This is a genomic window from Mesorhizobium sophorae (genome assembly GCF_002270415.1).
In the GTDB taxonomy this organism is placed as follows: domain Bacteria; phylum Pseudomonadota; class Alphaproteobacteria; order Rhizobiales; family Rhizobiaceae; genus Mesorhizobium; species Mesorhizobium sophorae.
The window spans coordinates 115,343-475,000 of the sequence record NZ_NNRI01000008.1 but is presented as its reverse complement, the minus strand read 5'-3'; the positions used below and the strand labels follow the sequence as shown (position 1 = coordinate 475,000).

General features: G+C 63.1%; 355 protein-coding genes, 3 tRNA genes, 2 rRNA genes and 4 pseudogenes (2 of these 364 only partly in view). 161 read left to right on the top strand and 203 right to left on the bottom strand.

The genetic code is table 11. From position 1 onward, the window contains the following. The 3 genes from CGZ66_RS14525 to CGZ66_RS14515 form a co-directional block, all read left to right on the top strand. Window positions 1-1,960 (top strand): 23S ribosomal RNA (locus CGZ66_RS14525) (it extends 899 nt beyond the left edge of the window). Window positions 1,961-2,234: 274 nt separating this feature from the next. Continuing rightward, window positions 2,235-2,349: ribosomal RNA gene (gene rrf, locus CGZ66_RS14520) — 5S ribosomal RNA — on the top strand. 170 nt (window positions 2,350-2,519) lie between these two features. Then, window positions 2,520-2,596: transfer RNA gene (locus CGZ66_RS14515), tRNA-Met, on the top strand. Window positions 2,597-2,894: 298 nt separating this feature from the next. On the opposite strand, the gene CGZ66_RS14510 is transcribed toward CGZ66_RS14515, so the two are convergent. Then, complete coding sequence (locus tag CGZ66_RS14510) at window positions 2,895-3,812, bottom strand: LysR family transcriptional regulator (protein WP_095084809.1); 918 nt, start codon at window positions 3,810-3,812, stop codon at window positions 2,895-2,897. A gap of 142 nt (window positions 3,813-3,954) precedes the next feature. On the opposite strand from CGZ66_RS14510, the gene CGZ66_RS14505 reads away from it, so the two are divergent. Together CGZ66_RS14505 and CGZ66_RS14500 are read left to right on the top strand one after the other, a co-directional pair. Next, window positions 3,955-4,590, top strand: coding sequence for a DsbA family protein (locus CGZ66_RS14505; protein ID WP_095085009.1), 636 nt, complete (start codon window positions 3,955-3,957; stop codon window positions 4,588-4,590). 40 nt (window positions 4,591-4,630) lie between these two features. After that, window positions 4,631-5,242 carry an NAD(P)-dependent oxidoreductase gene (locus tag CGZ66_RS14500; RefSeq protein ID WP_095084808.1) on the top strand — a complete coding sequence of 204 codons (612 nt, stop codon included), beginning with the start codon at window positions 4,631-4,633 and terminating at the stop codon, window positions 5,240-5,242. Between the two features lie 75 nt (window positions 5,243-5,317). Here the strand turns inward: CGZ66_RS14500 and CGZ66_RS14495 are convergent, their stop codons facing one another. The 6 genes from CGZ66_RS14495 to CGZ66_RS14465 form a co-directional block, all read right to left on the bottom strand. Then, complete coding sequence (locus CGZ66_RS14495; protein WP_095084807.1) at window positions 5,318-5,860, bottom strand: L-2-amino-thiazoline-4-carboxylic acid hydrolase; 543 nt, start codon at window positions 5,858-5,860, stop codon at window positions 5,318-5,320. 85 nt (window positions 5,861-5,945) lie between these two features. After that, the gene (locus tag CGZ66_RS14490) at window positions 5,946-6,722 is read right to left on the bottom strand and encodes an ATP-binding cassette domain-containing protein (RefSeq protein ID WP_095084806.1); all 777 of its coding nucleotides are present in this window, start codon (window positions 6,720-6,722) and stop codon (window positions 5,946-5,948) included. Then, the gene (locus CGZ66_RS14485) at window positions 6,719-7,534 is read right to left on the bottom strand and encodes an ABC transporter ATP-binding protein (protein ID WP_095084805.1); all 816 of its coding nucleotides are present in this window, start codon (window positions 7,532-7,534) and stop codon (window positions 6,719-6,721) included. The genes CGZ66_RS14490 and CGZ66_RS14485 overlap by 4 nt, the downstream gene beginning before the upstream one ends. After that, window positions 7,531-8,361, bottom strand: a complete 831-nt coding sequence (locus tag CGZ66_RS14480; RefSeq protein WP_095084804.1) for an ABC transporter permease — start codon at window positions 8,359-8,361, stop codon at window positions 7,531-7,533. The genes CGZ66_RS14485 and CGZ66_RS14480 overlap by 4 nt, the downstream gene beginning before the upstream one ends. After that, window positions 8,358-9,344, bottom strand: a complete 987-nt coding sequence (locus CGZ66_RS14475; protein ID WP_095084803.1) for an ABC transporter permease — start codon at window positions 9,342-9,344, stop codon at window positions 8,358-8,360. The genes CGZ66_RS14480 and CGZ66_RS14475 overlap by 4 nt, the downstream gene beginning before the upstream one ends. 282 nt (window positions 9,345-9,626) lie before the next feature. Then, on the bottom strand, window positions 9,627-11,237 hold the full coding sequence (locus tag CGZ66_RS14465) for an ABC transporter substrate-binding protein (protein ID WP_095084802.1): 1,611 nt from the start codon (window positions 11,235-11,237) through the stop codon (window positions 9,627-9,629). Window positions 11,238-11,326: 89 nt separating this feature from the next. Here CGZ66_RS14465 and CGZ66_RS39875 point away from each other — a divergent pair, with 89 nt between their 5' ends. Both CGZ66_RS39875 and CGZ66_RS14460 read left to right on the top strand, forming a co-directional pair. Then, window positions 11,327-11,476: a ferritin family protein gene (locus tag CGZ66_RS39875; protein ID WP_167392107.1), complete on the top strand. Its 150-nt coding sequence runs from the start codon at window positions 11,327-11,329 to the stop codon at window positions 11,474-11,476. Window positions 11,477-11,608: 132 nt separating this feature from the next. After that, window positions 11,609-12,799, top strand: coding sequence for a M24 family metallopeptidase (locus CGZ66_RS14460; protein WP_095084801.1), 1,191 nt, complete (start codon window positions 11,609-11,611; stop codon window positions 12,797-12,799). Window positions 12,800-12,826: 27 nt separating this feature from the next. Here CGZ66_RS14460 and CGZ66_RS14455 read toward each other — a convergent pair whose 3' ends face one another. The 3 genes from CGZ66_RS14455 to CGZ66_RS14445 are packed head-to-tail and all read right to left on the bottom strand — an operon-like array spanning window position 12,827 to window position 15,311. After that, window positions 12,827-13,246 carry a cupin domain-containing protein gene (locus CGZ66_RS14455; protein WP_095084800.1) on the bottom strand — a complete coding sequence of 140 codons (420 nt, stop codon included), beginning with the start codon at window positions 13,244-13,246 and terminating at the stop codon, window positions 12,827-12,829. A 3-nt stretch (window positions 13,247-13,249) separates the two neighbouring features. Then, window positions 13,250-14,104: a phosphoenolpyruvate hydrolase family protein gene (locus tag CGZ66_RS14450; protein WP_095084799.1), complete on the bottom strand. Its 855-nt coding sequence runs from the start codon at window positions 14,102-14,104 to the stop codon at window positions 13,250-13,252. 10 nt (window positions 14,105-14,114) lie between these two features. Continuing rightward, window positions 14,115-15,311 carry a Tm-1-like ATP-binding domain-containing protein gene (locus CGZ66_RS14445; protein ID WP_095084798.1) on the bottom strand — a complete coding sequence of 399 codons (1,197 nt, stop codon included), beginning with the start codon at window positions 15,309-15,311 and terminating at the stop codon, window positions 14,115-14,117. A gap of 110 nt (window positions 15,312-15,421) precedes the next feature. Between CGZ66_RS14445 and CGZ66_RS14440 the strand changes: the two genes are divergently transcribed. The 8 genes and pseudogenes from CGZ66_RS14440 to CGZ66_RS14405 all read left to right on the top strand — a co-directional run. Continuing rightward, complete coding sequence (locus tag CGZ66_RS14440; RefSeq protein ID WP_095084797.1) at window positions 15,422-16,081, top strand: TetR/AcrR family transcriptional regulator; 660 nt, start codon at window positions 15,422-15,424, stop codon at window positions 16,079-16,081. Window positions 16,082-16,520: 439 nt separating this feature from the next. Further along, window positions 16,521-17,633 carry an ABC transporter ATP-binding protein gene (locus CGZ66_RS14435; protein WP_095084796.1) on the top strand — a complete coding sequence of 371 codons (1,113 nt, stop codon included), beginning with the start codon at window positions 16,521-16,523 and terminating at the stop codon, window positions 17,631-17,633. Window positions 17,634-17,679: 46 nt separating this feature from the next. Further along, complete coding sequence (locus tag CGZ66_RS14430; RefSeq protein WP_095084795.1) at window positions 17,680-19,113, top strand: ABC transporter substrate-binding protein; 1,434 nt, start codon at window positions 17,680-17,682, stop codon at window positions 19,111-19,113. An 80-nt stretch (window positions 19,114-19,193) separates the two neighbouring features. Further along, window positions 19,194-20,255, top strand: a complete 1,062-nt coding sequence (locus CGZ66_RS14425) for a carbohydrate ABC transporter permease (protein WP_010911632.1) — start codon at window positions 19,194-19,196, stop codon at window positions 20,253-20,255. Between the two features lie 3 nt (window positions 20,256-20,258). Beyond that, window positions 20,259-21,197, top strand: coding sequence for a carbohydrate ABC transporter permease (locus CGZ66_RS14420; RefSeq protein WP_095084794.1), 939 nt, complete (start codon window positions 20,259-20,261; stop codon window positions 21,195-21,197). A 1-nt stretch (window position 21,198) separates the two neighbouring features. After that, on the top strand, window positions 21,199-22,287 hold the full coding sequence (locus CGZ66_RS14415) for an ABC transporter ATP-binding protein (protein ID WP_095084793.1): 1,089 nt from the start codon (window positions 21,199-21,201) through the stop codon (window positions 22,285-22,287). Then, complete coding sequence (locus CGZ66_RS14410) at window positions 22,284-22,724, top strand: hypothetical protein (RefSeq protein ID WP_032931773.1); 441 nt, start codon at window positions 22,284-22,286, stop codon at window positions 22,722-22,724. The genes CGZ66_RS14415 and CGZ66_RS14410 overlap by 4 nt, the downstream gene beginning before the upstream one ends. A gap of 107 nt (window positions 22,725-22,831) precedes the next feature. Further along, window positions 22,832-23,594 (top strand): annotated as a pseudogene (locus CGZ66_RS14405) (ABC transporter ATP-binding protein); the annotation flags it as partial. A gap of 37 nt (window positions 23,595-23,631) precedes the next feature. Here the strand turns inward: CGZ66_RS14405 and CGZ66_RS14400 are convergent. After that, complete coding sequence (locus CGZ66_RS14400; protein ID WP_095084792.1) at window positions 23,632-24,624, bottom strand: AraC family transcriptional regulator; 993 nt, start codon at window positions 24,622-24,624, stop codon at window positions 23,632-23,634. 185 nt (window positions 24,625-24,809) lie between these two features. Between CGZ66_RS14400 and CGZ66_RS14395 the strand changes: the two genes are divergently transcribed. Beyond that, a complete protein-coding gene (locus CGZ66_RS14395) occupies window positions 24,810-26,024 on the top strand; it encodes an MFS transporter (protein WP_095084791.1) in 1,215 nt (404 codons plus the stop codon). 130 nt (window positions 26,025-26,154) lie between these two features. Here the strand turns inward: CGZ66_RS14395 and CGZ66_RS14390 are convergent, their stop codons facing one another. Beyond that, window positions 26,155-26,502 carry a GFA family protein gene (locus tag CGZ66_RS14390; protein WP_095084790.1) on the bottom strand — a complete coding sequence of 116 codons (348 nt, stop codon included), beginning with the start codon at window positions 26,500-26,502 and terminating at the stop codon, window positions 26,155-26,157. A gap of 119 nt (window positions 26,503-26,621) precedes the next feature. On the opposite strand from CGZ66_RS14390, the gene CGZ66_RS14385 reads away from it, so the two are divergent. Next, the gene (locus CGZ66_RS14385; RefSeq protein WP_095084789.1) at window positions 26,622-27,917 is read left to right on the top strand and encodes an amidase; all 1,296 of its coding nucleotides are present in this window, start codon (window positions 26,622-26,624) and stop codon (window positions 27,915-27,917) included. A 13-nt stretch (window positions 27,918-27,930) separates the two neighbouring features. On the opposite strand, the gene CGZ66_RS14380 is transcribed toward CGZ66_RS14385, so the two are convergent. Genes CGZ66_RS14380 through CGZ66_RS14360 form a run of 5 tightly spaced genes read right to left on the bottom strand, consistent with a single transcriptional unit; the run spans window position 27,931 to window position 32,185 of the window. After that, window positions 27,931-28,320 carry a hypothetical protein gene (locus tag CGZ66_RS14380; protein WP_095084788.1) on the bottom strand — a complete coding sequence of 130 codons (390 nt, stop codon included), beginning with the start codon at window positions 28,318-28,320 and terminating at the stop codon, window positions 27,931-27,933. Window positions 28,321-28,362: 42 nt separating this feature from the next. Further along, window positions 28,363-29,343 (bottom strand): hydroxyacid dehydrogenase, encoded by a 981-nt coding sequence (locus tag CGZ66_RS14375; RefSeq protein ID WP_095084787.1) that lies wholly within the window; start codon window positions 29,341-29,343, stop codon window positions 28,363-28,365. A 5-nt stretch (window positions 29,344-29,348) separates the two neighbouring features. Next, complete coding sequence (locus tag CGZ66_RS14370; RefSeq protein WP_095084786.1) at window positions 29,349-30,065, bottom strand: FadR/GntR family transcriptional regulator; 717 nt, start codon at window positions 30,063-30,065, stop codon at window positions 29,349-29,351. A 2-nt stretch (window positions 30,066-30,067) separates the two neighbouring features. Continuing rightward, a complete protein-coding gene (locus tag CGZ66_RS14365) occupies window positions 30,068-31,237 on the bottom strand; it encodes a mandelate racemase/muconate lactonizing enzyme family protein (protein ID WP_095084785.1) in 1,170 nt (389 codons plus the stop codon). Between the two features lie 60 nt (window positions 31,238-31,297). Then, on the bottom strand, window positions 31,298-32,185 hold the full coding sequence (locus CGZ66_RS14360; RefSeq protein ID WP_095084784.1) for a sugar phosphate isomerase/epimerase family protein: 888 nt from the start codon (window positions 32,183-32,185) through the stop codon (window positions 31,298-31,300). Window positions 32,186-32,586: 401 nt separating this feature from the next. Here CGZ66_RS14360 and CGZ66_RS14355 point away from each other — a divergent pair, with 401 nt between their 5' ends. The 3 genes from CGZ66_RS14355 to CGZ66_RS14345 all read left to right on the top strand — a co-directional run bounded on the left by CGZ66_RS14355 (window position 32,587) and on the right by CGZ66_RS14345 (window position 35,854). Beyond that, window positions 32,587-33,642 (top strand): sugar phosphate isomerase/epimerase family protein, encoded by a 1,056-nt coding sequence (locus CGZ66_RS14355; protein ID WP_095085008.1) that lies wholly within the window; start codon window positions 32,587-32,589, stop codon window positions 33,640-33,642. A 150-nt stretch (window positions 33,643-33,792) separates the two neighbouring features. Then, window positions 33,793-34,980, top strand: coding sequence for a Gfo/Idh/MocA family protein (locus tag CGZ66_RS14350; protein WP_095084783.1), 1,188 nt, complete (start codon window positions 33,793-33,795; stop codon window positions 34,978-34,980). A gap of 22 nt (window positions 34,981-35,002) precedes the next feature. Then, window positions 35,003-35,854: a sugar phosphate isomerase/epimerase family protein gene (locus CGZ66_RS14345; protein ID WP_095084782.1), complete on the top strand. Its 852-nt coding sequence runs from the start codon at window positions 35,003-35,005 to the stop codon at window positions 35,852-35,854. 23 nt (window positions 35,855-35,877) lie between these two features. Here CGZ66_RS14345 and phnE (CGZ66_RS14340) read toward each other — a convergent pair whose 3' ends face one another. From phnE (CGZ66_RS14340) to phnG, 12 genes are all read right to left on the bottom strand, one after another. Then, entirely contained in the window at window positions 35,878-37,245 is a 1,368-nt protein-coding gene (gene phnE / locus CGZ66_RS14340; protein ID WP_095084781.1) for a phosphonate ABC transporter, permease protein PhnE, read from the bottom strand. A gap of 103 nt (window positions 37,246-37,348) precedes the next feature. Continuing rightward, entirely contained in the window at window positions 37,349-38,305 is a 957-nt protein-coding gene (gene phnE, locus CGZ66_RS14335; RefSeq protein WP_095084780.1) for a phosphonate ABC transporter, permease protein PhnE, read from the bottom strand. Window positions 38,306-38,360: 55 nt separating this feature from the next. Next, the gene (phnD, locus tag CGZ66_RS14330) at window positions 38,361-39,269 is read right to left on the bottom strand and encodes a phosphonate ABC transporter substrate-binding protein (RefSeq protein ID WP_095084779.1); all 909 of its coding nucleotides are present in this window, start codon (window positions 39,267-39,269) and stop codon (window positions 38,361-38,363) included. A gap of 101 nt (window positions 39,270-39,370) precedes the next feature. Continuing rightward, window positions 39,371-40,219 carry a phosphonate ABC transporter ATP-binding protein gene (phnC, locus tag CGZ66_RS14325; protein ID WP_095084778.1) on the bottom strand — a complete coding sequence of 283 codons (849 nt, stop codon included), beginning with the start codon at window positions 40,217-40,219 and terminating at the stop codon, window positions 39,371-39,373. A 134-nt stretch (window positions 40,220-40,353) separates the two neighbouring features. Continuing rightward, complete coding sequence (locus CGZ66_RS14320; RefSeq protein ID WP_095084777.1) at window positions 40,354-41,064, bottom strand: DUF1868 domain-containing protein; 711 nt, start codon at window positions 41,062-41,064, stop codon at window positions 40,354-40,356. A gap of 86 nt (window positions 41,065-41,150) precedes the next feature. Beyond that, window positions 41,151-41,768 carry a DapH/DapD/GlmU-related protein gene (locus CGZ66_RS14315; protein ID WP_095084776.1) on the bottom strand — a complete coding sequence of 206 codons (618 nt, stop codon included), beginning with the start codon at window positions 41,766-41,768 and terminating at the stop codon, window positions 41,151-41,153. After that, entirely contained in the window at window positions 41,765-42,472 is a 708-nt protein-coding gene (gene phnL / locus CGZ66_RS14310; protein ID WP_095084775.1) for a phosphonate C-P lyase system protein PhnL, read from the bottom strand. The genes CGZ66_RS14315 and phnL overlap by 4 nt, the downstream gene beginning before the upstream one ends. Window positions 42,473-42,475: 3 nt before the next feature. Continuing rightward, the gene (phnK, locus tag CGZ66_RS14305; protein ID WP_095084774.1) at window positions 42,476-43,252 is read right to left on the bottom strand and encodes a phosphonate C-P lyase system protein PhnK; all 777 of its coding nucleotides are present in this window, start codon (window positions 43,250-43,252) and stop codon (window positions 42,476-42,478) included. Continuing rightward, complete coding sequence (locus CGZ66_RS14300) at window positions 43,249-44,130, bottom strand: alpha-D-ribose 1-methylphosphonate 5-phosphate C-P-lyase PhnJ (protein ID WP_095084773.1); 882 nt, start codon at window positions 44,128-44,130, stop codon at window positions 43,249-43,251. Before CGZ66_RS14300 ends, phnK begins: the two co-directional genes overlap by 4 nt. Before the next feature lie 265 nt (window positions 44,131-44,395). Beyond that, window positions 44,396-45,508 carry a carbon-phosphorus lyase complex subunit gene (locus CGZ66_RS14290; protein WP_095084771.1) on the bottom strand — a complete coding sequence of 371 codons (1,113 nt, stop codon included), beginning with the start codon at window positions 45,506-45,508 and terminating at the stop codon, window positions 44,396-44,398. A 1-nt stretch (window position 45,509) separates the two neighbouring features. Further along, window positions 45,510-46,121 (bottom strand): phosphonate C-P lyase system protein PhnH, encoded by a 612-nt coding sequence (phnH, locus tag CGZ66_RS14285; RefSeq protein WP_095084770.1) that lies wholly within the window; start codon window positions 46,119-46,121, stop codon window positions 45,510-45,512. Then, the gene (gene phnG / locus CGZ66_RS14280; protein ID WP_095085007.1) at window positions 46,121-46,582 is read right to left on the bottom strand and encodes a phosphonate C-P lyase system protein PhnG; all 462 of its coding nucleotides are present in this window, start codon (window positions 46,580-46,582) and stop codon (window positions 46,121-46,123) included. The genes phnH and phnG overlap by 1 nt, the downstream gene beginning before the upstream one ends. A gap of 121 nt (window positions 46,583-46,703) precedes the next feature. Between phnG and phnF the strand changes: the two genes are divergently transcribed. After that, complete coding sequence (gene phnF / locus CGZ66_RS14275; RefSeq protein ID WP_095084769.1) at window positions 46,704-47,453, top strand: phosphonate metabolism transcriptional regulator PhnF; 750 nt, start codon at window positions 46,704-46,706, stop codon at window positions 47,451-47,453. A gap of 103 nt (window positions 47,454-47,556) precedes the next feature. Here the strand turns inward: phnF and CGZ66_RS14270 are convergent, their stop codons facing one another. The 6 genes from CGZ66_RS14270 to CGZ66_RS14245 all read right to left on the bottom strand — a co-directional run bounded on the left by CGZ66_RS14270 (window position 47,557) and on the right by CGZ66_RS14245 (window position 55,306). Beyond that, on the bottom strand, window positions 47,557-48,573 hold the full coding sequence (locus tag CGZ66_RS14270) for a zinc-binding alcohol dehydrogenase family protein (protein ID WP_095084768.1): 1,017 nt from the start codon (window positions 48,571-48,573) through the stop codon (window positions 47,557-47,559). 74 nt (window positions 48,574-48,647) lie between these two features. Beyond that, window positions 48,648-49,616 (bottom strand): ABC transporter permease, encoded by a 969-nt coding sequence (locus CGZ66_RS14265; protein ID WP_095084767.1) that lies wholly within the window; start codon window positions 49,614-49,616, stop codon window positions 48,648-48,650. Then, window positions 49,613-51,166, bottom strand: a complete 1,554-nt coding sequence (locus CGZ66_RS14260) for a sugar ABC transporter ATP-binding protein (RefSeq protein WP_095084766.1) — start codon at window positions 51,164-51,166, stop codon at window positions 49,613-49,615. Before CGZ66_RS14260 ends, CGZ66_RS14265 begins: the two co-directional genes overlap by 4 nt. Before the next feature lie 158 nt (window positions 51,167-51,324). Continuing rightward, window positions 51,325-52,317 (bottom strand): ABC transporter substrate-binding protein, encoded by a 993-nt coding sequence (locus tag CGZ66_RS14255; protein WP_095084765.1) that lies wholly within the window; start codon window positions 52,315-52,317, stop codon window positions 51,325-51,327. Between the two features lie 337 nt (window positions 52,318-52,654). Then, window positions 52,655-53,653 carry an aldo/keto reductase gene (locus CGZ66_RS14250; protein WP_095084764.1) on the bottom strand — a complete coding sequence of 333 codons (999 nt, stop codon included), beginning with the start codon at window positions 53,651-53,653 and terminating at the stop codon, window positions 52,655-52,657. Between the two features lie 147 nt (window positions 53,654-53,800). Continuing rightward, window positions 53,801-55,306, bottom strand: coding sequence for a UxaA family hydrolase (locus tag CGZ66_RS14245; protein ID WP_095084763.1), 1,506 nt, complete (start codon window positions 55,304-55,306; stop codon window positions 53,801-53,803). A gap of 228 nt (window positions 55,307-55,534) precedes the next feature. Here CGZ66_RS14245 and CGZ66_RS14240 point away from each other — a divergent pair, with 228 nt between their 5' ends. The 6 genes from CGZ66_RS14240 to gndA all read left to right on the top strand — a co-directional run bounded on the left by CGZ66_RS14240 (window position 55,535) and on the right by gndA (window position 61,388). Further along, entirely contained in the window at window positions 55,535-56,437 is a 903-nt protein-coding gene (locus CGZ66_RS14240) for a GntR family transcriptional regulator (RefSeq protein ID WP_095084762.1), read from the top strand. A 121-nt stretch (window positions 56,438-56,558) separates the two neighbouring features. After that, window positions 56,559-56,915: a DUF2946 family protein gene (locus CGZ66_RS14235; RefSeq protein WP_095085006.1), complete on the top strand. Its 357-nt coding sequence runs from the start codon at window positions 56,559-56,561 to the stop codon at window positions 56,913-56,915. 97 nt (window positions 56,916-57,012) lie between these two features. Next, entirely contained in the window at window positions 57,013-57,549 is a 537-nt protein-coding gene (locus CGZ66_RS14230) for a copper chaperone PCu(A)C (protein ID WP_095084761.1), read from the top strand. Between the two features lie 40 nt (window positions 57,550-57,589). Beyond that, a complete protein-coding gene (locus CGZ66_RS14225) occupies window positions 57,590-58,108 on the top strand; it encodes a YcnI family copper-binding membrane protein (protein ID WP_095084760.1) in 519 nt (172 codons plus the stop codon). Between the two features lie 89 nt (window positions 58,109-58,197). Beyond that, window positions 58,198-59,802, top strand: a complete 1,605-nt coding sequence (locus CGZ66_RS14220; protein ID WP_425352291.1) for a copper resistance CopC/CopD family protein — start codon at window positions 58,198-58,200, stop codon at window positions 59,800-59,802. 158 nt (window positions 59,803-59,960) lie between these two features. Further along, the gene (gene gndA, locus CGZ66_RS14215) at window positions 59,961-61,388 is read left to right on the top strand and encodes an NADP-dependent phosphogluconate dehydrogenase (RefSeq protein WP_095085004.1); all 1,428 of its coding nucleotides are present in this window, start codon (window positions 59,961-59,963) and stop codon (window positions 61,386-61,388) included. Between the two features lie 6 nt (window positions 61,389-61,394). Here the strand turns inward: gndA and CGZ66_RS14210 are convergent, their stop codons facing one another. Next, window positions 61,395-62,447: a LacI family transcriptional regulator gene (locus tag CGZ66_RS14210; protein ID WP_095084759.1), complete on the bottom strand. Its 1,053-nt coding sequence runs from the start codon at window positions 62,445-62,447 to the stop codon at window positions 61,395-61,397. Window positions 62,448-62,850: 403 nt separating this feature from the next. Here CGZ66_RS14210 and CGZ66_RS14205 point away from each other — a divergent pair, with 403 nt between their 5' ends. The 7 genes from CGZ66_RS14205 (at window position 62,851) to mgrA (ending at window position 70,357) form a co-directional block, all read left to right on the top strand. Further along, window positions 62,851-64,107 (top strand): ABC transporter substrate-binding protein, encoded by a 1,257-nt coding sequence (locus CGZ66_RS14205; protein WP_095084758.1) that lies wholly within the window; start codon window positions 62,851-62,853, stop codon window positions 64,105-64,107. A 208-nt stretch (window positions 64,108-64,315) separates the two neighbouring features. Then, complete coding sequence (locus CGZ66_RS14200) at window positions 64,316-65,212, top strand: carbohydrate ABC transporter permease (protein WP_095084757.1); 897 nt, start codon at window positions 64,316-64,318, stop codon at window positions 65,210-65,212. Continuing rightward, a complete protein-coding gene (locus CGZ66_RS14195) occupies window positions 65,209-66,144 on the top strand; it encodes a carbohydrate ABC transporter permease (protein WP_095085003.1) in 936 nt (311 codons plus the stop codon). The genes CGZ66_RS14200 and CGZ66_RS14195 overlap by 4 nt, the downstream gene beginning before the upstream one ends. 5 nt (window positions 66,145-66,149) lie before the next feature. Continuing rightward, window positions 66,150-67,247 carry an ABC transporter ATP-binding protein gene (locus CGZ66_RS14190; protein ID WP_095084756.1) on the top strand — a complete coding sequence of 366 codons (1,098 nt, stop codon included), beginning with the start codon at window positions 66,150-66,152 and terminating at the stop codon, window positions 67,245-67,247. Between the two features lie 42 nt (window positions 67,248-67,289). Beyond that, window positions 67,290-68,036, top strand: coding sequence for a sugar phosphate isomerase/epimerase family protein (locus CGZ66_RS14185; protein ID WP_095084755.1), 747 nt, complete (start codon window positions 67,290-67,292; stop codon window positions 68,034-68,036). Between the two features lie 11 nt (window positions 68,037-68,047). Beyond that, window positions 68,048-69,190 (top strand): Gfo/Idh/MocA family protein, encoded by a 1,143-nt coding sequence (locus tag CGZ66_RS14180; protein WP_095084754.1) that lies wholly within the window; start codon window positions 68,048-68,050, stop codon window positions 69,188-69,190. 120 nt (window positions 69,191-69,310) lie between these two features. Beyond that, window positions 69,311-70,357 (top strand): L-glyceraldehyde 3-phosphate reductase, encoded by a 1,047-nt coding sequence (gene mgrA / locus CGZ66_RS14175; RefSeq protein ID WP_095084753.1) that lies wholly within the window; start codon window positions 69,311-69,313, stop codon window positions 70,355-70,357. Between the two features lie 73 nt (window positions 70,358-70,430). On the opposite strand, the gene CGZ66_RS14170 is transcribed toward mgrA, so the two are convergent. Together CGZ66_RS14170 and CGZ66_RS39870 are read right to left on the bottom strand one after the other, a co-directional pair. Further along, window positions 70,431-71,525, bottom strand: a complete 1,095-nt coding sequence (locus tag CGZ66_RS14170) for a S1 family serine peptidase (protein ID WP_095084752.1) — start codon at window positions 71,523-71,525, stop codon at window positions 70,431-70,433. 113 nt (window positions 71,526-71,638) lie between these two features. Next, window positions 71,639-71,989 (bottom strand): hypothetical protein, encoded by a 351-nt coding sequence (locus tag CGZ66_RS39870; protein ID WP_167392092.1) that lies wholly within the window; start codon window positions 71,987-71,989, stop codon window positions 71,639-71,641. Here CGZ66_RS39870 and CGZ66_RS14165 point away from each other — a divergent pair. Further along, on the top strand, window positions 71,988-72,968 hold the full coding sequence (locus tag CGZ66_RS14165) for a trypsin-like serine peptidase (protein WP_245331097.1): 981 nt from the start codon (window positions 71,988-71,990) through the stop codon (window positions 72,966-72,968). The two genes, CGZ66_RS39870 and CGZ66_RS14165, sit on opposite strands and share 2 nt — an antisense overlap. Before the next feature lie 171 nt (window positions 72,969-73,139). Further along, window positions 73,140-74,954, top strand: a complete 1,815-nt coding sequence (locus CGZ66_RS14160) for an MORN repeat-containing protein (protein WP_245331096.1) — start codon at window positions 73,140-73,142, stop codon at window positions 74,952-74,954. Window positions 74,955-75,128: 174 nt separating this feature from the next. Here the strand turns inward: CGZ66_RS14160 and amrB are convergent, their stop codons facing one another. From amrB to CGZ66_RS14135, 5 genes are all read right to left on the bottom strand, one after another. Beyond that, complete coding sequence (amrB, locus tag CGZ66_RS14155) at window positions 75,129-76,793, bottom strand: AmmeMemoRadiSam system protein B (RefSeq protein ID WP_095084749.1); 1,665 nt, start codon at window positions 76,791-76,793, stop codon at window positions 75,129-75,131. A 53-nt stretch (window positions 76,794-76,846) separates the two neighbouring features. Then, window positions 76,847-79,873, bottom strand: coding sequence for a WD40 domain-containing protein (locus CGZ66_RS14150; RefSeq protein WP_095084748.1), 3,027 nt, complete (start codon window positions 79,871-79,873; stop codon window positions 76,847-76,849). Window positions 79,874-79,875: 2 nt separating this feature from the next. Next, the gene (locus CGZ66_RS14145) at window positions 79,876-80,586 is read right to left on the bottom strand and encodes a DUF4760 domain-containing protein (protein WP_095084747.1); all 711 of its coding nucleotides are present in this window, start codon (window positions 80,584-80,586) and stop codon (window positions 79,876-79,878) included. Continuing rightward, entirely contained in the window at window positions 80,583-80,930 is a 348-nt protein-coding gene (locus CGZ66_RS14140) for a hypothetical protein (protein ID WP_245331095.1), read from the bottom strand. The genes CGZ66_RS14145 and CGZ66_RS14140 overlap by 4 nt, the downstream gene beginning before the upstream one ends. 145 nt (window positions 80,931-81,075) lie before the next feature. After that, the gene (locus CGZ66_RS14135; protein WP_095084746.1) at window positions 81,076-83,280 is read right to left on the bottom strand and encodes a caspase family protein; all 2,205 of its coding nucleotides are present in this window, start codon (window positions 83,278-83,280) and stop codon (window positions 81,076-81,078) included. Window positions 83,281-83,540: 260 nt separating this feature from the next. On the opposite strand from CGZ66_RS14135, the gene CGZ66_RS14130 reads away from it, so the two are divergent. Continuing rightward, on the top strand, window positions 83,541-83,945 hold the full coding sequence (locus CGZ66_RS14130) for a Fur family transcriptional regulator (protein WP_095084745.1): 405 nt from the start codon (window positions 83,541-83,543) through the stop codon (window positions 83,943-83,945). Here the strand turns inward: CGZ66_RS14130 and CGZ66_RS14125 are convergent. Together CGZ66_RS14125 and polA are read right to left on the bottom strand one after the other, a co-directional pair. Beyond that, entirely contained in the window at window positions 83,942-84,562 is a 621-nt protein-coding gene (locus CGZ66_RS14125) for a LysE family translocator (protein WP_095085001.1), read from the bottom strand. The two genes, CGZ66_RS14130 and CGZ66_RS14125, sit on opposite strands and share 4 nt — an antisense overlap. Before the next feature lie 10 nt (window positions 84,563-84,572). Then, a complete protein-coding gene (gene polA / locus CGZ66_RS14120; protein WP_167392118.1) occupies window positions 84,573-87,527 on the bottom strand; it encodes a DNA polymerase I in 2,955 nt (984 codons plus the stop codon). Window positions 87,528-87,947: 420 nt separating this feature from the next. On the opposite strand from polA, the gene CGZ66_RS14115 reads away from it, so the two are divergent. From CGZ66_RS14115 to CGZ66_RS14080, 8 genes are all read left to right on the top strand, one after another. Then, a complete protein-coding gene (locus tag CGZ66_RS14115; RefSeq protein ID WP_095084744.1) occupies window positions 87,948-89,333 on the top strand; it encodes a M20/M25/M40 family metallo-hydrolase in 1,386 nt (461 codons plus the stop codon). A 125-nt stretch (window positions 89,334-89,458) separates the two neighbouring features. Further along, window positions 89,459-90,079, top strand: a complete 621-nt coding sequence (locus CGZ66_RS14110; protein WP_095084743.1) for a ribonuclease D — start codon at window positions 89,459-89,461, stop codon at window positions 90,077-90,079. A 98-nt stretch (window positions 90,080-90,177) separates the two neighbouring features. After that, window positions 90,178-90,381 carry a hypothetical protein gene (locus tag CGZ66_RS14105; protein WP_095084999.1) on the top strand — a complete coding sequence of 68 codons (204 nt, stop codon included), beginning with the start codon at window positions 90,178-90,180 and terminating at the stop codon, window positions 90,379-90,381. Window positions 90,382-90,491: 110 nt separating this feature from the next. Next, on the top strand, window positions 90,492-90,746 hold the full coding sequence (locus CGZ66_RS14100; protein ID WP_095084742.1) for a GlsB/YeaQ/YmgE family stress response membrane protein: 255 nt from the start codon (window positions 90,492-90,494) through the stop codon (window positions 90,744-90,746). 25 nt (window positions 90,747-90,771) lie between these two features. Further along, on the top strand, window positions 90,772-90,918 hold the full coding sequence (locus CGZ66_RS14095) for a hypothetical protein (RefSeq protein WP_095084741.1): 147 nt from the start codon (window positions 90,772-90,774) through the stop codon (window positions 90,916-90,918). 189 nt (window positions 90,919-91,107) lie between these two features. Next, the gene (locus tag CGZ66_RS14090; protein ID WP_095084740.1) at window positions 91,108-93,387 is read left to right on the top strand and encodes a transglycosylase domain-containing protein; all 2,280 of its coding nucleotides are present in this window, start codon (window positions 91,108-91,110) and stop codon (window positions 93,385-93,387) included. Window positions 93,388-93,435: 48 nt separating this feature from the next. After that, a complete protein-coding gene (locus CGZ66_RS14085) occupies window positions 93,436-93,759 on the top strand; it encodes a hypothetical protein (RefSeq protein ID WP_143748736.1) in 324 nt (107 codons plus the stop codon). Window positions 93,760-93,873: 114 nt separating this feature from the next. Further along, on the top strand, window positions 93,874-94,626 hold the full coding sequence (locus CGZ66_RS14080; RefSeq protein ID WP_095084738.1) for an SDR family NAD(P)-dependent oxidoreductase: 753 nt from the start codon (window positions 93,874-93,876) through the stop codon (window positions 94,624-94,626). Between the two features lie 74 nt (window positions 94,627-94,700). Here CGZ66_RS14080 and CGZ66_RS14075 read toward each other — a convergent pair whose 3' ends face one another. Further along, window positions 94,701-95,621: a zinc-binding dehydrogenase gene (locus CGZ66_RS14075; RefSeq protein ID WP_095084737.1), complete on the bottom strand. Its 921-nt coding sequence runs from the start codon at window positions 95,619-95,621 to the stop codon at window positions 94,701-94,703. Window positions 95,622-95,824: 203 nt separating this feature from the next. Between CGZ66_RS14075 and CGZ66_RS14070 the strand changes: the two genes are divergently transcribed. After that, a complete protein-coding gene (locus CGZ66_RS14070) occupies window positions 95,825-96,634 on the top strand; it encodes an AraC family transcriptional regulator (RefSeq protein ID WP_095084736.1) in 810 nt (269 codons plus the stop codon). 92 nt (window positions 96,635-96,726) lie between these two features. Here CGZ66_RS14070 and CGZ66_RS14065 read toward each other — a convergent pair whose 3' ends face one another. Continuing rightward, on the bottom strand, window positions 96,727-98,514 hold the full coding sequence (locus CGZ66_RS14065; RefSeq protein ID WP_095084735.1) for a cation:proton antiporter domain-containing protein: 1,788 nt from the start codon (window positions 98,512-98,514) through the stop codon (window positions 96,727-96,729). Between the two features lie 487 nt (window positions 98,515-99,001). On the opposite strand from CGZ66_RS14065, the gene cysG reads away from it, so the two are divergent. From cysG to CGZ66_RS14030, 7 genes and pseudogenes are all read left to right on the top strand, one after another. After that, window positions 99,002-100,453, top strand: coding sequence for a siroheme synthase CysG (gene cysG / locus CGZ66_RS14060; RefSeq protein ID WP_095084734.1), 1,452 nt, complete (start codon window positions 99,002-99,004; stop codon window positions 100,451-100,453). Then, complete coding sequence (locus CGZ66_RS14055) at window positions 100,450-100,755, top strand: DUF2849 domain-containing protein (RefSeq protein ID WP_095084733.1); 306 nt, start codon at window positions 100,450-100,452, stop codon at window positions 100,753-100,755. Before cysG ends, CGZ66_RS14055 begins: the two co-directional genes overlap by 4 nt. Window positions 100,756-100,797: 42 nt before the next feature. Beyond that, complete coding sequence (locus tag CGZ66_RS14050) at window positions 100,798-102,468, top strand: nitrite/sulfite reductase (protein WP_095084732.1); 1,671 nt, start codon at window positions 100,798-100,800, stop codon at window positions 102,466-102,468. Further along, a complete protein-coding gene (locus CGZ66_RS14045) occupies window positions 102,443-103,210 on the top strand; it encodes a phosphoadenylyl-sulfate reductase (RefSeq protein ID WP_095084731.1) in 768 nt (255 codons plus the stop codon). Before CGZ66_RS14050 ends, CGZ66_RS14045 begins: the two co-directional genes overlap by 26 nt. Before the next feature lie 168 nt (window positions 103,211-103,378). Beyond that, complete coding sequence (locus tag CGZ66_RS14040; protein WP_095084730.1) at window positions 103,379-103,912, top strand: DUF934 domain-containing protein; 534 nt, start codon at window positions 103,379-103,381, stop codon at window positions 103,910-103,912. A 95-nt stretch (window positions 103,913-104,007) separates the two neighbouring features. Then, the gene (locus tag CGZ66_RS14035; RefSeq protein ID WP_095084998.1) at window positions 104,008-105,615 is read left to right on the top strand and encodes a GMC family oxidoreductase; all 1,608 of its coding nucleotides are present in this window, start codon (window positions 104,008-104,010) and stop codon (window positions 105,613-105,615) included. 193 nt (window positions 105,616-105,808) lie between these two features. Then, a pseudogene (locus CGZ66_RS14030) lies at window positions 105,809-106,429 on the top strand (DJ-1/PfpI family protein). A gap of 146 nt (window positions 106,430-106,575) precedes the next feature. Here the strand turns inward: CGZ66_RS14030 and CGZ66_RS14025 are convergent. From CGZ66_RS14025 to CGZ66_RS14015, 3 genes are all read right to left on the bottom strand, one after another. After that, the gene (locus tag CGZ66_RS14025) at window positions 106,576-107,595 is read right to left on the bottom strand and encodes a fatty acid desaturase (RefSeq protein ID WP_095084729.1); all 1,020 of its coding nucleotides are present in this window, start codon (window positions 107,593-107,595) and stop codon (window positions 106,576-106,578) included. 160 nt (window positions 107,596-107,755) lie between these two features. Further along, window positions 107,756-108,133 carry a hypothetical protein gene (locus CGZ66_RS14020; RefSeq protein WP_167392106.1) on the bottom strand — a complete coding sequence of 126 codons (378 nt, stop codon included), beginning with the start codon at window positions 108,131-108,133 and terminating at the stop codon, window positions 107,756-107,758. Window positions 108,134-108,230: 97 nt separating this feature from the next. Beyond that, a complete protein-coding gene (locus CGZ66_RS14015) occupies window positions 108,231-108,431 on the bottom strand; it encodes a hypothetical protein (RefSeq protein ID WP_095084997.1) in 201 nt (66 codons plus the stop codon). A gap of 239 nt (window positions 108,432-108,670) precedes the next feature. On the opposite strand from CGZ66_RS14015, the gene grpE reads away from it, so the two are divergent. Both grpE and CGZ66_RS14005 read left to right on the top strand, forming a co-directional pair. After that, window positions 108,671-109,303, top strand: a complete 633-nt coding sequence (grpE, locus tag CGZ66_RS14010; protein ID WP_095084727.1) for a nucleotide exchange factor GrpE — start codon at window positions 108,671-108,673, stop codon at window positions 109,301-109,303. A gap of 108 nt (window positions 109,304-109,411) precedes the next feature. Then, window positions 109,412-110,044: a trimeric intracellular cation channel family protein gene (locus tag CGZ66_RS14005; protein ID WP_095084726.1), complete on the top strand. Its 633-nt coding sequence runs from the start codon at window positions 109,412-109,414 to the stop codon at window positions 110,042-110,044. Between the two features lies 1 nt (window position 110,045). Here the strand turns inward: CGZ66_RS14005 and CGZ66_RS14000 are convergent, their stop codons facing one another. From CGZ66_RS14000 to CGZ66_RS13970, 7 genes are all read right to left on the bottom strand, one after another. Further along, window positions 110,046-110,402, bottom strand: coding sequence for an MmcQ/YjbR family DNA-binding protein (locus CGZ66_RS14000; RefSeq protein WP_095084725.1), 357 nt, complete (start codon window positions 110,400-110,402; stop codon window positions 110,046-110,048). Between the two features lie 4 nt (window positions 110,403-110,406). Continuing rightward, window positions 110,407-111,282, bottom strand: a complete 876-nt coding sequence (gene olsB / locus CGZ66_RS13995; protein WP_167392117.1) for a l-ornithine N(alpha)-acyltransferase — start codon at window positions 111,280-111,282, stop codon at window positions 110,407-110,409. Window positions 111,283-111,487: 205 nt separating this feature from the next. Then, entirely contained in the window at window positions 111,488-113,770 is a 2,283-nt protein-coding gene (locus tag CGZ66_RS13990) for a PAS domain-containing hybrid sensor histidine kinase/response regulator (protein ID WP_095084723.1), read from the bottom strand. Window positions 113,771-113,913: 143 nt separating this feature from the next. After that, window positions 113,914-114,903 carry an acrylyl-CoA reductase (NADPH) gene (gene acuI, locus CGZ66_RS13985; protein WP_095084996.1) on the bottom strand — a complete coding sequence of 330 codons (990 nt, stop codon included), beginning with the start codon at window positions 114,901-114,903 and terminating at the stop codon, window positions 113,914-113,916. Between the two features lie 57 nt (window positions 114,904-114,960). Next, window positions 114,961-115,458, bottom strand: a complete 498-nt coding sequence (lspA, locus tag CGZ66_RS13980) for a signal peptidase II (RefSeq protein ID WP_095084722.1) — start codon at window positions 115,456-115,458, stop codon at window positions 114,961-114,963. Between the two features lie 13 nt (window positions 115,459-115,471). Further along, window positions 115,472-116,329 carry a TrmH family RNA methyltransferase gene (locus tag CGZ66_RS13975; protein ID WP_095084721.1) on the bottom strand — a complete coding sequence of 286 codons (858 nt, stop codon included), beginning with the start codon at window positions 116,327-116,329 and terminating at the stop codon, window positions 115,472-115,474. Window position 116,330: 1 nt separating this feature from the next. Continuing rightward, on the bottom strand, window positions 116,331-117,422 hold the full coding sequence (locus CGZ66_RS13970; protein ID WP_095084720.1) for an RsmD family RNA methyltransferase: 1,092 nt from the start codon (window positions 117,420-117,422) through the stop codon (window positions 116,331-116,333). 326 nt (window positions 117,423-117,748) lie between these two features. On the opposite strand from CGZ66_RS13970, the gene CGZ66_RS13965 reads away from it, so the two are divergent. The 5 genes from CGZ66_RS13965 to CGZ66_RS13945 all read left to right on the top strand — a co-directional run bounded on the left by CGZ66_RS13965 (window position 117,749) and on the right by CGZ66_RS13945 (window position 121,234). Beyond that, window positions 117,749-118,969 carry an RNA ligase RtcB family protein gene (locus CGZ66_RS13965; protein WP_095084719.1) on the top strand — a complete coding sequence of 407 codons (1,221 nt, stop codon included), beginning with the start codon at window positions 117,749-117,751 and terminating at the stop codon, window positions 118,967-118,969. After that, window positions 118,956-119,567 (top strand): peptide chain release factor H, encoded by a 612-nt coding sequence (gene prfH / locus CGZ66_RS13960; RefSeq protein ID WP_095084718.1) that lies wholly within the window; start codon window positions 118,956-118,958, stop codon window positions 119,565-119,567. The genes CGZ66_RS13965 and prfH overlap by 14 nt, the downstream gene beginning before the upstream one ends. Before the next feature lie 73 nt (window positions 119,568-119,640). Continuing rightward, window positions 119,641-120,330: a helix-turn-helix transcriptional regulator gene (locus CGZ66_RS13955; RefSeq protein WP_095084995.1), complete on the top strand. Its 690-nt coding sequence runs from the start codon at window positions 119,641-119,643 to the stop codon at window positions 120,328-120,330. Between the two features lie 74 nt (window positions 120,331-120,404). After that, window positions 120,405-120,800, top strand: a complete 396-nt coding sequence (locus CGZ66_RS13950; RefSeq protein ID WP_095084717.1) for a VOC family protein — start codon at window positions 120,405-120,407, stop codon at window positions 120,798-120,800. Further along, entirely contained in the window at window positions 120,797-121,234 is a 438-nt protein-coding gene (locus CGZ66_RS13945; RefSeq protein ID WP_095084716.1) for an EVE domain-containing protein, read from the top strand. Before CGZ66_RS13950 ends, CGZ66_RS13945 begins: the two co-directional genes overlap by 4 nt. Here the strand turns inward: CGZ66_RS13945 and lhpI are convergent. The 4 genes from lhpI to sppA all read right to left on the bottom strand — a co-directional run bounded on the left by lhpI (window position 121,231) and on the right by sppA (window position 123,955). Then, on the bottom strand, window positions 121,231-122,196 hold the full coding sequence (gene lhpI, locus CGZ66_RS13940; RefSeq protein ID WP_095084715.1) for a bifunctional Delta(1)-pyrroline-2-carboxylate/Delta(1)-piperideine-2-carboxylate reductase: 966 nt from the start codon (window positions 122,194-122,196) through the stop codon (window positions 121,231-121,233). The genes CGZ66_RS13945 and lhpI overlap by 4 nt on opposite strands. 37 nt (window positions 122,197-122,233) lie before the next feature. Beyond that, on the bottom strand, window positions 122,234-122,590 hold the full coding sequence (locus CGZ66_RS13935; RefSeq protein ID WP_095084714.1) for a LapA family protein: 357 nt from the start codon (window positions 122,588-122,590) through the stop codon (window positions 122,234-122,236). Between the two features lie 42 nt (window positions 122,591-122,632). Continuing rightward, the gene (locus tag CGZ66_RS13930; RefSeq protein WP_006200394.1) at window positions 122,633-122,917 is read right to left on the bottom strand and encodes an integration host factor subunit beta; all 285 of its coding nucleotides are present in this window, start codon (window positions 122,915-122,917) and stop codon (window positions 122,633-122,635) included. Window positions 122,918-122,998: 81 nt separating this feature from the next. Further along, a complete protein-coding gene (gene sppA, locus CGZ66_RS13925; protein WP_095084713.1) occupies window positions 122,999-123,955 on the bottom strand; it encodes a signal peptide peptidase SppA in 957 nt (318 codons plus the stop codon). A gap of 414 nt (window positions 123,956-124,369) precedes the next feature. On the opposite strand from sppA, the gene lptC reads away from it, so the two are divergent. From lptC to ptsN, 6 genes are all read left to right on the top strand, one after another. Then, the gene (gene lptC / locus CGZ66_RS13920) at window positions 124,370-125,083 is read left to right on the top strand and encodes an LPS export ABC transporter periplasmic protein LptC (RefSeq protein ID WP_095084712.1); all 714 of its coding nucleotides are present in this window, start codon (window positions 124,370-124,372) and stop codon (window positions 125,081-125,083) included. Continuing rightward, window positions 125,070-125,651: an LptA/OstA family protein gene (locus CGZ66_RS13915; RefSeq protein ID WP_095084711.1), complete on the top strand. Its 582-nt coding sequence runs from the start codon at window positions 125,070-125,072 to the stop codon at window positions 125,649-125,651. Before lptC ends, CGZ66_RS13915 begins: the two co-directional genes overlap by 14 nt. After that, complete coding sequence (gene lptB, locus CGZ66_RS13910; RefSeq protein ID WP_095084710.1) at window positions 125,651-126,469, top strand: LPS export ABC transporter ATP-binding protein; 819 nt, start codon at window positions 125,651-125,653, stop codon at window positions 126,467-126,469. Before CGZ66_RS13915 ends, lptB begins: the two co-directional genes overlap by 1 nt. 200 nt (window positions 126,470-126,669) lie before the next feature. Then, window positions 126,670-128,199, top strand: coding sequence for an RNA polymerase factor sigma-54 (gene rpoN, locus CGZ66_RS13905; RefSeq protein ID WP_095084709.1), 1,530 nt, complete (start codon window positions 126,670-126,672; stop codon window positions 128,197-128,199). Window positions 128,200-128,465: 266 nt separating this feature from the next. Next, a complete protein-coding gene (gene hpf / locus CGZ66_RS13900) occupies window positions 128,466-129,050 on the top strand; it encodes a ribosome hibernation-promoting factor, HPF/YfiA family (protein WP_095084708.1) in 585 nt (194 codons plus the stop codon). A gap of 59 nt (window positions 129,051-129,109) precedes the next feature. Beyond that, on the top strand, window positions 129,110-129,574 hold the full coding sequence (ptsN, locus tag CGZ66_RS13895; RefSeq protein ID WP_013529589.1) for a PTS IIA-like nitrogen regulatory protein PtsN: 465 nt from the start codon (window positions 129,110-129,112) through the stop codon (window positions 129,572-129,574). A gap of 72 nt (window positions 129,575-129,646) precedes the next feature. Here ptsN and CGZ66_RS13890 read toward each other — a convergent pair whose 3' ends face one another. Together CGZ66_RS13890 and CGZ66_RS13885 are read right to left on the bottom strand one after the other, a co-directional pair. Continuing rightward, window positions 129,647-129,904, bottom strand: coding sequence for a BQ00720 family protein (locus CGZ66_RS13890; protein WP_095084707.1), 258 nt, complete (start codon window positions 129,902-129,904; stop codon window positions 129,647-129,649). A gap of 65 nt (window positions 129,905-129,969) precedes the next feature. Next, window positions 129,970-130,395, bottom strand: a complete 426-nt coding sequence (locus CGZ66_RS13885) for an Hsp20 family protein (protein ID WP_095084706.1) — start codon at window positions 130,393-130,395, stop codon at window positions 129,970-129,972. Between the two features lie 304 nt (window positions 130,396-130,699). On the opposite strand from CGZ66_RS13885, the gene CGZ66_RS13880 reads away from it, so the two are divergent. Next, complete coding sequence (locus CGZ66_RS13880; RefSeq protein WP_095084994.1) at window positions 130,700-131,641, top strand: nucleoside hydrolase; 942 nt, start codon at window positions 130,700-130,702, stop codon at window positions 131,639-131,641. A gap of 169 nt (window positions 131,642-131,810) precedes the next feature. On the opposite strand, the gene CGZ66_RS13875 is transcribed toward CGZ66_RS13880, so the two are convergent. The 6 genes from CGZ66_RS13875 to CGZ66_RS13850 form a co-directional block, all read right to left on the bottom strand. Further along, entirely contained in the window at window positions 131,811-132,425 is a 615-nt protein-coding gene (locus CGZ66_RS13875) for a LysE family translocator (protein ID WP_095084705.1), read from the bottom strand. Between the two features lie 113 nt (window positions 132,426-132,538). Further along, on the bottom strand, window positions 132,539-133,990 hold the full coding sequence (locus CGZ66_RS13870) for an amidase (RefSeq protein ID WP_095084704.1): 1,452 nt from the start codon (window positions 133,988-133,990) through the stop codon (window positions 132,539-132,541). Window position 133,991: 1 nt separating this feature from the next. Further along, window positions 133,992-134,897 carry a ribokinase gene (locus CGZ66_RS13865; RefSeq protein WP_095084703.1) on the bottom strand — a complete coding sequence of 302 codons (906 nt, stop codon included), beginning with the start codon at window positions 134,895-134,897 and terminating at the stop codon, window positions 133,992-133,994. 144 nt (window positions 134,898-135,041) lie between these two features. After that, window positions 135,042-135,530 (bottom strand): hypothetical protein, encoded by a 489-nt coding sequence (locus CGZ66_RS13860; RefSeq protein WP_095084702.1) that lies wholly within the window; start codon window positions 135,528-135,530, stop codon window positions 135,042-135,044. Further along, window positions 135,499-135,846, bottom strand: a complete 348-nt coding sequence (locus CGZ66_RS13855) for a hypothetical protein (RefSeq protein WP_095084701.1) — start codon at window positions 135,844-135,846, stop codon at window positions 135,499-135,501. The genes CGZ66_RS13860 and CGZ66_RS13855 overlap by 32 nt, the downstream gene beginning before the upstream one ends. A 219-nt stretch (window positions 135,847-136,065) precedes the next feature. Beyond that, the gene (locus CGZ66_RS13850) at window positions 136,066-136,944 is read right to left on the bottom strand and encodes a methylated-DNA--[protein]-cysteine S-methyltransferase (RefSeq protein WP_095084700.1); all 879 of its coding nucleotides are present in this window, start codon (window positions 136,942-136,944) and stop codon (window positions 136,066-136,068) included. Window positions 136,945-137,160: 216 nt separating this feature from the next. Here CGZ66_RS13850 and CGZ66_RS13845 point away from each other — a divergent pair, with 216 nt between their 5' ends. Then, on the top strand, window positions 137,161-137,976 hold the full coding sequence (locus tag CGZ66_RS13845) for a class I SAM-dependent methyltransferase (RefSeq protein ID WP_095084699.1): 816 nt from the start codon (window positions 137,161-137,163) through the stop codon (window positions 137,974-137,976). Between the two features lie 2 nt (window positions 137,977-137,978). On the opposite strand, the gene CGZ66_RS13840 is transcribed toward CGZ66_RS13845, so the two are convergent. Next, on the bottom strand, window positions 137,979-138,473 hold the full coding sequence (locus tag CGZ66_RS13840) for a DUF2244 domain-containing protein (protein ID WP_095084698.1): 495 nt from the start codon (window positions 138,471-138,473) through the stop codon (window positions 137,979-137,981). Between the two features lie 22 nt (window positions 138,474-138,495). On the opposite strand from CGZ66_RS13840, the gene nth reads away from it, so the two are divergent. Next, complete coding sequence (gene nth, locus CGZ66_RS13835; RefSeq protein WP_095084697.1) at window positions 138,496-139,302, top strand: endonuclease III; 807 nt, start codon at window positions 138,496-138,498, stop codon at window positions 139,300-139,302. Here nth and CGZ66_RS13830 read toward each other — a convergent pair. Next, the gene (locus tag CGZ66_RS13830) at window positions 139,296-139,751 is read right to left on the bottom strand and encodes a DUF2214 family protein (protein ID WP_095084696.1); all 456 of its coding nucleotides are present in this window, start codon (window positions 139,749-139,751) and stop codon (window positions 139,296-139,298) included. The two genes, nth and CGZ66_RS13830, sit on opposite strands and share 7 nt — an antisense overlap. A gap of 262 nt (window positions 139,752-140,013) precedes the next feature. On the opposite strand from CGZ66_RS13830, the gene CGZ66_RS13825 reads away from it, so the two are divergent. Continuing rightward, on the top strand, window positions 140,014-140,433 hold the full coding sequence (locus tag CGZ66_RS13825) for a GNAT family N-acetyltransferase (RefSeq protein WP_095084695.1): 420 nt from the start codon (window positions 140,014-140,016) through the stop codon (window positions 140,431-140,433). A 155-nt stretch (window positions 140,434-140,588) separates the two neighbouring features. Here the strand turns inward: CGZ66_RS13825 and CGZ66_RS13820 are convergent, their stop codons facing one another. After that, entirely contained in the window at window positions 140,589-141,359 is a 771-nt protein-coding gene (locus CGZ66_RS13820; RefSeq protein WP_095084694.1) for an IclR family transcriptional regulator, read from the bottom strand. A gap of 289 nt (window positions 141,360-141,648) precedes the next feature. Between CGZ66_RS13820 and CGZ66_RS13815 the strand changes: the two genes are divergently transcribed. From CGZ66_RS13815 to CGZ66_RS13795, 5 genes are all read left to right on the top strand, one after another. Continuing rightward, window positions 141,649-142,626 (top strand): Bug family tripartite tricarboxylate transporter substrate binding protein, encoded by a 978-nt coding sequence (locus tag CGZ66_RS13815; protein ID WP_095084693.1) that lies wholly within the window; start codon window positions 141,649-141,651, stop codon window positions 142,624-142,626. A gap of 134 nt (window positions 142,627-142,760) precedes the next feature. Continuing rightward, on the top strand, window positions 142,761-143,297 hold the full coding sequence (locus tag CGZ66_RS13810) for a tripartite tricarboxylate transporter TctB family protein (RefSeq protein WP_095084692.1): 537 nt from the start codon (window positions 142,761-142,763) through the stop codon (window positions 143,295-143,297). 4 nt (window positions 143,298-143,301) lie between these two features. Continuing rightward, the gene (locus CGZ66_RS13805) at window positions 143,302-144,825 is read left to right on the top strand and encodes a tripartite tricarboxylate transporter permease (protein ID WP_095084691.1); all 1,524 of its coding nucleotides are present in this window, start codon (window positions 143,302-143,304) and stop codon (window positions 144,823-144,825) included. Between the two features lie 15 nt (window positions 144,826-144,840). After that, window positions 144,841-146,025 carry a CaiB/BaiF CoA transferase family protein gene (locus CGZ66_RS13800; protein ID WP_095084690.1) on the top strand — a complete coding sequence of 395 codons (1,185 nt, stop codon included), beginning with the start codon at window positions 144,841-144,843 and terminating at the stop codon, window positions 146,023-146,025. Continuing rightward, window positions 146,022-146,870, top strand: coding sequence for a citryl-CoA lyase (locus CGZ66_RS13795; RefSeq protein WP_095084689.1), 849 nt, complete (start codon window positions 146,022-146,024; stop codon window positions 146,868-146,870). The genes CGZ66_RS13800 and CGZ66_RS13795 overlap by 4 nt, the downstream gene beginning before the upstream one ends. Before the next feature lie 9 nt (window positions 146,871-146,879). Here the strand turns inward: CGZ66_RS13795 and CGZ66_RS13790 are convergent, their stop codons facing one another. Beyond that, window positions 146,880-147,356, bottom strand: a complete 477-nt coding sequence (locus tag CGZ66_RS13790) for an NUDIX hydrolase (RefSeq protein ID WP_095084688.1) — start codon at window positions 147,354-147,356, stop codon at window positions 146,880-146,882. Window positions 147,357-147,483: 127 nt separating this feature from the next. Beyond that, complete coding sequence (locus CGZ66_RS13785) at window positions 147,484-147,792, bottom strand: hypothetical protein (RefSeq protein ID WP_095084687.1); 309 nt, start codon at window positions 147,790-147,792, stop codon at window positions 147,484-147,486. Between the two features lie 339 nt (window positions 147,793-148,131). On the opposite strand from CGZ66_RS13785, the gene CGZ66_RS13780 reads away from it, so the two are divergent. Continuing rightward, window positions 148,132-148,698 (top strand): invasion associated locus B family protein, encoded by a 567-nt coding sequence (locus tag CGZ66_RS13780; protein ID WP_095084686.1) that lies wholly within the window; start codon window positions 148,132-148,134, stop codon window positions 148,696-148,698. Window positions 148,699-148,756: 58 nt separating this feature from the next. On the opposite strand, the gene coaBC is transcribed toward CGZ66_RS13780, so the two are convergent. From coaBC to ubiE, 3 genes are all read right to left on the bottom strand, one after another. Further along, window positions 148,757-150,226 (bottom strand): bifunctional phosphopantothenoylcysteine decarboxylase/phosphopantothenate--cysteine ligase CoaBC, encoded by a 1,470-nt coding sequence (gene coaBC, locus CGZ66_RS13775; protein ID WP_206073711.1) that lies wholly within the window; start codon window positions 150,224-150,226, stop codon window positions 148,757-148,759. A 92-nt stretch (window positions 150,227-150,318) separates the two neighbouring features. After that, window positions 150,319-151,893 (bottom strand): 2-polyprenylphenol 6-hydroxylase, encoded by a 1,575-nt coding sequence (gene ubiB / locus CGZ66_RS13770; RefSeq protein WP_095084685.1) that lies wholly within the window; start codon window positions 151,891-151,893, stop codon window positions 150,319-150,321. A gap of 70 nt (window positions 151,894-151,963) precedes the next feature. After that, window positions 151,964-152,740: a bifunctional demethylmenaquinone methyltransferase/2-methoxy-6-polyprenyl-1,4-benzoquinol methylase UbiE gene (ubiE, locus tag CGZ66_RS13765; protein WP_095084684.1), complete on the bottom strand. Its 777-nt coding sequence runs from the start codon at window positions 152,738-152,740 to the stop codon at window positions 151,964-151,966. A 134-nt stretch (window positions 152,741-152,874) separates the two neighbouring features. Between ubiE and CGZ66_RS13760 the strand changes: the two genes are divergently transcribed. The 3 genes from CGZ66_RS13760 (at window position 152,875) to CGZ66_RS13750 (ending at window position 155,308) form a co-directional block, all read left to right on the top strand. Next, window positions 152,875-153,849 carry an adenosine deaminase gene (locus CGZ66_RS13760; protein ID WP_095084683.1) on the top strand — a complete coding sequence of 325 codons (975 nt, stop codon included), beginning with the start codon at window positions 152,875-152,877 and terminating at the stop codon, window positions 153,847-153,849. Between the two features lie 145 nt (window positions 153,850-153,994). Continuing rightward, a complete protein-coding gene (upp, locus tag CGZ66_RS13755; protein WP_095084682.1) occupies window positions 153,995-154,624 on the top strand; it encodes a uracil phosphoribosyltransferase in 630 nt (209 codons plus the stop codon). Between the two features lie 120 nt (window positions 154,625-154,744). Further along, window positions 154,745-155,308, top strand: a complete 564-nt coding sequence (locus tag CGZ66_RS13750; RefSeq protein ID WP_095084681.1) for a TIGR02281 family clan AA aspartic protease — start codon at window positions 154,745-154,747, stop codon at window positions 155,306-155,308. Window positions 155,309-155,332: 24 nt separating this feature from the next. Here CGZ66_RS13750 and deoA read toward each other — a convergent pair whose 3' ends face one another. From deoA to CGZ66_RS13720, 6 genes are all read right to left on the bottom strand, one after another. Further along, window positions 155,333-156,652, bottom strand: coding sequence for a thymidine phosphorylase (gene deoA, locus CGZ66_RS13745; RefSeq protein WP_095084680.1), 1,320 nt, complete (start codon window positions 156,650-156,652; stop codon window positions 155,333-155,335). Further along, the gene (locus tag CGZ66_RS13740) at window positions 156,652-157,461 is read right to left on the bottom strand and encodes a purine-nucleoside phosphorylase (RefSeq protein ID WP_095084679.1); all 810 of its coding nucleotides are present in this window, start codon (window positions 157,459-157,461) and stop codon (window positions 156,652-156,654) included. Before CGZ66_RS13740 ends, deoA begins: the two co-directional genes overlap by 1 nt. A 46-nt stretch (window positions 157,462-157,507) precedes the next feature. Continuing rightward, window positions 157,508-157,900, bottom strand: a complete 393-nt coding sequence (gene cdd, locus CGZ66_RS13735) for a cytidine deaminase (RefSeq protein ID WP_095084678.1) — start codon at window positions 157,898-157,900, stop codon at window positions 157,508-157,510. 63 nt (window positions 157,901-157,963) lie between these two features. Then, the gene (locus CGZ66_RS13730) at window positions 157,964-158,935 is read right to left on the bottom strand and encodes an ABC transporter permease (RefSeq protein ID WP_095084677.1); all 972 of its coding nucleotides are present in this window, start codon (window positions 158,933-158,935) and stop codon (window positions 157,964-157,966) included. Window position 158,936: 1 nt separating this feature from the next. Beyond that, the gene (locus CGZ66_RS13725; protein ID WP_095084676.1) at window positions 158,937-160,076 is read right to left on the bottom strand and encodes an ABC transporter permease; all 1,140 of its coding nucleotides are present in this window, start codon (window positions 160,074-160,076) and stop codon (window positions 158,937-158,939) included. Beyond that, on the bottom strand, window positions 160,073-161,605 hold the full coding sequence (locus CGZ66_RS13720; protein WP_095084675.1) for an ABC transporter ATP-binding protein: 1,533 nt from the start codon (window positions 161,603-161,605) through the stop codon (window positions 160,073-160,075). The genes CGZ66_RS13725 and CGZ66_RS13720 overlap by 4 nt, the downstream gene beginning before the upstream one ends. Window positions 161,606-161,866: 261 nt before the next feature. Here CGZ66_RS13720 and CGZ66_RS13715 point away from each other — a divergent pair, with 261 nt between their 5' ends. Together CGZ66_RS13715 and CGZ66_RS13710 are read left to right on the top strand one after the other, a co-directional pair. Continuing rightward, window positions 161,867-162,073 carry a SlyX family protein gene (locus CGZ66_RS13715; protein WP_206073715.1) on the top strand — a complete coding sequence of 69 codons (207 nt, stop codon included), beginning with the start codon at window positions 161,867-161,869 and terminating at the stop codon, window positions 162,071-162,073. A gap of 22 nt (window positions 162,074-162,095) precedes the next feature. Continuing rightward, window positions 162,096-162,494 carry a hypothetical protein gene (locus CGZ66_RS13710; protein ID WP_095084673.1) on the top strand — a complete coding sequence of 133 codons (399 nt, stop codon included), beginning with the start codon at window positions 162,096-162,098 and terminating at the stop codon, window positions 162,492-162,494. 64 nt (window positions 162,495-162,558) lie between these two features. Here CGZ66_RS13710 and CGZ66_RS13705 read toward each other — a convergent pair whose 3' ends face one another. The 4 genes from CGZ66_RS13705 to CGZ66_RS13690 all read right to left on the bottom strand — a co-directional run bounded on the left by CGZ66_RS13705 (window position 162,559) and on the right by CGZ66_RS13690 (window position 165,727). Next, window positions 162,559-163,548: a BMP family lipoprotein gene (locus tag CGZ66_RS13705; RefSeq protein ID WP_095084992.1), complete on the bottom strand. Its 990-nt coding sequence runs from the start codon at window positions 163,546-163,548 to the stop codon at window positions 162,559-162,561. 212 nt (window positions 163,549-163,760) lie between these two features. Continuing rightward, complete coding sequence (gene msrA, locus CGZ66_RS13700) at window positions 163,761-164,423, bottom strand: peptide-methionine (S)-S-oxide reductase MsrA (RefSeq protein ID WP_095084672.1); 663 nt, start codon at window positions 164,421-164,423, stop codon at window positions 163,761-163,763. Between the two features lie 155 nt (window positions 164,424-164,578). Beyond that, on the bottom strand, window positions 164,579-164,902 hold the full coding sequence (locus CGZ66_RS13695; protein ID WP_095084671.1) for a hypothetical protein: 324 nt from the start codon (window positions 164,900-164,902) through the stop codon (window positions 164,579-164,581). Between the two features lie 120 nt (window positions 164,903-165,022). Beyond that, window positions 165,023-165,727, bottom strand: coding sequence for a hypothetical protein (locus tag CGZ66_RS13690; RefSeq protein WP_245331094.1), 705 nt, complete (start codon window positions 165,725-165,727; stop codon window positions 165,023-165,025). 363 nt (window positions 165,728-166,090) lie between these two features. On the opposite strand from CGZ66_RS13690, the gene CGZ66_RS13685 reads away from it, so the two are divergent. The 8 genes from CGZ66_RS13685 (at window position 166,091) to CGZ66_RS13650 (ending at window position 170,261) form a co-directional block, all read left to right on the top strand. Continuing rightward, window positions 166,091-166,180, top strand: a tRNA-Ser gene (locus tag CGZ66_RS13685). Window positions 166,181-166,618: 438 nt separating this feature from the next. Beyond that, on the top strand, window positions 166,619-166,819 hold the full coding sequence (locus CGZ66_RS13680; protein ID WP_167392105.1) for a helix-turn-helix transcriptional regulator: 201 nt from the start codon (window positions 166,619-166,621) through the stop codon (window positions 166,817-166,819). A 13-nt stretch (window positions 166,820-166,832) separates the two neighbouring features. Further along, entirely contained in the window at window positions 166,833-167,129 is a 297-nt protein-coding gene (locus CGZ66_RS13675; protein WP_143748732.1) for a hypothetical protein, read from the top strand. Next, window positions 167,116-167,529, top strand: coding sequence for a hypothetical protein (locus tag CGZ66_RS13670; RefSeq protein WP_095084668.1), 414 nt, complete (start codon window positions 167,116-167,118; stop codon window positions 167,527-167,529). The genes CGZ66_RS13675 and CGZ66_RS13670 overlap by 14 nt, the downstream gene beginning before the upstream one ends. A 105-nt stretch (window positions 167,530-167,634) precedes the next feature. Continuing rightward, entirely contained in the window at window positions 167,635-167,880 is a 246-nt protein-coding gene (locus CGZ66_RS13665) for a hypothetical protein (protein ID WP_095084667.1), read from the top strand. Continuing rightward, a complete protein-coding gene (locus CGZ66_RS13660; protein WP_095084666.1) occupies window positions 167,865-169,280 on the top strand; it encodes a virulence-associated E family protein in 1,416 nt (471 codons plus the stop codon). The genes CGZ66_RS13665 and CGZ66_RS13660 overlap by 16 nt, the downstream gene beginning before the upstream one ends. Window positions 169,281-169,475: 195 nt before the next feature. After that, entirely contained in the window at window positions 169,476-169,940 is a 465-nt protein-coding gene (locus tag CGZ66_RS13655) for a hypothetical protein (RefSeq protein WP_245331093.1), read from the top strand. A 39-nt stretch (window positions 169,941-169,979) separates the two neighbouring features. After that, entirely contained in the window at window positions 169,980-170,261 is a 282-nt protein-coding gene (locus CGZ66_RS13650) for a hypothetical protein (protein WP_095084665.1), read from the top strand. Between the two features lie 3 nt (window positions 170,262-170,264). On the opposite strand, the gene CGZ66_RS13645 is transcribed toward CGZ66_RS13650, so the two are convergent. Further along, entirely contained in the window at window positions 170,265-170,585 is a 321-nt protein-coding gene (locus CGZ66_RS13645; RefSeq protein ID WP_095084664.1) for a hypothetical protein, read from the bottom strand. A 160-nt stretch (window positions 170,586-170,745) separates the two neighbouring features. Between CGZ66_RS13645 and CGZ66_RS13640 the strand changes: the two genes are divergently transcribed. Together CGZ66_RS13640 and CGZ66_RS13635 are read left to right on the top strand one after the other, a co-directional pair. Further along, window positions 170,746-172,137: a KAP family P-loop NTPase fold protein gene (locus CGZ66_RS13640; RefSeq protein WP_095084663.1), complete on the top strand. Its 1,392-nt coding sequence runs from the start codon at window positions 170,746-170,748 to the stop codon at window positions 172,135-172,137. A 41-nt stretch (window positions 172,138-172,178) separates the two neighbouring features. Then, window positions 172,179-173,165: a HEPN domain-containing protein gene (locus tag CGZ66_RS13635; protein WP_167392104.1), complete on the top strand. Its 987-nt coding sequence runs from the start codon at window positions 172,179-172,181 to the stop codon at window positions 173,163-173,165. A 62-nt stretch (window positions 173,166-173,227) separates the two neighbouring features. Here the strand turns inward: CGZ66_RS13635 and CGZ66_RS13630 are convergent, their stop codons facing one another. The 4 genes from CGZ66_RS13630 to CGZ66_RS13615 form a co-directional block, all read right to left on the bottom strand. After that, entirely contained in the window at window positions 173,228-173,803 is a 576-nt protein-coding gene (locus tag CGZ66_RS13630; protein ID WP_167392103.1) for a recombinase family protein, read from the bottom strand. Between the two features lie 89 nt (window positions 173,804-173,892). Then, the gene (locus CGZ66_RS13625) at window positions 173,893-174,378 is read right to left on the bottom strand and encodes a hypothetical protein (RefSeq protein WP_095084660.1); all 486 of its coding nucleotides are present in this window, start codon (window positions 174,376-174,378) and stop codon (window positions 173,893-173,895) included. A 579-nt stretch (window positions 174,379-174,957) separates the two neighbouring features. Next, window positions 174,958-176,070, bottom strand: coding sequence for a type I restriction enzyme HsdR N-terminal domain-containing protein (locus CGZ66_RS13620; protein ID WP_206073710.1), 1,113 nt, complete (start codon window positions 176,068-176,070; stop codon window positions 174,958-174,960). A gap of 158 nt (window positions 176,071-176,228) precedes the next feature. Beyond that, a complete protein-coding gene (locus tag CGZ66_RS13615; RefSeq protein WP_095084658.1) occupies window positions 176,229-176,489 on the bottom strand; it encodes a helix-turn-helix domain-containing protein in 261 nt (86 codons plus the stop codon). Between the two features lie 78 nt (window positions 176,490-176,567). Here CGZ66_RS13615 and CGZ66_RS39110 point away from each other — a divergent pair, with 78 nt between their 5' ends. Beyond that, on the top strand, window positions 176,568-176,837 hold the full coding sequence (locus CGZ66_RS39110) for a hypothetical protein (protein ID WP_143748730.1): 270 nt from the start codon (window positions 176,568-176,570) through the stop codon (window positions 176,835-176,837). An 11-nt stretch (window positions 176,838-176,848) separates the two neighbouring features. Here the strand turns inward: CGZ66_RS39110 and CGZ66_RS13610 are convergent, their stop codons facing one another. After that, entirely contained in the window at window positions 176,849-178,162 is a 1,314-nt protein-coding gene (locus CGZ66_RS13610) for a tyrosine-type recombinase/integrase (protein ID WP_095084657.1), read from the bottom strand. A 569-nt stretch (window positions 178,163-178,731) separates the two neighbouring features. Here CGZ66_RS13610 and CGZ66_RS13605 point away from each other — a divergent pair. Both CGZ66_RS13605 and CGZ66_RS13600 read left to right on the top strand, forming a co-directional pair. After that, window positions 178,732-179,064, top strand: a complete 333-nt coding sequence (locus CGZ66_RS13605) for a hypothetical protein (protein WP_143748729.1) — start codon at window positions 178,732-178,734, stop codon at window positions 179,062-179,064. Between the two features lie 188 nt (window positions 179,065-179,252). Then, window positions 179,253-179,963 carry a pentapeptide repeat-containing protein gene (locus tag CGZ66_RS13600; protein ID WP_095084655.1) on the top strand — a complete coding sequence of 237 codons (711 nt, stop codon included), beginning with the start codon at window positions 179,253-179,255 and terminating at the stop codon, window positions 179,961-179,963. A gap of 532 nt (window positions 179,964-180,495) precedes the next feature. On the opposite strand, the gene CGZ66_RS13595 is transcribed toward CGZ66_RS13600, so the two are convergent. The 3 genes and pseudogenes from CGZ66_RS13595 to CGZ66_RS40730 form a co-directional block, all read right to left on the bottom strand. Further along, the gene (locus CGZ66_RS13595) at window positions 180,496-180,690 is read right to left on the bottom strand and encodes a hypothetical protein (protein ID WP_095084654.1); all 195 of its coding nucleotides are present in this window, start codon (window positions 180,688-180,690) and stop codon (window positions 180,496-180,498) included. Then, window positions 180,674-180,919 (bottom strand): hypothetical protein, encoded by a 246-nt coding sequence (locus CGZ66_RS39105; protein WP_143748727.1) that lies wholly within the window; start codon window positions 180,917-180,919, stop codon window positions 180,674-180,676. Before CGZ66_RS39105 ends, CGZ66_RS13595 begins: the two co-directional genes overlap by 17 nt. Window positions 180,920-181,162: 243 nt before the next feature. After that, window positions 181,163-181,379, bottom strand: a pseudogene (locus CGZ66_RS40730) (hypothetical protein); the annotation flags it as partial. A gap of 406 nt (window positions 181,380-181,785) precedes the next feature. Here CGZ66_RS40730 and CGZ66_RS13580 point away from each other — a divergent pair. The 5 genes from CGZ66_RS13580 (at window position 181,786) to CGZ66_RS13555 (ending at window position 185,104) form a co-directional block, all read left to right on the top strand. Further along, window positions 181,786-182,292 (top strand): restriction endonuclease, encoded by a 507-nt coding sequence (locus CGZ66_RS13580; protein ID WP_095084652.1) that lies wholly within the window; start codon window positions 181,786-181,788, stop codon window positions 182,290-182,292. Window positions 182,293-182,771: 479 nt separating this feature from the next. Beyond that, window positions 182,772-182,978: a hypothetical protein gene (locus tag CGZ66_RS13570; protein WP_425352288.1), complete on the top strand. Its 207-nt coding sequence runs from the start codon at window positions 182,772-182,774 to the stop codon at window positions 182,976-182,978. A 26-nt stretch (window positions 182,979-183,004) separates the two neighbouring features. Beyond that, complete coding sequence (locus tag CGZ66_RS13565) at window positions 183,005-183,184, top strand: hypothetical protein (RefSeq protein ID WP_095084649.1); 180 nt, start codon at window positions 183,005-183,007, stop codon at window positions 183,182-183,184. A gap of 249 nt (window positions 183,185-183,433) precedes the next feature. After that, window positions 183,434-184,645, top strand: a complete 1,212-nt coding sequence (locus CGZ66_RS13560; RefSeq protein ID WP_245331092.1) for an acyltransferase family protein — start codon at window positions 183,434-183,436, stop codon at window positions 184,643-184,645. 156 nt (window positions 184,646-184,801) lie between these two features. Next, the gene (locus tag CGZ66_RS13555; protein ID WP_095084647.1) at window positions 184,802-185,104 is read left to right on the top strand and encodes a DUF982 domain-containing protein; all 303 of its coding nucleotides are present in this window, start codon (window positions 184,802-184,804) and stop codon (window positions 185,102-185,104) included. Between the two features lie 129 nt (window positions 185,105-185,233). Here the strand turns inward: CGZ66_RS13555 and CGZ66_RS13550 are convergent, their stop codons facing one another. Beyond that, window positions 185,234-185,431, bottom strand: coding sequence for a hypothetical protein (locus tag CGZ66_RS13550; protein WP_095084646.1), 198 nt, complete (start codon window positions 185,429-185,431; stop codon window positions 185,234-185,236). 146 nt (window positions 185,432-185,577) lie between these two features. Beyond that, entirely contained in the window at window positions 185,578-185,814 is a 237-nt protein-coding gene (locus tag CGZ66_RS13545; RefSeq protein WP_095084645.1) for a DUF6894 family protein, read from the bottom strand. A 221-nt stretch (window positions 185,815-186,035) separates the two neighbouring features. Here CGZ66_RS13545 and CGZ66_RS13540 point away from each other — a divergent pair, with 221 nt between their 5' ends. Continuing rightward, a complete protein-coding gene (locus CGZ66_RS13540; RefSeq protein WP_095084644.1) occupies window positions 186,036-186,755 on the top strand; it encodes a Crp/Fnr family transcriptional regulator in 720 nt (239 codons plus the stop codon). 40 nt (window positions 186,756-186,795) lie between these two features. Here the strand turns inward: CGZ66_RS13540 and CGZ66_RS13535 are convergent, their stop codons facing one another. Continuing rightward, complete coding sequence (locus CGZ66_RS13535; protein WP_167392102.1) at window positions 186,796-187,293, bottom strand: YciE/YciF ferroxidase family protein; 498 nt, start codon at window positions 187,291-187,293, stop codon at window positions 186,796-186,798. 442 nt (window positions 187,294-187,735) lie between these two features. On the opposite strand from CGZ66_RS13535, the gene CGZ66_RS13530 reads away from it, so the two are divergent. The 7 genes from CGZ66_RS13530 to CGZ66_RS13500 are packed head-to-tail and all read left to right on the top strand — an operon-like array spanning window position 187,736 to window position 195,945. After that, window positions 187,736-187,825 (top strand): K(+)-transporting ATPase subunit F, encoded by a 90-nt coding sequence (locus CGZ66_RS13530; protein WP_095084642.1) that lies wholly within the window; start codon window positions 187,736-187,738, stop codon window positions 187,823-187,825. 34 nt (window positions 187,826-187,859) lie between these two features. Next, window positions 187,860-189,563, top strand: a complete 1,704-nt coding sequence (gene kdpA / locus CGZ66_RS13525) for a potassium-transporting ATPase subunit KdpA (RefSeq protein WP_095084641.1) — start codon at window positions 187,860-187,862, stop codon at window positions 189,561-189,563. A gap of 25 nt (window positions 189,564-189,588) precedes the next feature. After that, complete coding sequence (locus CGZ66_RS13520) at window positions 189,589-189,798, top strand: hypothetical protein (protein WP_095084640.1); 210 nt, start codon at window positions 189,589-189,591, stop codon at window positions 189,796-189,798. Next, window positions 189,795-191,888 carry a potassium-transporting ATPase subunit KdpB gene (gene kdpB, locus CGZ66_RS13515; RefSeq protein WP_095084639.1) on the top strand — a complete coding sequence of 698 codons (2,094 nt, stop codon included), beginning with the start codon at window positions 189,795-189,797 and terminating at the stop codon, window positions 191,886-191,888. The genes CGZ66_RS13520 and kdpB overlap by 4 nt, the downstream gene beginning before the upstream one ends. A gap of 11 nt (window positions 191,889-191,899) precedes the next feature. Then, the gene (kdpC, locus tag CGZ66_RS13510; protein WP_095084638.1) at window positions 191,900-192,463 is read left to right on the top strand and encodes a potassium-transporting ATPase subunit KdpC; all 564 of its coding nucleotides are present in this window, start codon (window positions 191,900-191,902) and stop codon (window positions 192,461-192,463) included. A gap of 57 nt (window positions 192,464-192,520) precedes the next feature. Next, entirely contained in the window at window positions 192,521-195,256 is a 2,736-nt protein-coding gene (locus CGZ66_RS13505) for a sensor histidine kinase (protein WP_095084990.1), read from the top strand. Continuing rightward, window positions 195,253-195,945: a response regulator transcription factor gene (locus CGZ66_RS13500; protein ID WP_095084637.1), complete on the top strand. Its 693-nt coding sequence runs from the start codon at window positions 195,253-195,255 to the stop codon at window positions 195,943-195,945. Before CGZ66_RS13505 ends, CGZ66_RS13500 begins: the two co-directional genes overlap by 4 nt. A gap of 95 nt (window positions 195,946-196,040) precedes the next feature. On the opposite strand, the gene CGZ66_RS13495 is transcribed toward CGZ66_RS13500, so the two are convergent. The 8 genes from CGZ66_RS13495 to CGZ66_RS13460 all read right to left on the bottom strand — a co-directional run bounded on the left by CGZ66_RS13495 (window position 196,041) and on the right by CGZ66_RS13460 (window position 202,332). After that, complete coding sequence (locus CGZ66_RS13495) at window positions 196,041-197,477, bottom strand: MFS transporter (RefSeq protein WP_095084989.1); 1,437 nt, start codon at window positions 197,475-197,477, stop codon at window positions 196,041-196,043. Window positions 197,478-197,679: 202 nt separating this feature from the next. Beyond that, a complete protein-coding gene (locus CGZ66_RS13490; RefSeq protein WP_095084636.1) occupies window positions 197,680-198,162 on the bottom strand; it encodes a DUF992 domain-containing protein in 483 nt (160 codons plus the stop codon). 198 nt (window positions 198,163-198,360) lie between these two features. After that, entirely contained in the window at window positions 198,361-198,837 is a 477-nt protein-coding gene (locus tag CGZ66_RS13485) for a DUF992 domain-containing protein (protein ID WP_095084635.1), read from the bottom strand. Between the two features lie 189 nt (window positions 198,838-199,026). Further along, complete coding sequence (locus CGZ66_RS13480; RefSeq protein WP_095084634.1) at window positions 199,027-199,878, bottom strand: tetratricopeptide repeat protein; 852 nt, start codon at window positions 199,876-199,878, stop codon at window positions 199,027-199,029. A 192-nt stretch (window positions 199,879-200,070) separates the two neighbouring features. Next, on the bottom strand, window positions 200,071-200,349 hold the full coding sequence (gene rpsU, locus CGZ66_RS13475; protein ID WP_023810129.1) for a 30S ribosomal protein S21: 279 nt from the start codon (window positions 200,347-200,349) through the stop codon (window positions 200,071-200,073). Between the two features lie 177 nt (window positions 200,350-200,526). Then, window positions 200,527-200,913 carry an SET domain-containing protein gene (locus CGZ66_RS13470; protein WP_095084633.1) on the bottom strand — a complete coding sequence of 129 codons (387 nt, stop codon included), beginning with the start codon at window positions 200,911-200,913 and terminating at the stop codon, window positions 200,527-200,529. 127 nt (window positions 200,914-201,040) lie between these two features. Beyond that, entirely contained in the window at window positions 201,041-201,799 is a 759-nt protein-coding gene (locus CGZ66_RS13465; protein ID WP_095084632.1) for an SDR family oxidoreductase, read from the bottom strand. A gap of 164 nt (window positions 201,800-201,963) precedes the next feature. After that, complete coding sequence (locus CGZ66_RS13460; protein WP_095084631.1) at window positions 201,964-202,332, bottom strand: DUF2568 domain-containing protein; 369 nt, start codon at window positions 202,330-202,332, stop codon at window positions 201,964-201,966. A gap of 200 nt (window positions 202,333-202,532) precedes the next feature. Between CGZ66_RS13460 and CGZ66_RS13455 the strand changes: the two genes are divergently transcribed. The 7 genes from CGZ66_RS13455 (at window position 202,533) to CGZ66_RS13425 (ending at window position 209,250) form a co-directional block, all read left to right on the top strand. Then, on the top strand, window positions 202,533-203,786 hold the full coding sequence (locus tag CGZ66_RS13455) for a sarcosine oxidase subunit beta (protein ID WP_095084630.1): 1,254 nt from the start codon (window positions 202,533-202,535) through the stop codon (window positions 203,784-203,786). Continuing rightward, window positions 203,786-204,208: a hypothetical protein gene (locus CGZ66_RS13450; protein WP_095084629.1), complete on the top strand. Its 423-nt coding sequence runs from the start codon at window positions 203,786-203,788 to the stop codon at window positions 204,206-204,208. Before CGZ66_RS13455 ends, CGZ66_RS13450 begins: the two co-directional genes overlap by 1 nt. A gap of 11 nt (window positions 204,209-204,219) precedes the next feature. Then, window positions 204,220-204,531, top strand: a complete 312-nt coding sequence (locus tag CGZ66_RS13445; protein WP_095084628.1) for a sarcosine oxidase subunit delta — start codon at window positions 204,220-204,222, stop codon at window positions 204,529-204,531. Beyond that, window positions 204,528-207,521: a sarcosine oxidase subunit alpha gene (locus CGZ66_RS13440; protein WP_095084627.1), complete on the top strand. Its 2,994-nt coding sequence runs from the start codon at window positions 204,528-204,530 to the stop codon at window positions 207,519-207,521. The genes CGZ66_RS13445 and CGZ66_RS13440 overlap by 4 nt, the downstream gene beginning before the upstream one ends. Further along, on the top strand, window positions 207,514-208,098 hold the full coding sequence (locus CGZ66_RS13435) for a sarcosine oxidase subunit gamma (RefSeq protein ID WP_095084626.1): 585 nt from the start codon (window positions 207,514-207,516) through the stop codon (window positions 208,096-208,098). Before CGZ66_RS13440 ends, CGZ66_RS13435 begins: the two co-directional genes overlap by 8 nt. A 59-nt stretch (window positions 208,099-208,157) precedes the next feature. Continuing rightward, window positions 208,158-208,388 (top strand): hypothetical protein, encoded by a 231-nt coding sequence (locus CGZ66_RS13430; protein ID WP_095084988.1) that lies wholly within the window; start codon window positions 208,158-208,160, stop codon window positions 208,386-208,388. Between the two features lie 76 nt (window positions 208,389-208,464). Continuing rightward, window positions 208,465-209,250, top strand: a complete 786-nt coding sequence (locus tag CGZ66_RS13425) for a ThuA domain-containing protein (RefSeq protein WP_095084625.1) — start codon at window positions 208,465-208,467, stop codon at window positions 209,248-209,250. A gap of 133 nt (window positions 209,251-209,383) precedes the next feature. Here CGZ66_RS13425 and CGZ66_RS13420 read toward each other — a convergent pair whose 3' ends face one another. The 6 genes from CGZ66_RS13420 to CGZ66_RS13395 form a co-directional block, all read right to left on the bottom strand. Beyond that, window positions 209,384-209,632: a DUF680 domain-containing protein gene (locus CGZ66_RS13420; protein ID WP_095084624.1), complete on the bottom strand. Its 249-nt coding sequence runs from the start codon at window positions 209,630-209,632 to the stop codon at window positions 209,384-209,386. A gap of 216 nt (window positions 209,633-209,848) precedes the next feature. Next, on the bottom strand, window positions 209,849-210,493 hold the full coding sequence (locus CGZ66_RS13415) for a TetR/AcrR family transcriptional regulator (protein ID WP_095084623.1): 645 nt from the start codon (window positions 210,491-210,493) through the stop codon (window positions 209,849-209,851). A gap of 92 nt (window positions 210,494-210,585) precedes the next feature. Continuing rightward, window positions 210,586-211,362, bottom strand: a complete 777-nt coding sequence (locus CGZ66_RS13410) for an SDR family NAD(P)-dependent oxidoreductase (protein WP_095084622.1) — start codon at window positions 211,360-211,362, stop codon at window positions 210,586-210,588. Next, window positions 211,362-212,396 (bottom strand): phosphotransferase family protein, encoded by a 1,035-nt coding sequence (locus CGZ66_RS13405; protein ID WP_095084621.1) that lies wholly within the window; start codon window positions 212,394-212,396, stop codon window positions 211,362-211,364. Before CGZ66_RS13405 ends, CGZ66_RS13410 begins: the two co-directional genes overlap by 1 nt. Then, the gene (locus CGZ66_RS13400) at window positions 212,393-212,878 is read right to left on the bottom strand and encodes a MaoC family dehydratase (RefSeq protein ID WP_378922604.1); all 486 of its coding nucleotides are present in this window, start codon (window positions 212,876-212,878) and stop codon (window positions 212,393-212,395) included. The genes CGZ66_RS13405 and CGZ66_RS13400 overlap by 4 nt, the downstream gene beginning before the upstream one ends. 36 nt (window positions 212,879-212,914) lie before the next feature. Beyond that, a complete protein-coding gene (locus CGZ66_RS13395; RefSeq protein WP_095084620.1) occupies window positions 212,915-213,730 on the bottom strand; it encodes an SDR family oxidoreductase in 816 nt (271 codons plus the stop codon). A gap of 132 nt (window positions 213,731-213,862) precedes the next feature. On the opposite strand from CGZ66_RS13395, the gene CGZ66_RS13390 reads away from it, so the two are divergent. The 6 genes from CGZ66_RS13390 to CGZ66_RS13365 all read left to right on the top strand — a co-directional run bounded on the left by CGZ66_RS13390 (window position 213,863) and on the right by CGZ66_RS13365 (window position 219,764). Continuing rightward, complete coding sequence (locus CGZ66_RS13390; RefSeq protein WP_095084619.1) at window positions 213,863-215,104, top strand: acyl-CoA dehydrogenase family protein; 1,242 nt, start codon at window positions 213,863-213,865, stop codon at window positions 215,102-215,104. A gap of 54 nt (window positions 215,105-215,158) precedes the next feature. Then, window positions 215,159-216,196, top strand: a complete 1,038-nt coding sequence (locus tag CGZ66_RS13385; RefSeq protein WP_095084618.1) for a zinc-binding dehydrogenase — start codon at window positions 215,159-215,161, stop codon at window positions 216,194-216,196. Between the two features lie 206 nt (window positions 216,197-216,402). Beyond that, the gene (locus CGZ66_RS13380) at window positions 216,403-217,566 is read left to right on the top strand and encodes a glycosyltransferase 87 family protein (RefSeq protein ID WP_095084617.1); all 1,164 of its coding nucleotides are present in this window, start codon (window positions 216,403-216,405) and stop codon (window positions 217,564-217,566) included. Continuing rightward, window positions 217,559-218,548, top strand: coding sequence for a glycosyltransferase family 2 protein (locus CGZ66_RS13375; protein WP_095084616.1), 990 nt, complete (start codon window positions 217,559-217,561; stop codon window positions 218,546-218,548). The genes CGZ66_RS13380 and CGZ66_RS13375 overlap by 8 nt, the downstream gene beginning before the upstream one ends. Next, the gene (locus CGZ66_RS13370) at window positions 218,545-219,357 is read left to right on the top strand and encodes a ChbG/HpnK family deacetylase (RefSeq protein ID WP_095084615.1); all 813 of its coding nucleotides are present in this window, start codon (window positions 218,545-218,547) and stop codon (window positions 219,355-219,357) included. The genes CGZ66_RS13375 and CGZ66_RS13370 overlap by 4 nt, the downstream gene beginning before the upstream one ends. Then, window positions 219,354-219,764: a GtrA family protein gene (locus CGZ66_RS13365; RefSeq protein ID WP_095084614.1), complete on the top strand. Its 411-nt coding sequence runs from the start codon at window positions 219,354-219,356 to the stop codon at window positions 219,762-219,764. Before CGZ66_RS13370 ends, CGZ66_RS13365 begins: the two co-directional genes overlap by 4 nt. 50 nt (window positions 219,765-219,814) lie before the next feature. Here CGZ66_RS13365 and CGZ66_RS13360 read toward each other — a convergent pair whose 3' ends face one another. The 3 genes from CGZ66_RS13360 to CGZ66_RS13350 all read right to left on the bottom strand — a co-directional run bounded on the left by CGZ66_RS13360 (window position 219,815) and on the right by CGZ66_RS13350 (window position 225,195). Next, on the bottom strand, window positions 219,815-222,946 hold the full coding sequence (locus CGZ66_RS13360) for an efflux RND transporter permease subunit (protein WP_095084613.1): 3,132 nt from the start codon (window positions 222,944-222,946) through the stop codon (window positions 219,815-219,817). Next, the gene (locus CGZ66_RS13355) at window positions 222,943-224,106 is read right to left on the bottom strand and encodes an efflux RND transporter periplasmic adaptor subunit (RefSeq protein ID WP_095084612.1); all 1,164 of its coding nucleotides are present in this window, start codon (window positions 224,104-224,106) and stop codon (window positions 222,943-222,945) included. The genes CGZ66_RS13360 and CGZ66_RS13355 overlap by 4 nt, the downstream gene beginning before the upstream one ends. A gap of 261 nt (window positions 224,107-224,367) precedes the next feature. Further along, window positions 224,368-225,195, bottom strand: coding sequence for a MurR/RpiR family transcriptional regulator (locus CGZ66_RS13350; protein ID WP_095084611.1), 828 nt, complete (start codon window positions 225,193-225,195; stop codon window positions 224,368-224,370). Between the two features lie 237 nt (window positions 225,196-225,432). Here CGZ66_RS13350 and CGZ66_RS13345 point away from each other — a divergent pair, with 237 nt between their 5' ends. The 9 genes from CGZ66_RS13345 (at window position 225,433) to CGZ66_RS13305 (ending at window position 236,249) form a co-directional block, all read left to right on the top strand. Next, window positions 225,433-226,251: an N-formylglutamate amidohydrolase gene (locus tag CGZ66_RS13345; protein ID WP_095084610.1), complete on the top strand. Its 819-nt coding sequence runs from the start codon at window positions 225,433-225,435 to the stop codon at window positions 226,249-226,251. A 23-nt stretch (window positions 226,252-226,274) separates the two neighbouring features. Continuing rightward, window positions 226,275-227,831, top strand: a complete 1,557-nt coding sequence (locus tag CGZ66_RS13340) for an amino acid permease (protein WP_095084609.1) — start codon at window positions 226,275-226,277, stop codon at window positions 227,829-227,831. Window positions 227,832-227,918: 87 nt separating this feature from the next. Continuing rightward, entirely contained in the window at window positions 227,919-229,289 is a 1,371-nt protein-coding gene (locus tag CGZ66_RS13335) for a glutamine synthetase family protein (RefSeq protein WP_095084608.1), read from the top strand. Window positions 229,290-229,471: 182 nt separating this feature from the next. Continuing rightward, a complete protein-coding gene (locus CGZ66_RS13330; protein ID WP_095084607.1) occupies window positions 229,472-230,860 on the top strand; it encodes an aldehyde dehydrogenase family protein in 1,389 nt (462 codons plus the stop codon). A gap of 17 nt (window positions 230,861-230,877) precedes the next feature. Further along, complete coding sequence (locus CGZ66_RS13325; RefSeq protein ID WP_095084606.1) at window positions 230,878-232,050, top strand: iron-containing alcohol dehydrogenase; 1,173 nt, start codon at window positions 230,878-230,880, stop codon at window positions 232,048-232,050. 242 nt (window positions 232,051-232,292) lie between these two features. Beyond that, window positions 232,293-233,399: an ABC transporter substrate-binding protein gene (locus tag CGZ66_RS13320; protein WP_095084605.1), complete on the top strand. Its 1,107-nt coding sequence runs from the start codon at window positions 232,293-232,295 to the stop codon at window positions 233,397-233,399. A gap of 187 nt (window positions 233,400-233,586) precedes the next feature. Then, window positions 233,587-234,381 carry an ABC transporter permease gene (locus tag CGZ66_RS13315; protein WP_245331104.1) on the top strand — a complete coding sequence of 265 codons (795 nt, stop codon included), beginning with the start codon at window positions 233,587-233,589 and terminating at the stop codon, window positions 234,379-234,381. Beyond that, window positions 234,378-235,169 carry an ABC transporter permease gene (locus tag CGZ66_RS13310; protein ID WP_095084603.1) on the top strand — a complete coding sequence of 264 codons (792 nt, stop codon included), beginning with the start codon at window positions 234,378-234,380 and terminating at the stop codon, window positions 235,167-235,169. The genes CGZ66_RS13315 and CGZ66_RS13310 overlap by 4 nt, the downstream gene beginning before the upstream one ends. 15 nt (window positions 235,170-235,184) lie before the next feature. After that, window positions 235,185-236,249 carry an ABC transporter ATP-binding protein gene (locus tag CGZ66_RS13305; RefSeq protein ID WP_095084602.1) on the top strand — a complete coding sequence of 355 codons (1,065 nt, stop codon included), beginning with the start codon at window positions 235,185-235,187 and terminating at the stop codon, window positions 236,247-236,249. Between the two features lie 39 nt (window positions 236,250-236,288). On the opposite strand, the gene CGZ66_RS13300 is transcribed toward CGZ66_RS13305, so the two are convergent. Next, window positions 236,289-236,915, bottom strand: coding sequence for a glutathione S-transferase family protein (locus tag CGZ66_RS13300; protein ID WP_095084601.1), 627 nt, complete (start codon window positions 236,913-236,915; stop codon window positions 236,289-236,291). Between the two features lie 126 nt (window positions 236,916-237,041). Here CGZ66_RS13300 and CGZ66_RS13295 point away from each other — a divergent pair, with 126 nt between their 5' ends. From CGZ66_RS13295 to CGZ66_RS13285, 3 genes are all read left to right on the top strand, one after another. After that, window positions 237,042-238,592 (top strand): cation:proton antiporter, encoded by a 1,551-nt coding sequence (locus tag CGZ66_RS13295; protein ID WP_095084600.1) that lies wholly within the window; start codon window positions 237,042-237,044, stop codon window positions 238,590-238,592. A 92-nt stretch (window positions 238,593-238,684) separates the two neighbouring features. Beyond that, window positions 238,685-239,596: an endonuclease/exonuclease/phosphatase family protein gene (locus tag CGZ66_RS13290; protein WP_095084599.1), complete on the top strand. Its 912-nt coding sequence runs from the start codon at window positions 238,685-238,687 to the stop codon at window positions 239,594-239,596. A 7-nt stretch (window positions 239,597-239,603) separates the two neighbouring features. Further along, the gene (locus CGZ66_RS13285) at window positions 239,604-240,449 is read left to right on the top strand and encodes an EamA family transporter (RefSeq protein WP_095084598.1); all 846 of its coding nucleotides are present in this window, start codon (window positions 239,604-239,606) and stop codon (window positions 240,447-240,449) included. Window positions 240,450-240,458: 9 nt separating this feature from the next. Here CGZ66_RS13285 and CGZ66_RS13280 read toward each other — a convergent pair whose 3' ends face one another. The 14 genes from CGZ66_RS13280 to CGZ66_RS13215 all read right to left on the bottom strand — a co-directional run bounded on the left by CGZ66_RS13280 (window position 240,459) and on the right by CGZ66_RS13215 (window position 256,404). Continuing rightward, complete coding sequence (locus CGZ66_RS13280; protein WP_095084597.1) at window positions 240,459-241,676, bottom strand: MFS transporter; 1,218 nt, start codon at window positions 241,674-241,676, stop codon at window positions 240,459-240,461. A gap of 90 nt (window positions 241,677-241,766) precedes the next feature. Beyond that, window positions 241,767-242,084 carry a Dabb family protein gene (locus CGZ66_RS13275; protein WP_095084596.1) on the bottom strand — a complete coding sequence of 106 codons (318 nt, stop codon included), beginning with the start codon at window positions 242,082-242,084 and terminating at the stop codon, window positions 241,767-241,769. A 10-nt stretch (window positions 242,085-242,094) separates the two neighbouring features. Next, the gene (locus CGZ66_RS13270; RefSeq protein WP_095084595.1) at window positions 242,095-243,723 is read right to left on the bottom strand and encodes a GMC family oxidoreductase; all 1,629 of its coding nucleotides are present in this window, start codon (window positions 243,721-243,723) and stop codon (window positions 242,095-242,097) included. A gap of 13 nt (window positions 243,724-243,736) precedes the next feature. Further along, complete coding sequence (locus CGZ66_RS13265) at window positions 243,737-244,498, bottom strand: 3-ketoacyl-ACP reductase (RefSeq protein WP_095084594.1); 762 nt, start codon at window positions 244,496-244,498, stop codon at window positions 243,737-243,739. After that, entirely contained in the window at window positions 244,495-246,012 is a 1,518-nt protein-coding gene (locus tag CGZ66_RS13260; protein ID WP_095084593.1) for a GMC oxidoreductase, read from the bottom strand. Before CGZ66_RS13260 ends, CGZ66_RS13265 begins: the two co-directional genes overlap by 4 nt. A 5-nt stretch (window positions 246,013-246,017) precedes the next feature. Beyond that, window positions 246,018-247,133 carry an ABC transporter ATP-binding protein gene (locus tag CGZ66_RS13255; RefSeq protein ID WP_095084592.1) on the bottom strand — a complete coding sequence of 372 codons (1,116 nt, stop codon included), beginning with the start codon at window positions 247,131-247,133 and terminating at the stop codon, window positions 246,018-246,020. Between the two features lie 4 nt (window positions 247,134-247,137). After that, complete coding sequence (locus CGZ66_RS13250; RefSeq protein WP_095084591.1) at window positions 247,138-248,082, bottom strand: carbohydrate ABC transporter permease; 945 nt, start codon at window positions 248,080-248,082, stop codon at window positions 247,138-247,140. Next, window positions 248,079-249,035 carry a carbohydrate ABC transporter permease gene (locus CGZ66_RS13245; RefSeq protein ID WP_095084590.1) on the bottom strand — a complete coding sequence of 319 codons (957 nt, stop codon included), beginning with the start codon at window positions 249,033-249,035 and terminating at the stop codon, window positions 248,079-248,081. Before CGZ66_RS13245 ends, CGZ66_RS13250 begins: the two co-directional genes overlap by 4 nt. A 90-nt stretch (window positions 249,036-249,125) precedes the next feature. Then, on the bottom strand, window positions 249,126-250,379 hold the full coding sequence (locus CGZ66_RS13240) for an ABC transporter substrate-binding protein (protein ID WP_095084589.1): 1,254 nt from the start codon (window positions 250,377-250,379) through the stop codon (window positions 249,126-249,128). A 59-nt stretch (window positions 250,380-250,438) separates the two neighbouring features. Beyond that, window positions 250,439-251,950 (bottom strand): aldehyde dehydrogenase family protein, encoded by a 1,512-nt coding sequence (locus CGZ66_RS13235; protein ID WP_095084588.1) that lies wholly within the window; start codon window positions 251,948-251,950, stop codon window positions 250,439-250,441. 15 nt (window positions 251,951-251,965) lie between these two features. Next, window positions 251,966-252,742 (bottom strand): enoyl-CoA hydratase/isomerase family protein, encoded by a 777-nt coding sequence (locus CGZ66_RS13230; protein WP_095084987.1) that lies wholly within the window; start codon window positions 252,740-252,742, stop codon window positions 251,966-251,968. Continuing rightward, window positions 252,735-254,336, bottom strand: coding sequence for an acyl CoA:acetate/3-ketoacid CoA transferase (locus CGZ66_RS13225; RefSeq protein WP_095084587.1), 1,602 nt, complete (start codon window positions 254,334-254,336; stop codon window positions 252,735-252,737). The genes CGZ66_RS13230 and CGZ66_RS13225 overlap by 8 nt, the downstream gene beginning before the upstream one ends. After that, window positions 254,333-255,349, bottom strand: coding sequence for a Gfo/Idh/MocA family protein (locus tag CGZ66_RS13220; RefSeq protein WP_095084586.1), 1,017 nt, complete (start codon window positions 255,347-255,349; stop codon window positions 254,333-254,335). Before CGZ66_RS13220 ends, CGZ66_RS13225 begins: the two co-directional genes overlap by 4 nt. Then, window positions 255,346-256,404 carry a LacI family DNA-binding transcriptional regulator gene (locus tag CGZ66_RS13215; RefSeq protein ID WP_095084585.1) on the bottom strand — a complete coding sequence of 353 codons (1,059 nt, stop codon included), beginning with the start codon at window positions 256,402-256,404 and terminating at the stop codon, window positions 255,346-255,348. The genes CGZ66_RS13220 and CGZ66_RS13215 overlap by 4 nt, the downstream gene beginning before the upstream one ends. Before the next feature lie 241 nt (window positions 256,405-256,645). Here CGZ66_RS13215 and CGZ66_RS13210 point away from each other — a divergent pair, with 241 nt between their 5' ends. Together CGZ66_RS13210 and CGZ66_RS13205 are read left to right on the top strand one after the other, a co-directional pair. Further along, window positions 256,646-257,806: a dihydrodipicolinate synthase family protein gene (locus CGZ66_RS13210; RefSeq protein WP_095084584.1), complete on the top strand. Its 1,161-nt coding sequence runs from the start codon at window positions 256,646-256,648 to the stop codon at window positions 257,804-257,806. An 82-nt stretch (window positions 257,807-257,888) separates the two neighbouring features. Beyond that, the gene (locus CGZ66_RS13205) at window positions 257,889-258,686 is read left to right on the top strand and encodes a M15 family metallopeptidase (RefSeq protein ID WP_095084583.1); all 798 of its coding nucleotides are present in this window, start codon (window positions 257,889-257,891) and stop codon (window positions 258,684-258,686) included. Window positions 258,687-258,745: 59 nt separating this feature from the next. Here CGZ66_RS13205 and CGZ66_RS13200 read toward each other — a convergent pair. Together CGZ66_RS13200 and cpdR are read right to left on the bottom strand one after the other, a co-directional pair. Then, window positions 258,746-258,820: transfer RNA gene (locus CGZ66_RS13200), tRNA-Val, on the bottom strand. A gap of 221 nt (window positions 258,821-259,041) precedes the next feature. Further along, window positions 259,042-259,404: a cell cycle two-component system response regulator CpdR gene (gene cpdR, locus CGZ66_RS13195; RefSeq protein WP_006199474.1), complete on the bottom strand. Its 363-nt coding sequence runs from the start codon at window positions 259,402-259,404 to the stop codon at window positions 259,042-259,044. A gap of 163 nt (window positions 259,405-259,567) precedes the next feature. Between cpdR and CGZ66_RS13190 the strand changes: the two genes are divergently transcribed. Both CGZ66_RS13190 and hisN read left to right on the top strand, forming a co-directional pair. Further along, a complete protein-coding gene (locus tag CGZ66_RS13190) occupies window positions 259,568-260,509 on the top strand; it encodes an N-formylglutamate amidohydrolase (RefSeq protein WP_095084582.1) in 942 nt (313 codons plus the stop codon). 316 nt (window positions 260,510-260,825) lie between these two features. Continuing rightward, window positions 260,826-261,599 carry a histidinol-phosphatase gene (hisN, locus tag CGZ66_RS13185; RefSeq protein WP_095084986.1) on the top strand — a complete coding sequence of 258 codons (774 nt, stop codon included), beginning with the start codon at window positions 260,826-260,828 and terminating at the stop codon, window positions 261,597-261,599. 16 nt (window positions 261,600-261,615) lie between these two features. On the opposite strand, the gene CGZ66_RS13180 is transcribed toward hisN, so the two are convergent. From CGZ66_RS13180 to CGZ66_RS39865, 3 genes are all read right to left on the bottom strand, one after another. Beyond that, window positions 261,616-262,446, bottom strand: a complete 831-nt coding sequence (locus tag CGZ66_RS13180) for a helix-turn-helix transcriptional regulator (protein WP_095084985.1) — start codon at window positions 262,444-262,446, stop codon at window positions 261,616-261,618. A gap of 205 nt (window positions 262,447-262,651) precedes the next feature. Further along, on the bottom strand, window positions 262,652-262,903 hold the full coding sequence (locus CGZ66_RS13175) for a DUF1127 domain-containing protein (RefSeq protein ID WP_095084581.1): 252 nt from the start codon (window positions 262,901-262,903) through the stop codon (window positions 262,652-262,654). A gap of 3 nt (window positions 262,904-262,906) precedes the next feature. Continuing rightward, window positions 262,907-263,062: a hypothetical protein gene (locus CGZ66_RS39865; RefSeq protein ID WP_167392101.1), complete on the bottom strand. Its 156-nt coding sequence runs from the start codon at window positions 263,060-263,062 to the stop codon at window positions 262,907-262,909. A 175-nt stretch (window positions 263,063-263,237) separates the two neighbouring features. On the opposite strand from CGZ66_RS39865, the gene CGZ66_RS13170 reads away from it, so the two are divergent. Next, window positions 263,238-263,750 carry a DUF1579 domain-containing protein gene (locus CGZ66_RS13170; RefSeq protein WP_095084580.1) on the top strand — a complete coding sequence of 171 codons (513 nt, stop codon included), beginning with the start codon at window positions 263,238-263,240 and terminating at the stop codon, window positions 263,748-263,750. A gap of 18 nt (window positions 263,751-263,768) precedes the next feature. Here CGZ66_RS13170 and CGZ66_RS13165 read toward each other — a convergent pair whose 3' ends face one another. Beyond that, window positions 263,769-264,746, bottom strand: coding sequence for an alpha/beta fold hydrolase (locus CGZ66_RS13165; protein ID WP_095084579.1), 978 nt, complete (start codon window positions 264,744-264,746; stop codon window positions 263,769-263,771). Between the two features lie 478 nt (window positions 264,747-265,224). On the opposite strand from CGZ66_RS13165, the gene CGZ66_RS13160 reads away from it, so the two are divergent. After that, entirely contained in the window at window positions 265,225-265,692 is a 468-nt protein-coding gene (locus CGZ66_RS13160; protein ID WP_023759726.1) for an Hsp20 family protein, read from the top strand. A 68-nt stretch (window positions 265,693-265,760) separates the two neighbouring features. Here the strand turns inward: CGZ66_RS13160 and CGZ66_RS13155 are convergent, their stop codons facing one another. Continuing rightward, on the bottom strand, window positions 265,761-266,657 hold the full coding sequence (locus CGZ66_RS13155) for an MBL fold metallo-hydrolase (protein WP_095084578.1): 897 nt from the start codon (window positions 266,655-266,657) through the stop codon (window positions 265,761-265,763). Window positions 266,658-266,666: 9 nt separating this feature from the next. Continuing rightward, window positions 266,667-267,716 carry a threonine aldolase family protein gene (locus CGZ66_RS13150; RefSeq protein WP_095084577.1) on the bottom strand — a complete coding sequence of 350 codons (1,050 nt, stop codon included), beginning with the start codon at window positions 267,714-267,716 and terminating at the stop codon, window positions 266,667-266,669. A 468-nt stretch (window positions 267,717-268,184) separates the two neighbouring features. Here CGZ66_RS13150 and gltB point away from each other — a divergent pair, with 468 nt between their 5' ends. Together gltB and CGZ66_RS13140 are read left to right on the top strand one after the other, a co-directional pair. After that, entirely contained in the window at window positions 268,185-272,915 is a 4,731-nt protein-coding gene (gltB, locus tag CGZ66_RS13145) for a glutamate synthase large subunit (RefSeq protein WP_095084984.1), read from the top strand. Window positions 272,916-273,056: 141 nt separating this feature from the next. Next, window positions 273,057-274,511, top strand: coding sequence for a glutamate synthase subunit beta (locus CGZ66_RS13140; protein WP_095084576.1), 1,455 nt, complete (start codon window positions 273,057-273,059; stop codon window positions 274,509-274,511). Window positions 274,512-274,606: 95 nt separating this feature from the next. On the opposite strand, the gene CGZ66_RS13135 is transcribed toward CGZ66_RS13140, so the two are convergent. Together CGZ66_RS13135 and CGZ66_RS13130 are read right to left on the bottom strand one after the other, a co-directional pair. Then, entirely contained in the window at window positions 274,607-275,842 is a 1,236-nt protein-coding gene (locus tag CGZ66_RS13135) for an SGNH/GDSL hydrolase family protein (protein WP_095084575.1), read from the bottom strand. A gap of 126 nt (window positions 275,843-275,968) precedes the next feature. Beyond that, window positions 275,969-277,189 (bottom strand): lytic murein transglycosylase, encoded by a 1,221-nt coding sequence (locus CGZ66_RS13130; RefSeq protein ID WP_095084983.1) that lies wholly within the window; start codon window positions 277,187-277,189, stop codon window positions 275,969-275,971. A gap of 209 nt (window positions 277,190-277,398) precedes the next feature. Here CGZ66_RS13130 and galU point away from each other — a divergent pair, with 209 nt between their 5' ends. Then, on the top strand, window positions 277,399-278,304 hold the full coding sequence (gene galU / locus CGZ66_RS13125; RefSeq protein WP_095084574.1) for a UTP--glucose-1-phosphate uridylyltransferase GalU: 906 nt from the start codon (window positions 277,399-277,401) through the stop codon (window positions 278,302-278,304). 158 nt (window positions 278,305-278,462) lie between these two features. On the opposite strand, the gene CGZ66_RS13120 is transcribed toward galU, so the two are convergent. Then, on the bottom strand, window positions 278,463-280,253 hold the full coding sequence (locus CGZ66_RS13120; protein WP_167392100.1) for an outer membrane beta-barrel protein: 1,791 nt from the start codon (window positions 280,251-280,253) through the stop codon (window positions 278,463-278,465). Between the two features lie 229 nt (window positions 280,254-280,482). Between CGZ66_RS13120 and CGZ66_RS13115 the strand changes: the two genes are divergently transcribed. Both CGZ66_RS13115 and CGZ66_RS13110 read left to right on the top strand, forming a co-directional pair. Beyond that, on the top strand, window positions 280,483-281,484 hold the full coding sequence (locus tag CGZ66_RS13115) for a KpsF/GutQ family sugar-phosphate isomerase (protein WP_095084573.1): 1,002 nt from the start codon (window positions 280,483-280,485) through the stop codon (window positions 281,482-281,484). A gap of 170 nt (window positions 281,485-281,654) precedes the next feature. After that, on the top strand, window positions 281,655-282,263 hold the full coding sequence (locus tag CGZ66_RS13110; RefSeq protein ID WP_143748723.1) for a hypothetical protein: 609 nt from the start codon (window positions 281,655-281,657) through the stop codon (window positions 282,261-282,263). Window positions 282,264-282,308: 45 nt separating this feature from the next. On the opposite strand, the gene CGZ66_RS13105 is transcribed toward CGZ66_RS13110, so the two are convergent. From CGZ66_RS13105 to CGZ66_RS13070, 8 genes are all read right to left on the bottom strand, one after another. Then, the gene (locus tag CGZ66_RS13105) at window positions 282,309-282,773 is read right to left on the bottom strand and encodes an NfeD family protein (protein WP_095084571.1); all 465 of its coding nucleotides are present in this window, start codon (window positions 282,771-282,773) and stop codon (window positions 282,309-282,311) included. A gap of 13 nt (window positions 282,774-282,786) precedes the next feature. Continuing rightward, window positions 282,787-283,737, bottom strand: coding sequence for an SPFH domain-containing protein (locus tag CGZ66_RS13100; protein ID WP_095084570.1), 951 nt, complete (start codon window positions 283,735-283,737; stop codon window positions 282,787-282,789). Window positions 283,738-283,855: 118 nt separating this feature from the next. Then, window positions 283,856-285,070, bottom strand: coding sequence for an NAD(P)/FAD-dependent oxidoreductase (locus CGZ66_RS13095; RefSeq protein WP_095084569.1), 1,215 nt, complete (start codon window positions 285,068-285,070; stop codon window positions 283,856-283,858). 52 nt (window positions 285,071-285,122) lie between these two features. Next, entirely contained in the window at window positions 285,123-286,187 is a 1,065-nt protein-coding gene (gene hemH / locus CGZ66_RS13090; protein ID WP_095084568.1) for a ferrochelatase, read from the bottom strand. Between the two features lie 262 nt (window positions 286,188-286,449). Beyond that, a complete protein-coding gene (locus tag CGZ66_RS13085; protein ID WP_095084567.1) occupies window positions 286,450-288,378 on the bottom strand; it encodes a bifunctional metallophosphatase/5'-nucleotidase in 1,929 nt (642 codons plus the stop codon). A 192-nt stretch (window positions 288,379-288,570) separates the two neighbouring features. After that, window positions 288,571-288,948 (bottom strand): outer membrane lipoprotein Omp10, encoded by a 378-nt coding sequence (gene omp10 / locus CGZ66_RS13080; protein ID WP_095084566.1) that lies wholly within the window; start codon window positions 288,946-288,948, stop codon window positions 288,571-288,573. Between the two features lie 87 nt (window positions 288,949-289,035). Further along, window positions 289,036-290,481: a homospermidine synthase gene (locus CGZ66_RS13075; RefSeq protein ID WP_095084565.1), complete on the bottom strand. Its 1,446-nt coding sequence runs from the start codon at window positions 290,479-290,481 to the stop codon at window positions 289,036-289,038. A gap of 185 nt (window positions 290,482-290,666) precedes the next feature. Beyond that, window positions 290,667-291,413, bottom strand: coding sequence for an SDR family NAD(P)-dependent oxidoreductase (locus CGZ66_RS13070; protein WP_095084564.1), 747 nt, complete (start codon window positions 291,411-291,413; stop codon window positions 290,667-290,669). A 108-nt stretch (window positions 291,414-291,521) separates the two neighbouring features. Between CGZ66_RS13070 and CGZ66_RS13065 the strand changes: the two genes are divergently transcribed. Next, window positions 291,522-292,400 (top strand): LysR family transcriptional regulator, encoded by an 879-nt coding sequence (locus CGZ66_RS13065; RefSeq protein ID WP_095084563.1) that lies wholly within the window; start codon window positions 291,522-291,524, stop codon window positions 292,398-292,400. Between the two features lie 6 nt (window positions 292,401-292,406). On the opposite strand, the gene CGZ66_RS13060 is transcribed toward CGZ66_RS13065, so the two are convergent. The 6 genes from CGZ66_RS13060 to CGZ66_RS13035 form a co-directional block, all read right to left on the bottom strand. Next, entirely contained in the window at window positions 292,407-293,339 is a 933-nt protein-coding gene (locus tag CGZ66_RS13060; RefSeq protein WP_095084562.1) for a heme-dependent oxidative N-demethylase family protein, read from the bottom strand. After that, entirely contained in the window at window positions 293,336-293,623 is a 288-nt protein-coding gene (locus CGZ66_RS13055) for a YciI family protein (RefSeq protein ID WP_095084561.1), read from the bottom strand. The genes CGZ66_RS13060 and CGZ66_RS13055 overlap by 4 nt, the downstream gene beginning before the upstream one ends. Window positions 293,624-293,636: 13 nt before the next feature. Further along, complete coding sequence (locus CGZ66_RS13050) at window positions 293,637-294,299, bottom strand: aminotransferase class IV family protein (protein ID WP_095084981.1); 663 nt, start codon at window positions 294,297-294,299, stop codon at window positions 293,637-293,639. Beyond that, window positions 294,248-295,393, bottom strand: coding sequence for an aminodeoxychorismate synthase component I (locus CGZ66_RS13045; protein ID WP_095084560.1), 1,146 nt, complete (start codon window positions 295,391-295,393; stop codon window positions 294,248-294,250). Before CGZ66_RS13045 ends, CGZ66_RS13050 begins: the two co-directional genes overlap by 52 nt. 203 nt (window positions 295,394-295,596) lie before the next feature. Beyond that, window positions 295,597-296,355, bottom strand: a complete 759-nt coding sequence (locus CGZ66_RS13040; protein ID WP_095084559.1) for a proton-conducting membrane transporter — start codon at window positions 296,353-296,355, stop codon at window positions 295,597-295,599. Between the two features lie 373 nt (window positions 296,356-296,728). Continuing rightward, the gene (locus CGZ66_RS13035) at window positions 296,729-298,561 is read right to left on the bottom strand and encodes a M3 family oligoendopeptidase (protein WP_095084558.1); all 1,833 of its coding nucleotides are present in this window, start codon (window positions 298,559-298,561) and stop codon (window positions 296,729-296,731) included. A gap of 178 nt (window positions 298,562-298,739) precedes the next feature. Here CGZ66_RS13035 and CGZ66_RS13030 point away from each other — a divergent pair, with 178 nt between their 5' ends. From CGZ66_RS13030 to CGZ66_RS13020, 3 genes are all read left to right on the top strand, one after another. Beyond that, window positions 298,740-300,281: a sigma-54-dependent transcriptional regulator gene (locus CGZ66_RS13030; protein ID WP_095084557.1), complete on the top strand. Its 1,542-nt coding sequence runs from the start codon at window positions 298,740-298,742 to the stop codon at window positions 300,279-300,281. Between the two features lie 492 nt (window positions 300,282-300,773). Continuing rightward, window positions 300,774-302,633: a peptidoglycan L,D-endopeptidase MepK gene (locus CGZ66_RS13025; protein WP_095084556.1), complete on the top strand. Its 1,860-nt coding sequence runs from the start codon at window positions 300,774-300,776 to the stop codon at window positions 302,631-302,633. 180 nt (window positions 302,634-302,813) lie between these two features. Beyond that, window positions 302,814-303,008, top strand: coding sequence for a hypothetical protein (locus tag CGZ66_RS13020; RefSeq protein ID WP_095084555.1), 195 nt, complete (start codon window positions 302,814-302,816; stop codon window positions 303,006-303,008). 73 nt (window positions 303,009-303,081) lie between these two features. Here the strand turns inward: CGZ66_RS13020 and CGZ66_RS13015 are convergent, their stop codons facing one another. Further along, a complete protein-coding gene (locus CGZ66_RS13015) occupies window positions 303,082-303,720 on the bottom strand; it encodes a 2-dehydro-3-deoxy-phosphogluconate aldolase (RefSeq protein ID WP_095084554.1) in 639 nt (212 codons plus the stop codon). 189 nt (window positions 303,721-303,909) lie between these two features. Here CGZ66_RS13015 and trhO point away from each other — a divergent pair, with 189 nt between their 5' ends. The 3 genes from trhO to CGZ66_RS13000 all read left to right on the top strand — a co-directional run bounded on the left by trhO (window position 303,910) and on the right by CGZ66_RS13000 (window position 306,778). After that, on the top strand, window positions 303,910-304,839 hold the full coding sequence (gene trhO, locus CGZ66_RS13010) for an oxygen-dependent tRNA uridine(34) hydroxylase TrhO (RefSeq protein ID WP_095084553.1): 930 nt from the start codon (window positions 303,910-303,912) through the stop codon (window positions 304,837-304,839). 130 nt (window positions 304,840-304,969) lie between these two features. Continuing rightward, window positions 304,970-305,707, top strand: coding sequence for a tellurite resistance TerB family protein (locus CGZ66_RS13005; protein ID WP_095084552.1), 738 nt, complete (start codon window positions 304,970-304,972; stop codon window positions 305,705-305,707). A 315-nt stretch (window positions 305,708-306,022) separates the two neighbouring features. Further along, the gene (locus tag CGZ66_RS13000; protein WP_095084551.1) at window positions 306,023-306,778 is read left to right on the top strand and encodes an SDR family oxidoreductase; all 756 of its coding nucleotides are present in this window, start codon (window positions 306,023-306,025) and stop codon (window positions 306,776-306,778) included. Window positions 306,779-306,811: 33 nt separating this feature from the next. Here the strand turns inward: CGZ66_RS13000 and CGZ66_RS12995 are convergent, their stop codons facing one another. Both CGZ66_RS12995 and CGZ66_RS12990 read right to left on the bottom strand, forming a co-directional pair. Beyond that, window positions 306,812-307,186: a YciI family protein gene (locus tag CGZ66_RS12995; protein ID WP_095084550.1), complete on the bottom strand. Its 375-nt coding sequence runs from the start codon at window positions 307,184-307,186 to the stop codon at window positions 306,812-306,814. 52 nt (window positions 307,187-307,238) lie between these two features. Beyond that, window positions 307,239-308,423, bottom strand: a complete 1,185-nt coding sequence (locus CGZ66_RS12990; protein ID WP_095084549.1) for a pyridoxal phosphate-dependent aminotransferase — start codon at window positions 308,421-308,423, stop codon at window positions 307,239-307,241. An 83-nt stretch (window positions 308,424-308,506) separates the two neighbouring features. On the opposite strand from CGZ66_RS12990, the gene CGZ66_RS12985 reads away from it, so the two are divergent. The 4 genes from CGZ66_RS12985 to denD all read left to right on the top strand — a co-directional run bounded on the left by CGZ66_RS12985 (window position 308,507) and on the right by denD (window position 311,489). Next, on the top strand, window positions 308,507-309,193 hold the full coding sequence (locus CGZ66_RS12985) for a GNAT family N-acetyltransferase (protein ID WP_095084980.1): 687 nt from the start codon (window positions 308,507-308,509) through the stop codon (window positions 309,191-309,193). 30 nt (window positions 309,194-309,223) lie between these two features. Then, window positions 309,224-310,204 carry a cation diffusion facilitator family transporter gene (locus CGZ66_RS12980; protein WP_095084548.1) on the top strand — a complete coding sequence of 327 codons (981 nt, stop codon included), beginning with the start codon at window positions 309,224-309,226 and terminating at the stop codon, window positions 310,202-310,204. A gap of 83 nt (window positions 310,205-310,287) precedes the next feature. Continuing rightward, on the top strand, window positions 310,288-310,500 hold the full coding sequence (locus tag CGZ66_RS12975) for a hypothetical protein (protein ID WP_095084547.1): 213 nt from the start codon (window positions 310,288-310,290) through the stop codon (window positions 310,498-310,500). A gap of 11 nt (window positions 310,501-310,511) precedes the next feature. Beyond that, the gene (denD, locus tag CGZ66_RS12970; RefSeq protein ID WP_095084546.1) at window positions 310,512-311,489 is read left to right on the top strand and encodes a D-erythronate dehydrogenase; all 978 of its coding nucleotides are present in this window, start codon (window positions 310,512-310,514) and stop codon (window positions 311,487-311,489) included. A 25-nt stretch (window positions 311,490-311,514) separates the two neighbouring features. On the opposite strand, the gene CGZ66_RS12965 is transcribed toward denD, so the two are convergent. The 4 genes from CGZ66_RS12965 to CGZ66_RS12950 form a co-directional block, all read right to left on the bottom strand. Next, window positions 311,515-312,741 (bottom strand): nickel/cobalt transporter, encoded by a 1,227-nt coding sequence (locus CGZ66_RS12965; protein WP_095084545.1) that lies wholly within the window; start codon window positions 312,739-312,741, stop codon window positions 311,515-311,517. Beyond that, on the bottom strand, window positions 312,738-313,406 hold the full coding sequence (locus CGZ66_RS12960) for a DUF1007 family protein (RefSeq protein WP_095084544.1): 669 nt from the start codon (window positions 313,404-313,406) through the stop codon (window positions 312,738-312,740). The genes CGZ66_RS12965 and CGZ66_RS12960 overlap by 4 nt, the downstream gene beginning before the upstream one ends. Window positions 313,407-313,517: 111 nt before the next feature. After that, on the bottom strand, window positions 313,518-314,417 hold the full coding sequence (locus CGZ66_RS12955) for a LysR family transcriptional regulator (RefSeq protein ID WP_095084543.1): 900 nt from the start codon (window positions 314,415-314,417) through the stop codon (window positions 313,518-313,520). A gap of 2 nt (window positions 314,418-314,419) precedes the next feature. Next, on the bottom strand, window positions 314,420-315,616 hold the full coding sequence (locus tag CGZ66_RS12950; RefSeq protein WP_095084542.1) for an amidase: 1,197 nt from the start codon (window positions 315,614-315,616) through the stop codon (window positions 314,420-314,422). Between the two features lie 540 nt (window positions 315,617-316,156). Between CGZ66_RS12950 and odc2 the strand changes: the two genes are divergently transcribed. Together odc2 and CGZ66_RS12940 are read left to right on the top strand one after the other, a co-directional pair. Beyond that, a complete protein-coding gene (gene odc2 / locus CGZ66_RS12945) occupies window positions 316,157-317,290 on the top strand; it encodes an ornithine/lysine decarboxylase (RefSeq protein ID WP_095084541.1) in 1,134 nt (377 codons plus the stop codon). 97 nt (window positions 317,291-317,387) lie between these two features. Next, a complete protein-coding gene (locus CGZ66_RS12940) occupies window positions 317,388-317,990 on the top strand; it encodes a GNAT family N-acetyltransferase (protein ID WP_245331089.1) in 603 nt (200 codons plus the stop codon). Window positions 317,991-318,080: 90 nt separating this feature from the next. Here the strand turns inward: CGZ66_RS12940 and CGZ66_RS12935 are convergent, their stop codons facing one another. From CGZ66_RS12935 to CGZ66_RS12910, 6 genes are all read right to left on the bottom strand, one after another. Next, on the bottom strand, window positions 318,081-318,365 hold the full coding sequence (locus tag CGZ66_RS12935; protein WP_095084978.1) for an SCP2 sterol-binding domain-containing protein: 285 nt from the start codon (window positions 318,363-318,365) through the stop codon (window positions 318,081-318,083). A gap of 197 nt (window positions 318,366-318,562) precedes the next feature. Beyond that, window positions 318,563-319,078 carry a hypothetical protein gene (locus CGZ66_RS12930; protein WP_095084540.1) on the bottom strand — a complete coding sequence of 172 codons (516 nt, stop codon included), beginning with the start codon at window positions 319,076-319,078 and terminating at the stop codon, window positions 318,563-318,565. 67 nt (window positions 319,079-319,145) lie between these two features. Then, window positions 319,146-319,571: a hypothetical protein gene (locus tag CGZ66_RS12925; RefSeq protein ID WP_095084539.1), complete on the bottom strand. Its 426-nt coding sequence runs from the start codon at window positions 319,569-319,571 to the stop codon at window positions 319,146-319,148. Between the two features lie 96 nt (window positions 319,572-319,667). Continuing rightward, entirely contained in the window at window positions 319,668-320,276 is a 609-nt protein-coding gene (locus CGZ66_RS12920; RefSeq protein ID WP_167392099.1) for a rod-binding protein, read from the bottom strand. Between the two features lie 220 nt (window positions 320,277-320,496). Further along, a complete protein-coding gene (locus CGZ66_RS12915) occupies window positions 320,497-320,937 on the bottom strand; it encodes a lipid-binding SYLF domain-containing protein (protein WP_095084537.1) in 441 nt (146 codons plus the stop codon). Between the two features lie 151 nt (window positions 320,938-321,088). Continuing rightward, complete coding sequence (locus tag CGZ66_RS12910; RefSeq protein WP_095084536.1) at window positions 321,089-323,068, bottom strand: BTAD domain-containing putative transcriptional regulator; 1,980 nt, start codon at window positions 323,066-323,068, stop codon at window positions 321,089-321,091. A 224-nt stretch (window positions 323,069-323,292) separates the two neighbouring features. Between CGZ66_RS12910 and CGZ66_RS12905 the strand changes: the two genes are divergently transcribed. Both CGZ66_RS12905 and CGZ66_RS12900 read left to right on the top strand, forming a co-directional pair. Then, window positions 323,293-324,291: a DMT family transporter gene (locus CGZ66_RS12905; RefSeq protein WP_095084535.1), complete on the top strand. Its 999-nt coding sequence runs from the start codon at window positions 323,293-323,295 to the stop codon at window positions 324,289-324,291. After that, window positions 324,275-325,210 (top strand): DUF1194 domain-containing protein, encoded by a 936-nt coding sequence (locus CGZ66_RS12900; RefSeq protein WP_425352286.1) that lies wholly within the window; start codon window positions 324,275-324,277, stop codon window positions 325,208-325,210. Before CGZ66_RS12905 ends, CGZ66_RS12900 begins: the two co-directional genes overlap by 17 nt. A 45-nt stretch (window positions 325,211-325,255) precedes the next feature. On the opposite strand, the gene CGZ66_RS12895 is transcribed toward CGZ66_RS12900, so the two are convergent. Genes CGZ66_RS12895 through flhA form a run of 3 tightly spaced genes read right to left on the bottom strand, consistent with a single transcriptional unit; the run spans window position 325,256 to window position 328,478 of the window. Next, window positions 325,256-325,639, bottom strand: coding sequence for a hypothetical protein (locus CGZ66_RS12895; protein ID WP_095084534.1), 384 nt, complete (start codon window positions 325,637-325,639; stop codon window positions 325,256-325,258). Between the two features lie 2 nt (window positions 325,640-325,641). Further along, complete coding sequence (gene fliR, locus CGZ66_RS12890; RefSeq protein WP_095084533.1) at window positions 325,642-326,394, bottom strand: flagellar biosynthetic protein FliR; 753 nt, start codon at window positions 326,392-326,394, stop codon at window positions 325,642-325,644. Then, window positions 326,391-328,478, bottom strand: a complete 2,088-nt coding sequence (gene flhA, locus CGZ66_RS12885) for a flagellar biosynthesis protein FlhA (RefSeq protein WP_095084532.1) — start codon at window positions 328,476-328,478, stop codon at window positions 326,391-326,393. The genes fliR and flhA overlap by 4 nt, the downstream gene beginning before the upstream one ends. Before the next feature lie 122 nt (window positions 328,479-328,600). Here flhA and CGZ66_RS12880 point away from each other — a divergent pair. Continuing rightward, window positions 328,601-328,899: pseudogene (locus CGZ66_RS12880) on the top strand (putative quinol monooxygenase). Window positions 328,900-329,075: 176 nt separating this feature from the next. Next, window positions 329,076-330,857, top strand: coding sequence for a chloride channel protein (locus CGZ66_RS12875; RefSeq protein WP_095084531.1), 1,782 nt, complete (start codon window positions 329,076-329,078; stop codon window positions 330,855-330,857). A gap of 23 nt (window positions 330,858-330,880) precedes the next feature. Here CGZ66_RS12875 and CGZ66_RS12870 read toward each other — a convergent pair whose 3' ends face one another. The 31 genes from CGZ66_RS12870 to CGZ66_RS12720 all read right to left on the bottom strand — a co-directional run bounded on the left by CGZ66_RS12870 (window position 330,881) and on the right by CGZ66_RS12720 (window position 359,153). Continuing rightward, on the bottom strand, window positions 330,881-332,524 hold the full coding sequence (locus CGZ66_RS12870; protein ID WP_095084530.1) for an MFS transporter: 1,644 nt from the start codon (window positions 332,522-332,524) through the stop codon (window positions 330,881-330,883). Between the two features lie 210 nt (window positions 332,525-332,734). Beyond that, window positions 332,735-333,001, bottom strand: a complete 267-nt coding sequence (gene fliQ, locus CGZ66_RS12865; protein WP_095084529.1) for a flagellar biosynthesis protein FliQ — start codon at window positions 332,999-333,001, stop codon at window positions 332,735-332,737. Window positions 333,002-333,023: 22 nt separating this feature from the next. After that, entirely contained in the window at window positions 333,024-333,431 is a 408-nt protein-coding gene (gene flgD, locus CGZ66_RS12860; RefSeq protein ID WP_095084528.1) for a flagellar hook assembly protein FlgD, read from the bottom strand. Continuing rightward, on the bottom strand, window positions 333,431-333,874 hold the full coding sequence (gene flbT, locus CGZ66_RS12855) for a flagellar biosynthesis repressor FlbT (protein ID WP_095084527.1): 444 nt from the start codon (window positions 333,872-333,874) through the stop codon (window positions 333,431-333,433). Before flbT ends, flgD begins: the two co-directional genes overlap by 1 nt. Then, a complete protein-coding gene (gene flaF, locus CGZ66_RS12850) occupies window positions 333,871-334,218 on the bottom strand; it encodes a flagellar biosynthesis regulator FlaF (RefSeq protein ID WP_095084526.1) in 348 nt (115 codons plus the stop codon). Before flaF ends, flbT begins: the two co-directional genes overlap by 4 nt. A gap of 31 nt (window positions 334,219-334,249) precedes the next feature. Then, window positions 334,250-335,293, bottom strand: coding sequence for a flagellar hook-associated family protein (locus CGZ66_RS12845; RefSeq protein ID WP_095084525.1), 1,044 nt, complete (start codon window positions 335,291-335,293; stop codon window positions 334,250-334,252). Between the two features lie 3 nt (window positions 335,294-335,296). Further along, window positions 335,297-336,751 (bottom strand): flagellar hook-associated protein FlgK, encoded by a 1,455-nt coding sequence (gene flgK / locus CGZ66_RS12840; protein WP_095084524.1) that lies wholly within the window; start codon window positions 336,749-336,751, stop codon window positions 335,297-335,299. Between the two features lie 27 nt (window positions 336,752-336,778). After that, window positions 336,779-338,035, bottom strand: coding sequence for a flagellar hook protein FlgE (locus CGZ66_RS12835; protein ID WP_095084523.1), 1,257 nt, complete (start codon window positions 338,033-338,035; stop codon window positions 336,779-336,781). A 100-nt stretch (window positions 338,036-338,135) separates the two neighbouring features. Further along, complete coding sequence (locus CGZ66_RS12830) at window positions 338,136-338,804, bottom strand: response regulator transcription factor (protein ID WP_095084522.1); 669 nt, start codon at window positions 338,802-338,804, stop codon at window positions 338,136-338,138. Window positions 338,805-339,025: 221 nt separating this feature from the next. Continuing rightward, on the bottom strand, window positions 339,026-339,613 hold the full coding sequence (locus CGZ66_RS12825; protein WP_167392098.1) for a transglycosylase SLT domain-containing protein: 588 nt from the start codon (window positions 339,611-339,613) through the stop codon (window positions 339,026-339,028). Then, complete coding sequence (fliK, locus tag CGZ66_RS12820; protein WP_095084521.1) at window positions 339,543-340,967, bottom strand: flagellar hook-length control protein FliK; 1,425 nt, start codon at window positions 340,965-340,967, stop codon at window positions 339,543-339,545. Before fliK ends, CGZ66_RS12825 begins: the two co-directional genes overlap by 71 nt. Next, window positions 340,964-342,346 (bottom strand): chemotaxis protein MotC, encoded by a 1,383-nt coding sequence (locus CGZ66_RS12815; RefSeq protein ID WP_095084520.1) that lies wholly within the window; start codon window positions 342,344-342,346, stop codon window positions 340,964-340,966. Before CGZ66_RS12815 ends, fliK begins: the two co-directional genes overlap by 4 nt. Beyond that, complete coding sequence (locus tag CGZ66_RS12810) at window positions 342,343-343,728, bottom strand: MotB family protein (protein WP_095084519.1); 1,386 nt, start codon at window positions 343,726-343,728, stop codon at window positions 342,343-342,345. Before CGZ66_RS12810 ends, CGZ66_RS12815 begins: the two co-directional genes overlap by 4 nt. After that, window positions 343,725-344,351: a hypothetical protein gene (locus tag CGZ66_RS12805; RefSeq protein WP_095084518.1), complete on the bottom strand. Its 627-nt coding sequence runs from the start codon at window positions 344,349-344,351 to the stop codon at window positions 343,725-343,727. Before CGZ66_RS12805 ends, CGZ66_RS12810 begins: the two co-directional genes overlap by 4 nt. Before the next feature lie 3 nt (window positions 344,352-344,354). Continuing rightward, window positions 344,355-346,001 (bottom strand): flagellar basal-body MS-ring/collar protein FliF, encoded by a 1,647-nt coding sequence (fliF, locus tag CGZ66_RS12800; protein ID WP_095084517.1) that lies wholly within the window; start codon window positions 345,999-346,001, stop codon window positions 344,355-344,357. 135 nt (window positions 346,002-346,136) lie between these two features. Beyond that, the gene (locus CGZ66_RS12795) at window positions 346,137-347,204 is read right to left on the bottom strand and encodes a flagellin N-terminal helical domain-containing protein (RefSeq protein ID WP_095084516.1); all 1,068 of its coding nucleotides are present in this window, start codon (window positions 347,202-347,204) and stop codon (window positions 346,137-346,139) included. A 279-nt stretch (window positions 347,205-347,483) separates the two neighbouring features. Continuing rightward, on the bottom strand, window positions 347,484-348,485 hold the full coding sequence (locus tag CGZ66_RS12790) for a flagellin N-terminal helical domain-containing protein (protein WP_095084515.1): 1,002 nt from the start codon (window positions 348,483-348,485) through the stop codon (window positions 347,484-347,486). Between the two features lie 233 nt (window positions 348,486-348,718). Further along, window positions 348,719-349,450 carry a flagellar type III secretion system pore protein FliP gene (gene fliP / locus CGZ66_RS12785; protein ID WP_095084514.1) on the bottom strand — a complete coding sequence of 244 codons (732 nt, stop codon included), beginning with the start codon at window positions 349,448-349,450 and terminating at the stop codon, window positions 348,719-348,721. Beyond that, window positions 349,447-349,941, bottom strand: coding sequence for a flagellar basal body-associated FliL family protein (locus CGZ66_RS12780; protein WP_095084513.1), 495 nt, complete (start codon window positions 349,939-349,941; stop codon window positions 349,447-349,449). Before CGZ66_RS12780 ends, fliP begins: the two co-directional genes overlap by 4 nt. 19 nt (window positions 349,942-349,960) lie before the next feature. Beyond that, on the bottom strand, window positions 349,961-350,668 hold the full coding sequence (gene flgH, locus CGZ66_RS12775; RefSeq protein WP_095084512.1) for a flagellar basal body L-ring protein FlgH: 708 nt from the start codon (window positions 350,666-350,668) through the stop codon (window positions 349,961-349,963). Continuing rightward, window positions 350,665-351,249 (bottom strand): MotE family protein, encoded by a 585-nt coding sequence (locus tag CGZ66_RS12770; RefSeq protein WP_167392097.1) that lies wholly within the window; start codon window positions 351,247-351,249, stop codon window positions 350,665-350,667. Before CGZ66_RS12770 ends, flgH begins: the two co-directional genes overlap by 4 nt. 3 nt (window positions 351,250-351,252) lie before the next feature. Then, the gene (locus tag CGZ66_RS12765) at window positions 351,253-352,494 is read right to left on the bottom strand and encodes a flagellar basal body P-ring protein FlgI (protein ID WP_095084511.1); all 1,242 of its coding nucleotides are present in this window, start codon (window positions 352,492-352,494) and stop codon (window positions 351,253-351,255) included. Then, on the bottom strand, window positions 352,491-353,015 hold the full coding sequence (flgA, locus tag CGZ66_RS12760) for a flagellar basal body P-ring formation chaperone FlgA (protein WP_245331088.1): 525 nt from the start codon (window positions 353,013-353,015) through the stop codon (window positions 352,491-352,493). Before flgA ends, CGZ66_RS12765 begins: the two co-directional genes overlap by 4 nt. Before the next feature lie 5 nt (window positions 353,016-353,020). Continuing rightward, entirely contained in the window at window positions 353,021-353,809 is a 789-nt protein-coding gene (flgG, locus tag CGZ66_RS12755) for a flagellar basal-body rod protein FlgG (protein ID WP_095084509.1), read from the bottom strand. 11 nt (window positions 353,810-353,820) lie between these two features. Then, entirely contained in the window at window positions 353,821-354,147 is a 327-nt protein-coding gene (fliE, locus tag CGZ66_RS12750; protein ID WP_095084508.1) for a flagellar hook-basal body complex protein FliE, read from the bottom strand. Next, the gene (gene flgC, locus CGZ66_RS12745) at window positions 354,147-354,563 is read right to left on the bottom strand and encodes a flagellar basal body rod protein FlgC (protein ID WP_095084507.1); all 417 of its coding nucleotides are present in this window, start codon (window positions 354,561-354,563) and stop codon (window positions 354,147-354,149) included. The genes fliE and flgC overlap by 1 nt, the downstream gene beginning before the upstream one ends. 2 nt (window positions 354,564-354,565) lie before the next feature. Next, complete coding sequence (gene flgB / locus CGZ66_RS12740; RefSeq protein ID WP_095084506.1) at window positions 354,566-354,946, bottom strand: flagellar basal body rod protein FlgB; 381 nt, start codon at window positions 354,944-354,946, stop codon at window positions 354,566-354,568. 83 nt (window positions 354,947-355,029) lie between these two features. Beyond that, window positions 355,030-355,899, bottom strand: a complete 870-nt coding sequence (locus tag CGZ66_RS12735) for a hypothetical protein (RefSeq protein WP_167392096.1) — start codon at window positions 355,897-355,899, stop codon at window positions 355,030-355,032. Then, the gene (gene fliI / locus CGZ66_RS12730; protein WP_095084505.1) at window positions 355,880-357,298 is read right to left on the bottom strand and encodes a flagellar protein export ATPase FliI; all 1,419 of its coding nucleotides are present in this window, start codon (window positions 357,296-357,298) and stop codon (window positions 355,880-355,882) included. Before fliI ends, CGZ66_RS12735 begins: the two co-directional genes overlap by 20 nt. A 3-nt stretch (window positions 357,299-357,301) precedes the next feature. Then, the gene (flgF, locus tag CGZ66_RS12725) at window positions 357,302-358,024 is read right to left on the bottom strand and encodes a flagellar basal-body rod protein FlgF (RefSeq protein ID WP_095084504.1); all 723 of its coding nucleotides are present in this window, start codon (window positions 358,022-358,024) and stop codon (window positions 357,302-357,304) included. 7 nt (window positions 358,025-358,031) lie between these two features. Then, window positions 358,032-359,153 (bottom strand): DUF1217 domain-containing protein, encoded by a 1,122-nt coding sequence (locus tag CGZ66_RS12720; protein ID WP_095084503.1) that lies wholly within the window; start codon window positions 359,151-359,153, stop codon window positions 358,032-358,034. A gap of 147 nt (window positions 359,154-359,300) precedes the next feature. Here CGZ66_RS12720 and motA point away from each other — a divergent pair, with 147 nt between their 5' ends. Next, window positions 359,301-359,658, top strand: partial view of a flagellar motor stator protein MotA gene (gene motA / locus CGZ66_RS12715; RefSeq protein WP_095084502.1) — the start only. It continues 518 nt past the right edge of the window; 358 of the gene's 876 nt are visible here — the first part of the coding sequence; it begins with the start codon at window positions 359,301-359,303; its stop codon lies off the right edge, out of view.

Here is a 359,658-nt window from a genome sequence, read left to right as displayed (position 1 = left end):
AATAGCTGGTTCTCCGCGAAATCTATTTAGGTAGAGCGTCGACCGAATACCCCAGGGGGTAGAGCACTGGATGGGCTAGGGGTCCTCACCGGATTACCAAACCTAACCAAACTCCGAATACCTGGGAGTACTAGTCGGCAGACACACGGCGGGTGCTAACGTCCGTCGTGAAAAGGGAAACAACCCTGACCTACAGCTAAGGTCCCCAAGTTATGGCTAAGTGGGAAAGGATGTGAGGATCCCAAAACAACCAGGATGTTGGCTTAGAAGCAGCCATCATTTAAAGAAAGCGTAACAGCTCACTGGTCTAAATAAGGGTCTTTGCGCCGAAAATGTAACGGGGCTAAAGCCATACACCGAAGCTTAGGGTTCGTGAGCAATCACGAGCGGTAGCGGAGCGTTCTGTAAGCTGATGAAGCCATACCCGTGAGGGGTGGTGGAGGTATCAGAAGTGCGAATGCTGACATGAGTAACGTAAGGGGAGTGAGAGACTCCCCCGCCGAAAGACCAAGGGTTCCTGCTTAAAGCTAATCTGAGCAGGGTTAGCCGGCCCCTAAGACGAGGCGGAAACGCGTAGTCGATGGGAACCACGTTAATATTCGTGGGCTTGGAGGTAGTGACGGATCATTGAGGTAGTCCAATCTTATCGGATTGAACGGGCTGCTGCGTGGTTCCAGGAAATAGCTCCTCCTTATAAACCGTACCCGAAACCGACACTGGTGGTCTGGTAGAGTATACCAAGGCGCTTGAGAGAACTATGCTGAAGGAACTCGGCAAATTGCACGCGTAACTTCGGAAGAAGCGTGACCCTTTTCCACGCAAGTGGAGGAGGGTGGCACAGACCAGGGGGTAGCGACTGTTTATCAAAAACACAGGGCTCTGCGAAGTCGCAAGACGACGTATAGGGTCTGACGCCTGCCCGGTGCTGGAAGGTTAAGAGGAGGGGTGCAAGCTCTGAATCGAAGCCCCAGTAAACGGCGGCCGTAACTATAACGGTCCTAAGGTAGCGAAATTCCTTGTCGGGTAAGTTCCGACCTGCACGAATGGCGTAACGACTTCCCCGCTGTCTCCAGCATAGACTCAGTGAAATTGAATTCCCCGTGAAGATGCGGGGTTCCTGCGGTTAGACGGAAAGACCCCGTGCACCTTTACTATAGCTTTACATTGGCATTCGTAGTGGCATGTGTAGGATAGGTGGTAGGCTTTGAAACCTGGGCGCCAGCTCAGGTGGAGCCACCCTTGAAATACCACCCTTATTACTATGGATGTCTAACCGCGGCCCGTTATCCGGGTCCGGGACAATGTATGGTGGGTAGTTTGACTGGGGCGGTCGCCTCCTAAAGAGTAACGGAGGCGCGCGATGGTGGGCTCAGAACGGTCGGAAATCGTTCGCTGAGTGCAATGGCATAAGCCTGCCTGACTGCGAGACTGACAAGTCGAGCAGAGACGAAAGTCGGTCATAGTGATCCGGTGGTCCCGCGTGGAAGGGCCATCGCTCAACGAATAAAAGGTACGCCGGGGATAACAGGCTGATGACCCCCAAGAGTCCATATCGACGGGGTTGTTTGGCACCTCGATGTCGACTCATCGCATCCTGGGGCTGGAGCAGGTCCCAAGGGTATGGCTGTTCGCCATTTAAAGCGGTACGTGAGTTGGGTTCAGAACGTCGTGAGACAGTTCGGTCCCTATCTGCCGTGGGTGTAGGAATATTGAAAGGATCTGTCCCTAGTACGAGAGGACCGGGATGGACGGATCTCTGGTGGACCTGTTGTGGCGCCAGCCGCATAGCAGGGTAGCTATATCCGGACGGGATAACCGCTGAAGGCATCTAAGCGGGAAACCCACCTTAAAACGAGTATTCCCTGAGAACCGTGGAAGACGACCACGTTGATAGGCCGGGTGTGGAAGAGCGGCAACGCTTGAAGCTTACCGGTACTAATAGTTCGATCGGCTTGATCGTTCTCATTCCTTATGCCCATCTGACGAAGTCAGATGGTTTGTTCTCACTCACGCTTGTTCCGCCCTGCGGGCGGCGCTACGTGGGTGCGGCGCATCGGCGCCGACGGTCGGTCGACCTTGCGAAGCTTCGCTTCCAAGGGCCAGACCCCAAGAACAGCCAGGCACAAAAAAGACCAGCGAACAGCTCCGAGACGGGCCAAAAATAGGTAATCCCTATTGGCTACTCACTAATGCTATTCGCTCAAAAGCTTCTCGAACAACGTGCGTTTTGCCGACCTGGTGGTTATGGCGGAGCGGCTGCACCCGATCCCATTCCGAACTCGGCCGTGAAACGCTCCAGCGCTGATGGTACTTCGTCTCAAGACGCGGGAGAGTAGGTCGCTGCCAGGTCTGCCAAACGCACGTTGATCTCACATCCAAACCGGATGGAGAGAAATCTTCTCTTTATGAACAGGCCCGCCAACGGGATCACGGGCCGCGTAAGCGGCCCTTTCATTTGGTCAGGCTTCTACCTATCTGTAGGCCATCCCTATCGTAGGCTTGCGCTTACTTCTAGTTGACGCGGGGTGGAGCAGCCCGGTAGCTCGTCAGGCTCATAACCTGAAGGTCACAGGTTCAAATCCTGTCCCCGCAACCAAATTAAAACAGCCCGGCCAAGCCCGGGCTGTTTTTGTGTCCGGCCGACCGTGGCCATGGATTCGAACCCCTCAGGGGCCCCGCAAGGAGGCATAGCCGACGCAGCCGGACAAATAAGACAAAGCCTGTCCCCGAAACCAAATCAAACAAAACGCCCGTCTGGCCAAAAGCCGGCGGGCGTTGCGCTTTGGGACGCCTTGCCGTCGATTCTCCCATCAATGTAAGTTGTCTCTGACGTTTCCATGCGGCGGAAATTGCCCATCTGTTGCAGCGTCCTGCAACAGGTCGCCGAATAGGCGTCACGCCATGGTGCGGCCGCGCGATCGGTTTTTCTCGGCCGCCGCGAGCAAGTCGACGAAGGCGCGCACCTTGGCGGGCCGGAACCGGGCCGGCGGAAAGACGGCATGGATGCCGCCGGTGGGTAAGCTCCAGTCGGTAAACACCGGCACCAGCCGTCCCTCGGCGATATCATCGCTGACGCTGTAGTCGGGAAATACGCCCAGTCCGATGCCGGCGAGCACGCAGGCAAGGGCGGCGGGGCTCTTGTCGCACATGATGATCGGATTGAGTTCGGTCAAAACTGTTTCACCATCCCTGGAAAACAGCCATTGGCCGATGCCGCGCAGCTGGGCGTTGCCGACCCAGGCCAGCGATCTTGCCTGGGTCGGGCTGACGTCGGGCGGCAGGCTTGCCGCGAAGGTGGGGCTCGCCACCACGGTCTGCCGTATCGTGCCCAGGCGGCGCGCCTGGTTGGAGGAATCGGCAAGCCAGCCGACGCGGATGCCGAGGTCGATCTGGTCGTCCACCAGATTGCTCACAGCGTCGTCGAAGATCGCCTCGACGCGCATATGCGGATAGGCCTTCAGATAGGCGGCCATGACCGGGGCCACCACCTTGGTGCCATAGTCGAGCGGCGCGGTTAGCCTCAGCGTCCCGCTCGGCTCGACCGCTCCGTGCGAGATTTCGCCATAGGCCGCCTCTGCCTCCCGCAGGATGATCATCGCGCGATCATAGAAGAGGCGACCCTCTTCGGTCGCCGTGACCCGGCGTGTGGTGCGCTGAAGCAGCGTTGCGCCCAGTTCCTCCTCGAGCTTGCCGATCTGGTGACTGACGACGGCCTTGGCGACACCAAGCCGGTCAGCCGCTGCGGTGAACGAGCCGGTTTCCATCACCGTGGTGAAGTAGGCGAGCCGATTGAGGTTCAGAAGTTCGGCCAAAGCGACAGCCTTTTTGTCTGATCAGATCCGACAGTTTGTATTATTGGACGCTGTTTATCGCAAGGCTGTCGCCTGTCATGGATGCGCCAACACATTCGACCGGTCGGTGGCCGGCATTTCCGCACCAAGGATGGCAGCGATCTTGAGCAATTCAGAAGTGACCTACCTCTTCGATCCGCTCTGCGGCTGGTGCTATGGCGCCACCCCGATGCTGGACAGGCTGTCGGCCGGTGGCGTGTGCGTCGAGCTGCTGCCGACCGGCTTGTTCTCGGGTGCTGGCGCGCGTCCGATGGATGAAGGTTTTGCCGCCCACGCCTGGGCGAACGATCAGCGCATCGAGCGGCTCACCGGACAGAAGTTCACGCAGGCCTATCAATACAACGTCCTCAATGTCCGCGGCACCTTGCTGGACTCGCACGCCGCCACACTCGGCATCAGTGCTGCCAGCCTGGTAGATCCCAACCGTAGACTTTTCGCGCTGAAGACGATCCAGCGGGCGCGCTATGTCGACGGCCGCGATATCGTGACGATCGACGGCGTTGCCCAGGTGCTCGCCGCCGCCGGCATGAGGAGCGCCGGCGACCTGCTGAAGACGCCGACGGAAGAGCTGATGACGGCCCACCGCGAGTTGGTCGGCCGTGGCCGCGCGCTGTTCCAGCGCCTGCATGCCGATGGCGTGCCCGCTCTGGCGGTCATGCGCAACGACGCGCCCCGGCTCATCGGATCGAATGCACTGTTCGGCAGCTTCGACAATCTCGTCGCCCACATCGCGGCATGATCCATCCACCAGCAATCTCCAACAAGGAAACGGAAAAGACATGGCAAAAGTCGCTCTCATCGGCGCATCAGGCGCTGTCGGTTCGCGCCTTCTCAGGGAACTCTCCGATCGCGGCCACACGGTCACCGGCATTGCCCGTAACCCGGAAAGGATCGCGGCGCTGCCGGGCGTGACAGCCAGGAAGGGCGATGTCTTCGACAAGGAAGGCCTCGCCAACCTGATCCGCGGCCATGATGTGGTGATCAGCGCCGTGCATTTTCTGGACAGCGATGCCGACGCGCTGATCACTGCCGTGCGCGCCTCCGGCGTGAAGCGCTATCTCATTGTCGGCGGTGCCGGCAGTCTCGAAGTCGCACCCGGCAAGCGTCTGGTCGATACGCCGGAATTCCCGGCGATCTACAAGGCTGAAGCGCAGAAGGGCGCCGACTTCCTGGACAGGCTGACGACCGTCGGTGACCTCGACTGGACGTTCCTGTCGCCGTCCGCCATGTTCGTTCCTGGGGAGCGCACCGGCCAATTCCGTCTCGGCAAGGACACGCTTCTTGCTTCGGACAAGGGCAGCAGCATTTCGTTCGAGGACTACGCCATCGTCATGGTCGACGAGATCGAGAAGCCGGCCCACGTCAGGCAGCGCTTCACCGTCGGCTACTGATCGAACGAAGGTTCAACCAAGCCCGGCCGATCTTGTCAGGCTTCTTTCGAACAGCGTCGGCGTTGCCGACGTCCTTCAGTTCGATGAGGCGCGTCGAGTATCGTCTGCCTCCTGATCGCCCGCCCTGTTGGTCAGCGCGATGTGGCAGCAGCCGGAGCCGTGGCCCGGCGTCCAGGTGACGTTGTCGAAACGCACACCGGTCGCCTCGAACAGGCCGCGGTCGAAGGCGCCGGCAATACGGCAGAGCGTGGCAAGTTTCTCGTCACTGAGCCCGACCTCGACCCAGGCGTCCTTCAGCGGGCAGCGTCTGACCTTGAAGGCGATGCGGTTATCGCTGCGTTCGACATCGGTCGGATACATGCGACCGCCGTCAGGGCTGATGGCCAGGAAGGCTTCGCCGATCGCGCGTGCATCGTTGGCGCCGAAGCTGGCGAAGGCGGCTGCGGCCACTTCCTTGCCGCGCTGTTCGATGGCGCGGATCATGATCGCTTCGGCTCGTTCCGCACCGAGCTCTCCAGTCAGTTCTTCGAGTAACAGACGATAGAGATCGGCACGGTTGCGAAAGGCGGAATCGAGTTCGCGCGACAGTCTTTCAGCTCTGGTTTCGGGGTTGGTCATGTTGGGTCCTGGCTTGTTGTTCGACCACGGTCTTGTCCCGAAAGCCGGATCTCGGTTTTCGCCGGCGCGGTCCTTCGGTTCGGGGTCATGGTCGGATCCTGTTCAATCTTGGCGCGGCTGCCACCAGCGCCTTGCCGATGGCAGATTGCGGCGCGTCGATGACGGTCCGGGCATCGCCGCTCTCAGCAATTTGGCCGCCTTCGAGGAGGACAACGCGGTGGGCGATCGCCCGGACGACGCCGAGATCATGTGAAATGAAGACATAGGCGATCCGTTCCTGGCGTTGCAGGTCGAGCAGCAATTCTAGGATCTGCCCACGCACCGAGACATCGAGCGCCGACACCGCTTCGTCGAGCACGATCAGCGACGGCTTTGTCGCGATGGCGCGAGCGATGGCGACGCGCTGGCGCTGGCCGCCGGAGATTTCATGGATGGCGCGCGGGGCGACATCAGCGGTCAGCCCGACGCGCTCCAGCAAGGCGGCGATGCGGCGCGGGCGCTCGGCGCGGGCGGCGATTCCATGGATACGCAAGGGGTCGTCGAGCACACGCGCCACCGTCGCGCGCGGGTTGAAGGCGGCAAGGGGGTCCTGGAACACCATCTGCAGGCGGGTGCGTCGCGCCCGGAGTGCTGCGCCACTCAAAGCCAGGAAATCATTGCCTTCGAATTCGATACGGCCTGCATCCGGTTCGATCAGCCGCAGCACCAGCCGCGCGATCGTCGATTTGCCGCTGCCGGACGGTCCTGCCAGCGCCAGCGTTTCGCCGGGGTCGATATGAAAGGAGACATCGTCGACGGCAGCGATGGTCTTGCTGCCGCAACGGTAGCTCTTGGTGAGGTTGGAAACCGTGAGCAAGCTCATGCGTCGAGCCCGGCTCGGTTGAGCAGCGGCGCGGCGTCGAGGCCGATATGGGCATCGAGCAGCGTGCGCGTATAGGCCTGGGTTGGCGCACCAACGATCTGTGCCGTCATTCCGAGCTCGAGCAGTTCACCATGACGGAATACGGCAATGCGCTCGGCAAGCTCGGCCGCCAGCGCGATGTCGTGGCTGATGAACAGCAGCGTCATGCCGTCCTCTGCCACCAGCCGCCGGATCAAAGCGACGATCTCGGCCTGCAAGATGGTGTCGAGCGCGCTGGTCGCCTCGTCGGCGATCAGCAATTTCGGACCCGCCGCAATCGCGGCAGCGATCGCTATTCGCTGCTTCTGGCCGCCGGAGAGTTGATGCGGAAAGGCCTGTAGGGCCGAGTCCGGGTCCGGCAGGCGGACGCGTTCAAGCAGGCTCTTTGCCTTCGCGTACGCCTGCGGCCATGTCAGGCCGAGATGGGTGTATGCCACTTCCGCGATCTGCTTGCCGACAGTCATGACGGGATCGAGGCTGGCGGACGGATCCTGGAAGACGAAGCCGATGTCTCGGCCGCCGAGGGGCGCCTTGGCACCAGAGGATGGCGACGATGGCAAGAGCCAGTCAACGCGGCCTTCAATCCGGGAAGACCGCGGCATCAGCCCGGCAATCGCCAATGCCAGCGTGCTCTTGCCCGAACCGCTTTCGCCGATGATGGCCAGGCGTTCACCAGCGACGATGTCGAGGTTGATAGTCTTCAGCGCAGCGACCTCGTTGCCGTCGCGGCGGTAGGTCACCGTCAGGTCGCGGATCGAAGCCAGCGCGGTCACGACAGGCCTCGTCTTACGGCTGTCGTTTCGACGATGCCTTCACCGGCGAGATAGACACCCAGTACCGTCAGCACCAGTGCAATGCCCGGGACGATCGACAGGAAGGGCGCGGTGCGCAGCACGGCGCGGCCTTCGGCGATCATGCCGCCCCAGGTCACCCGGTTGGGATCGCCCAGGCCAAGGAAGGACAAGGCTGCCTCGGTGAGGATCGCGGCGGCGACGATCACCGAGGACATGGCCAGCACCGGCGGCAAGGCGTTGGGCAGCACCTCGCGAAAAGCGATCGCCAGCGGATGCATGCCGATGACCCTGGCACCGGCAACATAATCGCGCTCCCGAATGGAGAGGACCTCGGCGCGCGCGACACGCGCCGGGCCGGGCCAGGTGCCGAGCGCGATGGCAATCACGACGATGCCGAGCGACGGTCCGACGACGCTGACGAAGGCCAGCGCCAGCAGGAAGCCAGGCACGGTCTGGAAAGCGTCGGTGATGCGCATCAGCACCTCGTCGACGAGGCCACCGGCAAAGCCGGCCAGCGTGCCAACCACGGAGCCGATGGCGAGCGCCGCCGCCGCTGCCGCCAGCCCGACGGCGAGCGAGGTGCGGGCGCCATGGAATAACTCGGCCAGCACGTCACGACCGAGGCGATCAGTGCCGAGCGGCAGCGACCAGTCCTGAAACGGCGGCAGCAGCGCTGGTCCGGCGATGGCTTGCGGGTCACCGGGAAACAGCAGCGCTGCCGACAGCGCCATGGCAATCAGCGCCGCCAGGAGGATGGCGCCGGCGACAGCCTCGGGTGTGCGCAGAAAACAGCGGAGCGGGCTCATGTGCCGGCCTCGCCGGCGCCGACGCGCGGATCGAGAAAGGCATAAGCGATGTCGACGAGCAGGTTGATGACGATGACCAGGACGGCGCTGGTGAGAATAATCCCGAGCAGTAGCGGGGTGTCCCGCGCGGCCACCGCTTCCTGCGCCAGCCGGCCGAGGCCGGGCACGGAAAAGACGCTCTCGATGACGACGCTACCGCCGAGCATTTGCGCCGACTGCAGGCCGAGCATGGTGACCAGTGGCAAGAGTGCGTTGCGGGCGACGTGGGCGAGGACGATGCGGCGGCGGGACAGCCCCTTGGCGCGGGCGGCCAGCACAAAATCTTGCCGCCAGACTTCTGCCATGCCGGCACGCATCATGCGCAGATAGAGCGCCAGATAGATGAAGCCCAGCGCCGAAACCGGCAGGATGAGGTGGGTGGCGATGTCAGCGGCACGGTCGAGGCCGGTCTTGTCCGACGCCAGGGTTTCGATGCCGCCGATCGGCAACCAGCGCAGGTCGACGGCAAAGACGACAATCAGCACCAGACCGAGCCAGAAACCAGGCACGGCATAGAGCGCCAGCGAGCCGATCGACAGCAAGCGGTCGCGAAAACTGCCCGGTCTGGCGCCTGCGTAGACGCCGAGTGCCGAGCCCAGCCCGAAAGAGAGTGCGGTGGCGCTGACCATCAGCAGCAGTGTGGTGGGCAGCCGCTCGAGGATCACGTCGCGGATCGGCCGGGAGAACGTCACCGACTGTCCGAGATCGAGATGCAGCAGCGCCCAGAGATAGTTGGCCAGCCGTGTCAGCTCCGACTGATCGAGGCCCCAGCGATGACGCAGCAGTTCGATCATGCCGGCGTCGCCGCCGGTCGAGACCATGTAGGCGTCGACCGCGTCGCCGGGCGCTGCTTCGAGCAGCAGGAAGGTGCCGACAATGACGATCAGCAGCACGAAGATGCTGCCGACCAGGCGACGACGGAGTAGTGTGAGGGCGCGGGTCATGGGGATGACATGACGCCGTGCCGATTGAGAGAAGTGCGGTGTCTAGGCACCCCCCTCTGTCCTGCCGGACATCTCCCCCGCAAGGGGGGAGATTGGATGTCACCTCTGCTTTCGCCAATCTCCGATGTGGTCACGCAGAAAAAGAAGCGCCGTCGGCGAAGCCGCCGATCTCCCCCCTTGCGGGGGAGATGTCCGGTAGGACAGAGGGGGGTGTGAAGGAACGCGGCCTTAGCCCGTGTTTCAACACCGATTTCGCCGCGAATATTCATCCGCGCAAATGTGTCACGATTCCAAATAGGTGTCCGCCCAGTTCGACACCGCCCAGCGCGGGTTGTTGGCAATGTTGCCGACGGTGTCGCGCGCGACGCTGATGAAGCTCCATTCGGCGACGTTGATCAACGGCAGGTCGGCGGCCACCTGTTTCTGGAATTCCTTGTAGAGGTCGGTGCGGGCCGTGGTGTCGAGGGTCTCGGATGCCTTGGCGATGAGGGCATCGAGCGCGTCGTTCTTGTAGCCGCCCTGGTTGGAGAACGGCACGCCGTCAGGAATGCCGCTCTGCACCAGGATGGTTGTCGAGATCGCAGGGTCGCCGCGGAACACGGGCGGGCCGACCGCGAGGTCGAAGGCGTGGTCGGTGTAGACGGCCTTGATGTGCGCTGCCGAGTCGTTGTTGACCAGCTGGGCATCGATGCCGATGGCAGCGAGTGCCTGCCGCAGATAGTCGCCGAACTGCTTGGTCTCGTTGAAATAGGGCGCCGGCAAAAGCTTTAGCGAGAAGCGGTTGCCGTCGGCGCCTCGCCTGTAGCCGGCCTCGTCGAGCAGCGCGTTGGCCTTGGCGACGTCGAAGGCATAGGTCGGCACGTCGGCGGTGTAGAATTGCGGATCGTTCTTGGGCACCGGACCGGTGGCGGTGGCGGCATAGCCGAGGAACACCGTCTTGACGACGAAATCCTTGTCGATGGCATGCGCGATCGCTTGGCGCACCTTGAGGTCGGCCAGCTCCTTGCGGCGATGGTTGATCTCAACGACGAGCTGATAGGTCAACCCCTCATAGCCCTTGGAGATCACCTTGAGGCCCGGCACCTTGGAGATGCGGTCGAGGTCGGCCAGCGGCACGGCGGAAAAGGCGGCGAGCTGGATCTCTTCAGCTTCCAGTGCACTCGCCGCCGACGTGCGGTCGGGCAGCACCTGATAGATGATCTCGTCGAGATAGGGCTCGTCCTTGCCCCAGTAATCCGTGTTCTTCGTCAGCCGGTAATACTGGCCAGCCTTGTATTCGCCGAATTTGAACGGCCCGGTGCCGATCGGCGCGTTGTTGGCCGGGTTGTCCTCGATCTTGCCCACCTCGTAGATGTGCTTCGGCACCACGCTGCTCAGCGCCGGCAGCGCGTTGCGGATCAGCTGGAACGGGGTGGGCTTGGCGAATTTGAACACGGCGGTGAGATCATCCGGCGTGTCGACGGCAGCGAGATCCTTGAACACGGTGCGACCGAGATTCTGCAGAGGCTTCCATACCTGCAATGCCGAGAAGGCGACATCGGCCGAGGTGAACGGCTTGCCGTCATGCCATTTGACGCCATCGCGCAGTTTGAACGTGACGGAGAGCCCGTCGGCAGCGCCTTCCCAGCTCAAGGCCAGCCGCGGCGCAAGCCCGTCCTTGCCGTCGAAGGAGGCTTCAGCCAGCGTTTCGACGATCTTGCTGGAGATGAAAAAGACGCCGTTGGAGGCGACGATCGCCGGGTTGAGGTTGCGCGGCTCTGAATCGGCGGCAAGCACCAGGCGCCCACCCTTCTTCGGCGTCTGCGCCCAGCCGAATGTCGGCATGGCGGTGGAGGCCAGCAGCATTGCCGAGCTGGCAAGCATCTGGCGTCTGGAAATCGTGAAACCTGACATGATCGAACTCCGTCCTCTCCGCAACCCAACCGGGTGCGCCAATCCCCTCGAACGCCGGCGAGCCCGCCAGCGTCCTTGCGGTGGCGATTATGAGCCTTGCCGAAGGTTTCGCCAGAGACGGAATTGGCGCATCCTTGCTTGGCTTTGAAATTTTCGTCCGCTGGACCAGTTTGGAGGAGCGGTTCAATTCGATCGATCTGGTAGGACCAGATTTTGTTGAATGCGCTGATATAACGTGATGGTGAGATTGATGCAGGCCATTTCGCGTGTTTCTGGCTAGACCAGAGCGAGCGAAATGGTGCAGATTTGATCCACAGCCAAGGGACCGGGAGCAAACGGCCGGCGATCTCAGGCAATTCAGGGAGAGAGAGATGAACATTGCTCAGGGCAAGGGTGCCGTCAGCAATATCCCGTTCGACCAGGCAAGGGTCGACCGGCTGATGGAGGAGGCCGGCATCGATGTGCTGCTGGCGACCTCCAAGCACAACACGCAGTATCTGCTGGGCGGCTATAAGTTCATCTTCTTCGCCGCCATGGATGCGATCGGCCACAGCCGCTATTTGCCTGTCGTCATCTATGAGAAGGGCGGACCCGACCATGCCGCCTATATCGGCAATCGCATGGAAGGCGCCGAGCACCAGAACAACCCATTCTGGACACCGACCCTGCACGCCGCCTGCTGGGGCACGCTCGACGCAGCCAACCTCGCCGTCGAGCACCTGCGGAAGATCGGCAAAACGGGCGCCCGCATCGGCATCGAGCCGAGCTTCCTGCCGTCGGATGCCTACACGCTGATCCGCAAGGCATTGCCGGACGCCAAGTTGATCGATGTGACAGCCATGCTGGAGAGCATGCGCGCCATCAAGACCGATGCAGAGCTGGAGAAGCTGCGCACCGCTTCCGAACTGATCACCGATTCCATGCTGGCCACAATCGCCTGGGCAGGCGAAGGCACGACCAAGACCGACATCATCGAGCAGCTTCGGCGCGAAGAGACCAATCGCGGCGCGCATTTCGAATATTGCCTGCTGACGCTGGGCTCCAGCCATAACCGCGCCGCTTCACCGCAGGCGTGGAAGAAGGGCGAGGTGCTGTCGATCGATTCCGGCGGCAACTATCACGGCTATATCGGCGACCTCTGCCGCATGGGCATTCTGGGCGAACCGGATGCCGAACTCGAAGACCTGCTGGCCGAGGTCGAGGCGGTGCAGCAGGCGGCGTTCTCCAAGGTCAGGGCGGGCACGCTGGGCGGCGACATGATTTCGCACGCCGAGGGTGTGCTGAAGGCCTCGAAGGTCGCGACCTATACGGATTTCTTCGCCCACGGCATGGGCCTGATCACGCACGAAGCGCCGTTCCTGATGACCAACCATCCGGTGACCTATGAAGGCACCTACGCGGCCAAGCCGCTGGAAAAGAACATGGTGCTGTCGGTCGAGACGACCATGCTTCACCCGACGCGCGGCTTCATCAAGCTGGAGGATACACTGGCGGTGACGGACACCGGCTATGTGATGTTCGGCGACCGGGGCCGGGGGTGGAACAGGGGTGGCGCTTCATAGGCGGATGGCAGGTGCTGTCCGGAAAACCTATTTGTCGCCCGGCGGCAGCAACCTGAAATCCGGCAGCTCGCGCAGCACCAGTTCCGGCCCGGCCGGTGAATAGACGACGAAAAGCTGCATTGGCCCATCACCGGTGTTGAGCGTCGAGTGAAAACGGCTTTCCGGCACGTAGATGGTGCAGCCGGGGCCGACCTTCTCGACCACCGGATTGCCCTTCTCGTCCTCGACCATCTGCTCGCCGTTGCCTGAGATGACGAAGATGATTTCCTCTGCGCCCGGATGGTTGTGGCGTGTGTGGCCCTTGCCGGAGGGCAGGTCGACGACACCGCCGGAAAAGCGGGTTGCGCCATTCACTTCGGGCGCCACGGTCAGCGCCAGCCTGCCCCAGTCGAAGCCGAAGGCGCTGACGTCCTTGGGGGAGACAAACATCTTGCTCTTGTCGGTCATCTCTCATCCCTTCTTTTTCTTCTGGTCATGAAGCGAGACGGCCTTGAAATCAGCCGTCTGTTTGGCGATCGCGGCTTCCGCCGGCAGCCGTTCCATCGAGCTTGCGCCATAGAAGCCGTGCAGGCCCTTGCAGCGGTCGAGAATATAGCGCGCGTCATCCGGCATCGAGATCGGCCCGCCATGGCAAAGCAGGATCACATCCTTGCGCACCGAACGGGCCGCGTTGGCAATCGCATCGATCTCGACAACGCAATCGTCGAGCGACTTGGCCGAGGTGGCGCCGATCGAGCCGCCGGTCGTCACCCCCATATGGGCGACGACGACGTCGGCGCCGGCTTTTGTCATGGCGCGGGCCTCATCGGGGTTGAAGACATAGGGCGTGGTCAGCAGGTCGAGCTTATGCGCCTCGGCGATCATCTCGACCTCGAGCCCAAAACCCATGCCGGTCTCCTCAAAGCTTTGCCGCATCTGACCGTCGAACAAGCCGATGGTGGGAAAGTTCTGCACGCCGGAAAAGCCCATCGTCTTCAGCTCGGCGAGAAGCAGCGGCATGATGACGAACGGGTCGGTGCCGTTGACGCCGGCCAGCACCGGCGTCTTCTTGACCACCGGCAGCACCTCATAGGCCATCTCCTTGACGATCTCGTTGGCATTGCCATAGGCGAGCAGGCCGGCGGCCGAGCCACGCCCGGCCATGCGGTAGCGGCCGGAATTGTAGATGATGATGAGGTCGATGCCGCCGGCTTCCTCGGCCTTGGCCGACAGGCCGGTGCCGGCGCCGCCGCCGACGATCGGCACGCCCTTTTCGATCATTGCCCTGAATTTCTTCAGTATGTCCTTGCGCGGTATGGCGGGCATGTCTTGGATCTCACTGTCTGGCGATGTCGAGAAAGGCCGCAACCGCGGCCTTGGCGAATTCGGGGTCGTTGATGTGCAGCGGCAGGCGCGTCACGCGGCGCATGTCGTTCGGCTGGATGGAGCGCTCGATGGCTTCGAACAGAACGGCGTCGGCCTCTGGATCGAAGAAAGCACCGCCTTCGATGTCGAGCGCCGAGACACCTTTTTCCGGAATGAGGACATGCACCGGCCCCTCGCAGAGGGCGAGCCTGGTGCCGATCCATTCGCCGATTGCGCGGCACTCCTGCGCCGTGGTGCGCATCAGCGTGACGTTCGGATTGTGTTCGTACACCAACCGTCCGCGATAGTGCTCCGGGATCGTCGACGGCGCCCAGAAGTTGACCATGTCGAGCGCGCCGACCGAGCCGACATAGGGCAGCCCGGTGCGGGCGATCGCACCGAAACGATCCTCGGTCGCCGGCAGCACGCCGCCGAACAGCAGGTCGCAGACCTCGGTCGTGGTGATGTCGATCACCCCCGACAGCAGGCAGCTGTCGGCCAGCTTCTCCATGCTGCGGCCACCGGTGCCGGTGGCGTGGAAGACCATGCAGTCATAGGTCGAGCGAAGCTGGTCGGCGATGGCGGTCACGCAAGGCGTGGTAACGCCGAACATGGTGAGGCCGATCGACGGTTTGCCATCGGCCGGCGGCGCCGGCCTTGCCGCCATGCCTGATATCGCCTGGGCGGCGTTGTGCAGGACGACACGGGAAATCCGGTTCAACCCGGCCATGTCGGTCACCGATGGCATCATGACGATGTCGGAGACATCGACATAGGGCGCGGTGTCGCCGGAGGCGAGCGTCGAGACCATGATCTTCGGCAGGCCGAGCGGCAGCGCGCGCATGCCCGACGTGATGATCGAAGTGCCGCCGCCACCGCCAATACCGATCATGGCGGCAATGTCGTTTCGCGATTGGACAAAGCGGGCGAAGGCGATGCCCATGGCGGCGACCGCAGCGCCACGGTCGTTGCCGCCGAGCACGGCGTCACGACCGCCGGGGTGATGGCCGGCAATGTCTTTCGCCGGGATGTCCACCGCGACGGTTGGGTCGCGCGTCCCGACATCGACGCGCGAAACGACGGCGCCCGTGGCGGCTATCGCATCCGCCAGGAAGGCGAGTTCCTCGCCCTTGGTGTCAGCCGTGCCCACCACATAGATGCGCTTCATTGCGTTCCCCAATCCAGGCCGGCGCAACGCTGCGCCCCTCCGCTCATTGCCCGGCCGCCCGACGATGCGAAGGTCATTGCAAATTTTTGAGACGCGCGTATCGTATTGACATGGATGTCTCACGTCAACAATCGACAGCAGGCGAAGACGCCGAGCGGGGTAGCGGCCAGGCGCTGGAGCGTGGGCCCCGCGCGCGCACGAAACGGCTTATGCTGGAGACGGCGACAAGGCTGATGCAGGCGGGCATCACGCCGTCGGTCAGCGAGGTTGCCGAAGCGGCGGAAGTCTCGCGCGCCACGGCCTATCGCTATTTCCCCAGCCAGGCGGCGCTGGTGAAGGCTGTCGTCGACGAGGGGCTCGGCCCAATCCTCACCTGGCAATCGACCTCCGCCGATGCCGAGCGCCGGGTCGCCGACCTGTTCGACACCGCCATGCCGCGCATCGAGGCCTTCGAGGCGACGTTCAAGGCGGCCCTGAAGCTGTCGCTCGACCAGTGGGCGAGGCGCCAGGCCGGCACGCTGGGCGGCGAGCCGGCTTTTACCCGCGGCCACCGCATCGACTTGCTGAAGGAGGCGATCGCGCCACTGAGGGGCGAGCTGCCGCCGCGCGAATTCGAGCGCCTGGCGCAGGCGCTGTCGCTGATTTTCGGCGTCGAACTGCTGATTGTGCTGAAGGACATCTGGGGCCTGGACAGCGGCAAGACCCTGGCCGTCGCCCGGTGGGCGGCCTCAGCGCTGGTGCGCCAGGCGCGACTCCGGACGCCATCCTGACCAGGGGTGGTGGCGGCGTGAGTTGGGCATGGAGGAGGGCTGGACGAAGGCGGATGCAGGATATGAGACTTCTCCCGACGCGGACCGGATTGGGGGGTCGTCGAGGGCAATCCGGGGCGGTCGCCGCGGTAGCTCGGAGCGAATCTGGTTCGACCAGATTTGAAGGTCGGCGATTTCAGTGATTTTGGGGATTGGCGTTTTGCGAACGGGATGAAGGTGGAGAATTGCCAAAAATGAAGGAAATACCAACATATAGCGGACGTTTTCAGCTTATTTTGGTGACGGCAAATTTTAAGAAAGCGCTTGACGAGCATCTTAAATTGGTAATACCAGATTAGGAAAGAAAAGGCGGATCGGGAATGACAGCCGCAGTCCATTTCGGCAGGGCGAGGAGGATCACACGGATGGCGCGTGTTCCGTCCGCACGAGGTGGCGCATCGTGACGCAGACGTCGCCTCGCGCCAGTGCCGGCAAGGGGATTGCGCTGCGCCTCGATGGGCTCAGCAAAGCCTATGGATCCGTGCGCGCCATCAACGACCTGAGCTTCGCCGTCGACGAAGGCCGCTTCTTCGTACTCTTCGGGCCGAGCTCGGTTGGCAAGACGACGACGCTGCGCACTATCGCCGGCCTCGTCCAGGCCGACTCCGGCACGCTTGAGATCGGCGGCCGCGACATGACCCATGCGCCGATCGCCGGCCGCGGCATCTCGATGGTCTTCCAGTCTTTCGCGCTTTACCCCCACCTCACGGTCTACGACAATCTCGCCTATCCGCTGCGCGAGGAGAAAGCCGCGCGCGCCGAGATCGACAAGCGGGTGAAAGAGACCGCCGAGATCCTGAAGCTGACACACCGCCTGAAGGCCAAGCCGGCAACCCTGTCCGGCGGAGAGCAGCAGCGCGTCGCGCTCGGCCGCTCCCTGATCCGCCGGCCAAAGATTCTTCTCCTCGATGAGCCGCTCACCAATCTCGACGCCAAGCTTCGGCACGAGACGCGCGCCGAGCTGAAGCGGCTGCACCGCCAGTTCGGCATGACCGTGATCTATGCCACGCCCGACGAGCTCGAGGCTCTCTCGATGGGCGAGACGATCGCCGTCATGCGCGATGGCGGCATCGTCCAGATCGGCACGCCGGACGAGCTTTACGAGCAGCCGATCCATACCTATGTCGCCAGCAAGATCGGCTCGCCGCACATGAATCTGTTCACGGCCTCGGTGCGCGCCGACACCAGGTCTTTCGACACGCCGCTCGGGACTCTGGTTCCGGCGACGGCGCCAAAGACTGCCGATGCCGGCGAGGCCGCGCTGATCGGCATTCGCCCGAGCGACATTCGGCTCGCCGCCAAGGGCGAAGCCGGGGTTGCCTCGAAGGTGCATCTGGTCGAACCGCTCGGCGACATCACGATCGTCTCGGTCGAGGCCGGCGGCGAGATGTTGCGCATGGTGCTGCCGGAAGCGATCGCCGCCAGCATCAGGACCGGCGATTCGGCATCGATCGCCATCGATAACAGGAAAATCCACGTCTTCCACGCCGTGAGCGGCCAGGCAATGACCTGACGCGAACGGCGAGAAGCAATCCGGTTAACCAAGGGAGGAAACGCGAATGACGGCGATGACCAAAGTGAAAGGGCTAGCGACAGCCGCAAGCTTCGCTGCCACGCTACTGGTGGGAGGCGTGACCTATGCCTCTGCCGAAGAAGTGACGTTGACGATGGCGGTGCCGGATTGGCCCCCGACCCGCATTATGAAGAAGTTCTTCGACGAGCAGTACAAGCCCAAGTCTGGCAATACCGTGAAGCTCGATGTCGACTTCATTCCGTGGCCGGATTTCTACACCCGCGTCAACGCCTCGTTGACCTCGGGCGAAAAGAAGTACAACTTCATCGTGTCGGACTCGCAGTGGCTGGGCGCCTTCGTCGAAGGCGGCTACTTCCGCAAGATCAACGATCTCATCGATGCCGACCCGGAACTCAAGGCGACGATGGAGTCGATGCATCCCGCCGTGCTCAACGCCTACTCGACCTATCCCAACAGCACGCCGAACTACTACGGCTTCCCGCAGTTCCCGGACGTGCTGGTCACCTACGGCCGCAAGGACGTGCTCTGCAACGACGACGAGCAGGCCGCCTTCAAGGCGAAGTACAATGAGAAGCTGCCCTGCACCGGCGAAGAAATCGACGCCATGGACTGGAACACGTTCGAGCATGTTGGCGAATTCTTCCAGCGCAAGAAGGGCGACAAGCTCGCCGGCCAGGTGCTGGATGACGATTTCTACGGCATCGCCTATCAGGCAGGCAAAGGCTACGACTTCTCGACGAGCTCGGTCCACACGTTTGTCTGGCAGCATGGCGGCGGCATCTGGGATGAAACCAAGGCCCCGACCGGACATGCCGAAGGCGTCGTAAACTCCCCGAAGTCCATCGAGGGCATGGAGCATTTCCTCAAATTGCTGAAGTACATGCCGCCCGTGGTCAAGACCGGCACCATGGACATCTTCGTCTCGGACCAGTTGTTCCGTGAAGGCAAGGTGGCCATGAACATCGACTGGATCGGTCTCGGCGAAGCCTCGCTCGATCCCAAGACGTCGAAGGTTGCCGACAAGCTGGTGTTCGGATTGGCGCCAGGCCTGCGCGGCCCCGACGGCAAGGTGAATCGTACGTCACAGATCGGCGGACAGCCTTTCGTTCTCACCACCTGGACGACGCCTGAGCAAATCAAGGAAGCGGTGGGCTTCGTGAAGTGGTGGCTCTCGCCCGATATCCAGCACCAGTTCGCCGCCGCCGGCGGCCAGTCCGCGATCAAGTCGGTCTACAGCGATCCGAAATACGTGACCTATCGTCCGTGGGACCGCGCCTGGGCGAACTCGCTCGACTGGCAGAAGGACATGTGGCACGTGCCGCAGTTCTTCGAACTGCTCACCCAGCAGCAGGACCAGTACGACCTAGCCATCACTGGCAAGCAGGACGCCAAGACCACCCTGGATAACATCGCCAAGTTCCAGGAGGACCTCCTGAAGAACGCTGGCCTTATCCAGTAACCTTCCAACATAGCTGCGGGGAGCGGGCAAAAGCCGCTCCCCATCATTGCCACGTCAGGCGCTCCATATTTCGGACTCTCATGACCGCTGTTTCAAGCACGCTGCTGACACCACGCCTTACCGCGGTTGTTGCCCACAACTGGAAACTCGCCATCGCTGTCGCTGTCGTCGTGTCGGCCATATCAATGGCGGGCTTGCCGGCGGCTGTCTCCTTCTGGGTGGTGGGCGCCGCGGCGGCGTTGGTCGCGGCCGCATTTACCGTCAACGCGTATCGCCGCCACTACTTCGGCGCCCTGCTGGTCGCTCCGGCAATCGCCGTTCTGTTTGTGATGAATATCTTCCCCCTGCTGTGGTCGCTGGGCCTTTCGTTCTTCGCCTACCAGGCAAACCAGCAGACGATCCGCTTCGTCGGACTCGGGAACTACGTCCGGATCCTTACCAACGATCTCGCTGCTCACGCGACTTGGGGCGCGCTGATCAATACCGCCATGTTCGTCGTGTTCACCGTCTCCGCGCAGATGATCGTCGGCTTTCTGCTGGCCATCCTGTTCGCCAAGCAATTTCCGCTGCGCAAGTATTTGTTGATCCTGGTGCTGACACCGATGATGCTTTCGGTTGTCGCCTCTGGCGTGTTCTTCACCTACTACTATGACCCGACATTCGGGATTCTCAGCTACGTCATCAATTCCATCTCCGGCAACCAGTTCATCCTGATGAGCAACAAAGTCGGTGCCGTGGCGGGAATCGTTTTCGCCGACGCATGGATGTGGTCGCCCTTCGTCATGCTCCTTGTGCTGGCGGGCCTCGTCTCGGTGCCGAAATACCTTTACGAGGCCGCTGCCATCGACCGTATTTCCAGCTGGCGGCAATTCTGGATGATCACCTTCCCCTACATCCGCGGCCTTCTGATGTTGGCCCTTCTCTTCCGCACCATCGAGGCATTCAAGCTGGCGGATCTCGTCATCCTCCTCACCAAGGGCGGCAACGACACACTGACGATCTCCTATCACTTGATCCGCATCGCCAACGAGCAGAACAAGACGAGTGAGGGCGCGGCGATCTCCTATCTGATGCTGTTCATGGTGATCGTTCTCACCAACCTCTACCTGTACCTCGCAAACCGCCGTACGAAGGGAGCCTGACCCGTGGCCGAATCGATATTGGGAAAGCTCGGCTTCGGCAGGGCCAGCGGAGTAGACAAGGCCGGCTGGGGGCGGACGCTCGCCGTGGCCGTCGTCGCCTTTATCTATTTTCTGCCGGTGCTGTTCATCATATTCACCGCCTTCAAACCGCAGGGCGACGCGCTCCTGGTGCCTCCGACGCTGTCGCCCACGTCGCTGTTCGGCTTGATTCCGGACCATTTTGTATTCAAGCCCACGCTCGAAAATTTTGGGTCCGTCTTTTCCCGCTCGATGACGCCGGACGGTGCCCCGGAAGCGACAGGATTCGACCGTTATTTCTTCAACTCGATCTTCATCGCCTCGGCGTCGGTGCTGCTGGCGCTGGTCATCGGCACCCTGGCGGCCTTCGGCTTCTCGCGCTATCCGCTGAAAGGCAATGACACCTACCTGTTCATCATCCTGACCACGCGGATGCTGCCGGCGATTGTGGTGATCATTCCGGTGATCCTGATGTTCCGCGTAGTGGGCCTGTCGGGCTCGTATCTCGGCATCATCATGCTCTACACCGCCTTCAACCTGGCCTTCACCATCTGGATGATGAAGAGCTTCTTCGATGAATTGTCGCCAGACGTCGAGGATGCCGCCCGCATCGACGGATCGTCCGGAATGCGGGTGTTCTTCAAGATTTGCCTGCCCCAGGTCATTGCCGGGCTCGCCGCCACGTTCGTGTTCGGCCTGATCCTCACCTGGAACGAGTTCCTCTTCGCCCTGTTGCTCTCGGGGCCTGACACGAGAACGGTCCCGGTCGCCATGAACCAGGCCGTGTCGTCGGGTGGACGCGGCACCGACTGGACTTTGCTTGCCGCCATCGAAACCCTGTTCCTCGTCCCAGTCTTTCTGGTCACCTTCTTCTTGCAAAACCATCTGTTGCGCGGCGTTACCTTCGGCACCGTGAAGCGCTGAGATGTCAACCATCGAACTCCGCAAAGTCACCAAGCGTTTCGGCTCCTTCACCGCGGTCAAGGACGTTGACCTGTCGGTGGCCGCCGGTGAGGTCGTCTGCCTTCTCGGCCCGTCCGGCTGTGGCAAGACGACGACCCTGCGCGTCATCGCCGGGCTGGAAAGCGTCACTGACGGCGAGGTCGTCATCGCCGGCAAGGTGATGAACAACTTGCCGCCCGAAAAGCGCGACATCGCCATGGTGTTCCAGTTCTACGCGCTCTACCCGTCGGCATCGATCGGCGAGAACATCGCCTTCCCGCTCTATCATGACGGCATTTCCAGGGCTGACCGGACTGCCCGCGTCAACCGCGTCGCCGCGATCCTCCACTTGGAGCACGTTCTCGACCGGCTGCCGAACCAGATATCCGAGGGCGAAAAGCAGCGCGCCGCCATGGCCCGCGCCATCGTCCGCGACCCCAATTGCTTCCTCTTCGACGAGCCCTTGTCGCGTCTCGATGTCGAACTGCGCCAGAGCATGCGTGGCCAGATCAAGGAAGTGCTGCAGGGCCTCTCCAAAGCGACCGTGATCGTGACCCATGACCAGCTCGAAGCGCTCACCATGGCCGACCGCATCGCCATCATGAAGGACGGCCTGATCGAGCAAGTCGGCTCACCGCACGAGGTTTTTGCCAAGCCCGCCAATGCTTTCGTGGCGAGCTTCATCGGCACGCCGCAGATGAATCTTCTCGAGGCCGACCTCAAGACCTTCGCCGATGGCACGGCGGAGATGGCCGTGGCCGGCATTAATCTGGCGATCCGCACGGACGCGGCGGTCGCGCGCCTGCAGCCCGGCAAGGTGACGATCGGTGTCCGCCCCCGCGCCTTCACCGCGACCGATACGGGGGACCGTGGCACCATCTCCGCCCGGGCCGAGCTCATCGAGCCCATGGGCGCCGAAACCCTTATTCATGCCCGCACGGCGGCAGGCGCCGACATCCGCGTCGTGGTGACGAGAAGCCAGCGGGTCAAGGTCGGCGAGGCGCTGAATCTACGCCCCGATCCCAGGCAAACCCATGTCTTCGATGGCGCCGGAAAGGCGGTGCGGTCATGAGCGACAGTTCTTCCGGCATGAGCCGGGCCGGCGCGTACTGCCTCGAGGTCTTCATCATTGGCCTCGGCGTCATGGCGCTGGTGCTGATCTTCCAACCCTTTTCCATCGGCCTGTACGCGGTCGGCAGCGGTCTCGTGGTGCTTGCCGGACTCATCAACAACCTGCTGCCGTTGGCCCAGCCGGGCGTCAAGGTGCGCAGTGTGGTGACCGTAGCGCTGGTCGTGGCGCTGGTCTTCTGCATTGTGCTGCTGGTTTCGATCACGGCGGCGCATCTCTACGGCGTCTTCTTCCTCAATCCACCGGACCCCAACACTCTCGCCGGCAAGGCGCAGCTCGCCACGCCGCCTTTCTACAAGCAGGCTTTCGTGTGGGAAATCGCCGCCGCGGCGGTGATTCTCGCGCTGGTCGTCACCGCTCTCAACAAGACAGCGCGATGATCAGCAGCTGACGCTATCCGGCAGGTCGCGCTCGCGCCGGTCCGCGACGGTCGGTGTGCGTCGCCCTCTCAACTCTCACGCCGTCATCCTCCGGCTTGACCGGAGGACCCGATGCCGAGATCAAGGACCGCGTCGACCGCCGCCCGAACGCTCAGGATCGAGCACCTGCTCGACCGCAAGACCGACAAGCTGTCCGGCGGCGAGATGCAGCGCGTGTCGATCGGCCGTGCCATCGTGCGCAAGCCGCGCGTGTTCCTGATGGACGAGCCGCTGTCGGCGCTCGACGCCAAACTGCGCGAGGCGCTGCGCACGGAGCTCAAGAACCTGCAAATACAGCTCGGCGCCACCTTCCTGTTCGTCACCCACGACCAGATCGAGGCGATGTCCATGGGCGACAAGGTCGGCGTGCTCAACCATGGCCGCATCGTCCAGACCGGCACGCCGTACGAGATCTACAACAATCCGCGCGACACCTATGTGGCGAGCTTCGTCGGCTCGCCACCGATGAACCTCATCGACGGCAAGCTGGTGAACGGCCGCGCGGTGATGGCGCCGCTGAATTTCGAACTGCCTTTTTCAGGGGGAGCCAAGGCGAGTGCGGCGACCGACGGCCGCCCGCTCGTCTTCGGCATTCGGCCCGAGGACGTCTATCTCGAGAGCGGCGCGCCGGTCGAGGCGCACGTCCACGACGTCGAGAACCATGGCGTCGAAAAGATCCTGACGCTGCGCGTCGGCGACGCGATGCTGCGCGCCACGGTGCCGGCCAGGACCGATGTGGCCATCGAGCAGCCGGTACGCTTTGCCTGGAACCCCGACAAGGTGGTGCTGTTCGACAAGGGCAGCGGCGTCAATTTGCGCCACGCGTCATAGGCCGCAACCTCGCTTATTTCGGCAGGTAGGTCTCATCTCATAAGGTGTGTCGTTGATCAGCAGAACCCTGCTCTTCGGCGCGAAGATGGCTGGGCGCCGAGCCTATGACGCGCTTGAAGGCACGGCTGAAGGCGGCATCCGATTCATAGCCGAGACGCGCGGCAACGACGGAGATCTTCATCCGGTCGCGGACCAGCCACTGCCGCGCCTGGTGCATTCTGACTTGGGTGACATATTTAGCCGGCGTTTCTCCAACGATGGTGGCGAACCGCTCGGCAAATCCCGACCGCGAGGCGCCCATCATCCTGGCCAGCGACTCGACAGTCCAGTCGTGGTTCGGTTCGAGATGGATGGCGGCCAGCACGCGCCCGATCTCGCCATCCCTGACCGCCGCGATCCAGCCGGACGAGTCGCCGCAACCGCGTTCGACCCATGAGCGGATGACGGTGGCGGCAAGCACGTCAGCCAGCCGCGCCATGATACCGCCGGAGCCGACGCGCTCCATCGTCACTTCGCGTGCCATCGAGTCCAGCAAATGCGGAATCCCCGGTTCGTAGGCTTCCAGCTCATGCGTGCGCATCACGTCCGGCATCATGCCGAGCAAGGGATGCAGGCCATCGAGGTTGAAATACATGCTGGCGCAGAACAGCAGCGTTCCTGGTTGGCAGTCCTTGCCGCACATCTCTGCGTTCGACGTGCAGTAGACGTCCTTGCTGACCTCTTCGAGTTCGTAGCTGTGGATCGGCCAGGCCTGGGCGCCGGGTTCGCTGGCCAGCACATGCGCCGCACCGCGTGGCAGCAGCACCGCATCCCCCGCATTCAGCTCCACCCATTCGCCGGACGGCTGCTTCAACCAGCAGCCTCTGCGGCCGATGAAGTGAAACCGCGCCCCGGGTTGAGCCGGGAACTGGATGCCCCACGGCTCCTTCATTTCGCAGCGGCCATATTCGACGCCATCAAGACGCAGGCCGCGCAATATGTCTGTCAGCGGGTCGCCCGTGATCGGGATTTTGGACGAATGGTCAAACATAATGGGGTTTCTAGCATGGAAACTCCAGGCGGTCACTCCCTATGTTGCGTTGCAGCCAAATGCTGCGCTGCAAACAAGATCGAAGAACCGGCAACATAGCCAAGCCTCGACGGCAAAGCGTGTAACGGGTGGAGCCGCGGTCGGTCGTTCCCTATGTGGCGCTGCAAACAGATCGGAGACTGACCATGGCCGAACCCGCGACAGGCGTCATCGACGCCACACTTCTGAACCCCGCAGACTCTGATGAACGAACCGAGCCGGCATGGGGCGCCGTGGTCTCGCTGGCGCTTGGTGTTTTCGGCCTCGTTACCGCCGAGTTCCTGCCGGCCAGCCTGCTGACGCCAATGGCGCGCGACCTCGGCGTCACCGAAGGCGTGGCCGGACAAGCGGTGACGGCGACCGCCATCGTCGGCGCCATTGCCGCCCCGACCATGGCCATCATCACCAGGCGCATGGACCGCAGGCTGGTGATGTGGATGCTGACGATGTTCCTGATCCTCTCCAACCTTCTGGCCACCTTCGCGTCATCGCTTACCGTGCTTCTGCTTGCCCGCGTCGTGCTCGGCGTAGCACTCGGCGGCTTCTGGGCGATGTCGGCGGCGATGGCGCTGCGGCTGGTGCCGATGCGGCTGATGCCGCGCGCCATGTCGATCATCCTGACCGGCGTTTCGCTGGCGACGGTGTGCGCAGCACCGGTCGGCGCCTATGTCGGTGACATCTGGGGCTGGCGGACCGCCTTCATGATCGCCACTGTCGTCGGCGCCCTGGCGCTGCTGGTGCAGGTGGCCACCATTCCGAAGCTGCCACCCGTGGGCGTGGCAAGCTTCCGGACCTTGCTCGATGTGCTCGAGCGCCCCTCCATCAGGGTGGCACTACTGGTCGTGCTGCTCGTTGCCTCGGGACACTTTGCCGGCTTCACCTACGTGCGGCCTTTCCTCGAGAAGGTCCCGGTGCTCGACATCGAGACAATCTCGCTGGTGCTTCTGGCCTATGGCGTTGGTGGCTTCTTCGGCAATGTCGCCGGCGGCTTCCTGGCCGAACGCAACCTCAAGGCAGCCGTTGCGCTGGCGCCCTTGCTGATTGCGGCGGCGGCTGCCTCAATGCTGGTTTTCGGTGCCTCGCCCACGGTCGCTGCCGCTGCGGTTGCGGCTTGGGGCTTTGCCTTCGGCGCGGTGCCGGTCGGGCTGCAGAGCTGGCTGGTGCGGGCAGCACCGGATCAGGCAGAAAGCGCAGGCGGGCTGATGGTGGCGACGTTCCAGGTGGCGATTGCGCTCGGTGCTGTCTTCGGTGGCCTGCTGGTCGACCATGCCGGCGTGGCAAGCGCCTTCGCCTATTGCGGCACGGCGACATTGCTGGCTGCGATCGTGGTGTTCCTGCGCGGTCCGAAGCAGGTCAACTAGCCGTCGGACTCACCATTTGGCGATGACTTCCTGACGCCAGGCATCGGCTCGCGAACCATCACGGTTTCGGGCCGATGCTGTTATGCGGCAAGCGACAAAGCGAACCTTGCCGATGCGACGGGAGATAGGTTCAGACCGAGCGGCCATCGAAGTCGAAGACTGGCAAGGTCGAAGGGTTAAAATCCGCAACGCAATGCATGTTGACGTAGGCGCTGCGTTCACGGCCTTCGCCGACATCCTCAGCGAAGGGGTGGACTCCACAGGTGCGGCAGAAGCGGTGCGCGATGGCGTGGTTGCCGAATGTGTAGATGCCCAAGTCATCGCCCCAGGCCAGAACCTGCAAGGTCTCGTGCGGGATGGCACACAACAGGGCACCCTTGCGCGAACAGATCGAGCAATTGCACCGCACGGCGCCTGTCAGCTCGGCTTCGAACTCGAAGGCGACCTTGCCGCAGTGACAGCTGCCTTTGTAGAGCATCGGATTTTTCCTCGTATCGACAGGGTGCAAAACCGCCTGCGCCGGTTTAAGTCTCGGCAGGCCAAGTGCTGGCCGCTACCTTTTAAGACGTTCAAGGCGTCCGGAGTCCGACACCGAAAATGCAATCAGCCCGTGACCATCTCGAAACCATCCTCGCGCGCCTCGCCGCCCGTGCCGGCGAAGAACATGTGTTCACGAAGCTTTATGCCGAAGCCGCGCGGGCCGCGGCTGACGCCAGCGATGCCCGCAAACGAACCGGTGTGACGCTGGGGCCGCTCGACGGCACCATTGTCTCGATCAAGGATCTGTTCGATGTCGCAGGCGAACCTACCACGGCCGGCTCGCTCATGCTCAGGACCGCTGCACCTGCGCTGCGCGACGCCGCCATCGTTGGCCGGTTGCGGCAGGCCGGCGCGGTGATCGTCGGCAAGACCAACATGACCGAATTCGCGTTCACCGCGATCGGTGACAACCAGCATTACGGCACGCCCGGGAATGCCACCGATCCCAGCCGCATTCCTGGTGGTTCCTCCTCGGGTGCCGGCGTTTCCGTCGGCGAGGGGACGAGCGAAATCTCCATCGGTTCCGACACCGGTGGTTCGATACGCATTCCGGCATCGCTCAACGGTGTCGTCGGCTTCAAGCCGACCGCTAGGCGGGTGCCTCTCACCGGCGCTTTCCCGTTGTCCGGCACGCTGGACTCGATCGGGCCGCTTGCCCGAACCGTCGCCCAGTGCGCCGCCGCCGACGCCGTGATGGCCGGCGAGGAAGCGGCAGCGCTGACGTCGATCTCCCTCGCGGGGCTTCGCGTAGGCATCCCGCGCGGCCTCCTATTCGAAGAAACGCAAGGCGAGGTGGCGACCGCGTTCGATCGATGCCTTCGCAAGGTCGAACTGGCGGGTGCAGGGGTGGCGGATCTGTCGATAGACGATCTGCTTGGAGAGATGCGCGCGGCGACCAAGCGCGGTTCGATCGCTGCCATGGAAGGGGCGGAGATCCATGCCGACTGGTTGGCGACGGGGGCATCGGTGCCGGTTGACCCACATGTCAGCGGGCCTTTATCGCGGGCAGCTATGCTGCCGACGCCAGTTTACATCAGGACAATGCGTCGTCGCGCCGCGCTCGCGGCCGCCATCGACGAGCGGCTGGCATCGGTCGATGTGCTGGCCCTGCCGACCACACCGGTGACGGCGCCGACCATCGTTTCGATGGTCGACGATGCCGAACTGCGCGACCGCACCGAAGGCCTGCTGCTGCGCAACACGCAGGTTGCCAACCAGTTCGACCTTTGTGCGATCTCGCTGCCGATGCCGGGCATGGTGCGCCCGGCAGGATTGATGCTGGTGGCGCGCAATGGCCATGACCGGCGCCTGTTGCGGATTGCTGCCGAAATAGAGTCGCTGCTTGGCGCTTGATCGACGCGGAGTATCAGTGCGACGAACAGTGCTTGCGTTCGCTTTCCTTGGCGGTGCGTACGATGCCGGTCGCAACCAGCCAGGGCAGGCTGTACTCCTTGCCGGTGATGGTCTGCGTGCGATGCTCGATCGATCCCCTGACGACGATCTTTCCGGCGTAAAGCGCGTCTGAAAGATCCGTTATCGCCTTGTCGGCCGGCGGCAATCCGCTGCTGTCGATCGACACGCCCTTGATGATCGTGCCGGTGGCAAGGTCGAGCGCGCTGTTCGACGGGCAGGGTGCCTTGAAGCAGCGCAGCCCGTTGTCGCAGTAGACATAGCTGCTCTCCGCCGTGGCAAGCGACGGCACGACGGCTGTCGAAGCGGTGGCAACAAACAACAGCGCGGAGCGAAGACTGGGCATGGCAGCGAGCCTCGCCAGAAAATGAGGTGAAACGGCGATACGCTACACGCTCGCAGGAAACCGCCGGCGGTAGTGATCGACCACTTCGGGGTTGCGCAGGTTGACCGGCAGTTTGTTGGCCAGCACCAGCAAGGCTTCACCGGCCGCGCCGACGCCCATGCGCATCATCGATTCCTCGGTGATGCCGGCCATGTGCGGGGTGATGATGACATTGTCGAAGCTGAAATAGGGATGATCTGGCGGCAGCGGCTGCGTCGAAAACACATCGAGTGCAGCACCGCCGATGCGGCGTTTCTGCAAGGCTTCGATCAGGGCGTCGTCATCGACGACCGGTCCGCGCGATACGTTGATCAGCAGCGCATTGGGCTTCATGCGGGCGATCCGCTCGCGATTGATCAAGCCGCGCGTCTCCGGCGTCAACGGACAACACAGAACGATGATTTCGCTCTGCTCGACCAGGGCGTCGATGGACAGGAAGCCGACTTTCTCCGGCGCCGGCTGCATGCTGCGCGTCGTTGCCACCACCTTCAGGTCAAAACCATGCGCCGCGATATGGCCGACGGCTTGGCCAACGGCGCCAAGGCCGACGATGCCGATCGTCTTGCCGGCAAGTTCGCTGTTGGAATTGGCGTGCTCGCGGCCGGCGAGCCAGCCTTTCGCGCGCAAGTCGCGGTCGACGATGCGGAAGCGGCGAAGCAGGGCAAGTGCCGCGAACATGACGTGTTCGGCAACCGAGCGCGCGTTGACCGCCGGCACATTCGCCACCAGCACGCCGGCCGCGAATGCCGCTTCCATCGGGATCATATCGAGCCCGGCGCCATGGCGAATTGCCGCCCTCAGCTTCATGGCACCCTCGAAGAGCTGTGGCGGCAGGTGCGCGCGCACGATGACGATGTCAGCGTTTTTCGCCTCGGCAGCCAGCGTGCCTGGGTCGAGAGCAGAAGCGACGACAAGCTCGCCGGCGCCGGCCAGCATGGCCGAGGCGCGCGGATGCAGGGGGTGTGTGGTGAGGATGCGGGTCATGTCGGTCAGGCTCTTTCGAGCGTCGGGCTTTGAGGTTCCTCGCCGTGGCCCTCGATCAGGCCCTTCCAGTAGCTCTCGGCGCCCTGCAGATGAGCGCTCATCAGCGCCTGGGCGAGATTGCCGTCGCGGCGCAGCAGCGCCTCGTAGATCTGGATGTGCTCGGCATGCGAGCGCACGCTGCGCTCGGGATCGTTGAAATAGATCGGCAGGCGCTGCTCGCCCATCATGTAATAGACGCTGCAGACATTGTGGAAGACGCTGTTCTTGGTCGCGCGTACAATCTCAAGGTGGAATTCGCGGTCTTCCTTGGCCAGGCCTTCGCCTGCGGCGATGCGCTCTTCCGACGCTTTCAGGATCTCGCGCAGACGCTCGAAATTCTCTTCGGTGGCGCGCGAACAGGCAAGCTCGGCCGCCTTGATCTCATGGATCTTGCGCAATTCGACCGTCTCGTAGATCTGGATCGGATCGAGCGGCAAGCCGGCGCGCGCGAACAGCGCCATCGCCTCGACGCTGGCCTGCTTGGTGTCGATGTAGATGCCGGACTTGGCCCTGCGCTCGACAATGCGCATGGCTTCGAGAATGGCGAGCGCCTCGCGGATCTGGCCGCGGCTGACGCCGAACTGCTCCGCCAGCTCACGTTCCGACGGCGTTCGGCCGGTCTCCTTGTCCGAATGGGAGAACAGGTAGGCAGCGAGTTCCGCGAGAAGGTTCTTTTCTTTCATTGTCAATCGCGTTGCGCGTGCGCCTCCAGGAACCGCTCCGAAATGGTGAACCCCAGACCCGGCTTTTCCGGGATCGCTATCATACCGTCCTTGGCTTCGACAGTCTCTTCGATCAGATCATGGATCATCGGGTTGGCGCCGAGCGAATATTCGACGGTGAAACTAGCCGGCGAAGCAGCACAGATGTGCAGTCCGGCGAAGAAGCAGGGCGCGCCGGCCCACAGATGCGGCGCAAAGCGCAGGTTGAAGGCGCTGGCGATGGTGCCGATCTTCATCGCTTCGCTGATGCCGCCGCAGAAGGCCGGATCGGGCTGGAAGATGTCGGCGGCTTTCAGCACGGCAAGGTCGCGGAAGGCATAGCGCGTCGCCTCACTTTCGCCGGTGGCGATCGGAACGGCACTGCTTGCCCGTACTTCGGCCATGCCTGGCTTGTCGTCGGCGATGATCGGCTCCTCGAACCAGGCGAGGTCCAGATCGTCGACGAGGTGGATGAAGCGCTTGGCTTCGGCCACGGTGTAGGTGCCGTGGGCGTCGACCATCAATTCGACATCGGGGCCGAGCGCCTGCCGTGCGGCACGGACGCGGGCGGCGGAGATATGCGCGGCACCGTCCATGGCGCCGACCCGCATCTTCAGCGCCTTGAAGCCGCCTTTGGCGATATACGATTTCAATTGCTCGCCGATGGCGTCGGCGGACGCCCATCCGCCGGACGCATAGGCCGGCATGCGGTCGAGCTTGCGGCCGCCGAGGAGCCGCCAGACCGGAACGCCAAGCGATTTGCCCAGGATGTCCCAGAGCGCGATATCGACGGCGCTGATGGCCGCTATGCTCATGCCGCGCCGCGCCAGTTGCGGCATGGCGTGGCCGGCGCGGGCGGCGCTGTCGTGGCGAACGCCGTTGTAGAGCATCTCCCAGATGACGCCGATGTCGGCAGGATCGCGGCCGATCAATTGCGGACCGACCTCATGGTTCAGCATGTGGACAAGCGCCCCGTAGCTGCCGGCGCTGCCGGCGGCGTTTTTGCCTTCGCCCCAGCCGACCAGCCCGTCATCGGTCTCGATGCGCAGGATGGCGGCGTCAAAGGTCGTCACCTGACCGAAGTCGCTGCGGTGCTGCCGAGCGGCTTCGATCGGGATGCGGATCCACCAGGCTTGGATGGTCTTGATGCGCATGGTCTTCCCCGGCCCTGCCGCCGGTCAGGGCGAAAGGGCAATTTCCCAACAGGCAGTCGACTACTTGATCAGCGGCAGCAACGTTTCTGCGGTGATGCGCATCTGGTCGGTGTAGAATTTCTCGGTCAGAACGCTGGAGCCGTGATCCTGGATGAACTTCAGCTGCTCGGGCGAAATGTCGACCGGATGGCGCTCGACCATGTCGGGATAGGGCGCGGCCGGCGTGCGGTCGACCGGGGCGACGAACTCGTTGGTCAGCGCGCCGTCGTAGCCGACCTCCTTCAGCGTGGCGACGATCTTCGGCCAGTCGATCTGGCCGAGGCCGGCGGCAAAGCGGTTGTTGTCGGCGACATGGAAGTCGAACAGGCGCTTGCCGACCTGCCGGATCGCGTCATGGACGTTAAATTCCTCCATGTGGATGTGGTAGGCGTCGAGGCAGACGCCGCATTCGGGGCTGACCGCGTCGGCCAGCGCCAGGGCCTGGGCGCCGCGATTGAACAGATAGGTTTCGAAGCGATTGAGCGGTTCGACGGCGATCTTGACGCCGACCTTCTTGGCGTGGGTGAAGCATTCACGGGTCGCGTCGACAACCCATTTCCATTCCTCTTCCTCGGTGCCATCCGGCACCACCTTGCCGACCGTCGCCGGAACCAGCGTGATGATCTCGCCATCGAGTTCGCTGATCATCGTCAGCACGTCCTTGACATACTGCACGGAACGCTCGCGCTGGCCCTGGTCCTTGGCGGCGAGGTTGCGCTCGCCCAGCATCAAGGTCACCGCGCCCCAGCAGCGGATACCATGCTCCTTCAGCAGTGCCCGCGTCTCCTTGGTCTTGTACTGCTCAGGCTCGCCGGAAATCTCGATCGACTCATAGCCGAATTTCTTGATGCGCTTGAGCGTCGTCTCCAGCGGTTCCGCCCGCATCCAGTTGTGCGTCGAAAGGTGCATGGTCTGTCCTTCCCAAATTCGTCTTTATGGTTCGCCTGCGACATGCTTCGCTGAAAGGCGACGCAAGGGTTCCTCCCCAAGGCTTCCCCAGCCTTTTTTCGCAAACTGGTTCGACCAATTGGGCCTGAAGGGAGGTCTACAGCAATTTCCCATGGACGGCAAGAAGCGGCGGGTTGCTGCGCTCACTCCGAATTATTTCATTGATTATATTGAGATATGTATCCCTTTTTTGCCTACCCCAGGGGTTCCGGCGATGCACTACAAGACTTGACCAAATCCTTGTATTTGGTAATACCAGAATAGTGGCGCGCACAAGCGCCCCGTGTGAAAAGACCAAAGTGGCTGGCCCTGCTTCCAATCGGCGCTATGCTCGGTCGCGAGGAAAATGAGGGAGGATGCCGATGCCGACGACCATGAAGGGCCCTGGATTGTTTCTGGCGCAGTTTGCAGGTGACGCCGCGCCGTTCAATTCACTGGCTTCGATCACCAAATGGGCGGCTGGTCTTGGTTACAAGGGCGTGCAGATCCCGACCTGGGACGCGCGCTTGTTCGATCTCAAGAAGGCGGCATCTTCCAAGGCCTATTGCGACGAGGTGAAAGGCATCTGTGCCGACGCCGGCATCGAGATCACGGAACTGTCGACGCATCTGCAGGGGCAATTGGTGGCGGTGCATCCGGCCTATGATGCGCAGTTCGATGGCTTTGCGCCGGCTTCGGTGCACAACAATCCCAAGGCGCGTCAGAAATGGGCGGTCGAACAGATGAAGTTCGGCGCCAAGGCCTCGCGCAATCTCGGGCTGAACGCCTCTGTGAGTTTCTCCGGAGCACTGGCTTTCCCTTACCTCTACCCGTGGCCACAGCGGCCGGCCGGCCTGATCGAGGAGGCTTTTTCGGAGCTCGGCAAGCGCTGGAAGCCGATCCTTGACGTCTATGAGGACAATGGCGTCGATGTCGGCTACGAAATCCATCCCGGCGAGGACGTGTTCGACGGCGCTACCTTCGAGATGTTCCTCGAAGCGGTTGGCGGCCACAAGCGCTGCAACATCAATTACGATCCGTCGCACTTCCTGCTGCAGCAACTCGACTATCTCGAATTCATCGACATCTATCACGAGCGCATCAAGGCGTTCCACGTCAAGGACGCCGAGTTCAACCCGACCGGGAGGCAAGGCGTCTATTCCGGCTATCAGAGCTGGACCAACCGCGCCGGCCGCTTCCGTTCGCTCGGTGACGGGCAGGTGGATTTTGGCGGCATCTTTTCCAAGCTGACGCAGTACAACTACGATTCCTGGGCTGTGCTGGAATGGGAATGCTGCCTGAAGCACCCGGAAGACGGCGCGGCAGAGGGCGCGCCATTTATCCAGCACCACATCATCCGGGTGACGGAAAAGGCATTCGACGACTTTGCCGGCGGCACCACCGACAAGAAAGTGCTGCGCGGCATGATGGGGATCTAACGCGGCTTCCCTCCCGCTCGAGGGAGGGTGGTAGACGGTCCCGGGTAGGGTCAGTTCAACCGAGCTCTACCTCTACGACCCACCCGATCCGTTGCGCGGATCGACCTCCCGTCAAGGGGCTGGGATATTTCAGACACGAGGAGAAAAGACATGGTCGGCGCATCGAAGTCGGAAACGGGAGGCGGTCCGATCCGCTATGGCATGGTCGGCGGCGGGCAAGGCGCCTTCATCGGCGCGGTGCACCGCATCGCGGCGCGCATGGACAATGATTTCGTGCTGGTCGCCGGCGCGCTGTCCTCCGATCCGGCGCGTGCCAAGGCCTCGGCCGCCGAACTCGGGCTCGACCCGGATCGCAGCTACGGCTCCTATGCCGAAATGGCCAAGGCCGAGGCCAAGCGGCCCGACGGCATCGAGGCGGTGGCCATCGTCACCCCCAACAATGTCCATGTGCCAGCGGCCAAGGCCTTCCTCGAAGCCGGCATCCACGTCATCTGCGACAAGCCGCTGGCGACGACGCTTGCTGAGGCCAAGAAGCTGGCCGCCGTGGTCGAGAAGACCGGCAAGGTGTTCGTGCTCACCCACAACTACACCGCCTATCCGATGGTGCGGCAGGCCCGCGAGATGGTGGCCAAGGGCGTGCTCGGCGACATCCGCATCGTGCAATCCGAGTATCCACAGGACTGGCTGACCGAGGACCTCGCCGCCACCGGCCAGAAGCAGGCGTCGTGGCGTGGCGATCCCAAGCAGGCAGGCGCAGGCGGCGCGCTGGGCGACATCGGCACCCACGCCTACAATCTGGCGCGCTTCGTCTCGGGACTGGAGCTCGATTCGCTTTCGGCCGATCTCGATGCCTTCGTGCCGGGGAGGCTGCTCGACGACAATGTCAACGTCATGCTGCGCTTCAAGCCGGCCGGCAAGACGCATCCGGCCAAGGGCATGATCTGGGCCAGCCAGGTGGCGCCGGGCCATGAAAACGGGCTGAAGCTGCGTATCTATGGCTCAAAGGGCGGGCTGGAATGGGTGCAGGCCGATCCGAACTATCTCTGGTACACGCCCTTCGGCCAGCCGAAGCAACTGATCACCCGCAACGGCGCCGGGGCGCTGCCGGTGGCGGGGCGTGTCAGCCGGGTCCCGCCGGGCCATCCCGAGGGCTACCTCGAAGGTTTTGCTAACATCTACCAGGAGGCCGCGCGCGCCATCCGCGCGGCGCGCAAGAAGGGCGGCAAGCCGGCGAAGGATGTCGTCTTTCCGACCATTCAGGACGGCGTCGAGGGCATGGCCTTCATCGAGGCCTGCGTGAAGTCGTCGAAGAAGAATGGGGCCTGGACGAAACTATGACTTCGACCGGCGAGGGGCGTCGATGAAAATCGGCATGTGCATGTTCCTGTGGACGACGGCGGTGTCGAAGAAACACGAGCCGTTGCTCCGCGACATCAAGGCAACCGGTTTTGATGGCGTCGAGATACCGATCTTCGCCGGCACGCCCGACGACTACAAGAAACTGGGTGAGTTGCTCGACCGTATCGGGCTGGAGCGGACCGCCGTGTCAGCCATGGGCGAACCGGCGATGAACCTGATCGCGGCCGACGCCGCGACCCGCAAGGCCGGCGTCGACTATATGAAATGGGCTATCGACTGCGCCGACGCGCTCGGCGCCAGCACGCTGAGCGGGCCGCTGCATTCGACGCTCGGTGCCTTTTCCGGCTCAGGGCCGACAGCCGCCGAAAAGAAGCGCTCGGTCGCTTCGCAACGCGCTATCGGCGACCATGCCGGCAAGAGGAACGTCACCATCGGGCTCGAGGCGCTGAATCGCTTCGAATGCTATCTCCTCAACACGATGGCGGATCTGTCCGAGCATATCGATGCCATCGACCGGCCGCATATCAAGGCGATGTACGACACGTTCCATGCCAACATCGAGGAAGCCGACCCGATCGGCGCCTATACAAAACACCGCAGGAATGTCGTCCATATCCATATTTCGGAGAACGACCGCGGCGTGCCGGGGCGCGGCAATATCCCGTGGAAGGAAACGTTCTCCGCCATCCGCAAGAGTGGTTATGACGACTGGCTGACGATCGAGGCGTTCGGCCGTTCGCTCAAGGACCTGGCTGCGGCGACCAAGGTGTGGCGCGATTTTTCCGAGAGCCCGGAAGCCGTCTATCGCGATGGCTACAAGCATATCAGGAACGGGTGGAAGAAAGCGGCATAGGGCGCCCTGAGGCGCCGCGATCGCTAATTTTGCTCGGCTTGGATCCTGTTGTAGTCGTGGATGGTCCGGCTCAGCCGGCGGCGCAGGAAGTTGGATATGTTGTCGAAGATGAACACCACGGCCAGCGTCAGCAGCACCATGTAGAAGACGTTGGCCCAGTTGGAGTTGGTGCGCATCGCTTCCCATAGTTTCAGGCCGATGCCGCCGGCGCCGACGGCGCCGATGATCGTGGCGCCGCGGGTGTTGGATTCCCACTGGTAGAGCGTCTGGCTGATGAAGATCGGAATCACTTCAGGCATTACGCCATAGCGCTGCACCAGCAAACCGTTGGCACCTGTCGACTTGATGCCCTCGCGCGGTTTGTCGTCGATGTTCTCGAGGCTTTCCGAATAGGTTTTGCCCAGCGTGCCGATCTCGGTGAAGAAGATCGCGGCACTGCCGGCCAGCGGGCCAGGGCCGAAGGCGCGGGTGAAGAACAGCGCCCAGATCAGCATGTCGACCGAACGCATGAAGTCGAAGAAACGCTTGAGCACCTGGCTGAGCAGCCCGTTCGGCGTGATGTTGCGGGCGGCGAAGAAGGCAAGCGGGAAGGCGACGATGCCACCGAGCAGCGTGCCGAGAAAGGCCATGACGATGGTCTGCAGCAACTTCGTCCAGACGTCGCCGTGCTGCCACTGGGCGTTGTTCCAGATATTGTCTCCCGCCAGCGCGAGGTTCGAGGTGCCCGGCTTGAGTTCGGGGCCGGACACGATCAGCGAGACCACTTCGCTGGCCGACTTGCCGAAGAAGGGCGAGCGCGTGTCGAAGACGAAATTTGCCCAGCCGAGGAAGCGCTTGCGGACCTTGACGCGGTCGACGGTGACGCGCACTTCGCCGGCGAAGCCCATCTTGGCCACCACCTCGTCGTCATGAGCGGTGATCCAGTCCGGCACCGGGCCCGAGATCACCGGCTTGCCGCCCGTCAGCGACACCGGCACCGTCTCGCCATTGGCCACGATCGTCGCCTTGGTCTTGTCGAAGGTGACGGACTTGTCCGGACCGTCGATCAGGACGCTGAAGGTGCCGTCCGCGTTCTTGATGACCCAGTCTGGATTCGGGTTCTCGCCAAGCGCGGAAAAGCGCGGGTATTTCGGTGTTATCTCGGGCTGGTCGAGCCGAAATTCCGGCTGCAGGTCATAGCTGACCCACTGCGTCAGGAAGAGCGGCAGGCGTTCCCAGTGCGATTCCCGCAGCACTTGCGGCAGGCTGAAGAACCACAAGGCATAGATGAGGTAGAGCAGTATGCCGACGAACAGGAACAGCGGGGCAAAGCGCTTGTACGTCGGCCGCCGGAACACTTGCGGGTAGCGCTCCTCGATCAACCGGATTTCGTCGGCGGTCATCGTCGCCATGATCAAGAACCTGATCCATCCCGATAGGACCGGGATGGGGCTCTATCTTTTGGTTTTGCCATGGTCTTTTCCGAAAACCGGATTCCACTTTTCGGGATCATGGCTAAGCACCCATCAGGAAGGCTTGTTCGCCGACCAGCTTGCGGCGCAGCCAGGCGGAGAACTGGTCGATGATGAAGATGGTCGTGAACAAGAGCAGCACCAACGCCAGCGTCTTGGCGCCGAAGCCGCGTGAAATCGAGAGTTTCAATTCCTCGCCGATGCCGCCGCCGCCGACGGCGCCGATGATGGTCGAAGCGCGCACATTGATCTCGACGCGGAGCAGCGTGTAGGACATGAAGTTGGGCAGCACCTGCGGCAGGTCGGCGAAGCGCACACGCTCGAACCAGTTGGCGCCGACCGCCCTCAGGCCTTCCTCGGCGCGCATGTCGATGTTCTCGTTGATCTCATAGAACAGCTTGCCGAGCGCGCCGATCGAATGCAGGCCGATGGCGATGATGGCAGCGATCGGACCGGTCGAGACGATGGCCGCGAAGAGGCCGGCAATAACGATCTCCGGAAAGGCGCGCAGCAGCTCCATGAAGCGCTTAACGACGAGCCTCAGCACCGGATGCGGCGTCAGGTTGCGCGCGGCGATGAAGGAAAACGGCACGGCGAAGATGAAGCCGATAAACGTCGAGACCAGGGCCACGTTCACCGTGGTCAGCATGAGCTCGAAATATTCAGGGATGTAAAAGCCGCCCCAGACATAGACGCGGCCGAGCGGAAAGTTGAATTCCTGGGTGCCGGTGTCGTGCGGCGAGGCAATGTCGAACAGCGCCCGCCAGACGTCGTTCCAATCCTTGGGGATCAGCCAGCTCAGGAAGTCCAGGATGTGCGGCAGCCGGTCGAAGAAGTGCCCGGCATTGGCTTCGTCGGCGAACCACATGCTCGCAAACATCGCGGCAAGCAGTAAACCGACGCCAAGCACCGTGTAGAGCCGGCGCAGCGATATCTGGCGTCGCCAGGCATCGGCCATCTGATGGGTGGCGGCGGAGGGGGCTGTCACGGAAAGGGTCATGATCGGACAAACAGAAAGGGCGGTGTTTTGAACACCGCCCTTCTGATTTTTGCCGTTAGCCGCCGATGGCCGCCTTACGGGCTTCGACGATGACGTTGTAGAAGTCCGCCTTCACCGGAACGTAGCCGGTGAAATCGCCGCCTTCGACGCCCTCGAAGCAAGCCTTGTCCTTGGCCGGCAGGGCCGTGAAGAAGGCAGTCAGCTTGGCGGTCATGTCGTCGCCGAGCGCGGTGCGCACGACCAGCGGGCCGTTCGGGATCAGGCCCGAGCGCCAGACTTCGACGAAGTCGTTAGGGTCGACGGCGCCCTTGGCGACTTCCTTGTGGAAGGTGCCGGAGGTGTAGCCGTTCTTGAAATCGCCGATGCCCGAGGAATCGTCCACCGCGACGTCGACCTTGCCGTCACGCACGGCCAGAACGTTGTTCTCGTGGCCGCCATTGAACTGGGTCGAAGCGAAGAAGGTTTCGTTCGAAGCGCCAGTGTCCTTCGGGATCTGGGTCAGCGGGATCAGATAGCCGGAGGTCGAATCCGGATCGGCGTAGCCGAGCTTCTTGCCCTTGGCCGACTTGATGTCGGTGATGCCGGAAGACTTCAGCGCCAGGCCGATCGAATAGTAGCCGGTGGCGCCGTCGGTCTGCTGGGTGGTGAGGATCGGGGTTACCGCCTTCGGGTCCTTGAGGGCGACGCTGGCATAGCCGGAAGCGCCGAGTTCGGCGAAGTCGAGGGTGCCGCCGAGCAGGCCCTGGATGACGCCGTCATAGTCGGCGGCGGGGAACAGCGAGACCTTCTCGAAGCCAAATTCGGCCTTCAGATGGTCGGCCAGGCACTGGTAGTTGCGCAGCCGGTCGGTTTCGTTCTCGCCGCCAAGGATACCGACGCGGAATTCCTTCATATCGGCGGCGTGGGCCATGCTGGTTGCCATGGCGAGCACCGAAACGGCGCTAAAAACCATCTTCCTGAACATTGGATATCTCTCCTGTGGGTTCCGGCCCCGCGCCGGTAGCGTTGGTTATTCTGACAGGTGCCCTTGACGCGGGCTGGCGATCCAGGTCGCTCTTTCTTGACTCAATATCCCGGGAATGCGGGCTCGAGCGGTCCGGCGGATGCAGTGATCTTTTGCTTGTAGGCGATGCTGGTCGAGGTGATGGCTTCGGAGATTTCGCCGCCATTGCTGTCGGCGCCATAGACGAGACGGACGGCCTCGCGGTTGAGCTCTTCCGGCGGGCCGTCGAAGACGACCTTGCCGGCGGCCATGCCGATGATGCGGTTGCAGTAGGCGCGGGCAGTGTCCAGCGTGTGCAGATTGGTGACGACGGTGATGCCTTCCCGCAGATTGATGTCCTGCAGCGAATCCATCACCACCTTGGCGTTGAGTGGGTCGAGCGAAGCGATCGGCTCGTCGGCGAGGATCACCTTGGGCTGCTGCATCATGGCGCGGGCAATGGCGACGCGCTGCTGCTGGCCACCCGACAAAGTACCGGCAGGCTGCATTGCGGTGCGGGCAATGTCGAGCCGCTCGAGCGCGGCGACCGCCTCGGCGCACTCGGCGCGGGAAAACATGCCGAGCAGGTTCGACATGGTCGAACGGTGGTTCAGCTTGCCGAGCAGCACATTGGTCAGCACGTCGAGGCGCGGCACCAGGTTGAATTGCTGGAAGATCATGGCGCAGTCGCGCTGCCAGCGCCGGAGCGGCGAACCGCGGAGCTGGGAAACCTCGGCGCCGTCAAAAAAAATCGATCCCTGGCTGGGATCGATGAGACGATTGATCATGCGAAGAAGGGTTGATTTGCCGGCACCCGAACGGCCGATAATGCCGACCATCTGACCCTGCGGGATCGAGACGTTGATATCGCTGACGGCAGTGTTCTTGCCAAATCGTCGGGTGACGCCGCGGATTTCGAGCGTGGCTGACATGGTCGTTTCCAGTCCAGTCGCGTTGAAGGTCTGTTAAGAACTTCGCTAGCGCAGCGCCATGAACCTGCGGTGTCGGATTGATGTCAGTTTTGTTACTGCCCACAGGCGCGGCGTCAGGCGCCTGGTGGTGTCGATCAGCCGAGCACCTGCAACTCCTCGAAATGCTCCATGTCCCTGAAGCTGCAGAAGGCCGGCGCCTTGATCTCGATCGCCGGAGCCTGCCGCGCGAAAAGCGCGAGAGAGTCATCGAACAGTTGCTGCCATGCGGCCGCCCTGTCATCCGCAAGACGCTGGATCTGATATGCGAAGGTGATGTGGAAGACGTAGCTGTCGTGATCGGGATGCCTGTAGCCGAACGGCACCGCCAAGGTATCGCGCCATGCGCCCATGATGCGCACGTCCTCGTCGGTCGCGCCGGCAACGGTAAGGCCAGTCGGTACGATTTCGACCACCTTGATGTTGAACGGGCCGAGGCCCTTGAAGCCCTTCAAGCGTTCCAAATAGAGGCGGGTCATGGCGTCGATGCTGGTGTCGAGCGGCACGTCATGTGGCCAGTAGGGCAAGCGGCGGCGATATTCGATGATGCCCTGGAACAGCGTCATGTGCAGGCTGGAGACGGGGGTGAAGGCCAGCCGGTCGGCATCGGGCATCGCCAGCATCCGGTCGCGCACCGCAAGCACCACGGCCTCGGAGGGCGAACCGCTGACGAGATGGCTGACGACCGTGTTGCCAGGCTCGATCAGGAAATTGCCCGACATGTCGTAGCGCGTGCCGAGATGAACGGGTGGATTCGGATTGGAGCCGGCAAAGAATCCGGCGAGCGAGGGTCTGACAGAAACAGGCATTTGCGATCTCCAGGGCAGATGGCGTCCTGCCCCGGCGATGTGTCAGGGAGATGAAACAGGCTCACCCATGACAATGATGTGATCGCCTATTCGCAATATTTTTCCAGAAAGGCCTCGGCCGACAGTTCCCGGAAATCATCCAGTGCTGTCCGCAGCTTGGCATGGTCCCAGTCCCACCAGGCGAGCGCCTGGTAGCGTTCGGCGGTGCGGCGGTCGAAACGCTCGCGGATCGGTCTGGCCGGCACGCCGCCGACGATGGTGTAAGGTGCGACATCCTTCGAGACGACGGCACCGGCGCCGACCGCGGCGCCATCGCCAACAGTGACGCCGGGCAGGATGGTCGAGCCGTGACCGAGCCAGGTGTCGTGGCCGATGGTGACCCGCTTGGCGCGTCGCTGGGCGAAGAACTCGCTCTCGTGCTCGGCGTCGTCCCAATAGTCCGAGGCGCGGTAGGTGAAATGGTGCAGCGTCGGCCGCCATGTAGGGTGGTTGGTGGCGTTGATGCGCACGCTGGCTGCAATGTTGGAAAACTTGCCGATCGTCGCGCACCAGACGGCGCAGTCCTGCATCATGTAGGAATAATCGCCGAGTTCGCTTTCGGAAACCCGGCTGCGGTCGGCGATCTCGGTCCAGCGGCCAAGCGTCGAGTTCTGCACGTCCGCCGTCGGGTGGATCAGCGGCGTCTCTGACAGTTTTTTCGTCATGCGGCGATTTTTCCGGGCGCGAAAGCAGTGACGTCGATGATGCGGTCGGCGACGGCCTCGCGCACGTCCTGGTCGTGAAAGATGCCGAGCAGGGCGACGCCCGCGGCCTTCTTGGCGGCGATGAGTTCAATCACCACGTCGCGGTTCCTGGCATCGAGCGAGGCGGTCGGTTCGTCGAGCAGCAGGATCGGGTGCTCGGTGATGAAGCCGCGCGCGATGTTGACGCGCTGTTGCTCGCCGCCGGAGAAGGTTGCCGGTGGCAACGCCCAGAGTTTTTCCGGCAGGTTGAGCTGCGCCAGCAAGGCGCGTGCCTTGCCGCGCGCGTTCTCGCGGTCCTCGCCGCGCTCGACCAACGGTTCGGCGACGACATCCAGCGCCGAGACGCGCGGCACGGTGCGCAGGAACTGGCTGACATAGCCGATCGTTTGCCGGCGTATGGAAAGCACGGTGCGCGGACTGGCGGTGGCGAGATCAATCAGCCCGTCATCGTGCTTGACGATGATCTGGCCCTCGTCGACGGCGTAGTTGCCGTAGAGCATCTTCAGGATCGAGCTCTTGCCGGCGCCGGACGGGCCGCCGAGCACGGTGCATTCACCAGCCCTGATCGAGAACGAGACACCGGCGACTACAGGCAGTTTGATGCCGTCGCGCAGATGCATGGTGAAGCTCTTGGCGACGTCGGAGACAACGAGGGGCGTCGGCATGGGTTACACCTGTAGTATCGAGGAAACGAGAAGCTGGGTGTAGGGTGCGCGCGGGTCATCGAGTACGCGGTCCGTGAGACCGCTTTCGACGACGCGGCCATCCTTCATCACCATCATGCGCTGCGACAGAAGACGCGCCACGGCAAGGTCGTGGGTGACGACGATGGCGGCGAGACCAAGGTCGGTGACCAGGCCGCGCAGCAGGTCGAGCAGGCGTGCCTGCACCGAGACGTCGAGGCCGCCTGTCGGCTCATCCATGAACACCAGCCGTGGCCCGGTGACGAGGTTGCGGGCGATCTGCAGGCGCTGGCGCATACCGCCGGAAAAAGCGCGCGGCTCGTCGTCGATGCGGTCTTCATCGATCTCGACGCGCGACAGCCAGTCGACGGCTGTAGCGCGGATCTTGCCATAGTGGCGGTCGCCGACCGCCATCAGCCGCTCGCCGACATTGGCGCCGGCCGACACCGTCATGCGCAGGCCGTCGGCCGGATTCTGGTGGACAAAACCCCAGTCGGTGCGCATCAGGAAGCGGCGCTCGGCCTCGCTCATCCGGTAGAGTTCTCGGAACTGGCCGTCGCGCATGCGGTAGCTGGCGGTGCCGGAACTCGGCAGCAGTCGGGTCGACAGGCAGTTGAGCACGGTCGTCTTGCCGGAACCGGACTCGCCGACCACAGCCAGAACTTCGCCAGGCGACAGGTCGAAGGAGACGTTGTCGCAGCCGACGCGCGAGCCGTAGAATTTGGAAAGCGCCGAGACGCGCAGCAGCGGTTCGTCGGTCATTGCGCTGGCTCCGTCATCTCAGGGGCAAGATGGCCGCGATGGCCCTCTTCACGCCGCTTCTCGCAGTGATCGGTGTCGGAGCAGACGAACATGTGGCCGCCATGGTCGTCGAGGATGACCTCGTCGAGATAGACATTCTCGGCCGCGCACAGCGCGCAGGGCTGGTCGAACGTCTGCACCTCGAACGGATGGTCCTCGAAGTCGAGGCTGACCACTTCGGTGAAGGGCGGCACGGCATAGATACGCTTTTCGCGGCCGGCGCCGAACAGCTGCAAAGCGGGCGAGCGGTGCATCTTGGGATTGTCGAATTTCGGCGTCGGCGACGGGTCCATCACATAGCGACCCTCGACTTTGACCGGATAGGCGTAGGTAGTGGCGATGCGGCCGTGCCTGGCGATGTCCTCGTAGAGCTTGACGTGCATCAGGCCGTATTCCTCCAGCGCATGCATTTTCCGCGTTTCGGTTTCGCGCGGCTCGAGGAAGCGCAAGGGTTCGGGGATCGGCACCTGATAGACCAGCACCTGGCCTGCCGTCAGCGGATGCTCGGGGATGCGGTGGCGGGTCTGGATGATGGTGGCGCTGGCGGTATCGGTCGTCACGGCGACGTTGGCGACCTTCTTGAAGAAGGCGCGGATCGAGACCGCGTTGGTGGTGTCGTCGGCGCCCTGGTCGATGACCTTCAGCACATCGTCCGGGCCGATGATCGAAGCGGTGACCTGGACGCCGCCGGTGCCCCAGCCATAGGGCATCGGCATTTCGCGCGAGGCGAACGGCACCTGATAGCCGGGGATGGCGATGCCCTTGAGGATCGCGCGGCGGATCATCCGCTTAGTCTGCTCGTCGAGATAGGCGAAGTTGTAGGTGGCGATGTCGGTCATGGCGATCAGGCCTGAATTGTTCTATTGAATTGACTTCCAGGACACGGGAAACGGGACGAACCCTGATGACCTCTGCCGGATGGACGCATTTGGGAATTCTGCTGCTGGTATTTGTTGGCGCCGTCTTCTTTTTCCTTCGACGCATGGTCCTGCCCGCACCGAAGGAGGGGGCGACAGGCGAGACCGTTGCCGGTAGCAGTGGCTACGGCGGAGGCTATGGTGGCGGCCATTCCCACGATGGCGGGCATGGCGGGAGCAGCTAAGGTCATTCCGCGGCCTCCCTCTTGTCGTCCGCCTTCACCGGGTTTTCGCGGGCGTCATATTCGGCGCGCATGCGGCGCACGAGGTCGAGTTCGGCCTGGAAGTCGACATAGTGCGGGAGCTTCAGGTGCTCGACGAAGCCGGTCGCCTGGACATTGTCGGAATGCGAGATGACGAACTCCTCGTCCTGCGCGGCGGCGACGACATCTTCGCCGAGTTCCGCAGCGCGCAGCGCCCGATCGCACAGCGCCATCGCCATCGCCTTGCGCTCGCTCTGGCCGAAGACCAGGCCGTAGCCGCGGGTGAATTGCGGCGGCGCCTTGGCCGAGCCCTTGAACTGGTTAACCATCTGGCATTCGGTGACCCGCACCGTGCCGAGCGGCACGGCGAACGGGAGTTCGGGGACATCCAGTTCCAGCTCGACCTCGCCGATGCGGATCTCGCCGACGAAGGGATGGTTGCGGGCATAGCCGCGCTGCGTGGAATAGCCGAGCGCCAGCAAAAAGCCCTCATCGCCGCGTGACAGCGCCTGCAGGCGGATATCGCGCGCCATCGGGAATTCCAGCGGCTCGCGGGTGATGTCGCCGGGGACATGGTCCTGCGGCATCTCGCCATCCGGCTCGATCAGGCCCTCTCGGGCCAAGATCGCCGAGACGCGGGGCATGGCTTGCGTTTCGGTCTCGCGCTGCAGCGGCTCGGCGACATCGCCGCCGGCGGCAAGCTCGGGGTCGAGCAGCCGGTGCGTGTAGTCAAAGGTCGGGCCGAGCAGCTGGCCGCCGGGCAGGTCCTTGTAGGTCGCCGAAACGCGCCGCTCGACCAGCATGGTGGCGGTGTCGATCGCCTTGGAATAGCCGAAGCGCGGCAACGTGGTGCGGTAGGCGCGCACCAGGAAGATCGCTTCGATCAGGTCGCCGCGCGCCTGGACGATGGCAAGCGCCGCCAGCTCGCGGTCGTAGAGCGAGCCTTCGCTCATCACCCGGTCGACGCCAAGCGCCAACTGTTCGACGATCTGGTCGAGCCGAAGGGCGGGCACGGAACGGTCGCCGCGCCGGCGGTCGGCGAGCAGGCTGTGGGCGTTGGCAATGGCCGCCTCGCCACCTTTTACCGCGACATACATCTCAGGCCCCCATCGTCTTGATGCGCGTTGTGCGCGGCAGACAGGCGACGCCATCCGATGTGGCGAGGATGATATCGACGCCGCGCGGAAAGCGCTGGTTATTCTGCTTCCACTGTTCGACGAAATGACGCGGCATCTGCGCCGGCGCGATCGTGGCACTGGTCTCGATGCCGGGGCCTTCGAGCAGCAGCGGGGCACCCGAAACGAGATCGCTGACTTGCAGGATCAGTGTGGTGGAGCGGTCGGGATAGTCCTGCGTGCCTTGCGAAAAACCATCGAGTGCCATCATCTCGGCCGGCGTGGCGATCAAAGCAAAATGCGCATCGGCCGGCGTGTTGGCCAAGGGCGCACCGGTGTGGAAACCAAGCCAGGATTTGATCGCGGCGGAGGCCTGCAAAGCGGGATCGAGCCAGAGCGGGGTGTCGTTGTCGCAAAGCGCCAGCGCTACGGCGCCGGCGGTCGCCGAAAGCGGCACCGGCGGGCGGGCGAAGGCGGGCAGGGGCTGCATGCTGCCCGGCCGCGCCATCGCGTCCATGACGGCGCGAAACACGGTCTGGGCGTCGAAGACCGGATCGGCGAAACCGCCCTCGATCGATTGCGCTGCGATGTCCATCAGTCTTCTCCGCGAACCATGGTGAAGAAATCCACCTTCGTTGCCGCCGTCTCGGCGCGGCGCCGTTCATGCGCCGTGGCCAGAGCCGACCGCAGAGGCGCTATGAGCCCGGTCTCGACCTCGGCGCGACGCGCCGGGTCCTGCCACAACGCGTCGGCGATCGCCGCCAGCCTTGCCTTCTGCTTGTCGCGGCCAAGCGCATAGCAGTGGCCGACCTGTCCGGACGGCAGCCGGACAGTGGCGCGGGTAACCGTCGTCTCACCGACATTGAAGGGGGAGCCGCCACCGCCGATGCGGCCGCGCACGGTGACCAAGCCGGTCTCCGGGCCGCGCAGCAGCTCAGCTTCCGAGGGCAGCCCGGACTCGTTCCAGAGCCGGACGACGTCATCGCCGCTGGATTGCGCCAGTGTTGCCATGGCGGCCTTGCGCTCGGCCTGATCGCGGGCTTCCTGTCCTCGCATGAGCAACATTCCTCTTGGCTAAATTTGTCTATTGATATAGACAACTATACAAATGATACCTATTATCTAGCGCGAGTCCATGACGGGTGGATGACAAAGCAATCGGAGGCTGAGGCAATTAATGGTCGGGCAGCTGGCAGCGGACAGCATCGAGCGGCGGAGTGGTGTCTCGCTATGGCGGCAGATCGCCGACAAGATCCTGCATGCGATCGCCATCGGCGATTTCGCCGAGAATGCAGCGCTGCCGCCGGAGGTTGCGCTGGCCGAGCGCTATGGCGTCAACCGTCACACCGTGCGCAGTGCCATAGCAGCCCTTGTACAGGAAGGGGTGCTGCGGGCCGAACAGGGACGCGGCACCTTCGTGCTGTCGCGCAAGCGGCTGTCCTATCCGATCGGCGCGCGCACACGCTTTTCGGCAGGCCTGCAAGGGCAGGCGTCGGAACGGCATATAGTCCTGCTTGCCTCGTCGGTGGAGCCGGCCAGCCAGCGCGTCGCCGAGGGGCTTGGCCTAGCCAGGGGGACAAACGTGATCCGGCTGGAAACACGCGGCGAAGCCGACGGTCGCCCGGTGTCGCGTGCTGCGGGCTGGTTCGAGGCGAGGCGCTTTGCCGGCATCGATGCCGCCATGGCCCAAACCGGCTCGATCACCGCATCGCTGGCACGTTTCGGCATAGATGATTATCTGAGGCAATCGACCATGCTGTCAGCACGCCATGCCGATGCCGCCGACCTTGCCGACCTCGACCTGCAGCCCGGCGCCATCGTGCTGGTCACGGTCGCCGTCAACGTCACGCCCGACGGCCAGCCGATCCAGTTTTCCGAGTCACGGTTCCCGGCCGAGCGGGTCGAACTCAAATTGTCGGCGTTGTGAGCCGACACCGCCGGTTGCCTAGATTGGCGAACGCAGTTCCCTTAGGGAAGGCGCTAAGCGCTTTTCCCGGGAGAACCGCTTTACACTTTTCCTGGAATTGCACTCATCCGACTTCTATCACAGCCTTGATCAGGCCCGATTTCTCGTGTGCCCAGCGCGCGAGATCATGTGGCGTGCCGGCCAGCGTGGTGCGGTGGGTGACGAGCGTGGCCAATGGCACGGCGCCGTTGCGGATCGAGGCGGCGACGTGGTCGAAGTCGGCGCGCAACGCATTGCGGCTGCCGATCAGGGTCATCTCGCGCTTGTGGAATTCCGGATCGGAGAAGGTGATGTCATCCTTGACGACGCTGACCAGCACCAGTGTTCCGCCATGCGCGACATGGGCGAAGGCCGACTGCACCGACTGGGTGTTTCCGGTGGCGTCGAAGACCACATCGAAGCCTTCGCCGCCCGTCGCCTGCCCGACCAGATCGGGCACCGCGCCGCGCGAACCATCGAGGGTCTTGAAACCGAGCTCATTCGCGGCAAAGGCAAGCCTTTCGCTGCTCATGTCGAGCAGCGTCACGTCAAGCCCGGCGATGCCGGCGAAGATGGCCGTGCCGAGCCCGATCGGACCGGCGCCGATGACCAGCGTGCGGGCGTCTGGATCGGCGCTTGCGCGTCGCACAGCATGCGCGCCTATGGCCAGGAACTCGACAGCAGCGGCGTCGGCCAGCGACAGGCCGTTTGCCGGATAGAGATTTTGTGCCGGCACCAGAATTCGTTCGCACATGGCGCCGTCGCGATGGACACCGAGCACCTCGATCCTGACGCAGCAGTTCGGCTTGCCGTGCCGGCAGGCGATGCACTTGCCGCAGGAAAGATAGGGATTGATGACCACCGGCTCACCAGCGGAAAGTTCAACGCCTTCGCCGGTCTCGACGATCGTTCCCGACACTTCATGGCCCATGATGCGGGGATAGGCGAGGAATGGGTGCTTGCCTTCGAAGATATGATAGTCGGTGCCGCAGATGCCGACATGGCTGACAGCCACCAGCGCCCAGCCGGGGGGTGGCGCGCTCGGGGCCGGACGGTCTTCCAGGACGAGCTCACCAGGCGAGCGGCAGACGACGGCTTTCATGCTTCAATCCAGTTTGTCATGAAAATCGCCGGCCCATTTTCGCGACAGGGCCGGCGATCGATCTCAAATTATGGTCACTTGCTACCGCGGCGTCGCAGCCCGTCGAAATAGACGATGATGATGATCAGCGCGCCGGTGATGATGCGCTGCCAGAAGGCGTTGACGTTCAAGAGATTGGCGCCGTTGTTGATGGTGGCCAGAATGAAGGCGCCGAGCAGCGGCCCGTGCACCGAGCCGACCGCGCCGAACAACGAGGTGCCGCCGATCACCGACGACGCGATCGCCTGCAGTTCCCAACCCTCGGCCTGAGTCGGGTTGCCGATGCCGATGCGCGAGGCCAGCAACACGCCGACGAACGCCGCGCAGAGACCCGACAGCGTGTAAGCCATGTAGATGGTTCGCTGGACGTTGACGCCGGACAGGCGCGAGGCCTCGGCATTGGAGCCGACGGAGAACAAATACCGGCCCCAACGGCTGTGATGGAGGAAGATGTAGGCCGGAATGCCGACCAGGATCACCATCCAGAACAGGTTGGGGACGCCGAGGAAGGAGTTGCGCGAAAACTCCTGAAAGGCATCGTTGTTGATCGAGATCGAATTGCCGTTGGTCATCAAAAGACCGATGCCGCGCAACGACGTCAGCGTTGCCAGCGTGATGATGAAGGGCGGCAGCCCCATCTTGACGATGCCGAAGCCATGGAACAGGCCGATGGCGACGCCGACCAGCAAGGTCATGAGGATGGCGAGGAAGACCGGGATGCCGGCATTGATCAGCATCGCGGCTATAACGGTGGCGAAGCCAACCACGGCGCCGACCGAAAGATCGATGCCGCCGGTGATGATGACGAAGGTCTGGCCGACGGCCAGGATGGCGATCATCGAGCCCTGGCGCAGCAGGTTCGAGATGTTGTTGGCCGAAGCAAAGCTTGATGTCGACAGTGACAGGATGACCCACAGCAGCACCAACAGCGCCAGCAGCGTCAGCCCGAACAGGGCATTGTAGTTGCGCTTCGGTTTTTCGGCAGGAATCGCCTCGGTGCTCATATCTGTTCTCCCAGCTTTTCTTGTTTCTCGGCGAGCGCCTGTGTGAGAATTTCCTCATGATCGGCGGTGCGGAACCCGTGCGTGGCCACCAGTTTGCCGCGGCGGAATACGTGCAGCGTGTCGGCCAGTTCGTAGACCTCGGGCAGGTAGGACGAGATCAGGATGATGCCGGCTCCCTTCGACAACAACACGCTGAACAGGCGGTAGATCTCGGCCTTGGTGCCGACGTCGACGCCGACCGTCGGCTCGTCGAAGATGAACAGCCTGGCGCCGTGGGCCAGCCATTTGCCGATGACGATCTTCTGTTGGTTGCCACCGGACAGGCTGGACGCCAGTGCACTGCGCGTCGGCGTCTTGATCCTGAGATCGGCGATCTGGCGGTCGGCCTGGGTCCTTTCCTGCGCATTGGAAATCAGCAGATTGTTCGAGATGCGCTTGTAGATCGGCAGGTTGAGATTGAGGCCGACCGAAAGGTTGAGGCAGAGACCCTGATCGCGACGGCTTTCCGGTGCCAGCGCCATGCCAAGCTTGATCGCGTCATGCTCGGAGTTGATCTGGACCGGCTTGCCTTCCCACAGGATCTGGCCGGCCGATTTGCGGTGGCGGCCGTAAAGCGTGGTGACGAACTCGCTGCGTCCGGCGCCGATCAAGCCGTAGAGCCCGACGATTTCGCCGGCTCGGACCGTCATCGATACATTCTCGAAGCCTTTGCCGGAAAGGTTCCTGGATTCGAGGATCGCCGCGCCCGGTGTGAAATGTTCCTTGTGGTAGATCTGTTCGATCGAGCGGTTGATCATCATCTTGACCAGCTCCGCGTCGTTGGTCTCGGCGATGTTGCGGGTGCCGACCAGCGTGCCGTCGCGCAGCACGGAAACACGGTCGGCCAGCTCGAACACTTCCTCCATGCGGTGGCTGATGTAGATGATCGTCACGCCCTCGCCCTTCAGCCGACGGATCAGGGTGAAGAGCTGGTCGGCCTCCTTGCGGGTCAGGTAGGCGGTCGGCTCGTCGAAGATCAGGAATTTCGTGCCGCGCACGGTGGCGCGGGCGGCGGCGATCAGCTGCTGCTGGCCGATGGTGAGGTCGCCGAGCGTGACATGCGCCGGCAGATCGAAGCCGAGATCGTCGATGATCTTCTGTGCTTCCTTGACCATGGCGCGTTGCTGCAGGATGCCGAAGCGCGAATTCTCCTCGCCGAGGAACATGTTGGCTGCCACCGTCAGGTGACGGCAGAGCACGACCTCCTGGTGCACGGCATTGATGCCGAGTGCCATCGCCTCATGCGGTGTCGCCAAGGCTGCCGGCTGGCCCTCCCAGATCACCTCTCCGGAGGTGCGCGGCATGACGCCGGTGAGAAGCTTGATGAGCGTTGATTTGCCGGCGCCGTTCTCGCCGACGATGGCGTGGATCTCGCCGGATTTGAAAGCGAGGTTGACCGGCTTCAGCGCGTGGGTGCCGGGATAGCGCTTCTCCAGCCCGCGCAATTCGAGGATGGTCCGCCCTGGTTCCAGCACGGGTGCCGGATGCAGGTCCTGCGCCGTCGACGTCATGACAATCCTCCCAGATTGGCCTTACGATTGGCACGCTGCAAGGCAGGGATAGGCCTCGAAAGGCAGCCTAGCTCAAGCTTATGGATTGCCAAGCCGTTTGTGCCGGCAGTGGATGTTTCCGGGGCGCGAGGCCCCGGAAACGATTTGAATGCGACGGCTCAGAGCTTCGGGTTGAGCAGCGCGTCGATCTTCGGGTCTTTCATGTTGGCCTTGGTGACGAGGTTGGCGCCGGTGTCGACATTGGCCTCGACCTTCTCGCCCTTCGAGGCGGCGAGCGCCGTCTTGATGCCGTCATAGCCCATCCGGTACGGGTCCTGGACGACGAGGCCGGAAATGACGCCGTCATTGAGGAACTTGATCAGCTTCTCGTCGCTGTCGAAGCCGATCAGCCCGACCTTGCCGGCAAGTTTGTTCTCGGCGATCGCCTGGCCGACGCCCTGCGCCATGATCAGGTTGGAGGCGAAGATGCCCTTCAGGTCCGGATTGGCGGTGATCAGATCGGTGGCGATGTTGAGGCCGGTGGTGGCCTGACCGTCGGCATATTTGTCGGCGACGAGCTCGAGGCCCGGATATTTTGCCTTGAGCTGTTCCTTGAAGCCCTGGGCGCGCTGTTCCAGCGAGCCGGCACCGGGAAGTGCCGTGATCAACGCGACCTTGCCCTCGACCTTACCGCCATTGGCTTCGCCGATGGCTGCTGCAAGACCGTCCGCGGCGACGCGGCCGCCCTGCACGTTGTCGGTGGTGAGGAACGAGGTGAAGGCCTTGGAGTCGGCGCCGGAGTCGATGCCGATGACCTTGACCTTGGCAGCGGCTTCGTCGATCGGCTTGCCAAGCGCCTTGGCTTCGGTCGGCGCGATGACGACGGCGGCCGGGTTGCCGGCGACGGCATTCTCGAGGATCGAGATCTGGCCGTTGACGTCGGTTTCAGCCTGGGCGCCGAGTTCCGGTACGTTGACGCCCAGGTCCTTGCCGGCCTTGCGGGCGCCGGCCAGAACGATCTGCCAGTAGAAGGACGTCGTGTCCTTGACGATGATCGGAATGGTCACGTCCGCCGCCGAAGCCGGCACCGAATGCATGACGCCGGCGAGCATCGAAGCTGCTGCCAGCGTCATCACGGCGCGGCGGTTGAGAATGCTGGTTACGAATTTCATTAGGAATCCTCCCTAAGTCGCCCGGTGAACGTTACGGAAGCTCCGTCCGGATAGGCGTGGCCCAAACAGAACTTTATCAATAAAAAACATTTACAGTGTTTTGATAGTGCATCGACCTGTCCGATGCAAGCGGTGTTTCGCTTCAACTCTGCCGAGGTCTGGCAGGGGTAAAATAACCGCGCCACTCCTCCCCTGCCGCCGTCAAATGCTCCCGTTCCGTTCCGTGAAGACATGGAATATTAATTCCACTCTTTAGTCAATATGGAATATTCATTCTTTTATGAGATCGCAAGAATGTGAAGCATGGGTCAGCTTTCACGGGGGGTGGATGGGAGCTTCACGCCAGCTCCTGCACCAGCGTATAGGGTCGGTATCTGGCGTATTCCGCCTCGGGCACGTCGACGTCGAGCAATTCGAGGTTGCGGGTCAGGTTTGCCAGCTTGGCGGTGCCGGTCAGCACCGTGGCGACCGCGGCTTCATGCAAGGGGAACTGGAACGCGGCAGCGGCCAGCGGATAGCCACCCTCGGTGGCGATCCTTTCCATCGCACCGACGCGGTCCAGCACGTCGTGGTTGGCGGGCAGGTAGTCGAAATGCGCGCCTTGCACAGGCCCGGTCGCCAGGATGCCGGAGTTGAACACTCCGCCGATGACCAGTGACGTCTGTTGTGCCCTGCACAATGGAAGCAGTTCCGCTTCGGCGCTGCGGTCGAGCAAGGAATAGCGGCTGGCGAGCAGGATGCAATCAAGTGGCGCGCGACGCATCACATCGAGGCAGATCTGGACCTCGTTGACGCCAAGCCCATAGGCGGAAATGACGCCGGAACGCTTCAGCTCTTCGAGTGCCTTGAGGCCGCCATCCATGAACTCGCGAAAATGCAGTTTGGTTTTCTCGACGCCATGCGTATAGGCGCCGATGTCGTGGACGAACAGGATGTCGATCTTGTTAAGGCCAAGCCGCGCATAGCTGAAATCGACCGAACGCATGATGCCGTCATAGGAATAGTCATAGTCCAGCGCGAACGGCAGCGGATCGACATAGGAGTGATCGGGAACACGGTCGTCCGGCACGGGGCGGAAGAGGCGGCCGACCTTGGTCGACAGCACATAGGAGTCGCGCGGCTTGTAGCGCAGGAAGTCGCCGAAGCGGCGTTCCGACAGGCCGAAACCGTAGAAGGGTGCGGTGTCGAAATAGCGCAGGCCGGCCTCCCAGGCGCCTTGCAGCGTCTCCATCGCCGACTCGCGCGAACAGGCACGGTAGAGGCCGCCGATCGCGGCGCCGCCAAAGCTGATCTCGGTGACCTCGAGCGCGGTCTGACCGATGCGGCGCTTGTTCATGCGAAAACCTCCCTGTTGCCGACCGTTGTCCGGTTGGCAGCCTTCAGATGTCAGTTCAATCTAGAGCAATTCCAGGAAAGACGTGTAACAGCTTTCCCGGGAAAAGCGCACAGCGCCTTCCCTTGGGAATTACGCAAAAACAACGGGTTAGAGCGTTGCACCAAGATGCCAGGGCACGAACTCGTTGTCGCCGTAGCCGAAATCCTCGCTCTTGGTCTTGCGGCCGGAAGCCGTCTCGACGATCAGTTCGAAGATCTCGCGGCCCATGCCGGCGATGGTTTTCTCGCCCGAGGCGATGACGCCGCAGTTGACGTCCATATCCTCTTCCATGGTGTGATACATGGTCGAGTTGCTGGCGACCTTGATCGACGGCGTCGGCCGGCAGCCGAAGCACGAGCCGCGGCCGGTGGTGAAGACGATGACATTGGCCCCGCCCGCCACCTGTCCGGTGGCCGAGACCGGGTCGTAGCCGGGCGTGTCCATGAACACCAGTCCGTTGCCGGTGACCTTCTCGGCATAACCGAAGACGCCGTTGAGCGGCGTCTGGCCGCCCTTGGCGACCGCGCCCAGCGACTTCTCCAGGATGGTGGTGAGGCCGCCGCGCTTGTTGCCGGGCGAGGGGTTGTTGTCGATCGAGGCGCCATGCTTGGCGACGTGATCCTCCCACCACTTGACGAAACCGTCGAGCTTCTGCGCGATCTCCGGTGTTGCCGCGCGATAGGCAAGCAGGTGCTCGGCACCATAGATCTCGGTTGTCTCTGAAAGGATGCCGATGCCGCCGACGCCGGCCAGGATGTCGACGGCTGCGCCCAGCGCCGGATTGGCCGTAATGCCGGACATGCCGTCGGAGCCGCCGCATTGCAGGCCGACGACGATCTCACTGACCGGGATCGGCTCACGCTTCAGCTGGCCGACTTCCTCCGCGATCTCGGCCAGCACCAGCATCGCCTTTTCGACCGATTTGCGCGAGCCACCGGCGTCCTGGATGTTGAAGTGGCGCTTGCCGGCGGCGGCGCCTTTCTGGCCATAGAGGGTGAGCTGATTGACCTCGCAGCCGAGCCCGACCATCAGCACGCCGCCGAAATTGGGATGGCGGGCATAGCCGGCGAGCGTGCGATGCAGCACCATCATGCCGTCGCCGGTGCCGCTCATGCCGCAGCCCTGGCCGTGGACGATCGGGACGAAACCGTCGATGCCGGGATATTTCGGCAGCAGGGTCCGGTTGGCTTGGTCGGCGATGGCATGGCAAACCGTGGCCGAGCAATTGACGCTGGCGATGATGCCGATGAAGTTGCGCGTACCCGCACGACCATCGGCGCGGCGATAACCCATGAAGGTGCGGCTGCGGTCGGCTTCTGTCGCGTGCTCGGCCTCGCTCGGCGGCACCACCGGCAAACGGCCGGATTCGAAAACCAGATTGTGCGAATGAACATGCTCGCCGGGCGCGATGTCCTGTGTCGCGCGGCCGATTGCCTGGGCGTATTTCACCACGGCCTCGCCGGCGACGATCGGCTTGATGGCCACCTTGTGGCCGGGCTCGATCAGCGCAGTGGCGACGGCACCGCCCGGCAGCGTGGTGCCGATCTCGATGCGGCCGTTGGCGACGGCGACATTGTCGGCGGGAGACAGAAGAATGCTGTTGGAGGCGTTCACGGGCGGTTTCCTGGGTGATCCTGGGATGCGCGGGCGGATTGACACGCGCCTGTTAAAAGATAATGTCTTTTATCGTGAAAAAACAGTTTTGCGTCAATTGTTTTTTCGCTGGGGAGTTCCGCATGTCCTTGGGTGTTCCGAAAGCGATTTAGCTTTTCAGGGGTCATGGGAACGTCATATTGCGCTTCAAGCCAGCAGCCGCAAGCGACGGCGTGCAACGGGTCAGGGATGTCGAAGAGCAACAACGTCTACAAGGATGCCTACAACAGGTGCCTCAGGCTGCTCGATGAAACACGCAGCCTGCCTTCGGAGCCGGAGCTGGGTACATTGCTTGGTGTCAGCCGGACGACCGTCCGCACCATCCTGGCGCGCATGGAAGAGACCGGGCTGATCGCCTGGAACAAGCGCGCCAAGACGGTGCTGCGCGAACCGCGTCCCGATGATTTCTTCCCCGAGGAAGAGACCGACACGCTGGCCGAAATCATCGAGCGGTCGTTCATGCGACGGCTGCTCGCCGGCGGCGCCGAGGCCGGCATGCAGATCAACGAACTCGAACTGGCGCGCGAGATCGGCGTCGGCACCACCAGCGTGCGCGAGTTCCTGATCCGCTTCTCCCGCTTCGGCCTGATCGAGAAGCGCCGCAACAGCCATTGGGTGCTGAAGGGCTTCACCCGTGCCTTCGCGCTGGAACTGACCGAAATCCGCGAGATGTTCGAACTGCGGTCGGCGGCGGCCTTCGCCGCTCTGCCGCAGGACAGCGCGGTCTGGACCGATCTCGACCGCCTGGAGGACGAGCATCGCCAGCTGGCAAGCGAAATCGCCACGCGCTTCAACGAATTCTCGGAGCTGGATGAGCGCTTCCATCGGCTCATCCACCGGGCTTCGCACAACCGCTTCATCGTCGATTTCTACGACGTCATCGCCATGATCTTCCACTATCACTACCAGTGGAACAAGGCGCAGGAGCGCGAGCGCAACGAGGTCGCGATCGGTGAGCATCTCGCCTATATCGCGGCGCTCAAATCGCGAGACCTCGGCAAGGTCGACGCCGCCTGCCGCAAGCACCTGAAGTCGGCGCGCCAGACATTGCTGACCTCGATCCCGGAGAGCCGGTCGCCACTGAAACCCTGATATGCCGCGTTGCCGCAGCATCGAATTGCCGATTTTCGACCTGCCCCTCCCGTGATAGGTATCTCTCCGGTGATTGCTTGATGAGGCAGATCGTTTGAACAGCCGGGAGAAGCGGTGGAGCATTCTGGTCGCGCTTGTCGCGGCCCATCTGCTGCTGCTCCAGTCGACGCTCGGTGCGTTCGCGTTCGGCACTGCGCCGAATGCGTCACAACTCGATGCCTTCGGCAACGTCATCTGCACCCGTGAGGGTGCGACCCAGCTTCCCGGCGGCAACCCGCCGCCGTCGCATCTGCCGGCATGTTGCGTGCTGGGCTGCAGCATGTTTTCGCCGGCCTTTGCACCGCCGCCCGTTGCCGGGCTTGCCCTGGGCGCGCGTTCCTTTGAGGCCGTCGCCTTCGTCTTTCCGGCGGCCATCCATCTCGACTTTGCGCGTGAGCGCTCGCCGTCGAATCCGCGCGCGCCGCCGCGGACGGCCTGAGTCTGTCTGCCCGGCGGAACCTTTCGCGGGCGTACCCATCCAAACATCAAACTGTCCGCGACCGGTAACGGCGCGACCTTCACTTCATGGAGCAACCATGTCCCAATTTCTCCGTACTGCCGCGCGTCCTATACCCGGCAGCGTGTTGCGCAGCTTCGAGGCGCGCCTTGGCATCGTTGTACTGGCTTTTGCGCTGTTGTTCGCCGGCGCCCAAACCGGCTTCGCGCATGGGTTCAAGATCGGCGATCTCGAGATCGGGCACCCCTGGTCACGTGCAACGCCGGCAGGCGCCAAGGTGGCCGGCGGCTATTTCACCATCACCAACAAAGGCAGCACGCCGGACCGGCTGCTGTCGATTTCCACCGACATCTCGGACAAGGCCGAACTGCATGAAATGAGCGTCAAGGACGGTGTCATGACCATGCGGCCCGTTGCCGGCGGCCTGGAGATTCCGGCCGGCGGCAAGGTCGCACTGGCGCCTGGCGGCTATCATTTGATGTTCATCGGCCTGAAACGGCAACCCAAGCAAGGCGAAACCTTCTCCGCCACGTTGACCTTCGAGAAGGCCGGCACCGTCAGCGTCGACTTCGCCGTCGAGGGCATGGGTGGCGCCACGGACGACCACGCCGATTGATCGCACCATTTCGACAAAATCTGAAATCGGAGGGACCATCATGAACAAGTACCTTTTGTGGGCCGGTGCGCTTTTTCTCCTCGGGACAAGTGCTGCCTTCGCGCACATCACGCTCGAAACCCAGGAAGCGGCCGTCGGCTCGACCTACAAGGCCGTCTTGCGCGTGCCGCATGGTTGCGACGGCAAGGCGACCATCGCCTTGCGCGTGCAGATCCCGGAAGGGGTGATCGCGATAAAGCCGATGCCGAAGCCGGGCTGGACGCTGCAGGTCAAGAAGGGCAAGTACGACAAATCCTACCAGCTCTACGGTCAGGCGGTGACCGATGGGGTCAAGGAAGTCGACTGGAGCGGTGGCAGCCTCCCGGATGAATTCTATGACGAGTTTGTTTTCCGCGCGACGCTGACGGCCGATCTGCCCGTGGGCCAGAAGCTCTACTTCCCCATGGTGCAGGAATGCGACGGCGCCGCCGATCGCTGGATCGAGATCCCGGCAGCAGGACAGGATGAAGACGCCCTGGAAAATCCGGCGCCCGGCATCAAGCTGTTGCCGAAGAAATGATGTCTTTCGGCGGCGCGCTTCGTTCGCGGAATGCGCCGCCATTTCATGGCAATGGCATGATCGCGATATCCTCACTGCGGATGATTCACATGGCCAGCAAGCTCGTCAGCCGGGTTGCCGTGGGCTCTCTGGCGATGATGATGCTGCTCATCGCCATGGCCTCGAACAGTCCCGCCTTTGCCCATGCCGCGTTGATCAAGACCGACCCGGCCGACGGCGCGGTGCTGGCACAGGGGCCGGCACAGTTCTCGCTGACCTTCAGCGAGCCGGTCTCACCGCTGGTGCTGACGCTGGTGAAGCCCGACGGCACGCCGGTTCCGCTGACCGCTTTCCGCCTCAGCGACCAGACGGTCGAAATCGACAATCCGCAGGACCTCAAATCCGGCACGCATGTGCTGAGCTGGCGCGTCATCTCCGCCGATGGTCATCCGGTCGGCGGCTCGCTGCTGTTTTCCATCGGCGCGCCAACAGAGCCGCCGGTCGTCTCCGAGGCCGTCGATTGGCCGCAACGGTCGGCGATCTGGCTCGGCAAGGTTTTTCTCTACATTGGTCTTTTCCTTGGCGTCGGCGGTGCTTTCGCCCTTGCCTGGCTGACTGAGGGCGGGCCGTCCGGCCAGCGTTTCGTTATCGGCGCAATCCTGTGCGGGCTGGTCGCGGCCCCGGCGTCGCTCGGCTTGCAGGGGCTTGATGCGCTCGGGGCGCCGCTCTCCCATCTGGCGCAGCCGGTCATCTGGCGGACCGGGCTCGATACCAGCTTCGGCTGGACGGTGCTGGCCGCCTTGATCGCGCTGGGGCTCGGCCTGCTGTCGCTGGCCGGGCCGCGCGTGGCCGCTAAGCCAGTCGCACTGGCTGGACTTGCCGGTGTGGGTATTGCGCTGGCTGCCAGCGGCCACGCCAGTGCCGCCGAGCCGCAATGGCTGACGCGACCGATGGTGTTCCTGCACGGCGTCGGCATCGCTTTCTGGGCCGGCGCATTGATGCCGCTCGGTCTGGCGCTGAAAGGTCAGTCGGCGGATGTCGCGCCAATCCTGCGACGGTTCTCACGCATGATCGTGCCGGTGGTGGCCGTGCTTGTCGCTGCCGGCATCGTGCTTGCAGTCGTCCAGGTGCAGACGCCGGCGGCGCTGGTCAACACCGCTTATGGCAAGCTGCTCTTGATCAAGCTCGGGCTGCTGGTCTTTCTGTTCACGCTTGCCGCCGTCAATCGCTGGAAGCTCACTGCATCGGCCGAGGCCGGAGCGACGGAAGTGCAGCGCAGGCTCGCCCGCTCGATCGGCGTCGAAATGCTGATCGTGCTGGCGATCTTCGCTGTCGCCGCGGGCTGGCGCTTCACGCCGCCGCCACGGGCACTGGCGATCGCCGCGGCCCAGCCGGTTTCGGTCCATATCCATGCGCTGCAAGCGATGGCGGATCTCAGCATCACACCCGGCCATGCCGGACCGGTCGTCGCCTCGATGATCATCATGACCGGCGATTTCGGACCGCTCGACGCCAAGGAGGTGACGCTGGTGTTGTCGAAGCCCGATTCAGGCATCGAGCCGCTCAAACGTGCCGCGACCAAGCCCGGCGATGGCAGCTGGCGTGTCGACGACCTCGTCATCCCGGTTCCTGGCCGCTGGACGGTGCGCATCGACATCCTGGTCTCGGACTTCGAGATGGTGAAGATCGAAGCGCCTGTCGATATCAGACCGTAAAAGCTGGACCGCCAAGTGCCCCGAACTCGGCCGATGCAACACAATTCGGCGAGGCGGTTGACGCGGCCCGAAAGGCCCGTCAATCATCTCGCCGAAGAATGGGCATCCCGGCAAACCGCGAGCTCGAACCAACAAGATCCGAAAGCAGGGAAGAAACGATGGAAAAAGCCGAAATCGGCCTGATCGGCCTTGGCACGATGGGCTCCAACCTGGCGCTCAACATCGCCGAGCACGGGCACCGCATCGCTGTCTTCAACCGCACCAGGGCACGCACCGACGCTTTCGTCGAGAATGCCGGCCCGCTGAAGGACATGGTCGTGCCTTGCTACAGCCTGGAAGAACTCGCCGCCGCGATCCGACCGCCACGCCCGATCATCATCATGGTGCTCGCCGGCAAGCCGGTCGACGAACAGATCGAAGCCTTGCGTGGCGTGCTGTCGGCCAACGACATCGTCATCGATGCCGGCAACGCCAATTTCCGCGACACGATGCGGCGCTTCACCGAGCTTTCGGGCTCGGGTCTGACTTTCATCGGCATGGGCGTGTCCGGCGGCGAGGAGGGCGCGCGCCACGGGCCGTCGATCATGGTCGGCGGCACCGAGGATTCCTGGAAACGCGTCGAGAAGGTGCTGACCGCGATCTCCGCCAAATTCAACGACGAGCCCTGCGCGGCGTGGCTCGGCACCGACGGCGCCGGCCATTTCGTCAAGACCATCCATAACGGCATCGAATATGCCGACATGCAGATGATCGCCGAAATCTACGGCATCCTGCGCGACGGCCTCGGCATGGGGCCTAAGGATATAGGCACGGTGTTTTCCAACTGGAACAAGGGCAGGCTCAATTCCTACCTGATCGAGATCACCGCCAAGGTGCTGGCCGCAGACGATCCGAAGACCGGCAAGCCGGTGGTCGACATCATCCTCGACCGCGCCGGCCAGAAGGGCACCGGCAAATGGTCGGTCATCGAGGCGCAGCAACTCGGCATTCCGGCGACCGCGATCGAGGCGGCCGTGGCGGCGCGCGTGCTGTCGTCGATCAAGGACGAGCGGCAGGCGGCGGAAAAAGCCTATGGCAATATCGGCGTGACGAAGATTTCCGGCGACAGGGACGCATTGCTTGGAGATCTCGAACTGGCGCTTTTCGCAGGCAAGATCGCCGCCTACGCGCAAGGCTTTGCGGTGATGAGCGGCGCCTCCAAGGAGTTCAACTGGAACCTGCCGATGCCGACCATCGCCAGGATCTGGCGCGCCGGCTGCATCATCCGCTCGCAGATGCTCGACACCATGGCCGAGGCGTTCGGTTCCGGCGGCGCATCGACCAATCTTCTGATGGCGCCGGCCTTTATCGCCCTGATGCAGGAAGCGCATCCGTCGCTGCGGCGTATCGTGGCAAGGGCATCGGAGGCAGGCTCCCCGGTGCCGGCGCTGTCTTCCGCACTTGCCTATTTCGACAGTTATCGCCAGGGCCGCGGCACCTCGAACCTGATCCAGGCGCAACGCGACTTCTTTGGCGCGCACGGCTTCGAGCGTATCGACGGACCGGGTGCATTCCACGGGCCGTGGGGCAGCGGTGCGGCTGGCTGAAAATAGCTAATCCAGCGAGCGCCGATAGGCCAGGACCTCGCTCGGTACGCTCAGGCTCTGCAGCGTGCCGGGCGCGGCGCCGCCGATCCAGCCGAGCACGGAGCGGGCGAGTTCGGAGCCCGCCAGCCGGAAATTCTCGTTGACGACCAGCAATTCCGTGCGAAACAGATGCAGCAGGTCCGACGATTGCTTGGACACGACATCGACGTCACGGCCAAGCTTGAGGCCGGCATCCTCGATGCCGGCGACGATGGCCAGTGTCGCGGCGGCGGCGCTGCTGACGAAGCCGTCCGGCCGGTCTTCGCGGCGCATCACTTGCGCGGTCCGGCTCCGGATCTGCTCGATCGTATGGTCGATAGAAACAGTGTTGAAGGGGATTTCGCTGGCGCCGACCTCGCTCAGCGCATCGGCAAAGCCGTTGACGGTGTGACTGTGGTAGGTCAGCCCGACAGGCGGTGACAACAAAGCGAGCCGGCGGCGGCCGATGCCGGCCAGACGACGCACGGCTTCCACCGCAAAAGCGTAGTTGTCGAAATCATGATAGGGGTGGACCAGCCCCATATCGGTGCGGCCATGCGTGGCAAAGGGAATGCCGTGCTCCAGCATGTAGCGGGCCCGTGGGTCATTCGGCTGCGTGCGTGAGATGATGACGCCGTCGGCGGAGCCCGTCTCGACCAGATAGCGTATGGGGTCGAGCGGATCCTGCGAGCGCGAATAGGGCGTGACGATCAGATGGTAGGGTGTGTCGGCAATGACCTCCGAAACGCCGTAGATGATGTCCGAGACGAAGCTCATGATCTCGCGCTCGGTGTTGAGCACGAGACTGATGACATTGGTCCTGCCGGTGCGCAGGCGCACGCCGGCACGGTTCGGCCGGTAGCCGATCTGCTTGGCGACGAGCTGGACACGGCGCCTTGTTTCGGCGCCGATTTCCGGAGCGTCCTTCAAGGCCCGCGACACGGTGGTGACGCCGAGCCCGGTCATGAAGGCAAGCGTCTTCAACGTCGGCCGTCCCTGCGCCAACGCCTCTTCGTTGTTTTCCGTACGCCGTCTGTCCATTCGTCCCGCCCGTCAGGCGCATAGCAGCCGCAGGCCGGATCGGCAATCGCCGCCACAGCGATACGGTATGCGTTCCAGCCCCGGCAAGCGTCAATATACTGAAACGTTACAGATTGCCAATATCGAGATGCCGCCACTCGCGGCGAGGCCGACGGCTGTCTTGCGGAAATCCATTGGGATTGCAGAAGAAATCGCTTTTGTCATCGCCTTTGCCGGCTTTCACGCGCAGTTTGATGTCTTGCAGTGCAGCGATTCATGCTGCGGCGCATATAAAAGGGATTGCTCATGTGAATTTGTTCGCGACTCGAAAAAATATCGAACTCGTTTCGTTCATGGGGTTGCGCAGGTCACGCAATTCCCGTATCGAAAATCTGTAACGTTTCAGATTCTGGGAGGAACCGAAATGCGATACAGACTTTTGACCGCTGCGCTGGCAGCGACGGCTACTCTGCAATTTGCCGGTCCGGCCGCGGCGACGGACCTGGAAGTGATTCACTGGTGGACGTCGAAGGGCGAGTCGGCGGCGGTGTCGCAGTTCGCAAAGGCCTTTGACAATGACGGCCACGGCGACCGCTGGGTGGACAGCGCCATCGCACTCGGCGAAACCGCCCGATCGACCGTCATGCAGCGCGTGCTCGGTGGCGATCCGCCCGGTGCCGCTCAGTTCAATCCCGGCCGGCAGTACGAAGAACTGATTTCGGGCGGCAAGCTGCTCGACCTGACGGACGTCGCGACCGCCGGCAAGTGGGATGAGGTCATTCGCCCCAAGGCGATCGGCAGCGCCTGCCTCGTTGACGGCCACTGGTGGTGCGTTCCGGTCAACATCCATTCGAATTACTGGGCCTGGTACTCCAAGCCGGTGTTCGAGAAAGCAGGCGTGCCGGAGCCGAAGAACCTGGCCGATTTCCTCGCGGCCGCGCCGAAGATCAAGGAGGCAGGCCTCATCCCCTTCGCCATCGGCGGCGACGGAAACGGCTGGCAGATTCAGCTGCTCTTCCAGGACATGGTTACCGAGGCTCTCGGTGTCGCACAGCGCGACAAGATGTATACCACCAAGAGCGCCGAAATTGCCGGCAGCCCAGAGATGAAAGGCGTCTTCACGCAGTTGAGGGCCCTGAAGCAGTTCACCGACAACGGCTACGCCAACCGCAACTGGAACGACACCACCAACCTGGTGATCACCGGCAAGGCCGGACTTCAGGTGATGGGCGACTGGGCGCGCGGTGAATTCGCGGCCGCCGGCATGACCGGAGTCAAGGATTTCGGCTGCATGATCGGCCTGAACGAGGCCAAGCCGGTGGTCAGCACCGACGGCGACATCATCCTGTTCTTCAAGCAGAACAATCCGGATGTCGAAGCAGCGCAGAAGCGTCTTGCGGCGCTGCTGATCAGCCCGGAGGTCCAGGTCGCCTTCAACAACGCCAAGGGTTCCATGCCCGTTCGTGGCGATGTCGACATGTCGACAGCCGACCCGTGCATGCAGAAGTCGCTGAAGGCGGTGGAAGACCCGGCCAACATCGTCACTGCGACGAACCGGTTCATCACCGAGAACACCAATCAGCAGCTCAATGAGCTCGTCGCGCAATTCTTCGCAGACGACTCCATGACGGCTGACGACGCCACCGCGAAGTTCGCCACGATCATCGGCAATTCCGACTAGGAAACGATCAGTGCTCGAGGCGCCGCCCTTACAGCGGCGCCTCGGTCGCGTCCCGACCCGACAGGAAGCACTCTTTTTTCTCGGCAACGGGCTGACAATCGCAGGACGGGAAGCTGCGGCGGTCTGAAGCCCGGTGGTTCGGACAACGCTGACTTTCGCGTCGGCAAACGACCCTCAAGGCGTCGGTTAAAGCGGAGAAAGACGGACGATGCAGAAGAGCTGGAGGCACAGATTTCACCTGCCCGCCGTCATCGGGACAATACCGATGATTCTCGTTGCCCTCGGCGTGTTCGTGATCGGCATCGGCTTCTCGGTGTTATGGTCCTTCACCAGTTCGAAGCTCTTCCCCACCTACGATTTCGTCGGTCTGGCGCAGTACAGGCGCCTCTGGGCCGACAACCGCTGGCTCGTCTCGGTCAACAACATCTGGTTCTTCGGCCTGATGTCCATCACCTGCAACATGGTGTTCGGCTACCTGCTCGCCGTTTTCATGGACCAGCGCATCCGCCAGGAGGACCTGTTCCGCTCGATCTTCCTGTATCCTTTCGCCATGTCGCTGATCGTCACCGGGCTGGTATGGCAGTGGGCGCTCGACCCCAACCTCGGCCTGCAGGAGGCGCTCCGCAACTGGGGCTGGTCGAGTTTCAGCTTCGCCCCGCTGGTCAGCGCCGAGACCGCGCTGTACGCACTGGTCGTGGCGGGCATCTGGCAGGGCTCGGGCGTGACGATGGCGATCCTGCTTGCCGGCCTGCGCGGCATTGACGAGGATATCTGGAAAGCCGCGAGGGTCGACGGCATCCCGACCTGGCGCACGCACGTTTCCATCGTGGCGCCGATGATGAAGGGCGCGTTCGCCACCGCCTTCGTTCTCCAATGCGTAGGCGTGGTGCGCGTCTACGACCTGGTCATTGCCATGACCGGCGGTGGGCCTGGCATCGCCACGTCCATGCCGGCAGTCTACGTCATCCAGCTCATCACGGTTCGCCAGAACGTCGGCCAAGGCATGGCTGGGGCAACGATGATGCTGCTGCCGGTCCTGATCGTGCTGGCTTTCAGCGGAATTCTACTATGGCGGCGAAATCGCCTGCGGGAGGCGGGCGCATGACCGTCGGACCGATCACCGCAATTCAACCGCCCCGGGAAGCCCCGGATCAGGCTGGCGTGGCGCCCTTCGGGCCGAAACCGCGACGGATATCGGCCGGCCGCATCGGCATTTATGCTTTCCTGGTCGTTGCGGCCCTCTTTTTCCTCATCCCGGTCTACATCATGATCGTCACCTCATTGAAGGGGATGCCGGAGATCCGGCTGGGACATCTTTTCAACCCTCCGGGCGAGCCGACCTTTCAACCCTGGGCCGACGCCTGGCTCCACGCCTGCACTGGTCGCGATTGCAACGGCCTCAGTCCAGGCTTTTACAATTCGGTGAAGATCACCCTGCCCAGCGTGATCATCTCGATCATCTGCGCGTCGATCAACGGTTACGCGCTGACCTTCTGGCCATACAAGGGCGCCAATCTGCTCTTCGGGTTGCTCGTGTTTGGTGCCTTCGTGCCCTATCAGGTCGTGATCTATCCATTGATCATCGGGCTGAGTTCGGTCGGGCTGTTCGCCTCGCTCCCCGGCATCATCATCGTGCACACCATCTTTGGGATGCCGATCCTGACACTGCTGTTCCGCAATTTCTACGCGGCAATTCCGGTCGAGTTGTTCAAGGCAGCGCGTGTCGACGGTGCGGGTTTCTGGCGCATCTTTTTCTACATCATGCTGCCGATGTCGGTGCCGATCACCGTAGTCGCCGTCATCCTGCAAGTTACCGGCATCTGGAACGACTTCCTGTTCGGCATCGTGTTTGCCGGGCGGTCCAACTGGCCAATGACGGTACAGCTCAACAATATCGTCAACACCACCACCGGCGTGAGGGAGTACAATGTCAACATGGCGGCAACCATTCTGACGGCTGCGGTGCCTCTGCTCATCTACTTCATCTCCGGACGATGGTTCGTGCGCGGCATCGCCGCTGGCGCGGTGAAAGGCTAGTGGATATGGCGCAGAACGGTACCAGCGTTTCGATCCAGGACCTGTCGCTGAGCTTCGGTGTGGTGACCGTACTGGAGACACTTAATCTCGATGTCGCCGAGGGCGAATTCATCGTGCTGCTCGGGCCCTCGGGCTGTGGCAAGTCGACCTTGCTCAACTGCATTGCCGGCCTGCTCGACGTCTCCGAAGGCAGCATCTTCATCAAGGGCAAGAACGTCACCTGGGAAGAGCCCAAGGATCGCGGCATCGGCATGGTGTTCCAGTCCTATGCGCTCTACCCGCAAATGACGGTGGAGAAGAACCTGTCCTTCGGGTTGCGTGTCGCCGGCACGCCGAAGGACGAGATCGCCAAGCGGATCGCGCGGGCGGCCGAGATCCTGCAGATCGAGCCGCTGCTGCAACGCAAACCGGCAGCACTGTCCGGCGGCCAGCGCCAGCGCGTGGCAATCGGACGGGCGCTGGTGCGCGATGTCGACGTGTTCCTGTTCGACGAGCCGCTGTCCAATCTCGACGCCAAGCTGCGCGCCGAGCTGCGCGTCGAGATCAAGCTGCTGCATCGCAAGCTGCAGAACACGATGATCTATGTCACCCACGACCAGATCGAAGCGATGACGCTGGCCGATCGCATCGCGGTGATGAAGGGTGGCGTCATCCAGCAGCTCGATGCGCCACAGACCATCTACAATCGGCCGGTCAACCGCTTCGTCGCCGGCTTCCTCGGCTCACCCGCGATGAACTTCATCGACGGGCAGGCCGAGACCGGCGCCACCGCGGCTTTCAAGACCGGAAATGTATCCATACCGCTCGCCCGCTACGCTTTCGACGCAGCGGGCAACAGCAGCGGCCCTTGCGTGTTCGGTATCCGACCCGAGCATGTCGCCCTTGGCGAGGCGGCAAATGCCATGCCCTTTGCCATCGATGCCGCCGTCGAGATCGTCGAGCCGATGGGCTCCGACACGCTGGTATGGACGAAGCTCGGCGGCCAGAATTTCTCCTTCCGCGTTGAGGCGGAAAAGACGCTGCGCAATGGCGAGCCAATCCGGATCGGCTTTGATCCTGCCCGCGCCTCGCTGTTCGACAGCCAATCCGGCAACCGCATGTAGCTCCCAAGCCCCACTCCTCCCCAAGCAGAACGGACAGAGACGATGAACTGGTCATTCCAACTTTACAGCGCCCGCAATTTCCAACCCTGGGAAGGCGTCCTCGAGACTCTCGGCAAGGTCGGTTACACCCAAGTCGAAGGCTTCGGCGGCGTCTATGATGATCCCAAGGCCTTTCGCGCCGAACTCGACAAGAACGGGCTCGCCATGCCGACCGGGCATTTCTCGATCGACGCGCTCGAGAACGATTTCGACGGCGTGCGCAAAATTGCCGACACACTCGGCATCACGCTGCTCATCTGTCCTTTTCTGATGCCCGACCAACGCCCATCCGATGCCGCCGGCTGGCGCGGCTTCGGCGAGCGTCTGGCAAAGGTTGGCGACGCCGCGAAAAAGGCCGGCTACGGCTTTGCCTGGCACAACCATGATTTCGAGTTCAAGAAACTTGCCGACGGCTCGGTGCCGCAGGAGCTTATCCTCGCGGCAGCGCCAGACATCGGCTGGGAAATCGACGTCGCCTGGGTGGTGCGCGGCGGCGACGATCCGCTGGCGTGGATCGACAAATACGGCAAGCGCATCAGCGCCGTCCACGTCAAGGACATGGCCAAGCCTGGCGAGGGGCTGGACGAGGATGGCTGGTCGGATGTCGGCCATGGCACCATCGACTGGGCCGGCCTGATCAAGGTGCTGCGCGCCAAGAGCGGCGCCCAATACTACGTCATGGAACAGGACAACCCGAACGACATCGAGCGCTTCGCCCGCCGCTCGATCGCAGCCGTCAAGACCTACTAGGAGCAATCAGCATGGCAAAGAAACTTGGCATCGGCGTCATCGGCTGCGGCAACATCTCGAAGGCGTATTTTTCGCTGGCGCCGCTGTTTCGCGGCATCGAGATGCGTGCCTGCGCCGACATCAATATGGAAGCGGCGAAGGCGCGGGCAAAGGAGTTCAAGCTGCGCGCCGAAACCGTCGACGACCTGCTCAAGGCCGACGACATCGACATCATCGTCAACCTGACCATCCCGGCGGTGCACTACGAGGTGTCGAAGCAGGCTCTAGACGCGGGCAAGCACGTCTATTCGGAAAAGCCCTTCGTGCTGTCGGTCAAGGAAGGGCTCGACCTGAAGAAACGCGCCGAGGCGAAAGGCCTGCGCATCGGTTCGGCGCCCGACACGTTCCTCGGCGGCGCGCATCAGCTGGTCCGCGACCTGATCGACACCGGCAAGCTCGGCAAGATCACCAGCGGTACCTGCCACGTCATGGGCCACGGCATGGAGCACTGGCACCCCAATCCGGACTTCTTCTTCCAGCCCGGCGCGGGACCGGTGCTCGACATCGGGCCATACTACATCACCAATCTGATCCAGCTGATCGGGCCAGTGAAACAGGTGGCGGCCTTCGCGTCGACACCCGCCAAGGAACGCACCATCAGCTCGAAGCCGCGGGCGGGCGAAAAGATCCCGGTCAACACGCCGACGACCATCCACGGCCTGCTGGAGTTCGAGAACGGCGCCGTGGTGACGCTGAACACCAGTTGGGACGTCTGGGCGCATGGTCACGCGCCGATGGAACTCTATGGCGAGGCGGGCACGGTGTTCGTGCCGGATCCGAATTTCTTCGGCGGCGACGTGCGCTTCACCGAAGACAGCAAGCCGGTCAAGAAGCTGCCGAAATGGAAGCACCCGTTCGGCGTTCCCAACGAGATGCATTCGCAAGGCATGATGGCCAACTACCGCACGGCCGGCCTCGCCGACATGGCGGTGGCGATCGCGGAAGGCAGGCCGCACCGCTGCTCGATGGAACTGGCGCTGCATGCCGTCGACGTGATGACCGGGCTGTTGCGCTCAGGCGAAACCGGCAAGTTCGTCGCCATGCAGACCAGTTGCGAACGGCCGGCCGCACTTGGCGTCAAGGAGGCCAAGGCGCTGTTGGCGAAGAAGAAGTAGACCAGGCACCCAACCCTCTCCCCGTTCCGGCCGGGAGGGGGTAAGGGTGGGGGGCAGAGCCGACTCGCCGCGTTGTCGCGATGGCAGCCGACTGGCTCGCTTCCATTTGAGGATTTTCCCATGCCCTACATCCCCGCCGAAAACCGCTACGAGAACATGATCTACAACCGATGTGGTCGCTCCGGCCTGAAGCTGCCGGCGATATCGCTGGGGCTGTGGCACAATTTCGGCAATGACACACCGCACAAGACCAAGCAGGCGATCGTGCGCCGGGCTTTCGACCTTGGCATCACGCATTTCGACCTCGCCAACAATTACGGTCCGCCGCCCGACTCGGCCGAGACCGCTTTCGGCGAAATCCTGCGCACCGACTTCGCCGGTTACCGCGACGAGCTGATCATCTCGACCAAGGCCGGTTACGAGATGTGGGCCGGTCCCTACGGCGAATGGGGCGGGCGCAAGTACATGCTGGCCAGCCTCGACCAGAGCCTGAAGCGGATGGGGCTCGACTATGTCGACATCTTCTATTCGCACCGCTTCGATCCCGATACGCCGCTGGAAGAAACGATGGGCGCACTTGACCATGCGGTGCGCTCGGGCAAGGCGCTCTATGCCGGCATCTCGTCCTACAATTCGCAGCGCACGCGCGAGGCCGCCGATATTTTGAAGCAGCTTGGCACGCCTTGCGTCATCCATCAGCCGAGCTATTCGATGCTCAACCGCTGGGTGGAGGAAGACGGCCTGCTCGATACGCTCGAAGGGCTCGGCGTCGGCTCCATCGTGTTCTCGCCACTGGCGCAAGGCATGCTGACCGACAAATATCTCGGTGGCATTCCCGAAGGCAGCCGCGCCTCCCAGGGCAAGTCGCTGAAGACAGCCTTCATCAACGACAGGACCATCGCCAACATCAAGGCGCTCGATGCCATCGCCGGCAAGCGTGGCCAGACACTGGCGCAGATGGCGCTGGCCTGGGTGCTGCGCAAGGGCAAGGTGACCTCGGCGCTGATCGGTGCCAGCCGGCCGGAACAGGTCGAGGACTGCGTTGGCGCGCTCAAGGTGCTTGACTTCAGCGATGCCGAACTCGCCGAGATCGATAGCTATGCGCGCGAGTCCGACATCAATTTGTGGGCGGCTTCAGCCGAGCGCAAAGGTCCACCGAGAAAGTAAGCTCGGTAAGCCGGCAAATAAAAACGGCGGGACCTCTCCCGCCATTTTTCATGTGAGGCGAATTGCCTTCGCTTCAGGGCGTGGCTGGTTTCTGGGCGGTGCCTAGCCCTGCCTTGGGCTTTGCCGGCGCCGGCGCTGGCGTTTTCATTTTCGTCTCGATCCAGCCGGTGTAGTTGGCCAGCCGTGTGTAGATGCCGTACGCGTCCTTGTGGCCGCAGGCCGCACTTCCGTCCGCCGGACCTTCGCCCCAGCTGACGACGCCGACCTGGACCGGACCGTCGGCGCCGGTCATGAACAGCGGACCGCCGCTGTCGCCGTTGCAGGCATCGCGCACGCCGCTGGTGGTGCCGGCGCAGATCATGTTGCCGGTCAGCGGGTCTGTCATGTCGGCGGCAATCGCATTGGCGGCAGCGTCGATGCCTTTTTCCGAATAACGCATGCGGTGGGACAGATCGCCAAGTGCGGCCTTCAGATCATGCGCATAGATGGCCTTGATGCCGCTGTTGCAGGCGGTGTTCGGCTGCAGGTCGAGGTCGGCAACCATCAGCGTGGTCGGAAAGGTGCCATCCTGCATCTTGCCCCAGCCGGTGACAGTGGTTTTGCCGGTGTCGGGTGTGGCGTCATGGGTGACCTTGATGGTCGGCGCATCGGCCGGCTCTGCAAGCCGCAGCAGGCCGAGGTCGTTGTCAAGCGTTTGCTCGCTGTAGCCCTCGTTGACGACGACCTCCACCACCTTGTGGCGCTTGCCCTCGCTGAGATCGGTGGCGCCGGTCAGCACGGTGACGGCGTCGGGCGAAATCGGCTGGCCCTTGTCGTTGAGGCAGTGGGCCGCCGTCAGCACCCATTGTGGCGCGATCAGGCTGCCGCCGCAGAATTGCGCATTGGCCTGCGAGGTCGGGTTCTCGTCCAGCCTGTCGGTGGTGAGCAGCGCGACCTGAAACGGATAAGCGCCCTTTTCGGCCTGGTTGCCGCCATAGACGCGATCGGCACCCTCGGGATTTTCCGCCGCAGCCTTGGCCTTGGCATCCGCAACGCGTTTCATCGGCGAGACCGCCGCTTCGGGCCTGGCGGTGTCATCCGCCTGGCTGGCGCTGACGGTGGCAAGAGCCGAGGCGATGGCGAGCGCCGACGCGGCGACGATCGGCCTGAACCGATGGATGATGTGCACCTGAAATCCTCCTGAGACACGTTCCCGAACGAGCCACTCCGGCGCATGATCAGCGAAACAGTCGCCAGCAAACCGGCGTCGCTTCGCGGATCGCATTCCCGTACGGAACCCGTTCAAAACCCTATAGCCCCCCACGGGCTACGTGGAAGCGATTTGTCATTCCAATGTTGTATTAATTTAGGCAGTATACCGGCGCGGGTGTCTTTGGCGGGGGCCTTCGACAGACCGCGTGGGGTGATGATCAGGTTCAGGCGCCGGTAACCAAACTCATTTTTCGGCTTCACCACGATCTCGACAATATTTCTGTATTTTGATCCAGTCCTTGCTGACTTTTGGGAGAGTCTCACCATGACAAAACTGACAAACGCTATCATTGCGTCCGCATTGCTTTCAACTGCAATGTGGACGGTCCCGGTTTTCGCCGCCGATCCTGGCTCCGCCAGTGCCGGAAATGGCGAAAGCATGCGGGACGTAACTTCAGGCGACTATAAGCCCGGGCGGGCAAAACCAATCGCGTCGCCGAAGCTGACTGACGAAGACAGCCGCGCCGCACCGCTTGCTGACGAGGCAACGGCTGTCAAATCCTATGGCATCGTCGGACGTTCCGCCGATGGCAAGGAGATCAAGATCGAGCCGAGCGATGCGTTGCGGGATCTTATCATCAAGGAACTGAACGCGCCGGCCAACGGAAAGGACGGGGCGCAGCGCAAGACCGAAGATCCTGACCTTGGCGAAGGCGAAGCCGGCCGTCAGGTTTTCGGCACCGACGACCGTGAGCAGGTCAAGAACACCAAGACCTATCCGTTCTCGGCAATCGGCTATCTCGAAGCCAAATCGCCGAAGACGGGCAACTATGGCAGCTGCTCGGCAACGCTGATCGGCCCGCGCACGGTGCTTACCGCGGCGCACTGCCTCTACAGCCATGAGGACAAGGACTGGCTGTCCGAGTATCTGTTCGTGCCGGGCCTCAACGGCAGCACAGCAGACGACGCACCGTTCGGCGCCTTCACCTATGAGAGCGCTTACGTGCTGCAGGGCTTCATCGACAACTACCAGGGCTATTATGGTTCGGTCATCCCTTGGGATCTCGGCATCATCACGCTGAAGCAGGATGTCGGCACCAACCTCGGCTGGTTGGGTTACGCCAACTATGACGATCTCGGCGACTTCACCGCCAACCTCGTCGGCTATCCCGGCGACAAGCCGATGGGCACGATGTGGAAGGCGAACTGCGAAGTGCATGCCGAAAACATCGCTCCGGAATATTTCCAGTATGATTGCGATACGTTCCCGGGGTCGAGCGGCAGCTCGGTCTATGCCTATGACAACAACTCCAAGCAGCGCATCATCACCGGCGTCAACGTGGCCGAAAGCCCCGACGCGAACACCGCCGTGCGCCTGAACGCGGCCAACATCCAGTGGATCAACAGCCTGTACAAGTAATCGCTGCGCAATCACCGCAAAGACAAAGGGCGGCGGGGTAATCCCGCCGCCCTTTTTCATGCCGATGCTTCCGATGCGGCTTCTCTTGCACGAGGTCGGCTCGCCGACTACGCTTAAGGGGCCAAGGGGTTGGCATCCAGAGGGGCTCAAGGGATGGTGCGGACAAGGACAATGTTCGGGATCGCGGCCGCATCGATGCTGGCCGCGCTGATGCTATCACCGGCCTTCGCTGATCCACCGACCGGTCCCGCCGGCGGCGCCTGGGCTGAACGGGTCCAGATCCTCTACCAGGCAGACACGCGCTCGGTGCTGCGCAGGATGGTCCGGGTCTGGGATTTCCATCCGGAGAAAAACCTCGACTTCGTCTGGGAGCCGGCGGCCGGCCAGTCGTCCGACCGGACAATCACTGAGGACGGCACCATCAACGGCAAGGGCAGGCTGGTGTGGCGGGTGCGTGGCTCGGCGAGCTATGATCCAAAAACCATCTATTCCAGCTATTTCGGTGACGTCCGCAATGGCCGGCCCGACGGGCAAGGCCGGCTCGAGCTGCGTTCTGGCGAGGTTTTCGACGGGCATTGGCTTGCCGGACAACTCAACGGCAAGGGCATTCATGTCGATGCCGACGGCAACCGCTATGAGGGTCAGTTCGTCGCCGGCGCGCCGAATGGCGAGGGGCGACTGCTGTCGAAGACCGGGGAGATTTTTGCCGGCTCATTTGTCGACGGGTTGAAGAACGGCAAGGGCCGCACGCGGCTTGCCGGAGGCACCATCTACGAGTCGCAATGGGCAATGGGCAAGGAGGTCGGCGGAATGCGTCCCGACGTGCTGGCCGATGCCAGGGTCGGCGGGCTGCTCAAGGCGCAAACCGGCGGCGGCGACGCTGACAAGGTCGAGATCGGCGTTGCGGTCGACCAGCGCATGACCCAGCAGTCAGACATGCAGTACCAGCATCTGGTGCGCGACGAGGATATCGCGATCTATCCGCTGTCGGACCAGTACAATGACAGCTGGAACGGCACCGGCCAGGTCACCACCAGCAATGTCTATGAAGGTATGAACTGGGAGGACGCGCCGGCCTTTGCCGAGGTCGACCTGAAGACGTCAGACCAGTCCAGGGTCAAGCTCGACAGTCTGGAAATGAAGGTCGCCGCCAGCGATGCCTATCGCAAGCCGATGCTGTCGATATCGGAGCATTTCGGGTGCGTCGGCTTCCGTCCGGATTTCTCGATCATCAACAATGGTTGGGGCGAGCCCAAGGACATGAAGATGTCGATCCAGTTCACCACGGTCGACGACGAAGGCAATCCGACCGGTGATCCCAGCCGCAAGTTCAGCAAGGATGTCGGCAGTTTCGGCGAGGGCGTCGACGTGTCGATCAAGAGCGTGCTCGCGGAGGCTGGCGTCGACACGGCTAGCCTGGAGACGGGGCGGTTTCCCTGTCCTTCTGTCGACAGTCTCAACGTTTGCCGCAGCCAACTCACCAACAAGATCAAGTTCGGCGAGGTCGCCGATTATCTCGGCAACATGCAACAGGCGATGACGCTGAATGCGATCGGCAAGTTCGACTATTCCTGGTCGGACGACCAAGGTCATGTCTACCAACAGAGCGAGCCGTTCCGCACCTCTATCACCGTGGCTGTTTTCGAGACGCCGGAAGCGATGGCCGAATGCGGCGATGGCGGCGGCGGCACGCCGGAAGCGATGCGCTACCAGAACATCGAGTTCCCGATCGGCAAGCATGATTACACCATCGCCATGCCGGTGCGCGGCAACAAGAAGATCAGCGCCTACACGGCGCGGCTGAAGATGTGGTCGTCGATGTCGTCGATCCATAGCTTCAGCATCGCCGCGCATTTTGCCGATGGCAGCGTGCGCGAGAGCAAGCCGGTGACCTTCTTCTATTTTCGGCCGAAGCAGTCGCTGTTCGAGACCAAGACCGAGCCGGCGGCCTGCTATCTGCCGCGCGATATGGTCGGCTGCGGTTAGGGTGCATTGATATTCAGGTGATGCCGGCCTGCAAACGGCGGGTTCCTGCGCTTCCGGTGCTCACGTGCTTTAGGTACGCTCCGCTCCGGTTCTCGAAACCTGCCTTGTTTGGTCGCTTCGCACCCGTCTTCGACTCCGGCTCGGCCTGACCTGAATCTCAACACCCTGGCGTGCCTATTTGCGGCCCATCTCGAAATAGTTTGGCAGCGGCAAAAGCCGGGTGAAGACCGTGCCTTGGCCGAAGACGCGCAATTCCAGCATCGATCCCGACGACCGCTCGGCGCTCTGGTCGAAGAGGAAATTGCCGAGCGAATAGACCTCCGCCACATCGCCGCCGGCAAGCGGAACGATCGCCTCGCTCGATACATGCGGATGGCCGCCGACGATGACCGATGCGCCACGCAGCCGCATCTGGTCGGCAAGCATCTCCTCGCGCGCCGACGGTTCGGTCTTGTACTCGCGGCCCCAGTGGACGAAGGCGACGACCGGCCGCTCGGCGTTTTCGTGCAGCAGCCGGTCAAGCAGGGCAGGCGTCAGCAGATCGGTGTTCTTCGAGCCGTTGGTGTCGATGTCGGTCAGGCCGACAAGGTCGAGATCGGCAAGCGCCAGCGTCTCACCCTGGCCGAAATGCGGGATGCCGGCTTCGTTCAGCGCGCGCAGCGTCTCGGCATAGCCTGACGGGCCGAGATCATAGGCATGATTGTTGGCGAGCCCGACACCGGCGACATGCAGCCTCTTCAGCATGTCGACGGCCAGGTCTTGCGGCATCGCCAGCGTCATGTCGTCGATCGCTTCCGGCACGTTGGGCAGGATGACGCCTTCGAGGTTGACGATCAGCGGCCGTGAACCGGTGAGCGCCAGCACGCTGTCAACGATCCGGTCGGCAACACCGTCGCGGACCAGTATCTTCTTCATGGCACGGCCGAAATTCACGTCGCCGGCCAGATAATAGATCCTGTCCTTCGGCCGTGCCGGGTTGTTGAAACCGGGAGCGAAGGCACCGAACAGCGCCACGACATAGCTGGTGGTCCGCTCGACATAGTCCGGCGTGTGTTCCTGCGAGTTCTCATTGGCGACGACCAGCGGCTGGGCGCCGAACAGTTCGCGCTGCAGCCTGGTCTGGATGTACAACGCGCCAACGGAATCGGCGTGATCGGGCTGGCGAAGCGCCGCTATGCCGTCGAGCGACCCGGCGGCGAGCATGTTCAGCGTCTGCTGGTCGAAGCGCCGTGCCTCGTGCTGCGGCAGATAGTGCGAGAAGTCGGTGGATTCGACGATCAGCGTGTCCTGGTCGACGATCGGCTTCAGGGCCTCGGCCAGCGTGTCCCAGTCGCCGCGCCGCGCCTTGACCGACATCGCCACCGGCACGATTTTCGCCTCGGGAAAGTAGTGGTGCAGGAAAGGCAGCATCGCGCGCACGCCATGTTCCTTGTCGAACAGACAGGACTCCTCGACCATGTCGCCGTGCGTTTCGAGCTGGCGTACTGCTTGGACGTCGGCGGCGACCGGGCCAAGCACGGTATCGAAGCCGCGTACCGAGGTGGCGTACAGTTTGCGCGTCTTGTGGAAATGGTCCGGCGACAGGATGACGATGCGCTTGTAGCGGAAGCCGGACGCCGCCCGGAACCCCAGCGCGACCAGGTCCGCGGCCAGGAGATGATGCGGGACGATGATGCCGGTCAACCGCTGGTTTGATGGCTCGATATCGGCCACCTTTGCGATGGCATCCCTGAACAGTTTGGCGTCGTCGTAGAAGGGCGGAAAGTTGTCAGCGCCGGGCGGGCAAATTATGGGCGCGGCAACGGCGTGAAAGGGTGGGGTAAAGAGGCAGAATAGCATTGCTGCGATTGCCGGCCACAGTCGCGCGAGGGGGGTGTCTTGGCGCAGTCCCCTCATGGCTCGGCAAGCACGATGTTCTCCACGCCGCCGACATAGTAGAACGGCTTCTGTTTCGATGATGTCAGCCGCACCACCTCGCGTGAAATGTAGTCGGCAAGGCCGAACAGCGTAACGCCGCCGTCCGACGTCCTGGCTTTGCCGCGCAGGCCTTCGAGGATCGAATAGGTGAAGACGCCGTGGCCGAGTTCAGGCAGTTCGGCGGCGGTGTTGTTGGCTGCGGTGGCCGAAAACACGACGATGCGCGCATCCTGCGCGTCCTTTTCCAGGCGCGGGTTGAAGGCGTTGGCGGCATGGCAGGTGTCGAGCAGCATGAAGCGCATGCCCTTGGCCCGCTCGACCGATTTCTGGATGTCCGACCAGTCGACAAGCGAGGAGCGCTTCCAGCGCTCGGCATCCTGTTTGCGGCCGTCGGTCGGGATGAAATAATAGTCCTCGTCGATGTTGATGCCGTGGCCGGCGACGAAGATGATCGTGGTGTCGTGTTCGCCCGGTCTGTCGAGGAAATCGGCGAGCTGGTCGTCGATCGTGTCGGAGTCGGGCTCCATGATGCCGTCGGCGCTGGCGATTGAATAAGTCTGCCTGGCCTTGTCGGGGGCCTCATCGAGCGCTTCACGGTTGACCAGCACCAGTGTCTCCATCGATGAGAACAGCGGCGCCGATTTCTGCGAAATCACCTTGAGGAATTCGGTGGCGTCATTGACGGGGTAGCGCAGGTCGCAGGCGTGGCCCGAACAGGCGTTGGTCAGGAACGGATATTTGTCGACGCCGATGACCGCGACATAGAGCTTGCCCTTGGCCTCGGCCTTCTCGGTCTTCCTTGCCAGCGCCGTTACGCTGCGTTCGGTCAGATAACCGAATTCGTTGGTGCCGGTGATGCGGATGGTGTTTTCGCCATTCTCGACCGGTATCTCGACGATGGTGTTGTCGCTGTCCACCGACCGGGCGGTGACGTCGCCGACATTGCGGCTGTTCGACAGGATCGAGAAGCCGGCGACATCGGTCCCGGCTTGCCCGGCGCCGGTGATCTCGACGGCGACATAACCGTCACGCACCTTGCTCTGGTCGGCGGCGAGACGGATGTCGAACTCCGGCGGCTTGCGCTGCAGCAGTTTCTGCAACTCGTTGTCGACGCCTGGCCGCATCTCCTTGACCGCCTGTTTGGCGCTGCGCAGGATGATCGCGCGGCGAACCATCTCCGGGCTCCAGAGATATTTCTTCAATTGGCCGGCGCGGATGAAGCGGCCTTCATGGTCGCGGCCCTGGTTGACCTGCCAGCCGATCAGCTTGTCGCCTTCATCCGAGGAATAGTAGTAGCCCTGCGGCATCCACGCGATCCATTGCGAGCCGGCGAAGAACATCGAGACGATCAGCTCGTGCGTCTTCAGATTCCACAGCCTGAGCGTTTGGTCGGCGCTGCCGGTGACAAGCAGGCCGGCTTTTTCCGAGGCAACCATGGCGTTGATTTCGCCGGTATGGCCGGTGAATTCGCCCGACACTCTCGCTGTCGGCGTCCTGTATTCGAGCAGCGTGCCGTCATTGCCGCCGGTGATCAGGCCAAGGCCGTTGTCGATCAGCGTGAAGGCCGAATGGACAAAGCCATTGGTGGCATCGTTCTCGATACTGCGCACCATCTTGCCGCCATTGGCGATCTCCAGCACCGCGTTTTCCAACGCGTCCTTGCCTCCCTCCGTGGCGCGCAGCGACCACTGGCCGTCTGTCAACGCGGCGCGGGCAAACGAGCCCGGCTCCGCCAGCGGCTGCGGGTCGTCGAAGAATCGCTCGGTGGTCGGCAGCACCAGCCTGTTGTCCAGTGCGCCTTGTTCCTCCGGACAGGACACGCGCTCGGGGCAAGGGTTGGCATTGCCCCAGGCGATGACGTCATTCGCTACGTCGATGCCGACGGCGGTCACCGGTTCACCCACTCCCTGCAGCAGGGCCTTGCGCTCGCTAGTCGTGGGATCCCAGACCTGAATGGCGTTGCGCGTGCCGCCGGCGGTTGCCACCAGCGAGCCATCGGCATTGGCGGTGCTGGCATAGACCGTGCCGTCATGGCCGGTATAGTCGAGCACCTTTTCGCCGGTGCCGGTGTTCCACACGACGGAGCGATGCTTGTCGGCGCAGCGATAGCCGCAGGAGGCGACCAGTCGCGACCCCTTGGCAAAGGTCAGCGAGCCGATGAGGAAATCCTGCGTTGGCATGGCGCGCACCATTGTGCCGTCTGCTGCGTGCCAGAGCTGGACCTGCCCGTCCTTGCTGCCGGTGGCAAACAGGCTGCCATCCGGCGAGACGGCCAACGCCATGACACTGATATCCCGCAACGGTTCGGCCTCGGCCGGCAAGGCGATCTCCTCGCCCTTCGCGACGTCCCAGAGCCGGATGCCGTTGTCGGTGGTGGTCGCCGCCAGCCTAGTCCCTGCGGCAGCGAAGGCGAGCTTGTCGATGTGCCAGGAATCGGCATCGAGCTTCTTGTCCAGCGTCCACCCGGTCGCGGATTTGTCGTCCAGCCGCCAGAGATAGACGACACCGTCGGCGCCACCAGCAGCCAGGGTTTTGCCGTCGGGAGAGAAAGCGAGGTCGTAGGTCGCGTAGTCGGCGGCCTTGAGCACCGCCTTCATTTTGCCGGTGGCAAAGTCGAACAGCCGGATGTCGCCATAGGGTGGCCTGTCGCCGAGGCTGGCGCCGAAATAGCCGCCGGCGGCAATCGTCTTGCCATCCGGCGAGACCGCGACCGCGAAGATCTTACCGTCGCTGCCATTGCCGAGATAGCCGCGAATGGTGCGCAGCGTCACCCCGCTCTGCCAGTCCCAGATGCGGATGGTCTTGTCGTTCGATGCCGAGACGATGTCGTCGCCGTCGGGCGTGAAGGTGAGGTCAGTGACCTGCGCACTATGACCGCCGGTGTCGAGATCGAGGTGGAAGTCAGCCGCCTCTTCGGCGTTAGCAGCCGATGCGACAGCAAGCGCACCGGCCATGGCGAGCCAGCAGCAGGCACGCAGGAGGCGGCGGGCTGCTCCTCCCATCGCTATTTGACTTCGGCCGCGGGTTGCCCATTGCGCACATAAGCCTCGATCGCCGTGGCGAAAGTCGGTGAACCCGCCTTGCGCTGCTTGTCGACATAGCCGGCAAAATAACTCCAGAACGAGACGGCATAGTCGCGGAAATAAGCGTCGGTCACTTTGCGCGAACACAGATCGCCGTCGATGCAGAACGACAGGCGGTTGAGGAAATAGACGATGCGGTCGAAGTTTTCGCTGAAATCGGCGAGTGGCATGTCGCCACCGCTGGCGGTCATCGCCTCGATGCCGATCCGCTGGCGGAACACCTGCTCCTCGGTCGGCGAGGGGTTGGCGCTGAGCAGATTGTCGTATTTGGCGTTGAGGGCGGCAAGACGATCCTTCAGCGCGCGCTGCGCCTGCTGGTAGTCCTTGGTTTCCCAGAGCTCAACCAGCGACATGGTCTGCTCGACGCGCTTCTGCTCCTGGTTGGCAAGGAACTGATAGATCGAGAACATCAACGTGAAGATGATGGCCAGACGCACCAACAGGCCCGACCAGGCATAGATCAGCATGCGCCAGTCGCGGTCGGTGAACGGGTTCGATTCCTTCTTGATCTCGTGGCTGCTCGGCCACGGAAACCCCTCGGTGGTTTCCGGCAAAGCCGGCTTCGTGGCTGGCGCCTTTGCTGGGGCGGCGGTAGCTGCCGTTTGCCTGGTGTTGGCCGCCGGCTTTTTCATTGGCAGCTGTCCAGTTCGATGACGGCGGAGGGATCCAGCACGATGCCGGGCGCCTCCAGCTTCTTTTTCAGGCATTCCAGTTGCAGGCGCGAAATCATGAACTGCACATCGGGCTCCGCCGCCCCCTTGTTCGGTGACGGCAGCGCCTCGACCACGCCCCGCGAGGCGCAGTTGCTGAGATCGACGACAACCGCTCCGTTGCCGCTTTTGGCGATCTGGTCATACTGATCGAGAAAACAGGTTGCCAGTTCAGAGTTGGTGACGATCTGATTGACACAAAGGCCGCAGGCCTCGTCCGCCGAAGCATTGGCGATCAGCAACAGGCTGCCGGCAAGGCCGGCCACCGATCCACGCCAGGAAAACATAGATTTCTTCACAATCGATCCTATCCGCTTCGTCAGGCCGTCATGCGCCATTGTGCCCGCCGGGAATGTTCTCATATCGCGCCGATCGCGCAAGAGCCGGTCCGGCCCTTGTGCCGGCATTCGGTCAGGCGCGTGGCACCGTTTCCATAGGGAAGATCATCACCGCGCCCTTCGGGCCGCTCTTGTCGGCGAGCCGCATCACCGAGCGGGTTGCCGGCGCCATGCCGATATCGGTCAGCATGTCGGAGAAGCTGGCAGGGCCTAGCCCGCGCGTCATGGACGCAACGCCGTCCTGCGCCAGGAAGCTCAGATCCTCCTTCTCGCTTTCCGGCGGCGCCTCGGTCAAAACCGCGATCATCCTTTCCATGCCGAAGCTGGTGTCGGTGAAGGCCAGCAGCCCCTCTTCGAGCGAGGCTTGCGGCGCCAGGCGCTCGGCGACGATGTGGGTGATCGAATAGTCGCTGCCGACATAGAGCACGTTGATGTCGACCAGCAGATCAGAGCTGTTCTTTGCCAACACATGCACTTCGTCGCCCGGGGAGACGCGAGGCACCACCGAAGCCTGCAACGGTTCGAGACCATCCTTGTCACGGCGTTTGACCTGGAACTGGACATCGACGTCCTCCGGCTTGTAGTCGGATGCCGCCGCCAGCCGCGACAGCCCGGTGGCACGGAAGATGGTGCGCAGATTTCTGGTCGTGGCCTCGACCAGCTTTTTCCGGTCATCCATGTGAATGATGATCAGCGGCGGCTTGCTGCCGTCCTTCAAGGTCACGTCGCCCGAGGCCGGCAGGAACCACAGCGCTGGCTTGTCGGTCGCGTCCTTGGCAGCGCCGGCAATGGCATTCTCGCGCATCACCGCAAAGCGAAGCTCGGCGCTCTTGCCGGGGTCGACCAGTTCGATGTTGAAGCCGGTTTCCTTGGCCGTAGCCAATTCGTCGAGAACCGAATTGACCAGAGCGGTTTGCTTTTCCAGTCCCTTGGTCGCCGCCGGCCGCGCCACGGCGAGCTTGTAGTCGACGGCGATCTCGGCCACTCGCGCATAGGCGTTGGCGGGAATATCGGCGAGCTTCAGCGCCGGCTTTTTGTCGAATTCGACCGGCTTGACCCGGCTCTCCAGGTTCCTGGCTGACTGCACCTCGAGAAAGCCGACAGCGTCAGAAAGCTGCGACAGCGCCGACGGCAGGATGGCGAGCTTGCTGCCGGGGGTGAGGCGATGCAGCAGGCCGGCGCCGATCGTCGCGTCGCCATCCTTGATGACAACAGGCCATTGCATGACCGCGTCCGTCTTGTCGGTGCCGAACACGCGGGCATCGAGTTCGCCCTCGAACAGCGGTGTCGGGCGCGTGCGGCTGTCGGCCGAATATTGCTGCAGCACGGCCTGGCCGAGCTGGCGATAGGTGACGTTCGGGTTCTCGGCCAGTTTCGACAGGATGGTGAAGGTGAACAGACCGAACCGGGGTGCATCGGTCGTGCCCTTGGGCAGCGGCATCTCCGGCGTCGTCTCCACTGTCTGCGCGGCATAGAAGGCGACCAGCTTGCCCTTGGTGATCGGTTCGCCGCCGGTCGGGGTCAGGTTGAAGGCGGGCTTGCGCTTGCCGTTGTCGTCGACGCCGCGCGAGCCGGCGGCGGATGTCACCTCGTCACAAGCCTTGATCGCCGCGGCCCGCTCGGCTTCGCTGCCGCCGACCAGGTCGGCGAACTCGACCTTGCGCTCCATCTCGTCGTCGACTTCGACAGCGCGGGTCGCGGTGCCGGAATGGCAGCAATCGAACACGACCCAGACGAAGGCGCCTTTGTTGCGGATGGCGTCGAGCGCAGCACCGATCTCGTTGTCGACCAGCGCATTCGGCACGCCAGCATCACGGTTGATCCATTTGTCGATGTCGACGGGCAGGAAAATCTCGTCGAGCCCGTCGGTCTCGTCGCCCTTGACCCTCTCCGGCTGCTGGGCGCCGTGACCGGACAGGTGCAGATAGACGAAATCGTCGCGCTGCACCTTGGAGGCGAGGTCGGCCAGCGCGGCCTTGATCGCGGCATGGGTCGGCAAGCCATTTGCGCCTGGGACGTCCTTGGCCAGCAGCGTGACATTCTCGGGCGCGAACCGCACCGGGTCGGGCACGTTCTTCAACAGGTACTCGTGGACCAGGCCCGCATCGTTCTTCGGTCCGATCAGCCAGTTCCTCTGCGGCAGGTTCGGATATTCGGTGCAGGCGACCAGCAGCGCATGGTAAGTGCGCGATGCTGCCATGGTCCTGAACGACACCGCGCCAGCCATCGTCAGCGCGGACGTGCCGACCAGCAGCGTCCGCCGCGTCAATTTGATCATGATTGCTTCCCCAAGCCCGATCGAATTCCCAAGCGCGGCAATCCTTGCCGAAGATTTTGTCAGTATTTTGAATGTTGCATCGCAGAGCAACCCGCCTGTTACCCCGTTCCGGTCGACGATAGGCTTTCTCGACAGCCTTCCGGGGCAGAGATGTTGTAAACAGTAGCAAAAATGCCTGTTCGTCGCTATCTGGATGGATAGGGATCGTTTGCGCGCGGAAATGATGCGCGAGCGACGCAGGACAGGTTGGAAACAGGATCATGGCGGCAAGGGATGTGCTGACGAAGAACCAGCTGTGCGTGCTCGAGAAACTCGAGGCCGCCAGCGGGCCGCTCAGCGCCTACACCTTGCTCGACCAGCTGCGTGAGCGCGGTTTTCGCGCGCCGCTGCAGGTCTACCGGGCACTCGACACGCTGGTGAAGTCCGGCTTCGTGCATCGGCTCGAAAGCATCAACTCCTTCGTCGCTTGCGCCGAGCCGCATGACCACAGCCATTCGATGACCGCCTTCGCCATCTGCGACACATGCGGGCAGGTCACCGAAATGTCCGATCACGATGTCGACCACCGGCTGGACGAATGGGTGCGCTCGACAGGCTTCGCCGCCAAGAAGGCGGTGATCGAATTTCGCGGGACATGTGCGAAGTGTTTGGCTGAAGCGGCCTAACGCGCGGTCGACCAGGCAAACCAGAACGCAACGAGCGCCAGCAAGGCCGAAAGCAGCCGTCGGCTGGTTCGTTCCAGCCGTGGATCGTTGAGGAATGGCTGCAGCGCTCCCGCTAACACGACTATCAGTCCATGGATGGCTGTCGCGATGGCCACATAGGTCAGGATAAGCAGGACAGTCTGCGCAAGTATCGGCCGTCCGGCCTCGACGAAGGTCGGCAGCACGGCGACATAGAAGATCGCCGCCTTCGGATTGAGGAGATTGGTGACAAATCCGCGCCAGAAATACTTCCCACCCGGATTGCCCTTGTTCGAAACCACATCGGTTCCAGCGGTCCAACCCTCCCAAGCGAGATAAAGCAGGAACAGAATGCCTGCCCAGCGGAGACCCTCGTAGAGCAAGGGCGACGCCTGAATCACTTCGGCGACGCCCAGGGCGGCGATGCCGCCAATGGCCGCCAGACCCGACGCGATGCCCGCCACGGTGGCGAAGCCCGCCCTGCGGCCGTGGCTCGCCGAAACCAGTGCCAGGTAAGTCATGTTGGGGCCTGGCGTCAGTTCGATCAGCATCGACGCCAGCGCGAATGAGAGGAATGTGGCCGTTGAGAACGGCAGCATTTCGCTCACTTCAATGGGCCTCGTCCCAGTTGTTGGCGGCGCGGGCGTCGACATGCAGCGGCACCGACATCGACACCGCCGGCATCGCCGCGTTCTCCATGATGTGACGCACGACGGGGATCGTCGCCTCGACTTCCGCCTCGACCGTCTCGAAGATCAACTCGTCATGCACCTGCAGCAGCATGCGGGCCGACAGCTTCGCCTTCTCCAGCGCCTCGTCCATGCGCACCATGGCGCGGCGGATGATGTCGGCGGCGGTGCCTTGCAGGCGGGCGTTGATCGAGGCGCGCTCGTTGAACGCGCGGACCGAGGGATTGGAGGATCGGATGTCAGGATAGTGGATGCGGCGGCCGAAGATCGTTTCGACGAAGCCGTGCTCGCGGGCGTAGGCCTTGGTCTCCTCGATGTAGTCGCGGATACCGGGGAAGCGCTCGAAATACTTCTTGATGTAGTTGCTTGCTTCTTCGCGCGGGATCGACAGCTGGTTGGCGAGGCCGAAGGCGGAAATGCCATAGATGATGCCGAAATTGATCGCCTTGGCGCGACGGCGGACTTCCGAAGGCATTCCTTCTACCGGCACATTGAACATTTCCGATGCGGTGATGGCGTGGATGTCGGCGCCGTCGGCGAAGGCCTGTCGCAATTGCGGGATTTCGGCGACATGGGCGAGCACCCGCAATTCGATCTGGCTATAGTCGGCCGAAACCAGCCGATTGCCCTTGTCGGCGATGAAAGCGGTCCTGATCTTGCGGCCTTCAGCGGTGCGCACCGGGATGTTCTGCAGGTTCGGATCGGATGACGACAGCCGGCCAGTCGTCGTCGCCGCCAGTGCGTAGGAAGTGTGGACGCGCTTGGTGTCCGGATGGATGAAGCCGGGCAGCGCATCGGTGTAGGTCGATTTCAGCTTGGTCAGCTGGCGCCAGTCGACGATCTTGCGCGGCAGTTCATGGCCTTCGGCGGCGAGGTCTTCGAGAAGCTGCGCCGAGGTCGACCATTGCCCGGTCTTGGTTTTCGAACCCCCGGGCAGACCCATGCGGCCGAACAGGATGTCTCCAAGCTGTTTTGGCGAGCCGATGTTGATGCGCTCGCCGATGAGCTGATAGATTTCCTCTTCGAGGCGAGCGGCGCCCTGCGCCAGTTCGCCCGAGAGCCGCGACAGGATCTGCCGGTCGACGGAGATGCCGCGCTGTTCCATGCGCGCCAGCACCGGCACCAGCGGCCGCTCCAGCCGTTCATAAACCGACACCAGGCCCTTGGCGGCAAGCCGCGGCTTCAGCACCAGCCAGAGCCGCATCGTCATATCGGCGTCCTCGGCGGCATGAGCCGTCGCCCTGTCGATGTCGACCTGATCGAAACCGACGGAGCTTTTGCCCGAGCCGGTAACCTCCTTGAGCTGGAGAGGGGTGTGGCCAAGCCATTTCTCGGCAAGCGAGTCCAAGCCGTGACCATGAGGGGTGCCGGCATCGAGCACATAGGAGATCAGCATGGTGTCGTCAAAAGGCGCGACATCGATGCCGTAGCGGCTCATGATGACCAGATCGTATTTCAGGTTCTGTGCGATCTTGAGAACCGACCGGTCCTCCAGCAGCGGTTTCAGCACGGCCAGCGCCTCGCGAAGCTGGATCTGGTTTTCGACCGCGCCGCCCCCGAGCAGATCACCGTTACCGCTCTTGTGGGCAAAAGGAATGTAGGCGGCGCGGCCGGGCGCCGTGGCAATGGACATGCCGATCAACTCGGCCTGCATCGGATCGGCCGACGTCGCCCTCACATCGAAAGCGGCAAGGCCGGTCTCGGTTGCCTCGGCGACCCAGGCTTTCAAGGTCGCGACATCGCGGATGCAATGATAGGCTGACGTATCGATCTTGCGGGTGGCGGCGCTCTCCAACCGCAGTGCGGCGAGCAGGGAAGGGGTGTCGCCGCTGATGGGTTTGTCGGCGCCCGGGGCCTGGTTTGCCGCGCCGTCTTCGCCGGTCTTGGCAGGTCGGACGTTGGAAGTTCCCGCGCCGACATCGGGGCCATGCGCGGCGTCGGCACGCTCGACGGTCACCGCGACGGCCTGGACGTCGCCGGCCTCGGTGCCGGTTGCTTCCGCCACGCGGCGGGTCAGCGAGGTGAATTCCATGGTCTTGAGGAAGCCGATCAGCTTCGGTCCGTCCGGCGCGTGCAGGATGAAATCGTCCAGACCCTCTGCCACAGGAACGTCGGCCTTCAGCGTCACCAACTGGCGTGAAATGCGCGCCTTGTCGGCGTTGGCGATGATCGATTCGCGCCTTTTGTCCTGCTTGATCTCGCCGGCGCGGGCCAGCAGCCCGTCGAGGTCGCCAAACTGCTCCAGCAGTTGCGCCGCCGTCTTCGGCCCGATGCCGGGCACGCCGGGCACATTGTCGACGGAATCTCCGGTCAGCGCTTGCAGGTCGACCATCTTTTCCGGCGGCACACCCCATTTCTCGATGACTTCCGGAATGCCAATCTGGCGGTCCTTCATCGGGTCGTACATGCCGACCGTGTCGCCGACCAACTGCATCAGGTCCTTGTCGGAGGAGATGATGGTGGTGTCGCCGCCCGCTTCGCGGGCCAGCCTGGCATAAGTGGCGATCAGGTCGTCGGCCTCGTAGCCTTCGATTTCGATGCAAGGCAGGTTGAACGCCCTGGTCGCCTGGCGGATCAGACCGAATTGCGGGATCAGGTCTTCGGGCGGCGCCGAGCGGTTGGCCTTGTATTCGGGGTAGAGATCGTTGCGGAAGGTTTTCGAGGAGTAATCGAAAATAACGGCGAAATGCGTCGGCACAATGCCTACATCCGTGTTGCGGGCATCCAGCATCAGCTTCCACAGCATGTTGCAGAAGCCGGAAACGGCGCCGACCGGCAGGCCGTCGGATTTGCGGGTCAGCGGTGGCAGTGCATGATAGGCACGGAAGATGTAACCGGAGCCGTCGATAAGGAAGAGATGATCGCCTTTTTTCATGTCGGCAGGGATAGCGCGGCTCGATGCTGCGGTCCATGCCAAAGGCGCCGACACCCACCGGTTCCGGCAACACCCTGACAGAATGGCAGCGGCCGGCCTGCTCACGCCCATGTTACAAAAGTGTAATTTTCATGCCCTTGAATCGCCACGTTCAAAGACCCAAATAAACGTCATCGGCAGTTTTCGCCGAAGTCCGGAGCAAGGCCCGTCCCCCGCCTATCCCGGACACCTGCGGCAGCCTATCCCCCTCTCCGGGCTGCCGCATCGTTTCGAGTAGAAGGCCGCCGTGGTTCCCCCTCCACCACGGCGGTCTTTTTTTGTCGTTCGAGAGGCATTGCGCGCCTTGGTCCAATCGTCCCGGGCTTTTCGTTCGCCCAGTCTGCCTTTACGGTCCCGGCACTGAATCGAAAGGCTTCACAAATGTCCACAGTTTCCCCCGTTCTCGATCGCCTCGACAAGAATCTCGACCAGAGCCTTGAGCGCCTGTTCGGCCTGCTCAGGATCAAGTCGATCTCCACCGATCCGGCCTATGGCGCCGACTGCCGCAAGGCGGCGGAATGGCTGGTGGCAGACCTCAAGCTGATCGGTTTCGACGCCAGCGTGCGCGACACGCCAGGATACCCGATGGTCGTTGCGCATCATGATGGACCAGCCGGCTCGCCGCATGTGCTGTTCTACGGCCACTACGACGTGCAGCCGGTCGATCCGATCGAATTGTGGGAAAGCGATCCGTTTTCGCCCGCGGTCAAGGAAATCGAGCCCGGCCGCAAGGTGATCACCGGGCGTGGTTCGGCCGACGACAAGGGCCAGTTGATGACCTTCGTCGAGGCTTGCCGGGCCTGGAAGCAGGTGCATGGCAATTTGCCGTGCCGCATCACCATCCTGTTCGAGGGCGAGGAGGAATCCGGCTCACCGTCGCTGAAACCGTTCCTCGAAGCCAATGCCGACGAGCTGAAGGCCGATTTCGCGCTGGTCTGCGATACCAGCATGTGGGACCGCGACACGCCGTCGATCTGCGTCGGGCTGCGTGGAATGGTCGGTGAGGAGATCACGGTGAAGGCCGCCGATCGCGACTTGCATTCCGGCCTCTATGGCGGTGCCGCCGCCAACCCGATCCGCATCCTGGCCAAGGTTTTGGCTGATATCCACGACAAGGACGGCCACATCACCATTCCAGGCTTCTATGACGGCGTCGAGGAAACGCCGTCGCAGATCCTGAAATCATGGGAGACGCTTGGCGAGACGGCCGAGATGTTCCTCGGACCCGTCGGCCTGTCGATCCCGTCGGGTGAGAAGGGCCGCTCAGTGCTGGAACTGACGTGGGCGCGGCCGACGGCCGAGTTCAACGGCATCATCGGCGGCTACACCGGCAAGGGCTTCAAGACGGTGATCGCGGCGGAAGCCTCGGCAAAGGTCTCGTTCCGCCTCGTCCACAAGCAGGACCCGGCCAAGATCCGCGCTGCGTTCCAGAAGTTCGTCAGGGAGCGCATTCCGGCCGACTGTTCGGTCGAATTCCACCCGCATGGCGGCTCGCCGGCAATCCAGCTTTCCTATGACTCGCCGTTCCTGGCCAAGGCCAAGAACGCGCTATCCGACGAATGGCCGAAGCCGGCGGTGACGACGGGCGGCGGCGGCTCGATTCCCGTCGTTGGCGACTTCCAGACCTATCTCGGCATGGAATCGCTGCTGGTCGGCTTCGGCCTCGACGACGACCGCATCCACTCGCCCAACGAGAAATACGAGCTGAGCTCCTTCCACAAGGGCCAGCGTTCGTGGGCGCGGATTCTGGAGGCGTTGACGCGCTGAGTCGGCGGGACCCTAGTTTTCCTGTTGATTTTTCAGCGGATCGCGGCGAGGACGGGCCACGAGATAAAAGCGCTGCGGCACCCCTTGCGCTTCAAGGGATGCCGCGGGCTCGACCGGAGAAGACAATGGCCGACATCCGTTTCCACAAAAATGACCTGCCCGACCTTTCGCACTACAATGTCGGGGCGGTGGCCATCGACACCGAGACGCTGGGGCTCAACCCGCATCGCGACCGGCTGTGCGTGGTGCAGATTTCGCCGGGCGACGGCACAGCCGACGTGATCCAGATCGCGCCCGGCCAGAAGAAGGCGCCTAACCTTGTCAGCCTGCTGAGAAATCGTGGCGTGACCAAGCTGTTCCACTACGGGCGCTTCGACCTTGCCGTGCTTTACAATGCGTTCGGGGTGATGCCCGAGCCGGTGTTCTGCACCAAGATCGCCTCGCGGCTGACCCGCACCTACACCGACCGGCACGGGTTGAAGGACATCTGCTTCGAGCTTCTCGGCGTCGGCCTGTCTAAGGCACAGCAATCGTCGGACTGGGCGGCCGAGACGCTGTCGCCCGAACAGCTCGAATACGCCGCTTCCGATGTGCTCTATTTGCACCGTTTGCGCGATGTGCTGGCCGGGCGGCTGGCGCGGGACGGGCGCACCAAGGAGGCCGATGCCTGCTTCCGCTTCCTGCCGACGCGTGCCAAACTCGACCTCATGGGCTGGGACGAAGAGGATATCTTCGCCCACAGCTGATGGCCTTGGCTAGACTCTGCTGCCGGCGACCCGTTTGGAACCAGATGCAGGGCGCCGCGTTGTGTCGGCTCAGCCTGGTCGGTTCAAAAGGGGATGACATGGCGGACAGAAAGCCGATAGCGACCGCTCCGACCGACGGTTCAAAGGTCTCCGTCACCTGGAAGGACAGCGACGGCGTCATCAACGAATCCATTGCGCAATATCGCGACGACGGCTGGTGGGTCTACACCGACAGCCATACGCAAAAGAAGGTCGAGCCGACCAGCTGGCGGCCTGCCGCAAGCGACGATGACGACCAATGAGCGCGCCGCTGGCGAGGCTGGCTGCTTTCGAATAGCCTGAAATCGTTGATATCGAGGCCGATTCGGAGCTTTCCGCTCCGCGCTCGCCCTCTTGCTCGGAGGAAATCGTCATGGGTGTCGAAAGCCTGCTCGTCTTCATCATCATTGGTGCCATCGCCGGCTGGCTCGCCGGTCTCATCGTGTCCGGCTTCGGCTTCGGCCTGATCGGCAACATCATCGTCGGCATCGTCGGCGCTTTCATCGCCGGCTGGCTGTTCCCGCTGATCGGCTTCTCCATCGGCGGCGGCGTTCTCGCGGCGATCATCCACGCCACGATCGGCGCCATCATCCTTTTGGTGCTGGTCAAGGTTCTGAAACGAGCTTGACGCCCGACAACCGAAAGAGCGCGCCATGAAGCAGAATGCGCTCTATCTCGTCATTGGCGCGCTCGTCGTCGTGGTCATCGCGCTCGGCATCTATGTCTATCGCGAGCAGACCAAACCGAAGGGCGTCGAGCTCAAGATCGACGACAAGGGCATCTCGATCCAGCAGAATTGATGGCATCGGACCGACGCCGACCGCCGTCGCCTTGTTGTGCAAGAGGGCGGCGCTGACGTACAGGTCGAGCCGATCCGCAAGCAATTGAATCCACATTGCATCGATTTTTCCCGACTTAACCCGCCTTTAAACCGCCGCATCTACTCTTCAACCCGAACGCCATAGGCATCGGGATATCAAGCACAGCGCATGGCGAACCGCAGAGACAGTCGCATCGAACCCAGTTTCGAGGTACCGCCGCAGGCGAAATCCTCGGCGGGTCTTTCGGTGAACGAGGAGGATCGCGTCGTGCCGAGCAACCGCAAAGCCTCCGCAAAACGCAAGCCGGCCAAGGGAAAATCGTCGCGCGGCGGGCGCGGCAGGAGCCGGCGCGGCCTGTTCGGCGTGCTCGGCCGGCTGTTCTATTGGTGCTTCGTGCTCGCCATCTGGGGCGGCATCGCGGCGGCTGGCATCGTCATCTACTACGGCGCCAAGATGCCGGCGGCGACAACCTGGTCGATCCCCGACCGCGCCCCCAACATCAAGATCGTCTCAGTCGACAACCAACTGCTGGCCAATCGCGGCATGAGTGGCGGCGAGGCCGTCGGTCTGCACGAAATGTCGCCCTACATCCCCGAGGCCGTCATCGCCATCGAGGACCGCCGCTTCTACTCGCATTTCGGCATCGACCCGATCGGCCTGTCGCGCGCGATGGTGACCAATTTGCTTGGCGGGCATTTCTCGCAAGGCGGTTCGACGCTGACCCAGCAATTGGCCAAGAACCTGTTCCTGACGCCAGACCGCACGCTGGAGCGCAAGGTGCAGGAAGTGCTGCTGGCGCTGTGGCTCGAGCACAAGCACACCAAGGACCAGATCCTCGAAATGTACCTCAACCGGGTCTATTTCGGCTCCGGCGCCTATGGTGTCGAGGCGGCCTCGCGCCGCTATTTCGGCAAGAGCGCGCGCGACGTCACCCTGTCGGAAGCCGCATTGCTTGCCGGCCTGTTGAAGGCGCCGTCGCGGCTGTCGCCGGCGCGCGATCCGAAGGCGGCCGAGGAACGCTCGCAGCTCGTGCTTGCCGCCATGCGCGACGAGGGCAAGATCAGCGCCAAGGAGCTGACTTCCGCGATGAGCGCGCCGGCGACGCGCGCGCCGTCCTACTGGACCGGCTCGGAAAATTACGTGGCCGACACCATCATGGAAGAACTGCCTGACCTGATCGGCGACGTGCGCGGTGACATCATCGTCGACAGCACCGTCGACCTGACGCTGCAGAAACTCGCCGAACAGTCGATCCGCAAGTTGATCGACGACAGCGGCAAGAAGCTGAACGTCACCCAGGGCGCCCTGGTGTCGATTGACGATTCCGGCGCCGTGCGCGCCATGGTCGGTGGCTACGACTATTCCACCAGCCAGTTCGATCGCGCCTCGGAAGCACGCCGCCAGCCGGGCTCGGCGTTCAAGCCATTCGTCTATATGGCCGCCCTCGAGGCCGGCCGCACGCCCGACAGCGTGCGCAACGATGCACCGATCAAGATCGGCAACTGGACGCCCGACAATTACGGCGGCAAGTATTTCGGCAAGGTGACGCTGGCCACCGCGCTGGCAAAATCGCTGAATTCGGTCGCTGCCCAACTGACCATGGAGGTCGGGCCGAACGCCGTCGTCGAGGCGGCGCACCGCATGGGTATCCAGTCCGAGCTGCAGTCCAACACCTCGATCGCGCTCGGCACCTCGGAGGTGACGCCGTTGGAACTGACATCGGCCTACGTGCCGTTCGCCAATGGCGGCTACAAGCCGGACATCCATTTCATCCGCCGCGTGACGACCACCGACGGCAAGGTGCTCTACGACAGCGGCGGCGGCAGTGCGCCACGCGTCGTCAAGCCCGAGATCGTCGGCATGATGAACTCGATGATGACGGGGACGGTCGAGACCGGCACCGCCAGGAAGGCGGCTTTCGCCTGGCCGTCTGCCGGCAAGACCGGCACCAGCCAGAATTCGCGTGACGCCTGGTTCGTCGGCTACACCGCTAATCTCACCACCGGCGTCTGGTTCGGCAATGACGACGGCAGCCCGATGAAAAAGGTCACCGGTGGCGCGCTGCCGGCACAGGCCTGGCACGAGTTCATGGTCGCCGCGCATGAGGGCGTGCCGGTGCGGCCGCTGCCCGGCACCTGGAAGTCCACACCGGCAGACACCATCGTGCCCGACGAGATACCCTCGGCAAACAACAGCCGGCCGGCGCCGGTTCCGCCTGCGTCCGTTGGCCAGCAGGCGCCGGCCGCGCAGACTGCTGCGCCGGTCGCGCCGCCGCCAGCGCCGGTCGGCGCCGTGCGTCCCGCCCAGACCGTCGATGCCGATGGCCTTGCCATGCCGGAGGACGAGGGCGCCACCGCATCGATCAAGCATCCGGTGCCGCCCGGCAATGTCGGCGGTCCGCTGAAGAAGAAGCAGACCTCGATCCTCGACATCCTCGGTGGGGGCTGAGCTGCTCCGGAGGCCGGACGGCTGTCGCTACCGATGGACGAGGCTGGAATGGACGACATCAAAAGGAAGAAATTCAACCATTTGAGCTGGCGGCAATGGCTCTTGCTGTTGTCGATGCCAGCGTGCGTTGTGGTGTTCAGGCATTTGCCGAACCTGCGTTTTTCTGATCCAGCGTATCTGTTCCACGAAAGAATAGGCGCGATCATCGGAGCGGTCATTATTGGGTGTCTGGTACCTTATGGCATTGCCTGGGTCTGTGGGCTCCCGATGCGGAGATCACACGTCGGCTTCCAATGTGTTCTCTGGTTTTTGGCACCGGCAACTTTTCTTCTTAATCTCGCCCTGCTTTTTGATTGCCCGACCTGCTACTAGCGAGAAGGACGCTGGCCTGTCGGCTTCCGGGTCTCATGTCCGGTCGAATGGTGACATTTCGGCCTCTCGCTACGTCGGCGGCATTCGGCTACATCTGCCGACTGGAGACCCAAAATGGCTGAACTCGACACCCGAAAAACCATCGTGCTGACCGGCGCCAGCCGCGGCATCGGTCACGCCACGGTCAAGCGCTTTTCGCGCGAGGGCTGGCGCGTCATCACCTGTTCGAGGCAGGCCTTTGCCGAGGATTGCCCGTGGCCGGCCGGGCCGGAAGACCACATCAAAGTCGATCTCGCCGACCAGGAAGATGTCGGCATCGCGGTGTCGGAAATCCGCCACCGGCTGGAGTCGCATGGCGGCCAGCTGCACGCGCTGGTCAACAATGCCGGCATTTCGCCGAAGCTTAAGGACGGCAACAGCCGGATGGACTCGATCGACACGCCAATGCATGTCTGGCGCGACGTGTTCCAGGTCAATTTCTTCGCGCCGATCATGCTGGCGCGCGGCCTGTTCAAGGAATTGGCAGCGGCCAAGGGCTCGATCGTCAACGTCACTTCGATCGCCGGCACGCGCGTGCATCCGTTCGCCGGCACCGCCTATGCGACATCGAAGGCGGCACTCGGCTCGCTGACGCGCGAGATGGCGCATGATTTCGGCCCGCACGGCATTCGTGTCAACGCCATTGCGCCGGGCGAGATCGACACCGCGATCCTGTCGCCGGGCACGGACAAGATCGTCGAGACGATCCCGCTCAGGCGCCTTGGCACCACGGCGGAAGTCGCCGACATCATCTTCTTCCTGTGCTCGCAGCAGGCGTCCTACGTGACCGGCTCGGAAATCCACATCAATGGCGGCCAGCACGTGTGAGTGGGTCGATTTCTTTGTTTTGACGCCATTCCGGACGGAAAACCGCTTCACACTTTTCCTGGAATTGCTCCAACTCATCCGGTTATGGTGAGAACAGCCTTGCCGCTGATGCTGCGCTGTCGCAGTGCGTCGAGGGCTTGGGCGACGTCTGTCCACGGCATGGTCAAGACCACGCGCGTTTCGAGCCGACCCGCCGCGACCATGGTGAGCAGCGAGGCGATATCCGCGCCAATGCCTGAGCCGGAAGTGTAGTAGGCGAAAGTCTGAAGCCTCGCCCCCTCGTGACCCGGAACGAACTGGCGAAATCCAATGGGCGTGAGTTCGCCGCTGCTGGAGCCGAACATGACGATGGTCCCGCCGGGTGCGACGCGTTCGATCGCGTGTGCGAGGCTCTCGCCGCCGACTGATTCGGTGATCAGCGAAAACAGCCCTTCAGCCCGCTCGATCGACTCGACCACCTGCCCGGCTCCAAGGTTGCGGAGATCCTCGTCGTGCCGGGAGGCTGCGACCGCGGTCACGAACGCGCCCTGTTCGCGGGCGATCTGGACCTGGAAACGACCGACCGCACCGCTTGCGCCGGTGATCAGGACCTGCTGGCCCGCCAGGTCACCGCCATGGCGCAGGGTCCTGAGCGCCGTTGTGCCCGCGACCGGAAGCGTGGCGGCGGAGGCGAAGCTGACCTCGTCCGGCAGGACGGCGAGACGGTCGGTTGAAACGGCGACACGTTCGGCCCAACCGGCCTGGTCGACCAAAGCCGCAACCCGGGCGCCCGCGGCTGGCCCGGAGCCATCGGCTGCCGAGCATTCGACAACCCCGACGATATCCTGGCCGGGTATCCAGCCGGCTGAACGTATGGCGAGCAGGCGCAGTTCACCCCGGTTCAACGAAGTTGCGTGGACCGAGACAAGCGCCTCGTTAGAGGCCGGTTGAGGCTCGTCGAGCTCTAAGAGCTTCAGCCGGGTGGCGCTATCTGGAGAGATGACCAAGGCGAGCATAGTTCATACCTCATTGCTGCGTGGTGGACGCATAGCCTTTCGGGGGCGGCTGCCTATGCCTTGGTCTTGCCGGTTGGCAGACGCGGCCGTTTGAAGAACCTGTACCCGCGCCCAGGCGGGCTCATTCACAAGCCGAAACCTATCGACTTTCCCCTTCGAATAATTTAGATATCAAAGCAATTGATCGCTAAAAACAGTCAATCATGAGACAGCCCCTCCGCTACCCCTGGCTCGATTTCGATGTGGATGCGCTTTCCGAGCCGATGATTGCCGTGCGCGTCGACGTCACCGAGACCAGGGCTGAGGTCCCCTCCCATTGGCACCGCAAAGGCCAGCTTGTCTTCGCGCTCGGTGGCGGCGTCACCTGCCGTGTCCCCAGCGGCCTGTGGATGGTGCCGCCGCATTGCGGCGTGTGGATCCCCGGCGATATGGAGCACAGCAACATCGCCACCGCCAACGCCCGGATTTTCTTCGTGTACATCGAGCCGGGAGCCGCTGATCTGCCGGACCGGTGCTGCACGCTGTCGATCTCGCCGCTGCTGCGCGAACTGATCGTCGAGCTGGCCGATCACGGGCAGGACGACGATTCACGGAAGGCCGTGCTGACGACGGTTCTGCTGAGCGAGCTGCCGCGCATGCCTGTCCAGCAGCTGCATATGCCGATATCGTCAGAGCCGCGCTTGAGGCGGATCGTCGATGCCTTGGCCGAGAATCCTGCCGACCGCAGCAATCTGGCCGAATGGGCCAGGCGTGTCGCTCTCAGCGAGAGCAGCCTGGCTCGCCTGGTGGTGAGAGAGACGGGCCTGAGCTTCGGACGCTGGCGCCAGCAACTGCATCTGATCGTCGCGATACGGGAACTGGCCTCTGGCGCAAGCGTGCAGCAGGTCTCGGCAGATCTCGGCTATGAGTCCGTCACGGCCTTCATCACCATGTTCAAGAAGGCGCTGGGCAAGCCGCCTGCACAGTATCTCAGCAGCGTTGCGCAGAATGGCGGCTCAGCATTCGTTGCGTGATCAATTCGATTGAGGGCGGACGCTCGAGGTCGACAGATGCAATCTGTCGCCGGCCATCGGCCAGTCGCGAACCGTAATCGTTCTGGATCGGCTCAGGCAGCGGACGGTTCAGAGGCCTCTGGTGGCTTGTGCCCAAGCACCTCTTCGACGATGCCGCGGGCGATCTCGCGCTCGCCCATGATGACCGTGTCGGCGCCGAGCCCCTTGAGATGCTCGACCTCGGCGTCGGAATGGGCGCGGGCGATGACGTTGATGCCGGGGTTGGCGGCCCGCGCCCGCAGCACGATCTGGCCGGCCTCGAAGGCATTGGGGATGGCCAGGATCAGCCGCCTGGCGCCTTCAGGATTGGCGGCGGCGAACACTTCGGCATTCGCCGCATTGCCGGACACGGTCTCGATGCCGTCGGCCTTCAGCCTGGCCAGCGTCTTGTCGGCATCCTCGATGACGAGGAAGGGCAGGGCCGCCTCTTTCAGCGCCGCGCCGACGAGGCTGCCGACACGGCCATAGCCGATCAGGATGGCGTGGTTGGCGAGGGTTGTCCTGGGCGGCGGCCCATCTTCCCTGTTGGTCGTCGCCGCGACCGAGGCCACCTGACCGGGTTCCGTCGCCGGACCGAGCGGCTTTGTCTCGACTGGCGGCGCCGTCCTGGCGGCGCGGGCTTCAAGCCATGGTTTCATCCAGTCGATGGCCAGGAACATCAGCGGGTTGAGGACGATCGACAGGATGGCGCCGGCCAGGATCAGGTCGCGGCCCTGTTCGGGCAATAGCTTCAGCCCGACGCCGAGTTCGGCCAGGATGAAGGAAAACTCGCCGATCTGGGCCAGGCTTGCCGAAATCATCAGCGCCGTGGCCAGCGGATAGCCGAAGGCAATGACGATGACGAATGCCGCCAGCGATTTGCCGATGACGATGATGGCGAGCGTCGCCAGGATCGGCCAGCCATTGCTGATCAGGCTGAACGGATCGAACAGCATGCCAACCGAAACGAAGAACAGCACGGAAAAGGCATCGCGCAGCGGCAGCGATTCCTCGGCGGCGCGATGGCTGAGCTCGGACTCGCTCATGATCATGCCGGCAAAGAAGGCGCCCAGCGCCAGCGAAACCCCGAACAGCTTGGCCGCGCCAAAGGCGACGCCAAGCGCAATGGCCAGCACGGCGAGCCGGAACAGTTCGCGCGAGCCGGTGTGGGCGACATAGTGGAGGATCCATGGGATGACCCGGCGGCCGACGACAAGCATGACGACGACGAAGGCGGCGACCTTGGCCAGCGTGATGCCAACGACGCCCCAGATGCCGTAGCTGGCCGGCAGCGACAGCACGCCGCTCACATGGGTGTCCGCCTGCTCCTGGCCGCCGAGCACGCCGGCAAGGGCCGGCAGCAGCACCAGCGCCAGCACCATGGCCAGATCCTCGACGATCAGCCAGCCGACGGCGATGCGGCCGCGCTCGGTCTCGATCATCCGCCGCTCTTGCAAGGCGCGCAGCAGAACCACGGTCGAGGCGACCGAAAGCGCCAGGCCGAAAACCAGGCCCGCGCCCATCGACCAGCCGAGCATCCAGGACAGCCCGGCGCCGAGCGCGGTGGCAAAGCCGATCTGGACTATGGCGCCGGGCACGGCGATGGCGCGCACCGACAGCAAATCCTTAAGCGAGAAGTGCAGGCCGACGCCGAACATCAGCAGGATGACGCCGATTTCGGCGAGCTCATTGGCAAGGCCGGCATCGGCGACGAAGCCGGGCGTGTTCGGCCCGACCAGCACGCCGGCTACGAGATAGCCGACCAGTGGCGGAATGCGGAAGCGGTTGGCGAGAGCCCCGAAGACGAAAGCCAGCCCCAGACCGGCGACGATGGTGGCGATAAGGGGCGTGTCATGCGGCATTGTCTATGGAGCGCCTTTCAAACCGGAAATGTAGGATGTGCGCCGCCCGAAGCCGCCGCCTGTTTGCAATATGGTGGAAGGGGTGTCGACGATGCAACCCGCAAGCGCGCGAAATCGACGGCGAGAGGCGCAGAAAACAAATAGCCGTCAGAATTCACGCAGATCATGTCACCGCCTGATCGAAAAGGGCAGCGATTTTGCTGCCCTGCATGGGTTTTGGTGCGGGCGGCCTTAATCTACTAAATTAGTAGAATTTAGAAAAAACTGTTTTGCGGTATTTTTCGTTGGGCGCTAAAAGAGGCGCAAATCCAGGCCTGCGGCAGCAGCTTGAATCCGCTCCATGTGCCAACGAGGAATATTTTTCTCTTGGCCGACAGGCTTTCAGAAAAGCGATTGCATCCCGACAAGCGATGCGCGAGTGCGTTCCTTCTGGTTTTTCGCGCCTGCGCGTAGAACTGCAGGCCCGTTCAGGATTCCGCTCGCGTCCATGCCGCACACTGTTCCCAAGCTCAATGCCTTCCCCGTCTTCCTGCGGGTCGAGGGGCAAACCGCGGCCATCGTCGGCGGCGGCGACGAGGCGCTGGCCAAGGCGCGGCTGATCGGGCAATCGAGCGCGCTCCTGCGCATCATTTCCGAACACGCCGAGCCCGATCTGTTGGCCTTCATCGTTCAGGCTGGCGCGAACCATGTGGCCGCCACATACGACGCGTCGCAGCTCGAAGGCGCGGTCATGGTGTTTGCCGCCAGCGGCGACGAGGAACTCGACCGCCGCGTGGCCGCGGACGCGCGCCGTCTGGGGATCCCGGTCAATGCGGTCGACCGGCCGGAACTCTGTGATTTCTTCACCCCGGCGCTGGTCAACCGCGCGCCGGTCGCCATCGCCATCGGCACGGAAGGGGCAGGCCCGGTGCTTGCCCAGATGCTGCGTAGCCGCATCGACCAGCTGCTGTCGCCGTCGCTTGGCCCGCTGGCAACGCTTGCCGCGTCGTTTCGCGGTGCTGCCGAGAAGCTGCTGCCGAAAGGCAACGCCCGTCGCCGCTTCTGGAGCGACTTTTTCGGCGGCGCGCCTGCCCATGCGGTGGATGCCGGCCAGCTGTCGCAGGCGCATGACGCCGCCGTCGACCTTCTGCTTTCAAACACGCCTACGTCGGGCCATATCGCGCTCGTCGGTGCCGGTCCGGGCGCCGAGGATCTTTTGACCTTGCGCGCCCACCGCCTGCTGATGGAAGCCGATGTCATTGTCCATGATGCGCTGGTGCCGGAAGCGGTCGTCGCCATGGGACGTCGCGATGCCGAGCGCCTGCCGGTCGGCAAACGCAAGGGCTGCCACACCAAGAGCCAGGCCGAGATCAATGCGCTGCTGGTCGAGCTTGGGCGCCAAGGCAAGCGTGTCGTGCGGCTGAAGTCGGGCGATCCGCTGGTGTTCGGTCGGGCCGGCGAGGAGATGGCAGCACTGCGTGATGCCGGCATCGCCTATGAGGTGGTTCCGGGTGTTACCGCAGCTTTCGCCGCCGCCGCCGATTTCGAATTGCCGCTGACCTTGCGCGGCGTTTCCTCGTCGATGGTGTTCACGACCGGCCACGACCTCAAGGGCAATTCGCTGCCCGATTGGGCCAAGCTTGCCATTTCGGGGGCGACCGTCGCCGTCTATATGGGCCGCTCGGTGGCGGCCGAGGTTGCCGGGCGGCTGATCGAGGCCGGTCTGTCGCCCGACACGGCGGTGGCCGTGGTCGAGAATGCCAGCCTCGCCAATCGCCGCCGCTTCCACGGCACGCTTGCCGACCTGCCGTCGCTGGAAGCGCGTGCCGATCTTTCCGGCCCGGTCATGACGATTATCGGCGATGCGGTTGCCGGCGCCAACTTTGAACGGTCCGAGCCGCTTGCGGCTCACAGGCATGCAGGCGTGTCCGCAGCTGCCACTGAGGGAGTTCAGCAATGAAGATACTGACCGCCAACCGCCTTAGTGATGGCATTGCCGTCTGGTATGCCGATGGCGGCTGGGCCGAGACGGTAGACCATGCCGACCTCGCGCACGACAAGGCGGCCGAGGATCGGCTGGAGGCGATCGGCGCCAAGGCCTATGCCGACAACGAAGTGGTCGACGTCAATTTGATCGACGCCGATGTCGTTAACGGCATCGTCGAGCCGGTGCGGTTGCGCGAGAAGATCCGCGCCGCCGGCCCGACCATCCGCAACGATCTCGGCAAGCAGGCTGCCAAGCAGGCGACTCGGGCAGCTTAACAAGACACCAGGCATGGGCGGACGCGCCCTGAAAGACGAAGCATGTACCGTTACGATGAGTTCGACCACGATTTTGTCCAGGCCCGCGTCGCCGAGTTCAGCGACCAGGTCCAGCGCCGCCTTGCCGGCGAAATCACCGAAGACCAGTTCCGGCCGCTGAGGTTGATGAACGGCGTCTATCTTCAGCTGCACGCCTACATGCTGCGCATCGCGGTGCCCTATGGCACGCTGAACGGCAAGCAGTTGCGCATGCTCGGCCACATCGCCCGCAAATATGACAAGGGCTACGGCCATTTCACCACGCGCCAGAACATCCAGTTCAACTGGCCGGCGCTGTCGGATATTCCGGCGATCCTGGCGGATCTGGCAAGTGTCGAGATGCATGCCATCCAGACCAGCGGCAACTGCATCCGCAATGTCACCGCCGACCATTTCGCCGGTGCCGCCGCCGACGAGGTCGCCGATCCGCGCCCCTATGCCGAAATCCTGCGCCAGTGGTCGTCGGTGCATCCGGAATTTTCGTTCCTGCCGCGCAAGTTCAAGATCGCGGTGACAGGTGCCGAGCGCGACCGTGCCGCCATCCAGACCCATGACATCGGCCTGCACCTGAAGAAGAACGCTGCCGGCGAACTCGGCTTCGCCGTGTATATCGGCGGCGGCCAGGGCCGCACCCCGATGGTGGCCAGGAAGATCCGCGACTTCCTGCCGGAAGCCGACCTTCTGTCCTACTGCACGGCGATCCTGCGCGTTTACAACCTCTATGGCCGCCGCGACAACAAGTACAAGGCGCGCATCAAGATCCTTGTCCACGAGACCGGCGTCGAGGAAATCACCCGCCAGGTCGAGGCCGAGTGGCAGGAACTGAAGGACGCCGAGCTGAAATTGCCGGATGCCGATATCCGCGCCATCCAGGCCTATTTCGCGCCTCCGGCGCTCACCGATCGGCCGGACGGCGACGCAGCGATTAAGCTGGCGCGCCTCGATTCGAAGAGCTTTTCCGATTGGCTCGACCAAAACGTGGTGACGCACCGCCATCCCGACTATGCGGCGGTGACCATTTCGCTGAAGGGCATCGGCGAGGTGCCGGGCGATGCCTCCGACAGCCAGATGGAAGCAGTCGCCGACATCGCCGAGAAATACGCCTTCGACGAGCTTCGTGTCAGCCATGAGCAGAACCTGATCCTGCCGCATGTGGCGCGCGCCGATCTCAAGGCGGTCCATGACGCACTGGTCGACATCGGACTGGCGACGGCCAACTCCAACCTGATATCGGACATCATCGCTTGCCCGGGCCTCGACTATTGCGCGCTGGCGACGGCGCGCTCGATCCCGATCGCGCAGGAAATCTCGCGCCGCTTCGCCTCGCTGGAGCGGCAGCGCGAGATCGGCGAACTGAAGCTGAAGATTTCCGGCTGCATCAATGCCTGCGGCCATCACCATGTCGGCCATATCGGCATCCTCGGTGTCGAGAAGAAGGGCTCCGAGCTCTATCAGGTGACGCTGGGCGGCTCGGCCGACGAGAATACGTCGGTCGGCGAGATCATCGGCCGCGGCTTCAGCTCGGAAGAGATCACCGACGCCATCGAGCAGATCGTCGAGACCTATCTCGGCCTTCGGCTCAACCCACAAGAAAAATTCATCGACGCCTACCGCCGAGTCGGTCCCGCGCCGTTCAAGGAGGCGCTCTATGCTGGCGAAGCCAAGGCCGCTTGACCAGATCGTCGACGTCGTCGATCACGGCATAGCCGCGAAAGCGGCGGGGCTCGATGCGCTTTATGGTCATCTGACCCCGCTCGAGATCATCGAACGCTCGGCCCGCGAACTGTTCAACGACGAGATCGCTGCGGTGTCGTCATTCGGCGCGGATTCGGCCGTGCTGCTGCACATGATTTCCAAGATCGACCGGACGCTGCCGGTCATCTTCCTCGACACCGGCAAGCATTTCGAGGAGACGCTCAGCTATCGCGATGCGCTTGCCGCCGATTTCGGGCTGACCAACATCCGGGTGATCAAGCCCGAAGAAGCAGCGCTCGAACGGATCGACCCGACGGGCAATCTGCACCAGAGCAATACCGACGCCTGCTGCGACGTGCGCAAGGTCGAGCCGCTGGCGCGTGGCGTTGCACCTTTCCGCGCCTGGTTCACCGGCCGCAAGCGCTTCCAGGCCTCGACCCGGGCAACGCTTCCTGTGTTCGAGGCGGTGGGCCCGCGCATCCGCATCAATCCGCTGGCGCACTGGACGACATCGGACCAGGCGGACTACATGCGCGCGCATGCGCTGCGCGAAAATCCGCTGGTCGCCTATGGCTATCTGTCGATCGGCTGCTTCCCCTGCACGCAGCCGGTGCAGCCCGGCGAGGACGCGCGCAGCGGCCGCTGGGCCGGTCATGCCAAGACCGAGTGCGGCATTCACCTGTCGGGACTGGAGAAGTCGCTGACCGACGCATCGCTCTAGGGTATGTGATATTCAGGTGATGCCGGCCTGCAAATAGCGGCTTCCTGCGCTTCCGGCGCTCACGTACTTTAAGTACGCTCCGCTCCGGTTCTCGGAAGCCACCATTTTCGTCTCGGCCTGACCTGAATTTCACGCATCCTGGAATTCTTTTGGACTTAGGAATTTTTGATGACTGAACCGACGACACCGGAGACCCGCCTCTGGACCCCGACGGGTTTTCGCGAGGACGAGTGGGCTCATGCCGAAGGCGCGGACGCGCTGTCCGGCAATGGCCGCTTCATCCTGCCGCTACAGGCGTTCCTTGCTCTCAATCCGGAGGTGCGCCGATCCGCCAGGGAGCGGCTCGGTGTCGCGCTACAGCCTGGCGACCAGCTCGAGAAGATTGCTGATCTGCTCGACCAATTGTCGCTGGTGGCGCTGGCCTTCCCGGCCTTCAGCGATGGCCGTTCCTTCTCCAAGGGCGAATTGCTGCGCAGCCGCTATCATTTCGAGGGTGCGGTGCGCGCAACGGGCCAGGTGCTGGTCGACCAGTTGCCGCATATGCTGCGGCTCGGCTTCGACGAATTCGAGATATCTAACCCGGTGCTGTTGAAACGGCTGGAAGAGGGCCGCACCGGCGGGTTGGGGCTCTACTACCAGCCAACTGCCATGCCGGAGCCCAAGGGACCAAAATATTCCTGGCGGCGCGTTCGCGTCAGCTGACGCAGCGGTAATTCCGCGTGTCTTTACAACGCCTCTGATAGGGCCTTCTCTTGGCCATCCGGACGGAAACATCCGCCGGTGTCCGGGAGGAGATCATGGATTTCGACTATGTCATTGCCGGTGGCGGGTCCGCCGGCTGCACCCTTGCCGCGCGGCTCTCCGAAGATCCATCGAAAAAGGTATGCCTGATCGAAGCCGGCGGCGAGGGCAAAAACCTGCTCATCCGCGCGCCGGCAGGCGTCATCGCGTTGTTGCCGGGCCGACCGAAGATCAACAACTGGGCCTTCGAGACGGTGCCCCAGCAAGGGCTCGGTGGCCGCAAGGGGTACCAGCCGCGCGGCAAGGCGCTGGGTGGCTCGAGCGCCATCAATGCCATGCTCTACACACGCGGGCACCGCGGCGACTATGACGATTGGGCCGATCTCGGCTGCGACGGCTGGTCATGGGGCGAGGTGCTGCCTTATTTCCGGCGTGCGGAAGGCAATCAGCGTGGTGCGGATGCCTTGCACGGTGGCGAAGGACCATTGCGGGTCGCCGAGCAGCAGGAGCCGCGTGCGCTCTCCAAGGCCTTTGTCGAGGCCTGTGGCGAAAACCAGATCCGGCGCAACGATGATTTCAACGGCGTCGAACAGGAAGGGGCCGGACTTTATCAGGTCACGCAATTCTGGGGCGAACGCCGCAATGGCGAGCGCTGTTCGGCAGCCGCCGCCTATCTACACCCGGCGATGAGCCGGCCAAACCTCACCGTTGTCACCGGAGCGCACGCCACGGGTATCGTCCTTGAAGGCAAGCGGGCTGCCGGCGTGCGTTATCGCGCCGGCAAGAATGAAGCCGTTGCGAAAGCAAGGCGCGAGGTCATCGTCTGCGCCGGTGCCTTCGGCTCGCCGCAGCTCTTGATGCTGTCCGGGATCGGCCCGGCTGTCGAGCTTGCAGCCCACGGAATTCCGATCGTCCATGAACTGCCCGGCGTCGGCAAGAACCTGCAGGACCATCTTGATTTCATCATGGGCTGGAAATCGAAGAATACCGACATGATGGGCATTGGCCTGCGCGGTCTGCCTGGCCTGCTGCGGCATCTGCGGCGCTGGCGCAGGGATGGCGGCGGCATGATCGCCACGCCCTACGCTGAGGGCGGCGCCTTCCTCAAATCCGATCCGGCGATCCACCGTCCCGACCTGCAACTGCATTTCTGCATCGCCATCGTCGATGATCATGGTCGCAAGCTGCATATGGGTTATGGTTTTTCCTGCCACGTCTGCGTGCTGCGGCCGCATTCTCGCGGCGAGGTCGGGCTGTCGGCGCGCGACCCGCTGGCGCCACCGCGCATCGATCCGCGCTTTCTGTCCGACAAACGCGACGCCGAGCTGTTGCTCAGGGGTGTCAGAATGATGCGCGGCATACTGGAGGCGCCGGCGCTGGCCAACTATCGTGCCAAGGAAATCTACACCGCCGGCGTATCGAGCGATGCCGAGCTGATGACCCATATCCGAGCCCGCGCCGATACGATCTATCACCCGGCGGGCACCTGCAAGATGGGCATCGACGACATGGCGGTGGTCGATCCGCAGCTCCGCGTGCGCGGCATACGGGCATTGCGGGTGGTCGACGCCTCGGTGATGCCGACGCTGATCGGCGGCAATACCAATGCGCCGACCATCATGATCGCCGAAAAGGCAGCGGATATGATCAAGGCGGTTGCCTGAAGGAGTTCTGGTCGAACCAGTGGGTGCTATTTTTTCGCCTGTTTTGAAGCGATCTATGGCGATGCGATCCCCGCCGACGGGAACTGGTCTTACCAGCGGGGGATTTGTGCTTTCCCTTTCGCCTTCCTGCCCTTAGGATAGGTCCATTATTTCATCATCCGAAATAAATATGGCCACAAGGGAGGAACCGGGAATGGCTGGCAAGAAGATATTGATGCTCGTTGGCGAGTTCAGCGAGGAGTACGAGATTTTCGTCTTTGAACAGGCCATGCATGCCGTTGGCCATACGGTGCATGTCGTGTGCCCCGACAAGAAGGCCGGCGACATCCTGAAGACGTCGCTGCACGACTTTGAAGGCCACCAGACCTATACGGAAAAGCTTGGCCATGACTACATCCTCAACAAGACCTTCGCCGAGGTGAAGCCGGACGATTATGATGCCGTCTATGCGGCGGGCTGACGTGGACCGGAATACATCCGCATCGACAAGCGGGTGCAGGCGCTGGTGCGGCATTTCCATGAGGCCGGCAAGCCGATCTTCACCATCTGCCACGGCGTGCAGATCCTGATCGCCGTCGACGGCGTGGTGCGGGGTCGGGAAGTCGCAGCGCTTCACTATTGCGAGCCGGAGGTGACGCTGGCCGGCGGCATCTACATCGACGTCGCGCCGACCGGCGCCCATGTCGACGGCAATCTCGTTTCAGCCAAGGGCTGGCCGGGCCTGTCCAATTTCATCCGCGAATGCCTGAAGGTGCTGGGTACCGAGATCCGCCATGGCGAGATCCTGATGCGCGAAGAGCGTCAGGCGGCCTGACCCCGCCGGGCAATTCCTGGAAAAGCGGTTTTCCGTCCGGAATTGCGTCAAACAAAGCGAGCAATTCCGGTTTTCCATTCGGAATTGCGTCAAGACAAATCCAGGATTTGCCAAATGCCGCCGCGCCGTATGGTGCGGCGGTCTCTTTATGCCGCCAGCGCCTCGCGGAACGACACCAGCTTGCGGCGGTTCTCGTCCCACAACGCCAGTTTGACGCAGCGCAGGCTGTCGAGCAGCGTGACGCGACCGATGCCGCGCAGTTCCGGATAATCCCGCAGCACTTCCTGCAACCGGTAGCCCGGCACCTTGGCGGAGAGGTGGTGGACGTGGTGGACGCCGATATTTCCGGTGAACCAGTTCAGCACCGGCGGCAGGTCGTAGTAGGACGATCCGTGCAAGGCGGCGTGCTGGAATTCCCAGTCCGCATCCTTTGCCCATTCCGTCTCCTCGAACTGGTGCTGGACGTAGAACAGCCAGATGCCCGCCGAACCGGCAAGGATAACGATCGGGAGATGGACAACCAGGAACGCGCCGGGGCCGACGAACCAGATGAGGATAGCCGCTGCAACTGCGATGCCAAGATTGGTGGTCATTGACGACACCCAGGGCGTCAGGCCACCGCGCATCATGCCGACAGGCAGCCTTTGCTCGAAGATGAACAGCCAGATCGGTCCCAGGCCGAACATCACCAGCGGGTGACGGTAGAGACGATAGGCAAGACGGCCTCGCCATGACAATTGCCGGTATTCGGCAACGGTCAACGTCCTGATGTCGCCCATGCCGCGCTCGTCAAGATTGCCGGCGCTGGCATGATGGGTCGCGTGGGCGCGCCGCCAGCAATCGTAGGGCGTCAGCGTCAGGATGCCGAGCGCGCGGCCGATCCAGTCGTCGGCATAACGATTGGCGAAGAAGGAACCATGGCCGCAGTCGTGCTGGATCATGAAGATGCGCACCAGAAACCCCGCCGCCGGAAGAATGAGGACCAGACCCCACCAATGACCGTAGGAGTAGGCGGCCGAAGAGAGCGCCCAGAGCGTGACGAAGGGAATAAGGGTGATGGCGAGTTCGACCGCGCTGCGGCGCCTGTCCGGCTTCTTGTAGCGTGCCAGAATCTTCAGCCAGGCGCGCTTGCTGTTGGCGGCCGCCTCAGGGGAAATCATGTTCATCAGGAATCATAGGCGGGGTGTCCCGCCACCGCAAGACAGGGATCACGCAAAATTACTGTGCGTAATTGTCGCGTGGCACGGCGGTCGACCCGGTCAGTCCCAACTTGACCAGTCGACGATTCACCCTGGAGCGCCTGGTTTTTCTGCTTTGGGGCGATCACTACTCCCGATCGAGGATGGGGCAGCCGCGCTCGGTTCCAAAAGTCACGCGGACGCGGTCGCCATACTGTCTGCCCCGGACGGTGATCTCGCGGCGGCCGATGGACTCTATCCTTGCCCGGCGGATGCCCATCCGGTCCGCCTTGTCGAGAGCGCGGTCTTCCGTGCAGCCTCGTGAGTGACGACGGTCGCGCCAGTCGTCGCTGCGGACATCGCAATCGTCGTAGTTGGGATCGCAATCTGGCAGGAGCTTCAGCCGCGGGCCATGTTTGCGCAATTCCAGCTGCAGGCTCTCTGCCTGTGACGGAAAGGCCACCAATGCAACGGCGCCAAGGCCGACAAGCGCCAACAGCAATGAGTTGATCGAAACCTTGCCCACTACGTCCTCCGAGTGAATCACAACGCATCCATCCTTAGATGCTTCGGCTCTCTCAGGCTATTGCCGATGGAGGTCGTTGCCAGACCGATCGTTGCGTCTACTGCCGGCGCCAGCCGGCGTCGCCGTCCTCCGCCCCGTCGAGGCGGTCGAGCAGCTCCCTGAGGCGGTCGGGGATTTCGGCCTCGGTGCGGAAGGCCGGCAAGGTACGCAGAAAGCGCGTCACCGCCTCGGCACCGAACTGGCGCCTGACCTCGGTGGCCAGCCGCTCTCCCTTTTCGCCTTTGTTGCGGGTCATGATCTCAAAATCCTTTGTCAGCTTCGAAACTCCTCCAGCAAGGGAATGGTTCCCGCACCACGCCCTTGGGGCAAGCAAAGCCGCTAGTTAAGGTAAAGTTTGAATTAAAATCGAAGGACCGTGCCGTTCGTCGTCCTGCCCTGGTTAAGGGCCTCCGCTATCGCTTACCCCTTGATTTTTGACCGCCAAACCTCGATATCGGGCTCAAAATCCATATCATTCGAGATTGACGGGAAACGGCGATGAGCGACCAGGCAAAAGACGAACGCGCGCCCGATGAAGTCGAGGCGACCGAGGCCAATGCCGAGCGCACGGAAGGCAGCATCGATGGCGACTATGAAGCCCTTGTGCGGCTGCTGAAGGAAAATGAGGATCTGAAGGACCGCGCGCTGCGCGTCGCGGCCGAGATGGAAAACCTGCGCCGCCGCACCGCGCGCGACGTTCACGACGCGCGCACTTACGCGGTGGCGAATTTCGCGCGCGACATGCTGTCGGTGTCGGACAATCTGCGCCGCGCGCTCGACGCCATCCCGGCTGAAGCAAAGGCATCCGGGGACGCCGGCTTCAAGGCGCTGATCGAAGGCGTCGACCTCACCGAGCGCGCCATGCTGTCGGCGCTGGAACGGCACGGGGTCAAGAAACTCGCGCCTGAAGGCGAGAAGTTCGATCCCAATTTCCACCAGGCGATGTTTGAAGTGCCCAATCCGGATGTCCCGGCCAACACCGTGGTCCAGGTCGTCCAGCCGGGCTATTCGATCGGCGAGCGGGTGCTGCGCCCGGCCATGGTCGGCGTCGCCAAGGGCGGCCCGAAGTTTGCCGCCGGCGCGCCAGTCGAGCCTGGACCTGTCAATGAGCAGGCCGAGAAAGACGCCTGAGGAGAGTGAGTAGCGAATAGGGGGTAGCGAGTAGGAAATAGTTGATAGCGGCCAAGTGGCTTCGTGCTATTCCCTATTCGCTACTCCCTTCTTGCTATTCGCTCACTCATGAACCCCATCGCGCTTCTCGACTATGCCGGCGTCGCCGTCTTTGCTGCGACTGGGGCGTTGGCTGCCTCGCGCAAGCAACTCGACATTATCGGTTTCCTGTTCCTGGCCAGCGTCACCGGCATTGGCGGCGGCACGTTTCGCGACCTCATCCTCAATGTGCCGGTCTTCTGGGTCGGCAACCGCGACTATGTGCTGATCTGTGCTGTGGTGGCGGTCCTTGTCTTCTTCACCGCGCATCGTGTCGAATCCCGATACAAGCTGCTGCTGTGGCTCGACGCCATCGGGCTGGCCGCCTTTTCGGTGATGGGCGCGGCCAAGGGCCTGGCAATCACCGGTTCGCCGGTGGTTTCGATCATCACCGGCATGCTGACCGCGACCTTCGGCGGCATATTGCGCGATCTGCTGGCCGGCGAGCCGTCGGTGCTGCTGAGGCCGGAGATCTACGTCACGGCCGCCCTGGCGGGCGCCGCTATCTTCACATTGGGTGACGTCGCCGGATTGCCGCAGATTGTCTCGGGGTTGGCCGGCTTCGTCGTGGCGTTCGCCGTGCGCGGCGGCGCGCTGCGTTTCGGGTGGTCGTTTCCGTCGTACAGGAGCCGGCCTGGCCGGCGGCCGGAGGATATTCCGTGAATCAGGCCTTCGCTGCCTGCCAAGCGTTCATCAGCTTTTTGGGCGCTTGTCGGATCCATGTCTGTTCGAGCCGATGGCGCAATTCTTCGGGCGGAATTTGACTCAACCTGACAAGGATCGCCGGCCAGCCCTTGTAGTGATCCGTCTCGAAATAGATTGCGGGCGCCGCTTCCAGCAGCATCTCTTTCTCGTCGAGCGGGCACATCAGGACGACCGTGTCGGCGTCCTTGACGCGGGCGAGCAATTTCTTGCCAACCTTCAGCGCCGGCGTCCCATAAGATGTCGTTTCGATGATGTCTGGCAAGCCGCTCGCAGCACTTCGCAACGCTTCGAAAACGGTGGAAAGCTCGTCGCTCACCGTTTCACGCAGCGAAGCGCTGAGCTTCCCCGCCGTAGTAGTTGACGTAGCGGGCGCCGATTTCCTTGACCGGCATCACGACGAACACGTCGACCGTCGAGAATTCGCGGTCGATGACGCAGCCATCGCCGATGCGGGCGCCGACGCGCAGATAGCCCTTGACCAGCGGCGGCATCGCTGCGATCGCCGCCTTGGCATTGACCGCCTCGATCGGCATCAGATCCATCGAACAGTAGCGCCCGGACACCGCGCGCACGTCCCAGGCCGAATTCGTCCGGCAGTGGTGGGCGAGATAGGTAAGCGCCTCGGCATGCGCCGCCGGCACAGTGCCGTGGAACGACGCGCAACCGGTCATCACACCGATTTCGTAGTGGTTGATATAGGCCCAGATACCTTGCCACAGCGCCTCGATGGTGCGCTTCGAACGATATTCAGGCAAAACGCAGGAGCGGCCGAGCTCGAGAAAACGCTGGCCGGGGTGACGGGCGATAAGCTTGGTCAGCTCGAATTCACCTTCGGAATAAAAGCCTCCAGCGGCGGCCGCGATTTCTTGCCGCAGCAGGCGATAGGTGCCGACGATACGGCGATGTTCGGGGCCGGAAAGCGAAGTATCGAAGACGAGCAGATGGTCGCAGAGCGGATCGAACCGGTCGGTGTCACGGCGATCCGGCGCCTGGAACAAATCCTTCCTGGCGCCGAGTTCATCGTAGAACACCCGGTAGCGGACTTCCTGCGCGGCCGCGATCTCGGCCTCGTTGCGGGCGAGCCGCACTTCGAGATTACCGATACGGCCGAGTGCTGCGCCCTTTATGACGGAATCGACGTTACGTCCGGCAAGCAAGGCGCTGCTGGCGTTCGGCCGAGTGTCACATTCCGGCATAACTGTATGCACGAGGATTCTCCTTCGAGCCATCCCTCTTGGCACGGGGATACGGTGTAGGTGCAACAGGATTGTGACAGTACCGTGATACGACGTCGTGGGCAATACTTCGTCGGCTGGCGAATACGGTCAACCGGCTACGTTACGCCAGCGGGCGGGGTGGATGGGCTGTCGAAGTTCCTGACGTTCGGCTCGCGATCATGCCCTAGGCCGCGACCTGTCCCTCGACGGCATTGACCAGCGCGTCAGGGTCGAGTGGCTTGGTAACGAAGCCGCTGGCGCCATGGGCAAGCACCGCATGGCGGGTCTTTTCCTGGCTATCAGCCGACAGCACCATGATCGGCACCGGCGGCACGGCGGTTTCCTCCTCGTAGCGGCGGATGGCAGCAATCGCGTCCAGCCCGTCCATGACCGGCATGTGAAGATCCATCAGAACCACGTCGAAGCGATGGTTGTGCCCGGCACCGGTGACAGCCTCGACGGCGGCCTTGCCGTTGCCGACCACCTTGACGCGATGCCCGGCCTTCAGCAGCGTGGCGCGGGCAAGCATGGCGTTGATGTCATTGTCCTCGGCGATCAGCACCGACAGGCCCCGCTGGCGGCTGCCGACGGCACGAAACGCGGGCGCGTGGCGGTTTTCCGGCTGCGGCGGGGCGAGGGCGGGAGCATTGCTGCTCAACAGCACACGCAGAAGCGTTCCGCCACGCACCGGCCTGGCAAGGAAGGTCGCGTAGCCGCTGGCGCGGAACTCGCCAAGCATGCCGCGGTCGGTCGGCGCGATCAGCGTGATGGCCTCGCAGTCGGCGAAACCGCTCTGGCGCAGGCGCTTGAGCAGCCTTCCATCGCTCGCTTCCATCGCCGCGTCGACCAGGAGCATATCGCAGCCGTCGGCGAAGGGCGCGGCCTGCGCGACGGTCGTGGCGACATCGACCGCGCCGCCATTGGCGCGGATGGTGCGGGCGATGGCATCGGCCTCGACGGCATTTTTCGACAGGATCACCGCGCGCTTGCCCGAGAGCGCGTTCTGCCGGCCCTGCGGCGCTTCGGTGGCCGATATTGCCGGGATTTCAAAGACGAACTCGGATCCCTGACCGAGCCGGCTCGATACTGAAATCGTGCCGCCCATGGCGGCCACCAGGCGTTTGGAGATGGCGAGGCCGAGGCCGGCCCCGCCATGCGTGCGCGTCGACGTGCCGTCGGCCTGCTCGAACTCTTCGAAAATGCGCTCCAGGTCGTCTTCGTGCAGACCCGGACCGGTGTCGGCGATGGTGAAGCAGATGCGGTCGGTGGTTTCAGTGCGCGCGCGTGCGATGCTCACCAATACACCGCCGCTGTCGGTGAACTTGATGGCATTGCCGATGAGGTTGAGCAGCACCTGCCTGACCTTGCCCGGATCGGCGGTGATCAATTGCGGGACGTCGGGTTCGACATGGCAGCCCAGCCCGATATCCTTGGCGAAGGCGCGGGCAGCTAGCAATTCGACGATGTTGTCGGCGATCTCGCGCACCGACATCGGCTGCGGCTCCGGGTCGAAACGCCCCGCCTCGATCTTGGAGTAATCGAGCAGATCCTCGATCAGGGCGAGCAATGCGCTGGCCGAGGTCGAGACGGCGCCGACATAGGTCTGCTGTTCCGGCGACAGCCTGGTATCGGCCAGCAACCTGGCCATGCCCATGATGCCGTTCATCGGCGTGCGAATTTCATGGCTGACCGTGGCGAGGAAGCGCGATTTGGCCTGGCTGGCGTATTCGGCCCGCTCGCGAGCGGTGATCAGCGAGGATTCGGCGCGTTTGCGGGCGGTGATGTCGCGCGCGATGGCGCGATGCGAAACGGCGCCGCTGTCCTTGTCGCGCACCGACAGTTCGATCCACGAAAACCAGCGCGGACCGCTCGGCGTGCGGATGGAGACATCGGTGGAACTCAGGCATTCATGATCGGAAAAGGCAGCATCGGGAACGATGCCGACATCGATGCCGAGTTCCGCCAGGGTCTTGCCGGCGAGGTCGCGTTGATCGCTTTCGACGAGGTCGGCGAAGATCTTGTTGGCATAGACGATGTAGCCATCGCGGTCGCGATGAATGACGAGGTCGCCAAGTGCGTCGATCAGGCCGCGAAAGCGCTCCTCGCTCTCCTGCATTTCCCACATGCGGTCGGCCAGCGTCTCGATCTCGGCGCGGCTGCGGGCGGTGGTCTCGTCGAGCAGGACCGCCGTGCGGTGTTCGCTCCGCCTGACGCGCAGATGCAGGGCAACGCCGGCTAGGCCGACTGTCAGCAATGCGACGCTGATAAAGATCGGTGCTCCGGTCAGATGCGCAAGGCCTGCCAACACGACGATGGCGGCGAAGGCCAGCAACGGAAGGCCTTCGCGCCCGGCGGGTTCGGGCTCGGGCACCAGCGGCGGCGCGGCGACAAAGCGCCGCGTTGGCGTCGGCGCCGCATCGACGTCTTCGCTCGTGTCCACCTGTTGGCTGCCGGATTCCGCGATCATGCGAAACCCTTGCCAGATAGAGATTATGGAAAATTGCGGCGGATCGTTCGAATTTTAGCGGATGAGTGCTTTTCGCCCCGGCGGTGATGGATTTGCCGGCACACGTGGCAATTCCGTCCGCCTTCTCAGGGCAGTCGAGCGGCTCACATATCCACGACGACGCGCCCGCGGATCTTGCCGTCGACGATGTCATGCGCGGCATCGATGATGCCGTCGAAACCGATGGTCGTCGCCAGGCTGGCAAGCTTCTGCAGATCGAGATCGGTTCCGATGCGCCGCCATGCTTCGAGGCGGACTGCCTTCGGTGCCATCACCGAATCGATGCCCAGCAACGAGACGCCGCGCAGGATGAAGGGGGCGACGCTCGCAGGCAGGTCCATGCCTCCGGCCAGGCCGCAGGCGGCGACCGCACCGCCATAGGAGGTCATCGACAGCACGTTGGCCAGCGTGTGGCTGCCGACCGCGTCAACGCCGCCGGCCCAGCGCTCCTTGGCCAGCGGCTTGGCCGGCTGGGCAAGCTCGTCGCGCGATATCACTTCGGCGGCGCCAAGGTTGATCAAATAGGGACTTTCGGCGTTGCGGCCGGTGGAAGCAACGACATGGTAGCCGAGGCTGGACAGGATTGAGACCGCGACCGAGCCGACGCCGCCGGCCGCCCCCGTCACCACCACGGGGCCGCGATCGGGCAGGATGCCGTGTCGTTCCAGCGCCATGACGCAGAGCATGGCGGTATAGCCGGCGGTGCCGACCGCCATTGCGTCATGCGGGCTCATCCCTTGCGGCAGCGGCACCAGCCAGTCGCCCTTGACGCGGGCGCGGCCGGCGTAGGCGCCGAAGTGGGTTTCGCCGACGCCCCAGCCGTTCAGGATGACCTTGTCGCCGGTGCGCCAGTCAGGATGGGAAGACGAGATGACGGTGCCGGCGAAATCGATGCCCGGCACCAGCGGCCAGCGGCGAATCACCGGCGCCTTGCCAGTGATTGCAAGGCCGTCCTTGTAGTTCACCGTCGTCGCCTCGACCGCGATGGTGACATCGCCTTCCATCAGGTCGGCCTCGGTGAGATCGGTCACGGCTACCGACTGCTTTTTCTCGGCGTCACGCGAAACGAGGATGGCTTTGAAGGTTTCGGGCATCTCGTTCTCCGCGATCTTGTTTGGCGACATGGACTGTGCGGCGATGGCCGCACGGGGTCAATCTTTGGAAGACTTGGCATTCGAAGGTCTGGGCTCGCGCCGCCAGCCGAACAGTTCGTCGAAGACGACCAGTGCCGCGCCCACCGAGATGAAGGCATCGGCCAGGTTGAAGACGGCGAAGGACCAGACCGGCGTATGGAACAGGATATAATCGATGACATGGCCGTATATGGCGCGGTCGATGAGATTGCCGAGGGCGCCGCCGACGATCAGAGCAAAGCCGGTGCGGGCAAGGATCTGGGACGGCGCGATCCGCGTCGCCAGGAACAGCACGAAGGCAACCACCGCCAGCGAGATGACAATCAGCCCGGTGTCGCCGAAGGTCGAGAACATCGAGAAGGCGATGCCGGTGTTGTAGGTGCGAAACAGCGCCAGGAACGGCACGAGATCGAGCTTTTCCTGAAAGGGCAGGCCGGTCTCGACCAGATGTTTTATCCACTGGTCGAGCGCTATGGCCGCGACGACGAGCAGTGCGTAGGCGGACCATGATCTCACGGGCGGGCAACCTTCATTGCTGGTCCACGATTGGTTCGAGCTTCAGCGCGCCGCGCCGGATCTCGAACAGCATTATGCCGGTGGCAACGGCAAGATTGAGCGAATCGGCGCGGCCAGCCTGCGGAATTCTAAGCAGCCTGTCGCAACTCGCCGCCAGGCTTTCGGGCAGCCCCTGCTGCTCGTTGCCCATCATCAGCAATACCGGGCCGCGGGAAAAGTCGACCGAGCGGTAATCGACCGCGCCTTTCAGGTGGGTGCCGGCGACAAGGCCTGAAAATCCGCCTCGCCAGGCAAGGAAGGCCTCGGTCGTCGCCTTGGCCACCGGCACGGCAAAGATCGAACCCATGGTGGCGCGCACCGTTTCCACCGAAAAGGGATCGGTGGTGTCGCCGACCAGGATGACACCCTTGGCGCCGACAGCATCGACGGTGCGGATGACGGTGCCGAGATTGCCGGGATCGCGCACCCGGTCGAGCGCCACCCACACATCGCCATTGTCGGCGCGGATATCCTTCAAGGCCAGGAATTTTTGCGAGAAGACCCCGACCACCATTTGCGGATTGTCGCGGCGGGTGATGGCGACGAGCACCTTTTCCGACACTTCGAGCACCGTGCCACCGGCGGCAACCGTGCGTGCAGCGACCTTCTCCACCGCGGCGTTGCCGCGTCCGGCCTTGGCGAAAACCAGTGTCCTGATCTGCCAGCCGAGATCGAGCGCATCGATGACCAGCTTCAGCCCCTCGGCCATGAAGGCATTCTGCTGGTCGCGGAATTTCTTCTGGGCGAGCGCCTTGATGTCCTTGACCAGCGGATTGGCGAGGCTGGTGACTTCCTTCACCAGCCCGGGTGCGCCTGCATGCCGCTCGTTCATTTCAGGCCACCCAACGCGAAAACAGAGAGGTCGAAAGCGCCCGGCCGGCGGACTTTTCACGGATGATGAGCTCTCCCGATTCGACGGTGCCGCCCATGCCGGCAAAGGCGTCGCGCATCAAGGCATGGATGGCGAAGAAGGAGGCGCGGATCGAATAGGCGGTCAGCACCATGGCGAGTGGTTTCGGTGTCAGGATCGCGCGGCAAAGGTCGGTCAAATCAGGCAGGTCCTCGAACAATTGCCAGACTTCACCCTTCGGGCCGCGGCCATAGGCCGGCGGGTCGAACAGGATGATGTCGTAGCGGCTGCCGCGCCGTTCCTCGCGCTCGGCGAATTTCACCGCATCGTCGACGATCCAGCGGATCGGCTTGCTGCCGAGCCCGGCCATTTCCTGGTTTTCGCGGGCCCAGCCGATCGCCTTCTTCGAGGCATCGACATGGGTGACCTCGGCGCCGGCGCGGGCCGCCACCAGCGAGGCAAGACCGGTATAACCGAACAGGTTCAGCACCTTGACCGGCCGCTTGGCCGCAGTGATCAGCCCGGCCATATGGTCCCAGTGCGAGGCCTGCTCCGGAAAGACCCCGACATGGCGAAACGAGGTGAAACGGCCGAGATAGTCGATGCTGTCATGCTTCATCGGCCAGGTTTCGCCGAGCGGAGTGTTCGGGAACCGCCAGCGGCCGATGCCTTCCTCGTCGGTATCGCCGGTAAAAATGGCGTCTGCTCGCTCCCAGTCCTTTGCAGGCAAGGCCTTCTGCCAGATCGCCTGGCCCTCGGGCCGCACGATGCGGTAGGGGCCGTATTGTTCGAGCTTCTGCCCGGCGCCGCTGTCGAGCAACGCATAATCGGCATTCGGCGCCACTTCGAGGATCACGGGGAGGTGCTCGGTGGGCAGAACGCCATCGCGCCGGGCAAGGATGCGCGGCGCCGATTTCGGCTCGGAGCGGTCATCGGCCTTCGCCTCAAGCCGCTCGCGCGGCTTCGGTTCCGGTCTGGCGGGAGCGCGGCCGGTCTGCGGACGTGGCTGGTCCCCCGCACCCTTCGCGGATTGATGCGGACGGTTGTCGCGGCGTTTGTCGCGAAAAGACTTCAAGCGGGAGCAACTCCGAGCAGCGTGGCCGCTTTTGGCATGCGGACAGCGGCGGTGCAACAAGCGATGGCCTGCAGGTCGATTGGCGCAGGCCTGAAGCCTTCGCGTTCGAAACAGTGCGGCGGGTGTTGCAGCATTGCGCTTGTTTTTCCACGCGCTTCGTTTATGAGGCCCGTATTGTTTTCTGGAATGGGAGCGAAAGATGACGAACATCTTCACCGCGCACCCCTCGAGGGTTCCGGCGTAAGCCAGCATCTTGCTGACTGCCGCCGGTCGAACGGATGCCTGATGGCGTCCGATTTCTGACCTGTATCCAGAAGTGTTCCATCATGGGCAATTTGATTGGGAGCTCAGGCTCCTCTTCGCCGCGCGTTGTCGCGACGGCGCATATCCAGCATTGTTTTTCACCGCGTACCTGGATCGAAGGAGCAGCACTTCAGCAGCTGAAAACCGTTGCGGCTCTGCCCGGCGTTACCTCGGTTGCAGCGTTCCCCGACCTGCATCCCGGCAAATATGGGCCGACCGGGATTGCGGTGTTGTCGGAACGGCTGCATCCGCAGCTGATCGGCAATGACATTGGCTGCGGCATGTCGCTGTTCGAGCTCGATCTGCCGCTGCGCAAACTCAGGATCGACAAGGCCGTCGAATGCCTGCGCCAGATCGAAGCGGAGGATATCGACCCGCATGCGGCGCTCGCTGGCGCGGACCTGCCGCTGGATCTCTACCCCGATGCGTTGGGCACGATCGGCGGCGGCAATCATTTCTGCGAGCTGCAGGCGGTTGATCAGGCGATCGATGCGGCTGGTGAAAGCCTGTTCGACCGCCGGAAGCTGTATCTCCTGGTGCATTCCGGCTCGCGTGGGCTTGGTGCCTTTGTGTTCGGGCAGATGTTCGACCTTCAATCCGCGTTCATCGCTGGGCTTGATCCGCAGTCCGCCGAGGGAAGGAACTGGCGCCGCCAGCATGATCTCTGCGTCACCTGGGCATCGCTCAACCGCAGGCTGATCGCCGAGCGTGCGGCATGCGCCTTGCGCAGCGAGGTCCGGGTGGTGGCTGATGTGCCGCATAATCTAGTCCGCGACCGGGCCGATGGCTTCGTCCATCACAAGGGGTCGGCCGCCGTGCGGATGGGAGATGTCGCGCCGATCGCGGGTTCGCGCGCCAGCGTGAGCTATGTCGTGCGGGCGCTCGACGGAACAGGTCCATCGCTGGGCGGCATTTCGCATGGCGCCGGGCGCAAATACGACCGCGCCACCATGCATGGCCGTGCGGGGCGCAACAGGTCGGAGCGCGACGCCTTGCTGAGGAACGTGTGGGGAGGGCAGCTGATCTGCGATGACCGTAACCTGGTCATCGAGGAAGCGGCTTCGGCCTACAAGGATGCTGGGCAAGTGGTGCAAGATCTCGCCGATGCCGGCTTGGTCGTGACGCTGGCGGCGATGAAACCGCTGGTGACTTACAAGAAGGCGATAGACGGCCCGCTCGACCGGACACGCAAGAAGCCATCGCGTGAACGCGCACCAAGGAGGGCAGATTATGGCCGCGATTGACATGCTTCTCACATCGGGCAGCGGGCCGGTGGAATGCCGCATCGCCCTGATGGCTCTGGTCGACATAATCAAGAGCGAAGCCGGCAGGCTTGGATATGCCGTCGAAGTTACGCTTGGTCACGAACCGGACCGGCATGGCGCCAAATCCGCCATACTCAGCCTTGAGGGGCGCTACGCTGAGGCACTCGCCGAGGAATATTGCGGCACCGTCAAGTTCGTCTTCAAGAGCCCGGTGCGGCGGGGCCACAAACGGCAGAACTGGTTCGTCGGCGTGCAGACCGTGGATTTGACGGTGGCCGCTGCCGTGTCGGTCGCACTGTCCGATGTCCGATTCGAAACCTTGCGGGCTGGTGGTCCCGGCGGACAGCATCAGAACACCACCGACAGCGCGGTGCGGGCCGTTCACCTGCCGACAGGCATTGTCGTCACGGCACGCAACGAGCGATCGCAACACCGCAACAAGGCGATCGCACTGAGGCGGCTGGAGGCGATGTTGCGCGTCCTTGCCGACCGTGAAGTCGACATGTCGAAGACGCAGATGTTCGTCGCCAACAAGGCCTTGGAACGCGGCAACGAAGTCAAGGTATTCCATCTCTGATGTCGCGGCTTGGACCACCCGTACACTTCCGAACGAGATGGATTATCGTGGAGACTACAAAGCCCGGAGAATCATGTCCCGCTCTGAACGCCTGCTCGACCTGATCCAGTCGCTGCGCCGGCATCGCAGGCCGGTGAGCGGGCAGGCGCTGGCCGATGAACTCGGGATTTCGATCCGCACGCTCTACCGCGACATCGCCACGCTGCAGGGCCAGGGCGCACCGATCGAGGGTGAGACGGGTCTGGGCTATGTGCTCAAGCCCGGCTTCATGCTGCCGCCGCTGATGTTCAGCGACGAGGAGATCGAAGCCATCGTGCTCGGCTCGCGCTGGGTCGCCAAGCAGCCGGACCAGCGTCTGTCGGCCGCTGCCGCCAACGCGCTGGCCAAGATCGCCGCCGTGCTGCCGGACGATCTGCGCGAGGATCTCGATGCGAGCACGCTGCTGGTCGGGCCTCCCGCAGAAGTCATTGAGGGCATCGACCTCGGCCTGGTGCGGCAGGCGATCCGCAACGAGCGCAAGCTCGGCTTTTTGTACCGCGACGCCGGCGGCGCGGCCTCCGAACGGTTGGTCTGGCCGTTTGCGCTGGGGTTCTTCGACAAAGTGCGGGTCGTGGTGGCGTGGTGCGAGATGCGCCAGGATTTCCGGCATTTTCGCGCCGATCGAATATCCGGCCTCAACGCCCCCGATACGCGCTATCCGCGCCGTCGCCAGGCGCTCCTCAAGGAATGGCGGGCAACGCTCGACAAGCCCCGCAGTTCGTGACGACTGCTGCCAGAATCTGACAGTAGCTCATTCTATGGTCGCCAAGTTGAAACACTGAACCTTGGAGAGCAGACATGATCGCCCCGAATTTCGTCATCCTCTATGTCGACCAGCCGCAGCAGAGCGGCGCCTTCTATAGCGCGCTGCTCGGTCGCGAGCCCGTCGAAAGTTCGCCGACCTTCGTGCTGTTCGTGCTCGATGCGGGCTTCAAGCTCGGCCTCTGGTCGCGCCATACGGTGGAGCCGGCCGCAGCCGCGGCAGGTGGCGGCGCCGAAATCGTCTTTGCGCTGGATACGCCGGACGCTCTCGATGCCGCCCATGCCGACTGGGCCGGGCGCGGGCTGAAGATCCTGCAGACGCCGACCGACATGGATTTCGGCCGCACCTTCGTCGCGCTCGATCCCGACAATCATCGCCTGCGCGTCTGCTGGCTGTCCGATGAGGAACAGACCGATGGGGGGCAGAAATGAGTGCGCATTGGATTGCGGTGGCGTCGGCCGAACATGTCCGGCGCGGGCGCCAGGGCGGCTTCATGCAGGTCAATCACGGCAAGGCAGCACCCCTGCGCCGCGTCAAGCCCGGTGACGGCATTGCCTATTATTCGCCAACCACCATTCTCGGCGAGAAAGACGGCCTGCAAGCGTTCACGGCAATCGGCACGGTGCGGGAAGGCGAGCCCTATCAGGGCGATATGGGCGCCGGCTTCACGCCGTTCCGCCGCGATGTCGCCTGGGCAAAGGCAGAGGAAACATCGATCAAGACTTTGCTCGACAGACTGGACTTCAGCGCCGGCAAGTCCAACTGGGGTTATCAACTGCGCTTCGGCCTTTTCGAAATCAGCGCGCATGATTTTTCGCTGATCGCAGAGGCGATGGGCGCCAAAACGGCTGCGGCGGTGAACTAAGCCACGAGCGCCTTGTAGACGGCAATGCCGGCGGCAAGGTCCTCGAGGGCTGCGCCAACCGACTTGAACAGCGTGATCTCACTGGCGCTCTCGCGACCCTTCTTCTCGCCGCGCGTCAATTCGTGCAGGTCGGCGACGATGGCGTCCGGCTTCAGCACGCCGGAGGCCAGAGGCTGGACGATGTCGCCAGCCTCCTTGGTGGCGCCGGCGCGGGTGTCGACATAGACGCGGGCAGTCGCGATCGCGTCATCATCGCTTTCGCGCATCGTCGGCGTAAAGCCGCCGACGAGGTCGACATGGGTTCCCGGCTGCAACAATGCGCCCTTGATCAGCGGTGTCGTGGTGATCGTCGCCGAGGAGACGATGTCGGCCTGCCCAAGTTCGGCATCGAGATCGCTTGCCGCGCTGGCCGTGAAGCCTTCGGCGCGCAGATCGGCGGCGACCTTCTCGGCATTGGCAGGGGTACGGTTCCAGATGCGGATGGTCTTGATCGGCCGGACGGCGCAATGCGCCTTGGCGAGGAAGGGCGACAACGCGCCGGCGCCGACCACGAGCAGCCGCGAGGCGTCCTCGCGGGCGAGGTAGGAAGCGGCCAGCGCCGAGGCGCAGGCGGTGCGCCACTGCGTCAACCGCTGGCCGTCGATCAAGGCTTCGGGTTCGCCGGTGGCGCCATTGAGCAGCAGATAGAGCCCCATCACCGCCGGCTTGCCGATGGTGTTGTTGTCAGGCGAGACGGTGACGATCTTGACTCCGATGTGACCACTGGCCGACGTGCCGGCAGCGTTGAAGTCGGTCCACGCCGGCATCAAAAGCAGTGTCGAGGCGGCGCCGTCGGGCCGTTCGACCGAGTGATGATGTCTGACCGGCTGCACCGCACCGTCACGAAACGCTGCGCGCAGCGTCTCCACCAGTCCGGAAAAGGTCAGCGCATGATCGACCTCGGCGGCCGAAATGGTCAGCATGGAAAACTCCGCGGAAAGAAAACCGCCGACCGGCGGTTCAAGCGGTCGGCTTTGGCAATGCTGATGCCTGGGCCGATCCTTGGGCAGATCCCTGTGGTGCCGACGGCGCGCGGCTGACCGCCTGGCGCAGGTTCTCGGCTTCGACGCCACGCTGGCGCGCCAGCTTGCGGTAGCGGCCCTGCTTGACCCAGGTTGCCAGGCTGCCAACGACCATGCCGATGGCGAGCGCCAAAAACAGGAAGATGAACAGCGGCAAGGTCAGCGTCAGCTTTGGATTGCCGGGGTTGAACGGGTCCACCGTGAAGGCGACCAATTCGCGATTGGCGACGGCGAGCGCGATCAGGATGATCGCCAGGGGCACGAAGACCACGATAAGCATGAAGCGATTGAACATGATGTTTTCCGTCGGAAAGGCTGGCTGGCGCTGACGCGGCGCCTACTTGCCGCCGTTCAGCCTTTCGCGCAGCTCCTTGCCGGTCTTGAAGAACGGCACCCATTTCTCCTCGACCTCGACGGACTCCCCGGTGCGTGGATTGCGGCCGGTGCGGGCGGGACGGTTTTTCACCGAAAATGCACCGAAGCCGCGCAGCTCGACGCGATTGCCTTCGGCAAGAGCGTCGGTGATCTCATCGAAGATCGCGCCGACGATGTTTTCGACGTCGCGCAGGAAAAGATGCGGATTGCGCGTGGCAATAATCTGCACAAGTTCGGACTTGATCATCAGACGGGTCCCCGTGAAAGCAGTACGGTCAAAATTATGAGGATGATTTTATTTGCTTTTTCACTTGCCCCAAACGGCATCTCAAGGGTGCCAGACGGAAACGAGACCGTCAAGAAACAAGCGGTCGGCGCCGAGTTCACGAATGACATCGCCGCTGTAGGCGGGCAGGCCGAGCGCGCTGCCGATGGTTTGCGCCATCGCTTTCGAGAACAAAAAGCCGCCGCGCCGTTGCGTATCCTTCCACTCGACGACCTTCAGTTTGGCATCGACGCCCTTGGTCGCCAACCAGCCGACCGCTTCGGTCTCGCCGCCGACAGCGTCGATCAGCCCGTTGGCGACGCCCTGGCGGCCGGTGAAGATCGAGCCATCGGCGAGCGCCAGCGCTTGCTCGCGAGTCATCTTGCGGCGCTCGGCGACGATGCCGACGAACCAGTCGTAGCTGTCGAGGATGAGCTTGCGGACCATGGCGCGCTCGTCGTCATTGGTCGGCTTGAAGGGGGACGGCGAGGCTTTCAGCGGTGAGGATTTTACTTCCTCCAGCTTGACGCCGAGCTTGTCCATCAGGCCGCTGACATCAGGATACTGGATCAGCACGCCGATCGAGCCGACGATCGAGGTCTTGCGGGCAACGATATGATCGGCGGCGCTGGCGATCATGTAGCCTGCCGATGCGGCAAGCGTGCCGACTTCCGCGACCACCGGCTTGTCGGCGGCCAGCTTGCGCACCTCTTCATAGATCGATTCACCGCCGACCGTGGTGCCGCCAGGCGAATCGATCGACAGGATAACGCCTTTCACCTTCGACGACTGGCGGATGGTTTCCAGCCGCTTGATCAGCTCCTCGTCCTCGGTGATGGTGCCTTCGATCTTGACCTTGGCGATATGGTCGACGGCCGAGCCGGTGAAATCGTCGCCATAGAACCAGGTTGAAAGTGCAATCACCCCAAGTGCCACGATGCCGATGGCGGCAACCCGCCAGAATGTCAGCTTGCGCCGCAAGCGGCGGCGGTCGATCAGGTCGTCGGCTCTCAGTGCCATGGTCAGCCTTTCAGTCGGCGGGAGGAGACGCTTTTAGACCATCATCTTCCCATCTGGAAGCAATTCTCTTTTCCGGCTCAAGAAGACAATCCGCGCGGACAGTCGAGTTGGCCATGCCGGATGCGCCATCGGGCAGGTCAGGGCGGGCTCCGCCCCTCACCAGGCACAGGTCTCTTCACGTATTTGTGCAATCGCCGCGAGGTCTGGCGGCGAAGATCGGCAGCTGATAAATTTTACGCCGCGTGTCTGTTTCTGCTATGAAGAACGGGCAGTTGTGCGGATCTCATTTTCATCTGTACAAACGCGGCTGTCACATTTTTGCAGTTTTCATGGGCTTGTGCTTGCTTGCAGGCGGCGGCGTCCCACCTATAGGCGGTGCTCGCGGGTGGGCAAGGGGTTAGAAGAAAGCGTTGAATGTTAGCGCGACCGATTGAATCGACCAACGCCGAGACGGAGTTGGCTCCCCCGGCGGACGTTCGGATGCGTGGCGATGCTTTCGACCGCGCCCAGCGTCATTCGCGCCGCGTGCGCGTTCTCAAGTTTGCCGTGCCGCTGGCCGCGGTACTGATCGCTGTCGCCTTTCCGGTCTATTCCTATCTGGCCGCGCCGGTCTCCGTCGCGGTCCAGGCGGAAGGCACCGCTTTTTCCAACGGCAAGCTGGTGATGGCCAGTCCCAAGCTCAACGGGTTCACCAAGCAGAAGCAGCCCTATTCGATGACGGCGCTGCGCGCCATCCAGGATGTCAGCACGCAAGGCATCATCGAACTGGAAGGCATCGACGCCAAGATCCCGGTCGGACCTGACAATATCGCGGCGATCAAGGCCTCGCACGGCACCTACGATCGCAACGGCAATACGATGAACCTGACCAGCGACGTTGACATCACCACAACTGACGGCATGCAGGCCAAGTTCAAATCGGTCTTCCTCGACATGGGCAAAGGCACTATGAAGACGGGAGATCCCGTCGATGTCAGCCGTGAGGGGTCACGGATCACGGCGGATTCGATGTCGGTCCAGGACAATGGCAAGGTTCTGGTTTTCGAGAACAAAGTGCGCGTCAACATCGATTCCGCCGCCTTGAAGACGGCAGAGGGAAACAGCGGAGAAATCAATGCGGCTCAGTAGTTCGACGCGGCTCGCGGCTGCAACTTCGGCGTTGCTGCTGCTCGGGCTGGTGCCGTCATTGGCGCAGTCCACCAGCCAATCGGGTCTCAAACTGTCCGGCGACAAGCCGATCCAGATCGAAAGCGACAAGCTGGAAGTCCGCCAGGCCGAAAATGTCGCCATCTTCACGGGCAATGTTAGCGTCGTCCAGGGGCCGACATTGATGAAGGCCGGCAAGATGACGGTGTACTACGTCAAGGACCCCAATGCCGCGGCCAAGGGCACGGAAGCCGCGGGCGCGGCGATGACCGGCTCGGCCAACATCGACCACCTGGAGATCTCCGACAAGGTTTACATCAAGTCGGACGCGCAGATCGCCACCGGTGACCAAGGCAGCTTCGACATGAAAAGCCAGGTTCTGGTGCTTTCGGGCAAAAAGGTCGTCCTGTCGCAAAACGATAACGTCCTGGTCGGCTGCAAGCTCGTCGTGCAGATGAAAACCGGGCTGGCCCAGGTTGATCCATGCGCTGGGCAACGCGTCCAGATGTCGATCACACCGCCGCCGAAATCGGGAGCGGCGAACCCCTGATGGCCAGCCTGTCGTCGCTGACGGCGCGTCTTCCGGGGCGGGCCGCCGGCAAGCTTTCGGCGCCGGCCACGGTGACCGTCGATACGGGAAAGTTCAAGGGGACCCTGATCGCAAAGGGTCTGACCAAGAGCTACAAGGGCCGCAAGGTCGTCAGCGGCGTCACCATCGGTGTGCGCGCGGGCGAGGCGGTTGGACTGCTCGGCCCCAACGGCGCCGGCAAGACGACCTGCTTCTACATGGTCACCGGCCTGGTGCCGGTGGACGAGGGCACGATCGAGATCGACGGCTTCGACGTCACCTCGATGCCGATGTACCGTCGTGCGCGCCTCGGCATCGGCTATCTGCCGCAGGAGGCATCGATCTTTCGCGGCCTGAGTGTTGAGCAGAACATCCGCGCCGTGCTCGAAGTGGTCGAAAAGAGCCGCAAGGAGCGCGAACGCAATCTCGACGAACTGCTCGAGGAATTCCACATCAGCCATCTGCGCAAGGCGCCATCCATGTCGCTTTCCGGCGGCGAGCGGCGGCGCTTGGAAATCGCGCGTGCGCTGGCAACGCGCCCCGCCTACATGCTGCTCGACGAGCCGTTTGCCGGCATCGATCCGATCGCCGTCGCCGATATCCAGCAACTGGTGCGTCACCTGACGGCGCGGGGCATCGGCGTCCTTATCACCGATCACAATGTGCGCGAAACGCTCGGCCTGATCGACCGCGCCTACATCATCCATGCCGGCCAGGTGCTGACCCATGGGCGGGCCGACGAAGTGGTGGCAAACCCGGATGTCCGCCGGCTCTATCTCGGCGAGGGCTTTACGCTCTGAGCGTGAAATTTGTTTCCTGACACGATTTTTGGTGCCTTCACCGCGCTTTTTCTCCAATTTTGCCGCCAGATAACGCTCCGGTAAGTGAGTTTTGCTAGCTATTGCCTTGACAAGCAAAAGCTGGGCCAGTTTCTATGGCCCGCTGCAAAAATTCCTGTCCGGAAGCCCGGATGCGTAGACGAGGCGTTTGAAACCAGACAATGGCGTTGGCGGCGAAACTACAGCTACGACAATCGCAGTCGCTGGTGATGACGCCGCAGCTGATGCAGTCGATTCGGCTGCTGCAGTTCACCCATACCGAGCTCGAGCATTTCATCGATGACGAAATCGAGCGCAATCCGCTGCTGGAGCGTGCCGAGCCGCAGGACGATGCAGCCAGCGACCAGTCGCAAAAAATCGAGGCGGAGCCGCAGGCCGCCACCGCCGACGGCGACTGGTTCGAAAACGAGACCCAGTGGAGCGCCGAGGCGATCTCTGACAAGCTCGACACGTCGCTGGAAAACCTGTTTCCCGACGACCCGGGGACGAGCGAGCGGCTCGGTCCCGACCTGACGGCGCAATGGAAATCGGCTTCCGGCAATGGTGCGAGTTCCTTATCCGAGGGCATTGATGCCGGCGACATGGCGGCCGCGGCGATCACGCTGCGCGATCATGTCGGCGAACAGGTGGCGCTCGCCTTCGCCGATCCGGCGGCACGGCTGATCGCCGCCGACCTGGCCGACGGCCTCGACGAGACCGGCTATCTGCGCGGCGACCTGGCCGAGATCGCCGCCCGCCTCGGCACGGACGCCGCTGCTGTGAGAAAGGTGCTGGCGGTGTGTCAGACTTTCGAGCCGGCCGGCCTGTTTGCCCGCGACCTTGCCGAATGCCTGTCGCTGCAGCTTGCCGTGCGGGATCGGCTCGATCCGGCGATGAAGGCGCTGGTCGCCAATCTCGAACTGCTGGCACGGCGTGATTTCCATGCGCTAAAACGGATCTGCGGCGTCGACGAGGAGGATCTGCTCGACATGCTGGCCGAGATCCGTGCGCTCGATCCCCGGCCCGGTATGGCGTTTTCGGGCGGCGCCAGCGATGCGATCGTTGCCGATGTCGAGGTGCGTGCCACCAATGACGGCAGCTGGACGGTCGAGCTCAATGCCGAAACGCTGCCGCGCGTGCTGGTCGACCATATCTATTTCGCCCAGGTTTCGCCGCAGGCGAAGAACCAGGCGGAAAAGGATTTTCTCGCCGAATGCCTGCAAAACGCCAACTGGCTGACGCGCAGCCTCGACCAGCGGGCAAAGACCATCCTCAAGGTCGCCTCGGAGATCGTTCGCCAGCAGGACGCCTTCCTCGTCCATGGCGTGCGCCAGCTGAAGCCACTCAACCTGCGCACGGTGGCCGATGCCATCGGCATGCACGAATCGACCGTCAGCCGGGTCACCGCGAACAAATACATGCTGACGCCGCGCGGCGTGTTCGAACTGCGGTACTTCTTCACCGCCTCGATCGCCGCGTCGGGTGGCGGCGATGCGCATTCCTCGGAATCGGTGCGTGACCGCATCAAGCAGCTGATCGATGAGGAAAAACCCGTCGACGTGCTTTCCGACGATGCGATCGTCGACATGTTGCGCGAGAGTGGCGTCGATATCGCCAGGCGCACGGTCGCCAAGTACCGGGAAGGCATGAATATTCCCTCCTCGGTGCAGCGCCGGCGCGAGAAACGGGCGCTGGCCAGCGCCGGGCGCTGACACGGTTCGATTTTCCTCAGGCCAGCACTTAATTGACAAGCCGCGGCGAAGTGGCTAGAAGCCCGCCCGCATGAGTGGGGCTAGATGCCCGCGTGTGGATGGTCCGTCACGACGTTGGCCTCGGGACGGTCAAAAGGGCGGCTTGTGATCAACCGGAAAGTTCGGATTTAAAATCGGCGCGAGTGACGCCGCAAAGCTTGTGCGCACGGACCACGAGTATAAACTCGGGCGAGTTTGAAGCCTGAGCAAGGAAGGTCAGTTTTCAGATGAATCTGCGCATATCGGGAAAACACATGGATATCGGCGATGCGTTCCGTACACGCATCAACGATCGCGTCGGCGAAGCGATCGGCAAATATTTCGATCGCGGCTTTGCCGGACACGTCACAGTCATCAAATCAGGTTCGCGCTATTCGGCGGATTGCATGATCCGGCTGGATTCCGGTGCTTCGCTGCAGGCCACCGGCGATGCCCAGGATCCGACGGTTGCCTTCGAGGCCGCCGCCGATCGCCTGGAAACGCGCCTGAGGCGCTACAAGCGCCGGCTGAAATCGCACAATTCAGGCGCCGCCAATGGTGATCCGACCGACATTGCCTACACGGTGATGGCGCCGCTGGCCGATGACGACGAGGATATTCCGGATAATTTCGCGCCGGCCATCGTCGCCGAATCAACCATGACGCTGAAGACCATGTCGGTGGCTTCGGCCGTCATCGAGCTCGACACCAAGGACAGCCCGGTCTTCGTCTTCCGCAACGCCGGAAACGACCATCTCAACATCGTCTATCGCCGGCCGGATGGAAATATCGGCTGGATCGACCCGTCCACGACCAAGGTCGCACAAGGATAAGAGCCGGCCGCACGAGGGGTGAGGACTGGTGACGGCAGGCGAACAAGGGATTTTCAAGCATGGATCTGAGCGATCTTATCAACGTTCCGGCGATACTGCCGGCGTTGAAGGCGAACTCCAAAAAGCAGCTGTTGCAATTGCTTTCCGAACGGGCAGCCGCGATTTCGGGCATCCCGGAGCGGGAAGTGTTCGACACCATCCTGCAGCGTGAACGACTGGGCTCGACGGGCGTCGGCAACGGCATCGCCATTCCGCATGGCAAGCTGGCTGGCGTGAAGCGCATCGCCGGGGTTTTCGCCCGGCTGGAGACGCCGGTCGACTTCGAATCGCTGGACGATCAGCCGGTCGATCTGGTGTTTCTGCTGCTGGCGCCGGAAGGGGCCGGCGCCGACCATCTCAAGGCCTTGTCGCGCATCGCGCGGGTGTTGCGCGACGCCGACACGGTGGCCAAGATCAGGGGGACGCGTGACGCCGCGGCAATCCACGCGCTTTTGTCGGATACCCAGGCCTCGCACGCGGCCTGACATTTTCTGATTGGAACATCCAGCAAAGGCCGCCACGGGCGGCCCTGTCCATTTAAGCCCGGCCCGCCGGGTTTAGTGAATGGCGACCGTGGTCAGGTCGTTTTCCATGGCGCCGGCCAGCGCGCGGTCACGCGCATCCGAAAGCAGGATCGGCTGGCCATTGGCGGCAAACAGCGCCCACAGTTCCATGCCGGGCGCGATTTCACCGAGGTTCGGGAAACGGCCGAGCAATTCGTCGCTCGAGACCTTGCGCAGATAGGCGACCGAGCCTTCGCCGAGATGGGCGAATTCGCCGCTGGTCATGGTGAGATTTTCATCAGTTCTGGTCATTTCAAAGCCTCCTTGGCGCGAGGACGCCGCTCAAGGCCATCCCGCATGAGAGCCATCGGTAAAGATCAGTCTTTCACCGATATGTTTATTTTCCGTACCAGCCGTTCGGACTCCGGCCGATCAAGATCGATCGACAAAAGGCCGTTCTTCAGTTCCGCCGCGATCACCCGCATGCCGTCGGCCAGCACGAAACAGCGCTGGAACTGGCGCGCGGCGATGCCGCGATGAAGAAACTCGCGCTCGGTATCGTCGGACTGACGGCCGCGCACGACCAGCTGGTTTTCCTCCGTGGTGACATCGAGATCGCTTTCGGCGAAACCGGCGACCGCCAATGTGATGCGCAACCTTTCGGTCTTGCCGTCGGCGCCGCTGAGGCGTTCGATGTTGTAGGGAGGGTAGCTGTCGCCGGACTTCGCCAGGCGTTCCAGAGTCTTTTCCATGGCGTCGAAACCAAGGAGAAGCGGGCTGGAAAAGGGCGTCATTCGGCTCATGTTACACTGTCCTCTGTAGAGCGACATAAAGTGGAAAAACCCAGATGGCATTTTTCCCGGTGGTCTTGATATGGTCCGCCCCGCGACCAAGTTCAAGCCATCAAAAGACCCGCCCAAAAAGATCAGGTCGTGGACTCACAGGAATGATCGACATGGCGCTTGAAACGGCCAGCAGATGCAAGGAGAAGCGCGCAGGTCGGGATTGTCTTCCCCGGTCGAGCGGTTCGACTTGGCAGTTCGCAGCCGCTTCGGCGTCATCCCGGATTCATCCCAAGTCCACGGCTTCGCCAAACAAGGAATTGAAATGCCTCAATTACGCAAGATCATCATCGACACGGATCCCGGCCAGGATGACGCCGTCGCCATATTGCTGGCGCTCGGCAGCTCCGAGCTGGAGATCGTCGGCATATCAGTCGTTGCCGGCAACGTGCCGCTGAAGCTTACCGAAAAGAATGCCCGCAAAATCTGCGAGCTGGCCGGCCGGCCGGACATCAAGGTCTATGCCGGCGCCATCCGGCCGTTGATGCGCGAGCTGGTCACCGCCGAGGAAGTGCATGGCAAGACCGGTCTCAACGGGCCGCAATTGCCCGAACCGACGATGAAGTTGCAGGACCAGTATGCCGTCGACTTCATCGTCGAGACGCTGATGAAGGAAGAGAGCGGCACCATCACGCTTTGCGCGCTCGGCCCGCTCACCAACATTGCGCTGGCGCTGATCCGCGAACCGCGGATTGCACCGCGCATCAAGGAAATCGTGCTGATGGGCGGCGGCTTCTTCGAAGGCGGCAATGTCACGCCGTCCGCCGAGTTCAACATCTATGTCGATCCGCAAGCAGCCGACGTCGTGCTCAAATCCGGCATTCCGATCGTGATGATGCCGCTCGACGTCACCCATAAGGCGCTGACCACCGCCAAGCGCACGCAGGCCTTCCGCGAACTCGGCACCAAGGTCGGCACGGCGACCGCCGACATGCTGGAATTCTTCGAGCGCTTCGACGAGGAGAAATACGGCACCGACGGTGGGCCGCTGCACGACCCCTGCGTCATCGCCTATCTGTTGAAGCCGGAGCTGTTCAAGGGTCGCACCTGCAATGTCAGCGTTGAAACTACCTCGGAACTGACCATGGGCATGACCGTCATCGACTGGTGGGGCGTCACCAAGCGGCCGAAGAACGCCATGGTGATGCGCGACATCGACCATGACAGCTTCTTCGCGCTGCTGGTCGAGAGGCTGGGGCGGCTTTAGGGCCGACTTTCACCTTCTCCCCTTGTGGGAGAAGGTGGCCGAGCGAAGCTCGGTCGGATGAGGGGTGTTCCAGTAAACACCAACGCCTCATTTCTTCCAGCACCCCTCAACCGTCTCGGCGCTGCGCGCCGATCCACCTTCTCCCACAAGGGGAGAAGGAAGGCGTTACTTACTTCGACCGTGAAAACGCCAGCCACAGGCCGCCGCCGACCAGGAAGCTGCCGCTGATCCTGGACATAAGCTTGATGCGGCTGGCCGACAGCAGCCGCCCGGCACGGCCAGCGGCCAGTGCATAGGTCGAATCCGAGATGGCGGCGAAGATCATGGCGGTGAGGCCCATGACCACGATCTGCAGCGAGTAATTGCCCTGAGGCGCGATGAACTGCGGAAAGAAGGCGCCGAAGAACACCAGCGTCTTGGGGTTGCTGAGCGCCACCAGCAGGCCCTGCAGGAAGAAGCCGCCGCGCGGTTTCCTTGCCGTTCCGTCGGCGTTCAGCGTGCCCTTGGAACGGAACATCTGCACGCCCATCCAGATCAGATAGGCGGCGCCGATCAGCCGCACCCATTCGAACCAGTGACCCATGCCCGAGATCAGCGTGTTGAGGCCGATGCCGACGATGGCGATCATCACGGCAAGCCCGGCCTGCGTGCCGGCGACATTGGCGAGCCCGGCGCGGGAGCCATGGCGGATGCTGTTGGCGATGATCAGCGTGACCGTTGGACCGGGCACCAGGATGATGACGATGCAAGCGAGGACATAGGCGGCGTAGAGTTCCAGCGACATGATTTTTCCTCAAGGATGCCGCCGGGGCGGCGCGGACTGACGACAATCAATGCATGGCAGCGCAGCCGGTGCAAGCCGGTACGCGAAGCTCTACGATACGCCAATGCACCGGTTCAGGCGCCAGCCTGCCAGGGCAGCGTTGCCTCATAGGCGGCCGCCACTCGGAGCACGGCAAGATCGCCGCGCGGGCGGCCGATCAACTGCATGCCCATCGGCCGGCCCTTGTCGTCGAAGCCGACCGGCACGTTGACCGTCGGGCAGCCGCCCAGGGTGGCGAATGCGGAAACCTGCATCCAGTGGTGGTAGCTGTCCATCGCCCGTCCGGCGACCTCGCGCGGCCACGGCGTGCCGACATCGAAGGGGAAGACCTGCGCGGTCGGTAGCGCGATCAGGTCAAAGCGGTCGAAGATCGACAGCAGCGTGCGATGCCAGGATGTGCGGATGACCGAGGCCGCACGGACCTGCGGCGCCGTCAGCCGCATCGCGTTCTCGACCTCCCAGACGGCTTCCGGCTTCAGCAGGCCACGCTTCGAGGGATCGTCATAGTGGGTTTTGAGCGCACAGCCGCTGCTGGCCTGGCGTAGTGTGACAAAAGCCTGCCACAGCGCTTCGAAATCGAAATCCGGCTGCAGAGGCTGCCAGGGGAAGGAGGATGCATCCGCCAATCGGCCGAGCGCTGTCTCGCAGAGATCGAGAATCCCGGCTTCGACCGGCAGATGACCGCCGAGGTCGCCGAACCAGGCGATGCGGCCGCCAGTCGTCCCTGTCGCAAGCCCGTCGAGGAACGAGCCAGGTTTCTCATAGGACAATGGCGCGTGCGGATGATAGCCTGCCTGCACGTCGAGCAGCAGGGCCATGTCGCGGACGTTGCGGCCCATCGGCCCATCGACACCCATCTGCGCATGAAAGACCTCCAAGTCCGGTCCGCCGGGAACAAGCCCTTGCGACGGGCGGAAGCCAAAAACATTGTTCCAGGCCGCCGGGTTGCGCAGCGAGCCGCCAAAGTCGCTGCCATCGGCGACAGGCAGCATATCCAGCGCCAGCGCCACCGCCGCGCCACCACTCGAGCCGCCGGCGGTCAGCGCCGGATCGAAGGCGTTCAGCGTCGGCCCGAACACATTGTTGTAGGTGTTGGAGCCAAGCCCGAATTCCGGAACGTTGGTCTTGCCGATGATGATGGCGCCGGCGTTGCGGATACGCTCGACGAAGAAATCATCCTCCTGCGGCACGAAATCGGCGAAGATCGGCGAGCCGAGCGAGGTCCTGAGGCCCGTGGTCGAGGCGAGGTCCTTGATGGCGATCGGCAGGCCGAACAACGAGCCGGTTTCGGCATCTGCCCGTCGGGCATCGGCAGCGTCGGCCTCGCGCAGGATGTCGCCACGGTCGCGCAAGGAGACGATGGCGTTGACCAGCGGGTTGACCGCCTCGATCCGGTCGAGGAATGCCGTCACCACCTCGCGGACGGAAAGTTTCCTTTGGCGGATCGCGTCGGCAAGTGCGACCGCGGACAGGCGACAGATGTCGCTGGCCGGCGCCACGGCATGTTTCGTCTGAGGGCGCAGCATTTCAACGCGTTTCCTGCAATGCCTGGTCGACATCCTTGGCCAGCGGAATTGCCGGCTGGGCGCCTGGCTTCAGGCAGGCCAGCGAGCCCGCCGCGCCGGCGCGCGCCAGCGCCTGTTCGAGCGCCAGGCCGGACGACAGGCCGGCGGCGAAGTAACCGCAGAACGTGTCGCCGGCGCCGACCGTGTCGACAGGCGTGATCTTCATTGCCGGGACGGTCAGGAAATCGCTTGGCGTCGCCGCCATCACGCCGTCGCCGCCGAGCGTCACGACGATGGTGCGGCCGGTCTTCCCGGCATAGTCGCGCATGCGCGCCGCCCGGTCGCGGCCGTTGAGCGACAGCGCCTCGCCATAGAGGTCGAATTCGGTTTCGTTGGCGACTGCATAATCGGCCTTGGCAAGAAAGGCCGCTGCTTCGCCCTGGAAAGGCGCGGTGTTGAGCACGGTGATGGCGCCAGCCGCCCTTGCCTGGTCGAGCGCGGCACCGACGGTCGCCAGCGGGATCTCATGTTGCAGGAGTACGATATCACCCTTTTTGAAGAAGGCTTTGGAGAGGTCGCCAGGCAATACGGACGCGTTGGCGCCCGGCACCACGGCGATGATGTTCTCGCCGTCGTCGCCGACCATGATCAGGGCTGTGCCTGTCGACGCAAAAGTCTCGGCGACGCCAGACAGATCGACCTTGCCGTCGCGCAGCAATGCCAACGCCTCGGCGGCGAAGCTGTCCTTGCCGACGGCGCCGACCATGCGCACCGGGGCGCCGGCGCGTGCCGCCGCCAGCGCCTGGTTGGCGCCTTTGCCGCCGGGCGCGGTGGCAAAGGTCGAGCCGGCTACTGTTTCGCCAGGGCTCGGCAAGCGGTCGACATTGGCGATCAGGTCGAGGTTGATCGAGCCGATAACGATAATCAAGCAAGGCCTCCTGCCAGCACGAACTCAAATATTGGAGCGTCTTTTGAGCGTCCGGGCGAACGCAGGTCGTTCCTATTGCGCGGGAAGCTAGCCTGTAAGGCCGCGGCTTGCCAGACCACGCGAATGGTCCAGCTCGATTTGTGCCTATTCACAGCGCACGGTGACCGTGCCCTGGTAGTTGCCGGCGGGAAAGATACCGCTCGACTTGGTGGCGGTGAGGTCGACCTGCATGGGGTGGGTGCCGTTGACGACACGCTGCGGCACGCTTCCGGAGGTGTCGACGCCGGTGCCGTCGAGGCGGTAGACGGTGCTGAAGTTGACGTTGGTACCGCCGCCGCTTGGCGCTGACGAGAACGAGGCCGGCGCCGGCGCGGAAACGGAATAACAGTCGAGCAGGTTGAGCAAGGTGCAAAGCAGCGAACTGGCGGTGATGGTGGCGGTCGCACTCGACCCGCCTGCCTGTTTGGAGCCCAGGATGCTGATGGCAGGATTTGCGGTCATCGTTCCCGACGCCCCGACCATGATGGTCCAGGTGCCGATGATCGCCGCTTGCACCGGAAGGCAAAGGCCGGAAAGTGCCGCGGTCGCAAGCAGCGCGCGGTTACTTCTTCTTCTTTTTCTTGCCAACGCCATTTCCGGTCCTGATGCTCCAGCCTTCGTTGGCCCATCCGGGTGATGCGGTCGCGGGAGCGGGAGCGCTGGTGGCCACGCTGAGCGATACGCCTCCGGTGGTGGTCAGCGTGACCGTTCCGGCCAAGCCGCCGCTGTTGTGCGAGCTTAGCGACTGAAGATCGGGGCTCACCGTCATCGTGCCGTTGGTGGCTACCACAAGCGTGCAGGTTGCGGTGATCGTGCCATTGAAAATGACATTTTGCGTTGTGGCCAATGCGGACTGGTCAATACAGGCGACCAGCAGGGCTGCGCCGAAGACGGCGCGAAACGATTTCATCGAGACCTCCCATTAAGCCGGATAGTCCGAGTTAATATGAGTCATCATCACTTTATCGTAGTTAATTTAGAGTTAATCTGAACAATTGCTTAAAATAATAATCGCTAAACCAGAAGTTGCTTTTGGTTGCAATCAAGAAAAACCGATGCAATAATCGCACTTATACTTGATAAGTCCAGCATTTATAGATTCTGCGTGGGGTTCTTGGAAAATCGACATTCACGACGACACTTGCCCTGCTTCCCAACCCAGAATGGCTCGCTTGCGGGTCAGACCCCAGTGATAGCCGGTGAGGTCGCCGGACTTGCCGATGGCGCGGTGGCAGGGAACCACGAAAGAGAGCGGGTTGGCGCCGTTGGCGGCACCGACGGCACGGCTGGCGCTCGGCGCGCCGATGCTGGCGGCGATCGAGGAATAGGTGCGGGCCTTGCCCATCGGTATGTTGAGCAGCGCCTCCCAGACGCGAACCTGGAAGTCGGTGCCGATCATGACGACATGCAGCGGCTGGTCGGGGCGCCACAGCGTCGGGTCGAAGATGCGCGCCGCATAGGGACCCGTCGCGGCCATGTCCTCGACATAGATGGCGTTCGGCCAGCGGCTGGACATGTCGGCGAAGGCGGCGCGTTCCTCGCCCGGATCGCTGAAGGCGAGGCCGGCAAGCCCGCGGTCGGTAGCCATGATCAGGGCAGTGCCGAACGGCGAGGGGTGGTAGCCGTAGCGGATGGTGAGGCCTGCGCCGCGCGTCTTGTAGTCGCCCGGCGACATCGCTTCATGGGTGACGAAGAGGTCGTGCAGCCGGCCGGGGCCGGACATGCCCAGCTCGAATGACGTTTCGAGCAGCGGCATGCCTGAATCCAGCAGCTTGCGGGCATGGTCCAGTGTCACCGCCTGCAGGAAGGCTTTTGGCGACAGGCCGGCCCAGCGGGTGAAGAGTTTCTGCAGGCCGGTCGGAGTCTCGCCGACCTCTTCGGCCAGTTCTTCCAGCGATGGCTGGTCGCGATAGTCGAGGCTGATCTTCTCGATGGCGCGGCGCACGATTTCGTAGTCGCTGCCTTCGGGCGTGATGTCCTTTTTGAGAACGGCCGTCTGTATGCTCATGGAACTGTCTCCTTGGGCAGGAATATCGCCCCTTGGGGCGTCGATCGCCACCCGAAACTTGCCTTCTTGCGGCGCGTACCCAGATAGACTCGGGTTTTCGAGAGCCTGTTTCATCCCGATGAGGTCGGGATGGGGCTCTGTCTGTTTGTATAAGCATGATCTTTCCCGAAAACCGGATTCCACTTTTCGGGATCATGCTCTGACTAGGAATCGCACATGGCTGGCGAGAAGATACATCTGACCGGGGAAAAGGGGACGTTGCTGTTGACGCTCTACGGCAAGGCTCTGGAGAGCAGGTTGCCGGATACGCTGCTCGGGGATCATTTCGCCGACGAGGCGGTGCGCAAGATCGACTACGATTTCTCCAGGCTCAAGGTCGACACCAATCTCGGCGTCGGCCTGGCGATCAGGGCAAAGACGCTGGATGTCCATGTTCAGGACTTTCTCGCGAGAAATCCCTACGCCATCGTGTTGCATCTGGGATGCGGGCTCGATACGCGCATATTTCGTGTCGATCCGCCACAGGGTGTGGACTGGTTTGATGTCGACTACCCTGAAGTCATCGAGCTCAGACGCAAGCTGTACCCGTCCCGGGCCCATTGCCATCTGATCGCCTCGTCGGTGACCGAACCGGATTGGCTGGCCTCGGTGCCGCGCAATCGCCCGGCCATCGTGGTGGCGGAAGGCCTGACGCCCTATCTCCCTGCCAACGAGGGACCACGCCTGTTTGCGCGGCTCGTCTCGCATCTTGCCAGTGGCGAACTGATGTTCGACGCCTACAGCCGTTTTGGCCTGAAGCTGCTTCGCCTCAATCCGGCCATCAAGGCGACGGGTGCCCAGGTGTATTGGGCGATCGACGATCCGCACGACCTGGAACTGGCCGTCCCAAAGCTACGGTTCGTCGATGACATCTCGGCCTACAAGCCTGAACACGCCGCCCGCATGGGCTGGGTCGCGAAGCTGTTCGTCCGCCTTTGGAGACACATTCCAGCCCTGCGCAAGGTCGGCAGGCTGTTGCGCTACCGGTTCTAGGATCAGCGTGCCTTGGCGGTCGCCAGCGCCCGCGAAAAGGCAGTGGCGAAGGTCTCGCGATCGTCGGGATTGAGGAAACCGCCGATCGGCACGTTCTGTCCCTGTGCTTCCACTGTCATCCTGGTGATGCCGATCTCGGCGTGACGGGCGACCGAAAACCGCGCCCAGAACGGGTTGAAGCGATGCGCTTCCGATTTTCCGGATGGCGCGGTCTTGCGGATGTCGAGGCTGGTGCGCGAGACCGACACCTCCTCGCGGGCACGCGCGGCACGATAGTTGGCGCGGAAAGCGATGTAGACGGCGACCACGTCGAGGCCGAGGAAGCCGAACACCGGCCAGGCGCCGCGCGACAGGAAAAACGCGCCTGTCACCAGCCAGCCGAACAGCAGCGCGCCCATCAGCAAGGCAAAGCCGGTTTTACCCAGGGACCGGTGCGGGGTCAGCAGCGCCTGAAAGAATGGCTCGTCGGCCTGAAATGAGGCGTTTGTGTCGCTCATGGCGGGATATTATAGGAAGGAAATGGCGAGCCCCAAGTCCAAAGAATCATCCATGCCCAAAAATGAGCTGTTGCCCGGCCGGCGCGACGGGTCGAACGCCAAGCCGCGTCCGCGGCCGGTGCGGCGTTCGTCGCGCTACAGCGCGGCCGAAGTGCACGAGATCTTCCGGCGTTTTGCCGTCCAGCGGCCTGAGCCGAAGGGCGAGCTCGAACATGTCAACGCCTTCACATTACTGGTGGCGGTGGTGCTGTCGGCGCAGGCGACCGATGCCGGCGTCAACAAGGCGACGCGGGCGCTGTTCAAGGCCGCCGATACACCGCAAAAGATGCTGGCGCTGGGTGAAGCCAAGGTTGGCGACTATATCAGAACCATCGGGTTGTGGCGCAACAAGGCCAAGAACGTGATGGCGCTGTCGCAGGCGCTGATCCGCGACCATGGCGGCGATGTGCCTGGCGACCGGGATCAACTGGTCAAGCTGCCGGGGGTCGGGCGCAAGACCGCCAATGTCGTGCTCAACATGGCCTTCGGCCAGCACACGATGGCGGTCGACACCCACATCTTCCGCATCGGCAACCGGCTCGGGCTGGCGCCCGGCAAGACGCCGGAACAGGTCGAGCAGGGACTGTTGAAGATCATCCCGGACGAATACATGCGCCACGCGCATCACTGGCTGATCCTGCATGGCCGCTATGTCTGCAAGGCGCGCAAGCCGGATTGCCCGGCCTGCGTCATTGCCGACATCTGCAAGGCGCAGGAGAAGACGACCAGCATTCCGGCGCCGCTGGTGCCGATAGCTCCGCTTGAAACGGTTGCCGCCGGCGATCAGTAGCCGTAGCCGCGTGCCATCGCGGCGGCGAAGACCGGGATCAGCAGGAAGATGAACGCCTCGGCGCGGACATAGGTCTTGACGGATGCAAGCTCGGCTGCCGGCACCAGGAACGAGGGATTGGCACCTGCCTGCCTGTTCCAGGAGATGAAGCGGACGGTCGGGATGATCGACAGCAGGCCGACGATACCAAACGCCGCCATCTTGGCCCAGAACACCCAGTTGTAGACGTAGAATTCCCAACCCTTGAGGCCATAGAAGACGCGGCCGATGCCGACGATGATGATCAGCGCGGCGATGATCCCATAATGACGGTCGATGCCGGCGAGCCGCTTGAGCGTGGTGGCGGCCAGGTCGCCGCGGATCAGCACGAATTCGGCGCCGATGATCCCTGCTAGCGAAAACACCAGCAGATGGTGGACGATGGCAAGCACGAGATCGGTGGTGTCCATGCTTTTTCCCTGGGTTTGACGGCACAAGCCCGTGCCTGAAAGGATTGCGCTTGCAGATGCTGAGTCAGCCTGTCGCGAAAATAGCATCGTCGCGCCGAATTCCCATAGCGGAGCTTGAGACCATGTTGCCCCCATGGGTGCCCGTCGTATTTGTGGCGCGGCTTAGCGCGATTTTCTCGCCTGGAAGATGACATGCCCTGCCTTGGCCCTTGTCTGGCCCGGGCAATTTGCTACGCGCCGGGTAGATAAGCGAGGCAATCCCATGAACAATCCGCGAGCGACCATCGCCCCTGTGATCGAGACGCAGCGAACCATCCTGCGGGCACACCGGCTGGGAGATTTCGACGCCTATGCCGTGATGTGGACCGATCCCGTGGTCACCCGTTTCATCGGCGAGGCCGGGTTCCATGACCTGAAGCGCGATATACAGCCGTCGATCGAAGGCATTCCCGAGGCCGGCTGGGCGCTCGCTCCGGCCATTCATGGCGCAGGCTTCGCTACCGAGGTGGTTGGCCGCGTCCTGGCATGGGGCGAAGAGACTTTCGGGTCCGCGAGGACCGTTTGCATCATCGATCCGGAAAACGCCGCGTCGCTGAACGTTGCGACGAAGTGCGGCTACCGGGAAGTGGTGCGGACCACCTACCACGACGCCCCGACCATTCTGCTGGAGCGGCTGCCCTGAGCGGCGTCATCGACTGGAGATCCCCGCGCTGCCAAGCAAAGATCGCAGTGCGCCTGTCGCCAGCAATGACGACGACGCGGGCCGTGCCAAGAACCGCCGTGTGGTTTTGGTCAAATTGAACTGACGCAGCTCCGGCTGCAGCGCCTTCGACCCCGCTACGACACAGCGTCCGCGGCGAGGCTCGCCTGCTCGAGCATAGAGGCGTCCTCGCCGAAGGCGCGGGTGGCCCGCGCCGCCGCCTCGAGCAGCGGGCGTTTCATGCGCTGAAGGAACGCGGCGTCGACGCGCGAGCTGGGGCCGGCCAGCGTCAAGGCGCCGAGCAGGGCCCGGCCCGGACCGAACACCGGCGCCGACACGCCCGCCGTCTCTGGGTCGCGGTCGCCGACGGCGAGACAGTTGCAGGTCTTGCGGATGGTCTCGTAGGGTTCGCCCTGCTGGCCGGAAAACGCCGCAAGCACGCGGCCGCCCGACCCAACCAGCAGAGGCAGCACGTCGCCTTCGCGTATCGTGTAGCGGATCGGGTGCTTGGATTCGACGCGGTAGAGACAGGTGCGGACGTCGCCCGAGCGAACATAGAAGGCAACGCTCTCCCAGCTTCGCTCGGAAAGGTCGCGCATGATCGGCAACAGGATGTCGACCGCCACCACCGAACGCTGATAGAGCGCGCCGAGCCGGAAAGTGGCGGGTCCTACGCGGTAGCGGCCATCGTCCAAGCGCTCGAGCAACTGCCCGCGCAACAAGGAATGCGCAAGCCGCAGGATGGTGCTCTTGTAGAGGCCGGTACGGGCCGCGATTTCGGCCAGGCTGAGCGACCGGTCGGTGGTGGTGAAGGCGTCGAGGATGGCGATCGCCCGATCAAGCGCGGCAACCCCTTCGGTAGCCGCGTGCCGGATGTCTGGATCAGCCGATCTGCTTGATGAGTCCATTGCGGTTCCCAATTCGGAGAAGGTCCTAAGGAGACACCGCTGGCTTCGCCAACGCGTCGTCTGCTTAGGTTTCTTTGCTTGCCGCAGGTTCTTGTCGCAAAAACCGCGGGACAATTATGCGGAACCTGCTTAGCGGAGCCACTGTGTCGCGCTGGCGATGCGTTCTGTCTAGTAGAATATCGTTCCCGTTGACAGAACTCGGTAACATCTGCTTGAACTCGATTACGGGTCTGGATTCAGGCGCGTTTTGGCAGGCACCGGAGGAGGTGTCGTGATCTGGAGGAATCCCATGCTGAACAGACGCAGATTTTTGATGAGCACGGCAGCGGCAAGCGCTGCCGGCTTAGCAGGACTACATCTCTCTCCCGCTTTCGCCGAAGGCGCGCCGCAGATCCAGATTTTCGTGCCGGCGGCACCTGGCGGCGGCTGGGATCAGACAGGGCGCACGATGGATCAGGTGTTGCGCAGCGAAAAGCTGATCTCCGGCTCGCAGATCACCAATGTCGGCGGCGCCGGCGGTACGGTCGGGCTGCCGCAATTCATCAACCAATGGAACGGCAAAGGCAATTCGCTGATGGTTGCCGGCATGGTCATGGTCGGTGCGATCATCGCCAACAAGGCTGCCAACAATCTGACGCAAGTCACGCCGATCGCGCGCCTTACCGGCGAGTTCGAGGCCTTGGTGGTGCCGGCGGAGTCGCCGTTCAAGACGGCGGCTGATTTCGTCGCCGCACTCAAGGCCGATCCGACAAAGGTTCCTGTCGCTGGCGGCTCGGCCGGCGGTTCGGATCACATCCTGTTTGGGCTGATTGCCAAGACCGTCGGCGTGCCGGCGACAAACCTGTCCTACGTGCCGTTCGCCGGTGGCGGCGAGGCACTGTCGGCGCTGCTCGGCAATCAGGTGGCGGCCGGCATCTCCGGCTTCGGCGAGTTCTCCGAGCAGGTCAAGGCGGGCGCGCTGCGGCTGCTTGCCATCTCGGCCGACAAGCGCCAGGACGGCATCGACGCGCCGACGCTGAAGGAAGCCGGCATCGATGTCGAGTTGTTCAACTGGCGTGGGGTCTTCGCACCTCCCGGCGTTTCCGATGCCGACAAGGCGGCGATGATCACGCTGGTCGAGAGCATGGCCAAGAGCGATGCCTGGGCGACCGAGTGCAAGAACCGCAACTGGACGCAGATCCTGCTCACGGGCGACGATTATGCGAAATTCGTTGCCGAGGATACGGCCCGCATCGAGGCCATCCTGAAAGACCTCGGGCTCGCCTGATCTTCCCAAAAAGGGGCGGCGCTCGCCGCCCCTTCTCGCATGGAATGCAAAGCCGGCACTGCGGTGAGGACCGGCCGTGCGGTGCCGGGCATCTTGGCCAGCTATCCTGGCCAGTATTCTTGGGGAGGACAATCATGAGCAGCAGTGACCAGCAGGCGGCGTCGTCGCGCCTTGCCGTGCCGGAATTGTTGATCGGCGTCGGGCTTCTGGCCTGCGCCGGCGCTGTAGCCTGGCAGACGCTGGCGATCCCGGTGTCGCCGCTCTACTCCAAGGTCGGCCCGACCGTCTTTCCCTACCTCACCATGGTCGGTCTTGTGGTGCTTTCCCTGTTGCTCATCCTCGCGGCGCTTCGCGGCGGCTGGCAACCGGAGGAGGAAAAGGAAACGCCGACCGACTGGAAGGCGATGGGTTTCGTCGTCATCGGCCTCGTCGCCAATCTGCTGCTGATCCAGCCGCTGGGCTTCACGGCGGCATCCGTCATCATGTTCGTTCTCGTCTGCTACGGCTTCGGCAGCAAGCGCACACTGCGTGACGTAGGGCTCGGCCTGATCCTGGCGCTGGCCGCCTATTTCGGCTTCGCCAGGGCGCTCGGCGTCAACATCGGCGCCGGCTTCATCGAGAACCAGCTGAACACGGTGATCGATGCGATCATCGGCACGTTTGGAGCCTGACGCCATGGAAACGCTCGGCCATCTCGCACACGGCTTCTCAGTTGCCTTCACCCCGGTCAATCTTCTGTGGTGCCTGCTCGGCACCACGCTCGGCACCGCCATCGGCGTGCTGCCCGGTCTCGGGCCGGCGCTGACCATCGCCCTGCTTTTGCCGATCACCTACCAGGTGGCGCCGGAGGCCTCTTTCATCCTGTTCGCCGGCATCTATTACGGCGCCATGTATGGCGGCTCGACAACGTCGATCCTGCTCAACACGCCTGGCGAAAGCGCCACCATCGTCACCGCGCTGGAAGGCAACAAGATGGCGCGGTCCGGCCGCGGCGGGGCGGCACTTGCCACCTCGGCGATCGGTTCCTTCGTCGCCGGCACCATCGGCACCTTGGGCGTCGCCTTCCTGGCGCCGGTGGTGGTCAAATTCGCGCTCGCCTTCGGCCCGGCCGAATATTTCTCGCTGATGGTATTGGCCTTCATCACGGTTTCGGCGGTGCTTGGCTCCTCGTCCGTGCGCGGCCTCACCAGCCTGTTCGCCGGTTTCGTCATCGGCATGATCGGCGTCGACCTTCAGACCGGCCAGCCGCGCTTCACCTTCGGCATGACCGAACTGCTTGACGGCGTCGACGTCATCATTTGCGCCGTCGGCCTGTTCGCCGTCGGCGAGACACTCTACATGGCTTCGCGCCGCTATGCCGGCAAGGACGAGATCGTGCCGCTGAGGGGCTCGCTCTACATGACATCAGCCGAATGGGCGCGTTCCTGGAAACCCTGGCTGCGCGGTGCAGCGATCGGCTTTCCGATCGGCGCCATGCCGGCAGGCGGCGCCGAAATCCCGACCTTCCTGTCCTACGCAATCGAAAAGAAGCTGTCGAACCACAAGGAGGAATTCGGTACCGTCGGCGCCATCGAAGGCGTCGCCGGCCCCGAAGCCGCCAACAATGCGTCCGCCGCCGGCGTGCTGGTGCCGATGCTGACGCTCGGCCTGCCGACCTCGGCGACGGCGGCGATCATGCTGTCGGCGTTCCAGAGCTACGGCATCAATCCGGGGCCGCTGCTTTTGACGACGCAGGGCGACCTCGTCTGGGGACTGATCGCCAGCCTGTTCATCGCCAACGTCATCCTCGTCATCCTCAACCTGCCGCTGATCGGGCTGTGGGTGCGGCTGTTGAAGATCCCGGCGCCGCAGCTCTACGCCGGCATCCTGGTGTTCGCCACGGTCGGCACCTATGGTATCTCGCAATCGCCTATCGACCTGGTCATCCTCTATCTCCTGGGGGCGGCCGGGTTCCTGATGCGGCGCTTCGATTTCCCGACCGCGCCGGTCATCATCGGCATGATCCTGGGGCCACTCGCCGAAACCCAGTTCCGCCGGGCGATGACCATCTCTAATGGCGACTGGTCGGTGTTCTACAAGCATCCGCTGTCACTGACGCTGCTGACGCTCGCCTTCATCGGCCTGGTCGGGCCGCATATCTGGGCCTATGTCGAGCACCGCCGGCGGCGCGGACCGGAGCATGTGCCGGGCGATGCCTGATCGATTTGAGCTCTCATGACCGAATTGCTTTCCGGTATCCGCGTCCTCGACCTGACCAACGTCCTGGCCGGCCCCTATTGTGCCTATCAGCTGGCGCTGCTCGGGGCCGACGTGATCAAGGTCGAGGTCCCGCAAGGCGGCGACCTGGCACGCCAGCTCGGCGGATCGCCAACGCTCAACAGCGCCGGCATGGGCGCCTCGTTCCTGGCGCAGAACGCCGGCAAACGATCGGTGGTGCTCGACCTCAAGAAGCCGGCCGATCGCGAGCGCTTCCTCGATCTGGTCGCCAGCGCCGATGCGCTGGTGGAGAACTTCCGCCCCGGCGTGATGGATCGGCTCGGCCTTGGCTACGAGGCGCTCAAGGCGGTCCGTCCCGGCCTTGTCTATTGCGCGATATCCGGTTTTGGCCAGACCGGGCCGATGCGTGACAATCCCGCCTATGACCAGATCATCCAGGGCCTTTCGGGGATCATGAGCATCACCGGCACGCCGGAGACGGCGCCGCTGCGGGTCGGCTATCCCGTCGCTGACACGCTTGGGGGGCTGGTCGGGGCGTTCGCAATCGCCTCGGCGCTGGTGCGACAGAAGACGAACGGCGAGGGCGCCTTTCTCGACGTCTCGATGCTCGAATGCACGCTCTCGGCGCTCGGCTGGCAGGTCTCCAACTACCTGACGGCAGCGGTCGATCCGCAGCCGATGGGCAATGAGAACATGACAGCGGCGCCGTCCGGCGCCTTTCGCACCGGCGACGGACTGCTCAACATCGCCGCCAACAAGCAGGAGCAGTTCGTGGCGCTGTGCCGGCTGATCGGGCGGCCGGAGCTGGCGGTGGATCCGCGCTTTGCCGAGCGCGAGACGCGCAAGCGCAACCGTGCGGCGCTCAAAGTCGAGATCGAGGACGCCCTGGCGGGCGCCGCGGCGGCAGTCTGGGAAGAGACGCTCAATCGCGCCGGCGTGCCCGCGGGCAGGGTGCTGACGATCCCGCAAGTGCTGGCCGAGCCGCAAGTGCTCGAACGCCAGGTGACCGCGAATTTTGAGGGTGTGCCGGGCATGGACAGGCCGCTGACGGTTCTGCGCGGCGGCTTCATGGTCGATGGCGCGGCACCCCTGCCGACGAAGCCGCCACCGGCGCTGGGCGAGCATATGGACGAGGTTTTCGCCGATCTGCCGCCTCGCGCCAAGACAAAAGCACGGGCATGAGCACCAAGAAGAAGACCGGCCGTGAGCGCGGCGAGGAATGGTGGCAGACCGATATCATCGAGATGCGGCCCGGTGTCATCCGGCTGCGCGGCTATGAAATCCAGGATCTGATCGGCCGCGTCAGCTTCCCGGCGATGATCTGGCTGATGTTGCGTGGCGAGTTGCCCAGCGAGGACCAAGCGGCGCTGCTCGGCATTGCGCTGGGCGCCGCCGTCGACCATGGGCCGCAAGCGCCGTCGATCGCGATTGCGCGCATGGCTGCAACCTGCGGCGTCGGCATCAACAGCGCCATGGCCTCGGCCATCAATGTGCTCGGCGACGTGCATGGCGGCGCCGGCGAACAGGCGCTGTCCTTCTACGGTGACATCGCTGTCGCGCTCGACGGCGGCATGACGCTGAATCAAGCCGTCTCGACGCGGCTCGACCGGTTCTTCGCCGAGGAGAAGGGTTATGTGCCAGGGCTCGGCCACCGTTTCCATCCGGTCGACCCGCGCGCGCCGCGCCTGCTGGAACTGACCCGCGCGTTTGCCGCGCGTGGTGTCGTCAATGGACGCTTCGCCGACATCGCCGAGGCGACAGAAGCGGACGTCGCGCGGCGCAAGGGGAAGAAGATACCGCTCAACATCGATGGTGCCACCGCCGTCATCTACGGCGAACTTGGCTTTCCGCCGCCGCTGACGCGCGGGCTTTTCGTGCTGTCGCGCTCGGTCGGCATCCTGGCGCATGCCTGGGAACAGTCACAGCAAGTCGAGCGAAACAAAGGGCCGCTGCCGCGCGAATGGTTGTGGGCCTATACCGGCGCGCCGGTGCGCCCCTTTCCAGAAGCGGACGACCCGACCGAGTGAAGTCCAGCCTCAGGCGAGGTCGAGTGGCTCGGGCTTGGCAATCATCAAGTTCGCCACCAGGGTCGAAAGGTCCGGCTCGTCGATGAGCGTGGCCGCATCGGCGGCAGGCAACCAGGCCCGCTGCCGCCGTTTGGCTTCCTGCCAGTCGGCCAGTTCCTCGGTGACCTCCAGCAGATAAACGATGACGTCGACGCGGACGAAGCGGTTGGCCAGCCGTTTCCAGTAGGAGTAGGTGCCCGCCGGCTCCTTCAGCGTCTTGCCGAGCACGCCGGCTTCCTCTCGCGCTTCGATGGTGGCCGCCTTGCGTCCGCTCTTGCCCTTCATCGGCCAGCCCTTGGGGACAATGAAGCGTCTCGTGGTTCGCGATGTGACCAGCATGACTTCGACATCACCACGCGCGTTCAGACGAAACGGAATGGCCGCCACCTGACGGATCCTCTGGCCGTTCTTTGCCTTGCGTACGGCCTTTTTCTTGGTGGCTGCCATTCGTGGATCCAGTCGATGTAAATGCCGCATAGCGCGACAAGGCATCGTTGCAAAACCAAAACTTTCGCGTGTGCCGAAAGACACTCCGAATACATAAGTCGGCTAATAAATGAAAAACGCCGGCTTGTCAGCGGCAATTGCTCAAGACGGTGGCGCCGATTATCTGCGTCGTACAGCTTGGCTTGTATTGTGGCACCACCGGCTGCGGCTGCTGGACGATCTGGCGGTCCTGGGCACGATACTGCTGCTGTTGCTGCTGGTAGAGCTGCCGCTGCACCCGGTTCTGCAGGATTTGCAGGTCGTTCTGCCGGATCAGCGCGTTGTTGCCGTTGAGGGAATTGAGGGCTTGTGCGGAAGCCGGCAGGCAAGCGCCGGCCAGCACTGCCGTCGCCAGCATTGCCGATGTGAAAACCATCAATGGTCGAAACGCCGACATCCGCTCATTCCCGCGTGAAGAAGTCATGGCCTTAATATAGGGCGTCTGTGCGGCTGTGCCATATCTTGGGGCTGATCGAAACAATATCGGTTTGTCGACCGCCGAGGGCCGCCTCAGGGCGGCGGAGAATCTGCCTGACAGCCCCGCATTGCACTTGACGGAGGTCGTCGATTCGCCGCTCTATCGGTCGGCGCCCGTCGTGAGCTGAGTGGCGTCAATGGCGCCGGCCGTCAGCTATGACGGCGCCTCCGGCGAAACGGTTTAACAGAACGCGATCGGCGCGTCTCTCAAGGTCAGCATCCAGCTGGCCCCAGGCGGAGCCGGGCGGGAGGAGTCCTGATGAGGAAGTACGCGTATTTCGTGGCAATGCTGGGTCTAGCCTGCGTCGTCGGTGCGCCGGCCATGGCGGCGCAAACCAAGACCGCGGCGGCGCCGGCCGCCGATGCGCCGCAACTGCCCGGTGGCGCGTCGGCGCTGTCCGAGACCCATGGCGACTGGACGGTCAATTGCCAGATTTCCGGCGCGACCAAGACCTGCAGCCTGTCGTATCAGCAATTCAACAAGCAAAACAACCAGCGCCTGCTGGCGATCGAACTGTCGAGCAAGACCGGCGAGGATGCCGCCGGTACGCTCGCCCTGCCGTTCGGCCTGGCGCTTGCCAAGGGCGTCAGCCTGAGCATCGACGACCAGAAACTGGATGGCAGCCTGCCATTCAACACCTGCCAGGTCGTCGGCTGCCTGGTGCCGGTGGCGTTCGATGCGACCCTCACGCCGCTGCTGAAGTCAGGCACCACCCTCAAGATCGATGCCTTCGCGGCAGACACCGGACAAGCGGTCACCTTTTCCATTCCGCTCAACGGTTTTGCCGGCGCCCTTGCCCGAACCGCGGAGCTTTTGTCCAATTGACCGCTGGGTCATGCAGAGCCGAATGACCTGAAGCGCGCCGTCGTTCCAGCGCCTCCACTCAAACGACGGTCGTCTTCAGCCGTTCGGCGATCAGGGCGGCGAGCCGCGCCGCCACCTCGTCCTTGCTTATCTCGGGCCATTCCTCGACGCCGGCCCTGGATACGATCCGCACCCGATTGCGATCCCCGCCCATCACGCCTGAAGGACCGATGCCGCTTTCGTGCGACACGTCGTTGGCCACGATGAAATCGGCGCCCTTCTTGCGAAGCTTGGCTTCCGCGTTGCGCAAGAGATCCTGTGTCTCGGCGGCGAAGCCGACCACAAGGCCAGGTCGCTGGCTGTGATGGCCAACCCCGGCGAGAATGTCGGGATTCTCGACCATGCGCAGCACCGGCGGTCCTTCGCCGGCGACCTTCTTGATCTTCTCACCGGCCGAGTTCTCGCTGCGCCAGTCGGCAACGGCGGCGACGAACACCGCGGCGTCCGCAGGCAGAAGCTGCTCCACCGCATCGCGCATCTCTTGCGCCCGTTCGACATGGATGGTCTTCACCCCAGCGGGATCGGCGATGGTGACCGGACCGGAGACGAGGCGTACATCGGCGCCGAGCCTGGCCAGTGCCGCCGCGATGGCGTGGCCCTGCTTGCCGGACGAACGGTTGGCGATATAGCGCACCGGGTCGATCGGCTCATGCGTCGGGCCGGAGGTGACGATGATCCTGCGCCCCGACAGCGGCTTGGGGCTGACATCAAGCAGCGCCTCGATGGCGGCGACGATCTCCAGCGGTTCGGCCATGCGGCCTTCGCCCGCCTCATTGCTTTCGGCCATTTCGCCCCTGGCGGGACCGACAAAGGCGACGCCATCCTTCTGCAACGTCGCGCGGTTGCGGCGGGTCGCCGGATGCGCCCACATTCTTGGGTTCATGGCTGGCGCCATCAACATGGGCTTGTCGGTGGCGATCAACACCGTCGAGGCAAGATCGTTGGCATGGCCATTGGCAAGCTTGGCCATCAGGTCGGCGGTGGCGGGCGCCACCACCAGAAGGTCGGCCTCGCGCGATAGCCTGATATGGCCGACATCGTGCTCGTCATTGCGGTCGAACAGTTCGGTGAAGACATGGTCTGCGGAAAGCGCCCCCACCGACAGCGTCGTGACGAACTCCTGTGCGGCTGATGTCATGACCACCCGCACCGCAGCGCCTCGCTCGCGCAGGCGACGGATGAGATCCAGCGCCTTGTAGGCGGCGATGCCGCCGCCGATGATGAGCAGGATGCGTTTGCCGGAGAGGCCGCGCGGCAAGGCTTTGCCTGCCGGTGCGGCAGCGGGAGTGGCTACGCCGTGCGAACTGGTCAGTTCGCGGAGGGTTTTCTCGATCTGGTCGATGCGGCCCACAGAACCGATCTGCCCGTCAACGGCGGCCCGGATCATCACCCGCGCTTGCTCCTCCATGGAGCGGTCGTTCTCCGCCGCCAATCGGCGCAGCAGGTCCTTGACCTCATCGTCCAGATTGCGGATCGTAATGCTGGCCATATGATTGCACTCTACCGCAGTTTCTGAATGCAATGATAGCAATGCAATCAGATCGCCGCAAGTTGCGAGCTAAACCCGGTTGTGACTGGGCGCTATATGATCTTCCACGCAATGTAGACCAGCGTCAGGGCGATCACCCACAGCGCCAGGCGACCGGAGCGGCTGTAGCGCGCCTCGGCCTTGCCGATGGCCCGGGCGGTGGTCTCGTCGAAGCGCAGGCCGTGCTCGGCCATCAGGTCGATCTCTCGTGACAGCCGATCGGTACGCGCCGCAAGCTCGGGCGCCTGGCGGGCCAGCGTCAGCAGCGCCTTGGCGCCATCGCGTGCATCGACCATCATGCCACGCGGGCCAAGATTGCCGGCGATCCAGCCGCTGACCACCGGCTCGGCCGTCTTCCACATGTTGAAGGCCGGGTCGAGCGTGCGCGCCACACCCTCGACCACCACCATGGTCTTCTGCAGCAGGATCAGTTCCGGCCGCGTCGCCATGTCGAAGAGTTCGGTCACTTCGAACAGCAGCGTCAAAAGCTTGGCCATCGAAATGGTCTCTGCCGGCTGGCCGTGGATCGGCTCGCCGATCGCCCGGATTGCTTGCGCAAAGGCCGCGACATTGTGCTGGCGCGGCACATAGCCGGCTTCGAAATGCACTTCGGCGACACGCAGGTAGTCGCGGGTGATGAAGCCGTAGAGGATTTCGGCGAGGAAGCGGCGCTCCTTCTTGCCGAGCCTGCCGGCAATGCCGAGATCGACGGCGACTATGGTGCCATTTGCTTCGACGAACAGGTTGCCCGGATGCATGTCGGCGTGGAAGAAGCCGTCGCGCAGCGTGTGGCGCAGGAACGACTGGATGAGATTGGCGGCGATAGTTTTCAGGTCATGACCGGCAGCGGCAAGGCCGGCAATGTCGTTCATCTTGACGCCGTCGACCCACTCCATGGTCAGCACGTCGCGGCCGGTGCGCTCCCAGTCGACGGATGGCACGCGAAAACCGGGATCATCCTTGGTGTTTTCGCCGAGTTCCGAAAGGGCTGCCGCCTCGAGGCGGAGGTCCATCTCGATCCTGGTGGTCTGCGCCAACGTCTCGGTGACCTCGACCGGCCGTAGCCGGCGCGACGACGGGATGTACTTCTCCTGCAGGTGGGCGGCGAGGAAATAGCTTTCGAGATCCTGGAAGAAGTGGCGGCGCACGCCCGGCCGGATGACCTTTACAGCGACCTTGGTTGCAGCGCCGTCATGGATGGTTTCGGCAGCGTGGACCTGGGCAATGGAAGCGGCTGCGACCGGGTCGCCGAATTGCGCGTAGAGATCGCCGACCTTGCGCCCGAGCGAAGCCTCGATAGCCGCGATCGCCTCGGCTCTCGGGAAGGTGTGCATCTTGTCCTGCAACATGGCGAGATCGAGCGCCATGTCGTTGCCGACGACGTCGGGGCGTGTCGCCAGGAACTGGCCGAGCTTGACATAGGACGGTCCGAGCCGGACGACCGCCTTGGCCAGCCGGTCGCTGCGCTCATAGGCCAGTGCGCGGCGGCGGGTGAACAGCCGCGCCAGCCGCCAGCCGAACTTCGGCAGGCCCGACAGTTCCTCGCCCGGCAAGGCGGCGACGACGCCTTCGCGCACCAGCACCCAGCCCGCCCGTACGAGCCGAAACCCAGCGCTGACGGTGCTCATGGCCGTGCCCGTCCTACCGGTTCTTCGAACCGGCATGGCGCACGTCGACTGTGAGAAATGCGGTCCAGCCTCAAAGCTTCCAGCCCGAATGAAGTGCCGCGATGCCACCGGAATAGTTGCGGAAGGAGACGCGATCGAAGCCAGCGCGGGAGATCATCGTCGCGAAATTCTGCTGGTTGGGAAACCTGGCGATCGATTCGACCAGATAGGAATAGGGCTCGCCGTCACCGGTGACCATCTTGCCGATCTTCGGAATGGCGTTGAACGACCAGGCTTCATAGGCCTTGTCGAGCAGCGGCATCTCGACTTCGGAGAATTCGAGGCAGAGGAACCGGCCGCCCGGCTTCAGTACTCGGAACGCTTCACTGAGCGCGACAGCGATGCGCGGCACGTTGCGAATGCCGAAAGCGATGGTGTAGGCGTCGAATGTCGCGTCCGCAAAGGGCAGTTCCTCGGCATTGGCCTCGACGAAGTCGGTGTTGCCGGACAGGCCTTTCTTCTCGGCTCGATCGCGGCCGACGGCGAGCATGGAGCCATTGATGTCGAGCACGGTGGCATGGGCATTGCCGTGGCTCGCATCGACGATGCGGAAGGCGATGTCACCGGTGCCACCGGCAACGTCGAGCACGCGCCAGCCCATTCTTTTGGGAGGATTGAGCCAGGTGACCATGGCATCCTTCCACAGCCGGTGCAGGCCGGCCGACATCAGATCGTTCATCAGGTCGTAGCGGTTGGCAACCTTGTGGAAAACATCGTTGACCAGGGACTGCTTGTCGCCAGCCCCTACACGCTTGAAACCATAGGAGGTTTCCATGCCGCCCGCGGCCGTGGTTCTCTCAACTGACATTTTTTTGATCCGTCATAAAACCGGCGGGACCATAGCCGATCGATGGTGCGGGCGCTATTGTTTAAGGCGCGGTGTTCGGCCGCGCTTCCAGGTGTTGGGTTTTCAACAGCTGGACTGACTGACGGGATGATTGAATGCCTTTGAAAGCGGAATTGCACTGCCACATCGAGGGGGCAGCGGCGCCTGAACTCGTCATCCGCCAGGCGCAGAAATACGGCAGGGATACCTCGCCCTATATCCAGAACGGTTCATTCGTCTGGCATGATTTCACATCCTTCCTCGCGGCCTACGACTTTTCCTCCGATCTGTTCCGGACGGAGGAGGATTATGCACGGCTGGCCGACCATTACCTGACCAGCCTGGCTCGCGACGGTGCCATCTATTCCGAGGTGTTCACTTCGCCCGACCATGCCAAGAAGGCCGGGCTCTCGCCCAAGGCCTACACCGACGCGCTCGGCGAGGGCATGGCGCGGGCCAAGGCCAAGACCGGCATCGAGGGCCGCATGATCGTCACCGGCGTGCGCCATGTCGGCGTCGAGTCCATCGAGCAGGCGGCGCGCTTCGCGGCGCGCTGCGGGCATCCGCTGGTCACCGGTTTCGGCGTCGCCGGCGACGAGCGCATCGGCGACATGGAGGACTATGTCAGGGCCTTCGAGATCGCGCGCGAGGCCGGGCTCGGCATCACCATCCATGCCGGCGAACTGACAGGCTGGGAGACCGTCAAGGCGGCACTCGATCACATCCGTCCCTCCCGCATCGGCCATGGCGTGCGCGCCATCGAAAACCCGGACCTTGTCCGGCGCATTGCCGATGAGGGTATCGTGCTGGAGTGCTGCCCCGGCTCCAACATCGCGCTCAAGGTGTTCGACAGTTTTGCCGACCATCCCTTTCCGGCCCTGCAGGCGGCCGGCTGCAAGGTGACGCTCAATTCCGACGATCCACCCTATTTCTGGACCTCGCTGAAGCGCGAATACGAAATCGCCGCCGAGCATTTCTCGATGACCGAAAAGGCGCTGACCGCCGTCACCAGAACGGCCATCGAGGCCGCTTTCGTCGACCGAAAGACCAAGACCGCGCTTCTTGCTCGCCTCAATGGCGCCGCTCGCTGATTTCTTCCGACAAAGCTGTGGTCGGTGCTGGCCAACGGTTCCTTGGCCGGCGTATTGCCGCTAGGGTTCACTCAAGCAGCTTGAAGCGCGGCGCGTCCGAAAGGACCATGCGCGCACTTTCGGGCGCAGGCATCAGGAGAACACCATGCAGGGCGTCACCGTCGTCGACCATCCGCTTGTCCAGCACAAGCTGACCATCATGCGCAAGAAGGAGACCTCGACGGCCGGCTTCCGGCGGCTGCTGCGCGAGATTTCGCTGCTGCTCGGCTATGAGGTCACCCGCAACCTCGAACTGACGACGACGACGATCGAAACGCCGATCGAGACCATGGAGGCACCGACGCTGGAGGGCAAGAAGCTGGTTTTTGCCTCGGTGCTGCGCGCCGGCAACGGCTTGCTCGAAGGCCTGCTAGACTTGGTGCCCGCGGCCCGCGTCGCCCATATCGGCCTTTACCGCGACCATGAGACGCTGGAAGCGGTGGAATATTTCTTCAAGGCGCCGAGCGACCTCGCCGACCGGCTGGTGATCGTCGTCGATCCGATGCTGGCCACCGCCAATTCGGCGATTGCGGCGATCGACAAGCTGAAAGGGCGCGGCGCCACCAACATCCGCTTCCTTTGCCTGCTGGCGGCGCCCGAAGGCATCGAGCGCTTCACCAAGGCGCATCCGGATGTTCCCGTCTTCACCGCTTCGATCGACCGCCAGCTGAACGAGAAGGGCTACATCATGCCTGGGCTCGGTGATGCCGGCGACCGCATGTACGGGACCAAGTAGTACCAGGCAAAGTTGCCTGGTACGATTTACCAAATGTTTACGCAAAGGCGTGGTTTTGGCGTGCGTTAAAGCGGCAATCACCATCCGGGCCTATGGATCGGCCGTCACGAAGGCCGATCCATGCTGCGCAAACTTCTCATCCTTGGCGTTTTCGCCGGCACATCGGCATCGATACCGATCGTGTATCAGTCCAATCCGCAAATCATCGAAAACCTGCTGAGATCGTCGATGACGGGCAAGGCAGCGGTCGAGGCCCAGCCGGACGTCAATCTGGCAGTGGTGCCCGACAAGCCGGCCACGCCGCTGCTGCTTGGCCGCAAGGTCATCGTTACGGCTGACGAGCGCGGACATTTCTCGTCGGCCTTCAAGCTCAACGGACGTCAGGTCGACGGCATGATCGACACCGGCGCCACGCTGGTCGCCATCAACACCTCGACGGCCCGCAGGATCGGCCTGTCGCTGAACCCTTCCGACTTCAGTCACGAGGTCAGCACCGCCAATGGCTCGATCAAGGCTGCAGTGGCAATGATCGACCGGCTACAGATCGGCAGCATCACGGTCAATGACGTCCAGACCATCGTGCTCGACGACAAGGCACTGCAGACCAATCTGATCGGCATGAGCTTCCTCAATCGGCTTGGCAAATTCCAGGCCGAGAATGGGACGCTGCTGCTCGTTCAATAATCTGCCGCGCGGAAGAATTCGCAATTAGCCGCGTGGAAGAATCCGCCGGATGACCGACTTGTCGGCAGCCGGCTTCGAGGCGCCAATCGCATAGGCCGAAATCACAGCGGCGGCGGCCGCCTCGGCATCGGCCAATGAGCGGGCATGGACCAGCGCCAGCGGCTCGCCAGCCCGAACCTCCGCGCCGACCGGCAGCAGCCTGGTGATGCCGACCGCGTGATCGACCTTGTCGTCCGGCCGCGTGCGTCCGCCTCCCAGGCCAACCACGGCGAGCCCGATGTCGCGGGTCGTTATGCCGGTGACGAAGCCGTCTTCGGTCGCCTTGACGGCAAACTCGGTCGCCGCCACGGCCAAGTATTTTTCCGGTTTCTCGATGAAATCGGCGGGACCGCCGAGCGCGGCGACCATGCGCGCAAAAGTGGCGGCGGCGCGGCCGCTGGCAAGCGTCTCAGTGGCGCGCCGCATGCCATCCTGGTTCGACGACACCAGTCCCGCCGATTGCAGCATCTCGGCGGCGAGCGCCAGCGTCACGTCCTCCAGCCGACGATCACGAAGACGGCCGGTCAGGAAGTCGACGGCGTTGCGCACCTCGACCGCGTTGCCGGCGGCCGAGGCCAGCGGCTCGTTCATGCCGGTGATCAACGCCGAGGCCTTCAGGCCGGCGCCATTGGCGATCTCGACAAGGCTGTTGGCAAGCGCGGTCGCGTCCCGCGACTTTTCCATGAAGGCACCGTTGCCGACCTTGACGTCGAGCACCAGCGACTGCAACCCGGCCGCCAGCTTCTTCGACAGGATCGAAGCGGTGATCAGCGGCACCGATTCGACCGTGCCGGTGACATCCCGGATCGCGTAGAGCCGTCGATCTGCCGGCGCGAGGTCCGCGGTCTGGCCGATTATGGCGCAGCCGGTTTCAAGCACCGCCTTGCGAAACAGCGCGATATCAGGCTGGCTGGCATAGCCGGGGATCGCATCCATCTTGTCCAGCGTGCCGCCGGTATGGCCAAGGCCACGGCCAGAAATCATCGGCACATAAGCGCCGCAGGCGGCGACGATCGGCGCCAGCATCAGCGAAACATTGTCGCCGACGCCGCCTGTCGAATGTTTGTCGGTCACCGGGCCGGGCAGGTCCGACCAGTCGAGCACGTCACCGGAATCGCGCATCGCCAGCGTCAGTGCCACCGCCTCGTCGCGGCTCATGCCGTTGAAGAACACCGCCATGGCGAAGGCGCCGACCTGGCCGTCCGAAACGGCCCCTTCGGTGATGCCCCCGACGAAGCCGGCGATCTCCTGCGCCGACAGCTTCAGGCCATCGCGCTTGCGTCGGATGATTTCCTGGGGAAGCATCAGCTCTCCAGCAGTCCGTCGCGGAACACGCGCTGCAGGATCGTTGCCAGCCGCGCGCCGCCGATCGGCGCCATGTCCTTGGTCTCCTGGTGCGAGAGCTCGGCCCCGGTCATGCCCGCCGCCAAATTGGTGATGACCGAGCAGGCGGCGACCCGAAGTCCAAGGAAGCGGGCAAGAATGACCTCCGGCACGGTCGACATGCCGACCGCATTGGCGCCCATGATGCGCGCCATGCGGATTTCGGCGGGCGTTTCGAAGCATGGGCCCGAGAACCACATGTAGACGCCCTTGTGAAGTGCTGTGCCGGTTGCCTTCGCCCCCCGTTCGATCGCCTTGCGGATGCCGGCATCATAGGCTTCGGTCAGGCCGACAAAGCGGCTGTCGCTGGGCTCGCCGATCAGCGGATTGGTGCCCGAGAAATTGATGTGGTCCGATATCAGCATCACCGAGCCGGGCGGCATGTCCGGATCGACCGAACCGGCAGCATTGGTGAGGATCAGCTTGGTGATGCCGATACCTGCAAGCACTTCCAGCGCGGGCCGCATCGCGGCCGCGTTGCCGTGCTCGTAGTAATGGGCGCGGCCGGACAGCATCAGCACCGGCACGCCGGCAAACAGCCCCGCCACCACTTGGCCAGCATGGCCGGAGACGCCACTTCTGGGAAAGCCCGGCAGGTCGGCGTAAGAAATGCGGATCGGATCCTCGATCTTGTCGACCAGCCCGCCCAGGCCTGAACCCAGCACCAGTGCGGTCGACGGCGCCAAGCCGTCCAGCCTTTCGACGAGATGGTCGAGCGCCTTTTCCTTCATCACAGCCAACTCTTCATTTCCGCCGGTTCTTCGTTCAAACAGGTCTTCATTTCAAAATGTCGCCGCGGAAACCGTAGGGCAGCATGTCGCCCATGGTCACGGTCTCGGCCACGCCGGCATTGTCGCAGAGATAGAGTTTTGTTTCCGGCCGGCAAAATTCGGCCAGCCGCTGCCGGCAGCCGCCGCAAGGCGAGCATTTCGCCATGCGTTCGGCAAGGACGGCGATTTCCATGATCTTGCCGCCGCCACCCATGATGTAGTGGCCAAGCGCGGTGGTCTCGGCGCACCAGCCTTCCGGATAGGAGGCAATTTCGATGTTGGCGCCGGCAAAGACGCGCCCGTCCTCGGTGCGCAAGGCGGCGCCGACCGGGAACTTCGAATAGGGCGCATAGGCCTTGGCCATGGCAGCTTTGGCCGCTTCGAACAGATCATGCGACATTGGTTTGTTCTCTCCGACGATCGTGTCCAAAACCCGGCGCCTGCGCCGGGCAGCGCTTCGACCTCAGCGCTCCTTGACGTAAGGCACGCCGCCGGCGCGCGGCGGGATCGCCTTGCCGATGAAACCGGCGAGCAGGATGACGGTGAGGATATAGGGCAGCGCCTGCATGAACTGCACCGGCACCTTGCCGATGATGGGCAGCGGCGAGCCTTGCAGGCGGATCGCCGCCGCGTCGAGGAAGCCGAACAAGAGGCAGGCGAACATGGCATTGACCGGCTTCCATTTGGCGAAGATGAGCGCGGCCAGCGCGATGTAGCCCTTGCCGGCGGTCATGTCCTTCACGAAGCCGCCATTCTGGACCATCGACAGATAGGCACCGGCGATGCCGGTCAGCACGCCGGTGCAGATCAGCGCCCGGTAGCGTAGCCAGGCGACCGAGATGCCGGCGGTGTCGACTGCGGCCGGGTTCTCGCCGACGGCGCGCAGCCTGAGGCCGAAGCGGGTGCGAAACAGCACCCACCAGGTGAACGGCACCATCAGGAACGCGAGATAGACCAGGATCGAGTGGCCCGACAGAAGCTCGGCATAGATCGGTCCGATGATCGGCACGTCGTGGATGGCGTCGGCACCCGGCCAGGTGATGGCCTCGAAGCGCTCGCCCGGTTGCAGCGCCGGCGTGCGCCCGCCTTGCTGGAACCACGCCTGGCCGAGGATGATGGTCGATCCGGCGGCGATGAAATTGATCGCCACGCCAGAGACGATCTGGTTGCCGCGGTGGGTGATCGAGGCAAAGCCGTGGACCATGGCAAAGGCGACGGAGATCAGGATGGCCATGCCGAGGCCGAGAAAGGCCGAATGGAACACGGAAGCGGCCGCGGCACCGGCGAAGGCCCCGACCAGCATCTTGCCTTCGAGGCCGATGTCGAAGATGCCGGCGCGTTCCGAATAGAGCCCGGCAAGGCAAGCGAGCAGCAGCGGCACTGAGAGGCGGATGGTCGAGTCCAATGTCTGGACGATTGCGTTGAACACATCCATCTCAGGCACCCTTCCCCTTGACCGCTTCCATGCCGACCGATCGCGGACTGAACGAGGCGAACAGCGCCTGGATGTAAGGCCTGAACATGTGCTCGAGCGCACCGGCGAACAGGATGACCAGACCCTGGATGATGACGATCATGTCGCGGCTGATCGCCGGCATTTCGAAGGCAAGCTCGGCGCCGCCCTGGTAGAGCATGCCGAACAGGATCGCCGCCAGCACGATGCCGACCGGGTGCAGGCGGCCCATCAGCGCCACGGCGATGCCGACGAAACCGGCACCACTGACAAAGTCGATCGCGACATTGTGCTGGTCGCCCATCACGGGGTTAAGCGCCATCATGCCGGCCAGCGCGCCGGAGATCATCATGGCGGTGATGATGATGCGGGTTTCCGAAATTCCGGCATAGCGCGCCGCCTTCGGGCTGTGACCGTAGGTGCGCATCTCGTAGCCGAGCTTGGTGCGCCAGATCAGCAGCCAGACCAGGAAGGCCATGACCAGCGCCAGCAGGAAGCAAACATTGAGCGGCGCCGAGCGGATCTTGGCGCCGAACAGTTCGATGATCCAGTTGAGCTTCGGCAATTCCGCGCCGGCGAGGAAGTTGCGGGTCTGCGGCGCTTGCGACCCTGCCGGCTTCAAGGGGCCGACCAGCAGGTAAACCATGATCGAAGCGGCGATGAAGTTGAACATGATGGTGGTGATGACGATGTGCGAGCCGCGCTTGGCCTGCAGGTAGGCGGGGATAAGCGCCCACAACGCGCCCACGACCGACGAAGCGACGATGGCCAGCGGAAATGTCAGCCACCATGGCAGCACGCTGTCGAAGGAAAGACAGACCACGGCGATACCGAGGCCGGCGATGTAGGCCTGCCCCTCGGTGCCGATGTTGAACAGGCCGCAATGCGCCGCCACCGCCACCGAAAGCCCGGTAAATATGAAGGTGGTGGCATAGAAGAGGGTGAAGGCAATGCCTGTGCCCTTGCCGAAGGCACCCTCGACCAGGATAACGGCGGCGCGCAACGGGTTCTCGCCGACCAGAAGCACGACGAAACCGGCGACGACGAAGGCAACGAACAGGTTGATCAGCGGGATCAGGCCGTAGTCGGCCCAGGCCGGCAATTTGGCGTAAGGCGTGCTCATTGGGCGGCCTCCTGATGCTCGACACCAGCCATCAGCAGGCCGAGTTCGCCCTCGGTCGCTTCCGGGCCGCGCTCGCCGACGATGCGGCCGGCAAACATCACCAGGATGCGGTCGGAAAGCGAACGGATCTCGTCCAGCTCGACCGACACCACCAGCACCGCCTTGCCCTGGTCGCGCATGGCGATCAGGCGCTTGTGGATGAATTCGATGGCGCCGACATCGACGCCGCGTGTCGGCTGGCCGACGATGAGAACACCCGGGTCCTGTTCCATTTCCCGCGCCAGCACGATCTTCTGCTGGTTGCCGCCGGAGAAGTTGGCGGTCTTCAGCCGGCAGTCGGCCGGACGGATGTCGTATTTGGCGATCTTGTCCTTGGCATCGTTGCGGATGGCGTCGATGTTGAGGAACGGCCCTTTCAAATAGCGAGGGTCGTCGTGATAGCCGAGGATGGAATTCTCGTTCTCCTCGAATGCCAGCACCAGCCCGACGTGATGGCGGTCCTCCGGCACATGGGCGAGGCCGCGGTCGCGCAATTCGCCCGGATCGGCGGCACCCGTCAGGTCGATCGGCTTGCCGTCGAGCATGACCGAGCCGGAAACGGCGTGCCGGATGCCGGAAATCGCCTCGAGCAGCTCGGATTGCCCGTTGCCGGCGACGCCGGCGATGCCGACGATCTCGCCGGCGCGAATGTCGAAGGAGATGTCGTCGACCATGGTGACGCCGCGTGTATCCTTCACCGTCAGGTTCTTGACCGCGAGCTTGACGGCGCCGGCATCCGCCTCGCCCTTCTCGACCCTGAGCAGCACGCGCCGCCCGACCATCAATTCAGCCAGTTCCTCGACGGTGGTCTTCTTGGTCTCGCGCGTCGCCACCATCGTGCCCTGGCGCATGACCGACACCGTGTCGGTGATGGCCATGATCTCGCGCAATTTGTGGGTGATCAGCACCACCGTCTTGCCCTGTTCCTTCAGCTGCCCGAGGATGCGGAACAGATGGTCGGCCTCGGCCGGGGTCAGCACGCCCGTTGGCTCGTCGAGGATCAGGATCTCGGCGCCGCGATAGAGCGCCTTCAGGATCTCCACACGCTGCTGCAGGCCGACAGGCAGTTCCTCGATGATCGCATCGGGATCGACCTCCAGCCCGTATTCGCGTTCGAGACGGTCGAGTTCGGAGCGCGCCTTGGCGATGCTCCGCTTCAGCAGCGCGTCGCTCTCGGCGCCCAGAATGATGTTTTCCAGCACCGAGAAATTGTCGACCAGCATGAAATGCTGATGCACCATGCCGATGCCGAGGGCGATGGCGTCATTGGGTGTCTTGATCGAGGCCGGCTGGCCGCCGACGCGGATCTCGCCGCTGTCGGCCTGGTAGAACCCATAGAGGATCGACATCAGCGTCGACTTGCCGGCGCCGTTCTCGCCGACAATGCCATGGATGGTACCGCGCGCGATCTCCAGATTGATGTCTCGGTTGGCGCGCACGGCGCCAAAACTCTTGTTGATGCCGATCAACTCGATTGCGGCTTGCGCCATGCAGCCTGTCCCACTCTTATTTTTTATCGCTTGGTCAAAACGCCTAGCATGACACTCCGCCCGTGCCAATTGGCGGAGCATTGGTCACTCTCGACAAATCCCGGTGCGCTTGTCAATTTCCAACGTGGCCGGGGCCTTCACATTCGCTAATATGGCAAAGCCGAAATTCGCATCGCGGCACAAGGCATTGCGATGCAAGGCACTGCGTAGCGAGACATTACGCTGCGACGCATTATGCTGCCAGACTGGGGACTTTGAATGATCATGCCCGCCGACCGGCTGACGACGCTGGAGATCCGCTCCGCCGAACAGGAGAAGACCATCGAAGAACTGTCCGGCCAGATCGCCGAGCAGTGGAAGGTGATCGAGCGCATGCAGCGCAAGCTCGATGCGCTGACGGACCGCTTCTTGGCGCTGGAGGAGCAGGCGGCGCCGGACGTGCCCATAACCAAGCCGCCGCACTGGTGAGGAAGAAGGGGAGGGGAAAGTCATGGCCAGTGAAAGCGATCGCGTCGCGCGGGCCGGCGACTATGTGCTCGGCCTGATGAACGATGCGGAACGCGAACGGGCCGAGCGCGACCTCGAGATCGACGCTGCCTTCCGGGACGCGGTCGTGCAACTTGCCGAACGAATGCACCTCTTCGACCGCGCCAAACCGGCTGATGGCGAAGAGCGTTGGACGGAGATCACGCAGCGCATTGCCGACCTGCCGCAGATGCGCACCTTCGGTCTGGGCGGCAGCGATGCCAAATCACCGACGGTGATCCGAAGCCTGTCGCAGGCGCCGCACGGCTTCGGCCTGCACGCGCTTGGCGGCCGTCGCGGATTTGCCGTTGCCGTCGGGCTGATCGTGGTCTTCGCGCTGGGTTATCTGGCGGGCAAGCTATAGCCAACGCAAAACCGCCGGGCTTGCGCCCGGCGGTTTGCAGATAATGGCTGTACGTCCGTGCCGATCAATACGGGCAGGCGTTGTCGGCGGTGTAGTCGTGCACTTCGAGCTTGCCGGCGATGATGTCGGCCTTGGCCTTTTCGACCGCCGCCTTCATCTCGTCGGTCACCAGCGCCTTGTTGTTGTCGTCCATGGCGTAGTCGACGCCGCCTTCCTTGAGGCCGAGATTCTCGACGCCACCCTTGAAGGTGCCGTTCTTGCCGTCCAGGAAGGCGGTGTAGACGGCAACGTCGACGCGCTTGAGCATCGAGGTCAGCACCTTACCGGGCTGCAGGCCGTTCTGGTTGGAATCGACGCCGATGCCGAGTTTGCCGGCATCCGCCGCAGCCTGGAGCACGCCGACGCCGGTGCCTCCAGCCGCGGCGTAGACCACATCGGAGCCCTGGTCGATCTGCGTCTTGGCGATCTCGCCGCCCTTGGCCGGGTCGTTCCAGGCAGCCGGCGTGTCGCCGGTCATGTTCTGGATGACGTCCGTCGCGCCTGCCGACTTGGCGCCGCCGACATAGCCGCATTCGAACTTGCGGATCAGCGGAATGTCCATGCCGCCGATGAACGAGACCTTCTTAGACTTCGAAGCCATCGCCGCCATGATGCCGACGAGGTAAGAGCCCTCATTCTCCTTGAATACCAGCGAGCGGACATTGGGCAGATCGACGGCATCGTCGATGATGGCGAAGTTGAGGTCAGGATATTCGGCCGCGACCTTCTTCAGCGCATCCTCCCAGGCAAAGCCGGCCATGACGATGGGGTTGCGGCCGTCCTCGGCGAAGCGGCGCAGCGCCTGCTCGCGCTGCGAGGCGTTGGACACTTCGAACTCGACATAGGCGACGCCGGTCTCGGTCTTGAATTTCTCGGCGCCATGAAAGGCAGCCTCGTTGAAGGATTTGTCGAACTTGCCGCCGAGATCATAGAGGATGGCCGGCTGGACATCCGCGGCGAAAGCCGGAAGAACCATTGCGGTTGCGGCCAGGAGGCCGAGAACGATACGTTTCATGTGATCCACACCCTGTCGGTTATTTTTTCCGTTACGCGCCGCATGCCGGCCCGGTTCTTCGGCAGGCATACGACATCAGCCAGGAGTGTATTCCCCTCCCGCTCGGCGGCAATCTGGCACGGCCCGAAACAAAATTCACGCGGAATTTTGACCTTTTGGAAAAGCATGGCGCGGGCAAGCCGCACTGCGGCTCGATCCTTTCGCCAAAGGCGTCAGGCGGAGATGGCAGCCGGGATGCAAGGGATGCCGGTGCCCTTGAGGTTGCAAGTGCCGTAGGGGTTCTTCGCGAGATATTGCTGGTGGTCGCCTTCGGCGAAGTAGAATTCAGGCGCCGGCGCGATCTCTGTGGTGATTCTGCCTTGGCCGGCCACGCGCAAAGCGGTTTCATAGGCATCGTGCGAGGCGCTCGCGGCCCGCAATTGCGCATCCCCGAATGTGTAGATCGCGGAGCGGTAGGTGGTGCCGACATCATTGCCCTGGCGCATGCCTTGCGTCGGGTCGTGGCTTTCCCAGAACAGCTTCAGAAGCGCGGCATAGGAGACGATTTTGGGGTCATGGACGACCAGAACCACTTCGGCATGGCCGGTAAGGCCGGTGCAGGTTTCCTGATGGGTCGGATTGGGCGTGATGCCGCCGGCATAGCCGACCGCAGTGACCCAGACGCCTTCGAGCTGCCAGAACAGCCGCTCCGCGCCCCAGAAACAGCCGAGCCCGAACAGCGCCGTCTCGAAGCCTTCTGGATAGGGACCCTTGAGTGGCTTTTTCAGGACCTGATGCTTGGAAGTCGTCGGGATCGCCCGGGTGCGGCCCGGCAACGCCTCGGACGGCTTCGGCAGATTGAGCTTCTTGTTCAGCATGTCGCTGAGAAAGAACATGCGCGGTCTCCGATGGTGGGACACAAGAAGTGGTCTATCGTTCGAGCATCGGGTTTTCCCAAAAACCGGTGCCCGCTTTTGGGTCCGCCCCTCTATCTCTTTGTTTTGACGCAAATCCGGACGGAAAACCGTTTCACACTTTTCCTGGAATTGCTCTAGGTGGCGGCGAACTGTCCAGGGCGTCGTTGCCGCCTGTAGCCGATCGCATAGAGCAGGAGGGCCAGCACCGCGAACACGGCGAAGCCGGGCTGGTTGAGCACCCAGGCGATGGCGACGTCCCACAGCAGCGGACCGGCCTTGGTTCGCACCAAGGTTTCGAAGGCTGCCCGCGAGTCAGGCGAGACCGCCAGCCAACTGGCGTTGAGCGGGGTCAGCACCAGCGCCGAAGCCGCCACGGTCCGCGTCGCGTCGAGCACCGCCATGATGACGGAAATCGACAGCGCGACCATCGCGGCAAGACGAAAGAGGAAGCGAAACATTCAGGAACCTTTTCCTCCCGGCCAGTCCTCAAGCTCCTCCCGAGGGTCGTCCGGTTTCAAACGAGAGATAGAATGCGCGTGCCAGGTTCGCAATCGCCATACGCGAATTTGAAGCCCGGCCTATGCCGCCGGCTTGCGTCTGCGCCGATGGACGCGCCAGACGGCGAAAAGGCCACCAGCGATGGCGCCGACGACCAGCCCGGCCAGGCCGATGAACACGGCAAAATAGCCGCAGCCGCCCTCGAAGCAGCTCATGTCGGTGGCATCGGCAATCACCGAGCCGGCGAAGAATCCACCCACGGCGCCGATGACAGCGCCGAGGATGATGCCGAGCAGGGCGGCGACAACCGAGACGAAGACAGGCGGGCTTTCGGTTTCAGGATCGGCGTAGACGGTCCCGGCTTCGGAACCGCGGCGCAGCAGATAGATGCAGAGAACCCCGATGGCGATCTCGGCAGCTGTGACGACAAGCGCCTGGCCCGAGAAGACGAAATCGGAAATCGTCAGCACATAGGCCTGCCTCGCCAGCAGCCAGATGATGGTGGCGATCTGCCAGATGGTGAAATGACGCGGGAAGCGGGCGGAGCGGCCGAAGGCGAGGCCGAGCAGATAAAGCCCCCACAGGATGGTGATGATGTCGACGGCAAGCCCGCTATAGACGAGATAGAAAACCCTGTCCGGCAGGCCGTAGTCGCCGACTAGTCGCCACCCGGAGACCAGGCCGTAGACCGACCATGCCATGACGAAGACGAGCCATCCCGGCGGCACGAAGGACAGGCCGCTGTCCGGTCGCCTCGCTGGCGTCTGTCCATTGCTCGATGTCATGTCCGGACGATGCCCCCGCAAAGTCTTTCCACCACGAGACAGGCGACCCCGGGCGAAGTCAAGCGCCGCCGGCCTTGCGGCCTTGCCTGTGCACATCATTCGGGTGGCGGCGCCTCAAAACGGGCGCGCCGGCAGGCTCGCGAAACGCTGTGTGGCCGGCAAAGCGAATAGACTGCCGTTATGGCTTGGCATTCGGCGCCGGATCGACTAGATGAGCCCCGCGCCTGTTGCTTCGACGGCTCAGGTGCAGGGGAAAGGCGTTCGCTGGTTGACGGCGCCGGCGCGGAGTTCCACGCCATAGTCCCAAGGGAGGTGCATCCCCCAACCCGCGCGGCGAAACCGGCCGGCGCGACATGCATGGACGGAGAGGTGGCCGAGTGGTTGAAGGCGCACGCCTGGAAAGTGTGTTTACGGGAGACCGTAACGCGGGTTCGAATCCCGCTCTCTCCGCCAATTATTCTAAATAATACAATAAAATCAATGATTTAGCAAAAATGGTGGAATGCTAACCGCGTGTCTACCCACAAACTCTTTTTTGACCGTTCGCTTCGAAGCCGCTGGGGCATGGTCTTTGTCCCGTGGACAACAGCCATACTTTGCTCGTCGTCCAATAGCCAGACGATCAGACCCTGTCGGGTCCGTCGGTGTCGCCAGAGATGGCGTCATGGCTCATCACCCACGAATATTGGTCAAAGCTTCGGCAGGCAATTGCTAGGTTGAAAGTATGGCTTTTGATCACAATCTCGTGATCAATTTCGTCCCCGTAGACATAATCATTCGATACCATGCAAACGAATGTACATGATCGTTTGTTGTTGGCGTTCGTGCCGTATGGCATATTCAAAACGCGGTCAATTTGGCCACGAATACTGTAGTTTGGAGAGTTTAATTATGAATACAAGAACCTTCCTCAGACGTCCGGACGTGCAGCGGCTGACCGGCCTCAGCACTTCGAGCATGTACGAGGTCATGAAAGCTGGGACGTTCCCGAAACCCATCCGCATCGGTCCCAAGGCCGTGGCTTGGGATGCGGACGAGGTAGCCGAATGGCAAGAACGCTGCCTCGCCAAACGCGATGCAGCAGCAGCTTAAGGAGGATACAAGAATGGCTGACCAAAATTCACATACCATCCTCACTCAGGGCGACAAGTACTACGCAAAGGGCAAGCCGAAGGGAGACGGCGTTATGCCGATCGCGAACGAGTCCTGGCGTAGCGACCTAATCGCTTTGCACGAGGCCGATCAGCAGCGACAGACAGAGGCCGAACGCTTGGCGAACGAACTGCTATTGCTTGCGCCGGGTGCACCAGAAGATTTTGCCGTCATAGTTCGCTCGTACCCGTTGGTGGCGGCATATCTACTGCCGATCTTCCTGAAGGCAAACGGCAATGCCGAAGGCTAAGCGACAAAGCACGCAGGCGGAGGCTCGGCGCATTGTCGCCGAGCTTCGTCCATCAGACGGCGACTTAGCAGGCCAAGTGCAGGCAGTGTCGGATGATGTGCTGGCAGTGATGTTGGCGCTGACTTGGCTGTCGGCTGCATGGGTTGAAGTCGACGCAGCGTTTCGCCGGCTTTTTGTCAAACACTCTGCGGAATGGCTGGCTGAGATCGAGCCCCAAAAGGGCGCTCCGATAGGGGCACTGATCGAAGCTTGTCAGGCGATTGACGCCACGATGCGGATTATGGGGGTTGGACCGACAGCCGAATTGCTTGTGCAGGAAGCCCATGCGGGTGCGCTGGCGGAGGCAGAACTAGAGCGGCGCGGCTTCTTTGACGAAAGCACTCCGCTTGAACTGCTTTGAGAATGCCGAAGGGTCGCGAAGGGGTGCGAGACATTCTTCCTGCGCTAGCCGCTCTCGCTCTTTCCGTGATGGTGATTGTGTTGTCGAGATGAAAGGAGCCGAACGATGGCAACGGTAATCAATCTGAATGAAGTGCGGGCAAAGCGGCGAAGGCCGCCCGATCCGGCGGCTGATGAACGACGGGTTTGTAAGGAGTTTGTGGAAGCGTGGGAGCCCATCTTCGAGGCGCTGGAACTCGTGGAAACCATTCAAACGCCGAGGACGGCGCGAGCGCGGGAACTACTCCTGCGGGGATTGGCCGTGATGCTTGAAATGGAACAGAGGAGATCGGGCCAGTGCACGAAGTGGTGAAAGCGGAGGCTTTGGATTGGGAAGTGGTGGGGCCGCTCACGGAGGAGGATATGGCGGCGCTGACGGCGGAGGCCGAGGCGGAGTGGAAGACGTTTCAGCGGGGGCAAGAAAGCGGCAACGGGCCGCTCGGAAAGATGTTTGCGGAGCAACTGACCCGGAAGCAGCAGGCCTCTGCAGGCGGCGCTGTCGCCAAGAAGGAAGCCTCGACGGAACTTAGCCGGGTGCGAAATCCCAGCGGGATTGTGCCTTCGCTGGATAATGCGGTGATGGCGATACGGAAACTCGGAGTCGTGTTTCGGTTTGATGAGTTCCGACAAAAGGTCATCTGCGAGGGCTTGCAAGGGCGGCTCGGCGTGACGATGGAGGACATCGTTCTGCATGTTCGGAGGGCGGTGATCCAGACGCTTGGTTTCGATCCAGAGCCCACACACACCCGGGATGCGATCCGCCTTCTGGCGCAAGAGAACTCCTTCAACCCGGTGCTCGACTACATCGACGCGCAGAAATGGGAACGGGTGCCGAGGATTGACACATGGCTCAGTCGTTATGTTGGAGCCGAAGACAACGAGCTGAACCGGGCGTTTGGGCGAGCGGTCTTGATCGCTGGCGTTCGGAGGGCGCGCCGCCCCGGATGCAAGTACGATTGCGTGCTGGTGCTTGAGGGACCGCAGGGACGCGGAAAATCGAGCGTACTGAAGATCATGGCCGGGAGCGAAGATTTCTTCTCTGACGAGATCGTTATCGGCGTGAGCTACAAGGAGCAGCAAGAACTGCTCCAAGGGAAGTGGATTGTGGAACTGCCGGAACTGGCCGGGCTAGCCCGCGCGGAGATTAGGGGCGTAAAACAGTTCGTATCGAAGCAATGCGACCGGGCGCGGGGGGCGTTCCAGCGCTCGGTGGAAGAGATGCCCCGCCGGTGTATTTTCGTGGGCACGACGAATGACTCTCAGTATCTCCGCGATGTGACTGGGAACCGGAGGTTCTGGCCGGTGGCGGTGGGCAAGATTGATCTGAAGGGGCTGGCTGAAGACATGCCCCAGCTTTGGGCAGAGGCTGCGATGGCGGAACGCGAGGCCCCCGATCCGATTTCGATCCCGGAAAGGCTTTGGGCTGCTGCTGAGGAACGACAGGCTGAGAGGGTGGCGGGCGATCCGTGGGAGGACGTGCTGCTGGGCTCCTTGCCCGCGTATGCGAAGGTAGCGGAAGGCGAGCTGCGGATATCCACTCAAACGGTCTTCGAGAAGATCATGAACATAGATATGCGGCAAGCACGGATGGCCGACTACCGGCGCCTGGGCGATTGCATGCGTAAGCTTGGCTGGAGCGGACCGAAGGTACTCCGGCTCGATGGCGCTAACGTGAAGGGCTACTGGAAAGCGGCTCTGAAATTGAGCGGGTGATATGGCGCTACCGGTGTAACCGGTCGCTACCGGTAGCGCCTATAGACTTCCCGGCGTGATATATCACAACCCAACCAATGGTAAATGGACCGGTAGATCCGGTAGAACCGGTAGAAGTCATTCAAAAACAACCATTTAAGCCGCTACCCCCCCGATACCGCATCTACCGCTTAGGTCGCCCAAAACGAGGAAGAAATGACTGCCCCCGAAATCGAAATCAGCCCGGCGCTGCGAAAGCTGCTGGACATCATGACCTCACCGGATGTGCCGGTTGCGCAATCTGTCGCTGCCGCGCGCGCGATCATCGAATATGAGGCCGTCCCTTGGGTGTTCGACCTCACCTACCAGTTCCTCATGGGCGTGGCCGAAGACTCGAACTCGGATGTCGGCTTGCAGTTGAAGGCCCTTGAACTCATTCGCAAGGTCGAGGCGCGGCGAGTGTCGCCGGGGACGGCAAAGGCGGTGGACTCGCGGGTCCAGGAAGCGCTTTCGGTGCGGCTTGCGAAGGCGCGGCAACGGTTGGAGTTGTTCCGGGAGCGAAACTGGCCTGCTCCGAAGGGTTGGGATGAAGGGCTTGCGCCGATAGGTGGCGCGGTGGTTGAGGTAGATGAATTGGGGGCGCGGCTGGAAGGGGCAAGGCTTGCCTTTTCATCGAACTAGGAAAAAGTTACGCCAGCTATTGGGGGGAGATGAGCAACGATGGCCGATCGTTCAGGAGAACTAACAGGCGCCGCTTTTCTGATAATTATCTTCTTGGGCGCACTAGCGCCGAACAACGAGCAACAAATTGTCCAGGCAATGACTAGCTGCAAGTCAATCGACGCTGAGGCAACGGCGCTGGAACGCTGCATGAACTATCAAGGCTTTAGAGTAGCACAACCCGGAGAGGCCGGCACTGAAGTAACCAATTATGTAGCGATGTATGGCTGGGAACACGGCTGGCTAAAACGGACGCTGAACAAATTGGGGCACTTGTTCTAAATACTACTGCTCATCCTGCCACACCACTCGCCTCTCCCATCGGATCTCGACCAGCCGCCGAAATCGGATAGTCTCCAGTTCCTGCCCGACCGGGTGGAAAAGCTCGGCGTCCATGTATTCCTTCTTTTTGCATTTTTGGCACCGAACTTTCGCGCGAACCTGATCAATCGTGACGTTGCCGATAACCTCCCGCAATTCGAGCGGCTTGTAGAACCGCTTGATGTTGCAGTGCCCGCATCGGATGCGCGCAATCTGCCCGGCGTTGTGGGCATGCATCAGCGTCCACAGGACGCCCTTCGGCCACTTTTCTGGTTGCTCGGGCATTCCATGAAATGGAGGAAACTATTCCTCACCAGTCAAGGGTCTCTTGACTCTTTTGTTCCCATTTCGTTCACTGCTGCAAATGAGCGACGTAGCGACGGCCGGGCGCGCCCGAATGACCTATTAGCAGTCAACCGCTAGCGTTCAAACGGAAGGGGGACCAGTGACGAACGTATGGGACGGTGACTTTCTAAATCGCAAAGAAGACGCTGACTTCCTGATCAACTATCTGCTGCACCGAAATGCCGTAGCCGTAGCCCAAGGCGAACGCGGAACGTCGATCAACGTGAGCGCGCCATGGGGCGCGGGCAAGACCTTCTTCGTCAATCGAATTGCCGCACAGCTTGAGGGTACCGGAAACAGAGTGGCCTTGGTCAATGCTTGGCGTGACGATCATGCCGAAGATCCGATCTTCGCGGTTATGTCGTCAGTTCTAAAGGCTTTGGGCAAGACAAGTAGGAAGGAGAAATTCAAAGAGATACTCAAGAACAACGCGGGAAAAATTGCCATCCGTGCGGGGAAAGGTCTTGTCAGCCGAGGTGCTGCGTTCGTCATCGGCCAAGCGGCCGTAAACGAAATAACCGAGGAAGTGCTGAAATCTGTTTCGGATGCAGCGTTGGAGTCAGCAAACGAATACGCGGACCGCGCCCTCCGCCTATTCGAGGAGAGCCAAGAGGCAATCGACAAATTTCGGTCTGAGCTTTCGAAAGAGGTAGCTGAGGAAAAGCCGCTGTTTGTTATTGTGGACGAATTGGACCGTTGCCGGCCAACCTACGCAGTGGCCTTGCTGGAGCGAATTAAGCATCTCTTCGATGTTCCTAATGTCATATTCATAGCCGCCACACATTCAGATCAACTGGCTGAAACAATAAAAGCTGTTTATGGGCAGGGTTTCGACGCTGAACGCTACCTTCTTAGATTTTTTGATCGCACATATACCTTTGACGTTCCAAGTCTCAACGAATTCGTGGCGGCTCGGTGGACCTCTTTGGGCTTCGATGACACTCGAATTCTGGAGTTCAGAGGCAAGACGAACCCTGAGGCGATTGCGGCAATGGCGACAGGGTTGGGCCTATCTCTCCGCGACGTTGATCAATGCCTGGGAATTCTCTGGAGTCTCATCGACCTCGCCAATAAAAACGTGCCGTTTCCAATCCTGTTCGCATTTCCCGTAGTGGCAGCCTATCAACAAAGACGCATGGCCATTTTCGATCATGCCACCACGGATCGGGATCTTCCCACGCCAGTTGGATATACCGAATATTTCTCGGATCGGCCAATAATGGTGTTTGATCAGATTGATCGCTACGGAACTAATATTGGCGTAAAAGAGACGGCGTCAATAGGAGATTTTGTATCGCTATCTCACAGGATACTTCACAGCGGCATCTCTGGACGAATAGATGACTCCTCCAGAGTCGGACAATACGCCGAGCGTTATAGGAGCATGGAATTTGATATAATTTACAACAGTACACACTCACCTGAGCCTGTACCTTCAATGCTTCGCCAGCTAAACATCATGATAAGAAAGGCTGGCCGGCTTTCCACTTAGAGGGCTGGCGGCGAAAACGTGTTGCACAAGGGAGGATGACTTTGGCCAACAGCCTGCCCAAGACCCTTGAAGCCCTGCACGCTGAGTTAGCGTCAATCGACAGAGACTTGCGTGCTGAAAGGTTCAAACTTCAAGGTCGAGGCTTTGAAGGCTTCCGACGTTTCTCCCAGCGGTACAGCCTCGAACTTCGGTTCCCGTCTCCAATTGAAAAGCCCGACGCAACCGACCTGTCCTACAACGCTCTCACGGCTCACATATTCGATTGGTTTGATGCTCGTTACGGCCGCAAGATGAATATCGTCTATTCGCCCTCGAGCGGGATCATAGATATCGACGGCGATCTGTTTCTCCTGCGCATAATGCGGATTTGGGGACAAATGCACTTCGAGATCAACCCTGCGCGGCTGGGCTTTAAATATCGAAGGGTCGGGAAGGACAGTCCCCCAAAGAGCAACGTCCTGCAGGAGGTGGACGCGTTAACTCAGGTCTACGCCGACAGCATCCCGGTTCAACAATACGACCGCATATCTGTCCAGTTCGCGAGAGCGATGCTCGCATGCGGCGAAATGTTCACCCATCACCAGACTCCATTGGTGGCCGAGGCTTCCGTAGATTTGGATGCCGGCGTCAAAGCTCTTCTGGATGGGATTTCATACGGGCATGCACGCTGGTGCTTTGAGCAAGCCGCAGAGAAGTGCCTAAAGGCTTTCTTACAGTGGCAAACAATAACCTACCCAAAGCGAGGGCATTCTCTTGATAAGCTCATCATATTGTCCCCAAAGTTGGTGGGCTGCAACCTGCCCGCCAAGATGGTTGACGATGCAAGTTGTTCCCATGAGGCACGATACGGCGAAATCGCAACTTCGCGAGACGAGGCTCTGGCAGCGTATGAAGCAATGCTGGAAATAGTCGCGAAGGTCCTCAAATTGATACCGGGCCGACGACAAATGACCGGCCTAGCGCTTTATGCGGGGCCGTTCCCAGAGAGAGCCTTTGATCCGATCCGAGACGGCGAACCTGACCGCTAAACTGAGGTTACGAGCTTTTCCCTACCTTTGCGGCGATAGCATCTCCCGTCAGCCGCTCGCCTTCAGCCATCCCCGGCTTGGTGCTTGATCCTCTGGACAGTGCCGACGCTCACACGATGCTTAGCCGCGAGGGCGCGGACGCTGCCGTGGTCGCGGGCGATCGCCTCCTCCGTTGCCTTGGAGACGCGGGGGCGGCCCAGCTTCTTACCCTTCGCCTGCGCTTGCGCGAGCCCCGATTTGACGCGCTCGCTGATCATCGCGCGTTCGAACTCAGCGAACACCCCCATCATCTGAAACATGGCCTTGCCCGCCGGGGTGGTCGTGTCGATGCCCTGCTGGTGGAGGAATAGGTCAACGCGGAGGGCGTGAAGATCGGAGAGGAAGGAGACGAGGCCCTGAAGCGAACGGCCCAGCCGGTCAACACTCCACGCCATAACAACGTCGAAGCGGCGGCGGGCCGCGTCTTTGCAAAGGGCGTCGAAGGCGGGGCGCTTGGCGCTTGCGCCGCTAACGCCGTGGTCGCGGTAGACCTGGACAATCTCCCACCCCGTGCGATCCGCGACCTGTCGCAGTTCGCGTTCTTGGCGGTCGGTGGTTTGCTGGTCGGTGGATACGCGAAGGTAGAGTGCGGCGCGCATGGCGTTCGCCCTTTCGATGATGTGGGCCTAGCGTTCAACTAGACGGCTCGCTTTCGCGAGCCGCCTAGCAGAACTTTGGCGATGTGCCGTTAGATGGTTAGTTCAAACTCGGTCGCGGCCTTTGCGGCAAGCGATGCCTCGTGGGCAGTCCGCGCCTGTGCGTCGAGGCGGTCACGCTTCGCATTGGGAAGGCCCGTGAATAGTCCCATGAGGAACTTGTTCCGCTCCTTCGCGTCGGTGGACTCGTAGCGGGCCTTGTTGTCGGGGCTGAGCGCGTTGCGGACCATCTGGCGTATAAACCGAACGTGCGGCTCCTCCGTTTGGCCAGCCGGGCGACCGATCACGCCCTCAATCAGCCGTTTGCGCTTGGTGTCGAAAGCAGTGCTAGCCGCTTCCTTGCTCTTCGCGCCCGCGTATGCGTCTTGCAGGGACTGAAGGGCGAAGCCCATGAGGTACTCTACCGAGGCGTCGGGAAGGGCTTGGCCGTCGAGTGTCCATTTGCCCTTTTCAACGGCCAATGTTGCCTCGCCCAGATGGCCAAACTCGCGATGCGAAAATGTGCGCGTGACTTGCATAGATGTATCTCCTTTGATTGGCGGGGCTGACCCGCGTTAAGTAACTGAACTTACTCGAAAAATTTCGCTCTGCTATTCACGACAGTCAAGCGCCAATGTGCGAAAAACAAATGGTTTTTGAACGCAAAATTGGGAGGCTGAAATGCCCGGAAATCCGGGCTCGCGGCGTGGGCATTTTGTAGGGGTTTTTTGAACGCGCATGGCGCGGGGTGCGGATCGGATCGGAGGCCTGGGATATGGCCCATCGGGGCGGGGCGGACCGTGGTGGATGCCGGATCGGGCGACCGCATACGCCCGTGGCAATGGGCGGGCCGTGGCGCGCGTTCACGCCATCCCGCACCCGATTGGACCGGGCCAATGCCGCCGCGCGTTGTGGGGCAAATGCGGGCGAATGAATGCGTATGGCTCTTCCACTCACTTAAGCGTCGCGAAGCGGAGCCCCACCCCCCTCTCTTCTCAAACCACGCTGAGGGCTTTCGCTGATGCCGCCCCCCGGCTCCGCCCCCTACCAGGTCCCTCGCAAATTTTGTGCGATTTTTCGAAGCCTATCTGGCCTGGACGTTCGCTTTTCGCCGACTGTCATCCGGGCGAAATCAACGGCTTCGTTCTGATAGAATAGGTGCCCTCTCCTTTGACCTGGGCTGTAGGAGACAGAGCGATGGCTGCCGCGATTTGCGCCTGCAGTGGGTCGAACGCGTTTGGCCTCCCTCCCTCGATAAAGCTGTAATTATACTCAAGGTGAAAAACACCCTGGAAAAGATCGTCCTTTGCAAAACCGATTGCCTCGGTGAATACCGTAAAGTCAAATCCAAACGGTATCACGATAGGGGCCAGTCCAGGTAAAAGCTGCGCCTGCGTACCCGGTTCAAGCCGGCCTTTGATGAAATTTTGGAAGACAGTCGGCCAATTGATATCGGTAGAGACGTATTCGTCTATCGAGTAGAATTCGAAATCGTTGAGTCCTACAAGCCTGTTCAATTCCGACAGCCCTTGCAATGGGCTGCGAACCGAGACAACAGCGTGAAGAAGCCCGTCCAATCTGCGTTCGACGTATTTCCCTGTTACGGGAGCTATCGCCCCCTTCATGGCTTGACCATTTATCAGTGGATGGTTGGATTGGTGCTCTCCGTAGTGAACCTCTCCTCCAATAAGTTCGAGTTGAGGTGGAAGGCCTAACCCGAGAGGCTTTCCAACGTCAGGCGTCAGAAGCTTCCTCAGCTTCTTGATCGCTTCCGGTCCGACAATGTTGATCAGGTTCATAAATACTCGGTCAGTCTGTTCATATTCCCAGCGGAGCACAGGGACGCCTAGACTTCCAGTGGCAAACAATTTGAACTCTCGACCATTCGTAAGCAAAAAATAGGAAGCAGAAATTTCTGGGTGCGCACTGTAGGTATGGGCCTGTTCGACGTCGTCTTGCGTCAACGACTCCCCCGGAGCTTTGACTTCAACGCACCACCTACCAAAGGATACCACCTCACAAATGTAATCAGCTCGTCCTGCCAAGGCAGGGTCCTTGGTTGGCTTTTTACGTCCGAGGAACGCCCGTTCGTAGCGCAACGGGACTTCGGTTCTGATGTTCGCGGCAGTTCCGTGCGCGTAGCCAAGCCGTTCCAGTAAAGGACGAACGATGATCTCGCGGACGTCGGTTTCATTCATACTATCGAAGTCAGGCTGCATCTGGCCACTCATTCCTTCCGTGAGATCGGCAGAGTAGTCCGTCACGCCCAGTCGTAGAACTAGTCTCGAAAGTATCCACACTAATTATTCGCGGGCCAATCTAGACGCGAGCTGGCGTTACTCCGCACATTCTTTTAAGCAGTCGACCACGTTGGGGGAGGCGCTAGCCGTCAGCCCTTCCGTCTTCCCGGGTTCAGCGGGGCAATCGGTTCGGCGTCCTTCGGAGGAATGGCGAACAACTCAGAGACATCATGCCCGAGGACCTTCGCCACCTTTTCGAGCGTGGTGATCGTCGCATTTCGCTTGCCGCGCTCCAGATATCCGACGTACGCGCGCTCGATCTCAGCGGCATACGCGAGGTGGTCCTGCGACATGCCCTTTTCTACCCGCAAACGCCGGACATTCCAGCCGACCCGTTCCCTGACATCCATTTAGTCAGAGCAACATCTGGCACTATATGAAACCACGTCATATAAGACGAGCATTAACGCGGCATAGGGGGAAGCCACATGTTCTTTGTCATTCGTTTCAACGCCGCCTTCGCAGCCTTAGGTATTAACCCGACACTAGTTCCTGCCGACTATCGAGAGCTTGGACAAACCCTTGGAAAGCAATCGGGATGCACTCCGCAGGAAGCGGCGTTGATGGTGCTGGTGAACTTGCCTGCTGACATTCAACGCAGAGCCAATCCTGAAGCAGTCAATGTTTGGATGCGGGAAGGTAAGGTACGCCCAAACCCGGCCATGCATGAAGCATTGTCGAAGATCGGCTGGCGCTGACGTAGCGCGGATCACCCCCTCGTCCCCACCGCAAGCGCCACAACGTTTGCACCCTTAGCCGGCACTTGCGCGGCGAACCCCGCCCACGCAGCCATCAGCTTTCGGCGCTTGTCGAACTTGTCTCGGCGTTCATATGCCGATTTCGTCTTGTCGGAGATCACATGCGCAAGCGCTGCCTCGGAAACGTCGTCCGCGAAGTTCGTCCGATCCTTCGCCCAATCCTTGAACGTCGAGCGAAAACCGTGCGGCACCGGCTGTCGTCCTGGCGTGTCGGAAGGAAGCTGGCCGAAGCCTTTCATTAATTCGTTCATCGCCATGTCAGATAGCCCCTTGCCCCGGCGGCCCCCGGCAAACACATGCTCGTTGTCCTTCTCGCGCGGCACGGTTCTCAAGATTTCTAGCGCCCTGTCACTGAGAGGAACGCGGTGTTTCCGCTTGTCATCGTCACCGAGCTTTGTTCCTGCCCGCGATGCCGGCACCGTCCAAACCTTCTCGGCAAAGTTGATTTCGTCCCATTTCGCCCCGATCACGGCACCAGTTCTCGCGGCGGTCAAAATCGCAAACTCAAGGGCGCGGGCGGAAATGCCGACATTGGCGCGAAGCCTCGCCATGAATGCTGGCAACTCCTCGAACGGCAGTGCCGGCTGACGCACGGCCTTCTTGACCTTCGACGGTTTGGGGTAGGACTTGTCGAGGTGACCCTTCCACACAGCAGGGTTGGGGCTGTGTTTCGGACGGAAACCCTTAACCCTCGCCCAATCGAGAATGTTTTCAATCCGACCGCGGACTCGGTTCGCCGTCTCGTTCTTCGTGGTCCAGATCGGATCTAGTATCTGGCTGATATGGCCGTCATCTACCTTCTCCACGGGCAGGTCGCCAATCACAGGGTGCGCGTAGGTCTCGAGTGTGTTCTTCCACTGCTCGGCGTGCTTTGCGTTCTTCCACTCTGCCTTGTGCGCGGTGATGTAACGCTCGGCCGCTTGCTGAAAGGTAATACGCTTCGCATCCTCGGCGCGTAGGGCCGCCTTCTTTTCGTTCCGCTCCTCGATTGGGTCTATGCCATCGGTGACCTTTTGGCGGGCCTCCCGCGCGCGCTCCCGAGCCTCTTTCAGGTTAAATGTCTGGACGTCCCCAAGGCCCATGTACCTGGGCTTGCCCGCGAGCATGAAGCGAAAGAGCCAGGACTTGGTAACGTCTCCCTCGCCGGCTTTCTTCGAGGTGCTTTTGGCAACTTGCAAATAGAGCCCGCCGCCATCACCGTAAAGGCCGGGCTTAGTCTTCTTCATCACCTCGACAGCGCTTAGTTTGTTGATCGTCCTGGCCATTGGCACACCTCAAATACACAACGGCGTATTTTACCTACAATCCAACCCACAAACAAGTATTGGATTGCACCGGAATTATACAGAACTCTTCGGAACGCGAATGGATACTATGGCATTGGTCAAATTGTACTTTCGGAAATCGGCGGATCTGGGCAGAAGATAGACGGACGGACGCTCTCTCCGCCAGATTTCTCGCATAACAGGCTGATTTTGTAGGGCATTTGTCGACGTCCTTTGCCTCCTTCCCAATGCGTTTCCCAAGGAAAATGCAACCGAAGGAGACTGGATTATGCACCGCTTTTCTGACCAGCCTGAAAGCCCAATCCTCGGGAGATTCTCCCGTCGCGCCCTATTTGTTGGAGCAATCGCCTCCGTTCCGGCCATCGCTTCACCGGCTTCGGCGTCGCCCGTCCTGCCGCGCGAATTGCCGGTCCAGCCGGTCAACCGCCTCGCTCGGGAACTTGCCGAGGCAATGGATGACTGGATGGCCGACATCAGCCACTCTGACCATCCACGTGCCTTGTGGAAGGCGCATGTCTGGCCGGCCTCAACTGGCCTCGGCATCTACTATGAAAACCACGATAGGGCTTGTCATGAACGCGCACACGCCCATCCTGCAGCCTCTCGGCATGCCGAAGGGTATGGATCCCCGCCAATGGCGCCAGTCGGTCGAGAAGCGCCTCAACGACTTTCGCGCCATGTCGCTGATCACCGCGCTCGATCTCATGGAAGTCGATTGCGACCTGGAGGAGACAGCAGACGACGAGCCGTCGCTCGGCTGCCTCGATGATCTGGAGCTCGACCGCTGCGACGACGAGGACGGCGGCGACTTGGAAGGGTACTGTCCGGGAGACTACGGCGAAACCGTCATGTGGCCCGACGATCTGGAATCTCAGGCCTGAGCGCTACCCGCCGGGCTCTTGCATTGAACAGGTCCGACGCCCACCATTTTAGCCCGCTGCCTCAACGGTGGCGGGCTTTTCATTTGGCGGTGGGGACTAGCGGGATTAGCGGGCAAAATGCCGTCGCTTTCGAGTGTCAGCAGATATGGTAAGGTTGATTGTCGGCGAGTAGCAGAGGTCCAGCAACAATGACTTTGAGACGAACCAGAGCTTACGGCGCATCCGGCTTGGTTCTAGCGGTTTGCATTGTATTTGCTTGGCAGAACGCCACTGCCGCTCAAAATTGCGACGCAGCCGCGACGCCTGGCGTCAATTGGCAGGACTGTGACAAAAAGCTTCTCATCCTAACAGGAGAGGACCTGAGCGGGGCGAACCTGTTCGGTGTTGATTTCACTTCGACCGACCTCAGGAACAGCAATCTCCTTGCGGCGAATTTTGAGAAGGCAACGCTTGTGCGTGCTTCCCTGGCCGACTCCACCGCCAAAGGCGCCCGGTTCGACAAAATCGAGGCCTACAGGACCGACTTCAGCCGTATGGACGCGCAGGGCGCTGTGTTTACGAGCGCGGAAGTGCAGCGCTCGAATTTCCAGGACGCCAATCTGACCAATGTTGATTTCACAAAGGCGGAATTGGGGCGAGCGCAGTTCCATGACGCCAATATCAGCGGCAGCCGCTTTTCGTTTGCCAATCTCGCGCGGGCGGACTTCCGAGGAGCGACGTTCACCGCGCCGATAGACTTTGACCGCGCTTTTTTCTTTCAGACCCGTATCGAGGGCCTCGATCTTTCCAATTCGGCGGGTCTGTCCCAGTGGCAGCTCAACATGGCTTGCGGAGACGCCCGGACCGAGTTGCCTTCTGGCTTGACGAGGCCTGAAGATTGGCCCTGTAGCGAGCCATAGGCTCGGCGCCGTGTCGCTGCCGGGGCTGAAATCGTCAAGCGCGCCCTTGCGGGGGCGAAGCTTGCTAAACCCGTGTCTTGCGGGAGACGCCATATTCAATCAAGCGATCGCGCATTTCATTCAGAGCTCTTGCATATGGCGCCTATCTGCTGTTTCGCTAGGGTTGTCCGGCGGCGGCGCCGGGGTGCGGCTTAAGAAGGCTTAGGCTCAAGTTCAGGAGGCGGCGCGTTCGGGTCGGGGCAATCAGACGATTGCTCACACGGAGAGGGCCTATCGCCAACGCCGCCATAGCGTTCCACAAGTTTTGCGAATCCGTAGGCGAAGGCGGACAGAAGCGCCAGGATAACCACTATTCGGACGGCCATACGGGATTGTAGCAGGTCATCCCGCATCCCTCAGATATTCCTCTCGATATGAGCCTCGATCGGATTTGGGCGCCGTAGTTCAAATCTTTTAGCTGCCATAAATGTCAGCACGATAGCGGCAGCTATCGTTGCAATCACGGTGGCGGTGCTGGCTAGACTTCTCACCATCACTCAAAGCCTACCGCCCGCTTCGGCTTCGGCGTGATTTCCTCGATCCGCGCCTTAACGTCGTCCTGGGCCATCGCCTGTTCTAGCGCCTCTGCTTCGGCTTTGTCCTTGGTGGTCAGCACTGTCCGCCAATGCGGCTTCTCAAACACGCCAACGATGTAAGTGGTCCTTTCGGGCTCAGGTCCGGCTGGCATACTTCACCTTGCCCCACTGGCTGCATTGAGGACACAAAGGACGGAAATAGGCCAGCTTGTCGCCCGGAATATTTCCGCAACTGGTGATCGTCAGGCTGCCGCCATTGAACCCCTCCAGGCTGTAGGATTCCCAGGTCCCGCTGAGGGGCTGATCGTCTTCTCGTAGTTTCAGATAACCGGTGCGACCGCATTCGCACACCAGCTTTTCCCGTAAAACAGTTGAGAGCACTTGGGACTGCCTTCCACGCTTCGGCAAACAAGCCCGACCGTCCGTGCGACCCGTTCTTGATACGATGGCCGGTGCGGCCTTGGGGCTATCTTGGGGATGCGAAAGCCGCACCGGTCACTGCGGGAAGGGGTTGCGTTCCCCGCGCTGCCAAAACTATGGGCATATTAGCAACTTCGCAATTAATCCTATTGGCGGGACTAAGACTGAAGTCCGAGCCCGCGCGCTACTCAGCCGGAGGCATCGCACCGGACCCGTCACATTCCATGGGATAAACTCGACTTCCTTCCCGTCACTTCCCGAACGGCCTTCAACAGCCCCTCATGCAAGACACGCGTAGCGCGGTAGTGCTCGCAGTGTGGCGATATGAACGGCTTCACGATGCTCCAATGAAGCGCTTCCGCTGCCACGAGCGCTCGATTTCAGCCTGCGATAATTGCTTGGACGGTTTCGATCTAGCCATTGGCGAACTCCGTTTGAAGGGTCGCCGCAACGAAGGGATGGCAAGCGCCGAAATGTGCAACGATGCTCAATCGCGTGCGTCTTCGGGACGGTTGACCCCGGCGCCGATCACGGTCAACCTCTGGCAATTCGGGCATCGTAAAAGGACGGAAAATGAGGCGCAGACATGAATCGATGCTCGTTATGAGAACCGCGATTGCTCTGCTCTCCTGCCTGGCCATTTCGGCCTGCGGTATGGCCAAAGCCGCGAGGGAAACCGGGCAGACGTTCGACAAGTATGGGTGCCTTGCTCGTGACTTCAAAGGCCAACCGCCTTGCAAACCTGAAAATGCAGCAGCGCCCTGACGAGGCAAGCGCCATGCATTGGTGAGCCATTTTCGGGCACGGACAACCAAGGAAACCTCCGCATGGCCAAGCTCGGAAGGGCCTATGAACAAGTCGTTGCCGACGTGGCGAAGCAGTTCGATCCTTCCGCCGAGGTGAAGGTCGGCGAGTGGGTAAAAGGGCCGGATGGCCTTAGAGAGGTCGACGTACTGATCACAGGCACCGTGGACGGCGTGACGAGGCAGATCCTGATCGAATGCAAGGACTACGACTCGCACAAACGGCGAATAGGGATTGCCGTCATCGATGCTGCCGATTCAAAGCGTCGCGATCTTGCCGCGGATTTCACCTTGATATGCAGCAACGCGGGCTTTTCGAAGGACGCCATGCGAAAGGCAGGTCGGGCGGGAATCGGCTTGATGGGAGTTATGAAAGAGGCCGACCCTAGGATTCGCTATAAGGTGTTCGACGAGAAACGATTTCCGGTCATTCTAGAGCGCTTTAGCGTAGACATAGTGCCCATTTTCATCGTTGGTGGCCCGCCACCATCGTTCGACGACGCGTTGAAATCGCTGGTGATTTCTGACTAGCTTAGGTCTCCCTGCTTCTTTCCCTGCTTGGCTGGCCTGCTCAAGCAGAAAAGTTCACACCGTAAGGGAGTGGGCCAATCTGAACGAAAATCACAAGCCGGAGGAACCAGGAGCGGGGTGGAGCGTTTCCTCGCGTGCTCAAGAAAATCGCCCTAGCTACCGTCCTGATCCAGGTCGCCGCCGTTGCGGCGCTCATAACTCAGACAGTGCTCTTCACCTCAACCACCGCTACCCAAGCCGCGAACGTGCAGCCTGGCGAAACTGTTGCAGTCACAGGGAAAGAATGCGCTGAGGCGACGTGGCCAGATATTCCGGAGCATTGCCTAGAGCGAACCAAGGCAAGAGTGCGCACGCTCGTCCTGACCGTGGGGCAATAGAAAGCCCGCCATCGTGGTCTCACTGTCAACGGGGGAACGATCCGCTCCTTCATGAGTTAGCACTTCATGATGTACACCCCGGAGCACAGTGGACGCGGCCCAATGGCCGATCTCATGATCTTGGAACTGGCCAAGGCCAGACAGCGCGTCAAGCGGGCGGAGTCCGCCCTCAGGCGCGCCAAGGAAATGCTGGATGAAGACTGCGGAGTCGGGATCAATCTCGTGCTCTGCGGCAGAATACGGGCCGCTCAGCGGCGTGTGATCGAGGCCAGAGAGCGCCTGACGAAGATCGATCCACCGGCATCGTAGTGCTCCATGATTTTGGGATTGTTGCCATGATGATCGCGACCTTCAACCTTGAAACCGCGAGAAACGGCGACGTATATCGCGCCGCAAGGCTTGCGATGCTGACGCAGCAGGTGATGCGGCACATCGAGCGCACGGACGCCTCGGCGCAGAAAGTCGAGCAAGTGCTGGCCACATTGGCTGAAGCAAACGCGCTCGTGCGGCGATAGGGGCCACACGTCAAGCGCAATCGGCCAACGCCTCCAGAATTCCCGATCCCGGTTGTCGTTGCGCTCGATGGCTTCGGTCAGGCAAGTCAGCGATTGTTCGGCTAGGCGCAGCGGGAAGCATCACGCGGATCGTGGCGAACGCTTGTGCCGGCGCTGGGCAAGGTTGCATAGTCCAACAGGGACTCAGCAGGCTGTGCGCATAGGCTCGGAGCAATCGTGATTGGACTTTATGATCTCTGGCCCGCCTTCGTGGTCGTCGCGCTGGTTTGGCCGCTAGCAGGCTTGCCGCTGTTTCAGCGGGTCGGCTTCGAAGCGACCGCGGCCAGGGTCCGGGCGATCGACGGAATGCGAGGCTATCTGGCGCTCGCCGTCGCACTCCACCACGCCGTCATCTACCATGAATTCCTGACTACCGGCGCATGGAAGTATCCGCCCTCCGCTTTCTACGGCCTGTTGGGACAAATGGGGGTGTCCTTTTTCTTCGTCATCTCCGCCTATCTGTTCTGGGGGAAACTGCTGTCGGCAAAGGGCTCAGTGGATTTTCCGACCCTGTTGCTCAAGCGGGCTTTCAGGATCGGGCCGCTCTACATTTTGGCCGTCGGCGTGGCGATGGCCTTGGAGGTCGTTGACGGCCGGATCGATTATTCGACCTTCGCAACCTACGAGCGGGCATTTTTCAATCTGCTGTTTGGTGTCTTTGGCTATATCCCGCTTTCGAGTGCCCGCGTCTGCGTCTTGGCCTGCGTAACCTGGACCTTGCCCTATGAATGGCTGTTCTATTTCAGCCTGCCGATCGCAGCCATATTCAGCCGGCACGCCGTTACCCGCATGGGATTGCCGGCCGTTCTGCTGGCTTTTTCCATCCTCATGTCAATGAGTGGAGGCAGCGGCGCCTACAGCTACCTGGGACTTTTCGCCGGCGGCATGTTGTGCGCGACGCTTGAAGCAAACGCCCTGCTGGTGAAGGTGCACCGGCACGTGCTGTCCGCCATCGTCTTGGCGCTGCTGGTGTATGTTTTTGCCACCTATAGGGTTGCTTACGCGCCGGGACCGATGCTGCTGTGCACCGGTGCCTTCTTCCTGATCGTCTCGGGCGCCGATTTCTTTGGCCTTCTGACTGCCAACCGTTCAGTGCGACTGGGCGAGATCAGCTATGGCATCTTTCTCTTGCAGGGGCTTGCCTTCGTCGCGATATTTTCCATCGCGCCTGTGCGGACCTTCGCCTTGGACAACGACACCCAGTATTGGCTTGTGATCGTGATGGCGATGGTGCTTCTGCTCCTCATGGCGCTGGTCGCGCACCTTGTTATTGAAAAGCCGGGCGTCTCGCTGGGAAACAGGCTTGCGACCGTTCTTCACCTGTCGAGGCAGCGTGAGACGCGCGAGGCTCCAGTCGCGAGTGAAGCAAGGTCCTGGCGGATGCCTGCCAGCCTCACACGACAATCCGCCGATCGCTCATAGCGCTCGTGCGGGCATCGCGATCAAAGGATGATCGCCGCCTTCATATAAAAGCGCTCGGCCTGGAACCTCCTGCCGCGCGGCGCGTTTCACCGCGTCCCGTTCGTGGACCAGCCCGGATATCTCTCCTGGCGCTGCGATAAATCAGGAGCCCGTTTCATGCACGACAAGCTGTTTCATTCACCGGTGGCACTGACCGTCGGCCTTGGCTTCAAGCGCGAGATTGCCTCGCTGGCCGAAATGCACGATTTCCTGACCGATTGGACGACTTCCCGCCGCGGCCCGCTTTATCGCAACGCGATGAAGGCATGTGATCTCGCGGTTCCGGGTTATGTGACCATCGAGCAGGCGCGCCGTGCGCTGGTCGAATTTGCCCAGGCTTCCGGCATCCTGTGGCCGGATCTCGAGCCGACCGCGGGTGTGCACGCAGTTGCCCGTGGTTATGGCGGTTACGCCGCCTGACGCGACCTCCCATCGTGGTGGCTAATCTACACCAGCCATCGCAGGAAGCCCGGCTCGACCCAGCCGGGCTTTCGCTTTTTCAGGAGCCGCAGGAAATCACAGATGCGGGCTGTGTACCTTGCGCGACGATCATTGCGTCGAACGTGCGCGTCGCCGTGGCGGCTTGGGGCCTGCCGATGCCGGCTCGTCCGCCGACTGCACGGCAAGGCGCAGAGCTCTCAGCCTGGCCGTCTTTTCCTCTCGCGCCGCTCGCTCGGCGGCGGTCACTATCAGCGACTCACGCTTGGCGCGTTCGTCGCGCTCCGTATCGACTTTCGCGCGATTCATATGCCGGTCCTTCCGCTGCTGGGACGTCGGTTTCGGAACCGTTGTCACCTCAATCAGTCTTCCGCATGGTGCAGCGGTGCGGCGGCGGTGACGATTACAAATGATGGCCAGTGGAATCTTTCGGTCCGAGCCCTGGGCCGAGGCTTTCAGTCACACCACCCCGACGAGACGACCAGCGATGCTTCGAAGACATGGCGCCCGCTCTCGTCCCGCACTTTCACGGTAATGACCGTGCGATCGTTCTCGATCATCTCGTCGCGGACGATGTCGGGCAATATGCGAATCGCCTCTCGCCGCAGGCGTTCGCGCGTTTCGAACACCTGCCCGTCATCGTCGACCGTCAAACCATCACCATTGTAGAGGTCGAGGTAGTATCTGGGCATAATGCGCTGGACCTCCAGGTGATGACGTGCGCGAGAGATTCAACCGACAATTCACGGACCGAACTGTTGTTCCACCTGAGGTGGCGTTTGCCGGTGAATAAGTGCACTCTAACAAATGTTAATGCCTGGCCCCGTCCGAAGACCTAGTGCTTCCGCAGCCGCCCCATGCTTGCGCCAAACGAATTGGCGATCGGCTCTGAGCCCCTTCGCTGGAGATAGCGGTGCTTGAATCCCTTTATCTGAACCTTGGCCAACACGACGCGCTCTCCGACGGCGAGAAAGCGTTGCTGGCCGGTGCCATGACCTTCGAAAGGCATTTTGCGACCGGACAGGACATTGTCGCCTCGGGATCGCGGCCGACTTACTCGACTTTGATCCTCGACGGCCTGGCGGCACGCTACAAGGTGCTGGAGAATGGCGGCCGACAGTTCACCTCATTGCAGGTGCCTGGCGACTTCGTCGATCTCCACGCTTTCCTGCTGAAGACTATGGATCACGGCATCGTTGCCCTGTCGCCTTGTCATGTCATGTTCGCCGATCACAGCCGGCTGCGTGCCATCACCGAGGAGGCACCGCATCTGACCCGGCTGTTGTGGCTGGACACGCTGGTTGATGGCGCCATTCACCGCGAGTGGATCGTGGCGATGGGACGCCGCTCCAAGACCTCGCATCTGGCCCATCTCGTCTGTGAACTTTTCGTGCGCTTGCAGGTGGTGCAACGCACCAACGACATGAGCTTTCATCTGCCGCTTTCACAGGCCGAACTGGCCGACGTGCTTGGCCTCTCGGTTGTGCATATGAACCGCGTTATCGGCGCCTTGCGCAAGGTCGGCGTCGTCAACTGGGCGAACCACACGGTGACCATTCTCGACTGGCACCGGCTGCAGGAAATAGCCGAGTTCGACCCGACCTATCTCAGCATGATGCGGGAACCGCGCTAGCTCGTTCCTGGCGCGGCTCACCGATCATGAGTTTTTCAGGTTACGCCGCTTCGGCTGCAACGTTCACAGCCGTCTCCGCGATCTGCGTCAAGGCTTCGTCGGTGGCCTTCTCCTCCTTCAGCGTGGCTTCGAGAAGTGTCACCGCGTCGTTCAGGCCGAGTTCGCCGGCCCAGGTCCTCAGCGTGCCATAGCGCGAAATCTCGTAGTGTTCGACCGCTTGCGCTGCGGCGAGGAGGCCGGCGTCGAGCGCCGGAGATTCCTTGTATTCCTCCATGATCTCGGCGCCTTCTTCGGTGATGCCCATGATGGCCGAACACGTCTTGCCGACCGGCTTCTTGCCGATGACGCCGAAGACCTTCTCCAGCCTTGCGACATGGCCCTCGGTCTCGGTGCGGTGCTTTTCGAAGGCCGCTTTCAGGTCGGCGCTTTGCGCGGCCTTGGCCATTTTCGGCAGCGTCGCCAGGATCTTCTTCTCGGCGAAATAGATGTCCTTCAGGGTGTCGTGAAACAGATCGTCGAGCATTTTCTGCTTTGCCATGGTCATCTCCTGTGGTGAGCCCTCAGGTCGACAATCTCGCATTGGAAGTTTTGTTCCGCTCGGCGCGGCAATGACGTCCCCAGCGACCCAAATTTGTTGGCCCGGGGCCGGCCATGAGCCGGGCGAAAAACCTTTATAAGATTCCTATTTCTTTCCTTCCCGCCCCGTCTCGAACCTTTATGGCGATCGGGTCCATATTCCGCCTTGAGCAAAAGTTGGCGCCGTCACACCTGAAGTATGGCGGGCCGCTTTTTACGCAATCGCCGACCTGTTTACGCAATCGCCGACCTGCCTGTGGCAGGCGCTACGGTCGAAAGTAGAAGATCGGAAGCAAGGAACAAGCACAATGGACATCGTCGTTCTCGGGATCGGGATTTTGTTTTTTGCCCTGTCCTTCGCCTACATCAAAGCCTGTGACATTCTCTAACGCGAGGACCGCGAAATGCTCGTCGACTATATTCTCGGTGGCAGCGTGACGCTGTTCCTGCTCGTCTACCTGACATACGCCCTCGTTCGTCCAGAACGCTTCTGACGGCAATAGACGCAAGGTCCGGAAAGCTACAACCATGACACTCAACGGATGGCTACAGATCCTCGTCTACTGCGGGATCGTCGTTTTGCTGGTGAAGCCGCTCGGCGGCTACATGTACCGCGTCTTCAACGGCGACCGGACATTTCTTTCGCCGGTTCTAGGCCCGATTGAACGCGGGCTCTATCGCATCGCCGGCACCAGTGAACGCGAGGAGCAACACTGGACCGCCTATGCGGCAGGCATCATGCTCTTCAGCGTTGCCAGCTTCCTGGTGCTTTACGTTCTGCAGCGGCTGCAAGGCGTGCTGCCTTACAATCCCGCCGGCATGACCGCTGTCGAACCCAACCTCGCCTTCAACACCGCCGTCAGCTTCGTGAGCAACACCAACTGGCAGAACTATGGTGGCGAGAGCACGATGTCCTACCTCGTGCAGATGGCCGGCCTCACCGTGCAGAACTTCCTGTCGGCGGCGGTCGGCATCGCCATCGCGGTCGCGCTGATCCGTGGTTTCGCCCGTGCCTCGGCCAAGTCCATCGGCAATTTCTGGGTCGATATGACCCGCTGCACCCTCTATGTGCTGTTGCCGCTCTGCATCGTCCTGACCCTTGTCTACGTCTATCTCGGCATGCCGCAGACGCTCGGCCCATACGTCAACGCCACCACGCTTGAAGGCGCCCAGCAGACGATCGCGGTCGGTCCGGTCGCCTCGCAGGTGGCCATCAAGATGCTCGGCACCAATGGCGGCGGTTTCTTCAATGCCAATGCCGCGCATCCGTTCGAAAATCCCGACGCGATCTCCAACCTGATCCAGATGGTGACGATCTTCGCACTCGGTGCTGCCTTGACCAACGTCTTCGGCCGCATGGTCGGCAACCAACGCCAGGGCTGGGCGATCCTGGCCACGATGGGCACCCTGTTCATCGCCGGTGTCGCCGTCTGCTACTGGGCGGAAGCTGGCGGCAATCCGCTGGTGCACGCGCTTGGCATCGATGGCGGCAACATGGAGGGCAAGGAGACGCGCTTCGGCATCGCCATGTCGGCCCTGTTTGCGGTCGTCACCACCGCCGCATCCTGCGGCGCGGTCAACGCCATGCACGACAGCTTCACGGCGCTCGGCGGCTTCATCCCGATGATCAACATGCAGCTCGGCGAAGTCATCGTCGGCGGCGTCGGCGCCGGCTTCTATGGAATCCTGATGTTCATCGTCGTCGCCGTCTTCGTTGCCGGACTGATGGTTGGCCGAACGCCCGAATATCTCGGCAAGAAGATCGAAGCCAAGGAAGTCAAGATGGCGATGCTGGCCATCCTCTGCCTGCCGCTGGCGATGCTGGTCTTCACGGCCATCGCCGTGGTCCTGCCGAGCGCTGTGGCATCCATCGCCAATGGCGGGCCGCATGGCTTCTCCGAGATACTCTACGCCTATACCTCGGCGGCAGCGAACAACGGCTCGGCCTTTGGCGGCCTCAGCGGCAACACGCCCTGGTACAACATCACGCTCGGCATCACCATGCTGATGGGACGTTTCCTGGTCATCATTCCGGCGCTGGCCATTGCCGGCTCGCTGGTGGCCAAGAAGACGGTCCCGGCCTCGGCGGGCACGTTCCCGACCGATGGCCCGCTGTTCGTCGGCCTGCTGGTCGGCGTCATCCTGATCGTCGTCGGCCTGACCTTCTTCCCGGCACTGGCGATCGGGCCGATCGTCGAACACCTGGCAATGATCCATGGGCAGACATTCTGATGCCGCCCCGTCTTGGATAGAAGTCATGTCCTGGTTCAACACCACGCGTCGCAAGGCTCGGCCCAAGGCCGACAATGAGGGGGAGGCAACTCCCCCTCCCTTCCCGAGCGTATCCACGTTCCTGGGCATTGCGGCGGTCATGATCGTGATCTGGCTGCTGGTCTATGGGCCGCCCTTTTCGGCATCCGATCGATCGGTGCCATCCAACAACAGCGAAGCCGGAGCTCCAAAATGAGCCACTCAAAATCCGCGAGCATCATGGATGCTAGCATCCTCTTGCCCGCTATCGGCGGGGCCTTCAAGAAATTGAACCCGCGCACCCTGATCAGAAATCCGGTGATGTTCGTCGTCGCCGTCGTTTCGGCGCTTACGACCGTGCTGTTCGTCAGGGATCTGATCACCGGCGGTGGCGATTTCAGCTTCACGCTGCAGATCATCATCTGGCTGTGGTTCACCGTGCTGTTCGCCAATTTCGCCGAAGCTGTCGCCGAAGGCCGCGGCAAGGCCCAGGCGGATTCGCTGCGCAAGGCGCGCACCGAAACCCAGGCCAAGCTTTTGACCGGCGAAGACCGCACGAAATACAAACTGGTGCCCGGTACCAGCCTCAAGGTCGGCGATGCCGTGCTGGTCGAGGCCGGTGACATCATCCCGTCGGACGGCGAAGTGATCGAAGGCGTCGCTTCCGTCAACGAAGCGGCGATAACAGGCGAATCCGCGCCAGTCATCCGCGAATCTGGCGGCGACCGTTCGGCGGTCACCGGCGGCACACAGGTGCTGTCCGACTGGATCCGCGTGCGCATCACCGCGGCATCGGGCCATACCTTCCTCGACCGCATGATCTCGCTGGTCGAAGGCGCAGAGCGCCAGAAGACGCCGAACGAGATCGCGCTCAACATCCTGCTCGTCGGCATGACGCTGATCTTCGTGCTGGCGACGGCGACGATCCCGAGCTTCGCTTCGTATTCGGGTGGCTACATCTCGGTAACCGTGCTGGTCGCGCTGTTCGTCACCCTGATCCCGACCACCATCGGCGCCCTGCTGTCGGCCATCGGCATCGCTGGCATGGACCGCCTGGTGCGCTTCAACGTGCTGGCGATGTCCGGACGCGCCGTCGAGGCCGCCGGCGACGTCGACACGCTGCTGCTCGACAAGACCGGCACCATCACGCTCGGCAACCGCCAGGCGACCGAGTTTCGCCCGGTCAAGGGCGTCACCGAACAGGAACTGGCCGACGCCGCCCAGCTCGCGTCGCTTGCCGATGAAACGCCGGAAGGCCGTTCGATCGTCGTGCTGGCCAAGGAGAAATACGCCATCCGCGCCCGCGACATGGCAACGCTGCACGCCACCTTCGTGCCCTTCACCGCACAGACCCGGATGAGCGGCGTCGATATCGACGGCTCCTCGGTGCGCAAGGGCGCGGTCGATTCCGTGCTCGCCCATGTCAGCCAGTCGACGGTCGCAGCCCACGCCACACGGCCCGGCAGCGATACCGTCAGGGACCTCCAGGCGATCGCCGACGAGATCGCCAAGTCGGGCGGCACGCCGCTGGCGGTCGAGCGTGACGGGCGCCTGCTGGGCGTCGTGCATCTCAAGGATATCGTCAAGGGCGGCATCCGGGAGCGCTTCGCCGAACTGCGCAAGATGGGCATCCGCACGGTGATGATCACCGGTGACAACCCGATGACGGCGGCGGCCATCGCCGCGGAAGCCGGCGTCGACGACTTCCTCGCCCAGGCGACGCCCGAGGACAAGCTGAAGTTGATCCGCGACGAGCAGGCCAAGGGCAAGCTTGTCGCCATGTGCGGCGACGGCACCAACGACGCGCCGGCCCTTGCCCAGGCCGATGTCGGCGTCGCCATGAACACCGGCACGGTCGCCGCGCGCGAGGCCGGCAACATGGTCGACCTCGACAGCGATCCGACCAAGCTGATCGAGATCGTCGAGATCGGCAAGGCGCTGCTGATGACGCGCGGGTCGCTGACCACCTTCTCGATCGCCAACGACGTCGCCAAGTACTTCGCCATCATCCCGGCGATGTTCGCCGTGTTCTACGTCGCGCCGGGGCAAACGACCGGCCCGCTGCAGGCGCTCAACATCATGCATCTGGCGACGCCGCAAAGCGCTATCCTGTCGGCCATCATCTTCAACGCGCTGATCATCATCGCGCTGATCCCGCTGTCGCTGAAAGGCGTCAAATATCGTGCCATCGGCGCCGGCGCGCTGCTCAGCCGCAACCTGCTCGTCTACGGCCTCGGCGGCATCATCGTCCCCTTCGTCGGCATCAAGGCGATCGACATGATCGTAACCGCCCTCGGCCTCGCTTAAGGAATACGTCCATGCTCACCCAGATAAGACCCGCGATCACCATGATCGTCTTCTTCACGGTGCTGACCGGCCTCATCTATCCGATCGGCATGACCGGCATCGCCCAGGCGCTGTTCCCGCGCCAGGCCAATGGCAGCCTGATCGAAAAGGACGGCAAGGTCGTCGGCTCCGAACGGATCGGCCAGGCCTTTGTCAGCGACAAGTACTTCCATGGCCGCCCTTCGGCAGCAGGCGACGGCTACAACGCCGCTGCCTCCAGCGGCAGCAACCTCGGCCCGACCAACCCCAAGCTGATCGACCGCATCAAGGGCGATGCCGAAAAGCTGAAAGCGGAGAATCCGAATCAGCCCGTACCGATGGACCTGGTGACGACGTCCGGCAGCGGCCTCGATCCGCACATCAGCCCGGAAGCGGCCTACTTCCAGGTGGCCCGGGTGGCCAAGGCCAGGGGCGTCGATGAGGCCAAGGTCAAGGCGCTTGTCGACAGCCAGGTCGAGGGCAGGGAACTCGGCTTCATGGGAGAACCGGTGGTCAACGTGCTCGGTCTCAACCTTGCGCTGGACGCCGCGAAATAGTGAATGGTGGGTGCCGGGGATCGACACTACCCCCGGCGCCATCCATGATCGATGCTGATGCCGGACGACAGCCGCAACGAAACCAGACCTTCTCCCGACGCGCTGCTCGATCATGCCGAGCGGGAGGAACGCGGCCGCCTGAGAATATTCCTGGGTGCGGCACCCGGCGTCGGCAAGACCTACGAGATGCTGATGTCTGGCCGCGCCAGGCTGGCCGACGGCGTCGACGTGGTGATCGGCGTCGTCGAGACGCATGGCCGCAAGGAAACACTGGCCCTGGTCGAGGGCTATGAGGTCATTCCCCGCCGCAAGGTCGACTACAAGGGGCGCGTCCTCGACGAGATGGATATCGACGCCATCCTCGCCCGGCGTCCGGCGTTGGTTCTCGTCGACGAACTCGCCCACACCAACGCGCCTGGCAGCCGCCACCCCAAGCGCTACCTCGACGTCCAGGAAATCCTGACGCGAGGCATCGACGTCTACACGACGCTCAACATCCAGCACGTCGAAAGCCTGAACGATGTCGTCGCCCAGATCACCAAGGTCAGGGTCCGCGAGACGGTTCCCGATTCCATCATCGACCAGGCCGACGATGTCGAGATCATCGATCTCACCCCCGACGACCTGATCAAGCGGCTCGAGGAAGGCAAGGTCTATTTCCCCAACACTGCCCAGCGCGCCATCGAGAACTATTTCTCGCCCGGCAATCTGACGGCGCTGAGGGAATTGGCGCTGCGCCGCACCGCCCAGCGCGTCGACGACCAGTTGCTGATCCATATGCAGGCGCATGCCATTCCCGGGCCGTGGGCTGCAGGCGAAAGGGTCCTCGTCTGTCTCGACGCGCGCCAGGGAGGCTCGGCCCGCGTCCGCTATGCACGCAGGCTGGCCGACCGGCTTCGCGCACCGTGGACGGCGCTGCATGTCGACAGCCCTCGCTCGGCCAGCATGCCCGAGGAGGACAAGGACCGGCTCGCCACGAACCTGCGCCTCGCCCAACAGCTTGGTGCCGAGGTGACGACCATTCCGGGTCAGAACTTGGCGCAGGACATCGTGCGTTATGCGACGGCGAACAATTTCACCCATATCGTGGTCGGCAGGCCGACCCGGTCGCGCTGGCGCGAATTGATCGAGGGCTCGCTCACCTACGATCTCATCCGCAATGCCGGTGACATCAGCGTCCATGTCATTTCGGGAAACGAACGCAACACCGAGGCGACGTCGAGGAACGTCAGGGCGGCGGACGAGCAGTGGCAGTTCCAGATATGGCCCTATCTCAAGGCCACGGCCTATGTCATGGGCTCGCTCGCCTTCGCCGTCCTTCTCGACCAGTTCCTGGACGTTCGCAACCTCGCCATCATCTTTCTCGTCGGGGTGCTGGCATCGGCGGTGACCGGCGGATTGTGGCCGGCTCTCTATGCCTGTCTCGCCAGCGCGCTTGCGTTCAACTATTTTTTCCTGGAGCCGCGCTACACACTGACGATCCGGGATCCGGAGAGCATCGTTGCGCTCGGCGTCTTCCTGGTTGTCGCCGTCATTGCCAGCAATCTGACGGTGCGCGTGCAGCGCCAGGCGATCGCCGCCCGCTCGCGGGCGCGAGCCACCGAGGACATCTACCTCTTTTCAAAGAAGCTCGCCGGTGCCGGCACGCTCGACGATGTTCTCTGGGCCACCGCCTTCCAGATCGCCTCGATGCTGAAGCTGCGGGTGGTGTTGTTGCTGCCCGAAGACGGAACGATCACCGTCAAGGCCGGCTATCCGCCCGACGACACGCTGGCCGAGGCCGACATCGCAGCCGCCCGCTGGGCCTGGGAGCATGACCGTGCCGCGGGACGCGGCGCCGATACGCTTCCGGGCGCCAAGCGCCTCTATCTTCCCTTGCGCACCGGGCGCACGGCAATCGGCGTCGTCGGCCTCGACAACGACAAGCAGGGTCCGTTGCTGACGCCCGAGCAGCAGCGCCTGCTCGATGCACTGGCCGACCAGGCGGCGGTCGCCATCGAGCGCATCCAGCTCGTCGCCGACGTCGACCGCGCCAAGCTCGCGGCCGAGGCGGACAGGCTGCGCTCGGCACTTCTCACGTCCATCTCGCATGATTTGAAGACGCCGCTCGCCGCCATCATGGGCGCGGCCGGCACGCTGAGGGAATTCGCACCGGCACTTCCCGAACAGGACCGGGTGGAGCTCTTGACGACCGTGCTCGACGAATCCGAGCGGTTGAACCGCTTCATCGCCAATCTGCTCGACATGACCAAGATCGAGTCCGGCGCGATGGAGCCGAACTATGCTTTCCATTATGTCGGAGACATCGTCGGTTCCGCCCTGCAGAGGGCCAGGAAAATCATCGCTGAGCACAAGACCGAGATCGACATCCCCAGCGATTTGCCGATGTTGAAAGTCGACCCCGTGCTGTTCGAGCAGGCGCTGTTCAATCTCCTCGACAATGCGGCGAAATACGCGCCGCCCGGCTCGACGATCCGGATACAGGGCTGGACCGACAATGGTTCTGTTATCCTGCAGGTCATGGACGAAGGGCCGGGCATCCCTTCCGGCGACCTGGAACGGATTTTCGATACGTTCTACCGGGTGCGCAAGCGCGACCAAGTCCGCGCCGGCACCGGGCTCGGCCTGTCAATCTGCCGCGGCTTCGTCGAGGCGATGGGGGGCACGATCACGGCGGCAAACCGAACCGACCGTTCGGGCGCGGTCTTCACCATCAAGATGCCGAAGCCGGCGAACCAGCCCGATCTCGATGCCGCCAATACGGACGACAACGAAGTGGGTGACTTGGCATGACAAACTCGAACGTCAGGATATTGGTTGTCGACGACGAGCCGCCGATCCGCAAGCTGCTTCGTGTCGGGCTCGGCAGCCAGGGCTACGCGATCAGCGAGGCGCCGAACGCCAAGGCAGCGATCGAACTGATGGATGCGGAGAAGCCGGATCTCGTCCTACTCGATCTCGGCCTGCCCGGCATGGGCGGCCACGAGCTGTTGCGCAAATGGCGCGACGACGGCCTCGACATTCCGGTGGTCATCCTGTCCAGCCGCACCGACGAGGCCGGCATCGTCCAGGCTCTGGAACTTGGCGCCGACGACTACGTCACCAAGCCGTTCGGGATGAATGAGCTGGTTGCCCGCATCCGCGTGGCGCTGCGCCACAAGTTGCAGCAGCAAGGTGAAAAGCCGGTGTTCCAGACCGGCGACCTGTCCGTCGATCTGGTCAAACGCATCGTCAAGGTCGAAGGCAAGGACGTCAAGCTGTCGCCGAAGGAATACGAGATCCTTCGCATCCTGGTGCAGCACGCCGGCAAGGTGCTGACCCATCATTTCCTTTTGAAGCAGGTCTGGGGCGATTCCACCGACGTGCAGTATCTTCGGGTGTATGTCCGGCAGCTCAGGCAGAAGATCGAGAAGACCCCCGACCAGCCGCGCTACATCACCACCGAGACCGGTGTCGGCTATCGACTGCGCGAGGTCGAATAGAGGCCGTTTGACGCTAGATGTTGCTGTTTAACGCAATTTCCTGAGGGAAAGCGCCAATGCGCTTTTCCCGGGTATCACACTTTCCTGGAATTGCTTTAGCCAACAGCCTCCTGCAGGCGGTTTGCCGTCGACGATGTCCGCAAGGCCGCGAGGCAGCCCAAAATGCCGAGCGGCACGAAGGCAAGAAACAGCCAGGCCGCGACATTCGCGGCCGCGTCATGGTTCAGTCCTTCCGAAAAGCCACTGGCATTGGCGACGATGCCGGCAAGAGCTGCGCCCACGGCATAGCCGATGCGCTGCATGGTCGGCACCGCAGCCGAGGCGATGGTCTGCTCGTCCTCCGGGGCGGAGGCAACGATGACGCGCGTCAGGAACGGCCAGGCGATGCCGAAGCCGCCACCCTGCAGCAGGGCGCAAAGCAGGATCAGCGGAATGGAGCCCAGCGGTATCGTATAGGCAAAGCCGGCGATGCCTGCCGCGATCATCAGCGCGCCGCCAACGATGATCAACCGCTCGCGGTGCGGTGGCGCATTGGCGACGAGGATCGACAGGATCGACCAGGCGATCGATTCGGCGGCGATGATGTAGCCGGTGGTGAGCAGCGGGATGTTGTGCAGGCTGGTCAGGATCAGCGGCCCGTAGACGCCGAAGGAACAGGTCGCCACCGAAAAGGCGGCGACCATGGTCATGCCGGCGCCGACCGGTGTGCGCCAAGAGAACAGCCGCGCCGGAAAAAGCCGGGAGCGCGGCTTCAGCGCGTCGATGTAGAAGAACAGCACCAGGCCGATGAGGCCGAGGGCCATCAGCACCGACGAGCGCAGCAGGGCGATGTCAACGCCTGCCGAGGCGATCAGCACCACGGCGACGGCAAGGCAGCCAAGTGCTGCGAATGGGAAGGGCGGCGCCTTGCCCGCGGTCGCCTGCGGCCTGGTGGCCTCGGGCGTGTTGAGGACAATCAGGCTCGCCAGCGCCATCGCAGTGCCGCCGAAGGTGAAGATGCCAAAGGCCCAGCGCCATGACAAAAGCTCGGTCATGATCGCGCCGAGAAGCGGGCCGCTGAAGGCGGCGACGCCCCAGATCGCCGACATGATGCCGAAAAGCTGCGGCCAGATGGCGCGCGAGAACAGCCGTTCGACCGAGACGAAGGCCAGCGACACCAACGCGCCGCCGCCAAGCCCCTCGATCAGGCGGCCGGCAAGGAACAATTGCATGGAAGGCGAGGTGGCGCAGATCAGCGCCCCGGTGGCATAGAGGAGGGCGGCGACCACCACGTTGGTGCGCAGCGCCACATAGCTCACCAGCCGTCCGGCCGCGGCGCCGGCAACGATGGCGCCGAGCTCATAGATGGCTAGAGACCAGCCGACGAGCTGGACGCCGGCCAGTTCGCCGACCATGGCCGGCATCACCGTCGCTACCATCGTCTCGTTGGTGGCGTGCAGCAGGATGCCGAGGCTGATGAAGCAGAAACGCGCCAGGTCGCCGCTTGCCCACAAAGCGCGCCAGTCGACCCTGTTTGTGCTGATTCCGGTCATGTCCCCCCTGCCTTCCATATCTCGATGCCAGCGCATGGCGCCAGAAGCCAGTATGGGTTTCCGGCAGGACCATGCGCAGGCGGGAGCGTGCATCGCGCGCCGCGTCGAGGGCGCCGCTCCAGTCGGGGCAGGTTTGTAAAACCTCAACCGGGGTTGAGCTCAAGCGAAATTTTCGAGATTTTTTCGGCAGGCGACCGGGCGATCAATTCTCGGTGCTGCGCAACTGGAACTGACTGACGCCGATAGCGAGGTTGATGCCGGTCTGCGTCTGCAGGCTGAGTGGCTGCAGGGTGAAGGCCTGCGAGGAGCCGCCGACCAGGAGATTGGCGCCGGCGCCGACGGCGGCCGTTACCTCGGCGCTGGCGCCGACATAGTCGCCGGCCAGCGCGCCCGGCGCGTAGATGTTCTTCAGCGGTGTCAGCACGATCCACTGCATCACCGTCTGCTTCGTGGTGCCGATGTCGAGGCCGTATTTGTTGACGGCGCCGAAATAGGCTTCCGGTGCAAAGGTCTTGTCGGCGGGGTTGAAGGTGCAGCTTAAATCCTTGCTCGAGCCAAAGATGAACCCGGTGCCGCCGCCGATGGCGCAATCCAGCACGCCGAGTTCGATGCCTTTGTCCTGCGCATGCGCCGCTCCGGCAAGCGTGGTGGCGAATATGGCAGCAGCGATGGCTGTCTTTGGCATGCGGTCCCCCCAGCGGTTCGGAACCGCTCTATCTCTTTGTTTTGACGCAATTCCCTAGGGAAAGCGCCACGCGCTTTTCCCGGGAAAACCGTTTCACTCTTTTCCGGGTGTCGCTCCAAGAATCAAACGGCGCGGAACCATCCTATCTGGTTCCGCGCCGTAAATAGAGGGGTCGTGGGAGCGCATGGCTCCATGCAATCACTTGAGCGAGTGGATCAGCTCCAGCGAGGTCACGGCGACGGCGAGGTTGACGCCGGTCTGTGCTTGCACGCTGAGCGGCTCCAGCATGAAGGCGCTGTTGAAGCCACCGACCAGCAGATTGGCGCCACCGCCTGTCACCACGCTGGCCTCGGCATTGACACCATAATAGCTGCCGGCGAGATCGCCCGCATCACGTTCGCGCGTTGCCGCCAGCACGGCCCAGACGAGCTGGCCCTGATGCGTCTGGCCGACATCGACGCCGATCTTGGAGATGACGCCGGTGTAAATCTCCGACGGTCCGTGGTGGTAGGGGCGGAAGACACAGGACACGCCCTTGTTGGAAGCGACGATGTAAGAGGTGCCGCCATCAATGGTGCAGTCGAGCGTTCCGAGCTGCAGCTTGCCGGCGCTGGCAGGGGCGGCGGCGAACACCGTCGTGGCGAGGGCCGCGGCGCAGGCGAGTTTCTTGATCATGGGAGGGTCCTTTCGCAAATTGCTTGGAATAACGGCTTGGGTGGCCAGACCGTTCCCCTGAAAACTTGGCGCGAACAAGGCACGCGCCAACACCTTGCCGCCGGGGTTAATGCGCGGTTGCCGGATTGATGGGTTTTCGAGAGTCGCGCGCTAGTTCGGGCGCACAACGGGCAGCGCTTTGATTGGCGCCTAAGTCGCACCGCTGACGCGGGCGAGGCCATCCTTGGCCGGCTGGTAGGTCGGATCAAGATGCACGGCTTCGCGGTAGGATTTCCCCGCCCTGACCTTGTCGCCGCGCCGCTCGTAGATCAGCGCCTGATTGGCCCAGGCCTCGGCGTTCTTGCCGTCGAGCTTGATCGCCATGTTGAAGTCGGCAAAGGCGTTGTCTTCGTCGTTGGTGGCCAGATAGGAAAGGCCGCGGCCGTTGTAGGGCTCGGCGGCGTCCGGCGCTAGCGAGATGGCGGTCGAGAAATCCTCGATGGCGAATTTGTGCTGGCCCTGGCTCTGATAGATCAGGCCGCGATTGTGGTAAGCGCGCGCATCGGTGGTGTCGAGCTGGATTGCCTTCTGGAAGTCGTTGAAGGCATCCTGGGTGCGACCCGCCTTGCGGTAGAGATTGCCGCGGCCGATATAGGCGGCGTCATAATTGCTATTGATCTGGATCGAACGGTTGTAGTCGTCGAGCGCGGCCTTCTGATTGCCGAGGAAGCGCTGAATGAGCGCACGGTTCGAGTAGGCCTGGTAGAAATTCGGGTTGAGCTGGATGGCGGTGTTGAAATCCTGGAGCGCCGCCTGGTACTGGCCGCCACGGCCATAAGCGGAGCCGCGCACATTGTAGCCTTCGGGATCCTTGGGATTGCGCTGAATCACCGCCGACAGCGAGGAGATGTTCTCGCTCGAGCCTTGCGCCTTGTCGATGTTGTTGAATTCGCCTGTAGGGCCCGCCGTCTGGCAGCCGGCCAGCGCCAACCCGGAAAGCAGGGCTGCCGTCAGGGCAAAGCCGCGCAATGGGGTTCTGCGCTCCACGCTGATTGCGTTCATGTCTGCCCTGTCCTCACTTCAGTCGCGTCACTCGGGTCCGGGTCCCCCCTCCGGGCCGGGTCAAAATTGTCGTAAAGCGTTAGAGCGTCTTTTGAGCGTTCAAGTGGACGCATGTCGCCCTAAACAAAAAGGTGGCGGCGATTCCGCATCGCGCCACCTCTGGTATCCTTCGAAAAGGACGAAAAATTGGCGTTAGAACCGCGGCGGGCGCGGAGCACCACCTGCACCGCCGGCGGCGCCAGCAGCAACCGGACGCGGCGTCATCGGCAGCAGGCCTTCGCGCTGTGCGCGCTTGCGGGCCAGCTTGCGGGCGCGGCGCACGGCTTCGGCCTTTTCACGGGCACGCTTCTCGGAAGGCTTCTCGTAATGGCCGCGCATCTTCATTTCGCGGAAAATGCCTTCGCGCTGCATCTTCTTCTTGAGCGCGCGAAGCGCCTGATCAACGTTATTGTCGCGGACGAGTACCTGCACGGGCAATCCTGTCTTTCGGGTTTGATATCAACAGGCAAGCGGCCATAGCCACAAGCCTCCGCGGCGATCTACACCACGAATTGTGGCGGCTGATAGCAGAATCAGGCCGCGCTGTCCACAGCCGAAATGAACATCAGCGGCAAACCGCAGCCGGTTTGCCGCTGGATCGGGAGCCGACTACGCCGTAGCGAGGTGAAGCCGCTCGAAATCCTCGAAGAACTCACCATAGTCGCACGTGATCTCCTCCCCGGCCGCGATGTCGCGGGTGGCGATGGCGCCGCCATACTGCGAAAAATCCGTATTCGGCCGTTCGGCGTGATTCATGAAACGCCCATTGTCGACCTCATAGACCATGAAGCCGGGACGGTCCGGGCTTGGATAGGCATAGCGGTCGAGCAATTCCCTCAGATGCGAGGGGGCTGCCTCGTATTTTTCCATCGGAATCAATCGGTCGAAATCCGGATCGAGCCGCCAGATCGAGGCGCCCTTCTTGATCGGCTCGGCGGCGAACACGCCGACGCCTTCGATTGCACTCGCAGCCACGTAGGTTCTGATCAGCATCATGGTTCCAGGACCTGTATTGGCAAAACACCCGTTTCGACAGGAAACGGCATCGCCAAATCGCACGGAAAAAGCAAGACCGGCCGTCCACCTTGCGACAATGAACATGCATCCTGGCGGGGAAAAGCCTTCACGTCCGGTTGATCGACACGCCGCCATCGGCAAACAGCGCGGCTCCCGTGGTGAAGCTCGATGCGTCGGAGGCAAGGTAAAGGGCCGAACGGGCGATCTCTTCCGGTGTCGCGACACGCTTCAACGCATGCAGGTTTTCGACGAAAGCCCGCGATTCAGGGGTCTTGAAGGTCGCGGCCGGAGTGTCGGTGCCGCCGGGTAGCAGCGCGTTGACCCGCACGCCCTTTGGGCCATATTCGGCGGCCAGCACCTGCGTCAGCCCGATCAGCCCGGCCTTGCTCGCGGCATAGCTGGTCATGCCGGGCATGCCGACGGTGTTGCCGACGAAGGTGGAAGTGAAGATCAGCGAACCACCGCCGCGCTCGATCATCGCCGGCACCTGATATTTCGCGCCGAGAAACGCGCTGGTGAGGTTGGTGTCGAGCGTCTCGCGCCATCCATCCAGCGACAGTTCCGAAATCGGCCCCATCTGGCCGACGGCGCCGGCGTTGTTGAAGGCGATGTCTAGCCCACCGAATTTTTCGACCGCCAGATCGACAAGGGCTTTCGCATAGGCTTCGTCGCGGACATTGCCGGCAAGGGCGACGGCCGTGCCGTCGGCGTCGGCTATCTCGGCCGCCAGCGCATCGAGCTCGGCCTGGCGGCGGGCGGCGACGATGACCTTGGCGCCTTCCTCGGCGAAGAGTTTCGCGGTGGCGCGGCCGATGCCGGAACTGGCGCCGGTGACGATGGCGATCTTGTTGGCGAGTGCGAGCATGGCTGTCGTCCTTCTGTCGGTCCTGTCTGGCCGACTGGTGCCGGCAACGAGGTCCCTTGATCGCAGGCCACACCTACCCGCGACACCCGATACCTGCGCAGTTCGTTTCTTGCGGCTGGTCGTTGGAGGGAGCGACTCGCGAAAGGCGACGCCGGTAGGGCGAACTATTGCTTCAACAACCAGCTGAGGCGATCGAGCGAGAATGCGTAGCTGATGACGATAAGCAGAGCCATGACGATGCCTGTGGTCATGCGGCCTGTCAGATAGAACCCAGCCGCGCCGCCGAACAGGATGACGAGCTCCAGAGCCAGACGCACCGCACCCGGTACGGGCACCGGGGCGCGGCCCGACCGGCTGGGATCGTCGAGCACGGCGAAGGTCCCCCACAAGGCAGCCGCAATGAGCGGCAAGGCCAGGGCCAGGAGCCACCGCCACAATCCATCGGAGAGACCCCAGCCCGACAAGCCGAGGCCAAGCAAGGCGGCAAGCTCCAGCAGGAAGCGCAACGTCAAATTCCACCAGGCGTTGCCCATAATTGCCTCCCGAGTCCCGCGACAGGCAATGTGACTGAAGGCAGCCATGGCTACCAGATCGCATGCGTCATTTTCGGCGCGGCGCAAAACGGCAAGCGCCGTCGCAAACAGCGCAAGGGTGGAAGCTGCGTTTCGCTAGTGATACACCTCGCGCGCCGGGGTCGATAGAATGCCCTGCCGCCATTTGCGAGGCTGGAACGTTGAAGAAATATTCGGTATTCGCCATCGCCCGCGAGGCCATGCGCGGCCACAAGGGCTGGGAGGAGCAGTGGTCCTCGCCTGAGCCGAAGAAGGAGTATGACGTCATCATCGTCGGCGCCGGCGGTCATGGCCTGGCCACCGCCTATTACCTCGCCACGGTGCACGGCATCACCAATGTCGCGGTGCTGGAAAAAGGCTGGCTCGGCGGCGGCAACACCGGCCGCAACACCACCATCATCCGCTCGAACTATCTCTATGACGAGAGCGCCGGCATCTACGACCATGCGCTGAAGCTGTGGGACGGGCTCAGCCAGGAGCTCAACTACAACGTCATGTATTCGGCGCGTGGCGTCATGATGCTGGCCCACAACGTGCACGACATCCAGGTGCTGAAGCGTCATGTCCACGCCAACCGGCTGAACGGCATCGACAATGAATGGCTGACGCCGGAGCAGGCGAAGGAATTCTGCCCGCCGCTAAACACCTCCAAGGATGCGCGCTATCCCGTCGTCGGTGCGGCCTTGCAGCGCCGCGGCGGCACGGCGCGCCACGATGCCGTGGCCTGGGGCTATGCCCGCGGCGCCTCGGCGCGCGGCGTCCACATCATCCAGAATTGCGAGGTCACCGGCGTCAAGCGGGCGGCTAACGGCGCGGTCATGGGCGTCGACACGACGCGCGGCTTCATCGGCGCCAAGAAGGTCGGCGTCGTTGCCGCCGGCCACTCGTCCGTCATCATGAACATGGCCGGCGTGCGCATGCCGTTGGAAAGCTATCCGCTGCAGGCGCTGGTGTCGGAGCCGGTCAAGCCGGTGGTGCCTTGCGTGGTGATGTCGAACACGGTGCATGCCTATATCTCGCAGTCCGACAAGGGCGAGCTGGTCATCGGCGCCGGCACCGACCAGTACGTCTCCTATTCGCAGACCGGCGGCCTGCACATATTGCAGCACACGCTCGACGCCATCTGCGAGATGTTCCCGATCTTCACGCGCATGAAGATGCTGCGCTCATGGGGCGGCATCGTCGACGTCACACCCGACCGCTCGCCGATCCTGGCCAAGACGCCGGTGCCCGGCCTCTATGTCAATTGCGGCTGGGGCACGGGCGGCTTCAAGGCGACGCCGGGCTCCGGCCATGTCTTTGCCCACACCATCGCCAAGGATGATCCGCATCCGATCAACGCGCCCTTCACCATCGAGCGCTTCCGCACCGGCCGACTCATCGACGAGGCGGCGGCGGCGGCGGTGGCGCACTGATGATGGCGCAGATGGCTGTCGCCATGCCGCTGATGCTGGCGGGGGAACAGGGCATGTTCCATTTTCCCTCGGCGGACGAAGTGCGCACGCAGCCGATCAGCCGCGCCGGGAACGAGGCCAACTGGCCGTTTTCCGTCGATGACGGCATCCTGGCCTGTGTGTGGAGCGGCGGCCAGAAGGTGGTCATGTTCCTGGAGAACATGCCTTCCGACCAGGATGAGGACGACACATTCGAGCCGCGCCGCGTCATCGTCACGACCGATCCGATGCAACTCACCATCGGCAACATGGCGTACCGCGACCTGTTTCGTCCGGCCGCAAGCGTGGAGGAGCGCATCCGGCTCGTCGCGCCTTTTGCCGCCATGGGCCAGAGGCTTTGCGACCAACCCGCCGGCGCTCATGTCGGCAACGGCGAATTGTAGGAACGAACCAAATGCTTCTCATCCGCTGCCCCTATTGCGAGGAAGAGCGCCCGGAACTCGAGTTCCGCAACGCCGGCGAGGCGCATATCGCGCGCTCGGCCAACATGGCTGGCGAGAGCGACGACGATTTCGAAAAGTTCTTCTTCATCCGCTCGAATCCCAAGGGCATCATCTATGAGCGCTGGCGGCACATGCATGGCTGCGCGCGCTTCTTCAATGCGGTGCGCGACACCGTCACCGACAAGTTCATCATGACCTACAGGGCCGGCGAACCGAAGCCGTCGAAGCTGCCCATAATCTCTAACGAAGTGGTTGCCAAATGAGCGGCGCGTTCCGCATTCCCGGTGCCGGTCGCCTCAAGCAGGCGAAGACCGCGCGGTTCAACTTCGATGGCCAGTCCTACACCGGTATCGAGGGCGATACGCTGGCCTCGGCGCTGCTTGCCAATGGCGTTCATCTCGTCGGCCGCTCATTCAAATATCACCGCCCGCGCGGCATCCTGTCGGCGGGCGCGGAAGAGCCCAACGCGCTGGTCGAGATCAAGCGTGACGCGGCGCGCAAGACGCCGAACGTGCGGGCCACCGTGCAGGAGCTCTATGACGGGCTTGAAGCACAGTCGCAGAACCGCTGGCCGTCGCTGTCCTTCGACGTCGGCGCGGTCAACGACATCGCGTCGCCGCTGTTTTCTGCCGGTTTCTACTACAAGACCTTCATGTGGCCGAAAGCGGCCTGGAAGAGCCTTTACGAGCCGAAGATCCGCGCCGCGGCCGGCCTTGGCATTTCCCCGGATAAACCTGATCCCGACCATTATTCGTCGCGCTATGCGCATTGCGACGTGCTGGTGCTGGGCGGCGGTGCCGCCGGCATCGCGGCAGCACTCGCCGCGGCCGAGACCGGCGTGCGCGTCATCCTCGCCGACGAGCAGGCAGAGTTCGGCGGCAGCCTGCGTTTCGAGACCGGTGCCGGGATCGATGGCCAGTACGGTTTTGCCTGGGCGCAGGCGGCGATTGCCAGGCTTCAAGGCATGGACAATGTCCGCGTGCTCCCGCGCACGACGGCCTTCGGCTACTACGCGCAGAATTTCGTCGGCCTAGTCGAGCGCGTCAGCGATCATCTCTCCGCCCCCGGCCACGACCTGCCGCGCGAGCGGCTGTGGCAGGTCAGGGCCAAGCGCGTGGTGCTGGCCTCCGGCGCCATCGAACGGCACATGGTGTTCGCCGACAATGATCGGCCGGGCATCATGCTGGCCGGTTCGGCGCGCACCTATCTCAACCACTATGGCGTCGCTGTCGGCAAGAATGTCGGCGTCTACACCGCCAATGATTCCGCCTATGCGGCGGCGATCGACCTTAAGAAGGCCGGCGTCAACGTGGCGGCGATCGTCGACCTGCGCGACCATCCAACCGGACCGGTGATCGACGAGGCGAGGGCGCTCGGCATCGAGGTCAATTTCGGCCGCGCGGTGATCCGCGCCGGCGGCAAATTGCGGGTGTCGTCGATGACCGTGCAGCCGAAGAATGGCGGCGGCGAACGCACCATCCCGGTCGATGCGATCCTGATGTCAGCCGGCTGGACGCCGTCGGTGCATCTGTTCTCGCAGTCGCGCGGCAAGGTCGCTTTCAACGACGAGACCAAGCGCTTCGTGCCGGGCACCTATGCGCAGGATTGCGTCTCGGTCGGCGCCTGCAACGGCACCGACGGGCTGTCGGCGACGATCGACGAGGCTTATGCGGCCGGCGAGAAGGCAGCGAAAGATGCCGCTGCTAAAACCGCCAAGAGCAACAAGCCGAAGGTCGACGCCTCGGAGAGCTGGTCGCGTGGCATGCTGGGGGCTGCCCCCGGCGCCGGGCCGGACACCACGGTCAAGGCCTTTGTCGATTTCCAGAACGACGTCACCGCCAAGGATATCCGCCAGGCGGTGCATGAGGGCATGCGCTCGATCGAGCACGTCAAGCGCTTCACCACCAACGGCATGGCGACCGACCAGGGCAAGACCTCCAACATGCACGGCCTGGCGATTGCCGCCGAGGTACTTGGCAAGCCAATCCCGGAAGTCGGCCTGACCACGTTCCGGGCGCCCTATACGCCTGTCACCTTCGGCGCGATCGTCAGCCACGCGCGCGGGCCGCTGTTCGACCCGACGCGCAAGACGGCGATCCATCCGTGGGGCGAGGCGCAAGGCGCCGTGTTCGAGGATGTCGGACAGTGGAAGCGCGCCTGGTATTTCCCCAAGGGGGGTGAAGACATGCACGCCGCGGTCGACCGCGAATGCGTCGCGGTGCGAAAGACGGCCGGCCTGTTCGATGCCTCGACGCTCGGCAAGATCGAAGTGGTCGGGCCGGATGCGGCCAAGTTCATGGAACTGCTGTACACCAATCCGTGGGAGAAGCTGGAGCCAGGCCGCTGCCGCTATGGCATCATGCTGCGCGAGGACGGCTTCATCTATGATGACGGCGTCGTCGGCAGGCTGGCGCCAGACCGCTTCCATGTGACGACGACGACCGGCGGCGCGCCGCGCGTCATGAACCACATGGAGGATTATCTCCAGACCGAGTTCCCGCAACTCAATGTCTGGCTGACCTCGATCACCGAGCAATGGGCGGTCATCGCCGTACAGGGACCGAAGTCGCGTGACATCATCGCGCCGCTGGTCGAAGGCATCGACATGTCCGACGAGGCGCTGCCGCACATGTCGGTGCGCGAAGGCAAGATCTGCGGCGTACCGACCCGGCTGTTCCGCATGTCGTTCACCGGCGAGCGTGGCTTCGAGGTCAACGTGCCGGCGGACTATGGCCAGGCCGTCTGGGAAGCGCTGTGGGCCGAGGGCCAGAAGCATGGTGCGGCGGCCTACGGCACCGAGGCGATGCACGTGCTGCGCGCCGAAAAAGGCTACATCATCGTCGGCCAGGATACCGACGGCACGGTGACGCCGAACGATGCCGCTCTCGACTGGGCCGTCGGCAAGAAGAAGGCCGATTTCGTCGGTATCCGCGGCATGGCGCGGCCGGATCTGGTCGCCAAGGGCCGCAAGCAACTGGTCGGCCTGAAGACCAAGGACCCCAAGGTGGTGCTGGAAGAGGGCGCTCAGATCGTCGAGGATCCAAAGCAGGCGATCCCGATGAAGATGATCGGCCACGTCACCTCGAGCTATTGGTCGGAAAATTGCGGCCGCTCGATTGCCCTTGCGCTGGTCGCCGGCGGCCGCGACCGCATGGGTGACACTCTCTACGTGCCGATGCCGAACGGGGTGATCGAAGTGGAGGTTTCCGGCATGGTGTTCTTCGACGAGACGGGAGGGCGCCTCAATGGCTAAAGCCGCAGCAAAGAAGACGACTTCGGTTGCATCGCCTTCGGTCGAGCGCCGTCCGGCGCTAGCTGGACGCAGCACCGCCGCGACTGGCGCCAAGGTCGAGGTGCTGCCGCCGGCCGAGCGCATCTCGCTGCGCGCGCCGGAGGCTTCGACTGCCGCCCTTTCCAAGGCGCTTGGCGTGACCTTGCCGAAAAAGTCGAAGACCTCGGCCACGAAGGCCGGCCGCACCGCTCTGTGGCTTGGTCCCGACGAATGGCTGGTCATCGATGAGGCCGGCAACGATCCGCTCGCCGACTGCGCGGCGGTTTCCGCCCTCCATTCGGCCGTCGGTATCTCGCATCGCAACATCGCGATCGGAGTGACGGGCGCCGGCGCGGCCGCGGCGATCAATTCTGGCTGCCCGCAGGATCTGTCGCTCGATGCCTTCCCGGTCGGAGCGGCTTCGCGCACGATTCTGGGCAAGGCCGAGATCGTGCTGTTGCGCACGGCGGCCGATGGCTTCCGGGTCGAGTGCTGGCGTTCCTTCTCGGACTATGTCTTTACTTTCCTGTCCGAGGGATCGCGGGACGCCGCGGTCTGAACTCGGAACGTTTTGCAGGGCACGCTCGTTCTGCATCCGCACGCCGAGGGAGAATGCCGATGCCGTCGAATTCCGCGCCGAAGTCGCCGGTCAAGAAGAGCCCTGCCGTTCGTTCGCTCGAACATGAGAAGAACGAAGGCTCAAGCGCCGAAGAAGAACTCGAGGAAGGCCTCGAGGACACCTTTCCGGCCAGCGATCCGGTGTCGATAACGGGAACGGCCATCCCCGGCGGTCCCGCGAAGCCGGGCAAGGCCAAGACTGTGGCCGGCCGCAAGAAGCGCACGAGGTAGTTTCCATCGGACCAGGCCGGATCGGGCCTTCTCAATCCCATCGGACATGCTATTTAAAGCGCTTTGGGAGAGAAAAATGCCGACAAAGGCCATCGTTTGGGGCGAGAACGTCCACGAGCAGACCAATGCCGCCGTGCGCGACCTCTATCCAAAGGGCATGCATGGCACGATTGCTGCGGCGCTCAACCAGGACAAGGGTATCGAGGCGACCACCGCCACCTTGCAGGAACCCGAGCACGGCTTGAGCGAACAGCGCCTGGCCACCACCGATGTCCTACTGTGGTGGGGCCACAGGTCGCATGGCGAGGTCAAGGACGAGATCGTCGAGCGGGTGCAGAAGCGGGTGTGGGAAGGCATGGGGCTGATCGTGCTCCATTCCGGCCACTACTCGAAGATATTCAAGCGGCTGATGGGCACGCCCTGTTCGCTGAAATGGCGCGAGGCGGGCGAGCGCGAGCGCGTCTGGGCGATCAACCGCAGCCACCCGATCGCGCAGGGCATCGGCGAGTGCCTGGAGATTGGCGAGACGGAGATGTATGGCGAGCCATTCGCGGTGCCGGAGCCGCTCGAGACGGTGTTCGTGTCCTGGTACGAGGGCGGCGAGGTGTTCCGGTCCGGGCTGACCTACCAGCGCGGTGCCGGCAGGATCTTCTATTTCTCGCCCGGCCACGAAACCTATCCGATCTATCACAATGAGGGCGTGCAACAGGTGTTGCGCAACGCCGTGCACTGGGCGCACAACCCGGCGCCGGCATGGTCCGGCATCACCAATGCGCCGAACGTGCCGACGGATGCCGCCAAGGAGAAGATCGTCCAGAAAGGGCTGCGCCTGCATGCCGACGGTGACAAGGGCCTGAGTTGATGGGCCAGGCCGGGCTACGCGTCAGCGTTCTACTGGGGCAGTCCGGTGCCGCCAACCGAGGCGGCGTCGTTTAGACCAAACTGCTCGCCAGGCCGGCTTTCAATTTGCGCCGGCCTCGGCGTTTGATTTTGTCTCAGAATGTGCTGGGCACGATCCACGGATTGATGCTGATGCCGAGCCGCGGGCCCTTGCCGTCAGCGGTGTTCTCCGTGGAACCCTTCTTCTCGACCGAGCCGGTGGGAGCGCAATCGAGCTTCACGTGGGTCCTGGTGTCGACGCAGGTCGCAGCAGGCGCCTGCTTGACCGGGTGGGTGGTGCTGCCGGCGAAGGCCGAGCCGGAAAGTGCCAGCACGGCGGCCAGGGTGAGGAGTGTCGTTTTCATCGTCAGTCTCCGTTTCGACCGTTGAATTCTTTCCGTACGTGTACGATACAGCGTACACATACGTCTGGCGATGCCGACGTTCAAGTCAGAAACGTACATGTACGAATGAATTTTATTGAACTTTTATTGAACGCCGAAAATCGCGGCGTTCTGGCGCAGCCGCGCACTCCAACCGGACGTTGGTCGTGGTTGTCAGAGCCTGTGAAGGACGCCCGCTCAGCACTTGACCGGCGTTTCGGTCAGCGGCGGCACGGTCTGCGTGCTCAGCGTGGCTAGCGTGAAATCGCACATCCGCTTCACGAAAGCCTGCGGGTCGCCGAACGGATAGAACGGAAAGGTGATCAGCAGCGAGATCGTGCCGTGGCCGACCGCCCACAGCATGGTGGCGATGGCGCGCGGGTCGCCCTGCAGCTTGCCGGCGGCGACACAGGCCTCGACCCTGCTGATCAGCGCGTTCATCGCCGGGTTGCTCTCTTCCATGCCCTCATAGCTCCTGCCTTCCGGCAGCTTGGTCTTCTCGGTCATGAACACGGTGCGATATTCGTTGGGATTGCCGAGCCCGAAGGCGGCATACTCGGTCATGACCGCCTGCAATGCCTCGATCGGATCGTCGGACGAATGCTCTTCGATGCGGCGGGCAAGCATCTCGAACGCATCCTCGGCCAGGGCGAACAGGATGTCCTGCTTGTCGGCGAAATAGGAATAGACCGACATCGGCGCGTAGCCGACCCGCTTGGCCAGTTTGCGGATGGTCAGGCCTTCATAACCTTCTTCCTGGACGAGCTTGTGCGCGGCCTCGACCAGTTCGGAGCGCAGTTCGGCCCTTTGTTTCTCGCGGCGTGTCTGGACGCTCGGCGGCAAGATCTCGTGCCTTTGGTTGGTTGGTACCTGGCTAAATTATATACGCTGTACGAAAACGGACAAGGGCGCGACAGGTTCCCAAACGGCATGCTTCAGATCGCACCGATGCCGCCGTCGACGGCCAGCGCATGGCCGGTCATGAAGGAGTTTGCCGGATCGGCGGCAAACAGGATGGCGGTGGTGATTTCGTCGACTTCCGCCACCCGCTTCATCGGCACGCCACGCGTCAGCTCCGCCAACGCCTCCGCTTCCGGCGCGCCGGAGACGCGCACGAAGCTGTCGACCATCGCCGTCCTCGTGTGGGCGGGGCAGATGGCGTTGATGCGCAGGCCCTTGGTGGCGTATTCGACCGCGGCCGAGCGGGTCAAGCCGATGACGCCGTGCTTGGCGGCGGCATAGACCGAGAGTTTCGGCGCGCCGGACAGGCCGGCGGCCGAAGCGATGTTGACGATGGCGCCGCCCTTGCCGGTCGCCTTGAACTGCCGCTCCATCTGCGGGATCTGATGCTTCATGGCATAGAAGACGCCGAGCAGATCGACCTCTAGCACGCGGCGGGCCTCATCCGAGGGGACCTGCGGCAAGCGCACGAAGCTCTGCACGATGCCGGCATTGTTGATGGCGACATCCAGCCGTCCGAACTTTTCGACCGCCAGCCTGACCAGGTCCTCGGACAGTTTTTCGTCGGCGATGTCGCCGGCAAGGGTCGCCGTTTCGGCCTGCAGCGTGGCCGCAAGGTCGGCCAGCGCCCTTTCGTCGATATCCGACAGCACCAGCCGCGCGCCTTCAGCGGCAAAGCCTTTCGCCGCACCCTGGCCAAGCCCGCCGGTCGCACCGATGATCAGCACGGTTGCTCCCGCAAAACGGCCCATCACGCCTCCTGGTCGGTCAGCTTTGCGGCGAGATGCGAAAGCAGTTTTACCGCCTCGCCATAGGTTCTGGCCTTGTCGGGATTGGAGGCGTTGCCGTCCAATGCCCGCTTGAAGACGCCCTGGCAGATCGCCGCCAGACGGAAGAAGGAGAAGGCCAGGAAGAAGGTCCAGTCACCGATGCCGTCCAGCCCGCGTCGCCGGCAGTAGGCGACGACATAGTCCTCTTCGGAGGGCAGGCCGAGCGCGCGACGGTCGATGCCGCCCAGGCCGCGAAAGCCCGAGGCGTGCGGCAGGCGCCATTGCATGCACTGATAGGCGATGTCGGCAAAGGGGTGCCCGAGCGTCGACAATTCCCAGTCGAGCACCGCCAGAACCGTCGGCCGGTCGGCGGCAAAAATCAGATTGTCCAGCCGGTAGTCGCCATGCACCAGCGAAACGCGGCCGTCATCGGCGGGCCTATGCGTCTCCAGCCAGGCAATCAGCCGGTCCATATCGGCGATGGTACCGGTTTCCGAGGCGCGATACTGGGCGGTCCAGCGGGCCAACTGGCGCTCGAAATAATTACCCGGCCGGCCGAAATCGTTGAGACCCGCGGCCCCGACATCGACATCGTGCAGCGCTGCGAGCGTTGCGTTCATGGCATCGTAGATGGCGGCGCGTTCGTCGTTGTCGCGGGCCTCAGGCAGCGCCGGATCCCAGAGGATGCGGCCGTCGAGGAAATCCATCACGTAGAACATACGGCCGATCGGCGAGTCCTCCGCCGACAGATGCAGCATCCTGGGCACCGGCACGGCGGTGCCGGCAAGCGCGCTCATCACGGTGAATTCGCGGTCGACCTGATGCGCCGATTTCAGCAGTTGCCCGGGCGGCTTGGCGCGCAACACGTAGCGGCCGCTTTGCGCGGTCAAAAGGTAAGTCGGGTTCGATTGGCCGGATTTGAATTTTTCGATGGAGGCAAGCCCGGTGAAGCCGGTGATGGTGGCCTCGAGATAGGGCGCCAGTGCTGCCTGGTCGAGAACGTTCGGATCGCTCATGCCGTCTCGGGCTGGCGTTCGATCAAGGTCAGCGTCAGCCAACGGGCGGTCAGCGCCGGTTTCTTGGAGCCTTCGATCTCGATCGTCACGTCATGCGCGGTCTGCACCCAGCCCGACGGCCTGACCTTGACGTCGGCCAGCACAAAACGGGTGCGGATGCGCGCGCCGGTCTTCACCGGCGCCAGGAAGCGCAGCGAATCGAAGCCGTGGTTGACGCCCATCTTGCCGTTTTCCAGCGGTGGCATGGTCTCGAAGGTCATCGCCGACAACAGCGACAGCGACAGGAAGCCATGCGCGATGGTGCCGCCGAACGGCGTCTCGCGCATGGCGCGCTCCGGATCGCAGTGGATGAACTGGTGATCGTCGGTGGCGTCGGCGAACTGGTCGATCATGCGTTGCGTGACCACCCGCCACGGCGACACGCCAACTTCCTTGCCGACACTGGCCAGAAGTACATCGAGACTGATCGGTTCCACGCGGATGTCCTCCAGTTCACCCCCGGCTCCGGCCGGAAAATGTCATTCCTTGAACAAGGTCAGCCCATGCTGCACTGACTGTCCGCCGTCGATCGGCAGGATGGCGCCGGTGACATAGCTGCCTGCACGGCTGCACAAATAGAGTGTTGCGCCGGCAATGTCATCCGGTGCGCCGATACGTCCGATCGGAACATGGTTGCCGACATGCCTGGCTTGCTCTTCCGTGCCGGTGGCAAAAGCCGTCATGCGGCTCTGGAAGGGGCCGGGGGCGAAGGCGTTGACGGTGATGCGGCGAGCGGCGAACTCGAGCGCGAGGGTGCGCGTCAGATGATGAACCGCGGCCTTCGACGCGGTGTAGGAATAGGCGTCGTCGGCGAGCGGCTGTGTGCCCATCACCGATCCAAGATTGATCACCCGCGCCGGATCGGCATCGCTGGCGGCGGCATCGAGCAGCGGCAGCAATTCGCGCGTCAGATGGAAGACCGCGGTGACATTGACGCCGAGCACTTTCGCCCAGGCGGAATAGGGAAAGCTCTCCAGCGGCGCGCCCCAGGATACACCGGCATTGTTGACCAGGATGTTCAGGTGGTCGGTCCGCGCCTTGACCTCGGCGACGAGTGCGGCAATGCCGGCTTCGCTGGACACATCGCCGGCGAAGCCTTCGGCCCGGCCAGGTGCGCCAAGCCCGTTCAGTTCACCGGCGACCTTGATGCAATCCTCGCCCTTGCGCGAGGCGATCATGACGCTCGCGCCTGCATTCACCAGCGCGGTTGCCGCCATGCGGCCGATGCCGGTCGCCGCTCCCGTCACCAGCGCGGTCTTGCCGGCCACCGAAAACAGCTCGTCCAGATAGCTCATCACAATCCTCCGCGCCCTACCTTGGTATGCGGGCCTCGGTGTGCAGGCAAAACAGTTCGCGTTGACAAGGCTATCCGAAGTACGGTCATCCTTGCCACGGGTAAAATGCCTGGCCTGCATGAAGGGTTAGCGATGACGGAGATGAATCTCGGCATGACCGAGCGGCTGAAGCCGATCCACGCGCGCGTCGCGGCCATGGTGCGCGACGAGATCATGCCGCTCGACAAGGAATTCCTCGGCGAAGTGGGCAAGCAAGGCGACCGCTGGGTCCATAGCGCGCGCCAGAGTGAAATCCTCGAAGGGCTGAAGAAGACCGCACGGGAGCGCGGCCTGTGGAACTTCTGGCTGACCGGCTCGGAGCGCGGCTACGGCCTGTCCACCGTCGAATACGCCTATCTTGCCGAGGAGATGGGCAAGGCGCATCTCGGCGCCGAGACCTTCAACTGCTCGGCGCCCGACACCGGCAACATGGAGGTGCTGGAACGGTATGGATCGGCCGACCACAAGAAGGCGTGGCTCGAGCCGCTGCTAGACGGCAAGATCCGCTCGGCCTACCTGATGACCGAGCCGGATGTCGCCTCGTCCGACGCCACCAACATTGCGATGCGCTGTGAGCGCCAGGGCGGCGACTATGTGCTCAACGGCGAGAAATGGTGGGCTTCCGGCGCCGGCGATCCGCGCTGCTCCATCTACATCGTCATGGTTAGGACCGGTGCCGACGAAGAGCCGAAACACAGGCGGCATTCGATGATCCTGGTGCCTTCCGACGCAAAGGGCGTGACCAAGGTCCGGGCCATGCAGGTCTATGGCGACGATGATGCGCCGCACGGCCACATGCATCTTCGCTTCGACAATGTGCGGGTGCCCGCATCGAACCTGATCCTTGGCGAGGGCAGGGGGTTCGAGATCGCGCAGGGGCGGCTCGGCCCCGGCCGAATCCATCACTGCATGCGCGCCATCGGCCAGGCCGAAATGGCGCTGGAGATGCTTTGCCAGCGTTCCGTGCACCGCGAGGCCTTCGGCCAGCCCTTGGCAAAACTCGGCGCCAATTTCGACATCATCGCCGAATGCCGCATGGAGATCGAGATGGCGCGGCTGCTCTGCCTGAAGGCGGCATGGATGATCGACCAGGGCGATGCGCGCGCCGCAGCACCCTGGATCAGCCAGATCAAGGTGATCGCGCCGCGCGTCGCGCTCAAAGTCACCGACGAGGCGGTGCAGATGTTCGGCGCGCAAGGCATCAGCCAGGACACGCCGCTGGCGCGCTCATGGACGCATCTGCGGACATTGCGCCTTGCCGATGGGCCTGATGCCGTGCATCGCCGCCAAGTGGCGCGGACCGAACTGAAGAAATACACGCAGGAAAAGGTCTGAGCGCCGGCATTCGTCACCCGGCGCCGCCGGCAGGTCCAAGCAAGGAGTGTTCCGATGACCGTCCCCTCCGAAATGAAGGCGCTGCTGCTTGTCGGCGACGGCTACACAAGGACACCTTCCGGCAGCGTGCTGGAGGCTATGGAGCCTTATCTCGAACCGGGCAGCATCGCGGTTCCGATGCCGGGGCCGACGCAGGTGCTGATCAAGGTCAGTCTCGCCTCGATCAATCCGTCCGATGTCGCCTTCATCAAGGGTCAGTATGGCCAGCCGCGCGCCAAGGGCCAACCGGCCGGCTTCGAGGGCGTCGGCACCGTCGTCGCCAGTGGCGATGAGCCCTATCCCAAGAGCCTCGTCGGCAAGCGCGTCGCTTTCGCCACAGGCGTCACCAACTGGGGCTCATGGGCCGAATATGCGGTGGCGGAAGCGGTGGTCTGCATCCCGCTGCTCGACACCGTCCGCGACGAGGATGGCGCGGCGATGATCGTCAACCCGCTCACCGCGCTCGCCATGTTCGACATCGTCAAAGAGGAGGGCGAAAAGGCCTTTGTCATGACCGCCGGCGCCAGCCAGCTCTGCAAGCTGATCATCGGCCTGGCCAGGGAAGCGGGTTTTCGACCCATCGTCACGGTGCGCCGCGACGATCAGATCGCGCCTCTGAAGGAGCTTGGCGCGGCGTACGTCCTCAACGAAAAGGCGCCGGATTTCAAGAAGGTGCTACACGAGGTGATGAAGGCCGAACAGCCGCGCATCTTCCTCGACGCGGTCACCGGGCCGCTTGCCTCTGCCATTTTCGACGTCATGCCGAAGCGCTCGCGTTGGATCATCTATGGGCGGCTCGATCCCGAAGCCACGATCATCCGTGAACCCGGCCAACTGATCTTCCAGCACAAGCACATAGAGGGTTTCTGGCTGAGCGAGTGGATGCGCCAGTTTCGCGACCGCCGCGGCCCGGCGATCCTGGAAGCGCAGAAACGGTTCTCCGATGGGCGCTGGTCGACCGATGTGACGGCGGTGGTGCCGCTCGCCGAGGCAATGGCGCGGGTGCCGGCGGAACTGGCCAAGCCCAACGGCAAGGTGTTCATCCGGCCTTAGCATGAAGGTGCTCGAAGCTCGAACACGAAGCCTCCAGACGCTCTCGACGCCAAAAATGGCGATGTCCGGCTGCCGCCGGTGCCGTCGGGGCACCATCCACTCTTTCAGCCCTCTATGCCGCGCCGCTTTGTCCGTGATATGCCGCCGCCATCGAATGCCTGACAGCGCCGGCAAGGGCCTGTTCCGGGGTGGTGTGGAGTGACTTGATGACGATTGCCAAGCCGGTTTTCGACCGTTTGGGACTTAGCATGTGGATCGGAGCGTTCCTGATCGTTCTTGTCATGGTCCTGTGGTCGCCGGACACGCATTCGGTGCTGGGGGCCTACAAATTTGGCAGCGAGGAATTTCTGGCCGGCCGGCCGCTCTACAATCTTGGCTCCCAGATGGGGTATCTCTACGCGCCGGCTTTTGCCGCGCTCTATGTTCCGCTGTTGAAGCTGGGCGCGCATCTGGGCGGCCTGGTGTGGCATGTCCTCGGCTTCGCGGTGCTGACCTTTGCCGCAATGCGGCAGGTTCGCAAGCTCGGCGGTCAGCAACTGACCTGGCTGCTTTCATTCGGTCTCTTCCTCGCTCTGCCGCTGGCGCTTGGCGCGATCCGCAACGGACAATCGACAATACTGCTGACCGGCGCCTGCTGGCTCCTTACGCTTTCGGCGCTTGAAGGTCGGCGCGCCGAGACCTTCTTCTGGGCTTCGCTGGCCGTCATCGCCAAGCCGACCGCTATCATCATGCTGCTATTGGCAGGAGGGCTGCGCCCCCGGCTGATCCCGGTGCTGGTGCTGGCGGTGCTGTTCGTGCTCGCCATACCTTATGCTTTCGCGCCAGCCAGTTATCTGAACGGCCAGTATCTTGATTTCGCCCGCATGCTGACCTCGATGGCGGTCGACAAGACCAGCCGCTTTGTTGCCTCCGATTTCACCGCGCCTTTTGCTGCGGCGGGGATGCCCATCGCGGAATCCGGCGCCACGGCGGTGCGCTTCGTGGTCGGCCTGTTGACGCTCTCGACCGTGCTCTGGTTCGATCGCAAGCTCGAGCGGGGGACGGCCGGGCTGGCGATCTTCCTGACAGCCACTTTCTACATGTGTGTCTTCAATCCGCGCGTCGAGCCCAACACCTATGCGATGATCGCCGTGCCCGCCGGGCTCGCCGTCGCCCTGTTGTGGCGCGAGGAACGAGGCGGCGTCTTCGCCTCGGTGCTGTCAACGGCGCTGTTCGCGACCGGGCTGAGCGGCGTCGAGCAACATGTGCATGCTTTCCTTTACCCCTGGTTCCGGCCGATCGCGATTGCTTTCATCGCCTGTTCCCTGATCTGGTGGTTCTGGGCCAAGGCGGGAGAAAAGGTGGTGAATGCGGGGGTCGCAAATGGCTGAGTCGCGGCCGGTACTCGATATCGTCGCGCCGTTCCTCAACGAGGCGCCGTCGGCATTGGCCTTCGCCGAGTTGCTTGCCGCGCTGGAGGCAGCGGTGGCAGAGCGCTTCGGCATGGACGTGCACAAGATCCTGGTCGACGACGGCAGCCGCGACGATGGCGCCAAACGGTTTTCGCAGGTGCTGACGGGGTCATGGGAGATCGTCCGCCTCAGCCGCAATTTCGGCAAGGAAGTCGCCGTGCTCGCCGGCCTCGACCAGTCGCGCGGCGACATGGTGCTGATCATGGACGCCGACCTCCAGCATTCGATGGACATCAGCCTGAAGCTGATCGCCGAGTTGGTGGAGCATCCCGACATCGATGTCGTCTACGCGCAGAACGACAGGCGTGAGGCCAGTTGGCGACGCAGTCAGCTGGCGCGGCTTTTCTACAGCCTGATCAACAGCAGCCAGCGTTTCGACATTCCCGAAAATGCCGGCGACTTTCGCGTCATGCGCGGTGCCGTGGCGCGTGCGCTGACCAGCCTGCGTGACAAACGACGCTTCAACAAGGGCCTGTTTGCCTGGGCCGGCTTCCGCCAGAAGGCGTTGCCCTATTCGCCGGAGAACCGCGCCAGCGGCACGTCGAAATGGAGCCGGCTCAACCTGATCGCCTTCTCGTTGGAAGGTTTCACCTCCTTTTCCGTCATTCCGCTGCGCTTGATCAGCCTCAGCGGGCTGCTTGCCGCATTTGCCGGCGCGGTCTACGGCGCCAAGGTGTTCTTCGAGGTGATCTTCTACGGCATTGCCGTTCCCGGCTATCCCAGCCTGCTGGTCGCCGTCGTCCTGCTCGGCGGCCTCAACCTGACCCTTCTCGGGCTGATTGGCGAATATGTCTGGGTCACGCTCAGCGAAAGCAAGGATCGGCCGGTCTATATCGTGCGCGATGTCGTACGCAGCGACGTCGCTCCCGACAGGTTGGCACCGGGCGCTCGCGAGGCATGAAGCGGCGCATCCGCCTGATCGCCGACGACTACGGCCTGGCGCCAGGCGTTTCCGCCGCGATCCTCGACCTGCTCGATCGTGGGCGCCTGACCGGTACCAGCTGCATGACCGGCTTTGCGCAATGGGCGCAGGAGGCTGAGCGCATAAAGCCCCTGTGTGGCCGTGTCGCGGTCGGGCTGCATCTTACCTTGACCGACCAGCCTGCCGTCACCGGCCGGTCGAGCCTGGCGCCGGAAGGCCGGCTGCCACCACTCCGCTCGCTGGCGTTGCCTGTTCTGCGCGGCCGCATCGACGACCTCGATGTCCATGCCGAACTCGACGCCCAGTACAGCCGCTTCGTCGAAGCACTCGGGCGCCGCCCCGATTTCGTCGACGGGCATCAGCATGTGCATTTTCTTCCCGTCGTGCGCACATGGCTGCGCGCGCGTCTGCACGACGAAGCCGACAGGCCGGCGCTGCGCGGCGCGCCGGCACTGGCCGGCACGGCGCCGAAAGTCGCCGCGATCGCAGCGCTCGCCGCCGGGTTCAACCGGTCCATGCTGCATGCCGGCTTCACCGTCTTCGAACCGCTCGCCGGCATCTATGACTGGCGGCGGCCCGAAAAGTTCGCATCCGTGCTGCAGGCCGCCGTCGAGGCATTGCCGGAACGGGGGCTGTTCATGTGCCACCCCGGCCATGTCGACGAGACGTTGCGCGCGCGTGACCCGATGCAAAGCGTGCGCGAGGTCGAATTCGCGGTCCTGGCATCGGACGATTTCGGCGCCAGCCTGGCCCGCGCCGGTGTCGCAATCATGGACGGCAAGGGATGAGCGGCGCCGACCAGCCCCGGCGTTCGACCGGCAATAAGATCGTCCGCTTTGCCATCGTCGGACTTGCCAACACGGCCATCGACCTTGCCAGCTTCTACCTGCTGCTCAAGCTGCAGATGCCGCCGGTGCCCGCCAACATCGTTGCCTGGTTCATCGCCGTCAGCTTTTCGTTCGTGGCGAACGGCTTCTGGGCGTTCGAGCGCAATCAAGCCATCCGGCTGCGTGACGCCTTCCTTCGTTTCGCCTCGCTCGGGGCGCTGATTTCGCTCGGTGTCTCCAGCCTTTCGATCGCGCTGTTTGCCGCTACCGTCGGAGTTTGGCCGGCAAAGATCGGCGGCGTCGTGGTGGCGGCGGTGCTGAATTTCCTCGCCGCGCGCTGGTCGATCGAAGGCCGGTTCTTGAGATAGGCACTGCCTATTCACGGGCGGAAAACCGCGACACACTTTCTTGGACTTCTCTATTCGGCCGGCTCAACCTTGCTATAGGCGGCTTCCTCGAGCTCGCGCTTCAGCCGCGCTTCCTCATGGGTCTTCGGCGTGACGAAGCGACCCAGCAAGAGATAGGCGACCGGCGTCAGGAACAGCGTCGAGACGGTGGCAAGGCCCAGTCCGCCGACGATGACCCAGCCGAGCGCCACGCGCGCCTCGGCACCGGCGCCGCTCGCCAGCACCAGCGGCAGGCCACCGAGCACGGTGCAGATCATCGTCATCATCACCGGCCGCACGCGGATGATCGAGGCCTGCTCGATCGCTTCGCGCACGCCAAGCCCGCGATCGCGCAGCTGGTTGGCGAATTCGACGATCAGGATGCCGTTCTTGGCCATGACGCCGACCAGCAGCACCAGGCCAATCTGGCTGTAGGCGTTGAGGCTGGTGCCCGAGAGCAGCAGCGCGAAGATGGCACAAGCTAGCCCGAGCGGCACCGTCGCCATGATGATGACGGCGCTGACGAAGCTTTCGAACTGGGCGGCCAGCACCAGCAGGATGATGACGAGCGCGAAGCCGAAGATGGTCACCATGCCGCTGTTGGTCTCGCCCAGCGTTGCCGCCTCGGCCAGCGGCAGGATGCGGCTGCCCGCCGGTAGCAACGGTGTGGCGATTTCCTCGGCGCGGGTCAGCGCATCGCCGAGCGCGAAGTCGCCGTTGAGGTTGGAGGTGATGGCCACCGACGGCTGCTGCTGCTCGCGCAATAGTGACGGCGGCACCGCACGCTCGGTCAGCGTGGCAATGGTCGACATCGGCACGAAGCGGCCGTCTGATGTCTTCAGGAAGATGTTCTCCAGGTCGGTCGGGTCGTTGATCGGGTTGGTGGTCGAGACCAGCTTCACGCCGTAGCTGCGATCGGCGATGTAGACGTCGACGACGTCGTTGCCGTCGAGCATGGCCTGCAAGGTGTTGGCCATCCCGGTGATGTCGATGCCGAGGTCGGAGGCGCGCTCGCGGTCGATGGCCACGGCCAGTTGCGGCTGCGTCGGATCGATCGACAGGCGCGGTGTCTGGAAGCGTGGGTCCTTCTGCATCTCGGCGATGATCTTGACCGCCGCGTCGCCGAGCGCCTTGCGGTTATTACCGACCAGCGCGAACTGCAGGCCGTTGCCGGCACCGCGAATGCCGAGGCTGTTGGGCTGCACCGGGAAAATGCGCACGCTCGGCACCTGCCTTGTCAGCTGGCTGATCTCGGCCATGATCTCTTGCTGGCTGCGGCTGCGCTCGTTCCATGGCGCCAGCGTCATCACCATGAAGCCTGAGTTGTAGGAGCCGTTCTGGCCGGCGTTCTCGAACGTGCTGCGGATCTCGCCGGACTCGCGCATCGGCTGGATCAGCCTCTCGATCTTCTGCATCTGCTGCGTCGTGTAGTCGAGGCTGACACCTTGCGGGGCGCTGATGCGCAACAGCACGGCGGCGCGGTCCTCGGTCGGCGTCAGTTCCTGGCGGATAGTGCCGAACAGCGCGAAGGCGGTGCCGGCAAACAGCACCGCGACCAGAAGCACGATCCATGGCGCGTCGAGGCAAGCGTGCAGGGCGCGCTTGTAGGCTGAATTCAGCGCGCCGCCGATGCGGGCGCCGATGCCGTGGCCGCCTTCATGGTGGAGCGAGGCGCTCGATAGCATGCGCGAGGCGAGCATCGGGCACAGCGTCAGCGCCACCACGCAGGACAAAAGCACCGACATGGCGAGCACGAAGCCGAATTCGCGGAACAGGCCGCCGGTCTGGCCCGGCAGGAACGAGATCGGCACGAAGACGGCGACAAGCGTCAGCGTCGTAGCAATGACGGCGAAGAACACTTCCTGAGCGCCAAGCACGGCTGCGGCGCGCGGGCCCATGCCTTCATTGCGTCGTCGCACGATGTTTTCGAGCACGACGATCGCGTCGTCGACGACCAGTCCCGTCGCCAGCACCAAAGCGAGCAGGGTCAGGATGTTGACCGAGAAGCCGGCCAGATAGATGGCGGCGATGGTGCCGATCATGGCGACCGGCATCGACAGTCCCGGGATCAGCGTTGCGCGCCAGTCAAGCAGAAACACATAGATGACGATCAGCACCATGGTCACGGACAGGCCGAGTGCGATCTCTACCTCGTGCACCGCGCCGTTGACGAAAACCGCGTCGTCGCTGGTGATCTTGATCGACATGCCCTTGGGCAGGTTCTCCTGCAACTTGGCGACGGCGGCCTGAACGCCGGTCGAGATGTCCAGCGTGTTCGATTCCGCCTGGCGGATGATGCCGATGCCGATGCCGGTCTTGCCGTCCGAACGCAGCGTCGTCTGGCCGACATCGGGGCCGAGCGTGACGGTGGCGACGTCGCGGATGCGCGTCGTGCCGCCGATGATGATGTTTTCGAATTCCTCGGGCGTGGTCACGTCCGCCGTCGTGCGGACGATCAGATCCTGGTCTGTCGTGGTGATCGAACCGGCCGGTGAATCGAAGGCGACGGAGGCAAGTGCTGCCCTGAGGTCGGCGACGGTGAAGCCGAGGCTGGCGAGCTTGTTCTGGTCGACGTCGATGCGGAAGATCTTGTCGCGATAGCCATAGATCTGGACGTCGGCAACGCCGGGCACGGCGGCCAGTTCGTCCTCGATCTGGTCCTGGACCACCACCGTCATGTCCTGGATCGACATGTCGTCCGAAGTCACCGCCAGTCGCATCACCGGATCGGAATTGGCGTCGGCCTTGACGATGCGCGGTGGATCGGCCGTGTCCGGCATCAGGTTGGCGACACGACCGACGGCATCGCGCACGTCCGAGGCGGCGACGTTGAGGTCGACGCCGTCGTTGAACTCGATGGTGACGCGGCTCGAACCGAAGGAGGAAGACGACGAGATCGACTTGACGCCGGAGACGCGGGCGACAGCGCCCTCGATGGTGTCGGTCAGTTCACGGTCGACGGTTTCGGCCGCGGCGCCTTCGAAGGCGGTCGAGACCGTGACGACCGCGCGGTCGACGTCAGGCAGTTCGCGGATCTCGACGCCATAGAAGGCAGCCAGGCCGGCGACTGCGATCAGTGTGTTCAGCACGAAGGCCATCACCGGCCTGCGGATGAACAGGGCGGTAAAGACGGTGTCGCTGGCAGCGTTGACGGGGCTGGTCATGAGCCTTGAGCGGCGTCCGCGGCGCGCTGCTCTTCGCCGGCCAGGCGCACGGCGCCGCCCTCGCTGACACTCTGGGTGCCTTCGGTCACCACCATGTCGCCGCTGTCGATCTCCGCGTCGATCAGCACGGTCTCGCTGTTGCGCTGGATGATGCGCACCGGGACCCGCCTGGCCTTGCCGTCCTCGACCTGCCAGACATAGGCGCCGTCCGAGCCCCAGAGGATCGCCAGCGGGCTGACGGCCGGATAGGTCTCGCCGGCGAACTTCATGATGATGCCGAACGACATGCCGGCGCGCAGCGAATCGGCCGGGTTGGCAATCTTGGCCTTGACCAGAAGGGTGCGGCTCTTTTCGTCGACGTGGTTGTCGATGGCCGAAACCGTGCCGGTGTAGGCTTTGCTGGGATTGGCGATTGGCGTCGCCGTCAATTGCGCGCCGACCTTGACGGCGGCGGCGAAACGTTCGGGCACGAGGAAATCGACAAGGATACTGGAGCGGTCGTCGAGCGTGGCGATCGCCGACTGGTTGGTCACATAATTGCCGGCGGCGATCGGCAGGATGCCGACAGTGCCGGCGATCGGTGCGATGATGGAGCGGCGCTGCAGGGCAAGTTCGGCATCGCGAAGTACCAGGTTGGCGACCGCCAGCACCACTTCGGCATCGGCGACGGCGACCGGTGTCGCTGCGTTGGAAGCCCGCAGCGACTTCACCCGGTCGAGCTTGTTCTGCGAGTCCTGTAAGACGAGCTTGGCACGATCCTGCGCGATCACCTCGGTCTCGGAATCGAGGGTGGCAATGATCTGTCCCTTGTCGACGTGGCTGCCAGATTCGACCAGCAGTTCGGCAAGGCGGCCGGAACTGTATGGATTGACGGTCACCGAGGCATTGGCACGGCCGGTGCCGATCGCCTGCAGGCGGTCGTTGATAACAGCCGTAGTGGCGGCCAGGGCGACCACGTTCACCCGCCGGTTGCCGCCATTGCCGCCGTTTGCCTGCTTGGCGTTGGGGGCCCCGGTTTCAGCCGGGGGCGTTGCCGCATAAACCCAGTCTATCCCCCAGCGTGCCAGCACGTCGGGTGCGCCCGGAAAAAAGCGCAGCCAAGCGGCTGCCGCCACGACCAGCACCACAAGCGCGAAAAGTATCTGTTTCCAGGCGGCCATCGGCACTCCGGTTGGGCAAAACGATCCTTCCGTCTAAAGCGCGTCGCGTCGAAACGGATTCATGTGACGCGCTTTAGGTCTTTTGTTTATGCATGTCGTTATCTCAAAACCGGGGCCACTTTTGAGCGACATGCATTGGCGATTTCCCGAAAGGAAGCAGACGCAGCGAGGCTATTCTAAGGCAAGAAGACGCCCCGATATCGCGCCTTTATGACAACTCGCCAGTGTCTGCGCACATTAAATCTGTGTAACGTTGACGGTCTAACGCAGACCTTCCATCTCGCGGATGCGCTTGGCGCCTTCTGCTTCCAGCTGCCTTGTGACGGCTCCGATTAGTGTTTCGGCGACGACGAAGAGGGCTGCCGAAGAGTCCCATGCCGACGGCACCGCGGTTCGTCCGGCAATGACGTGGCGGGCAAAGCGGGCGATCGGCGACAGCCACTGGTCGGTGAACAGCACGATCTGAACGCCGCGCTGGTGTGCTTTCTCGGCGAAGCGGAGGAGGCTGTCCTGGTAGCGCCTGATGTCGAAAATCACCAGCACGTCGCGCTTGCCCATGTCGATCAGCCGGTCGCGCCACATGCTTTCCTGGCCGGCGAGGTGAAAGACCTCGGGCTGGATGATGGCGAGGTGGGCGGCCATGTAACGCGCCAGCGGATCGGTGAAGCGGCCGCCGATCAGGAAGGTCTTGCCGCGTCGGTCGGCAAGGCGGGCGGCGATGTCGGCAAGCTGCTTGTCGGACAGGTGCCTGAACGTCTCGCGCATATTGTCGAGCGTCGCTTCCAGCATCGGTGACGCGGTGCCGCCGCCGGGCGAGGGCGGGTTGAGCGTCCTTATCGCCGGCGATTGCAGTTGCGCCGCCAGTTCGTCCTGCAGGCTCGACTGGAATTCAGGGTAATTCTGGAAGCCGAGCCGGGCAACGAAGCGCAGGATCGTCGGCGACGAGACGCCGGCCGCGGCCGAGAATTCAGCAACCGTCTTGAGGCCGATCATCGGATAGCTGGCGATCAGGGTGTGGGCTGCGCGCCTTTCACTGGCCGGCATCGTGCCGACGCGGTCGGCGATCAGTTCGGCAATGCTGGAAATCATGTTTCCCCCCGCCCCGGAGCGGAATGGCTAAACCCATCCGGCTCCGTCTGTTTGTCTTGGCCGCATTTTTGCGACGCCAGGTGATTCCACCTGGCTGCAAAATGACTTGGCCCTGTCCACTGTCTTTTCCGAAATCGCATTTGACAAAACCGGGTAAACTGTATGAAATCATCCATAGGGACGCAATGAGACAAAATACGTAACATACGATACAGCGCTCCCCGGGGACGGCAGACTATGGAGCAAGCACGGCCCGCCAGCCTTGCATCGTCTGATACCGTGAGGGTGACCAACCCCGGCGGATCAAGCCCTTTCGTGCTGACCTGCGATCACGCCTCGAATTTCCTGCCAGCCGAATTCGGCACGCTCGGGCTCGCCGCCGAGGATCTGTCCCGCCACATCGCCTGGGATCCAGGCGCGTTGCCGGTTGCCCGCCGCATGGCCGAGGCGCTCGACGCGACGCTGGTCGAAACCCGCATTTCGCGCCTCGTCATCGACTGCAACCGTCCGCTTGATGCGCCCGATCTGGTGCCGCCTGTCAGCGAGACGACGGCAATACCCGGCAATGCCGGCCTGTCGGACAAGCAGCGCGCGGCCCGTGTAGCGCTGTCGTGGCAGCCGTTTCATGCCGCCATCGAGGAGATTGTCGACGGCAGGCTGGTGCGCGGGCAGGAAACCCGCCTGGTTTCCGTGCATTCCTTCACGCCGGTCTACAAGGGCCGCAACCGGCCCTGGCATATCGGCATCATCCATGACGAGGACCGCCGGCTGGCGTCGCCTTTGATTGGCGCGCTGAAGCGGCTTGCCGGCGTCACCGTCGGCGTCAACGAGCCCTATTCGCCGGCCGACCGCGTCTATTTCACGCTGGAGCGCCACGCACGTTCGCGCGGCCTGCCGTGCGCGATGATCGAAATCCGCAACGACGAAATCGCCGGCGAGACCGGGCAGCGGAAATGGGCGGATCTGCTAACGGGCATTTTTTCGGATCTGGAGCCAGAGGAGGCCGGACACACCAGATCGCATTCAGTCGGAAAGTCAGTTCAATCGGCCAGCTAAGAACCAACAACAGGGGACTTCCAATGGCAGCACCGGGTTACACTGAAGTTGACAAGGCGGAGGACGTAAAGGCCCTCCACAGCATGGGTTACGCCCAGGAACTGGAGCGGCGCCTCAGCCGCTTCTCAAACTTCGCCGTTTCCTTCTCCATCATCTGCATTCTGTCGGGCGGCATCAATTCGCTGGCGCAAGGCACCTCCGGCGCCGGCGGCATCGGCATCGGCATCGGCTGGCTGGTCGGCTGCTTCGTCTCGCTGACGTTCGCGGTCGCCATGTCGCAGATCAGCTCTGCCTACCCGACGGCCGGCGGCCTCTATCACTGGGGTTCGATCCTCGGCAACCGCGGCACCGGCTGGGTCACGGCCTGGCTCAACCTGCTCGGCCTGATCACCGTGCTCGGCGCCATCAATGTCGGCACTTGGACGTTCTTCGTCGGCGCCTTCGGACCGGCACTCGGCATCGAGGGCACGCTGACCAACCAGATGATCTTCCTGGTCATCATCACCGGCGCCCAGGCGCTGATCAACCATCTCGGTATCAAGCTGACAGCGAAGCTGACCGACTTTTCGGGCTATCTGATCTTCTTTGGCGCGATCCTGATCGCCGTGGTCTGCCTGATCTCCGCCGAAACCTGGGATTTCAGCCGTCTCTTCACCTTCCACAACTACTCCGGCGACGCCGGCGGCGGTGTCTGGCCGGCGGTGTCGAATGCCTGGGTGTTCGCGCTTGGCCTCTTGCTGCCGATCTATACGATCACCGGCTACGATGCTTCGGCACATACGTCAGAGGAAACCATCAAGGCAGCCTCCTCGGTGCCGCGCGCCATGGTCATGTCGGTCATCTGGTCGGCTTTGTTCGGTTATCTTTTCCTCGCCGCCTTCGTGCTGATGATCCCGAACATGGACGATGCCGCCAAGCAGGGTTGGAACGTATTCTTCTGGGCCTTCGATCAGCGCGTCAGCCCTGGTGTCAAGGAATTCGTCTACCTCGTCGTGTTCCTGGCGCAGCTTTTGTGCGGCCTCGCCACAGTCACTTCGGCGTCGCGCATGATCTTCGCCTTCTCGCGTGACGGCGGCTTGCCGGGTTCATCGGCACTCGCCAAGGTCAGCCCGACCTATCGCACGCCGGTGGCGGCGATCTGGACGGCGTCGATCCTGTCGGTGCTGTTCGTCTGGGGGTCGACGCTGGTTTCGGTTGCCGGCACCTCGGCCTACACCATCGTCGTGTCCTGCACCGTCATCTTCCTGTTCCTGTCCTTCATTGTTCCGATCGTGCTCGGCATGCTGGCTTGGGGAACGCCGAAGTGGGATAAGATGGGTCCGTGGAACATGGGCCGCGGGGTATTCATGCTGTTCGGCTTCCTGTCGATCGTGTCGATGATCCTGATCTTCATCATCGGCATCCAGCCGCCGAACGACTGGGCGCTCTACATCACCGTCGGCTTCTTCATCCTGACGGCGATCGTCTGGTTCGGCTTCGAGAAGCGCCGCTTCCAGGGGCCGCCGCTCGGCGACATCATCGCGGCGCGCCAGGCAGCCATCAAGGCGGCGGAACAGGCCGTCGGCGAAACCGGCCACTGACATCGACCGTCATGGCCATGGCCGGCATCGTGCCGGCCATGGCTTTGTTTAACTCATTCAAAGCTCAAGCGCTGGAGTGCCACAAGAATGGCCGGAAATTTCTCGTTCGATCAGTTGAAGAAGGCGGTCTCCAGCGGCGAGATCGACACGGTGCTGGCCTGCATCGTCGACATGCAGGGCCGGCTCGTAGGAAAACGGTTCCTGGCGCAGTACTTCGTCGATTCCGCGCATGACGAGACGCACGGCTGCAACTATCTCCTGGCTGCAGACATCGATATGGAGCCGGTGCCCGGCTACAAGGCGGCGAGCTGGTCGAAGGGCTATGGCGATTTCGTCATGAAGCCGGATCTGGCGACGCTGCGGTGCATTCCGTGGCTGGAGAAGACGGCGCTGGTGATCTGCGATGTCCTCGACCACCACACGCATGACGACCTGCCGCATTCGCCGCGCGCGATCCTGAAGAAGCAGGTCAAGCGGCTGACGGAGCGCGGCTATATCGGCTATTTTGCTTCCGAGCTCGAATTCTACCTGTTCAACGAGACCTACGATTCCGCCCGCAAGAAACACTGGCAGGGTCTCGATACCGCCTCGCCCTATATCGGTGACTACCAGATCGGCATCACCACCAAGGAAGAAGGCGTCATGCGCCGGCTTCGCAACGAGATGGAAGCAGCCGGCATCCCGATCGAGAATTCCAAGGGCGAGTGGGGCCCGGGCCAGGAAGAGATCAATGTGCGCTATGCCGAGGCGCTCGACATGGCCGATCGCCACGTCATCCTGAAGAACGGCGCCAAGGAGATTGCCGAGTCCGAAGGCAAGGCGATTTCGTTCATGTCCAAGTACAATTACGGGCTGGCCGGCAATTCCAGCCATATCCACAATTCGCTGTGGAGCGCCGACGGCAAGACGCCGCTGTTCTTCGACAAGAAGGCCGACTGGACGCTGTCGACGCTTGGCCAGCAATGGGCGGCGGGACAGCTGAAATACGCCAAGGAATTCACCTGGTTCCTGGCGCCCTACATCAACTCCTACAAGCGCTTCCAGGCCGGCACCTTTGCGCCGACCAAGATCATGTGGAGCGAGGACAACCGCACAGCGGGCTTTCGCCTGTGCGGTGAGGGCACCAAGGGCATCCGCATGGAATGCCGCATCGGCGGCGCCGACCTCAACCCCTATCTCGCCTTTGCGGCGCTGATCGCCGCCGGCCTTGCCGGCATCGATGAGAAGCTGGAACTGCAGAAGCCGTTCGTCGGCGATGCCTATCAGGCGTCGCGTTTGCCGGAGATCCCGAAGACGCTGCGCGACGCCACCGAGACGCTGGCGAAGTCGAAGATGCTCAAGCAGGCGCTCGGCGAGGACGTGCTCGAACACTATGTCCACACCGCGAAGTGGGAGCAGTTCGAATACGACCGCCGGATTACGGATTGGGAGCTGCACAGAGGGTTCGAGCGGTACTAAACTGGTTCGCGAACGTAGGCGCCGCCTCTCTCCGCACCCCTCCCGTGAAACACGGGCAGGGGATGCCCGCGCCGGAACACTTCCCTTCTCCCCGTGACCATACGAGGCGAAGGTGCCGGGCAGGCGGATGAGGGGTAGCGCCAAGCCATAAGATTTTATTGTAGAATGCGAGGACTTACAAAATGACCGAGACGGTCAAACTCAAATCCCCCATCGATGGCTCGATCTACGCCGAGCGGCCCGTGGCAACGGACCAGGCGATCAATGCCTCGGTTGAGCGCGCCAAGGCGGCGCAAGAGAAATGGGCCGAGACGCCGATCGTCGAGCGCGGCAAGTACATGCTGGCGATGCTGGAAGCGCTGGTCGCGATGACCGACGAGATCGTGCCGGAAATCGCCTGGCAGATGGGGCGCCCGGTGCGCTATGGCGGCGAGTTCGGTGGCGTCAAGGAACGCACCAACTACATGGTCGAGATCGCCGAGGCGGCGCTCAAGGCCGTGCCGGCTTCCAACCCGAAGGACGGCTTCCGTCGCTATGTGAAAAAGGACCCGCTTGGCGTGGTCATGGTGATCGCGCCGTGGAACTATCCCTATCTCACCGCGGTCAACACCATCGTGCCGGCGCTGATGGCCGGCAACGCCGTCATCCTCAAGCATGCGGCGCAGACGCTGCTGGTTGGTGAGCGCTTTCAACAGGCTTTCGACAGAGTTGGCCTGCCCAAGGGTGTGTTCCAGAATGTCGTGCTCAACCATGCGCAGACCGAGAAGCTGCTCGGTTCGGGCAAGATCGACCACGTCAACTTCACCGGTTCGGTCGGCGGTGGCCGCGCCATCGAAAAGGCGGCGGCGGGCACCTTCATGACGCTCGGCCTTGAGCTTGGCGGCAAGGATCCGGCCTATGTGTTGCCTGATGCCAAGATGGATCATGCGGTCGCCAATCTGGTCGACGGCGCCTTCTACAATTCCGGCCAGTGCTGCTGCGGCATCGAGCGCGTCTATGTGCACGAAAAGGTCTATGACGAGTTCGTCGAGGGCTTTATCGCCGAGACCAAGAACTATGTCGTCGGCAATCCGCTCGACCAGGCAACGACGATGGGGCCGATGGCGCAGGCGCGTTTCGCCGACCTGATCCGCGAGCAGAAGGCCGAGGCGCTGCGCAAGGGCGCGGTGGCGCACATCAACATGAAGGTGGCCACCGACAAGGCCGGCTCGCCCTATCTGGCGCCGGAAGTGCTGACGCAAGTAGACCATCAGATGAGCGTCATGCGCGAGGAGAGCTTTGGGCCGATCGTCGGCATCATGAAGGTGCGCAACGATGAAGAGGCGATCGCGCTGATGAACGACAGTCCTTACGGGCTGACCGCTTCGATCTGGACCCGCGATACAGAGCATGCCGTGGCGATCGGCAACCGCGTCGAGACCGGCACGGTATTCATGAATCGCTGCGACTACCTCGATCCGGCCCTGGTCTGGACTGGCGTCAAGGACACCGGCAAGGGTGCTGGCCTGTCGGCCATCGGCTATGACAATCTGACCAGGCCGAAGTCGTTCCATCTGCGCGAAGCCATCTGATTTTCGAAAGATAAAAAATGTCCAAACTCATCTCCAAATGGAACTACCCCACCACCGTCCGCTTCGGCGCCGGGCGCATCAAGGAACTGCCTGAGGTGCTGGCGGCCACCGGCATCAAGCGGCCGCTGTTCGTCACCGATCCGGGCCTGGCGAAACTGCCGGTCGTTGCGTCCACCTTGAAAATCCTCGACGATGCCAAGGTCCCCTACGGCGTCTTTTCCGAGGTGAGGCCGAACCCGGTGGAGTCCAATCTCACCGCCGGCATCGCGGTGTTCAAGAAAGGCAAACATGACGGCGTCATCGCCTTCGGCGGCGGCTCGGCGCTCGATCTCGGTAAGCTGATCGCCTTCCAGGCCGGCCAGACGCGTCCGGTGTGGGACTTCGAGGATGTCGACGACTGGTGGACGCGTGCCAATTCCGACGCGATCGCGCCGATCATCGCGGTGCCGACCACGGCCGGCACCGGATCGGAAGTCGGCCGCGCCGGCGTCATCACTAATGAAGCGACGCACACCAAGAAGGTCATCTTCCATCCCAAATTGCTGCCGGCCATCGTCATTGCCGATCCGGAACTGTCGGTCGGCATGCCTGGCTTCATCACCGCCGGCACCGGCATGGATGCACTTGCCCACTGCCTCGAGGCCTATTGCGCGCCGGGTTACCATCCGATGGCCGACGGCATCGCCGTCGAAGGTGTCCGGCTGGTCTTCGAGAACTTGCCGAAGGCCTATGCCAACGGCAAGGATCTCGTCGCGCGTGCCCATATGATGAGCGCCGCCGCGATGGGCGCCACCGCCTTCCAGAAGGGGCTGGGCGCCATCCACTCGCTGTCGCATCCGGTCGGCGCGCTGTACGACACCCATCACGGCATGACCAATGCGGTGTTCATGCCCTATGTGCTGGCCTTCAACCGGGACTCCATCGAGGAGCGCATCGGCCGGCTTGCCGCCTATTGCGGCATCAAGGGCGGCTTCGACGGCTTCGCCAGGGCGATCATCAAATTGCGCAAGGAACTCAAGGTGCCGCATGCGCTGCCGGGCCTGATCAAGGGGCTCGACATGGACAAGAAGCGCAAGGGGCTGATCGCCGACATGGCGGTGGTCGATCCGACCGCCGGGGGCAACCCGGTCAAGCTGACCAAGAAGGCGGCCCTGACCTTGCTCGAAAACGCCATCGCCGGCACGGTGTAAGACGGCTTTCTTGCTGAAAATTGATCTGGAAAATCAGGGCAAACCAAGGGGGAAAGGATGAAACACATGGTGGAAAGTAATTAGCCGGAAAAATAAGTGATGGCTAATTGCTACAGCCGGTTAAAAAGAGTTAAATTTTCGCGCTGCGAGCAGCCGGTTTCACAAAGCTTTCATCTGGCTGTCACATGAAAACGATACCGGATCGCAGGCGTCCAACGGCGTCAGTTCAACGGAGAGAACACATGTTCAAATTCACGGGGAAAGTGCTTTCCCTTACGGCCGCGACCCTTATGGCGTCGTCGGTGATTTCGTCCGCGGCTTCGCTGGACGATCTCGTCAAGGCCGCTAAGGCTGAAGGCCAGCTCACCACCATTGCCTTGCCGCATGACTGGTGTGGTTACGGCGACGTCATCGCCGGCTTCAAGGCAAAGTATCCGGAAATCACCATCAACGAGCTCAACCCCGATGCCGGCTCCGGCGACGAGGTCGAGGCGATCAAGGCGAACAAGGACAACAAGGGCCCGCAGGCGCCTGACGTCATCGACGTCGGCCTGTCCTTCGGCCCGACCGCCAAGGCCGATGGCCTGCTGATGCCTTACAAGGTGTCGACCTGGGACTCGATCCCGGACAGCGCCAAGGATGCCGATGGCGCCTGGTACGGCGACTATTACGGCGTTCTGTCGTTCATGGTGAACAAGGACCTGATCAAGGAATCGCCTGCTGACTGGGCTGACCTGCTGAAGCCGGAATTCGCCAACGCGGTCGCCGTCGCCGGTGATCCGCGCGCTTCGAACCAGGCCATCCAGGCAGTGTATGCCTCCGGTCTGTCGACGGGTGCTGCCGCTGGTGAAGCTGCCGGCACTGCTGGTCTCGACTTCTTCAAGAAGCTCAACGCCGCCGGCAATTTCGTTCCGGTCGTTGGCAAGCCCGCAACGCTGGCCCAGGGCCAGACCCCGATCCTGATCAACTGGGACTACAACGCGCTTGCTGGCCGCGACACGCTGAAGGGCAACCCGCCCGTCGACGTCGTCGTGCCGAAGACCGGCGTCGTCGCCGGCGTCTACGTGCAGGCAATCAGCGCTTTTGCGCCGCATCCGAACGCAGCCAAGCTCTGGATGGAATACCTTTATTCCGACGAAGGCCAGATCGGCTGGCTGAAGGGCTATTGCCACCCGATCCGCTTCAACGATCTCGCCAAGAACGGCAAGGTTCCGGCGGACGTGCTGGCCAAGCTGCCGCCGGCGGAGTCCTACGCTTCGGCCGTGTTCCCGACGCTCGACGAGCAGGGCAAGGCCAAGGAAGCCATCAGCAAGAACTGGGACGCCGTTGTCGGCGCCAACGTCAAGTAAGACTTGAAATCCACCGGGCGGCCGCGAGGCCGCCCGGCCTTCCCTCGAAGACGGTAGCCGGCGCATGACCGATCTCTCGCTTTCAAATCAGGCACTAGCCAGCAAGCCAGCGTCGCCGAACCAGGCGACTGCGTTCCGCTTGCCGACGCAATGGATCGGCGTGGCGCCGTTCTTCATCTTCGCCCTGATGTTTCTGATCTTTCCCACGATCTATCTCGTGATCGGGGCGTTCCAGAACAGTGAAGGCCAGCTTACGCTCGACAACATCCTGCAATTGGTCAGTGACCCTTCGATCAGCAGTTCCTACTGGGCTTCGATCAAGATCAGTTTCTGGTCGGCCATTATCGGGGCCTTTGCCGGGCTCGCAATAGCGATCGCAATCGTGCGCGGCGGACTTCCAAGCTGGACGCGCTCCGCGACCCTCACTTTTTCGGGCGTCGCCTCGAATTTCGCCGGCTTGCCGCTCGCCTTCGCGTTCCTGGCAACGCTCGGCCGTGTCGGCATCGTCACAACGCTTCTGCGTGACGTACTCAACATCAACATCTATGCGATGGGCTTCAATTTCCTCACCACGTCGGGCCTGATCGCGGTTTATCTGTTCTTCCAGATACCGCTGATGGTGGTCATCATCGTGCCGGCCATCGACGGGATAAAGAAGGAATGGGGCGAGGCGGCTGCCACGCTCGGGGCGACGCAGTGGCAATATTGGCGCATGGTGGTCATACCGGTTCTGTGGCCAAGCTTCCTCGGCACGGTCATCCTGTTGTTCGCAAACGCCTTTGGCGCAATCGCGACCGCTTATGCGTTTGCCGGTCCGGCGCTCAACATCGTCCCCATCAAGCTCTACTCGCAGATCAACGGCGACGTGCTGCACAACCCGCAACTCGGCTATGCCATCGCCTTCGGCATGATCGTCATCACCGGGCTTGCCAACGTCTTCTACATCTGGTTCCGGACTCGCTCCGAAAGGTGGCTCAAATGAAGTCGGGAAAATTCTGGGCCTGGGTCGTCTTCGTCGTCGGCGCCGCCTATTTCTTCATTCCGCTGATGGCGACGGTCGAGTTCTCTCTGCGCATGCGGCGTGGCGTGCATTCCTTCGACGCCTATCAGATCGTGTTGGGCGATCCACGCTTCCAGTCGACCTTCCTGTATTCGGTGGTCGCGGCCGTCTTCACCATCATTCTCGGTGTGCTGATCGTGGTGCCGGCAGCGTACTGGATCCGGCTGCGCCTGCCGCAACTGCGGCCGGTTGTCGAATTCATCACCCTGCTGCCGCTGGTCATCCCCGCCATCGTCATCGTTTTCGGTTACATCAGGATGTACGGCTCGAACTCGCCGCTGCCGTTCCTGGGAAGCAACATGGGTGCGAATGCCTTGCTGGTGATCGGCTATGCGACGCTGGCCCTGCCTTACATGTATCGTGCCGTCGATACCGGTCTGCGCACCATCGACGTGCGCACGTTAACCGAAGCAGCGCAGATCCTGGGCGCCGGCTGGGGCACGATCATCGGCCGCGTGATCCTGCCCAATGTGCTGATTGCCGTGCTGTCGGGCGCCTTCCTCACCTTTGCCATCGTCATTGGCGAGTTCACCATGGCCAGCCTGCTCAATCGGCCGGCCTTTGGCCCGTACCTGCAGAACATCGGCGCCAACCGCGCCTATGAACCGGCAGCCCTTGCCATCATCGCCTTCGCCATCACCTGGGGCTGCATGTCGCTCATCCAGATCCTGTCCCGCTTCGCGCCGAAATCGGCGAACCGCCCGAACTGACCTGAGAGAAAAGCCATGGCCGAGCCATTCCTATCCATCCAGCATGTGCGGAAGTCCTACGGTTCCAACACCGTGGTGCAGGATTTCAGCCTCGACGTCGAGCCGGGCGAATTTGTTTCGTTCCTCGGACCGTCCGGTTGCGGCAAGACCACGGTCCTGCGCATGGTCGCCGGCTTCGAGGAGCCGTCGGCCGGCAAGATCGTCGTCGCCGGCAAGGACATCACGAGGCTGAAGCCCAACCAGCGCAATGTCGGCATGGTGTTCCAGGCCTATGCGCTGTTCCCGAACCTTACCGTGGCGCAGAACATCGCGTTCGGGCTGAAGGTTGCCGGCATGTCGAAGGCCGACGCCGACAAGCGTGTCGCCGAGATGCTCGACATGATCAAGCTGCCACAGATGGCCGACCGCTATCCCTACCAGCTTTCCGGCGGCCAGCAGCAGCGCATTGCGCTGGCGCGTGCGATTGCGCCGAAGCCGAAGCTGCTGCTGCTCGACGAGCCGCTGTCGGCGCTCGACGCCAAGGTGCGCGTGTCGCTGCGCGAGGAAATTCGCTCGATCCAGAAGAAGCTCGGCATCACCACCATCTTCGTCACCCATGACCAGGAAGAGGCGCTCTCGATCTCGGACCGCATCGCCGTCATGTATGGCGGCAAGGCCGAGCAGGTCGCCACGCCGTTCGAGATCTACAACCGGCCGGCGACCAAGTTCGTCGCCAATTTCGTCGGTACGCTGAACGTGCTCGAAGGCAAGGTCACCGATGCTGCATCGGGCAAGGTGCAGGTCGACACGCAGGAAGTTTCGCTCAAGGGCAAGCTCAACGGCTCGAAGTCCGGCGACACCCTGTCGCTTGCCCTGCGTCCGGAAGCCATTTCGCTAGGCCTTCAGCCCGGTCGCGACTCCAGCCTTTCCGGCGAGATCTCCGAAGTGCATTTCCTCGGCTCGGTGATCCGGGTTCGTGTCGGCATCGGCGGCAACACCGTGTCGCTCGATACGTTCAACAGCCCGGCCACACCACCGCCCGCTGTCGGCGAAAAGGCCGAGATTTCGTTCTCGTCGAGCGATATGCTGGTGCTGCACTAGGCGGTAGAGCGGACGGGGCAGGGGAAGAACCAAGCCCCCTCAGGCCGGCGCTATGAATGGCTGCATGACTGTCTGAAAGACCGGCAGCGCTTCCATTTTCGCGGCATGTGTGTCCAGCGCCGGGAAGTCGGCCAGCAACACAAGCCCCGGATGCGCCTCGCCGATGAAGCGGAGCACGGCGGTGACCGCGATGTCGGCATGGCCGATGCGGTCGCCGAACCAGTAAGGTGTCGACCTTCCCCGACGATCGGCTTCCAAGACTGCAAGGACAGCCTCGATCTGTGTGCGGCAGCGCCCGGCCCAAAGGTCGGAAACTTTCTCATGCAGCCGCGTCTCATAGAACAGGCTGACCGCCTTGTCGCCGAGGCCGGTTGCCAGGGCTGTTATCCGCAGCGCCTGGTGACGCGCCGGTTCGGCCGCCGGAAACATCCTGCGCTCGGCCGGAACGAGGGTGTCGAGATAGTCGAGCATCAAATGGCTTTCGATCAGCACCTCGCCATTGTCCAGCACCAGGGTCGGCACCCGGGTCAGCGGGTTGTAGGGCCGGATCTTGTCGGCATCGCCGAAGGCCGACCACGGACGGTGCTCGTAGGCGATGCCGTACAAGGTCATCGCAATGCCGACGCGGCGAACGAAGGGGGAGTCAAATTGGCCAATCAGGATCATGGTCGGTGCCTTACGCTGCAAGTGACTGCTTGACATACTGCCACGGGGCTTGTGCGCAATGGTCAATCAACAGCATCTTGCTGGCTTGCCACTGCCGACAACGCAGCATCACGGGGGTAACAGGCCATGGCTCTTTTCGAACTGACGCTTGTCCTGCTTTTGACTGCCGTTGCGCTGACAGCGCTGTCGCGGCGGCTGGAGATTCCCTATCCGTCCCTGCTGGCCTTGGCCGGGGTCGGGATTGCCTTCGTGCCCGGTGCGCCAATGATCGAGATCGATCCGGAACTGGCTCTTGCCCTGTTCATTGCGCCGGTGCTTCTGGATGCCGCCTACGACACATCGTTGCGGGATCTCAACCGTTACCGGCTGCCGCTCGCGCTACTGGCGCTCGGCGCCGTCGTCTTCACCGCGGCGGTCGTCGCTTTCGTCGGCTGGAAGATGGCCGGGCTGCCGGTCGCGGCGGCAATCGCGCTCGGCGCCATCGTCGCGCCGCCCGATGCGGTCGCGGCGAGCGCCGTACTCGGACAGTTCAAGGTGCCGCACCGCATCACCGCCATCCTGCAGGGCGAGAGCCTGCTCAACGATGCCACCGCACTCCTGATCTACCGCCTGGCGGTTTCTGCAGCGCTCGGCTCGATCATGCTGAGCAACGCCATCCCGACGATCCTGCTGTCGACGATCGGCAGCCTCGTCGCGGGTTATCTGCTTGGCCGCTTTTCGCTGCTGACGCTCAGCCGGATCGAGGATGCGGCAAGCAGCACAGTGGTGCAATTCGCCGGGACATTCGGAGTCTGGATCCTGGCCGACAGGTTGGGCCTGTCGGCCATCATCACCATCGTCGTCTACGCCATGACCATTGCGCGGATGGCGCCGCGCCGCATGTCGGCCAGGCGGCGCGTCAGCACCTATTCGGTGTGGGAATCGGCGGTCTTCGTGCTCAACGTGCTGGCCTTTGTGCTGATGGGCCTGCAGGCACGATCAATCGTTGGCCGCCTCTCCGGCGACGGGCAAGGCGAAGCCTTTCTCTTCGCTGCAACGGTGCTGGCCGTCGTCATCGTGGCACGCCTCGTCTGGGTGGGGAGTTACGTTGCGATCATCCGATGGTTGGCCCGCTTCGGAAGCGAAGACCAAAGGCGAGATGTGCCGACGTTTGGCGGCGCGGTGCTCGTCGGTTGGTGTGGCATGCGGGGCCTGGTGACGCTGGTGGTGGCCATTGCTCTGCCGGCGGGTTTTCCCGGCCGCGATCCGATCGTGCTTGCCGCCTTCGCGGTCGTTCTCGGCACGCTGGTGCTGCAAGGCATGACCCTGAAGCCGCTGCTGCGGATACTCAACTTCGACCCGGACAGAACGGTCGACAACGAGGTGGCGCAGGCGCGGGTGGCCATCATGCAGGCCGCCCTTGACGTGTTGAGCCGCAAGACATCGGCCGCTGCTGCTGTTGTGCGCGAGCAGTATGAGGCGCAGCGCCTGATCGCTCAAAACCCGGAGGACGCACAGGCGGCAACCGAATATGACCGGCTGCGCCTCTATGCCATCAACCGCCAGCGCGACACGCTCGAGGAACTGCGCCGCAACGGCACAATCGGTGACGAGGCCTATCACCGGCTTGAAGAGGAAATCGACTGGTCGGAACTGGCGGCATCGCCAGCTGGAAGTTTCCAGCCACTGACGACGTGAGATATCTGGCCCAAGCCGCTGCCATTTCCCTGCACATTGCAACCAATCTGCCGAACCGCTACTGCCATCATCGAAATTGAGCCGGATAAGCAATGAAGCTGGTCAGCTACAACATCCAGTACGGGTTCGGCAGCGACGGCCGCTACGATCTTTCGCGTGCCGCCCGCATCGTCGCCGGCGCCGACATCATCGCGCTGCAGGAAGTCGAACGGCACTGGCAGCGCAGCAACTACGACGACCAGCCGGAGCTTATTTCCCGCCTGCTGCCGGACTATCACTGGGTCTATGGTCCGGCCTTCGACATGGACGCCAGCGAGCAGCGCGACGGCCGTCTGATCAACCGACGCCGGCAGTTCGGCACGATGGTGCTGTCGAAGCTGCCGATTGTCTGGTCGCGGCTGTACGCGCTGCCGATGCGCCGCACACTGCGGCCGCTCAACACGCGCAACGCGGCGCTTGAATGCATGATCCGAGCGCCGGCCGGCCCGGTTCGGGTGTTTTCGTTGCATCTCGCCCATATCGCGGCGGAGGAGCGACTGGAGCAGATCGATTACCTCTTGGGCGAACATCGCCGTGCAACCCGAGAGGGCGGACCCTGGAGCGGCATCGATGACGAGCCGTCGCGCAACTGGAGCAATGGCGAGCCGGAGCCGGAGAACCCGCTGGAAGCGATCTGGATGGGCGATTTCAACATGGAGCCGGGCAGCGTCGAATATAGCCGCATCGTCGGCAGCACGCCCTATCATCGCGGCGCCGCCTACCTCGATGGCTTCGTCGATGCCGCCGCCGTTGCCAGCCAGCCGACCGCGGATTTCCACACCCATGTGAAGACCATCGACGGCAAACTGGCCAAACGCCGGCTTGACCATTGCTTTGTCGGCGGCATGTTTGCCGGGCGCGTCCGCTCGGTCGGCGCCGATGTCGGCGAGGTCGCATCGGACCATTTCCCCCTACGGCTCGACATCGATCTCGAAACACCGCTCGCCGTGCTGCGCGGCGGATGAGCCGGCGATGACGCCCTTCGTCTTCTTCGCGGTGCTTGCCGCCGCCGCCATGCACGCGATCTGGAATGCGCTGGTCAAGGTGCATCTCGACCGCTTCCTGTCGATCACGCTGATGACGCTCGGCATGGGCGCTGCTGCCCTTGTCGTGCTGCCTTTCGTCGAAGTGCCGAAGGCGCAGGTGTGGCCCTACATCATCGCCTCGGTGATCTTCCACATGGGCTACCGGACCTTCCTGATCGGCGCCTACCAGGCCGGCGATTTCGCCCAGACCTATCCGCTGGCGCGCGGCACAGCACCTTTGCTGGCAGCCCTTGGCGGTATGTTCGTGGTCGCCGAGGTGCCGGCACCGCTTGCCATTCTGGGTATTTTTCTGCTGTCGGCCGGCACGCTGGTGATGTCGTTTCGCGGCGGTGCGCATCTGGAAAAGCTGAACCTGCGCGCGGTCGGCTTTGCGCTGGGCACCTCGATCTTCATCGCCAGCTACACGCTGTCCGACGGCAGCGGCGCGCGGCTGGCCGCCACGGCGCAAAGCTACGCCGCCTGGCTGTTCATCTGCGATGCCCTCGGAGCGCTGGTGCTGTGCCTTATCTTCCGTGGGCCGAAAGCGCTGCCGGTGCTGGCGCGCGACTGGAAGGTGGGCCTGTTCACCGGCGTACTCAGCGGTGCGGCCTACTGGATCGTGATGTGGGCAATGACCAAGGCGCCGATCGCATCGGTGGCGTCGCTGCGCGAGACCTCGATCTTGTTCGCCATGATGATCTCGGTCTTCGCCCTCGGCGAGAAGATGACGGGCTGGCGCGCGGCCGCCGCGCTCAGCATTGTCGCCGGCGTTGTTGCGCTCCGACTGGGCTAGCTGCCGCCGTTAGCCCAGCACGGTCATCACTTGGCCGCGTCGCTCCGGACTGAAGCGGATGACGACGATGATGCAGACGGCAACCACGCCGGCAAAAAGCGCAAGCGCATATCCGTAGCTGCCTCCAGGGGCTTCCGCGATGCCTGCCTGGTAAGGGCCGCCATAGGACGCCGCGAGATTGCCGGCCTGATAGATGAAGCCGGGCAAGGTCGCACGCACGGACCCCGGCGAAAGCTCGTTGAGATGCACCGGGATGACGCCCCAGGCGCCCTGGACAGCGACCTGCATGACGAAGGCGCCGATGGCGAGCATGAAGGGCGTGGTGCTGTAGGCCCACAGTGGAATCGACGGCAAAGCAATCAGGCACGCCAGGGTGATGGCGTTGACGCGGCCGATCTTCTCGGACAGCGCGCCGAATGCCAGGCCGCCAACGATGGCGCCGATGTTGGCGACGATGGTGATCCAGCTCACCGTATGCGGATCGAAGCCGTGCTGCTTCTTCAGGAAGGTTGGGTAGAGGTCCTGTGTGCCATGGCTGAAGAAGTTGAAGAACATCATCAGCACGACGGCATAGAGGGCGACGCCCCAGTGCTTTTGCAGCGTCTCCAACAGTCCCGGCCTGGCGGTCTTCTGCGCGTCGACGAAGGCCGGCGATTCCGGCACGTGCGAGCGGATGAACAGCACGATCAATGCCGGCACGAAGCTGAGCAGGAACATGGCGCGCCAGCCGATCGTGTAGCCGCCGATAGTCTGCTGATAGAGCAGGCCATAGACCACTGCCGCCAAGAGGTAGCCCGTCGGATAGCCGCATTGCAGGATGCCCGAGACCATGCCGCGCGCGCTGGGCGGGATAGACTCCATGGCGAGCGAACTGCCAAGTCCCCATTCGCCGCCCATGGCAATGCCGAACAGGGCGCGCAGTGCCAGGAAGATGCCGAGATTGGGCGAGAAGGCGGCCAGCGCGCCAATCACCGAATAGCTGACGATGTTGAGCATGAGGATGGGCTTGCGCCCGTATTTGTCGGCAAGCATGCCGAAGAAAAAGGCGCCGATGAAGCGTGTCGCCAAAGTCAGGAACAGCGCCTTCGATACGGCCGGGACATCGGTCTTGAATTCAGTCGCAATATCCGTGAGCAGGAATGTCAGGAGGAAGAAATCGAAAGCGTCGAGCGTCCAGCCCAGAAATGAAGCCAGGACGGTTTTCTTCTGTTGGGAATTGAGGTTCAAGACGTTCCTCCTTTACCGTCCCCGGGCAACGATATGTCGCCCGGTCGGCAAAAGAGAACAGCCGTCAGCCGGCTTTCGAAAAACCGGCGGTCACTTTTTCGTAAGATCGAGATCGAAGACCATCAATCCGTCGGTGCCGCCTTCGAGAGCGGCGACCAGTCGGGCGCCGGCGCGCTGATGCGCCTCATGCACCAGATAGGCGTCGCGGGTGGCGGCATCGCGGAAATCGATGGTGAAGCCATGCGTGAAGCCGCGGCCGAACGGCTCGGGGCTGACATTGGCGCTGAATTGGACCGCTTCCATGCCCTCCACCACCTGTCGCAGCGCTTCGAGATCGGCATGGATTGCCATGCGCTCGGCGGCGGGAACATCGTTGCGAAACCTGGCGAAGACACAGTGCCTGATCATTTTTTTGCTCCTAAGCCGCCCGGTTTCCGGAAAACACGGCCGGCGGCAGCGGCTCGCGGTCAAGGATCAGATCGGCACCCTTTTCGCCGACCATGATGGTCGGCGCATTTGTGTTGGAGGAGGGCACGCGCGGCATCACCGAGGCGTCGCAGACCCGTAGGCCCTCGATGCCGCGCAGCCGCAGATCCGGCGTCACCACGGCCATGTCGTCATGGCCCATGCGGCAGGTGCCGACCGGATGATGGTCGGTCTTGGAACTGCGGCAGGCATAGTCGAACAGCTCGTCGTCGCTGGCGAGCGACGGGCCGGGCAGCACCTCGCGCAGCACGTAGGGCTGAAGTGCCTTCTGCCGCATGATCTCGCGCGCCAGCCTCAGTCCCTTGATCGACATGGCGCGATCGTAGGGATCGGACCAGTAGTTCGGATCGATCAGCGGATGGTCGGCTGGGTCGGCGCTCTTCAGCCGCACCGTGCCGCGCGAGCGCGGCCGCAGGAAGGCGGAATTCAAGGTGACGCCCGGGTTGTTCAGCTTCTCGACGCCGGCCTCAATGCCGGAACCCAAGCCGAGATGGAACTGGATGTCGGGCGAGGCTGCGGTCGGGTCGGCGTACCAGAAGCCGCCGGTCTCGAACAGGCTGGAGGCCACCGGTCCCTTCTTCAGCAGCAGATATTGCAGGCCGGCCCAGGCCGTGCGGTGCAGCTTGGCGTAATTGTCATAGGTGTGGTCGCCGGTGCATTCGGCGATGACGAACAGGTCGAGATGGTCCTGCATGTTGGAGCCGACGCCGGGCAGGTCATGCACCGGCGTGACGCCGACCGATTTCAGATGGTCGGCCGGGCCGATGCCCGACTGCATCAACAGCTTCGGCGAGCCAATTGCGCCGGACGAGACGATCACCTCGCGGTCGGCGCGCAGGATTTTCTTCTCGCCGCCCGGCCTGTCGACGATCTCGACACCGATGGCGCGGCCTCTCTCGACGACGATGCGCGTCACCAGCACATCGGTCCTGACAGTAAGGTTCCCGCGAGCGCGGATCGGCTTCAAATAGGCGACCGAAGCGGAGGAACGCCTCGCGTCCTTCTGGGTCAACTGATAGTAGCCGACGCCCTCCTGGCTGGCGCCGTTGAAATCTGGGTTGAAGGGAATGCCCATCTCCTGGCCGGCGCGGAAATAAGCCTCGCAGATCGGCAGTGGCGAAATCGGGTTCGACACGCCGAGCGGGCCCTGGTCGCCATGAAAGTCGTTGGCGTAACGCTGGTTGTTTTCGGCTCGCTTGAAATAGGGCAGCACATCGCGATAGCCCCAGCCGGCGAGACCTTCTTCCTTCTCCCAGGCGTCATAGTCGCGGGCATTGCCGCGCGTGTAGATCTGGGCGTTGATGGAAGAACCGCCGCCGACCACCTTGGCCTGCGTGTACCAGAAGACGCGGTCCTTCATGTGCTTCTGCGGAACGGTCGACCAGCCCCACGAGGCAATGCCCTTGGTCATCTTGGCAAAGCCCGCCGGCATGTGGATATAGGGATGCCAGTCCTTGCCGCCGGCTTCCAGCAGCAGCACCTGATGCGTCGGATCCTCGCTCAACCGGTTGGCCAGAACGCAGCCGGCCGGGCCGGCGCCCACGATGATGTAGTCGGTCATGACACTATCCACCTTACAGCCGCGGCACGGAGAGCGCGCCGTCGACATTGATGATCGAGCCGGTCGAAAAGCCGAGCTTGCCGCCGGCAAGCGTCGCCACCACGGCACCGATGTCCGATGCTTCGCCCCAGCGCTTTGCCGGCACCAGCCCGCCGTCGATCAAGGCGCCGTATTTGGCGGTGACGCCTGATGTCATGTCGGTTCGGATGATGCCCGGCCGCACCTCGAATACAGCGATGCCCTCGGCGGCAAGCCTGAGCGCCAGGGTCTTCACCCACATCGACAGGCCGGCTTTCGAGATGCAGTAGTCAGGCCGTTCCGGCGACGCCATTTCGGCGCTGACCGAGGTGATGGTGATGATCGATTTCGGGTGATCTCCAGGTACAGCCAGCATCGCCTTGGCGACGGCCTGGCTGAGGAACACGGTGCCGCGCAGGTTGATGTTGAGCGCCTTGTCGAAATTCTCGGGCTTCAGTTCCAAGAGGTCGCCGCGCACGACGGCGCCGACGCCCGCGTTGTTGACCAGGCATTCGATGCGGCCGAAGGCGCGCATCGCGGCGTCGACCAGTGCCGCATGGCCGCCGAGATCGGCGATGTCGCAACTGACGTAGGCGAACTTGGCGCCGCGCGTGGTGATGTCCTTTGCTATCCCGTCAGCGAGTTTTTCGGCAAGGTCGGCGACGAGGATGTCGAAGCCGGCATCTGCAAGCGCCTGGGCGCAGGCAAGGCCGATGCCGCGCGCGCCGCCAGTGACGATGGCCGCCGGGCGGCTCATTGGGAAAGCTCGCTCTTGCGGATATGGTCGGCGACACGCAGCGCTTGCGCGGCGATCGACAGCGCCGGATTGACGGCGGCCGAATTCGGCAGGAAGCCGCCATCGACAACGAACAGATTCCGATGATCGAAGGACCGGCAGAACGGGTCGAGCGGCGCGGTGGCGGGATCGTCGCCCATCTTCACCGTGCCGCACTGGTGCGACGGCGTGCGCTTGTCGAAGGGGCGCGACAGCACGATCGGATAGCCGCAGGCGCGGAAGTTTTCGCGCATCACCTTGGTCAAGCCGTCGAGCGACTGCATGTTGGAGCGCCGCCATTGCATAACGATATCCCTGCCGTCGACCATGATACGGCTTTCGGGATCGGGCAGGTCCTCGCACATCAAGTACCAGTCGACAGCATGGCCGGCCATGAAATCGAGCGCGAATTTGGGCGCGAATTTCACATTGGCGCTGAGGATGTTGCCGTCGATCTTGCCGAGCAGCTGGACGTTGCCGAGCGGCTTGCCGCCCTTGCCGTCGGAAAGGTAATAATCGTTCAGCATCAGCGTCTTCTGGTAGACGGCATCGTTGCGGCGACGCGGATCGATGGCCAGCATGGCGCTGGAATTGTGGTTCATGAAATTGCGGCCGACCTGGTCGGAGCGGTTGGCGAGGCCCTTGCCACCTCCCTTGCCGGTGGTGGGTGACGGCGAACGCAGCAGGATGACGGCGGAATTGACCGCGCCGGCGGAGAGGATGACCAGCTTCGGCGTCAGCTTTTTCAACGCGCCATTCTGGTGGTAGTGAACAGCGACGATGGTTTTGCCGTCGGCCGAGGCTTCGAGATACTCGACATAGGCGCCGGTCTCCAACTTTATGTTCGGGTCGGTCAGCGCCGCCGTCAGCGGTCCCGTTTGCGCGTCGACCTTGCCTTGGCCGGTGTTGGGAAACGCGTCCCAGCCGGTCTTGCCCTCCTTCAGCCAGGTGTCGATGTCGACGCCGAGCGGCAGCGAGGCCGGATGCAGGCCGAGGCCCTTGAGCTCGGCGCGGGCGCGCGCGATGGGCGCCTCGTCGGGCACAGGCTTGAAAGCATAGGGGATGGAGTGGAACGGCTCGGTCGGGTCCTCGCCGAGTGAGCCGCGCACGCGAAACAATTGCTCAGCCTTCGAATACCAGGGCTCGAATTCTTCATAGGAAAACGGCCACGCCGGCGAGACGCCGCCGAAATGCTCCATGGCCGCAAAATCTTCCCTGCGATAGCGGATCAGCACGGCGCCGTAGAATTTCGAATTGCCGCCGACATAGTAATAGTTGCCGGGGTTGAAGGCCGCACCGCCGGCCTCGCGCCACATCTCCTTCGGCCGATAGTGGCCGTCGACGAAGATGGAACGGGTGTCGCGCGCATGCGGCGTTGCCGTCAACGGTTCGCCGCGCTCCAGCATCAGGATCGAGGCGCCGCTGCCGGCCAGACCGGAGGCGATCGTGGCGCCGCCGATGCCGGAGCCGATGATGACGATATCGGGATTTGTCATCTCGGTCAGAGAATGCGGTTTTCGGTCGCCGGATCGAAGAACACCGCCTTGGTCAGGTTGAAGGCGAGCGGCGTGTTGGTGCCGGGCTGGATGTTGGCGTCGGCGCGTAGCCGCGCCACCACGCCCTTGCCGCCGAGATTGGTGACGGCGAAGGTGTCGGAGCCTGCCGGTTCAACGACCTCGACAAAGCAGTCGGCAGTGGCGATGTTCGAGGCATTGCGCTCGGCGCCTTCCGGATCGGTCAGGGCTTCGGGGCGGACGCCGAAGATGATCGGCTTGCCCTGGAATGCCGACAGGCCCGCCGGCGCATTGGCCATCGGCAGCGAGATCGGCTCGCGCGCCTCGCGCTGCAGCACGACGGACAGCGCATTGCCGTTGGTGCCGATCGTCGCCGGGATCAGGTTCATCGCCGGCGAGCCCATGAAATCGGCGACAAAGAGATTGGTCGGGTTGTTGTAAATCTCGGCCGGGGTGCCGAACTGCTGTACTTCGCCGTCGCGCATGACGGCGATCTTGGTCGCCAGCGTCATCGCCTCGATCTGGTCGTGGGTGACATAGACGATGGTGGTGCCGGTGGTGGCATGCAGGCGCTTGATCTCGATGCGCATGTCGACACGCAGCTTGGCGTCGAGGTTGGACAACGGCTCGTCGAACAAGAACAGTTTTGGGTCGCGCACCAGCGCCCGGCCCATGGCGACGCGCTGGCGCTGGCCGCCGGAAAGCTGGCTCGGCTTGCGCTGCAGCAGGTGGCCGATCTGCAGCACCTTGGCCACCTTGTCGATCGCCTTCTGCCGCTCTGCCGCTGGCACGCCGCGCATCTCCATGCCGAAAGAGATGTTTCCGGCCACCGTCATGTTCGGATAGAGCGCATAGCTCTGGAACACCATGGCGATGTCGCGCTTGGACGGATGCAGATCGTTGATCGCGCGGCCTTCGACACGGATTTCGCCCGAGGTGATCGTCTCCAGGCCGGCGATGGTGTTGAGCAAGGTGGACTTGCCGCAGCCGGACGGGCCGACCAGCACCAGGAAGCCGCCCTTGTCCAGTTCGACATCGATCCCCTTGAGGATCTCGACCTGGCCGAAGCGCTTTCTCAGGCCATCAATTTCCAGAAAAGCCATCAGATTATCCTTTGACGGCGCCCGCCATCAGACCGCGCACGAAATAGCGGCCGGCGAGCACATAGACGAGAAGGGTTGGCAGTGCGGCGATCATCGCGGCTGCCATGTTGACGTTGTATTCGACGACGCCTGTCGAGGTGTTGACGACGTTGTTGAGGGCCACAGTCATCGGCATCGCGTCGCCGGTGCCGGCATAGGCAGAGGCGAACAGGAAGTCGTTCCAGATGTTGGTGAACTGGTAGATGACGGTGACGACGAAGATCGGCATCGAGTTCGGCAGCATGATGCGGCGGAAGATCTGGAAGAAGGAGGCGCCGTCGACCTGCGCCGCCTTGACCAGTTCGGTCGGGAACGCCTCGTAATAGTTGCGGAAGAACAGCGTGGTGAAACCGATGCCGTAGACGACGTGGACGAAGACGAGATTGACCGTCGCGTTGCCCAGGCCGAAGCTCGTTCCGACCGAGTTCTGCAGCGACACGCCGAAACGGCCAAGGCTGCCGAGGATCGTCGCCATCGGCAACAGCACCGACTGGAACGGGATGAAGCAGGCGAACAGCATCAGCCCGAACACCAGCGTTGCGCCGCGGAAGCGCCATTTGGTCAGCACGTAGCCGTTGAGGGCGCCGAGCATCGTCGAGATCAGCACGGCCGGAACCACCATCTTGATGGAGTTCCAGAAATAGCCCTTGATGCCGGCGCAGGTGAGGCCGACGCAGGTCTCGCCCCAGGCCTTCACCCAGGGATCGAAGGTCGGTGCCTGGGGCAGCGCCAGCATGTTGCCGTTCTGGATCTCATCCATGGTCTTGAACGAGGTGACCAGCATGACGAACAGCGGCATCAGGTAGAACAGCGCAAACAGCGCCAGCAGCCCGTAGATGACGATGCGGTTGACGATCCTAGCGTTGACGCCGCCTGAGGCCTGGCGGGCGGGCGTGGTGACGGCGCTCATCGCGGCTTCTCCCGCAGTTCCGAATAGAGGTAGGGCACGATGATGGCGATGATGGTCATCAGCATGATCACCGCACTGGCCGAGCCGACGGCCATTTCGTTGCGCTTGAAGGTGTACTCATACATGAAGTTCGACGGCAGCCAGGCCGAGCCGCCGGGGCCGCCGCTGGTCAACGCCACGACCAAGTCATACGATTTGATGGCGAGGTGGGCGAGCACGATGAAGGCCGACAGGAAGATCGGCCGCAGCAGCGGGATGACGATACGGCGATAGAGCTGGAAGGTGGTGGCGCCATCGATCTGCGCCGCCTTCATGATCTCGCCGTCGATGCCGCGCAGGCCGGCCAAAAACATCGCCATGATGAAGCCGGAGGCCTGCCAGACGCCGGCAATGACCACGGTGTAGATGACGAAGTCCTTGTTCTTGATCCAGTCGAAATGGAAGCTCGTCCAGCCCCATTGATGCAAGGTCTGCTCGAGGCCGAGACCGGGATCGAGGAACCATTTCCAGGCGACGCCGGTGACGATGAAGGACAGCGCCATCGGGTAGAGATAGATCGGCCGCAGCACGCCTTCGCCGCGGATCTTCTGGTCGAGCAGGATGGCCAGGAACAGGCCGAGCGCCAGGCAGATGAAGATGTAGAGAAAGCCGAAAATGCCCATGTTGGTGATCGACGTGTACCAGCTCGATGGCGGGTCGGTGTCGAAGGTCCAGCCCCAAAGCCGCTGGTAGGCGCGCGAGCCGGTGATGACATAGGACGGGAAGGTCTTGGAATTGGTGAAGGACAGATAGATCGTCCACAGGATGAAGCCGTAGACGAAGACAATGGTGATGGCGAAGCTCGGCGCCAGCACGATCTTAGGCAGCGCGTCCTGCAGGCGCGAGCGCACCGAGGCGCGCGGTCGGGCCTGCTCTGGCGTCAGCTTGATCTGGCTTGTCGCTACCGTGCTCATAGGGCTCCTCCCGTCGACGCGAGGCCAACCAGGTTCGCGGATCGGAGCCTTCCCCGCTGGAGCGGGGAAGGCGCTTTTGGTGTGTGGCGCTTACTTGGCGTCGTCGATCGCCTTGACCAGTTCGGTCACGGCCTCGTCCGAGGTCTTGATCTGACCATGGACGAACTTGGAGACGACATCCTTGTAGGCATTGGCGACCGCCGGAGGCGCGCCATAACCCTGGGCGAGCGAGCCGAACAGCGTGCCGCCGTCATTGGCTGCCTTCAGGTCGGCGATGCCCTTCTTGCCGCAAGCGTCGAAGTCGGTGTCCGGAACGTCGGTACGGGCCGGAACCGAACCCTTGACGACGTTGAAGGCCGACTGGAAGCTCTTCGACAGGGTGGCGGTGGCCAATGCGACCTGGGCGGCCTTGCGGTCGTCCGGAACATTGAACATGCCGAACATGTCGGAGTTGTAGATCACCGAGCCGTCGGTGCCCGGGAAGCGATAGCACAGGAAGTCCGTGCCCGGGGTCTTCTTGGCGGCGTGGAATTCACCCTTGGCCCAGTCGCCCATGACCTGCACCAGGGCGTCGCCCTTGATGACCATGGCGGTGGCAAGGTTCCAGTCGCGGCCGGAGAAGTTCGGGTCGACATAGGTGACGAGCTTGGCGAGGTTGTCGAACGACTTCTTCATCGTGTCGGACTTGAGCGAAGCGTCGTCGAGGTCGTTGAAGGCCTTCTTGTAGAACTCAGGTCCACCGGTCGACAGCACGACCGAGTCGAACATGGTGGCTTCCTGCCAGTTCTGGCCGCCGAGAGCGAGCGGGATCACGCCTGCCGCCTTGGCTTTGTCGAGCAGCGCAACGAAGTCGTCGAAGGTCTTCGGCTCGGTGCCGCCGATCTTGTCCATGACGGCCTTGTTGATCCACAGCCAGTTCACCGAGTGGACGTTGACCGGAGCTGCGACCCACTTGCCGTCATAGACCGAGAACTTCTGCAGGGCGGCCGGAACCGACTTGTCCCAGCCTTCCTTCTTCGCCGTCTCGGTCAGGTCGCCCATCACGCCGGCCGCCGCATAGTCGAGCACGGTGTAGCCGAGCATCTGCGAGGCGGTCGGGTAGTTGCCGGCCGCGACCATCGCCTTCAGCGCGGTCATGGCTGCGTCGCCGCCGCCGCCGGCCACCGGCACGTCCTTCCAGGCATAGCCTTCCTTGGCCAGATCGCCCTTGAGGACGTTGAGAGCAGCCGCTTCGCCGCCCGACGTCCACCAATGCAGCATCTGGACTTCCTTGACGTCCTCGGCATGGGCCGCGAAAGCAAGGCCCGATGCGAGAGCCGTTCCGATAAGAAGTTTGCGCAACATGTACTTCCTCCCTTGTTGCATCTACACGACCGGCGAATGTCCGCCGGGTTCTTCTCAACTCAGCCGACCCACCATCCGGTGCGTTGGCCGCGATGAAACTGGATTGTCTTTTCTTCGGTATAGTCCTCTACGGCGCGTTTGCCGAGTTCGCGTCCGAGACCGGACTGCTTGTAGCCTCCGAATGGCAGCTCGGGGTAACCTTCCATGAACGTGTTTACCCAGACGGTTCCCGAACGCACATTCCGCGCCACCGACGTGCAGGTGTCGATGCTGGCGCTCCACACGCCCGCAGACAAACCATAAGGCGTGTTGTTGGCGATGTGCAACGCCTTTTCAATCGTTTCAAAGGTCAGCACCGAGAGCACCGGTCCGAACACTTCCTCGCGCGCGATGGCCATGTCCTCGGTGACGCCGCGGATGATGGTGGGATCGAGGTACTGGCCGGCATTCGAGGCCAGCTGTTTGCCGCCGCTGTAGACGCTGCTGCCGTCGCTTGCCGCTGCCGTAACATAGCCGGCTACCTTGGCCAGATGATCGGACGAGATCATCGCGCCGACCTTGGTGTTGTCGTCGAGCGGATCGCCGACCGTCACCCTGGCTGTAAGCGCCTTGACCGCGCCGAGAAAATCGTCGGCGATCGCCTCATGCACGATCAGCCGGCTGCCGGCATTGCAGCATTCGCCGGCGTTGAAGAAGCCGCCGAACACGGCCGCGTCGGCGGCCGCTTCGAGGTCCGCGTCCGGAAAGACGATCTGGCCGTTCTTGCCGCCGAGCTCCATCGAGACCTTCTTCAAGGATTGCGCGGCGGAGGCCATGGTCATCTTGCCGACGCGGGTGGAGCCGGTGAACGAGACCATCTCGACCAGGGGATGGCTGACCATCGGCGCGCCGACATCGGTGCCAAGACCGGCGAGGATGTTCACGACGCCAGAGGGCAGGCCGGCCTGCATCAGGATATCACCGAGGACGAAGGTCGAGGCCGAAGTCATCTCGCTCGGCTTGACCACCGCCGTGCAGCCGGCGGCGAGCGCGAAAGGCAGTTTCTGGCTGACGATGAGGAAAGGGAAATTCCATGGCGTGATGATCGAGACGACGCCGATCGGCTCGCGCAGCACCACGCCAAGCATGGCGTCGCCGAGATTGGCGTAGGATTCGCCGTGCAAGGTGCGGGCGAGCGAGGCGGCATAACGCCAGATGTCGACAGCACCACCAATTTCGCCGCGCGCCTGGGCGATCGGCTTGCCGGATTCCAGTGCGTCGAGCCGGGCGATCTCCTCCAGCCGCGCCTCGATCAGGTCGGCCGTCTTGAGCAGGATCGCGGCGCGCTCGGCCGCCTTCATGCGCGGCCATGGGCCGGTCTCGAACGCCTTGTGCGCGGCCTGCACTGCGGCTTCGACTTCGGCTTCGCCGGCCTGTGCATAGTGCGAGACGGCGAAGCCGTGGCCGGGGCTCTTGCGCTCCAGCGTGCGGCCATCGCGGGCATCGACATGCCTGCCGTCGATCAGCAGCCGATAGGTTCTTGGCGCTGCGGATGCCTCGGCGGGCATGATGATGTTGAGAGGGGCGTTCATCTAACTGTGTAATCCTCAGGATCTTGAAAATGCTGGTTTTTGCTTGGTCTTGAAAGAGCCGACGCCGGCTTTGAGATCGCCGGTCAGGGCGATGAAGCCGCTGGCCAGTGCTTCCGTCGCCGCGGCACTTTCCTCGCCTTCGGCGACCGCGATCATCAACTTGGCGGCTTCCGTCGCCAGCGGGCCGCGCTCGGCGATCTTTTCGGCCCAGGCCTTGGCTTCGGACAGGCCGCTGCCGGTTTCGACCATCCGGTCGACCACGCCGAGCGCCAGCGCTTCGGGAGCGAGCAGAATCTCGCCGCCCAGCGCCATGCGCCGCACCGTCTGCGCGCCGAAGCGGCGCACCGCGCGTTGTGTGCCGGACCAGCCGGGGACGACGCCGATCGAGGTTTCGGGGAAGCCTAATTTCACCTGTGTCTCGGCCACGCGGAAGTCGCAGGCGACCGCCAGCTCCAGCCCGCCGCCCAGCGCATGGCCGGACAGCACGGCGATGGTCGGTTGCCGCAACCGCGCCAGCCGGTCGAAGACACGATGGCCGTAGCGGACCCATTGCACCTGGAAGTCGGCGGCACCCATCTGCGCCCACGCCTCGACATCGCCGCCGGCGCAAAAGCCCTTGCCTTCGCCGCGCAGCAATACGACGCGCACGCCTTCCGCCATTTCCGCTTCGTCCAGCGCTGCCTCCAGCGCGCGCAGCATCGGAATATCCAGCGCGTTGAATTTCTCCGGCCGGCGCAGCGTGACGATGCCGATGGCGCCGTCCTGCTCGAAGGTGACGAGACGCTCAGCCATGCGCGCCTCCAAGCGAGGCGCCGCCATTCAGCGACAGCCCGATCGGCTGGTCCAGGTAGAGCGCTGCCGGTGTCGTCTTGAGATCCTTGGCGACGCCGAGCGGGATCTCGGCCTGGGCCAGCACGTCGCGCTGCAGGTCGATGCCGGGTGCGAGTTCGGTGACGACCAGGCCCTCCGGCGTCAGCTTCATCACGCAGCGCTCGGTGACATAGGTGATGTCCTGTCCCTGCGCGACCGCGCGCTTGCCCGAGAAGGAGATGTGCTCGACCTCGTTGACCACCTTCTTGACCTTGCCTTCCTGGTCGATGCGGATGCCGCCATCGGCCAGGGAGAGTTTCGCCCCGGCGTTGAAGAAGCCCGAGAAGACGATCTTCCTTGCCCGCGCGGTGATGTCGACAAAGCCACCGGCACCGGCGGTGACATGCGGCCGTGCGGACAGTTTCGAGACGTTGACCGAGCCGTGGTGATCAATCTGCAGGAAGGACAGCAGCGACGCGTCGAAGCCGCCGGCCTGGAAGTAGATGAACTGGTGCGGCGAAGGCATGATCGCCTCGGCGTTCGAAGCGCAGCCGAACTTGAAGTCGAGCAGCGGCACGCCACCGACGGCACCCTGTTCAATCACCCAGGTGACCTTGCCGTGCTGGCCTTCCTCGAGGAGGATGCGCGGCACATTGGCCGAGATGCCGAAGCCGATGTTGACGGCCATGCCGTCGCGGAGTTCCAAGGCGACGCGGCGCGCGATCACCTTCTGGACGTTCATTTCGGCGTTGCGGAAGCTCGACAGCGGCCGGAAGACCTCGCCCGAGATCGCCGGATCGTAGGGCGTCAGCGTCGTCTGCAACTGGTCGGGCGCGACGACGATGTGGTCGACCAGCACGCCGGGCACGCGCACGTCGTGCGGCTTCAGCGTGCCGTTCTCGACGACGCGCTTGACCTGGGCAATGACGACGCCGCCATTGTTGCGGGCGGCGAGCGCCTGCTCCAGGCCGCCAAGATAGGCGCCCTCATGCTCGTAGGTGAGGTTGCCGCGCTCGTCCGATGTGGTGGCGCGGATAATCGAGACCTGCGGCACGATCGAGCGGAAATAGAGCCATTCCTCGCCGTCGAACTGCTGCACCGAAACGATCGGCTCACTGGCGGCCGCGTTCATGGCGCAGCCCTGGTGGCGGGGGTCGGCGAAGGTGTCGAGGCCGACCTTGGTCAGCACACCCGGACGCTTGGCGGCGGCTTCGCGGTGCATGTCGAACAGGATGCCGGACGGTACATTGTAGGCGGCGACCGAATTGTCGCCAATCATCTTCCAGATCTGCGGCGGTTCGGACGAGGAGGGACCTGACGGATAGGAGCCACACAACGTGCGCTTCAACAGGCCAGGCTTGGCCAGATGGTCGATGCCCTTGATGCCATACATGTCGCCGGCAGCTATCGGGTGCAGCGTGGTGATGTCTTTCGGATGGCCTTCGCTGTCGAAGCGCTCGCCGATCGCGGCCAGCACCGCGTCCGGGCAGCCGAGACCGCTCGACGACGAGACGGACACGACCATGCCGTCCTTGATCAGGCCTGCGGCTTCAGCGGCGGAAACGACCTTGCTCAATTCCTGCTCCCGAGTTTCGGGTCGATCTTGACGGCCTTGCCGGAGCTGGCCGATTGAAGGGCCGCTTCGGCAGCAGCGAGTGACCAGATGCCGTCCTCGCCCGTGGCGGACGGTTGGCCCTCGCCGCGGATCGCGGCATGGAACTGGCGCAGCGATCTTGCGTAGAGGTCCTCGCGGTCGAAGCTCAGCTCCTCCTCGCCTTTTGCAGTGCGCAAGGTCACCGAGCCGACCGGCTTCTGCGTCATCACATTCCTGGCGATCAGCGAGCCTTCCGAGCCATGCACCTCGAAACCGGTGTCGGCGAATTTGGTGGTGAAGCCTTCATGCGACTGGGCGATGACGCCCGATTTGAAGCGCCAGATGCACATGGCCCCATCTTCCAGCCCGCTGCCGGCCATGCCGGCTGACTGCGTGAAGGCCGAGACTTCGACCGGATCGTCGCCGAGCACAAAGCGCAGCGTGTCGGCATCGTGCACGGTGATGTCGAGCACCACGCCGCCGCCTGCCTCAGGCTTCGTGATGCGCCAGCCCTGCAGGTTTTCGGGCAGGTAGACGGCATGGAAGACGCGCGCGGCGATCGGCTTGCCGATGCGGCCGGCTGCGATCGCGTCACGCATGGCGCGGTGCGCGCCGGCATTGCGCAGATGGTGATTGGTGCCGAGCACGACGCCGGTTGCCTTCGCGGCGACAACCATTGTGCGCGCGTCGTCGCTGGTCAGCGCCAGCGGCTTTTCGCAAAGCACATGTTTTCCCGCCTTGGCTGCGGCCAGGGCTTGCTCTAGATGCAGTTCATTGGTGGTCGAGATGTAAACCGCGTCGATGTCGGCGCCGAGCAGAGCATCAAGCGTCGAAACAGCCAGCGGGATGTTGTTTTCCGCGGCATAGGCCGTGGCGCGCTCGGGATTGGAACTCATGACCGCCGCGATCTCGCCATCGCCCTGCGAACGGATGGCGTTGATCATGAACTGTCTGGCGATCGTGCTGGCGCCGATCAAGCCCCATCTGGCGCTCATGCCGCGTCCCCCATTCCTGCGGGCCTGTTTCGGGCGCGGCGATCCGGGCCGCAGCTTTCCCTGACCACCAGATTGACCGCACCGATATGATCTTCGGCCCGCGTCGTGCGCGACTGGATCATCTTAAGCATGACATGGGCGGCGCGTTCGCCGAGGCCGGCCGTGTCCACCGAGACGCTGGTCAAGGCCGGCATGTAGTGCTCGGCCTCGACCACGTCGTCGAAGCCGACGACGGCGAAATCCGGTCCGGGCTCAAGCCCACGCTTGCGCAGCGCCAGCATGACGCCAAAAGCGACCGCATCGTTGAAGCAGAGTGCCGCGGTCGGCGGTTCGGATGTTGCGAGAGCCGTATCCAGACAGGCGATGCCGCCCCTGCGGCTGGTCTCGCCTTCGATCACGGTCATGTCGCGGGCGGCGATGCCAAGCGTCTCACAGGCTTCACGAAAGCCGCCCAGCCGCTCTTGATAGACCACGAGGTCGGCCGAGCCGCCGAAGAAGGCCAGCCGGCGATGCCCTTTGCCGATGAGATGGGCGGCGGCCAGGTAGGCGCCGCGATGATTGTCGGGCGTGATCACCGGAATGCGGCTTTCGGGCAGCCGGCGCATGGCGAAGACGACCGGAACGCCCGCCATCTCCAGGCGGCGGAATGCGCCCGGCGTGGTGCCGCGCGCCGGCGACACGATGAGGCCGGCGACGCCTTGCTCCATCAGCGATTTGAGCACCTCTTCCTGGCGCACCGGATTTTCCGCCGTGTTGGCTATGAAAGGCACGATGCCGGCCGACTGGAAGACGCGCTCCATGCCGACCGCCAGTTCGGCGAAGAAGGGATTGGTGAGATCGTTGATGACCATGCCGATGACGTTGGAGTGAGCCTTGCGTAGATTGGCGGCGCCACGGTTGTAGACGTAACCGACATCCTCGATTGCCTTGCGAACCTTGACCGCGGTCTCAGGCCGGATCAGCCCGCTGCCCTGGAGCACGAGCGACACCGTCGATTTGGACACGCCTGCCTCGCGGGCGATGTCGAATATCGTTGCCTTGGCCCGGCTGGCCATCCAGATGCATCCTCCCTGATTTTCAAGCCGATCTATTGGAACGTTCTAATCACTAACCTCATCTGGAGTCAATCGAGGTTCTTTCCGGATTCGAAAAATTGATCCGGTGAGGCCGGCGAGCCCATTCCATAAGGCTTTCTGTGTTGCGGCGCAGCATTTATCCGCGAATGAGCTCTGAATCGTAAAGGTTCTTGATTTATTGGAACGTTCCATTTATAGGCACGGCGATAGGGAGAGAACGATGGACATTGTCTTGCCTGGTGAGGGTGGCCGCAGCCGCCGCTACGCTCTGGTCGGCCAACCGGTGCAGCCGGTGGTCGGCGCGCGGTTTTCGCGCATCGCCTATGCTGCAGCCCATGTCGTTGCCGATCCGCTGGCGATGACCGATCCGTGGTCGCAGCCGGTGGTCGACTGGGACAGAACGATGGCATTCCGTCATTATCTGTGGCGGCTCGGCTTCCGCATCGCCGAGGCGATGGATACCTCGCAGCGCGGCATGGGTTTCGACTGGACTAATGCGCAGGAGTTGATCCGCCGCTCGATCGCGGAAGCGCGCACCGTCGAAGGCGCCGATCTCGCTTCTGGTGCCGGCACCGACCACCTGACGCCAAGCGCCGCCCGGACGCTCGACGATGTCATCGCCGCCTATGAAGAGCAGTTCGCTTTCATCGAAGGGCTGGGCGGCAAGGCGATCATGATGGCCAGCCGCGCATTGGCGGCTGTTGCCAAGGGCCCGGACGACTATGCCCGTGTCTACGACCGCATCCTGTCCCAAGCGTCCGGCAAGGTCATCCTGCACTGGCTGGGCGACATGTTCGATCCGGCGCTGAAAGGTTACTGGGGCAGCGGCGATTTCGAGTCCGCGCTCGACACCGTCGTCGCCATCATCGAACGCCACGCCGGCAAGGTGGAGGGGATAAAAATCTCGCTGCTCGATGCCGGCAAGGAAGTCGCGCTCAGGAATCGGCTGCCGGACGGCGTCGTCATGTTCACCGGCGACGACTTCAATTATCCCGAACTGATTGCCGGCGACGGCGGACGACATTCGCACGCGCTGCTTGGCATTTTCGATGCGATTGCGCCGGTCGCCAACGCGGCGCTGGCGAAGCTGGCGGATGGCGACCGCGCCGGCTATGACGCGCTGATGGCGCCGACCGTGCCGCTATCGCGAAAAATCTTCGAGGCGCCGACCGAATACTACAAGGCCGGCATCGTCTTCATGGCCTGGCTGAACGGCCATCAGGATCATTTCGAGATGGTCGGCGGCATGCAGTCGGCGCGTGGTATCCGCCACTATGCCGATGTCTTCCGCCTTGCCGACCAAGCTGGGTTGCTTGCCGATCCGGAACTGGCGGTTGCCAGGATGAGAAGTTTGTGTGCCGTCGCGGGCATCTCAGGATAAATGTGGGCTCGTGCCCTGATCACATTCCCTTTTCGTTTATGATCGAAATGGTAGGCGTGCGATTTCGGGGGCCGTGCTGGCGATGAAGCTAAGGATTTCCATCGTTTTCGTGGTCTTGCTGGCGGCGATCCCCTTGTCAGCCGCGCAAGGTGGTGATGGCGTCGATCAGGCTGACGCCAAGGCTGCGCTGCTCGAAGCCTACCCCGGCCTTTTTACCATCTCGGGCAATACGGTGACGTGGTCGGATGGTGCCACGATGGTGTGGGATGATGGCAAGGCACGCACAGCCGAGGAGTTGATCAAGTCCCCCGATATCGAGGACATGTTCCACTACATTTATCCGACAGCCATTGCCGGAGACCTTATCCCCGACGTGGATTTCGATCCCGGGCGGATTCGCAACGAGGCTTTTTTCAAAAAACTTTATGGGGCCAGTGCCGCAGCGGTCGGCCATCATTTGACGACCGTCAAATGGCTGCCCAAACTGGGCAAGTATCCGGTTCGGATAACGTCGCTCTTCGGTGTCGACGCGCGCCTCTCCAAAATCTCGAATGCCTTGCAGGATTTGCCCGTCGACATGAGCCGCTACGGCCTCAAGCCGGGCGGCGGTTTCAATTGGCGGGTCATCGCCGGCACGGACCAACTCAGCGTTCATTCCTTCGGGGCCGCATTCGACATCAATGTCGGTTATTCCGACTATTGGTTCTGGAATAAGCCCGACAGCAAGGGCCGTATCCCGTTCAAGAACCGCATTCCCTTGTCAATCGTCACGCTGTTTGAAAAGCAGGGTTTTATCTGGGGTGGGCGTTGGTATCACTACGACACCATGCATTTCGAATATCGGCCTGAATTGCTGCTCTACAAGGAAAAGCAGGGCTAGCCGGCCGTTGGATGCCAGGCCAGCGGAAACTCAGCGTAACCCATTGATTTTCAAGAGGATGGTGGGCGTGACAGGGATTGAACCTGTGACCCCTGCAATGTCAATGCAGTGCTCTCCCGCTGAGCTACACGCCCATCCGAAGCCGCGCATACACCATTTTTGATCCAGCGCGTCAATAGCAGGAAAAAGGAAAGAAGGCGTCGTCTCGCCGCAGTGGCGACAAGGGTGCTTACGCCTAAAGCGCGTCGCGTTTGAACGGAATCAAGCGCCGCGCTTCAGGTCTTTGTTTTCATGCATGTCGTTCTCCCAAAACCGGGGCCACTTTTGGGCGACATGCATTGGCTCGGAAAGCGGCTCAGGCCGCCTGCAGCATCTTTTCGACCTCGTTGACGAGGTCGCGCAGGTGGAACGGCTTCGACAGCACCTTGGCGTCCTTAGGCGCCTTCGAATCCGGGTTCAGCGCAACGGCGGCAAAACCGGTGATGAACATGACCTTGAGGTCGGGATCGATCTCGGTGGCGCGGCGCGCCAGTTCGATGCCGTCCATCTCCGGCATGACGATGTCGGTCAGAAGCAGCGAGAACGGTTCCTCGCGCAGCCGCTCATAGGCGCTCGCGCCATTGTCGAAATCGCTGACCTGGTAGCCGGCGCGCTCCAGCGCCTTGACGAGGAATCGACGCATATCGTCGTCGTCTTCCGCCAGAAGAATGCGTGCCATGATATCCCGTCCGAATCACCCGCTCGAGATTGCCGTTGGGCAAGCCCGTTAACCATCCTGTATATGAGGAGGTGAGGGTAAACATCAAGTGAACGAGAACCGGGATGGACCATATTTGCCCGGCCTGTGCTGCCGCTGAAATGCTGGACACGGGGCCAGCAAGGTGGCACCTTCACATCATGATGCACTGGTGTTTGCGGGTTCGCACAAATTGAAGACGGCAGCCGAGGATTTTTCGGTCTTTCCACCCTTCGAAATCCGTTCGGGCGCCGAGCAGCGCGTCCCCTTCCTTTTCAACTCACCGCATAGCGGCCGCTACTATCCGGAGCGCTTCCTTGCCATGGCAAGGCTGGACCGCAACGCCATCCGCCGGTCGGAAGACTGCTATGTCGACGAACTGTTCGGCGGCGCCGTGGCGCTGGGGGCGCCGATGCTGGCGGCGAATTTCCCGCGCGCCTATCTCGACGTCAACCGCGAGCCGTGGGAACTCGATCCGCGCATGTTCGCCGAGCCGGTACCGTCGTTCTGCAACATCCGCTCGGCGCGGGTGGCCGGCGGGCTTGGCACGGTGCCCAAGCTGGTCGGCGAGGGGCTCGATATTTATTCCGGCCGCCTGCCGCTGTCCGAAGCGGTCGCCCGCATCGAGGCCGTCTACAAGCCCTATCACGAGACGCTGAAACGGCTTTTGACCAGGACCCATGCGCGTTTCGGCTTTGCCGTGCTGATAGACTGTCATTCGATGCCGGCGAGCATCCGCGTCGGCGACAACGGCTTGCGGCCTGACTTCATCATCGGTGACCGTTTCGGCATCTCGGCCACCGCGGCGTTGACCGAGACCGCGATCGGCCTGCTCACCGCCATGGGATACGCCGTCGCCCACAACAAGCCCTATGCCGGCGGCTTCATCACCGAGCACTATGGCCGCCCGGCGCGCCATCTCCACGCCCTGCAGATCGAGGTCAATCGCGGGCTCTACATGAACGAGCGGACATTCGAGAAGGCCGCCGGCTTCGACGCGCTCGCCGACGATCTGTCGCGATTTTCGGCGGATCTGATGGCAATGCCGGACCATCATTTCATCGACCTGCCGCTGGCGGCGGAGTGAAACCTTGGTCCGGGGTGCTCCGGCGTAAAAAAAGACCGCATCGTTTGCACGATACGGTCGAAGTCTAGGGAGGAAACGCCCAAGGAGGGCATGGACAGGAAAACCTGTCCGAGGCTGAGGGTATTGTGCGCTGCACAAATGTCAAGCGACCTTCAGGCTTTTTTAATTCACTCTGAAGTGGAAATTGCTTTTCGGTGACGCTTGTGTGACATCCGGGCAACAGGTGCCGCAGCGGGAAAATCGTCGAACACCCTTGTTTTGGCAGGAAATTGGCGGCAGAGCACGGCTCGGGCATGCTGCAATGCGGGAGAATCAGTTGGATATCAGCATCGATTTCATGCGCCGCATCGCGCGGGCGGCCGCGGCGGAAACCCTGCCGCGCTTCCGCAGCCAGGGCGCCGTCGCCAATAAGGAAAAAGGCAGTTTCGACCCGGTTACCGAAGCCGATCGCGAGGCCGAGCGCGCCATCCGGGCGCTGATATCGGCTGAGTATCCCGACCATGGCATCCTTGGCGAGGAGCACGGCAGCGAAAACATTTCGAGCAAACATGTCTGGGTGATCGACCCCATCGACGGCACGCGCGCCTTCATCTCCGGCCTGCCTGTGTGGGGGACGCTGGTCGGACTGACGGTCGACGGCGATGCTGTTGCCGGCATGATGTCGCAACCTTTCACCGGCGAGCTCTACTACGCCAACGCCTCGGGCTCTCACTATGAGGGGCCGGGTGGCCCGCGCAAGCTGACAACCCGCAAGACGACGAAGCTCGCCGACGCGACGCTGTTCACCACCACGCCGGCACTGTTCAAGGGCGAGGCGCGCGAGCGCTACGACCAGTTCGAAAAGCAGGTGCAACTCGCCCGCTACGGCACCGATTGCTATGCCTTCGCCATGATCGCATCGGGAAGCGTCGATATCGTCGCCGATCCCGGATTGAAGCCGTACGACATCGTGGCGCTGATCCCGATCATCGAAAAGGCCGGCGGCGTGGTCACCACATTCGATGGCGGGCCGGCGGAGAAGGGCGGCGATGTCGTGGCAGCGGCGACGCCGGAGCTGCATGCGGCGGCGATGGCTGCGCTCCGAGGCTGACTTTTCCTGAACTGCTTCAGCGCGGCTTGATCGAGCGCTGGAACTCCGCTGGGGTGCGGCCGTAAACCTGCCTGAACGCGGAGCTGAAATGGCTGTGGCTGGAGAAGCCAAGGTCAATGCCCAGCGTCGTCAGATTGTCATAGCGGCCAAGCAGGTCGAGCGCGCGCGCCAGCCGCAGGCGCAAATGATAACGGTAGAGCGGCATGGCCTCGACCTGCTGGAACACCTGCGTCAGGTAGACCGGCGAGACGCCGACCTCGACGGCAATTTCGGCCAGCGTCCAGCGTCGCGACAGATCCGAGGACAAAACGAGCTTGGCGCGGTCGACCAGTTTCTGTCGGCCCGGGCTGGCGCCAGCGACATGCGAGGTCCGCTCGCCGAGAGAGCGCCGCACCAGCGTCAGCGCCAGGGTTTCGGCCTCGAGCGTTTCGGCTATGTTGCGGCTCAAGCTGTGGCGCAGCAAAGCCACCAAAGCCTGCGCCCGTGGGTCGATGCGCCGGCGTTGGCGACGAAACGCCGGGGTCGCGCCGCTGCGCAATTGCTCCTTCGGCACCAGCTCCAGCAGCTGAGCCTCCTCGACGACGAGATCGAGGCAGGCGTCGCCACCGTCGACGGGGTGGCTGATCCGATAGGCTTCCGCCTCGTTGAAGAACAGCAGCTGATTGGCTTCGGCGACGGCGTCATTGCGGCCGACATGGCGCACGAAGACGCCGCGATAGGGAAACACCAGATGCGTCGCCGACGTGCACTCTTCCTCGCTCCTGTGCCGGCATTGCCCGCTGCAGACGACGTCGCGCACCCTGACAGTGCCGGTGTCGAGAAGCGGCTGGACCGTGAATTGCGATATGGCCATTGCGTTGTCTTCCTGTGCCGGGCCATGGGTCCTGCATCGGCACTCTACGCAATCGGCCCGCCCATTCCTGTCAGGAGACTTCCAGGCAGGCTGCTTCTCAAAGCGCGTCGCATCAAAATGGATTCACGCGACACGCTTTGAGTTTTTGTTTCACGCATGTCGTCGCCCCAAAACGGGGACCACTTTTCGGCGGTATGCATCAATCCCACAGCCGGCGCGTGAATTCTGAGTAGGCTTCGCCGCGCGACAGACCGATGTCCTTGAGCTGGTCGTCGGTCATCTCGAGCAATGCGCGGCGGCTTCGGCGCCTCTCCATCTGACAGCTGATCCAGCCAGCCGTCGCATTGAATTGTGCGTACAAAGTCTGGCGAATGGTCACGGTGCGGATTGTCGGCGCCTGCGTCGGCACCGTGCCGGCCAGGCATTGCGTCGCCATATGATCAGGGCGCATCGCTCAGTCCTCCCTGGTGCCGGCTGCCGAGGCGCCGGCTTCGTTCAGCGCTTGCGCGCATTCCTCGCAGCAGACTTCGACGGTCTTGCCGCCGACCTTGACGCGGATCGGGTTGGCGTCCAGCTGGCAATCGCAGGCGGCGCAGGTTTTCTCGGTCATGATCTCATCTCCTTGGCGTTCAGTTCGACGCGGGCAGATGAGCACTCCGGGACGGCGCGGGCTGTCAGAATCTTTAGCACTTTGCATCCCGCGGGCGGCGCCGGCCCATCCCTACTGACAACAGGGTGTCAGTTGGCACCGACTATGGAAGGGCCTTTCCAGAGGAGGACCAGACATGCCGATGCAATCAACAGCCAGCCACGCCAATGACAGTCAGACGGACGGGCGTAGCGACTTCGACTTCTTCTTCGGCTGCTGGGATGTCAGCCATCGAAGGCTGCAAAAGCGCCTGGCGGGCGACACCAACTGGGACGAATTCGGCGGCACATGCGAGGTGCGCCCGCTGCTCGGCGGTCTCGGCAATGTCGACGACAATGTGATCGAGCTGCCAGGCGGCGCCTATCGCGCCGCAACGGTGCGGACCTTCGATCCGGCGACACGGCAATGGTCGATCTGGTGGATCGATGGCCGCAACCCGCTGACCATCGACGTGCCGGTGCGCGGCGCGTTCATCGACGGTGTCGGCACGTTCCTGTGTGACGACGTCTTCGACGGTCGGCCGATCCAGGTTCGTTTCCTCTGGTCACGGATGATGGAGAATTCGGCGCGCTGGGAACAGGCCTTTTCGCTTGATGGCGGCACGAGCTGGGAGACCAACTGGGTCATGGAGTTCGCCCGCCAGGCGTGAGCCGGGGATCGGCGTCTGTCAGGCCGTAGGGTCGTCGCTGCCGGGAATGAAGGCATCGAAGGCGGCGAGGAGTTGCTCGCGGTACATGTCGGCCTCCTGCAGGATTTCGTGGCGGGAGCCGTCGATCATCAGCAGCGAACCGAGCCGCAGACGCCTGGCATAGGCTTCCACCGCCTTGGTCGAGACGACCTGGTCGGCGCCGGCGGCGATTATCAGCATGGGGACCTGAATGCGAGCCATGAAATCGGGATCGCTGACAGCTTCGGATGCTTTGGCGGCGGCCTGCAGCCAGCGGATCGTCGGGCCGCCGAGCGCCAGCTGCGGGTATTGTTCGTAGATCCGCGTGTTGCGCCGGTAGCGTACCGGGTCGGACGTCAGCTTGTTGGTCTCGAAAGGGACCGGCATCTTCGGCCGTGGACCCCAGGCGGCATAGAGCCGGCCGAGGCCGAGCGCGCAGAAGAACGAACAGACGCGGCGAACCGTCGATATCGAGACCGGCAGGTCGGGCACGGTCAGGAATGGCGCGATCAGCACCATGCGCCGCACGCGGTTCACCATCGACGGCGTGGCAAGCAGCGTGATCACCGCACCGGCTGAATGGGCGAGGATGTAGTAGGGCCCGCGGCAGTCGGGCAGCACGATCTCCTCGAAGAACTGCTCAAGGTCGGCGGTGTAGTCGCGGAAGCTACGGACATAGCCGCGCTGGCGATCGCGGATCAGACGGGAAGAATCACCCTGGCCGCGCCAGTCGAGGGTGGCGACGCCAAAGCCACGGTCGGCAAGATTGCGGATGGTTTCGAAATATTTCTCGATGCACTCGTTGCGGCCGGTGAGCACGACCACGGTGCCCTTCAACGGGCGAGTGACTGCGCCGAACAGGCCGTAGCGGATCTTCTTGCGGTCGCGGGTGGTGAAGAAGCCGCCGCTGGCGTTTTCCGGTCGTGGATTGCCCTCGATTTCGTGAAAAAGGGGGATGTCTGGGACAAGATCCGTCATTCGGCGCTTCGTGCTCGTGCCCGCCCGTGCTGGCTGGCTCCGCTAAGGTGATAGACGCCCATGCGCCAAAAGCAAAGGAATTCCCGGTGACGCGAGACCCACAATGGGGAAGGCCGGAAGCCGCTTGAAAGCGTGCTTCCGGCCTCTGTCGATCCGGGAGGAAGGGACGTTACACCCCGGTCGGCCTCGTTGCGGCGTCTCAAGAACGGTTCATCGTCCGGCGCGCCGCCAATCCTTGATCTTGGGCCCACTCTAGCGCCGGCTGTCTGAACGCGCGCCGAAGCTTTGGTTCATCTGCCGTTCATCAACGAACAGCCGCACGGTTTTTGCTGGCAGGAGAAATCTTGAAATGCCTTCGAGCGCTCCCCAAATGTCGGATGCGGTCGCCAATATCGGGGCCGCTGGTCCAGCCGAAACGCCGCTCAAGGGTTTCGCACCGGCCATACGCAAACCATGTTGCTCAACAGGAGAACACCTCATGCGTCACGTTGACTTTTCCCCGCTTTATCGCTCGACCGTCGGCTTCGACCGTCTCTTCACCATGCTCGATTCGCTTGCGCAGCCCGATGGCGCGCAGACTTATCCGCCCTACAACATCGAGCGCACCGGCGAGGATTCCTACCGGATCTCGATGGCTGTTGCCGGCTTCTCGGACGAGGAAATCTCGATCGAAGCCCATCGCAACGTGCTGACGGTAAAAGGTGAGCGCAAGGACGAGGGCACGGGCGAAGGTTCCGAACTGCTCTATCGCGGCATTGCCTCGAGGGCTTTCGAACGCCGCTTCCAGCTTGCCGACCATGTTGAAGTCGTCGGCGCCGCGCTGAAGAACGGCCTGCTCTTCGTCGACCTCAAGCGCAACATTCCCGAGGAGTTGAAGCCGCGCAAGATCGCGATCACCTCGGCTCCGGCCAAGGCCAAGCAGATCGAGGCCAAGACCGCCAACTAAAGACCGCCAACTAAACCGATAGCCTCCCAGGGCAAAGGCGGCGCCGAAGGGCGCCGCCTTTCTTATGTTCAGCTGGCAGTCCCCGAAGCCACCACGGCCTCAACGTTTTGTCGGTGAACGGCCTCGTATGGCGCGAAATAACCGACGGCACCGGAGGCAAACACTTCGGCAGCGAAGGCTCTCAGATCTTGCCTCACCAGATCGGGCTCGTGTCGGCAGCGAAGCAGCTTTTCGACATAGGATCGGGTAGCGGCAATGAACTCGCGACCGTACCCACCGGATTGGATCATCTGCAACCAACCGTGATTGGGTAGGATGCGGTCAAAGGTCCAGCCGGCCATGCGTTCGAGATCGTCCAGATGTTTAGTCAGCCGTTCCGGTTCGCCGACATAAGTGATCGGATCTTCAAGCGTATCGCCCGCAAAGAGCAGACCGGCGCTGGGCATGACCAACACGGTACCGTCGTGACTGTGGATTTCGACGTGCCGAAGGTCGACCGCTATCGACCCGACCATGAGGTCGAGATTGTCGTCGAATGTCCGATTCGGAAGGATAAGGGGTCTGATCGGCGGGTTCTCATTTTCCAGTTTGGTCCGGTTCTCTGCGAGAGCAGAGGCTGTGAGGTTGTTGGCGATGATTTCGCAATCCCGGAACACCTCGTTGCCGGCGACATGATCATCATGCCAATGACTGAGGACCACCCGCATCGAGGTGACGCCCATACCCTCTAGCGTTTGCCGGATGATCCGGGCGTGCTGAAGCGAAATATGCGTGTCATAGACAAGCGCTTCCGAGCCATCGACAATTGCATAGGTGCAAATGCCAAGGGCATAGGCGCCGTCATCGAGCCAATTGGGCTGATCCGACCAGCCGCGAACGCCCTCTATCCGGCCGTCATAAAAGCCGAGCACGTTTGGAGCGGGGCGGATCAGCCGCATAGTCGAGCCGAGCGGTGACATGGTCATAGGAAAAGCTCAAGCGATCAGGTGGCCAAGGTGGTCGATCTCTTCGGTCGTGGTCGCGAAGCTGGCGACGAAACGGTAGATCACTTCATTGTCGCCGAGGTGGCTGTCGAAGCCCTGCGGCAGACCCCATTCGTAGAATTTTGCCCCGGCCGCCTGCAGCTTTTCGGCTTTGGCGCGGTCGAGGATCGCGAACACTTCATTGGCCTGCGGCAGCCAGGCCAGCCGGCCTGCCGGTGCATCCTCGATCGTCGCGGCCAGCCGCGCGGCCATGGCATTGGCGTGGTGCGCCATCCTCAGCCAGAGATCGTCGGTGAAATAGGCTTCGAACTGAGCCGAGATGAAGCGCGCCTTGGAAAAGGTCTGCCCGGCGCGCTGGCGAAGCAGGCGCAGGTCGCGTGCCACGTCGGGGTTCAGGACCACCACCGCATCGGCCATCCAGCAGCCGTTCTTGGTGCCTCCGAAGGAGATGATATCGACGCCGCTCTTCCAGGTCATTTCTGCGGGACTGATGTCCGTCGCCGCAATCGCGTTGGCGAACCGCGCTCCGTCCATGTGCAGAGGCAGGCCGTGACGGCGGCTGACTTCGGCGATCGCCTTGACATCGTCGACGGTGTAGACAGTGCCGACCTCGGTCGCCTGGGTGATCGTCACCGCCATCGGCTGGCCGGCGGGGGCGAGGTCTTGCGAGTAGCGCGTGATGGCCCGGTCGAGGGCCTGCGGATTGATGCGCCCCAGTGGCCCCGGAACCGGCGACATGCGCGCTCCACCGGTGTAGAAGCCCGCGGCGCCGAATTCATCGACATTCATGTGCGCTTCGGAATGGCAGAAGGCGACGCCGCCGATGCGATTGCACGCCGCCATGGACAGCGCGTTGGCCGCCGTGCCGGTCGCGACAAAGAACACCGCGACATCCCGTTCGAAAATCTCGCTGAAGCGCCGGTAGACGGCGCGGTCGAGCTCGCCGTCGCCATAAGCGGTGGCGATGCCCGCGGCATGCCGGGATAAATTGGCCGAGATGTCGGGATGGACGCCCGCCCAGTTGTCGGATGCAAAAAACATCAGGAATCCTGCTTCGGTTGAAAACGGCGCGACCTTGGCTGCTTTGGGGTTTCACACGCAAGGGCCACGTGTCGGAAAAGCGGTAAAGCCAGCCAGATCCGAAAAGCTGCTGTGATCGAAGCTTACGTTTTTCCTCAACTTCACGTAATTTTATGTCGCTGGCGGTCCAAGTTTTTTGTGAATCGGTCTTGTGTGCGTCCAGGATTTCTGTCATAAAAATTTAGGACAGTAGTGCTGTCTTATTTTGTCGCACAAAACGAGCTGGATTGGCGTATCATTTGGGCCTCTCCGGCTGTTGCTGCGGGCGACAGGTTGGACAGCCAGACGCTGGCCTGTACGAATACGAACCATGCGGAAAGCCGTCTGGTTCGGCAAGGATTTCGCAAGACGTGCCGCAAGGATCAGGGTGAGCCAGGCGCTTGCCGGGGCAGACCAGCGCCCGAAGGGCTGGGAATGGAGGACCGAGAGATGACGGACATGACGCACTCTGCGACGAACGGCCAGGCCGCGCAGACGAAAGCGGCAACCGTCAAAACCGCGTCCCGAACCAATACTAGCCGAACCAACATCGGCGCCCAAGGCCTCTACGACCCGCGCAACGAGCATGATGCCTGCGGCGTCGGCTTCATCGTCAACATGAAGGGCGTGAAGTCGCATCAGATCGTCAAGGACGGCCTTGCCGTGCTCGAAAACCTGACGCATCGCGGCGCCGTCGGCGCCGATCCGCTGGTCGGCGATGGCGCCGGCGTGCTGGTGCAGCTTCCCGACCGTTTCTTCCGCGAGGAGATGGCAGCCCAGGGCATCGAACTGCCGCTGGTAGGTCAGTACGGCGTCGGACACTGGTTCATGCCGCAGGACGCGGCACTTCGCGCCCATATCGAGGACATCATCGCCGAATCGGCGCAGTCCGAGGGGCTTCCGCTCATCGGTTTCCGCGACGTGCCGGTCGACAATTCGTCGCTGTCGAAGGCGCCTGATATCGTCGCGTCCGAACCGTTCCATCGGCAGGTCTTCATCGGCCGCACATCAGACATCCCCGATGACGAGGAGTACGAGGCCAGGCTCTATCTGCTGCGCAAGGTCATATCGGGCCGCATCTACGCCGAGAACGACAACAAGGACATCGGCTCCTACTGTGTGTCGCTGTCGGCACGCACCATCGTCTACAAGGGCATGTTCCTCGCCTATCAGGTCGGCGCCTATTACAAGGACCTGACCGATCCGCGCTTCGAAACCGCGCTGATTCTTGTCCACCAGCGCTTCTCGACCAACACTTTCCCGTCGTGGAAGCTGGCGCATCCCTATCGCATGGTCGCCCACAATGGCGAGATCAACACCGTGCGTGGCAACAACAACTGGATGGCGGCGCGACAGGCGTCGGTCGATTCCGAACTGTTCGGCAACAACATCTCGAAGCTGTGGCCGATTTCCTATGAAGGCCAGTCCGACACCGCCTGTTTCGACAATGCGCTCGAATTCCTGTTCCAGGGTGGGTACAGCCTCAGCCATGCCATGATGATGCTGATCCCGGAAGCCTGGGCCGGCAACAAGCTCATGGATGCCGATCGCAAGGCCTTCTACGAATACCATGCCGCGCTGATGGAGCCGTGGGACGGACCGGCGGCGGTTGTCTTCACCGATGGCCGCCAGATCGGCGCCACGCTCGACCGCAACGGATTGCGCCCGGCGCGCTACATCGTCACCGACGATGACCGCGTCATCATGGCTTCGGAAGCCGGCGTGCTGCCGGTGCCGGAAGAGAAGATCGTCAAGAAGTGGCGGCTGCAGCCCGGCCGCATGCTGCTGATCGACCTGGAGAAGGGGCGCATCGTCTCGGACGAGGAGCTCAAGTCGGAGATCGCGACCAAGCATCCCTACAAGACCTGGCTCGCCAACACGCAGCTGATCCTCGAAGACCTGAAGCCGGTCGAACCGCGCGCGCTGCGCAAGGATGTCAGCCTGCTCGATCGCCAGCAGGCGTTCGGCTACTCCCAGGAAGACACCAAGCTGTTGATGTCGCCGATGGCGACGACGGGCCAGGAAGCCGTGGGATCGATGGGCACCGATACGCCGATCTCGGCGATGTCGGACAAGTCGAAGCTGCTCTACACCTATTTCAAGCAGAACTTCGCCCAGGTCACCAACCCGCCGATCGACCCGATCCGCGAGGAGCTGGTGATGAGCCTGGTGTCCTTCATCGGGCCGCGGCCGAACATCTTCGACCTCGTCGGCAATTCGCGCCGCAAGCGGCTCGAGGTGCGCCAGCCGATCCTGACCAATGGCGATCTGGAGAAGATCCGCTCCATCGGGCACACCGAGGACCGCTTCGACACCAAGACGATCGACATCACCTACGGCTCGAATGAAGGAGCCGCGGGCATGCAGGGCGCCATCGACCGCCTGTGCGAGCGGGCGGAGGCGGCTGTCGCCGGCGGCTACAACATCATCATCCTGTCCGACCGCCAGGTCGGGCCGGACCGAATAGCCATCCCGGCGCTGCTGGCGACGGCCGCGGTGCATCACCACCTGATCCGCAAGGGGCTGCGCACCTCGGTCGGCCTCGTCGTCGAATCCGGCGAGCCGCGCGAAGTGCATCATTTCTGCTGCCTTGCCGGCTATGGCGCCGAGGCGATCAACCCTTACCTCGCCTTCGACACGCTGCTCGACATGCACAAGCGCGGCGAACTGCCGAAGGAGGTCGACGCCTACGAAGTCGTCACGCGCTACATCAAGTCGATCGGCAAGGGCATCCTCAAGGTGATGTCCAAGATGGGCATCTCGACCTACCAGTCCTATTGCGGCGCGCAGATTTTCGACGCCATCGGGCTGAAGACCGATTTCGTGCAGCAGTATTTCACCGGCACCGCGACGCTGATCGAAGGCGTCGGGCTGGACGAGATCGCGACCGAGACGCTCAGCCGCCACAATGACGGCTTCGGCAACGATCCGGTGCTGCGCAACAGCCTCGAAGTCGGCGGCGAATACATGTTCCGCATGCGCGGCGAGGCGCATATGTGGTCGCCCGACGCGGTCGCCACCTTGCAGCACGCCGTGCGCCAGGGCTCGTGGGAGACGTTCAAGGACTATTCCGCGCAGATCGACAGCGAGACGGCCCGGGCCCAGACCATTCGTGGTCTGTTCAGGATCAAGCTGGCCGAAGAAACCGGCCGCAAGAAGGTCGCGCTCGACGACGTCATGTCGGCGGCCGACATCGTAAAGCGGTTCTCGACCGGGGCGATGTCCTTCGGCTCGATCTCGCGCGAGGCGCACACCACGCTGGCGCGCGCCATGAACGCCATTGGCGGCAAGTCCAACACCGGCGAGGGCGGCGAAGAGGCGGACCGCTACCTGCCGCTGCCCGGCGGCGGCAAGAACCCGGAACGCTCGGCGATCAAGCAGATCGCCTCGGGCCGTTTCGGCGTGACGGCCGAATATCTTGTCAATTCCGACATGATGCAGATCAAAGTGGCGCAGGGCGCCAAGCCCGGCGAGGGCGGCCAGCTGCCCGGCCACAAGGTCGACGCGACCATCGCCAAGGTCCGGCACTCGACGCCGGGCGTCGGCCTGATCTCGCCGCCGCCGCATCACGACATCTATTCGATCGAGGACCTGGCGCAGCTGATTTACGATCTGAAGAACGTCAATCCGGCGGCCGACGTGTCGGTCAAGCTGGTCTCGGAAGTCGGCGTCGGCACGGTTGCGGCCGGCGTCGCCAAGGCGCGCGCCGACCACATCACCATCTCGGGCTATGATGGCGGCACCGGTGCCTCGCCGCTGACGTCGCTCAAGCATGCCGGCAGCCCGTGGGAAATGGGCCTTGCCGAGACGCACCAGACGCTGGTGCTGAACGGACTGCGCTCACGCGTGGCGCTGCAGGTCGATGGCGGCTTGCGCACCGGCCGCGACGTCATCGTCGGCGCGCTGCTCGGTGCCGACGAATTCGGCTTCTCGACCGCGCCGCTGATCGCGGCCGGCTGCATCATGATGCGCAAGTGCCATCTCAACACCTGTCCGGTCGGCGTGGCGACGCAGGATCCGGTGCTGCGCAAGCGCTTCAAGGGCACACCCGAGCATGTCATCAACTTCTTCTTCTACGTGGCGGAAGAGGTGAGGGCGCTGCTCGCCGAGATGGGCTACACCCATATCGACCAGATCATCGGCGACGCCGACCTGCTGGAGAAGCGCGACCTGATCGTCCACTGGAAGGCGCGCGGGCTCGATTTCTCGAAGATGTTCTTCAAGCCGGACGCGCCGCATGAAGCGGTGCACTGGACCGAGCGGCAGAAGCACCCGATCGACGACGTGCTCGATCGCAAGCTGATCGAACTGGCGAAGCCGGCGCTCGAAAGCAAGCAGCCGGTCAAGATCGAGGTCGACATCCGCAATGTCGATCGTTCGACGGGCGCCATGCTGTCGGGCGAAGTGGCCAAGCGCTTCAAGCACAAGGGCCTGCGTGAGGACACGATCTCGGTGAAGCTGACCGGCACCGCCGGCCAGTCCTTCGGCGCCTTCCTGGCGCGCGGCATCTCGTTCGATCTCGTCGGCGCCGGCAACGACTATGTCGGCAAGGGCCTGTCGGGCGGCCGTATCGTCATCCGGCCTCCGGAAGAGGCCAAGATCGTCGCGGCGGAGTCCATCATCGTCGGCAACACGGTGCTCTATGGCGCGACCGAGGGCGAGGCCTATTTCGCCGGCGTCGCCGGCGAGCGTTTCGCCGTGCGCAATTCGGGCGTGGCCGCCGTCGTCGAAGGCGTCGGCGACCATGGCTGCGAGTACATGACCGGCGGCATTGTCGTCGTCATCGGCAAGACCGGCCGCAACTTCGCTGCCGGCATGTCGGGCGGCGTCGCCTATGTGCTGGACGAGGCGGGCGATTTCGCCGAGCGCTGCAACATGGCGATGGTCGAGCTGGAACCGGTTCCGGAAGAAGACGACCTGATGGAAAGGCTGCTGCACCATGGCGGCGACCTCGACCACAAGGGTCGCGTCGACGTGTCCGGCGACATGACCAGCCATGACGAGGAGCGGCTCTACCAGCTGATCTCAAACCATGTGCACTACACCGGTTCGGTGCGCGGTCGCGAAATCCTCGACGACTGGACGACCTTCCGGCCGAAATTCCGCAAGATCATGCCGGTCGAATACCGCCGCGCACTGATCGAGATGGAACGCATGCGCATGGGCGTGGCGGCGGAATAGACTTGGCAGTTGCCGGGAGGCTCAGGTTTCCCGGCCCACTTTCATCGACAGTTTGACCTCGAAGGCAAGGTTGCCATGGCTGCCTCAAGAGGTTAACGGGTGCGGCGAAAACCGCACCATCTGGACAGCAGGAACTGGACTATGGGCAAGGTAACAGGCTTTCTCGAAATCGACCGGCAGGTGCACAAGTACCAGCCGGCCTCCGACCGCATCCGGCATTTCCGCGAATTCACGTTGCCGATGTCGGACAAGGAGGTCGAGAAACAGGCCGCGCGCTGTATGGATTGCGGCATTCCGTTCTGCCACGGACCGACAGGCTGCCCGATCCACAACCAGATCCCGGACTGGAACGACCTCGTCTACAATGGCGATTGGGACAACGCGATCCGCAACCTGCATTCGACCAACAACTTCCCGGAGTTCACCGGCCGCATCTGCCCCGCGCCCTGCGAGGAAGCCTGCACGCTGAACCTCGAGGACATCCCCGTCGCCATCAAGACGGTCGAGCAGGCGATCGCCGATAAGGCCTATGAGACCGGCCATATCAGGCCCTATCCGCCGGAGAAGAAGACGGGAAAGCGCGTCGCCGTTGTCGGCTCCGGTCCGGCCGGCATGGCGGCTGCCCAGCAGCTTGGCCGCGCCGGCCACGACGTGCATGTCTATGAGCGCGAAAGCCGGCCGGGCGGGCTGATGCGCTACGGCATTCCCGACTTCAAAATCGAGAAGCACTATATCGACCGGCGCATCGAGCAGATGCAGGGCGAGGGCGTGACTTTCCATTGCGGCGTCAATGTCGGTGTCGACAAGCCGGTTGCCGAGCTGCTCGCCGAACATGACGCCGTGCTCTATTGCGGCGGTTCCGAAACGCCGCGCGCGGCCGGCATCCCGGGAGACGATCTCGGCGGCGTGCATGATGCGATGCCCTATCTGGTGCAGCAGAACAGGCGGGTCGGCGGCGAGCCGATCCAGTCCGTGGCCTGGCCGTCACATCCGATCATCGCCGGCGGCCAACATGTCGTCGTCGTCGGCGGCGGCGATACCGCGTCCGACTGCGTCGGCACCGCCTTCCGCCAGGGCGCCGTGCGCGTTACCCAGCTCGACATCCGCCCGCAGCCGCCTGAGAAGGAAGACAAGCTGTCAGTATGGCCCTACTGGGCGACCAAGATGCGCACCTCGTCCTCGCAGGCCGAAGGGGCGGAGCGCGAATTCCAGGTGGCGACGCTCGAGTTCATCGGCGAGGAAGGCCAACTGACCGGCGTCAAGTGCTGCGAGGTCGACGAGAAGCGCAAGCCGATCGCCGGCACCGAATTCGTCATCCGCGCCGATCTCGCCTTCATCGCCATCGGTTTTGCCGGCCCGGCCACCGCCGGCCTGGTTGGGGAATTGGACGGCCAGATGAAGATCGTCACCGACAGCCGCCGTTCCAGGAACGTCGAAGCCAATGATCGCGACTATAGGACCAGCGTCGACAGGCTTTATGCGGCGGGCGACGTGCGTCGCGGCCAGTCGCTGGTCGTCTGGGCGATCCGCGAGGGTCGCCAGGCGGCGCGCTCGATCGACGAGGCCTTGATGGGGTCCACCGTACTGCCCAGCTGAGCCCGTTGGAAATTCTACTCCCGCAGCCATCTGGAGGCGTTTTCTGCGCTTCCGGTGCTCGCGGGAGCGAATTTCGAAACGGGCTCAGGGAGCTTCTAAGGGTTTATCGCCGTCGTCGTGCCGGGTGCGGCCACAGCCGCCGCAGGCTGCGGCCGGGGTGGCCAGGAGAAATCATCGGCGCGGCCGGGCGAGGCTTGCGGCGCCTTGCCCTCGACCACCAGTTTTTCACCGGGCAGATCCTGATTGGGCTTTGGCTGCGGCGCCGCGCCCAGAAGTTCGGAGCCGCCGTCGAGTGCCGGATCGCTGAGCAGCATCGGCGCGGTGCGGTCGATGACGATGGGCGCGGCGGCCGGCCCAGGCGCCTCGACGGGCGCGCCCGTCGGTGCGGTCGCCGGGGTTACGCTTCCGGGGGCGGCGAGGCCGAGGATCTTCATCAGCGGCTTTTCGGTATAGAAGGCGAGCTTGCGCTTGCCGGCCTTCGAGACGTTGATGCCGTCGTCGGCACGCAGCCGCACGGGCTGGCCGTTCATGTCGGGGCCGCTGGTGACGAAGGCGCCGTTCTCGTCGACAAAGCCGTCCCAGACGTCGACGAATTCGCCGCCATGGCTTTCGGTGGCCTGATGGTAGATGTCGTTGAAGGCCAACATGTCGGAGGTCATCTTCGGCACCCGGAAGGCCGGCATGCCAACCCAAAGGAAGGGCACCTTGGCGTCGGCGATGGCCTTGCCGAGCGCATCGGTGCGGCGCTCGTATTCCTTGGTCCAGTTCTCGGACCGGGGCTGCTCGCGCACATCCCCCACCTTCATCTGCTGACGGTCGTTGGAACCCAGCATGACGACGACGGCGGCCGGTTTCTCGGTCTCGATCAGCGCCTTGATCTGTTCGGGCCAGTTGTAGAAATCATCGCGCACGAAGCCGGACGAGCCATTGCTGCGAGCCACGATCCTGATGCCGGTGTTCTCGGCAAAGGCGGTGTCGAGGCCTTCGGCAAGCCCGGACGCCATGAAATCTCCGACCACCAGGACGGTACGGGCATCCGGGACTTTCTCGGCGATCGGCATTTGCGGCTCGGCCGGCGCACGCGGGACGCGGGGTTTGCGCGGCTTTGGCTTCGCCTTCTGGATGTTCAGCGGCGGCTCGATCCGCTCGCTGCGACGTGGGAACAAAAGGCCGCGCAACGAGTCGCGCAACGACCAGCCGCGGTATTGCTGCTCCTGCGCCATGGCCGGCGCATGGAAGGCGCCAGCCAAGCCGACGGCGAGAACGACGACGGCCAGAATCAGCACCGGCATGCGACGAACAAGCCCTGCGATGCGCGCAGCCGAAGCCAATCGTTTCCTCCATCCCGTGGCGCACTGCCTTGAAAAGTCGCGTCGACTTTCGAAGGTCATTGCACCATACAGATTGCTACAGTGTCCTTTGCGCGTCCGAAAGGCCGCGCGGCACCGCAGGTGGCCCTATTTCTGCCTGAGCCACTTCAGCACTTCCATGCTCGGATAGCCGTCCTGGGCCAATCCGGCCTTGGCCTGGAAGGCCATGATGGCGGTTTTCGAGCCGTCGCCGATCTTGCCATCGAATTTGCCGTCGTAGAGGCCGTGCTGGGAAAGCCGCTTCTGCAGCTCCTGCCTTTCCTCGAAAGTGAGCTTGGTGAAAGGCCGCTTCCAGTCCTGCACGAGACCGCTGGAGCCGGCGATTTCGTCGGCGAGAAGACCGACGGCAAGCGCATATTTGTCGGCATTGTTGTAGGCCTTGATGACCGAGAAATTCTTGACCATCAGGAAGGCTGGCCCGCCGCGGCCGTCCGGCACTTTCAGCGTCGCCTTGTCGGAGCCGTTCTTGAACGGCTTGCCGTTGGCCCTGGCAACGCCGAGCGCCTGCCACTGCGACAGTGTCTTCGAGCCGCCAGGAAGTTTGCCGGCTGGCAGGGTGACCTCATAGCCCCAGGTCTTGCCGGCCTGCCAGCCATTCTTCTTCAACAGGTTGGCCGCCGTCGCCAGCGCATCGGGGATCGAATTCCAGATGTCGCGCTTGCCGTTGCCGTCCATGTCGACGGCATAGTGCAGATAGCTGGTCGGGATGAACTGGGTGTGGCCCATGGCGCCGGCCCAGGATCCGCTCAGATGGCTTTCGTCGATATCGCCGGTCTGCAGGATCTTCAGCGCGGCGATCAACTGGGTGCGGGCGAATTTTGCCCGCTTCGGATCGGCATAGGCCAGGGTCGCCAGCGAGCGCACGACGTTGCGCATGATGTCGTCGCGCTTGAGGATTTCGCCATAGTTCGATTCCATCGACCAGATGGCGAGCAGGGTGTAGCGGTCGACGCCGAACCTCGCCTCGATCCTGTCCAGCCATGGCTTCCACTTCTTGGCCATTTGCTGGCCGACGGCGACAGACTGGTCATGGACGCGGTTGTCGAAATAGTCCCAGGCAGGCGCGGTGAATTCAGGCTGCGTACGCGCCTTTTCCAGCACCACCGGGTCGATATCCCTGATGTCCCTGAAGGCCTGGTCGTAGAGGGCACCGGAAACGCCGCTCTGCACGGCTGTGGCGCGGAAGCCGGCGACCCACTGCCGGAAACCGGCATCGGCGAAAGCCGGGCCGGGCATCAGCAGGGCGAGCGAGAGGCTGGCTGCCGCGATGACGCTGGTAAAACGCTTTGCGGCACTGCGAACGGACATCTTTTCCCCTTTCTCTGTCTCAGGAAAGACCATTCATCGCCGAACCAGGTTAGGAATTAGTTTACCATAGGTGCTGCCGGGAACGAAAAGACGCCTCAAAGCTTTACCGGGGAATGTTCCCCTCAGTTGTTCGGTAGTCCTCAATTCCGGCGTGAAAATGTCTTGAAACGGGGATTGCGGAGCAGGCCATCAAATGGATAATTGAAAGCATGAAGAGAGTTCGCAAGGCAGTCTTCCCGGTCGCCGGTCTCGGCACTCGGTTTCTCCCGGCCACCAAGGCCATCCCCAAGGAAATGCTGACGGTCGTCGACCGGCCAGTGATCCAATATGTGGTGGATGAGGCTCGCGAGGCCGGTATCGAGCATTTCATCTTCGTCACCGGCCGAAACAAGGCCGTCATCGAGGACCATTTCGACGTCCAGTTCGAGCTCTATGACACGCTGGCCCAGCGCGGCAAGGATGACCAGCTCGCCCGCCTGCAGCGCCTGCAGCCGGCGCCAGGGCAGACCAGCTTCACCCGCCAGCAGGTGCCGCTCGGCCTTGGCCATGCCGTCTGGTGCGCGCGCGAGCTGGTCGGCGACGAACCGTTCGCCCTTTTGTTGCCCGACATGATCATGCAGTCGGAAAAGAGCTGCATGAAGGACATGGTCGAACTCTACCAGGAAACCGGCAACAACATCATCGCGGTGCAGGAATGCGACCCGGCCGAAGCCCATAAATACGGCATCGTTGGCCGCGGCGAGGATACGCATCACGGCTTCCGCATCACCGAGATGGTGGAAAAGCCGAAGACCGGCACGGCGCCGTCCAATCTCTACATCAACGGCCGCTATATCCTGCAACCCGAGATATTCACGATTCTCGAAGGCCAGGAAAAGGGGGCCGGCAACGAGATCCAGCTCACCGACGCGATGCTGAAGCTGGAAAAGCAGCAGCCCTTCTATGGGTACCACTATCAGGGCCGTACCTTCGATTGCGGATCGCCGGAAGGCTTCGTCGAGGCCAATGTCGCCTTCGCGCTGTGGCGCAGCGACATGAACGAGAACATGGCCGGCGTCATCCGCACGCTTCTCGACGAGCTGAAGCCATCAGAGCGTCGCGGCGCCGCTTTCTAAGGCTATGTCGGTATTCAGGTGAGGCCGGCCTGCGAGCGACGGTTTCCTGCGCTTCCGGTACTCACGTTCCCAAACGTACGCTCCGCTCCGGTTCTCGGAATCCATCGCTCTCGACTCGGCCTGACCTGAATCTCGACATACCCTTCTTGGCGCGGTGCTCAGCGCTGCACTTTCACGCCGAGGAATATGCTGTTTGCGGTGTAGTCGCGGCCCGGCAGGTTGCTGGTCAGCTTTTCGGTCCTCACCCGGGTGGTGAGGCCGGCATAGCGGTTCAGCCACCATGTCAGGCCGGCCTCGGCGCTCAGGGTCCTGTCATGGCCGTCGACGCCGACATAATCGCGCCAATCAAGGCCCAGAGCCGCATTTCCGGTGAGGTTGGCGCGGATCTGCCGCTCGCCCGTCAAGCGGCCTGAATAAAGGATTTCGCCGCTTTGCCCGGCGATGGTCGTGGGCTCGACGGTGGTCACGCCGGTCAGGCCGATCGTGGTGCCGCGTTCCGGCGACCATTTGAGGTCGGCGTTGACGGTCGCCCCCGAAATCGCTTCGAGCCGATCGTCGTCGATCGCCTCCCGCAGCCAGCCGGCCGAGAATTCGCCCGACAGCTTCTCGCCCATGTCGAGCTCAAGGCCGGCGCGGCCCCCGAGGCGCGTCGAGGAGCGCTCGAAGCCATCGGTGTCGATGCGTTGATCATAGGTCCGGCGACCGACCTCGATTTCGGTGAAGGGGATGAGTGCCGGAGAAATCTCGTAGCCGGTGCGCAGGGTTGCCGTATAGAGCGTGGAGTCGCGGTCCTTCTGCGACAATGAGGTACCGTCCGAAAGCTCGGCGTCGCCATAGAAATCGTGCGTCACCGCGCCGGTCAACGCATAGCGCATCTTGCCAACGTCCTTCTCGATGCCGAGGCTGCCGTCCACGGTCTGCCGCAGCGGCTGCGTGTTGACGCCAGCAATGGCGTCCGGCGAGGAGGCCGATTCTGGCACGGCCTCGTAGCCGAGCTTGGCGATGGCGCGCAGCTCGTTGTCGAGATCGACGTTGAGCTGGCCTTCTATGCGGCCCTGCTCATCATGAACCGAATAGCCCGACACGGTCTCGCGGAAAAGGCCGTAGCCGTCGATCGTCGCCGAGTTCTCGCGCCAGTCGGAGGCGGCGGAAAAGCGCAGCGCCGTCTCGGACAGCAGCGCCGACGTGCCGGCACTGCTCGCATCGCCGTTCGAGGTGGCGGTCAGGCCCTGTTCGATCGTCGGCCGAATGACGAAAGAGCCCCATTTGACGCCGGTGGCGGCAAACGGATCGTCCTCGGCCTTCTTGTCCTGGCCTTCGATGGAGGCGGTGCGTTCGGCGCCGCGGTCAAGCTCTTGCCTGTCGACGCTGTCGATGGTGACGGCGCGGCGGTTGGCCGCCTCCTGATCCGTTTCGGTGGTGTCGTCGTCCGTCGTAGAGGTGGTGGCGCCCGTGGTCGTGGCGTCCGTGGCCGCGGTCGTCGACTTTTTCTTCCTCGACTTGCCGGTCGCCTTGTCCTTGGCCGGATCCGCTGCATTTTGGCTGGCGGTTGATGGTCGGCGGCGAGGCTTTGGCGGTGCCGCGGCATCGGCGGAGGTATCGTCGGTGGCCGAAGGCGGATCGAACACGCTGCCGGTCGCGGTCGCGGCGCCGGCGTCCGTGTCATCAGGCACCGCGCCGGCGCTGGCCGGCAGGTAGGTTCGTGCCGGCGCATTGTCCTGCGCCGCGTTGACCGGCGCCTGCTGGCCTTGGGCTGCCAGAGCCAGCTGTCTCGCCTTGCGCTGCTGGTCGGACAGGATTGCCGTTTCGGAAACCTCGCCGCGCAGCTCCGTTTCCTGGGCATGGAGCGCCGTCGGGCGCAGCAAAGCAAGCATGCTGGTCGCCAGCAGCAAGGCGCAGGCAGCCTTGCCCTTTCGTCCTCCTGATTTTTCTGGCTGGCCCCCGGACATCGTCACCACTGCTTGCGCGGCGCACGCGCGCCATACTTACCGAACCGTAAATGGGGATGGTTAACGGAGGGTTGAGGCTGGAGGTCGTCAGCGGCCTCAAGTACCGATTTCCAAAGGGTTTCACGCGGCGTGCGTTAAGCCTTTTGCTTGCCTGCTTGTCGTTGTCCCTAGCCATCGTGGGGCCATTTCTGTTGGACAGGCGGGCGGCAACGCGCTAATCGCATCAGCCATGCATGCGGGATCCCTGAATAAGAAGCCTTTGGACAGGCAAGCCTCGATCGCTTCGGCACTGAGAACGGTGGCAACGGAGCAGGCTGGTGTCGCGGCCCTTGCCGAGGCACTCGAGAACGGACTGGCTGGGCCTTTCGCCCAGGCCGTCGAGATGATCTCGAAGATCGAGGGTCGGCTGATCGTCACCGGCGTTGGCAAAAGCGGCCATATTGGTTCGAAGATCGCGGCGACGCTGGCCTCGACCGGCACACCGGCCTTTTTCGTCCATCCCGCCGAAGCCAATCACGGCGATCTCGGTATGATTGCCAGGGACGATGCCATCATCGCCATGTCGTGGTCGGGTGAGAGCAGGGAACTGATGGGCATTGTCGCCTATTCCAGGCGCTTCTCCATTCCGCTTATCGCCATCACCGCCGGAGAGACATCGGCGCTGGCGCGGGCCGCGGACGTGGTGCTGCTGCTGCCCCGCGCGCCTGAGGCCTGTCCACACGGCCTGGCGCCGACGACGTCGACGCTGTTGCAACTGGTGATGGGCGATGCGCTGGCGATCGCCCTGCTCGAAGCACGCGGCTTCACGCCGGACCATTTCCGTACTTTCCATCCTGGTGGTCAGCTCGGCGCCAACCTGACGCAGATCCACGAGATCATGCATGTCGGCGACAGGCTGCCGCTGGTGGCCACGGGCACCGGCATGCAGGATGCTATCCTTGAACTGTCGCGCAAGGGATTTGGTTGCGTGGCGATCACCGACGCCGACGGCGCGCTGGTCGGCATCATCACCGACGGTGACATAAGGCGTCACATCGGCGGCAATCTGCTGGCGATGACGGTGGATGAGGTGATGACAAAAGGACCGAAGACGGCGTCGCCGGACACGTTGGTGGCAACGGCGCTGCAGACGATCAACAATTCTTCCATCACCAGTCTGATGGTGGTGGAAGGCAGACGGCCGGTGGGCCTCATCCACCTGCACGATCTCCTGCGTATCGGCGCAGCCTAGTCTAACTCAAGCCGCTCTGGACGACTTGATTCGACCTGTCGCGATCGGCAATGATTGCTTGCAAAGCCCTAGCTCACGATTGCCGTTGACGAGGTCAGATGTTCTCCAGCCTAATCGAAAGATTTCGTCGGCGGCCGGACTTCAGTCGTCCGGCGCAACGTGGAAAAGAGTTGGGCGACATCGTCGCTGGAGCATTGGAAGGCGGCCTGGCGCCTGATTTTCAACGAGTTGGCGATCTGTCCTGGGTTGGAAGTTCGACAGGTCATATCCGTTATCTGCTGAAATTTCAGGCGATGAAAGGGATGACCTTCTCTGCCTGCTGGGGCCTCTCAGTCGACTTTGTTCCAATTTTCAGAGGCGGAAGCTTTCGGTGGAAAAGGACAGCGAAGTCGGCAAACTTTGATCTCTGTATCGACCCCATTGACTTATCAGGCCGGATCCCTAACTGGTGCTCGTTTTACAGCAATGATCGCGATGATCGAGTTGCACACGCCGCCTTGAAGGTGCTCGATGCGGCGCGACAGGACTGGTCCGGAATCACTTCGCTAAACGACGTTGCTGATAGTTTCGAACGACGATCGAAGATGGAGTTTCGACGCTTTTCGTTGGAAAATTATGTGCAAACGGACCTCGCGTGGGGCTTGGTCCTCATCGCTATCGGAGAGGCGGATAGGGGCCAGAACCACCTCGATGCGTATTGTGACAGGTTTGCGGTTGCGCGGGACGATGCCGTCCTGACAAAAGCGAGAACCGAAGCGGCCACAATCGCGACTGGATGACATTTTCCAGCCACGCTCGCATCTCCCAAAACCCATGCTTCGATATCAGACCCGCTCCACGGTCAGTTCCAGATCCGTGTCGGCCGCAGCCGTCACCCGCACCTGCGTGCCTGCCGGCAGGTCCGGGCCGGAGACACGCCACAGCGTATCGCCCAGCTTGATGCGGCCACGCCCGTCCCGGATCGGTTCGGCAAGCGTCGCCATCCTGCCGACCATCTGCGCGCCGCGCCGGTTGAGCAGCGGCTGGTCGGTCGGATCATCGTGACCACCGACCAGCTTCTTGCCGACATAGGCCGAGACCAGCGACAGCGCCAGGAAGGCGAGGACCTGGACTTGCCAGGTCCAGAAACCGGCATCCCAGATCAACAGCGACACCGCGCCGATGATCAGGGCGGCGATGCCGATCCACAGCATGAAGATGCCTGGCGCGATGATTTCCATCACCAGCAGGACGAAGCCCAGAACCATCCAGTTCCACGGGCCGAGTTCGGAAATGATGCGGTCCAACATGGGAGTATGCCCATCAGTTCTCGCTTGGGCGAACCACCGGCGGGCGTGCGGCCTGCCTTTGCGCGCCGGCCGTGCCATCGCTGCGGAAGACTTCCTTGGCGATCTCGCCGATACCGCCAAGCGTGCCGATCAGCGACGAGGCTTCCATCGGCATCAGCACGATCTTGCTGTTGGTGGCTGTGCCGATCCTGCCAAGTGCCTCGGTGTATTTCAGCGCCACAAAGTAGTTCAGCGCCTGCACATCGCCCTTCGAGATCGCTTCCGACACCACCTGCGTGGCGCGCGCTTCGGCTTCGGCAGAACGCTCGCGCGCCTCGGCGTCGCGGAAGGCGGCTTCCTTGCGGCCCTCGGCCTCGAGGATCTGCGACTGCTTGAGGCCTTCGGCGGCGAGGATCTGCGCGCGCTTGTTGCGCTCGGCCGTCATCTGGCGGCCCATCGATTCGATGAGGTTGGCCGGCGGGTTGATGTCCTTGATCTCGACGCGGGTGATCTTGATGCCCCACGGATGCGCGGCTTCGTCGACGACGCGCAGCAGGCGCTCGTTGATGGCGTCGCGGTTCGACAGCAACTCGTCGAGGTCCATCGAGCCCATGACGGTACGGATGTTGGTCATTGTCAGGTTGAGGATGGCGTTCTGCAGTCCGGCAACCTGGTAGGCGGCCTGCGCCGCATTGAGGATTTGGTAGAAGGCGATGCCGTCGACCCCGACGATGGCGTTGTCGCGGGTGATGATTTCCTGGCTCGGAACGTCGAGCACCTGCTCCATCATGTTCATCTTGGCGCCGATGCGGTCGACGAAAGGCGTGATGAGATTGAGGCCTGGACTCAGTGTCTTGGTGTAACGGCCAAAACGTTCGACCGTATAGTTATAGCCTTGCGGAATTGTCTTGATGCCTTTGAACAGCACCAGCACGACAAGCGCGACCAGAACAATGACCGCAATATCGAAACCACTGAAATCCATTTGGCTCTCCCTCAGAGGCAGGCCGCGAAAGCCATTCTCGCGCAGCCGGCTTCACCAAAGACTTAAGTGTGTTTCAGGAACGTTACAATCAGGTGATGATGGATTGTTTGTGGGTCTGCTATCGACGGTTGAAGGCAAACAACTCTGCATCCGTGTCGCTCTGCCCGTTGACTGAGGCCGAGACAATCTCGGAAGCGATCTGCGAGAAGGTGATGCCGTTGCCGCCGTAACCCATCACGGCATGGATGCGCGGGTGCCTGGGAATGGCGCCGATATAGGGCAGGCCGGTGGTCGTGGTGCCGAACGAACCGGTCCAGGCGAATTCCGGCCTGACGTCGAGATGCGGGAACAGCCGCCCAAGTTTTTCGGCGATGCGTGCAGTCTTGTCGGCGATCAACTCGTCGCGTCGCGCCTCTTCGACGAAATCCTCGTCCTCGCCACCACAGACGACCCTGCCATCGGCCGTCGCGCGCATGTAAAGATATGGGTCCGACGCCTCCCAGATGAACGCTGCCCGCCGCCAGATCTTTCGCGGTTGCGGGCGTGTCGCGATCGCCCATGTCGAGATGATACGGTGGGCCGCCGCCGGCACCATGTCGACCAACTCGTAGCCGGTGGCCAAAACAACATGCCGTGTCGTGATGGTGGGCCCATCCCTGGTTGCCACGACCACCTCGTCGGCACTGTCCTCGATCGCCGTCGCTTCGACGGGAGCATAGAAGCGTGCCTTGCGCTGCGAGGCGCTCAGCAGCAGCCCGGCCGTCAGCTTGCGCGGATCGAGGGCGATGTTGCCGTGGCTGAGGATGGCGGCTTCGCGGTCGATGCCGAATTTCTCCGCCAGCGGTGCCGCCGTGAGATAGGTCGCGGCGATGCCTGCCTGTCTTCGTGCCTCGGCCTCGTCCCGGAGTTCCGACGGGCCAAGGAGAGTGCCCGCCAGATAGAGCGACGGGTTGCGGCCCGGGCTGCAGTTGATCTCGAGTTCGGCAATGCGGGCAGCGAGGTTGGAAACGGCGAGCCGCGAGCGCCGCCAGGCCTGCTCCGCCGAGGTCTTGCCGATCATCTTCGACAGCACCGAAAGCGGCTGGTCGATTTCGAACTGCACGAGAGCCGTGGTCGCGGACGTCGAGCCTTTCAGCGGGCCGCGCCGGTCGATGCAGATCACCGCATGACCGTGCGCCGTCAGCGCCTCGGCCGTCATGGCGCCGCTGATGCCCATGCCGATGATCAGCACGTCAGCCTTGGCGTCACGGGTCAGCGCTGCAGTCGGGACCGCAGGCGCCCGGTAGGCGGACCAGACGGGCCGGCCGCTTCTGAGGTCAAGTTTGCGAGGCATCAAAGTCTCCGGAGGTGCTGCTCAACGCCCCGGAGCTTGTGTTGTTCCGGTGTCAGACCCAGCCGGACAGCTCGCGCCGCACCATCGCCTCGATCACCGCCATTCCCTCGGCGCTGTCGTTGAGGCAAGGTATGTGGGCGAAGTTCTTGCCGCCGGCGTGATGGAAGGTCTCGGCCGCCTCGCGGCCGATCTCGTCCAGCGTCTCGATGCAGTCGACCGAAAAGCCGGGATTGACGATGGCGATCGACTTCACGCCGTCCCTGGCCAGTTTCTCCACGGTCTTGTCGGTATAGGGCTGCAGCCATTCCTGCGCGCCGAAGCGCGACTGGAAGGTGATGATCAGTTTGTTGTCATCCCAGCCAAGCTGTTCGCGCAACAGCCGCGTCGTTTTCTGGCAGTGGCAATGATAAGGGTCGCCCTTCTCGAAATACGGTTTCGGGATGCCGTGAAAGGAAGCAATGACAACCTCCGGTTCGAAATCCAGCGTTGCCAGATGCCTCTCGATCGAACGCGCCAGCGCTTCGATATAGACCGGTTCATCGTAGTAAGGCGGCACGCTACGGATGGCTGGTGCGCGGCGCATCTTCATCAGGGCACGAAACAGCTGGTCGTTGGCGGTGGCGGTGGTGGTCGCCGAGTACTGCGGATAGAGCGGGAATGAAAGAATGCGGTCGCAACCCTTTTCGACCAGCCCCTGGGCGACGCTCGCGGTTGATGGATTGCCGTAGCGCATCGCCCAGTCGACGACGACATCGGGCAGGTCGCGCAACGCCTCAGCCAGCTTCTCGCCCTGGGCGCGGGTGTAGGTGCGCAAGGGCGACTCGTTCCTCTCCCGGTTCCAGATCCGGGCGTAGTTGGCGCCCGACGCCTTCGGCCGCCTGGTGAGCACCAGCCCATAGAGGATCGGGTACCAGATCGCCCTGTTGAGCTCGATGACGCGTGGATCGGACAAGAATTCCCGGAGATAGCGCCACATCGGCTTGAAATCGGTGCCGTCCGGCGTGCCGAGATTGACCAGCATGACACCGATCTTGCCAGCCTTGACCGACGGATGCCCGGCGGGCAACGGGCCGCCGGCCTTTGCGGCTTTGGGATCGGCAGGGTTGGATAGGGTCATACCTGGTCTCCGGTCACGGCGCGAAACTAGCGATGCCACGCCAGTTTTCAATGCAGCGTCTGGCCGCACCTTAGAACGGTTCAGCTTAGATAGAAGCGCTGAGCCGCTCTAAGGATTTGTTTTTGACGCGATTCCCTGAGGGAATGCGCTACGCGCCTTTCCCGGGAAACCGCTGCGCACTTTTCCTGGATTTGCTCTGCAGAGAACGAAAAACCCGCCCGGCTTCCCGGGCGGGCGCGTCGTTGAAAGAGGCGCAGCGACCTTACTTTGGCGGGATGGTCAGGGTTGCGCCAAGCGCAAGCCGATGGGGCCTTTGGCCCTTGTTGGCCTCATAGATCAGCTTCCATTTGGTCGCGTCGCCATAGGCCTTCTTTGCCAGATCCCAATACGTGTCGCCGGCAACGATGACATGGCTGCTTTCGGCCGGCGCGGCCTCTGCCGGCTTTGCCGGTTCGGGGGCGGGCGCGGGCGCCGGTGCCGCTTCCGCAGGCTTGGCCGGTTCCGCGGCCGGTGCGGCCTCAGCGGGCTTTGCTGCTTCGGCAGGCTTGGCCGGCTCGGCCGGCTCGGCCGCCGCGACTGTCGCGGCGATCTCCGTGATGCGGCCATCGAGCTTTGGCGTGTAGGGCCGGTGCGCGCCGAGATAGTCGGCAACCACCTGTTCGAGGCCCGGACCGTAGTCATAGGCGTTCTTGGCCTTGTCGGCGAAGATCTTGTAGCCGTCGCCGCCCTGGCGGACATAGTTGTTGGTGGCGACGAGATAGTCCTTGTCCGGATTGATCGGCGTCCAGGCGCCGCCTTCCATGACTTCCACCGATTTGACGCGACCGGCATTGGGTGCAACCGACTTGTCGAAGGAATATTTCAGGCCGGCGACCTGCGGGAAGCGGCCGGCGCCGTCCTCGATCTGGCTGAGACCGTTCTCGAGGCCGGCCACCAGGTCCTTGCCGGAAATCTGGAAGGTTGCCAGCGTGTTCTGGAACGGCAGCACGGTCAGCACCTCGCCCATGGTGACGGTGCCTTTGTCGATCGAGGCACGCAGGCCGCCGCCATTGGAGATGACGATCTCGACGCCCTGTCCCTTGACGCGGTCGAGGATGGCGTCGGAGACGAGGTTGCCCATCGCGCATTCACGGGTACGGCAGTTCTCGCGGCTGCCGTCGATGACGTCGGTGGTCTCGGCCACTTCCTTGTTTTTCAACGCCTCGATCGGCGCGCCAAGCTCCTTGATGCGGGCGAGCACAGCCGGGTCGGGAGTGACCGACTTGTCGAGAAAGATCGGGTCGCCGCTGGCCGATTTGACGACGCCGTTGTCGTCGAACACCACCTTGAATTCGCCGAGATATTTGGAATAGGACGCCGCCTGCACGACCGGCACCTTGTAGCCGTCGGGATTGTCGACCATCGTCGGGTAGGGCCCCTCCGCCTTCGGGTCGGTGTTCGACAGCAGCGAGTGGCTGTGGCCGCCGACGACCACGTCGATGCCCGGGATCTTGGCGATGACGTCGCGCTCGCGCTTGTAGCCGATATGGGTCACGGCGATGATCTTGTTGACGCCTTCGCCCTTCAGCTTCTCGACCTCGGCGGTGATCGACTTGACGTCGTCCTCGATGGTGATGTTGGGGCCGGGGGAAGCGAGTTCCGGGGTGTCATTGGTCACCGCGCCGATGATGCCGATCTTCTGGCCACCGACCTCGACGACAATCGACGGCTTGACGCGGTCGCCGAGCTTGGATTGCGCGTTGGCCTTCACATTGGCGCCGAGCACCGGGAACTTGATCATGTCGAGGAACGGCGCCAACGCCGTCTCGCCATCGTCGAATTCATGGTTGCCGAGCGCCATGGCGTCGAACTTCATCTCGTTGAGGAATTCGCCTTCGACCTTGCCTTTGTAGGTCGTGTAGAACAGCGATCCCTGGAAATTGTCGCCGGCGCTGAGCAGCAGCACGTTCTGGCCTTCCAGCTTCTTGCGTTCCTGGGCGATCGCGGTGATCAGCCGGCCCGCGCCGCCAATGCACTCGCCCTTGGTCTCCTCATCGGCCGAGCAGGTCGATTCATATTTGTTGTTGCCTTCGATGCGGCTGTGCCAGTCGTTGATGTGCAGGATGTTCAACGTGTAGTCGGCAAAGGATGCGCCGGACGACAGGGCGAGCGTCGAGGCGGAGAGGGCGGCAATGGCAGCAAATTTCTTCATCTTCGTCTCCCGGAAGGCTGATCAAAGGCGTTTAACGCTCTTGCTTGACTGGAACATAACAGTCGGCGTTTGGAACCATGTTCCCATCGCGTTCCAGATGACGCAAGCGGAAATCCGGGGACTTTTGCCGGCACAAAAAAGGGACGGCGGCCGATGGCCGCCGTCCCCTTGGGGAAGCGAATACTCGCTGGCTCAGGTGCGCCGTGTCAGCACGAAGTTCTGGCCGCTGGAGCTGGTGCAGTTGAGCTGGCTTGTCGACACCATCAGGCAGTTGAAGCTGACCGCGGTCTGGCGGATCAGCGACGTGCCGTTGATCTGCACCGACGTGGCGCCGGTCATGGTGTAGCTGCCATCGGCAAGCTTCTGGCCGGTGTCGGTGGCGACGGTCGTGAAGGTGCCGCTGGCGAAGGTCGAAAGGCCGGTACCCTTGGCGTCGATCCAGGAGCCTTCGACGCCTTTCGGCGAAGCCGCCATCGGCGGTCCATCCGGGCCGCTGGTCGCACAGCCAGCAAGCCCCACTACAGTGGCTGCCGCAACGCTCATCCAAACAATCTTGCGCGCAATGTTCATTTTAAGAAATCCTCTCCTCAGTCCGCATCCCTTCAATCGCCTGATTTCCGGGCGATTGCAAGGCAACGAGGCATGCTGACGGGGCTGCTATCGGACGAGGATGTTGCGGAATTGCCACGGGTCGCTGCGGTCGAGGTCTTCCGGGAACAGGCCGGGCCGGTTATCGAGCGGCGTCCAGTCGGTGTAGTGGCCTTCGACCGGTCCCAGATATTGCGACTGCACTTCCAGGCAGCGCTTGTAGTCCATCTCGTCGGCCTCGACGATGCCGGCTTCAGGGTTTTCCAGGGCCCAGACCATGCCGGCCAGAACCGCGGAGGTGACCTGCATACCGGTGGCGTTCTGATAGGGCGCCAGCTTGCGCGCGTCGGCCAGCGAAAGATGTGAGCCGTACCAGTAGGCATTCTTGTCGTGGCCGTAGAGCAGCACGCCGAGTTCATCGACACCATCGACCAATTCGTTCTCATCGAGCACGTGGTGCACCGGCTGAGGCTTGCCGGCGGCGCCGAACATCTCGTCCAGCGACAGCATCGCGTCATTGCAGGGATGATAGGCATAGTGGCAGGTCGGGCGGTATTGAACCTTGCCCTTCCTGGAGCGCACGGTGAAGAAATCGGCGATCGAGATCGCCTCGTTGTGCGTGACAAGGAGGCCGTATTGCGGCCCTGGCGTCGGGCACCATGAACGCACGCGCGTGTTGGCGCCGGGCTGCTCCAGGTAGATGGCGGCCTTCGAACCGTGCTTGTGCTTCTTGGCGTTCTTCGGCATCCACGTCTCATGCGTGCCCCAGCCGAGCTCGGCAGGCTGCAGGCCCTCGGAAATGAAGCCCTCGACCGACCATGTGTTCCAGAACACAGCCATCGGCTTCGGCTTCTTGGCGCGCTGGGTGTCGCGCTCGGCGATGTGGATGCCCTTGACGCCGGCCTTCTTCATCAGCTTGGCCCAGCCCTCGCGGTCATCCTGCGTAGGCTCAGAAAACTCGAGGCCAAGATCGGTAGCGAGGTTGACCAGCGCCTGCTTGACGAACCACGAGACCATGCCGGGATTGGCGCCGCAGGTGGAGACCGCCGTCGCGCCGCCGGGCTTGTCATGCTTTTCCTTGATCATCGCTTCGCGCAGCGCATAGTTGGTGCGGCTGGCATTGTCGGCCTGGGCATCGAAATAGAAGCCGAGCCATGGCTCGACGACGGTGTCGATGTAAAGCACGCCGAGCTTGCGGCAGAGCCGCATCAGGTCCACCGAGCCGGTATCGACTGACAGGTTGATGCAAAAGCCCTGGCCACCGCCATTGGTCAGGAGCGGCGTCAAAAGCTTCTTGTAGTTCTTCTCGGTCACCGCGTCCTGGACGAAAGCGATGCCGCGCTCGTCGAGCAGCTTGCGGTCGGTGTCGCGTGGGTCGAGGACCGTCATGCGCGACTTGTCGAACGTGAAATGGCGTTCGATGAGCGGCAGCGTCCCCCGTCCGATCGAGCCGAAGCCGATCATCACCACGGGGCCGGTGATCTCACCATAAACGGGCCAGTTTTCATTCGCCATTTTATCGAGCACTCCTCAAAAAACACTCCGGAACAGCCGCTTGGCCGCGGCGCGACAAACCATAGATCATTGTCACAATAAAGGGAAAAGCAGCGAAACGCCTGGGAACGCCGCTGTGGAAGTGCTCGGCGATGCCACCGGGAGGCCATGGCCTGCCCGATGGCCGATGTTGAGCCGGCGTCGTATCAGCGAGCGCCGCCGGACGCGTTGATGCGTTCGCCGGTCAGCCACGCCGCCTCGTCCGAGGCGAGGAAGGCCACGGTCGGGGCGATGTCGTCCGGCTTGCCGAAGCGCTGGCCAAGGGGCACGCCAGCGATCAGCATATTGCCGAAATCGGTGCCGACCATACCTTCGGTCATTTCGGTATGGGTATAGCCAGGCGCCACGATGTTGACACGGATGTTGCGGGCTCCGAGTTCTCTCGACAGGCTAAGCGTCAGCGTATCGATCGCCGCTTTGCTGGCCGAATAGAGGCTGGTGTTTGGCACCGGGTTCCAGCTCGAGATCGTGCCGATGTTGACGATGCTGCCGCCGGTCTCGGGGAAGTGGCGCATGGCAGCCTTTGTGGTCAGGATCGTGCCCAGTACGTTGGTGTCGAAGAGCCGCCGATAATCCGCCTCACTGGCTTCCTCGAACGTGCCGAAGCTGGCGGTCGCGGCGTTGTTGATCAGAATGCTTGGCTTGCCAAATGCGATCTCGGCGGCCTCGAACATCTTCTCGACTTCGGCAGCCTCGGCCACGTCACCCCGAACCGCAGTCGCCTTGCCACCGGCGGCGACGATCTCCTTGACCGTGCGTTCTGCAGCCTCACGGCTGGAGGCGTAGTTAACGACGACGGCAGCGCCTTCCGCCGCCAGCCGTTTGGCGATGCCCGCACCGATGCCTCGCGCGGCGCCGGTGACGATGGCGACCTTGTTGTTGAGCTTGCCCATTTTGGTTCTCCGAATGGATGGATGGATTTGACAATCGACCAATTGGCCATTCCTGGATGGGTCAGGTAGAGTGAGTAATGCCATATAACTAATTCCAAGGTGGAATAGATGGACAGGCTCATGGTGATGAACACCTTCATAAGGGTCATCGAAACCGGCTCGTTCTCGGCGGCCGCGCGGCATTTGCGCGTCGGGCAGCCTGCCGTCTCGAAGGCCATCGCGCAGCTCGAGGAACGGCTCGGCGTTCGCCTGCTGTCGCGCACCACCCGAGGTCTCTCGCCGACCGATGCGGGCCTCAGCTTCTATGAAGGCGCCAAGCGTGCGGTCGACGAGGCCGACGAAGCAGAGAACGCGGCGCGTGGCACTGCGGCGGCGCTTACCGGGTTGCTGCGCATCGGTACGTCGGTAACCTTCGGCCGCCTGCATGTCGTTCCGAGGCTGAAAGCCTTCCTGGACGCTCACCCGAGGCTCGACGTCGAGGTGGCGATGGACGACAGGAACGTCGACCTCGTCGAGGAAGGGGTGGATGTCATGCTGCGACTGGGTGAAAGCTTCGCCCCCGCTCAAATCGGGCGCAAGATCGCCACCTGTCGTCGCCTCGTGGTGGCGGCGCCCTCCTACCTGGCACGCGAGGGCGAACCCATCGCGCCCGATGAGCTGTCGCGGCACGAGGCGATCCTTTTCGTCCGAGCAGGCACTTCCAATCGCTGGACATTCCGGCGAGGCGCCGAAGAGGTTTCGCTTGCCGGCCAAGGGCGGCTGCGCGTGACTTCCGCCGAAGGGATACGTGAGGCTGTACTTGCCGGCATCGGCTTCACGGTCGGCTCCGAATGGATGTTCGACGCGGAACTGCGCAGCGGTGCGGTTCGGCCGATCCTGGTCGACTGGGCGCTGCCGCCCGTTGAATTGTGGGCGCTGTTTCCGGCCGGACGCAAGGCCAGCGTCAGGGCAAGGGCGTTCGTTGATTTTCTGGCGGGCAGCCTGTAGCCGGCTTCAGCCGGCCATTGTCTTCAATCGTTCGATCAGCCGGTCGCGGTCCGATGTCAGGCCCTTGTAGTCGAGCTGGTCGAGATCGAGCGCTTCGAGCTGGGCGGCAAAGGACAGTGCGAGCGTCGCCCGGTCCGGGTGCCGATCCAGCACGGCGAGCGGGTCGAGGTGGATGCGGATGGTGAACAGGATGTCGCGCGAGGACGGCAGCTTGCGCAACGTCTGACGCTCCACGCGGATGAAGGCGTGCGCCCTGACGTCACCATCGGGGAAGCGTGTCGGCCGGTTGGTGGCGCGGTCGATGCGCTCGACATTGGACAGCGGATGATAGAGCGCATTGTCGGCCTGGATCGACCAGTTGAAGCGCTCGACTGCCTGGCCCTGGAGGCCGTCGAACATGCGGTTGATCAGCTCGGCTGGGCGGGTACCCGGACCGAAGCCCGGCACCGGCGCGTGGATGTCCTGCAGCGGCCGGCCGAACTTCTCGACCAGCAGCCAGGATGAGGGGAAGCACAAAGAGCCGGCGACGAGCCGCCAGCCGCTGTCGTTGCGGCGCATCAGGATCAGGTCTTCCTGGACCAACAGCGAGGCGGCGACGAGCGGTGCGCCATCGAGGCCGGAAGGGATGGTGAAATGGCTCTCCGTGCCCACGATTTCGACGCCTGCGTCGGTGCGCCGATAGGTGTCGGGAAATCTGTCCGGCAGATGCGTGCCGAGCAATTCCAGCACTTCCTGCTGGGCGTCCCGCGTGCCGTCCTCCTCGACGAAAACCCGCTCGGGGATCTCGGCATAGAGCCGGCGCTTTTCGGCGAGATACGGCAGCAGAAGGTCGTCGACCTCGATCCAGTCTGGCGGATCGAGCGGCTTCAGGCCGATGCTGAAGAGTTTCGACGAGCCGTCATAGGGCGTGTGGGTGGGCAGCGCCTCGGCCAAGCTCATGCTTCCCTGAAATCGTCCAGGCCGGCGGTGGTCATCCGCGCCAGGAATTCGGTGACCTCATAGTCGGCTGCGTTGCACATGGCGAAGGGATCCGCTGCCAGCCTTGCGTCGAGCACTTCGCGCGGGCATTGCGCGATGATGATGCCGCCGGTTCTCGGTTTCTTTGGTCCGGAGGCGACGAAGATGCCCTCCGCATAGCAGGCCTTAAGCCATTCGATATGGGCCGCCTGCAAGCGGTCGATCTCGGTCAGCGGCACCTTGTAGTTCAGCGAAACGACGAACATAGCATTCTCCCGGTCATGCGAGCTTTGCGGGAATCAACCCGCGTAGCGAATTGCCGACAAAGATCGCCTTGGCCGACTGCAGATCGCCGTAGCTGTAGATCGCTTCGCGGGCGCGGCCTTCATCCAGAAGCTCGGCGCGCAGTACGCCAGGCAGCAAGCCGCAGTCGAGCCGCGGCGTCGCCAGCATGCCATCGCCTAGATCGGCGAATAGGTTGGTGATGGTTCCTTCGCAGATCTCGCCGCGCTCATTGGCCAGCAGCACCTCGTCGGCCTGGGTGATGAGATATTCGGAGCGGGCGTGGCTGTAGAGCTGGCGCCGGCTGGTCTTGTGGCGCAGCAGCGTGTCGTGCGAATCAAGCCTTGTGCGCGCCAGCCGCAGTGTCCAGACCTTGTCGGCGGCGAGCGGTTCATAGGGCTGTGCCGAGGCGGTCGCTTCGCCGTCGCGCGACAAAGCCAAGCGGGTGCGCAGCGCGATGCCGGATCCGCTAACCGCATTGCCCAGCACCTCGTCGATCCTCTGCGGGTCGCAGGCAAAGCCGAGCTCCGCTGCCGAGCCGTAGAGGCGGGCAAGGTGGCGATCGAAGCGCAGGAAGCCCGAGCCGGGTTCCCAGCGCATGGTCTCGATCAGCTGGAAGTCGGCAGTGTTCCCGTCGCGAATCGCGCTTTCAGCAGACACTCCTGATACTCCTCCTCTGCCGTCGAATCGAAAACGACGCCGCCGCCGACACTGTAGACGGCCTCGCCGCCGGAAAAGAGCGAGATGGTGCGGATCGCCACGGAAAAGCGCATCGTGCCACCCGGCGCGATCCAGCCGATGGCGCCGCAATAGGCGTCGCGCGGCGTGCCTTCCAGATCGTGCAGGATTTCCATGGCACGGATTTTTGGCGCGCCGGTGATCGAGCCGCACGGAAACAGCGCCGCGAACACCTGGCGGATGCTGAGACCCGGCAGCAGTTTTGCCCTGACGTCGCTCACCATCTGGTGGACTGTCGGATAGGTCTCGATGCGGAACAATGCCGGCACGTCCAGCGTGCCGACCTCGCTGATCAGCGAGATATCGTTGCGCAGGAGATCGACGATCATCCGGTTTTCGGCCTGGTTCTTCTCGTCGTTGCGCAGGAAAATCTTCTGCCGCTCGTCCTCGGCCTTGGTGGCGCCGCGCGGTGCGGTGCCCTTCATGGGATGCGTCTCGATCGTGCCTGCGGCGTCGATCTCGAAGAACAGTTCGGGCGAACGCGACAGCACGATGGGATCACCGAGCGAGACCAGCGCGCCATATTTCACCGGCTGGCGTTCGGTCAGCGCATCGAAGGCGGCGAGCGGGTCGCCCGACCATTGGGCATGAATGGGAAAGGTCAGGTTGCCCTGGTAGCAGTCGCCTTGCCTGATGTGCTGGTGCAGCCGCGAGAACCGCTTCTCGTAATCATCGAGCGACCATGTCGCCCGCGCGTCGAAGATCGGGCCATTGGTCGCGGCTGCGTTGCGGGGCGGCACCGCCTCTTCGACCGGCGCATCGAAAACCCCAAGGCACACGAGTGGAGCGCGGCGCCCTTTCGGCAGCAAGGGAACCAGCTTCGGTTCGAGCAGATAACCCGCTTCATAGGAAAAATAGCCGGCCAACCATTTGCCGGCGTCGTGCGCGGCCTGCGCCGCCGCCAGGGCCGGCAGGAAATCCTTTGCCTCATGCGCCACGATGATGTCGGCCGGCCGGTCGAAGACGAGCTGGCGCGCGCTTTCGTCGTTGCGGAAAATTGCGGCGGGCAGGGACATGGGACTCGGATGCTGCGCTCAATGAAGCCGTCGACCGCTCTATAACGGGGGCCGCTCGCGCGCAATCGAGGGAACGGCACTCTGGCACTCAAAGCCGACCTTCTGGGCCGACCTCCGGGGTCAACCTCTGGGTCGATATTGCGGCCAAAAACAAACGGCGGCGCCTTGGGCACCGCCGTTTGTCATAATCCTGCTCTCGCCGATCAGGTGTTGCTTGCGGTTCCCGCTGTTGGAAACTGCTTGGCGAATTCCGTCTCGTCGCCGGCGGCAAGCAGCTTGGCCTGTTCGATCCAGCGTTCGCGCGCGATGCGGCCGTCGAAGTTCATGACATCCTCGATCCGCTTGATATCGGCGGCTGTCCAGGCGGCGATCTGGGCGAAGCTGGTGACACCTTGTGCCTTGAGCAGCTTCTCGTTGACCGGGCCGATGCCGATCAGCCGGCGCAGATTGTCGGGCTTGCCCGCTGCCGGCTTGGCTGCTGCTGGCTGGGCCGCCGTGGCTTTTGCCGGCGCTGCCGCTTTTGGCGCGGCACTTGGCTTTGGGGCGCTGGCTTTGGATGCGCTGGACTTCGGCGCGCTGGACTTGGTGGCGCCGAGCGCTGCCTTGGCCGCCGCGGGCTTCTTTGGCGCCGGTTTGGCCGCTGCCGGCACCGATTTGGCCGCGGCTGGCGTCGACATCAGGGCAGCCGGCGCCGGGCTCGCGGCCTTTGCGGCGCCAGTTCCTGCAGCTGGCGTTGCCTGCGCTTCGCGCAGCCGGCGCTCAAGGTCGGTGCGGGTCTTGCCGCATGCATCGAGCTCACCGGTCAAGCGGTCGTTGTCGGCGCGCAGCCTGTCGCGCTCGCTGCGCGTGCGGTCGAGGTCGCCGCGCAAGCTGTCGAGTTCACCGCGCAGGCGTCCCCAGAGGAACCAGCCCACCAACACGCCTACCAGGAACGCCAGGAGCATGTAGAAAAAAGTGCCCATTGTCTCTCTCCAATCAGGTCCGTCTGCCGTGGCATGGGTTCATGACCTTCGGCGAAAGGACTAGTCGATGGTGGTTCCGCGGTTCGCAGAACAGCCGGCTTCGGTTGGAGCTGTCGGCGATCGGCTTTGCCTGCCATGGCCAACGGCCGTTGTCGCGTTCGCCAAGGCGCCGCGGCCGGCTGAGACTTTCCCTCGCCGATCCCCATGCGCTCCGGCTGAGCTTGGAAGGAAGGCTATCATAGGGCTTGTGGAAAGCTATCGGAAAACTTCCATGGAGAGTACTTCAAGAACGGATATTTGGGCCAAGAATAAGCCGTCCCAATATGCATCCCGGCTAGACTGTTTTGCGAGCAGATGAGACCTACGGGCGCGTTCAAGCGTCGAGTGTTTCCAGCTCGTCGATCAGGCCACTGATGACGCCAAGCCCGATCTGCCAGAAGGCGGGATCGGTGGCATCAAGGCCGAAGGGCGCCAGGAGTTCGGAATGATGCTTGGTGCCGCCGGCGCGCAGCATTTCGAAATACTTGTCCTGGAAGCCGCGCTCGGCATTCTGGTAGACCGCGTAGAGCGAGTTCACCAGGCAGTCGCCGAAAGCATAGGCATAGACGTAGAAGGGCGAATGGATGAAGTGCGGAATGTAGGTCCAGAACACCTCGTAGCCTTCGCGCAACTTGATCGCAGGCCCGAGGCTTTCGGCCTGCACTTCGAGCCAGAACTGGCCGAGCCTGTCGGAGGTCAGTTCGCCATTCCTGCGCTCGGCATGCACCTTGCGTTCGAATTCGTAGAAGGCGATCTGGCGCACGACCGTGTTGATCATGTCCTCGACCTTCTGGGCGAGCATGGCCTTGCGCTCGCGCCTGTCGGTGGTCTGGTCGAGCAGCGAGCGGAAGGTCAGCATCTCGCCGAAGACGGATGCCGTCTCGGCCAGCGTCAGCGGCGTCGAGGCCATCAGCGCACCCTGGCCGCTGGCCAGCACCTGATGCACGCCGTGGCCAAGCTCATGCGCAAGCGTCATCACATCGCGCGGCTTGCCCATGTAGTTGAGCAGGACATAGGGATGCGCCGACGGCACGGTCGGATGCGCGAAGGCGCCGGGCGACTTGCCCGGACGCACCGGCGCGTCGATCCAGTTGCGGTCGAAGAAGGTTCGCGCGATTTCCGCCATGTCGGGCGAAAAGCGCTGATAGGCGGAGAGCACGGTGTTCCTGGCCTCGTCCCAGCCGATGATCGCCTGCGGCGTATCCGGCAACGGTGCGTTGCGGTCCCAGTGGTTCATCACCTCCATGCCCAGCCAGCGCGCCTTCATCTGGTAATAACGGTGCGACAGGCGCGGATAGGCGTCGCGAACGGCGGATGCCAGGGCATCGACCACACCGCGCTCGACGCGGTTAGCGAGGTGGCGTGAATCGGCGATGTCCTCGAAGCCGCGCCAGCGGTCGGAAATCTCCTTGTCCTTGGTCAGTGTGTTGGTGATCAGCGTGAAGGTGCGCAAATTCTTGCGGAAGGCCGCTGCCAGCGCCTCGGACGCCTGCCGGCGCACGTCGCCGTCGGCTTCCTGCAAGCGGTTCAGCGCCGGCTCGAGCGTCAATTCCTCGCCGTCTATATCGAAGCGAAGGTCGGTCATCGTCTCGTCGAACAACCGGTTCCAGGCACCGCGTCCGGTGATCGATTTCTCATGGAAAAGCTGCTCGACGCGGTCCTCGAGCTGGTAGGGCTTGTCCTTGCGCAGATCGAGAACCCAGGGCCGGTAGTGGCCGAACGTGGGATCGCCGGCAAGCGCGCCTTCGATCGCGCCGTCATCGATCAGGTTGAGTTCGAGCGCGAAGAACAGAAGGTGCGCGCTGGCGTCGGTCATCTTCTCCTGGATGTCGCCATAGAGCTTGGCGCGCTGCGGGTCGGCGGTGTTTCCGGCATAGACCAGCCCGGCATAGGAGACGATGCGGCCAATCAGTTCCTCCAGGGCCTCGTAGGCGACAAGCGCCTCGCCCAGCCTGCCGGCGCTGCCACGCTCGGCCTCGGCGGCCAGCGTACCCTTCCAGCGGGTCTCGAAGCTGATCGCGTCGGCTGCGGCCTTGGCGATGTCGCGCTTCAGTTCCGGCGCCTCCATGCCGGCATAGAGATCGGCAAGGTTCCATTCCGGCAGGTCGCCAAGCTCGGCCGCGCCCTGACCGGAGGCCGGCGCCGTTAGCCGCCGAGCAGAAACCATGTGCTCAGAAACCATGTGCATCGCCGATACCTTCCGTGGCCGAGGTTCAAAGGGGAAACGAGAAGCCGGTCAAATCCTAAGGAATTCATTCACCGGGTTTTTTGAAACCTTATTTAGAACCCTGTGCCAAGATGGTCCACAGGGCAGAATTCCTCGGGCGGGCATAGTCGTACCAGTCATGACAGGTTCCATACTCATAGTCGATGACGATCCCGTGCAGCGCCGGTTGCTCGAAGCAGCCGTGACGCGGTTCGGCCATGCGGCAACCGTCGTCGACGGCGGCGCGGCCGCACTCGATGTCCTCGACGGGCCCGGCGCCCGCGAAGTTTCGGTGGTCATCCTCGATCTGGTCATGCCCGGTCTCGACGGCATCGGCGTGCTGAAGGCGATGCGCGAGCGCGACATAAATGTCCCGACCATCGTGCAGACCGCCCAGGGCGGCATCGAGACCGTGGTTTCGGCAATGCGTCACGGCGCCTTCGATTTCGTCGTCAAGCCGGCCTCTCCCGACAGGCTGCAGGCGTCGATCGCCAATGCGCTCAAGGTCGAGGCGGTCGAGGGCGAGGTCAAGCGTACGTCGCGCCGGCGTGGCGGGCTTTTGACCTTCAAGGACATGGTCACGCACAGCCCGGCCATGGACAGGGTGATCCGCCTCGGCCAGAAGGCGGCGGCATCCAATATCCCGATCTTGATCGAGGGCGAGTCCGGCGTCGGCAAGGAACTGGTGGCGCGCGCCATCCAGGGCAGCGGCGACCGCCGCTCGAAACCCTTCGTCACCGTCAATTGCGGCGCCATTCCCGACAATCTGGTCGAATCGATCCTGTTCGGCCATGAAAAGGGCTCGTTCACCGGCGCCACCGAGAAACACACCGGCAAGTTCGTCGAGGCGCATTCGGGAACGCTGTTTCTCGACGAGATCGGCGACCTGCCGCTCGACGTGCAGGTCAAGCTGCTGCGCGCCGTGCAGGACGGCGAGGTCGACCCGGTCGGCGGACGCTCGACGGTCAGGGTCGACATCAGGCTGATTTCGGCGACGCACCGCAACCTCCTGCAGCAGGTCAAGGACGGCAAGTTCCGCGAAGATCTGTTCTATCGGCTGAACGTCTACCCGATCTTCGTGCCGCCGCTGCGCGACCGCCGCGACGACATCCCCTATCTGGTCACGCATTTCATGGAGAAGGTGGCGCCAGCCGACCCGCGTCATCGCCTGCAAGGCATTTCGGCCGCGGCCCTTGCCGTGCTGCAGGCCTATGACTGGCCGGGAAACATCCGGCAGCTCGAAAATGCCGTCTTCCGGGCTTCGGTGCTTTGCGAAGGCGATGTGCTGACCACCGAGGACTTCCCGCAGATCCGGGCGCAGGTGGAAGGCACGGTCAATCTCGACGCCGACGGCGTGTCGCCGTCTGCGTCCTTGCCGCTGGACACGGAGCCGGGCGAGGAGGAAGTCTCGTCAGGCGAGGCTGTCTTGGCGATTGAGCCTGATCCGCTGGCCAGGCTGCAGCCTCGCTTCGGCACGTTGCGGGCGCTCGACGAACGCGGCAATGTGCGCGCTCTGGCCGATGTCGAACTCGAGATGATCAAGCTCGCCATCGACCACTATAACGGCCAGATGAGCGAAGTCGCCCGCCGCCTCGGCATCGGCCGGTCGACGCTTTACCGGAAGCTCAAGGAATACGGCATCGACCCGGAGACCGGCCGCGTCGACCGGCTCGCTTCCTAGGTGTGTTGAGAATCAGGTGATGCCAGCCTGACCTCAATCTCGACACACCCTGGAGCGCATAATCTCTCCCGAAAACCAGTTTCCACCATCGCTTTGCCGAGCTTCGGTTCGGGATTCATGCTTCGGACGCAAGGCCGGAGCCAGCTTCCAATGCCAGAATCCGCCCTATATCGGGTTTCGGCGGGAATGTGGCGGCCTATGGACAGACCTGTTCACGCATTAAGGCTGACGGTAACAGATCGTGTTTCGGACAAAGGCGGAAACATGATCTAAACCAGCGGTTTACCAAGAAAACCGGTGAACAATTTTTGACGGGATATCGCCACGGTGTTACCGCATTTTGGCTTCAATAAGCGATGATTAACCATTAGGATCGATATTCGGATGTGATAACGACACATCCGTTTGGACAAATCCGGGGACAAACGGCAGCCTGCAGGGCCTTTTGATTTGAACAGAATCGAACGACACACAAACGGGCGGCACCATCACGTGAGCGTCTGGCCGAAATGGCTGGCGGTGTTGATTGTCGCATTTGGTTTTGTTGCCGCGGCTGCAACTGGCGCCAGCGCCGAAACACGTTCGCTGAAGCTCTATCACCTCCATACGCACGAGAAGGCCGAGATCGTCTACAAGCGCAATGGCCGCTACGTTCCGGAGGGTCTGAGGAAGATCAACATCATCCTGCGCGACTGGCGCCGCAACGAGCCGACCAAGATGGATCCGCGCCTGCTGGATCTGGTCTGGGAAGCCTATCGGGAAAGCGGTGCCACGGACTACATCCAGGTCGTCTGCGGCTATCGCTCGCCGTCGACGAACTCGATGCTGCGCAGCCGCAGCAGGGGCGTCGCAGAGAAAAGCCAGCACATGCTCGGCAAGGCGATGGACTTCTACATTCCTGGCGTGCCGCTGAAGAAGCTGCGCAACATCGGCCTCAAGATGCAGGGTGGCGGCGTCGGCTACTATCCGACATCCGGTTCGCCGTTCGTCCATATGGATGTCGGCAATGTGCGTCACTGGCCCGGTATCAGCCGCCAGGAACTGGTCAGCCTGTTCCCCAATGGCAAGACGCTGCATGTGCCGAGCGACGGCAGGCCGCTGCCAGGCTTTGAGCAGGCGCTCGCCTCCTACAAGGCGCGCAAGGGTGCGGGCGCGCCGGCCATCGAACTGGCCAGCGCCGGCGGCAGCAGCAAGAAATCAGGTGGGTTCCTGTCGGCTTTCTTTGGCGGGGGCGGCGACGACGAGGCCGACGACAGCGCCGATGTCGAGACCGCTTCCGCGGCACCTCCGCCCAAGGCTAGAAATCTGCAGCCGGCCACGACAGCCAAGACCAGCAACCTCCCGGGCATCGCCATCGTGGCGCCGGAGAATGCCAAGCGCGCGGAGATTCCGCAGGTGGCCGAGGAGCAGGCTCCGGAGCCGGAAAAGGATACGCCGGAGACGATCATCGCGGCGCTGCCGGCCCGCAGCATTCCGCTGCCTGATTTTGCACCGCGGCCGAAGGCCGATGTCGGTGCCCAGTCGCCTGAGAACGTTCCTTTTGCCATGGCGGATGCGACAGCGACCTCGGATGCGGCAACCACCACCGAGCAGGCCGTGGCGACAGCACATGCGCCGGCGAACGTGCCTTTCGGCATGGCCGATCCGTCGGCCGCTCCGGCCCCGGCCCCGGCACAGGTCGCCGTCAACAACGTACCGTTGCCGACATGGCGCCCCGACAATTCGCTGCCGGCCGCTCTGGCGCCGCCGCCCAGCAACGACGTGCTGATGGCGCTGGCGGATACGGCTGAGCGCGGCAGCGCCGCGACCGACGCCCTCTCGGCGCTGCCCAGCGCGCGGCCCGACATAGCCAGGCCGGACGAGGTGAAGGCCGTGCTCGACGAGGCCAATGCCCGGGCCGGTGCTGCGGCCGACGCGTACCAGGTCGCTTCCTTGTCCTTGTCCGAGGCGCGTTCGGCCTTCAACGATCCGTCGGGCGCCGATGCCGCATCGCCGCGTGAGGCTGTCGTTGCCCGCCCGGCCGGCACCGATCCGGCCGCCGCGATCGGCGCTGGCGTCAAGACGACCCGCAAGGAATCGAGAGCCACCGCCCGCGACTTGAAGCCTGGTCCCAAGGCCATGGTGGTTGCCGCCGCGCCGCAGGCCGCCCGCTGGGCGCTGACCAGCGGCGAACATGTCGCCACCGTTTCAAGCGCCACGACAGCACCGGGTTACGCCTACAGCATCGTGCATACGCCGCCGAGCGAGGTCTACACGGCTGGCTTCCAGTCGGGCGACCAGATGGCCGATGCCAACCGCTTCACCGGCAACGCAGTCAAGTTCCTGTCGGTCGCCCGCTTCCAGACCAAGTAAGCGCCCAGTCGATCGACAAAGCCGCGTCGGGCAACCCGCGCGGCTTTTTTGTTGCGCGGGCGGGGCCAATGGCGCCGCCGCCATTGGCCGCGATCACGCCGGTCTGACATTGCCGTGAGCTTGGAACTTGCTCAGTCCTTCAAGGGTTTCTCCCGTGTTCGTTCAAACCCGGGGATATCCATGAAGAACATTCTACTGGCATCGGTCATTGCTTTGGCAACTGCTTCAGCGGCCATCGCTCCCGCGCAGGCAGAGACCGTTGTCGTGAAGACCCACGACCATATGCACATGATGAGGAAGCACTGCCGGACCAAGGTGGTCACGCATTGGGCTCACCACCGCAAGGTCGTGGAAAAGATCAGGGTCTGCAACTGATCGGCACGAAACTCAATCGGCAGAACCCGGTCGACGCAAGTCGGCCGGGTTTTTCATGCCGAGACAAAAAGCCCTATTTTGCCAGCTTGCTCGCCGCGCGTGCGAGAGCCTCGATCTCGTCCCACTTACCGGCCTTGACCATGTCGTCAGGCGCCACCCAGGAGCCGCCGACGCAGACGACGTTGGGCAGGCTGAGATACTCGGCCGCGTTTTTGCCGGTGATGCCGCCGGTCGGACAGAATTTCACATCGGCGAGCGGCGAGGCGAAGGCCTTCAGCGATGCGATGCCGCCCGACTGCTCGGCCGGGAAGAATTTGAGGAAACGCAGGCCGGCTTCCCGAGCGGCCATGATCTCGCCAGGCGTGATTGCGCCAGGCAGCAGCGGAACGTCGCTGTCGGCCGCTGCCGCCAGAAGCTCGCGGGTGATGCCGGGGCTGACGATGAAACGCGAGCCCGCTGCCGCCGCCTCTTCGAATTGTCGCGCATCGAGAATGGTGCCGGCGCCGACGATGGCGTCCTCGACCTCAGCCGCCACCCGCCGGATCGCTTCCAGCGCGTCGGCGGTCCTGAGCGTGATCTCGATTGCCGGCAGGCCGCCGCGCGCCAGAGCGCGGGCCAGCGGCACGGCATCATCGACATTGGCAATCTTCAGCACCGGGATAACCGGCTGGCCGTTGAGGAGCGACAGGAGTTTTTCGGTCTTGCTGGGCATCTGTCTCTCCGTATCGTGGGACAATTCAACCGATTAGCAGACGGGTGTTTTTCTGTCCATGAAACGAAGCGTGTCGCGATGTCACGCGCTGTGGGGCGACGATAGCGGCCATTGCCATCAAAACGATGACGGGCTGACGAAGCCGGTGCGCCTTGAATCGGCTGCCATGAGCGTCTAGTTGGCTTGGCAATGACATTGTCCACGCCGACTGGCCCCATCCGTGTCGCCGCGCTCTACCGGTTTGCCCGGCTCGACGCCTTCGACGAATTGCGCGCGCCGCTCGCCGCTTTCTGTTGCGGGCGTGGCATCAAGGGCACCTTGCTTCTTGCGCGCGAGGGCATCAACGGTACCGTCGCCGGCAGCGAGACGGCGATTGCCGAACTCATCGATTATCTCGAAGCCATCGACGGGCTCGCCGGCCTCGAGGTCAAATACAGCAGCGCAGCGGAAACGCCGTTCCACCGCATGAAGGTGCGGCTGAAGCGCGAGATCGTCACCATGGGTGTCGGCGACATCGACCCGGCGACGAGCGCCGGCACCTATGTCGCGCCGGGTGACTGGAATGCGCTGATATCCGAGCCCGATACGATCGTCATCGACACGCGCAACGCCTATGAGGTGTCGATCGGCACCTTCAAGGGCGCGGTCGATCCGGCAACGGCAAGCTTTCGCGAGTTCCCGGCCTGGGTGGAAGCACACAGGGCGGAACTCGAGGGCCGCAAGGTGGCGATGTTCTGCACCGGCGGCATACGCTGCGAAAAGGCGACGGCCTACGTCAAGTCGCTCGGTTTCGAGGATGTCTTCCACCTCAAGGGGGGCATCCTCAAATACCTGGAGGAGGTTCCGGCCGAACAGAGCCTGTGGCAAGGCGAGTGCTTCGTGTTCGACGAACGCGTTTCGGTGTCGCACGGCCTTGCCGAGGGCGACGCCGAACTCTGCCGCGCCTGCCGCCATCCGCTGACGCCGGGCGACCTGACGTCACCGAAGTTCGCCACCGGCGTATCATGTCCGCATTGTTTCGATGCGCGTTCCGACGAGGACCGCCAGCGCTACGCCGAGCGTCAGCGCCAGGTCGAACTTGCGCAAGTGCGGGGCAGGGGCCGGCATATCGGATCCTGATGCGGGCTTCGGCCACTCGCCGCGAGGGATCTGTCCCGAAGGATCCGTCATTGTAATGTCAAAGTGCGGGGCCTACCTCTTCGGCGTTCGAAACCTGCCCGTTCGGCCGGGCAAATCCTGGAGGCATTGAATGTTCGATCCCAAGAAGCTTCTCGACGATCTGCTCGGCTCGCAAATTCCCGGCACCAGCGGCACCGTCCGCGACAAGGCGGGCCAGGCCGTGCAGATGGCCAAGGACAACCCGCTGGCCGCTGGCGCGCTCGCTGCCGTGCTGCTCGGGACTGGTGCTGGCCGCGAGGTGACAGGCGCCGCCGTGAAGCTTGGCGGACTGGCCGCGATCGGCGGCCTCGCCTACAAGGCCTACCAGAACTACAAGGCCGGCAACGCGCCGGCGGAAGGCCCCGCGACCGGCGAACCGGAATTGCTGCCGCCGCCCAAGGACACCGCCTTCCACCCGTCACAGGCGCCGCAAGGCGAGGACGAATTCACGCTGACCCTGATTCGGGCGATGATCTCGGCCGCCAAGGCCGACGGTCATATCGACGACGACGAACGCCAGAAGATCGCCGGAAAGCTCAGCCTTGCCGGCTTAGACTCCGATGCCGAGAAATTCCTGATGAAGGAGCTGGAGAGCCCGCTCGACCTCGACGCGCTGGTGGCCGGCGCCAAGACCGATGCGCAGAAGCTCGAACTCTACACCGCGTCGCGCCTTACCATCGATCCCGACACCCGCGCCGAGCGCGGTTATCTCGATCTGCTTGCCGGCCGGCTTGGTCTGCCGGATGCGCTGGTCGATCACGTCGAGGCGACGGTTTCGGCAGCCAAGGTGCCGGCCAAGGCAGGGACTTCGCCCAATCCGCGCTGGTAGCCCAAATCGGCACAGATCGCCTTTCCGGGGTTAACCCTCCATTAACTCAGGAAGCGCATGATTCTACACAGTCGGACCGGTTTTTTCCTCCTCCCAAGCCCGGTTCAGATCAGGGCGGTCGCCAATGACCGCCCTTTTTGTCGGGCCCTGTCCGTTCGTTTGAGCAGATCCTCTCCGAAAACCGGATTCTATTTTTCGAGACCGGCCCTGGTGGTTCGGCTTGCCATCGCTGCCGTCATTTGCGATGCCTTCTCTCCTGAGGACAAACCCCGAAAATCAGTCGTGCACACGCAGCGCCGCTTGAGGACAACAGCCATGACCGAGCAAAGAACCGCCATCGTCACCGGTGCCGGCACGGGCATCGGCAAGAGCGTCGCCACGGCGCTTCTCAAGGCCGGCTGGAACACGGTGTTCTGCGGACGCCGCAAATCCGTGCTGGATGCCGCTGTCGCCGAGGCCGGGCCGACCGAGGCCAAGGCACTGGCGGTTGCCTGCGACATCAGCAAGGCCGGCGAGGTCGATGATCTGTTCGAGACGGTTGCGGAGGCCTTCGGCCGCGTCGACCTGCTCTTCAACAATGCCGGTATGGGCTACAAATCGACGCCGATCGACGAGATCCCGGTCGAGGTTTGGAACGATATCGTCGGCGTCAATCTCACCGGTTCGTTCCTGTGCGCCCGCGCCGCCTTCGGCGCCATGCGCAAGCAACGGCCGATGGGTGGCCGCATCATCAACAACGGCTCGGTGTCGGCGTACGCGCCGCGCCCGGGCTCGGTGCCCTACACGGCGACCAAGCATGCCATCACCGGCCTGACCAAGACGCTGGCGCTTGACGGCCGGCCCTATGACATCGCCTGCGGCCAGATCGACATCGGCAACGCGCTGACCGACATGGCGCAGCCGATGACCGTCGGCGTGCCGCAGGCCAACGGCTCGATCGCCGCCGAAGCGGTGATGGACGTGCAGCGCGTCGCCGACGCCGTCGTCCACATGGCCAGCCTGCCGCTCGACGCCAATGTGCTGTTCATGACGGTGATGGCCACCAAGATGCCGTTTGTGGGGCGTGGGTGAGCAGCGGACGCTGGCAGGGCCTCCGCCGCTGGCTCATTTGCCCGCCAACGGCGCGCCGGGCTTGAAAAGCAGAATGGGCCTGATCTCGTAGACGGCGGTCGGATTGACACGGCGAAGGTCGCGGGCGATCGCGATGGCCTCGTCCCGTGTAGCGCAGTCGACGACATACAGCCCGAGCAATTGTTCCTTGGTCTCGGCGAAAGGGCCGTCGATGACCACGCCGTCACCCGGGCCGCGCAGGGTGAAGGCATCCTGCGTCGCTGCCAGACGCGCGGACGGTCCTAGCGTGCCTTCCTCATGAAGCCGGGTGTTGATCTTCAGCAGCTCGGCCATCAGCGCCGCGTCCTCCCGCGGCGTCAACGCCTTGATCGCATCTTCCACGTGATAGGCGAGGATTGCGTAGAACATCCGATGTCACTTTCTCCGGTCGGGGATATCGATGGACAGCGCGGGCCGAACCTCACTTCGCCAGGAACGTTCCGATCCGCTCCAGCGCCCGCAAGATGTTCTCCTCGGAGTTGGCGTAGGAGAGCCTGATGTAGCCCTCGCCGAGAATGCCGAAATCGGGACCGCCGATCAGCGCCACGCCGGCCTCGTCGAGCAGTGCCGAGGCGAGCTTTTTTGCCTTCCAGCCGGTCTTCGACACGTTGGGGAAGGCATAGAAGGCACCCTTGGGCGTGATGCAGGAGATGTTGGGCAAGCCATTCAGCCCCTCGACCACAATCTTGCGGCGACGGTCGAAGGCGCGCATCATCTTGTCGACATCGTCCTGCGGGCCGTCGATGGCGGCAATGCCGGCGAACTGGCTCGGCGCGTTGACGCAGGACCAGCAATTGACCGCCAGCTTGCGCACCTTGTCGTAGAGATGGGCGCCTTCGTCGCCATTCGGCCAGATCGACCAGCCCATGCGCCAGCCGGTCATCGCCCAGGTCTTCGACCAGCCGTTGAGCACGATCAGCCGGTCGCGAATCTCGGGAAAGCCGAGCAGCGAGCAATGCGTCTCGCCGTCATAGGTCATGACGTCGTAGATCTCGTCGGAGAGGATTGCGACGTCGGGGTGCTTCTCCAGCCCCTTGACCAGTTTCTCGATCTCGACGCGCGGCGTGACACCGCCGGTCGGGTTGGCCGGCGAGTTGAGGATCAAGAGCCTAGTCTTCGAGGTGATCAGCGCCAGCGTCTCGTCGGCGGAGAAGGCAAAGCCGTTCTCCTCGCGCATCGGCACCGGGATCGGTGCCGCGCCGGTGAATTCGATCATCGAGCGGTAGATGGGAAAACCGGGATCGGGATAGAGGATCTCGGCGCCGGGCTCGCCGAACATCAGGATCGCGGCGAACATGGTCGGCTTGCCGCCGGGCAGGATCATCACCGTTTCAGGCGATATCTCGACGCCGGTGGTGGTCAGCGTGCGCCGCACAACCGCCTCGCGCGTCGCCAGCAGGCCATTGGCCGGCGTGTAGCCGTGGTGGCCGTCACGCAGCGCCTTGATCGCCGCCTCGACGATGTGCTGCGGCGTCTTGAAGTCGGGCTGGCCGATGCCGAGGTTGACGATGTCGCGGCCTTGGCTCGCAAGTGCTGTCGCCCGCGCGAGCACGGCGAAGGCGTTTTCCTCGCCCAGACGGTCGAAGGCCGAAATCGTGTGGAGCATTTTTCCCGTCCGTGTGGTTCTTACTGTTGGCGTGCGTTTTTGTGAGCCTTGGCCGGCAAAAGTCAAACGGATTGGAGCATTCGGTGTCGGAAAATCTCAAAGATTGGCAACCGCGTCCGCGGCCCGAGCGCAAGGCCATCGACGGCCGCACCGTCCGGCTCGAACCGCTGAGCGCCGCAAAACATGGCGACGGCCTGTATGAAGCGTCTTCCGTGTCCGACGTCGATGGCCGCTTCGCCTGGCTGCCCGATTATCCGCCGGAGACACGTGCCGCCTTCCAGCCATGGCTGGACAAGGTCGAGGCAAGCGAAGATCCGCTGTTCTTCACCGTCATCGACAAGGCCAGCGGCAAGGTCGCCGGACGCCAGACGCTGATGCGCATCGATCCTGCCTATGGCGTCATCGAGATCGGCAACATCTATTGGGGACCGCTCATCTCGCGCAAACCCGGGGCGACCGAAGCGCAGTTCCTGTTCATGAAATACATCTTCGACGAACTCGGCTATCGTCGTTACGAGTGGAAGTGCAACAACCGCAACGAGCCATCGAAGCGGGCGGCCGAACGGTTCGGCTTCAAGTTCGAGGGCATTTTCCGCCAGCATCTCATCGTCAAGGGTGAAAACCGCGATACGGCATGGTATTCGATCATCGACAAGGAGTGGCCGGCTCTACGCCAAGCCTATGAAGCGTGGCTCGACCCGGCCAATTTCGATGGCGACGGCCAGCAGAAGCGACGGCTTGAGGATTTTCGCGCCGAATTTGGCGCGTGAACTGAATTCGGCGCGCAACGGGAGTTGCCATTGGCACATACCCATTCCGACGATCACAGCGGGCACGATCACGGCGCCGGCCACGTGCATGGCTCGACCGACAAGAAACGGGTCCTGATCGCAGCCTGCCTGACCGGCGGCTTCATGGTCGCCGAGGCGCTCGGCGGCCTTCTTACCGGGTCGCTGGCACTGCTGGCGGACGCCGGCCACATGCTCGCCGATGCGATCGCGCTCGGCCTTGCCTGGTATGCATTTCATCTTGCCGGCCGGCCGGCGACCGGCCGTCTCACCTATGGCTTCGGCCGGGTCAAGACTCTGGTCGCCTACACCAACGGCATCGCCATCTTCGTCATTGCGCTGTGGATCGTCTACGAGGCGTGGGGCCGCCTGCTGGCGCCGTCCCCGGTGCTCGGCGGACCGATGCTGGTGGTGGCGGTGCTCGGCCTGCTGGTCAATATCGGTTCCTTCCTCGTGCTGCATGGCGGCGACCGCGAAAGCCTGAACATGCGGGGCGCCATCCTGCATGTGCTCGGCGACCTGCTCGGCTCGGCAGCGGCGATCGTTGCCGCGCTGGTGATCCTGGCGACCGGCTGGACGCCGATCGACCCGATCCTGTCGGTCCTGGTCTCGCTGCTGATCCTGTCAACAGCATGGTCGCTGATGCGCGCCGCCGCCCATGTCCTGCTCGAGGGCGTGCCGCCGAGCCTCGACCGCGATCTGATCGCCAGGGATATCGAGGCGACGGTCCAGGGAGTGCGTGAAGTGCACCACATGCATGTCTGGTCGCTCGACGGAACGAGCAACATGGCGACGCTGCATGCCTGCCTTACTGAAGGCGTCGATGCCTATCAGGCGGTGAGCACCATCAAGAAGCGGCTTGCCAGCAAGCACGGCATCAGCCATGCCACCGTGGAACCGGAATTCGGACAGTGCGCCGACGATGGCGACGACCACGATCATGATCACGAGCATGATGCGGCCGCGCATCACGACCATCATCACCAGGCCTGATCGATTGATATCGATTGGTCCTGCCCCAGGAGTCCCTAAGCCTTGAAAACCAGCCTGATGAAGACCCGCTGCCCGGGTGCAGCATGATGGACCGCGACACCAGGAATGCTGCCATCGCGGCAGCGTGGATCATGCTTCTGTTCGGTATCACCGCCTTCTATCTGCCGACCGTGATGCTGGCACTTGGCAGTTACTCGACCGTGCTGGCCGGTGCCTTTGGCATCATCTTCGTGCTGGCGTTTTTCTCGGTGTTCTGGCTGCGGGCCCGCAACCAGCGCAAGAACCAGGGCAAGTAAGGGATTTCGACATGCGTATTCTGATCACTGGCGCCGCGGGCATGGTCGGCCGCAAGCTCATTGCCCGGCTGGCCAAGGACGGCACGCTGCGCGGCCGCAAGATCGCAGCACTCGACCTGCACGACATCGTGCCGCCGCAGTCGCCGGCCATGGACGGCGTCAGCGTCACCATCCACACCGGCGATCTCGCCGAGACGGGCGCCACTGAGCGCCTGGTCGCGTCGCGCCCCGATGTCGTCTTTCATCTCGCCGGCATCGTGTCCGGCGAGGCGGAGGCGAATTTCGATCTCGGCTACCGCGTCAATCTCGACGGCACGCGGGCGCTGTTCGATGCCATCCGCCTGGCGGGCTTTGCACCGCGCGTCGTCTTCACCTCGTCGATCGCGGTGTTCGGCGCGCCGTTTCCGGATGTCATCCCGGATGAATTCCATCCGACGCCGCTGACCTCCTACGGGACCCAGAAGCAGATGAGCGAAGCACTGCTCGCCGATTATTCCAGGCGTGGCTTCTTCGACGGCATCGGCATCCGGCTGCCAACCATCTGCGTGCGGCCAGGCAAGCCGAACAAGGCAGCCTCCAGCTTCTTCTCCGGCATCATCCGCGAACCGTTGAGCGGCCATGAGGCAATCCTGCCGGTGCCGCGCTCGGTCGTGCACACCCATGCCAGCCCGCGCTCGGCGGTCAATTTCCTGATCCATGCGGCAGAGATCGACGGCAACGCTGTCGGGCCGCGCCGCAATTTGACCATGCCCGGCGTCGCGGTCACAGTCGGCGAGCAGATCGAGGCACTGGACCGCATCGCCGGATCGAAGGTGGTGAAGCTGATCCGCGAGGAGCCGGACGAGACGATCTGGGCGATCGTCAAGGGCTGGCCGACGCGGTTCGAGGCGCGGCGGTCAAGGGAGCTCGGCTTCAGCGCCGAGAAGAGCTTTGACGAGATTGTCCGCGCGCATATCGAGGATGAGCTGGGCGGCAAGATCGCGGGTTAAACCCGGAGCGTCGCCAACCGCAACATCATCCACCCGTCGCCAGGCTCGCCGACAGCAGCAACAGCCCAAACAGGAAGACGAACGCCGCGCCACCGATCTCGACGATCGAGTGGATGCGGTTGCCCATACGGCCGTCACCGGCGAAATACACCGCCCAGTTCTTGGCGGTCACCGCAAGGGTGGCCAGCGCCGAGACGGTGATGGCGGTACCCAGCGACATGGCCAGCACTGACAGCAGGCCACCGAGCCAGAGCCCGTTGAGAAGTGCAAAGCTCAGGACGATCAGCGCGCCGGAACAGGGGCGGATGCCGACAGCCGCCACTGCCGACCAGGCCGTGCGCCAGTCGAAGCGGTCGCCAGACAGCAGCGCCGGATCAGGCGCATGCGAATGGCCGCAGGTGTCGCAGACCTCGCCGGCCGCATGATCGTGATGAGCATGGTCGTGTGCGCCATGATCATGCGCACCGTGCTCGTGATGATCGTGCGAATGCGCATGGTCGTGATCGTCATGCACGTGCAGGGCGTGCGAATGGGCATGCGCCGAATGGTCATGGTCAGCATGCGAATGCACTGCATGCGAATGACCACCATGCGAGTGGCCGGCATGCGAATGGCCGGCGTGCGAATGACCCGCATGGGAATGACCGGCGTGAGCCGCCGACAGGCTGTAGGCGGGGCCTCTGCCAAACAGGCGCAGGACGGAGGGGCCGAGCTTGCGCCAAAGCAGCCAGGCACCGAACAGGGTGACGAAAACAAAGCTCATGATTTCCATGAACCAGGCAGCATCGGTCATCGAGACGGCGGTGCCGCGCAGGACGAAATAGGCGACCGCCATCACTGCGACCGCGGTCAGGCCCTGCAGCAGTGCCGAGACGAAGGACAACAGGATGCCGCGCCGCAGCGCCACTTCATTGGCCACCATGTAGGACGAGATCACCGCCTTGCCGTGACCGGGGCCGGCGGCGTGGAAAATGCCGTAGGCGAAGGACAGGCCGATGAGCACCCACAGCTTGCTGCCGTCCTGACGCATCGCCTTCATCGCCGTCGCCAGTGCGCGGTAAAATTCCTGCTGCCTCAGATTGATCCACATCAGGATGTGGGCGAATGGGCCGGTGGTGGGCGCCATGCCGTCATTGACGCCGATGCCGAGCGAACTCTGGGCATGGGCGGAACTGGCGAGATGCATCATGACAAAGGTGATGGCCAACAGGCCGAATGCCAAACGCAGGGACGGTTTCGTCACCGGCTTCATCCTTCTGGCTGACAGTTCAGTTCGAGCTTGGTGGCGAAGATCTTGCTCATGTCGGTGCCTGTCGGATCGTTGAAGAAGGCATCGGTCAGGGTTTTCTGGTTTTCGGCGATCGCCTCGTCCGGATCGGGACGGATAACCTTGCTGGTGCAATTCGACGGCAGGCCTTCAACCGTGATGTTGCGGTCCTCGGTGAAATCGATCGCTGTGTAGAAAGTCGGATCGTAGACGCCGATGTCGATCTTGCCGTTGAGCTTGATTGGCTCCTTCGGCTCGGACTCGAACAGGATGATCAGTTGGTCATTGTCGAAGTTGGCCATCAGATGCGGTGGCGGCGTCATCGCCACGTCCTTGCCGTCGACAGTGACGAGCTGGAAGTAGTTGAACTCGGCCAGCGAGGCGTGGACGGTGTCGGCAACCTCCTTCAGCTCCTTGTCGTCGAGCTTCAGGTCGGAGTTCTTGTCGAACTCCATCATCACCGTCGAGGAAAACAGATCGTCGAAGCGCCAGAGATGACGCAGCGCCTTCACACTTTGGTGATCCGGGGAGAGGATCACGTCAAGGCGAGCCTCGGCGAAGACATGGGGATGCACATAAGCCGGTTCGGTGGCGGCAAAGATCGCCGTCAAGGCCGAAGCCAGCATGATTGCGTGCCGTTTCAGGTCCATTCTCGGTCGCGATTCCATCGGCCTCGGAGAGATGTCGAGAGTTATCAGAAAGGGGGCGAAATTGGGACCGCTGGTGCGCGTCGCCCAAAAGCGGGCAGCGGCTTGGAACGGTCAGGCAGCCTCACGCGTCCTGAACCACTGCACCAAAAAGTCGACGAAAACGCGGACCTTGGCCGGCAGGTAGCGCCGGTGCGGGTAGACGGCAAAAATGCCGCCGCCCGACAGGATGCGGTCATCGAGCACCGTTACCAGCCGCCCGCTTTCGAGATCGGGCGCGGCGATGAAATCCGGCAGGACGGAAAATCCGAGCCCCGCCAGGGCCGCGGCCCGCGCCGTCATCGGGCTGTTGACCTCGATCGGACCCGACACCGCGACGCTCACCGGATCGCCATTCTCGCCCTTGAACGGCCAGTTGTTCAGTCCACGGCCATTGGTGTCGACGATGCAGGGCATGCGGCCGAGATCCTGCGGTCGCATCGGCATGCCGTGCTTGGCGATCAGTTCGGGAGAGGCGCATAGCCTTATCGAAAACGGCGCCAGCCGCCTGGCGATCAGCGACGAGTTCTCCAGCCGCGAGATGCGCACCGCGAGATCGAAGCCTTCCTCGACAAGGTCGACGAAACGGTCGTCGAGCTGGATGTCGAGCACGATGTCGGGATATTGCTTGGCGAAGTCGATCAGCGACTGGCCGATCGGCGCATCGGCGAAGGTGCGCGGCGCCGAAAGTTTGATTCGGCCGCGCACGTCGCCTGAGGATTCGCGCACTGCATCGGCCAGGCTGTCGACCTCGCGGACGATCTCGGAGGCGCGCCGGTAATAGGTGTGGCCGGCCTCGGTCATCGAGAACTGCCTTGTGGTGCGGTTGAGCAGCAGCGCGCCGAGCTCGTCCTCCAGTTCGCGCACATATTTCGACAGCAATGCCTTGGAGCGGCCGATCTTGCGCGCCGCCGCCGAAAAGCCCTCGGCCTCGACCACATCGATGAAGGCACGCATGCGGGTCAGTGTGTCCATGGTCAGGCCTTTCGTGCGGCGTCGAGAAGTTTCCGGCCGAGCCGTATCAGGGCAATGTCGCTGCCGGAAGGGCCAAGCAGCGACAGGCCGAACGGCGCGCCGGCGACCGAGCCGATGGGCAAGGTGATTTGCGGAAAACCCGATAGGCCGGCCAGGCACAGAAGCCGCAGCGCCTGCTCGCGATAGGCCTGGAACTGCTCTGGCGTGCTGTCCACGTAGGGCGCCGGGCCAGGCACCGTCGGCAGGACAAGGAAGCCGTCCTTGCCGAGCAGGGCACTCAGTTCGGCGCTGAAGGTCAGCCGGCGCACCGTCTCGGCCTGCGCCATGCGGTCGTCGACGGCGCGACCAAAGCCGAAACGTTCATCGACGCCGGGGCCGAGGTCGCGCTCGCCACTGGTGATCCATGCGCCATGCACCGCCCAGGCTTCCCTGGCTTGGAGCCGGCGAAAGCACCAGTAGAGTTCATCCGGAGACGAGGCGAAGGGCGCCGCCGGGGTCGCAGGCGTGCCGAAAACCTTGCTCGCCAGCGCCTTCATCCCAGCATATTCGGCAAGTGCCGGGCGGGCGACCAGTCCATCCAGCCAGTCCAGCGCCAGCGGGCGCTCCAACGCTTGCTGGTGCGGGTCGCGGCCCAGCAGCAGCTTGCCCACTGTCTCGTAGGTCTCGATATCGTCGGCGAACCAGCCGAACGTGTCGAAGCTCGGCGCCAGATTCATCGCGCCGTCGAGCGAAATGCGGCCATGCGTGGTGCGTAGACCAATCAACCCGCAAAAGCTCGCCGGTGCGCGGATCGAGCCGCCGGTGTCGGAGCCGGTGGCGATATCGGCCAGCCTGCCTGCCACAGCCGCAGCCGACCCCGACGACGAGCCGCCGGTGACGCGGTCGGGAGCTGCCGGGTTCACCGGAAACGAAAAATGCGCATTCTGACCGAACAGCGCGAAGGCAAGTTCGTCGGTCTGGGTCTTGCCCACGAAACGCGCGCCGGCATCGAGAATCATCTGCACGGCCGGCGCGGTGCGCGAGGCGGCGTCGCTTTCGGAGAATTTCTGCAAATTGCCGCAACCTGTGCGGTAGCCGGCGACGTCGTAGATGTCCTTGACGGCCAGCCGCAAGCCAGCCAGCGGTCCGAGTTCGGCATGTGCCACCGGCATCTGGCGAACGTCGAGAAAGGCGTTGAGGGGGCCGTGCGTGCCTGGCATCGTTCGATATCCGGATACGATTGCACCAACATTGTTCGATGCCAGAAATTTTACAACCTTGGATGCGATTTTTATTGATTGTGAAAGCCGACGCTCTTATATCGCGCTTGCCCAAAGTCGCACGTGCCTGTGGGTGTCCGCCGATCCTCGAATGGTGAGGGAAATCGGTAAGGTAACTGGAGCCAACCCCTCCAGTCGGTTTAGCGGCCAACCGCCAGACCGAGGACACCTTGAAGCAACGACGGTGCGGGCCTTTCTGGTGTTCTGCCGGTTGTCCAAAGACCGGGGTTACTGAAGAGGCACACCTTCATTGCCGGCAGTGCGGACGGGTCTCCCATCCAAGCCAAGGCAGACAAAGCGAACCGAGGCCGGGCAAGGCCAAGGTTCACCGCCGCGAGACGGCGTTTCATGGTTCCGGGGTCTCCACCGGCTGGTTCCATGGATTTCCGTCCCGCCTTTGTCCACCGCGTGTTCGCGAGGCCGGCAGCCCGCGTCCCGCAGCCTTATTGCGCGCCGAAAGGCGCTGATGGAGAGACCCCGATGGCTACCCAGCGTATCCTTGACTTCCTCGCCACCCGACGTCCAACCGGCCCCTGCCTCGTCGTCGACCTCGATGTCGTGCGCGACAATTTCCGCGCGTTCGAGAAGGCGCTGCCCGATTCCAAGATCTACTATGCGGTGAAAGCAAATCCGGCGCCGGAAATCCTGCGCCTCCTTGCTGCGATGGGCTCGTCCTTCGACACCGCTTCCGTTGCCGAAGTCGAGATGGCGATGGACGCCGGTGCGCCGGCGGACCGCATCTCCTTCGGCAACACCATCAAGAAGGAGCGTGACATCGCACGCGCCTACCAGCTCGGCATCCGCCTGTTCGCGGTCGACTGCGTCGAAGAGGTCGAGAAGATCGCCCGCGTCGCTCCTGGCGCGCGCGTGTTCTGCCGCGTGCTGACCGATGGCGAGGGCGCCGAGTGGCCGCTGTCGCGCAAGTTCGGATGCGTGCCGGCGATGGCCGTCGACGTGCTGCGCCATGCCAAGGGGCTCGGCCTCGACGCCTATGGCGTGTCGTTCCATGTCGGCTCGCAGCAGACCGATCTGACCGCCTGGGATCGTGCGCTGGCCGACGCCAAGACGGTGTTCGCGACGCTGGCCGAGGAAGGCATCGTGCTCAAGATGGTCAATATGGGCGGCGGCTTCCCGACGCGCTACCTGCGTGACGTGCCGGCGGCCAAGGCCTATGGCCAGGCGATCTTCTCGGCGCTGCGCAAGCATTTCGGCAATGCCATTCCGGAAACCATCATCGAGCCGGGCCGCGGCATGGTTGGCAATGCCGGCGTCATCAAGTCGGAAGTCGTGCTGATCTCGAAGAAGGCCGCCAACGACAATGTGCGCTGGGTGTTCCTCGACATCGGCAAGTTCGGCGGCCTGGCCGAAACGATGGACGAGGCGATCCGCTACCCGATCGTCACCGCGCATGACGGCACGGAGACCGCGCCTTGCGTGCTCGCCGGACCGACCTGCGATTCGGCCGATGTGATGTACGAGAAGACGCCTTATCCGCTGCCCCTGTCGCTGACCATCGGCGACGAGGTGCTGATCGAAGGCACCGGTGCCTACACGACCACCTACTCGGCGGTCGCCTTCAACGGCTTCGAGCCTCTCCGATCCTACGTGATCTGACGGTTCGCAAGAGCCGCTCAGATCATCCCAGGTGGGCGTCTGGCGTCCACCCGGGCTCGCCTGTGGAACAGATCTCCGCTCGCTAGGGATTGCGGAAATGGATATTGCAAATTTCATCGATGAGGGCGCCTGGCCGATCTCCCCCCTTGTGGGGGAGAGTGCCCGCGCCATTGCCATCGTCGCCGAAACCTCAGCCGACGTTGTAGCCCGCGAAGCGCTGCTCGACGACGCCATGGGTCCGATGCGCAGGAAGAAGTCTTCGGAGAAGCTGCGGCGCGGCCGCCGGCCCTCGGAAGGCCTGGCCTTCGTCGCCCACGATGCATCGGGCGCCTTCGCCGGCACCGTGCGGCTGTGGGATGTCAGGCTGGGCGAGGGCGGTCCGGCAGCGCTGTTGCTTGGTCCGCTCGCCGTCGAACCGTCGCTCAAGAGTGCCGGCATCGGCTCGGCGCTGATGCGTCATGCCATCGCCGAGGCGGCGCGGCTTGGCCATGCGGCGATCCTGCTGGTCGGCGACGCGCCCTATTACGGACGCTTCGGGTTTTCGGCCGCCAGGACCGGTTCGCTCGCCATGCCCGGCCCTTATGAGCGGCATCGCCTTTTGGCGCTGGAACTGGTCGACGGCGCGCTTGACGGCGTACACGGCACGCTGAAGGCGGCGGGACGTACGCTGAAGGCGCAGCAGCTGACGTCGGCGGCCTAAGCTGCAAGGGCTGCCCGAAGCGGCCACCCGGCTTCGGCTCAAAACAAAAACGCCGCCCATCGGGCGGCGTTTTGTGCGTCTCACAAGCGGTCAGCCGATCAGCTGGCTGAGCGCCATGGCGACGGTCATGTCGCCTTCGACCTTTATCTTGCCGGTCATGAACGCCATGGTCGGGTTCAGGTCGCCCGATATCAGCGAATCCAGATCGTCGAGCGAGAGCTTGATGGTGCAATCGGCGGGTCCGTCAGTGGTTGAAATGGTTGTGCCGTCGATGACGATGACGCCGTCGGCGCCGGTGTCGAATTTCACCGAACGATCGAATCCGCTGCTCGCCACGCGCGACTTGATCTTCTCTGCAATCTCCTGAACGCTCACGCTGTTCTCCTTGTCTGTTGCATCAGTCACGCAGCGGCGCTCGAAGCTCCATGCCGCGCGCTTTCGCGATCACAGTCGCATATAGCTTTGGGTTGACGTTTACGTCAACGCGGATTCCGGTGGCTGGTTCCTATCGCCGCAGCGGATGACGTCTCGGCGTGACCCGGGGGCTTAGGCGCAACGGCGAGCCGGGCTGCTCAATGTTCCTTGAATGCCTTGGTCATTTCCGCCGCCGTCTCGCTTTTCTTTCGGCGCAGCCAGTTGTCGCGGATTTCGTCCTTGCTCAGGAAATTGACCTGATCGATCAGAACCTCATGCACCAAAGTGGCGCCGACACGGGTGTTGACGGTATCGCGGATCGCGGCGCGGAAGGCATCGAGGTCGATCGTCGCCTTATTGGTGAAGTCGATCTGCGGATTGGAATAGAGGTAGGTATAGACTTGGTCGGTGATGAGCGCTTCCGCTGGAATGGACAGCTTCTTTATCTGCTCGGGCTCGACCGTGTAGACAAGCTTGGTCAGGAAATAGCCGCCGATCTGGGAATCGCGTATCAGCGGTACCGAAATGATGTCGGTCTTGACGTAGTCCAGGCCACCCAGCATCGGCTTCGGTGTCTCGCCGACACCGCGCTCGCCGGCTGCCTGGAACGAATAGAACACGGCGCCGAGCGTGGCGGCGCAGATCCAGACGGCGATGGCGATGACCTTGAGCATCAGGCCTTGTCATTTCCTGGCGATGGGAAAGCGGTACTATCTTTTTGGCTGGGCATAGTGTTCGACATCATGCCTTCATCCAGCCGAACTCGCCGGCGGAATAGGTGCCGTCGGTTTCCGCGCGCTGGATGGCGTGCCGCAGCAGGCTGGCAACCTCGTTGACCGCGCTGAGGTGAGCCAGGATCGCCGCCTCGTTCTTGGCCAGCTTCTGGCGCAGCCGGGTCAGGCCCTCGCGGTGCTGTTCGAGGAATTCGGCTTCGCTGCCGCCCCGCATGGCGCGCGTCAGTTCGTAGAGATAGCGGCTCTTGCGGGCGTTCGACGCCTTGAGATCATAGTTGGTCGCGTTGCGGATGCCGGCCGTCTCTTCCTCGACCACTTCCTCGATGCGGCCGATGATGGCGGCAAGGTTGCCCGGGCGCGCGAACGGGATCGGCGCTTCCGACGCGGTCGTGCGTGCTGGCAGGTTGGCGGTGAATTCCGAAAAGTCGGCCATGAGAATCCCGGTCTGGTTAGATTGAACTCGGATACGCACTGTCTCAGTGTTTTGGCATGATCTTCCCAAAACCGGCTGCCGGTTTCGGGGGCATTCCTAGATCTTGATGTCTGTCTTGATGGCGGTGTCGTCACCGGTGATCGACCGGGCCGCCTTGCGTTGCAATTCGTGGACCAGCGAGGTCGACAGGCTGTTCTGTTGATCGATCTCGGTCTTTTCAGGCCCGCCCGAAACCGGACCGACCGACACGACGCGCTTGCCTTCGAGATAGTGGTCGGCGAGCATCGACTTGGCGATGCCGATGCCGCCGCGTTCGGCCATCACGTCGGCCACCCGCTCGGCAAGCTGCGATTTCCACATGTCGCCGGCTAGGCCCTTCCCGTAGACGCCTTCGGTGTCCTTGGGCAGCATGTTCTGGATGAAGGTCTGCAGCACCATTGCCTCGAACTTCTTGAACTTCTTGGCCGGGTCGGTCGTCGCGGCCTTGTCGGCGGTTGCCCGCGACAGGATCGAGCCGGCGTCGACCGAAGCGGCGGTGTCGACCGAAAACGTCCCGGCAGCACCGCCCGCGCGCTTGGTCAGCGCGGCACGGGCGGCCTCGATGTCCGTCGGGTCGACGGCTCGGGCCACATCCATAACGATGTCGCTGGGTGGAGAAATCGCCAAGAAAGTCCGCCTTTTATCGGTTTTCCTTAGCCAGACCATGCCTCAACAAGCTTGTGGCAGGCTTGCGCGGCGGGCAGGGGTGGAACGCAGGCATGTTTCTTGGTCCCGCCACCAACTGCGGACATCGCCAAGCCACCATTCGGACGTCGCGTTTTTGGCCGAAAGCGGAACGTCGGCTTCCTAAATGGCATGGCCAGAAAGCCGGCCGTTGTATGCAGCGTAGTGGACCGACCGCAGGGACGCCGAACGGAGCGACGTCCTACTTCACGGTAATGGCCATACCGCTGAGATCGGCGTTGACCTGCATGCCTACCTGCTTGCCGGTGAGCTCGAGTTGGGCGCCCTTGTCGTTGGTCATGACGATCACCTGGGCCCCTTTGCCAAGCGCACCGCCACCGCCCGCCGCCCCATAGACCCCCGTTACATCCCGGACGCGGCGAATGTGGCGAACGGTACCTTGGAAGTAGGTCTTGGAAACCCCGAAGGCGAGGCCGCCCGAGATGCCGCCGACAGAGACGGGATAGCGGCGGCCATGGAATGTCAGCGTGCCTTCGCCTCCAGAGCCACCCACAAAGAAGGCAGCCTTGTAGACGGAGAAGCGGATCGTGCCGCTGTCGGCATGCGCGGCGCTGGCAAGGCTTACGCCCGCAGTGGCGATGACTGCAAAGGCGGCTGAACGAAACGTGGACCAAATGTTCATGATGAGAACTCCTTAAGATCGCCGCTTACCCAGCGGGCACGTCAGCGTCGTATCAGAGGTGAACAGTCTGGCCGGTCATTTGTTCCAAGCACGCGGACTGAATCCGGCTGCGAGATGGCCGCCACGATCCCGGTCGCGTAGCCAGGTTCCACTAGGAAGCAGGAAGGCCAGCCCTCGACAGCATTTCAAGGAACCTCGCGTGATGATGATCCTTCACATAGCGTGGCACAAAGCCGGGGCAGACATTACCGAGGTTGAGATGAGGAAGCTGTGACAGGCAATGATGGATGGCCCGTGTCGCTTCTTCGTTGTTTCCGGTTGCCGAAGCGGCGGCGGCCCAATAAAGGGCGCCACGAACGAAGCCCGGCTTTGTCCTGACCACTTTGCGAGCGGCTTCGAGCGCCCGCCGGTTGTCTCCGCCGGCGAACAGTGCCACAGCCAGGCCATGGTGACGCCAGAAATCGATGACGTCATACGTGCCGAGCCGGATTGCCTCGTTGGCCTCACGCACTGCTTCACTAACCTGTCCGCGCAACGCAAAGAGCATCGAAATATCGCCGTGGCCACTCGGATAGCTTGGGTTGAGGCTGATCGCATGTTGGCATTCGGCGATCGCCTCGTCGATTCGGCCGGAACTTTCGAGAGCGAATGACAGGATGCAGCGGGCAATTTCGTCGTCGGGCACTGCCCGCACCGCTGCTTCCGCAAGCTCAACCGCACGCTCGATCTGCCCTGGCTCGCGAGGCAGCGCGCCAAACGCCACGCCCATGGAAATTGCAATCGAAAGCGTCCGCTGTGCACGGGCGTTGTCGGGGCCCACCGAAACCGCCTTCTCGGCAAGCTCTATCCCGACCAACAGTGAGTCCCGGGTCATCTCAAAATACTTCATGAGAGCTTCGTTCACCAACCTGCGCACTTCAGGGGCGCCCGGCGGGCTCTTGTCGCGAACCTTCCAGTTGGTCAGTTGAAGTTCGAGGGTCACAGCCAGCACAACCGACCGTGCGATCCGGTCCTGGAATTCGAGCGCGTTCTCCGAGTGGCCGTCGAACTTCTGGGCCCAGACATTATGGCCGCTGCCAGCATCGACAAGCTGGACGTTCACCCTCAGCCCGTTGCCGGATCGCTGGATGCTGCCGCTGAGCATGTATCGCGGCCGGAGCATTCCCGGCGTTTTGGATTCATCGCCGCTCTTGTCCTTGGACGGAAGCGCGGAGAGCACGACATAGTCGGCCACCTCGGAGAGGGCCGTGGTTATGTCCTGGACGAGCCCCCTGGCGAAAAAGTCGTCGCCTCGCTTTCCGGTCAGGTTGACGAAGTCGGCAACGCTGATGGAAGGGCGCCTGGAGCGCTGGCCGGCCGGAGCAGCATTTGCCGGTTGCAGATTTGACGTCGTGTCGGCGGCAGACAGCAGGGATTGCCAAAGCGCTCGCGTCTCAGGGCTGGTTTCAACGCCGAACTCCTTCTTCAGCATGCTCCTGCAAGCCTCGTATGTCCTTATCGCCCTGTCGCGCTGGCCACATGCGGCAAGCAATTCCATCTTGAGCCGATAGGACTCCTCCCGGGTCGGGTCCATGGCCAGAATTCGATCCGCCAGGGCGAGTCCGGCCTCTGTGTCCACGAGGCGGGCGAGTTTTTCGAAGGACTCAAGCGCGCGGCCCAGCAGCCTGTCGCGTTCAGCCGCCGCCCAGTCGTCGAAAGCGTTGCTCCCCAGATAAACCCCATCAAGAAACGGTCCGGTGTAGTGCGCCAGAGCCGTCTCGAGTTCCGGCGCGGAACGCGCGGAGAGCCCGGATTCAAACTCCTCGACGTCAACTCGAACCGCATCCGGCCTGAGGCCGATCAACTCCCTCCGGGAATGGAGGATATCCACACCCGCCCGTGATAGATCACGGCGTAGAACGCTGAGGGTTTGCCGCAGGCTGTTGCGCGAGTGTTCGCTGTCGCTATCGCTCCATAGCAGATCAGCCAGCCTTTCCCTTGTCGCCGCCATGCCCGGGCAGCGGGCCAGATAGGCAATGATCGCGGGGCCCCGCTTCCCGGTCAACCAGAGCGGACCAACAGTTTCCTTTTCAATCCGGAAGCCGCCGAAGAGTGAGATTTTGCTTGCGGCGACGCTGTCCTCACTTTGCATTTTCTTAACAGCTTCCCAGCCTGACGAAATCCTAACTCAAAACTAACGCTTCGCAACCGGTAGAACCATGCGTTCAAGCGCTCCTGTGACGGTAGATCAATTAAGGCATCGCTTAAGTAGGGGCACCTGAACGAAACACGGGTCGTAGCGGACCGAACCGGGCGCCCTGAAGTGATTGGAGCCATCGCAACCCGCGACGGGCTTTAGTCCGAGGGGTGCGGTGTATGTCCAAGCTTAGGGCCAATTTGCTGCTGCTGCTTGCCGCTGCCCTATGGGGCTTGGGCAATGTCGCGCAAAAGACAGTGCTTGTTCATCTCGACGCGCTGAGCGCCGTCGGCCTGCGTTGCCTCATCGGTGGGCTGCTTGTGCTGCCCTTTGTCTTGACCGAAAGGCGACTGCCTGCCGGGCCGGGCCATTTCTCCAGCCTGGCCAGGGTGGGCGCGCTGTTTGTCATCTCCATCACGCTTCAGCAGCTTTGCTATCTCGGCGCCACTGTCACAAATGCAAGCTTCCTGGTGAGCACCGCAACCGTGATGACACCACTGGCCGCCTGGCTGCTCATCGGCGAACGTCCGACAGCGAGTCTTGCAGCCGCCGCCGGGCTGACCATGGTCGGTGCCCTGCTTTTGTCCGGCGGGTTCGCCAGTCTCAGCAGCGGCGATCTCACCGCCATCCTGTCGGCTGCCTGCTATGCGCTCTGGATGGTCGAACTCGGCCGGCACATGCAGACCCATGCGCGGCCGTTCACCACGGCGGCGACACAGTTCCTCGGCGCCGCCGCCTTCGCCCTGCCGCTCGGGGCAATGCAAGGCAACCTTTCACTGGCCGCGGCATTTGCAGCCGGCCCGGAACTGGCGGTCCTCGGCGTGTTCTCCACCGCGATCGCTTTCGGCATACAGATTGCCGCACAGCGCTTTACCTCCGCTAGCCATGCCGCCGTGATCGTCAGTGCCGAAAGCGTCTTCGGGGCTCTAGGCGCGGCGATCTTGCTCGGTGAGCGGAACTCACCCGCAGGCGCACTGGGTGCCGCGATCATTCTCGGTGCGATCCTGTCCGTCGCAATGTCGAACCGAACGCCGCGGGCGCGCGCGCCCCTGCTGACCGGCCCGATACCGCCCTTAGACGCGGCCCCTGCCTTTGCCGCGGCGCCGGCAGCCTGGGCGGGCAATCGTCCCGCCGCCAATTCAGGTCCAGTGGAGGAATGTGATGAGCCTTGCCGGTGATGCGAACGTGCTCCCAAGCGGACCGCCACTCAGCACAGGGCCCATGGTCTCGGTCGGCGGCCGGACCTGTCGCGAGGGCACTGTAATGGTGGCGCTGGCAAGCTTTCTGGCGCGGGCGATACGCAGCGGCATTCTGATGCAGACGGTCAGAGCGCTGGCAAAGCGGGCCAGCTGTTATTTGAGAGTGGGGGGAACGCTTGTCGCTTCGGTGTTTTGGGGGCTGCAGGCACATGCCGCCAATGTTGATGTTGCTGTCGTATTCGCAGTCGATTACTCGTCTTCGATTGATCCGGAGATTGCTGACCTGCAGCGGGAGGGACATGCCGCAGCGCTCACTTCGCCCGAGATCATCGCGGCCATCACCCGAAATTATGTTGGCTGCATCGGCGTGGCCTACTTTGAATGGTCGAGCCCCGGGCACACAGGCATGGTGCTGCCATGGACAAGCATCTGCGGGCTGGAAGATGCCAAGGCGGCTGCGTCGGTGATCAACAAGAGAGGCGATACCGGCAATATTCGCAGAGGACGAAGCGGAACATCCGTTTCCTCGGCCATCGACGTCGGAAGTCTTCTGCTCGACCAGTTTCCTGGAAAGGCGGCCAAGAAAGTGATCGACATCTCTTCCAATGGTGAGAACAACGACGGACTTCCTGTTCAGCCGAGCAGGCTGAACGCCATTGCCAAGGGATACACGATCAACGCGATCGCCATTCCAACGGAAGATGAGAATCCCGACCAACCATTGGCATCCTATTTTGCCAAATTCGTCATTGGCGGATCCCAAGCTTTTGTCATAACGCCGAAGGGGCCAAACGACTACACTATGGCTCTTCGCCGCAAGCTGGTCACTGAAGTTAGCATGAACGTCGACCGCAGCAGGCGGATGGGCGCTCTTCGCAACCCTAATTCCGGACATTGAGAGGATTAGTCTGGCAGATCTGGACCAACTATCAGCACCCCGGCACTACTCTGCGCTCCGCTTCTGCGCGATCAGGTCGAGGCGCTCGCGGTCGGAGCGTTCGCGCTCGTCGCGGTTGCGCACGTCCTTGTAGGCGCGCTCAACCATGTTGGTGCGGGCGGTTGCCGCGGCGATGAGGCTGGCTTCCTGCCTGGCGCTTTCGAGGCTCGCCTCCTGGCGCCCGACCGCGCTGGCAATGCGGCGATGGTAGAGATCGGGAAACACGCCGGAGAGGGAATCGGCACGGTCGAAATGCCCGACCAGATCCCGGGCTTCGGTCTCGGCGGCGCCGGCCGCGGCAAGGAAGGTGGCGTGACGGGTTTCGTGCAGCGCCTTCAACTGCTCCTGCACCTTGACCAGTTTCTTCAGGCGGTCCCTGCGCGTGCTCATGGCTATCGTGCCAATGTCAGGTCGACAAAGCCGGCGACGAACAGCGACAGCATGGTGCCGACGGCAAAGTAGAAGATGATCATGCCGCCGGCGATGATGAAGGGCTGCGAGATGAAATAGATCGGGATCTGCGGGGTCAGCTTGTTGACGAAGCCGATAGTCAGATTGACGAGAATGGCATAAGCGACAAACGGGCTGCCGAGGCGGATGACCAGGAAGAACGTGTCCGATACCGTGTCGGTGACATCGACGAGTGCGGCCTGCGGGTTGAAGAAGATGTTGACCGGCGCGACCGTGTAGGAGGTCACCAGCGCGCGTATGATCTCATGGTCGAAATCAAAGACGAACAGCATCAACAGGGCCGAGAACGAGATGATGGCGGCAAGCGCTGCCTGCGGTTCCGGTTCCTCGATCGCCGGTCCACCGGTGCCGCCATAGCCGATCAGCATGGCGATGGCCGAGCCCATGAAGCGCAAGGCTTCCATGTAAAGCCTGGTCATGGCGCCGATCAGCCCGCCGACCAGGAGTTCCGAGATGATCATCGGCACCAGGATCTGCGGTCGCGGATCGACGAAGGGAAAGATGCGGTCCCACAGGAAGGCGAGCAGGCCGCCAGTGGCGGCGACCGCCACGAACAGCCTGACCTGGACCGGGACGCGGGCGCTGGAAAGGCCGGGCATCAGCATGAAGCACGCGCCGATGCGGCAGAAGGCGAGGAACGCCGCGATGACGACGCCCTGCGAGAGAACGCTCACGATATGGTCCCGAGCACCCTGATCTCGACACCCTTGGCGATTTCGACGTGGCTGAGCACCGGCAGCGTGGTGAACAGCCGCTCGATGATCATGCGCACATAGGGGCGGGCGTCGGGCGCGGTGACCAGCACGAAACGCTCGCCGGCCTCCAGATGTTTCTTGATCGCCTTGGTCGCGTCCTGGCCGAACTCTTCCAGCTGGCGCGGATCGATGTCGAACTCGCGCACCTCGCCCTTGGCGTCGCGCTTGAGGCTCTGGTGAAAGGCGAGGTCCCAGCGATTGCCGAGGCGCAGCACCTTGAGCACGCCGCCTTCCGAGAGGTCGCCGCAGATCTGCTGCGCCATGCGGATGCGGACATGCTCGACGATCTGCTCGGTGCGGCGCACATGCGGCGCGATCTCGGCGATCGCCTCGATGATCAGATGCAGATTGCGGATCGAGACCCGTTCGGCGAGCAGCAGCTTCAGCACCGCCTGCAAGCCGGGATAGGAGATGTGCGTGGTGCAGATCTCGTCGGCGAGCTTGCGGTACTCCTGGTCCTGCCGCTCGAGCAGCGCCTTCATGTCCTTGTAGGACAGAAGCTGCGGCAGGTTGTTGCGGATGACCTCGGAAAGATGGGTGAGCAGCACCGACATGTTGTCTGCGAAGGTGTAGTTCTCGCGCTTCAGGTCTTCGGCGAAGGTTTCGACCACGGAATAGGCGCGCATGCCGAAGGCCGGCTCGCGGATTTCCTCGCCCGGTATTTCGGGAATATCGCGATTGCCGAGCAGCACCATGATCTCGCCGACGCGCATCTGGTATTCGGCCACCACGGTGCCGTGCACCTTGATCTGGTAGCTCTTCGGCGGGATGGCGAAATCGTCGGCAACCCGCACTTCCGGCACCACGAAGCCGTATTGCGTGGCGAATTTCTTGCGCATCTTGGACATGCGGAAAACCAGTTCCTGATGCGAAACCAGCAGCCGCGTCGACAGCTGCTTGCCGATCAGCAGCTCGATCTCGGCGGTGGCGAGCGACGCCTTGACCGAGTTCTTCTCCTCTTCGACTTTGGTCGCCTTCTCCTGGTCCTTGATCGCTTCGGCGGCGGCGATGGCGCGGTTGTGGCGCATCGGGATGATGTAGCCGAGGCCGGCCATGCCGGCGGCCAGCGCAAAGAACGGAAACAGCGGCAGGCCGGGCATCAGGCCGAGCAGCACCAGCAGCGATGCCGCTACGTAGAGCGCGCGCGGATGGGCGCCGAGCTGGCCGAACACCGCCTGGTTGGTCGAACCGCGCGTGCCGCCCTTGGACACCAAAAGGCCGGCGGCCAAGGAAACGATCAGCGCCGGGATCTGGGTGACGAGGCCGTCGCCGACGGACAGCTTGATGAACACGTCGGCGGCTTCGCCCATGCCCATGCCGTGCCTGATATAGCCAATGGCGATGCCGCCGACGATGTTGATGCCGGTGATGATGAGGCCGGCGATGGCGTCGCCGCGGACGAATTTCGAGGCGCCGTCCATCGAGCCGAAGAAGGAGGATTCTTCCTCCAGTTCGCGGCGGCGCAGCTGCGCCGTCTTGTCGTCGATCATGCCGGCGGAGAGGTCGGCGTCGATCGACATCTGCTTGCCGGGGATGGCGTCGAGGGTGAAGCGGGCGCCGACTTCGGCGATACGGGTGGCGCCCTTGGTAATGACGATGAAGTTCACCACGATGAGGATCATGAAGACGATGAGGCCGATTACGAAGTCGCTGGCCATCACCAGCTTGGAGAAGCCGGCGATGACATAGCCGGCCGCGTGCGTGCCTTCATTGCCATGCGACAGGATCATGCGTGTGGTGGCGATGTTGAGCGACAGCCGCAGCATGGTTGCGATGAGCAGCACGGTCGGGAACGACGAGAAATCGAGCGGTCGCTGGATCCACAGCGCCACCATCAGGATCAGCACCGAAAGGGCGATCGAGAAGGCGAGGCCGATGTCGATGAGAAAGGCCGGGATCGGCAGGAACAGCACGGCCAGGATGATGACGATGCCGATGGCGAAGAAGACGTCGCGGCCGTTCTTGGCCACTGCGCCGGGCTGGATGCTTTCGCTGATCGCCATGTCGTCCCCAAAAATGCCAAGCCTGCCAGCGCGGCAGCCTTGTGAGCCTAACCGGCCAAGCTTGCGCGAGGGTGGGAGACTGGCTACTGGGCTCTCGACCGCCGCCTCCAAAAGGAAATCCCATGCTTCTGATTATCGGCACCATCCGCTTGCCGCCGGAAAAGCTCGGGAGGCGAAGCCCGCGATGGAGCGTATGGCCTCAGCCAGCCGCGCCGAGCCCGGTTGCCTCGAATATTCCTATGCGCAGGACGTGTTCGATGCCGGGCTCATCCGGGTCACGGAGGTCTGGAGCGACAGGGCAGTGCTCGACGCACATTTCCGCTCGCCGCACCTTGCAGACTGGCGTGCAAGCTGGCCGGCACTTGGCATTGGAGAGCGCAACCTCGTGCTCTATGAGGCCGGCGATCCCAAGCCGACCTGATCGATCTGTCAGCGGACGGCAGCCGTTCGCGTTCCAACAGAGCCAGCCGCGGCCGCGACCAGTCGCCCCATGCCACAATGGCGCCTTGTCTGTCGCCAATGTGGTTGCCATGCCGTGTCGCCGGGCGTATCAGGCGGGCTTTCCACTGCCTCTTCCGATATCGGCGAGCCGCCCCGGTGCTTTCCAGAAACCACAGCGAAGTCTACGCCCGCCGGCTGCGCTCGGTGCTGATCAGATCGGTGCCGCTGCTCGAGGCGCGCGGCATCGCCGTGGTTATTCTGGCCGGTGTCGTCGGGGTGATGGCAGGCATCCTTGTCACGGCGATGAGCCAAATCGTGCAGGACCTGCACGGGCTGCTGTTCGGCGTTCAGCCCGGTGGCCGGCTTTCCGGCATGTTCTCGCTCGCCAACCCGATGCAGGCGCTGATACCGGCGATCGGCGGCATCCTGCTTGGGCTGACGGTGATCTGGCTCAGACTGCGCAAATTCCGCACGCCGATCGACCCGATCGAAGCCAACGCGCTCTATGGCGGGCGCATGTCGCTCACCGACACCTTCATCATCGCCGGCCAGACGATGATCTCCAGCGGTTTCGGCGCCTCGGTCGGGCTGGAAGCCGGCTACACGCAGGTCGGGTCCGGCCTTGCGTCGCGGCTGGCTGGCATCTTCCGGCTGCGCCGCAACGATGTCCGCATCCTGGTCGGCTGTGGTGCCGCCGGCGCCATCGCCGCCGCCTTCGATGCGCCACTGACGGGCGCCTTCTATGGTTTTGAACTGGTCATCGGCATCTATTCGGTCGCCAATGTCGCGCCTGTCATGACCGCCGCGATCTCAGCCTCGCTGACGGCGGAAGTGTTTGGCGGCGTGCCGTTTCCGCTCGAGCTTTCGGGCCTGCCGGCGCTGACCGCCAGCCAGTACGTGCCGTTCCTGCTGCTCGGCCTGCTCGGCGGTGCGGCCTCGATCGCCATCATGCATCTGGTGACGCTCATCGAACGCGGTTTTGCCAGGCTGTCGATCGATGCGTCGCTGCGCCCTGTCATTGGCGGTGTCATCGTCGGGCTGCTCGGCCTCATCACGCCCCAAGTCCTGTCCAGCGGCCACGGCGCGCTGCATCGCGAATTCGCGATGAACTACGGTCTGGCCGTGGTGGCCAGCGTCTTCGTGTTGAAACTGGCGGCGTCCGCCATCTCCTTGGGCTCGGGCTTTCGCGGCGGGCTGTTCTTCGCCTCGCTGTTCCTCGGTGCGCTGCTTGGCAAGGCGTTTGCCGGTGTGATGGCGCTGGTCTCGCCGGCCACCGGCATCGATCCCGCTGTTGCCGCCGTCGTCGGCATGACATCGCTCGCCGTCGGCGTCGTCGGCGGTCCGTTGACGATGACCTTCCTGGCGCTGGAATCGACCCGCGACCTGACGTTGACCGGTGTCGTGCTGGCGGCTTCGATCATGTCGGCGATCCTGGTGCGCGAGACGTTTGGCTACTCCTTCTCGACATGGCGCTTCCATCTGCGCGGCGAGACCATCCGCAGCGCCCACGACGTCGGCTGGATGCGCAGCCTCACCGTCGGCTCGATGATGCGCAAGGACATCAAAACCATCCATGCCTCGACGACGCTGGCGGCCTTCCGCAGTCAAGTGCCGCTCGGTTCGGCCCAGCGCATCATTGCCGTCGACGCGGGCGATCACTATGTCGGCGTGCTGATCGTGGCCGAGCTGCACAGCGATCCTTCCGATGGCGAGGTGGCGGTGCGCGAGCTTGCCAAGTACAAGGACGCCGTGCTGGTGCCGAGCATGAACGTGCAGTCCGCCGCCGAGACCTTCCAGCGCGCCGGCGCTGAAGAGCTCGCCGTGGTCGAGGATTTCGCTGACCGCATCGTGCTGGGACTGTTGACCGAAGGCCATCTGATGCGGCGCTATGCCGAGGAACTCGACAAGGCGCGCAGGGACCTGTCGGGCGAAGGGTAGTGCATGTCGCCCAAAGGGCCCGGTTAGTGCTCGATCGGTCCCTTGGCCATCACGAGCGCCGTGCCCGCGGTCGTCGGGCGCTCGATCATGCGGCGCACGCGCGGCAGCTCGTCGCCGCTGTGCAGCGCTCGCAAGCGGTCGCCGATGATGGCGTCGGCGTGGGTGATGCGTCCATTGTGGCGCACATATTCGAGCCAGGTCGGCGTATGATAGTGCTCGATCCAGATCGCCGGATTTTCGAGGTCGCGTGCCAGCGTCCAGTTGTGGGCGCCGTCACGGCGGCGGATGCGGCCGCGTTCGGCCATGGTGGAGAGGAACTCCGGCACGTCCTCGTCGCGGATGATGTATTCGATCATGATGGCGATCGGACCGCTACGCGGCTTGAGATCGAGAGCAAGGTGCGGCTCCTTGAAGCGGTTGAGCGGATCGAGGTTGAGCACCTGCTGCTGCGGCAGCGGCAGCAAGAAGCCGATGGCGCCGCCGGCCAGCATGGCGATGCTGGCCGCGATCAGCGCGGTTTCGGCGCCATGCGCATCGGCGACGACGCCCCAGATCCAGCTGCCGAGCGCGATGCCGCCGAAGGTGGCGGTCTGATAGACCGACAGCACCCGGCCGACCACCCAGCGCGGTGTCGCCATCTGCACGGTGACGTTGAAATGCGAAAGGGCGATCACCCAGCAGGCACCGCCGACGAGCAGGCCGAGCGACGTCTGCCAGGCGTGATGGCTGGCGGCGGCATTGAAGGCGCAGGCGGCAAAGCCGGCGAAGGCTGAGCGCACCATCGTCTCGCTGGACAGCAGCTGCCGTAGCCGCACGCTGATCAGCGCGCCGCCGACCGCGCCGATGCCGAAAGCGCCGAGCATGATGCCGTAGGTCAGGGCATCGCCCTTGACGACATCGCGCGCCACCAGCGGCAAGAGCGCCAGCACCGCGCCGGCGCTGAAGCCGAAAGCCGCGCCCCTGACAAGCACTTTGCCGATGTTGGGCGACATGGCGACGTAGCGCAGGCCGGCGCCCATGGCCGCGCCCAGCGATTCGCGCGGCAAGGTCGAGACCGGCAGGTCGGGTTTCCAGCGCGCCAGCACGACGATCAGGCCGATATAGCTCACTGCGTTGGCCGCAAAGGCCGCCGCCGCACCCGCAGCGGCGACGATGATGCCGCCGATCGCCGGGCCGACGCTGCGGGTCAGGTTGAAGCCCATCGAGTTGAGCGCGACGGCGGCCGGCACCTTGTTGCGGGGCACGATATCGCCGACGGAGGCCTGCCAGGACGGGCTGTTGAGCGCCGTGCCGCTATCGATCAGGAAGGTGAAGGCCAGCAGCGTCCACGGCGTCATCAGGCCGGCATAGGTGAACAGGGTCAAAAGCACGGAGACGACCAGCATGAAGGTCTGGGCGACCAGCATCACCTTGCGCCGGTCGAAACTGTCGGCGATGGCGCCGGCGACGAGCGCAAACAGCATGATCGGCAAGGTGGTCGAAGCCTGGACCAGGGCCACCTGATAGGACGAGGTGGCGATCGTGGTCATCATCCAGGCGGCGCCGACGCCCTGGATCAGGCCACCGAAATTCGAGACGAGACTTGCGGCCCATACGGCGCGGAAAATGCCGTGCCGGAAGGGCGCCAGCGCCGAAACGCTCTCGCTTTCCGGCTTTTCGTCAATCATCGGTGGGTCCCTGCCATGTCGTGCCTGCTCGTCAGACGATCCGTTTGCTCAGATCATTTGCCGAAAGTAGGGCATGGCGGTTGAAAGGGCGAACACCTTTCGAAAAAGGTCATGGTCCAACAATGGGATAGAGGCGGTCCACGTCTCCATCCGCCGCGGTCGCGGATCCCGATGGTTTGGCACGGACCGGCGCGGCTTTCGTCGACTTGCTCAGAATCCGTTCTGGATGCGCTCGAAGATGACGTTGGTGAAGGCCGATATCTGGCTGCCGATGAAGGGGCCGGTCAGCGCCACCACCAGCATGATGGCGACGATCTTGGGCACGAAGGTCAAGGTGATCTCCTGGACCTGCGTCAGCGCCTGGATGAGGGCGATGCCGATGCCGACCGCCATGGCGACCAGCACGACCGGGGCAGACGCGGTGAGCACCGTCCACACCGCGTACTGGACGATGTCGAGAGCGTCGGCCTCGTTCATGGGACTGGCCCTGCCGGAAGCGTCAGCTCGCTGCCTTGATCGAGACGCCCGGGCCGACCGCGACCTCGGTGCCGTTCTGCAGCACGGCGATCAGGCCGCTGCTGGCGAGGCGCACCGACGCCACCGTGCCCGTCGTCTTGCCGTCGGCGGAGGTTATCGAGCGCCCGATCAGCGCATCGGCCTGCGACAGCGCCGAGGACGACATGATCTGGTCGAGCTTGGTGTTGGTCTGCACCGATTGTTCGACCTGCGAGAAGGTGGCGAGCTGGGCGACATACTGCGTCGAATCCATCGGCTTGGTCGGGTCCTGGTTCTTCATCTCGGCGATCAGCAGCTTCAGGAACGACTGGTAGTCGACTGCTGTCTTCGAGGTCTGCTGGCTGGCCTGGTTGGCGCCAGTCGGTATCGTCGTCGTCATGTCCACGTTCATCAGTATCGTGCTCCCACAGCCAACGGGCGCGCGGCACCCGGAACATAGTCATTGTCGCCAAGCGCGCGGCGTTCGAGCGGATAGAGCGCGCGGATGGCCTTCAGCGCCTCGTAGATATGATCCTCGCCGACCATGCGGTCGATCTGTTTCAGTCCAGCGCAGATCTGGGCGTCCTCGAAGCTTGCCAGCAGCAGCGGCAGCGAACGCCGGAACATCTCGCGCGCCTCGGCCGCGCCGGCCGGGTTCATCAGCATGACCTGCAGGATGAAATACAGCTGCTTGAGCGGCGTCGAGGCGTCCTCGGCCTGGATGACATGGCTTTCGAGCAGGAACTGCACGTCGTTCATCAATTCGACGGTGACCTTGCGGTCGACTCGGATGACGGCGCCGTTGATGTAGATCTTCTCGTTCGGCTTCAGCGATATCTTCAGCGTGTTGGTCATTGAATGCCGTCCCTGATGATCTGGGACACCTCGATCAGCCCTTCGAAATTGTTGGTGCGGCCCTGGCGAATGTCCTCTGCCTCGCGCAGCAGCCACAAGCCGATGGAAATGAGGTTGGCGCGCAGTTCCTTGGGCAGGGCGTTGTCGCTGGAGCCGAGATCCTCGACGAAGGCGGTCCAGACGCGGTTGGTGAAATGCAGTGCCTCGACCGCTTCCATCGAGCCGTGGCCGGCGGCCGCCGCCGCCGACAGCATGTCGATCGAGCGTGTCAGGAGCTCCCGCTCGCGGTCCTTGGCGTCGGCGACAGAGGTGCTCTGGATGTCGGCGTAGGAGAATTGGTACATCGGTGGGGCTCTACCGTTCCGTTAAGCGTTGTCAGGTCAGGTAATTCAACAGGCTGAGCTGCTGCAGGCGCGCGGTCAGCGCGAAGGACGTTTCGATGTGTTGTGTCAGGTCGGCAACCCGGGTTGCGGCCTCGGCCGGATCGACGCCTTCCAGATCGAGAATGTGCCGTTCGAAAAGGTCGACCTGCGTTTTCATGCGGTCGTTCGCATCGGAAACCCGCTTCTGGACGATGCCGGTCTCGGACTGAATCTGGCCAATGCCGCTCAGCGCTTCGCCGACCAGTGCGGTGGAGCGGCTGACAACTTTGTTTTTCGCGGCCTGGCTGATGTTGCTGGACATCAGGCTGGAGACCATGGCCGCCGCCATGGCGAGCTTCTGGATGCCGTCGCTGTTGGCGCTGGTCGAGGTCGGGGTGGTTTCGTTTAGGGCGATGCGGCTGACGATCTGCTGGTCGGTGGCGTTCGACCAGTTGCCTTGCCAGCCCGGGCCCATGAACTGCGGCACGACGTCGTTGGTGATGAAGTCGTCCATCTGGGTGGCGGTGATGTTGGCCGCCGCCGGGTCATCCTGGGTGAAGCCGAAATTGGCGACGAAGGCGGCATCGAAGGCCGCTTTGGCTGGCGAGCCGGCGGCGGTGAAGTCGTTGATCGGCTTGACGTCGGTGTTGGTGCCGGCAAACAGGTACTCGCCGTTGACGCTGGTGTTGAGGATCGAGGTCAGCTGCTGGATGGTCGCCTTGCCCGAGGCTTGGGTGAGACTGTTGGAAGAATCGCTCGAGGACGCGGTGGTCAGGGCGGACAGAAAGGACTGCGCCGCGGTCGAGAGCTGGCTAAGCGAGGTCTGCGTCGAAGACAAGCGGGAGCCGACCAGGCCGTTGGAGTCGATGATGACGTTGAGGCGGTCGAGATCGCGCGAGAAGGTGACGGACTGCGCGGTGCGCGCTCCGAGAGCCAGGCCGACATCGGCGACCCTGCCGGTCGAGGACTCTTTGGTGGCTTTGACAAGCTCGGCCTGCATGCGCATCTGCTGGGAGCGCATGGCGTTCGATATGGCGGCTGACGAGACTGAAGTCATGGATTATCCCACCGCGTTGAGCAAGGCCGTCATCATGTCGTCGACGGTTTTCATCATCCGGGCCGATGCCTGATAGGTGTGTTCGAGGTCGAGCAGCAGGGACATTTCCTGGTCGACATTGACGCCGGTCGCGTTGGACAGCGCCTCGGCGCTGCGCGATGCCAGCGCTTCCTTGGCGTCGGAGGCGGTCGATGCCTGCTGGCGCACGCCCTCGAACCAGCCGATCGAGTTGGCCGCGTAGTCGGAAACGCTCGACGTTGCCGAAACCCCGGCGGCCGGGTCGAAGGCCATCGGCTTGTCGAGCCGGTCGCCATAGGCAACCAGAAGGTCGGAATAGGAGGCGCCGCCGCCGGTGTTGGCGACATAGGCGGCACCATTGGCACCCCCATCGCGCAGCAGCGTCGGATTGCCGCCGGCGCTTGGGTCCATCGCCGCATTGACGCTGATCGATCCGGCAAGGCCGTTGACCAGCGTGCCCGCTGCCGGCACCGCCGGCGCACCGGACCAGGTGAACAGGCCGGCTGCATTGGGCAGCGCAGGCGCGGTTTCGGCAAAGGCTGTGATCAGGCCGCGCGCGGTTTCGTCGAGCTGGCTCTGCATGGTCGAGGCGACACTGTCGCGCAATTGGAGCAGGCCGGCGAGATTGCCGCTGGCGCTGGTGTTGCCGCCGGCTCCCGCCGAGATCGGCACATTGTCGATATAGACCGCGTTGCCTGCGGCACCGGCGGTGTAGCCGGCCGACGGCGCGAAGCTGACCGTGCGCGGAATGGTTTCGAACAGCGTCGTGCCGTCGCCAGTGGTGACGACCATGTCATTGTCGCCGCGCGTGAAGGTCGAGACCGGGATATAGTCAGATATCTTCTTCAAAAGCGCATCGCGCTGGTCGAGCGCATCAGAGACATCGGTGCCGGAACGGGTTCCGGAAATGACCGCGGTGTTGGCATCCTGGAACTGGCTGAGCAGCGAGTTGAGGTCGTCGACCGCCGTGGCGATCTGGCCGTCGGTCTGGGTGCGGAAATCCTGGATCGCCGTGGAGCCCTCGTTCAGGGATCGCACGACCTGCCTGGCTGCGTCGACGACGCTGGCGCCGAGGTTCTGGTTGGACGGCGAGGTGGCATAGAGCTGCAGCGCTTGCTGCAGATTGCCGATCGCGGTCGAGGGCGAGGACGCATTGTCGACGCCATTGACCGATACGCCCAGCTGATCCATGCCGCTGTAGAGCGCGTTCTGGCCGCTCCAGGCCGACAGCGCGCTGAGGTTCTGGCGGAACAGCAGGTCGTTGGCGGCGCGCCGGATATCAACCGAACGCGCGCCCGGCGCCGTGCTGGTGACGACGGCCTGGCGGCGCGAATAGTCCGGATTGTCGGCGTCGGCGACATTGCGCGAGACGACACTGGTCTGCCGCGCGGTGTTCATAAGCGCCGATTGGGCGATGCTCAGTGCAGTGGACAACGACATGCGGGTCTTTCACGGGCGGTGCCCGTTTTATCTCTTCAGGTTGACAAGGACGTCCATCAGATCGGAACCGGTCTGGAAGACTTTCGAATTGGCGGTGTAGCTGCGCTGTGCCGCGATCATGTTGGTCAGTTCTTCGGCGATATCGACGTTGGAATTCTCGAGTGCGCCGGAGATGATGGAGCCGGCCTTGCCCTCATTGGCAAAGCCGATACGGACCGCGCCGGATTCGGTGCCCTGTGCGTAGACGTTGCCGGGCAGCGCGTTGAGCTGGTCCGGGCTCTGCACGTCGGCCAGCGGGATCTTGTAGAGCGCCTTGGTGGAGCCGTCCTTGTATTGCGCCGAGATGGTGCCGTCCTTGCTGATCTGGATTTTGTCGATGGTGCTCGGTGCGTTGCCATTGACCTGGGCGTCGGAAACGGTGAAGCCGGCGCCGAGCTGGGTCAATGCCGACAGGTCCAGCGAAAAGGCGGCGCCATTGGGCACCGTCAGGCCGACGCTGTTGACGGCGCCGGTGAGCTTGCCGGTGGTGGTGTCGAAGGTCAGGTTGGCCGAGCCCAATGCGCCGCCGGTGTAAGGGAACGACGTTCCGGCGGTCGCCTTCGACTGATCGAAGACCGACACCTGCCAGGTGCCGGCGCCGGTGTTGGTGAAATAGACGTCAAGCAGCTTCTTGTTGCCGAGATTGTCGTAGGCGACCATCGAGGATTTCGAGGTGTACTGCGCGCCCGCCGCGTTGGTGGTGGGCAGATTGCCGGCGGCGACCGGCGTCGCGCCTGCCGGCAGGTTGCCGCTGTAAGTACCCTGGGTGCTCGGCGTTGCCGTCATCCCCTGGTCGGAGATGAGCACCGGGGTCAGGCCCTCGAAGCCGTTCACTGTCGCCGCCGGCACGCCGTTGGCGTAGCTGTAGGCCATCAGCTGGAAGCCGGCCGCGTTGACCAGCCTGCCCTCGGCATCCGGTACGAAGGCGCCGGCTCGGGTCAGGAAAGGTGTTCCGCTCGGATCTTGAACGACGAAGAAGCCATCGCCGTTGACGGCAAGGTCGGAGACCGAGGTGGTGTATTGAAGCACGCCCGGATCGCTGACCGCCTGCCGGATCGTCGTGGTGACGCCGCCGGAATTGTAGGCGCCGCCGGTGCTCGGCATGACCAGCGACGAAAATTCGGCAGAGGACCGCTTGTAGCCGGTGGTGTCGGAATTGGCGATGTTGTCGGCCGTGGTGGACAGCCGGTTTGCCTGTGCATTCATGCCGGAAACGCCGGTCCGCATCATTCCGTAGAGGCTCATCGAAACGTCTCCCCAATGTGGATGCCGCTGGCTCCAATGCGGATGCCACTGGCTACGAGGCTACGCATCCTGTCTTGCGCGAGGCTGGCGCGGGGCTGCATCAGAAGACGAGCCGGTAGCCAAGGAAGCGCTTGGAATCGATCGGGTCGGTGCCCAGCTTCTCGCGCAGCTTCTTGCGCAATTTGCTGATGTGGCTTTCGACCACGTTCTCCTCGACCTCTTCGTCGAAGATGCCGTAGATGGCGTTGAAAACCTGGGTCTTTGTGACGCGGCGGCCGCGATTGCTGGCCAGATATTCGAGGATGCGGCGCTCGCGGCGCGGCAAGGGCAAAGGCTGGCCGTCGATCTCGGGGTCGCGGCCATCCATGAAGATGCGCATGGCGCCGATCTCGGTGTAGGCGACGTCTTCCTGGGCGCGGCGGCGGATGGCGGTGATGCGGGCGAGGATCTCGCGAATGTGGACGGGCTTGCGAATGACGTCGTCGACGCCGCTCTCGAACAACCGCAGCGTGTTCTCCAGCGAGTGCTGTTCGCTCAAGGCGATGACCGGTGCGCCGGTGCGGTCGCGGATCTGACGGGGAGAGATCGAGCCTTCGCGGCAGTCGCCGATGAGGAAGGCTCGGACCGACCTCAGGTCGGTGGCGGCCGCCGAGCTTACCCACTCGCCGAACTCGCCCGGCGCGAAGCCTGCGCAGGCGACACCCTCACGGTCGAAAAGTGAATTGTATCCCTCTGTTACGAGCTCGCGCTCGTCAACGATTACAATCATCGGCCCGCCTCCGAATCAAATCATTTGCCCCGTGAGAAAAGGGGTATCCGCTGGCGAGAATCCTGAACAACCGTCATTTCTTGTAGCTAGTTTCTTAGGAGTCTGGAATCGCGCCGGTTGCATTAGCCTGCAACCAGATATGCTTTCGGCGGCAAGTTCTGGCCAAGTCAAAACGACAACGCAGGACTGCGCGAACGGCGCATTGGATGCCGAAGATACGCCTACGGGTTGCAGAAGCCGCGGGCGCTCGCGGTCCATTTTCCAAAGCCGGTGGCGACCATGTTGGCAATGACGCGGCAGACATAGATCTTCTGCGCCGGATCGTTGTCGGGACCGGCATGATAGCGGGCGACGGCCATCGACCAGGTCTCGTGACGGGCATGGAGACTGGCCAGGAAACGCGCCGCATAGTCGACGTTCTGACGCGGATCGAGCATGTCCTCGACGCTGCGGAAATGGGACGCGTGGTAGTGATGGTTGATCTGCATGCAGCCCAGATCGATGAGCGTCTTGCCTTCGCGCCGGGCATTGGCGAAGGCGGCAAGGGCCTCGGTCCGGCTTCTCGGAAAGACCGTTTTTCCTTCTATATTCAAAGCGTTGGGCTGAAGGCTGCCCTTGTTTCCGGTCTCCGTGAGGCCGACGGCATAGAGGATGCCGGCCGGCACGCCATAGCGGTCGGCGGCACGCAGGATCTCCGGCTCGCAAGGGTTGGTGACGGCAGCGGCAGCGCCTGCCGCGCTAGATAAACATATCGCCGCCAGCGCGCTCGCGAGAAGGTGAAGTGCCGCGGCCGTAGTCCTGCGCGTCATCATTGCGGTTTCCTGCGGATTGCTGACCCGATTGCTGACCACCCGCTCCACTGTTGCCGCCACCCGGGTTTCCAGGTTGGAAGGATGACGGATCGCGGCCCGACGCCGCCGGCAAAGGGGCGGTCGCATCGGTACGGGCTGCAGCGGGAACCGCTACCGAAGGTTGCAGGATCGTGACCTTGTCAACCTCGAAACCGAGCCCACGCAGCGACTTGACGATGGCCTCGCTGTCGGCGGACAAACGACGATAAGCGTCGTGTGTTGCGGGCTTCAATTCAATCGAAAGTTGTTCTCCCGAGAGGCGAAGGTTGGCCGTCACCATGCCGAGTTCGGCGGGGTGAAGTTCGATCTTCAACACATGTGTCGGAACGGCAACAGGGCTGGCCAGCTGGGTGGCCGCGGATGAGGCTGGAAGGGCCTTTTGCGGGCCGCCATCGGCGGCTATGGCGTTGACCACATTGAGGGCTGCCTGGCTGATGGGACTTTGCGGTGGTGCCGGGACGCTCTGTTGCGACACGATGTCGATGCGTGTGGCGGACAGGGATTGTTTTCCGGCTTCGGGCCGTAACGAGGACTGGACATCCTCGATGCTTTTCATCACCGGCGCGGTGTGTTTCGATTGCACGCCGGGCACATCGGCGGTTGTGGCCTCCGGCAGCTTCTGGGCCGTTACGACGGTGTCGCGCTTCGGCGTGCTGGAGGCAACGCCGTCAGCGCTCGGCAGCTGGCCGTCAAGCTCTGTCAAAGGCCCGTCGACGATCGACACCTGCTCAGGCTTCGACTTGGTTTCGAGAACTTGGTTTCCGGTCGTGGACTTCGACCGATAGGTCTTCGACAGCGGAGCCTGCGCGTCAAGCGCCGGGTCCGATGGGCTCTCGCCGTTAGCCGCGTCGCGCCCGCTTGCCTTGGTCGATGTCGAGAAATGGCGCAGGTCATGGAACGCGATCAGCAGCGGCAGGTGATCCTGAAGTGGCACGGCATCCGCGTCAGGCGCCGTCTCTTCGGCGTCGGCATCGTCCTTGTGCGACTTCGCTTCCAAATTGTCCTTGGCTTCCAAATCTGCCTTGCCGATTTTCGCGGTCGGCACCTTGGCCGAGACGATCTTTCCGGTGTCGGCCGATGTCGGCTCGGCCTTGCCGCCATGCCCGGCAAGGTTGGCGGCGAGCTTGCCCCAGCGCTGCTCGCGCGATCCCGCCTCGGTCGTCGGATGCCGTTCCGGGCGGGCCGGACTGGCCTCGCCATGCAGGATCTTGCCAAAGCCCGCGTTGTCCTTCTTGCCGTTCGCGGCCGGTTGCTCCGGCGTCGCGCGCGCGGCGGCAAATCCCGGCAAGGCCGAGCCGAGGCTGGTGGTCATTTGGGGGCGGCTCCAAGCATCTGGTCGATCAGGTCGAGCTGTCGACGTGTTCTGGTCATGGCGGCATCGGTCGGGTCGGTGGGCTCGGGACTGGCCGCGGGCGATGGCGCCGACGCCTGCACGACGGTCGCCGCATCGGCTGGTGCAGCCGCAACCGTCGGCGCTACCGGAGCACTGGTTGCTGGTCCGCCGGAGGCGGCAGCGACGGCGGGTTGCTCGCCGATGGCGCCTTCGACGGGTGGCAGCCCGCTGGCGTCGGCGCCCTGCGCCGCGACAGTTTCGGGCCCTGGCGGCTGCTCGGTCGCGACAGGAACTGGCATTTCCTCGGGGAGGGGGGCGGGCGGTGCGACGACTTCGCCGGCAATGGCCTGGGCGGCGTCGAGCAAGGCGCGGTCGCCTTCGGACAGCTTGCTGCGGTCGATCTTGCCGAGCTTGGCGCGCACGTCTTCGATGGTGCCCGAGGTGACGGTGGAAAGACTGGCGTAAAGCAGGGCGCGCGGATCGTCCTGGTTGGTGTTGCCGTCGCGACCCTGCTCGGCTCGCGCCGAAGCGAAGGCCGACAGGTCGTTCAGACCGTCGATCGCGGCACGGCGGGCGATGCGCAGATAGATCACCTTCTCACGCTCGGGATCCATCATCGAGGTGATGTCGGCCAGCTTGTCCTGGCTGATCGACATATGCAGCGCGATGACGCCGGAGACGAAGGAGTCGGCGAACTGGCTGGCATAGGGCGAATAGAGGTAGCGCTCGACATACTGGGTCGACGCGCGTGCGAAGCGTGCCGCGTCACCCTGCGCACCCGCAATGCCGACCGAACGGCGCAGTGCTGCTTCCTCGACCAGCGTGCCGGGGCTGAGCAATCTTGCCTCGTCGAGCAAACCGAGCGCCGCAGCCGGCTGGTCGCCGGCAAGCAGCGAGCCTTTGACCAGGGCAAGGAAAGCGCCGAGGTCGGGAGGCAGCGTCATCGGATCGATCGGCTTCAACGCTTCGATCGCCTCGCCAGGCCGGCCATTGAGATAGTCGATCACCCCTTTGGCCACGGCAAGGCTTTGCGGGTCCGTCGTGGCGCGCGACGTGGCAGCCTCGACAGTCACCGGGTTGCCGCCGCTCATGCCGTAGACAAGCAGGGCGCGAAAGTTCTTGGGATCCTTGAAATCCTCGGCGTCCGCCGTGCGCAGGCGCGCATCCACCATCTCGAGGAGCTTGGCCTGCATCGGCAGGGCGGCATGATCGCCAGCGGCGATGCGGTCCTGGATGAGCTGGAGCGAGCGCACCAGCTGATACGGCTGCAACGCGTCTTGGGCGAAGCCGGCTGACGGATATCCGCAGGCCAGCAGCAACAAGCCAATCAACCGGCTGGTGACGGCCGCCCGCCTCATCCGCCGGCCGCCATCAGGATTTCGATGCGGCGGTTCACAGCCGCCAATGGATTCGCCGGGTCCTTCGGCTGGCGGTCGGCGAAACCGGCGACCTCTGTGATGCGGCGTTCATCGACGCCACCGCGCACGAGCATGTAGTAGGCGGAATGCGCGCGCGCCGTCGACAGCCGCCAATTGTCGTAGCTGTCGCTGCGGAATGGCCGTGCATCGGTGTGGCCGTTGATGCTGATGCTGCCCTTCTGGCTGTTGACGATGCGGCCGATCTTTTCCATCGCCAGCACCAGTTCGCGGCGCGGCAGCGCCGAACCGACCTCGAACATGCCGAAGTCGAGTTGGTCGGTGATCGAGATGACGACGCCTTTGTCGGTAGCTTCCACCGAGACGCCGTCATGCAGCTTGTCGCCGGGCTTGAAGGCGTCGGCCAACTGCCGCTTGACGTCGGCCGCGGCCTTGACGGCGGCGGCGGTCGGCGCCTTCTCTCCGGTGTCGGGCTTGGCTTCCTCTTGCGCTTTGGCCTCGGCCTTGGCTGCGTCCGTGGCTTTGCTGTCGTCTGGTTTGGTCTCGCCCGGCTTCGCGTCGCTTGGCTTCGTGTCTGTTGGTTTGGTGTCGCCGGCCTTCGTCGTTGTCGTGGCGGGGTTCGCGGCTGGCTTGCCGGTCGCGTCCTCTGCCGGCGGTTCGACAGGTGCGGCCGCGACCGGTGGCACGGCCTTGACCTTGGGCACTTGCGTCTCGGCAACCTTGTCACCGGGCTTGGCCGCATCGCCCTCGATTTTGGCTCGCTGGGCGCTGGCTTCGGCGCCGGGCGCCGCCACCTGCTGCGACCAGAAATCAGGCTCGAACGGATCGCGATAGGAGGCGCCGCCGGAAGCGCCGGTCGCCGGGCCGGCTGCTTGGGCGCCGCCATCGCCCTTCTGGCTGACATTCTGCATGACGCCGGTATCGGTGGCGATTTCCGACAGCACCGCGTAGGGGTCGGCGAACAGATGCTCGTCGGAGTGTTCCGCCTGCGGCAGTTCCTGCTTCTCCTGTTTGCGGTCCGCGGAGCCATCGCCGTCCTGGCCGGCCTTGTTGGTCGCCTTCTGCGGGTTGTCGGCCGTCGTTCCCATCGCGCGCGGACCGTCGCCGAGATCCTCCAGACCCTTGCGGCTCGAATTGCGGTCGACCAGCTTGACCGGGTTGAAATAACTGGCGACGGCTGCCTTGGTCTGCTCGTTGGCGGCATTGATCAGCCACATGACCAGGAAGAAGCACATCATCGCCGTCATGAAGTCGGCGAAGGCGATCTTCCAGACGCCGCCATGGTGGGCATCGTCATGGTCGTCGTGACCTCGACGAACGATGATGATCTCCTGGTGAACCTGTCCGGCATCGGCGACGCTCATGCCAGGACCTCGGAAAGGGTCGTCGACCATTCGGCCATGCGCGTCTCGAACACCGCCTCGTCGATGGCGACCGTGAGATCGAAGCCTGGTGTCTCGGTGAAGTCGAGATTGGCGGCGCGGGGCCCGAGCGATGCCTTCAGCGTTTCGAACAGCGAGAGCGGGCCGCGCACGGCGATGCGCACCGCTTCGGCATCGCCGACCGCCTCGCCTATCGCGCCGGCAAGCGCCTCGATCGAGCGTTTCTGCAGATCGTCGCTGACGATGCCGCCGATCATGCGGGCGACGGTGGCGGCGACCAGCCCGGTCACGCGCGCCTCCATGGCATCGATGCGCAACGAGACAGCCTTGCCGACATCGTCGCCGAGGCTTTCGAGAAATACCCGTGCTTCCTCGGCATTGGCCTGGCGTTCGGCTTCGAGCGCGGCTTCATGGGCAATCGACAGGCGTGCATCGAGTGCCGCCTCGGCCTGGGCAACCGCTTCCGCGATCAGCGTGCCGATATCGGCTTGCGGCGCCGGCGCGTCTGGCTTGTGTTCGGGATCGGCCGCGGCCCGGGGCTGACCGGCACGTTGCGTGCGGGTACCGAAATCAGGCAGAAGGTCGAAAAGGGCTACGGAGGGCATGGTTTAGGCCGCGACTTCCTGAGCGGCCCATTTGCGCAGGATCTGCGCGGTGCGCTCCTCGTTGAGGTCGACCATTCGGGCAAGCCGCTCCTGCGGCGCCGGCCTGATCTTCTGGCGAAGATCGTCGAGCGGTGTCGGACCGGGGCGCGCACCGGGTAAGGCGCCGACGCCAGCGCTTTCGGTGTTTGCACTTGCTTCGGGTGTCGGTAGCGAGCGCTGGACGTCTTCGTAGCTGGGGCCTGCCAGGGCCGGCGTCGCCTTTGCCGTCAGCGCCGCCGCCATCGGCCGCAGGCCGAAGAAGGCGACCAGGAACACCACGACGATGAAGGCGCCGGCGTTGATCAGCGTGCCGGCATGCTGGCCGATAGAATCGAGCATCCCAGCCTGCGGGATCGCCTCGCCGTCCAGCCCGTCGATGAACTCGACCGCCGAGACGTCGATGACGTCGCCGCGCTTGTCGTCGAAGCCGGTGGCCGAGGTCACCATCTTCTGGATCTCGGCGACGCGCTTGGCAATCTGCTCCGGCGTGGCGTCCTTGCCGAGGATGGTCACCAGGCGTTGCTGGTTGACGACGACGGCGATCGACATCTTGGTGACGGTGTAGCCGTTGGAGACGGTGGCGATCTTCTTCGAGTTGATCTCGTAGTTGGTGATCTCTTCCTTGCGGTCGTTCTGCGAGGAGGATTGCGGACCGTCGGTGGCGGTTGCCTGGGTCTCGGGCAGGTTCTGCTCGACACTGGCTAGGGTCGAGGCCTGCTTCTGGTTGTTGTTTTCGTTGGCGCGCACCGACTGCACCGAGCGCTCGACGCGCGAATTCGGATCGAAAATGGTTTCTTCCGTCTGGCGGGTGTCGGTGTTGACCTCGGCCTTGACGCTGGCGCGGAAGTTGTCAGGGCCGAGATAGGCCGTCAGCGCACGGCGGATGTTGTCGCCGATCTGCGCCTCGACGGTCTGCTCGACGCCGAGCGTACGGGCGGCGCTGGTGTTGGAAGGATCATCGCCAGCGGCCAGCAGATTGCCGCTGGAATCGAGCACGGTCACCTTGTCGGCCGACAGGCCGGGGACAGCGGCGGCGACGAGATGGCGGATCGACATGGCGCTCTTCTCGGCGTCGATGCCGGCGTAGCGGATGACCACCGATGCCGAAGGCTGCTGTTCGTCGCGGCGGAAATTGGCGCGTTCGGACATGACGATGTGGACGCGCGCCGCCTTGATGCCTGAAATCGACTGGATGGTGCGGGCGATCTCGCCTTCCAGCGCGCGCACGCGGGTGATCTGCTGCATGAAGGAGGTGAGGCCGAGCGAGCCGACATTGTCGAACAGTTCGTAGCCGGCATTGGCGCTGGTCGGCAGGCCCTTTTCGGCAAGCAGCATGCGCGCCTGCGCGGTGGTGCCGGCCGGCACCAGCACCGAGGTTCCGTCGGCGCCGACATCGAAGCCGATGCCGGCTTCGCCCAGCACGAGGCCGATCTGGTTCACGTCGGCGCGGTCGAGACCGACATAGAGCGTGTCGTAGGCGGGACGGTTGAGATAGACCGAGGCGATGCCGATGACGCCCATCACCAGAACGGCGATGCCAGCCAGCATGGCAAGGCGCTTCACGCCAAAGCCGCGAAGATTCGAGATGATGCTCTGGATCTGTTCCGGCACGGTTCGACGACTCCCAGCATGACTGTCCGCCGGAACAGTAGTCTTCGAAGCTTGTGCGAAAATGAAATCGGGCCGCGCTTGCGGCGCGGCCCGTTAATCGGAGTGCGAAAAGGAGGGCGCCGGTGACGCCCGCGACTAGTTCTTGAACAGCGACAGGATGCTCTGCGAAGCGCTGTTGGCGATCGACAGCGACTGGATGCCGAGCTGCTGCTGAACCTGCAGCGCCTGGAGCCGCGTCGATTCTTTGTTCATGTCGGCATCGACGAGCTGGCCGACACCACGGTCGATGGAATCCATCAGGCTCTGGGTGAAGGTCTTCTGCAGGTCGATGCTGCTCTTGGCCGAACCGAGGATGGTTGCGGAATCGGTCAACTGCGCCATGACCTTGTCGATCCTGGTCACCATCTGGGTGATGATGTCGTCGGTTACGCCGGCCGCGGTGATGTCGAGGTTGTAGGCGGAGATGTTGTCGACCTTGGGGACGACCGCTCCCGCCGCTGCCTGGCCAGCGGTGTTTGCCGCGATGTCCGTTGCTCCGCCAGCGAGCGCGGTCGCATAGGCGTTGTCATACAGGGTCTGGGCGGCTCCCGTGGCATAAATCGAAGTCTGGCGATCGAGGGTGCCGCGGTTCTTGACCTCGGTGGCAAGGCCGTAGTCGAAAAGCTTGGTGCCCTCGACATCGATGTCGATCGTTCCGATCGAGACGGCGCCCGACGAGGAGCGATTGAACGAGGACACGATCTGGGAGTCGGCCTGGACGCCGTCATTGGGGGCGGCAGTCTGCTTGGAGGTCACCGCAAGGAAATTCGAGCCGGAGAAGGTCGCCGCATCGGCAAAGGACTTCATCTGCGCCTGAAGCGCATTGATCTCGGTCTGGGTTTTTGCCTTGGCGGCATCCGTCTGGCCGACGGTCGAAAGCAGCTTGGTCTTGATCTGGCCGATCGTGGTCAGCACATTGTTCATGCCGGTGTAGGCGGTGTCGACTTTCGAGGCGCCGAGGCCGAGCGCATCCTGCACCGTCGACAGGGCCGAGTTGTCCGAGCGCATCGTGGTGGCGATCGACCAGTAGGCGGCGTTGTCCGAGGCCTGCGAGACCCGATAGCCCGTCGAGATGCGAGCCTGCGTCTGTTCGAGCGACTTGTTGGTGGCGCTGAGGCTTTGAAGTGCGGTTAACGCCGCAGCGTTTGTCATGATGCTCGCCAAGAAAGTCGCTCCTTTTCAAAAACCGACATGCTCAGACATGCCGGACAGGCCTGTTCAACGGGTGGCATCGTGCCGGTCGGACCGATTCGCCAACGGTCGTAAGCTGTTGGTTAACCATAACTAGCGCGGCATGGTTAACAGCCTGTTAAAAGCTGGCCTTTGAGAGTTAAGGAACGAGCATTGTGCGAGGCTTGCAAAGGCAAGTCGAGCAAACGCAAATCGGGCCGCGCTTTTGGCGCGGCCCGATTTTTAGTGCGAACTGTGATCAGGCGAAGGCGATTAGCCGCGGAAGAGCGACAGGATCGACTGCGACGAACCGTTGGCGATCGACAGCGCCTGGACGCCGAGCTGCTGCTGGACCTGCAGGGCCTGCAGACGGGTCGATTCCTTGTTCATGTCGGCATCGACGAGCTGGCCGACACCGCGATCGATGGAGTCCATCAGGTCGGAGGTGAAGGTCTTCTGCAGGTCGATACTGCTCTTGGCGGCGCCGAGCGTGGTGGCGGCGTTGGTCATGTCGGCGAGCGCGGAGTCGATGACGGTCATCATCTGCTTGATCTGATCGTCGCCCGCGGCTTTGCCCGTTGCGGTGTCGAAGATCTTCAGGCTGGCGGCTGAGTAGGTGTCGGTGGCCGTTGCGGCGGCGCCCAGGGTCACGGCAACGGCCGTGAGGGTGGCCACACCGGTGGAGCCCGTGCGCTGCGAGTCCAGGATACCCTTGTTGAGTGTCGCGGTGGTGCCAGCTTCATAGAGCTTGATGTTTTCCACCTTGACGTCGATCGTCGAGATCGAAGACGCACCGGCGGCGTCACGGTTGAAGGCCGAAAGGATCTTCACATCGGCCGCTGTCGTGGCTGTTGCGCCGCTGTCTACGGACAGCATGTTGGTGCCTGAGAAGGTGGCGCCGGTGGCAAAGGACTTCATCTGGTCCTGAAGGGCGGCGATTTCGACCTGGGTCTTTTCCTTCGAGGCGTCCGTCTGGCCGTAGGATGCCAGCAGCTTGGCCTTGATCTGGTTGATGGTGGAGATCGCGCTGTTCATGCCGGTGTAGGCGGTGTCGACCTTCGAAGCGCCGAGGCCGAGTGCGTCCGAAACGGTGGACATTGCCTGGTTGTCGGAGCGCATCGTGGTGGCGATCGACCAATAGGCGGCGTTGTCCGAGGCCTGCGAAACGCGGTAACCGGTCGAGATGCGGGCCTGGGTGTCCTGGAGGGATTTGCTGGTGGCGTTAAGGCTCTGCAGAGCCGTCAACGCGGCGGAGTTCGTCATGATGCTGGACATGGTACTCGTACCTTGATTTTACAGGTGTTTTTTTGACATACCGGGCCTCCCGGTATGACGGTGCGGCATCATGCCAATGATCTTCGAAATCGATCACCCGCCATCTGCGAGCGAATATGCGGGCAAGTCCCTACCAAAGGGCTAAACCGGACGGTTAATCGAAAATATATTGCTTGAATTCTGCGCTGGGGAACCGCGATAGCGACCAGCCGCCAGGGATCAGCTGCCAGCGCTCAGTTGAAGGAGCGCACAAGGCTGCCGACAAGCAGATTCCAGCCGTCGATCAGGACGAAGAACAGGATCTTGAACGGCAGCGACACCACCGTCGGCGGCAGCATCATCATGCCCATCGCCATGGTGATGGTGGCGACGATCAGGTCGATGACCAGGAATGGCAGCACGATCAGGAAGCCAATCTCGAAGCCGCGTCGGATTTCCGAGATCATGAAGGCGGGCACCAGGATGCGCAGGTCGACGGTGTCGCGCGAAACAGTTTGGCCGCGCTCGCGGGCGAGATCGGCGAAGAGGTCGAAATCCTTGTCGCGCACATTGCGCAGCATGAAGGTACGGAATGGATCCGAAATCTTGTCGAAGGCTACGGTCTGGGTGATCTGGTTGTCCATCAGCGGCTTGACGCCGGTGTTCCAGGCCTGGTCGAAGGTCGGCGCCATGACATAGAAGGTCATGAACAGCGACAGTGAAATGAGAATGAGGTTGGCGGGCGTCGACTGCAGGCCGATGCCGGCGCGCAGGATCGAGAAGGCGATGACGAAACGGGTGAAGCTCGTCACCATGATCAGCAAGCCCGGTGCCACCGACAGCACCGTCAGCAAGCCGAACATCTGGATGATGTAGCCGACGGTGGTGCCATCGGCCTTGCCGATGCCACCGAGATCGAGTTGCTGCGCCGCCGCGACGGAGGTGGCGGCGGCGATCATCGCCGTGGCGAGAAGGAACTTTCTCATTCGAGCAGCAATGTCCTGATAAGAATCTGCTTGGCGTGACCCTGGCTTCGGATCGAGGCGCGTTCCTCGAGATCGGCCTTCAGGTGCTGGTAACCGCTGGCACCCTCGATCTGATGCATCTTCAAGGTGCGCACCAGGGCCAGAAGGTCCTGGTGGATGTCATCCGACATGGATTGGGGCTGCGGCCCGTCATAGACGACGGACGCTTCCATTCTGATCCAGGTATCGGCGGGCGAGGCGATGTTGGTGGTGATCGGCGCCAGCACGACGAGCGTCGGCCCCATGCCTGGCTCACCGGCTGCGGCGGGCTCCGCGGTCTTGCCTTCGTTCTCGGGCGCGACCGGCACCGACGCCGGTGCCCCGACGCCCTTGAGATAGCCGCCGGACACCCAGCCCATGCCGATGGCGGCCGCCGTCACAACCAGCAGCATGACGGCCTGGATGGCAAAGGAGGGACCCTTGCGCGGCTGGACCTGTTCGACGTTTGCCACGGTGCCGTGTTCCCCAATCCTAGAACGGAAGGACCTGGTCGAGAATCTGCTGGCCGTAGGCAGGTTGCTGGACCTCGGTGATGCGGCCGCGCCCGCCGTAGGAGATGCGCGCTTCGGCGATGCGTTCGTAGGGAATGGTGTTCTCGGCGCCGATATCGGCCGGCCGCACGATACCGGCGAGGGTCAACACCCTGAGCTCGGCATTGACGCGCACTTCCTGCGATCCCGTGATCATCAAATTGCCGTTCGGCAGGACATCGGTGACGATGGCCGCGACATTGAGTTCAAGCGTTTCCGAGCGCTTGATCTCGCCGTCGGCCGTCGTGTCCGTGGTGGAGGTGAGAGCGCCGGCGCCCTTGCCGGCGGTGCTCCACTTGTCCCACTGCGCGCTGAGGTCGTAGCCGAGCTTGCGGTTGGCGGTGCGGCTCCTGTCGTTCTGGTTCTTGAAGTTGGCCCTGTCGTTGATCTTGATCTTGACGGTCAGGATGTCGCCCTGCGACAGCGCCCGCGGGTCGGTGAACAGCCGGCTCTGGCGGTCATCCCACAAGGAGAATTTCTTGACCGGCGTGGGCGGCGTTTGCGGATAGCGATAGAGGGACGAGGTGTTGCCGCCGTCGATGCCGGAGCCGACCGGGGACAAAGCCGGCTCCTTGCCGACCTCCTTCAGGTTGGTCCCGCAACCGGACAGCCCGGCGACCGCGCACACGACGAGCAACTTGCGGATCATGACGGATCTACCCTTCGGGCTGCGCTGGCCATGATGCCGGTGAGCGTTGCCGCCGCCTTCTGGTCCATTTCGTTGAGGATGACGCTCGCCTTGCGTGAATCGAGCTTCATCAATATGGCCGCCGCCAGGTCGGCGTTGACGATGGCCAGTCGCTCGGCGGCGGCGTCGGGCTTCATGCCGGCATAGATCTGGACGACGCCGTCTTCGGCCCGGGCCAGGAAAACCTCGCGCCGCTTCAACCAGGTCTCGTATTCGGCCCGCTTCTCCTCCAGCGCCTTCATGCGCTGGTCGATACCGGCCTGCAGCTGCTTCATCTCTTCCGCCTGCAAGGCATAGCGGCGGTCGCGGGCGGCGTCGGCGATGTTGGAGCAGAAGCGCTCGATCTCACTTTGATCCGGCGCCTTCTGTCGCGTCAATTGCTGCGGTGGCTCGGCCGCAGGCGCGCCCGGCAGGACCTGGCGAACCGTTTCTTCGCCGCGCGCCGTGCTGGCGACTAAGGACATTGCGACAACACTGGCCGCGAACAGGATTGCGGCGGCGCGGCGTCTTTCTTGGCGTGAGAGGGAGCGCGTCATCGGCATCGCCTATTGCAGAACCAGGTCGGCCTGCAGGGCGCCGGCCGACTTGATGCCCTGCAGAATGGCAATGATTCCGTCCGGCTTGACGCCGAGACGGTTGAGGCCGGAAACGAGCGTTTCGAGATCGGGTCCGTCAAGCACGGCGACGCGGGCATCGGGCCGGCTGGCGTCGATCGCGGTGAACGGCTCGACGGCCGTCTCGCCCCTGGAGAAAGGCTCGGGCTGGACGATGCGCGGCGCTTCGGTGATGCGCACGGTGAGCGTACCGTGGCTGATGGCGACCCGCGAGATCTTGACGTCGTTGCCGATGACGATGGTGCCGGTGCGCTCGTCGATGACGACGCGGGCCGGCGTGTCGGATTCGACCACCAGGTTTTCGATCTCGGCATAGAAGCGGGCCGCCGAAACACCCTTCGGCCTCCTGATCTGCACGGTGCGGGAATCGCGCTCGGCCGCAACCCGCGCGCCGAAGCGCTGGCTGGTGTAGTCGTTGATGGCGTCGGCGATGCGAATGGCGGTCGAGAAGTCGGGGTTGCGCAATTGCAGGGTCAGCGTCGCCTGATCGTCGAACTCGGCCTGGACCGCGCGCTCGACGATGGCGCCGTTCGGCACACGGCCGGAAGTCGGCACGCCTTGCGTCAGCTGCTCGGCCTGTCCCTTGGCGGTGAAGCCGGAAACGATGACCGAGCCCTGGCCGACGGCATAGATCTCGCCGTCAGCCGCCTTCAAAGGCGTCATGATCAGCGTGCCGCCGGCGAGCGAGGTGGCATCGCCCATCGAGGAGACGTCGATGTCGATGCGGGCGCCGGACTGCACGTAGGGCGGCATGTTGGCGGTGACGATGACGGCGGCGACATTCTTGGCGCGTGCGCTGCCGCCTTCGGTGGCGATGCCGAGATTTTCGAGCATGGCGCGGATCGATTGTTCGGTGAACGGAGAGTTGCGCAGGCTGTCGCCCGACCCGGCAAGCCCGATGACCAGGCCGTAACCGACCAGCTGGTTGTCGCGCGAACTCTGCAGCTGGGCGATGTCCTTGATGCGCGAGGCGACCTGGCCCGGCGGCAGCGAACTCGGCCCCGACGAAACCCGGAACATGCGGCTGGTGGTGGCCGGATTGTATTCGGGATCGTCGTAGACGCCGCCATTCTTGGCGGCGAGCTCGCGCTTGGCCTTGGGCGTCAGGCCGTCGGCCAGCGCCGGCTGCAGGCCGAGCACGGCTGCCAGGATCAGAGCAAGTCCGCGCATCATGAAGCGCTGACCTGGATGGTCCCATCCGCCATCACCGTGCCGGACAGGATCTTGCCGCTGTCGACGTTGCGGACCTTGACAAGGTCGCCGGCGGAACCCGGCTGCAACGTCACCGCGGTGGCCGAGATCGTCAGTCCGCCGGCGATGAAGAAGACCTGCACGGACGCACCCTGTTCGACCAGCCAGGCCTCACGGACGGCGGCGGAGGGAATGTAGCGGCCGGGCAGAAGCGTGCGCTTGGCGACCTTGCCGTCGAGTTCCTCGGCCCGGGTGGCGACCGCGTCCGGCTTGTGCTTGCCGGCGATCAGGGTCACGCGCTTGAGCGCGCCAAGCTCGATGGTCTCGCCGGGATAGATAACCCGGTTGGGAATCAATACGACCTCGCCGGCAGGTTGGTTGCTGGCGATCTGAGTGGCCGATTGATCTGCCGATTCCTGGGCGAAAGCCGGCATGCAGCCGGCCACCAGCGCAAGGACAAGCGCGGTGCGGCGGAATGCGGAGCAGGAGATCGGCATGGCCATCATCCCTACCTGATGTTCTTGGAAACGACCGAGGCCATGTCGTCGGCGGCCTGGATGACCTTGGAGTTCATTTCATAGGCGCGCTGCGCCGAGATCAGCTCGGTGATTTCCTTGACCGGGTCGACGTTGGAGGCCTCGAGATAGCCCTGCTGGATGGTGGCAAAGCCGGGATCGCCCGGCACGCCGACATTCGCCGGCCCGGAAGCCGTGGTTTCCTGGAATAGGTTGTCGCCGAGCGGGGCGAGCCCCGCTTCGTTGGCGAAATTGGCGATCTGGATCTGGCCGAGGTTCTGCAGGTCAGCCTGGCCATCGATGCGGGCGAAGACCTGGCCGGTCTTGTTGACGATAACCTCGACGGCGTCGGTGGGAACCGTGATTGCCGGAATGACACTGGCGCCGTCCACCGTCACCAGCTGTCCGGTGGCGTTGGTGTTGAGGGCGCCGGCGCGGCTGTAGAGCGTGCCGCCGTCGGCGCCTTCGATCTGGAACCAGCCCCTGCCGGTCAGCGCCAGGTCGAAACTGTTGCCGGTGCTGGTCAGTTCGCCCTGGGTGTGGACGTTGCGCACGGCCGTCGTCTTGACGCCGAGGCCGATCGAGACGCCCTCCGGCACCAGCGAGGTATTGGAGCGGTTGGGCACGCCCTGCGTGCGGTCGACCTGGTACAGCAGGTCGGAGAATTCGGCGCGTGCGCGCTTGTAGCCGGTGGTGTTGATGTTGGCGATGTTGTTGGCGATGACTTCCAGGTTTGTCTGCTGGGCATTCATGCCGGTGGCGGCGATGGCGAGTGCTTTCATGGCGGAGTTCCTCAGATGCCCATTCGACTGACTTCGAGATAGGCGGAAACCACCTTGTCGCGGATGGCGACGGCGGTCTGAAGCGCCTGCTGCGCGCTCATCACGGCGTCGACCACCTGACGGGTGTCGGCGTCGCCCTTGAGCGCCTGCACCGATACCTGCTCGGCATTCGCCATCGTGCTGACGGTCTTGGAGGCCGCCTGGCTCAGCGCCTCGGCGAAGGAGGTGCCGATATTGCCGCCGGCCGAGGGGGTCGCGCCGCCCTGGAGCAGGCTTGTCACCGCGTCATCGCCACCGACCGAGGACTTGAACTGAAGGGCTCCGATGCCGCTGATCATTACTGGTTCCTCATCAGGTCTATGGTCATGGAAATCAGGTCGCGCGCCTGCTTGACGACTTGGAGATTGGCTTCGTAGGAACGGTTGGCCTCGGTCATGTCGGCCATTTCGATCAGCACGTTGACGTTGGGCATCTTGACATAGCCCTTGTCGTCGGCGGCCTCGTTGCCGGGTTGGAACTCGACGGGAAAGTCGCTTGGATCGCGATCGATCGAGTTCACTTCGACCGTCGAGCTGCCGGAGGTCCGGTCGAGCTCGGAGACGAAGCTGATGGTCTTGCGGCGATAGGGATCGGACCCTGGCGTCGTGCCGGTCGACTGGGCGTTGGCCAGGTTTTCGGAAACCACGCGCAAGCGCTCCGATTGGGCGCCGAGGCCGGATGCTGCGACTTTGAGGGCTGAGATCAGCGCGTCCATGGTCAGCTCTTCACCGCCATCATCATCATCGAATGGAACGCCTTGACGATCGCCGTGTTGAGCTCGAAGGAGCGGCGCACTTCGCCGGCCTTCATCAGCTGATCTTCCAGCACGACCGAGTTCTTGGACGGCATCACAACGCCGTCATCTTCCTGCGGCTTGACGGTGAAGCCGGCATTGGTCGCGGCGTTGCCGAGATGGCCGGCCTGCGTGGCCTGCAGCGACACCGCGGTGCGGTCGAGCACCTTTTCGAACGGCTCGACATCGTTTGCCGTGTAGCCCGGCGTGTTGGCGTTGGCGATGTTGCCGGCAATAGCGGACTGGCGCACGGCAAGCCATTGCGCTTGCTTGGCGGCGAGATCGAAAAGGGAAACGGGCTCCATGGGAATCTCCGGGCGGGTTCCCGAAGACTAGGCCGCCAGTCTTGCGCGGACCTTGCGGATGGCCGGACGCCCGAGACGGGGCGTTACCTGGAGAGTTCGATCACCTGGTCGGTGCTGGTGACCATGACCCATTTGCCGTTGCGCTGCTCGATGGAAGACACCTGGCTGGAGTCGGGCAATATCGAGCCCCGCTGGACGATCCATAGTCCGGCATCGTCCTCGATCATGGCGCGGCCGTTGGCGACATGAACCATACGGAATTTCGCGGCGTCGGCCGGGAAGGGTTGCTCATCGGGCGCCGGCGCGGGATTGGCGTCATCCTGCACCGTTCCCGTGGCAAACAGATCGAGATTGGCCGCCGGAACGTCCTTTACCGTCAGCGGCGCGCTGCGTTCGGCGACCACGCCGCCGCCCGCCCGTCCCGAATTGGTGCCGGTGCCGCCGAACTTGATCGCCTGGACGCCAAACTGTTCCTGGTTGAAGAAGATGTACCAGGGAAACAGGGCGCAGATCAGCCCTAGTGTGAGGCCGAGCGCGGCAACGACGAAATCGCTGCGGCGGTCGGACTGTTTTTTCAGCCTTGGAAACTGTGCCTTTGGCGGCTGTGGCCATTCGGTGCGGGAGAACAGGCCGTCGATCAGCGACTCGCGGCTGGCTTGGGTCATCTCGCCAGCCTCCGCCTGGGGATCCCTGGGCAGGGCGAGCTCAGCAGCCTTGGACCGAACAGGCTCGGCTTTGGCAGCCCTGGGCAGAATTGGCTTGGCAGCCCTGGGCAGGATTGGCTTGGCAGCCCTGGCTAGAACAGCCTCGGCTTTCGCAGCTATGGCGCGGGCAGCCTTTGCCTTGGCAAATCTGGCTTCGTCAGCCCTGGCTTGTTCCGCAGCGTTGGCCTCCGCGATCATCTCGCGCAGGATACGCTCGGTGTACTGGCGTTCAGTCTCCTGCATCGGCATTCAGCTTACCCTTGAGGTGACGGGCGAGATCGGAGAACGGTTCGGCGGACGGACGATCCTTGGGCGATTGCGTCAGCGCCTCGTAGATCAGCGGCACCTGGCGCACGGCAATGTCGAGCTCGGCGTCGACGCCGCCCTGATAGGCGCCCAGCAAACGGATGTCGCGCGTGTCCTCGAAGCGGGCGATCATCGATTTCAGCCTTGTCACCAGCGCGCGCTGTTCGGCGCTCCAGGCCTTGCCGGCAAGACGCGATATGGACGACAACGGATTGACCGGCGGATAGCGGCCCTGTTCGGCGATCGCACGGTCGAGCACGACATGGCCGTCAAGGATGCCGCGCACAGAGTCGGCGACCGGGTCGTTGTGGTCGTCGCCGTCGACCAGGACGGAAATGATGGCGGTGATCGATCCCTTGCCTTCAACCCCGGGGCCTTCGGCGCCCGGCCCGGCGCGCTCGAGCAGCTTTGGCAGTTCGGTGAACACCGAAGCGGGATAGCCGCGGGCGACCGGTGGCTCGCCGGTTCCCGTCGCCACCTCGCGCAAGGCATGGGCGAAGCGGGTGATCGAATCCAGCACCAGAAGCACGCGGTGGCCCTGGTCGCGAAAATGCTCGGCGACGCGCATGGCGGTGTCGGGCGCACGCCGGCGCATCATGGCGCTCTCGTCGCTGGTGGCGACGACGGCGACGGTCTTGGCCATGCTGTCGCCGATCGTATCCTCAAGAAATTCACGGACTTCGCGGCCGCGTTCGCCGATCAGCGCCACGACGACGGTGTCGAAGGCGTCGGCGCCGGCTAGCATGGCGAGCAGCGTCGATTTGCCGACGCCGGAGCCGGCAAAGACACCGAGGCGCTGGCCGAAACAAAGCGGCGTGAAGATGTCGATGACCTTGACGCCGGTCATGAAGGCGGTGCCGACGCGCTGCCGCGCCATGGCGCCGGGCGTGGTCCGGGCGCCGCTCGGCGTGTCGTCACCCCTGACCAGTGACGGGCCGGCATCGATCGCCCTGGTGAGCGCGTCGATGGTGCGGCCGCGCCATGAGGCGTGCGGCGCCACCGCGAGCGGACCGCGGCGGAACACGGCATCCCCGATGCCCGCATCGGAGCTGCGTTCGAAGGGTGCCACGACGACCTCGTCACGGCTGATCTTGACGACCTCGCCACGGCGTGCGCCGGCATGGCCGCGCTGTTCAACAATGTCGCCCAGCCTGGCGAAGTCGGAAAGGCCGCGCACCTTGTAGTGCGTGGACGTCACTTCGACGACGCGGCCGCCGCGCTTGAGCAGCGCTTCGGTGCCGGCAAAACGCCGCCATACCCGTTCCAGCGCGGCAAGCCGGTCTTCGGGAGCCGGCTGGAGCTGTCGTTCGGGTGCGCGCAGGGATGGCTGGTCGAGCGACATGGACTATTTCGAGCCGAGCGTCTTGATCGCCTCGTCGGTGGAGGAGTCGGTCTGCCGCATCAGGGCTGCGGTGTTTTCGAAAGCGCGCTGCACCTGGATCAGCCGGGTGATCTCCAGCACCGGATTGACGTTGGATTCTTCGAGAAAGCCCTGGGCGATGCCGGTATCGGAGCGATCGGTGACCGGCTCCGGCGTGCGCGCCGGAATGATCCCGGAATTGCCGTAGCGGACGAAATTCTCGCCGGGATCGAAATTGTAGAGGCCGATGGAGCCGACAAGCTGATCGTTCTGGCGCAGCGAACCGTCGGCCCCGGCCTTGGGCGGACCGTTGCGGGGGTCGAGCTGGATCGGCGCACCGCCGGCGTCGAGCACCGGGTGGCCCTCGATCGACATGAGTTCGCCATTCTCGTTCATCGAAAAGCGCCCGTCGCGGGTCATGACGGTGCCGACCGGCGTATCGATGGCGAACCAGGCATCGCCCTGGACGGCGAAATCGAACGGATTTCCGGTCTCGGTCAAGGCGCCGTGCGCGCCGGAAAGATAGGTCTTGCCCGAAGACGCGAAGGATACCGACTTCGGCCCGATGCCGGAGACGACATCCTCGAATTTCACGCCGGTGGCGCGAAAGCCGATCGTCGAGGCGTTGGCGACGTTGTCGGCGATCGTGTCGAGGCGACGCTCGAGCGCGATCTGCGAGGAAAGGGCGACGTACAGGCTGTCCCGCATGATGGTCTCAGAACCTCAATTTCTGCATGGCCATCATCAGGTCGGTGGAGATGCCGACCGTGATCGGCTGGGCAAACAGCACGCTGGCCGAGCTGACCGCCGATGAGGTCGGATTGTTTATCTCGTACATGCTGGTGAAGCGAGTCAGGAACTTGCCGAGCTTCTCGGGATCGGTGAAATCCGAGATGTCGAGTTTCTGCTCGAAGAGCTGCGCCTGCTTGTCGATGTTGGCGGTGGCGAAGGAATCGGGCAGCCCGAGCGCGGTGCGCACGACGCTGGCAAGGGCGGTGTCAGCCAGCACGTCGTACCAACTGGTGATGGTCGGCGCCTTGCGGTCGAAATAAAGCGCCAGCCGCACGCCCTGGTTGGTGTTGCCGGCATCCTCTTCGAGCGTTTGGCGCATGTACTTGTCGACGGTCGGCTGCTGCGCCGAAACGATGGTGGTGGCGTTCTCGCCATTGGCTTCGAAATTGAAAGCCGAGGCGAGTGCTGCGTAGGTCTTGTCCGTCATCTTGTTGGCGACGCTGTCGGGGTTGCGGACGCCGCCCTGCAGAACCCGCTTGATGAGATCCTTGTCCTGCGTCGCCGCATCGAGGCCGAATGACGCGAGCGCGTAGGTGTAGAGCCGGTTGTTCGACATCAGATCGTCGATCGACTTCACCTTGGTGATGTTGGCGAGATAATATGTCGTCTCGCCCTTCACATAGTCGGAGTTCGGATCGAGGCCGGCGATTGCCGCCTGCGTGGCGTAGTTTTTGGTCACCATCTGCTGCGTCTTGTTGTAGATGGTCGCATCGGCGCCATTGGCGGCGAAGTTGAAGGCGCTGACGAACTCGGCGTAGCGCTTGTCGGTCAACTTGTTGGCAAAGCTGTTGGGATCGGAGACGCCTTCCTTCAACGCCTTGACCATGAAGGCCTTGGCGTAGTCCATGTTCTCGAGGCCGTAGGCCTTCATGGCATATTTGAACAACCGGTCATTGTTGACGAAATCGTCGATCGATTTCACCTTGGTGATGTTGGCGAGATAATATTTGGTATCGCGGTCGACCACGGGCTGCTGCTCGATCCTGTCGAGCGACTTCGAGATGTCCTTGGTAATGAGCTGGTAGCTGGTAAAGGTATTAAGCAAAGACGTGCCTCCGGCCGAAGCTATGCCGGCACAATATCCCCACTTCCTTGCGCGAAACTGAATCCAATCCAGCGGCTTCGATTCAAGCCTCACACAAGGCACGGGGGCTATCCCTTGCTTCCGATGTGAAATGCGGAAGGACCTGTTGTGGGCATTCTGATTGGACTGGTGGTGACGCTCGGCTGCGTTCTTGGCGGCTTCATGGCCATGGGCGGCCATCTTCATGTGCTGGTCCAGCCGTGGGAAGCCGTGGTCATCTGCGGCGCCGCGTTCGGCACGTTTCTGGTCGCCAATCCGATGAAGACGGTCAAGGATACCGGCAAGGCCATCCTCGAGGCGTTCAAGCAGGCGGTGCCAAAGGAACAGAACTACCTCGAAACGCTCGGCGTGCTGCACAGCTTGATGCGCGAGCTGCGCTCGAAATCGCGCAGCGAGGTCGAGGCGCATATCGACAATCCCGAGGAATCGGCGATCTTCCAGGCCTTTCCGACCGTGCTCAAGAACC

Excerpts from the sequence above, each read along its gene's own strand:
- fliE (WP_095084508.1), bottom strand. The coding sequence starts at position 354,147 with ATGATCAGCGGCATCGGAGCCCTTCAGTTCAAGTCCTCGGTCGGTGGC.
- CGZ66_RS39875 (WP_167392107.1), top strand. The coding sequence starts at position 11,327 with ATGAGCCTTGCCGAAGGTTTCGCCAGAGACGGAATTGGCGCATCCTTG.
- kdpA (WP_095084641.1), top strand. The coding sequence starts at position 187,860 with ATGACACTCAACGGATGGCTACAGATCCTCGTCTACTGCGGGATCGTC.
- CGZ66_RS12735 (WP_167392096.1), bottom strand. The coding sequence starts at position 355,899 with ATGCCGATGCAGGAGACTGAACGCCAGTACACCGAGCGTATCCTGCGC.
- CGZ66_RS13265 (WP_095084594.1), bottom strand. The coding sequence starts at position 244,498 with ATGAGCCGCCCGGCGGCCATCGTCACTGGCGGCGCGCGCGGCATCGGC.
- fliK (WP_095084521.1), bottom strand. The coding sequence starts at position 340,967 with ATGACCACCAGCCTCGGCTCGGCCTTGCCGGGATTTGCCGCCGCGCGC.
- CGZ66_RS14495 (WP_095084807.1), bottom strand. The coding sequence starts at position 5,860 with ATGACCAACCCCGAAACCAGAGCTGAAAGACTGTCGCGCGAACTCGAT.
- CGZ66_RS13295 (WP_095084600.1), top strand. The coding sequence starts at position 237,042 with ATGGCTCTTTTCGAACTGACGCTTGTCCTGCTTTTGACTGCCGTTGCG.
- CGZ66_RS13230 (WP_095084987.1), bottom strand. The coding sequence starts at position 252,742 with ATGGCTGAGCGTCTCGTCACCTTCGAGCAGGACGGCGCCATCGGCATC.
- CGZ66_RS14320 (WP_095084777.1), bottom strand. The coding sequence starts at position 41,064 with ATGCCTGTTTCTGTCAGACCCTCGCTCGCCGGATTCTTTGCCGGCTCC.
- CGZ66_RS13000 (WP_095084551.1), top strand. The coding sequence starts at position 306,023 with ATGACCGAGCAAAGAACCGCCATCGTCACCGGTGCCGGCACGGGCATC.
- CGZ66_RS13800 (WP_095084690.1), top strand. The coding sequence starts at position 144,841 with ATGACCGAATTGCTTTCCGGTATCCGCGTCCTCGACCTGACCAACGTC.
- CGZ66_RS13390 (WP_095084619.1), top strand. The coding sequence starts at position 213,863 with ATGACGGAGATGAATCTCGGCATGACCGAGCGGCTGAAGCCGATCCAC.
- sppA (WP_095084713.1), bottom strand. The coding sequence starts at position 123,955 with ATGGCACTGAGAGCCGACGACCTGATCGACCGCCGCCGCTTGCGGCGC.
- phnE (WP_095084780.1), bottom strand. The coding sequence starts at position 38,305 with ATGACCCTTTCCGTGACAGCCCCCTCCGCCGCCACCCATCAGATGGCC.
- CGZ66_RS12990 (WP_095084549.1), bottom strand. The coding sequence starts at position 308,423 with ATGCTCCACACGATTTCGGCCTTCGACCGTCTGGGCGAGGAAAACGCC.
- CGZ66_RS14465 (WP_095084802.1), bottom strand. The coding sequence starts at position 11,237 with ATGTCAGGTTTCACGATTTCCAGACGCCAGATGCTTGCCAGCTCGGCA.
- CGZ66_RS14070 (WP_095084736.1), top strand. The coding sequence starts at position 95,825 with ATGAGACAGCCCCTCCGCTACCCCTGGCTCGATTTCGATGTGGATGCG.
- flgA (WP_245331088.1), bottom strand. The coding sequence starts at position 353,015 with ATGGCCATGCCGATCTCCTGCTCCGCATTCCGCCGCACCGCGCTTGTC.
- phnD (WP_095084779.1), bottom strand. The coding sequence starts at position 39,269 with ATGTTCAGGAAGATGGTTTTTAGCGCCGTTTCGGTGCTCGCCATGGCA.
- flgB (WP_095084506.1), bottom strand. The coding sequence starts at position 354,946 with ATGGAGCCCGTTTCCCTTTTCGATCTCGCCGCCAAGCAAGCGCAATGG.
- CGZ66_RS14055 (WP_095084733.1), top strand. The coding sequence starts at position 100,450 with ATGAAGATACTGACCGCCAACCGCCTTAGTGATGGCATTGCCGTCTGG.
- CGZ66_RS13990 (WP_095084723.1), bottom strand. The coding sequence starts at position 113,770 with ATGATCGCGGAATCCGGCAGCCAACAGGTGGACACGAGCGAAGACGTC.
- CGZ66_RS14050 (WP_095084732.1), top strand. The coding sequence starts at position 100,798 with ATGTACCGTTACGATGAGTTCGACCACGATTTTGTCCAGGCCCGCGTC.
- CGZ66_RS14035 (WP_095084998.1), top strand. The coding sequence starts at position 104,008 with ATGGATTTCGACTATGTCATTGCCGGTGGCGGGTCCGCCGGCTGCACC.
- lhpI (WP_095084715.1), bottom strand. The coding sequence starts at position 122,196 with ATGCTGACCATTTCGGCCGCCGAGGTCGATCATGCGCTGACCTTTTCC.
- CGZ66_RS14220 (WP_425352291.1), top strand. The coding sequence starts at position 58,198 with ATGGCCAGCAAGCTCGTCAGCCGGGTTGCCGTGGGCTCTCTGGCGATG.
- CGZ66_RS12815 (WP_095084520.1), bottom strand. The coding sequence starts at position 342,346 with ATGAGGCGGGCGGCCGTCACCAGCCGGTTGATTGGCTTGTTGCTGCTG.
- flhA (WP_095084532.1), bottom strand. The coding sequence starts at position 328,478 with ATGGCGATCAGCGAAAGCATCCAGCCCGGCGCAGTGGCCAAGAACGGC.
- CGZ66_RS14230 (WP_095084761.1), top strand. The coding sequence starts at position 57,013 with ATGTCCCAATTTCTCCGTACTGCCGCGCGTCCTATACCCGGCAGCGTG.
- CGZ66_RS13320 (WP_095084605.1), top strand. The coding sequence starts at position 232,293 with ATGTTCAAATTCACGGGGAAAGTGCTTTCCCTTACGGCCGCGACCCTT.
- CGZ66_RS13365 (WP_095084614.1), top strand. The coding sequence starts at position 219,354 with ATGAGCGGCGCCGACCAGCCCCGGCGTTCGACCGGCAATAAGATCGTC.
- CGZ66_RS13890 (WP_095084707.1), bottom strand. The coding sequence starts at position 129,904 with ATGACCAGAACTGATGAAAATCTCACCATGACCAGCGGCGAATTCGCC.
- ptsN (WP_013529589.1), top strand. The coding sequence starts at position 129,110 with ATGGATCTGAGCGATCTTATCAACGTTCCGGCGATACTGCCGGCGTTG.
- CGZ66_RS14480 (WP_095084804.1), bottom strand. The coding sequence starts at position 8,361 with ATGAGCCCGCTCCGCTGTTTTCTGCGCACACCCGAGGCTGTCGCCGGC.
- CGZ66_RS13615 (WP_095084658.1), bottom strand. The coding sequence starts at position 176,489 with ATGGATGTCAGGGAACGGGTCGGCTGGAATGTCCGGCGTTTGCGGGTA.
- CGZ66_RS13355 (WP_095084612.1), bottom strand. The coding sequence starts at position 224,106 with ATGGCCGCCTGGAAACAGATACTTTTCGCGCTTGTGGTGCTGGTCGTG.
- CGZ66_RS12995 (WP_095084550.1), bottom strand. The coding sequence starts at position 307,186 with ATGTTCTACGCAATCCTCGCCTATCACGTGGAAGATGCGATCAAGGCG.
- CGZ66_RS12930 (WP_095084540.1), bottom strand. The coding sequence starts at position 319,078 with ATGCTCAAGGTCATCGCCATCGCCGTCTGGATCTGCGCCGCCACGCTC.
- CGZ66_RS13520 (WP_095084640.1), top strand. The coding sequence starts at position 189,589 with ATGTCCTGGTTCAACACCACGCGTCGCAAGGCTCGGCCCAAGGCCGAC.
- CGZ66_RS12905 (WP_095084535.1), top strand. The coding sequence starts at position 323,293 with ATGTCCAAGCTTAGGGCCAATTTGCTGCTGCTGCTTGCCGCTGCCCTA.
- phnK (WP_095084774.1), bottom strand. The coding sequence starts at position 43,252 with ATGACCGACGAACCGCTGCTGCGCGTCTCGGCGCTTTCCAAATTCTAC.
- CGZ66_RS13170 (WP_095084580.1), top strand. The coding sequence starts at position 263,238 with ATGCCGATGCAATCAACAGCCAGCCACGCCAATGACAGTCAGACGGAC.
- CGZ66_RS14180 (WP_095084754.1), top strand. The coding sequence starts at position 68,048 with ATGGCAAAGAAACTTGGCATCGGCGTCATCGGCTGCGGCAACATCTCG.
- trhO (WP_095084553.1), top strand. The coding sequence starts at position 303,910 with ATGACATTGTCCACGCCGACTGGCCCCATCCGTGTCGCCGCGCTCTAC.
- CGZ66_RS13750 (WP_095084681.1), top strand. The coding sequence starts at position 154,745 with ATGCTGCGCAAACTTCTCATCCTTGGCGTTTTCGCCGGCACATCGGCA.
- omp10 (WP_095084566.1), bottom strand. The coding sequence starts at position 288,948 with ATGAACATTGCGCGCAAGATTGTTTGGATGAGCGTTGCGGCAGCCACT.
- olsB (WP_167392117.1), bottom strand. The coding sequence starts at position 111,282 with ATGCCGGAATGTGACACTCGGCCGAACGCCAGCAGCGCCTTGCTTGCC.
- CGZ66_RS12835 (WP_095084523.1), bottom strand. The coding sequence starts at position 338,035 with ATGAGCCTCTACGGAATGATGCGGACCGGCGTTTCCGGCATGAATGCA.
- CGZ66_RS14075 (WP_095084737.1), bottom strand. The coding sequence starts at position 95,621 with ATGCTCGCCTTGGTCATCTCTCCAGATAGCGCCACCCGGCTGAAGCTC.
- CGZ66_RS13055 (WP_095084561.1), bottom strand. The coding sequence starts at position 293,623 with ATGTTCGTCGTTTCGCTGAACTACAAGGTGCCGCTGACCGAGATCGAC.
- odc2 (WP_095084541.1), top strand. The coding sequence starts at position 316,157 with ATGGCTACCCAGCGTATCCTTGACTTCCTCGCCACCCGACGTCCAACC.
- CGZ66_RS14185 (WP_095084755.1), top strand. The coding sequence starts at position 67,290 with ATGAACTGGTCATTCCAACTTTACAGCGCCCGCAATTTCCAACCCTGG.
- fliQ (WP_095084529.1), bottom strand. The coding sequence starts at position 333,001 with ATGAACGAGGCCGACGCTCTCGACATCGTCCAGTACGCGGTGTGGACG.
- hemH (WP_095084568.1), bottom strand. The coding sequence starts at position 286,187 with ATGACCCTATCCAACCCTGCCGATCCCAAAGCCGCAAAGGCCGGCGGC.
- CGZ66_RS13005 (WP_095084552.1), top strand. The coding sequence starts at position 304,970 with ATGTTCGATCCCAAGAAGCTTCTCGACGATCTGCTCGGCTCGCAAATT.
- CGZ66_RS14145 (WP_095084747.1), bottom strand. The coding sequence starts at position 80,586 with ATGAAAAAGCCGGCGGCCAACACCAGGCAAACGGCAGCTACCGCCGCC.
- CGZ66_RS13845 (WP_095084699.1), top strand. The coding sequence starts at position 137,161 with ATGGCTGGCGAGAAGATACATCTGACCGGGGAAAAGGGGACGTTGCTG.
- CGZ66_RS14455 (WP_095084800.1), bottom strand. The coding sequence starts at position 13,246 with ATGACCGACAAGAGCAAGATGTTTGTCTCCCCCAAGGACGTCAGCGCC.
- CGZ66_RS13345 (WP_095084610.1), top strand. The coding sequence starts at position 225,433 with ATGGAGCAAGCACGGCCCGCCAGCCTTGCATCGTCTGATACCGTGAGG.
- CGZ66_RS13445 (WP_095084628.1), top strand. The coding sequence starts at position 204,220 with ATGCTTCTCATCCGCTGCCCCTATTGCGAGGAAGAGCGCCCGGAACTC.
- CGZ66_RS14430 (WP_095084795.1), top strand. The coding sequence starts at position 17,680 with ATGACGGCGATGACCAAAGTGAAAGGGCTAGCGACAGCCGCAAGCTTC.
- grpE (WP_095084727.1), top strand. The coding sequence starts at position 108,671 with ATGAGCGACCAGGCAAAAGACGAACGCGCGCCCGATGAAGTCGAGGCG.
- phnF (WP_095084769.1), top strand. The coding sequence starts at position 46,704 with ATGGTCGGGCAGCTGGCAGCGGACAGCATCGAGCGGCGGAGTGGTGTC.
- CGZ66_RS13810 (WP_095084692.1), top strand. The coding sequence starts at position 142,761 with ATGAGCAGCAGTGACCAGCAGGCGGCGTCGTCGCGCCTTGCCGTGCCG.
- CGZ66_RS13655 (WP_245331093.1), top strand. The coding sequence starts at position 169,476 with ATGACTGCCCCCGAAATCGAAATCAGCCCGGCGCTGCGAAAGCTGCTG.
- CGZ66_RS13830 (WP_095084696.1), bottom strand. The coding sequence starts at position 139,751 with ATGGACACCACCGATCTCGTGCTTGCCATCGTCCACCATCTGCTGGTG.
- CGZ66_RS13945 (WP_095084716.1), top strand. The coding sequence starts at position 120,797 with ATGAGTGCGCATTGGATTGCGGTGGCGTCGGCCGAACATGTCCGGCGC.
- CGZ66_RS13790 (WP_095084688.1), bottom strand. The coding sequence starts at position 147,356 with ATGGCAGCCACCAAGAAAAAGGCCGTACGCAAGGCAAAGAACGGCCAG.
- CGZ66_RS14315 (WP_095084776.1), bottom strand. The coding sequence starts at position 41,768 with ATGACGAAAAAACTGTCAGAGACGCCGCTGATCCACCCGACGGCGGAC.
- CGZ66_RS14265 (WP_095084767.1), bottom strand. The coding sequence starts at position 49,616 with ATGAGCACCGAGGCGATTCCTGCCGAAAAACCGAAGCGCAACTACAAT.
- CGZ66_RS13310 (WP_095084603.1), top strand. The coding sequence starts at position 234,378 with ATGAAGTCGGGAAAATTCTGGGCCTGGGTCGTCTTCGTCGTCGGCGCC.
- CGZ66_RS14095 (WP_095084741.1), top strand. The coding sequence starts at position 90,772 with ATGAAGCAGAATGCGCTCTATCTCGTCATTGGCGCGCTCGTCGTCGTG.
- CGZ66_RS13450 (WP_095084629.1), top strand. The coding sequence starts at position 203,786 with ATGATGGCGCAGATGGCTGTCGCCATGCCGCTGATGCTGGCGGGGGAA.
- CGZ66_RS13555 (WP_095084647.1), top strand. The coding sequence starts at position 184,802 with ATGCACGACAAGCTGTTTCATTCACCGGTGGCACTGACCGTCGGCCTT.
- flgG (WP_095084509.1), bottom strand. The coding sequence starts at position 353,809 with ATGAAAGCACTCGCCATCGCCGCCACCGGCATGAATGCCCAGCAGACA.
- CGZ66_RS13140 (WP_095084576.1), top strand. The coding sequence starts at position 273,057 with ATGGGCAAGGTAACAGGCTTTCTCGAAATCGACCGGCAGGTGCACAAG.
- cysG (WP_095084734.1), top strand. The coding sequence starts at position 99,002 with ATGCCGCACACTGTTCCCAAGCTCAATGCCTTCCCCGTCTTCCTGCGG.
- CGZ66_RS13285 (WP_095084598.1), top strand. The coding sequence starts at position 239,604 with ATGACGCCCTTCGTCTTCTTCGCGGTGCTTGCCGCCGCCGCCATGCAC.
- CGZ66_RS13115 (WP_095084573.1), top strand. The coding sequence starts at position 280,483 with ATGCATGCGGGATCCCTGAATAAGAAGCCTTTGGACAGGCAAGCCTCG.
- CGZ66_RS13600 (WP_095084655.1), top strand. The coding sequence starts at position 179,253 with ATGACTTTGAGACGAACCAGAGCTTACGGCGCATCCGGCTTGGTTCTA.
- CGZ66_RS14350 (WP_095084783.1), top strand. The coding sequence starts at position 33,793 with ATGGTCGGCGCATCGAAGTCGGAAACGGGAGGCGGTCCGATCCGCTAT.
- CGZ66_RS13300 (WP_095084601.1), bottom strand. The coding sequence starts at position 236,915 with ATGATCCTGATTGGCCAATTTGACTCCCCCTTCGTTCGCCGCGTCGGC.
- CGZ66_RS12955 (WP_095084543.1), bottom strand. The coding sequence starts at position 314,417 with ATGGACACACTGACCCGCATGCGTGCCTTCATCGATGTGGTCGAGGCC.
- CGZ66_RS13955 (WP_095084995.1), top strand. The coding sequence starts at position 119,641 with ATGTCCCGCTCTGAACGCCTGCTCGACCTGATCCAGTCGCTGCGCCGG.
- CGZ66_RS14460 (WP_095084801.1), top strand. The coding sequence starts at position 11,609 with ATGAACATTGCTCAGGGCAAGGGTGCCGTCAGCAATATCCCGTTCGAC.
- CGZ66_RS12950 (WP_095084542.1), bottom strand. The coding sequence starts at position 315,616 with ATGCCAGGCACGCACGGCCCCCTCAACGCCTTTCTCGACGTTCGCCAG.
- CGZ66_RS13290 (WP_095084599.1), top strand. The coding sequence starts at position 238,685 with ATGAAGCTGGTCAGCTACAACATCCAGTACGGGTTCGGCAGCGACGGC.
- CGZ66_RS39110 (WP_143748730.1), top strand. The coding sequence starts at position 176,568 with ATGTTCTTTGTCATTCGTTTCAACGCCGCCTTCGCAGCCTTAGGTATT.
- CGZ66_RS13175 (WP_095084581.1), bottom strand. The coding sequence starts at position 262,903 with ATGCGCCCTGATCATATGGCGACGCAATGCCTGGCCGGCACGGTGCCG.
- CGZ66_RS14475 (WP_095084803.1), bottom strand. The coding sequence starts at position 9,344 with ATGACCCGCGCCCTCACACTACTCCGTCGTCGCCTGGTCGGCAGCATC.
- CGZ66_RS14225 (WP_095084760.1), top strand. The coding sequence starts at position 57,590 with ATGAACAAGTACCTTTTGTGGGCCGGTGCGCTTTTTCTCCTCGGGACA.
- CGZ66_RS14425 (WP_010911632.1), top strand. The coding sequence starts at position 19,194 with ATGACCGCTGTTTCAAGCACGCTGCTGACACCACGCCTTACCGCGGTT.
- CGZ66_RS13360 (WP_095084613.1), bottom strand. The coding sequence starts at position 222,946 with ATGACCAGCCCCGTCAACGCTGCCAGCGACACCGTCTTTACCGCCCTG.
- CGZ66_RS13405 (WP_095084621.1), bottom strand. The coding sequence starts at position 212,396 with ATGAGCGATCCGAACGTTCTCGACCAGGCAGCACTGGCGCCCTATCTC.
- flbT (WP_095084527.1), bottom strand. The coding sequence starts at position 333,874 with ATGACCAACACGCTGAAGATATCGCTGAAGCCGAACGAGAAGATCTAC.
- CGZ66_RS13630 (WP_167392103.1), bottom strand. The coding sequence starts at position 173,803 with ATGCGCGCCGCACTCTACCTTCGCGTATCCACCGACCAGCAAACCACC.
- CGZ66_RS14250 (WP_095084764.1), bottom strand. The coding sequence starts at position 53,653 with ATGAACAAGCGCCGCATCGGTCAGACCGCGCTCGAGGTCACCGAGATC.
- CGZ66_RS13160 (WP_023759726.1), top strand. The coding sequence starts at position 265,225 with ATGCGTCACGTTGACTTTTCCCCGCTTTATCGCTCGACCGTCGGCTTC.
- CGZ66_RS14360 (WP_095084784.1), bottom strand. The coding sequence starts at position 32,185 with ATGCACCTTTCGACGCACAACTGGATGCGGGCGGAACCGCTGGAGACG.
- CGZ66_RS13100 (WP_095084570.1), bottom strand. The coding sequence starts at position 283,737 with ATGGATTTCAGTGGTTTCGATATTGCGGTCATTGTTCTGGTCGCGCTT.
- CGZ66_RS13420 (WP_095084624.1), bottom strand. The coding sequence starts at position 209,632 with ATGAAAACGACACTCCTCACCCTGGCCGCCGTGCTGGCACTTTCCGGC.
- CGZ66_RS13930 (WP_006200394.1), bottom strand. The coding sequence starts at position 122,917 with ATGATCAAGTCCGAACTTGTGCAGATTATTGCCACGCGCAATCCGCAT.
- CGZ66_RS13490 (WP_095084636.1), bottom strand. The coding sequence starts at position 198,162 with ATGCCAAAGACAGCCATCGCTGCTGCCATATTCGCCACCACGCTTGCC.
- CGZ66_RS13395 (WP_095084620.1), bottom strand. The coding sequence starts at position 213,730 with ATGAGCTATCTGGACGAGCTGTTTTCGGTGGCCGGCAAGACCGCGCTG.
- CGZ66_RS13335 (WP_095084608.1), top strand. The coding sequence starts at position 227,919 with ATGGCCGGAAATTTCTCGTTCGATCAGTTGAAGAAGGCGGTCTCCAGC.
- CGZ66_RS13825 (WP_095084695.1), top strand. The coding sequence starts at position 140,014 with ATGAACAATCCGCGAGCGACCATCGCCCCTGTGATCGAGACGCAGCGA.
- CGZ66_RS12765 (WP_095084511.1), bottom strand. The coding sequence starts at position 352,494 with ATGATGCGCGGACTTGCTCTGATCCTGGCAGCCGTGCTCGGCCTGCAG.
- flaF (WP_095084526.1), bottom strand. The coding sequence starts at position 334,218 with ATGTACCAATTCTCCTACGCCGACATCCAGAGCACCTCTGTCGCCGAC.
- CGZ66_RS14135 (WP_095084746.1), bottom strand. The coding sequence starts at position 83,280 with ATGATCAAATTGACGCGGCGGACGCTGCTGGTCGGCACGTCCGCGCTG.
- gltB (WP_095084984.1), top strand. The coding sequence starts at position 268,185 with ATGACGGACATGACGCACTCTGCGACGAACGGCCAGGCCGCGCAGACG.
- CGZ66_RS13465 (WP_095084632.1), bottom strand. The coding sequence starts at position 201,799 with ATGCTCGCACTCGCCAACAAGATCGCCATCGTCACCGGCGCCAGTTCC.
- CGZ66_RS13950 (WP_095084717.1), top strand. The coding sequence starts at position 120,405 with ATGATCGCCCCGAATTTCGTCATCCTCTATGTCGACCAGCCGCAGCAG.
- amrB (WP_095084749.1), bottom strand. The coding sequence starts at position 76,793 with ATGCTATTCTGCCTCTTTACCCCACCCTTTCACGCCGTTGCCGCGCCC.
- cdd (WP_095084678.1), bottom strand. The coding sequence starts at position 157,900 with ATGTCGCATGATCTGTTCGAAGCGGCCAAAGCTGCCATGGCCAAGGCC.
- CGZ66_RS13260 (WP_095084593.1), bottom strand. The coding sequence starts at position 246,012 with ATGACAAATCCCGATATCGTCATCATCGGCTCCGGCATCGGCGGCGCC.
- CGZ66_RS12925 (WP_095084539.1), bottom strand. The coding sequence starts at position 319,571 with ATGGCCGACTTTTCGGAATTCACCGCCAACCTGCCAGCACGCACGACC.
- CGZ66_RS14195 (WP_095085003.1), top strand. The coding sequence starts at position 65,209 with ATGACCGTCGGACCGATCACCGCAATTCAACCGCCCCGGGAAGCCCCG.
- CGZ66_RS13015 (WP_095084554.1), bottom strand. The coding sequence starts at position 303,720 with ATGCCCAGCAAGACCGAAAAACTCCTGTCGCTCCTCAACGGCCAGCCG.
- CGZ66_RS14045 (WP_095084731.1), top strand. The coding sequence starts at position 102,443 with ATGCTGGCGAAGCCAAGGCCGCTTGACCAGATCGTCGACGTCGTCGAT.
- hpf (WP_095084708.1), top strand. The coding sequence starts at position 128,466 with ATGAATCTGCGCATATCGGGAAAACACATGGATATCGGCGATGCGTTC.
- CGZ66_RS12915 (WP_095084537.1), bottom strand. The coding sequence starts at position 320,937 with ATGAACATTTGGTCCACGTTTCGTTCAGCCGCCTTTGCAGTCATCGCC.
- CGZ66_RS14255 (WP_095084765.1), bottom strand. The coding sequence starts at position 52,317 with ATGAAATTCGTAACCAGCATTCTCAACCGCCGCGCCGTGATGACGCTG.
- CGZ66_RS13505 (WP_095084990.1), top strand. The coding sequence starts at position 192,521 with ATGCCGGACGACAGCCGCAACGAAACCAGACCTTCTCCCGACGCGCTG.
- flgH (WP_095084512.1), bottom strand. The coding sequence starts at position 350,668 with ATGATCCGCAAGTTGCTCGTCGTGTGCGCGGTCGCCGGGCTGTCCGGT.
- CGZ66_RS14100 (WP_095084742.1), top strand. The coding sequence starts at position 90,492 with ATGGGTGTCGAAAGCCTGCTCGTCTTCATCATCATTGGTGCCATCGCC.
- CGZ66_RS13535 (WP_167392102.1), bottom strand. The coding sequence starts at position 187,293 with ATGGCAAAGCAGAAAATGCTCGACGATCTGTTTCACGACACCCTGAAG.
- CGZ66_RS13690 (WP_245331094.1), bottom strand. The coding sequence starts at position 165,727 with ATGACATCGAGCAATGGACAGACGCCAGCGAGGCGACCGGACAGCGGC.
- kdpB (WP_095084639.1), top strand. The coding sequence starts at position 189,795 with ATGAGCCACTCAAAATCCGCGAGCATCATGGATGCTAGCATCCTCTTG.
- CGZ66_RS13485 (WP_095084635.1), bottom strand. The coding sequence starts at position 198,837 with ATGATCAAGAAACTCGCCTGCGCCGCGGCCCTCGCCACGACGGTGTTC.
- CGZ66_RS13440 (WP_095084627.1), top strand. The coding sequence starts at position 204,528 with ATGAGCGGCGCGTTCCGCATTCCCGGTGCCGGTCGCCTCAAGCAGGCG.
- CGZ66_RS12845 (WP_095084525.1), bottom strand. The coding sequence starts at position 335,293 with ATGACTTCAGTCTCGTCAGCCGCCATATCGAACGCCATGCGCTCCCAG.
- acuI (WP_095084996.1), bottom strand. The coding sequence starts at position 114,903 with ATGCCCGAAACCTTCAAAGCCATCCTCGTTTCGCGTGACGCCGAGAAA.
- CGZ66_RS14190 (WP_095084756.1), top strand. The coding sequence starts at position 66,150 with ATGGCGCAGAACGGTACCAGCGTTTCGATCCAGGACCTGTCGCTGAGC.
- CGZ66_RS39865 (WP_167392101.1), bottom strand. The coding sequence starts at position 263,062 with ATGACCGAGAAAACCTGCGCCGCCTGCGATTGCCAGCTGGACGCCAAC.
- CGZ66_RS14150 (WP_095084748.1), bottom strand. The coding sequence starts at position 79,873 with ATGGGAGGAGCAGCCCGCCGCCTCCTGCGTGCCTGCTGCTGGCTCGCC.
- CGZ66_RS13785 (WP_095084687.1), bottom strand. The coding sequence starts at position 147,792 with ATGTCGGCGTTTCGACCATTGATGGTTTTCACATCGGCAATGCTGGCG.
- CGZ66_RS13760 (WP_095084683.1), top strand. The coding sequence starts at position 152,875 with ATGCCTTTGAAAGCGGAATTGCACTGCCACATCGAGGGGGCAGCGGCG.
- CGZ66_RS13795 (WP_095084689.1), top strand. The coding sequence starts at position 146,022 with ATGAGCACCAAGAAGAAGACCGGCCGTGAGCGCGGCGAGGAATGGTGG.
- CGZ66_RS13410 (WP_095084622.1), bottom strand. The coding sequence starts at position 211,362 with ATGGGCCGTTTTGCGGGAGCAACCGTGCTGATCATCGGTGCGACCGGC.
- CGZ66_RS14380 (WP_095084788.1), bottom strand. The coding sequence starts at position 28,320 with ATGCCCAGTCTTCGCTCCGCGCTGTTGTTTGTTGCCACCGCTTCGACA.
- CGZ66_RS13855 (WP_095084701.1), bottom strand. The coding sequence starts at position 135,846 with ATGAAATCGTTTCGCGCCGTCTTCGGCGCAGCCCTGCTGGTCGCCTGT.
- CGZ66_RS14290 (WP_095084771.1), bottom strand. The coding sequence starts at position 45,508 with ATGTATGTCGCGGTAAAAGGTGGCGAGGCGGCCATTGCCAACGCCCAC.
- CGZ66_RS14415 (WP_095084793.1), top strand. The coding sequence starts at position 21,199 with ATGTCAACCATCGAACTCCGCAAAGTCACCAAGCGTTTCGGCTCCTTC.
- CGZ66_RS13325 (WP_095084606.1), top strand. The coding sequence starts at position 230,878 with ATGTCCAAACTCATCTCCAAATGGAACTACCCCACCACCGTCCGCTTC.
- CGZ66_RS13550 (WP_095084646.1), bottom strand. The coding sequence starts at position 185,431 with ATGAATCGCGCGAAAGTCGATACGGAGCGCGACGAACGCGCCAAGCGT.
- CGZ66_RS14385 (WP_095084789.1), top strand. The coding sequence starts at position 26,622 with ATGCAATCAGCCCGTGACCATCTCGAAACCATCCTCGCGCGCCTCGCC.
- CGZ66_RS12920 (WP_167392099.1), bottom strand. The coding sequence starts at position 320,276 with ATGGTCTGGCTAAGGAAAACCGATAAAAGGCGGACTTTCTTGGCGATT.
- CGZ66_RS13315 (WP_245331104.1), top strand. The coding sequence starts at position 233,587 with ATGTTTCTGATCTTTCCCACGATCTATCTCGTGATCGGGGCGTTCCAG.
- CGZ66_RS13220 (WP_095084586.1), bottom strand. The coding sequence starts at position 255,349 with ATGAGCGCCAGATGGGGCTTGATCGGCGCCAGCACGATCGCCAGACAG.
- CGZ66_RS13305 (WP_095084602.1), top strand. The coding sequence starts at position 235,185 with ATGGCCGAGCCATTCCTATCCATCCAGCATGTGCGGAAGTCCTACGGT.
- CGZ66_RS12810 (WP_095084519.1), bottom strand. The coding sequence starts at position 343,728 with ATGAGCGTCGCCGATGCCGGACAGGTTCACCAGGAGATCATCATCGTT.
- CGZ66_RS13215 (WP_095084585.1), bottom strand. The coding sequence starts at position 256,404 with ATGGCCAGCCGGGCCAAGGCAACGATATTCGACATCGCCCGCGAGGCA.
- CGZ66_RS13210 (WP_095084584.1), top strand. The coding sequence starts at position 256,646 with ATGGACATTGTCTTGCCTGGTGAGGGTGGCCGCAGCCGCCGCTACGCT.
- phnH (WP_095084770.1), bottom strand. The coding sequence starts at position 46,121 with ATGGACATCGCAGCGCAATCGATCGAGGGCGGTTTCGCCGATCCGGTC.
- CGZ66_RS13085 (WP_095084567.1), bottom strand. The coding sequence starts at position 288,378 with ATGAAGAAATTTGCTGCCATTGCCGCCCTCTCCGCCTCGACGCTCGCC.
- CGZ66_RS12895 (WP_095084534.1), bottom strand. The coding sequence starts at position 325,639 with ATGAGCACGCGCAGGGACCGCCTGAAGAAACTGGTCAAGGTGCAGGAG.
- CGZ66_RS12960 (WP_095084544.1), bottom strand. The coding sequence starts at position 313,406 with ATGGACCTGAAACGGCACGCAATCATGCTGGCTTCGGCCTTGACGGCG.
- CGZ66_RS13250 (WP_095084591.1), bottom strand. The coding sequence starts at position 248,082 with ATGAGCGCCGTCACCACGCCCGCCCGCCAGGCCTCAGGCGGCGTCAAC.
- CGZ66_RS14025 (WP_095084729.1), bottom strand. The coding sequence starts at position 107,595 with ATGAACATGATTTCCCCTGAGGCGGCCGCCAACAGCAAGCGCGCCTGG.
- CGZ66_RS13350 (WP_095084611.1), bottom strand. The coding sequence starts at position 225,195 with ATGATTTCCAGCATTGCCGAACTGATCGCCGACCGCGTCGGCACGATG.
- mgrA (WP_095084753.1), top strand. The coding sequence starts at position 69,311 with ATGCCCTACATCCCCGCCGAAAACCGCTACGAGAACATGATCTACAAC.
- ubiB (WP_095084685.1), bottom strand. The coding sequence starts at position 151,893 with ATGAGCACCGTCAGCGCTGGGTTTCGGCTCGTACGGGCGGGCTGGGTG.
- CGZ66_RS13255 (WP_095084592.1), bottom strand. The coding sequence starts at position 247,133 with ATGGCTTTTCTGGAAATTGATGGCCTGAGAAAGCGCTTCGGCCAGGTC.
- CGZ66_RS13730 (WP_095084677.1), bottom strand. The coding sequence starts at position 158,935 with ATGGATGTGTTCAACGCAATCGTCCAGACATTGGACTCGACCATCCGC.
- CGZ66_RS13040 (WP_095084559.1), bottom strand. The coding sequence starts at position 296,355 with ATGGGCACTTTTTTCTACATGCTCCTGGCGTTCCTGGTAGGCGTGTTG.
- CGZ66_RS12825 (WP_167392098.1), bottom strand. The coding sequence starts at position 339,613 with ATGACGCGCAGGACTACGGCCGCGGCACTTCACCTTCTCGCGAGCGCG.
- CGZ66_RS13155 (WP_095084578.1), bottom strand. The coding sequence starts at position 266,657 with ATGACCATGTCACCGCTCGGCTCGACTATGCGGCTGATCCGCCCCGCT.
- CGZ66_RS14085 (WP_143748736.1), top strand. The coding sequence starts at position 93,436 with ATGGACGACATCAAAAGGAAGAAATTCAACCATTTGAGCTGGCGGCAA.
- CGZ66_RS14090 (WP_095084740.1), top strand. The coding sequence starts at position 91,108 with ATGGCGAACCGCAGAGACAGTCGCATCGAACCCAGTTTCGAGGTACCG.
- CGZ66_RS13650 (WP_095084665.1), top strand. The coding sequence starts at position 169,980 with ATGGCCGATCGTTCAGGAGAACTAACAGGCGCCGCTTTTCTGATAATT.
- CGZ66_RS13045 (WP_095084560.1), bottom strand. The coding sequence starts at position 295,393 with ATGTCCCTGCCCGCCGCAATTTTCCGCAACGACGAAAGCGCGCGCCAG.
- CGZ66_RS14125 (WP_095085001.1), bottom strand. The coding sequence starts at position 84,562 with ATGCTGCCGTTCTCAACGGCCACATTCCTCTCATTCGCGCTGGCGTCG.
- CGZ66_RS13805 (WP_095084691.1), top strand. The coding sequence starts at position 143,302 with ATGGAAACGCTCGGCCATCTCGCACACGGCTTCTCAGTTGCCTTCACC.
- CGZ66_RS14375 (WP_095084787.1), bottom strand. The coding sequence starts at position 29,343 with ATGACCCGCATCCTCACCACACACCCCCTGCATCCGCGCGCCTCGGCC.
- CGZ66_RS13065 (WP_095084563.1), top strand. The coding sequence starts at position 291,522 with ATGGACAGGCTCATGGTGATGAACACCTTCATAAGGGTCATCGAAACC.
- CGZ66_RS13370 (WP_095084615.1), top strand. The coding sequence starts at position 218,545 with ATGAAGCGGCGCATCCGCCTGATCGCCGACGACTACGGCCTGGCGCCA.
- CGZ66_RS12770 (WP_167392097.1), bottom strand. The coding sequence starts at position 351,249 with ATGCCGATGACGCGCTCCCTCTCACGCCAAGAAAGACGCCGCGCCGCC.
- CGZ66_RS13625 (WP_095084660.1), bottom strand. The coding sequence starts at position 174,378 with ATGCAAGTCACGCGCACATTTTCGCATCGCGAGTTTGGCCATCTGGGC.
- upp (WP_095084682.1), top strand. The coding sequence starts at position 153,995 with ATGCAGGGCGTCACCGTCGTCGACCATCCGCTTGTCCAGCACAAGCTG.
- CGZ66_RS13710 (WP_095084673.1), top strand. The coding sequence starts at position 162,096 with ATGGCCAGTGAAAGCGATCGCGTCGCGCGGGCCGGCGACTATGTGCTC.
- CGZ66_RS14490 (WP_095084806.1), bottom strand. The coding sequence starts at position 6,722 with ATGAGCTTGCTCACGGTTTCCAACCTCACCAAGAGCTACCGTTGCGGC.
- CGZ66_RS14210 (WP_095084759.1), bottom strand. The coding sequence starts at position 62,447 with ATGGACAGACGGCGTACGGAAAACAACGAAGAGGCGTTGGCGCAGGGA.
- CGZ66_RS14440 (WP_095084797.1), top strand. The coding sequence starts at position 15,422 with ATGGATGTCTCACGTCAACAATCGACAGCAGGCGAAGACGCCGAGCGG.
- CGZ66_RS12830 (WP_095084522.1), bottom strand. The coding sequence starts at position 338,804 with ATGATTGTAATCGTTGACGAGCGCGAGCTCGTAACAGAGGGATACAAT.
- CGZ66_RS13850 (WP_095084700.1), bottom strand. The coding sequence starts at position 136,944 with ATGAGCATACAGACGGCCGTTCTCAAAAAGGACATCACGCCCGAAGGC.
- CGZ66_RS13965 (WP_095084719.1), top strand. The coding sequence starts at position 117,749 with ATGGGCAATTTGATTGGGAGCTCAGGCTCCTCTTCGCCGCGCGTTGTC.
- CGZ66_RS14500 (WP_095084808.1), top strand. The coding sequence starts at position 4,631 with ATGGCAAAAGTCGCTCTCATCGGCGCATCAGGCGCTGTCGGTTCGCGC.
- CGZ66_RS13030 (WP_095084557.1), top strand. The coding sequence starts at position 298,740 with ATGACAGGTTCCATACTCATAGTCGATGACGATCCCGTGCAGCGCCGG.
- CGZ66_RS14260 (WP_095084766.1), bottom strand. The coding sequence starts at position 51,166 with ATGACGTCGACGGCGCAGGACCTGCATCCGGCACCCGTGCTGGAACCA.
- CGZ66_RS12790 (WP_095084515.1), bottom strand. The coding sequence starts at position 348,485 with ATGTCCAGCATCATGACGAACTCCGCCGCGTTGACGGCTCTGCAGAGC.
- prfH (WP_095084718.1), top strand. The coding sequence starts at position 118,956 with ATGGCCGCGATTGACATGCTTCTCACATCGGGCAGCGGGCCGGTGGAA.
- CGZ66_RS14165 (WP_245331097.1), top strand. The coding sequence starts at position 71,988 with ATGCGGGACGTAACTTCAGGCGACTATAAGCCCGGGCGGGCAAAACCA.
- ubiE (WP_095084684.1), bottom strand. The coding sequence starts at position 152,740 with ATGTCAGTTGAGAGAACCACGGCCGCGGGCGGCATGGAAACCTCCTAT.
- CGZ66_RS13605 (WP_143748729.1), top strand. The coding sequence starts at position 178,732 with ATGAAAACCACGATAGGGCTTGTCATGAACGCGCACACGCCCATCCTG.
- CGZ66_RS14395 (WP_095084791.1), top strand. The coding sequence starts at position 24,810 with ATGGCCGAACCCGCGACAGGCGTCATCGACGCCACACTTCTGAACCCC.
- CGZ66_RS14205 (WP_095084758.1), top strand. The coding sequence starts at position 62,851 with ATGCGATACAGACTTTTGACCGCTGCGCTGGCAGCGACGGCTACTCTG.
- CGZ66_RS14130 (WP_095084745.1), top strand. The coding sequence starts at position 83,541 with ATGGCGGCAAGGGATGTGCTGACGAAGAACCAGCTGTGCGTGCTCGAG.
- CGZ66_RS13340 (WP_095084609.1), top strand. The coding sequence starts at position 226,275 with ATGGCAGCACCGGGTTACACTGAAGTTGACAAGGCGGAGGACGTAAAG.
- CGZ66_RS14105 (WP_095084999.1), top strand. The coding sequence starts at position 90,178 with ATGGCGGACAGAAAGCCGATAGCGACCGCTCCGACCGACGGTTCAAAG.
- CGZ66_RS13545 (WP_095084645.1), bottom strand. The coding sequence starts at position 185,814 with ATGCCCAGATACTACCTCGACCTCTACAATGGTGATGGTTTGACGGTC.
- CGZ66_RS14160 (WP_245331096.1), top strand. The coding sequence starts at position 73,140 with ATGTTCGGGATCGCGGCCGCATCGATGCTGGCCGCGCTGATGCTATCA.
- CGZ66_RS14270 (WP_095084768.1), bottom strand. The coding sequence starts at position 48,573 with ATGAAAGCCGTCGTCTGCCGCTCGCCTGGTGAGCTCGTCCTGGAAGAC.
- CGZ66_RS14080 (WP_095084738.1), top strand. The coding sequence starts at position 93,874 with ATGGCTGAACTCGACACCCGAAAAACCATCGTGCTGACCGGCGCCAGC.
- CGZ66_RS12910 (WP_095084536.1), bottom strand. The coding sequence starts at position 323,068 with ATGCAAAGTGAGGACAGCGTCGCCGCAAGCAAAATCTCACTCTTCGGC.
- CGZ66_RS13840 (WP_095084698.1), bottom strand. The coding sequence starts at position 138,473 with ATGAGCGACACAAACGCCTCATTTCAGGCCGACGAGCCATTCTTTCAG.
- CGZ66_RS13150 (WP_095084577.1), bottom strand. The coding sequence starts at position 267,716 with ATGTTTTTTGCATCCGACAACTGGGCGGGCGTCCATCCCGACATCTCG.
- CGZ66_RS13495 (WP_095084989.1), bottom strand. The coding sequence starts at position 197,477 with ATGACCGGAATCAGCACAAACAGGGTCGACTGGCGCGCTTTGTGGGCA.
- CGZ66_RS13120 (WP_167392100.1), bottom strand. The coding sequence starts at position 280,253 with ATGTCCGGGGGCCAGCCAGAAAAATCAGGAGGACGAAAGGGCAAGGCT.
- CGZ66_RS13165 (WP_095084579.1), bottom strand. The coding sequence starts at position 264,746 with ATGACGGATCTTGTCCCAGACATCCCCCTTTTTCACGAAATCGAGGGC.
- CGZ66_RS14345 (WP_095084782.1), top strand. The coding sequence starts at position 35,003 with ATGAAAATCGGCATGTGCATGTTCCTGTGGACGACGGCGGTGTCGAAG.
- lptC (WP_095084712.1), top strand. The coding sequence starts at position 124,370 with ATGTTAGCGCGACCGATTGAATCGACCAACGCCGAGACGGAGTTGGCT.
- CGZ66_RS13870 (WP_095084704.1), bottom strand. The coding sequence starts at position 133,990 with ATGCTGCGCCCTCAGACGAAACATGCCGTGGCGCCGGCCAGCGACATC.
- CGZ66_RS14005 (WP_095084726.1), top strand. The coding sequence starts at position 109,412 with ATGAACCCCATCGCGCTTCTCGACTATGCCGGCGTCGCCGTCTTTGCT.
- CGZ66_RS13975 (WP_095084721.1), bottom strand. The coding sequence starts at position 116,329 with ATGAACGAGCGGCATGCAGGCGCACCCGGGCTGGTGAAGGAAGTCACC.
- fliI (WP_095084505.1), bottom strand. The coding sequence starts at position 357,298 with ATGTCGCTCGACCAGCCATCCCTGCGCGCACCCGAACGACAGCTCCAG.
- denD (WP_095084546.1), top strand. The coding sequence starts at position 310,512 with ATGCGTATTCTGATCACTGGCGCCGCGGGCATGGTCGGCCGCAAGCTC.
- CGZ66_RS13240 (WP_095084589.1), bottom strand. The coding sequence starts at position 250,379 with ATGTTGCGCAAACTTCTTATCGGAACGGCTCTCGCATCGGGCCTTGCT.
- deoA (WP_095084680.1), bottom strand. The coding sequence starts at position 156,652 with ATGCTTCCCCAGGAAATCATCCGACGCAAGCGCGATGGCCTGAAGCTG.
- CGZ66_RS13670 (WP_095084668.1), top strand. The coding sequence starts at position 167,116 with ATGCCGAAGGCTAAGCGACAAAGCACGCAGGCGGAGGCTCGGCGCATT.
- CGZ66_RS13665 (WP_095084667.1), top strand. The coding sequence starts at position 167,635 with ATGGCAACGGTAATCAATCTGAATGAAGTGCGGGCAAAGCGGCGAAGG.
- CGZ66_RS13780 (WP_095084686.1), top strand. The coding sequence starts at position 148,132 with ATGAGGAAGTACGCGTATTTCGTGGCAATGCTGGGTCTAGCCTGCGTC.
- CGZ66_RS13070 (WP_095084564.1), bottom strand. The coding sequence starts at position 291,413 with ATGGGCAAGCTCAACAACAAGGTCGCCATCGTCACCGGCGCCGCGCGA.
- CGZ66_RS14115 (WP_095084744.1), top strand. The coding sequence starts at position 87,948 with ATGTCCACAGTTTCCCCCGTTCTCGATCGCCTCGACAAGAATCTCGAC.
- CGZ66_RS14365 (WP_095084785.1), bottom strand. The coding sequence starts at position 31,237 with ATGCGCATCAAGACCATCCAAGCCTGGTGGATCCGCATCCCGATCGAA.
- CGZ66_RS13460 (WP_095084631.1), bottom strand. The coding sequence starts at position 202,332 with ATGGGCAACGCCTGGTGGAATTTGACGTTGCGCTTCCTGCTGGAGCTT.
- CGZ66_RS13860 (WP_095084702.1), bottom strand. The coding sequence starts at position 135,530 with ATGGCGTTGGCAAGAAAAAGAAGAAGAAGTAACCGCGCGCTGCTTGCG.
- CGZ66_RS13470 (WP_095084633.1), bottom strand. The coding sequence starts at position 200,913 with ATGATGCTGATCAGAACCTACGTGGCTGCGAGTGCAATCGAAGGCGTC.
- CGZ66_RS13020 (WP_095084555.1), top strand. The coding sequence starts at position 302,814 with ATGAAGAACATTCTACTGGCATCGGTCATTGCTTTGGCAACTGCTTCA.
- CGZ66_RS13385 (WP_095084618.1), top strand. The coding sequence starts at position 215,159 with ATGACCGTCCCCTCCGAAATGAAGGCGCTGCTGCTTGTCGGCGACGGC.
- rpoN (WP_095084709.1), top strand. The coding sequence starts at position 126,670 with ATGGCGTTGGCGGCGAAACTACAGCTACGACAATCGCAGTCGCTGGTG.
- CGZ66_RS13565 (WP_095084649.1), top strand. The coding sequence starts at position 183,005 with ATGATGATCGCGACCTTCAACCTTGAAACCGCGAGAAACGGCGACGTA.
- CGZ66_RS13610 (WP_095084657.1), bottom strand. The coding sequence starts at position 178,162 with ATGGCCAGGACGATCAACAAACTAAGCGCTGTCGAGGTGATGAAGAAG.
- flgK (WP_095084524.1), bottom strand. The coding sequence starts at position 336,751 with ATGTCGTTGTCCACTGCACTGAGCATCGCCCAATCGGCGCTTATGAAC.
- CGZ66_RS12965 (WP_095084545.1), bottom strand. The coding sequence starts at position 312,741 with ATGAAGCCGGTGACGAAACCGTCCCTGCGTTTGGCATTCGGCCTGTTG.
- CGZ66_RS13720 (WP_095084675.1), bottom strand. The coding sequence starts at position 161,605 with ATGGCGCAAGCCGCAATCGAGTTGATCGGCATCAACAAGAGTTTTGGC.
- CGZ66_RS39870 (WP_167392092.1), bottom strand. The coding sequence starts at position 71,989 with ATGCTTTCGCCATTTCCGGCACTGGCGGAGCCAGGATCGGCGGCGAAA.
- CGZ66_RS13075 (WP_095084565.1), bottom strand. The coding sequence starts at position 290,481 with ATGGCGAATGAAAACTGGCCCGTTTATGGTGAGATCACCGGCCCCGTG.
- CGZ66_RS13205 (WP_095084583.1), top strand. The coding sequence starts at position 257,889 with ATGAAGCTAAGGATTTCCATCGTTTTCGTGGTCTTGCTGGCGGCGATC.
- CGZ66_RS13815 (WP_095084693.1), top strand. The coding sequence starts at position 141,649 with ATGCTGAACAGACGCAGATTTTTGATGAGCACGGCAGCGGCAAGCGCT.
- cpdR (WP_006199474.1), bottom strand. The coding sequence starts at position 259,404 with ATGGCACGCATTCTTCTGGCGGAAGACGACGACGATATGCGTCGATTC.
- CGZ66_RS13885 (WP_095084706.1), bottom strand. The coding sequence starts at position 130,395 with ATGAGCCGAATGACGCCCTTTTCCAGCCCGCTTCTCCTTGGTTTCGAC.
- CGZ66_RS14300 (WP_095084773.1), bottom strand. The coding sequence starts at position 44,130 with ATGACCGACATCGCCACCTACAACTTCGCCTATCTCGACGAGCAGACT.
- kdpC (WP_095084638.1), top strand. The coding sequence starts at position 191,900 with ATGCTCACCCAGATAAGACCCGCGATCACCATGATCGTCTTCTTCACG.
- CGZ66_RS13935 (WP_095084714.1), bottom strand. The coding sequence starts at position 122,590 with ATGTTCAATCGCTTCATGCTTATCGTGGTCTTCGTGCCCCTGGCGATC.
- msrA (WP_095084672.1), bottom strand. The coding sequence starts at position 164,423 with ATGTTCTTTCTCAGCGACATGCTGAACAAGAAGCTCAATCTGCCGAAG.
- CGZ66_RS13580 (WP_095084652.1), top strand. The coding sequence starts at position 181,786 with ATGGCCAAGCTCGGAAGGGCCTATGAACAAGTCGTTGCCGACGTGGCG.
- CGZ66_RS13035 (WP_095084558.1), bottom strand. The coding sequence starts at position 298,561 with ATGGTTTCTGCTCGGCGGCTAACGGCGCCGGCCTCCGGTCAGGGCGCG.
- CGZ66_RS13060 (WP_095084562.1), bottom strand. The coding sequence starts at position 293,339 with ATGAGCTTGGCCGAGGCGCTGCCCACCCACACGCCCTATGACGGCTCG.
- CGZ66_RS13645 (WP_095084664.1), bottom strand. The coding sequence starts at position 170,585 with ATGCCCGAGCAACCAGAAAAGTGGCCGAAGGGCGTCCTGTGGACGCTG.
- CGZ66_RS13275 (WP_095084596.1), bottom strand. The coding sequence starts at position 242,084 with ATGATCAGGCACTGTGTCTTCGCCAGGTTTCGCAACGATGTTCCCGCC.
- CGZ66_RS13245 (WP_095084590.1), bottom strand. The coding sequence starts at position 249,035 with ATGAGCACGGTAGCGACAAGCCAGATCAAGCTGACGCCAGAGCAGGCC.
- CGZ66_RS13675 (WP_143748732.1), top strand. The coding sequence starts at position 166,833 with ATGGCTGACCAAAATTCACATACCATCCTCACTCAGGGCGACAAGTAC.
- lptB (WP_095084710.1), top strand. The coding sequence starts at position 125,651 with ATGGCCAGCCTGTCGTCGCTGACGGCGCGTCTTCCGGGGCGGGCCGCC.
- CGZ66_RS12940 (WP_245331089.1), top strand. The coding sequence starts at position 317,388 with ATGGATATTGCAAATTTCATCGATGAGGGCGCCTGGCCGATCTCCCCC.
- CGZ66_RS13500 (WP_095084637.1), top strand. The coding sequence starts at position 195,253 with ATGACAAACTCGAACGTCAGGATATTGGTTGTCGACGACGAGCCGCCG.
- CGZ66_RS14040 (WP_095084730.1), top strand. The coding sequence starts at position 103,379 with ATGACTGAACCGACGACACCGGAGACCCGCCTCTGGACCCCGACGGGT.
- CGZ66_RS13915 (WP_095084711.1), top strand. The coding sequence starts at position 125,070 with ATGCGGCTCAGTAGTTCGACGCGGCTCGCGGCTGCAACTTCGGCGTTG.
- phnL (WP_095084775.1), bottom strand. The coding sequence starts at position 42,472 with ATGCCGACGCCCCTCGTTGTCTCCGACGTCGCCAAGAGCTTCACCATG.
- CGZ66_RS14390 (WP_095084790.1), bottom strand. The coding sequence starts at position 26,502 with ATGCTCTACAAAGGCAGCTGTCACTGCGGCAAGGTCGCCTTCGAGTTC.
- CGZ66_RS13270 (WP_095084595.1), bottom strand. The coding sequence starts at position 243,723 with ATGACCGACTACATCATCGTGGGCGCCGGCCCGGCCGGCTGCGTTCTG.
- CGZ66_RS13595 (WP_095084654.1), bottom strand. The coding sequence starts at position 180,690 with ATGCCAGCCGGACCTGAGCCCGAAAGGACCACTTACATCGTTGGCGTG.
- CGZ66_RS13680 (WP_167392105.1), top strand. The coding sequence starts at position 166,619 with ATGAATACAAGAACCTTCCTCAGACGTCCGGACGTGCAGCGGCTGACC.
- CGZ66_RS13330 (WP_095084607.1), top strand. The coding sequence starts at position 229,472 with ATGACCGAGACGGTCAAACTCAAATCCCCCATCGATGGCTCGATCTAC.
- CGZ66_RS13740 (WP_095084679.1), bottom strand. The coding sequence starts at position 157,461 with ATGAAGGAAAAGGCGCTCGACCATCTCGTCGAAAGGCTGGACGGCTTG.
- CGZ66_RS12805 (WP_095084518.1), bottom strand. The coding sequence starts at position 344,351 with ATGCCCTCCGTAGCCCTTTTCGACCTTCTGCCTGATTTCGGTACCCGC.
- CGZ66_RS13380 (WP_095084617.1), top strand. The coding sequence starts at position 216,403 with ATGACGATTGCCAAGCCGGTTTTCGACCGTTTGGGACTTAGCATGTGG.
- fliP (WP_095084514.1), bottom strand. The coding sequence starts at position 349,450 with ATGAGAAAGTTCCTTCTCGCCACGGCGATGATCGCCGCCGCCACCTCC.
- coaBC (WP_206073711.1), bottom strand. The coding sequence starts at position 150,226 with ATGGCCAGCATTACGATCCGCAATCTGGACGATGAGGTCAAGGACCTG.
- CGZ66_RS13820 (WP_095084694.1), bottom strand. The coding sequence starts at position 141,359 with ATGGACTCATCAAGCAGATCGGCTGATCCAGACATCCGGCACGCGGCT.
- polA (WP_167392118.1), bottom strand. The coding sequence starts at position 87,527 with ATGAAAAAAGGCGATCATCTCTTCCTTATCGACGGCTCCGGTTACATC.
- galU (WP_095084574.1), top strand. The coding sequence starts at position 277,399 with ATGAAGAGAGTTCGCAAGGCAGTCTTCCCGGTCGCCGGTCTCGGCACT.
- CGZ66_RS13530 (WP_095084642.1), top strand. The coding sequence starts at position 187,736 with ATGCTCGTCGACTATATTCTCGGTGGCAGCGTGACGCTGTTCCTGCTC.
- CGZ66_RS12900 (WP_425352286.1), top strand. The coding sequence starts at position 324,275 with ATGAGCCTTGCCGGTGATGCGAACGTGCTCCCAAGCGGACCGCCACTC.
- CGZ66_RS13430 (WP_095084988.1), top strand. The coding sequence starts at position 208,158 with ATGCCGTCGAATTCCGCGCCGAAGTCGCCGGTCAAGAAGAGCCCTGCC.
- CGZ66_RS12975 (WP_095084547.1), top strand. The coding sequence starts at position 310,288 with ATGATGGACCGCGACACCAGGAATGCTGCCATCGCGGCAGCGTGGATC.
- nth (WP_095084697.1), top strand. The coding sequence starts at position 138,496 with ATGGCGAGCCCCAAGTCCAAAGAATCATCCATGCCCAAAAATGAGCTG.
- CGZ66_RS14355 (WP_095085008.1), top strand. The coding sequence starts at position 32,587 with ATGCCGACGACCATGAAGGGCCCTGGATTGTTTCTGGCGCAGTTTGCA.
- CGZ66_RS13105 (WP_095084571.1), bottom strand. The coding sequence starts at position 282,773 with ATGTTGGACCGCATCATTTCCGAACTCGGCCCGTGGAACTGGATGGTT.
- CGZ66_RS14110 (WP_095084743.1), top strand. The coding sequence starts at position 89,459 with ATGGCCGACATCCGTTTCCACAAAAATGACCTGCCCGACCTTTCGCAC.
- CGZ66_RS14450 (WP_095084799.1), bottom strand. The coding sequence starts at position 14,104 with ATGCCCGCCATACCGCGCAAGGACATACTGAAGAAATTCAGGGCAATG.
- flgD (WP_095084528.1), bottom strand. The coding sequence starts at position 333,431 with ATGAACGTGGACATGACGACGACGATACCGACTGGCGCCAACCAGGCC.
- flgF (WP_095084504.1), bottom strand. The coding sequence starts at position 358,024 with ATGCGGGACAGCCTGTACGTCGCCCTTTCCTCGCAGATCGCGCTCGAG.
- CGZ66_RS13695 (WP_095084671.1), bottom strand. The coding sequence starts at position 164,902 with ATGTTTCGCTTCCTCTTTCGTCTTGCCGCGATGGTCGCGCTGTCGATT.
- CGZ66_RS14065 (WP_095084735.1), bottom strand. The coding sequence starts at position 98,514 with ATGCCGCATGACACGCCCCTTATCGCCACCATCGTCGCCGGTCTGGGG.
- CGZ66_RS13875 (WP_095084705.1), bottom strand. The coding sequence starts at position 132,425 with ATGTCGCTGGAACTCTACGCCGCCTATGTCCTCGCTTGCATCGTCATC.
- CGZ66_RS12870 (WP_095084530.1), bottom strand. The coding sequence starts at position 332,524 with ATGATTGACGAAAAGCCGGAAAGCGAGAGCGTTTCGGCGCTGGCGCCC.
- CGZ66_RS13130 (WP_095084983.1), bottom strand. The coding sequence starts at position 277,189 with ATGTCCGTTCGCAGTGCCGCAAAGCGTTTTACCAGCGTCATCGCGGCA.
- CGZ66_RS14445 (WP_095084798.1), bottom strand. The coding sequence starts at position 15,311 with ATGAAGCGCATCTATGTGGTGGGCACGGCTGACACCAAGGGCGAGGAA.
- CGZ66_RS14240 (WP_095084762.1), top strand. The coding sequence starts at position 55,535 with ATGTCGAAGAGCAACAACGTCTACAAGGATGCCTACAACAGGTGCCTC.
- CGZ66_RS14410 (WP_032931773.1), top strand. The coding sequence starts at position 22,284 with ATGAGCGACAGTTCTTCCGGCATGAGCCGGGCCGGCGCGTACTGCCTC.
- CGZ66_RS13570 (WP_425352288.1), top strand. The coding sequence starts at position 182,772 with ATGGCCGATCTCATGATCTTGGAACTGGCCAAGGCCAGACAGCGCGTC.
- flgC (WP_095084507.1), bottom strand. The coding sequence starts at position 354,563 with ATGGACGCGCTGATCTCAGCCCTCAAAGTCGCAGCATCCGGCCTCGGC.
- CGZ66_RS13435 (WP_095084626.1), top strand. The coding sequence starts at position 207,514 with ATGGCTAAAGCCGCAGCAAAGAAGACGACTTCGGTTGCATCGCCTTCG.
- phnE (WP_095084781.1), bottom strand. The coding sequence starts at position 37,245 with ATGGCGACGATGACCGCCGACGAAATCCGGTTGATCGAGGAGCGCTAC.
- CGZ66_RS13725 (WP_095084676.1), bottom strand. The coding sequence starts at position 160,076 with ATGAGCACGCCTTACGCCAAATTGCCGGCCTGGGCCGACTACGGCCTG.
- CGZ66_RS13480 (WP_095084634.1), bottom strand. The coding sequence starts at position 199,878 with ATGAACGCAATCAGCGTGGAGCGCAGAACCCCATTGCGCGGCTTTGCC.
- CGZ66_RS13095 (WP_095084569.1), bottom strand. The coding sequence starts at position 285,070 with ATGCCTCGCAAACTTGACCTCAGAAGCGGCCGGCCCGTCTGGTCCGCC.
- CGZ66_RS13620 (WP_206073710.1), bottom strand. The coding sequence starts at position 176,070 with ATGAGTGGCCAGATGCAGCCTGACTTCGATAGTATGAATGAAACCGAC.
- CGZ66_RS13705 (WP_095084992.1), bottom strand. The coding sequence starts at position 163,548 with ATGAAACGTATCGTTCTCGGCCTCCTGGCCGCAACCGCAATGGTTCTT.
- CGZ66_RS13235 (WP_095084588.1), bottom strand. The coding sequence starts at position 251,950 with ATGAACGCCCCTCTCAACATCATCATGCCCGCCGAGGCATCCGCAGCG.
- gndA (WP_095085004.1), top strand. The coding sequence starts at position 59,961 with ATGGAAAAAGCCGAAATCGGCCTGATCGGCCTTGGCACGATGGGCTCC.
- phnC (WP_095084778.1), bottom strand. The coding sequence starts at position 40,219 with ATGTCAGCCACGCTCGAAATCCGCGGCGTCACCCGACGATTTGGCAAG.
- CGZ66_RS13375 (WP_095084616.1), top strand. The coding sequence starts at position 217,559 with ATGGCTGAGTCGCGGCCGGTACTCGATATCGTCGCGCCGTTCCTCAAC.
- CGZ66_RS13880 (WP_095084994.1), top strand. The coding sequence starts at position 130,700 with ATGCCTCAATTACGCAAGATCATCATCGACACGGATCCCGGCCAGGAT.
- CGZ66_RS14400 (WP_095084792.1), bottom strand. The coding sequence starts at position 24,624 with ATGTTTGACCATTCGTCCAAAATCCCGATCACGGGCGACCCGCTGACA.
- CGZ66_RS14200 (WP_095084757.1), top strand. The coding sequence starts at position 64,316 with ATGCAGAAGAGCTGGAGGCACAGATTTCACCTGCCCGCCGTCATCGGG.
- CGZ66_RS13425 (WP_095084625.1), top strand. The coding sequence starts at position 208,465 with ATGCCGACAAAGGCCATCGTTTGGGGCGAGAACGTCCACGAGCAGACC.
- CGZ66_RS14370 (WP_095084786.1), bottom strand. The coding sequence starts at position 30,065 with ATGAAAGAAAAGAACCTTCTCGCGGAACTCGCTGCCTACCTGTTCTCC.
- phnG (WP_095085007.1), bottom strand. The coding sequence starts at position 46,582 with ATGCGAGGACAGGAAGCCCGCGATCAGGCCGAGCGCAAGGCCGCCATG.